We start from the raw sequence: 452,407 nt of genomic DNA, 5'->3' as shown, positions 1-452,407 counted from the left end.
CGCGGGGACCGCACGGCCGATCTTATTCGGCTCGGACCGACGCGGGTGGCGCGGGGCGCGACGCGCCCTGCTCCGGTTGGGGGATCGACCTGCGTCCGGCTGCCGCCCCGGCCAGGGTCACCCGGCCGTCGGCGTCGCGGTGGGCGACGGCGTTCCGTCCCGCCTGCTTGGCCGTGTAGAGGAGCACGTCGGCCTCGGTGACGAGGGCCTCGACGTCGTCGTCGCCGGGACGGGACCGGGCGACGCCGATGCTGATCGTCATCCGCAGGTCGGGGTGCAGGTCGGTCCAGTCGTGCGCGGCGACGCGCTCGCGGGCGGTCTCGCAGGCCGCGACGCCCTCCTCGGCGGTCAGCCCGGGCAGCACCAGCGCGAACTCCTCGCCGCCGTAGCGGGCGCAGAACGCGCCGGGTGGCAGGGCTCGGCCGAGCTCCAGCACCATCCGCTGCAGGACCCGGTCCCCGAACGGGTGCCCGTGGGTGTCGTTGACCAGCTTGAAGTGGTCGATGTCGGCGAGCGCCAAGCAGACGGGCAGGTCGGTGCCTGCGGCGAGCAGGTCGATCAGCCGCTCGTCGAGGTACCGGCGGTTGTACGACGCCGTCAGGCTGTCGCGGCGACTCTGCTCCCGGGCCTCGGCGTGCTCGCGGCGGAGCCGGTCGAGCTCGTCGGCCGGGCTCGGCGCGCTGAGGCCGTGCAGGAGCCGGACGGCCTCGCGCAGGTGCAGGTAGGCCTGCTCGTAGCGGTGGTGCTCGGCGAGCCGCTCGGCGGCCGCGGTGTGCAGGGCCGCGCGGGCCGCGGGCGAGGCGGGGGCGAGGTCGTCGTCCGGGGCGTCGGGCCCCTGGGCGGGCGGCGTCGGGCCGACGCGGCGGGCGGACCGCACGAGCCTGCGCACCGTCCATGCGGTGTCGGTCATGATCCACCTCCCCGTCGTCGTGCCGTTCCGGCGCCACTGGGACTGTTCATCGGTGACACCCCTGGGACTCTTGAGGCGTACGGGGTCGTCGGCACCCGTTCGGCGCCGTGGTCCCCCCGGGTCGGGGTAACGCGTTCTCGCCCCGGGGTCGCCGCGATCAACCTCCGGAGTGCTCCACGTCCGCCCCGAAGGGGATCGACGGGTCGTCCGGGTCGTCGAGCCAGTGCTCGGGCAGCACGACTCGACCGGGTGAGCCCTGGCGCCCCCGCGGCCCGTCGGCCTCGGCCGGGAACGGCTCGTCCGGGTCCAGCCCGGACAGCAGCTCGTCGAGGTGGTCGATCGACTCCACCATGCCGAGGCTGCGCCGCAGCTCCGGGCCGACCGGGAAGCCCTTGAGGTACCACGCGATGTGCTTGCGGACGTCGCGGATGCCCTTGTGGTCGCCCATGTGCTCGCACAGCAGGACGGCGTGCCGGCGCAGCGTCGCCGCGACCTGGCCGAGGTTCGGCGGCGCCGGCAGCTCGCGGCCGGCGAACGCGGCCTCCAGGTCCCCGAACAGCCACGGCCGCCCCAGGCAGCCCCGGCCGACCACGACGCCGTCGCAGCCGGTCCGGGCGACCATGTCCAGGGCGTCCTGCGCGGAGAAGATGTCGCCGTTGCCCAGCACCGGAACGTGCGCCGGGACGGCGTCGCGCAGCCGGGCGATCTCGTCCCAGTCCGCGGTGCCCGAGTAGCGCTGCGCGGCGGTGCGAGCGTGCAGCGCGACGGCGACCGCGCCCTCGTCCACGGCGATCCGCGCGGCCTCGAGGTGGGTGTGGTGCTCGTCGTCGATGCCGATCCGCATCTTGACGGTGACCGGTCGGTCGCCGGCGCCGGTGACGGCGGCTCGCACGATCCGCCGGAACAGCTCCCGCTTGAACGGGAGTGCCGCCCCGCCGCCCTTCCGGGTGACCTTGGGGACCGGGCAGCCGAAGTTCATGTCGATGTGGTCGGCGAGGTCGCGCTCGACGATCATCTCCGCGGCGCGCTGCATCGACGCCGGGTCGACGCCGTAGAGCTGCATCGATCGGGGGTGCTCGTCCGCGTCGAAGGCGATCATGCGGAACGTCAGCGGGTTCTTCTCGACCAGCCCGCGGGCGGTGATCATCTCGCAGACGTAGTAGCCGGCGCCCTGCTCGCGGCACAGGCGACGGAATCCGGGGTTGGTGATGCCGGCCATCGGCGCGAGCACCACGGGGGTGTCGACCTCGAACGGGCCGATGCGCAACGGCGGCAGCACGCGGTCACGGCGGGCGGGGGTGTCCGTCCGCGCGTCGCGGACGCTCTCCAACACGGTCACGCCCACCAGTGTCCCAGGCGCGCGGGACGGCGCCGACCTCGGCGTCGCTCAGAAGTCGACGGTGACGCAGGCGGGGCGTCCGCCCGCGGTGCCCGCGTGCCCGGCGTGGGAGGCGGTCGGCTTCTCGTGCAGGACGACGGATTCCGCGCGCCGGTCGTCCGGGAAGACCCACGGGACGGTGGCGGTCGACTCGCCCGCGCCGTTCGCGTCGGTGGTGACGTCGAGCCAGATCTCGTTCATCGGGTTGGCGTAGGACGGGTCGACGCTCGGTGTCACCGGGTCCTCGGAGAACTGGTAGTGCGGCCCAGCGTCGGCACCGGAGGCCGCGGTGCAGGGGCGCGTGTGCGCGTGGGCGCCGTAGGTCCGGTTCGGCAGCAGCCCGGTCACCCGGAGGGTCGCGACGGTGGCACCGTCCTGCTCGGCGTGGGTGACCGCGACGGTCGCACCGACCGGGACGAGCGCCGGATCGTAGGTGAACGCGGGCCCCTCGCCGCCCTGGGCGAAGCTCGCGGACACCTGGGGCTCCGCGGCCGGTGGCTGCCCGCCGCTGCAGGCGGTGAGCAGGAGCGCGGTCATGAGCAGGAGCACGGGACGCTTCATGATCGTCAGTGTCGGAGATGTGAGGTTTCGGGGCACGTCGTCGAGGGCCGGTTCGCCCGGACGGGTGTCGTGGTCCGGAAGGGGCGTCACGGGGCGCTCGACGGTTCGTCCTCACGATCCTGCGCGACATGGGGTGTGGAGCGCGGGCGGCGATGCTCACGGACTGTAGGATTTCCTCAGGTTCCGCCGGGCGAGCACGGGGCGCGGGGAGGGCCGGGGCCTCTAGCTCAATCGGCAGAGCAGCGGACTTTTAATCCGCGGGTTCGGGGTTCGATCCCCCGGGGGCCCACAACCTCTGAGCTGCGACGATAGACAGAATCGCCGCTCGAACTCAAGTCTTGTGGAATCAAATGTGGTGCGAGATGGCTGCTAGCGTCCCTGGTCATGGCCGGTACGAGCAGGCGGACGACTCGTCCGCGGGGGAGCATCGAGGAGCTGCCGAGCGGGTCGCTGCGGGTCGCCGTGTACGCCGGGATCGACCCGGTCTCGAAGCGCCGGCACTACCTGCGCGAGACCGTCCCGGCTGGCCCGAATGCGCACCGTGAGGCCGAGAAGGTCATGCGCCAGCTCGCGACCCAGGTCGACGAGCGGCGCAGCCCGCGCACCGGGGCGACGGTGGACCAGCTCCTCGACAAGCACTTCGAGATGGCCGACCTCGACCGCAGCACCCTGTCGACCTACAAGGGCTACGCGGACCGGCACATCCGGCCGCTGATCGGCACCACGAAGGTCGGGGCGATCGACGGCGCCCTGTTCGATTCGTTCTACGCCGAACTGCGCCGGTGCCGGGCGCACTGCGACCGCCGGCCCTTCATCGAGCACCGCACCCCGCGCGACCACGAGTGCGACGCCCGGTGCCGACAGCACGTGTGCGGCCCGCTGGCGGCGGGGACGATCCGGCAGATCCACTTCATCCTCAGCGGAGCGTTGAAGCGCGCGGTGCGCTGGCGCTGGATCGTGACGAACCCGATCGTGGAGGCCGAGCCGCCGTCGGCGCCGCGGCCGAACCCGCAGCCGCCGACCGCGGCCGAGGCGGCCCAGATCCTCGACGAGGCGTGGAAGCGGGACCCGGTGTGGGGTCTGCTGGTCTGGCTGGTGATGGTGACCGGGCAGCGCCGCGGCGAGCTGTGCGCGGTCCGGTGGCGGGACCTGGACCTCGACCGGGGCGTGCTGACGCTGGCGCGCAGCATCGGCCAGCGCGACGGCGAGGTCTGGGAGAAGGACACCACGACCCACCAGCAGCGACGGCTCACCCTCGACGAGCACACCGTCGAGCTGCTGCGCTCCCACCACGACCTGTGCCGCCGGGAGGCCGAGCAGGTCGACGCGAAGCTGGGCCGGGACGCGTTCGTGTTCTCCCGCTCGCCCGACGGGTCGACGCACCTGCTCCCGGACTCGGTGGGGCAGCGCTACGGGAAGCTGGCCCGCAAGCTCGGGATCGCGACGACGCTGCACAAGCTGCGGCACTACACGGCGACCGAGCTGATCGCGGCCGGGGTGGACCCGCGCACCGTGGCCGGGCGGCTCGGGCACGGGGGGACGACCCTACGGGTCTACTCAGCGTTCGTGGAGGCGGACCAGCGGGCGTCCGCGAGCCTCTACGCGCGGCTGCCGCAGCGCCCGGCGGTCGCCGGGGCAGCACGGGCCGCGCCGGACGACTTCGTCGCCAAGCACCCGTACGAGCATCTGGCCGTCGAGCTGCGGGACGAAATCGACGCCGGTCGGTGGGCGGCTGGGCAGATGTTGCCGCCGTTCAAGGAGATCGCCGCCGCGCAGGGTGGGTCGGCGGCAACGGTGCAGCGTGCGGTCAAGGTGCTGGCCGAGTGGGGCTATGTCGAGGTTGTGCCGGGCCGTGGAGCCCGGGTCCGGTGACCGACGGTCGGCAGGTTCGTGAGCAGGCGGTCCAGTACGTCGGTGTCGCTTCGTCGTGCGCGGGCGCTGACCGAGGTTGGGACGCCGGTGGCCGGGAACGACCACACGACGCGGTCGGGGTCGACCTCGGCGAGGGCCGAGTACCACTCGCGTAGTGGTCCGGCGAGCCGTGCGTGGAGGTCGAACGTCCGTCGGCGTCGGGTCGGGTCGCCGTCCTTCTGCTGTCGCAACACCTCCAGCGGAGGAATCGAGATGAGCACCAGATCGGCCATTCCGAGTCGTCCCGTTGCGAATGCGGTGCGTACTCCGTGCAGTTCGTGCTCGAACCGCGACCAGGGCGCGGCGCCGATGCGGGCCAGGCACCATGAGTAGTGGAGTTTCAGTGGGTCGCTGTCGCACAGCACGACGTCGTTGTCCTGCTCCAGCGCGACGGCTTGCCCCCATCGCTCGCTGTTGATCCGGACCCAGTAGTCGGCCTGCTCCGACGGATCCGAGCCGTCCGGCTCGTCGCCGGTCGGCGTGTACTCGGGAATCGTCGGCCAGCGCTGGCGGGCGCACCAGGTGCTCTTGCCCGCGGCGCTGGGCCTCGACTGCCACGATCACCGCTTCATCGTCGTTGATCAGAGGAGCCCCGGCAGGACTACGCGGGCTCGGGCGAGTCGACGCCGTGCCGGGCGAGGAGGTAGCCCGCGTGCGGCTTGCCCGGGGCCGGAGCGGAGATACGCATGCGTCCGAGTTCGGAGAAGCTGTGTTCCCTAAGCAGTCCCGCCAGTGAGCCTTTTTCAACCTGACCAGCGAGCTTCTGCGTCAGGAGATCGCGAAGGTTGCAGCGCAACTGCTCTGACCCGAATCCGCGAGTAGGCTATGAGCTGATCTTGGTCGGCCAAAGTTGATGTTGCTTGGGTCGGGAGTTGGGTGGTGGGCAAGCGGGCGGCCCGAGTGTCGCCTCGGGTGGCGGGTTCCTGTGCTGGTCGGGGCCGGTGCGGCCGGGTCAGGACGGAGCGGGCAGGGCGCGGACGCGGGCGAGGACCTCGGCGAGTAGGTGCTCGCCGGGTGGTAGGCGCAGGGTGAGGCCGCGGGCGTGGCGCACGAGGCGGGCGGGGATGGTGATCAGCCGCCGGCGCAGGGTGGCGATCATGGCCTGGCCGCCGCGGACGCCGTGCCCGACCAGGCGCCCGTCGCGGGTGCGGGCGGTGAGGTGGTGCAGCCACCCGCTGGTGGTGGCGGCCAGGAGTGCGCCCCACATCCAGGCTCGGTTCACCGCGAGGTGTCCGGAGGGGAGGTGGCGCAGCGCGGCGCCGTGCTTGGTGTCGCGGAACAGGTTCTCCACCTTCGTGCGGTGGCGGTACCAGTACTCGGCCTGCGCGGCTGCGGCAGGTGTGGAGACGTCGAGGTTGGTCACGATGAACGAGTAGGCGAACACCCCGTCGACCTTGGCCACCGTAGCGAGGTCGTCGAGCGGGAGCGCCCGCTGGGCGGGGTGCAGGGTGCGTCGGCGCCGCGCTCGCGGGTCACCGGAGACCTGGCCGTGGTCCAGGTCGAGCCGGACCCGACGGATCAGCAGCTGGGTCGCTGCGGGCCACCAGTTCGGGCAATAGTCGGCCACCGCGACCTGCGCGCCGGTCATGTCGATCGCGTCGGTCCACCCGTCGGCCGCGACGCCGTCGAGGATGCGCCACAGCGGCGCGATGCGTCGGGCGCCGATGGCGAACTCCACGCCGACGAACAGGGCTGCGCGGGCGAGCTGCCCGGCGAAGTAGCCCGCGTCCGCACGCACGCGGACTCGCCCCGCCCGCGCCTGCGCGGGGAGCGCGGCCAGCGCCCGGTAGAACAGCTCGGCGCTGGTGGCGCGGGGGTCATCCCGGCCCGAACCGAGGTCAGCGGCCAGCACCACCGCGGTGTCGGCCCAGGTCGCGACGTGCGGGCGGGCGACCCGCTGGCCTTGGTGGTTGAACGCCACGCCCTGCTTGAGCCGGCCGTAAACCTCGACATCGGTGGTGTCCAGATCGATCGTCACGTCCGCCGTCAGCTGCTCGGCCCGGTCCGGGTCGACCTGGGCGAGCAGGTCCAGCGCGGTGGTGTGCACGTCACCGAGCCCGGTCTCCACCGCCGCCCACTGCCCCTCGATGAACTTGCGCGCGAGCCCGGCGGCGGTCGTGGACGCCAACCCCGGCACCGGCGTGAGTGCCTGCCCGGCGGTGTCGGCGCGGTGCCGGTCCAGCCCGACCAGGAAGTCCTCCCCGCACAGCTGCGCCGCCGACATGCCGACCAGCATCTGCCCGGCGCTGCACCCGCGGTCGCGGTCCTTGATGGGCCCGACCGCGGCGTCGAGCTTGTCGATGATCCCGAGCCGGTCGATCAGTTCGGTCACCGCGGCCAGCCCGGAGAACCTGGTCAGCGCCGCGTCCGGCGCGCCGAGACGCACCCGCGCACACCGCGGGCGTCGCTTGCGTACTGTTCGCACCTGATAGGTGTCCTCTCAACCCGCAATGTCGTGTCGTCGCAAACACGATCATCGCAGGTCAGCGGGCACCTATCGCCATCTCCCCAGTCCGGACACCAGCGCTACTCGCGGATTCGGGTCTGACCACAGCTGCACAGGTCACCGGCTCGCTAGCTCGGCGTCTGCCCCCACACAACCAGGCCCCTGAGCTGCCGGAACGGCAGGTTGAAAAGGGCTCAATCGGGTACGGTCAGGGGCATGTGGCTCCCGCTCGCGAAGCGCCCCCGTACCGCCTGAGGCGGTGCACTCCGAGTGGCGTCCACCAAGGTGGTGTGCGACCGGCCCGGTGACGAGCTGGTCGAGCTGTAGGGCGGCCACCGCGTGATCTTCTGAACGCCTCTCACAGCCCACAGAAGATGGATCACGCGATGACCGCACCCTCCAGTATCGACCCCACCGAGTTCCTGCACGAGCAGCTGTCCCAGGCGAGCCCGGATCTGCTGTGCCACATGTTGACCACGTTCATCAACACCCTGATGTCCGCCGACGCCGACTCGGTGTGCGGCGCGGCCTGGGGCGAGCGTTCCGAGGCTCGCACGAACACCCGCAACGGCTACCGCCACCGCGACTTCGACACCCGCGCTGGCACGATCGACGTGGCGATCCCCAAGCTGCGCAACGGCTCCTACTTCCCCGACTGGTTGCTGGAGCGTCGTCGCCGGGCGGAGCGGGCCCTGACCACGGTGGTCGCGACCTGCTACCTGCTCGGGGTCTCGACGCGGCGGATGGAGAAACTCGTCGACTCCCTGGGCATCACGAGGTTGTCGAAGTCGCAGGTCTCAGAGATGGTCCGGGACCTCGACGGCCAAGTCGAGCAGTTCCGGACGCGTCCGCTCGACCAGGGCCCCTACACCTTCGTCGCCGCCGACGCGCTCGTGCTCAAAGTCCGCGAGGGCGGCCGGGTCGTGGCAGTCCACGCCCTGCTCGCCACCGGGGTCAACGGCGACGGACACCGGGAGATCCTCGGCCTGCAGGTCAGCTCCGCCGAGGACGGCGCCGGCTGGCTGGGGTTCTTCCGCGACCTCACCGCCCGCGGTCTGACCGGCGTCGCGCTGGTCACCAGCGACGCCCACGCCGGCTTGGTGTCCGCGATCGGGGCGACCCTGCCCGGCGCCGCCTGGCAGAGGTGCAGGACGCACTACGCGGCGAACCTGATGGCTGCGACCCCGAAGCAGTCCTGGCCGTGGGTGCGGGCGTTGCTGCACTCGGTCTATGACCAGCCCGACGCCGCATCGGTGCACGCCCAGTTCGACCGGGTCCTCGACGCCTTGGCCGACAAGCTCCCGAAGGTCGCCGAGCACCTCGACGCCGCCCGAGCCGACGTCCTGGCCTTCACCGGCTTCCCGAAAGAACTGTGGCGCCAGATCTGGTCGAACAACCCCTCCGAGCGCCTGAACCGTGAGATCCGGCGCCGCACCGACGTCGTCGGGATCTTCCCCGACCGCGACTCCCTGATCCGCCTCGTCGGCGCGGTCCTGGCCGAGCAACACGACGAATGGGCCGAAGGACGCCGCTACCTCGGCCTCGACGTCCTCGCCCGCTCCCGCGTCACCACGATCCCCGACACCGCCACCAGCGCTGAGGAGGCGACCTCGACCACCACCATCCCGGCGCTCAGCGCCTGACCGAACAAGAAGATCACGCGGTCGTCGTCACACACCACGCCAGCGGACTTGACCCTGTGGAGACCACTCCGGCCGTCGGCTGCCACGCTGACGGCACTTCCCGATACCCGACCCCGCTGGACGCCGTGCTCGAACGGCTGCGGTGCCCGCTGTGCCATGCCGCCGCGCTGTACCGAGACGGCGGGACGGTCCGTTGCCGGGCGGGCCATTGAGCCTTTTTCAACCTGACCAGCGAGCTTCTGCGTCAGGAGATCGCGAAGGTTGCAGCGCAACTGCTCTGACCACAGCTGCACAGGTCACCGGCTCGCCAGCTCGGCGTCTGCACCCACACAACCAGGCCCCTGAGCTGCCGGAACGGCAGGTTGAAAAAGGCTCATTCCTTCGACATCGCCCGCCAGGGCCACCTCACCCTGCTGTCCGGCCGACGCCGCCACCGTGGAGACACCGCGGAGATGGTGACGGCCCGAGAATCGTTCCTGGGCCAGGGCCACTACGACGCACTACGCTCGACGATCACAGCATTCGCCGCCGAGCACGCCCCACGACAGACCGGGCTCGTTGCCGACCTCGCCGGAGGCACCGGCTACTACCTCGCCTCAACCCTCGACGCACTTCCTGCAGCGTGGGGCGCGACTCTGGATCTGTCAGCCGCAGCACTACGGCGTGCGAGCCGCGCTCATCCCAGAGTCGCCGCTGTCGGAGCAGACATGTGGCAACCACTGAGCCTTTTTCAACCTGACCAGCGAGCTTCTGCGTCAGGAGATCGCGAAGGTTGCAGCGCAACTGCTCTGACCACAGCTGCACAGGTCACCGGCTCGCTAGCTCGGCGTCTGCACCCACACAACCAGGCCCCTGAGCTGCCGGAACGGCAGGTTGAAAAAGGCTCAGTTACGGCACGGTGTCCGGGGTCGTCAAACCGGGGGGTCCATGGGGCGAACATCCGGCGTCGTCGCAGGTCATCGCGGTGCACAGTGGCGAACTCCGGGTTACCGACACCCACTCACCTGGTGATGCCGACGATCACCGATCTGTGTGACGCCGACCACGGTCTCTTCGCGATGGGTTGTCGACGTGGTTTTCTCGGTGGTCGGGCCACCATCCGTTCAGGTCGTGAATCGGCCCGTGACCTGCGCAGTCAGGTCACCGTCGCAGTCTGCCGACACGTTCTTGTCCGGCGTCGCTGTGCCCGGTCGGCCCGACCCCGCACCGGCCCGTAGGCCCCCTAGCGGGGACGAGAGCGGGTTCCGGTCCTGCCCACCGTCGGCGATCGTCATCCACCTCGGGACGGAACCGTCCCCAGCGGTCCCGTGGGCAACCGTCGGCCGACGTCCTGCGGATCGGGTTGTCGACGACGGGCTCAGACTGACCCCCTAGCGTCGGCTTGGGATTGACCCCCTCTGCACGACGCTGAGGGGGTGTTGTCGGTGGAGGACTGGGCCGAGATCCGTCGTCTGCATCGGGCCGAGGGTGTCCCGATCAAGGAGATCGCCCGCCGGCTGGGGGTGGCCCGCAACACGGTGCGCTCCGCGTTGCGGGCGCCGGGCCCGCCGAAGCGGGAACGGGGCCCGCGGGGATCGCTGGCGGATGCGGTCGAGCCGCAGGTGCGGGCATTGCTGGCGCAGTTCCCACGCATGCCGGCCACGGTGATCGCAGAGCGGATCGGGTGGGAGCACTCGCTGACCGTGCTCAAGGACCGGATCCGCCAGATCCGCCCCGAGTATGTCGGGATCGACCCGGTCGACCGGGTCGCCTACGCACCGGGCGAGATCACCCAGTGCGACCTGTGGTTCCCCGAGACCACGATCCCCGTCGGCCCAGGCCAGGAACGGGTCCTACCGGTGCTGGTGATGACGCTGGGCTACTCGCGGTTCTTGTCCGCGACGATGATCCCCTCGCGCCAGGCCGGGGACATCCTGTCCGGGATGTGGCAGCTGATCAGCGACGTCGGGCGGGTGACCCGCACGCTGGTCTGGGACCGGGAGTCTGCGATCGGCGGGACCGGGCGGGTCTCGGCACCGGCCGCTGCGTTCGCCGGCACTCTGGCCACCCGGATCCGGCTTGCCCCACCGCGGGATCCGGAGTTCAAGGGGCTGGTCGAACGCAACAACGGCTACTTCGAGACCTCGTTCCTGCCCGGACGTCGCTTCGCCTCCCCAGCCGACTTCAACCACCAGATCGACGACTGGCTGGCCCGGGCCAACACCCGCACCGTCCGAGCGATCGGCGGCCGCCCGGTGGACGTGCTCGCCCACGACTACGCGGCGATGACTCCGCTGCCGCCGCTGGACCCGCCGATCGGGCTGGCCCAGCGGATCCGGCTGGCACGGGACTACTACGTCCGCGTCGATGCCAACGACTACTCCGTGGATCCGCAGATGATCGGCCGGTTCGTCGATGTCGCCGCCTCACCGCGCGAGGTCGTCGTCTACTGCGCCGGCCAGGTCGTCGCCCGTCACGACCGCAGCTGGGCCCGCCACGCGGTGATCACCGACCCGGCGCACCAGCACACCGCCGCGGCGATGCGCCGCGCCCTGGCCCACGACCGCAACACCCGACAGGCCGCAGCACGCCGTCACCTCGACGGCCACCCGGTGACCCTGCGCGCACTGCCCGACTACGACGCCCTGTTCGGTGTCGACTTCGTCTCCACTGCCGAGGAAGCGAGCAGCTCATGACAACCACACCACCGAAGATCACCACCGACCCCGCTGGGAGCTCGGGGCCGGCCGGTCCGGTGCTGGCCGCGGTCCCCGACGGACTGCCGGCGATGATCGCCTACCTGACCCGGGTCCTGAAGACCCCGACCATCGCGGCCAGCTGGGAACAGCTTGCCGCCCAGGCCCGTGAGGAGAACTGGTCGCACGAGGAGTATCTGGGCGCGCTGCTGCAGCGCCAGGTCGCCGACCGCGAGTCCAAGGGCACGGTCATGCGGATCCGCACCGCGCACTTCCCCCAGGTCAAGACCTTGGAGGACTTCAACCTCGACCATCTGCCCTCGCTGCGCCGCGACATCCTGGCCCACCTGGCCACGAGCACGTTCGTCGCCAAGTGCGAGAACGTGATCCTGCTCGGCCCGCCCGGGATCGGGAAGACCCACCTCGCGATCGGGCTCGGCGTCAAAGCCGCCCACGCCGGCTACTCGGTCCTGTTCGACACCGCCAGCAACTGGATCACCAGACTCGCCGCCGCGCACCAGAGCGGCCGGCTCGAGGCCGAGCTGAAGAAGATCCGCCGCTACAAACTGATCATCATCGACGAGGTCGGCTACATCCCGTTCGACCAGGACGCAGCGAACCTGTTCTTCCAGCTCATCGCTTCCCGCTATGAACAAGGCAGCGTCATGGTCACCAGCAATCTGCCCTTCGGCCGCTGGGGCGAGACCTTCTCCGACGACGTCGTCGCCGCAGCCATGATCGACCGCCTCGTCCACCACGCCGAAGTCCTGACCCTGTCCGGGGACTCCTACCGCACCCGCGCCCGACGCGAGCTCCTGGCCAAACACAACCGCGCCAGCAACGACTGACCATCACCACACCACGCCGGGGGTCAGTTCCAATCCGTCGCTACGGGGTCACTCCCAACCCGCCGTTGACACGGGTCGATGAGGCTTCCGACGGGCGGTGGTCCCGGGGGCGATCCCGGCGGCTGCGGGCCGGGCTCCCGAGCCCGACCGTGGCGGGCCTGCTCCGTGTCGCGGGAGCTCGCTGTGGGCGCACCGGTCTCTCGGTTCTGCGCGATCGATGCGCTGTGGCGCGCTCGGTGGCCCACGGATTTTCGTCACGACGACTGGGGGAGCGACCCGCCTGACCTGCGAGGACGACCGATGGTGGTCTCCGGCCCGGTGTCTTCACCGCATCAGGGGGGTATCCGTGCCCGTTCCGGCGCGTTGGTCCGTCGAGTGCTCCTCGTCGGATCCTGCAGCGCGTCGGGGGCGAATGCGCGACGCGATCCGACGAGGAGCACTCCCTTTCCTTTCCCGTGCGGGTGACATCGGTCGGCGCCACCGCGCGCCCGGGGTCACGGAGCGGCAGGTGCCGCGGGAACAACAGGCGCCCCGGGTGCCGAGGGAACAGCGGGCGCAGCAGGTGCCGCGGGAGCAGGGGCGCGGCCCTGGCCCGGGGCCGTGGCACCCGGTGCTGCCGGGACGGGCGGCACCGGAGCACCGGCCTGCGGCGCGGGCGGTGCTCCGCCGTCACGACCCGGTCCACCGGCCGGACCGCAGGCACCGGGACCGCCACCCTGGCCGGCACCGTCGGGGCCGCGGCCCGGACCACCACCCTCCCCACGGGGACCACCAGGACCACCAGGGCCACGGTCGTCGGCGACGATGGCCGTCCGGGCGGGGCGGTCGCCCGGACCGGCGAACGCGGTCCCGACGATCAGCCCGCTCGCGGTGGCCCCGACGACCAGGCCGATCACGCCGGCCGCGACTACGGGCAGCGCGGGACGGCGTCGCAGGGCGGCGAACCGGCGTCGTCGCGGAGGGTCACCCGCGTCAGAGGCGGCGGCCACCGGCTCCTTCCCGTGCGCGTCGTCGCCGACGTGCGGGGTCGGGGTCCGGGTGGTGGGGGTCTCGTCGGCGGGGACCGGGGGCTGCCGGTCGGTGGGGCGGTCGTCGTCGCCGGGGGTGCGGTTCTCGTCGTTCATGGTTCTCCTCGGAGCGTGCCGGGCCCGGATCAGGGCAGCGGCGGGTGCGGACCGCCGGAGGACGGACCGCTGCGAGTCGGGTGGGATCAGCCGGCGGGAGGCCGCGCGGCGTCGACGACGTCGCGGGCGGCGGACGTCGTCGCGGGCAGCAGCTCGGACACCGAGTCGACGACCCGGCTGCCGCCCTGGGACTGCACGACCGTCGTCACCGGGGCGAGTGCCTCGGCGCTCACGACCGCGGGGACCACCCACGAGACCAGCCAGATCACCAGGAGGGCGGTCACAGCGCCGGTGACGGCGCCGACGATGCGGTCCAGGAAGGACAGCTTGCCGCGGGCGAGCACCCGGCTGACCAGCCCGCCGAGGAACCCGCCGACCAGCGAGCCCAGCAGCAGGCCTGCGATCACCCCGGCCAGGCCCCACAGCCAGGCCGAGTCGGGGGTGTCCCCGTAGCGGGCCAGGTTCGAGCCCCAGGCGGCGCCGAGGCCGGCGCCGACCACGAGGCCGAGCAGGCGCCCGGCGCGGGCCACGCCGCCGAGGCGGCGGAACCCGCCGATCGCGGCGGCCAGCACGATGATCAGGACGATCACGTCGAGGAGGGTCATCTCTTCCTCTCCGTGCCGCGGGCCGGGTGGCCCGTCATCTCGGTGTCCGGCTCGACAGTGCCCGCGGCACCTGAGACGGACCTGAATCCGGCGGGTCGTTCAGCTCCCCCCTCAGCCTCACGGCGCACCCTTGTCCGGTAAGCACACGCCAGGACGACGACAGCCGTGGCCCCACGACCCGGGTCCTGGTGCTCGAGGACTCCGACGCCATCCGCGAGTCCGTCGTGGACGCGCTGGCCGACGCAGGGCACGTGGCCGAGGGCGTCGTCGACGGCGTCGCGTTCGAGGAGCGGCTCGCCGCGTTCCGGCCGGACCTCGTTGTCCTGGACGTGATGCTGCCCGGCGGGCGCGACGGGTTCGACCTCATCGACGTCGTGCGCGGGCACGGCGACGCCGGGATCGTCATGCTCACCGCGCGCGACGCGCTGGCCGACCGGCTCCGCGGGCTCGACTCCGGCGCCGACGACTACGTCCTCAAGCCGTTCGCGCTCGACGAGCTCGTCGCCCGGGTCGCGGCAGTGCTGCGTCGCCGGGGCAGGCTGCCGTCCGCGGTGCAGGTGGGCGACCTCATCCTCGACCCGGACGCCGCCGTCGCCGCCCGCGGGGGGACGGTGCTGGAGCTGTCCGCGACCGAGCTGCGGCTGCTCACCTACCTCGCCGAGCAGCGCGGACGCACCGTCTCCAAGGCGCAGATCCTGCGCTCGGTCTGGGGCTACGACGCCTACGACCCCAACCTCGTCGAGGTCCACGTGTCGGCGCTGCGTCGCAAGCTGGAGGCCCACGGCCCCCGGCTGCTGCACACCGTGCGGGGCCTCGGCTACTCGCTGCGCGGACCGGCATGAGCTCCGCCGCCGCGCCGGCCCGCACCACAGCACGGGCCCGCACCGCGACGCCGTCGCTGCGCCGCCGGGTCACCGCCGCGGTGCTCGGGGTGGTGGCGGTGCTGCTGGTCCTGGTGGTGGTGCTCGTCGACGTGCTGCTCGGGGCCCGTCTGGAGTCCGATCTGGACTCCGAACTGCGGGACCGGGTGGTGCAGGCTCAGCAGCTGATCGCCGCGGGCGCCACCCCGGAGGAGCTGGTCACCAGCCTCTCCGGACAGCAGATCCGGATCAAGGTGACCACCGCCGACGGGAAGGTCATGGGCGACCCCGGTCTGAGCCCACCCGGCACCCCGCCGCCCGGCAGGGGCGGCCCCGGTGGAGACCACACCGGGGGCGACGACACCGGGGGCGACACCACCGACCACGCCGGGGACGAGCACACCGACGACGCCGCCGTCGTGCCGACCGCCCCGTTCCCGGGTGGGCGCCCACCCGTCCCGCCGGACATCGGCAGCCGCACCGTGACCCTCGACGCCGCCGACGGGGCGGAGGTCGAGCTCGTCGCCGACGCCGCCGACGTCACCCAGGTCCGCAACGGCCTGCGCGCGGTGCTGGCCGGGTCGGTGCTGCTGACCCTGCTCGTCGCCCTCGGGGCGGTGTCGTTCGTCGTGCGGACCGCGCTGCGTCCCCTGGACCGGATGACCGCGCTCGCCGGGCGGATCACCGCCGGCGAACGCGACGCGCGTCTGCGGCCCGACCGCCCGCACACCGACCTCGGCACCGCGGCCGCGGCGATGGACGGCATGCTCGACGCCCTCACCGACGCCGAGCGGCGCTCCCGGGAGGAGGCCGAGCGGACCCGGGTGTTCCTCGCCGACGCCGCGCACGAGCTGCGGACGCCGCTGTCCGGGATCACCGCCGTCGCCGAGACGCTGGAGCGGTCCGGGCTCGACGCCGACCCCGCGCGGCGGGCCCGACGCCTGGAGCTGCTGCTCGGCGAGACGCGCCGGGCCGGGCGGCTGGTCACCGACATGCTCGACCTCGCCCGCATCGACGGCGGCACCGCGGTTGCGCCCCGGGAGGTCGACGTCGCCGGGATCGCCCGCGCCGAGACCGAACGGGCCGCGGTGCTCGCGCCCGGCCTGACCGTCGACGGCCGCGGGGAGCCCGCCACGGTGCGCGCCGACCCGCAGGCGGTGTCGCGCATCCTCGCCAACCTGCTCGACAACGCCCGCAGGCACACCCCCGCCGGCGGACGGATCGACGTCGTCACCCGGGCCGACCCGGCGGCCGGGACCGTCTCGGTCTCGGTGCGCAACACCGGCACCCCGATCGCCGACGGCGACCGCGAGCGCGTCTTCGACCGGCTCGTCCGGCTGCAGGACGCCCGCGACCGGGACAGCGGCGGGGCCGGGCTCGGCCTGGCGATTGCCCGCGGCCTCGCCCGCGCGCACGGCGGCGACCTCACCTGCCCGCCCGACGACGACGGCGCCACCTTCGTCCTCACCCTGCCCGTGACGGGCCCGGACGAGGGCGGCGGACTACCGTCGTGACGTCACGCAACCGCCAGCCCGACGACACCCGCTCCAGGAGGCCGCGGTGACCGAGGAACCGCGGATCCCCCGGGGTCTGGTCACCGCGTCGAGCCTGGCATGGCGCGGTCTGCTCGTCGCGACCGCCGTCGCCGTCGTCCTGTGGCTGATCGCGCAGCTCGCGGTGCTCGTCGTACCGGTGGTGCTCGCGCTGATCCTGACCGCGCTGCTCGCGCCGGTGGCCCGGGTCGTGAACCGGGTGCCGCTGGTGCCCCGCGGCGTCGCGACGGGCGTCGTCGTCGCGGGCGGGCTGGCGGTGGCGGTCGGGGTGCTGTGGTGGGCGGTCGCGGCGTTCCTCGACGGGCTGCCGAGCCTGTCGGCGAGCATCGGGGAGACCGTCGTCGCGCTGCGGGATCGGCTGGCCGGCCCGCCGTTCCGACTCGACGACACCCAGCTCGCGGCCGTCTTCCAGTCGGTGCTCGACACGCTGCAACGCAACCAGGCCGCGCTGGCGAACAACGTGATCGGCGCCCTGAGCACCGCGGGCGAGCTGGCCGCCGAGACCCTGCTCATGCTGTTCGTGCTGATCTTCCTGATCCACGACGGAGCGCGGATCTGGCTGTTCGTCCTCGGTGCGGTGCCGCAGCACGTGCGCCGCCGGGCCGACGTCGCGGGCCGGCGGGCGTTCGCGTCGCTGGTCGGCTACACCCGGGCGACGGTCGTCGTCGCGGCGGTCGACGCGGTGACCGCCGCGGTGGGCCTGTGGCTGATCGGGGTCCCGCTGGTCGTCCCGCTGGCGACGCTGATCTTCTTCGGCGCGTTCGTCCCGACCGTCGGCGCGGTCGTGACCGGGATCGTGGCGGTGCTGGTCGCGCTCGCCTCCGGCGGTTGGGTGGACGCGCTGCTCGTGATCGGTCTGCTCCTGATCGTGCAGAACGTCGAGGGCTACATCCTGCAGCCGTTGCTGCTGGGCCGGTCGGTGCGGCTGCACCCGCTCGCGGTGGTGCTGCCGATCAGCGCCGGTCTGATCGTCGGCGGGGTCCCCGGAGCGCTGCTCGCGGTGCCGCTGGTGACCCTCGCCGACGCCGGGGTCCGCTCACTGCGCCGGCCCGGCGACGGCACGCTGCGCGACGCGGGCACCGTCGACCCGTTGGACCCGCGGTCGGCGCGGCCGCTGCGCGGCGAGGCCCCCGGACCGGCCACGCTCCCCGGCCCGGTCTGATCCGCGCCCCTGCCGGCTCGCCTCCTCCCGGGACTCGGGTGCCGGTGCGGGCTGCGCGCCACGGGGGGCGCAGGGGGATAAGGGGTACGGTGAGACCGTTCCGCGTCCCGGGTCTCCCCGGGCGCCGACAAGCGGCCCGCACCGGGCCAGGAGTTGATGTGACCGAACTGGAGCCGACGATCGGCGACGCGACCGTAGTTCCGGACGCGCCGGCCGTGGTCGATCGGCGCTGGACCAACGCCCCCTGTGCCGCACTCACCGTCGGGACCGACGGGACCGTGCTGCAGGCGAACGACGCCGCACGCCCGCTGCTGCCCCGGGTCCGCGTCGGGGACCCGGTGTCCCGGGTCGCCCCGTGGCTGGCGACCGCGGGCGGCGGCGACCAGAGCGTCCCCCGGGCGTTCTCCGACGTCGTCGACGGCCGCGCGCTTGAGGCACAGCCCGTCCGGCACGAGGACGGCTCGGTCACCTGGTGGCTGTTCGACGTCACCGACGTCCGGTCGATCCGCGACGAGCTGCACCTGGAACAGGCCCGCGCCGCGTTCCTGTCCGAGGCCTCGGCCGCGCTGCTGGGCTCGCTGAACCTCCGTCGCTGCATGGAGGTCACCGCCCAGCTCGCCGTGACCCGGCTGGCCGACGGGGCGCTCGTGATGACCCCGGGCACCCGCGGGCAGTTCGAGGTCGTCGACGCCGTCAGCGGCGGCCCACTGCGGCACCGGATGCTGCACGTCGACCCGGACGAGGTCCCCGGCCTGGCCGAGGCACTGCAGGGCTACCCGCCGGTGCCCTCGCGCTGGATCGACCCCGCCGTCGCTCCCGCCTGGGTGACACCGGAGGGATTCGGCGACGTCGGCTCGATCGTCGTCACCCCGCTGCCGGGGCACGGCATCCCGGCCGGCGCCATCGTGCTCCTGCGCCGCGCCGACACCGGGCCGTTCAGCGAGGGCGAGGAGGCGACCGCCCGCGAGTTCGCCGCCCGGTCGGGACTCGCGATGTCCGCGGCCCGCATGTTCGCCCAGCAGGCCTCGATCACCGAGGTCCTCATGCGCGACCTGCTGCCGCCGTCGCTGCAGCACGTCTGCGGCGTCGAGTACGCCGGCGGCTACCGGCCGGCGCAGGACTCCGAGCGGGTCGGCGGGGATTTCTACGACGTGCACTCCGGCGTGGACGGGGCCGAGGAGACCCTCGCCGTGCTGGGGGACGTGTGCGGCAAGGGCCTGGAGGCCGCCGTGCTCACCGGCAAGATCCGCAGCGCGGTGCACGCGCTGCTGCCGATGGCCGACGACCACCTGCGGCTGCTGCGCCTGCTCAACAACGCGCTGCTGTCCGACGACCACGCCCGTTTCGTGACGCTGGTGCTGGCGTCGGTGTCGCGCGCCGGAGCGGACGTCCGGCTGCGCCTCACCTGCGCCGGCCACCCGCCACCGATGATCATCCGCGCCGACGGCCGCGTCGAGGACGCGGCGACGCTCGGCACGCTGATCGGGGCGCTGCCCGAGGTCCACGCGTCGACGTGGGAGACCCGGCTCGGGCCCGGCGAGACCTGTCTGCTGTACACCGACGGCATCACCGAGGCCCAGGGCGGCCCGCTGGGCCGCGAGCAGTTCGGCGAGGATCGCCTGCGTCGCGCGGTGGCCGAGTGCGCCGGGATGCCGGCCGAGGCCGTCGTCGAGCGGGTGCAGATGCTCGCCACCGAGTGGGTGGGGCGCAACGCCCACGACGACATGGCCCTCCTCGCGGTCACCGCTCCGCGCGGCCGACACCTCACCGCGGTGGGTGGTTCGAGCCGGGGCAGGTACACCGCATGACGGCCGGGCGCTACACCGACCTGCTGTGGGACGCGGTGCTGCGCAGCGACGAGTACACCGCGGTCGACGTCGTCGTGGACGCGCTGCGCGACGGCCTGGAGGCCGAGACGGTGCTGCTCGAGGTGATCGGCGCGGTGCAGCGGCGGGTGGGGCGCGAGTGGGCGGCCAACCGCATCTCCGTGGCCCAGGAGCACGCCGCGACCGCGATCAACGAGCGTGTGATCAGCACCCTGGCGCTGTCCAGCGGTCGTCGCCGCGGTGACCTGGGCCGGATCACCGTCGCCTGCGTCGACGGCGAGTGGCACGCACTGCCCGCCCGGCTGCTGGCCGAGGTGCTGCGGCTGCGCGGGTTCAGCGTCGACTACCTGGGTGCGCAGGTCCCCGCGGCGCACCTGGTCACCCACCTGCACCGGACCGGCCCGGACGCGGTGGCGTTGTCGTCGTCGATCGCGACCCGGCTGCCGACCGCGCACGCCACCATCACGGCTTGCCAGGCCGCGGGCGTCCCGGTGATCGTCGGTGGCGGGGCGTTCGGGCCGGACGGCCGCTACGCCCGGCTGCTCGGCGCCGACGCCTGGGCCCCGGACGCACGGGCCGCCGCACGGACCCTCGCCGACGGGCTGCCCGCCCCGGCGCACCCCCACGCCCAGCCGCTCGACGACCTGCCGCACCTGTCCGACCAGGAGTACACGCTGGTCACCCGTGGTGCGCCGCGGCTGGTCGCGGCGGTGCTGGACCGCCTGCCCAAGCGTGTCCCGGCGATGGCCGACTACGACGACGACCAGCGCCGGCACACCGCCGAGGACGTCCGGCACGTGGTCGACTTCCTCGCCGTCGCCCTCTACACCGGCGACGCCGAGCTGTTCGAGCAGTTCCTCGGCTGGACCGCCGAGGTGCTCGAGGCCCGGTCGGTCCCGGTGGCCGTCCTGCGCCCGGTCCTGGACCTGCTCGGCGACGAGCTGCGCGACTTCACCCGGGCGGCGGCGCTGCTGCGGCACGCGGCCGCGTCCGCAGCGCTCACCCGCGGCCCGGGCTCCTCCGTCCCGACCGTCGCCGTCACCGAGGGCTCCGGCCCCGACGCCGACGCCGACGCCGACGCCGCGACCCTGCACCGAACCGGAAGGCCCGCATGAGCGCCCCGCGAGAGCTGTCCCTCACCTGGACCAGCCCCGCGCCCGACGTCGTGACGGTCGCGCCGGACGGTGACCTCGACTACGCCACCTCCGACGCCCTGGCCGACGCCGTCGCCGCCCTGCTGGACGAGCGGCCCGGCATCCGCGAGCTGCGGATCGACTGCGCCGGGATCGAGTACTGCGACTCCTACGGCCTGTCGTCGCTGCTGATGGTCCGCAGGCGGACCCACGCCGCAGGGGTCGTGCTGCACCTGAACAACCGTTCCGGCGCGCTGGAGCGGCTGCTGCGCGTCACCAGCACCCTGGAGCACCTCACCGGCGCCGGCGGGTCGGCGCGGGAGCAGAAGCTCGACACCTGAGCCGCCCGGCCGGCGTGGCGACGGCGGACATGAAATCCCGGCGACCGGGTACCCGCCTGTCATGACGACGCCGGAGAAGGACCAGCCCGACGAGAACCCGGTCCCGACCGAGCAGAGCGACACCCCGGTCGACGAGACCCCCGACGGCGACGGCGTCCATCTCGCCGCCCAGCCCGTCGAGGACGACGACCCCCGCGCTGCGGCGTCCTGAGCAACGCACCCGTTACGGAAGGACAGCACAGACCATGGCCACGATCCGTTACACCGTCCCCGGCCTCGAGCGCGGCGACGCCGAGCAGGTCGTCGACATCCTGCAGCACCGCCTGCACGCCCTCAACGACCTCCAGCTCACGCTCAAGCACGTGCACTGGAACGTGATCGGCCCGAACTTCATCGCGGTGCACGAGATGCTCGACCCGCAGGTGGACGCGGTCCGCGGGTTCGTCGACGACGTCGCCGAGCGCATCGCGACCCTCGGCGGATCGCCGAACGGCACCCCCGGCGCACTGGTCAGGGACCGCACCTGGGACGACTACTCGATCGGCCGCGACCAGGCGATCGCCCACCTCGGTGCGCTCGACGTCGTCTACACCGGGGCCATCTCCGACCACCGGACCCAGATCGAGAAGGTCGGCGCGCTCGACCCGGTGACCGAGGACATGCTCATCGCCCAGGCGGGCGAGCTGGAGCAGTACCAGTGGTTCGTCCGGGCGCACCTGGAGAACGCCGACGGTTCGCTGAACACGCAGGGCAGCAACGGTGAGGCGGGCGCGGCCGACGCCGCGCGCTGACCTTCCCGCCGCTCGATCCCGGGGCCCGGTCCCGCCCTCGTGCGGGGCCGGGCCTCCGTCGTGCTCAGCCCGAGCCGGCCCCCTCGACGGCGCCCACCCACAGGGCCATCGCCAGCGTCGGTCCCCACTCGTGCTCGACCTCGGCCGGTGCGGGACGGGTCTGTTCGCGGTCACGGCGCAGCCGCACCACGAACGGCCCCTCGAAGGGCTTGCGGGTCAACAGGTCGACCCGGTCGCCGAGGCGCACGTCGTGCGCGTCGAGGAAGCGGAGCACCTCGGGGTCGGTATCGTCGACGCGGACCAGGGTGCCGCCCTCGCCGTAGCGCAGGTCCGGCAGCCGGCGGGCGTTGACCACCGGGATCGTGCCGTCGCTCGCCGGGATGGGATCGCCGTGCGGGTCGAACCGCGGATGCCCGAGCCGGCTGTCGATCCGGTCGAGCAACCGGTCGGAGACCGCGTGCTCGAGCGCCTCCGCCTCCTCGTGCACCTCGTCCCACGCCAGGTCCAGCTCGGTGACGAGGAACATCTCCAGCAGCCGGTGCCTGCGCACCACGGCCAGCGCGGAGGCCCGCCCGGCCGGGGTGAGGGTGATCCCGGCGTAGCGGGCGTGGTCGACCAGCCCGGCGTCGACGAGCTTGCGCACCATCCCCGACGCCGACGGCGACGAGACCTGCAGCCGCTCGGCCAGCGCGGAGACCCCGACCGACCCCTCCCACCGCTCCGAGAGCAGGAAGATGGTCTTCAGGTAGTTCTCCACGGACTCCGAGAGGCGCTCGGCGCTCATGCCATCACGGTATCCCGGCGCGGGGGACTCAGGCGGTTCCGGCCGCGCAGAGCCGGGCCAGCAGACCGGCGTCGACCGGCGAGCCGAGCGCCCCGCCGAGGGTCAACCCGTTGACCGCGGCGGCCAGCAGGGCGCGCCGGTCGGCGTCGGCGGGGAGGAGCCGGGCGGCGGCCGCGTCGAGCGCGGCGTCCCAGCGGTCCAGCTCGCCGCGCAGGTCCGGGCGCCGCGCGGCCAGCAGGAACAGCTCGTACTCGGCGATCGCGGTGACCCGCTCCTGACGGGCGCAGTCCTCGACGAGCGCGACGAGATCGCCGGGGGTCGTGACCGCGTCGAGCCGGGTGATCCAGCGGTCGTTCACCGCGGTGAGGGTCGCGACCAGCAGCGCGTCGACGCTGGGGTGGTAGTAGAAGACCGCACTGGGCGGCACCCCCGCCTCCGCGGCGACCGCCCGCTGGCTGACCGCGGCGACCCCGCCCGCGCCGACCAGCCGCAGCGTGGCCTCGACCAGCTCGCGACGGCGCCGGTCCCCCCGACGGCGGCGGCCGTCGACCCCGGGGGCGTCCGGTCCCGCCGGATCAGGCATGCGAGGTCGCACCACCCAGCTCCAGGGCGAGCACCCCGGCGATCACCAGCCCGACCCCGCCGAGCTGGACCCAGGTCAAGGACTCACCGAGGAAGAACACCCCGATCAGAGCGACGAGCGCCACCCCCGCCGCAGCCCAGGTGCCGTAGGCGACCCCGAGCGACATCCCGCGGCCGAGCGCCTGGGACAGCGACCAGAACGCCAGCCCGTAGCCGACCACAGTGATCATCGACGGCACCAGCCTGCTGAAACCCTGCGAGAACCGCAGCGCCACCGTTCCGGTGACCTCGGCGCCGATCGCGAGCGCGAGCCATCCCCACATCGCCGGGCTCCTTCCCGTCTGTCCGTTACCGGCCACATTGTAGAGCGATCGCTCAGGTTTTCTGCCACCCGGACGAACGAGCCCGACATGATGGTCATTGGCTTACGGTGGATCATCGTGACCACGCAGAGCAGTCGGACGACCGCGCCCGGTTTCCCCGCACCCCGCCGTCCGCGCGACGACGGCTCCGTCGCCGACGTCGCGTCCCGCCTCGTGGCCCTGCGACGACGACTGGAGCACACCGACCTACGGCCCGCCCCGAACACCGACGACGCGTTCGGCGAGCTCGTCGGGCTCTGTTGCTTCCCGCCCGCGGGCTGTACCGAGGGCGTCCTGGCGCGGGTCGCCCCGCACTCGGACGCCCTGCGGACCCTGGCCGCGACCGGCGAGGGCCACATGGAGAGCCACTGGGCGGACCGGATCGCCGCCGCCCCCGACGCCCGAGCCGAGCTGGAACGGTTCCCCTACCTGGGCAACTATCACGACCTCGTCCGGCTGGAGCTCGCCGCGCTGACCGCCGTCGGCCTGCCGGCGCCGCGCCGCGTCGTCGTGCTCGGGTCGGGGCCGCTGCCCCTGACCGGTCTGGTGCTGGCCACCGAGCACGGCGCGCAGGTGCTGCACGTCGACCGGGACCGGGCTGCCGTCGCCGCGGGGGACGCGGTCGCGGCCGCCCTCGGGGCCGACGGGCGGGTGCGCAGTCTGGTCGCCGACCTCGACGACCCGCGGCTGTCCTCCGCCCTCGCCGACGAGCTGGGTCGGGCCGACCTGGTGCTCGTCGGGGCACTGGTCGGTGCCGACGCCGGCGCCAAGGCGGCGATCACCGCCCGGCTGGTCACGGCGACCGGTCCGGGCGCGACCCTGCTCGTCCGGTCCGCCGCGGGGCTGCGGACGCTGCTCTACCCCGAGATCGTCCCGGCCGACCTGCCCGCACTCGACGTGCTCCTCGAGGTGCACCCGCGCACCGACGTCGTCAACTCCGTGCTGGTGGCCCGCGCCGCCACGTGAGGTGCGTCGCTCCCGGGGTTGGGAGCGGGTCCGTCCGGGCAACCGCCGTCCGGCAGGGCGCAGCGGCGCGCCGGAGGACGACGGACCGAGGAGGTCGGGTCGATGATGCGCACGACGGGCGGGTTCTCCCGGCGCTTCACCCCGGTACAGCCGGTCGCGGCGGCGTTCGCCGTGGCGTTCCTGCTGGTCGGAGCCCTGGGATTCGTCCCGGGGGTGACCTCGGGCGAACTCGCCGTGCTGCCCGGTGGCGGCACCGCGGTGCTCGCCGGGCTGCTGCCGGTGTCGGTGCTGCAGAACGTTCTGCACCTGGTCACCGGGCTGGCCGGACTGGTCTGCGCGCGCTCGCGTGTCGCGTCGCGGGTGGTGCTCGCGGCCGGCGGCGTCGTCGCGCTGCTGAGCGCCGCCGTCGCCCCGGACGTCGTGGGTGCGGCCCTGGTGGTCGTCGCCGTCGCGATGATCGGCTGCGCGACGCTGCTGCGTGGCCGCCCCGTGGTGCGCCCGCCCCGCCGCGGAGCCGCCGCGGCCTGATACCTGGACGGGGCGTGACCCCCGTGGTCCGATGGCGGTGTGTCCGACACGCCGTCCGCCGGGACCCCGGTCACCGGACGACACCCCGACCACGGCCACGAGGCCGAGGTCGGTGACCCGGTGTGCTGGCCGGACCGGCTCCGTCCGGACTGCGGGGCGATGCCCTCCCCCACCGGCGACGGCGGGCCGCCGCAGACCTGCTGGCGCTGCGGCGCCGCCGTCACGCACCCGTCCGGCTTGCGATCGCCTGACGATCGTCTCCGGCCCGGCGCCCGAGTCGACGGGACCGGCCCGGATCCGGTGGAATCGCCGTCATCATGAGCGAACACGGCCGGACCCGGGTGCTGCTGGTCGACGACGACGTCCGGATCGGGCGTGCCCTCGGTCTCGCACTGGGCGACGAGGGCGTCGACGTCGAGGCGGTGCACACCGGCGAGCAGGCCCTGGTCAGTGCCGCCCGGCCGGACGTCGACGTGGTGCTGCTGGACCTGATGTTGCCCGGCATCGACGGCCTCACGGTCTGCCGGCGGCTGCGGGAGACCGGTGACCTGCCGATCATCATGGTGACCGCGCGCTCGGACTCCGCCGACGTCATCGCCGGGCTGGAGGCGGGCGCCGACGACTACGTGACCAAACCACTGGTGGCCGGGGAGCTGGCCGCCCGCATCCGGGCGCTGCTGCGGCGCCGGCGTCCGGCTCCGGCGGCACCGCGCCGGATCACCGTCGGGGACGTGGAGCTGCGCCCCGACGAGGGCACCGTGCTCCGCGACGGCGTCCCGGTGCACCTGACCCGCACCGAGTTCCGGCTCTTCGCCGAGCTCGCCGCGGCGGGCGGGCGGATCGTGACCCGCGACGAGCTGCTGTCGCGGGTGTGGGGCTACGAGTACCACGGCGACACCCGGCTGCTGGACGTCCACGTGCGACGGCTGCGGCGCAAGGTCGAGCTCGACCCGGACCGGCCGGTCCTGGTGCTGACCGTGCGCGGCGCCGGGTACAAGATCGGCGACGCCGGACCGGACGCCCCGCTGCCGGGCGTCGTCCCGGTGTCGGGCCGCGGCGGGTGAGCGGGCGCGGCAGGATGCGGTCCGTGCTGGACCGACTGCCGCTGGATCGACTGCCGCTGGATCGACTGCCGCTGGGCCGGCTTCCGCTGCGTCACCGGGTCGGCGTCGCGTTCGCCGGGGTGTCGATGGTGGTGACCGGGTTGTTCGCGGCGGTCACCTGGAACCTCGCGTCGTACTACCTGGTGGAGCAGCGGGTGGAGAGCGCCACCCGCCAGCTCGCGGTGAACCTCCAGCTCGTCGAGCGGGCGATGGTGGACGACACGCACGTCGGCGGTCTCGACGACCTGCTGACCGGCCTCGCGGGCACCCCGGGCACCACGGTCGCGCTGCGCCGCGACGGCACGTGGACGACCAGCGGCCGCGAGGTCGATCCCGAGGCGCTGCCGGCGGGGCTGCTGGCGATGGCCGGGAACGGGACCGGGGCACGGCAGCGGGTGATGGTGGCGGGGATGCCGAGCGTCGTCGTCGCGGCGCCGATGTCCGGCGGCGACGTGTTCGTCGAGGTCTTCCCGATGCAGCGGCTCGACGCCAACCTGAAGTTCCTCAGCGTCGTGCTGTTCGCCGGGGTCGCGGTGAGCGCCCTGCTGGGGCTCGCGCTGGGCCAGTGGGCCGGGCGGCGCGCGCTGCTGCCGCTGACCGCGGTGACCCGGGCCGCGGAGCGGATCGCCGGCGGCGACCTGACCGCACGGCTGCCGTCGAGCACCGACGCCGAGCTCGCCCCGCTCGTCGCGACGTTCAACCGGACCGCCGACGACCTGGAACAGCGGGTGTCGCGCGACGCCCGGTTCGCCGCGGACGTCGCGCACGAGCTGCGGTCACCGCTGACGACACTGGTGAACGCGGCCGCGGTGCTGACCCGGCGGCGCGCCGAGCTCGCGCCGACCGCACGGGAGGCCGTCGAGCTGCTCGACGGCGAGATCCAGCGCTTTCGCCGCATGGTCCTCGACCTGCTGGAGATCTCCCGCAGCGACACCCTGCAGCGGGAGGACGGCGAGCTCGGCGCGTTGGTCCGCGGGCTCGTCGCGGTCCGCGGCGGGGAGCACGTCCCCGAGGTCGACGCCCCGGAGCCGGTGACCGTGCGGGTCGACCGCCGTCGCCTCGACCAGATCCTGGGCAACCTGCTGGACAACGCCGACGCGCACGGCGGCGGCGCGCTGCGGATCGGCGTCGCGCGCCGGGGCCGGTTCGCCCGGATCGAGGTCGACGACGCGGGCCCCGGCATCCCGCCCGAGCAGCGGCGGGCGGTGTTCGAACGGTTCGCCCGTGGCACCCTGGCCGGCAGCCGCGGCGACGGCGGCGGCACCGGTCTCGGGCTGTCCCTGGTCGCCGCGCACGTGCGCCGGCACGACGGCCGGGTGTGGGTGGAGGAACGACCCGGCGGCGGGACCCGTGTCGTCGTCGAGCTGCCGGGGGTGGACACGTGAGGACCCGGCTGTGCACCGCGGCGCTGGGGCTGCTGCTCGTCGCCGGGTGCGGGGTGACCCTCGACGACGAGCCGGAGCCGATCGCCCCGCCCGCCGGCACGGCCGCCCCCACCCCGACGGTGACGGTCCTCCCGACACCGACACCGACCCCGACACCGCCTCGTGCAGCCGCGCCCGCGCCCCCTACCGGCGACGACGCCGGCGCGGGTCCGACGCGCAGCTGATGCAGGTCGTCGCGGCGGGCAGCGTCTCCAGCCGTTCCGGCGCGATCGGTCCGCCGCAGACCACACAGCGCCCGTAGCCGCCCGCGGCCAGGCGCTCCGCCGCCCGGTCGAGGTCGTCGCGCTCCTGCTCCGCGGCGGCGAGCAGCCCCTGGAGCTGGGCGCGCTGCACCGCGATCGTCTCGCCCTCGGGGTCGTGCTCGTCGTCGTGACTGGTCAGGGCCTGCTGGTCGGCGAGGTCGTCGAGCTCGTGGCGCAGCGAGCCGACCCACTCCTGGGCACGGGCGCGGGCGGCGGCGAGGGTGGTGGGGTCCACCACCCCAGGATGCGCCACGGCAGACTGCGGTGGTGAGCCTTCCGCGTCCGCTGTCCGGTGTCGGCGTCGTCCTGGAGCGCGCCGACGGCGCGGTCGCCGTCGGGCACCGGGTCACCGCCGGGGAGACGCCGAGCTGGTCGTTCCCGGGCGGCCACCTGGAGGGCGGGGAGCCGGTCGTCGCCGCGGCGCTGCGCGAGCTTACGGAGGAGACCGGCGTCGTCGCGGCGACGGGGACGTTGTTCGCGGTGTGCGTCCGGCTCGACGGCGCGGGGGTGACCTTCGCGGTGCACGTGCCCGCGCCCGCCGGGGCGGAGCTTCGAGTGACCGAGCCGCACGCGATCGACGCCTGGACCTGGGCCGGCCCGGACGACCTGCCCGGACCGGTGTTCGCCCACACCGCCGCCGTCCGCCAGGCCTGGCGCCGCCCCGGCGTCGCGCTCGACGGCTGGGACCTGCACCGCGTCGCGCCCTGAGGCGGCTACTCGCCGGTGGACCCGGTGGCGAGCTCGACGACGACGTCCAGGTGGCCGAGGTGCCGGGCGTACTCCTGGAGGACGTGCAGCAGCGTCCGCTCGATCGTCGCGGGCGGTGCGCCGGCCCAGCGCCCGCTCGGCACCCCCGCGGCACCGGGCCCCAGCTGCCGGCCGTCGCCTACCCCGCGGACCTGCGCGAGGCGGCGCAGGAACGCTGGCGCTGGAACGCCGCGTTCTCGCTGACGATCGCCGAGCAACACGTCCGCCGGGGCGACCGGACCCTCGCACTCGGCATGATGACCCGCGCCACCGCCCAGACGGCGCACGCCGTCATGGCCGGGCGGGGTGCGTGGGTCCTGGGCGAGAAGGGGCTCGTGGACGACGCCGGTCTCGGCGCCGCCCAGGACGTCCTGCGCGACGGCTGGCACGACCCGGCCGGGGTGCTCCACGAGCTGCGCGCGCTGCTCGACGCACCCCGGCCGCAGGAGCTCCGCGGCCACCGCACGCGGACACGGGCCGTCCGCCTCCGGCCCGCCGACGCCGGCGAGGTCCTGACCCTGCAGCGTGCGGCCTACGTGCCGGAGGCCCGGGCGCACGACGACATCGACCTGCCGCCGCTCACCGAGCAACTGGCGGAGATCCGCGAGCAGCTGGCCGACCGGTCGGTGACCGCCTGGGGTATCCGCGACGACGGTCGGCTGGTCGCCGCCGTACGGATCACCCGGTCGGGGAGCACCGCCGTCGTGAGCCGGCTGGTGGTCGCTCCGGACCGGCAGGGCGAGGGCCTGGGGTCGGGCCTGCTCCGCCATGCCGAGGAGCAGCTCGACGACGACGTGTCGGTGATCGAGCTGTTCACCGGCGAGCACAGCGTCACGAACCTGCGGCTCTACGACCGGCTCGGGTTCCGGGAGACCCACCGGACCGACGCGGGAACCTACGCGCTGGTCCACATGGCGAAGCCCCGGGGTGCCGTCCGATGACACCGCGGGAGGAGCACCGGCCCACCGGCTGACCTCCGGCCCGGCTCAGAGCGACCGGAGCGTGGTCATCGCCGCGGTCTCCAGGTCCGCGATCCGCAGCAACAGCCCGGCGGCCTCGGTCAGGGCGGCCGGGTACTCGTCCAGCCCGGCCCGCTCGACGAGTCCGGCGATCCGGGTCCACACCGTCGCCGCCTCGGCGTACAGGTCCCGGCCCCGTTCGACCGACGCGACGCGCTCACCCGGGCCGGCGTCGTCGAGCAGCGGCAGGCAGGCGGTGAGGAAGTCGCGGTAGAGGTTGCGGAACAGCGCCCCGCCGGTGCCGGCCCGTTCCATGAGCATCGCCATCTGCGGCAGGTCCCGGTGCGGGTCCTCGACGCGGTCGAACCAGGACCCGGCACGCTTCGCCGTCGTCCGGATACCGCGGTGCCCGATGTTGGCGATCGGCGGGTGCAGGAACGCCTCGGCACACTCGACGATCGCAGGCACGATCGCGGGGCCGGGGTCGACCGGCTCCCGGACCCGTCCAAAGGTGAACGACCGGTGCGGCGCCGACATCGGCCCCCGTGCGGCGCGCGCCCGGGCCAGGCTGTCCAGGCTCGTGCTGACCCGGCCGCCCTGCTGCGCGGTGTCGAGGAGGTACGCGGTGTCCGCGTCGTAGCCGAGCATCGCGACGACGTGGCCCGCGAAGTGGACCCGGGAGCCGAAGTAGTCGAGGTCGTGGCTGTCGAGCTGCAGCCCGACGGGAACGCCGTCGTCGACGAGGGTGCGTACCTGGTCCCACGCCCGGCGGGCGGACGAGGTCTCCTGCACGCGCAGGTCGAGATCGAGGCGGCGGGCGAGGGTGCGGGTCAGCGCGAACGGCCTGACCCGCCCGCCCAGGAACGGCGCCGACTGCCGTGTGGAGTCCCAGTAGACGTACGACAGCCCGGAACCGAGCCCGAGCAGCATCGGTTCGTCGAGGTGGACGCCGGCGTGCCCGAGGAGCGCGCCGAGCGCCGTCGTCTCGCAGTGGAGGCCTCCCGCGGAGGGGACGCCGGTGGACGCATCAGTCATCGGACACCTGGACCCGCTCGGTGAGCCACGACCTCTCCGCACGGAGCTGGGACAGGGAGAACGAGAAGACGTCGCGCGCCTCCGACGGGAGTGGCTCCTGCGCGGTCCGGGCCGCGACGACCGCGCCGATCCGCGCGTCGAGCCCGGCGAGCCGGGCCCGGAGTGCCTCCTCGGCCTCGTGCGTAGACAGCAGCGTCGAGTGAGCGAGGCCGGCGAGGAAGGAGCGGGCGGGGACACCTGCGTCGGAGAGCAGCTCCCGGACGTCGGCGGCCGCGGTGCGGCGTCCCCGGTCGGTGATGCGGACGACGCGGCGGGCCTTCGGGGAGGGGCGGTCGTCGTCGGCCTCGGCCAGGCCGCGTGCGGTCAGCTTGTCGAGCAGGTAGTAGATCGAGGAGAAGCCGATGTCGGTCCAGCGGCGGACGCCACGCTCCTCGATGACCTGCTCGATGTCGTAGCCGTGGCGAGGGCGCTCGGCCAGTGCTCCGAGGACGACGAGCTCGCCGATGGTCAGCTCCACGGCTACTATTCTAGCACCAGAATAAAGGGCACCACACCCGCACGAAACACGACGACACCGGCGCGAGACGCCGACGCAACGTGCCGCTCCTACCGTCTCCACCTGCTGTATCCAGCCCTGGACACAACAGGTGGGGAGAATCCTCGATGTCGAGCGCCGTCGAGCACGCGGGCACGCCACCGCTGCGCGAGCGCGTCTACGCCGCCCTGCGGGACGACGTCGTCAACGGCGCCGTCGGCGCGGGCACCCGCCTCACCGAGCCGAAGCTCGCAGCGCGGTTCGGCATCTCCCGCACCCCGGTGCGCGAGGCCCTCGGCCGGCTCGTCGCCGACGGCCTCCTGCAGCGCGAGGAGGACTACGGCTACTCGGTCGTCGTCCCCGACCTGGCGGGGGTGCGCGACCTCTGGGAGGTCCGCATCGCGGTCGAGCTGCGCGGGATCGACCGATGCCGCGAGAACCCGGGCACCGTGCACGACGCCGGGGCGCTCCGCGCGGAGCTGGCCCGCTGGCACCGGATGCGCGAGGAGCCGCCCGAGGCGGGTCCTGGCTTCGTGCTGGAGGACGAACGGTTCCACAGCACGCTGCTCGCCGCGTCGGGCAACCCCGAGCTCGTCGCAGTGCTGACCGACGTGCACCGCCGGATCCGGCGGGTGCGGATGAACGACTACGTGCTCCCCGGTCGCGTCGAGGCGGCCGTGTCTGAGCACGTCGCCGTCGGCGAGGCGGTCCTCGCCGGACGGCTCGACACCGCCCGCCACCTGCTGCACCAGCACATGGGCGCGTCGCTGGAGATCGTCACCGAACGCGCCGGTCGTGCCCTGCTCGCCACCGACACCCGGGACCGCCGCCGCGGCCCGGCCACCCTCGACGTGAGGACCTCATGAGACTCGCCGCGATGAAGCATCCCGCCGTCCTGATCGCGCTCGCCGCGGTCGCCGGGATCGCTTTCGGCCTGATGACCGGCGAGTGGGCCGGCAACCTGAAGGTCGTCGGCGACGCCTTCATCCGGCTCGTCCAGATGGCGATCGTGCCGCTGGCCATGACCTCGGTGATCGCGGCCTGCGGGTCCATGACCGGGTCCGGCACCGGCCGGCTCGCGCTGCGGACCTTCGCCTGGATGATCGGCCTGTCGGTCGTGGCCGCGGTGGTCGCGGTGGTGCTCGGGCTGCTGTTCCGCCCGGGTTCCGGGATGGTCGCGACGGCCGCGACGGACGCCGCACTGCCGGCCGCGGCGGCCCCGGAGAGCTGGCAGGACACGGTCCTCGGCTTCTTCACCACCAACGTCGTCGAGTCGATGGCCGAGGCGGCGATGGTGCCGATCATCCTGTTCTCGCTGCTGTTCGGCGTCGCCCTCCACCGGCACGTCACCGCGACGGGGAACACACTCGTCCTCGACGTCGTGGGGCAGTTCCAGCAGGTCCTGCTCACCCTGATCCGGCTGGTCATGTACGTCGCGCCGATCGGGGTGTTCGCGCTGCTCGCCGACCTGTCCGGCCGCATCGGCTTCGCCGTGGTCGGGTCGGCCCTGGCCTACCTCGGCACCACCCTGCTGGGCGTCGTCCTGCTCACCGCGCTGTTCGTTGCGATCGTCGCCGGGCGCACCCGGCTCAACCCCGCCCGCCTGCCGCGCAAGCTCGCCGAGCAGACCGCCGTCGCGGTCACGACGACGAGCTCGGCCGTCACCTACCCCACCGTCCTGCGCACCACGATCGAGAAGATCGGTGTCAGCCCCCGCGTCGCCAACTTCACGCTCTCGGTGGGGCTGACCATGGGCTCCTACGGCGCCGTCCTCAACTACACGATCGTCGTGCTGTTCCTCGCCCAGGCCGGCGGCGTCGACCTCTCGGCCGGGCAGATCGTGTTCGGGATGGTCCTCGCGATCCTGCTCAACATGGGCACGATCACCGTGCCGGGCGGGTTCCCCGTCGTGGCCCTGTTCCTCGGGACCACCCTCGGACTGCCCCTCGCGGCGGTCGGGCTGCTCATCGCCGTCGACTGGTTCACCGGGATCCTGCGGACCTTCCTCAACGTCAACGCCGACACCCTGGTGGCCATGCTCGTCGCGCACCCCGACGGGGAGATCGACCGGGAGATCTACGACGGCGTGCGCTCCGGGGAGCCGGCGGAGACGGGGGCCCGGAGCGCCTCGGACGCGTGACCGACCGCGAGGCTCCCGTCCACGAACCCGGGTTCCGCAGCTCGACGACGGCGCGGATGCCCGAGCCCGGCGCAGGCGGTGTCTCGCACCCCGAGGCCTCGATCTCCGGACCGGGATCTGCGGTACGGCGCCTGCACTTCCTGACAGTGAGCCTTTTTCAACCTGCCGTTCCGGCAGCTCAGGGGCCTGGTTGTGTGGGTGCAGACGCCGAGCTAGCTGGCGAGCCGGTGACCTGTGCAGCTGTGGTCAGAGCAGTTGCGCTGCAACCTTCGCGATCTCCTGACGCAGAAGCTCGCTGGTCAGGTTGAAAAAGGCTCAGTGAACTCTTTCCACTTGGCGTCAGCCAGCGAGGATGAGGGTCTGGATCGCGTTGACCAGCGCGGTGGTCCGCTGCGGGCAGCACCGGATCTTCCGCAGAATCTTCCAGCTCTTGAACATCGCGTTCGCGCGTTCACCGGGGCCGCGTTGCGCTACGTGGGCGGCGTTGACCTCCCGCTGACTCGGTGAGAGCCGTCGGCGCTCGCCGGTGTCGCGATCGGCGGGTCGGCGTCGCTGTGGGAGGCGGAACATCGCACCGGCACCGCGGTATCCGCTGTCGGCGACCACCTGCACCCCGGCGACGGTGAGGGCGTCGATGATCCCGTGTTCGCGGGCGGCACCCATGTCATACCGCGCACCGGGCAAACGCCGGCGACGCCCAGACCAGACGACCGGCCGGGTCGCTGATGACCTGCACGTTCATACCGTGGCACTTCCACTTCCCCGAGTAGTACGGGCGGTCGCACCCCGAGGCCATGGCGACCCGGTCGATCCGCAGCAAGGTGCCGTCGAGGATCACGAACGCCTTCCGCCGCGCGACCGCGATCGCCTCGGTCAGGTTCGGTGCCGCGGCGGCGAGGACGTCGATCGCTTCGCGGATGTAGCGGAACGCCGTGGTGGTGCCGACCCCGAAACCAGCGGCGAGGTCGGGGTAGGTCTCGCCCTTGCGCAGGTGCGCCAGGGCGAGCAGGGCGTGACGACCGATCGGGAGGCGCCGCCAGCGAGTACCGCGCTGGTTGCGGCTGCGCTGAAGGGCGTTGGTCAAGGTGATCAGCGCGCGAGTGGACACCGACAGCGCGGACGGGTAGGAAAGCACCGGAGCTCCTGGTGGACAACGAGTTGATCTAGACAATCACTCGTCTACCAGGAGCTCTTCTAGTTTCCGGGCCGCCACGCCGGACACGACCAACCTGCTGACCGCCAGGTTGGAAAGGGTTCACTGCACACGCTCCCAGCTCGCTCTCGGACGGACGGCGCGAGCGTAGCGGGTGGGGGACGTGCTACCGCGTTCCACGACACAGGTGCGCCGCTCGGCTATCGACCCGGCTCTGTCACCGCGGGGGAGGCTGTCCATGCCTACATGTCCCTACTGTCGGCCGCATGGCACAGCCAGAGGCGCTGGAACGGACCCGTCAGGACTACGACAACGTCGCGGAACTGTACGACGAAATGGTACGGCGCGGCGACGTCGTCACTGAGCCCTTTTCAACCTGCCGTTCCGGCAGCTCAGGGGCCTGGTTGTGTGGGTGCAGACGCCGAGCTGGCGAGCCGGTGACCTGTGCAGCTGTGGTCAGAGCAGTTGCGCTGCAACCTTCGCGATCTCCTGACGCAGAAGCTCGCTGGTCAGGTTGAAAAAGGCTCACTGACGCGCTTTCTGCCGCGATGGTGGACGCCTTCGCCAGTATCGTCCGGGCCAGCGGACCGACCAACCCCGTTGTCGATGCCGGATGCGGACCTGGTCAGTGGACCGATCATCTGGACCGGTCCGGGATCGAGACCCACGGAGTCGACCTGTCGCCGGCGATGATTGCCATCGCCCGCGGTCGTCGCTCCGACCTGAGCTTCGAAGTCGGGTCCATGCTCGATCTGCGAACATCAGATCGATCCGTCGCCGGCATCCTTGCCAGCTTCTCGTTGATCCACACGCCGCCGGACATGATTCCGGACGTTCTGAACGAGTTCGCGCGGGTGATCGAGCCGGGTGGGCCACTGCTCATCGGCGTACAGATCACCGACGATGCGGGCGCCGAGGGTTGGATCCCCTACGACCACAGGGCGTCACCGGCCTACCTGTGGAGCCTCGACGCACTGAGCCTTTTTCAACCTGCCGTTCCGGCAGCTCAGGGGCCTGGTTGTGTGGGTGCAGACGCCGAGCTGGCGAGCCGGTGACCTGTGCAGCTGTGGTCAGAGCAGTTGCGCTGCAACCTTCGCGATCTCCTGACGCAGAAGCTCGCTGGTCAGGTTGAAAAAGGCTCAGTGCCTGGTGGGTAGTTTAACTGGGGCGGTTGCCTCCCAAAGAGTAACGGAGGCGCCCAAAGGTTCCCTCAGCCTGGTTGGCAATCAGGTGTTGAGTGTAAGTGCACAAGGGAGCTTGACTGTGAGACTGACGGGTCGAGCAGGGACGAAAGTCGGGACTAGTGATCCGGCACCACCTTGTGGAAGGGGTGTCGCTCAACGGCTAAAAGGTACCCCGGGGATAACAGGCTGATCTTGCCCAAGAGTCCATATCGACGGCATGGTTTGGCACCTCGATGTCGGCTCGTCGCATCCTGGGGCTGGAGTAGGTCCCAAGGGTTGGGCTGTTCGCCCATTAAAGCGGTACGCGAGCTGGGTTTAGAACGTCGTGAGACAGTTCGGTCCCTATCCGCCGCGCGCGTTGGAGACTTGAGGAAGGCTGTCCCTAGTACGAGAGGACCGGGACGGACGAACCTCTGGTGTGCCAGTTGTCCCGCCAGGGGCACGGCTGGTTGGCTATGTTCGGGAGGGATAACCGCTGAAGGCATCTAAGCGGGAAGCCTGTTCCAAGATGAGGTCTCCCACCACCTTTGAGTGGGTAAGGCTCCCAGGAGATGACTGGGTTGATAGGCCGGAGATGGAAGCCCTGTGAGGGGTGGAGTTGACCGGTACTAATAGGCCGAGGGCTTGCCACAACGAGTTGTTCGCATCCACTGTGTGACCCTGAGCCCATAACCCCTGTGCGGGTTGTGTGTTCGTAGGTCCCCCTATGCTGTTGTGTGGGGGTTTGTTGAATAGTGTTGTCGGTGGTCATTGCGGTAGGGGAACGCCCGGTCCCATTCCGAACCCGGTAGCTAAGCCTTCCAGCGCCGATGGTACTGCACTCGCCAGGGTGTGGGAGAGTAGGTCGCCGCCGACATTCAACATGATCAGGTGATGCCCCGGACTTTCGAGTCCGGGGCATCATTTGTTTCCGGGGCATTTGTTCCGGTCCGCTGTAGGTGGGCCGGTGGGCGCAGCGCCTTGTGTGCCTGTGGCCGGGACGTCCCGTCCTGTCCTGTTCTGTTCTGTGCCGGCTGTGAGCCGAGCTGGGCGGGGCACGGGGCATGTCGCACAGGTTTCTGCGACCTCGCATCTGCTGCAGGGTCTGCGAGGTCGCAGGACGGTGTGCGAGGTCGAACGCACCCGCGCCGGGACGACAGGCGGGGTAAGGCGCGGCGACGAAGGGTGAGACTGGGCGGGGACTCAGCCCGCCAGCCTGGCCCCGGCGACCCCGGTCCGCCGATGACGCTGCCCCGCCGCGACTTCGCACCGTCGATAAGCCGCGACCCTGCACCGCCGGCGAGAAAGCGCACCAGGGCCGAGAAGGGACACACGGGCGGAGCCTCGCTCGGGAGGACACCCAATCGGCCGAGAACACCGCCGGCGGCAACACCAGCCACCAAAGCCGTCAGAGATCGGCACCCACGGCGTCGTCGACACACGAGAACCCGTCGGCACGCAGCAGCGCCGCGAGCTCCCGGTGGACGCGCGCGGGCCAGAGCAGACCGCCGTAGATGAACCCGGTGTAGGCCTGCACCAGCGCCGCACCGGAGCGGATCCGCCGGTAGGCCTCCTCCGCGTCGGCGATCCCACCGGCGGAGATGACGACCTGGCCGTCGTCGAGCCGGGTGCGCAGCTGTCGGACGACCGACCGGGCAGGCTCGGTCAACGGGCGTCCGGACAAGCCGCCGGCACCGGCCGCGGCGACGACGTCGGGAGCGGTGCGCAGGCCGTCGCGTGACACGGTCGTGTTCGTGGCGACGACCCCGTCGAGGCGCAGGCGCCGGGCCAGGTCGGCCACGGCGTCGAGGTCCTCCGGAGCCAGGTCCACGGTGATCTTCACGAGCAGCGGCACACGACGTCCGCCGGAGACCCGGCCCAGCTCCTCCCGCACCGCGACGAGCAGCGGCTCCAGTACGTCGACCTGCTGCAGGTCCCGCAGACCTGGGGTGTTCGGTGAGCTGACGTTGACCACGACGTAGTCGGCGTAGGCGCCCAGCGCCGCGGCGCTCGCGCGGTAGTCCGACGCCGCGTCCTCGGCGGGCACCGCCTTGCTCTTGCCGATGTTGACCCCCAGCACCGGCATCCCCGGTCCGGGGCGGGTGCGCAGCGCGGCGAGGCGCGGCCCGACGGTCCCGGCACCGGAGTTGTTGAAGCCCATCCGGTTGACCAGGGCGGCGTCGTCGACGAGCCGGAACAGGCGGGGCCGTGGGTTCCCGGGCTGCGCCCGCCCGGTCACCGTCCCGATCTCGACCGCGCCGAACCCGAGCCTGCCGAGTGCGAGAACACCCTCGGCGTCCTTGTCGAAACCGGCGGCCAGACCGAGCGGGCCGGCGAACTCCAGATCTAGCGCCCGGGTGCGCAGCACCGGGTCCGACGGGGCGAGCCGCTCCGCGACCCGCTCACCCACGACGGGCGCGGTCCCGAGTGCGCGGACCACACCGAACCCCATCCGGTGCGCGGGCTCGGACGGGAGGTGCCGGAGCACGTGGCGCATGAGGGCGTCGTACATGCCCCCATCCTCACACCGGCCTAGGAGGTGCGGCGGGACAGCCCCAGCTGGTCGAGCATCCGGCGGTCGCGTTTCGTCGGACGCCCCGCCCCGCGGTCGCGGTGGGCGAACAGCGGCTGTCCCGCGGCGGTCGGCTCCGGCGGGGTGTGGTCGATGTAGCACTCCTGCGCGATCGGCGCGCCGACCCGCTTCTCGATCACCCGGGTGACCTCGACGATCCGGTTCCGGTCGTACACCCGCACCCGTACCCGGTCGCCGACCTGCACCGTCGCGGCCGGCTTCGCGGGCCGGTCGTTGATCCGCACGTGCCCGCCGCGGCAGGCCGTCGCGGCGTCGGCGCGGGTCTTGGCCAGACGCACCGACCACAGCCACCGGTCCACGCGGGTCCCCTCCATCCGACCATCGTGCCATCCGGGAGGGCCGTCCGGGCCGATCCGGCCCTGCGGTCGGGCGGCGGCGGTCCGCTCGCCGGGCCTCAGTAGTGCACGACCCCCGGTGTCCCTCCACCCGCGGCGACAGCGTCCCCGGTGACGGCGACAGAACGGGGCGAGCACAGGAAAGTGATGACGTCGGCGACCTCCGCGGCGGTCGTGATGCGGCCGATCGTCGTCGTCGCGTCGAGCTCCGCGCGCGCCTGCGCCTCGGTGATCCCCGCCGACTCCGCCCGCGCGGCGAGGGCGGCGGGCGTCCGCTCGGTCTCGGTGACACCGGGGTGCACGACCGTCACGTTGATGCCGTGCGGACCCAGCTCCTGGGCGAGCGCCGCCGTCATCGAGGCCACCGCGACGTTGCGCACCGACCCCACCAGCGACGACGACTTCCGCGCGTTCAGGCCGCTGACGTTCACGATCCGGCCCCACCCCTGCGCGCGCATCAGCGGCGCGACGGCCCGCGCACACCGCAGGTAGCCGAGCACCTTCGTCTCCAGCTCGACCCGCACCGCGTCGTCGGTGATGGAGACCAGGTCGGTCGGCGGGCCCGCGCTCGCCGGTCGCGCGGCGGCGTTCACCAGCACGTCCACCCCGCCGAGCCGGTTCGCGACCACGGCCACGCCGCGACGGACCGCGTCGTCGTCGGTGGTGTCGACCGCGACGGCGAGCACCTCCGGTGCCCCCTCGGCGCGCAGCCCGGCCGCGGCGGACTCCAGGGCCCCGGCGTCACGCGCGAACAACGCGACCCGGGCACCCTCGGCGGCGAGCGCCCTGGCCGTCGCCAACCCGATGCCGCGGCTCCCGCCCGTCACGATCGCCCGACGCCCGTTCAGTTGCAGGTCCATGGCTCCCACCGTGCCGCAACGGTGGCGGGGCCGCAGGCGTCTACGGTGTGCGCGTGGCTGAGCCGATCGACTCCGTGCTGGTGGTCTTCAACCCGGGCAGTACCGGGGATGCCGACGTGCTCGCCGAAAAGTTGCGCGACGAGCTCCACGCCGCCCGGCCCGAGCTGAGCGTGCGGCTGGTACCCACCGAGTACGCCGGGCACGCCCGGGTCATCGCCCGGGACGCCGCGTCCGCCGGTGGGCGCCCGCTCATCGTCTCGGCGTCCGGCGACGGCGGCTACAACGAGGTCGTCAACGGGATCATGGACGTGCCGGGCACCGCCGCCGCGGTCGCCGTCCTGGCTGCCGGGAACGCGAACGACCACGACCGCGTCACCGCACCTCGTCCGCTGGCCGAGGCGATCCTCGACGGCCGCCCAGAGCCGATGGATCTGCTCGAGATGCACCGCGACGAGGACCCGCCGCGCTACGCGCACTCCTACATCGGGTTCGGGCTGACCCCGGTCGTCGCGCTGCAGATCGAGAAGGGCGGCAAGGGCAGCATCCGGGAGGTCATCACCACGGTGCGGGCGTTCTGGGCGTTCATCCCGTTCGAGGTGGAGTTCTCCCGCGGCGACCGGCGCCGGATCGACAACCTGGTCTTCGCCAACATCGGCGAGATGGCGAAGGTCGCCGAGCTGTCGGCCACCAGCCGTCCCGACGACGGCCGGTTCGAGGTCGTGCTGCTGGAGCACCGTCCGAAGTGGAAGCAGCTGTGGGTGGCCGCCCGGGCTGCGTTCGCCGGGCTCGGCCGGCGGCCGTCCACATCGGACTTCCGGTTCACCTCGTGCGGGCCGATGCCGGTGCAGATCGACGGCGAGGTCGACGAGGTCGAGGCCGGGACCTCGATCCGCATCCGCTGCGCGGCGGGGGCGTTGAACGTCGTGCGCTGACGCCCGGCGCGGTCACGGGGCGAGGCTGAACTCCACCGAGCCGAGGTCGTCGCCGAAGCCCGCCCGGACCCGGGCGCCGCGGTGCACGGGCACGGGGGTGGTCGTCGTCCCCGTGGTGACGACCGTGCCCGCCTCCAGCCGGAGCCGGTCGCCGTGGCGTCGTCGACCCGGAGGGTGGTCGGGGTCGACGCGAGGTCCAGGTCGAGGGCACCGGGCAGCTCCGGGCCCAGCACGAACCGTCCGGCGCACGCGGCGTCGGCCAGCATCGACGGCGCCCCCGCCGCGACGAAGTCGGTGAACCGCGACTCGGGCAGCTCCACCGCGCCGTGCACGGCGGCGACCGCGGCCCGGAGCTCCTCGCGGGTCGCGTCGGCGCCGACCGCCGCGCCCATGACGAACGCGAACTCCGCCTCGGCGACGGCCATGTGCAGGTCGTCGGAGGGCACCACGTCGCCGGGGGAGTGCCGGAACCGCTCGAACAGCGCCCCCGGCAGCGGGGCGTCCACCCCGATGTGGGCCTGCCCGGCGGGCGCGGTCGCCGCGAGCTTCCAGCCGTAGGACGGCCCGGCCCGCTCCGACAGCCTGCGCTGCGCGCTGAAGCCCTCGGCGAGGCTGCGCGGGCGCAGCAGCTCCGGCAGCGCGGCGATCCGCTCGCCGGTGGTCCAGGCCTGCCACAGCGCACCGGCGGTGCCGTCGGCCCGCACGAGGTCGACGGCGGTCGGGTCCATTCCCGCGGAGGTGTTCTCGACGCTCATCGGGGCGGCATCCTGCCAGGGCCGCGGGTCAGCCGTCGTCGCCGGTCCGGGCGCGCAGCACCTCGGCGACGCGGCGGACCCGGTCGTCGGCGAGTCCGTCCTCCAGCGACACCGGCAGCGGGATCCGCCAGTTCGGGTACTCGTCGACGGTGCCGGGCAGGTTCGGCTGCCGGATCTCGCCCAGCACGTCGTAGAGGGAGGCCAGGACCAGCCGCGACGGCGCCGACGCCAGCAGCGCGTGCAGCGCGACGACGATCGTGTCCTCGTCGGTCTCGTCCGGGGAGTCGAGCAGCCCCTCCGCGGCCAGCAGTGCCAGCAGCTCGTCCCGCTCGGCGCCCGCCTTCGCCTCCTCGGTCGTCGGGTCGTCGAGCAGCCCCAGCTCGGCGCGCACCCGCACCTGCTCGCCGGCCAGGAACCCGGGCGCGGTCGGCAGGTCGTGGGTGGAGATCGTCGCGACCGACCGCTCGGGCCAGCGGCGCGGCGGGCGCAGCGGACCGTCGTCGCCGCCGGTCACGGGGTCGGGGTCGCGGGAGAACCACAGCACCGTCGAGCCCAGCAGGTTCCGCTCGGCCATGTCCTCGCGGATCCGCGGGATCACCGTGCCCAGGTCCTCACCGACGACCAGCGCGCCCGCGCGGTGGGCCTCCAGCAGCAGGACGGCGAGCATCGCGTCGGCGTCGTAGTGGACGTAGGTGCCGCGGTCGGCGGTCTGCCCGGACGGTACCCACCACAACCGCCACAGCCCCATGACGTGGTCGATCCGCAGGCCGTCGGCATGCGCGAGCAGCGCGCGGGTCATGTCGCCGAACGCGGCGTAGCCGGTGTCGGCGAGCCGGTCCGGGCGCCACGGCGGCAGACCCCACGTCTGGCCGCGCTGGTTGAATGCGTCCGGCGGGGCACCGACCGTCGCGTCGAGCGCGAGCACGTCCTGCAGCATCCACGCGTCGGCGCCGTCGGGATCGCAGCCGACGGCGAGGTCGTGGATGACCCCGACCGGCATGCCCGCGTCCTTCGCTGCGGCGCGGACCGCGGCCAGCTGGGCCTCGGCCTGGCGCTGCACCCACGCATGGAACGCAACCCGTGGGGCCAGCTCCTCGCGGGCCGCGGCGACCCCGGGGCCGTCCGGACGGCGCAGCTCCGCAGGCCACAGCGACCAGCGGCCGCCGTAGCGCTCGGCGAGGGCGCAGTAGGTCGCGAAGTCGCGCAGGTCGTCGTCGGGATCGCCGTCGGGGTGGCCAGCGCTGCGCCACAGCGCCTCCAGCGCGGACCGCTTCGCCGCCCACACGCGGTCGTGGGCGATCCGGTCACCGGTCGTCTCCGGACGCAGCGCGTCGACCTCGGCGCGGGTGGCGGAGTCGGCGGCCGCGTAGGCGGGCAGGTCGGTGATCCGCAGCGCCAGCGGGGTGGCGTAGCGGCGTGAGGACGGCGTGTACGGCGAGGGCTGCACAGGCGGCACCGGGGTGATCGCGTGCAGCGGGTTGAGCAGCACCGCGCCCGCCCCGTGCCCGCCGCGGATCAGCGCGGTGAGGTCGCCCAGGTCGCCGACGCCCCACGACCCGCGCGAGTGCAGGGCGTAGAGCTGCAGCATCCATCCCCAGGCCCGGGGCGGGTCGGGCAGTGTGGGCGGTGCGACGACGACGTGGGCCCGCCCAGCCATCGTCTCCAGCGCGTAGCGGCCCGGCTCCAGCCCGGCGGGGAGCTCGCCGTCGACGTCACGGGCCCAGCCCTGCTCGCCCCGCGGGCCGTCGACGGCGGTCAGCCGCCCGCGGCCCGGCACGGCGCGGGAACGGTCGCTGCGCAGCCCGATCGTGGCCGGCAGCGCCCCGGCGCCGGCGCGCTCGCGGGCCCCGGCGAGTGCCACGCGTTCCGCGTCGGGGGAGGCGACGTCGACCTCCAGCAACCCGAGGACGGTGCGGACCACCTCCGCGTCGATCCGCTGCTCGGTCCTGCTGCCGTCGAGGTACGAGGTCGCGACGCCGTGGGCGTCGGCGATCTCGGCGAGCTCGGGGGTCACCGGGTCGCTGGTCATGGGTCGATCCTGGCGGATGAGCAGCCGTCCGGCCCGGCCGCACGGGGTGAGACGGGCAACGTCGGTGACCGACACGCGGGCCGCCTCCGCTCACCCCCGGTCAGGGGGTCCGCGGTGCTACGGTGCGTCGCCGGATGCGCCGAGCGGGTCACCGTGACCGGCGGGGCAGCGGGGCCCGGCGACGGGCACCTCCTCCTGGGCCGCACCGTGTCGTGGACGACGGTTCGCGCAGGTCCGGCAGGAGGACTTCGAGATGTCGACGTGGGCCCTGCTCGGGCTGGTTGTGGTGGTGGTGCTGGTGGCCGTCGGGATCGCCGGGTTCCTGCGGTGGGGACGGGGCCGGGAGGACGACGTCGCGTCGTCCGAAGAGGACCGTCCGCGCACCGTCGCTGATCTCGTCGACCGCCGCGCCCGCGGCCTCGACGACGGGTCGCGCAGGCCCGCGCCCGACCCGTCGCCGGCACCCCCCGCGTCCCCTTCCCCGGTGTCCCCGGTGGACGAGGACCTGCCGGAGCCCGGGGCCGACGAGGAGCAGCCCACGGACCGTGCGGACGCCGGGGCTGCCGCCGCGGTGGACGACGGTCCCGGTGACGCGGCCTCCGCGACCACACCCGTCGCCGTGGTCGGCCCGCGGGAGGAACGTCCACGGACCCCCGCCGTCGCGGACACCGTGGAGGAGGTCGGCCCCTCGTCGTCGGCACCCGACATCACCGAGGCGGTCGGCGCGGCCGACCCCACCGACGAGCTGCCGGCGGTCCCGCGGGTCACCCCCGACGTGAGCGCCGGGCCGGTCGGCCCGCCCTGGTCGCGCGGGTTCAAGGACGGCAAGCCGCTCGAGCCCGTCGAGCCGGCACCGGTCCGGCGGACCCCGGCCCCGACGCCGTTCGTGCGGCGACGGGCCGTCGCGGACCCGGCCGCCCGCGCCGCCGACGAGGTGACCGTGGCCGGCGGCCCGGGCCCGGACAGCTCGGCGCCGGACATCAGCGCGCCCACCTCCGGGACCGCGGTCGTCGGGGACACGTCGACGACCGCCACCGGGGAGCCCGCCGCCGCGTCCTCGGAGGACACCGAGGTCGCCGCGTCCGCCGGGGCCGCCGCCGCGGGGATTGCCGCCGCTGGCGCCGCAGCCGACGAGAAGGCCACTGGCGAGAAGTCCGCTGACGAGAAGGCCGCCGACGACAAGGCCGGCGAGGAGGGCGACGACGAGGTCGACGGCGCCCAGCCCGCCACTACGGCCCACTCCCGCGCACCGTTCGACCCGGACCTGGTCCGGCGGGTCACGGCACTCCCGTCGGAGCGCACGTCGGTGCGCGCCCCGGCCGACCCGGACACCGAGCGGGAGTTCCGCGAGGCCCGGGACCGCATCTCGACCCCGCACACCTGGGCGGGCCGCGTCCCCGAGCAGGCCGGCGCGCCCGAGACCGCCACCGACACCTCCCCGGTGAGCCGGATCCCGTCGATCGGGCTCGCGGCCGCCGGCGGTCGCGTCGCGCGCGAGACCGGCGACAACCCCGAGCCGCCGCCCCGGCCCGCCCCGCGGGTCCTGAGGTCCGCGCGTCCGGGGAGTGGACCGCGGCACCTCGCCCCGTCGCTGCGCGGGACGTCCGCGGCCGACAGCGGCCCCACAGAGGACAACGCGGAGGACACCGCCGACGCCCCCACGGCTCCCGATGACACCGCGGCTCTCGACGACACCGCGGCCCCCGAGGTCGCCCCTGTTCGAGGACCGATGGGAGACGGCTCGACGGGGGACGGCTCGACGGGGGACGGCCCGACGGGGGACGGCACGACCGCCGACGACACCCCGGTCGCCGCCACCGCGGCCGACACGACCGCCCCGGCCCCGCTCCACCGGGAGCCGCACGAGCAGGGACCACAGGAGCAGGAGCCGCAGGAGCAGGGACTGCAGGAGCAGGACCCGCAGGCCGAGGCCTCGACCCCGGACCCCACCACCCCGGAGCGGTCCACGACCGCCCCGGAGGCCGAGGAGGCCCCCGTGCACGCCGGCCCGACCACCGCCGTCCGCCCCGACCGCGCCGAGGACGTGGCCCTGTCCGTTCCCCGGACCGGCCCCGGGCCGTCGACGGTCGTACCGGGCTCCGCGCCGCAGGACGTCGAGGTCCGCGTCGTCGACGCCACCGACGCCCCGCTGCGCGGCGCCGAGGTCGCGCTGCGCGACCGCTCCGGCGGGCCCCTCGGCTCCGCGACCACCGACGCCGACGGGACGGCGCAGGTCACGGCGCCGGGCGCCGGGGCGTTCGTCGTCGTCGCCCGTGCCGACGGGTACCTGCCCGGCGTCGCCACCTGCACCGTCGGCGACGACCAGGCCGGCACCACCGGCACGACAGTGCTGCCCGCGCTGCGCCTGGTCGCCGCCGCCGCCGTTCACGGCTCGGCGCCCGCGGGCACCGTCGTCGTGCTCTCCCAGGACGGCGACCCGGTCGCCTCGTCGACCGCCGCGGCGGACGGGACCTACCGCCTCACCGACCTCGACCCCGGCCGCTACCTGCTCACCGCGGGCGACGGCCCTGGCGTGGAGGTCGAGCTCGTCGCCGGCGACGACGTGCGGCACGACCTGGCGGGCTGATGACCGGCACCACGGAGGTCCACGGCCGGCTCCCCGGCGTCGGTGGCATCGAGCTGTTCTGGCAGGGCCGCCTCCCCGCCGAGGAGTCGACCGGCGTCCTGCTCGTCAGTCACGGCATCGGCGAGCACTCCGGCCGCTACGCCACCGTCGTCGACACCCTGGTCCCCGACGGCTGGGCCGTGTACGGCCTCGACCACCGCGGCCACGGCCGCTCCGGCGGCACCCGGGTGCACGTCCGCCGCTACGACGACCTGCTCACCGACTTCGAGACGTTCCGTCGCGAGACGATCGCCCGCCACCCCGGCATCCCCGTGTTCCTGCTCGGGCACAGCCTCGGCGGCCAGATCGCGCTCGCCTACGCGCTGCGCCACCAGAACCGCCTCGACGGACTCGTGCTGTCCGCTCCCGCGCTGGCCTCCGACGCCGTCCCGGCCGCGCTCGTCCCGCTGCTGTCGGTCGTCGCGAAGGTGCTGCCCACGGTCCGCCCGGTCGGGATCGACACGTCCGCGATCAGCTCGGACCCGGCCGTCGTCGCCGACTACGACGCCGACCCGCTCGTGCACCACGGCCGCCCCACACTCGCCCTCGGCGCGGAGATCTACCGGCAGATGGCCGAGCTGCCCGTCCGGGCCGCCGAGCTGCGGATCCCGCTGCTCGTGCAGCACGGCACCGCGGACCGGCTCACCGACCCGGCGGGCACCCGGCTGCTCGACGAGCGCTCCGGGTCCGCAGACACCACCGTGCTCTGGTACGACGACTTCTGGCACGAGATCTACCACGAACCGGGCAGGGCGGCCCCGCTCGCGGACCTGCGGGATTGGCTCGACCGGCACCGCGACGCGGCCCGTCGGGTGACCTGACCCGAGCGATCCCAGCCTCACCGCGCCGGATCGGCCCCGGTGGTGCGATCCTGGGGCCGGAACGGCAGAACGGGGTGGCGCGCACGGTGGATCGGTTCGACCGGCGGACGGAGGACGAGTGCGTCCCCGTCCGCGACCTGCTGGCGACGATCGACTGGTCGGCGACCCCGCTCGGCGCGCGCGACACCTGGGACCGCGAGCTCGAGGACACCATCCGGTTCATCCTGGAGAGCCGCCAGCCGCTCGTCGCGTGGTGGGGACCCGAGCTCGTCGTGTTCTACAACGACGAGTTCGTCCCGCACGCGGGCCTGCGTCATCCCGGGGGCTTCGGCAGACCGCTGCGCGACGCCTGGCCCGAGGCCTTCGCTCATCTCTCCGGCGTTCTGGAGGAGCTGCTCGGCGGCCGGCGCGACGGCATCTACCGGCGCGACGACCGCCTGGTGCTGCGGCGGTGGGACGTGCCGGAGGCGACGTGGTGGACCTACTCCGCCACCCCCGTCCGTGGCCCCGACGGCGACGTCCGGGGTCTGATCGTCTTCACCGCCGAGTCCACGGCCCAGGTGGTCGGTGGCCGGCGCATGACGATCCTGGCCGCGCTCGGCGAGGTGTCCCGTGACGCCCCGACCCTCGACATCGCCGTCGAACGGCTCTGCACGGTCCTGACCGACCTGCCCGACGACGTCGGCTGCGCCGTCGTGACGGCGATCGGCGCCGACCCCGGCCCACTGGCCACCGTCCGCATCGACGCGCCGCCCGCGGACTGGCTCCCGGACGGCCTCGGCTCCGACCGCGCCACCGACGTCGAGTTCCTCGCCGTCGACCCGGTCGAGGTCCACGGCAACGACGGTGTCCCGGTCACCGACGTCGTGCGGGCCACGGTGTACACCCCCGACGGGTCGACCGGCGTCGCCGTCGTCATCGGGGCGCCGCCGCTGCTCCCGCTCGACGACGACCACCGCTCGTTCCTGCGGCTGATCGCGGGCACCATCGGCGGCCTGCTGACCGCCGCGCTCGCCCGCGACCGCGAGCGCGACCGGCGCGACGACGCCGGCCTGGTCGAGCAGGCCCGTGCCGAGTACTACGCCGGTCTCGGCGACGAGCTCCGTGACCCGCTGACCCTCGTCCTCGGACCGCTGGAGCGGCTGCGCGACAACGACGACGCCGCCGTCCGCACCCAGGTGGAGCTCGCGCAGCGCAACGCGCAGCGGATGCTCAAGCTCGTCGACGGTCTGCTGGACGTCTCCGCCCTGCAGACCGGCAGGTACGACGGCCTGTTCGCCCCCACCGAGATCGGCGCCACCACCGCGGCGCTGGTCGACGCGTTCGCCCCCGTCGTCGAACGGGCCGGGCTGGCGCTGACGGTGTCCTGCCCGCCGCAGGTCCGCCCGGTCTGGGTCGACCGCGACGCGTGGGAGAAGGTCGTCCTCAACCTGCTCAGCAACGCGGTCAAGTACACCCGCGACGGCGGCGTCACGGTCGACCTCGCCCAGGACGGCGAACAGGTCGTGCTGCGGGTCTCCGACACCGGCGCCGGCATCGAGGACGGCGAGCTGGAGGCGGTGTTCGACCGTTTCCACCGGCCCACCCGGCGGCACGGCCGCAGCGGCGACGGCAGCGGCCTTGGCCTGCCGCTGATCCGCCAGCTGGTCCGCCTGCACGGCGGCACCATCGGCGTGACCAGCGACCCCGGCGCGGGCAGCACGTTCACCGTGCGGCTGCCGCTGGGCTTCGCCCACCTGCCCCCCGAACGCCTCGTCCGTGCCCGGGTCGGGTCCCGATCCGCTCCGCAGCTCGCCGCGCCCTACGTCGCGGAGGCGCTGCGCTGGCTGCCCGACGAGCCCGCCGACGTCCCGCCGGTCCTCGCCCGCGGCCGCTCGGTGGACGGGTCGGTCGTCGACGGGCTGGAGGTCGACCACCGCGACCGGGTGCTCGTCGTCGACGACGACCGCGAGATGCGTGGCTACCTGCGCGACCTGCTCACCGAACGCTGGACCGTGCGGGTCGTCGCCGACGGCTCGGCCGCGCTGGAGTCCGCCCGCACCGACCCGCCGGACCTGGTCGTCGCGGACGCGGCGCTGCCCGGCAACGGTGGCATCGAGCTCCTGCGGGCGTTGCGGTCGGACCCCCGCACGGTCGGGGTGCCGGTCGTGCTGCTGTCGTCGCGGGCCGGGGAGGAGGCCGCCGTCGAGGGCTTCGCCGCCGGCGCCGACGACTACCTGGTCCGCCCGTTCTCCGCCCGCGAGCTGCTCGCGCGGGTCGCGAACCACCTGCATCTCGGCCGGGTCCGGCGGGCCGCCGAGCTGCAGTTCCGCGCCATGGCCGACTCCACCCCGGCGCTGATCTGGGTCGACGACCCCGGCGGGCACCGGCTGTTCGTCAACCGCGGCTGGCTGGACTTCACCGGCGTCGAGGACGCCGCGCAGGAGCTGGGCCACGACTGGCGCCGCCGCATCCACCCCGACGACCGCGAGCGCTACCGCTCGGTGACCTCCGCCGCCGCCCGCGCGCACGCGCCGTTCGAGGTCGAGTATCGGCTCCTGGACCGGGCGGGCCGCTACCGCTGGGTGCTCGACCGGGGCGCTCCCGTGCGCGACGGCGAACGCTCCGCGGGCTACGTCGGCGGCTGTCTCGACATCGACGTCCAGCACCGTGAGCAGCGCAGGCACCGCATCTACTCCGAGGTCGCCGAGTCCCTGGAACGGGAGATCACGCGCACCGGACGCACGGACCAGCTCGTCCGGGCCGTCGTCGAGGACCGGCTCGCCGACATCGCGGTCGTCCACGACGGCGACGCGGTCACCGGAACCGGCACCCTCGCCGTGGCTGCGGAGCGCTCGGCACTGGAACCCTCGCTGTGGCGGCTCGCCCCGCTGGTCCCCGCCGCCGACGACGGCCGTCCCGAGATCCTCGACGCCGCCCACCTCGACGAGGTCCTGAGCCGGCTCGCACCCACCCAGCGCCGGGCCTGGACCCGGCTGCGCATGACCTCGGTGATGGTCGTGCCGCTGCCCGCTCGCGGCCGCACCAGCGCCGTGCTGACCGTCGTCCGCACCGAGACCGGCGACCCCTACACCGACGACGACCTGGACCTGCTGTCCGAGATCGGCCGCCGGGCCGGGCTGGCCGTCGACAACGCCCGCCTGCTGGAGCAGGAACGCGCCTCGGCCCAGCGCCTGGGCCTGCTGCACCGGGCCACCGCCAAGATGTCGGCCGCCGCGACCCCCGGTGAGGTCGCCGCCATCGCCGCCGACCACATCGTCGACCTGCTCGCCGCCGACCACGCCGGACTCTGGGAGGTCCGGGGCGAGTGGCTGCAGGCGCTCACCGGGCACGGCTGGGACCGCGACATGTGGCAGCGGGCCGCCCGGATCCGGACCGACGCGCCGCTGGCGTTCACCGAGGTCCTGTCCGGGCACGAGCCGTTGTGGTTCACCACTGCGCACGAGTGGGCGACGCGCTACCCCGCGGCCATCGGCATCGCACCGGACCACGCCCAGACCATCGGCTACCTGCCGCTCGTCGCCGGTGGGCGCTCGCTCGGGGTCCTCGCGGTCGCCATGCTGACCGAACGACGGCTGTCCGACGCGGACAAGGAGGCGGCCGTCGCCGTCGCCGAGCTCGCCGCGCAGGCGCTGGACCGGGCCTCGATGCTGGAGGCCGAGACCGAGGCCCGCCGGCTCGCCGAGCGCCTCGGCGCGGTCGCGACCGGGCTGGCCAGGGCCACCGACCTGGAGTCGGTCGCCGAGGTCGTCGTCGAGCACGGCCGGATCTCGATCGGGGCCGAGGCGGTCGCGGTGCTCGTGGTCGACGAGGGCGGCACGCTCTCGCTGCTGCGCGAGTCCGGCTGGCCGGCCGACGGCCCGCCGATGCGCACCCCCGGCCGCGCGCACCCGCTGAGCCGCGCCGTCAGCAGCGGCGAGCCGATCTGGAACGCCGGCGAGCCCGTCGAGGGCGAGGTCCGGCGCTACCCGGTGCAGACCGCGGTGCCGCTGATGGTCGCGGCCCGCCCGATCGGCGTCATCGGGCTGCGGTTCCCGGTCGAGCCGGTGTTCACCCCCGAACAGCGCAGCTTCGTGCTCACACTCGCCAACCAGTGCGCGCAGGCGATCGTCCGCGCCCAGCTGCACCAGGCGGAGCACGAGGTCGCGGTCACCCTGCAACGCAGCCTGCTGCCCCAGCGACTGCCCGACATCGAACGGCTGTCGCTGGCCACCCGCTACCGCCCCGGCACCCAGGGCACCGAGGCCGGTGGCGACTGGTTCGACGTCCTGGACCTCGGCGACGACCTGGTGGCGCTCGTCGTCGGCGACGTCGTCGGCCGCGGCCCGGCGGCGGCCGCGGTGATGGGGCAGCTGCGGTCCGCGGTCGCGTCGAACCTGGTCAACGGCCAGCCCCCGGCGCGGGCCCTCGAGCAGCTCGACCAGTACGCGCTGCGGGTGCGCGGCGCGATGGCCAGCACCGTGGCCATCGCGACGATCGACACCGGGTCCGGCGAGATGCGTTACGCCAGCGCCGGGCACCCCCCGCCGCTGGTCGCCGGCCCGGACGGGGTGCGGACCCTGTCCGAGGGCCGCGGCGTGCCGCTGGGGATCTCGGGTCGGCCCCCGTTCCCCGAGGCCGTGGACCGGATGGAACCCGGCGAGACGATCCTGCTCTGCTCGGACGGTCTGTTCGAACGCCGTGACGAGGTCATCGACGACGGCCTGGCCCGGCTGTCCGCGGCGTTCGACGAGCTGTCCGCCGCGCAGCCCCGCGACATGGCGGACACGCTGCTGCACCGGATGTCCGAGGGGATGGTCGTCCCGGACGACACGGTCGTCGTCGTCGCGCGGCTGATGCCGCCGCCGCTGCGGATCGCGATCGAGGCCGACCCGAAACGGCTCGCCCCGCTGCGTCGCGCGGTGGCGGCCTGGGCCGCGCGGTGCGGGATGGGCCCGGACGCGGTCAGCGACCTGCAGCTGACCGTCGGCGAGGCCGCCACCAACTCCATCGAGCACGCCTACCTGCCCGAGGACACCGACGGGCGCGCCGGCGTCGACGTCGACCTGGCGTTGACCGCGGACGGCTCGGTCGCGGTGCGCGTCACCGACGGCGGACGCTGGCGGCCCCCGCCGGCCGACCCCGGCTACCGCGGCCGCGGCATCGCGCTCATCCGCGAGCTCGCCGGGGACGTGCACATCGACGCGTCGGACTCCGGCACCACCGTGCGGTTCCTGCTGCCCGCGATCCCGGTCGAGGTGGGCACCCCGGGCGCGGGCCCGCCGGTGGAGTTCGTCGCCGGGGAGCCCGAACCGGACCGCGACCGGGACGACACCTCGTCCGGCGAGGGTGGCGGCGGCACCGTCCGCGCCCGGTTGCGTGCCGTCCCGGACGCGCACGGCGTGCGGATCGGGATCGTCGGCGACCTCGACCTCGGTGGGGTCTCGGCGATCCGGGCCCCGCTGATGGAGCACGTCGACCGCGGGCTGCCGATCACCCTGAACCTGCCCGGTGAGGCGTTCGTCAGCAGCGCCGGGATAGCCCTGCTGTCGGAGGTCGCGCGCCGGATGCGGGCAGGAGGGGCCGCGCTGACCCTCGTCGCGCCCGCCGGCAGCCAGGCCCGTCGTTCGCTGGTCCTGTCGGGTCTCGACACCGTCATCGGCATGTCCGACGACGACGGCGCCTGACCCGACCTGTCCGGACACCCGCGGGGTCCTCCCGCGGGTCGGACGGCGGGTTGAAACGGTGCCCGTCGCTGTGATGGCATGCGGGACATGAGTCAGGCAGCGACCCTCGGACCCCTGTGGGGGACCCGTCGCGCCGACCACTTCGACCAGGGCTGTCGCCCGAGCTGAGTTCCTCGACCACGCTCGCTCGACCTCTCCCTGGAGTACTCCCGTGTCCGCGCCTGCCTCCGTGCCCACCGGTCTGTCCGTTCCCCGCTCGACCCGTCCCGGGCACGGTCCCGCCCGCCCCCGGCCGCGTGTCCCGCACGCGCGGCCCGTCACCGCGCCCACCCCGTACGGCCTCGAGGACCTGCAGGAGCTGACCCGCGAGATCGCCGCCGAGGTGCGCGCCGGGCAGCACGAGGTCGTCGTCGACCCGGACCGTCGCTGGTACCGGCTGCTGCGCAGTGACGGCTTCGTCGACGTCTGGCTGATCAGCTGGGCCACCGAGCAGATCGCGGAGCTGCACGACCACGCCGGCTCGCTCGGCGCGCTGACCGTGGTGTCGGGCTCGCTGACCGAGCGCCGCTGGAGCGGCCCGTCCGGGCTGCGCACACGCACCCTGCGCCACGGCCGCGGCGCCGGGTTCCCGCTGGGCCACGTGCACGACGTCGCGAACACCGCCGAGGCCCCCGCGGTGAGCGTGCACGCCTACTCGCCGCCGCTGTCGGCGATGTCGTACTACGACGTCGAGGAGGTCGCGGGCACCACCGGGCACCACCGCCTGCGCCGCACCCGCACCGAGCTCGTCGAACCCGGGCAGGGTGTCGGATGAGCCGCACCGTCGCCGACCTGCTCGTCGCCGCGCGCGCCTGGCTCGACCGACCCACCCCGCCGCGCGCTGCGGAGCTCGCCGCCGCCGGGGCGCACCTGGTCGACACCCGGCCGGGCTGGCAGCGCCGCGAGGAGGGGCAGATCCCCGGCGCGCTGGTGATCGAGCGCAACCACCTGGAGTGGCGGCTCGACCCGACCTCCGACGCCCGCCTCCCCGAGGCCGTCGACCACGACGTCACCTGGGTGCTGTTCTGCTCGGAGGGCTACAGCTCCAGTCTGGCCGCCGCGTCGCTGCAGGACATCGGATTGCACCGGGCGACCGACGTCGACGGCGGGTTCCGCGCCTGGGCCGCGGCCGGACTCCCGGTCGAGCCCGGTCAGGACGGCCCGTCGGACGCCACCCGCCCACCGGACAGGTGCGCGTCCAGGTAGCCCGCCACCAGCGCGGTCAGCTCGTCGACGACGACCTCCCGCGCGAACCCCGGCCGTTCCAGCACGTAGCCGGTGGTCAGGTGCTCGACGGTCCGCACGACCGTCCACGCCGCGGCCCGCGCCGCGTCGGTGTCCCCGGCCCCGCGGGTCGGCAGCACCGTCGTGACCAGGTCGTCGATCCGGCCGGCGAACGCGGCACGGCGCCCGCCGGGGGAGCGCGGCAGCTGCTCGACGATCACCCGCAGCAGGTCCGGCTCCTCGCCGAACGTGTCGAGCAGCGCGTCCAGCGTCGCGCGCACCGCCGTGGCGGTCCCGGCGCCCGGCCCGGCCGTGGCGACCGAGTCGACGAACGCGCGCGAGACGCGAGCCTCCATCGCGTCGAGGTAGCGGTCCAGCACCTCGGTGAGCACCGCGTCCTTGTCCGGGAAGTACTGGTAGAGCGACCCGGGCGACACCCCGGCGACGGCCGCGATCCGGTTCGTCGACGCGCCGTCGTACCCGCGGGTGACCAGTACCTCCCGGCCCGCGGCGACGATCCGCTCCACCATCGCCCGGGACCGCTCCTGTCGCGGCTCGCGGCGCTGGGCCCGGCGGGCGGTCACCGGGCGTCCCGGAACGCGCGTTGAAAGCGAGCATTTGCTCGTGTCAGCATTCGTCCATGCTGGCGGAGCCGCCCGTCGCCCCGCGACGCTTCCACAGTGCGCCCGAACGCGCGGCGCGCATCGCCCGTCCGCTCGGCCTGGTGGTCGGGGTCCGCGACCCCGACCCGGCACTGCTGGCCGAGATCGGCCGCCGGACGCTCACCCGTGACGAGACCGGCGCCGCCCTGGCCCGCGCGATGGGTCGCGACCGCGACGACCCGCAGCGGGTGACCATGCGCGCCCTGCACACCGCGCTCGCCGCGGGTGCCGCGCCGGCCGACGCGCCGCCCGCGCTGCGGGACTTCTTCGCCGCCGTCACCCCGGACCCGGACTGGCTCGACCGGGACCTGCTCGAACGCGGCGCCCGCGCCTACCGCAGGCTCGGCCGCAGCCGCGACGACGTGCTGCTCAGCCTGTCGCTGATCGGCGGATACCGCTACGGCGGCCCCACCGAGCTGCTCGTCCGCACCGGCGGGCTCACCGGCGCCGGCGCGATGCGACGCCTCGGCGAGACCCAGGCGTGGGCGTTCGCCGTCAGCCGCCCCGGCGGCATGGAGGCCGGTGGGGAGGGCTGGGCGGCCACGCTGCAGGTGCGTGCGATGCACGCGCTCGTTGCGGAGCGGTTCGAACGCGGCGACCGCTACGACGTCGACACCCACGGTCTGCCGATCAACCAGTCCGACGCCGCGGCCACGCTCGGGCTGTTCAACAGCACCGCGATTCTCGGCTGCCGCCTGCTCGGACGGCACGTCCCGCGCGCCGACGGCGCCGCGATCATGCACCTGTGGCGCTACGTCGGGTGGCTCATCGGCGTCGACGACGACTGGCTGTTCGACACCGAGCGCGAGCAGAACGCGTTCAACCACCACATCGTGCTGGCCCAGGGCGAGGTCACCCCGGCAGGCCCGCAGCTCGCGGGCACCCTGGTCGAGTCGCTGCTCGTCGCGCGGACGGCCCGGGGGCGGCGGTGGCTGGAGCGGCGCTCGGACCGCCGTGTCGAGGCCGACCTGGCCCGCCGGTTCGGCCGCGAGAAGCCCGGCCCGCGCGACCTGCCCGCCTGACCTGCGCCCGCCGGGATCAGGTGAACGCGCTGATCCCGGTCACGTCGCGGCCCACGATGAGGGTCTGGATCGTCTCGGTGCCCTCGAAGGTGTGGATCGCCTCGATGTCGGCCCAGTGCCGGACGACGTGGTGCTCCAGCAGGATGCCGTTGCCACCCAGCAGGTCCCGCGCCTCCGAGAGGATCTTGCGGGCGGTCCGGGTGTTGTGCATCTTCGCCAGCCCCGCGACGGTCGGGGACAGCTTCCCCGCCTCGGCCAGGCGCGCGGACTGCACGCAGTAGAGCTGCATGCCGGTCAGGTCGGCGAGCATCGCGACGAGCCGCTGCTGCACGATCTGGAAGCTCGCCAGCGGCTTGCCGAACTGCTCGCGTTCCAGGGCGTAGCGCAGGGCGGCGTCGTAGCCGGCGGTCGCGTGGCCCAGCGCCATCCAGGCGCAGGTGCCCCGGGTGGTCGCCAGCACCGCGGCGCAGTCGGCGAACGTCCGGGCCCGCGCCAGCCGGTTCTCCTCCGGCACCCGGACGCCGTCCAGCTCGATGTCGGCCTGCCAGAGCGCCCGCAGCGACACCTTCCCCGGGATGACGGTGGCACGGTATCCCTCCGCCGGGGTCTCGACGACGAACCCGAGCACCTCCCCGGAGTCGGTGTCGCGCGCCCACACGACCACCAGGTCCGCGACGCTGCCGTTGCCGATCCAGCGCTTGGACCCGCGCAGCACCCAGTGGTCGCCGTCGCGGGTCGCGGTGGTCTCCAGCGCGACCGAGTCCGAGCCGTGCATCGGCTCGGTCAGCGCGAACGCGCCGAGGGAGTCCATGGTCGACATCGACGGCAGCCAGCGCTGCTTCTGCTCCTCCGAGCCGCACATCGCGATCGCCTTCATCGCCAGGCCCGCGTGCACCCCGAGGAACGTGCCGAGCGAGCCGTCGCCGCGGTGCAGCTCCACGTGCACGAGGCCGAGCGCGAGCGGGCTCATCCCGGCCGCCCCGTAGCCCTGGATGTCCTCGCCGACGACCCCGAGCTCCGGCAGCCGCCGGAACAGGTGCCAGGGCAGCTCGGCGCGCTCCCAGTAGTCGTTGATGTCGGGGAGGACCTCGGAGTCGACGAACGTGCGGGTGTCGGCGAAGCGCTGCCACTGCTCGTCGGTGAACTGGTCGCGCACCGAGAAGAAGTCGGTGCCCAGGGCCTCGCCCAGCTCGGTGTACGGGGTGGTCGGTGCGGTCATGATCGCGGGCCCCTCGCCGTCGACGGAGACCTGATCCTCACACCGATCCGCCGGCCCCGCCGGATCCGTGCGGTGGCGAACGGTTTCCGGCACCGGTGTGGGCGACCGCCCCGCACCGGTCAGCCGGCCCGGACCGGCCCGAACGCCTCCAGGGCCACGTCCTGCCAGCGCTCCCACTCCGCGATCTGTGCCAGGTACTGCGCTCGGACGGCCTCGAACGAGCGGCCGAAGAACACCCGCAGCGGCGGGTCCTCGGCGTCGACGACGGCGAGCAGCGCGGGGACCGTCGCCTCCGGTTCCCCGACGTCGAAGGTCCCCGCGGAGTCCCGGACGTGGTCGTAGTCAGGCTGCGGCGCGCTGTGCCGGGTGGCGTCGAGCCACCCTGTCGCGTACGGGCCGGGCTCGACGTTCGTGACGCGGATCCCGAGCTCGCGGACCTCGCCTGCGAGGGACTGCGTGAGCCCCTCCACCGCCCACTTCGACGCGTGGTACGCGCCGATCCCGGGGAACGCGCGGACGCCACCCTCGCTCGTCACGGTGACGAGATGTCCGCTGCGCTGGCGGCGGAGGACGGGCAGGGCGGCCTGCAGCACCCACAGCCCGCCGAAGAAGTTGGTCTCCATCTGCGCACGGATCTCGTCCTCGCTCAGCTCCTCGACGGCACCGAAGTGCCCGTACCCCGCGTTGTTCACGACGATGTCGAGCCGGCCGAAGTGCTCGACGGTCCGGCGGACGGCGTCGATCACCGCCGGGCGGTCGGTGACGTCGAGCGAGATCGGGAGCACGGCGTCGCCGTGGGCGGCGACGAGGCCGTCGAGCGTGCGCGCGTCCCGCGCCGTCGCTGCGACCCGGTCACCGCGCCGCAGCGCGGCCTCGGCCCACAGGCGCCCGAAGCCCCGCGACGCGCCGGTCAGGAACCACACCTTGTCGTTCGTCATGGGTCCAGCGTGCGTCGCTCCAGCACATGCGACAAGCGAGACCTGTGCACAACAGACATGAGCAGACCGCATACCATCGACTCATGGCCGAGCTGACCGTCGCCGGGTTGCGGACCGTGTTCGAGGTGGCCCGGCAGGGCTCGTTCAGCGGCGCGGCGACCGTGCTCGGGTACACGCAGTCGGCGGTGTCCCGGCAGGTCGCGGCCACGGAGGCGGCCGCGGGCTCGGAGCTGTTCGAGCGGTTGCCGCGCGGGGTGCGGCCGACGGCCGCCGGTGAGGTCGTCGTCCGGCGGGCGGGCCGGGTGCTCGCCGAGCTCGACGGGGCGCTCGAGGAGGTCGCCGGAGTGCGCGACCGCTTCGCCGGGAGTCTCGTGGCGTCGGGGTTCCCGACGGCGACGGCGGTGCTGCTGCCGAGGGCCGTCGCCAGGACGCGTGCCCGGCACCCTGGCCTGCGGGTCGCCCTGCAGGAGGCGGCGAGCCCGGTCCAGGTGCGACGGTTGCGTGCCGGACAGGTGGAGGTGGCGGTGGTCGCGGTGGGCGACGGGCTCCCCGCGCCGGACCTCGACGGCCTGCGTGCCGAGACGCTGCACGTCCCCCGTGGCTCGGGAGTCGCCGTCGGCCGGGCGCACCGGCTCGCCGACCGGGACGTGCTCGACGTGGAGGACCTGGTCGGCGAGACCTGGGTGGCCGGAGCGGGCCCGGCCGGCGAGCCGCAGTTCGGCGCGTGGCCGGGCCTGTCCGAGCCGCACATCGGCTACGAGGCGCGCCACTGGGCGACCCGGTTCGGGCTGGTAGCCGCCGGGCTGGCCGTCACCGTGGTGCCCGGCCTGGCCGCGGACTCGGTGCCGCGCGACGTGCGCTGGATCCCGGTGCGCAACCCGGTCGTGCCGGACCGTGCGCTGCTCGCGGTCACCGCCGGCGCGCCGTCGGGCGCCGCCTCGGCTCTCGTGCGGGCGATCCGGGAGGAGGCGGCGGCATTGGGTGCGCCCGCTACTCCTTGACCAGGCAGAACGGGTGCCCGATCGGGTCGAGGAACACCCGGAAGCTCGCCTGCGCGGGCTGGACGTCGTGCTTGCGCGCCCCGATCGCCAGCACCGCGGCCTCCCCGGCGTCGAGGTCGGGCACGACGAAGTCGACGTGCCCGCGCTGCGGGCGCACCTGCCCGGGCCACTCGGGCGGGGTGAACTCCCCCTCGGAGATCTGCTGGAACGCCAGCGTGGCGGCCGTCCCACCCGGGTCGAGCTCGACCCAGTCCGGGTCGGCGTCGGTGGGACCGCTCACCGGCCAGCCGGTGAGCGCCGAGTAGAACCGGGCGAGCTCCATCGGGTCCGGGCAGTCGAGTGCGAAGAGACGGAACATGGCGATCGGCGCATCGGTCATGGTCGCAGTGTGCCCGCGACCCCCGACAGTCACAGCTCGTCGATCGCCCGCTCGATCCGCCGCACCGACACCGGGTGCCGGGTCTTCATCGGGTGGGCGTAGAGCGAGATGCGCAGCTCCTCGACCATCCAGCCGATCTCCCGCAGCGCCGGCGACGGCTCGGTGCCCTCGGGCAGCGCGGCGAGCAGCCCGCGGTACTCGGCCTCGACCGGGGCGATCTCGGCGGTCCACCCGGCGTCGCGGGCGGGGTCGGCGCGCAGCTTCTCCAGCCGCAGCTCGCAGCCCTGCAGGTAGCGCTTCACGTCGCCGAGCCGGGTCGCCCCGGCGGTGGTGACGAAGCCCGGCGCGGTCAGCCTGCCCACGACCGCCGTCACGTCGGCGACGCCGTCGCGGGTGGCCGGGCCGCGCAGGTCCGCCAGCGCCGCACCCACCCGGTGCCACACCTCCAGCACGCCGCGGACGGCGTCGAGGACCTGCAGCGTCGTCGACGGCAGCCGCATCCGCAGCAGCTCCGCGAGCCGCGCGTACTGCGCCTCGTCGAACGGGTCGCCGCCGCCACGGACCATCAGGTGGTCGGCGGCGGCGGTGGCGCAGTCGTCGAGCAGGGCGTCGAGCGAGCCGTGCGGGTTGCGCGACAGGGCCAGCCGTGCCCGGTTGTCCAGGCCCCGCTGCACCTGCTTGCCCGGGTGGGTGGTGTTCAGGAGCAGGAGCCGCCGGGCGCCGCGGTGGTGGGCGGGGTCGCGCTCGGACGCCGTCGCGTACACCCGGACGTCGGCGCTAGTGCCGCGGTCGCGCAGGCCCGGGTAGCCGGTGACCGTGTGCGCGCCGCGCCGGATCGGCAGCTCGCGGGGGAGCTCGCCGATCGTCCACGACGTCAGCCCGGTCGCCTCGACGTCGCTGCCCGCGGCGGCCAGCTCCTCCCGCACCTTCGGGGCGAGGGCGCGGCGCAGCCGGTCCAGGTCGGTGTCGCGGGCCAGCTCGGCACCGGACTCGTCGAGCACCCGGAACGTCACCGTGAGGTGCTCGGGCAGCCGCTCCAGCTCCCAGTCCTCGCGCCGGATGTGCACGTCGCGCATCCGGCCGAGCTCGTCCTCCAGGACGTCCAGCAGCGGGCGTCGGCCGGTCTCGCCGCGGAGCCGGGCCAGCACCGCCTTCGCGTGGTCGGGGGCCGGGGAGAAGTTGCGGCGCAGGTTCCGCGGCAACGTCCGGATCAACGCGGTGACGAGCTCCTCGCGCAGCCCCGGCACCTGCCAGGTGAACGGCGTCGGGTCGACCTGGTTCAGCGCCGCCACCGGCACGTCGACGGTCACGCCGTCGGAGTGGTGGCCCGGCTCGAACGCGTAGGACAGCGGCAGCGTCAGCCCGCCCGCCTCGACGTGGTCGGGGTAGTGGTTGCGGTCGACCTGCTTCGCGGCCTCGGTCGCGAGCATCTCCTCGGTGTAGGTCAGCCGGTCCGGGGACCGCTTCGACTCCCGCTTCCACCAGCGGTCGAAGTGCGCCCCGGAGACGACGTCGGCGGGGACCCGCTCGTCGTAGAAGGCGAACAGGGTGTCCTCGTCGACGACGAGGTCGCGCCGCCGGGCCCGGTGCTCGAGCTCCTCGACGCTGTCGAGCAGCTCCCGGTTGGCGTGGAAGAACGGGTGCCGGGTGTCCCAGTCGCCCTCGACGAGAGCGTGGCGCAGGAACAGGTCGCGGCTCACCTCGGCGTCGATCCGGCCGTAGGCGACGGTGCGGTCGGCGACCAGCGGCAGCCCGTGCAGGGTGACCCGCTCGGTCGCGACGGCGCTCCCGCGCTTGCGTGACCAGCGCGGTTCCGAATAGGTCTTCTTGACAAGATGTTCGGCGAGCGGCTCGATCCAGTCCGGCTGCACCGGTGCGACGGTCCGCGCCCACAATCTCGTCGTCTCGACGAGTTCGGCGGCCATCACCCAGCGCGGAGGCTTGCGCGCCAGACCCGAGCCGGGCCAGATCGCGAACTTCGCGCCGCGGGCACCCAGGTAGTCCTTGGGGCCCCTGTGCTCCTTCTTGGCGGCAGTGCCCTTTTCCCTGCCCTTCCCCGTGCCCTTCTCGGCGAGCGGGTCCTGCATGCCGACCTGCGACAGCAGACCGGCGAGGACGGACTGGTGGATCCGGTCGGCGTGCCGCGGCCACTCGGGGTCGTGGTCGTTGACCTCCATGCCGGAGCTGCGGGCGGCCTGCCGGAGCTGGCCGTACAGGTCCCACCACTCGCGCACGCGCAGGTAGTGCAGGAAGTCCTCGCGCAGCTCGCGCCGGAACCGGCTGCCCGACAGCTCGTCGCGGCGCTGCTGCAGGTGGTCCCACAGCCGCAGGAACGCGAGGAAGTCCGAGCCGTCCTCGGCGAAGCGGCGGTGCCGCTCGTCGGCGGCCTGGCGCTGCTCGGTCGGCCGCTCGCGCGGGTCCTGCACGCTCAGCGCGGCCGCGATCACCAGGACCTCGCGCAGGCAGCCGTTGCGGTGCGCCTCGACGAGCATCCGGCCCAGCCGGGGGTCCACCGGCAGCCGCGCCAGCGACTGCCCGACGGCGGTCAGCGAGCGCCGGTCCGGACGCAGCGCGCCGAGCTCGTGCAACAGGTCCAGACCGTCGGCGACGGCGCGCCGGTCCGGCGGCTCGACGAACGGGAACTCCGAGATCTCGCCCAGGTCCAGGGCGATCATCTGCAGCACGACCGACGCCAGGTTGGTCCGCAGGATCTCCGGGTCGGTGAACTCGGGGCGGGCGTCGAAGTCGTCCTCGGCGTACAGCCGGATCGCGATGCCGTCCGAGGTGCGGCCGCAGCGACCGGAGCGTTGGTTCGCCGAGGCCTGGGAGATCTTCTCGATCGGCAGCCGCTGCACCTTGAGGCGGCGCGAGTAGCGCGAGATGCGCGCGGTCCCGGTGTCGACGACGTAGCGGACGCCGGGGACGGTCAGCGAGGTCTCGGCGACGTTGGTGGCCAGCACGACCCGGTTGCCGGCGTGCGGCGCCCACACGCGCTGCTGCTCGGCCGTCGACAGGCGGGCGTAGAGCGGCAGGATCTCGGTGTTCCGCAGGTTGCGCCGCTCCAGTGCCTCGGTGGCCTCCCGGATCTCGCGCTCACCGGGCAGGAACACCAGCACGTCGCCGGGGCCCTCGCGCTGCAGCTCGACGACGGCGTCGCCGATCGCGTCGTCCAGCTGCCGGTCGGGGTCGGCGTCCGGGTCGTCGGGGTCGACGACGGGCCGGTACCGCACCTCCACCGGGAACGTGCGCCCGGAGACCTCGACGATCGGCGCGGGCGTCGGCTCGCCGCTCTCCGAGGCCGCGCCGAAGTGCCGGGCGAAGCGCTCCGGGTCGATCGTCGCGGAGGTGATGACGACCTTGAGGTCGGGACGGCGGGGGAGCAGCCGGGTCAGGTACCCGAGGATGAAGTCGATGTTGAGGCTGCGCTCGTGCGCCTCGTCGATGATCAGCGTGTCGTAGGCCAGCAGGTCCTTGTCCCCGGCCAGCTCGGCCAGCAGGATGCCGTCGGTCATCAGCTTGACCATGGTCGAGTCGCCGACGGCGTCGGTGAACCGGACCTTCCAGCCGACCGCCCCGCCGAGCTCGACGCCCAGCTCCTCGGCGATCCGGGTGGCGACGGTGCGCGCGGCGAGCCGCCGCGGCTGGGTGTGCCCGATCATCCCGTGCACACCGCGGCCCAGCTCGAGGCAGATCTTCGGCAGCTGCGTCGTCTTCCCGGAGCCGGTCTCCCCGGCGACGATCACGACCTGGTTGTCGCGGATCGCGTCGGCGATCTCCTCGCGGCGCGCGGAGACCGGCAGCGTCGCGGGGTAGGAGATCCGCGGCAGCGCGGCGCGCCGGCGTGCGACGCGGTGCTCGGCCTTCGCGACGGCGTCGGCGACCCGCTGCTGGGCGCGCCCGTCGCGGGCCCGGTCCAGCCGGCCGCGCAGGCGCTCGGCCTCGGCCGGGCCGAGGGAGTCGAGGCGCTCGCGCAGGGCGGTGAGCTCGGCGTCGTCGAGCGGAGGGAGCGGCGGCTCGGCGTCGCTGCCCCCGCCGGTGCGGCGGCGCGGCCGGCCGGCGTCGGTCTCTGCGGCCGGGGTGGGGCCCGAGGGGTCCGGGCCGTCGCGGTCGGGGCCGCGACGGCCGGGCTGGTCGGGGCCGGGCGCCGTGACGGCAGCGCGCCGACCCCGAGGCCCGCGGCGGCGCTGCGTCGATGCACGGCGGCGCTGCTGATCGCGGGCCGGGACGCCGCGCGCGGCGCCCTCCGTCCCGGGGGCGGCCTGCGCTGCGGCGAGGTCCGATGAGGTGGTCTCGTGTGGAGGTGTGTCCTGCGGGGTGCCGGAGTTCCCGCCGCGCGGCTGGTGCTCGCCCCGGGCGCCGGGTCGGCGGCGGGGTCGGCGCGGTCGGTCGTGCGACGACGGCTGTGCGGAGGTCGGAGACGGGACGGGTTCGCTGGACATCGTTCGTTCAGTCTGCCTGCTCGCCCGGGACCGGGCGTGCGCCGACCATGGTGACCGGCCTCGCAGGCGTCGTCGAATGGATTTCGAGAAGGGGAGGTATGGGGTCCGAACCGGACGCCGGTCGCCTCGCGGCGAGTGGCGCATCGTGGCTCCAGCCGAACGGAACTCCACGGCGGCGGTTATCTGTTGCGGCCCGGGGACTCGGTTCGCCCGGCTCGGACAATCGTTGCAACGGGCGGGGGTCGCGGTTCATTCCCGCCCCGGGCGAGGAATCCCGGACGACTCCCCGTCCCCGTCGGGCTCCGCCGCGGCGAGCCGGGCCAGCAGGTCGCGCAGCCGGGTCCGGTCGGCCCCGTCAATCGGGGCGAGGAACTCGGCGGCCAGTGAGCCTTTTTCAACCTGACCAGCGAGCTTCTGCGTCAGGAGATCGCGAAGGTTGCAGCGCAACTGCTCTGACCACAGCTGCACAGGTCACCGGCTCGCCAGCTCGGCGTCTGCACCCACACAACCAGGCCCCTGAGCTGCCGGAACGGCAGGTTGAAAAAGGCTCAGTGCGCGGGCCTCGGTCGCGGCCCCGGCGGCCAGGCGTTCGCCCTCGTCGGTGAGGTGGACCAGCCGACGTCGCTGGTCGGTCTCGGACCGGGGGCGGGTCAGCCAGCCGTTGCGCTCCATCCGGCGCAGCAGCTCGGTGGTGGTGCCCTTGTCGGTCGCCGCGAGCGACCCGAGCGTGACCTGGTCGATCCCGGGCCGGCGGCGCAGCGCGTCGAGCATCGCGTACTGCGGCTTGGTCAGCTGCGGGACGCGTTGCTGCCAGGCCGCGGTGTGGGACTGCAGGACCCGGCGGAGCAGGTGGACGACCGCCTCGTCGGCAGCCGGGATGCGCTCGATCATGCGACGAGTATAGTTAGTACTCAAATAGTTAGTGTACGAACTATTTGGCGGATGGCCAGGTGCGACTCGTCGTGGGGATCACCGGCGCGAACGGCGCGATCCTCGGGATCCGTCTGCTGGAGGCGCTGCGCGAGGCCGAGGTCGACACGCATCTCGTGCTCTCCCGGTGGGCGCGGGCGACGATCGTCGAGGAGACCGGCTGGACGGTGCCCGAGGTCGAGGCGCTGGCCGGGACCGCGCATCCGTTCGGGGACCAGGCGGCGTCGATCTCGTCCGGCTCGTTCCGGACCGACGGGATGGTCGTCGTCCCCTGTTCGATGAAGACGCTCGCGCAGATCCGGCACGGGATCGCCGACGGGCTCGTCGCCCGCGCCGCCGACGTCCCGTGGGGCTGCGAGATCCTGCTGGAAGGCGTCGTCCTCGGGCGCGAGCGGCACTTCGAGGGCCCGTTCGGCGAGTTCACCGGGCACTGCTCCGGTGGCCGGCGCATGCCGCAGATCCGCATCGACCGGGTGTCCCACCGGACCACGCCCTACTTCGAGCACCTCTACATCGGCATGCCGTGGACCGAGTGCGACTACCTCATCGGGCCCAACACCTGCGTCCCGGTGCTCAAGCAGCTGCAGGCCGAGTTCCCCGAGGTGCGCGCGGTCAACGCGATGTACACCCACGGGCTGCTCGCGATCGTCTCGGTCCGCAACCGCTACGGGGGCTTCGCCAAGGCCGTCGGGATGCGGACCATGACCACCCCGCACGGCCTCGGCTACTGCAAGGTCGTGATCTGAGTCGACGACACCGTGGACCCGTTCGACCTGCCCCAGGTCATGTGGGCGCTGTCGACCAAGATGCACCCCGCGCACGACCTGGTGACCCTGCCCGACATGCCGGTGCTGCCGCTGGACCCGGGATCCGACCCGGCGGCATCACCCACAAGCTGATCATCGACGCCACCACGCCGACCGCCCCGGACGACCGCGGGCACTACTCCCAGCGCGTCGTGCCGCCCGACGACACCGCGGCCTGGGTCGAGCGTCTGGGCCGGCTCGTCGCCGGCGACCGGAAGGAGAACCGCTGATGACCTGCCCTCGCTGCTCTACCGACGGCGCCGCCGTGCTCGCGACCTCCCCGGTCCCCGGGGTGTGGACCGTGCACCGCCGCGGGCTGTGCGGCTTCGTCCGGCGCGACACCGAGCCGCCTGCGGTCCGCGCTGCCGCGCACTATCCGGACCGGTTCCGGGTCACCGCCGACGACGTGGCCGTCGCGGTCGACGTGCCGACCGTGCCGGCGCGCCGGACGTGACCCCGACCCTGATGTGGGAGGCCCGCGCCGCGGACGGCCGCCGTGACGAGCTCCTCGACCACGTGCGCGAGCGGGCCGCCGTCGCGCTGGCCGGTGCCGAGCGCCACGAGCTGTTCGTCGCCGACGGCGGGCGGGTCGTCGTGATCGCGGTCGGGGTGCCGGCCGGGACGACGCTGCCCGAGCCGCCCGGCGAGCTGCTGGCCCGGCCGCCGCACTCCCGGGGCTCCGATCGGGTCGACCCCTGACCGATCGTCAGCCGGCCGCGAGCGCCGCGAGCACCCCGTCCGTCCACGGCGTCCACGCCTCGATCGCCCACGGCCCGAAGTCGCGGTCGGTCAGGACGACGGCCGCGGCGCCCGCGTCCGGGTCGACCCACAGGAACGTGCCGGACTGCCCGAAGTGCCCGAACGTCCGCGGCGACGAGTGCTCCCCGGTCCAGTGCGGGGACTTGCCGTCGCGGATCTCCAGGCCCAGGCCCCAGTCGTTCGGTCGCTGGCGGCCGTAGCCCGGCAGCAGCCCGTCGAGACCGGGGTAGGCGACCGTGGTCGCCTCGGCGACGGTCCGCGGGTCCAGCAGCCGCGGGGCCTGCAGCTCGGCGGCGAAGCGGGTCAGGTCCTCGACGGTCGAGACGGCGCCGGAGCCGGCGGCCCCCTCCAGCCGGGTGTGCCCCATCCCGAGCGGGGTGCAGACGGCCTCGTGCAGGTACTCGGCGAACCCGATGCCGGTCGCGGCCGCGATGGCGTCGCCGAGCACGGCGAAACCGGTGTTGGAGTAGATCCGCTTCTCCCCGGGCGCGGCCTTGACCTCGTCGGTGTCGAACGCCAGGCCCGAGGTGTGCGCGATCAGGTGCCGCACCGTCGCGCCCTCCGGACCGGCCGCGTCGTCCCAGTCGACGGCGCCCTCCTCGACCGCGACGAGCGCCGCGTAGGCCGAGAGCAGCTTGGTCACCGACGCCAGCGCGAACTCGCGGTCGACGTCGCCCGCGGTGGCGAGCACCGTGCCGTCCGCGGCGACGACGGCGGCGCCCACGTGGTCGACCGGCCAGTCCAGGACCCGGCGCACCGCCGGGGCGAGCTCGGTCACGACTCGAGGTGCGGTCGGGTACGCATGACGTCCATCCTGGCAAACGGGCGGCCGTCCGGTCGCCCCGAGACCGGCCCGGGAGGACGTCGTGCCCCTGCACCACGAGGTGACCGGGTCGGGGCCGCCGCTGCTGCTGATCCAGGGCGGCGCGTCCAAGGCGGGTGCGGCGCGGATGCTCGTCGACGAGCTGGCCGTGACCCACCGGGTGCTCACCTACGACCGTCGCGGGATCGGGCGCAGCCCGGCCGACGACGGCCCGGTCCCGCTGACCGCGCACGCCGACGACGCGGCCGGGCTGCTGGCGGGCACCGGGCCCGCGGCCGTCGTGGGGGTGAGCATCGGCGCGGTGATCGGGCTGCTGCTCGCCGTCCGGCACCCGGGCCTGGTCACGACGCTCGTCGCGCACGAGCCACCGCTGCCCGGCCTGGTCCGCGACGCGGCCGTCGAGGCCGCCCTGGACCGGGTCGAGGACCTCGTCGCCCGCGACGACATCGGGGCCGCGATCCGGACGATGGCGGAGCTGACCTCCGGCGACGACCCGGTCGAGTCCGGGTACCGGCCCGAGCCGCCGTCGGGGGACCCGCAGCCCGCACTGCGCCGCTTCCTGCGCCACGACGTCCCGGCCGTGCGGGCCGCCCGGATCGACCCGGCCGACGTGACCGTCAGCGGGGTGCGGGTGGTCCCCACCGGCGGCTACGAGTCGCGCGGGCGTTGGGAGCACCGGTGCGCCGAGGCCCTGGCCGCCGGGATCGGGCGGGGCCTGGTCGAGCTGCCCGGGGGGCACAACGGCCCGGTGACCCACCCGGTCGCGGCCGCCGCCGCGCTGCGCGGGCTGGTCGGTGGCACGTGAGCGGGACGCCCCGGGCCGGCACCGTGCTGGTCGGGACATCGGGGTGGCGCTACCCGCCGTGGCGCGGCACGTTCTACCCGCCGGGACTGGTGCAGCGCCGGGAGCTGGAGTACCTGTCCCGGCAGGTCACCTCGATCGAGATCAACGGGTCGTTCTACTCGCTGCAACGCCCGGAGAACTACCGCGCGTGGGCCGAGCAGGTCCCGGCCGGGTTCGTGTTCGCGGTGAAGGGCCCGCGCTTCGTGACGCACCTGAAGCAGCTGCGCGACGTCGCGGTGCCGGTCGTGAACTTCCTCGCCTCCGGGTTGCTCGGACTGGGGCCCGCACTGGGCCCGGTGTTGTGGCAGCTGCCGCCCCGGATGCGCTTCGACGCCGACCGGGTGGCCCGCTTCCTGGAGCTGCTGCCGTCGACCACCACGGCCGCCGCCCGGGCCGCGACCGGACACGACGAGCGGCTCGACGGCCGGGCGCTCGTCGAGACCGACGCCGACCGCCCGCTGCGGCACGCGGTCGAGCCGCGGCACCCGTCGTTCCGGGACCCGGCGTTCACCGCGTTGCTGCGCGAGCACGGCGTCGCCCTGGTGCAGTCGGACTCGGCGGGCACCTGGCCGGTGTTCGACGAGGTCACCGCCGATCTCGTCTACCTGCGGCTGCACGGCCAGGGCGAGCTCTACGCCGGTGGCTACACCGCCGCGGCGCTCGACGGCTGGGCCGCCCGCATCCGGGCCTGGCGCGACGCCGGGCACGACGTCGTCTGCTACTTCGACAACGACGCGAAGGTCCACGCACCGACCGACGCCCGGGCCCTGCTCGACCGGCTCGGCTGACCTGTTCGGTCCTGTACCCGCACGGCCGAACGGCCCTGTCCTCAGATTTGTTGATAGGAGCGGACCACCTGATACGCGGGCCCCCGTCGCCGCGACAGCCGTGACGTGACCACTCCGCAGAACCGCCACGGTGCCCCGGACCTCTCCGGCCCGCCGCAGCAGCAATCCGGCCCGCACCGTGTCCCGCAGCAGTACCCGGGCCCCCAGGGCCCCGGCCACCACCGGCAGCAGTACGCGCAGGACCCGCGCGGCGCCGCGCCGCAGGGCCGGGCGCCGCACCACCAGCCCCGGCCGCAGCACTCCGGCGGGTACCCGAACCCCTACTACGACGGCAACCTCGACGTCCCCTTCGGCGGGCCGCCCTTCGGCCGCACCAACCCGGGCGGGATGCCGCAGCAGCAGGCGCCCGCCGGCGCCCGGCCCTGGGAGAGCGCGGCCCAGCGCGCCGCCGTCCCGCAGCAGCGCACCGCGGCCCCGGCCGTCGCCGCCCCGGCCGTCGCGCCGCGCAACGGCTTCGGCGTCACCGCGCTGGTGCTCGGGATCCTCGGCCTGCTGTTCTCCTTCATCCCGTTCATCGGGGTGATCGCCTGGCCGCTGGTGCTGCTGGGTCTGCTGTTCGGCGTGCTCGGTGTCGTCCGGGCGAGCCGGGGCCGGGCGGACAACCGTGGGGTCGCGATCGCGGGCACGGTGCTCTCGGCGATCGGGCTGGTCATCTGTGTCCTCTACGCCTCGGTGTTCGCCGCCGCGGTGTCCGGCCTGCCGACGACCGTGCCGACCGCGGCCGCGGCCGCGGCCGTGTCCGCACCGGAGTCCGATGCCGCCGCGTCGACGCCCGCGACCACCGGTGGTGACGTGATCACCTACGAGGTCAGCGGTTCCGGCACCGCCGGGAACATCACCTACGTCAAGGACGACACGATGGGCATGGAGCAGGTCAACGGGACCTCGCTGCCCTGGACCAAGGACGTCACCTTCGACGCGGGTGTCCTCACCTTCCAGCCGCTGTCGTTGACGGCCCAGTCCGGGTCCGGCGGGAGCGGCGAGATCTCCTGCCGCATCCTGCGCAATGGCGAGGAGATCACCTCCTCGACCAGCTCAGGTCCCTACGCGGTCGTGAGCTGCAACGGCAGCTGACCCCCACACGTACGCCGGGACGCTCCCCAGCGACGTGCTCCCGCAGTCGCTGGAGTGGTCACACACGACGAGCGTCCCGACGGACGACGAGGCCCTCCCCGGGGACGCCCGGGGAGGGCCTCCTCCCGTCCGGGCTCGGGCCGCCGTCCCTTCCGCCAGGCCCGGCACGCCGGGGCCGGCGGCAGTGCTGTCGGCGGCGGTGCCGTCAGCGGCTCGCGGCCCGCCGGTACTGCCGGCTCGCCAGCGGCGCGAACACCGCGACGATCGCGACCGACCAGATCAGCACGTAGAGCACCGGGTGCTGCAGCGGCCAGGGGTCCGAGACGGACGCGGACGCCGGGATCGCGCCGTCGTTGCCGAACAGGGACCGTGCGGCCGCGGTCACCGCGGAGACCGGGTTCCACTCGGCGAACACCCGCAGCGGGCCGGGCAGCGAGTTCAGCGGCACGAAGGTGTTCGCGAGGAACGTCAGCGGGAAGATCACGACGAACGACGCGTTGTTCACCACCTCCGGGCTCGGCACGAGCAGCCCGACGAACGCCATCACCCAGGAGAAGGCGTAGGCGAACACGATCAGCACGGCGAACCCGGCGAGCGCCTCCCCGACCGAGGTGTGGATCCGCCACCCGACCAGCAGCCCGGTCAGCGACATCACCACCAGCACGATCAGGTTGTTCACCACGTCGGAGAGGGTCCGGCCGGTCAGCACCGCCGACGACGACATCGGCAGCGACCTGAACCGCTCGATGATGCCCTTCTTGACGTCCTCGGCGAGCCCGGCGCCGGTGTTCGTGGCCCCGAAGATGACGGTCTGGGCGAAGATCCCGGCCATCAGGAACTCCCGGTACCCGGCCCCGCCGCCGGTCGGGTCGATCGCGCCGCCGAAGACGTAGGCGAACAGCAGCACGAACATGATCGGGGACAGGGTCGTGAAGACCAGCAGGTCCGGGACCCGCTTGATCTTGATCAGGTTTCGCTTCGCGACGACGGAGGCGTCGGCGAGCATGGTGGCGGCGGCGTTCACGGGGTCGGCTCCTCGGCCTGGTCCGCCTCGTCGGCGGGGCGCCCGGTCAGGGTGAGGAAGACGTCGTCGAGCGTCGGGCGGCGCAGCCCCGCGTCGTCGACCTTGGTGCCGGAGTCGGCGAGCCGGTCCAGCGCTGCGCGCAGCACGTCGACCCCGCCGCTGACCGGCATGGTCAGCGAACGGCGGTGCCGGTCGAGCACCGCCTCGCCGACGCCGAGCGGAGCCAGGTGCGCGGCGGTCGCGTCGAGGTCCGCGGCCGCGCTGACGGTCACCTCGAGCCGCTCCCCGCCGACGTGGGACTTCAGCTGGTCCGCGGTGCCGCGGGCGATGACCCGGCCGTGGTCGATGACCACGATCTCGTCGGCCAGCGCATCGGCCTCCTCCAGGTACTGGGTGGTGAGCAGCAGCGTCGTCCCGCGTGCGACGAGCCCGCGGATCACGTCCCACAGGTCGTTGCGGCTGCGCGGGTCCAGCCCGGTGGTCGGCTCGTCGAGCAGCAGCACCGGCGGGTCGGCGACGAGCGCCCCGGCCAGGTCCAGCCGGCGGCGCATCCCGCCGGAGTAGGTGCGGGCAGGCCGGTCCGCGGCGTCGGTCAGGCCGAAGTCCGCCAGCAGCTCACGGGCACGGTCCCGGGCCCGGCGGCGCCCCAGGTGGTAGAGCCGCCCGACCATCTCCAGGTTCTCGAAACCGGTCAGGTACTCGTCGACCGCGGCGTACTGCCCGGACAGGCCGATCCGGCTGCGCACCGCGGCGGGGTCGGCCAGAACGTCGACGCCGGCGACGGTGGCCGTGCCCGCGTCCGGTGTCAGCAGTGTGGTCAGCACCCGGACGACCGTGGTCTTCCCGGCGCCGTTCGGGCCCAGCAGGCCGAGCACGGTCCCCTCCGGTACCGACAGGTCCACCCCGTCGAGTGCCCGCAACGACCCATAGGTCTTGACCAGTCCCGTGGCGCGGATCGCGTCCGGCATCGTGAAGTCCCCTCGAACGACGTGAGTGGACGCCACTGTGCACCACGACCCCGACAGATTCGGCCCTGTTTCCGCTCAGCGCCCCGCGTGCGCGACCAGCATCCGGCGCCCGACCAGCATCAACGCCGCCGACACCAGCATCACGACGGCGTTGACCGTCCACGCGGTCGGGAAGCCGGCGTGGGTGGCGAGCGAGCCGAAGACGATCGGCCCGGCGAAGCCGCCGGCGTAGACGCCGACCTGCACGATCGACGTGGCCGCGGCCGGGGCGGACGGGGTGAGCCGCACGACGGCGAACTGCAGCAGGCCCGGCCACGCCCACCCGAGCCCGAACGCCAGCACCACGCCGACGACCAGCGCGGGCGTCCCCGGGACGGCGAGCAGCACGAAACCGATGGCGCCGGCCGCGAGACTCGCCGCCACCACGGCCACGTGGCCACCGGTGCGACGGTCCGCCAGCCACCCGTGCAGCAACCGCGCCGACAGGCCCACGACGCTGCCGAGGGTCAGCACCAGCCCGGCGAGACCGGGGTCGATCCCACGGTCCACCGCCGATGCGACCAGGAAGATGCCGAGCGCCGTCGCGGTCCCGGCGGCCAGCCCGGAGGCCGCGCCGATCACCGCGAGCGCGCCCGTCGCCCGGTCACCCTTCCCGGCGCGGGCCGGCGGCCGGGCGTCGGCCCGCGGGCAGGCGAACAGCGCGGCGAGGGCGAGCAGGGCGCCGATCCCGTAGGCCCAGCGCCAGCCCACCGTCAGCGCCACCGCGGGCACGGCCAGCCCGGCCAGCAGCGTCGCCGCCGGGATCGCGGCCTGCTTCACCCCGAACGACAGCCCCATCAGGTGCGCGGGCACCGAGCGCGCGAGCGTCAGGTTCGACGACAGCTGGCCCATCACGTTGCACCAGGCGCCGCAGAGCAGTAGCACGACGAGCGCGACGTAGGACCGCGCGCCCAGGCCCAGGGCCGCCATCAGCACCGCCGCCCCGACGACGGCGATCCGGCTGGTCACCCGCGACCCGAACCGCTCGACGACCATCCCGACCGGCAGCGAACACAGCGCACTGACCCCGAAGTACAGCGCCACGACCAGCCCCAGCCCGGAGGGGTCGAAGGCCAGGTCGCGCGACAGCTGCACCGCCAGGGCACCGGTGAGGAACACCGGCAGCACCGACGCCGTCGTCACGATCACCGCGCCGGTGGCGACGCGGAAGGCGGACGGTGCCGCGGTGTCCGTGTGTCCGTCGTGCCCGTTTCGGTTGCGATGCTCACGTTCAGCAACGCTAACCGATAGGCGTCATCCCTGGATGCGGGAGCTCCCGCGACCTGCCCACTCCTTCTCGCGCAGCTCGAACTTCTGGACCTTGCCGGTGGAGGTCTTGGGCAGCTCGTCGACGATCTCGACGTACTTGGGCGCCTTGTAGCGGGCGATCCTCGTCTTGACGTGGTCGACGATCTCCTGCGGCTCGGCGGACCGACCCGGCTTGAGCACGGCGAAGCCCTTGCAGACCTCGCCCCACTTCTCGTCCGGCACCCCGACGACGGCGGCCTCCAGCACCGCGTCGTGCGACACGATCGCCTGCTCGACCTCGACGGTGGAGATGTTCTCCCCACCGGAGATCACGACGTCCTTCGCGCGGTCGCGCAGCTCGACGTACCCGTCGGGGTGCACGACCCCCAGGTCCCCGGAGTGGAACCAGCCGCCCCGGAACGCCTCCGCGGTCTTCTCCTCGTCGCGGTGGTAGCCCTTCATGACGTTGTTGCCGCGCATCACGATCTCGCCCATCGTGGCGCCGTCGCGGGGGACGTCGGCCATCAGCTCGTCGACCACCCGCACCCGGTCCGCGCACACCATGCCGACGCCCTGGCGGGCCTGGAGCCGGGCGCGTTCCTCGGCGTCGAGGTCGTCCCAGGCGTGCTGGTACTGGTTCACCGCGTACGGCCCGTAGGTCTCGGTGAGTCCGTACACGTGCACGATCCGGAACCCCATCCGCTCCATCTGCAGGATCGTGGTCGGCGACGGCGGCGCCCCGGCCGTGGTGATCACCAGCCGGTAGTCCAGGGTGACGGCCTCGGGCGCGTTCATGACCGTCGTGACGACGGTCGGGGCGCCGTTGAGGTGGGTGACCCCGTGCTCGCCGATCAGCCGCCAGATGGTGTCGCCGCGGACCTCGCGCAGGCAGACGTGGGTGCCGCCGATCGCCGTCACCGCCCACGGGGTGCACCAGCCGTTGCAGTGGAACATCGGCAGCGTCCACAGGTAGACGCTGTCCGCGCTGTGCCCGGAGTGGACGATCTCGCCGAAGGAGTTCAGGTACGCACCGCGGTGGTGGTACTCGACGCCCTTCGGGTTGCCGGTCGTCCCCGAGGTGTAGTTGATCGTGATGGTGGCGCGCTCGTCGTCGACGGCCCACGGCCGCGGGGCGTCCGAGCCGCGGGCGAGCAGGTCGGCGTAGCCCAGACCGGAGCCGACGCCGTCGCCGGGCGCCGCCTGGTCGACGACGGTGACGATCTCGCGGACCGTCGCCAGCTCGTCGGCGACCGGGCGGACCGTCTCGTACAGGACGGCGTCGACGACCAGCACCGTGGCCGCCGAGTGGTCCAGGATGTAGCGGACCTCCTCGGTCGACAGGCGCGTGTTGATCGCGACCAGGACCGCGCCCGCGAGCGGCACCGCGAAGTGCGCGACGAGCAACTCCGGGACGTTCGGCAGCAGGTAGGCGACCCGGTCACCGGGCTCGACGCCCGATGCGGCGAGTGCGTTCGCCACCCGGGTCGCTTCCGCCGCGAACTCGGCATAGGTGTACCTGCGGTCGCCGTAGACGATCGCCGCGGACTCCGCGAACACCTCGGCCGAGCGGCCCAGGAAGGCCAGCGGGGTGAGCGGGGTGGTCCAGACGTCGGTCGTCGCGCCCTGTGTCACGGTCGGCTCCTTCGCAGGCGGTGCACTCGTCGTCGCGATCCTGCTCGCCGCGGGGAGTACCCGGCAACCTGCTGCTCCGACCGTCGACCGCCGGGGCTCGGTGCTGCTGCTTCGCCCCTCGACCGCCGGGGCTCAGTCCTCGATCGTGATGGCGGCCTTCGGGCAGCTCCGTGCCGCCTCCTCGACCTTCGGCCGCAGCGCCTCGGCCGGGTTCTCGTCGAGGATGTAGAGGTAGTCGTCGTCACGCACCTCGAAGACCTCCGGCGCGACACCCATGCAGACCGCGTTGCTCTCGCAGCGGTCGAAATCCACGATGACCTTCATGGCACCCATGGTGCCCCCGTCGGGTCGACGCCGCAGGACTGAGGGCCCCCTGACCTGCGGTTATGCTTCCCTTCCTCGGTCGGGAAGGCTGCAGGTCAGCGGCCGTCGCCGGTCCGGGCGGCGGTCGGCAACGGCTGCGGAGCGAGGTTCGCGCGGGCCTGCACGGGCGTCGGCGGCGGGGTGGTGTGCGGTATCCCGGTGAGGAGCGCGGTCGTCGCCCGGGTCGTCACCGGGATGCCGCCGACCGACGGCATGCGCACGTCGTCGGGTTCGAGCATCGCGGCCACACCGAGCACGACGCCGAGCGCCACCGGGGCGGCCAGTGCCGCGAGTCGCAGTCGCGCCGAGTCCACGCACACCTCCACGTCGACGACCGCGCGGAAGGAGGCCGGGGAGCGGCAGCGGCCGTCGACCAACCATCGGGACGCGGCCGCCCGCCGTTACCGCCATCGGGTGATCCGGGTCAAGCGGAACGCCTCCGGACCACCCGATGGAGAGCGCTCACTCCCTGCGCAGCACCGGACGCAGCGTGTCCAGCACCGACGCGTCGTCGATGGTGGAGGGCACCGGCTCCTCGACGCCGTCGGCGATCCCGCGCATCGTCTTGCGGAGGATCTTGCCGGAGCGGGTCTTGGGCAGGGCCGGGACGACCGCGACGTCCTTGAGGGAGGCGACCGCACCGATCTGGTCGCGCACCATCTGCACGAGCTCGGTGCGCAGGCCGTCCTCGTAGTCCTCGGCGTCGCTGTCGACGCCGGACTTCAGCACCACGAACCCGCGCGGGATCTGGCCCTTCATGGTGTCCGCGACGCCGATCACCGCGCACTCCGCGACGTCCGGGTGTGCGGCCAGGACCTCCTCCATCCCGCCGGTGGACAGACGGTGGCCCGCGACGTTGATGACGTCGTCGGTGCGGCCCATGACGAAGACGTAGCCGTCGGCGTCGAGGTGGCCGCCGTCGCCGGTGAGGTAGTAGCCCTCGAACGCCGACATGTAGGAGCTGACGTAGCGCTCGTCGTCGTTCCACAGGGTCGGGAACGCGCCGGGCGGCAGCGGCAGCTTCGCCACGATCGCGCCGTCGACACCGGGCTCGGCCGGGTTGCCCCGCTCGTCGAGGACCTGGACGTCCCAGCCGGGCATGGCACGGGTCGGGGAGCCGGGCTTGATCTCCAGCAGCTCGATGCCCGCCGGGTTGGCCGCGATCGGCCAGCCGGTCTCGGTCTGCCACCAGTGGTCGATGACCGGGATGTCGAGCAGCTCCGAGGCCCAGCGCAGGGTCTCGGGGTCGAGCCGCTCCCCGGCGAGGAACAGGTACTGCAGCGACGAGACGTCGTACTGCCCGAGGAACTCGCCCTTCGGGTCCTCCTTCTTGATCGCCCGGAACGCCGTGGGCGCGGTGAAGACCGACTTCACCCCGTTCTCCTGGACGACCCGCCAGAACTGGCCGGCGTCCGGTGTGCCGACGGGCTTGCCCTCGTAGAGCACGGTCGTCGCCCCGGCCAGCAGCGGCGCGTAGACGATGTAGGAGTGGCCGACGACCCAGCCGACGTCGGACGCGGTGAAGATCGTCTCGCCGGGGCCGACGTCGTAGATGTTGGGCATCGACCAGGCCAGGGCGACGGCGTAGCCGCCGGAGTCGCGCACCACACCCTTCGGCTTGCCGGTGGTGCCGGAGGTGTAGAGCACGTAGAGCGGGTCGGTGGCCTTCACCGGGACCGGGTCGGCGGGCGTGGCGCGGGCGACGGCCTCGGCCCAGTCGACGTCGGTCGGGCCCATCGTGGCCGTGGCCTGCTCGCGCTGCAGGATCACCGTCGAGTCGGGCTTGCGGTCGGACAGCTCGATGGCCCGGTCGAGCAGCGGCTTGTACTCGATGACGCGCTTGCCCTCGATGCCGCAGGACGCCGAGACGACGACCTTGGGCCCGGCGTCGTCGATCCGGACGGCGAGCTCCTTGGCGGCGAACCCGCCGAAGACCACCGAGTGGACGGCGCCGAGGCGGGCGCAGGCGAGCATCGCGATCGCGGCCTCGGGAACCATCGGCATGTAGACGACGACCCGGTCGCCATGTCCCACGCCCTGGTCGCGCAGCACGCCCGCGAACAGCGCGACCTCGTCGCGCAGCTCCGCGTAGGTGTAGGTGCGCCGCGACCCGGTGACCGGCGAGTCGTAGACCAGCGCGGTGCGGTCGCCGTTCCCGGCGTCGACGTGCCGGTCGAGGGCGTTGCGCGCGACGTTCAGCTCCCCGTCGGGGAACCAGCGGTAGAACGGCGGTTTCGACTCGTCGAGTGCGCGGGTCGGGGCGACGTCCCAGTCGATCCCGTCGGCCGCGCGGAGCCAGAAGCCCTCACGGTCGTCCACACTGGAACGGAAGATCTCCTCGTAGGCGGTCACCGTCGTCCTCTTCCCCTGGGGATCCCGGCGGCCCACGGTGGCCGCCCCTCGTGTCGCCGACGACCCTAGGACGGGGCACCGACAGTGCGCAGCCCTCGCCCGGCAGGACCGATCCCGAGGGGAGGCCGCTCGCCGACCACGGAGCGCCGATCGTCGCAGTGTGACCGGCCGGATCCGTAACGTGATCGGGTGACGGCTCGACACAGCGCGTGGGACACCCGTCCGATCCGCGGGCGGGGCGCGTGGAGGAGAGGCGGTGCCGGTGCGGCCCGACGACGGTGCGGTCCGGTGGCGTGGCAGGCGGGGTCCCGCCGGTGCGGCGGTGCTCGGCACACTGCTCGCCGGGCTCGTGGCCGCGGGCTGCGCCCCGGTCCCGTCGGTCGTCCCGGCGGCGGCCGCGGCGACGACGTGCACCCCCGGCTGGACGGCCGCCTGGCACGCCGCGCAGCAGGCCGTCCCCGGCGACAGCCTCGCGGGCCGGACGCTGCGGATGGTGGTGCGGCCCGGCGCGGCGGGGGAGGAGCTGCGGCTGCGGCTGTCCAACCGGCACGGCGACGGTCCGCTGCGGATCGCGGCGATGACCGTCGGCACCGCCGGCCCGGGCGCCGCGGTGACCCGGCCGGTCCCGCTGACCGTCGGCGGTGCCCCCGTGGCCGACGTCCCGGCGGGTGCCGAGGTGCTGACGGATCCCGCACCGGTCGTCGCCGCGACGGGCGTGCCGCTGACGGTGAGCCTGTTCCTCGCCGGGGTGCCGCGCACGATCGGCTCGCACCCGGTCGCGATGCGCACCGCGTGGCTGTCCGGGCCGGGTGACCACACCGCGGCGCCGGACGCGGCGGGCTTCGACACGACCCTGCAGTCCTGGCCGGTGCTGACCGGGCTGGAGGTCCTGGCGCCCCGCCCGGACGGCGCCGTCCTCGTGATCGGGGACTCCCTCGTCGACGGCGTGGGCTCCACCCCCGGCGGCGACGACCGCTTCCCCGACCAGCTCGCCGCCCGGCTGTCCGCTGCGGGCGGTGACCGGCCGATGACCGTGCTGAACGCGGGACTGTCGCGCAACCAGCTGCTGCAGGACGACCCGCCGGCCGGTGGTGACGCGCCGTCGACCCGCTGGGACGACGACGTGGCCGCCGTCCCCGGCGTGCGCGACGTGGTCCTGCTCGTCGGCACCAACGACCTCGCCGCCGGCGCGGCCGGCGGTGACCTCGTCGCCGGGCTGCAGGGCTTCGCCCAGCGGGCCCGCGCCGCGGGGCTGCGCGTGTTCCTCACCACCATCCCGCCGTCGGCCAGCGGCGGTCGCGCCACCCCGACGGCCGTCGCGGCCCGGGACGAGGTGAACGGCTGGCTCCGTTCGGACGGCCGCCGCTGGGCCGACGGGGTGATCGATGCGGCCGCCGCACTGGGCGACCCGGGTGACCCGCTCCGGCTCCGACCCGACCTGGACTCCGGCGACGGGCTCCACCCGTCGCCCGCCGGCTACCGGGCGCTGGCGGCATCCGTGCCGGTCGGGGAGCTGTCCGGCAGCCCCTGTCGGGTCTCGCCGGATCGCTGAGCCGCACCCGCCCCGCACAGCGCTGGGTGACCGGCCGTCACCCGGGAAGGGGCGTGCAGGGTCCCCGCACGATGGGTAGCGTCTTGGTCACGGCCACAACACGTGGCGGTACCGACGGACACCGGCACGCGGCGCGTCCCACGGACGGGCCCGGAGCGGGTCCTGGCGGCCTACGGGGAGGCCTCGTGACCATCGGCGCGAAGCGCGGCATCGACGACGACACCAGTTCCATTCCGGCGCCGCGGAACGCGGCCGACGCCTTCAAGGTCTCCGACGACCAGGTGCAGCGCGCCCGGCTCGTCGTCGCCCGGAACTCGGGCGACTCCGACGACCTGCGCGAGCTGCTCGACATGCTGGGGCTGATCTCCGGCAACCCGGAACAGCCGCCACCCGTGGCCCGCTGACCTGCGGCGACGCCGGAACCGGGGGGTGGTTGCAGGGTCCCCCGGACCGGTGTCGTAAGGTTTACTCACTCCCAACGGACAGCCGTTGAGGGAAGGTCGAGGCCCACGGGCCTGGTCCCAGCCCCCATCGTCTAGCGGCCTAGGACTCCGCCCTTTCAAGGCGGCAGCGCGGGTTCGAATCCCGTTGGGGGTGCCGCGAGAGGTGTCGGTTACGACTCCTCTCGCGAGAGCAAGGCCCAGTGGCGCAGTTGGTTAGCGCGTCGCCCTGTCACGGCGAAGGTCGCGGGTTCGAGTCCCGTCTGGGTCGCTCCACTCTCTGGGTCTCCGGTTCACCGGAGACCGGGGCCAGGTAGCTCAGTTGGTACGAGCGTCCGCCTGAAAAGCGGAAGGTCGGCGGTTCGACCCCGCCCCTGGCCACAGTCCTGATCCCCCGCACAGCCGGTCGGTAGCCACCGACCGGCTCTCGTGCGTCCGGGGTCGGTTCCGGTCATGATCGGCCGATGAGCGCCCACCCGCACGACATCACCGTCCCCGGCCCGCCCCGGCTGGAGGAGATCTCCGACGGGCTCTTCGCCTACGTCCAGCCGGACGGCACCTGGTGGATCAACAACGCGGGCCTCCTCGTCGGGCCGCAGGGCGCCGTCGCCGTCGACTCCTGTTTCACCGAGCGCCGGACCCGGGCCTTCGCTGCCGCGATCGGCGAGGTCACCGACCGGCCGGTCCGCACGCTGGTCAACACCCACCACCATGGCGACCACACGTGGGGCAACGCCCTGTTCTCCGGCGCGACGGTCGTCGCACACGAGCGGGCACGCACGGAGATGATCGCCTTCGGCCCGCCCCGGGACCTGCCGTTCTGGGACCACGGCGACTGGGGCTCGCTCCCGCTGGACCCGCCGTTCCTCACCTTCACCGACCGCATCGCGCTGCACCTGGGGGACCTGCGGGCCGACGTCCTCCACGTCGGGACGCCCGCCCACACCACCAACGACGTCCTCGTGCACGTGCCCGAGCGGTCGGTCCTCTACTGCGGTGACCTGGTCTTCAACGGCGGCACGCCGTTCCTACTGATGGGCTCGGTGACCGGCGCGATCGACGTCCTGGAGCAGGTGGTGCTCCCGCTCGGGGCCGCGACGACGGTGCCCGGCCACGGGCCGGTGTTCCAGGGCGACGGGCCGGTCCGGGACACGCTCGACTACCTGCGGTTCGTCCTCGACCTGGCCGAGCGCGCCCGCGACGCCGGCATCCGCCCGCTGGAGGCCACCCGCGACACCGACCTCGGCCGGTTCACCGACTGGCCGGACGCCGAGCGCATCGTCGGGAACCTGCACCGTGCCTACGCCGAGCTCGACGGCGCCGAGCGCGGCGCCCCGATCGACATCACGGCCGCGCTCGCCGAGATGGTCGAGTACAACGGCGGGCGCCCGCTCACCTGCCTGGCGTGAGCACCGGTCGCCGCTCCCGCAGCGCGACGACGGCACCGGCGACCACCAGGACCGTCAGCACCCCGGCCGCGGCGACGGTGAGCGCGTCCGGGGCGACGAGCGGCTGTCCGCGCAGGGCCTGCCAGGTCAGCAGGGCGAGCAGGCCGGTGTAGCCGGCGGCGGCCGTCGTCATCAGGTCGCGGCGCACCCGTGGGTCGGCCAGCCGCCCCATCCGCCCGGCGGCCAGCTCGAACGCGATCAGCAGCAGTGGCAGCAGTTGCAGCGCGTGCATCCCGACGAAGTGCGGGACGCGCAGGTCACCGCCCAGCGTGCTCCACCCGACCAGCGGCAGGCCCGGGCCGCCGTCGGGGACGCCGACGGTGTGCGCTCCGGCGATCCCACGGAAGTCGGCGAGCTGGTCCGGGGTCGGTGACGTCATCAGGAAGCCGAGCGCCATCCCGACCAGCGCGAGCACCGCCCCGGCGCGGATCGCGACGGTGCGGGCGGGGTCGAGGTCGCGCACCGCGAACAGGCCGGCGGCGACCCACAACGTCGCCAGCCAGGCGAGGACGATCGAGATCCCCATGGTGGCCCACAGGCCCGCGTCGAGCGGCGAGGCGTAGTTGAAGTGGCTGGTCGTGCCCCGCCCGGCCTGGACGGCGATGACGACCATCTCCACCGCGAGGGCCGCCGCCGCGACCGCGCCCGCGAGGAACGCGCCGCGGGTCCGGCCGCGCCGGGAGCGCAGCTGGTCGTACAGCCAGGCCCAGGTCAGGCAGAAGATCGCGATGGAGACGGCGAACTTGGTGGGCTTGAGCCACACCGGCGCGCCGAGCACCTCACGCGGGTCGACGAGGCTGCCCAGGACGCCGAGCGGCGCGGCCGCGGAGCAGACGAGACCGACGACCATCAACGGACGGTGCCACGCGACGATGCCGCTCATGTGGATACGATAACTATCGGATACTGATGCTGTCCATCTGGATCAGGTGGAACCGAGTGCGGCCCGCATCCGTTGTCCACCCGTGTCCGTGATCGTCGACCGAGCCCTGCGTACCGCCGTCACCGTGCTGCCGCGGCGGTGGCGGACCGACCGGCGCTCCGCCCTGGTCGGGCTGTCCGCGCTGCGCCCGCACCTCGGCGTCGCAGGACTGGGGGGCGCGGGTCTCCTGCGGATCGCCGGGTTGCGCCGCACCGCGACGGCGGTGGGCCTGGCCGGCGCCGCGGCCGCCGCTCCCGCGCTGCGACGGGTGCTGCCGCGCCCGGCCGGCCCGCTGCCGGACGGGCCCGAGCTGACCGTGCTCGTCGCGAACGTGCTGCTGGGGCGGGCCGACACCGGTGCGCTCGCCGCGACGGTGACGCGGGAGCGGCCGGACGTCGTCGTCCTGCCCGAGGCGGGCGTCTCCTACCTCGACCGGCTCCTGCCCCTGCTCGCCGGCTACCGCGGCTGGTCGTCGGTCCCGAGCGGCGTCCCGGACCAGCGCGGCACTGTGGTGCTGGCCGCGCCGAGGGCCGGGGACGTGGACGTCCGGCCCGGGGAGGGCATGCGGCTGCCGCACCTGGAGGTCACCGGCGGGCTGCTCGGCGCCCGGACGCTGTACGCGGTGCACACCTCCGCGCCGACGAACCCGCGGTGGACCGAGCTGTGGACCGGTGAGCTCGCGCTGGTCGGGGAGTGGACCCGCACCCGGCCGGCGCCGATCGTGGCCGGGGACCTCAACGCCGTCGTCGACCACCGGCGGCTGCGCGACGCGTCCGGGGGCTGCGTCGACGCCACCGACGGCACCGGGCGGGGGCTCGTGGCGACCTTCCCGTCGTCGCTGCCGCGCTGGGCCGGGATCCGCATCGACCACGTGCTCGTGCCCCGCGGGTCGGTGACCCGCCGTCACGTCGTCCTCGACACCCCGGGCAGCGACCACCGCGCGGTGCTGGTGACGGTGCGGCTGCCCGACGCTCAGGAACCGTCGCGGTAGAGCTGCGCGGAGCGGCTCTCCTGGGCGATGCGGCGCAGGGCCGCGAGCAGGGCGTCGCCGAGGACGGTGCCGATCAGCGCGGTCTCCGCGGCCTCCTCACGGCCGGTGGTCCGCCCGATCGCGGCCATGTCGCCCTCCGCGGCGCGGTCGGCGGCCTCGGCCCACGCCCGCAGCGTGGTGTCGCCGGGAGCCAGGCCCAGCTCGCGCATCCGGGCCAGCACCGACCGGGCCCCGGCCAGGGCGGGTGCTCCGTGCTCGACCTGCCAGTCCACGTGGGTCATCGCCTGCTCCAGGTCCGCCTCCGCCTCGTCGAGCGAGCCGGACGCCCCGACGTCGCCGGTGATCGCGTAGACCGTCCGGCCGAGCATGGCGTGCAGGCTGACCGCGGGGTCGTCGACGGCCGACAGCACCTCGCGGACGTTGGCGATCGGCAGCCCGCCGACCTCGACGAGTGCCCGGATCAGGCGGAGCCGGCGCAGGTGGGTGTCGTCGTAGCGAGCCTGGTTCGGTGACGTCGTCTCGCCGCGGGGGAGCAGGCCCTCGCGCAGGTAGTACTTGATCGTCGCGACGGGGACGCCGGACGACCGGGACAGATCCGAGACTCGCACCTGCGAGACTCTAGCTATCCGTTTCGAACCCGGGGCTCCGACAGTCCGTCGACGAGGCCGACCGTCACCGCCTCCGACGCCGACAGCCAACGCTCCCGGGCGTCGTCGGGCAGCGGGGCGCCGCAGTAGGTCGCGGTCAGCGACTCGATCTCGCGACGACGCCCGGCGAGGTGGTCGGCCCGGACCCGCACGTCGCCGGGGTGGGAGCCGCGGACCGGGCCGTCGGCGGTCGGGAGGAACGCGGCGTGCGCGCGGGCGAGCCGCTTGCCCGGCGTCCCGGACGCGACGAGGAACGGCACCGGGCCCGCGAGCGACCCCGCGGCGACGGTCGCGACGTCGACACCGAGCGTGCGGATCGTGTCGTGCACCGCCATCGCCGCGACCGGGGAGCCGCCGGGGGCCAGGACGTGCAGGGTGACGTCGCGGCGCGGGTCCTCCGCGGCCAGCAGCAGCAGGCGTGCGCAGGTCTCGGCGGCGACCTCGTCGTCGAGTTCGCGGGCGAGCAGCACGATCCGCTCGCCGAGCAGCCGGTCGGCGGGGTCGGACGGGGTGGACAGGACAGGCATCGGATCTCCGCTCCTCGGGTGTCCGTCCGACGCTAGATCCGGGCCCGGCCGCCCGACCTGCGGTTACGCCGCCGGCGGACGGGGTTCGCCGTCAGCGGAGGTCGGGTCGGTGCCCGCGGTCGCCACTCGGCGCAGCAGCGTCCGGAGCGCGGTCTGCTCGTCCGCGGTGAGCGGCGCCAGGATGTGGGCCTCGGCGCTGCGCATCCGCTTCTCGGTGTCGCAGAGCAGCGCCCGGCCGGCGTCAGTGAGCACGATCCGGCGGGCACGGCGGTCGGTCGGGTCGGGGCGGCGCTCGATCAGGCCCGCCTCCTGGATCTTGTCCAGCAGGTAGGTCATGACGGTGCGGTCCACCCCGAGCTTGCGGGCCAGTGCGAGCTGGGTCGGCGGATCGTCCCCGGCCGCGGCGGCGAGAACCTGGAAACCGCGCTGACCGCCGGGCAGCGTGCCGACGACGCACTGCACCGCCGTGGCGTGGTCGCGCGCCACCCGGGTCAATGCCCACGCCAGGTCGCACTCGACGCTCTGCGGGGCGGACGGACCGGACATCGTCTCAGGATACGTGCTTGCCAAGGTCTTCTCCCATGCAGATACTCTGTTAAACAGAACATCTTCACCCCAGATCGACCGGGAGGTCGCCATGTCCCTGTTCCGACTCGACGCGAGCATCCGCACCGAGGGCTCCGTCAGCCGCGAGATCGCCGACGAGGTCGAGCGCGCCTACCTCGACACGCGACCGGGCGCCGAGGTCGTCCGCCGTGACCTGGGCACCGCCCCGCTGCCCGCCGACCTGTGGACCACCGCGGTCGCTGCCGGCTACGTGGCCGAGGCCGACCGCACCCCGGAGCAGAGCGGGGCCCTCGCACGCATCGCGGAGCTGGCCGACGAGGTGCTGGCGGCGGACGCCGTCGTCATCGGGTCGCCGCTCTACAACTTCGGCATCGCCGCGCATCTGAAGGCCTGGGGCGACGCCCTGATCACCGACCCCCGGTTCGCGCCGGGCAGTACGCCCCTCGCCGGCCGCCCGGTCGTGCTCGTGGTCTCCAGGGGAGGCGGCTACGGGCCGGGCACCCCGCGCGAGGGCTGGGACCACGGCTCCGGCTGGATCACCCGCATCCTGCGCGACGTCTGGGGTGCCGACGTGACCGTCGTGGAGACGGAGCTGACCCTGGCCGACGTCGTGCCCGCGATGAGCGAGCTACGCCCGCTGGCCGCGGAGAAGCGCGAGCGCGCCCGCGTCGACGCCCGGACGGCGGGGGAGCGGGTCGCCGCGGTGACGCCGGCGGCGTGAGGTCCGGTCAGGGGGTGGCGCGCAGCGCGGCGAGCCGCTCCCGGGCGTAGCCGGGTTTGACGGTCCAGCAGGCGGCGACCTCCCACGCGTCGACGGCACGGCGGACCTCGCGGGCCGCCCCGGGCCCACCGTCGAGGTCGAGCGCCGTCCGGTCCACCCGGCACTCGTCCCAGTCGAGCAGGCCCGGACGTCCGTCCAGGACACGGATGTTGCCTGGGCCGGGGGCGCCGTGGACGACGGCGACCGGACCGTCCACCATGGCCCACGCGGCCCGGCACTCCGCGACGACGTCGGACGGCATCGCAGTCAGGTCCACGTCCCCGCCCCGGACGGTGCCCGCGAGCAGCTCGATCGTGCCCACGAACCCCGGCCGCTGGCCCCGCCCCGAGGTGAGGGCGTGCAGCCGGTGCAGCTCGGCGGCGATGGCCGCCTCGTCACCCGGCCCGGGTGGGTCGCCGTCGAGCCAGGTCCGGACGACGACCGCCCCGCACCGCCGTCGTCCGTCACCGGTCGGGACGACGTCCGGTACGCGGAAACCGTGGGCCCGCAGCTCGCCGGTCAGGCCGAGCTCCCAGTCCAGCGCCGCGGGCGTCCGCCCGCTCCGGTGGACCACCAGCCGTCGGCTCCCGTCGGTCGCCGCCCAAACCGCGCCGCGGTGCCCGCCACCGAGCCGGGCCGTGATGCGCAGCCCCGGCCAGGCGGCGAGCCCGGGCGGCGTCAGCCCGCCTTCGGCTCCCACAGCTCCGGCCGGTCGGCGAGCTTCAGCGGCAGCCCGAAATAGCCGAACAGCTCGGTGTCGAGGAAGACGCTCAGCCCGGTGACGGTACCGTCCTCGATCCGCAGAGCCGTGATGCCCCAGGCCTCGAACTCCCCGTTCGGCCCGGACGGCTTCCACTGGGCGAAGCCGACCGTCCCGTTGATCTCCACCGGAGCCACCCGCGACCCGCGGCAGCCCTGCCCTGGGCCGGTCGCCATCCAGGCGATGACGTCGTCCCGGCCGCGGAACCAGAGTTCCAGCGGGGGCATGTTCTGCTCGACGTCCTCGTGGAGCAGTGCCGTCAGCGCCTCCATGTCGAACGCCTCGAACGCCGCCATGTAGCGCATCAGCAGCGCGGTCTGCGCCGGGTCCATCGCCGGGGAGGTCTTCGGCGCCGCCTCGGAGATGCCCTGTTCGCCCAGGGTGGCGCGGGCGCGCTGCAGGGCGCTGTTGACCGAGGCGACCGAGGAGTCCAGCAGCTCGGCGACCTCGGCGGCCTTCCAGCACAGGACCTCGCGCAGGATCAGCACGGCACGCTGGCGGGCCGGCAGGTGCTGCAGCGCCGCGATGAACGCGAGCCGGATCGTCTCCTTCGCGACGGCCTTGTCCGCCGGGTCCCCGGCCGGTGTCGACACCCGGGCGTCGGGCATCGGTTCGAGCCACTCGGCGTCGGGCAGCGGCTCGCGCAGCGACTCGGCGACCGGTGCGCCGGGGCCGCCGATGTCCATCGGGACGGCGCGGCGCTTGCGCCCGTTCAGCGCGTCGATGCAGACGTTGGTGGCGATGCGGTACAGCCAGGACCGCAGCGAGGAGCGACCGTCGAACTTCGCGACGCCCTTCCAGGCCCGGACCATCGTGTCCTGCACCGCGTCCTCGGCCTCGAAGGCCGAGCCGAGCATCCGGTAGCAGTAACCGGTCAGCTCGCGCCGGTGGTCCTCCAGGCGTTCCTCGGGTGGCCGCTCGTCCACGGTGGTGTCGGCGGCCCGTGCGGGTGCGCTCATGGTTCCCCCTCGACGTACCCGTCCGGGTGGGTCCCGGTCCGTCTGGCCGCGAGTGTGCCGCGCAACACCGACAAAGTGGAGGGCCCGCGCGACGAACGGCCGCCGAACAGGGGCGACGTGCGCCGACGCGCCGACCGCGACGTGGGATGATCGGCGCCGACGGCGTTCCGCTCGACCCTCCCGGTCCGCCGGTCGCAGGCACGACGGAGGAGTCGGGGAGCACGGCGGGACGATGTCAGCGGTGACCGAGAACGACGGGACCGGGAGTACCGGCGGGAGCGGCACACGCCGCGCCGGCCGGCGTCCGGTCACCTCCCGCTCGGAGATCGAGCACATCGCCCTGGAGATGTTCAGCGACCAGGGTTTCGAGAACACGACCGTCGACGACGTCGCGCACGCCGCGGGAATCGGGCGTCGCACGTTCTTCCGGTACTTCGCCTCCAAGAACGACATCGCCTGGGGTGCCTTCGACGAGCAGCTGGTGGGGATGCGCGCGGTGCTCGCGGCCCAGCCGCCGGACCTGCCGACGCTGGAGGGGGTCCGGCGCGCGGTGCTGGAGTTCAACCACGTCGAGCCGGCCGAGCAGCCCTGGCACCGGCGCCGGCTGCGGCTGATCCTGCAGACCCCGGCGCTGCAGGCGCACTCGACGCTGCGCTACGCCTCGTGGCGGGAGGTCGTGGCCGACCACGTCGCCGAGCGGCGCGGCGAGGCCTCCTCGGGGCTCGTCCCGCAGAGCGTCGGGCACGCCTGTCTGGGCGTGTGCATCGCCGCCTACGAGCGCTGGCTGGCCGACGACACCGCCGAGCTCGCCGACCTGCTCGACGAGGTGCTGCGGTCGTTGCAGCGGGGCTGGGCGACCGAGCTGCCCTGAACACGCCGCGACGGCGCCCCGGTGCGGGGACGCCGTCGCGTGGCGATGCCTGCGGCGCAGGTCAGCGGGTGGTGCCGAAGAGCCGCTCCCAGAGGCTCGGGCGGGTCGTGGCGGTGTCCTGGTCCGCGGCGTCGGCCGGGGCCTGCGGAGCGACGGTGCCGCCCGGGGCGGTCACGTCGGCCGGGGCGGTGGCGACGGCCGGTGCACCGGGGGCCGCCGGTACGGCGGGGGCGCCCGGGAGGATCGGGGTACCCGGAGCGCCCGGAACGGCCGGGGCCTGCGGAGCGGTCGGCGCACCAGGCGCACCCGGGACGGCCGGGGTCACCGGCGCCTGGGGGAGGGTCGGGACCCCGGGGGCGGCGGGAGCCTGCGGGACGGCCGGAGCCTGCGGGGCGCCCGGAGCGCCCGGGACGGCCGGGGGCTCCGGGATCTGCTGGCCCGTGACGTCCGTGGTGACGGCCACGGCCGGGGTTGCGGAGGTGGCCGGGACCGCGGGTGCCGCGGGAGCGACCGGAGCTGCCGGAGCCGCGGGCAGGGCGGCGGCGCCGGGAACCGCCGGCGCGACGACCGCGGGCACGGTCGGCGCGGCCGGGACGGCGGGGACCTGCGGAGCCGCTGGAGCCGCCGGGGCGCCCGGGACCGCGGGGGCCTGCGGTGCGGCCGGAGTACCCGGGACCGCGGGAACCTGCGGCGCTGTCGGAGCGCTCGGGACGGCGGGGGCCTGCGGGGCGACCGGCACGCCCGGAGCGGCCGGGACTCCCGGTGCCGCGGGGACGCCCGGAACGGCGGGCGTCGGCACGTCCTGGACGGGGACGGCGGTGTCGGCGGGCGTCGCCGGGGCGGTCGCCGCGCCGTCGCCGAAGAGCGTGTCGAACAGCCGGTCCAGCGGGCCGTCGGACGGCGTTGCGGGTGCGTCGGCGACGGTCGCGGCCGGCACGACCGGGGTGGAGGCATGAACGGACTCGGCCGCGCCGGCCACGCCGGCGCCGTACACACCCAGGGTGCCGATCATGAGGGTCAGGGCGACGGAAGTGGTGACTCGGGATCGCACGGTCTCTCCAGTTCGCTGTGCTGCTGCACGGGGTGACGGACAGCGCTGAGCTTGCGGTCACGGGGCGTCGTCCACCAGGGACCTGATCGTGGCCACACGCGTCACAGGGGTCCCATCGGTCACGCTGTGGTCGGATCGCACCGCGCTGCACCCGGAACGGGCGACCCCGTCCGGGTTCACGGGTGGCCGCCGAGCGGGTCGGAACCGCCGTCGTCACTCGAAACGGGGAGCGCGGACGCCCGGTGCTCACTCGACGGCGTGGAACGTGAGTTGCGCTCACTCGTTCGGGGTGGTGATGACCGCCCGTCGTCGATCGGCGGCCCGAATCTCACGCGGCGTGGTCACCCGTGGTGTCGCGCGGCGGGTGATCGGTGCCGCGGAACCGGCCGTACGGGGGGTCGAGAGAGGACGGTCGACGTGCCACGGAGCCGTGGTAGCGTCCGCGGCGGTTGCAGTCGTTCTTCTCCGATCGCCGTCGAGCGTCCGTTGAAGTTGTGACGGTGGGCGTCGTCGATCGGTGCTGAGGTGCCGCGGCGGTGTCCACGCGACCTCCGGCTCTTGCTGTGAGGGCCGGAACCGCTCCATCTGAGAAGGACACACGCTATGCCGCAGGGCACCGTCAAGTGGTTCAACGCCGAGAAGGGCTTCGGCTTCATCGCCACCGACGACGAGGGACCGGACGTCTTCGTCCACTACTCCGCCATCGAGTCGAACGGATTCCGCACGCTGGAGGAGAACCAGCGCGTTGACTTCCAGGCCAGCCAGGGCAAGAAGGGCCCGCAGGCCGACTCGGTCCGCGTGATCTGACTTCTGCGCGGGCACGACCCGCGCAACGCGACGGCGCCGGCTCCCCTCGGGGACCGGCGCCGTCGTCGTTCCCGGGGTCAGCCGAAGGCCGGTCGCAGCCCCTCCCGTCCTCGCAGCGCCGCCGCGACGACCACCGCGGTCACGCCGAGCACCGCGACCACGGTCACCGGCACCGTCCCGGTCACGGCGGACTCCACGGCGACCCAGACCAGCGCCCAGGCGGTCGTCGCCGCGTACGGCAGCGCCGCCGTCGTCCGCCGGGTCGCGACGCCCGCGCCCAGCACGCCGACCAGGAGCAGCGCCGCGGCCGCCACCGGGCCGAGCGGCGCGCCCCAGTAGGTCAGCGTCACCGAGAACCCGGCCACGGTCGCCAGCGACACCCAGCCCGCGTAGAAAGCGAGCGGCCCGTGCAGCAGTGCTCGGTCCGCTGTCCCCTCGGCCGGGAATACAGCCAGCCGGCGCAGCACCACCGCCAGGGTCGCGAGCAGTGCCACGATCAGCAGCTGTGCAGTCCCCAGGAACTCCTGGGAGAACACGACGATCCAGCCCGCGTTGAACACCGCCGTCGCCACGAACAGCCAACCGGTCGCCCGGTGCACCGGGCGCGACCGCTGCCCGGGCAGTGACTGGTACACCGCGTACACGAGCAGGGCCAGGTAGATGAGGCCCCACACGGAGAACGCCACCGTCGCGGGGGTGATGAGTGAGGGGTAGCGGTCGCTGAGCACCCGCTGCGACTCCCCGAACGTCCCGCTGCCGCCGAGCGAGCCCGCCACCGCCTGCAGTACTGCCGCGGCGAGCACCGCCCAGGTCCGTGCCGTGTCCATTCCCGTGGCCGGGCCGGCCGTACGGCCGGCCCTCGCCGTCGTCGACGCCATGTCAGTCCTCTCGATCTCGCGAATATCTCTATCGTAAAGATAATCGATGCACGAGGCGTGTCGAGCGGTGCGACGACCGGCACCGCGCCGGACGGCGTGGAGGTTGCCGCCGGTCGTCGGTCCGCTGTGCCCGGTCACCTGCCGTTCACCGGTGGCCGTGGCGTTGTGCGGTCGGCGGTCCCCGCTCGTCTCGCCGCTGCGCACCCTCGTCGCGTACCCCTCGCGAAGTCGTGCCCGGAGCCCGCATCCTGGTGTTGTACTTCACAGGTGAGCGGCACCGCAGGGGTTGTCGCACAAGCGGAAGGAAGTGACCTCCATGTCCTGGTGGGACAGCTACCGAGCCGTCTACGGCGCGGAGCTGCGAGCGGCCGCTCGCGAGTACGCCGACCACGGTTGGCCGCTCGTGCCGGGGCCGGGCGCGGAGGTCATGCTGGCGACGGGCGACGTCCTCGACGTGGTCGAGGTTCCCGCGGTCATCGGTCGCCAGGTCTGCCGGACGCTGCGTGAGGCCGGCGAGGTCGTGCCGGTCGCCGCGACGCCCGAGGACACCTGGTGGTTCCCGATGAGCCCGCGGCACGCGCTGCCCGCCGAGCTGAGCCTGCACTCCGACGTGGTGCTGCACACCGACGGCATCGGTGTCGTCGCCCCGCCGACCGAGCGCCCCGAGGGCTGGGTGCAGTGGCGCGTGGCTCCGGCGCGGGTCGGCTACCGGGTGCCGGAGGCCGCGGTCGTCGTCGAGGCGATCTGCGACGCGGTGCGCCGTCGTTCCGGCGAGCAGGTCCTCCCCGACGAGCACGAGGTGCGGGCCGAGCGGTCCGGCATGCCGGGCGCCCTGCGCCGCTGATCCACCCGCGCGGCCCGGACGGAACCGAGGATCCGGCCCGCGCGACCGCGTACCGCCCGCCCGGGCGTCTCGTCGCCGTCCCCGCTCGTCTCATCTGGAGTGCGGACGCCGACACCGGCCGGGTGGTGCGCAGCGGAGGTGGCGCCCGAGGGGGCACTTCTCCCTCGCCGAGCAGCCGCTCCACCGGTCACGGCCGGGTCCGGCGGGACATCGCCGGACCCGGCCGGGCCCCGCTCCGGGCGCCCCCGCCGCCCGATGTCGGTGTCCCCGGGCACTATGGGTGTGTGCAGACCTCCCGCGCGCCGGAGCGCCCAACCCCCGTCCCGCAGCGGGACCGCACCATCGGGACCGTTCCCGCCGTCCCCCTCGGTGGCTTCGGGCCCGGTGACGAGCAGAAGCGACGTGACCTGAGGCGTATGAAGGCCGTCGCCACCGGCTTCCTCCTCGGCGCGACGGTCGTGTTCTTCGTCGCGAAGTACTTCGAGGTCGTCCGCGGCGTCCCCGGGGCGGACTACGTCCGGGCCGCCGCCGAGGCCGGCATGGTCGGCGCGTTGGCCGACTGGTTCGCCGTGACGGCACTGTTCCGGCACCCGCTGCGAATCCCGATCCCGCACACCGCGATCATCCCGCGCAAGAAGGACATGATCGGCGACAGCCTCGGCGACTTCGTCGGGGAGAACTTCCTGTCCGAGTCCGTCGTCCGCGACAAGCTCGACCGGATCGGGGTCAGCGAGTCGGTCGGGCGCTGGATCGCCGAGCAGGGCAACGCCGACCGCGTCACCACCGAGCTGGCCACTGCCGCGCGGGCGGTCGTGACCGTGCTGCGTGACGAGGACGTGCAGAACGTCATCGAGACCGTCGCGGTGCGCAAGCTGATGGAGATCCCGGTCGGGCCGCCGATGGGCAAGGCGCTGGAGGGCGTCCTGGTCGACGGTGCCCACCGCAGGCTGGTCGACCTCGTCTGCGACCGCGCCTACGACTGGGTCGCCGACAACCAGGAGATGGTCCTGCGGGTCGTGCACGACCGCGCGCCCTCCTGGACCCCGCGCTTCGTCGACGACCTCGTCGCGGACAAGCTGTTCGCCGAGGTCCGTGGCTACGCCTGGGCCGTCAAGACCGACCCCGAGCACCCGCTGCGGCACGCCGTGGACCGCTACCTCGCCGAGTTCGCCCGCGACCTGCAGCACGACGAGACGACCATGGAGCGCGCCGAGCAGGTCAAGCGCCAGGTCGTCGAGCACCCCGAGGTGCAGCACTTCATCGGCCGCGCCTGGACGGTCGTGAAGGCCATGGTCCTCGACGCCGCGGACGACCCGTCGAACGAGCTGCGCCTGCGTGTGCGCGACGGCCTCATGGCCTTCGGGCGGAGGCTGGGTCGCGACGCCGAGCTGCGCGCGAAGCTCGACGGCTGGCTGGCCGACGCCGCGTCGTACGTCGTGCGGCACTACCGGCGCCAGATCACCACGCTGATCACCGATACCGTCGCCCGCTGGGACGCGGAGGAGACCTCGCGCAAGATCGAGCTCCAGGTGGGCCGCGACCTGCAGTGGATCCGGATTAACGGCACCGTCGTCGGCGCGCTCGCCGGCCTGGTCATCCACGCCGTGGGGGAGCTCGTCATCGGGTGATCGGTCAGGTGCCCCCGCAGGAAATCGCGCCGTCATCGCGCCGTCATGGACGTGGCGCACACCACGTGAACAGCGCTAGCACCCTGCTTGCAGGAGCTAGCGTCACCGCGTACGGTCGATTCCGTCAATGAAGAACGGATCGAGGCGGAGGTGAGACGGATGGCCACCGAGCGCAAGCCCGGAGACCGTGAGTCCGTCGAGCCCGCCGAGCGCGTCGCGCAGGCCGTCGAGAGCGTCGGGCAGACCGTGGGGCACGCGGTGGAGGACATCGGGTCCTACATCCGCGCCCAGCGCGAGGCCGCCCAGGTCTCGATGCGGCAGCTGGCCCGCACCGCGGGCGTCAGCAACCCGTACCTGAGCCAGGTCGAGCGGGGACTGCGCAAGCCGTCCGCCGAGATACTGCAGCAGATCGCCAAGGGGCTGCGCATCTCGGCCGAGGCGCTGTACGTCCGCGCCGGCATCCTCGAGGAGCGGCCCGCCGGTCAGGTGACCGACGCGGTGCTCACCGATCCGACCCTCAGCGAGCGGCAGAAACGCGTGCTGCTCGACGTCTACGAGTCGTTCCGCAGGGAGAACGGTCTCACCGCCGATCCCGACGACACGTCCACCGAATCCAGGAAGTGATCATCATGGCCGTGAACCTCCCCACCAGCGCCGACGTCCAGAAGCTGCGTGAGCAGACCGCCGAGCAGGCCGAGGTCGTCCGCACCCCGCTGCTCGCCGTCCTCGGTGCCGGCGACTACGCCTACAGCACCGTGACCAAGGTGGTCACCGACGCCCGCGAGACCGCCACCAAGCGCGCCGAGGAGGTCCAGACCCGCGTCCAGGAGCTCCCCGAGGAGCTCAAGGAGCTGCGCGGCAAGCTGTCCTCGGACAACATCCGCAAGCAGATCGAGGAGTTCCGCTCCGAGGTCGAGGGTGTCTACGTCGGCTTCGCCCAGCGCGGTGAGAAGGCCTGGGGCCGCATCCGCAAGCAGCCGCAGGTCAAGCAGGCCATCGCGACGGTCGAGGACCTGACCGAGAAGTTCGACACCCGCGTCGACGAGTTCGTGGACGAGACCCACGAGGTCGCCGTCAAGACCCTCGGCGCCGTCACCACGCAGACCCGCTCGGTCGGTGAGAAGGTCGCCCGCCGCGCCCAGACCGCCGCGGGCGAGGTCGCCGAGGCCGTCACCGAGGTCTCGAAGGAGGCCGCCGAGGCGATCGAGGAGGCCGGCGACCAGGTCGCGTCCACCACGCGTTCGACCGCGCGCCGCACCGCCGCCAAGACCGACCCGAAGACCGCCACCGGCGCGAAGGTCCCGGCCCGCAAGCCGACGACCCGCCGTGGCACCTCGAGCGCGTCCGCCGCGAAGAAGTGACACCCGCCGGGCCCCGCGCCCGGTGAGCACGCACCGCGCCCCCGGCCGATCCTCGATCGGCCGGGGGCGTCGTCGTGTGCGGGGCCGTGGATCGTGCCGCCCGGGATGTGGCGCCGGACGTGACCAGCGCCCGGGTTGTCCGTACTCTGGCTGCGTGCTGTCGCTGCCAGATTCCCCCGATGAAGTGATCATCTTCGTGATCAAGTGGATCATGGTGGTGGTCGGCGGGTTCTCGTTCGGGCACGCGCTGAGGCAACGCGCGGACGCCTTCACCGCGGCGGGCAAGCTCACCAAGAACGCCTGGCTGGGCATCACCGGCGTCGCGCTGCTGCTCCTGCTCGTCACGGGCGGCCCGATGTACGGCGGGGCCATGTTCTGGCTGGCCGCCACCGTCGCGACGCTGGTCTACCTGGTCGATGTCAAGCCCGCGGTGATGGAGGTCCAGGGCGGCGGACCGCGCTGGTGACCCACCCGGTCCCCGGGGTGCTCACGGCCGTCCCGGCCCGCCGGGGTCCGCGTTCGCCCTGAGCGGACATGACTCAACTCCGGGAAGCGGAGGGCCCTCCGCGTGGTTGTGCCGGGCATGAGTGACGTGCTGACGCTCCCGGTCCTGCCCCTCGACGACGCCGTGGTCCTGCCCGGCATGGTCGTCCCCTTCCGTCTCGACGACTCCGACACCCGTGCCGCGGTCGACGCGGCCACCGCCGCGGCCCAGGACCGCGACGACGGGAGACGGGTGCTCGTCGTCCCCCGCATCGACGGCCGCTACGGCGCCATCGGCGTCGTCGCCGTGCTCGAGCAGATCGGCAGGCTCCCCAACGGGGACCGGGCCGCCGTCGTGCGCGGTGAGCGGCGCGCCCGCATCGGGTCGGGCGTCTCCGGTCCGGGTGCGGCGCTCTGGGTCGAGGCCGAGCCGATCGAGGCCGGTGCGCCCACCGGCCGCACCCAGGAGCTCGCCCGCGAGTACAAGGCCCTGGTCGTCGGCATCCTGCAGCAGCGGGGCGCCTGGCAGGTGATCGACTCGGTGCAGCAGACCGACGACCCGGGCGCGCTCGCCGACCTCGCCGGGTGGGCCTCGTGGCTCGACGTCGCACACAAGGCCGAGCTGCTCGCCGAGACCGACCTCGACGCCCGGCTGGAGAAGCTCCTGGAATGGACCAAGGAGCACGTCGCCGAGCAGGAGGTCAGCGAGAAGATCTCGAACGACGTCCGCGAGGGCATGGAGAAGCAGCAGCGTGAGTTCCTGCTGCGCCAGCAGCTCGCGGCCATCCGCAAGGAGCTCGGTGAGGACGACCCGGAGGGCTCCGACGACTACCGCGCCCGCGTGGAGGCCGCCGACCTGCCCGACGACGTCCGCAAGGCCGCGCTGACCGAGGTCGGCAAGCTGGAGCGTGCCTCGGACCAGAGCCCGGAGTCCGGCTGGATCCGGACCTGGCTCGACACCGTCCTCGACATCCCGTGGAGCACCACGACCGAGGACTCGTCGGACCTGGTGGAGGCCCGTCGCGTCCTCGACGCCGACCACGCCGGCCTCGACGACGTGAAGGAGCGCCTCGTCGAGTTCCTCGCCGTGCGCGCCCGGCGCGGACGCAAGGGGCTCGACACGATCGGCGGCCGCGGCTCGGGCGCGGTGCTCTCGCTGGTCGGCCCGCCCGGTGTTGGCAAGACGTCGCTGGGGGAGTCGGTCGCCCGCGCGCTCGGACGCAACTTCGTCCGCGTGGCGCTCGGCGGCGTGCGTGACGAGGCGGAGATCCGTGGCCACCGGCGCACCTACGTCGGCGCGCTGCCCGGCCGCATCGTCCGCGCGATCCGCGAGGCGGGCTCGATGAACCCGGTCGTGCTGCTCGACGAGATCGACAAGGTCGGCAGCGACTTCCGCGGTGATCCGACCGCGGCGCTGCTGGAGGTGCTCGACCCGGCGCAGAACCACACCTTCCGCGACCACTACCTGGAGGTCGACCTCGACCTGTCGAACGTCCTGTTCTTGGCGACGGCGAACGACGCCTCCGCGATCCCCGGCCCGCTGGCCGACCGCATGGAGATCGTGACGCTCGACGGCTACACCGAGCCGGAGAAGGTCGCGATCGCCCGCGACCACCTGCTGCCGCGGCAGATCGCGAAGGCCGGTCTCGACGACGGCGACGTGGAGTTCACCGACGTCGCGCTGTCGATGATCGCCGCCGAGTACACCCGGGAGGCCGGGGTCCGGCAGCTGGAGCGGGGCCTGGCGAAGGTGCTGCGCAAGGTGGCGGTGCAGCTGGGCGCCTCGGACACGGCACGCCCGGTGCACGTCGACGCCGACGCACTCGTCACCTACCTCGGACGGCCGCGGTTCACCCCGGAGTCCGCCGAGCGGACCTCGGTGCCGGGCGTCGCAACCGGACTGGCGGTGACCGGCGCCGGTGGGGACGTGCTGTTCATCGAGGCCACCGCGATGGAGGGCGAGCCGGGCCTGCAGATCACCGGGCAGCTGGGCGAGGTCATGACCGAGTCGGTCTCGATCGCCCTGTCCTACCTGCGCTCGCGCGGGCTGGCCGGTGACCTCGCGTCGCGCAAGCTGCACGTGCACGTCCCGGCCGGTGCGGTCCCGAAGGACGGCCCGTCCGCCGGCGTCACGATGACGACGGCGCTGGCCTCGCTCGCCTCCGGCAGGCCGGTCCGGTCGAGCGTGGGCATGACCGGCGAGGTGACGTTGCAGGGCAAGGTACTGCCCATCGGCGGGGTGAAGCAGAAGCTGCTCGCCGCGCACCGGGCCGGACTGACCGACGTGATCATCCCGAAGCGCAACGAGCCCGACCTGGACGACGTTCCGGAGTCGGTGCGCGCCGAGCTGCGGGTGCACCCGGTCGCCGACGTCGCCGAGGTGCTCCGGATCGCTCTGGAGCCGGCCCACGAGGCGGCGGAGGCCGAGCAGCCCGCGGCCTGACCCCCGTCCGACCGGCGGCGTGAGCCGTACGAACCGGCGCCCGTCCCGCACACGCGGGGCGGGCACCGTCGTGTGCGCGCCGCCCCGTGCCGCGCCCTAGTCGATCCGGGAACTGCGCCGAGATGCAGCTCAGCGGGAACTGTCGATCTCCACGGCCCGCTGAGCTGCATCTCGACGACTGTGGTCGAGCACCTGGCCCACCTCGGCGACGATCTCGTCGGGCCGTCGGTGCATGTCCAGGGCCGTGTAGCGCAGCACCCGCCACCCCGCCGCGACGAGACGGGTGTGCCGCCCGGCGTCGGCGCGGGCCGCCTCGGGCGTCGCGAAGTGACCGCCGCCGTCGTACTCGATGCCGAGTCGGTGGTCGGGGTAGGCCAGGTCCAGCCACAGCGCCGTGCGCCGGGCGTCGTCGAGCACCGGGTGCTGGGGTACCGGCCGCGGCAGGCCACCCAGGACGAGGACGAGCCGGAGGCGGGTCTCCGGCGGGGAGCCTGCGCGGGGGTCGGCCCACACCAGCGCGTCGACCACGCGGCCGGACACCACGGGCATGGGTGTGCCGGGCCGCGAGGTGCAGCAGTACGTCCGGCGCGAACGACCCGCGGGACAACGCGTCGACGGCGACGACACCCTCGGTCGGGCCCGACCACCGGGCCAGGTCGAAGGCGGTACGCAGGCGGGTCGTGACGCGGACACCGCGGACGCCGGTGACCTCGTCGGGATGCAGGACGTCGCGCCGGACCACGACGCCGTCGCGGGATCGGGGCCCGGCGCGCACCGCGGTCACCGCGACCTCGGCGGGCGCGGCCCGCGGGGCGCAGGACGCGCCCAGGAGTTCGGCGGCGGAGTACCCGCAGAGCACCGCGTCCGGTCCGGCCCACAGGTACGCCGCCAGCGACCGCAGCCGCAGGTCGGCGTGGGCGTCGGCAGGGGCGTAGGTGTCCGGGAGCAGCCGGCGGAAGCGAGGCCCGCGCAGGAGGTCGGGCGTGACGAGACCCGCCGCCAGGGCCGCGGTCCCGCGGAACACCTCGGGCCATCCGGGGATCGTCATGCACCGATCGTGCGCCGGGCGCAGCGCCCGCCGGACCGGATCAGCCGGACTCCGTCGCCATCGCGAACGAGGACGTACGCCGAGATGCGGCTCAGCGGGAAGTGTGGATCTTCGCGGCCCGCTGAGCTGCATCTCGACGTCGTTCCGCCGCGCTCCGTCGGGCCGGGGCCCGGTCCGCCCCGCGCGGGACGTACCGCGCCTCACGGTGCGCGTGACGCACCGCCCGGGCGCGGCTCGGACCCACGACCTCAGCGGAAGACGACGGTCCGGTTGCCCTGGATCAGGACGCGGTCCTCCAGGTGCCACCGCAGCCCACGGGCCAGCACCAGGCGCTCGATGTCGCGGCCCCGGCGCACCATGTCGGCCGCGGTGTCCCCGTGGTCGACGCGGGCGACGTCCTGCTCGATGATCGGGCCGGCGTCGAGGTCCGCGGTCGCGTAGTGACAGGTCGCGCCGATCAGCTTCACCCCGCGCCGGTGGGCCTGGTGGTAGGGCCGTGCCCCGGCGAAGGACGGCAGGAAGCTGTGGTGGATGTTGATCGCCCGCCCGGCCCAGGCCTCGCACAGGTGTGCGGGCAGGACCTGCATGAAGCGGGCGAGCACGATCGCGTCGGGGTCGTCGGCGTCGATGAGCTTGCGGATCTCCTCGAACGCGGTGACCTTGCCCTGCTCGCGGGCCGGGTCGCCGGGGGCCGGGAACGGCACGTGGTGGAACGGCACCCCGTGCGCGGCGACGACCGGCTCCAGCGACGTGTGGTTGCCGATCACCCGGGTGATCTCCACCGGCAGCTCGTCGGCCCAGACCCGGCCGAGGATGTCGTGCAGGCAGTGCTGGTCGCGGGTCACCAGGAGCACAGCGCGCTTGCGGACGCCGGTGTCGGAGATGCGGTGCTCGCCGCCCAGCTCGGCGGCGACTGGGGCGAACCGGGCGCGGAGCTCGTCGACGTCGAAGGGGACCGACGCGGCGTCGACGACCTGGCGGGTGCAGAACACCCCGGCCTCGACGTCGGCGTGGTAGGCGGCCTCGGTGATGGAGGCGCCCAGCTCGGCGAGGAAGGTCGAGATGCGCGCGACGATGCCGGTGCGGTCCGGGCAGGACAGGGTGATCACGTAGTGGGACATCAGGAGATCCGGGAGAGGGTGAACTCGGTCTCGGCGGCGAGCAGCTGTTCGATCTGCCCGGCGACCGCCTGCTCGATCGTCCCACCCACCAGCGGGACCTTCACCGTGACCTCGGCCCGGATCCGGACCTCGCTGCCGCCGTCGACGTCGGCGATCCGCATCACCGACCGGGCGGTGGCGGGGGTGCCGATGACCTGCACGGACCCGGTGCCGTCGTAGACGCCGGAGTCGCCTGCCCGCCACTGCTCGGTGCGGTCGATCTGCAGGTCCCCGCCGGGTACGAAGGAGGACACGATCGACGGCAGGTGCTCGCCGGGGATCCCGTGCCGCAGCGTGTAGCGGACACCGTCGGGGGTGGTCTCGTACGCGGTCACCCCGGCCCCGGGACCGCCGATGTGGCGCAGCTGCTCCTCCAGCAGATCGCGGTCGATCATCGCCGCGTAGACCGTCGAGGACGGGTGCGCGGACGTTGCGCGGTAGTCGATCGTGCGCGGCATGGGCGAAGGCTACCGTTGCGGTCGTGAGTTCCCCCGCTCCGACGACGGTCGACCCGATGCTCAGCGCGCACACCACACTGCGTCTCGGTGGACCGGCCTCCCGCATCGTGCGCACCGAGGGCGCGGCCGAGGTGGTCGAGGCGGTGGCCGGCGCCGACCGGGCGGGGGAGCGGGTGCTGCTGGTGGGCGGCGGGTCGAACCTCGTCGTCGCCGACGCCGGGTTCGACGGCACCGCCGTGCTGATCGCCGGGCAGGGTGTCCGCCACGAGCGCGACGGCGACCGGGTGCTGCTGACCGTCGAGGCGGGCGTCGACTGGGACGAGCTGGTGGCCGGCACCGTCGCCGACGGGCTCGGCGGGCTGGAGTGCCTGTCCGGGATCCCCGGGCGGACCGGCGCGACCCCGGTCCAGAACGTGGGCGCCTACGGCGTCGAGGTCGCCGACCTGCTCGTCGACGTCGACCTCTACGACCGGCGCACCGGGACCGTCCGCGAGCACGTGCCCGACTCGGACCTGGGGCTCGCTTACCGCACCAGCATCCTCAAGGGCAACGACGACGCGATCGTCCTGCGGGTGCGCCTCGCCCTGCAGGCCGACGGCCGCTCCGCCCCGATCCGCTACGGCGAGCTCGCCCGCACCCTCGGCGTCGATCCGGAGACGCGGACCGACCCGGCCGCCGTCCGCGAGGCGGTGCTCGCGCTGCGTCGCGGGAAGGGCATGGTCCTCGACGCCGACGATCACGACACCTGGTCGGCCGGCTCGTTCTTCACCAACCCGATCCTGCCCGTCGACCGCGCGCCGCAGGTCGACGGGCTGGCCGCCTGGCCCGCGGGGGAGGGCCGGGTCAAGCTCAGCGCCGCCGGGCTGATCCAGAACGCGGGATTCGGCCGCGGGCACGCCGGCCCCGGCGGGCGGGTGTCGCTGTCCACCCGGCACGTCCTGGCCCTGACCCACCGCGGAGGCGGGACGACGGCCGACCTGCTGGCCCTGGCCCGGGAGGTCCAGAGCGGCGTCGCCGAGCGGTTCGACGTGACCCTGCACCCCGAACCGGTGCTGGTGAACTGCGCCGTCTGACACCCTCTGTGGTCTGGCGTCCGGTTCGTCTTACGCTGCACGGGGGAGTGCCGTCCTCCTGCCGGTCGGAGGCGCCGGATCCGGGCGTACGGTCGGTGTCCAACGCAGGAGATCGAGTACGCGGGGGAACGGTTGCGACGGGTACTGATCGTCGTGGTGGCGCTGATCGGCGCGCTGGGCATCGTCGGGGCTGTGGCCCTGGCGGCCTCGCCGCAGGACCCGGCGGCGCCGCAAGCCGCACCGCCCCCGGCCGGGCCGCAGGTGAGCTACCAGCCGCCCGTGCGCAGCGCAGGCGGAGCGGGTACCGACACCGTCTCGGCGGCGACGGCGAACCCGGCGCAGCCGGTGTCGGTCCGCACGGCGGGCGGCACGCTGGACGGGGTGTCGCTCACCGACCCGTACGGCGACGCCGTCGACGGCGCACTGTCCCCGGACCGCACGACCTGGACCAGCAGCGGTGACCTGGACTTCGCCACCACCTACACCTGGCACGGTCGCGCCGTCGCCCCGGACGGCACGGCGACCCCGGTGCAGGGCACCGTCGCGACGCTGAAGCCCGCCCACACCGTGCGCGGCACCCTGAACATCGGCGACGACCGCACCGTCGGCATCGCCGCGCCGATCGAGATCCAGTTCGACCGGCACGTCCAGGACCGCGCCGCGATCGAGAAGGTCCTGAAAGTCACGACCTCGAAGCAGGTCGAGGGCGCGTGGGGCTGGCTGCCCGACGAGAACGGCGGCTCGCGCGTGCACTGGCGGCCGAAGGAGTACTGGCCGTCGGGCACGAAGGTCACCGTGGACGCGCCGCTCAAGGGCGTCGACTACGGCGGCGGCAGCTACGGCGCCGAGGACCTGAGCACCTCGTTCACCATCGGCCGCGCCCAGATCGTCAAGGCCGACGCCCGCTCGTTCCGGATGATCGTGATCCGCGACGGCAAGCAGGTCGCGGACTACCCGGCGTCCTACGGCCTGGCCGACGACCCGAACCGCAACACCCGCTCGGGCATCCACGTCGTCACCGAGAAGTTCACCGACAAGCGGATGGTGTCCGCGCAGTACGGCTACGACGTCGTCGAGAAGTGGGCCGTCCGGATGAGCAACAACGGCGAGTTCATCCACGCCAACCCGGTGTCGGCCGCCGCGCAGGGCACCGCGAACGTCACCCACGGCTGCGTGAACCTGTCGATCGAGAACGCCAAGGCGTACTACGACACCGTCCTCTACGGCGACCCGGTCGAGGTCACCGGCACGCCGGTGCAGCTCTCCGCCCGCGACGGCGACCTCTGGGACTGGACGCTGTCCTGGGACAAGTGGAAGGGGTTGTCGGCGCTGTCCTAGCGGGTACCCGCTGGGCATGAGCGTTCCCGACGACCGCGCCGCCAGCCGATCCACCCCGCTGCCGGAGGAGGAGGGCACCGATCCCGACGCCGCGCAGATCCTGGGCGAGTCCGAGGAGCGGATCGCCGGCGCCGTCCGGGGCGAGAGCCCCGGCGACGACGCCGACGAGAACCGCCGGTCGGAGGAGACCCTCTAGCGACGGTGCCGCCGGGTGCCCGACGCCTGGTCGCGCGGCTTGAGCACGATCTGGTCCAGGTTGACGTGCGACGGCCGGGTCGCGGCGAAGACGATCGTGTCGGCGACGTCGTCGGCGGTCAGCGGGGTCAGGCCCTCGTAGACCTTCGCCGCCTTCTCGGCGTCGCCGAGACGCACCTGCGAGAACTCCGTCTCCACCATGCCGGGGCAGATCTCGGTGATCCGGATCGGCTCGCCGAGCAGCTCCCCGCGCAGGGTGCGGTGCAGCATCGCCTGGGCGTGCTTGGCGCCGGTGTAGCCGGCGCCGTTGTCGTAGAAGTCCAGCGCGGCGATCGAGGTCACGGTGACGATGTGCCCGTCGCCCGAGGCCCGCAGCTTCGGCAGGAACGCCTGGGTGAGGCGCAGCGTGCCGGCGACGTTGGTCTCCCACATCCAGCGCCAGTCGTCCTCGTCGGCGTCCGCGACGGGCTCCAGGCCCTTCGCGCCGCCGGCGTTGTTGACCAGCAGCTTCGCCTCGGGCACCGCATCGGCGAACGCGCGGACGGACTCCCGGTCGGTGACGTCGAGGGACAGTGCGGTCCCGTCGATCTCCTTCGCGATCTCCTCGCAGCGCTCCACCCGGCGGGCTCCCAGCACCACGTGGAAGCCCGCGGCCCCGAGTGCGCGGGCCGTGGCGGCGCCGATCCCGGAGGAGGCGCCGGTGACGACGGCGGTCGGACGGTCGTTCGCGGTCATGCCGTCGAGCCTATGACCTACCTCGGCTCGACGCCGCGCTGTGCCGACCTGTCCCCGCGCCGGGCCGCGGCCCGTTGCGCGGAGAACACCGCGGCCCCGAATAGGCCCACCCCGGTCCCGGCCACGCAGGTCCAGAACCAGGCGCCGGCACCGTTCGCGGGGTCGAACCCGGAGCCGGTGACCATCGCGAACACGGCGGCGACGCCCGCGCCGATCGCCCACAGCAGCATCCCGCCGAGGATCACCGGCGGGGACTCGTAGAAGCGCGCCGGCAAGGGCGGCGGGGGCGGTGGATCGCTCGCGCGCTCGCTCTCGTGGGCCGTCACGGGGCCGTAGCCTAAACGGTGCACGGACGGAACCCGCAGCGTTGCGCCGCGTCTAGGGTGTCGCCGTGATCGAGCGCCTGTTCCGCGTGTCCGAACGCGGCTCCACCGTCTCCCGCGAACTGCGCGGGGGACTCGTCACGTTCATGGCGATGGCCTACATCATCGTCCTGAACCCGCTGATCCTCGGCAGCGTCACGCCGGGAGACCCGTCGGCCAAGGCCGACGCGCTGGGCGGGATCCTCCCGGTCGCCCAGGTCGCCGCGGTGACCGCCCTGGTCGCAGGCGTGATGACGATCCTCTTCGGCGTGATCGCGAACTACCCGTTCGCGATCGCCACCGGCCTGGGGATCAACACCCTGCTGGCCGTGACCATCGCGCCGATGATGACCTGGCCCGAGGCGATGGGCCTGGTCGTCATCAACGGCATCATCATCGTGATCCTCGCCCTGACCGGCTTCCGGACGGCGGTGTTCAACGCCGTCCCCACCGAACTCAAGACGGCGATCGCGGTCGGCATCGGCGCGTTCATCGCGCTGATCGGCCTGGTCGACTCCGGCTTCGTCCGCCGCCTGCCCGACGCGGCCAACACCACGGTCCCGGTCGGCCTGGGCACCGGCGGCTCCATCGCCTCGTGGCCGACGTTCGTGTTCGTCGTCGGGCTGATCATCGTCGGCGTGCTGGTCGCCCGCGGCGTGCGGGCGGGCATCCTGATCGGCGTCGTGGTCAACACCATCATCGCGATCGTCGTCGAGGCGATCGTGCGGGTCGGCCCCGGTGGCCCGACCAACCCCGGCGGCTGGTCGCTCGCGGTGCCCGCCATCCCGGACCGGATCGTCGGGCTGCCGGACCTGTCGCTCGTCGGCCAGGTCTCGCTCGGCGCCTTCACCCGGCTCGACATCATCACCGTCGTCCTGCTGATCTTCACCCTGGTGCTGGCGAACTTCTTCGACGCCATGGGCACGCTCACCGGCCTCGGTCGCCAGGCGGGCCTGACCGACTCCGACGACAAGCTCCCGAACGTCGGGAAGGCGCTGGTCGTCGAGGGTGCGGGCGCGGTCGCCGGTGGTGTGGGGTCCGCATCGTCGAACACGATCTTCGTCGAGTCCGCGGCCGGTATCGCCGAGGGCGCGCGGACGGGGCTGGCGAACGTCCTGACCGGTCTGTTGTTCCTGCTGGCGATGTTCTTCACGCCGCTGTACTCGATCGTCCCGGTCGAGGCCGCCGCCCCGGCGCTGGTCGTCGTCGGCGCGCTGATGTTCCGCCAGATCACCTCGGTCTCGCTCGACGACCTGCGCACCGCGATCCCGGTGTTCCTGACGATCACCGTCATGCCGTTCACCTACTCGATCGCCAACGGCATCGGCGCCGGGTTCGTCAGCTATGTCGCGCTCGCGGCGGCCACCGGGCGCGGGAAGCAGGTCCACCCCCTGATGTGGGTGGTGGCGGTGCTGTTCGTGGGGTACTTCGGCGTGGGACCGTTGCGGGAGCTGCTCGGTTAGAACTTTCCGCCCACCACTCTTGCCTACTTAGGCAAGGCTGCGCTAACTTACAGAGGTCGCTTCGTGGTGGGAGCGGCGCGTCAGTTCGGGACAGGAGAAGGCCCCGGACCCCACAGGGTCCGGGGCCTCCTTCTTTCCCCAGTCACACCCGTCCCGCCGCCGAGCGGGTCAGGGCGCGTAGATGCGGACCCAGTCGACCTGGAAGTCCAGCGTCTCCGGCGAGGTCGCGTCCGGCGCCGGGATCCAGTCGTCGCCGTAGGGGCCGATGTCCTGCTGCATCGCCAGGTGCATCGACCGTGGCGGGATCTGCTCCGGATCGGTGGTGCGGAAGACCTCGGCGCCGTCGATGTAGAACACGACCCGGTCGGGCAGCCACTCGACGGCGTAGGTGTGCCACTGCGTGAAGTCGCCACGGATTGTCTTGCCGACCTGGCTGTTGTCCTCGCCGTAGTGGACGATCGTGTGCGTCTCGTTCCGCTCGGGCTTCGGGATCTCCATGAAGTTGAGCTCGCCGCCCTCGGGCCAGTCCTCGGCGTCCGGCCAGAGCAGCGCGACGTCGCCGTAGCCGACGCCGGGGTTCGTCTTCGCCCGGATCTCCCAGCGGCCGTACTGCTGGCCACCCCGCCAGGCCAGCCCGGCGGAGGTGCTCCCGCGGCTGGTGAGGACGAGCTCGCCGTCGCGGACCGCGATGTTCTCGGCCCGGTGCCGGCCGTTGCCCCCGGTGGTCTCGCCCGTGTACGGGCTCCAGCGCGTGCGGTCGAGCGCGGTGCCGTCGAACTCGTCGTGGTCGGTGAGGCGCCAGCCGTTGCGCACGGCCGCCTCGGTGTCCGAGCGCGACGCGGGGTCGAGCTCACCGACCTCGGTGGGCCGCTCCTGGTCGTGCATCCCGCCCGGCGACGGCGGGGCCGCCGGTGCGGGGGTCGAGGAGGGCGAGCCGGTGAGCAGGGACGGTTCCACGGCGACCGTGACGATCCCGGCCAGTACGGCCAGACCCGCCACGAGGCCGACGACCGCGGGCCAGCGGCGACGCGCCGGGGCCTCGGGGTCGTGCTCCTGCTCCGTCTGCTCCTGCACGACCCACTCCTTGATCGTCGACGGCGGGTCGGCGGCAGCCTAGGAGCGGCCGGCTGTGGGGGAGCTGAGAGGCCCGGGCCACCGCGCACCGTGCACCGGGCCGGAGCGCCCCGCGAGGTGGCTGCATGATCGACCGCTGTGGAGCGGAGAGGCCGTCCTGCGCACCTCCGCACTCCCCAACCGGTGATCATCCTCGGGTGGGGGCCGCCCGGTCAGCCGGCCGAACCCGGTGCCGCCCCGCTGTCGGTCGTCGCGCCGGGCGAACCTCCGTCGAGGGTGTACTGGCGGACCCAGTCGACCTGCATCTGCGTCTCCTTCCCCGAGCCGCCGCCCTTGGGGAACCAGTCGAGCTGGATGCACAGGTGCATCGGCCCCGGCGGCTGCACCTTCTCCTCGTTGGTCTCGAACCACTTCTCGCCGTCGACGTAGGCGGTGATCCGGTCCGGCGTCCACTCCAGGGCCCAGTTGTGCCACTGCGTCGCGTCGACCTCGACGGAGCCCTCGACCTGGGAGTTGTCCGCGCCGTAGTGGAAGAACGCGTTGGTCTTCTGCCGCTGTGGGTCCATCATCTCCATGAAGTCGAGCTCGCCGCCCTCGGGCCAGTTCTCCGCGGTGGGCCAGAGCAGCAGCAGGGCGTTGTACGACGGGTCCCCGACCGGCGCGCGCACCCGGCCCTCCCAGCGTCCGTACTGCTGCGAGCCCTCCTTCCACGCCATGCCCGCGGTGTTGCCCTGGCTGTCCCCGGTGATCGTCAGGACGCCGTCCGCCACGCTCGCCGCGTCCGGGGTGCGGCGGCCGTTGCCCGCGTGCCCGGCGCCGTCGTAGATGCTCCAGCCCTCGGTGCCGTTGTCGAACTCGTCGGCCCGGACGGGCTGTCCCCAGCCCAGCTTCGCCGCCGCCGTGGTGCCCTCTGCGCTCCCGGTGGCGGGTGCTGGGTCGGTGCCGCTGGTGCCGCTGGGGCGGCAGGGCGGCGGTGTCCGGGAGCCGGCGGTACCGGATCCGCCGGTGAGGAGCCCGGCGGCCGCGTCGTCGCTCGTGCCGTAGGCGGTGGCGCCGGACTCGTCGGGGGCGGCGGTGGTGCCGCTGCCGGAATCGCGGCCCGTCCCGCTGTCGGAACCGGAGGAGGAGGCGGTACCGCCACCGCGCTCGGAGTCGTTGCCGCCGGAGCCGGAGCCGGAGCCGGAGCCGGAGCCGGAGCCGGAGCCGGAGCCGGAGCCGGTCGCATCGCCCGACCCGCCGGACCGGCCGCTGTCGTCGGAGCCGCCCGCTCCGCCGTCGCCCCCGCCGCCGCGGCGGTCCGTCGAGCTGCCGTCGGAGCTGCTGCCGGAGTCGTCGGCGGAGTCGTCGGCGCTGCCGGAGCCGTCGGACCCGGAGCTGTCGGACCCGGAGCTGTCGGACCCGGAGCTGTCGGAACCCGAGCTGTCGGAACCCGAGGTGGAGTCCGAGCCGCCGGAACCCGAGCCGCTGGACCCGGACCCACCGGAGCCCGACCCGGACCCCGTGCCGACGCACACCTCACCACCGGCCCCCAGCTCCAGGTCCGGCCGCGGCGCACCGGCGGCGTCCTGCCCGGAGCTCGTCGACGGCGTCGCGGAGCCCCCGGGTTCCACCCCCACCAGCTCCCCGGCGGGCCCGAGCGCCAGCAGGACGACCGTGACCCCCTTGGCCAGCAGGGACTTGAGCAGCTGCTCCAGCTCGTCGGCGGTCATCGCCCACTCCAAGGTTCGGTCACGTCAGTCGTCCACATCGGGGGTGTCGGTGGTGATGGGGGTGTCGGCGGTGACCAGCCAGTGGCCCGCCGCGTCGAGCGCCAGGACCACCCGGGTGCGCCAGCGGCGGACCTCCGGTGCCGCGCCGGGCCCGACCGTCGTCGTGCGGACGGTCGCGACGAGCGCCGTGCGTCCGCGGGCCCAGTCGGTGGCGCTCTCGTCGAGGTCCTCGACCTCGGCGGTCCGGCCCGAACCGGGTGGCGGCGGGGCGAGGACGGGCGCTCCGGCGGCGGCGGGGCTGCCGGGCAGCGCGTACGGGGTGCCGTCGAGGGTGGTGCCCCCGGCCGCGTCGGCACCGGTGCCGTGCGCGGCGACGAGGTAGGCGCGCGCCACCGCCCCGGGCGACGCGGGCCGCGTCGCCGGCACGGCCGGCTCCGGTCCGCGGACGGGGCCGGGATCGCCGAGGGCGTCCCGGTCGGCCGAGGTCAGCACCGCCTGCGACGGCGGTCGGGGCAGCAGCGCGGGCACCAGCAGGGCCAGGGGCACCGCGAGGACCGCGGCGAGCACGAGCAGCGGCAGGGAACGTCGCACGGGGTCACTCCGCGAAGCTGATGTGGATGTGGTCGTAGTGGCCGCCGGTCGCGTCGGCGGTGTCGTAGACCCCGCCGCCGGTGTAGCGACGGCCCCAGCCGGAGCCGTCGGCGCGCACCGAGGGGTCCCAGTAGCGGCCCTGCCAGATCAGGTACTTGACCTTCAGCGGGGCTGCGTTGCGTTCCAGCCAGTGGGCGATCGCCCAGCCCTCGTCGAGGTCGGCGCCCTTCGCGAACGCCCCGGCCTTCCCGGTGAACACGTCGCAGGCCTTGCCCTTCGGATGGTCCGACCGCGGGTTCTGCAGGTGCTCGTCCCAACAGCCGACCGTCTCGATCGTCGGGCCGAACACCGCTTCGACGGCATCGAGGCCGTGCTTCGACGCGCCGGTGAGACAGCCGTCGGAGCGCACCGGGTCGGGTTCGTGGCACCCCGTCGCACCGCCGGTCCAGGCGGGCGCCGGCACCGACGCGGCGTCCTTCGCCGGGGCGGCCTTCTGCGGCGGTGGCGGGGACGACTCGCGGTCGTCGACGGCCGTCGTGCCGGAGTAGTCGGCGACGAAGCCGTGCACCGCGTCGAGGTAGCGCCGGATCGCCGACGCGCACGCCTGCGAGCAGTTCGCCTCCCCTGCCGCCGGCACCCCCGACCTCGACCCGGTGACCCGGCTACAGCCCGCGATGTGGCAGACCAGCATCGCGTCGAGCACCGGGACGTCCTTCGGGGTCGTCGCGAGATACCCGGCGGCGGCGCGCAGCGTCGAGCAGAGCCACGGCACGGCGACGCGCAGGTGCCCCTCCGGCTCGGTGAGCGCCGCGTCCGGCCAGGGTGCGCCGCCGGCCGCGACCCAGGTCCGTTCCGAGACCTGCAGCAGGCCGGCGGCGGTTCCGGTGCGCAGCTCCGGGTCCCAGCCCGACTCCGCCTGCACCTGTGCGACCACCCAGGCCGGCGGCAGCTCCGGGCAGCCCTGCGAGGTCAGCTCCGTGACCAGGTCGAGGTAGGGCCGCGCCGCCTCCGGCACCCGTGCCGCGTCGATGCCCGAGGTGACCGGCTCCGCGGCGGGGGCGGCCAGGACCTGACCCGCCGTCCCCAGCAGGAGTGCGACGACGACCGGCACGATCAGCAGCGCGCGCACGGCTCACCGGCCCGGCCCGGCCCGGTCGGGAGGGCCAGTACCCCACGCATCGGTCGCAGCCCACCGACGCCGGCTGGGGTGAGCGGCCGGTCGAGCCGTCCGGACGTGGTCAGCGCGGTGACGACCCGGCCGATCGCGTCGGCGTAGCGGCGGACGGCGGCCGAGGGCCCGGACCGGGTGAGCACCCCGGCCGCGTCCGACCACGGGTCCGCCGAGCGGGCCCAGCCCGGCACCGCGGGCAGCGCGACGACGGCTGCCCACCCGGGCCCCGCGGCGTCGGCGTCGATGCCGTCGGGGTCGGCGGTGCTGGCGGTGCCGGGGTGCAGGACGAGGACCGGTGAGCCCGGCCCGGGCATCGGGGCGACGCGGGCCGCGGCAGCCAGCCCCGCCGCGGTGTCCCGGGTGACGACGACGTCGGGCAGCAGGTCCGGCCCGCACACGCGCCCCAGGTCACGGCCGTGCAGGGCCCGGGCGACGGTCGTCGTCCCGACCCCGCCGGCCAGGCCCCCGACGACGGGGACACGCCCGGTCACCGCACACCGCCCCGCGCGAGGTCGACCGGCGACGGCCGCCGGGCCGGCGCGGCCGCGGGCCCCGCGTCGACGACGAGCCCGTCGTCGGTGAGCGCGACGGCCACCTCCAGGCGGACCCACCGCGCGGCCAGCCCGCGCCAGCCGCGCGCGGCCGGGGCGGGTGCCCCGGCGGGCGCCCCGATCGGGTCGTCGGGTTCGGGCTCCGGCGCGGCCGTCCCACGGGCGTCGACACGGCGGTAGGGCACGACCCGCACCCGGACGTCGACGACGGCCCGGTCGGCATCGGCGCGGACCCGTCCCGGCAGCACGAGGTCGGCCCGCTGCCGCCCGGTCCCGGTCCAGCCGAGCAATCCGTCGGCCGCGGTGGCGGGCAGGTAGTCGGCGAGGACACGGGCGCGGCGGTCGACGTCGTCCTCGTCCCAGGACAGCAGGTCCGCGGCGAAGGCCCCGGCCAGCGCGGACGCCTCGGCGGGGTCGACGAGGGGCGGCGGGGCGGTCCCGACGGGGGAGCCGGTGGCGGGCCGCGCCTGGGCGTGGCGGGAGTCGGGTCCGGCTGGGACCGGCGACGGGTCGGAGCGGCCGGGCGACGGGTCGGCAGGACCGGGTGACAGGTCGGCAGGACCGGGCGACGGGTCGGCAGGACCGGCTGACGCGTCGGAGCGGCCGGAGGAGGGTTCGGCGTGGCCGGGTGACGGGTCAGCGCGGCCGGGCGACTGCTCGGCAAGACCGGGCGACCGATCGGCGGAGCTGAGTGGCGGGTCGGGGGAAACGGCCGAGGCGTCGGCGGGGGCGGATGACGGGGCAGCAGCGGTGCCGGGCGCGGTCCCTGTCGATGCGACCGGGGCTCCGGCGGGACGGGCAGCCGGATCGTGCTCGGGCCCCGACGGCGCCGGACCGGGCGCCGCGGTCGTCGTGCCGGTCGTCGTGGTGGGCGGTGTGCTGGGTGGCGTGACGGGTGCCGGCGACGCGGCTCCGGACGCTGCACGATCCGCCCCGCCCTCGGCCGGGGACACCGCGGCAGGCGCCCAGGCCGCCCAGGCGGCAGCGACCTCGTCGGAGACGGGGGCGGGGGCCGAGGAGGAGGCGGCAGGGGGGCGGCACCGGCGGGAAGCCGAAGGGATCGGTGACCGGCTCCGGCTCGGCGATCGGCTCCTGCGGCGGCCGCCGCGGCGTCCAGACTGCCGGTCGCGCCGCCGCGGTCGCGGGACCCTCGGCGGGCAGCGCCGTCGCACCCGTCGACGGCGCCGGGGGCATCCCGCCCGTCGACGGCGCCAGGGAGGCCTCCCGGGCCCGGGGCGGGACGGGCCGCGGCGCCGGGTCGTCGAGCCAGGGGTCGGGACCGTCGTCGAGGAGGTGCTCGTCGCGGGAGGTGCGGCCGAACAGCCGGAACGGGGACATCGTCGTCGCCCGGGTCATCGACGCCGGTCGGGCTGGTGCTGGATGGACATGTCCCTCCGTCCCGTACGCGCACCCGGGGCGGGTGTGCGGAGGGGGACGGTAGGAACGGGAGGGGGGTGAGCGGGCCCGGTCGCGGAGAATGCTTCGCGATGGCGAAGCCGATCAGTCGGGGATCTCCCAGGTGTGGACGGGCTGGTTGGCCGCCGAGTGCGCCAGGTAGCGCTCGAGCATGCCGCGCAGCGCGGTCATCCGGTCCGCGCCCCGCGCCTCCAGCGCGGCGACCGTGTCGATCTGCCACGACGACCCGGTCTGGCGGGTGACGCAGCGGCGTTCGAGCACCGTCAGGTACCGGTCGCACACGGCGCCGGACACGCCCCAGCGGGCGAGACCCTCGTGCGCGAGCGGGAGCAGCTTGCGCAGGGCGAGCTCGTCGGGGAGGACCCAGCCGGTGCCGGGCCAGTACAGGGGCGCGTGCATGCCGTGCTTGGCCGCGGTCTGGAAGTTCTCCCGCGCCGCCTCGAACGACACCGCCCGCCACAGCTGCTGGTCGGCCTCGACCAGCGTGCGCAGCAGGCCGTAGAAGAACAGCGCGTTGGCGACCATGTCGACGGTCGTCGGACCTGCGGGCAGCACCCGGTTCTCGAGCCGGACGTGCGGCGTCGCGCCCGTACTGTCGTAGATCGGCCGGTTCCAGCGCCAGATCGTCCCGTTGTGCAGCGTCAGCTCGGGCAGGTCCGGGAAACCCTTCTCGCGCATCTGGGCCACGGGATCCACATCGGACGTCAGCGGCATCAGGGCGGGGAAGTAGCGGGCGTTCTCGGAGAACAGGTCCAGCGCCGAGTCGATCCAGCGCTCGCCGAACCAGACCCGCGGCCGCACACCTTGGTTGTGGAACTCCGGGGTCCGCACGTCGCAGGACTGCTCGAACAGCGGGATCCGGGTCTCCGACCACAGCTGCGACCCGAGCAGGAACGGCGAGTTCGATCCGAGCCCCAGCTGCACGCCCGCCAGGCACTGTGCCGCGTTCCAGTAGCGCCCGAAGTCCGCCGGCGCCACCTGCAGGTGGAGCTGCATCGACGTGCACGCCGCTTCGGGGATGATCGTGTCGAAGTCGGCGTTGACCCGCTCCTCCGGTGAGCAGCCTGCGATGTCGATCCGGATCGGCTCCCCGCGCGCGTTGAGCATCTGGTCGTTGAGCGCCTCGTAGCGGTCTTCGGGGGAGATCGCCTCGGCGGTCATGTGTCCCGGGTCCAGCGTCGGCAGGATGCCGATCATGACGAGCTGGGTGTGCAGGTCCCCGGCCTTCGCCCCGGCGCCCGCGAGCAGGTCGAGCAGCTCGTGCTCCAGCTGGCGCCACTGGTCGCCGGGCAGCGGGCGCGGCGGGAGGTTCAGCTCGAGGTTCCAGCGGCCGAGCTCGGTCTGCCACTCGCCGGAGTTGATCGTGTCCAGGACGTCGGTCCCGTTGAGCGACGGCGCCAGCTCCGGACCGACCAGGTTGAACTCGATCTCCACGCCGGTCATCGGCTCCGTGTCGGAGAACGGGTAGCTGCTGAGCAGGTCACCGAGAGTGTCCAGACAGCGCTGCACCTTGATCCGGTAACGCTGGCGGTCGCGCCGGCTGAACGTCGTCCGGTCGACCACCTGACCCATGCGCGAACCGACCTCCATCGAACGGGGAGCGCCTCCTCACCCGCACGGCGGAGGGCCGTGCCGAGGGAGGCGACACTACACCGTGTCATATCGCCGGACCGGGCGGTACCGGCTGACCGGGCGACCAGACGCGGCGAACGGTCAGTGACGTGGGACGATCGGGCGTCGTGGCCATACTCACCACGGTCGAGCACCCCGACGACCCCCGTATCGACGATTACCGCGACCTCACGACCGCCGATCGGCGCCCCGATCGGCCCGGTGGGCGCGGGCTGGTGATAGCGGAGGGTGTCGTCGTCGTGCGTCGTCTGCTCGACTCTCCGTATCCGGTGCGGTCCCTGCTGGGGGTCCCGCGCCGCCTCGACGAGCTCTCCGACGATCTCGCCGGCGTCGACGTGCCGGCCTACGCGACCGACGCCGACACGATGGCCCGTGCGGTCGGGTTCCACCTGAACCGGGGGGTGCTCGCCGTCGCCGACCGTGCTCCCGCGCCGTTCCTCGACGACGTGCTGGCCCGCGCCCGCACGCTGGCGGTCTGCGAGGGGGTGGGAGACCACGAGAACCTGGGGTCTCTGTTCCGCAACGCCGCCGCCCTGGGCGTCGACGCGATCCTGCTCGGCCCCGGCTGCTCGGACCCGCTCTACCGGCGCAGCGTCCGCGTCTCGATGGGGCACGTGCTGCGGGTCCCGTTCACGACCCTCGACGGCGCGTGGCCCGCCTCGCTGGACCGGGTGCGGGAGGCGGGGTTCACCGTCGCGGCACTCACCCCCGCCTCCGACGCCGAGCCCCTCGCCACGGCTGGCCTGGGCGGCCGGAAGGTCGCCCTGCTGCTGGGCGCGGAGGGCCCCGGCCTCACCGACGAGGCTCTCGCCGCCGCCGACCGCCGTGTCCGGATCCCGATGGCGAGCGGCGTGGACTCGCTCAACGTCGCGACGGCCGCCGCCGTCGCCTTCCACGCCGTCACCGGCGGGGGCTGACCCCGGCCGTGCTCCCACACCGGATCCGGGCCCCCACACGGGACCGGATGCGGTGTGGGAGAACGGAACCCGTGTGGGAAGGTCCTAGCGCTGGCCGCGGACGCCGAGCAGGACCTCGTCCCACGACGGCATGACGGGCTTGCCCTTTCTCGTCCGCCGCGATCCTGCGGTGGACGCGCGGCGCGGGGCCGCGCTCTCGGTGTCCTGTGCCGGAGCGGGGGCCGTCTCCTGCGCCGAGTCGGTCGGCGACGTGGCCGAGGTCTCGGTGGGAGCCGCGGCGGGAGCCTCGGTCCGCTCGTCGGCGGACCCGTCGTCCGTGGCGACCCCGCGGTCGTCGGTCGTGGTGCTCGCCGCCGTGGAGCCGGTTCCGGTGCCCGCGGACTGCGCCTCGGTGGACTGTGCCGCGGTGGACGGCGCCGCAGCGGACGACCCCGCGGTGCTCGGCGCTGCCTCCGCGGTCGTGCCCTCCGGAGTGGCCGGTGCGGTGGCGGCCGGTGACGTGCCGGCCGGGGCCGGGCTGCCCGCTGCGTCGGCGCCCGACGCCGAGGTGGCCGCCTCCGTCGACGTGGCCGCCGCGTCGTGCGTGGGCCCGGTGGCCGACGAGCCCCTACCGGTTGCGGCCGTCGCGTCCGCGTCCGCGTCCGTGGCGGTGGCCGCCGGGGCCGGGACGACCGGGTCCACGCCGTCCGAGCCGGTCGAGCTCGCGCCGCCGGAGGTCGTGCGGCCCGGGGTCGTGCCATCCGCGGACACACCGTTCGAGGCGGGTCCGCTCGACGAGGTGTCGTTCGGGCCGGCGTCTGCCGGGGTCGTCCCGGTGGGGAGCGCGTCCGCCGTCGCAGGAGCGCCGGTCGAAACGGCCCCGTCATCGGCCTGCGCGCTGCCGGTCTGCACGCTGCCGGTCCGTGCGGTACCGGACCGGGCACTGTCGGACTGCGCGGTGTCGGTCGCGCCGGCCGACCCGGTCCCGCCGGTGGCGTCGGTGCTGTTGACGGCGTCGGTGGCCTCGACCTGCTCGACGCGCTTCGGTACCACCGGCGCCGCAGCGGCCGGGGCCCGGGTGTCGTCCGGGCGGGTGCCCACGGTGCGACCGGGTGTCTCGACGCGGGTGCGGGGCGGCGGCGGGCTCGCCCGACGCTGCTCGGGCGCGATCCCGCGCCCGGCCCAGGCCTCGGGCTGCTGCCCGCCGGCCGCCGCGACGGCGCGCGCAGGAGCGGCGGTCGTCGGCGCCTCGGGGGCGTGGTCCTCGTCGCGGGCCATGTCGACCACCGACCCGAGCGGACGCAGTGGACGTGCGGGCAGACCCTCGACGAGGTCGGAGGCGTGTTCGTCCAGCGCGACGACGGTGCCGCCGTGCGCACCGGGCTGGAACGCCCAGTGCGCCGCGTTGTCCGAGCGGCCGGTCTGCCAGGTCAGGACGACGACCCACTTGCCGTCCTCGCCCTTCCAGGAGTCCCAGCCGGCCCCGGCGTAGTCCTGTCCGCGCAGGCCGAAGGTGTGCGCGACGGTCTCACCGAGCGTCCGTGAGTCGGGGCCGTCGGCGCGCTGGGGATGCGCACTCTGGGCCAGCTCGGCGGTCCGCGACCGCTCGAGCAGGACGGGATAGGCGAAGCGTTCGATCTTCTGGGTCGGGACGCCGGCCGCGGCGGCGACCTCGTCGACCGACGCGCCACCCCGGATGCGGGCCTGGATCTCCCGTGGGCGCAACTGGCTCTCCAACTCGATCGCGATCTGGCCGAGCCGGGTCACGTCACCCCGTGCCGCGGCCCGCAGCTGCTCGTCGGCCGGCACCGTGTAGCGCTCGCGGCGGCCCGGGTCTTCGAGGACGACCGAGCCGTCCCCGGTTACCCCCACGACCCGCAACGCGCGCATCGACCTGACCTCCTGCTGTCGTCCCCGTCCGGGTGACGGTAGATGGCGAGGGGTCCGTGCCGGGTGAGGCGCGCCGGGCGAGTTCTGCCTGGTCGACAACACCTACTCGCCCGGGGGACCACCGGACCTTTCTCACTGACCGTGCTCAGCGTCGCACGGTTCGTGACGCACGAGGAAATTGGGGCGTGTGTTGCGCGTGTGACTACAACGAGTTGCTATCGATCACGCAACGACGCTGCGTGGCGACGCAACCCCCGCACACGACGACGGCCGCCCCCAGGTGGGGACGGCCGTCGCGGATCGTCGACGAGCAGGTGTCAGGAACCCAGCCGCTCCACGACCCAGTCGATGCACGCGGTCAGCGCCGAGACGTCCGACGGCTCGACCGCCGGGAACATCCCGATCCGCAGCTGGTTGCGGCCCAGCTTGCGGTACGGCTCGGTGTCCACGATCCCGTTCGCGCGCAGCGCCGTCGCCACCGCGGCGGCGTCGACGGCGTCGTCGAAGTCGATCGTGCCGACCACCAGGCTCCGGTGCGCCGGGTCGGTGACGAACGGCGTCGCGAAGCTGCTCTTCTCGGCCCAGGTGTAGAGCCGGTCGGAGGAGTCGCGGGTGCGTGCGACGCAGCCGTCGAGCCCGCCGAGCGCGTTCATCCAGCGGACCTGGTCCTCGAGCAGGAACAGCGTCGCCAGCGACGGCGTGTTGTAGGTCTGGTCCTTGCCGGAGTTGTCGACGGCGGTGGCCAGCGACAGGAACGGCGGGATCCACCGGTCCGACGCGGCGAGCTCGGCGACCCGCTGCAGTGCCTTCGGGCTCATCAACGCCAGGTACAGGCCGCCGTCGGAGGCGAAGCCCTTCTGCGGGGCGAAGTAGTAGACGTCGGACTGGGTGACGTCCACGGGAAGACCGCCGGCGCCGGAGGTCGCGTCGATCACCACGAGCTGGTCCTCGGTCGTGCCCGCGGGACGGTTCACGGGCACAGCGACGCCGGTCGAGGTCTCGTTGTGCGCCCAGGCGATGACGTCGACCGACGGGTCGCTCACCGGCTCGGGCGCGCTGCCCGGGTCGGCCCTCACGACCACCGGGTCGGCCAGGAACGGCGCGCCGGTGGTGGTGTCGGCGAACTTCTGGGAGAACTCGCCGTAGGTCAGGTGCAGCGAGCGCTCGCGGACCAGGCCGAACGCCGCCGCGTCCCAGAACGCGGTCGAGCCGCCGTTGCCGAGGACGACCTCGTAGCCGTCGGGCAGCGAGAACAGCTCGGCCAGGCCCGAGCGCACCCGTCCGACGAGCTCCCTCACCGGCTTCTGCCGGTGCGAGGTGCCCAACAGGGAGTCGCCGGTCGCGGCGAGGGCGGACAGCTGCTCGGGGCGCACCTTGGACGGACCGCATCCGAAGCGGCCGTCCTGCGGAAGGAGATCGCCGGGGATCTTCAGATCGGCAGGAGAGGTCACGGTCCCAGTGTCGCAGCAGTACCTGTGGTGACGTGCGCCCAGTACCGCGCGGATCACGCGCCGGCGGGTGCCCGGTGGGCGCGCCGGTACGCCAGCGGCGCCATCCCGATCTCGGCGTGCAACCGCTGCCGCAGCGCCGCGGTGGTGCCGAACCCGGCGCGCGCGGCGACCTGCTCGACGGGCAGGTCGGTGGTCTCCAGCAGGCGGCGCACCAGCTCCAGACGGCGCGCGGCCAGCCAGCGGGCGGGGCTGGTGCCGGTCTCGGCGCGGAAGCGTCGGGTGAAGGTCCGCACGCTCATCGACGCCTGTGCCGCCAGCTCCTCGACCGTGAGCGGCCGGTCGAGGCGGTGCAGCGCCCACTCCCGGACGGCGTCGGTGGCCGGGCCGCCGGGGTCCGGGACGTGCGAGGCGACGAACTGGGCCTGCCCGCCCTCCCGCCACGGTGCGACGACGTTGCGCCGCGCGGTCGCGGTGGCCACCGCCGCGCCGTGGTCGCGCCGGACCAGGTGCAGGCACAGGTCGATGCCCGCGGCCACGCCCGCCGAGGTGAGGATGTCGCCGTCGTCGACGAACAGCACGTCGGGGTCCAGCTCCACCTGCGGGTACAGCGCGCGGAAGGCGTCCACGTGCGCCCAGTGGGTGGTGGCGCGGCGACCGTCGAGCACGCCGGTGGCGGCCAGGGTGAACGCGCCGGTGCAGATCGCCACGACCCGTGCGCCGCGGTGCGCGGCCCGGCGCACCAGACCGAGGACGGCCTCGCCCGGGTCGTCGGTGTTCGGGCCGCGCACGGCCGGTACCACCAGGGTGTCCGCGCGCTCCAGCACGTCGATCCCGTGTTCGGGCAGCACCCGGTACCCGGCGCTGGTGCGGACCGGGCCGCCGTCGACGGTGGCGACCCGCACGTCGTAGAGCGGGATGCCGTCCGCCGTGGTCGTGGTGCCGAGGATTCGTTCGGGGATGCCGAGCTCGAAGGCGATGACCCCGTCGACGGCGAGTACTCCGACCCGGTGCATGGCCGAATTCTTGCACATGTCGTCCGTCCGGCCACTGTTGTGCGCCGCACCGCCCCCGCACGATGACCCCCATGACGACAGCGCCCACGACGGCGGACACACGAGCACGCCGGGTGCACCCGGCCTGGTGGGCGGCGGGGGCGACGTTCCTCGCCCTGCTCGGCGCGGCCGGGTTCCGGTCCACCCCCGGGGTGCTGGTCGAGCCGCTGCACGCTGAGTTCGGCTGGGGCATCGGGTCCATCTCCTTCGCGCTCGCGGTGAACCTCGCCCTGTTCGGGGTGACCGCGCCGTTCGCGGCGGCGCTGATGGAGCGCTTCGGCGTGCGCCGCGTCGTCGCGACCGCGCTGGTCATGGTCGCGGTCGGCGCCGGCACGACCGTGTTCATGACGGCGGTCTGGCAGCTGGTGCTGCTGTGGGGCGTCGTCGTCGGGCTGGGCACCGGCTCGATGGCGATGGCGCTGGTCGCGACCGTGGTGAACCGTTGGTTCGTCGCCCGCCGCGGCCTCGTCTCCGGGGTCCTCACCGCCGCCACCGCCACCGGGCAGCTGGTGTTCCTGCCCCTGGTCGCGGCCGTCGTCGAGTCGGGCGGGTGGCGGCCCGCGGCGTTGATCACCGCAGGCGCGGCACTGGCCGTGGTGCCGGTGGTGTGGCTGTTCCTGAAGGACCGGCCCGCCGACGCCGGGGTCCTGCCCTACGGCGGCACCGAGGCCGACGTCGTCGCGCCGCAGCGCACGGGCGCCGCGCGGCTGGCGGTGCGGGCGCTGGCCGACGCCGCGCGCACCGGCACGTTCTGGCTGCTCGTCGGCGGGTTCTTCATCTGCGGCGCGACGACGGCGGGGCTGGTCCAGTCCCACTTCGTCCCGGCCGCGCACGACCACGGCATGCCCGCGACGACGGCGGCCTCCCTGCTCGCCCTGGTCGGCATCTTCGACCTGCTCGGGACGATCTTCTCCGGCTGGCTGACCGACCGGATCGACCCGCGGCTGCTGCTGGGCGCCTACTACGCGCTGCGCGGGCTGTCGCTGTTCCTGCTCCCGCCGCTGTTCGGGACCGACCTGAACGCCAGCATGCTCGCGTTCGTCGTGTTCTACGGCCTGGACTGGGTCGCGACCGTCCCGCCGACGATGGCGCTGGCCCGCGAGGCCTTCGGCGCCCGCTCGGCGGTGGTGTTCGGCTGGATCTTCGCCTCGCACCAGATCGGGGCGGCGTTCGCCGCGCTCGTCGCGGGTCTGGTCCGCGACGCCCTGGGTAGCTACGACATGGCCTGGTACGGCGGCGCCGTCCTCTGCGTCGTCGCGGCCGGGCTGTCGCTGGCGATCCGGCGCCACCGGGCCCCCGTGCCGTCGCCCGCGGGCTGATCACCATCTGCTCACGATCGTCCCGATCCGCCACCGACGTGCTCCGTGTCCGGTACGACGCGGGGAGCCGACGAGAGGGGCGAGTCGTGACCGAGAACCATCCCGGCCCGGGGGAGCCCGTGCCGCCGCAGCCGGGGATCGTGCCGCTGCGACCGTTGGACGCGGGGGAGGTCGTGGGCGGGGTGTGGCGGTTCCTGCGCCGGACCCCGTGGACGGTCCTGCCCGGCCTGCTCTACGCCGTCGTCGTGCTCGGGACGCTGTGGCTGCTGCAGCCGGTCGGTGCACTGCAGCCGGCGAACCCGTTCGACCCGGTCGGGACGTTCCTGGAGGCGACGCTGTCCGGCCTGCCCTTCGGGCTCGTCGCGGCCGCCGTGGCGCCGCTCGTGCTCGCCGCGGTCCTCCCGGCGGTGACCTCGGCGGTGTACGGCTCGCGGACCGGGATCGCCGCGGCCTGGGCACAGGGCCGCCCCCGGCTGCCCGGCCTCTACGGCGTCCAGCTGGCGCAGCTGGTGATCGGGCTCGTCCCGATCGCGGTCGGCGCCTTCGTCGCGCTGCCGCTGTGGCGTGCCGGCGGGGTGGCCGCGGCGGCCGGGCTGCTCCTCGTCGTCGTGGTCTACGCCGCGCAGACCTGGATCGCGATCCTGCTGTCCCTGGCGTCGCCCGCGGTCGTCGCCGAGGGCCTCGGTGCGCGGGACGCGCTGTGGCGGTCGGTCGAGCTGGTCCGTGGTTCCTGGTGGCGCTGCTTCGGCGTGCTGATGCTGGTCGGGCTGACCGTGGCGGCGGCCGCGGTCGTGGTGATGATCCCGGTGTTCGCGGTGACCTTCGCCCTGATGTTCACGGTGAGCCCGACGCTCGGGCTGGCGGTCGTCGGGGTGGCCTACGTCCTGCTGCTGGGCTTGGTGCTCCCGGTATCGGTCGCCGCGCCGGCGCTGCTGCACCACGACCAGCGGGGCCGCCGCTCCGGGGTGGTCGGCCCCTCACCGGGGGAACAGCCGTAGCGCGCTCGGCCACGGGAGTTCCCCCGGGGAAGGGGGATCAGCGGGCGGAGACCGAGTCCCAGCCCTCGACGTCCTGCGGCCTGCGCGGGCCCGGGCCGATGTACTGCGCGCTCGGGCGCACGAGCTTGCCCTCGCGCTTCTGCTCCATGACGTGCGCCGACCAGCCGGCGGTGCGGGCCGAGGTGAACATCGCGGGCATCATGTGCGGCGGGACCTCGGCGAAGTCGAGGATCACCGCCGCCCAGAACTCGACGTTGGTCTCGATCGGGCGGTCCGGGCGTCGCTCGCGCAGGATCGCCAGCGCGGTGCGCTCCAGCTCGGCGGCCACCTCGTAGCGCGGGGCGTTCAGCTCCTGGCAGGTGCGGCGCAGCACGCGGGCCCGCGGGTCCTCGGCCCGGTAGACCCGGTGCCCGAAGCCCATGAGCTTCTCCTTGCGGTCCAGCAGGCCCGTGACCAGCGCCCGGGCGTCGCCGGTGCGCTCGACCTCGTCGATCGTCGGGAGCACCCGGGCCGGGGCGCCGCCGTGCAGCGGGCCGGACATGGCGCCGATCGCGCCGGACAGCGACGCGGCGGCGTCGGCACCGGTGGAGGCGATCACCCGGGCGGTGAAGGTCGAGGCGTTCATGCCGTGCTCGGCGGCGGACACCCAGTAGGCGTCGACGGCGGCGACGTGGCGCGGGTCGGGCTCGCCGCGCCAGCGGGTCATGAAGCGCTCGGTGATCGTGGAGCACTCGTCGATGCGCGACTGCGGCACCGCGGGCACGCCGATGCCGCGGGCGGACTGGGCGACGTAGGACAGCGCCATCACCGAGGCGCGGGCCAGGTTGTCGCGGGCCTCGGCGTCGTCGATGTCGAGCAGCGGACGGTAGCCCCAGTACGGGGCGAGCATCGCCAGTGCGGCCTGCACGTCGACCCGCACGTCACCGGTGTGCACCGGGATCGGGAACGGCTCCGCCGGCGGCAGGCTCTGCCCGAAGCGGCCGTCGACCAGCAGCGCCCAGACGTCGCCGAAGGTCACCGTGCCGGCGAGGTCCTCCAGGTCGACGCCGCGGTAGCGCAGCGAGCCGCCGTCCTTGTCGGGCTCGGCGATCTCGGTGCGGAACGCGACGTGGCCCTCCAGTCCGGACCTGAATCCTGGGGGCGGCGGGGGCACCTCGTGCGCGAGCGTCTCGGTCACCGGGTCTCCTTCGGCTCGGATGGTCGCCGTCACCCTGCTCCGAACGGCCGGGGCGGGGCAACGTGACCGGCCGGTGGTGTCGATCACGAACCGGACACCCGTGCGTGAACGGTGGCCGTGTGCGGGGCGGCGGGACGCCCCGCACACGGTCCGCGCGCCGGGGTCAGTCTGTGAAGTAGACGGGGACCCCGGTGACGATGCTCTGGCTCAGCGCCTTGACCGCGGTGGTGGCGATGATCTGGGTCCCCGCCTTGCCCCAGTGCACCGTCCCGTGACCGCTCTTGCCGCAGCCGAGTGACACCCGGTACTCCTTGCCGTCGCTCCACCGGAACCCGCGGGCCTTGACGCAGGCCTGGCCGGAGGAGAAGCGCGGGACCTCCCAGGACACCGTGATGTACGGCTTGCTCTGCCGGGCGATGTGTCCGCAGCTGCCGTTGTAGGTGCGGCTCCACTTTCCGCCGATCGGCGCGTAGGCGGCCCGGTCGATCTTGCCGCACGACACCGTGCGCACCGTCGCGGTCGCCTGCCGCTCCGGCGCCGCCGCTGCGGCAGCCACCGTCCCTGTCCCTGTCCCCGCCGCCGACGCCGCCGCCACCGGCGCGAGCGCCACGGCCCCGGTGAGCAGTACGGCCAGCGCCGTCGCGACCGGCGCGAACATCCTCGTCACACGCATCGTCTTCCCTCTCGTCATCCGAGCGGGGGGCGTCGTGCGTACCCACCATCCCCCCGTCGGGTGGGCACGGATCGACTATTGATTGCAGGACGCAACGACGTCGATGGGTGATCCGGCGGTCGGGGACCGAACGGCGGGTGCGCGGGAGGCGGGCGCGTGCCTACGGTCGTCGGCGGCACCGACCGTGAGTGAGGGGAACCGATGACGGACGCACCCGCGCTGGAGAGGATGCGGATCGACTACGCGAGTCGACCGCTCGACGTCGACGGCCTGGCTCCGATCTGGTACGCACAGCTCACCGCGTGGCTGGAACAGGCCCGTGAGGCCGGGCTGACCGAGCCGAACGCGATGGTGCTGGCGACTTCGGACCCGGACGGGCTGCCGTCGTCGCGCACCGTCCTGTGCAAGGGCCTCGACGCCGGCGGCATCGTCTTCTACACGAACTACACCTCCGCCAAGAGCCACGACCTCAACCGCACGCGCGTCGCCTCGGTCACCTTCCCCTGGTACGACCTCCAGCGTCAGGTGCATCTCTCCGGTCGCGTCGAGCGCTGCTCCGAGGCCCAGTCCGACGCCTACTGGGCGCTGCGCCCACGCGGGTCGCAGCTGGGGGCGTGGGCGTCGGCGCAGTCGACGATCGTCGCCGGGCGCACGGTCCTCGACCAGGCGCTCGCCGGGGTCACCCGCCGCTTCGAGGGCGTCGAGGAGATCCCACGACCGCCGCACTGGGGTGGCTGGCGGATCGTGCCGTGGCAGGTCGAGTTCTGGCAGGGCCGCGCCGACCGGATGCACGACCGGCTGCGGTTCGAGGTCGGCCGCGACGACTCCTGGTCGGTGTGCCGGCTCGCCCCCTAGGGGCAACCCGGAGGCGTGATGTCGGGGCGTCCGTGTACACCTTGACATCGTGAGCACGCGCAACGATCCCGGTGAGGGGCCGACGCAGCCGCTGCCGGGCGCCGAACGGGACACCCCGACCCGCCCCGTCCCCGCGCCCACGGACGAGGGGCCGACGGTCCGCACCCGCGCGTCGCGGTTGACCGGGCTGCTGCGGTCGACCTTCGCCGACACCACCCCGCTGCGCACGCCCGCCTACCGGCGGCTGTGGGCGGCCGGGATCGTGACGGTGATCGGCGCCCAGCTGTCGGTCGTCGCCGTGCCGATCCAGATCTTCCAGCTGACCGGGTCGTCGGCCTACGTCGGGCTGACCGGTCTGTTCGGCCTGGTCCCGCTCGTGGTGTTCGGGCTGTGGGGTGGCGCGATCGCCGACGCCGTCGACCGGCGGGTCATGCTGCTGTTCACCGGGTCCGGCATCGCGCTGAGCTCGCTGGCGCTGTGGGTGGTCTCGGCCAGCGGGGCCGGGAACGTGTGGGTCGTGCTGGTGCTCTTCGCGTTCCAGTCGGCGATGCTCGCGATGAACCAGCCCACCCGCAGCGCGGTCATCCCGCGGCTGCTGCCCGCCGAGCAGCTGCCCGCCGCGAACGCGCTGAACATGACCGTCGTGCAGGTCGGCGCGGTGCTCGGGCCGCTCCTGGCCGGGGTGCTGATCCCGTTCATCGGGCTGTCGACCCTCTACCTGGTCGACGCGATCTTCCTGCTGGCGACGCTGTGGGCGACCTGGCGGCTGCCCGCGCTGCCGAGCTCCGCGCAGCGGGTGGACGGTGAGCGTCCGAAGGTGGGGCTGCGCGCGGTGGTCGACGGCTTCCGCTACGTCGGTACCCAGCGCATCCTGCTCGTCTCGTTCCTGGTCGACGTGATCGCGATGGGTCTGGGCATGCCCCGGGTGCTGTTCCCGCAGATGGCGGTGGACACCTTCGGCGGTACGGCCGACGGGGGTGTCCAGCAGGGCCTGCTCTACGCGGCGATCCCGATCGGGATGGTCGCCGGCGGCGTGCTGTCGGGCTGGTTGCAGAAGGTGCAGCGGCAGGGCGTCGCGGTCGTGGTCGCGGTGTGCGTCTGGGGCGGTGGGGTCCTGGTGTTCGGTCTGACCGGGTCGTTGTTCCTCGCGGTGCTCGCGCTGGCCGTCGCCGGCGCCGGCGACCTGGTCAGCTCGGTCTACCGGTCCTCGATGCTGCAGACCGTCGCGACAGACGAGATGCGCGGCCGGATGCAGGGCGTGTTCATCGTCGTCGTCGCGTGCGGGCCCCGGCTGGCCGACATGTGGCACGGCTCGGCGGCGTCGTTGATCGGGCCCGGTGTCACCGCGACGCTCGGCGGCGCCGCGGTGATCGTGGGCGTGCTGCTGTGCGTCTGGCGCTTCCCGGAGTTCCTCCGCTACCGCGCGCCCCGCGACGGAGGGTGAGAATCGTCGCCGCGTTCTGCGGATTCGCCCCGGCGGGCTAGCGTGTGCCCGAGACCCGATTGATCCCCGCTGTGAGAGGGAACCTCCACATGTCCGACGAGACCGCCGCCAAGTCCGACACCGCCGTACTCCGGTATTCGGGCGGCGAGTTCGAGACCGCGGTGCACACCCCGACGGAGGGGTCGCAGGCCGTCGACGTCAGCAAGCTGCTCGGCAAGACCGGCCTGGTCACCTTCGACCCGGGCTTCACCAGCACCGCGGCCTGCTCCTCGGCGATCACCTACATCGACGGTGACGCCGGCATCCTGCGTTACCGCGGCTACCCGATCGACCAGCTGGCAGGGAACTCCACGTTCCTCGAGGTCAGCTACCTGCTGATCTACGGCGAGCTGCCGAGCCAGCAGCAGCTCGACGCCTTCACCACCCGGATCAGCCGGCACACCCTGCTGCACGAGGACCTGAAGCGCTTCTTCGAGGGCTTCCCGCGGGACGCGCACCCGATGCCGGTGCTGTCGTCCGCGGTCAGCGCGCTGTCGACCTTCTACCAGGACTCGCTGGACCCGCACGACGAGGAGGCCGTCGAGCTCTCCACCGTCCGGCTCATGGCGAAGGTCTTCACGATCGCCGCCTACGCCTACAAGAAGTCCGTCGGGCAGCCGTTCCTGTACCCGGACAACTCCCTCGGCCTCGTCGAGAACTTCCTGCGGATGACCTTCGGGTTCCCCGCCGAGCCCTACGAGCTGGACCCGGACATGGTCCGCGCGCTCGACACGCTGCTGATCCTGCACGCCGACCACGAGCAGAACTGCTCGACCTCGACGGTGCGCCTCGTCGGTTCCAGCCAGGCCAACCTGTTCGCCTCCATCTCCGCCGGCGTGAACGCGCTGTTCGGCCCGCTGCACGGCGGCGCCAACCAGGCGGTCCTGGAGATGCTGACCCGCATCAAGGACGTCGAGGGCGGCAACGTCGACGACTTCGTCAGCCGGGTCAAGAACAAGGAGCAGGGCGCGAAGCTGATGGGCTTCGGGCACCGGGTCTACAAGAACTACGACCCGCGCGCGAAGATCGTCAAGGAGCAGGCCGAGACGATCCTCAAGAAGCTCGGCGTCAACGACCCGCTGCTCGACATCGCGATGACGCTCGAGGAGAAGGCGCTGGCCGACGACTACTTCGTCGAGCGCAAGCTCTACCCGAACGTCGACTTCTACACCGGCGTCATCTACCGGGCGATGGGCTTCCCGGTGAAGATGTTCACCGTGCTGTTCGCACTCGGCCGGCTCCCGGGCTGGATCGCGCACTGGCGCGAGATGATGAACGACCCGCAGAACAAGATCGGGCGTCCGCGCCAGCTCTACACCGGTTCCGCGGAGCGCCTCTACGTCCCGGTCGGCCAGCGCTGACCACGTAGCACCACCGCACCAGCCTCTCTGCACGAGCGGGCCGTCCGTACGACCTCGTCGTACGAGCGGCCCGCCCGTGCGTTCCGGAGGCCGGGAGCGCGACCGGTGAGGGGCGCGGCTCGGCGGGCGGGTGGGACGCGGCGGCGCTAGCGTCGACCGGCATGGCGCCCAGCACTGCCGTCGTCTGGTTCCGACGAGACCTCCGGGTCGCCGACCAGCCCACCTTCCTCGCCGCGGCCGACGCCGCCGACCGCGCGCTCGCGCTGTTCGTGCTGGACCCGGCGCTATTGGCGCCTTCCGGCGCCGCGCGGGCGAACTTCCTCTTCGGCTGCCTGCGCGAGCTCGACGAGGCACTCGGCGGGAGGCTGCTCGTGGTGAAGGGGGACCCGGCGGACGTCGTCCCGCGGATCGCGACGGCCGTCGGCGCGCAGACCGTGCACGTCTCCGCGGACTACGGCCCCTACGGCCGCGCGCGCGACGAGCAGGTCGAGAAGGCACTCGCCGAGGACGGCGTCGAGCTCGTCCGGACCGGCTCGCCCTACGCCGTCGCGCCCGGCCGGGTGGAGAAGGGCACCGGCGGGCCGTTCAAGGTGTTCACCCCGTTCAGCCGGGCGTGGGCAGACCACGGCTGGCGCGCCCCGGCCGCGACCGATGCGTCGACGTGCAGGTGGATGGACCCCGCCGACAAGAACGGCGGACCCCGCGCGGTGCAGATCCCCGACGATGAGCCGGTCGAGGCCGAGCTGCCCGAGGCGGGGGAGTCCGCGGCGCGGGCCCGCTGGGCGGACTTCCTCGACGAGGGCGTGGCGGACTACGGGTCCGTCCGCGACCTGCCCGCCGAGCGTGGCACCTCGGGCATGTCGCCGTACCTCAAGTACGGCTGCGTCCACCCGCGCACGCTGCTCGCGGACCTGGCGAAGCAGAAGGGGGACTCGGTGAAGACCTACCGCACCGAGATCGCCTGGCGGGAGTTCTACGCCGACGTGCTGTACCGGCGCCCGGACTCCGCGCGCGAGAACTACGACAGGGCCTTCGACCACCTGCCGCTGCGCACCGGGAAGGCCGCCGACGCCGACTTCGAGCGCTGGTGCGAGGGCCGGACGGGCTTCCCGATCGTCGACGCCGGGATGCGCCAGCTGCGGGGCGAGGCGTGGATGCACAACCGGGTGCGGATGATCGTCGCGTCGTTCCTGGTCAAGGACCTGCACCTTCCGTGGTGGCGCGGCGCGCGGCACTTCATGGCGCTGCTCGTCGACGGCGACCTGGCCTCCAACCAGCACGGCTGGCAGTGGACCGCCGGGTCGGGGACGGACGCGTCGCCGTACTTCCGGATCTTCAACCCCATCACCCAGGGCGAGCGGTTCGACCCCGACGGGGACTACGTGCGCCGCTGGGTGCCCGAGCTCGCCGAGGTCGGGGGCAGGGCCGTGCACCAGCCGTGGAAGCTGCCCGGCGGCATCCCGGAGGGCTATCCGGAGCCGATGGTCGACCACAAGGCCGAGCGCCAGGACGCGCTCGCCCGCTACGACCAGGTCAAGGCCGCCCGGCACTGAGCGCGTCCCGCCAGCGGACCCGCGCCCCGGTGCGCAGCACCGAGTTGCGGTACACCCGCGCCGACAGCAGCACCATCCCGGCGAGCGCGGCCAGCGCCAGCAGATAGGCGAGCACCGGCTCCCACCACGCGGTGACGCCGAGCGCGGTGCGCGCGGGCATGAGCGTCTGCGACAGGTACGGCACGAACGACAGCACCGTGGTGACGGGGTTGCGCGGGTCCACGGGCAGCACGGCGACGGCGAGCAGGAACGGCACGAGCAGCACGATGGCGATCGGCGCGGTCACCGACTGGAGCTCCTCCTGCCGGGACACCAGCGCGCCCGCCGCCGCGTAGAGCGTCGCGAACAGGAAGAACCCGACCAGGTACCAGGCCAGCGCGGACACCAGCGTCGGCAGCAGCAGCGCCGGGACCGCGAGCACGCCGGTGCCCACCGCGACGGCCGCGCCCACCCCGCCGAGGATCAGCAGCTGCAGCAGCCCGACCAGGCCGAGCCCGAGCACCTTCCCCGCGAGCAGCTGCCGCGCCGGGACGGTCGCCAGCAGCAGCTCGACCACGCGCCCGGCCTTCTCCTCGACCACCCCCTGTGCGACGGCCGCGCCGTAGGCGGTCACCGAGAAGAACAGCAGGAACGTCACCACGAACGCGGTGCCGATGCGCTGCCCGAGCTCGGTGTCGACCGGTTCGAGGGTGCGCACCCCGACCCCGGACAGCGTGCTCACCCGGTCCGGGTCGGCGCCCGCGGCGAGCAGCGACTCGCGCACGGCCTGCTGTTCCACCACGTCGACAACGAGCGACCGCAGCCCGGGAGCGACGTCGTCGAGGCCCACGAGCTGGTAGGTCCCCGGCGCCCCGGTGAGCATCGCATCGGCCTCGCCGGTGCGGACCATCGACTCCGCGGTGTCCCGGTTCCCGGCCTCGGTCACGCGCAGCGTGGTGCCCAGCCGGTCCGCGGTGCCCTGCAGCTCGCCGCGCAGCTCGCGGGCCGGCCCGTCCAGCACCAGCGACGACGACGAGCCCTGCGCCCCGGCGAACACGATCACCGCGCCGTAGCCGCCGAACACCAGCAGCATCAGCAGGATCCCGACGACGAACGTCCGCGACCGCAGCTGGGTGGTGATCTCGCGCCGCGCGACGAGCAGCACCGTCCTCATCGGGTGCGGTCCGTCGGGAGGGCGCGCTCGGTGGGGAGGGCGCGGTCGGTGGGGAGGGCGCCGTCCGTGGGGAGGGCGGGGTCCGCCGGGACGGCGCGGTCGCGCACGGCGTCGCGGTACAGCTCGGTCAGTGGCGGCCGGTACGGACCGAACGCGTGCACCGGCCCGGCGGCCAGCGCCGCATCCAGCAGCGCCTGGTCGTCGGTGCCCGGCGCCAGCTCGACGCGGGTGCGGGCACCGTCGACGCCGAGGACCCGTACCCCGGGTAGGTCGTCGGCCCAGCCCGGTGGCGGGCCGGTGACGTCGTAGCGGTCCGCGGCACCGGCGCGCAGCCCGTCGACCGTGCCGACCGCCACCATCCGGCCCGCCGAGATGATGCCCACCCGGTCGCAGAGCCGCTCCACCAGCTCCAGCTGGTGGGAGGAGAACACCACCGGCACCCCGGCCGCGGCGCGCTCGCGCAGCACCGCTCCCAGGGTGTCGACGGCCGCCGGGTCCAGCCCGGAGAACGGCTCGTCGAGCACCAGCAGATCGGGGTCGTGCACCAGCGCGGCGCACAGCTGCACCCGCTGCTGGTTGCCCAGCGAGAGCTTCTGCACCTCGTCGCCGCGGCGCCCGGCCAGCCCGACCCGCTCGGTCCAGGTCTCGGTGGCCGCCTGGGCCTCCGACCGTGACATCCCGTGCAGCCGGGCCAGGTAGACGAGCTGCTCGGCGACCCGCATCCGCGGGTAGAGACCGCGCTCCTCGGGCAGGTACCCGATCCGGCGGCGTTCCGCGAGACCGAGCGGCGCGCCCTTCCAGGCGACCGCACCGGCGTCGGCGTCGAGGACACCGAGCACGATCCGCATCGTCGTCGTCTTGCCCGCCCCGTTGCCGCCGACGAAGCCGAACACCTCGCCCGCACCGACCGTGAAGCTCACCTCGTCGAGGGCGGTGGCAGGGCCGAACCGCTTGGCGAGGCCGTCGATCGCCAGCACGTCGGCGACGCTACACGGGGCAGAGGTCGCGCACCGGTCTCGATCAGCGGGCGTGGGTGGCAGGCCCCCTTTCCGCTCTGTAGGCTCCGCACACCGCAATGGTGCTGGGATATGTCGATCGTGTAACGAAATGCGCTTCCGGTAGCGGTTTACGCATTGCGTGAGTGGGGGTCCTCGAATGTCATCGGTTCCGGCAGATGCTGGTCAACAGAGTGGCGAGAACGACGTGGAGCCGTCCGTACTGCGGAGGGCGGTCGCCGCGTCGGCGATCGGGAACGCGACGGAATGGTTCGACTACGGCATCTACGCCTACCTGACCGTCGAACTGACGAACACGTTCTTCCCGGGCGAACTGGGTTACCTGGGAACGCTGCTGGGCTTCGCGATCTCCTTCATCCTGCGGCCGCTCGGCGGCTTCGTCTGGGGGCCGCTCGGGGACCGCATCGGCAGGCAGAAGGTCCTGTCGATGACGATCATCCTGATGGGCGTCGCGACGTTCCTGATCGGCGTCATCCCGTCCTACGCGACGATCGGCTGGGCCGCCCCGGCGCTGCTGTTCCTGCTGCGGATCATCCAGGGCTTCTCGACCGGCGGTGAGTACGGCGGCGCCGCCACGTTCATGGCGGAGTACGCGCCGGACCGGAAGCGCGGGTTCTGGGGCAGCTTCCTGGAGTTCGGCACCCTGGCCGGCTTCACGCTCGCGGTGCTGGTCGTCTTCGGCCTGGAGACCGCGATCGGCGAGCAGGCCATGCTCGACTACGGCTGGCGCATCCCGTTCATGATCGCCTTGCCGCTGGCGATGATCGGCCTCTACATCCGGACCAAGCTCGAGGACACCCCGGTGTTCCGTGACCTGGAGGCCGCCGGCGAGTCCGAGTCCGCCGCGACCGGCGCGCTCAAGGACCTCCTCGTCCGCTACTGGCAGCCGATCCTCGCGCTGTTCGGCCTGGTCATCGCGCTGAACGTCATCAACTACACGCTGCTGACCTACATGCCGACCTACCTGCAGACGACGCTGTCGATGGACTCGGCGAGCGCCGACACGGTCGCCGTGGTCGGCCAGGTCGTGATGATGCTGCTGATCCCCTTTGCGGGGGCGCTGTCGGACCGGATCGGCCGCAAACCGTGCTGGTGGATCTCGCTGGTCGGCATATTCGTGCTGGCGATCCCGATGTACATGCTGATGGCGGTGAGCGTGCCGCTGGCGATCCTCGGGTTCACCGTGCTCGGGCTGATCTACCTGCTCCAGCTCGGGACGATCTCCGCGACGTTCCCGGCGATGTTCCCGACCCACGTCCGCTTCGCCGGCATGGCGATCTCCTACAACGTGGCGACGGCGGCGTTCGGCGGCACCGCGCCGCTGATCAACGAGTCGGCGATCGAGGGCACCGGCGACGTCCTGTTCCCGGCCTACTACATGATGGGCGCCTGCGTGATCGGCATGATCGCGCTCTACTTCGTCATCGAGACGAGGGGCGTGTCGATCTCCGGCCGGGAGATCCCCGGGCTCGCCGAGCACCGCGCACGGCAGGCCGCGAAGACCGCTTCCTGAGCCGGAGCGCCGGTCCACACCGGGCCCGTCCCCGACGGGGACGGGCCCGGTCGGTGTCAGGGCAGGGACCAGCCGTGTGGCAGCGGCACGTGGCCGTCCCGCGCCGCGGTCCACACCCAGGCCCAGCACACGGTGCCGTCGTCGAGAACCACCCGGGACCGCGCGTAGTCCGGGCCCTCGTAGGCGTCGAGCGCGGCCAGCGCGGTCTCCGGGTCGGCCAGCTCGACGACCCAGCCGGGCCCCCCGTCGCCGGTGTCGAGGGTCAGCGCGGGGTACCCGCGGCCGGTGTCGGCGACCGCGCCGGTCGGCAGCACCACCGGCTGGGGCAGCACGTCGGAGGCGTGCCCGCGCAGCATCCCGAAGGCCCGGCGACCGGGCATGAGGGTGCCGTAGACGAACACCCGTGACGGCCACTGCTCCGGCACGGGTACGCCGTCGACGGTCGTGGCGTCGAGACCGTCCGGGCCGGGTGCCCCGGACAGCGCGACGGCCCCGGCCTGGGCGAGGTCGGCGCAGCGGACCGGGGCCCCGTCGACGTGCAGCGGACGGCGGTCGGTGCGGGCGTCGCCGGTGGGGACCTCCGGGGCGAGGTAGGCCCACGGCCGGCCCAGCACCCCGGCGGCGTCGACGAGCGTGATCCGCCCGGTCGCGACCCGGGCCAGCCGGTAGCGCGGCGGGTCGGCGTCGCGGCCCTCGACGGCGTCGAGCGCGGCGAACTGCTCCGGTGCGACCAGCCACACGGTGTGCTCCTCGACCGCCCCGCCGACGGCGGCGAGGGTGGCCGGGCGCTGGTCGTCGACGACCCGGCGGCCGGCCGACCAGACCGCCGCCAGGCCCTCGGTGCGCACCCGCAGCACGACGACCGGTCCGGTCAGCCCGCGGGCCTCGCGCATCCAGGAGATCTTCGACGGGCAGGCGTTCGAGCCGTAGGCCAGCAGCGGTACCCGCCCGGCCATCGGCGGCGCGTTCCGTCCGGCGAGCGCGTCGTCGAGACAACGACCGTCGACCCGCCATCCCGAGGGCGTCGACGGGTCGGCCGTCAGGGGGTGGGTGCGGCCGTCGACATGCAGGAACGAGCACGGCGGCCGGGCACCCGGATAGGGGTCCGCGGGGAACGCGGAGTCCGGCCAGGGTGCGGTGATGTCCGTTCCCGTCATGGGCACGGACCGTAGATCAACAGCCCCGGGGGTCAGCGGGGGCGTCCGGGTACCGCCGTCGCAGCAGCGCCGTGGCCACGGCGGACAGCACCAAGGCCGACAGCGCGGCCGCCACGACGATCGCCACGGTCGAGGTGCCCGCGGGCAGCATTGTGGACGGCCAGAGTACGGAGACCAGAACGATCAGGCCACCGACCGCGCCGCGCACCAGGGCCGGGGTGCCGTCGGGGAACACGAACAACCGTCGGAGTAGTGCCATGGACCGACGGTAGGGGCCGAACGGGGGTGCCGCAGCCCTGGACGGACCTCACCGCGCGCCGACGTCTGCCCTGTGCGACGGCCGCTACCGGGCCATCCCCGCACCCTCCGGCGTCGCGATGCCGTAGCCGCGGATCTTCCGGTAGATCGTCGCCCGGCTCATCCCGAGCCGGCGTGCCGCCTCGGCCTTGTTGCCGTCGGCGTCGAGCAGGGCGTCGACGATGGCGTCGCACTCGATCGACTCCAGTGGGGTCAGTACCCGCCGGGCCAGCACCCGCGTCTCCGGTGGCAGGTCCTCCAGCCGGATCACCCCGGTCCGGCGACGGCTCACGACCTTGCGCAGCACCTGGTAGAGCTGCTCGACGTTGCCCGGCCACCGGTGGCGCATGAGCACCCGCAGGGCCTCCGGCGCACAGGTCAGGTCGGCGCCGCGGGTCAGCCGGGCGAGCAGATAGGGCACCAGCTCGGCGACGTCCTCCACGTGGTGGCGCAGCGGCGGGACCTCGATGGTGCGCGGGAAGCAGTCCAGCAGCGACGCCAGCTCGGGCGAGTCGGTCGTCCGGGAGCTGCCGCGGGTCGCGACGACCCAGGCCCGCTCCGGGTCGGTCGACTCGCGGTGCGGCTCCAGCACGTCGGCGAGCGCCGCCGCGGCGGCCGGGGGCAGCCGGTCGACCTCGCGCAGCACCAGCGTCCCGCCGCCTCCGTCGAGCTCGTCGGTCACCTCGGAGAACCAGCGCGGGCCCACGTCGCCGGCGTCGAGCACGCGGACGTGCCCGGCGGGGGAGTGGAGGTGGTGGGTGGCGCGGGCCAGCGTGGTCCGGCCGGAGCCGGGCTCGCCCTGCAGCACCAGCCACTCGTTGGTGCGGAAGTGCCGGTCCACGGCCTGGGCGCACTTGGTCCACAACGCCCCCGAGCCAACGGCGGTCGGCAGCGCGGTGGTGATCGTCGGGGTCGCGGAGCCGCGGCCGACGGTCTCGCGGTGGGTCAGGCTCACCTGCAGGATGCCGCCCGCCGAGCCCGCCTCGTTCCAGCTGGGTCGGCACTGCATGCGCGCGGTCGCCCCGCTCGGCAGGTCGACGACGAGCTGGCGGTTGCGCCCGGCCCGCAGCGCGTCGGTCGCCCCGGCCAGCAGCGGGGCCTGGTCGCCGGGGGCGATGAGCTCGCGGGCGCGGTCGTTCATCATCACGAGGTCGTCGCCGACGGCGAGCACCGCGGAGTCGCCTCCGTGCTGGACCGCGGTCAGGTAGTCGTGCAGCAGCGTCAGCTCGTGCCGCCCGGACGCGGCGAGCAGCGCCTCCTCGATGCGGCGGGCCGTCGTCGCGGCGGTGGCGACCATCAGCGCGTTCGCCTCGGTCCGCCAGCAGGTCAGATCGATGACGCCCAGGATCTTGCCGGTGACCGGGTGCCGGATCGGAGCGCCGGCGCAGGCCAGGTCCTCCAGGTGATCGACGAAGTGCTCGTGCCCGAACACCTCGGTCGGCCGCCTGCCCTCCAGCGCGGTGCCGATGCCGTTGGTGCCGACGTGCTGCTCGGCGTAGGAGAAACCGGGGACGAGCCACACCCGGTCCAGGTGCTGACGCAGCGCGGAGTCACCGGTCCGGCGGTCGAGGACGACACCGTCGGAGTCGCACAGGATGAGGCTGACCGGCTCGGTGGCGAACTGGTCGCACAGCTCGGAGACGATCGGGGTGGCCGCCCGTACCAGGGGGCTGTCGGTCTCGCGGCCGACCTCGGGCAGGTCGATGGAGTCCGGTGCCACGTCGCTGTCCCGCGACCGGATCCAGGACGCCAGGATCGGTGGGCGGACCGCGTCCTCACGCATCTGCTCGTGGTGCAGGAACGCCTCGCGGGCCGCAGCGATCCGTTTGGCCGCGGTGCTGGTGGCGGTCCTGGACACGGGTGTGGGCGCCGAGCCGGTGGCGGAGACGTCAGATCCGTCCCCGGGCTGTCGCGGGCGCGGCGTCGGCCGGCCCGCCCGGGTGGCGCCCTGCGCGCCGTCGGGCAGGGGTCTCACATACGGCCTCCTTGCCAGTGTCGAGCTCGGGACACGACCACCGGGGATCCGCGTGCGACAGCGGTGACCTGCCCGGATCCCGTGGCCACGGCGACGGTACGCGCCGTGAGAGCAAGATCACCACAGGTGGCGGGGCGGAAGAGTCTCATATTGAGACCTCGAATGCCTGCCGGACCATGTGTGATTCGCAGCACGGAAGACGGGCGGCACCGGCGCCGCGGCATCCACCCACGTCACCGGGTCGTCCGACCTCCGCGTTCGACCACGACATCGGGCTACCCGCGCTCGCCCGCTGATCCGACCACAACCCACCACCGTGAGGAGACGACGTGAGTCGGCAGAGTTTGGCGAAGGCTCACCAGAAGATCCAGGAGCTTTCCTGGGAGCCGCAGTACCACGAGCCGTACATGAAGTACGGAACCGACTACACCTTCAAGAAGGCGGCGAAGAAGGACCCGCTCAAGCAGGTCCTGCGCTCGTACTTCCCGATGGAGGAGGAGAAGGACCACCGCGTCTACGGCGCCCAGGACGGTGCCATCCGCGGCAACATGTTCCGGCAGGTGCAGGAGCGCTGGCTGGAGTGGCAGAAGCTCTTCCTGTCGATCATCCCGTTGCCGGAGATCTCGGCGGCGCGCTCGATGCCGATGCTGTTCCACGTGGTTCCGAACCCGGAGCTGCACAACGGCCAGGCGATCCAGATGATCGACGAGGTTCGGCACAGCACGATCCAGCAGAACCTCAAGCGCCTCTACATGAACAACTACATCGACCCGGCGGGCTTCAACAACTCGCTGCGGAACTTCCAGTCGGACTACTGCGGCACGATCGGCCGCCAGTTCGCCGAGGGGTTCATCACCGGTGACGCCATCACCGCCGCGTCGATCTACCTGACCATCGTCGCGGAGACCGCGTTCACGAACACCCTGTTCGTGGCGATGCCGGCCGAGGCGGCAGCCAACGGCGACTACCTGCTGCCGACGGTGTTCCACTCGGTGCAGTCCGACGAGTCGCGGCACATCTCCAACGGCTACGCCACGCTCCTGATGGCGCTGTCGGACGAGGACAACCGCCAGCTGCTCGAGCGCGACCTGCGCTACGCGTGGTGGAACAACCACCGCGTCGTCGACGCCGCCATCGGCACCTTCATCGAGTACGGCACGAAGGACCGTCGCAAGGACCGCGAGTCCTACGCGGAGATGTGGCGCCGCTGGATCTACGACGACTACTACCGCAGCTACCTGCTGCCGCTCGAGAAGTACGGCCTGGTGATCCCGCACGACCTGGTCGAGGAGTCCTGGAACCAGATCTGGAACAAGGGCTACGTCCACGAGGTCGCGCAGTTCTTCGCCACCGGCTGGTGCGCCAACTACTGGCGCATCGACGGCATGACCGACACCGACTTCGAGTGGTTCGAGTACAAGTACCCGGGCTGGTACGACCGGTACGGCAAGTGGTGGGAGAACTACAACCGCCTCGCCAAGCCGAACGGTCACCACGCCATCGTGGCCGAAGACGTCGACTACGTGTACCCGCACCGCTGCTGGACCTGCATGGTCCCGTGTCTGGTGCGCGAGGACATGGTCGTCGACAAGGTGGACGGCCAGTGGCGCACGTACTGCCACGAGGTCTGCCGCTGGACCGACGCCGAGGCCTTCCGGCCCGTGTACCAGGGTCGCGAGACCCCGAACATGGGCAAGCTCGTGGGTCACCGCGAGTGGGAGACGCTCTACCACGGCTGGAACTGGGCCGACGTCATCCAGGACATGGGCTTCGTCCGTGACGACGGCAAGACGCTGACCGCTCAGCCGCACCTCGATCTCGACCCGAAGAAGATGTGGACGCTGGACCACATGCGGCGCATGCCGCACCTGGCCAGCCCCAACGTCATCCTCAACGAGATGAGCGACGCCGAGCGCGAGGCGTTCGTGGCGGACTACAACCGCCAGGGGCCGGGAGGCCGGCCCGCGCCCACCGACGCCTGAGCGCGGGTCAGGCGAGGGGAGAGGGTTCCCGTCACTCCATGACGGGGCTCTCTTCCCGCGGCCCGGCCGGGGGGTCGTCTTCCCCGGCCGGGTCACCCCGGGACCCCTGTCCGTCGGGCGGGGCCCGGGGCGACGCCTGCCCACGTCTGTCCGATTGGTCTTTTTTCTCACGCCATTCGTCACGCCAAGAGAGGTGGTCTGCGCTCGTGGGCGACAAACACGTCGTGCGGTTCGAGCCCGTCGGCATCGAGATCGAGGTCGACGAGGACCAGAACATCCTCCGTGCCGCGGCCGAGCAGGGCGTCCAGCTCATGCACGGTTGCAAGGAGGGCCAGTGCTCGGCCTGCAAGTCCTTCGTCCTGGAGGGCGAGGACATCGAGTACGACAGCTACTCGACGTTCGCGCTGCCGGACTACGAGAAGGACGAGGGGCACACCCTGCTGTGCCGGGCTCACGCCTACGAGGACCTGGTCATCGAGCTGACCAACTACGACGAGGAGATCATCCGCTCCGGCCTGCCCCTCACCAAGGGCGTGGTCGAGGTGGTGTCGGTCGAGGCCGTCACCCACGACATGCGGCACCTGACCGTCAAGCTGGTCGAGCCGTCGGAGATCAAGTTCTTCCCCGGGCAGTACATGGACCTCGTCTGCCCCGGGACCGAGGAGAGCCGCTCGTTCTCCATGGCCAACACCCCGAACCGGGACGGCACCTACGAGTTCGTCATCAAGGTCTACCCGGGCGGGCTGTTCGGGACCTGGCTCGACGAGAAGGCCGCCCCCGGTGACCGGCTCGACGTCGAGGCGCCCTTCGGCACCTTCACCCTCCGGCAGAACCGCAGCTCGCCGATCGTCTTCGTCGGCGGTGGCGCCGGGATGGCGCCGGTGCTGGGCCTGCTCCGGGCGATGGCCGAGGGCGGGGTCGAACGACGGGCCACCTTCTACTACGGCGCGCGCACCGCGGCCGATCTCTGCTTCGAGAAGGAGATCGCCGAACTGGCGCCCCAGCTGGGCGGCTTCCGGTACGTCCCCGCCCTGTCCGACGTGGACGGCGGCGCGGACTGGGCCGGCGAGACCGGCCTGATCACGGAGGTGGTCAGGCAGAACGAGTCCGATCTGAAGGGAGCGGATGCCTACGTCTGCGGTCCCCCGCCGATGGTCGACGCGGCGATCGCGACGCTGACCCAGCTGGGTGTGAGTGAGACCAACATCTTCTACGACAAGTTCACCACGACCGGTGAGCAAGAAGGCGAGGACGGACAGCAATGACTCAGTCCCCCACCACGCAGGACACGTCGTCCGGTTCGCAGCGCAGCGTTCCCAAGCCCGTCTTCACCGACGCGGAGGCCGGGGCGCGGGAGTTCCCCGACTCGAGCTCGAACGCGCGCCACTACAACTACTACAAGCCGGCGAAGCGCAAGCAGACGCTGTACGAGGACACCACCGTCGAGGTCCAGCCGGACCCGCGGCACTACCTCGCCCAGGGCTGGATCTACGGCTTCGCCAACGGCGAGGGCGGCTACCCGCTGCACTGGACGAAGCTGAAGGCATGGGGTGTCGACGAGCCCGAGCCCCAGCGCGGCATCGGCACCGGCGGCCTGCCGGTCGAGAACTGGCCGGCCCACGGCTGGCACGAGTTCCGCGACCCGAACGAGGAATGGGAGCAGAGCCTCTACCGGTACAACGCGAACGTCGTCCGCCAGCTCACCCAGAACATCGAGAACGCCCGCAACGCGAAGGCGTTCGAGCTCTGGAACCCGAACTGGATCCGCTTCGTCGAGCGCAACGTCGGGGCCTGGATGCACATCGAGCACATCCTCGGCCTCTACGTCTTCGCGTCCAACGAGCGGTCCGCGCCGACGAACATGCACAACACCGCGCTCGCCGCGAACTCCACCCGCAAGATCCGGTTCGCCCAGGACCTCGCGCTCTACAACCTGACGCTGTCCGAGGAGATCGACGGTTTCGACGGCACCGCCCACCTCGACGCGTGGGACAACGCTCCGGAGTGGCAGGGCGCCCGCAGGATGACCGAGGCCCTCACCGCGGTCCAGGACGACTGGGGCGAGGCGATCTTCGCGGCGAACTGCGTGTTCGAGCCCCTGGTCGGCGAGCTGTTCCGGTCGAACCTGGTCATGCAGTCCGCCGCCACCAACGGTGACTACGTGACCCCGACGGTCATGGGTGCCGGCGAGTTCGACTACGCCCAGCGCGACCTGCGCTGGTCGATCGCCTGCTTCGCGCCGCTCACCCAGGACCGCGAGTTCGCCGACCACAACCGGGAGCTCATGGGCGGCTGGCTCCGGACCTACGTGCCGCAGGCGCTGGAGGCCGCCCGGACCATGCAGCCGATGTGGTCCCAGTCGGACTCCAAGCCGCCGACGTTCGAGGACTCCCTCGACCGCGCCAAGAACCGGTTCGCCGGGATCTGCAGCGATCTCGGTCTCGACGTCCCCGAGGAGCTGAAGCAGTGACCAGCACGGACAGCCCGTTCAAGCAGGACAGCACCGCGTCGAACATGTGCGGATTCACGCTGATGAACAACCAGATCGGCGCGGTCATCGCGACGGTCCTGGACCGTCAGGACAACGTGACCGTGCAGCACCTGCCCTCGATGATCCGCGTCGACGGCACCGGCAAGTTCGAGCTCGACTACGAGGCGATGGACGAGGAGGCCGGCCAGGAGGAGGGCTGGTTCGACGCCGCCCAGTTCGAGGAGAACATGTCCACCCACTACGGGCGGATGGTCCACCTGGACGACAAGACGATCATGTTCGCCAATCCCGAGGACGCCGCCGAGTACATCGACTTCGACCTGAAGCCGGTGTAGGACCCGCTCCTCACCCGGATCGCACCGCCCGGGACGACGACCCGTCCCCGGCCCACCACGGTCGGCGACGGCCCGGGCGGTGCGTTCCACCCGCGCAGCGCGCCTCGACGGCGCCTCGGCTGCGCACGTTGATCCACACCCGCGCACCTGGACCGACTCTCTCCGGGAGGACCCACCATGGCCAAGGAACTCCGCTTCGGCGCCGAGGGCCGTCATCTGCTGCAGGCCGGCGTCGACCAGCTGGCCGAAGCCGTCAAGAGCACGCTGGGCCCCAAGGGCCGCAACGTCATCCTGGAGAAGATCACCGGCTCGCCCGAGGTCACGAACGACGGCGTCACCATCGCCCGCGAGATCCACCTGCGCGACCCCTTCGAGAACATGGGCGCCCAGCTGGTCAAGGAGGCGGCGGTCAAGACCAACGACACGGTCGGCGACGGCACCACGACCGCGACCGTCATCGCCCAGGCGATCGTCAAGCAGGGCATGAGCGCCATCGAGGGCGGTGGCAACCCGGTGCTGGTCAAGCGGGGCATCGACATCGCGGTCAACGCGCTCGTCGACCGCCTGCAGACGGTGTCGCACCCGGTCAGCACCGAGGAGGACTACGCCCGTGTCGCCTCCATCTCCGCCAACGACGACTACACGATCGGCGGGGTCGTCGCGAAGGCGCTGCACACCGTCGGCGACGACGGCGTCGTCACCGTCGACGACACCCCGCTGCCGGGTGTCTCGGTGGACTTCGTCGAGGACTTCGAGTTCGACAACGGCTACGTCTCGCCGTACATGGTGACCAACCCCGGCACGCTCGAGGCGATCGTCGACGACCCCTACATCCTCTTCACCGCGCACAAGATCAAGGACGTCCAGCAGATCATGCCGGTCCTGGACCGGATCATGCGCAACGACCGGCGCCCGCTCGTCATCGTCGCGGAGACCGTCGAGGGCACCGCCCTGCAGATGCTGGTCCACAACCACGTCAACGGGCACTTCCAGGCCGTCGCGATCAAGGCGCCGGGCTTCGGCGAGAAGCGCATCCACCTGCTGGAGGACATGGCCGCGCTCTGCGGCGGGCAGGTGCACTCCAAGAGCTCCTCGTTCTCGCTCGAGCAGATCGACGTCGAGCACCTGGGGCGCGCCGTGCAGGTGCGGGTCACCAGCGAGGGCACCACGATCATCGGCGGTGGCGGGGACAAGCAGAAGCTGGAGTACCGGCTGTCGCAGCTGCGTGCCGAGCTGGCCCGCGCGACCATCGGCACCGACGAGGACTTCTTCTCCGACCGCATCGCCCGGCTGTCCGGGAAGGCCGCGATCATCTCGGTCGGGGCACCGACCAACGCCGAGGCCCGCGAGATCCGCCACCGCGTGGACGACTCGCTGCAGGCGACCCGGGCCGCGGTGGCCGAGGGCATCGTCGCCGGTGGCGGCGCGGCGCTGCTGCACGCCGAGCCCGCCCTCGACGAGCTGGACGTGACCGGGGACTACCGGATCGGCGTCGAGATCGTCCGGCAGGCGCTCACCGAGCCCGTGCACCTCATCGCCTCCAACGCGGGCTACGACGGCGACGAGGTGGTCAAGCAGGTCACCACCATGGGCGTCGACGAGGGCTTCGACGCCCTGGAGGGCCGCTACGGGGACATGGTCGAGATGGGCATCATCGACCCGCTGCGGGTCGTGCGCTCCGCCCTGCAGAACGGCGCCTCGGTCGCCGGTCTGATCCTCACCACCAACTCCCTGGTGGCCGAGGAGGTCACGCCCTGGAACAAGGCCCTCATGACCGAGTTCGGCCAGCTCGACGAGGGCATCCCGCAGCCCAGCCCGGACTCGAGCACACCCCAGTCGATGGGGCTCGGCCCGTCGGTCGGGTAGGTACCGGCCAGCCCGGTCACAGGGAACCCAGGGGAGCGGCCCGGCACGCGCTGCGCGTGCCGGGCCGCTCCGCGACAGTGGAGAGGTGGTCGTCGTGGACCGGTGCTGCCCAGCGCCCCCGGGGCGTGGTGGTCTCCCGGCGGTCGTGGACGCCCAGGTGCACGGCTGGGACGGCAGGCCGCACAACCAGTCGGGCCCGGCGGGGGAGCAGTTCGTCGCCGACCTGCTGCACCGCCACCGGATGGTCGACCCCTCGCCGCGGCCGCTGTCGGCGGACGCGTTCGAGCTGGTCACCCCACAGGCACTGGCCGCGCACGTGCTGTCCGCGGTGGACCGCGCGGTGCTGGTCCCTGCCGGGTTCGAGGACCTGTTCGTTCTCGGGTTCGCCGCGCCTGCCTGGCACGCCGAGCTCGCCGCCGAGCACCCCGGTCGGCTCGCGCTCGCCGGCGAGCTCGACCCCGCCGACCGGGCCCGCGCCCGTGGCATCGGGGCCCGGGTCGGTCGCGACGGTCTGCGCGCGCTGACCGTGCTGCCCGCCCGTCGTCCGGAGACCGCGCTGTCCCTGCGAGCACCGTGGCTGCGACGGACCCTGATCCGGGCGGAGCATGCCGGCGCCGGGGTGGTTCACATCGGGATCGCACCGACCGCGCGACCGTCGCGCGCGGCACCGGACTGGGCGCACGCGGGCGTCGTGGCCGAGGGGGAGGCGGCTCCGCGGCCCCGGTGGCCGGAGTGGGCCGAGCCGGTCCGCGCCGGGTCCGCCCTGCCGGTGCGGGTGCGCAGCGCGGGGCCGCTGCCGGCCGGGGCCGTCGACGTCACCGAGGTCGCCGCGCTGGCCACGGCCCTGCCCAAGATCCGGTTCGTGGTGGGCGCCGCCTGCGCCCCGACCGCGTCGCTGATCCGGCTGGCCCGCGTGCCGAACGTCTACGTGCTGCTCACCGACCTGCTGATCGCGTTGCGGCGACACCGGGTGCCGGCCGCGGAGGCGCTCGGCGAGCTGCTGGCCGCCTACGGCCCGGACCGGCTGATGTTCGGCAGCGGCTACCCGCTGGTGCGTCCGGCGCGGCTGATCCGCGACCTCATGACCTTCCGCTACCCCGACGAGCTGCGCGGACGGTTTCCCGAGCTCGACGACGACGTGCGCGCCGCCCTGCTCGGCGGTACCGCAGCGCGGGTACACGGGTTCGACCTCGGCTGCGCCACGCCCCGCACCGGCCCGCGCCGCAGGGGCGCGCTGAGCCCCACCTGAATGCAGCACAGGCAAGCCTAAGTTCGTGTCCTAGCATTCCGCCGGACGAGCGGAAGGAACGGACATGGGACTGACCCGGCGACAGATGCTCCTGGGGACGCTGGCAGCGGCCGGTGGCGCCGCCCTGGCCGGGTGTGGCGGGGGCGGCAGGTCGGAGACCGGTACCGGTGCCGCGACGGGGAGCGCCGGTTTCCCGGTGACGATCGAGGGCAAGCTCGGTGCGGCGACGATCCCACAGGCCCCGCAGCGCGTGGTGTCCGTGGGCTACACCGACCACGACGCGATCCTCGCGCTCGGGGTGGCGCCGGTGGCGGCCCGCTACTGGTACGGCGACGAGAAGGTCGTCGTGCAGCCGTGGGCCCAGGCAGCCGCGCAGGCGGTGGGCGCGGCACCGGCGGTCCTGAACATGTCCTCCATCGAGCCCGAGAAGATCGCAGCACAGCGCCCCGACCTGGTGATCGGTCTCTACTCCGACCTCGATGCCCAGAGCTATCCGGTGGTGAGCGCCGTCGCACCGACCGTCGGCCCACCGCGGGGGTTCGACGACTACGGCGCACCGTGGCAGGAGTACACCCGCGAGACCGGGCGGGCGCTGGGCAAGGAGGCCGAGGCCGAGAAGCTGGTCGCCGACCTGGAGGCCAGGTTCGTCGCCACCCGCGACGCCGATCCACAGTGGAAGGGGCGCTCGGTCGTCGTCGCGAGCCGCAGCGCGGACAAGATCAGCGTGTTCTCCTCGCAGGACCCCCGCTCACGGTTCTTCACCGAGCTGGGGTTCACCGTGCCGCCGCGGATCGACCAGCTGGCCGCGGGCAAGTTCTACACCGAGTTCAGCTTCGAGCAGGCGAGCGAGCTCGACCACGACCTCATCGTCTGGGACCAGCTGTCGTTCACCCCCGGCGGTAAGGCGACGGTCGTCGGGGATCCGCTGCTGTCGCGGTTGCCCGCGATGCGCGACGGGCGCACCGTGTTCCTGGAGGGGGCGACCGAGCTGGCCTTCGCCTGGCAGACCGTGCTCAGCCTCCCGTCCGTGCTCGACGCGGTCGTCCCCGAGCTGCAGCGGGCGATTCCGAAGGCCTGACCCGCTCCCGTCGGGGTGGGGCGTGGCCCGGCCCCGGGGCCCGCCCTGCCACGCGACGCTCCTGCCGTGGCGTCGCTCCGGGGCCTCGTGGCGGTGGTCAGGCGCGACGACGGCGGACGGCCGGGGTGAGCAGGAACAGCACCGCGGCCGTCGTGCCGAAGGCGGCGGCGAAGCCGAAGGGCTCGGCGATCGCGCCGAGCCCGGTCGCCCCCAGGCCGGTCCCGGCGTCGTAGGCGATGTTCCAGACGGCGCTGGCCGGGCCGTAGTGCAACGGCCCGGCGGCGGCGAACAGGGCGACCATGGCGTCGTTCTGCACGAGCCCGAACCCGGCGCCGACGGCGGCCGCCCCCGCCACCAGCAGGACCGACGCGAACGGAGCGGCGAGTACCCCGAGCAGCCCGACCGTGGCGCACGCGGTCCCGACCGGCAACAGGGCGCCGGGACGTCCGCTGCGGTCGGTGAGGGTGCCCGCGACGCCGCGGCCGAGCAGCGCCCCGAGCGCAGTGGCGAACAGCGCGGCGGGCACCGCGACCGTCGCCCCTGGCGCGACGAGCGGGGCGAAGGTGATCACGCCGCCCTGCGCGGTGGAGCAGCCCAGCATGGCGAGCACCGGCGCGGCGGGGAGTCGCCTGCGGGGCTCGCGGGGGTGCGGGACGGCGTCGTCACGGCGGGGTGCGGGGGCTCGCCGTGGCCCCCGCACGAACGCCACCACCAGCGCCCCGGCGACCGGGGTGATCCCGGCGAGCAGGAACACGCCGGTGAACCCCAGCGCGTCGACGACCGCGACGCCCGCTGGCAGGAACAGCAGCTGGGGCAGGCCGACCGCGTAGCCGTAGCGCGCCGCCGCGCGACCGTGTGCGGACGGCTCGACCAGCTCCGCGACGAGTGCGCTCCCGGCGACCGTGGCCATCCCGAACCCGAGCCCACGGACGGCGGAGATCGCCAGCACCGGACCGAGGTCGGCGGTCAGCGCGAGCAACGGCGTCGGGAGACCGAGCAGCAGCGACCCCACGACCAGCACCGGACGGTGCCCGACCCGGCGCAGCATCGCGGGCACCAGCAGCTGGGTGCCGACGGTGGCCGCCATCAGTACGCCCGTGCTCAGCCCCGCTCCGAACTCGCCGGAACCGCCCCGGGACACCCACAGCGGGACGACCGGCAGCAGCAGGGCGTACCCGCCGAACGCGAGCGCGGTCGAGGCGAGGAGCAGACGGAACGGGAGCGACGACAGCGAGCGGGGCACGCCCCACCGTGTCAGACGCACGCGTCGCGGCGCGTCCCGCGCCCTGGCTCTGCGCTGTCCTCGTTCCGCGCTGTCTGCTCGACCGGTCGCCGAGATGCAGCTCAGCGGGATCCGTGACTCGTCCGAGCCCGCTGAGCTGCATCTCGGCGTAGGAACCGCTGCGGCCCGGCCCCCTCGGAGTGTGGGGCCGGGCCGCAGCGGGGGTGTCGTGTGTGTGGGGTCAGGATCCGTTGCGGATCCATTCGTCGAGGTGGGGTGCTTCGTCGCCGATGGTGGTGGGGTCGCCGTGTCCGGTGCGGATGCGGGTGTCGGCGGGGAGGGTGAGCAGGGTGGTGCGGATGGATTCGATGATGGTGTCGAAGTTGGAGTAGGAGCGTCCGGTGGCGCCGGGTCCGCCGTGGAACAGGGTGTCGCCGGTGAACACGATGCCGAGTTCGGGTGCGTAGAGGCAGGACGAGCCCGGTGAGTGGCCGGGGGTCTGCAGCACCCGCAGGTCGATCCCGCCGGCGGTCAGGGTCTGCCCGTCGGACAGTTCCTGGTCGGGTGTGCGGTCGGGCCAGGTCATGTCCCACAACACGTGTTCGGCGGGGTTGAGCAGGATCGGCGCGTCGAAGTGGTCGGCGAGGGTGGGTGCTTGGTTGATGTGGTCGTCGTGGGCGTGGGTGCACACGATCGCCTTGACCGTCCGGTCCCCGACGGCGGCGGTGATGGCGTCGGCGTCGTGGGCGGCGTCGATGACGAACACTTCGCGGTCGTCGCCGATGATCCAGACGTTGTTGTCGACGTCGAAGGATCCGCCGTCGAGGTTGAACGTGCCGGAGGTGACGACGTGATCGATCGGGGAGTCGGTCGGGGCCATCAGAGGATCACGACCGAACGCAGGACGTCACCGGAGTGCATCTTGTCGAAGGCGGTTTCGATGTCGTCGATGCCGATGGTTTCGGTGACGAACTTGTCGAGGGGGAAGCGGCCTTGCAGGTAGAGGTCGATGTAGGTGGGGAAGTCGCGTGAGGGTAGGCAGTCGCCGTACCAGGAGGATTTGAGGGCGCCGCCGCGGCCGAAGTAGTCGATGAGCGGGATCTGGGGGGCGTTGAGGTCGGGGGTGGGGACGCCGACGAGGACGACGGTGCCGGCGAGGTCGCGGGCGTAGAAGGCCTGTTTGTAGGTTTCGGGTCGTCCGACGGCGTCGATGACGACGTCGGCGCCGTTGCCGTCGGTCACGGACTGGATGTAGTCGACCGGATCCTGTTCTGTGGCGTTGACGGTGTGGGTGGCGCCGAACTCTTCGGCCCACTTCAGCTTCCGGGGGTCGGTGTCGACGGCGATGATGGTGGTGGCGCCGGCGAGCTTGGCGCCGGCGATGGCGGCGTCGCCGACGCCGCCGCAGCCGATGACGGCGATGGAGTCGCCGCGCTCGACCTGCCCGGTGTTGATTGCGGCGCCGAGGCCGGCCATGACGCCGCAGCCGAGCAGGCCCGCGGCTTGGGGGTCGGCGTCGGGGTTGACCTTGGTGCATTGTCCGGAGTGGACGAGGGTCTTCTCGATGAAGGCGCCGATGCCGAGGGCGGGGGACAGTTCGGTGCCGTCGGTCAGGGTCATCTTCTGTGACGCGTTGTGGGTGTCGAAGCAGTACTGGGGCTTGCCCTTCTTGCAGGCCCGGCACTGTCCGCAGACGGCGCGCCAGTTGAGGACGACGTAGTCGCCGGGGGCGATGTGGGTGACGCCGTCGCCGACGGTTTCGACGATGCCGGCGGCTTCGTGGCCGAGGAGGAAGGGGAACTCGTCGTTGATGCCGCCGAGCTTGTAGTGCAGGTCGGTGTGGCAGACCCCGCAGGCCTGGATCTTCACCACGGCCTCACCGGGGCCGGGATCGGGGACGATGATCGTCTCGACGGTGACCGGCTCACCCTTGGCCCGGGCCACGACGCCGCGTACCTGCTGTGCCATAACTCGTACTCCCACTCGTCCTCGATGCCGTCCGCTCGGGACGCATGCTCGGATGGCGACTCTGGCATGGGTGACCGGACGGTGCCAGGTCGGCTCCGGCTCTGCAACAGGTGTTCGGCATGTGGGGAACAGAACGGCCCCGGCCCACGGATCGCGTGGGCCGGGGCCGTCCCGGGTGGGCTCAGAAGTCGAAGTCGCCGCCCATGTCGAACCCGCCGCCGTCGTCGAAACCGGGGTCCTCGGCGGGCGGCTCCTCGGCCGGGGGCTCCTCGGCCGCGGCCACGTCCTCACCGGCACCGGCGTCGTCGAACATCGCTCCCGCGATCGCCGTGCCGATGAAGGCACCGGCGACACCGGCCAGCAGCGACCCGGCGATCATGCCGCCCATGCCGGGCCCGCGGCCACCGCCCAGCGACCGCTCCATGGTGCCGGGGTTGCGCATCTCCGCGCGGGTCGCCATCCTCGCCAGCTCCTGCGGATCGGTCGAGCGGGCCCGCTCGGCCTCGGGCACCTGTCCGCCGACGTCCTCGAGCACCTTCTGCCGCTGCTCGGGTGTCAGCTTCGCGAACGCCTCCGCGTGCGCCTGCTCCACCTGCTCGGGCGGTGCGGTGCGGAGCATGTAGCGGTAACGCTCGATCGCCTGCTGGTCGGGGTCCTGCTGCTGCGGTGCCGCGCCGAACCCCTGCTGCGGCGTCGGGCCGGGCCCCTGCGGCCCCGCACCCCCGAAGCCCTGCTGCGGCTGTGCCTGCGCGCCTCCGGTGAGGCGCTCCTTGAGCTTGTCGAGCAGACCCATCTGCGGGTGTCCTCCTGCGTTCCGGTTCGAGTCCGGTTCCCGCCCGATCCGGACGGACCGGGCACACCGGTCGTAACGTACGACCGTCACGGTGAGTTCCCCGCCCGCGCCGTCGTCGCATCGCCTACGGTCGGGGACCGTGACGACCGCGCCGCCGCCCGTGCCCGCCCTCGCACTCGGCGCCGTCGCCGGGAAGGGACGCCCCGGCGGCTCGCGCATCGCCTGCCCGCTGCCCGACGGCGGTCTGCTCGACGTCGGCTCGCTCGCCACCGCGCAGCGCGGCCCGTACCCGGACCTGCTGACCGCACCCGACCTGACCCGGCTGCTCGACGCCGGCGCCCCGGCCTGGCGCGAGGTCGTCGAGTGGCTGCGCGAGTGGCGCGCGGACCACGAGCGGGCCGCCGCGCACCGCCTGCCCGACGAGGGACTGGTCCCGGTGCTGCCCTTCGCCGTCGCCGACTACGTCGACTTCTACGCCTGCGAGCAGCACGCGCGGAACGCCGGACTGATCTTCCGCCCGGACGCCCCGAACTCGCTCACCCCGAACTGGCGACGGATGCCGGTCGGGTACCACGGCCGCTCCGGCACGGTCCGGGTCACCGGCATCCCGGTCGCGCGTCCGTCGGGACAGCGCGGGCCCGAGGACTTCGGCCCCTGCGCCACACTCGACTTCGAGGCGGAGCTCGGCTTCGTCCTGGGCGGACCGGCTCCGGGACCGGTCGGGATCGACGCCGCCGCCGACCACGTCTTCGGCGTCGTGCTGCTCAACGACTGGTCCGCCCGCGACATCCAGTTCTTCGAGTCCCGCCCGCTCGGCCCCCACCTGGGCAAGTCGTTCGCGACGTCGATCTCGGCCTGGGTGACCCCGCTCGACGAGCTGTCCGCGGCCCGGGTCCCGCTGCCCGTGCACGACCCCGCGTCGCTGCCCTACCTCACCCCGACCGGCCCCGCGCTCGGCCTGGACCTCGACCTCGCCGTGCACCTCAACGGGGAGCTGATCGCGTCCCCGCCGGCGAGGGACCTGTACTGGTCCCCTGAACAGATGGTGGCCCACCTGACCTCGGGCGGGGCCGGGCTGCGTGCCGGTGACCTGCTCGGCTCGGGCACGATCTCCGGTGCGGAGCGCCGGGAGTTCGGCTCGATGCTGGAGCTGTCCTGGAACGGCCGTGACCCGGTCGCGCTCCCCGGTGGTGCCTCACGCACCTGGCTGGAGGACGGCGACGAGGTCGTGATGACCGCGACCGCGCCCGCCCGCGACGGTGGCCGGATCGCCCTCGGCGAGGTCCGCGGCCGGATCCGCGGCACCTGACCGGATCAGGGCCGCAGTGGCATCAGCGGCTCGGGGTCGCCGAGCGCGTTGTGGATCAGCGCCGGGATCTCCTGCTTGCCGCTGCCGTCGACGGCGATCACCACGTAGACGGTGCGGCAGTCGCAGGTGACGGTGCGCTCGCCGGTGTCGTCGAGGGTGCGGACCTGGAAGTCGAGCGCGAAGCTGGTCCGGCCGATCCGCGCCGTCGACACCGCGACGACGACGTCCTCGCCCCACCCGACCCCGGCCCGCCAATCGAGCTCGGTGTGGACGAGCTGGATGTCGTAGCCGGCGTCGAGCATCGCCCGGTAGGTGAGGCCGCGGTGCTCGAGGAACTCGGTCATCGCCTCGTCGAACCAGGCGAGGTACCAGGCGTTGAACACCACACCCTGGGCGTCGACCTCGTGGTAGCGCACCCGGACCGGGAACTCGAAGCTCGCCATGGACCGATGCTACGACCGGCTCGTCGCGGTCACCCCTCCTGACGGTCGGCCGCGGCGCGGCCGGAGTCGACGCGTTCGCGGATGGCCCGGTTGACCGCACGCCCGAACGCGGCGACGACGCCCTGCACGGTGATCGGCTTGAGCCGGGAGAACGCGGCGGCCAGCCGTCGTCGCTCCTCGGCGGGGCGGCCGCGGTCCCGGTAGGGCTGCAGGACCTCCTCCTGGAACAGCGTCATCAGGTCCTCCGCGAGCGCGGAGGTGTGCCGCTCGATGAGGTCGTGCGAGCGCTTCCACAGTTCCGGGGGAAGGCCCGCGTCCAGCGCCTGCAGTGCCGAAGCGAGCGCGACCATCCCGTGCAGCCGCACGGAGTCCGGTCCCGCGTCCGGCAGCCGGGTCAGGGCGCCGAGCTGCTCCAGGGTGGTGACCTCGTCGTCGGACAGACGACGCCCGGCGCGGCGGTCCAGGCCGGCGCGGTCGAGCTCCTCGTCGACCTCGGGCAGCCAGGGGGTGAGCAGTGCCCGCTGCAGGGCCAGCTCCTCCGGCGCGGTCTCCAGCGGCACCTGTTCCAGCTGCCGCTCGATCGCGGCCAGTGTGAACCCGAGTCCGGTGAGCTCGCCGATCAGCTCCAGCCGGGCGCGGTGCGCCGCGTCGTAGAGGCCGGTGCGGCCCCGCAGCCGGGGCGCCGGGATGAGCCCCTTGCCAGCGTAGAAGCGGATGGTGCGCACCGAGATGCCGGTCCGCTCGGCGAGCTGGTCGACGGTGAGCAGCTCGGGGGAGCCGTCGTCGGTCGAGGCATCGGTGGCGGCGGACATGACCGCAGGTTACGGGCCGGGCGTCCTATGCGACAGTGGTGGTGTGACATGGTCGCTGTCACGTTCTTCGACGGCCATCTTGACCCATGTGACAGTGCTGCTGTAACAAAAGCTACTAGTAAGTAGGGGCAGTGCCGCCCGGCCGCCCCGGCGCCGACCACCCACGAGAGGTTCGGATGAGCGAGATCCCCGAGGCCTACATCTACGACGCGATCCGCACACCCCGCGGCCGGGGCAAGGCCTCCGGTTCGCTGCACGAGGTCAAGCCGATCTCGCTGGTGACCGGCCTGATCGACGCGGTCCGCGAGCGGAACCCGCAGCTCGACACGAACACCATCGACGACCTGGTACTCGGTGTCGTCTCGCCGATCGGCGACCAGGGCGGTGACATCGCCAAGACCGCCGCGATCGCGGCCGGGCTGCCCGACACCGTCGCCGGTGTGCAGCTCAACCGGTTCTGCGCGTCCGGCCTGGAGGCCGTGAACACCGCGACCCAGAAGGTCCGCTCCGGCATGGAGGAGCTCGTCCTCGTCGGTGGCGTCGAGGCCATGAGCCGCGTGCCGATGGGCTCCGACGGTGGCGCCTGGGCGATGGACCCCGACACCAACTACCGCACCGGTTTCGTGCCGCAGGGCATCGGCGCCGACCTCATCGCCACCCTCGAGGGCTGGTCCCGCGAGGACGTCGACACCTTCGCCGTGGAGTCGCAGACCCGTGCGGCCAAGGCGTGGGCCGACGGCCGCTTCGCGAACTCGATCGTCCCGGTCAAGGACCGCAACGGGGTGACCGTCCTCGACCGCGACGAGCACATCCGGGCCGGCGCCACCGTCGAGACGCTCGGTGGGCTCAAGCCCTCGTTCGAGATGATGGGCCGCGACGGCGGGTTCGACGCGGTGGCGCTGCAGAAGTACCACTGGATCGAGAGGATCGACCACGTCCACCACGCGGGCAACTCCTCCGGCATCGTCGACGGCGCCGCGCTGACCCTGATCGGCACCGAGGCGGCCGGGAAGGCCAACGGCCTGACCCCGCGGGCCCGCATCGTGGCCACCGCGCTGTCCGGCGCGGACCCGACCATCATGCTCACCGGCCCGGCGCCCGCCGCCCGCAAGGCGCTGGCCAAGGCCGGGCTGTCGGTCGGCGACATCGACCTCTTCGAGATCAACGAGGCCTTCGCGGCCGTCGCCCTGCGTTTCATGCGCGACATGGACATCTCGCACGACATCACCAACGTCAACGGCGGCGCCATCGCCATGGGCCACCCGCTGGGTGCCACCGGCGCGATGATCCTCGGCACCCTCGTCGACGAGCTGGAGCGCCGTGACCTGCGCCGCGGCCTGGCCACGCTCTGCGTGGGCGGCGGCATGGGCATCGCCACCATCGTCGAGCGCGTCTGAATCTCCCGGAATCTCGGAAGGACTGAACAGCAGTGAGTGAGCAGAAGGCCGTCCGCTGGGAGAAGGACGCCGACGGCATCGCCGTCGTCACCCTCGACGATCCCGCCAGTAGCGCCAACACCATGAACGACGCCTACCGCGACGCCATGCGGGAGGTCGTCGACGACCTGGTGAAGCACAAGGACGACATCGTCGGTGTCGTCATCACCTCGGCCAAGAAGACCTTCTTCGCCGGCGGCAACCTGGACCAGCTCATCGCGGCCGGCCCCGACGACGCCGAGCAGATCCTCACGATGGTCGCCGAGGTCAAGGAACAGCTGCGCACGCTGGAGACCTTCGGTCGTCCGGTCGCGTCCGCCCTGGTGGGCGCGGCGCTCGGCGGGGGCCTGGAGATCGCGCTGGCCACCCACCACCGGGTCGGTGTCGACGTCAAGGGCGTGGTCTACGGCCTGCCCGAGGTCAGCCTCGGCCTGCTGCCCGGCGGTGGCGGCGTCACCCGCGTCACCCGCATGCTGGGCATCGCGAACGGTTTCATGAACGTCCTCGCGCAGGGCCAGCGGCACAAGCCGGCCAAGGCGCTGGAGCTGGGCCTGATCGACGAGCTCGCGGCCACCCGCGAGGAGGCGTTCGACAAGGCCCGCGCCTGGGTGCTCGCCAACCCCGAGCACACCACCCAGCCCTGGGACCGGCCGAAGTACAAGATCCCCGGCGGCACGCCGTCGAACCCGTCGCTCGCGTCGATCCTGCCCGCGTTCCCGGCGAACCTGCGCAAGCAGCTCAAGGGCGCGCCGATGCCGGCGCCGCGCAACATCCTCTCCGCGGCCGTCGAGGGCAGCCAGGTCGACTTCGACACCGCGCTCAAGATCGAGGGCCGCTACTTCGCGGAGCTCGTCACCGGCCCGGTTGCGAAGAACATGATCAAGGCGTTCTTCTTCGACCTGAACGCGATCAACGGCGGCAAGTCCCGCCCCAGCGCGCCGGAGAAGTGGCAGCCCACCAAGGTCGCGGTGCTCGGCGCCGGGATGATGGGTGCGGGCATCGCCTACGTCTGCTCCCTCGCCGGCTGGGAGGTCGTCCTCAAGGACGTCTCGAAGGAGGCCGCCGAGAAGGGCAAGGCCTACTCCCAGGGGCTGGTCGAGAAGGGCGTCGCGCGCGGGAAGACCACGCAGGAGAAGGGCGACGCGCTGCTCGGCCGGATCCTGCCGACCGACGACTACGCCGACCTCGCCGGCTGCGACGTCGTCATCGAGGCCGTGTTCGAGTCCGTGGAGCTGAAGCAGGAGGTGTTCCGCGAGGCCGCGAAGTACATCAACGCCGACGCGCTGCTGTGCTCGAACACCTCGACGCTGCCGATCACCGAGCTGGCCAAGGGGGTCGACCGCCCGGACGACTTCATCGGTCTGCACTTCTTCTCGCCGGTCGACAAGATGCCGCTGGTCGAGATCATCAAGGGTGAGCGGACCGGCGACGAGGCACTGGCCAAGGCGTTCGACCTGACCCTAGGGATCAAGAAGACCCCGATCGTCGTCAACGACTCCCGTGGGTTCTTCACCAGCCGGGTCATCGGCACCTTCATCAACGAGGGCGTCGCGATGATCGCCGAGGGCATCGACCCGCAGACGATCGAGCAGGCGTCGTCGCAGGCCGGCTACCCGGCCCCGGTGCTGCAGCTGATGGACGAGCTGACCCTCACGCTGCCGCGCAAGATCCGCGAGGAGACGAGGAAGGGCGTCGAGGCCGCCGGCGGCACCTGGACCCCGCACCCGTCCGACCCGGTGGTCGACCGGCTCGTCGACGAGTTCGACCGCAAGGGCAAGAGCTCCGGCGCCGGGTTCTACGAGTACGAGAACGGCAAGCGCACCCGCCTCTGGCCGGGCCTGCGCGAGCAGTTCGGTGCGACGAACCACGACGTCGACCTGCACGAGCTGTCCGAGCGCATGCTGTTCATCGAGTCGATCGAGACCGTGAAGTGCGTCGACGAGGGCGTGCTGACCACCGTCGCCGACGCCAACATCGGCTCGATCTTCGGCATCGGCTTCCCGGCCTGGACCGGTGGCGTGCTGCAGTACATCGAGGGCTACCCCGGTGGCCCGGCCGGCTTCGTGGCCCGCGCCGACGAGCTCATGGCCAAGTACGGCGAGCGCTTCGAGGTCCCGCAGTCCCTGCGTGACCGCGCGGCGAAGGGGGAGTCGGCCACCGCGGCCGCCTGACCCCGCCCGACACCGACCCCCGCCGGCCCCTCGCCGGCGGGGGTCCGTGCGTTCCGGATCGGCCGCGCGCCGTTCCCGCCGCGCTGCTCGTCGGTCGAGCGGATCCGGCCCGGCCCGGCGTGACCGGTCGAACCGGACCAACCGGGCGATCTGATCTTCAGGCACCATGGGGTGCGTGACGCAGTGGGTGTTCGACATCGTGGACCGGCTCGGCGCCGCGGGCATCGGGTTGTTGATCTTTCTGGAGAACGTGATCCCACCGATCCCGTCGGAGGTGATCCTCCCGCTGGGCGGCTTCCGCGCCTCGACCGGCGCGATGAGCCCCGTCGGCGTCTGGGCGGCGGCCACGATGGGCGCCGTCGCCGGTGCGCTCGTGCTCTACGCACTGGGGCACTGGCTCGGCTACGAACGGGTGCACCGGCTGTGCGGCCGCCGCTGGTTCGTCGTCTCCAGCCAGAAGGACCTGGAGAAGGGGCTGGCCCTGTTCGAGCGCTGGGGGAACTGGTTCGTCCTCGGCGGGCGCTGCATCCCGATCGTTCGCAGCCTCATCTCGATCCCGGCCGGGATCGCCCGGATGCCGTTGCTGCGGTTCACCGCGTTGTCCGCGATCGGCAGCGGTGTCTGGAACGCGCTGTTCGTCTACCTCGGCTTCGCGCTCGGTGAGCGCTGGGAGGTCATCGAGGTCTACATGTCGCCGATCAGCAAGGTCGTCGCCGTGCTCGGCGCGGCGGTGATCGTGTGGCTGGTCGTGCGGAAGCTCCGGCAGCGCCGCAATCGCGACGCCGCGGTGTCGACCGGGACCGGCTGAACGCGCCGAGCCGACGCCCGGCTGCGCCGCAATCGCGACGCCGCGGTGTCGACCGGGACCGGCTGAACGCGCCGAGCCGACGCCCGGCTGCGCCGAACGGGTGATCTCGACAGCCCTGCGTACCGCCCCCGCCACGGGCCGTACCGCCGTGCCACCGCCGGCCCGGACGGCCGCGCCGCTGTGCGAACCTGATCGTCACGCACGCGGGAGACGAGCGGTGGAGGTGGTCGGGTGCGCCTGGTCGGGATCCACCACACCCACCCGTCGGGGGCGGTCGCGCTGCGCGGCGCCGACCTCGACGTCGACCCTGCCGTGCCGACCGTCGTGCGGGGCGGCAACGGGGCGGGCAAGTCCACGCTGCTGCGGATCGCCGCCGGCGCGCTCGCCCCGACCGCGGGTGAGGTCGAGGACGTTCCCGAGGTCGTCGGCTACCTGCCCGACCGCTTTCCGGCCGCCCGCAAGCTGACCCCGCGACGCTGGCTCGACCACATCGCCCGAGTGCGCGGCGTGGACGTCGACGACGCCGCCGACCGCGCCGATGAGCTCCTGGCCGAGCTCGGCTACGACGGCGACGACGACGAGCCGATGGCCGACCTGTCCACCGGCAACGCCCGCAAGGTCGGCCTGGTGCAGGCGCTGGCCTGCGAGCCAGGGCTGCTCGTGCTCGACGAGCCTTGGAACGGCCTCGACGACGACGCCGCGGACGCCCTGACCAGGCTGCTCGCCGCGCGCGCCGCCCCGACCCTGCTGACCGACCACACCGGCACCGCGGCGGGCCTGCCCGGCGCCCGCCTGCACCGGCTGCGCGAGGGCCGGATCGCGACCGCCTCCGACCCGGACTCCGTGCCGCTGCCGACCGCGCCGCCGCCCGGGGCGATGATGCGCCTGGACATGGCCTGCGCGGGCGACCCCCGCCCGCTGCTGGAACGGGTGCTGCCGCCCGCCCGCGTCGAGGGCGCGGCGCCGGGCCGGTTCACCGTGCGGGTCCCCGCCCCCGAGAGCGACGCCTGGCTGGCGGCCGCGCTCGCCGCGGGCTGCGCGGTCCGCTCGGTGCGGCCGGTCCGTCCGGCTCCCCCGAGAGGTCGCCGGTGACGCGGCGGATGCGCTCGGCGTTCGCCGTCGCGATGCTGCTGGGCGAGGACGTCGGCCGCACCGAACGCTTCGTCGCCCCGTTGGTGCTCTACGCCGGCGCCCTCGCCGTGCTGTTCGGCGGGGCGCCCGGTCCGCTGCCCGCGCCGTGGGCGGCCAGCGCGCTGCTGCTCTACCCGGTCGGGGCCTGGCTGGCACACGCGTTGGCCGAGTCCGAGGACGACGACTCCCGCGCCGTCACCCTGTCCGCGGCGGGGGGCCCGTGGCCGGTCGCGGCCGGCGTGCTGATCGCCGCGACGGCCGGTGTGGCGCTGCTCGGGCTGCTCGCCGTGGTGTGGGGCGTGATCGCCGCCTGGGGCACGGCGACGACCGGGAGCCTGCTCGACGGCCTGCTCGCCCACCTGGCCTGCGGGATCACCGGCGCCGCGGTGGGATCGGTGTTCTCGCGGCCGGTGGTCCGCAACGAGGGCGTCGCGCTGATCGGTGCGCTGGTCGTGCTCGTGGTGACCGGGACGCAGTCCTGGCTGCCGCCGGTCGGGACGGCGGCAGCGGCCCTGGGCAGCGGGCGGCCGGGGGTGGGCCCGTTCGGCGACCTGGTCGTCGCGCTGCTGGTGGCGCCGGCCGCGATGGCGCTGGTGGTCCGGGTCGAGCAGGGCGGGCTGCGCGAGGTGGGCGAGCGCCTCGGACGGCTGACCGCGCGCCTGCGCCGCTGACGGCCCGGTACCGGCCGGGTCTCAGATCAGTCCGGCGACCCGGCCGAGTCGTTCGACGGTGCCGGCGAACAGGGCGTCGCGGTCCTCGACGGCGTTGTCGAACTGGCCGAACAGCTCGAACGAGACGTGCCCGAACAGGCCGGTCCAGGCGGTGAGCGCGGCGAGCACGGTGCCGTCGGGCAGGTCCGGGGCGTCCAGCGCGGCCCGGATGCCGGCGGCGTCGTCGGCGAGCGCGGGGTCCGGGTCCGGTGCCGCGGGGAGGGTGCCCGCGGTGTGCGCGGCGGTCAGGGCCCGGGCGAACGGCTGCAGGACCCGGGCCGCGACCGGGACGGTGTCGGTCTGCGCGCGGTACCCGGGCACGGGGGAGCCGTAGATCAACGCGTACTCGTGGGGGTGGGCGAGCGCCCAGTCCCGCACGGCGTGCGCGACGGCGCGCCAGTGCACGGCCGGGCCGGTGCCGGGGTCCGCCGCGCCGACGGCGTCGGTGAGCGCGTCGTAGGCCTGCACGATCAGTGCGGTGAGCAGGTCGTCGCGGGTCGGGAAGTAGCGGTGCAGGGCCGAGGACACCATCCCGATCTCACGGGACACGGCGCGCATGGACAGCGCGGCCGCGCCGGTCGCGGCCAGCTGGCGGCGGGCGGCCGCGGTGATCTCGGCGACGAGCTCGGCCCGGGCCCGTTCGCGGGCGGTGCGGGAGGCGTTCACGCGACCACGGTAGAGCACCGGACCGTTCATCGAGCGCTGACCTGTTCTGAGAGCGATGCTCTGATCGTGGTCGGACCGCCGTCCGGTACCGGTCCGAGGTGGGCCGTCCCGGCGACCTGCGGTCCGGACGCCGCGTCGAGGGCTCCGACCAGGCCCCCGCCCACGGCGGAGTCGCGACCGCGCCGGCCACGCGGGCGGCCTGGACCGCGGGCAGGTGCCGGAGTGCGCGCCCGACGTCTCGGGGCACTACCGGGTTCAGCCCCGGTAGTGCGGCGCCGTCGCCGCGAGGGTCGCCTCCCAGTCCGGCATCGGCGTCCCGGCCAGGACGGCGGCGAGCCGGTCGAGGTACCAGTGCCAGCCCGGTCCGGCGTCGGTCGGGGAGAACCCCTCGGGCAGCACCTGCTCGAACACGAGCACGGTGCCGTCTCCGTCGGGGGTGAGGGCCACCGACAGCTCCCACGGCTCGCCGTCGCCCTCCCGGATGTCGACGACCAGACGGTGCGGGGGCTCGCAGTCGCGGACGAGCACGGTGGACGGAGGGCCGCCGCCGTCCACGTCGCTGGTCAGGACGAGCTCGACGGTTCCGCCGGGCCGCCCGTCGCCGCTCCACCGGCCGAACCACCGCGCGCAGCGGTCCGGGTCGGTCACCGCCGACCATACGTCGGCGACGGGCTCGGTGTGGGTGCGGCGGAACCGCAGCACGGCACGCCCGTCTGCGCCGCGGACCACCTCCCCGGCACGGCTTCCGGTGTCGTTCACGGTGTCTCCCTCGATCCACGGGCCAGTTCGGTGTCGAGCGCGTCGAGCCGCTGCGCCCAGAAGCCGCGCAGCCCGGCCAGCCACCGCTCGGCCGCGGCCGGCCCGGACGGGTCGACGCTGTAGAGCCGCCGGGTCCCCGCCGCGCGGACGGTGGCGAACCCGTTGTCCCGCAGCACCCGCAGGTGCCGGGAGACCGCCGGCTGCGAGATCCCGAACTCGGCGCGGACGACATCGGTCACCCGTCCGGCCGTGCGCTCGCCACCGGCGAGGAGCTCCAGGATGCGCCGCCGGACGGGGTCGCCCAGGACATCGAACGCCTCCATAATGTCGAGCTTATATAAAACGAGGTGGAAATGGAAGACGGCTGGACGGGGTGGGGCGCGGACGCTATGGTTCCTTACATGAGTAATGAACCACTGCACTGCGGCGCCCAGAGGCCGCCGTGATCGACGACGGCCGCCCGCTGTTCGCGCAGATCGCGGAGGACATCGCGTCCGCCGTGGTGGACGGGACCTACCCGGAGGAGACCCAGGTGCCGTCCAGCAACGAGCTCGCCGCCTTCCACCGGATCAACCCGGCCACCGCGGCGAAGGGTCTCAACCAGCTGGTCGCGCAGGGCGTGCTCTACAAGAGACGGGGGATCGGCATGTTCGTCGCCGTGGGGGCACGGTCCCGGCTGCTGGAGAGCCGCCGCGAGGACTTCGCCCGGCAGTACATCGCTCCGCTGGTCACCGAGGCCCGCAAGCTCGGCATCGACCCCGAGCAGCTCAAGAAGATGATCGACGTCTGGGGGGACGACCGATGAGCACCGACGTGATCGCCATGCACGGCGTCACGAAGCGCTACGGCGACGTGACCGCGCTCGACGACGTGACGTTCGCGCTGGAGGAGAACCGCATCCACGGGCTGCTCGGCCGCAACGGCGCCGGCAAGACCACCGCGATGCAGATCCTCACCGCACAGAACTTCGCGACCTCCGGGCGCGCCGAGATCTTCGGCGAGCAGCCCTACGAGAACGCCCGGGTGCTCGCCCGCACCTGCTTCATCCGCGAGTCGCTGAAGTACCCGGACGAGTACCGGGTCCACCACGCGCTCCGGGCCGCCGCGAGCGTGTACCCGCAGTGGGACCACGCCTTCGCCGACCGGCTCGTCGGCGAGTTCGGGCTGCCGCTCACCCGGATCTGCAAGAAGCTCTCCCGCGGCCAGCGGTCCGCGGTCGGGGTGATCATCGGACTGGCCTCGCGGGCCCCGCTGACCTTCTTCGACGAGCCCTACCTGGGTCTCGACGCCGTCGCCCGGCAGATGTTCTACGACCACCTGCTCGCCGACTTCGCCGAGCACCCGCGCACCGTCGTGCTCTCGACCCACCTGATCGACGAGGTCTCCGACCTGATCGAGCACGTCGTCCTGATCGACCGGGGCCGTGTGCTCATCGACGAGGAGGCCGAGAGGCTGCGCGGCCGGGCGGTCACCGTCTCCGGCCCGGCCGAGTCGGTGGAGCGGTTCGCCCGCGGCCACACCGAGCTCCACCGCGAGCAGCTCGGCGGGTTCCTGCGACTCACCCTCGCCGGGGTCGACGCCGACCCCGGTGGCACGGCCGGATCGGGGCTGCGGTTCGAGCCGGTCTCGCTGCAGCAGCTCGTCGTCCGTACGACCCAGCACAGCGCGGCGCCGGACGCCGGCGTCGCCGAGGAGGTCCTGTCATGACCGCCGTCACCGCCGACCACAGCCCGGTCGAGAGCACGCCCGCCCGGGTGCGCGCCGCGATCCGGATGGGCACGGTCAACTGGGGCCGCCGGTTCGGGATGGCCTGGCTGATACTCGGGGTCGTCTTCGTGCTGCACCAGACCGTCTGGTGGGTGGTGCGCAGCAATGGCGGCGACGAGCCGACCGGCTACACCGGCGCGCTGACCTCGTTCTTCTTCATCCTGGCCAGCACCTACCTCGCGCTGATGACCCAGGTGATGCCGTTCGCGCTGAGCCTGGGCATCACGCGACGGCACTTCTACCTCGGCACCGTCCTGCTGGTGGCCGCCGAGACCCTGGTCAGCGCAATCGGGCTCAGCGTGCTGCTGGCCGTCGAGCAGGCCACCGACGGCTGGGGTCTGCGGGTCGAGTTCTTCGAGATGGGCTTCATGGGTCAGCCGAACCCGGTCGCCCAGGTGCTGGCGTACTGGGTGCCGCTGCTGACGGTCTCGCTGGTGTTCGTGCTCTTCGGCGCGGTGTTCCGGCGCTGGGGACAGCTCGGGATCTGGGTCGCGGTCCTGGTGCCCGTGCTGGTCGCCGCGGCCGGGGTGATGGTCCTGACCTGGCAGGACGCCTGGGGGGCGTTCGGCCGGTTCTTCGTCGAGACGCCGACGTCGGTGCTGCTCGCCGGCTATCCGCTGATCCTCGCCGCGGTCGCGGCGGGGGCCGGGTACCTGGTCGTGCGCCGCGCGACCCCCTGACGGAGGACCCTCCAGGGGCCCGGCGCCGTCATGGGGGGTGACGCCGGGCCCCGCCGTACAGGACGAGATCGGCCCGCTCCGGCGCACCGCCGGAGCGGGCCAGCGCCTGTTCGGCGCGCCGCCAGCCGTCGCGGAACGGGGCGTAGCCCGGCCAGTCCGGCCGCTCCCACAGCCGCCGCTCCCGCTCCTCCGCCGACGCCTCCACCCAGATCGCCAGCGAGGTCACCGGCGCCAGTGCGGCCGCGCCGCTCCCGCACCCCTCCAGCACGACGACGGCGGCCGGCGCCAGCGTGCGCTCCGGCCCCGGCCGGTCGTGCGCCCAGTCCCAGGACGTCCACCGCAGCGTCGTCCCGGCGACCAGCGGGTCGCCGATCCCGCGGCGGGCGAGCGCCGGCACCCGCGACAGCCCGTCCCAGCCCGGGCACAGGTCCTCGATCTCGATCAGCGGAGCACCGAGCCGGTCGGCCAGCTCCCGGGCCCGGGTCGACTTCCCGGCCCCGGAGAATCCGTCCACGGTGACCAGGCGGTTCCCGGCCGGTCCGGCCGGGGCGGCGTGCACGAGCCGCGCGACGGTCGCGGTCCAGCCCGGGGCCACCGCCGTACGCGCGGGCGGTGTCACGGTCGGACGACCAGCGTGAGCTGCGACACGTCCGGAGACGACGCGTCACCGGCGTGCTCGGGGTCGACGTGGTCCACCGACGCCATCCGCACCAGGACCTCGCGGGGACCGGCGATCGGCGTCACGGGCACGACGGTGGCACGCGCGGTCGGGACCTGGCAACGCGGTGCGCCGGCCGCGCGGGACGGACCGGTGCGCGCGCGGTCGATCACGCCGGCGGGCGTCGCCCGCCCCCGAGGGGGCCGGTGGTGTACTACACCGCGACGACGAGGAGCACCGGCCGCCCGCGGGTGGTCCGCTACGACAAGGACGACCATGGGCCCGGCCATCGAACGACCGGCGGTGACCGGCCTCCACCACGTCTCGGCGGCCGTCACCGATGTCGAGTCCAGTGCGCTCTGGTACCAGCGCGTGCTCGGGCTGCAACGGCTGCCGATGACCTTCCCGCACCACGACGCCGCAGACGGGGCATCGGAGAAGGCGGCGCTGCTCCTGGACGCCGCGACCGGGATGATGATCGAGCTGCACGCCCCGGCCGTCGGTGACGGCGGGCGGGCCCGCGTCGCGCTCGGCCACCTTGCGTTCGGCGTCGCCGACCGGGCGACCCTCGATGCGTGGGAGGCCTGGCTGGACGCCCTCACGGTGCCGCACGGCGGGGTCGTCGACCGGACCGACCCGACCGGCTACGCGACGCTGGAGTTCCGCGACCCGGACGGCATCGCGCTGGAGTTCATCCACTTCCCCGGCCGCGGATAGCGAACTCGGAGGTCAGGGGGCCACGCAGACCAGGCCCCAGGGCCGGTCGTCGACGCGGGTCATCACGACGGTCGCGTGCCGCGACCCGCGGCCCCGCAGCTTCCGGGCGATCGCCTCGACGTCACCGGCGAGGCCCCGGCGGCGCACGTCGACCGCGCCGACGTCGAGGTCGCGCAGCAGCCGGGGCAACCGCTTCTGGTCCCACGGGCGCGAGTCGAGCACCCGCAGCGGTCGTGCGAACGGGGTGGCCGGTGGCTCGTCGTCGCCGGTCAGGAACGCGATCCGGGGGTCGATCCGGGACGTCCCGGTGAGCCGGGCCAGTGCCGACACGAGCCCGGCCCGGGTGACGGCCGGGTTGGGGTCGAGCAGCCAGCCCCCCGGCTCGCCGACGGCGATCCCGGTGTCCCCGTCCGGCGGGTCGGGCTCGCCGTGCAGGTCGTGCAGGCCGTCGTCGTCGACGACGGTGGCGCGAGTGCGGGTCCCGGCGAGCGCGGGGGACCAGGCGCATGCCTCCTTCAGCTCACGCCCGAGGGCCAGGAACTCGATCTCCCAGCCGGGCGGGACGGTGTCGTGGTCGATGCCCGGGGCCGCCTTGATCCCGACGGCGCCGACCCGGCGGGCGAGCCCGAGGCACCAGTCCAGCGGCGGCTCGGACTCCCCGGTCCGCATCCGGGCGCCGCCGGCCCGCCGGGCCGGGTCGACGAACACGCCGTCGGCGCCGGACAGGTCGGCCTCGCGGACGTCGCCCCGCACCGTCCGGGCCCGGCCGCCGTGCACGGCGGCGTTGCGGGCGGCCATCCACAGGTGCACCGGGTCGAGGTCGACGCCGGTGACGTCGTGGCCCGCGGTGACCAGTGCGACCAGGTCGCCGCCGATCCCGCAGCACAGGTCGACGACCGCGCGCCCGGCGAAGCGGGCGGCGCGGTGCCGGGCGACCGCCTCCGACGATGCCTGCTCCAGCCCGGCGCGGGTGAACCACATCTGCGACGCCCGGGCGAACTTGCGGGCCGCCCGGTCGCGCAGCCCGGCCTGGGCCATCGCGTCGGCGACGAGACCGGCGTCGTGCTCGCGGCGCAGCGCGCTCCCCAGGCGGAGCGCGGCGTCGCCGCCCCGGTCGGCGGCGGCGAGCCGCTCCAGCAGAGCGGTGCCCTCCGGCCCGGCGAGCCGCTCCAGCCGGGCGATCGGATCGTCGTCCACGACGACAGTGTCCACGGCGGTGTCTACGGCGCGGCCCGGGGCGCCGGCGGGCCCGGTTCGGGTGACCGTCCTGAGGGTGATGTCACCGCACCGACGGGTGGCTGATGTGGCTGATGTGTACACCGTGCTCCTAGCGTTCCCGATATCGGACAAGCCGGACACGGACGGGACGGGATCGAGGACATGAGGCACGGACTGGCACGACGCACGGTGATGAACGCAGCGGCGGTGGTGACGGTCAGTGCTGTCATGTTCACCGGAGGGGTCGTGACCCTCACCGGTGGTGCGACGGCCTCCGCTGCTGCGGCACCCACGGTGTCCGGCGTCGCCGCGCCGGCGCCGGAGGCGAGGGCACCGAACGTGCCCACCGGCCCGACGGCCACCCCACCGGGGGCTCCGGCGTTCCCGGTCGACTCCGCTCCGCGGTCGTTGTCGGCCGCCGGCGGGACGGGTGCCGACGGGAGCGTGGCGACGACCGCCGGCACGTCGGGGAGCGCCGGGCGGGGGAGCGACGGCTCGTTCGACGCCGCCCCCGTCGCGGCCCGGCCTGCCGGTCCCGGCGCCGCGTCGCCGGGTGCGTCCGCGCAGGTCGGGGCGGTGACACCCGGGCCGGTCGACGAGGGCCCGGACACCGGGGAGACTGGTCCCGTGGAACAGCCCGCCGCCGATCCCGCCGCCCGGCGGGCCGGCACGGAGCCCGCGGGGTCCGGACCCCGGCCCGCGGCGCCCGGGGAGGCGCCCCCGCGCCCCACCGCCGGCCCCGCCGAGGATCCGGGCGGGACCGGTCCCGCCGACGTGCTGCCCCAGGGGCCGCGCGCCGCTCCGGCCGACGGCCCGGTGCCGGGACCGGCCGACGGGTCCGCGGGCCCGGCGGAGGAGCCCGCGGGCCCGGCGGAGGAGCCCGCGGGCCCGGCGGAGGAGCCCGCCGACCCCTCGGCCGCTGCCCCGACCGACCCCACGGCGGTCGAACCCGCCGATCCCTCGGCCCGGCCGGCAGACCAGAGCCGGCCCCGCCCCGGCGCCACCACCGCGGCCGAGCGCTTCGGCTGGGGCACGCCCCTCCCGGCCTCGGACGAGTTCGACTACACCGGCCCGCCCGACCCGGCGAAGTGGAACCAGGCGGGCGAGTGCTGGCCCGGTCACGCCGGCAACGGCGGCCGCTGCGCCAGCCGGTCCACCGTGCAGGACGGCAAGCTCGTCCAGACCGGGCTCCGCAACGGCGACTCGGCCTGGATCTCGTCGAAGTTCAACCAGCAGTACGGCCGCTGGGAGGCCCGCGTCCGCTCTGAGGGCACCGGGCCGGACAACGGCAGGCAGTACCACCCGCTGCTGATCATCTGGCCGCAGTCGGACCGCTGGCCCCAGGACGGCGAGTACGACTTCCTCGAGAACGGCGCCCCGGGCGAGCCGTGCGCCGAGGCGTTCATCCACTACCCGCACGGGCGCGGCGCGGTGCAGCAGGAGTACGCCGAGGAGCGGGACTGCGGCGCCCCGCTGAGCGAGTGGCACAACGTCGCGATCGAGTGGACGCCCGACCACGTGAAGGGCTTCATCGACGGCAAGGAGTGGTTCTCCTTCTCCGACGGGGCCCGGTCCGGCCGCAGGAACATCCAGGCCATGCCGAGCGGGCACCTGACGATCCAGCTCGACAACTTCTTCGGTGGCAACATGCAGCCGGCGACCTACGAGGTGGACTGGGTCCGGATCTACTCCCTCGACCCGAAGTGACCGGCTAACGCCAGGACGCCGTTGCGCGATGGGAAGGATGTGTCGCTACTCACGCGCAGGACCGCGGGATGGCTGCTCGCGGGCGTCGTCGTCGTGGAGGCCGTGATCCCCGCGGTCGGTCTGATCACCACGGACCCGCCGCGCAGCTACTCGTGGAGCATGTTCGTCGCCTCCTCGACCGACTACGCCTACTCCGGACGGACCGCCGACGGCGCCGTCCGGAGTCTCGACACGGCGGTGCTGCCGTGGCCCCAGCGGACCGTCCACTACGGGTCCACGGTCCCGGACCTGCTGTGCGCGGCGAACCCCGACCTCACCGCGGTGTCCCGGACCTGGGACGGCCGTCCGGAGCGGGAGCAGCCGTGCTGAGGATCCCCGACACGCTCCCCGCACGGCCGCTGGCCGGGTACCGCGTCCTGGTCGGGCTCGTCGCCGGGGCGAAGGCGCTGGAGCTCGGCGCGAGCCCGCTGCTCGGGACCCGGGCCGGGCCGCTGTTCGGGGCCGGCCCGGTGGTGCCCGCACCGGTCTGGCTCGCACTCGGCGCGGTGATGGGGCTGGCGGCGCTGGCCCTCGTCGTCGGGTGGAACGCGCGGGTGGCGGCCCTGGTGGTCGCGTCGTGCACCGCGGGCTTCGTCTGGGGCGCGGGCTACTACTCCAACCACACCTACCTGCTGTTCACCGTGGCGGTGCTGCTGTCGTTCACCGACTCCGACGCCGCCTGGTCTGTCCGCTCGTGGCGTGACCAGGGGACCGGCCGGGTGTGGGCGGCGCCGGTCCTGGTGCTGCGGGCGCAGATCACGATCGTCTACGTCTACGCCGCGCTCTCGAAGATCCGCCCGGACTTCCTGTCCGGCAACGGGCTGGCGTCCTGGGCATGGGACTCGGTGCTGGTCCCGGCGGCGATCCTGACCCCGCTGTTCCTGGTGCCGATGGCCTTCGGTGCGGTGCTCACCGAGCTGTTCGTGGCGTTCGGCCTGTGGTCGTCGCGGCTGCGGCCGGTCGCCGTCGTCGCCGGGCTCGGGCTGCACCTCGGCATGATCGTGATGCTGTCCGACGGGGTGCACGCCGCGGTCGAGCTCGGGCTGTTCGCCACCCTCACCTGCGGCGGCTACCTGCTGTTCGTCGACCGTGTCCCGGTCGTCGACGGGCTCACCGGCCCGGTCGTGGTGCCCCGGCAGCGCCGGTCGGAACCGGCGCTGCCGAGCACGGTCACCCGGCGCTGACGCCCATCGCCTCGGCCAGCCGCAGGTGCGGCGCGGCCTCGTCGTGACGCGAACGGCGCTGCAGGGTGCGCCCCAGGAGCAGGTGGGCGTAGCCGTCGGCGGGCTCGCGCTCCACCAGCTCGCGGAGCTCGGTCTCGGCCCGGCCGAGCTGCGCGGAGTGGTAGTACGCGCGGGCCAGCAGCAGTCGGACCGCGGTGGCCTCGGGCTGCTCGGCGACGAGCTCGGCGAGCACCGTCGCAGCCCCCGCGGGGTCGCCGGAGTCGAACAGGTACCCGGCGTGCTCCCACCGGTCGGCGGGCCCTGCTTCCGTCCCGGTCATCCAGGACAGCGCGTCGATCCTCATCGGTGCGGCCTCCTTCCGGCCCATTCGGTTGATGCGTCAACCACAACCGCGGGGCCGGTCGTTCTGTTCCCGGCTCAGGCCAGGGCGGCGCGGACCAGCTCGGGCATCCCGGTCGCCGGACGGCCGAGCAGCGCCACGAGGTCGTCCGACGGCTCGGAGAACAGTCCCGACGAGATGAGCCCGCTCACGAACGCCAGGTCGCCTGCCTCGTCGAGCGGGATCCGGCGGTGGGTCACCGGCTGCCCGGACTCGGCGGCGATGGTCGCGGCCAGCTCGTCGTAGGTCCACAGCGGACCGCGCAGCTCGTAGGCTCGCCCGGCGTGCTCGCCCGGCCCGCCCGCCACCGGACGGCGGCCGGGCGCTGTGAGGTCGTGCCGACCACCCCGCCGCAGGTCAGCTGCCGTGACCGGTCACCTCGCGGGGCTCGTCGGCTGGATCGAGGACCGGATCCCCGAGGTGCTGGCGGCGCGCGAGCGCTCCTAGGCCCCGGCCCCGGGGCTCGTGGCGGGTCTGCGGCACCGGGCGGGGCTCCGTCCGGGGTGGTGCGTCCCACACTCCGTGGTCCCCACAGGTCGGTCTCAGCGTCGTCACAGCGACGGTGAGCAGGATAGGGCTCATGGCGACGACTCCCGACGTACCGACCTGGGTGGGTGAGCTCGACCGGCTCGCCCCGGCCCGCGACCTCGATGTCGATCCGCGGTTCGCCGCGGCACGGCTGCTGGTCACCGTCGGTGGCACCCCGCAGGGCCAGGTCACGGTGCCGCTGAGCGGCGGCCGGGCGACGGCCGCGGAGCTCGCGCTCGCCGTGGGCGGGCTGCCCGCGGCCGACACCGTCGCCGCCGCGCCGTCCGCGACCGACCCGGTCACCGTGGTCGTCGCGACGCGCAACCGCCCCGAGTCGCTGGCCCGCTGCCTGCGCGCGGTCCTAGCCTCCGACCACCCGGCGCTGTCGGTCGTCGTCGTCGACAACGACCCGGACGATGAGCGGACCGAGCTGGTCGTGCGTGCCGCGGGCTCCGACCGGGTCCGCTACGTCCGCGAGCCGCGCCGCGGCGCGTCCATCGGGCGCAACCGCGGACTCGCCGAGGCCCGCACCGAGATCGTCGCCTTCACCGACGACGACACCGAGGTCGACCCCGCCTGGGCCTCCCGCATCGCCGGCGCCTTCGCCGCCGACCCCGAACTCGCCTGCGTCTCCGGCCCCGTCCTGGCCGCCCGCCTCGCCAGCCCCGAGGAACGCGCCGCCGACGTCGCCCTGGCCTGGAACAAGGGCTTCACCCCCCGCCGGTTCACCCTCGCCGAACCCCCCGCGGACTCCCCGATCTTCCCCTTCGCCCCCGGCCTGTTCGGCATCGGCGCCAACCTCGCCGTCCGCGCAAGCGCCGCCCGCGCCGTCGGCGGCTTCGACGAGGCCATGGGCCCCGGCACCCCCACCCACGGCGGCGAGGACTGCGAGTTCCTCGTCCGCACGATCCTCGCCGGCCACGTCCTGGGCTACGCACCCGGCGCCTACCTGTGGCACCACCACCGCCCCGACCAGGCCGCCCTGCGCAAGCAGATGGAGGGCTACGCCGTCGGGCTGGGCAGTTTCCTGGCCAAGGTGGCGCTGTCCCCGCAGGGCCGGTCGGTCGCACTGCGCCGACTCCCGGCCGCGGTCGCCCGGCTGCGCCACATCTCCGACCGCGAGGCCGGCGCCGGCGACGCGATGCCCGACAGCGGGTTGGTCGAGCGCGGCAGCCGGCTCGCCCGTGGCGGTTGGGCCTACCTGCAGCGGTCCCGTGAGGTGCGCCGCAACGGTGGCGCGGTGCCGCCGATGCGGCTGCCCGAGCGGTCCGCGCTCGTCCCGGCGCACATCCGCCGTGCCGCCGAGGCCGCGCGGGTCCGCGCGGAGGCGGCGGCCCACGTCGGTCCGACGGCCGTCCCCGCCCCGCGTCCCGACCAGCAGGCCGAGGCGGACGACGACCGCGGGGCCGCGGAGCTCGCCCGGAACTCCGCGGCCTGAGGCCTACAGCCCGTAGGACTTGCCGATGATGTCGCGCTGGATCTCGCTGGTTCCGCCGTACACCGTCGAGACCACGCTCTGGCGCAGCAGCCGCTCCATGCCGTACTCGGTGGCGTAGCCGTAGCCGCCGAGCATCTGCATCCCCTCCAGGGACAGGTGCTTGGCGAGTTCGGTGGCCTTGAGCTTGGCCATCGAGGCCTCGCGCGGGAACAGCGCTCCGGCCGGGGCCTCGTCGATCACCCGCGCGGTGTCGTGCACCAGGAGCCGGGTCGCCTCCAGCTCGGTGGCGTTGTCGGCGATGCGGTGGCGCAGCGCCTGGAAGGTGCCGACCGGACGGCCGAACTGCTTGCGCTCCTTGACGTAGGCGACGGTGTCGTCGAAGGCGCGGCGGGCAAGCCCGAGCATCAGCCCGGCGAGCATCATCCGCTCCAGGTTCAGGCCGGCCATGAGCTGGCGCCAGCCCTGCCCCTCGGTGCCGACGACGGCGTCGGCGGGCAGCTCACAGGCGTCGAAGTAGAGGTCGTTGACCTCCTTGCCGCCCATCGTCTCGATGCCGCGCACGGTCAGCCCCGCGGCGTCTGCGGGAACGACGAACATGGTGAGGCCGTCGTGCTTGCCGCCCTCGGTGGAGGTGCGGGCGACCAGCAGGATGTGCGACGCGATGTGCGCGTTGGAGCACCAGGTCTTCTGCCCGTCGATCCGCCAGCCGCTCTCGGTCTTGGTCGCCTTGCACTTCAGGCCGCCGACGTCGGAGCCGGCCTCGGGCTCGGACATCGAGATCGCCAGGACGTTGCCCCGGCACATCCCGCCGAGCAGCTCCTGCTTCTGGTCCGCGGTGCCGAACTTCTCGATCGCGGCCGCGGTGATGGCGGTCGTGCCGAAGCCGGCGATGGGAGCCTGGCCGTAGGCGGTCTCCTCCAGGAACACGAGCAGCTCGCGCATGCCCTGGCCCGCGCCGCCGTAGGCCTCCGGGGCCGCGATGCCGACCCAGCCCAGCTCGGCCATCTTCCGGTACAGCTCGTCGGAGTGGGCGTGCCGGCCGCCGTCGGTCAGCTCGTCGCGGCGCTCCTTGGAGCCGACCTCGCGGCGGCAGAACTCACCGATCGCGGTGGCCAGGGCGGCCTGCTCCTCGGTCAGGGTGACGGGCATCAGATGACTCCTTCGTCGTGGTGGGTCCACATTCCGGTGCGGTCCAGGTGTGCGAGCAACAGGTCGCGGCCGTCGAGGACGTGGCGGCGCATCGCAGCCTGCGCCGCGTCCGGGTCGGCGGCGCCCAGTGCGTCCAGCAGGACGACGTGCGCGTCGACCGCGCCGGTCCGCCAGGCGGGCGAACCGGTGTAGAAGTGCGCCGGCAGGTAGTGCGACGAGCGCCCCACCAGCCAGGCGAGCTTGCGCGACCCCGCCGACTGGTTGATCTCGGCGTGCAGCCGGTGTTCGGCCGACACCAGCGGGTCCAGCTCGGCCGGGTCGTGGGTCTCGGGGGTGCGTTCGCACAGCCGGGCGATCCGGTCGGCGAGCTCGCGCAGCGGTGCGAGGTCGGCGGGGGACAGTCGTCGCGCGGCACGCGCGGCCAGCGTCCCGGTCAGGTCGGCCTGCACTTCGAACAGATCCGCGACGTCGTCGCGGGTCAGCTCGGCGACGACGAACCCGCGCCGCGGCACCGCGTGGACCATGTCCTCGGCGCGCAGCGACTGGAGCGCCTCGCGGACCGGGGTGTGGCTGACGCCGAGGTCGGCGGCGATCCGGTCCATCCGCAGGAAGGTGCCCGGTCGGAGCTCGCCGGACAGGATGCGGTCCCGCAGGACGAGCGCGATCCGGTCGGGCAGCTGGGGGGTGCGACCCGGTGAGAGGTCGAGCACGGAGTCGGCCGTCGACACGACAACTATCATATACGATTCTGTCGAACCTGCGTCACCGACGACCGAGGGAGAACGACGTGCCAGGTCAGAGCTCTGCCGAGGACTTCCGGCTCACCGACATCCTGGCCGATCCGGCCCGTGCGGACCTCGTCGCGCTGTCGGTCGACGGCGTCGCCACGACCTACGGCGAGCTGGAGCAGCGGGCCGGGCGGACCGCGGCGGCGCTGCGCGACCTCGGTCTCGGCGCGGGGGACCGCGTCGTGTGGATCGGGAAGAACCGGCCGGAGTTCCTGGAGCTGCTCTTCGCCGCCCCGCGGATCGGCGCCGTGTCGGTCCCGCTCAACACCCGGCTCACCGAGGCCGACCTGCTGGCGCTGGTCGACGACGCCCGGGCCGGGCTGGTGGTGCTCGGCCCGGACTTCGCCGGGCTGCGCGTGGCGTTCGGGGAGCGGCCGGTCGTCGTCGTGGGGGAGGACCACGCGGCCTGGCGCGATGCCACGACCACCGTCCTGCCGCCGTCGCCGCCTGCCGGATCCGGCCCGGACGACACGGTGCTGCAGCTCTACACGTCCGGCACCACCGGCCTGCCCAAGGGTGTGCTGCTCGCGCACCGGCAGTTCAGCGCGCTTCTGCTCGCCGCCGGGCACTGGTCGATCGACCACACGTCGTCGGCGCTGGTCGCGATGCCGCTGTTCCACATCGGCGGGGTCGGCTACGCGCTGGTGTGCCTGGCCGCCGGCGCGCGCTGTGTGCTGGTCGCCGACATCGTCCCCGGCCCGCTGCTCGACACGATGACCGACGAGCGTGTCACGAACGCCTTCCTCGTCCCCGCCGTGCTGCAGATGCTGTCCGCGGTGCCCGGTGCCGCCGACCGGGACTGGTCGGCGCTGCGGTCGATCGCCTACGGCGCCTCGCCGATCACGGTCGGCGCGCTGCGTGCGGTCGTCGAGACCTTCCGGGCGCCGCTGTTCCAGGTCTACGGCGCGACCGAGACCACCGGTGCGATCACCCAGCTCGATCCGGCCGACCACGACCCGGACGGCCCGCGGGCACACCTCATGCGCTCGGCCGGCCGGCCCTACCCGTGGGTCGAGCTGACGATCGTCGACCCGGCGACCGGTCGCGTACTCGGACCGGGGGAGGTGGGGGAGGTGCGGATCCGCTCCGACCAGGTCACTGCCGGCTACTGGAACCGGCCCGAGGACACTGCGGTCGCGCTCGGCGACGACGCCACGCTGCGCACCGGCGACGGCGGCTACCTCGACGCCGAGGGCTATCTGTTCCTCACCGACCGGATCAAGGACATGATCGTCACCGGCGCGGAGAACGTGTACCCGATCGAGGTGGAGAACGTGCTGTCCGAGCATCCCGACGTCGCCGACGTCGCGGTGATCGGGGTGCCCGACGAGCGCTGGGGCGAGGCGGTGAAGGCCGTCGTCGTGCCGCGGCCGGGGGCGACGGTCGATCCGCAGGGGCTCATCGAGTGGGTGCGGCCACGGATCGCGGGCTTCAAACGGCCCCGCTCGGTCGACGTCGTGGAGGCGTTGCCGCGCAACCCCAGCGGCAAGATCCTCAAGCGCGAGCTGCGCGAGACCTACCGCAAGGCCTTCACCTGACCGAGATCATCGGTTAGCCTCGCCTCAGTACCGGTGAGGGAGGGCTTTCATGTCTCTGCGTCTGCCGACCGGCAGTATCACGGTGCTGCTCGGACCGTCGGTGCAGCGTCGCCGCACGATGAACCGGCTCGACGACGCGAGTGGTCGGTGCGCGGACGGGCACGATGCCGTGGTGCGCAGGCTCGGCGCGCGGTCGACCGAGTCGGCGGCCGACCGGCTGGCGTCGGTGGAGGCGGTCCGTCGGGGCCTCACCGCGATGGTCCTCGCCGACCGCCTGACCGACGGCCTCGACGCGCACGACCGCAGCACGGTGCTCTTCGCACTGCGGGCGGTCGTCGCGGACGGGGTCGCCGTCCTCGTCGACGACATCGACCCCGTCGCGGCCCTCGCCGTCGCCGACGGCGCGGTGCGCGTCGACGAGCGCGGCGAGGTCCGGATGGAGGAGCTGGCCTATTTGGCCTCGTAGGTGAGGCAGTCGGCGGCGTCGGCGCCCGCGCCGATGTCCACCGACGACGCGGTGCACTCGAGCTTCTCGTTGAACCGACAGTCCGATCGGTGACAGGCACCAACGAGACCGTTGCCGCTGCCACCGCGGAACGAGATCTCGACGAAGGTGCCGCAGTGGGCGTGCTCACCGGAGATCGTGATCGCCCCCGCACCGCAGCTGGAGTCGGAGTTGTAGGAGCAGCTGGTGGCGGCACACTGCTGAACCTGGGGCATGTCCTGAGCCGTGGTCATGGCGCTCAGGTTGTCGGGGCCGCGTGACGCGCGCCAGTCAACAGAGGCTCGCCTGACCGGCGGTGCGGGCCGCCTCACTTGCACTCCCGACCTAGGGTGTGTCTCCCAAATAGGCGGACCGGGGTGCGCGATGCTTGATCGGTGCCGCGCACCGCTGTCCTGACTGATGCCCAGTGGGCCCGTCTGGCGCCGCTGTTGCCCTCCTCCGAGGGTCGTCGCGGGCGCCCGTTCCGCGATGACCGCCGGGTGCTCGAGGGGATCATCTACCGGTATCGGTGCGGGCTTCCCTGGCGCGACGTCCCAGCCGAGTTCGGGCCGTGGCAGACGTTGTGGAAGCGGCACCGCCGCTACAGCGGCGACGGCACCTGGGACCACATCCTGGCTGCTCTTCTGGTCGAGGCCGACGCCGCCGAGGTGCTCGGGTGGGCGGTCAGCGTGGACTCCACGATCATCCGTGCCCACCAGCACGCCGCGACCCTCAAGCGCGACACAGGGGGCCGGATCGAACTACACGAATCTGCTCGCCGAACCAGCAGATCACGCGCTGGGACGGTCCCGCGGAGGGCTGTCGACGAAGATCCACCAGCTCGTTGACGGGCACGGCCGCCCGCTGGTGGTCCTCCTCGGCCCCGGCCAGGGCGGCGACTCGCCAATGTTTCCGCACCTGATGGCGCACCTGAGCATCGCCCGACCGGGCCCGGGACGACCCCGGACCCGGCCCGAACGCGTGCGCGCGGACAAGGCCTACTCCTCACGCGCGATCCGCCGGCACCTGCGCGAGCGCCGGATCATCGCTGTCATTCCGGAGCCCTCTGACCAGCAGGGACACCGCAAACGACGCGGCTCACGCGGCGGCCGACCGCCCGCATTCGATCCGGTCGACTACCGAAACCGCAACGTCGTCGAGCGCGGATTCTGCCACGTCAAGCAGTGGCGCGGGCTGGCCACCCGTTACGACAAGCTCGCCCTGACCTTCCGCGGCGGCGCCGTCCTGAAGGCAATCGTCACCTGGCTCCGCGCATTGGGAGACACACCCTAGGGGTCTGTTGCGGCACACCTCTCAATCGAGTGGTATGAATCATATTGCGCACCCGTCGGATGGGTGATCCGCAGTGGGCACGGAGGTGGCGGGCCGGTGACGGCAGCCGTCGGTCACCCGTCGCGTCCGCCGTCCGCCGCACGGGCCCCCGCGCCGGCGGTCCCGGGAGCCGTGCGCGGCGGACCGGTGGGGGTGGGCGATGATCCCTTCTCCGGACCCGGTGGACCGTGCCCGGAGAAGGAGGCGACGTGGACGAGGACCTGATGGGCCGGCTGATCCGGTTCGCCGACCTGACCGCCTGGCCGGCGTTCGCGGCGCTCGGGGTGCAGGAGGAGTCGATCGACCGGCTGCTCGCGACGACCGCGGGCCTGGACCCGTCGGCCGTCGCCGGGGTGCGTGCCGGGCTCGCCGCACGGGTCCGGTCCGCGGCGCGGGCACTGCGGAACGAGCCGCCGGTCGCCGCCGGGTTGCACCGGATGGGGCTGCGTCCGGGAGAGCGGGTCGTGGTCGTCGGCGACTCGCTGTCCGCCGACCGGCTGAGCTGGGCACGGCTGCTCGCCGAGCTGGTCCCGATGGTCGAACCGGAGACGACGGTCGAGGTGCTCGCGCTGTCCGGCCGGACCAGCTCCGAGGCGCTCGCGCTTGGCCCGGTCCTGGTCTCCCGGGTGCCGACCCGGGTGCTGGTCATGCTGGGCACGAACGACATCCGCCGGGAGGGCACGACCACCGGGATCCGGATGGTGTCGATCAGCGAGACGGCACGGAACCTGCGGGCGCTGCGCCTGCTGCTGGAGACCGAGAGTGGCGCCCGGGTGCGGTTCGTCGTCCCGCCGCCGGTCGACCCCCGTCGGGTGGCCGCCACCCGCGAGCTCACCGGCGAGTGGTGGGACCCGGCCGACGTCCCCGGGCTCGTCGCGACGGTCCTGGAGGTCGACCCGGATGCGGTCGACCTGTCCGGGATGCCGGTGCGGCCCGACTTCTGGGAGGACGACGGCCTGCACCCCAGCCCGATCGGCCAGGTCGCGATCCTGCGGGCGGTGCTCGCCCGGATCTGACCGGCGCGCCCGTTCCCGGCCCCCGGCCGGACCTCCGTGTCCGGTCGGGTCGGGTGCGCCGTCGGATCAGCCGCGCAGCGCGGCGACGGCGGCGCGGGCCGCGGCGGCGACGGCGTCCTCCCCGCGCTGCTCGTCGGCCGGGTCGGCCGGGACGGTGAACACCGTCAGGACCAGCGGTGCGCCGTCCGGCGGGTAGAGCACCCCGGAGTCGTTGCGCTCCCCGAGTGGTCCGGAGCCGGTCTTGTCACCCACGCCCCAACCCGCCGGGACCGCCGCGCGGATCTGCCGGTCGCCGGTGGTGTTCGCGCGCAGCCAGCCGGCCAGCCGGTCGCGCTGTGGGGCCGGGAGCGCGTCGCCGAGGACGAGGGTGCGCAGCGTGGACGCCAGCGCGGCCGGGGTCGAGGTGTCGCGCTCGCCGTCGCGGTCGTTCAGCGCGGTCTCCGCCCGGTCGGAGCGGGTGACCGTGTCGCCGGTGGTGCGGAGCCAGGCGGTCAGCTCGGCGGGGGAGCCGACCTCGCGCAGCAGCAGGTTGTGGGCGGTGTTGTCCGAGACGGTGACGGCGGCCTCGCACAGCTGGGCCACCGTCATCCCGGTCGCGAGGTTCCGGGTGGTGACGGGCGCGTACTCCAGCAGGTCCGCGCGTCCGTAGCGGACCGGGCGGTCGAGCAGGCCGGGGTCGGACAGCGAGCGGTGCAGCGTGAACCCGGCCATGAGCGCCTTGATCACCGAGCACATCAGGAAGCGGTCGCCGTCGCGGTGCCCGGCGCTGCGGCCGGTGCCGGTGTCGAGCACGTGCACCCCGATCGTGCGGGCGTAGGTGCGCTCGACGTCGGCCATCGCGGGGATCGGCGCGGTCCCGGTGTCCGGGGCCGGCGGAGCGGCTGCGGGAGGAGCGGGTGCGGGCGGTGCACAGCCGGTCAGCGCGGTGCCGCCGAGTGCTGCGCCGGCGAGGAGCAGGGAGCGACGGGAGATCGTCATGGGCGCACCGTGGCCGATCCGCGGCGATAGCGCGAATACGATCGAGCTGCGCGTGTGATACCCGTTCGATATGAGGCGAGGCCGGTGGACCTGCTACGGCACCTGAGCTTCTTCGTCGCCGTCGCCGAGGAACGGCACTTCGGCCGCGCGGCCGCCCGGCTCGGCATGGCGCAGCCGCCGCTGTCGCAGGGACTGCGCCGGCTCGAGACCCGACTCGGGGTGGTGCTGTTCGACCGCGGACCCGGTGGCGTCGCGCCGACGGCGGCCGGGCGCGACCTGCTGCCCCGCGCCCGTGCGCTGCTGGAGGACGCCGATGCGCTCGTCCTGGCCGCCGTCCGGCACGCCGAGGCCGCCCGGGTGCTGCGGCTCGGGGCCGTCGCCGACCTCGGGCCGGCCGCGACCGCACGGCTGGCGGCCCGCGCGGCGGCGGTGACCGGGCTGCGGGTGGCCCCCACCGTCGCCACCACGGTGGCCCTGGTCGACGCGGTGTCGGACGGGACGCTCGACGTGGCCGTCGTCGCGCACCCGGCGGTGCTGGAGTCGGCGCGCGCCGGTCCGGTCGTGGCGTTGCCGACCACGCTGCTGCTGCCCGCCGGACACCCGGCCGCTGCGGGGCCCGGGCCGGTCGTGCTGCGGACGCTGCGCGGCCTGGAGCTCGCGACCGCGCCGCGGGCCCACGCCCCGGCCGCCCACGACCTGCTGCTCGACACCCTCGACATCCGTGGCTGCCCGGTCACCGCGGCCGGGGCCGCCTCGCCGTCGGAGGCGCTCGCACTGGTCGCGACGGGTGCCGCGTTCGCGCTCACCCCCGACCCCGGCCTGAGCGCCGAGGGCGTCGCCCGCCGATCGGCGGCGGGGGAGCCGGTGCCGTTCCGGGTCCGGGTGGTGCACCGCACCGGGACACCGGAGGGCGTCGTCGACGCGCTCGTCGCGGCGCTGCGGGAGCCCGGGTGAGCCCCGCCGACGAGGTCCGCGCGGTGTTCCGCGACGCCGGGGTGCGCGGCTGGCTGCACGCCCGCCCGGTCTCCGGGGACGGCCCGCACCACTCCGACCGCGACGTCGACGCCGGCGCCCACGCCCCTGTCGTGATGGCGTCGGTCTACAAGCTGTTCGTGCTGGTCGCCTACTGCCGGGAGGTCGACGCGGGCACGGTCGACCCGCGGGAGCCTGTCGTCGTCCCGGTGCCGCGCACGCCAGGGCTCACCGGCATCTCCGCGCTCGTCGACCCGGTGACGATGAGCTGGCGGGACCTGGTCACGTCGATGGTGACGGCCTCGGACAACGCCGCGGCCGACGTCGTGCACAGCCGGGTCGGCCGGGACCGGGTCGCTGCGCTGCCCACCGAGCTGGGCCTGCCCGGGACCCGCATCCGCGGCGGCACCGACGAGGTGTTCGCCGACCTGCTCGCCGACACCGGCACCGACGACGTCGCCGCGGCCTTCGGGGTGCTCGCCGACAACGACGTCCCGGTCGAGGTCCGCGCGCTCAGCCCGGTCTACGGGTCGGCCACCACCGCCGCGGACGTCACCGCGCTGCTCGCGCTGCTGTGGCGCGGCGAGCTCGCGTCGGAGGCGTCGACGGCGTTCGCCCGCCGGCTGCTCGGGGCCCAGATCTGGCCGCACCGGTTGCGTGCCGGGTTCCCCGCACCGACGCAGGTGGCGGGCAAGACCGGCACGGTCGGCGCGGTGCGCAACGATGTCGGGGTCGTGACCTACCCGGGCGAGCACCCGGTCGCCGTCGCCGTGTTCACCCACTCCGCCCGCAGCGACACCACCGTGCCGCGCGCGGACGCCGCGATCGGCGCCGCCGCCCGGGTCGCGGTGCACGCGCTGCGGGCCCCCGCGCTCTGAGTCGCCGCGTCAGCCCGCCGGCAGCCACTCCCGCGCCGCCGCGACCAGCGCCGCGACCCCGACCGACAACGTCGGCTCGATCACCGGCGCGTAGCGGGGGGAGTGGTTCGACGGCAGCGACGCGCTCCGCTCCCGGATCTCCGCGACGCCGGCCGCGCCCTCGAACGCGCCCGGGTCGGCCCCGCCGAGCAGCCAGAACACGCACGGGACCCCGGCGGCGACGGCGAACCGCCCGACGTCCTCGCTCCCGGTCACCGGCCCCGGGTCGACGACCGGGAGCGGGGTGACGGTGGCCAGCGCGGCCCGGGTGCGCTCGGCCGCGTCGGCGTCGTTGACCACCGGCGGGAACGACTCCAGCAGCCGGACCTCGGGGTCCCTCGGTGCCCCGGAGGCCGCGGCCTCGCCGCGCACGGTCCGCTCGATCCCGGCGAGCACCCGCCCGCGCACCGACGGGGTGTACGAGCGCACGGTCAGCCCCAGCTCGGCGGAGTCGGGGATGACGTTCTCCTTGGTGCCCGCCCGCAGCATCCCGACGCTGAGCACCGCGGTCTCGGTCGCGGCGATCTCGCGCGGGACGACGGTGTGCAGCCGCAGCGTCGTCGCCGCGGCCAGCAGCACCGGGTCGACGGTGGTCTCCGGGCGCGCCCCGTGCCCGCCCACGCCGTGCAGGGTGATCCGCAGGCTGTCGCTGCCCGCGAAGGCCGGCCCGGAGGCGACGGCGAGGAGCCCGGCGGGCAGCGGCGCGACGTGCTGGCCGAGCACGACGTCGGGGGTGCCGAACCGGTCGTAGAGGCCGTCGTCGAGCATCGCGTCGGCCCCGGCGCCGAACTCCTCGGCGGGCTGGAACACCACGAGCAGCGTGCCCCGCCAGGTGTCGCGGGTCGCGGCGAGCTCGGCGGCGGCACCGACCAGGCAGGTCACGTGCATGTCGTGCCCGCAGGCGTGCGCGACGGCGGTCTCCTCGCCGTCGCGGCCGACGGCGCGGACGGTGCTGGCGTAGTCGAGGCCGGTGTCCTCGGCGACGGGCAGTGCGTCCATGTCGGCGCGCAGCAGGGCGGTGGGGCCGTCGCCGTTGCGCAGCACGCCGACGACGCCGGTCCGCCCCACGCCCTCGGTCACCTCGTAGCCGCACCGGCGCAGCCGTTCCGCGGCGATCCCCGCGGTGCGGGTCTCGGCGAAGGAGAGCTCGGGACGGCGGTGGAGGTCGCGGTACAGGTCGGCGAGGTCGTCGAGGTTGGCGAGGTCGTCGTAGAGGTCGTCGAGGCCGGCGCCGGGGTGACTGTCGCTCACACCCGGCGAACGTAGTCCGGAACCCGTTCGAGCGACACGGGCGGCGCAGTGGAGTGATGGCGACACCCTCACCCGATGTGGTGAAACCGCCATCCCGGGGACAATCGGATGACCGGTCGGGTTAACGGTTTGTTCAAGTTCGCCCTAGGATCAGCCCATGACGCAACCGGCTGGAGCGCCTCGATGACCCTGGAACAGGTCCGTCCGACCGGTCCGGACACCGGTGACCGGTGGCGCGGCCTGGCCGTGTTCGTGGTCCGCTCCGCGGCCGCTCCGCTGCTCGACGAGGCCGTCGCGGGGGTGGCCCGCGGGCTGGAGATCCTCGACGTCGTCGTCCTCGACGACCAGCAGGTCACCCGGGTCCGGGGCCAGGTGCCCGCACCGCCCGCCCGGCCGGCCCCGGCCGGCGCGCCGTACGCGCTCGTGGTCGCCTGCGACGTGGTCGCCCCGGTCGGCACCTCCGGGGTGCGGGCCACCCAGGACCGGGTCGCCGCCGTCCTCGACTACACCGAGAAGCGGGTGCTGCGCCGCGTCCCGCCGCGCGAGCACTACCTGCCGGTGCAGGCGTCGTCGTCGCCGGAGCACGCCCTCGCCCTGCTCGACGCGCTCGGGGACCCGGGGATCCTGCACCGCATCGCCGGCCCGGTCGCCGATCTGGGCCGCCGGTGCGCGATGCCCTTCCCGGTCGTGCGGATGCTCGGCGGCACCTCGCCCGGGTTCCGTGCCCGCGTCGCACTGGTCCGCCACCCGGTGCACGGGCCGTCGGTGTGCAAGGTGTTCCGGCCCGGGGCGCGCGAGGCGTTCGAGCGCGAGCTGCGTGCCCGCCTCGAGCTCGGTGACCTCCCGGAGGTCCCGGAGCTGCTCGAGCGCGGGGAGAACTGGCTGCTCACCCCGTTCTACGGCGACACCGGCCGGCACGTCGTGCGCCGGCTGCCGGGCGAGCTCGCCCAGCTGCGCCCGGAGGTCGTGCGGACGCTGCTGCGGTTCTGCCGCGACCTGCACGAGCGCGGCCGTTTCGTGCTCGACCTGTCTCCGCACAACCTGGTGTGGGACGAGCGTGCCGGACTGAAGGTCCTCGACCTGGAGTTCGTCCTCGACTACCCGGGCGAGCCGCCGTCGTGGTCGGACTGCTGGAGCCTGCGCGGCGTGCCCGCGGAGTACCGCGCGTCGGTGGAGGGACTGCCCGACCTGGTGCTGACCCGCGGCGTCGGGAACTCGGTGTTCCATCCGGCGATCTCCGGGATGAACCGCGCCCGACTGCTCGCCGAGCCCCGTCGCGGCGACGCCGCGCACAGCGGGGCCACCCAGCTCGCGTGGTACAGCGCGCTCGGTACCGTCGGCCGGTTGCATCCCGCACTCCGCGGGAAGCGGCACTGACGGCGCGCCCTCCGGCGCGCCGACCCGCCCCGACGACCGGAGGACCCGCGTGACCGGACCCGGCGGCGACCTGCCCGACGACCCGACCCGGCCCCTGCGGCCCGTCCCGGCCGACCCACCGCCACCGGACGGCCCGCCGTCGTCGCCGGACCGGGCGACGGGCGGACCCTCGCTCACGACACGGACCGCGCGCGGCTTCGCCTGGGCGTTCACCGGCACCGTCGGCCAGGCGGTCCTGCAGATCGGCGCTACCGTCGCGCTCGCCCGACTGCTGACCCCGGACGAGTTCGGTGCCGCCGCGGCCGCGCTGCTCGTCGTCGGGCTGACCCAGCTGGTGACCCAGCTCGGTGTCGCCGCGTCGCTGGTGCACCGCGAGCGCCTCGACGACCGCGACGTGACGGCCGCGTTCTGGTTCTCGGTGCTGGTCGCCGCGGTGTTCGCGGCCGTGCTCGCGGCCGGGTCGCCGGTGCTCAGCCCGCTCGTCGGGCTGCCCGCCGACTCCGGCCTGCTGCCGCTGCTGTCGGTGGCACTGCTGTTCGCAGGTGCCGCCGCGACGCCGCTCGGGCTGCTGCAACGCGACCTGCGGTTCCGTTCGATGGCCACCGTCGACCTCGTCGCGGCCGGGCCGGCGCTGATCGGGGTGAGCGTGGCGCTGGCCGCGGCCGGGTACGGCGCCACCGCGCTCGCCTACGGCGAGATCGCCGCCGCCGTGGCCAAGTGCGTCGGCTACCTGGTGCTGACCCGGCCTCGGTTCCGGCCCGAGGGCCCCGCCGCGAGCTGGGCCCGGCTGCGTCCGCTGCTCGGCTACGGCGCCGGATTCTCCCTCGCCCAGCTCGGCAACTGGTTCGCGCTCAACGCCGACAAGCTCGTCGTCGCCAACGCCCTGGGTACCGGCCCGCTCGGCGTCTACGGCCGCGCCTACAACCTGCTCTCCGAGCCGGCCAACATCATCGGCGGTGCCGCGGACAAGGCGCTGTTCCCGGCGATGGCCCGGGTCCGCGACGACGGCCCCCGGCTGCGCGCCGCCTACGTCCGCAGCGCCAGCCTCGTCGCGCTGGTCACCGTCCCGGCCGCGGTCCTGCTGTGCGTGCTCGCGCCCGAGGTCGTGCACGTGCTGCTCGGCGACCAGTGGGACGCCGTCGTGCCGCTCGTGCAGCTGTTCGCGCTGGTGCTGTTGCCGCGCACCTCCTACAAGATCAGCACCTCGCTGACCCGGGCCACCGGCGCGGTCTACCGGGCGGCCTGGCGGCAGTGGCTCTACGCCGGCTACGTCGTCGTGCTGACCGTGACCGGCGGGCTGCTGTGGGGCCTGGTCGGCGTCGCGGCGGGGGCCTCGCTCGCCATCGTGATCCACTTCCTGGTGATGCTGCAGTTCTCCGCACGGGTCTCACCCGGCCTCATGGGCGCGGTCCTGCGGATGTACCTCAAGCACGTCCCGGCGCTGGTGCTGACCGTCGCGGCGACCTGGGGCGTCGCGACGCTGGTCCGCCCGCTCGGGATCGACCTGGTCACCCTCGCCGTCGCCGCCCTGACCGGCGGGATCGCCACGCTCGGGACGCTGGTCGTGCTGCGCGGACGGTTCGCCGCCGAGCTCGGCGTGGTGCGCAGCCTGCGCGGGGGCGGGGCTCCCCGCGGGCCGCGCCCGGCCGGCTCCGGATCCGGCCCCGTCGTTCCCACAGCCCCCGCAGCCCCTGCGGCGCCTGCCGGGCCCGCGCTCCCGACCGGGCCCGCCGCTCCCGCGGCCCCGGTGGACGACGCCACCGTGCAGCTGCCCGCCGTCGGCCGCGGTGACGCGCCGCGAACGGTCGGGACGCCCGCCGACCGCCGCTGAGCCGACGCCCCGCGTGCGCCCGGACACGCCCTGCGGGCAGGGTTGTGCACGGTCCGACGACGACGGAGGTCGTCGACCGTCGGTGTCCCGGAGATCCCGGGACGCGTGCGAGGGAACGAGGTGCTCATGGAGCGCGTAGGCGTCGTCGGCTGCGGCCAGATGGGATCCGGGATCGCGGAGGTCGCGGCACGGGCCGGGTACGGCGTGCGGGTCGTGGAGACCTCCGCCGCCGCCGTGGAGGCCGGCCGGGCGCGGCTGGAGTCGTCGCTGGCCCGGGCGGAGAAGCGCGGCCGGATCGACTCGGCGGAGGAGGTCCTGGCCCGCATCGAGGTGATCGAGGGCCTGGACGCGCTGGCCGACCGGGAGCTCGTCGTCGAGGCGATCGCCGAGGACGAGGCCCTCAAGACCGGCGTCTTCCGGGAGCTGGACCGGCTCGTCACCGACACCGATGCGGTGCTGGCGTCGAACACGTCGTCCATCCCGATCATGAAGCTGGCGGTGGCGACGAAGCGGCCGGAGAAGGTCGTCGGCATCCACTTCTTCAACCCGGTGCCGGTGCTGTCGTTGGTCGAGCTCGTCCCGAGCCTGATGACCGCCGACGACACGCTCGCCACCGCCCGCACCTTCGTCGAGGAGGGGCTCGGCAAGAAGGCGATCGACTGCCAGGACCGCGCCGGGTTCGTCGTCAACGCGCTGCTGGTGCCGTTCCTGCTGTCGGCGATTCGGATGATGGAGTCCGGCTTCGCCACCGCCGAGGACATCGATGAGGGACTGGTCCGCGGCTGCGCGCACCCGCAGGGCCCGCTCGCGCTGTCCGACCTGATCGGCCTGGACACCGTGCAGGCCGTCGCCGAGTCGATGTACGCGGAGTTCAAGGAGCCGCTGTACGCGCCGCCGCCGCTGCTGGCCCGCATGGTCGACGCCGGGCTGCTCGGCAAGAAGGCCGGGCGCGGCTTCTACACCTACTCCTGAGTCACCTGCCCCGGACCCCGGGGAGCGCGGTTGTGCTCCCCGGGACAACGGGTGTGCTCCCCGGGCCAAGACCGCAGGTCGTCGGGCGGCCAGTCTCGTGGGCGACGCCATCCCACCACGAGGCGAGGAGCATCCATGACCGCGACGCACGAGGCCCCGGCGACCACCGTGACGGAGAAGGTGGTCAAGGCCGCCTGTCCGCAGGACTGCCCGGACACCTGCGCGATGCTGGTGACCGTCGACGGCGAGGGGAAGGCCACCTCGGTCGTCGGTGACCCGGACCACCCGTACACCAACGGCGGTCTGTGCGTGAAGGTCAACAACTACCTGGACCGGGTCTACGACCCGGGCCGCGTGCTGTTCCCGATGCGCCGGACCGGACCGAAGGGCAGCGGCCGCTTCGAGCGGATCAGCTGGGACGACGCCGTCACCGAGATCGCGACCCGGTTCCGGGCGATCGCCGACGAGCACGGTCCCGAGGCCGTCATGCCGGTGAGCTACCTGGGCACCCAGGGCATCCTCAACGGCCTGAACGTCGGCGATCCGTTCTTCGCCAAGCTGGGCGCCACCGTCGCCGAACGCACCTACTGCGACTCCGGCTCCTGCACCGCCTACGCCATGACCATCGGCGACACCGCCGGCGTGGACCCGGAGAGCCTCGTGCACTCCAAGTTCATCCTGGTGTGGGCGTGCAACATCATGAGCACCAACCTGCACCTGTGGCCCTACATCGCGAAGGCGAAGAAGAACGGGGCGAAGGTCGTCGTCGTCGACCCGGTCCGCACCCGCACCGCGGCCGCCGCCGACCAGCACATCGCGATCCGCCCCGGCACCGACGGCGCCCTCGCACTGGCCATGGCGAACGTGATCATCGCCGAGGGCCTGACCGACGACGACTACATCGCGAACCACACCGTCGGCTACGACGAGTTCGCCGAGCGCGTGCCCCGCTACACCCCCGAGTGGGCCGAGTCCGAGACCGGCGTGCCCGCCGAGACCATCCGCACGCTGGCCCGCGAGTACGCCGGCGCCCAGCCGTCGGTGATCCGGATCGGCGTCGCCGTCGAGCGGCACGCGGGCGGCGGCCAGACCGTGCGCGCGCTGTCCTGCCTGCCCGGCCTCGTCGGCGCCTGGCGCAAGCCCGGCGGTGGGATCCTGCAGCTGCCGCTGTGGGCGTTCCCGGTCAACTGGGGCGCCTTCATGCACCCGGAGATGCTGACCCCGGGCACCCGCGTCATCAACCAGTACCGGCTCGGTGCCGCGCTGTCCGGTGACGTGCCGGCCGGGCCGCCGATCAAGGGCCTGTTCGTCTACAACTCCAACCCGGTCGTCACCACCCCCGACCAGGACCGGTTGATCGCGGGGCTGCAGCGCGAGGACCTGTTCACGGTCGTGTCGGAGCAGTTCATGACCGACACCGCGGAGTACGCCGACATCGTCCTGCCGGCCACGACGCAGATCGAGCAGGACGACATCATGTTCTCCTGGGGCCACCTCTACGTGACCTACAACCACCAGTCGATCGAGCCGCTCGGCGAGGCCGTCCCGAACACCGAGATGTTCCGCCGGATCGCGGCCGCGATGGGCTTCGACGACCCGGTCTTCCGCCGCACCGACGCCGAGATGATCGCCGAGGCGTTCGACTGGTCCCACCCGCACATGGAGGGGATCACCGTCGAGTCGCTGAAGGAGCAGGGCTGGCAGCGGCTCAACGTCCCCGCCCCGGACGCCTACGCCCCGCACGCGGAGGGCGGTTTCCCGACGCCGTCGGGCAAGGTCGAGTTCGTCTCCTCCGCCGCGGCGGGCGGCAACTTCGTCGTCCCGCTGTTCCGGCAGGGCTCCAACGACCACCAGCCCGGCGAGCCGGTCGACCCGCTGCCGCACTACATCCCGCCGCGCGAGTCCGCCGCGGCGGACCCGGAGCTGGCGGCGCGCTACCCGCTGAACCTGCTCACGCCCAAGTCGCACGCGTTCGTGAACTCCAGCTTCGGCAGCCACGAGTTCCACCGCCGCGTCGCGAACGAGCACACCCTGATCGTGCACCCGGACGACGCCGCCGCCCGCGGCATCACCGACGGGTCCCCGGTGCGGGTGTTCAACGACCGCGGTGAGTTCACCGTGCTCGCCTCGCTGCAGGACACCGTGTCCCCCGGCGTGGTCGTCAGCCCGATGGGCGGCTGGCGGAAGAACTCCAAGGCGGGTTCCACCCTGGCCGCCGTCAACCCGACGGTGTTCGGCGACCTGGGCAACGCGCCCACGTTCTCCGACACCCTCGTCGAGGTCGAGACCGCCTGAGCCGCGGTCCGGCCGGAGCCCCCTCTCCGGCCGGGTCGCCCACCCACCTGTCACCACCGTCCACATCGGAGGAAAGACCCCGTGGCCTACGTCGTCACCGAAGCCTGCATCGACGTGCAGGACCGTGCCTGTATGGAGGAGTGCCCGGTCGACTGCATCTACCCGGGGGAGCGGATGATGTACATCCATCCCGACGAGTGCGTCGACTGCGGCAAGTGCATGCCCGCCTGCCCCAGCGAGGCCATCCACTGGGAGCACAAGATGCCCGCCGAACAGCTCGACTTCGTCGAGGCGAACGCGCTGTTCGTACGCGAGCAGGGCTTCTCCGGCGGTGGCGAGGACGCCGACCCCGCCGACGGCGACCACCCGATCGTCGCTGCGCGGAAGCCCCGGTGAGCGGCGAGCTCAGCGCGGACCTGGTCGTCGTCGGTGCCGGACCGACCGGGCTCTACGCCACCTACTACGCCGGCTTCCGCGGGCTGTCGGTGGTCGTCGTCGACGCCCTGGACCAGCTCGGCGGGCAGATGTCGGTGCTCTACCCGGAGAAGCCGGTGTTCGACGTCGCCGGCTTCCCCCGGGTCCGCGCCCAGGACCTGGTCGACTCCCTGATCGAGCAGGCGGCCCTGGCCGAACCGACCTACCTGCTCGGGCACGACGCCGTCGGGCTGGAGCAGTTCGACGACGGCGTCGCCGTCACCACCGACCGCGGCGTGCGGATCCGGGCGGGCGCGTTGCTGGTCACCGGCGGGATGGGCCGGTTCACGCCGCGCCCGCTGCCCGCGGGCGGCGACTACGTCGGACGCGGGCTGCGCTACGCCGTGCCGCGCCCGGCCGAGCTGACCGGCAGGGACGTGCTGATCGTGGGCGGCGGGGACTCCGCGGTGGACTGGGCGCTGTGCCTGGAGCCGCTGGCCGCGTCGGTCACCCTGGTGCACCGGCGCGACGCCTTCCGCGCGCACGAGCGCAGTGTCACCGAGCTGCGTGCCTCCTCGGTGCGGATCCTGACCCCCTACGAGGTCGCCGACGTCCGCGGCGACGACCGGGTGGCCGAGGTCGACGTCGCCGGCCCGGACGGCGTCGAGACGCTGAAGGTCGACGAGCTCGTGGCCGCGCTCGGCTTCAAGGCCGACCTGGCCGCGCTGTCGAGCTGGGGGATCGGGATGAGCCGGCGCCACATCGCCGTCGACCGGTCCATGCGCACCACGCTGCCGCGGGTGTTCGCGGCCGGGGACATCACCGACTTCGAGGGCAAGGTCCGGCTCATCTCGGTCGGGTTCGGCGAGGCCGCGCTGGCGGTCAACAACCTCGTCCCGCTGGTGCGACCGGACCTGCCGGTCGTGCCCGGCCACTCGAGCGACGCGGCATGAGCGCCCCGGCCGCGGGGCCCGGCGGCGGGTGGTCGCCGGGCACGGTCGGGCGGGCGATGATCGGCTGCCCGAAGACCTGCGGGCGCACCACCACGGTGCACCAGGCACGCGAGGCCCTGCGCGACGGCCACGTGCACGCGCTGCTCGTCGTCGACCGGGGGGTGCTGCTCACCGTCGTCGAGCGGGCCGACCTGGAGGGGCGCCCCGCCGCCGCGCCGGTGCGCTGGCTCGGTGGGCTCTCCGGCCGGACCGTCGCCCCGGCCGCCGACGCCGAGTCCGTACGGGGCGCGATGGCCGGGGCCGGCCGGCGGCGCCTGGCCGTCGTCGACTACCGGGGCCGGCTGCTGGGCCTGCTCTGTCTCAAGCGCTCGGGGGCCGGGTTCTGCACGGACGAAGGGGTCCGGGCGCGCGCCGCGGAACGCGTTCCTCACATCGGAGCTACACGATCGTGACGTGCGCGTGCGATGCTCGGGTATGGCTTTGGTCACGCTCGACACCACCACCGTGGCCGAGACCGACCGGTTGGACTTCTGGCGCTCGACGGTCTGCGACCAGTTCGTGCCCCTCGACGTCAGGCCCTCCACCGGCGGCCTGGTCTCCGGACGAGTGACGGCGGCGTCCGTCGCGGGTACTCACCTGCGGCGGATAGCCTCGGTTCCGCACCGCTTCGACAGGACTGTACGGCAAGTTCGTTCCGCAGACGAGGACTTCCTCCAGATCGCGCTCGCCCGCCGTGGACGCACCCTGGTCGTCCAGGACGGGCGGGAGGCGGTGATCGGCCCCGGCGAGTTCGTGATCTACGACAGCAGCCGGCCGTTCACCTTCGTCACCTCGGACTGCTTCGAGTACCAGGTCTGCCTGCACCCGAAGGGCTCCCTGCCGCTGTCGGCCGCCGAGACCGCCGCCGTCACCGCGATCACCTTCGACGGCCGGCGTGGCATCGGCGCGATGCTCCCGCCGCTGCTGTCGTCGCTGAACCGCGCGATCGGCGACGACGTGCCCGAGGCCGCCCAGGAGGCCGTCGCCCGCACCATCGGGGACGTGTTCGTCGCGCTGGTGCGCAGCACCGTGCCGGCGGCGGTGCCGGAGAACCTGCACGTCACCCGGGCCCGCGGGTTCATCCGCGAGCACATCGCCGACCGGGACCTCGACCCCGCCGGGGTGGCGGCCGCCTGTGCGATCTCGGTCAGCTACCTGCACAAGCTGTTCGCCGAGGAGGGGACCACGGTGGCCGGGGCGATCCGGGAGGAACGGCTCCAGGGCGCCTGGGCCGACCTGCGCCGCCCCGAGCTCGCGCACGTCGGGGTCGGCGCGATCGGCGCCCGATGGGGCATGCCGGACCCGGCGGCGTTCAGCCGGGCCTTCCGGACCCGGTTCGGGCGGTCGCCGAAGGCGCACCGCGAGTCCTGAGGGCCGGCCGGGCGGGGAGGCCCGCCCGGCCGCTCCGCTCAGATCCGCTGTTGGCCGAGGAACCCGGTGACCAGCTTCGTCAGGTCCTCGGGCCGCTCCAGGTGCATGCAGTGGCTCGACCCCGGCCCGGTCACCAGCTCGAAGCGGGCGTCCGGGATGCGCTCGGCCACCGCGCGGGACTGCCAGGGCGGGGTCAGCAGGTCCTGCTCGCCCACCGCGACCAGCGTCGGTGCCGTGATCGCGTCCAGCCGGTCGAGGGTGTCGTGGTCGAGGTCGGCGTCCCACTGCTCGACGGTCACCTGCATCTGTGCCTCGTCCTGCGGGAACGCCGGCAGCAGCGCCTCCAGCAGCGCGCCCACGTTCGGGTCGTCGAGTGCCTGCGGGGAGAACGCGAGCCCCGATGCGGTCAGCGCGGACTCCATGTCGCGGTGCACGTAGGGCAGGCGCAGCGCGCTCAGCACCGCGCGCTGGAAGCCGTCGGTGCGGCCCCAGGTGCCGTAGAGGACCTGCGAGGCGACCTGCCCGGGGCGGGTCAGCGCGATCTCCTGCGCGACGGCCGAGCCCAGCGACCAGCCGAGCAGGTGCGCGCGCGGGATCTCCAGGGCGTCGAGCAGTGCGGAGGTGTCGGCGACCATCGACCCGACCGTGATCGGCCCGGACCCGCGGTCGCTGCCGCCCAGCCCCCGGTTGTCGAAGGTGATGACCCGGTGGGTCTGGGCCAGCCGGTGCGCGAGCTCGCCCCAGAGCGGGATCGCGCCGGACGTCCCCATGATCATGAGCAGCGGGTCGCCGTCGCCTGCGGTCTCGTAGTGCAGCTCGACGCCGGTGGACACGGTGATGCGGGGCACGGTGGGTCTCCTCGGGGGTGTGCGGTCGGGTCGGCGGTGCTCAGGGGTGCTCAGGGGTGCTCGGCGGTGCTCAGCGGTACTGGAGGCCGTCGTCGAGGTCGGCCTTCGGCAGCTCGACCCGGTCGACGTCGTGCTCGTGCATGTGGGTCCACGGTTCGCGGTCGCCCTGGCCGAACATCCGGTGCGCGGACCGCCCGATGTAGCCGGGGTTGAAGTTCTCCTCCGAAACCCACGGCAGGCGCGGCATGTCGGCGTCCTGCGGTGCGACGGTGGGGACGACGACCTGGTGGCGGCGCTCGTCCATGCGCGCGAGGATGCGGCCGATCAGGTCGTTGACCAGGTCGATCCGCAGCGTCCAGCTGTGCCGGAAGTAGCCGAAGGCGTAGGCCATGTTCGGGATGCCCTCGATCATCAGCCCGCGCCAGGTGACGTGGCGGGTGAAGTCGACCGGCTCGCCGTCGACGGTGAAGGGGATGTCGCCGAACACGGCCAGGTCGAACCCGGTCGCGGTGACGACGACGTCGGCCTCGATGACCTCCCCGGAGTCCAGCTCGACGCCCTTCTCGGTGAACCGGGCGATGGTGTCGGTGACGACCGACGCCTTCCCCTCGCGCATCGCGGCGAAGAAGTCGCCGTCGGGCACGAACGCGATGCGCTGCTGCCAGGGGCGGTAGCGGGGGACGAAGTGCTTCTCGATGTCGGTGCCCTCGGGGAGCAGCGGCCGGATCGACTCGATCAGGAACTCGTGCAGTGCGTCCGGGTCGTCGCGGCCGGTGGTGGCCAGCCAGTCGAGCTGCTGGACGTAGGTGCGGCGCAGGATCTCGTGGGTCCACTCGGCGGGCAGGTCGAGGGGCTCCAGCATCGTCGCGAGGTCGTGCACGGTCGGCGCGGGGAACCAGTACGACGGCGAGCGCTGCAGCATCGTCACGTGCTCGGCGGTCGCCGCCGTCGCCGGGACGACCGTCGCCGCGGTGGCGCCGGACCCGATGACCAGCACCTTCGCGCCCGTGACGTCGAGGTCCGACGGCCAGGACTGCGGGTGCACGACGGTCCCCGCGTACTGCTCGAGGCCGGGCCACTGCGGGGTGTAGGGCTCGTCGTGGTTGTAGTAGCCCTGGCACATCCACAGGAACGACGCGGTCGTCGACAGGGTCTCACCGGTGTCGGTGCGCGTCACCTCCGCGGTCCACCGGTACTCCGCCGACGACCAGCTCAGAGCGGTGACGCGGTGGTGGTACCGGATGTGCCCGGCCAGGTCGTCCTCCGCGATGACCTCGTCGAGGTAGGCCAGGATCTCCGCGCCCGCGGCGATCGACGGCCCCGTCCACGGCTTGTGCCGGTAGCCGTAGGTGAACAGGTCGCTGTCGGAGCGGGCCCCGGGGAAGCGGTGGGTCCACCAGGTCCCACCGGGGGCGTCCTGGGCCTCCAGCAGCACGAAGCTCCGGTCCGGGAACTCCTCGCGGAGCCGGTGGGCGGCGCCGATGCCGGACACCCCGGCCCCGACGATCAGGACGTCGACGTGCTCGCTGGTCGTGGCGGTCATGGGTCCTCCGGGCGCAGGTGTGACGGCGGTCTCTCGACGCTAGGGCGGCCGGCCCGGTCCCCGGGTGTCCGAACTTCGGACACCGGGGGGTGTTGACCGGTGCCGCATCATGTGATGACGAGCACAGAGAGGTGCGTCGATGGGGGATCTGCTCGCACGCCGTCGCGAGCTCGTGTCCGCGCGGGCCGAGCTGCTCGACCGGCCCGACGCCGCACCGCCCGGCGTGCCCGGTCACGTCGTCGCGTCCTGGCGGCGCAGCATCGCGGGTGGGGTGGACCCCGCGACGATCGCGAACCGCTTCCACCCCGACCTCGACACCGGTTCCCGGCTGGTCCGGTGCGCGCGCCCGGTCATGGAGCAGCTGGCCGAGCAGGTCGCCGGGATCGGGGTGTGCGTCGCGCTCACCGACGACCGTGCCCGGCTGCTGGTGCGCCTCGACACCGACGCGGTTATCGCGCGGTCCGCGGACGTCAACGCGTTCGCCGCGGGCTTCGGCTACGCCGAGGGCGCGGTCGGGACCAACGGGGTCGGGACCGTGCTGGAGTCCGGCCGGCCGGTGCACATCGTCGGCGCCGAGCACTTCGTCGAGCAGCTGCACGACTACGCCTGCGCCGGCGCCCCCGTTCGTGACCCGGCGACCGGGCGGGTCGAGGCGGTGCTGGACCTGTCCTGTCGCGCGGAGCACTCCTCGCCGCTGCTGCTGTCGCTGGTGCGCTCGGCGGCCGCCCGCATCTCCGACGCCCTGCTGCACGACCGCGACCCCGCCCAGCAGGCCCTGTTCGACGCCTACGCCCGCACCGAGTCCCGCACCCGGCGGGCGGTGCTCGCCGTCGGGCGCCGCACGGTGCTGGCGAACAGCGCGATGCAGACGTTGCTCGACGCGGACGACCACGCCGCGCTCACCGACCACGCCAGGTTCCTGCTGCTGCGCGGCCCCGGCGTCGACGACCGGGTGGAGCTGCCGTCGGGGACCCGGGCGCGGCTGCGCGGCGCGGTCGTCCCGGCCGGCGGGGCGCTCGCCGGCCTGGTGGCGGTGGTGACGCTCCTGCGCGAGGCCGACGGCGGCCACCCCGCCGGCCCGGTCGCGACGACCCCGTGGTCCGGCGCCGACGGGGTGAGCCCGGCCTGGCGGGTGGCGCGGGCCGCCGTCGCCGCGGCACTGGGGGCGGGAACGCCGTTGCTGGTCACCGGTGAGCCCGGCTCCGGGCGCGCGCGGCTGATCGCCGACTGCTGGCCCGGCCCGGTCGTCGAGGTCGGCCCCGACGACGACGGCGCCGATCTCGACGACCGCGTCCGGCGGGCCGGGCAGCGGGCGCTGGTGCTGCTGCGCGACCTCGACCGGCGCGACGCCGGGGTGCCGCCCGCCCTCGCCCGCGGGGACCTGCCGACGGCCGGCACCCGTGCGGACACCGCCGTCCCCGACCCCGTCCGCGACGCCGTGCTGGCCCGGTTCCGGGTGTCGGTGCCGGTCCCGCCGCTGCGCGGCCGCCCCGGCGACCTCCCCGGCCTGGTCGCCGCGCTGCTCGCCGAGCTCGCCCCCGGCCGCGACGTGCGGCTGTCCGCCGGGGCGCTGCGGACGGTGAGCAGGCACCCGTGGCCGGGGAACGTGACCGAGCTGCGCGACGCGCTGACCGCGGCCCTGGGCCGGCGGCCGGTGGGTGTGGTCGAGGCGACCGACCTGCCCGAGTCCTGCCAGAGCGCGCCGTCCGGGACGCTGCGGGCGGTGGACCGGGCCGAGCGGGACGCGATCGTCGCCGCGCTGCGCGACACCGACGGGAACCGGGCCGCCGCGGCCGCGGCGCTGGGGGTGGCCCGGTCCACGCTCTACCGGAAGATCGCGCAGTACCGGATCACGGGGTGAGGTCAGCTGCCGTGGTGGTAACGGCAGGCGGCGATGCGGGCCTCGTCGTCGACGATCTCGAGCACGAGCCGGTGCTCGTGTGCTCGTTCCACCATGCCGGACGAGCAGAACCGCTCCCGGTGCGGTACGACCGGGCCGTGCCCCACCCCCATGCCGTGTCGCCGGACATCGTGTCGCCGGACATCGTGCTGCCCGAGACCGTCCTGCTCTGGGACGCCGACGCGGTCGCCGACCCGCCCGCGGAGCCCTGCTGCCTGGCCGGGACCGCGCCGGGTGACCGGGCTGCGGTCTACCGCACCGGGCCGGGCGGCGGCGTGATGGCGCTGTTCGCGTTCACCGGTCCCGCCGAGCCGCACCCCGGCGGACGGCACGCGGCGGGCGTCGTCGTGCCGGTCGGACGGCCGGTGCCGCGGGCCGAGCTGCTGGCCGACCCGGTGCTCGCACCGGTGTTCCGGCACCTGCGCGGCCGTCGCCGGCTGCCACCCGACGCGGCCCGTCGGCTGGTCGCGCTCCTCTCTGGGTGAGCCGCGACGCCCGGCCGCCGGGGCGCGCCGGCCGGGCTCATCCCCGCACGACCTCGGCGATCGCCGCGCCCAGCTCGGCCGTCGTCGCGGTGCCGCCCAGGTCCAGGGTGACGGCCGCGCCGCCCCGCCCGACGACCTCCTCGACCGCGGCCAGCACCGCCGCCGCGGCCTCGTGCTCGCCCAGGTGCTCCAGCATCATCGACCCGCACCAGATCTGGCCGACCGGGTTCGCGACGCCCTTCCCGGCGATGTCCGGCGCGGACCCGTGCACCGGCTCGAACAGGCTCGGGAACTCCCGCTCCGGGTTGATGTTCGCGCTCGGCGCGACGCCGATCGTGCCGGTGCAGGCCGGCCCGAGGTCGGACAGGATGTCGCCGAACAGGTTGCTGGCGACCACGACGTCGAACCGTTCCGGGCTCATCACGAACCGCGCCGCGAGGATGTCGATGTGGGAGGAGTCGACGTCGACGTCGGGGTACTGCGCCGCCATCGCCGCGACGCGCTCGTCCCAGTACGGCATGGTGATCGCGATGCCGTTGGACTTCGTCGCCGAGGTCAGGTGCCGGTTCGGGTGCCGCCGCGCGAGCTCGAAGGCGTAGCGCAGGATCCGGTCGACACCGATGCGTGTCATGACGGTCTCCTGAATCACGACCTCGCGGTCGGTTCCGGAGAACATCCGCCCGCCCACCGGCGAGTACTCGCCCTCGGTGTTCTCCCGGACGATCAGCATGTCGATGTCGCCGGGGGAGCGGCCGGCGAGCGGAGCGGCGACACCGGGCAGCAGCCGGGCCGGGCGCAGGTTGACGTACTGGTCGAAGCGGCGGCGGAACTGCAGCAGGCTCCCCCACAGCGACACGTGGTCGGGCAGCACTTCGGGCCACCCGACGGCGCCGAAGAACAGCGCGTCGAAGCCGCGCAGCTGCTCGAACCAGTCCTCGGGCAGCATCGTGCCGTGCTCGAGCCAGTGGTCGGCGCTCGCGAAGCCGAACTCGGTGAACTCCAGCCCGATCCCGAACCGCTCCGCGGCCGCGGTCAGCACACGGACGCCCTCCGGGACGACCTCCTTGCCGATCCCGTCGCCCGGGATGACGGCGATGCGGTGCGCGGTCATGTCGTGTCCTCCTCGACTCGGTTGCATCTATCCTGATCGGCGAACCGGGCGCGGTGAACCGTCCTCCGGACCGGACAGTCTTTCCGCACGGGGAAGGAGCAGGCGTGGAGCTGCCCGAGTTCGACGACCTGCGCTTCTTCGCCGGGGTCGCCGCCGCGGGCACGCTGACCGAGGTGGCGCGCCAGTGGGGCGTGTCGGTGTCGGCGGTCAGCAAGCGGCTCGCCCGCCTGGAACGACGCCTGGGCGTCCGCCTGGTCAACCGGTCCACCCGGCGTCTCACCCTGACCGACGAGGGCCGCCGCTACGCCGAGGGCGCCCGCGACGTGCTGGGCCGGATCGACGACCTGGAGGACGAGATCGGCCGTCGGCGCTCGGGGCTGCACGGCCGGATCGCGGTGCACTCGTCGATGGGGTTCGGCCGGGCGCACGTCGCGCCGCTGCTCGGCACGTTCGAGGCGGCCAACCCGGACCTGCGCGTCGACCTGGAGCTGTCGCACCTGCCGGTCGCGGTCGGCGGCTCCGGCTACGACTTCGCGGTGCGCGTCGGACCGCTGCCGGATTCGCGGCTGCACGCCAGGGTGCTGCACCGCAACCGGCGCGTGGTGTGCGCGGCGCCGTCGTACCTGGGCCGCCGCGGCGCCCCGCGCACCCCGGCCGACCTGGCCGGACACGACTGCATCGTGATCCGGGAGAACGACACCGCCTACGCCCACTGGCGCTTCGGGACCGACGCCAACGCAGCCGGGGTCCGCGTGACGGGCGCGATGACCTGCAACGACGGCGAGGTCGCGACGGCGTGGTGCCAGGCCGGGCGCGGGCTGGTGATGCGCTCGCTGTGGCAGGTCGCGCCGCTGCTCGCGTCGGGGGAGCTGGTGCAGGTGCTGGCGGACGTCCCGACGCCGTCGGCGGACCTGCTGGCGGTGCACGGGGCCGATCCGCCCCGGCGGGTCCGCGCGGTGCTCGACCACCTCGTCGACGGGCTGGCGGAGCGGCTGCCGGTCAGGCCGGTTCCCGTTCCCGGCGCCGGGTCCACGGCCACGTGATCACGGCCCACCCCATCGCGACCAGCACGAACTCCACCACCAGGTAGACCGGCCACGGTCCCAGCAGGTCCAGCACCGAGGCGTTCGACGGCTTGTGGGCGAGGAAGCCGTAGTTCGTGCCGGCCGCGAGGTTGAACGGCAGCACCACGGCCGCCCAGGCGACCGTCGCCGCCAGCGTCACGCCCATCCCGCGCCAGGTCGGACGCACCCCCGCCCCCCAGGTCAGGTACACCGCCGCCCAGGTCACGAGCAGGTGCAGCGCCCAGAAGTGCAGGAACGCGACGTGCGGGAGGTCGGGGGAGTCGGTGGCCGGGGTGAGCAGCGCCTGCGGGGTCAGGGTGAGCCCCCAGTAGTAGAGCGGCGCGCAGGCCCACCAGCGCCGCGTCCACAGGGCGACCGCCGCGGTGACCCAGGACAGGTCCGACAGCTGCAGCGGCAGCGAGATGTGGACGTCGAAGGTCTGCGGGGTCAGCAGCCGCACCTGCAGCGGGACGAGCAGCACGACGATGACGACGGCGAACGCGCGCAACAGGCGCAGCTCCGCGGGGGTGCCGCGTAGCCGCCGTCCGAGGGCCACCAGCGCGACCGTGCCGAGGACCCCGACGGTCAGCGCGCCCCAGTGGGTCGCGCCGTAGGGCACGAAGACGCCGGTGTCCCCCATCGCCAGATCATGACGCACCGGGCAGCGCCGCGAGCAACCGCCACAGCGGGCGCTGCACCGCGTCGGGGATCCCGGCGAGGGAGAAGTCCAGGCCGTGGGCGACGTTGAGCCGCGCGAGCCGGCGCAGCGGTGGCAGCCGCCCGGCCGTCGCCAGGATCCGGAACTGCTCCTCCAGGGACCCGGCCGGGGTCTCGACGGTGCGCACGCGCACCGGGCCGTCGCTCCCGTTGTCGAACGAGTGCGTGACGCCGGGCGGCACCACGATCCCGTCGCCGGGGTGCAGCAGGCTCGTCCAGCCTCCGACCCGTACCCGCAGGACGCCCTCGAGCACGGTGAACGACTCGGTGGCGCCCCGGTGCCGGTGCGGCGGTGGACCGGCCACCCCGGGCGGTACGACGGCCTCGAACTCGAAGGCCGGAGCGCCGCTGTGCAGCACGTCGATGGTCTCGCCGGACGGCATCTCGATGCGGCTCACGGCGGCCTCCCGGGTCAGGCGCCGGCGGTCCCGGCGGTGTCGGCGGTGTCGTTCTTCTTCTTCCGCTTCGGGATCAGGTGCGCCACGGCGACGATCACCGCGCCGACGACGACCCCGAGGATCGCCGAGCCCACGGTGTTGGTGAGCCAGCCCAGGAACCCGCCCAGCGCACCGGTCGCGCCGGCGACGGCCACCTCCAGATGGTGCACCAGGTCGTAGATCGGGGAGAAGCCCAGCTCGTCCATCCCGACGAGCAGGATGTGCCCGCCGACCCACAGCATCGCCGCGACACCGACGACCGACAGCGTCGTCAGCACGATCGGCATGGCCTTCACCAGTCCGCGGCCGAACGACGCGATGGGGCCGGAGCCACGCTTCGCCAGGGCCAGGCCGGCGTCGTCCATCTTCACGATGAGCGCGACCGCGCCGTAGACGAGCGCGGTGATCGCGACGGCGACGACGGCCAGGATGATCGCCCGGGCGACGATGCCCTCGCTCGCGACCTCGTTCAGCGCGATGACCATGATCTCGGCGGACAGGATGAAGTCGGTGCGCACGGCGCCGGAGACGACCCGGCGCTCGTTCTCCGCCGGGTCCGCGGCGACCTTCTCGTCGCGCTCCTCGGGCTGCTCGGAGTGCCCGGAGAAGTACTCCCAGAGCTTCTCCGCGCCCTCGTAGGCCAGGTAGCAGCCGCCGACCATCAGGATCGGGGTCAGCAGCCACGGCGCGAACTGGGAGAGGATCAGCGCGACCGGCAGGATGAAGATGATCTTGTTGCGCAGCGAGCCCTTGGCGATCCGCCAGATGATCGACAGCTCGCGCTCGGGCTTGAGGCCCTGGACGTAGCGGGGGGGACCGCGGCGTCGTCGACGACCACACCCGCGGCCTTGGCTCCGGCGCGCCCGGCGGCCCCGGCGACATCGTCGAGGGAGGCCGTCGTCAGGCGCACCAGCGCCGCGACGTCGTCGAGCAGGGCGAACAGTCCGCTCATCGGGTCACCGTCCGTTGCATGGCCGAATCCGTGCGCACGCGCGGAGCCTACGGGGAGAGCGGGACGAACGGGACCGAACCTGCACGATCGCGGGGCTTGACCGTGCCGCGACGGCACGGTGTCGACTGGCGCCATGGCACAGGACACGACCGCCCCCACCACCCCGCCGAACAGCGTGGACCCGTCGGACCCGGTGGCCGCCTTCTCGGGGATGCGCGAGGTGGCCGCGGCCGTCGAGATCCCGCTGGAGGTGCCCGGGCGGCCGACTCAGCAGGGGTTGATGGTGACCCGGCACGCCGAGGTCCGCGCGATGCTCACCGACGACCGCTTCCGGCACGACGCCGCCGCCGTGCCGGGGGCGGAGAACTTCATCCGCAACGCCCAGACCGGCCTGATCGGGCTGCCCGAGGACCTCGACCTGCTCCGCCGTCCGATGCTGGGCCGCGACGGTGAGGACCACGCGCGGCTGCGCCGGCTGGTGTCGCGGGCGTTCACGGTGCGCCGGGTGAACGGGCTGCGCCCGCGGGTCGGGGCGATCGTGGACGGCCTGCTCGACGACGTCGCCGCGGCCGGTGCCGACGGCACCCCGGTCGACCTGGTGGAGGCGCTGGCCTACCCGGTACCGATCGCGGTGATCTGCGAGCTCGTCGGCGTACCGGAGGGCGATCGGGACCGCTGGCGGGAGTTCGCCCGGCTGCTGATCCAGCCCGACCCCGAACGGATGCCCGACGTCGCCCGGGGGATGGTCGCCCACGTCCGGGAGCTGATCGAGGCCCGCCGCCGGGAGCCGGTCGACGACCTGCTGTCCGGACTGGTCGCGGCGCACGACGAGGACGGCGACCAGCTCTCGGAGCAGGAGCTCGTCGACATGACGGTGAACCTGACCGTCGCCGGGTTCGAGACGACCGCGCACGTCCTGGCCAAGGGCACCCTCGCGCTGCTCAGCCGCCCGGACGAGCTCGCCGCGCTGCGGGCCGACCCGCACCTGTGGCCGACGGCGGTGCACGAGCTGGTCCGCACCTGCGGCCCGATCCCGGCCGGTGCCCCGCGCTACGCGGCCGAGGATACGGAGATCGCCGGGACGCCGGTACCGGCCGGGACCGCGGTGCTGCCCGGCCTGCTGCCGGCGAACTTCGACCCGCGCGTCGTCGACCGGCCCGACGAGCTGGACGTGCGCCGTGACCCCGGTCGTGGCGAGGGACACCTCGGGTTCGGGCACGGTGCGCACTACTGCCTGGGGGCCGCGCTGGCCCGCCAGGAGGTCGAGGTCGTGCTGTCGGCACTGGTCACCCGCTTCCCGGGGCTGCGGCTCGCAGAACCGGCGGACGGCCCGTCGCGGCTGGGGTTCGAGCGGCTGCCCGCCCTGCCCGTCCACGTCGACCGTCCGCCGGTGGCGTGAGGCTCAGCGCGCCGCGCGGGTCTCGTAGAGCCGACGCGACCACAGCAGGCTCCCGACGGTGATCACCAGGCACCAGCCGACGGCGAGTGCGGCGTCGGTGCCGAGCCCGGCGCCGCTGCCCGGGCCGGCGCCGAGCAGCCCACGCAGGGTGTCGATGACCGGGGTGAACGGCTGGTACGCCGCGAACCACCTGAGCGCGGTCGGCATCGACTCCACCGGCACGAACCCGCTGCCCAGGAACGGCAGCAGCATCAGGAACATCGGGGTGTTGCTCGCCGTCTCCACGCTGTCCGCGGCCAGCCCGAGCGCGACGGTCAGCCAGGTCAGCGCGACGGTGAGCAGCGCGAGCATCCCGGCGACGCCGAGCCAGGCGAGCGGCCCGGCGTCGCTGCGGAACCCCAGCGCCAACGCCACGCCGAGCACGACGACCAGGCCCAGCGCGGTCTGCACGAACGCCCCGGCGACGTGCCCGGTGAGCACGCTGGAACGGGCGATCGCCATCGTCCGGAAGCGGGCGACGACGCCCTCGGTCATGTCGGTGGCGACCCCGATGGCGGTGCCCATCGCGACGCTCGCGACGGTCAGCAGCAGCACGGCCGGGGTGACGTAGGCCAGGTAGTCGTCGCGATCCCCGCCCAGCCCGGCGCCCATCGTGCCGCCCAGGACGTAGACGAACAGCAGCAGGAACACCAGCGGCTGGGCGATCAGCATGATCGTCAGCGACGGGTAGCGGTGCAGATGCCGGATCCGGCGGCGCAGCATCGTCGTCGAGTCGGCGAACAGCCGGGGGCGGTCGGCCGGGACGAGGGGCGCGGTGCTCATGCCGCCACCTCCGCGGTGCCCTGGTGCCCGGTGAGGGCGAGGAAGACGTCGTCGAGGTCGGGGGTGTGGGTGGTCAGCCCCTCGGGGTCGACGCCGGCGTGGTCGAGCCGGTCGAGCAGCGCCCGCAGGTCGCGCGGACCGGTGGCGGGCAGCTGCAGCGTCAGTACCGCCGGGTCGGCGACGGCGTCGGGCAGCGCGGCGTGCGCGGCGGCCAGGGCGTCCTCGTCGGCGAGGTGCAGCAACACGTGCCCGCCGGGCACCCGGGCCTTGAGCTGCGCGGGCGTGCCGCGGGCGACCAGGCGCCCGCCGTCGAGGACGGCGACGGAGTCGGCGAGCTGGTCGGCCTCCTCCAGGTACTGGGTGGTCAGCAGCACGGTGACGCCGCGGCCGACGAGCTCGCGCACCGCGGCCCACAGGTCGCGGCGGCTGCGCGGGTCCAGCCCGGTGGTCGGCTCGTCGAGGAACAGCACGTCCGGCTCCGCGACCAGGGTCATGGCCAGGTCGAGGCGGCGCCGCATCCCGCCGGAGTAGGTGCCGGCGCGGCGGTCGGCGGCGTCGGCGAGGTCGAAGCGCTCCAGCAGTTCCCGGGTGCGGGCGCGGGCGGTGGCGCGGGGCAGGTGGTGCAGGTCGGCCATCAGCCGCAGGTTCTCCGCGCCGGTGAGCAGGCCGTCGACGGCGGAGAACTGGCCGGTCACCCCGATCGCGGCCCGGACGCCGTCGGGATCGGACGCCGGGTCCCTCCCGGCGATCCGGATCCGTCCCGAGTCCGGCCACAGCAGGGTGGACAGGATGCGGACCAGCGTCGTCTTGCCGGCGCCGTTCGGGCCGAGCAGGGCGAGCACGGTCCCGGCGGGGACGTCGAGGTCGATGCCGCGGAGCACGGCGTGGTCGCCGTAGGACTTGTGCAGGGCGGCGACGGCGATCGCGGGCGGGGGTGTGGGCACGGTGGTTCCTCTCGTGGACGGGATCGCGGACGGTGGGTGTCAGGCGCGGCGGACGACGATGTCGCCCTCGCGGGAGCGGGCGTGGACGGTGACGGTGTCGCCGCCGTCCGGGGCCTCGCGCGGGTCCAGGTCGTTGCCGATCCGGCCGGTGGTGTCGAGGTCGAGCCAGGCGGCGCTGCCCTCGGCGACACCGACCTCCAGGCGGCCGTGTGTGCTGGTCAGCGACAGCTCACCGCGGTGCACCCGGCCGAGGCGGACGTCGCCGTAGGCGGTCCGGACGCGGGCGCCCGCGCCGAGCTCGTCGACGTCGATCGGGCCGTGGGTGCTGGTCACCTCGACGTCGCCGGTCAGCTCGTCGGCGCGGACGACGCCGTGCTTGCTGCTCAGCGCCGCGCTGCCGCCGACGCGGTGGATCTGCATGCCGCCGTGGTCGGAGCGGACCGTCGCGTCACCGGTGACGGTGCCACCGATCCGGACGTGGCCGTAGGCGGTGCTCAGGTCGGCGGAGGCCGCGTCGTCGATGCGGACGTCGCCGTAGCGGGTCGTCGCGGTGCAGTCGCCGAGGGCGCCTTCGGTGACGACCGAGCCGTGGCCGGTGCTCGCGGTCAGGGCGGAGCCTGCCGGGAGTGCGATCTCGACCTCGACGGTGCGGCCGGTGGTGCCCGGGGTGAACCGCTGCAGCAGCCCGAGCCGCGGGCCGGTGACGCGCAGCTCGCGGCCGGTCAGTTCGACCCGGACCTGGTCCGCGTGGGCGCGGTCGGCCGCGGAGCTGTGGACCTCGACGACGGTGTCGGCGCGGTCCGAGGCGGTCACACGCAGGTCACCGATCGCGAGGTCGACGATCGCGGTGACGGGCTCGGGGGTGTCGTAGCTGGGCATGGGGCATCGCCTCCTCGGCGTCGCGGTGACGCCGTGGGTCAGGTGTGGGTCAGGTGTGGGTCGGTCAGGTGTGGGAGAAGGGGATCGGTCGCGGCTCAGCCGAACCAGCCGACGCGGCCACGGCGGGTGGCGTCGGGACGGTCGGGCGTCGCGACCGGGCGGTCCAGCGCGGCGGCGGCCACGCGGGTCAGCCAGGTGTTCACACTGAGGCCGTCCCGCCCGGCGGCCTCCTCGATCCGGGTCTTGAGCGTCTCCGGCGGCCGGAAGTTGATCCGGGCGACCGGCCCGGACCCGCCGTCGGTGACCGCCGGCGCCGATGGCGCCACGGGTGGCGCCTCCGTCGCCGCCGGGGGTGCCGACGGTGCGGCAGGTGTCCCGGTGACGACGAACTCGGGATCGCTGCCGCGCAGCCGCACGTGCACCGACCCCGGAGCGAGCTCGAGGGTGATCTCGTCGGCCGCCTCGGCCAGCGCCTCCAGCAGGATCAGGCGGGTCGTCGAGTGCAGGGGGGCGAGCAGCCGCTCCCCGACCGCCCGGGTCTCCTCGCCCGCTGCCTCGCCCAGGGCGGAGAACTCGGTGCGCAGGCGGTCGACATATCCGTCCAACTCCATGGCGCAACTATGGCGCATGATGGCGCAATCGTCAACCGTGTGGCGCCAGTCCTTGACCGTGCCGCGACGGCAGGGTGTCCGCTGGGTCCGGCGAGCCACCCGTCACGAGAGGAGAACGACGTGGACCGGACCACCGAACGCCGCACGAACGGGGAGGGCTGCCCCGTCGCGCGACTGGGGCGGCGGCGGGAGCAGGGACCCGTGGTGCCGTTCGACGACACCCCGATGGGGCCCGCGGTGCTGGTCACCCGGCACGACGACGTCCACGCCGCGCTGCTCGACCCGCGCCTGCGCAGCGATCCGGCGGCGGTACCCGGCGCCGGGCGGGGCCTCGCGGGGGTGTTCGCGACGCTCGGGTTCCCCGACGAGCTCGCCCACCTCGGGCGGGGTCTGCTCGTCCGGGACGGTGAGGACCACGCCCGGCTGCGTCGGCTGGTCTCGCGCGCGTTCACCGTGCGCCGGGTCCGTGAGCTGCGTCCGCGGATCGAGGCGCTCACCGACGGACTGCTCGACGACATCGCCGCCGCCGGCGCCGACGGCACCCCGGTCGACCTCGTCGCCGCGCTGTGCCACCCGCTGCCGATCGCGGTGATCTGCGAGCTGGTCGGCGTGCCGGAGGAGAGCCGGGAGGTCTGGCGGGCCCTGGCCCGGCTGCTCGTCGCCCCCGACCCCGCACGGATGCCCGCGGCGGCCCACGCCGTTCACGACCAGGTGCACGAGCTGATCGCGGCCCGGCGCGCGGACCCGGCCGACGACCTGGTCAGCGCCCTGGTCGCGGTGCACGACGACGGCGACCGGCTCGACTCCGACGAGCTCGCGGTGCTGCTGTTCGACCTGGTGCTGGCCGGGTTCGAGACGACCGCGCACGTCCTGTCCCGGGCCGCGCTGGTCCTGCTCACCCGGCCGGAGCAGCTCGCCGTGCTGCGGGACGAGCCGGAGCGCTGGCCGACCGCGGTGCACGAGATCGTGCGGACCTGCGGCGCGGTGCCGATGTCCACGCCGCGCTTCGCCGCCGCCGATCTCGTGGTCGGTGGCACGACGGTCCCGGCGGGCAGCACGGTCGTCGCCGGGTTGGTGACGGCCAACTTCGACCCGCGCCGTCACGACCGGCCCGAGGAGTTCGATGTGACCCGCGACCCGGGCCGCGGCGAGGGGCACCTCGGCTTCGGGCAGGGCGCGCACTACTGCCTGGGCGCGGCCCTCGCCCGCACCGAGCTCGAGATCGGGCTGCGGGCACTGGTCACCCGGTTCCCCGCCCTGCGCCTCGCCGAGGTCGTCGAGGGTCCTGCCGACCTGGGGTTCGTGCGGGCGGACGCGGTGGAGGTGCGGGTGGACGCGCTCCCCGCTCGCCACCACTCTGCCGGAATGGGCGGTGTGGGCCAGGATGTCCGGTGTGACCCGTGATCGCATCGCCTCCCGTGTCCGCCGCGCCGGGACGGCGGTGGCGGCGGTCGTCCTGATGGGCGTGGCGGGCTGCGGCGCCGCGTCGCCCGCGGCACCGGCCCCCGCACCGCCCGCGCCGTCCCCGGCCCGGACCGGGGACGGCGGTCTGCGGGTCACCCCCGTCGCGGGCGGGTTCTCCCACGTCTGGAGCGTCGGTGTGCTGCCCGACGGGCGCGCGCTGGTCACCGAGCGGTCCGGGCGCCTCTCGCTGCTCGCCTCGCTCGACCCGGGCACCGCGGTCACTCCGGTCGCCGCCGACCTCGGCGACGTGTTCGCCCGCGGCGAGGGCGGGCTCATGGGGCTGGCCGTGCACGCCGACTTCGCGACGTCGAACCGGTTCACCACCTGCCAGACCCATGCCGAGAACGGGAACCCGGTCGACGTCCGGCTGGTCACCTGGACGCTGTCCCCGGACGGCGCCACCGCGACCCGGGTCGCGGACCCGCTGGTCGGCGGGCTGCCGATCGCCTCGGGCGGACGGCACTCGGGCTGCCGGGTCGCCCTCGACGACACCGGGGCGCTCGTCGTCGGGACCGGAGACGCGGCGATGCCCGCCACCCCGCAGGACCTCACCTCGCTCGGCGGCAAGACGCTGCGGGTCGATCCGGCCACCGGTGGGCCCGCGGCGGGCAATCCCTTCGCCGACGCCGCCGACCCGGCCCAGCGGCTCGTCCACACCTCCGGACACCGCAACGTGCAGGGCGTCGCGGTCGAGCCGGGCACCGGGCGGATCTTCACCGCCGAGCACGGCCCCACCCGCGACGACGAGGTGAACCTGCTGCGCCCGGGCGCCAACTACGGCTGGGACCCCTCGCAGGGCGGTACGGTGAGCACCTACGACGAGTCGGTCCCGATGACCGACCGGGACCGCTTCCCCGACGCCGTCCCCGCCGCGTGGTCCTCCGGCAGCCCGCCCGAGGCCCCGGCCGGCGCCGCGTTCCTCGACGACGACGCGTGGGGCCCGCGGAACGGGATGCTCGCCGTCGCCGCGTTGCGTGGGCAGAAGCTGCTGCTGATGCGCGTCGGCCCGGCGGGCACCGACGGCGCGGTCTCCGACGTCGAGATCCCGACGGAGCTCGACGGGGAGTTCGGGCGGCTGCGCGGGGTCCACTCCGCGCCGGACGGGGCCCTGCTGGTCACGACGTCCAACGGCGACGACGACCGGGTCCTGCGGGTCGACCCGAGCTGACCCGCGCGGGGGCCGGCCCGGTCCGGGGGAGGACGCGACCGGGTCGGCGGTCTGAACCGTCCGGGACCGGGTACGCGGCGCGGATGGTCGTGTTCGAGGAACCCGTCACGGTGTCGCTCCCGGTGGCGGCGGCGCTGTCCGGGCTGTCCGCCTACGACGTCTGGGTCCGCTACGCCGGCCTCGGCGGCACCGGCACCGAGCACGACGTCGCCGCCATGCTGGTCGACCCGGCCGTGACCGCCCCGGTCGACCGGGTCCTGCTCGCCCGTGTGCTCGACGCGCACCTGGTGGTGCCCGGGTGCCGTCGCCGGGTCCGTCCGGACACCGGCGACGACGCGGCCCCGCCCGCGGTGCCCTGACCCGGCCGGGTCAGCCGCGCACCGACCGGGCGAAACCGACGACGTCGCGCACGGCGTGGGCGTAGACGTCGGGCATGGCGTCGCGGAACAGGATCATGCCGACGTGGCAGAGCCCGGGGTACACCAGTCCGACCGAGGGGACCCCCGCGGCGAGCAGCCGCCGGTGGTGGGCAAGACCCTCGTCGCGCAGCGGGTCCAGCTCCGCGCAGGCGATCACGTGCGGCGGGAGCCCGTTCAGGTCCTCGGGCCGGGCGGCCGCGGCCCAGCAGGTCGGGTCCTCGGCATGCGTGGAACCCGGGTCGTAGACCTCGGCGAGCAGCGGGAACGGCTCCCGGTTGAGCCAGTAGCGGTCGTTCTCCCACAGCGACGCCAGGTCCGCGGGCGCCCGGTCCCAGGACCCCAGTACGTACGGGCACTGGGCGTACACCCCGGCGATCCGCCCGGCCCAGCCGTCGCGGCGGGCCCGGACCGCCAGCCCGAGCGCGAGGTTCGCGCCGCCGGAGTCCCCGGTGACGACGACGTGCGTCCCGCCCAGCTCCGTGAGGTGCTCGTGCACCCAGTGCAGGCCGGTGACGCAGTCGTCGAGACCTGCCGGGAACGGGTGCGGCCCGAGCCGCCCGCCGCCGTTGCGGTACTCGACCCCCACGACGACGGCGCCCTCCGCGGCCAGCTCGTCGCGCCACCGCACGTACAGCGGACCCTCGGCGGCCAGCATGACCATCCCGCCGCCGTGCACCTGGTAGAGCACCGGCAGCGGCCCGTCCACGCCGGTCGGGCGGTGGACGTACAGGGTGATCTCGTGGCCGTCGGCCCCGGGCACGGTCCGGGTCGTGCGGTCGATGCCCGACATCGGCGCCCAGCCCGTGGACAGCGCGGCGAAGAACCCCTCGAAGCCCTCCTCGGCGGCGTCGACGAAGCCGAGCAGCGCCGGGCGGCCCGCGGTGCGGTCCAGCGGGGCGTCGTCGGCATGCCCGGTCAGTCCGAAGCCCTCCAGCACCGCGACCATCCGCGGGTCGGCCCGCGGGTCGTCGCCGATCGTCATCGACGGGTTCCCGAGCCGGCCGGGTGCGCGGGTGGGGGCGACGGCGTCGGTGCTCACGTGGGCTCCTCGGGCGGTGGGTGACGCCGATCGTGTCCTGAGTCACACCCGTCCGTCAACTGAGTCGTCGCTGCGCGCCGGGACCGCAGGTTCGAGCAGGTGGACCTCGCGTTCGAGGTCGCCCATCCGGTCCCGCTTCACCGGCGGCGGCTCGGGCACGGGGCCGCCCTCGCGCAGGACCTGCACGGTGTCGGCGAGCCGGTCCACCCGGCGCAGGATGCCGTTGCGGTGCAGGAACCAGGCGAGGAACCGGGTCAGCACGGCGACCGTGAGCGCGATGCCGACCGACAGGTAGTCGCGGACGCGGATCTGGTTGATCTCGGCGATGCGGTCGTCGAGCAGCTGCCGCTCGCCGGTCCGCATCTGGTCGACGCGGCTGGGGATGCCGTCCATGAGGTTCTTGCCGTAGGCCAGGTCCCCGCGGCGACGACGTCGCGCTGGCGGGCCAGGTCGGTCATCTGCTTCGACGTCAGGTCCTGCAGTTCGGCGATCCGGGCCAGCTTGTCCGTGCGCGGGTTCTCGCCGGGCTCCGCCGCGGCCAGCGACTCCAGATGCCCCAGGACCGTCGGGAGCTCCGCCGACGCGTCGGTGAATGGCTCCATGTACTCGGTGCGCCCGGTGAGCTGGTAGCCGCGGACGCCGGTCTCGGCGTCGACCATGAGCGTGGTGAGGTCACCGAGCGTGCCGGTCATCTCGAGCTTGCGCTGGATGTCGGTCTCGATGTCGACACGCTGCAGGTTCCCGGTCAGGGCCAGCCCGGCCGAGACCAGCACGGCCAGCAGCGGCAGTCCGATGGTGATGCGGCTCGCTCAGGGTGTCGCGAAGGCTCCTGGCCACCGACGGAGCGTACGGAGGAGCTACCCCGGCCTGCCCGTCCGAGCGACCGTGGCCGGACCGGTCGTCCCGGGACGGGCGGTCGGCCTACGGCTCCGGGGTGCGGTCGGCGGCATCGGGGCCCGGGGTGGCGCGGACGACCGCCAGGACGGCGTCGACCAGCCGCGCGGTGTCGTGCTCGGGGTCGAGGGGCGCGCCGAGCTGGGCCCACAGGTACGCGGGGGCGATCACGAGCTCGACGAGCTGCATCCCGCTCACGCCCGTGACACCGGCCGCCTCCAGCATCGCCCGGAAGTCGTCGACCCGCGGCTGCACGATCGCCATGACGTCGTGCGGGTCCGTCGACGCGCGGGTGGCGGCGAGCAGCGCCCGGAGCATCCCGAGCGCGTGCGGGCCGCTCAGGCTCGTCAGGAGCCGGCCGACGTACTCGGTGAGGTCGGCACGCAGGTCGCCGCTGGCCGGCACCGGCGACGAGGTCCGCACGTCGCCGACCACGACCTCCAGCAGCAGCGACTCGATGGTCCGCCACCGTCGATAGACGGTGGTGGGGTGCACCCCGGCGCGCTGGGCGACCGCGGGGATGGTGAGTTCCGCGTCCGGTTCGCCGAGCGTCTCCCGGACAGCGGCGAGCACGGCATCCCGGGTCCGCGCGGTGCGTCCGCCCGGGCGTATCGATCCTGCGGTCTCGGGCACGCCCTCCATCTTAACGTATCGACGATTGCGTTTGCCTGCGCCGCCGGTCTACGGTTAACGCAATTCGAGTTGCATGAGTGAGGAGCACGCTGATGGCACACGCACTCGTCGTCGGTGCCGGGATCGCCGGCGAAGCACTGGCGGTCACCCTGGCCAGGGACGGATGGCGGGTCACCGTGGTCGAGGTCGCGCCGGAGATCCGTACCGGCGGTCAGACGGTCGACCTGCGCGGTGACTCCCGTCAGGTCCTGGTCGATCTGGGGCTGATCGACGAGGTGCTGGCCCACCTCGTGCCGCAGCGGGGGATCGCGTGGATCAGGGCCGACGGCAGCCGGATGGCCGAGATGCCGGTCGAGGCCTTCGGCGGCCGGGGGCTGATCTCGTCCGAGGAGCTGCTCCGGTCCGATCTCGCCCGGGTGCTCCACGGGGCGGCGGGTGCCGCGGGTGTCGAGTACCGGTTCGCCGACACCGTCGAGCAGCTGACCGACACGGCGGAGGGCGTGGAGGTTCGGTTCCGCTCGGGGCCGGTGGAGGCGTTCGACGTCGTCGTCGGGGCGGACGGGTCGCACTCCCGGACCCGCACCCTGCGGTTCGGCCCGGAGTCCGCCTACCGGAAGCCGCTGGGCCTGGCCCACGCCTGGTTCACCCTGCGGGAGGGTCCCGGGACACCGTTGCTGGACGGGTGGGCGCTGTCGTACAACGAGCCGGGGCGTCGCGGACTGACCGCGCGCCCCGGGCACCCGGGACAGCAGGAGATCGGGATGACGTTCGCCGCCTCGACCGTCCCCCGTGTGCACGACGCGCGCCTGGCCGTGCTCGACGACGCCTTCCACGGCACCGGGTGGCGTGCCCCGGAGTTCCTCGCCGCCGCACGCACCACCCCTGACCTGGCACTCGACACCTACGACCAGATCCACATCGACCGAGGGTGGTCCGACGGGCGGGTCGTGCTCGTGGGCGACGCCGCCTGGTGCGCGAGCCCGCTGAGCGGACTCGGTACCGCGCTGGGGCTGCGGGGAGCCGCGGAGCTCGCGGAGGCGCTGCGACGGCACGGGGTGTCGGCGGAGCCGACCGCGGAGCGGATCCGGGCGGCCTTCTCGAGCTTCGAGCAGGTGATGCGGCCCCGCGCGGCCGCGGCGCAGAAGCTCCTTCCCGGACGGGTCCGCATGGTGGCGCCGAAGGGCCGGTGGGGCATCCGCGCCGATGCCATGGTGATGCGCGCCGTGCAGGCGCCCGCCCTCCTCCGCGTCGTCGGGCTCCTCACCGGTGGTCGTGGCCACGACGACGGCGCCGGTCCCGAGCCGTCCCGCCCCGACCGGTCCCGCCAGGCCGGGTGACGGGTCTCAGCCCCGGCGGTCCGCGAACGCCCCCGCGACGAGTGCGACGGCCCGGTCGGGGTCGGCGGCGAGCCGGCTCAGCGCGTCCCGCGGGCCCGGTCCGGGCAGCTCGACCAGTGCCTGCGCGACCCGGATGCGGGTCGCGGGGTCGGTCCCGTCCAGGTCGCCGGTGAGTGCGCCGAGGATCCGCCCTGCGCTCGCCGGGTCCGTCCGCGACAGCTCCGCGAGGACCTCCGCGGCCTCGACGTCGTCGTCCCCCGCTCGCACCATCGTGACCAGCTCCGGGACGGCGGCGACGGCCCCGGCCCGTCCTGCGGCTATCGCGGCGCGGCGGCGGACCCGGGGGTCCGGGTCGGCCAGCGCGTCGAGCAGCGCCGCGGTCGCCGACGGGACCGGTGCGGCGTCGGCGAGCGCGTCGACCGCGCGTCGTCGTACGGCCGGGTCGTCCGAGCCCAGACCGGCCGCGAGCGCGGCCGCGGCGTCCGGGTCGCCCGCCCGCTCCAGCCCCGAGCGCAGTGCCCACCGCAGCGCCCCCGCGACGTGCGGGTCGGACTCGGCGAGGAACGAGCGGGCCAGCAGCTCCGCGGGCGGCGCCGGGCCGTCGGCCGTGGCCAGCGCGGCCTGCTGTCGGCGCCCCGCGGCCGGCGACCCGAGTGCCCGCAGCAGCCCGACGACGTCGACGACCTCGGTCCAGGTCCCCGCCCCGGCGGCGTCGACGGTGCGCAGCCGCGCGAGCAGCTCCCGTTCCCGTTCCAGGCGTTGCTCGGTGACCCGGACCAGGTCCGCGACCAGCCCGGACGGGTCGAACCCCGGGTCGCGCAGGGCGTCGGCGACCTGGGCCAGGGACAGCCCGAGCGTCCGCAGGCCCTCCACGTGGAAGAGCCTGCGGACGTCGTCGGAGGAGTACTCGCGGTAGCCGCCGACGGTCCGCCCGGTCGGCCGGAGCAGACCGACGGCGTCGTAGTGGCGCAGCATCCGCACGCTCACCCCGCTGCGGCGCGCGACCTCACCGATCAGCACGCGGCCGCCTCGTGCCCCGGACCGAGCGCGACCACCCGGCGCGCCTGTGCCACGGCGTCGTCGAACCCGGTGGTCGGGTCCTCGCGCAGCACCATCGTCGCCCTGGCGTGCGTGGCGACGTCCGGGTCGGGCCCTGCCGCAGCCCGGTCGAGGACGGTGTCGGCCGCCGCGCCGAGGTCGGCCAGGGCCCGGGACAGGCTCAGCCGCACCGCGCGGTCGCCGCGGCCCAGCTGCCGGCCGAGCTCCTCGGCGAGCCCGGCGCGACCGGCCTCGGGAACGAGCACGACGGCGGTGCGCCACGCGGTGCGGGCCACCTCGTCGTCGGGGTCGTGCAGCAGGGCGGGCGTGACCCGGTCCGCGGTCGTCGGGTCCGCGATCTTGGACAGGGTGTGCAGTGCCTGGGTCCTGGCCTGCGACGACGACGAGCCGAGCTCGGCGTCGAGCCGGGGCAGCACGTCCGCGGCCGGGAGCCGGGTCAGCGCCCAGGACAGCATGTCCCGGACGAAGAAGTCCGGCTCCTCCCCGCAGCGGCGCACCAGGGTGTCGAGCAGGGCCGGGTCGGGGGCCGACCCGGCGGCGAGCGCGGCCCGCAGCCGGACCGACGGGTGGGCGGCGGACAGGGACGCGGTGATCTTCGGTGGTGTCATGACCACCACCCCAGTGCCTGTCACGGTGTCAGGGGCAAGCCCGTCGCTCCGTGGGCGCAAGGGGTGGCGACGACCACCGCTCGCGGCCCCGGCGCGGGCGGGGCCCCGGGAGCGAGGTCAGGCCGGGGTGATGACCACCTTGAGCGCCTGGTTGGCCGCGGCGTTCTTGAACACGTCGTAGGCCTCGTCCATCTGGTCGAAGGTGAACGAGTGGGTGCCCATCTTCTCCGCCGGGATCCGCCCGCCCGCGACCATCTTGAGCAGCGTCGGGATGGACACGGTGTCGACCAGGCCCATCGTCAGCGTGACGTTGGAGATCCACATGTCCTGCATCGGCAGCTCCACCGGGGTGCCGTGGACACCCACGTTGGCGATCGTGCCGCCCGGGCGCACCAGCGACGCCGCGGTCAGCAGCGTCTCCGGGTAGCCGACGGCCTCGATCGCGACGTCCACGCCGAGTCCGTCGGTCAGCGCGGTCACGTCCGCGACGGTGCCCGGCCCCACCTCGACGCTGTCGGTGGCGCCGAACTCGATGGCCTTCTCCAACCGGAACTTGTTGGAGTCGATCGCGATGACCTTCGACGCGCCCCACAGGCCGGTCGTGAGGATCGCCGAGAGCCCGACCGCACCCGCGCCGACGACCGCGACGGTGTCGCCCGGCCGCACGTTCCCGGCGAGCACACCGACCTCGTAGCCGGTCGGCAGCGAGTCGGCGAGGAAGATCGCCTGCTCGTCGGTGACCGACTCCGGCACCGCGTAGAGCGAGGTGTCGGCGTAGGGGACCCGTACGTACTCGGCTTGGGTGCCGTCGATGAGGTGGCCGAAGATCCAGCCGATCCCGCCGACGGTCTGGCAGTGCGACGGCATGCCGCGCTGGCAGTAGTCGCAGCGGCCGCACTTGGTGATCGCCGGGACGAGGACGCGGTCGCCGACGGCGAAGCCGGACACGGCGTCACCGACGGCGGTGATCGTGCCGACGGCCTCGTGGCCGAGGATGCGGCCGTCGGTGACGGCCGGGACGTCGCCCTGCAGGATGTGCAGGTCGGTGCCGCAGATCGTGGTGGTGTCGACCTTGACGATCACGTCGGTGGGGTCCTGGATCGTCGGGTCCGGGACCTCCTCCCAGGACTTGGCGTCCGGTCCGTGGTAGGCGAGTGCCTTCATCTGCTCACTCCGTTGGTCGCAGGGGGTGCCGAGGGCGTCGGCGGCCCCGACGCTAGTGCGGGAGTGCGCATGTGACTGTCCCGTTCTGGGACGACTCCGCGGGCGGCACGAGCCCCGGCGACGGCCGTGTGTCCCGGCCCCGGGACACCTCAGCCGATGTAGCTGATCCCGAACGCGTCGATCTTGCGGTAGAGCGAGGACCGGGCGATCCCCAGCAGCTCGGCGGCCTGGTAGCGGTTGCCGCGCGCCTCGTAGAGGGCCTGGATGATCACGTCGCACTGCGCCGCCTCCAGCATCGACATCCGCGGTGCGCCGCCGGTGAAGCACGACGACGGCAGGTCCGGTGCCTGCACGACGCCGACCGGCTTGCGGGCGATGACGTAGCGCAGGACGTCCTCCAGCTCGCGCAGGTTCCCCGGCCAGGCGTAGCCCTCCAGGACCCGCACCACCTGCATGCTCAGGCTCAGCGACCGGCCGCCGGACAGTGAGTGCAGCACCGACCGCGCGAGCTCCCCGAGCTCGTCGGCCCGGTAGCGCAGTGCGGGCACCGGACCGTGTCGTGGAAGTGCCGCAGCAGCCCGTAGGGCCGGGTGGCGTCGACCGAGGGCGTGTCGATGCAGCCGACGACCGTCGGTGCCGCCGGGGTGGACACCAGGAGCCGCAGCAACTCGTCGAGGCGCCGCGCGGCGACCGACCCGAGCATCGCGAGCCGGCGCAGGACGAGCAGCCGCGGCCGGTCCTCGTCGGTGCCGCGGACCGTCGGCAGGAGGGGGCCACCGGACTCCGCGATCCGCGCGCAGTCGAGCACCTGCACCGTCCCGGTCGGGTGGCTGCGGCGGAACCGTTCGACGGCGAGGGTCTGCTTCCCGACGCCCGGCTCGCCGACGAGGAGCAGGTGCCTGGTCGGGGCGGCGACGGCGGTTGCGACATCGCGGCGGGCGCGCAGGTAGGGGCTGAGGAGCTCCCGGTTCGCGCGTCGCCGCACCTCGGCGGCGGCTCGGCGAGGGCGGCGTCGGCGAGCGCCCGGTCGAGGAGGTGGTCCCGGTCCTCGCGGGGCAGGGCCCGGAACCCGGGACTGCACAGGGTCGCCCGGCCGTCGGTCGCGACGCCCCACTCCGCCCCGGACCGTTCGCAGACGTCGTCGAAGCGGCGTGCAGCATCCGCCCGGCCCGGTGCGCCCGGTCCCGGACGTGCTCGCCGATCTGGCGGGCCGGCTCCGCGGCGACGGCCGCGCGCAGTGCCGAGCCGCCGCCCGGCGCCGACAGGTGCGCCACGACCACCACCGTCTGTGGGTCCGCGTCGCTGTCCGACGGCACCGGTGCGGCGGCCTCGGCCAGGCAGGCGAGGTCGGGGTGCAGGTGCTCGGGACCGTCCACCCGGGCGGCGCGACCGGTGGCCCGCACCAGCGCGGACGCCGTCGTCGCCACGTCCTGCTCGGCGATCCGGAAGCCCGGCGCGACCAGGACGGCGTCGAGCAGCATGGCGAGGTCCGGGCAGGCGTCGCGGCGGACGCGGACCACCCCGTCGCCGTCGACGAGCAGTACCGAGCAGCCCAGGTCGTCGGCGCCGGCGAGGAAGCGGTCGAAGACCTCGTCGGCCTCGGCGACCGCGGCGTGCCCCGGCTCGTGCCCGACGTAGGTCGCGGACCGGGCCAGGTCGACGCCCAGGTCGAGCGCCCGCTGCCAGGACTCCGCGACGACCGGGCGGACGTGGGCGCCCGCGGCACCGACGTGCCGGGTGTGCCGCGCCCGCCGGGCGGCGGCCTCCATCCCGGCGCCGGTATCCAGGGCCGAGCGTAGCCAGCCGGCGCCACGCTCCGCGAGGACCGCCGGCAGCCGGCGTCCGTCAGCCACGCTCCCCGATCCCGGCAGTACGACCTCGTGGGGCAGCCCGGCTACGCAGGGAGATCGGCGCTGCGCGACAGGTCTTCGTTCCTCCGGATCTCGCCCAGGTCCTTCTCCAGAGTCTCGACCACGGCGTCGTATCCGCTGTTGCCCAGGACCAGCCGGCGGGGCGGCGGATTCTGGGACATCGCCGTGATCACCGCACGGGCGCCGCTGTGCGGGTCGCCGGGCTGCACGCCGTCCATCCCGACGAGGACGGCCCGGACCTGCTCCAGGATCTCGTGGTAGACCGGGATCGCCTCCTCGACGGCTTCGTCGGCGAACCCGGTGTAGGCGTTGGTGCGGAACGCTCCCGGTTCGACGGTCAGTACGGAGATGCCCTGGGCGGCTCCGCCGGCTCGCGTGGAGCCACCCCGACGGCGAGGGACGCGCGGCGCCGGCGGCCCTGTCGAAGCTGCGCCGCTCGCTGCCGCCCCGGGCGGCCGAGGCCCTCGGCCGGTTCGACCGAGCGATCGCCGAGGCGGGGGAGCGGCCGGACACCCACGGCGAGGTGGATCCGGACATCCGCACCGCACTCGCCGGCGCCTCCCGGACCCGTGACCGCGTCCGGTTCCGCTACCGCGACCGCCGCGGGACGGGGAGTACCCGCGCGGTGGAGCCCGAGCAGGTCGTCCGCACCGCGCACCGGTGGTACCTCGTCGCCTGGGACCTCGACCGCCGGGACTGACGGGTGTTCCGGGCCGACCGCGTCGACGGCGTCGTCGTCACCGGCCCGGCGGACCCGCGCCGCCGGGAGGTCGACGCGACGGCGCTGGTCGAGGAGGCGATCACCACCACGCCCTACGCGACCCACGCCGAGGTCGAGGTCCACCGCTCACTCGACGAGACCCGCGCCCTGCTCCCGGCCACCATCGCGCGGCATCGCGCCGACGGCCCGGACCGGACCCTGAGCACGGTCGGCGGGCTCGACGCGCGGTGGATCGCGGAGTTCCTGCCCCGGCTCGGGGTCCCGTTCCGGGTGCTCGGGCCCGACGACGTCCGGGAGCACGTCGTGGCCCGGTTGGAGGAGCTGCTGGCGTTGCAGCGCGCCCCGTGACGCAGGCCGCCACGCCCTGTTCCGGACAAGTCCGGTCCGGAACCGGACCTAGCATCGTCGTCACGAGACGAAGTGCCTGACCATGACCGACGGACTGTCCGACGCGCGTAGCCGCGCCCGCGAGGTGCGGGCGCTCTACGAGCAGCTCGAGGACCGGCTGCTGGGACGCACCTGGACCCTCCCGGAGCTGGCGCTCGGGTTCACCCACTACGCCGCCTACGTCGGGCGGCTGGTGCTCGCGGCCGAGCGCACCTGGGACATCGACGGCGACACCGACGCCGAGCTGCGGCACAAGCTCGCCGAGTGCCTGTGGTGGCTCTTCGTGCTCGCCGACCGGCTCGACGTCGACCTCCCCGAGGCCTACGGCGCCACGATGCAGCGCATCGGGGACGGGCTGCGGCGCGCGGTCGCCGACAGGGCCGGATGACGCCGCGCCCGCGACTGCAGGCGAGGTGCGCGACGGGACCTCAGCCCCCGGGGCGGCCGAGCCGGTGGTGCCGGATGCGCGCCTTCATCTCGGCGACGCCGTCGGCGAACCGCTGTGCATAGATCACCTCGACGACGACGGCACCGGCCGCCGTGACCGCACCGTCGGCGTCGATCAGCCCGCGGTCGTGCAGCTGCCGGGCCACCGGGGCCCGCAGCTGGTCGACGCGGGCGTCCCGGCCGTCGAGCAGCTCCAGCGCCCGTGCCTGCTCGGTGGACAGGTACATCGGCTCACCCCCTGCCCTGGGTTCGTACCGGGGCCGGGGCAGGTTCACGCCGAAGCGTCGGACGGTCAGATCAGCCCTGCCGCACGGGCCGCGATGACCGCCCGCGCCCGGTTCTGGGCGTCGAGCTTGCGCATGGCGCTGTGCAGGTAGGCCTTGACCGTCCCCACGGTGATCCCCAGCTGCGCCGCGATCTCGGCGTTGGTCGCGCCCACCGCGACGTGCTGCAGCGCCTCGATCTCCCGCGGTGAGAGGGCGGGAGCCTCTCCGCCCGTCCGACCCGGCGCCGGGCGCGCCCCGGCGAGGCCGTCGTGGATCCGGCTCAGCCGTGTGCGCAGCTCCGGGTCGTCGGTGCTCTCGATCAGCGCGGCGAGCTCCAGCAGCGCACCGGCCCGGCTCTCGGCGTCCGCGACGACCGCGACGGTGGGCGGAGAGTGCTGGTCGAGCAGGGCCGTGGCGTCCCGGGCGATGGTGGCGGCCACGATGCCCGCGTTGCGGACCGCGACGTCGCCGATCGGCCGGTGCTCGCGCATCGCCCCGTACACCACGCCACGGACCGAGCCGTGGACGATGATCGGATAGGCCAGGATCGATGCGAGCCGCTCGTTCTCGACGACGACGTGGTCGTAGTCGTGGGTGATCCCCGGGGTCGAGGCGTAGTCGCTCACCCGGCACGGGATGCGGCGGGCCATCGCGGCGCCGCCGAGACCGCGCCCGGACAGGACGCTGAGCAGCCGCAGCGAGTCGCCGAAGGTGCCGATCAGCTGGTTGATCGTCAGCTGCAGGCCGTCGCGCACCGTCCGGGTCGTCCCGCCGAAGACGACCGGCAGACCGGTCGTCGAGCTGAGCTCGTGGAGCCGGCGGGGCATGACCCGGTCCAGCGCACGGGCGACCGCGTCGTCGTCCAGCACGAGTGCTCCTCCCTGTCCCGTCGGCGTCCTCGCCGGCCCGGGCGGCCTCGTCGTGTGCAACGAGTCACGACTGGTGGGTTCTCCCAGAGATCGCCGGGTCCGTCAACCGGATCCGAACACTGACTTCGGTTGGTAGCGGGCGGTGGGCCGGCGCGGCGAGTCTCGGTCCGTCCGCCAGCCCGCGCTCGACGAGGAGCCCGCATGCCCCCTCCGTCACGACGTTCGCGCTGGCGTTCTTCGCCCGCCCGGTGACCGCCCCGACGACGGTCTGACCGCCCCACCGACCCCGAGGACGTCCGCCCCATGGGCAACCACGACATCTACCGCGACGCCCGCGACCGGCTCGTCGCGCTGCACGGCGAGCACGAGAAGGCCGTCGCCGACTTCACCTGGCCGCAGTTCGACGGCGCGTTCCAGTGGGCGCACGACTGGTTCGACGTGATCGCCGACGGGGAGACGCGGACCGCGCTGCGCATCGTGGAGGAGGACGGCGCCGAGGGCGCCTGGACCTTCGACGAGCTGCGCCGCCGCTCCAACCAGGTTGCCCGCTGGCTGGCATCGCACGGGGTCGGGCGCGGGGACAGCGTGCTGGTCATGCTGGGCAACCGCGTCGAGCTGTGGGAGTCGATGCTCGCGGTGATGAAGCTCGGCGCGGTGATCATGCCGACGACCACCGCGCTCGGCGCCGTCGACCTGCCGGACCGGCTGGAGCGCGGCCGCGCCCGGTTCGTGATCGCCGACGCGTCCTGCACGGGCAAGTTCGAGGGACTCCTCGACGGGCGCACCGCGATCTCGGCCGGCGGCACCGCCGAGGGCTGGCTGGACCTGGCCGACTCCCACGACGTGGACGACGCACCCGTCGAGCACCCGGGCACCACCGCCGACGACCGGCTGCTGCTGTACTTCACCTCCGGCACCACCAGCCGGCCGAAGCTGGTCGAGCACACCCAGGCGTCGTACCCGGTCGGACATCTGTCCACGATGTACTGGCTGGGCATCACCCCTGGCGACGTGCACCTCAACATCAGCTCGCCGGGCTGGGCCAAGCACGCGTGGAGCTGCTTCTTCGCGCCGTGGATCGCCGGGGCGACGATCTTCCTCTACAACTACAGCCGCTTCGACGCGGCGTCGCTGCTCGGCCAGATCCGGGACAAGGGCGTCACCACGTTCTGCGCGCCGCCGACGGTGTGGCGGATGCTGATCAAGGCCGACCTGTCCGGCGGGCCCGGCTCGCTGCGCGAGGTCATCGCGGCGGGCGAGCCGCTCAACCCGGAGATCATCGAACAGGTCCGGGCGCAATGGGGACTGACCCTGCGCGACGGGTTCGGCCAGACCGAGACGACGGCGTCGGTGGGCAACACGCCCGGGTCCGTCGTGAAGCCAGGGTCGATGGGCCGCCCGTTGCCCGGTGTCCCGGTGGTGCTGGTCGACGAGCTCACCGGCGAGGTCTCCGACACCGAGGGCGAGATCTGCATCGACCTCGCCCGGCGCCCCATCAGCCTGATGGTCGGGTACCTGGATATGCCGGAGAAGACTGCCGACGCCATGGCAGGCGGCTTCTATCACACCGGCGACACCGCGACCCGCGACTCCGACGGCTACCTGTTCTACGTCGGCCGCACCGACGACGTGTTCAAGGCCAGCGACTACAAGATCTCGCCGTTCGAGCTGGAGAGCGTGCTCCTCGAGCACCCGGCGGTGCTGGAGGCCGCCGTGGTGCCGCAGCCCGACCCGGTGCGGCTCGCCGTGCCGAAGGCCTACATCGCGCTCGCCCCCGGCCACGAGCCGACCCGGGAGACCGCGGTCGCGATCTTCGCCCACGCCCGGGACCACCTCGCGCCCTACCTGCGGGTGCGGCGCATCGAGTTCTTCGAGCTGCCGAAGACGATCTCCGGCAAGATCCGCCGCGTGGAGCTGCGGGCCCGCGAGCGCGACGAGGCGGGGGCGGCCGCGGGCGGGGAGTGGCGTTACGAGGACCTCCCGGAGCTGAGGGCCTGACCGGTCGCCGTCGTGAAGCACTCGCCCGCACCGGGGCGGCGGACCGGGACCGCGGCCCCGGGGCGGGGGTCGGTCAGGCCCGCCGGTCGTCGTCGTGGTCGTGGTGCCCGGGAGGCGGGGCCTGCCGACCGGCACGCCACCGCCGCACCATCCGCGGGAGCTCGGCGCGCAGGAAGGCGAAGAAGTCGGCGGTCTCCCGCAGCCGTGCCTCGGCGGCGGCGTCGGTGGAGGCGTCGGCGCCGTCGGTGAGGATGTCCTCCAGGGTCTGCAGCCGGTGGTCCTGGTGGGCGACGGCCGCCATCCACGCGTCGGGTCGCACCACGTAGGTGATCCGGCGTTCCTCCCGGCGTGCGACGTCGACGAGGCCGAGGCCACGCAGCATCTTCGCGCCGTTGGAGATCGCCGACGCCCCCACGCCGAGTTGCGTGGACAGGTCCGCGGCGGTGAGCGCCCCTTCGGGCGTCGCCATCAGCGTGGCGAAGATCCGCGCGGACATCCGCGGCCAGCCGGAGTTGGTGAGCGCCTCGGTGAACCGTGCGACGAACTCGGGGTCCGTGCTCTCGGCCATGTGGGGTTCCTCCGGTCCCGACGACTGTCAGCTATTTCATGAAATTCATGAATCAAGTGTAGCTTACCGTGCATGGCGGATGTCCTGGAGATGCGGCAGGTCGTGAAGTCCTTCGGTCGGACCCGGGCGCTGGACGGCCTCGACCTGACGGTGCGGCCCGGAGAGGTCCTCGGACTCCTCGGCCCCAACGGAGCGGGCAAGTCGACGACGATCCGGATCCTGCTCGGCATGCTCCGGGCCGACGCCGGCGAGGTGCGGGTCCTGGGTGCGGACCCGTGGACGGGTGCGCCCGCGGTCCGTCGACGTCTCGCGTACGTGCCCGGAGACGTCAGCCTCTGGCCGAACCTCACGGGCGGCGAGGTGATCGACCTCCTCGCGCGGATGCACGGCGGCCGGGACCGGCGTCGCCGGGACGAGCTCGTCGAGCGGTTCGCGCTCGATCCGAGCAGGCGGTGCCGCAGCTACTCGAAGGGCAACCGGCAGAAGGTCGGGCTCATCGCGGCGCTCAGCGTGTCCGCGGACCTGCTGGTCCTCGACGAGCCCACGTCAGGTCTGGACCCGCTGATGGAGGAGGTGTTCACGCGGTGTGTCGTCGAGGCCCGCGCCGAGGGGCGGGCGACCCTGCTGTCCTCGCACATCCTCTCCGAGGCCGAGCGCCTCTGTGACCGGGTGAGCATCGTGCGGTCCGGCAGGGTCGTCGAGACCGGCACTCTCGCGCAGCTGCGCGTACACGGCGCCACCGTGGTGGTCGCGACGCTGACCAGGCCACCGGTCGGACTGACCGGGCTCCCCGGGGTCCAGGACGTCGACGTCGACGGGCACCGGGTCGAGCTGACCACGACCCGCCTCGACGAGGTCATGTCGCACCTGGCGGATCTGGGGATCGAGACCCTGAGCGTCACGCCGCCCACACTCGAGGACCTGTTCCTGCACTACTACGCACGCGACCTCGCCGGAGCGAGGGGGTGAGCGCGCTGACCGGCACGTCGGCGATGGTGGGTCTGGTCGCGAGGCGCGAGCGCCTGCGGGGCACCGCCTGGTTCGTGACATCGGGGCTGCTGCTCGTGCTGGTCGCGGTGGGGGTCGTCGCGACCTACCCGACGGATGCCGCCCGGGCCGCCCTCGCGGCCTCGGCCGACGCCGCCGCCGGGGAGCTGTTCCTCATCGGCCCGGTCGTCGGCAGCAGCGTCGGGGCGGTCGCGTCGTGGCGGACGTCCGGCGTCGCGACGCTGGTCGTCAGCCTGGCGGCGGTCCTGCTCGTGGTGCGCTCCACGCGGGCCACCGAGGAGGACGGCACCGGGGAGCTGCTGGGGGCGGTGCCCGTGGGGCGGGCCGCCTCGGCGGCGGCCGCGCTCGTCGTCGCCGCCGTCGGGGCGCTGCTGGCCGGCACGGTGGCCGCCATCGGCTTCGTCGCCGTCGGCGCGGCGACCGGTGGATCGGTCCTGGTCGGGGCCCAGGTCGTGACCGTCGGGGTGCTCGCCGCGGCCACGGCGGTCCTGGCCGGCCAGGTGATGCGGACCGCGCGCGGAGCGAACGCCGTCGCGCTGGGCTGCGTCGGCGTGTTCTTCCTGCTCCGCGGAGCGGGTGACGTGGCCGGCGGGGCTGCTCGATCGGCCACGCCGTTCGGCTGGATCGCGGCGGTGCGCCCCTTCGCCTCCGACGACGCCGGCGAGCTCGTCCCGGCGCTCGTGCTGGCGGCGGTGCTGGCCGGGACCGGACTGTGGATCGCGGCCGGTCGTGACCTCGGTTCCGGCTTGCTGCCGGACCGGTCGGGCCCGGCCCGCGCCGGAGCCGCGCTGCGCGGGCCCCTCACACTGGCGCTGCGCAACGCCCGCGGCTCCGTCGTGGGGTGGAGCGTGACCGCGCTGCTGGTCGGCGTGCTGATCGGCGGGGTGTCCTCGACGGTGGACGGCCAGGCGTCCCTCGCCCTGGGTGGCTCGGCGGGGAGCGGCCCGGGGCTGGTGGCGGTCGCCCTGTACCTCTCCCCGCTGTTCGCCGCGATCCTCGGGATCCGCACCACCCTGCGGCTGAGATCGGACGTGACCTCCGGTCGGGCCGAGCTGCTCCTGTCCCGGCCGATCGCGCGTGCCCGGTGGCTCCTCGCGCACACCGTGGCCGGGACCGTGGCCGCGACCGGGGTGCTCCTGGCGTTCGGGGTCGGTCTCGCCGTGACCCGCGTCGGGAGCGACCCGTGGTCGTCCGCGCTCCTGGCCGTGTCCGGCGTGCTGCGGTCTCCGGCGGCCTGGGTGTTCACGGCACTCGCCACGGTGGCGCTGACCGTGGTTCCGCGGGCCGCCGGCCCCCTGGTCCTCGTCGTCCTCGGGGCCTTCCAGGCGCTGGAGCTCGCCGTCGAGTTCCGTCTCGTGCCGCCTGACGTGCTCGTCGTGTCACCCTTCGCGCTCGTCCCACAGCTCCCCGACGGTCCGGTCCACCTGGCGTCGGGCCTGCTGCTCGTCCTGGTGGCGGCCGCTCTCGTCGCGGCGGGGGTGGCGAACGCCGGTCGTCGCGACGTGGTCTGAGGTGGGCCGACCGGGTGTCGGTGTGGATCACGGCCGGGCCGGCGGGCGTCCCGGCCCGGGACGTGCCGTCACAGGTCCAGCTGCACCTCGGACCCCGCGGCCCGGGAGACGCACACGCAGAGCCGGTCCCGGCAGCCCGCTCGTCGTCGGTCAGGTAGGTGTCGCGGTGGTCGACCGCACCCCCGAGCACCGGTGTCACGCAGGTACCGCAGATGCCCTGTCCACAGGAGGAGGGCACGTCGACACCGGCGGCGGTGAGCGCCTCCAGCAGGGTGTGGTCCTCGTCGACCTCGACGGTCCGCCCGCTGCGCCCGAGCACGGCCTTGAACCGCCGGGCGCCCGCCGGGGCGGTCCCGGTGGCGACGACGTGCTCGTCGTGCACCGAGCCCGCCGGCCAGCCGTGCGCCCGGGCCCGGTCGTGGACCGCGTCGATCAGACCGGCCGGGCCGCAGACGTAGACGTGGTCCCCGGCTCCCGGTGAGGCCAGCACCCGGTCGAGGACGGCGCCGGTGCCGGCCGGGTCGAGCCCGAGGTGGTGGGTGGTGACGGGGTCGGCGGACAGCTCGTCGAGGAACGGCAGGTGCGCCTCGGAGCGGGCGAACGCGGCGATCGTCGCGTGCTGCGCGCGGATCATCGGCTCGTCCTGCTCCTCGAACGCGAACCGGCGCAGGTCGGAGATCTTCAGCCGCATCTGCGGGGTCTCGGTGCCCGGCCGCACGCCCCAGCGCGACGCCGTCGTGAAGAAGTGCGTGGTGCTCGCCGTCTCCGGGGTGAGGCTGTGGGTGCCGAGGTAGCCGACGCCCTCGGAACGCGGTCGTCCCGGCGTCGTGACGCCGACGTCGAGCAGCAGGTGCGACGGCGCCTTCCACCGGAAGTCGGTCCAGGTGTCGACCGGGGCGCCGTCGTCGTGGAACAGCATGTCGAACATGCCAGGGGGAGGCACCGACGCGGACTCCCGCACGCTGTTGACCGTGTCGCCGTCCTGCCGCACGGTCGTCGCGGTGTCCAGCATGGCGCTGTTCCCGAGGATCCCGTCGTGCAGGAAGCTGGTGTGGCTGCAGTCGAGCAGGTGGTCGACGATCAGGTCGTACGGCACGTCCATGACCAGGTGGTCGCGCCGGGTCGTGGTGTCCTCGGCGTCGAGGGTGCCGAAGTCGGGCGGCAGACCGTGATCGGGCTCCCGGTCACCGGCCAACCACCAGACCGCACCGTGCCGCTCCACCACGGTGTGCGCGGTGACCGCGGCGGCCCGCGGGCCACCGCCTGTCGTGAGGTCGACGCAACCTGTCCGTGCCGGCACTCGGAAGGGTGGGGAGCCCGTACCGGCTACCAGTGAGAATGCGGCACCACGGAAGGTCCTCTCAATTCCTGTCACACCATTGAGCCTTTTTCAACCTGACCAGCGAGCTTCTGCGTCAGGAGATCGCGAAGGTTGCAGCGCAACTGCTCTGACCACAGCTGCACAGGTCACCGGCTCGCCAGCTCGGCGTCTGCACCCACACAACCAGGCCCCTGAGCCGCCGGAACGGCAGGTTGAAAAGGGCTCATTGTGTGCCGGAACTGCGGGGCGTGTGGATACTCGCCCAAACGGCGGAAGAACCGCGATTCGAAACCGGCGACGACGCGCGGCGGTGGTGGTGACGCTGTGCGGCCGCGGGCACTCGGGTGGGGCGCCGATTGCAGACGCAATGGTGCCTGCGTGCTCGGTGGCGTGAAATCTCGCCGAGAACTGCTACCGACGGTGTTGCAGCCGCATTGCCATATCGGCGGCTATCAGGCGGTCCTCGGCCCGCTGGTAGGTCGCGTCGAAGAGGGCGTGGCGCAGGTGGCCGGGCAGGGTGTCGGGAATGCGTGGTGGCCGATGGAGCCGGTCGATTGCGGATTCCATGGTGTCGCCGGGGTACTCGCGACGCCCGGTGTGGGCTTCGAGCAGGACCAGGACCAGGGCAGGGCCAGGGCGTAGACGTCGACGGCGGGTGTGACGGCCTCGCCGGTGACCTGTTCGGGCGCGAGGTAGCTCGCGGCGCCGAGGAGCGTGTTGAGCTGGGTCAGTGCGGTGTAGCCCATGACGCGGGCGCTGCCGAAGTCCGCCAGACGTGCCCGCTCGGTGCGGGAGCAGAGGAAGATGTTGGCGGGCTTGATGTTGCGGTGTACGACGCCGCGGGCGTGCAGGTGCGCCAGCCCCGACGCGATGTCGACCCCGACCTGCGCCGTCTCCTGCACGGTGAGGGGGCCCTGGTCGAGTCGTGCGGCCAGGGTCCGGCCCTCGACGAGCTCGGAGACCAGGTAGGGGCGGCCGGCGTCGACGCCTCCGTCCAGCAGCCGCACGAGGCTCGGATGGACAGGTGCTGCATGGCGCGCAGCTCGCGGCGTTGCCGGTTCAACCCGGTGACGTCGCACCTGTCGAGGAGCAGTTTGACCGCGACGGCCCGATTCCCCGGTGGGTTCCAGGCTTGATAGACCGTCGCGGTGGACCCGCTACCGATGTGGGTCGCGAGGATGTAGCGCCCGGCGACCACATCGGTCGCCGGGACCGGTGACTCCGTCACTGCCGTGGCGCACTGTGCAGGCGACGTGCCCCGCAGTGTCCAGACCCTCGGCAGAAGTTCACGCTAGCGAGCGGAGAACTGCGCCCCGGATTCCAGCGCCGCGGTGCCGGTCTCGGTCACGGTGAACACATGAGTGGTGTCGCATTCGCTGGAGCTCGGTGGTTCGAGAGCGGGGCGGTCCTTTTCCCCGGCTCGGCGGAATGGATCGGGACGTCGACATGGCGAACGACGGCGGGTTCGGCCGCAGGCGGGCTCGACGAGCCGACGCTCCGGCCGGACCGGCTCGGGTCAGACGCGGTGGGCGGTGATGGCGTCGGTGTAGAGCTGCTGGGCGGTCGAGGCCGCGGTGGGGTCGTCGTCGGCGAGGAGCGCGACGAGGATGTCGACGACGGCGAGGTGGACGAGGCGGCTGGCCGTGGCTTCCAGGCCGTGTCGTTCGGGGGCACCGGCGACGACCGCGTGGCGGCAGAGCTCGGTGAACGGGGAACGCAGGTAGCTGGTGACCCCGATGGTGACGGCCCCGCTCTCGGTGGCAGCGCGCAGCGCGGTGAGGGTCTCCTGGGTCTGACCGGTGTGGCTGATCGCGAGACAGCATCCCCGGGGGCCCAGTGTGCGGGCGGCGAGGTGCTGCTGGTGCGGGTCGGTCAGTACTTCCGTGCGCACGCCGAGCATGCGTAGCCGGTATCCGGCATCGGCCGCGATCGGCGCGGACGTGCCCACCCCGGCGACGAGGACCCGCTCGGCCCGGCGCAGCAGGCGGACGATCTCGGCCAGCACGGCGTAGTCGAGGGAGCCGGGCAGCTGCTCGAGCCCTGCGGTCGCCGCGGCGAGGACGGCGCGCACCGTGTCGGTCGGGGTGCCGGGGGCCTGCACGCCTGCGTCGGCACTCGGTGTGGTCTCGGCCGCCAGGCGGAGCTTCAGGTCGTGGAAGCCCTTCAGACCGAGGTTGTCCTGGCAGAACCGCACGACACTCCCGACGGAGGTGTCGGTGCGGTCGGCCAGCTCGCTCACGGTCAGCCCCACGATCTCGGCCGGAGCGGCGAGCACGGCGTCGCCGATCCGGGCTCCGGTCGGCGACAGGCTCGGCCGCAGCGCGCGGATGCGGGCCGTGACCGTGCCGACCAGGGCGAGTGCCGGACGCGCGTCGGTGTCCGGGGCGACGGGGGGAGGAACCGGTCGAGCCATGACTCGACCCTATGCGGACCGTCGCCCGACTTCCGTGGGTTCCACCGAAACCGGTGGGAAGTTCCATCCATCGTTCACCTCCGCTGAGGACGGAGTTTCATCGCGGTCCCTAGCTTCGGAGGGCGTGATGACGAGCCGCACAGACCGTGTTCTGACCACCCACACGGGCAGCCTTCCGCGTCCGCCCGAACTGGCCGAGCTGATGGTGGCGCGCGAGACCGGCGTCGCGGACGAGGAGGCGCTGACCCGGCTCCCGCAGATGGTGCGCGAGGCGACCCGACTGGTGCTCCAGCGCCAGGGGGAGACCGGGATCGACGTCGGCAGTGACGGTGAGCAGGGCAAGATCGGCTACGCGACGTACGTGAAGGAGCGGATGTCGGGCTTCGACGGCGAGGCCGGCGCGCTGTCGCTGGCCGACCTCGAGGACTACCCGGAGATCACCGCCCAGGCTCTCGACGGCCTGGTGACCGCGACGCCGTCGTGCACGGGGCCGGTGCGCTACACGGGGGTCGAGGACCTTGCGCAGGAGATGAAGGAGCTGCGTGCCGCGGTCGACGCCGCCGGGGACGCGGCGCCGGCCGAGGTCGTGGTGACCGCGGCATCTCCGGGGGTCATCGCGATCTATCTGGCCGACCAGTACTACGGCTCGCACGAGGCCTACCTCGGAGCCCTGGCCGACGCGATGCGCACCGAGTACGAGGCGATCGTCGCCGCCGGGTTCGTGCTGCAGATCGACTGCCCGGACCTCGCGATGGGTCGCCACGCCCAGTACGCCGACGCCACGATCGCGGAGTTCCGCCGCGCCATCGCCGGGCATGTCGAGGCTCTCAACGCCGCCACCGCGGGCATCGCCCCGGACCGGATGCGGATGCACCTGTGCTGGGGCAACTACGAGTCCCCGCACCACCGCGACGTCGATCTCGCCGACATCGTCGACGTCGTGATGACCGGCCGGCCCCGTGGGGTGCTGATGGAGGCGGCGAACCCCCGTCACGCCCACGAGTGGCGGGTGTTCGAGGACTTCACGCTGCCCGAGGACAAGATCCTGGTGCCGGGCGTGATCGACACGTGCACCAACTACGTCGAGCACCCGGAGCTGGTCGCCGAGCGCATCGTGCGCTACGCCGACACCGTCGGGGTCGAGCGGGTCATCGCCGGCACCGACTGCGGCTTCTCCACCTTCGCCTCGTTCCTGCCCGTCCACCCGAGGATCGCCTGGACCAAGCTCGCCTCCCTGACCGAGGGAGCCCGTCTGGCGACCGACGCCCTCCGGTCGCGCGGCCGAGTCCGCGCTGCCGGGGTGGGCGGGTGAGCGCCACCGACGGGCACCGCCGGCCCGCACGCGCGCAGCGTGTCCTCTGCGTCGGTGACGTCGTGGGGGAGGAGGCGGCCCGCTGGCTGGCCGGGCGGGTACCGCAGCTGCGCGCGGACCACGGGCTGGACTGGGTCGTGGTGAACGCCGAGAACTGCGCGGTCACCGGGCCGAACCCGATGGACGGGTTCGGCATGACCGTCGAGGTCGTCGACGAGCTCCTCGACGCCGGCGTGGACGCGATCACCGGCGGGAACCACTCCTGGGACGGGCCGGACGTGGACAAGATTCTCGCCTACCCCCAGGTCGTGCGGCCCCTCAACCTCGAGGAGGACCGCGGCCAGGGCCTGCTCGCCCTCACCGGCCGCGACACGACGCTGACGGTGATCAACCTGCTGTCGCCGACGGCGGAGCTGCCCGGCATGGCCGCCCCGATGCCGCGTCCGCTGTGGCCGTCCTGGCAGGACATCGTGGCCTCCCACGACCTGCCCGGCGCGGTGGTGATCGACCTGCACGGCGAGTCCCCGTGGGAGAAGGCGTCGTTCGCCGCCGCCATCGACGGCCAGGTCGCCGGCGTACTCGGCACCCACACCCACGATCCGACCCTGCGCGGCCACATCCTGCCGGCCGGCACCGGCTACGTCACCGAACTCGGCATGACCGGACGTCTGGGGCACACCGGCGGTGGATTCGACCCGATGCACTTCGTCGCGAAGCTGCGCGGTGAGGACCACACGACGCTGCCCGCGTACACCCTCGCCGAGGGGCCCCTGGCCCTGGGAGCGGTCGTGCTCGACATCGACCCCACCGGCTCGACCACGGCGATCACCCGCATCAGCTGAGCCCGCAGGCCGGAGCCGGACCGCCTCGGGGCGGGACCACGATCTGGAGGAGAGCATGACCGGTACCCCCGCCCCGCCCCTTCCGGACCCGACCAGGACGCGGCAGCGGGTGCTGGTCTCCTCGACCGTCGGATCGACGATCGAGTGGTACGACTTCTACCTCTACTCCACCGCGGCCGCCCTGGTCCTGGGCCCGCTGTTCCTGCCGGCCGGGTCCGCTGCGGTCTCGACGATGGCGGCGTTCGGTACCTACGCCGCTGGGTTCGTCGCCCGCCCGGTCGGTGGGCTCGTCGCCGGGCACTTCGGTGACCGGGTCGGGCGCACACGGCTGCTCGTGGCATCGGTGCTCCTCATGGGGGCTGCCACGGTCGGGATCGGCCTGCTCCCCACCTACGACCAGATCGGGATCTGGGCACCGGTCCTGCTGGTCACACTGAGGATCCTGCAGGGGCTTGCCGTCGGTGGGGAGTGGGGCGGTCCTGCTCGCGGTGGAACACGCCCCACCCGGGCGACGGGCGTTCTTCGGCAGCTGGCCGCAGCTGGGGTTCCCGGCGGGTCTGTTCCTGGGCACCGTGGCGTTCAGCGCCGCCGCCACCCTGCCCGACGAGCAGTTCTACTCCTGGGGATGGCGGATCCCGTTCCTGGTCTCGGTGCTGCTGGTCGGGGTCGGGCTGTTCATCCGGCTCCGGCTCGACGACGGACCCGACTTCACCCGCGCACGCTCGGCCCGCCGACTCCTCGACCGGCCGCTGCTGGCGGCCGTGCGCGACCATCCGGGTCGGATAGCCGCGGGCATCGCCGCGGCACTGGGCCACGGCACGATCGTCACCCTGTTCACCGTCTGGCTGCTCAGCGTCGCCTCCGGACCGACGGGGGAGCACCGCAGCACTGCCCTGCTCGCCCTGATGATCGCCGCGGCGGGCCAGTGCGCCGTCACACCGGCCTTCGGGGCACTGTGTGACCGGATCGGCTACCGCCCGGTCATCCTCGGCGGACTCGCCGCCGGCGCACTCGCTCTGCTGCCTGGACTGGCCTGGGCGCCGGGCGGAACCCTGCCCGCCACGCTCGCGACCTTCGTCCCGGCCATGACCCTCGGCCACGGCGCCGTCTACGCCGGGATCGCCGGACTCCTGGCCACCACCTTCCCCGCCGAGGTCCGCTTCTCCGCGGTCTCGATCACCTACCAGCTCGGCAGCACCATCTCCAGCTTCGCCCCACTGGTCGCGGCCGCCGTGATCGCGACCGGACTCGGCCACGGCGTTGTCGCGCTCCTCGCGCTCCTCGTCGCGGCCACTGCGGCCACCGCAGTCGTCGCTCTCACCCGAGCACCACAACCGGGGAGCAGGTGAGAGCGACTCCTGGGGCCGGTCGGTGAGCGGCCCCGGCCGCGGCCGCTCAGCCGGCCGGCACCACCCCGCGGCAGTAGATGACACCGAGCTCCACGTGATCGATGCCCTGCTCGGCGATCCAGGCCAGGTTCTGCTCGCGGACCCGCTCCGCCGCCGACGGCTCCAGCTCCATGATCAGCCGACGGATCCCGGTCCCGGTCGCGATGCGCCACCAGTCCTGCGGCGTCCGCAGAGGCAGCGAGCTGACCTCGTGGACCACCTCGACCTGGTCGAGGCCCGCAGCCTGCAGATGCGCGCGCATCACCTCGGGGACCTCGGTCCGGTGCCACGGCACGTCGACGTCGAGCCCGGGATGCTCACCCAGCGCGGCCTCGATGAACGCCCCGTAGAGCGGGGAGAAGAACTTCGGGCCCAACGAGGTGACCGCGACCTGCCCTTCGGACCGGACCGCGCGGGCCATCCCGGCGATGCTCTCCCGCACATCACGCGCGAAGAAGATCCCGAACACGCACGTCGCCGCGTCGAACCGATCCACGCCGACATCGAGATCGTCCATGCTCCCCACGACGAACTCGGCCTGCGCCACCTGCGCCTCGGCGGCGTGCCCGCGAGCCAGGGCGATCATCTCCTCGGCGATGTCGATCCCGAGGACCGACCCCCGAGGCCCCACCGCCTCCGCCGCGGCCAACGCCGCCGGCCCCGGCCCGCACGCCACATCGAGCACCGACGCTCCCGGGGGAAGGTTCAGCCGCTGCACCGTCTCGACCGCGGCGTAGCGCCAGAAGTCCACCGAGGTCGTGTCGTAGTCGACCGCGGCGGTGTTGTAGGTCATCCGCGGGTTGTAGATCTCAAGACTGGTCATCGCTGCTCCTGAAGACGTCCCACACCACGAACCCGAGACCGTCCCCCGCGCCGATCTTCGTCCCGGTCCCGGTGAACCCGAGCGGCGTGATCCGTTCGATCAGCTCGTCGGGTTCCCAGTACTTCTTCACCACGTCGTACTGACGCCCGTCGCGGAGCCGCCGCCGCGTCAACGGAACAGAATCGCATTCGTGAATGTGTTCCTCGATCCGCTGCTCCTCGGGGGCCACGTCGACGATCACCACATGCCCGCCCGGCGCCAGCGCCGCATCCACGGTGCCCCAGAATCCGTCGAACCGATCGTCGGGGACATGAGCCAACCAATGCGCAGCCCTGGCGCGTCTCGGTGCGGTGCCCAGTCCGGCGGAGGCCGATGAGGGGCTAGATGTAGCCGGCCATCACGTTGGTGACAGGCGGCTGATTGGGGAGCGGCCCGCGCAAGCGGTGTGAGGGCGTCGCTGGTTGTAGTACTCGAGCCAGGCGCTGAGTGCCAGTGTGCGGTCGTCGTTGGTGGCGTAGGGACGCCGGTAGGCCCATTCGATGGCCAGGGTCCGGTTGAACCTCTCCACCTTGCCGTTGATCCACGGGCAGTGCGGCCGGATGAACTTCTGGCGTGCTCCGAGACCGGTCACGGCCTCGGCGAATACCCGGCAGCCGCGGTAGTTGCGGGCGTTGTCGGTGATCACACGCTCGATGCGGCCGATGCCGGCTGCGGCGAACGCGGCCGCGGCGCGCTGAACGAAACCGGCGCAGGTGGCGCCCTTCTCATCGGGCAGGACCTCGGCGTAGGCGAAGCGGGAGTGGTCGTCGACCATGGCGTGGACGTAGTCGAACCCGATGCGGCGGGTCGCGCCCGGACGGGGGCCGCGGCCGTGGATCCGCCAGCCCCCGCCGTCGGGGATCCGGCCGAGTTTCTTCACATCAACATGGACCAGCTCACCGGGTGCGGCGTGTTCGTAGCGGTGGGCTGAGGCGCGGGTGGCGCGGATCGGGGCGCCGGTGATGGGATCACAGGCCGCCAGCCGAGCCACGCCGTGGCGGGCCAGGATCCGCGATACCGAGCGCGCCGCGACTCCGGTGGTGGCCGCGATCGTGCGGTTCCCCCATGATCGGGGAGGCATCAGCTATAAGGGGTAGCGATGCCAGAGGTACGGAAGCGCTACGACCGGGAGTTCCGTGACGGAGCGGTCCGGGTCGTGGAGGAGACGGGCAAGCCGATCGCCCAGGTCGCCCGTGACCTGGGGGTCAACGAGGGCACGCTGGGCAACTGGGTGGCCCGTGCACGAGAGGCCCGCGAGGACACCGAGGGCCTGTCTCGCGGCGGCGTCGAGGAGCTCAAGCGGCTGCGCGCGGAGAACGCCGAGCTGCGGATGGAGCGTGATGTCCTCAAGCGATCCGTGGTCCTGTGGGTCAAGGAGGCGACGAAGTGAGCGTGGCCCGTTTCATCGCCGACCAGAGGACCTTCCACCGGGTGCCGCACACGCTGGCCTGCGCCCTGTTGGGGGTGTCGATCTCCTGGCTGTACAAGTGGCTCGACCGCGCCGCGCGTTCCGACGGTGGTGCCACCGCGACCGAGAAGCGCCGCTGCGCGTTGGACGCCGCCGTGGCCGTGGCGTTCGACGACGCCCAGCGGCTACACGGCTCACCCCGTCTGCACGCCGACCTGTGTGAGGCCGGATGGCGGGTGTCGGAGAAGACCGTGGCGGACTCGATGCGCCGCCAGGGCCTGGTCGCCCGCCGGATCAAGCGGCACAACGGGCTGACCCGCCAGGACCGCACGGCGCCGAAGTTCCCGGACCTGCTTCGTCGGGGTTTCACTGCGGCCGAGCCGAACCGCAGATGGGTCGGGGACATGACCGAGATCCCCACCGCGGCCGGGAAGTTGTATCTGGCCACGGTGATCGACCTGTACTCGCGGCGGCTGCTCGGCGCGGCCACGGGGCTGCACCCGAACCCCGAGCTGGCGTGTGCGGCGATCCGGATGGCGGTGGCGGCCCGCGGCGGGGCGGACCGAATCGCCGGGGTGATCTTCCACACCGACCGCGGGTCGACCTACACCGCGGGCGCGTTCACCGCTCTGTGTCGGCGGCTCGACATCCGTCAGTCGATGGGCCGGGTCGGGTCGTGTTTCGACAATGCCGCGGCGGAGGCGTTCTTCTCCAGCCTGGAGTGGGAAGTGCTGTCCCGCAACGACTTCGACACCATCAGTAGGGCGCGGGCGGCGGTCATCGACTGGTGTTACGGCTTCTACAACCACCGGCGGCGACACAGTGCCGCCGCCGGGCTCTCACCGATCAACTACGAGAACGCCGCCCTCACCCGAGACGCGGCATAAGAACCCTCCACGATCTCGGGGGAACCGCAATCGCGGCCGGACCGCAGCGCTGCTCACGCCGCGCGGCCAGGACCGCCTGTTCGGTGTCGGCGCTGTGACGGGTCGGGCTGTGGTGTGGGCGGGAGGACCGGTCGCGCAGACCGGGATCTCCTTCCCGGTCGTAGCGGGTGACCCACCGGGACACGCACTGGCGGGAGACCCCGAGCTCGCGGGCGACGTGGGACTGCGGGCGGCCATGGTCGCGGACTCGCGCGACGAGCAGTCGACGCCCATGCAGGGTCAGGCGAGCGTTAGCGTGCACGGTGGAAGGCCCTTCGTGGCGAGATGGACGGCTTCAGACACCTCCCACCTCGCCCGAAGGGCCTTCCCCGTTCAAGCAGCCACGCCGTCGGCCACCGTCACCAACCTCCTGGCCGGGTACATCTAGCAGGGCGCGGGTCGTCGACAACTCGGATCGGGCGGCGGCGAGCTCGTCTCGGAGCTGGCGGGCCTGCTCTCGCGCGCGATCGCGGTCGGCGAGTGCGTCGTCGCGTTCGCGGGTGCGCTCGTCAAAGGCCACGACGGCATCGGCGAACGCCTGGGCGGCTCGGGAAATCTCGTCGTGCAGCAGATCCCCGCCTGGCGGTGTAGGGGTCTGCTTCATTCCTCGTGGGTGGGGGGTCGGATCGTCGTTCATACTGTGTGCTCCTGACGGCGGGGCGACGGGCTACAGACCGAGTTCGGTGTGGCCTAGTGGATGGCGGTAGAGCCTGCCCTGCGGTCGGATGTAGCGGCCCGATACCGGTGGTGTCGTTCCCGAAAGCGAACGAGCGCACCGGCACCTACGCGTTAGCGGCCGGTGGTGCTGCTCGGGGTGTGGAAGTCACCGTGTAGCACGATCCGTGCGGTCGTGGGGCTGGATCGTCGACATTGCGGGCACGTTGTCTGTTGATACATACTCGGCCGTGACGCAGATGGTCGAGGATGGAGGTTTCGCTGAGCCCGGCTGCGCGCAGGCGGCCGAACACTGAGCCCTTTTCAACCTGCCGTTCCGGCAGCTCAGGGGCCTGGTTGTGTGGGTGCAGACGCCGAGCTGGCGAGCCGGTGACCTGTGCAGCTGTGGTCAGACCCGAATCCGCGAGTAGGCTATGAGCTGATCTTGGTCGGCCAAAGTTGATGTTGCTTGGGTCGGGAGTTGGGTGGTGGGCAAGCGGGCGGCCCGAGTGTCGCCTCGGGTGGCGGGTTCCTGTGCTGGTCGGGGCCGGTGCGGCCGGGTCAGGACGGAGCGGGCAGGGCGCGGACGCGGGCGAGGACCTCGGCGAGTAGGTGCTCGCCGGGTGGTAGGCGCAGGGTGAGGCCGCGGGCGTGGCGCACGAGGCGGGCGGGGATGGTGATCAGCCGCCGGCGCAGGGTGGCGATCATGGCCTGGCCGCCGCGGACGCCGTGCCCGACCAGGCGCCCGTCGCGGGTGCGGGCGGTGAGGTGGTGCAGCCACCCGCTGGTGGTGGCGGCCAGGAGTGCGCCCCACATCCAGGCTCGGTTCACCGCGAGGTGTCCGGAGGGGAGGTGGCGCAGCGCGGCGCCGTGCTTGGTGTCGCGGAACAGGTTCTCCACCTTCGTGCGGTGGCGGTACCAGTACTCGGCCTGCGCGGCTGCGGCAGGTGTGGAGACGTCGAGGTTGGTCACGATGAACGAGTAGGCGAACACCCCGTCGACCTTGGCCACCGTAGCGAGGTCGTCGAGCGGGAGCGCCCGCTGGGCGGGGTGCAGGGTGCGTCGGCGCCGCGCTCGCGGGTCACCGGAGACCTGGCCGTGGTCCAGGTCGAGCCGGACCCGACGGATCAGCAGCTGGGTCGCTGCGGGCCACCAGTTCGGGCAATAGTCGGCCACCGCGACCTGCGCGCCGGTCATGTCGATCGCGTCGGTCCACCCGTCGGCCGCGACGCCGTCGAGGATGCGCCACAGCGGCGCGATGCGTCGGGCGCCGATGGCGAACTCCACGCCGACGAACAGGGCTGCGCGGGCGAGCTGCCCGGCGAAGTAGCCCGCGTCCGCACGCACGCGGACTCGCCCCGCCCGCGCCTGCGCGGGGAGCGCGGCCAGCGCCCGGTAGAACAGCTCGGCGCTGGTGGCGCGGGGGTCATCCCGGCCCGAACCGAGGTCAGCGGCCAGCACCACCGCGGTGTCGGCCCAGGTCGCGACGTGCGGGCGGGCGACCCGCTGGCCTTGGTGGTTGAACGCCACGCCCTGCTTGAGCCGGCCGTAAACCTCGACATCGGTGGTGTCCAGATCGATCGTCACGTCCGCCGTCAGCTGCTCGGCCCGGTCCGGGTCGACCTGGGCGAGCAGGTCCAGCGCGGTGGTGTGCACGTCACCGAGCCCGGTCTCCACCGCCGCCCACTGCCCCTCGATGAACTTGCGCGCGAGCCCGGCGGCGGTCGTGGACGCCAACCCCGGCACCGGCGTGAGTGCCTGCCCGGCGGTGTCGGCGCGGTGCCGGTCCAGCCCGACCAGGAAGTCCTCCCCGCACAGCTGCGCCGCCGACATGCCGACCAGCATCTGCCCGGCGCTGCACCCGCGGTCGCGGTCCTTGATGGGCCCGACCGCGGCGTCGAGCTTGTCGATGATCCCGAGCCGGTCGATCAGTTCGGTCACCGCGGCCAGCCCGGAGAACCTGGTCAGCGCCGCGTCCGGCGCGCCGAGACGCACCCGCGCACACCGCGGGCGTCGCTTGCGTACTGTTCGCACCTGATAGGTGTCCTCTCAACCCGCAATGTCGTGTCGTCGCAAACACGATCATCGCAGGTCAGCGGGCACCTATCGCCATCTCCCCAGTCCGGACACCAGCGCTACTCGCGGATTCGGGTCAGAGCAGTTGCGCTGCAACCTTCGCGATCTCCTGACGCAGAAGCTCGCTGGTCAGGTTGAAAAAGGCTCACTGAGTCGGCGGTGGCGTGCAGATCGGGCCGGTACTGGAACTCTCTGGGGTAGGTGGCCGAGTCGGCGGGGCGCTCAAAGAGCGGGGCGAAGTCCGACAGGTAGCGCTCGCGGTCTGGGAGGCCGACGAGGATGACGCCTTGGCGGGTGCCGGTGTCGAGCGCAATAAGCGCCCCGGCTGGGGCCTTCTCGGCGGTGTCGTCGACGACGACGCCGGACTTTCGGTGTCCAGACCGGTGGATGTCGCTGCACCAGTTCCGTGCCCGGGGCCTGATACAGAGGCTCAACAGGTCGGTGTTGCGTGGACTGCAGGTGATTGATTGCAGGGTCCGGGGTCGACCGTCCAGCGTCCGCGGAGGACGTCGCCGTGGGGCAGGCAGCTCGTTGGTCTCAATGTGGGGGACCTTGAACGCGAACGCGGGATTGGGTCGGTCGGCCGGCCCGATCGAGGTGACTCCTGCGGCGGCGGCTTTACGGCACGGGCTTTGGCGCTTTGATGGGCAGGTCGCCGTGCTGGACTCGATGCCGATGTCGACGGTGCCTCGGATCAGGACGTCGAGGCGGACTTTGGTCCTGGTGTCGTGTTCCTGGTAGACCTCGTAGCCTGCGTGCGCGGCGGCGCGGTGTGGTAGTCCCGTCGAGAAGCATGAATCTCTGGGGCGTGAGGCTGGCAGAGATGATGATCTCCTGGCCCTGTCACGGTAGGTGTGTAAGCCCCGGGTGGACCATGATCGATCTCAGTGATCAACTCTGAGGTCGGGAAGGACACCCAGATGAGTACCCACCAGTCTGATCCCGACGCCGGGTCGACCGCGGCCCGTAGGCTCGCCGAGGCGCTCGACCCGGCTGCGATCGATGCCTTGCTAGCCGTGTCAACGGCGGGTTGGGAGTGACCCCGTAGCGACGGATTGGAACTGACCCCCGGCGTGGTGTGGTGATGGTCAGTCGTTGCTGGCGCGGTTGTGTTTGGCCAGGAGCTCGCGTCGGGCGCGGGTGCGGTAGGAGTCCCCGGACAGGGTCAGGACTTCGGCGTGGTGGACGAGGCGGTCGATCATGGCTGCGGCGACGACGTCGTCGGAGAAGGTCTCGCCCCAGCGGCCGAAGGGCAGATTGCTGGTGACCATGACGCTGCCTTGTTCATAGCGGGAAGCGATGAGCTGGAAGAACAGGTTCGCTGCGTCCTGGTCGAACGGGATGTAGCCGACCTCGTCGATGATGATCAGTTTGTAGCGGCGGATCTTCTTCAGCTCGGCCTCGAGCCGGCCGCTCTGGTGCGCGGCGGCGAGTCTGGTGATCCAGTTGCTGGCGGTGTCGAACAGGACCGAGTAGCCGGCGTGGGCGGCTTTGACGCCGAGCCCGATCGCGAGGTGGGTCTTCCCGATCCCGGGCGGGCCGAGCAGGATCACGTTCTCGCACTTGGCGACGAACGTGCTCGTGGCCAGGTGGGCCAGGATGTCGCGGCGCAGCGAGGGCAGATGGTCGAGGTTGAAGTCCTCCAAGGTCTTGACCTGGGGGAAGTGCGCGGTGCGGATCCGCATGACCGTGCCCTTGGACTCGCGGTCGGCGACCTGGCGCTGCAGCAGCGCGCCCAGATACTCCTCGTGCGACCAGTTCTCCTCACGGGCCTGGGCGGCAAGCTGTTCCCAGCTGGCCGCGATGGTCGGGGTCTTCAGGACCCGGGTCAGGTAGGCGATCATCGCCGGCAGTCCGTCGGGGACCGCGGCCAGCACCGGACCGGCCGGCCCCGAGCTCCCAGCGGGGTCGGTGGTGATCTTCGGTGGTGTGGTTGTCATGAGCTGCTCGCTTCCTCGGCAGTGGAGACGAAGTCGACACCGAACAGGGCGTCGTAGTCGGGCAGTGCGCGCAGGGTCACCGGGTGGCCGTCGAGGTGACGGCGTGCTGCGGCCTGTCGGGTGTTGCGGTCGTGGGCCAGGGCGCGGCGCATCGCCGCGGCGGTGTGCTGGTGCGCCGGGTCGGTGATCACCGCGTGGCGGGCCCAGCTGCGGTCGTGACGGGCGACGACCTGGCCGGCGCAGTAGACGACGACCTCGCGCGGTGAGGCGGCGACATCGACGAACCGGCCGATCATCTGCGGATCCACGGAGTAGTCGTTGGCATCGACGCGGACGTAGTAGTCCCGTGCCAGCCGGATCCGCTGGGCCAGCCCGATCGGCGGGTCCAGCGGCGGCAGCGGAGTCATCGCCGCGTAGTCGTGGGCGAGCACGTCCACCGGGCGGCCGCCGATCGCTCGGACGGTGCGGGTGTTGGCCCGGGCCAGCCAGTCGTCGATCTGGTGGTTGAAGTCGGCTGGGGAGGCGAAGCGACGTCCGGGCAGGAACGAGGTCTCGAAGTAGCCGTTGTTGCGTTCGACCAGCCCCTTGAACTCCGGATCCCGCGGTGGGGCAAGCCGGATCCGGGTGGCCAGAGTGCCGGCGAACGCAGCGGCCGGTGCCGAGACCCGCCCGGTCCCGCCGATCGCAGACTCCCGGTCCCAGACCAGCGTGCGGGTCACCCGCCCGACGTCGCTGATCAGCTGCCACATCCCGGACAGGATGTCCCCGGCCTGGCGCGAGGGGATCATCGTCGCGGACAAGAACCGCGAGTAGCCCAGCGTCATCACCAGCACCGGTAGGACCCGTTCCTGGCCTGGGCCGACGGGGATCGTGGTCTCGGGGAACCACAGGTCGCACTGGGTGATCTCGCCCGGTGCGTAGGCGACCCGGTCGACCGGGTCGATCCCGACATACTCGGGGCGGATCTGGCGGATCCGGTCCTTGAGCACGGTCAGCGAGTGCTCCCACCCGATCCGCTCTGCGATCACCGTGGCCGGCATGCGTGGGAACTGCGCCAGCAATGCCCGCACCTGCGGCTCGACCGCATCCGCCAGCGATCCCCGCGGGCCCCGTTCCCGCTTCGGCGGGCCCGGCGCCCGCAACGCGGAGCGCACCGTGTTGCGGGCCACCCCCAGCCGGCGGGCGATCTCCTTGATCGGGACACCCTCGGCCCGATGCAGACGACGGATCTCGGCCCAGTCCTCCACCGACAACACCCCCTCAGCGTCGTGCAGAGGGGGTCAATCCCAAGCCGACGCTAGGGGGTCAGTCTGAGCCCGTCGTCGACAAGCCGATGCGAAGGCCACCGGAACCCCGATCGACGGCGTCGACGGGTTGCTCAACCAGATGACCAAGGCCGTCCTGGAACGCTCGCTGCAGGCCGAGATGACCCACCACCTCGGCTACGACCGCGACGATCCCGCCGGCGCCGGGTCGGGGAACTCCCGCAACGGCAGCAGCCGTAAGACGGTGTCGACCACCAACGGCCCGGTCACGATCTCGGTGCCGCGTGACCGTAACGGCGAGTTCGAACCCCAGATCGTGCCGAAACGACGCCGCCGGGTCGGACAGATCGACGAACTCGTCTTGTCCTGCTACGCGCGGGGAATGACGACCCGAGACATCGAAGCACACCTGCACGAAGTCTACGGCGTGGAAGCCTCACGGGAGATGATCTCGAACATCACCGACGTCGTGAACGACGAGATCGAGATCTGGCGGAACCGCCCCGTCGACGAGATCTACCCGATCATCTACGTCGACGGGATCCGCATCAAGGTCCGCGACAAGGCCGCAGTCACCATCAAGAGCGCGCACCTGGTCATCGGGGTCGACGTCGAAGGACGCAAGCACGCCCTCGGGTGCTGGATCGCCGAGACCGAGGGCGCGAAGTTCTGGCACTCAGTGAGCCTTTTTCAACCTGACCAGCGAGCTTCTGCGTCAGGAGATCGCGAAGGTTGCAGCGCAACTGCTCTGACCACAGCTGCACAGGTCACCGGCTCGCCAGCTCGGCGTCTGCACCCACACAACCAGGCCCCTGAGCTGCCGGAACGGCAGGTTGAAAAGGGCTCAGTCCTCACCCAGCTCCGCAACCGCGGCCTGCGCGACGTCCTCATCGCCTGCTGCGACGGCCTGACCGGGCTCCCCGAAGCCATCACCAGCGTGTTCCCCGACGCCGTCGTTCAAACCTGTGTCGTGCACGTCATCCGCAACGCCATGCGGTTCGTGTCCTACGTCGACCGGAAGAAGATCGTGAAGTCGATGAAGACGATCTACACCGCTCCCACCGTCGAAGCCGCCGAACTCGCCCTCGCCAACCTCGACACCGAATGGGGAAGCCAATACCCCGGCGTCATCGACGTCTGGCGACGCGCCTGGGCAGAGTTCATCCCGTTCCTCGACTACCCACCGGAACTCCGGAAGATCGTCTACACCACCAACAGTATCGAATCCATCAACTACCAACTCCGGAAAATCACCAAGACCCGCGGCCACTTCCCCTCCGACGAGGCCGCGATGAAACTCCTCTACCTCGGACTCCGCAACATCTCCAGCAAGCGAGGAGGAACATCAGGAACCGGAACCCACGGCTGGAAAACCGCCCTGAACACCCTCGTCGTCCTATTCCCCGGACGACTCCCACTGTGATAGAGTAACAACAGCAGTTACCCGTGGCTTACACGGAAATCATGACAGGCCCGATCTCCTCGGGGCGGCCGTGGAGATAGGACGTGGCTCGAACGCTCACCGAGAGGTCAACCTCGGCCCGGGCCGGATCAGCACCAGCACCGACCGCCTTGCCCCCGCACCGGTGGCTGTGGCCGGCACGATCGCCGAAGGAGTCCGCGCCAACGCACGCGTCGGACGCTTCGATGACGTCCTGGCCCACGCCTACCGCCGCCAACGCGTCGGCGAGGACTGCTCGACGGCTGCCAGATCGTTGTCGTCATAGTTCCTGAACTGCCCGTCCGTCAGATCGGCCAAGGCTCACTCTAAAGAACGCCTCTTAGAGAGTGTTTGAGAAGATCATGTTGAGGGTGTGACTACGTACTTCTGCTGGCGTCGGGCGGGTTCGCCACGGGCGATGCGGCGGGTGATGGTGTTGATCGCCGCCCAGCGGATCATGGCCTCGGACACTGCGGGGTGGCGTTCGTAGTCCCGGGCCAGGCGGCGGTGCGCGGTGACCCAGGCCAGGGTCCGCTCGACCACCCACCGCCGCGGGAGGACGGCGAATCCGCGCTGCTCAGGCGGTTTGCGCACGATCTCGACGCTGGTGTGCAGGATCGTGGTCGCCCAGTCCAGCAGGCGCCCGGCGAACCCGGCGTCGGCGTAGACGAACCGCACCCTCGTGCGCAGGTAGAGGTCGAGCAGGGTCGACTTGGCGCCATCGCGGTCCTGGACCGAGGCCGAGCACACCATCGTGGTCAGCAGCAGGCCGAGGGTGTCGGTCACGATGAACCGCTTCCGGCCGTTGATCTTCTTCCCGGCGTCGTAGCCGCGGGTGTCCCGCCCGACCGTGTCAGCGCTCCTCACCGACTGCGAGTCGATGATCCCCGCGCTGGGTTCGGGGTCGCGGCCCTCATCAGCGCGTAGCTGACGGCGCACGATCGGGAGGATCTGCTCGGTGACCCTCTGCTGCTCCCACCGGTTGAAGTACCAGTACACCGTCTGCCACGGCGGGAAATCAACTGGTAGAGCACGCCACGCGCACCCGGCGCGCACGACATAGAGGATCGCATCCACCACATCACGGCGCGCGTGCTTCTCCGGCCGGCCTCCCGCCCCGCCGCTGGCAGCAGCGGCTCGATCAACGCCCACTGCTCATCGCTGGTGTCCGAGGGGTACCGCCGCCTACGCCGAGCCACTCCTCCACGATGGACCACACCCGGACGCATCCAGCGCAGACACGCCGACCCTTCTCAAACACGCTCTTAGAAAGACTCTAACTGCCGAGTCCATACTACGGAAAAACGCCAGAGGACATGGCGTCGAAAACGTCGCCCTGGAAGCATTTCATCGGTAAGCGTCCGCATCTCTCGGAACGTCATCGGTGGCGGCCATATCACCGGCGAAGGGTGTTCCCACGCCCGTTGCTTGCGAGTGTGCCATCTGTGTGAGATAGAACCAAGCAACTCCCACCCGAGGTCAGCAGGAATCTTGGCCTGGGCGAGTCCGACGACGACGAGGCGTCCTCCGGGGCGAACAAGGGCGCGCATCCTCTGCAACGCGGCCGCCCCGTCGAGGTGATGGAGCGTCGCCACGCATGAGACGAGATCGAATGACGCGGGCTCAAGATCTGCGGTCATAAAATCGCCACAGCGAAAGTCGATGTCACCGACTGTGTCCTGGGCAATAGCGAGCTCGACGCTCTCCACGTCCGAGTCGATTCCAGTCACCGATGGCAAACGCCGCCGGAGCTCACGGGCTAGCCCGCCTTCACCGCAGCCCACATCTAACGCGTTACGGTCTGCGGGGTGTAATGCGCTAAAGACCACATCGTGATAGTGAATATTGTGGTTCCATCGCTCGACTCTGTCACGTCTATTCACGGTAGCTCCGGCATCCCTGCGAACAACACATCGCCATCGAAACTGTCGAAGGCATGGCCCACCCGTCGTCGGACCGCTGGTCGTAGAGGTGGAAGGTGGTCGCGCTCAAACCAATCGATGGCGTAGGACTCATCGTCGTGCACCTCGGCGGCGCCAGCTCGGTGGTGGCAGCGGAAAGTCAGCTCCAAGTACTGTGCGGAGTCGCCGTTCTCGTAACAGTGGACCGGGGAGACCGTAATACTCGTCAGCCGCTCAATGTCGACCTCGATCGCCGCTTCCTCCCAGAGCTCACGTCGCACGGTCTCCCGCGGCTCCTCGCCCGGTTCGATGATCCCGGCCGGCACCGACCAGATGCCGCCTGCATGCCTCTGTTGCAGCAGCACGCGACCCCGACGATCCCCGACCACCGCATTGACCCCAGGCAACCAAAGCAGGTGACCGGGCTCCAACTGAGCGCGCATGTTGCGGACGAACTCTGGCACGGCCATCGCCACGACCATATCGCCTTCGCTGAGATCTGCCAAACCTGGTCGTCGTGGGGTCCAGGACGGTACGGCGCGACGCAGACCAAATCGGTTCAGATCGCGGTCGACGGAATGAATCGCGAGCCGCGTGATACCGGTCGAGCTGATGCGCGCCTCTCACCACAGTTCGAGCTCCCGTACTAGTACCAGACTGGCGATGAGGTATCGTCCTGATTCAAACTATACCCAGAACTGGCCCCAGTCGACCTGACACTGAGCCTTTTTCAACCTGCCGTTCCGGCAGCTCAGGGGCCTGGTTGTGTGGGTGCAGACGCCGAGCTGGCGAGCCGGTGACCTGTGCAGCTGTGGTCAGAGCAGTTGCGCTGCAACCTTCGCGATCTCCTGACGCAGAAGCTCGCTGGTCAGGTTGAAAAAGGCTCACTGAGCCTTTGCCAACTTGATCTGTGCTGGTCAGCGGCTCTGCGGCGTGGCGTGTCCGTGAATTGGTGAAGCTCCTGGTAGACGGGCGATTGACTAGATCAACACGCCTGACCAGGAGCTTCACGTGCAGTCCTACCCGTCCGCGATGAACGTGTCCAGCCGCGTCATCCAACAGCTCGCCGACGCCCTGCGCGGCCACCGCAACCAGCTCGGCACCCGCTGGCGCAAGCTCTCCGCCGGCCGCCAGGCCCTGCTCGTGGTGGCGCATCTGCGCAAGAACGAGACCTACGCCGACCTCGCGGGCGGGTTCTGCGTCGGTACCTCGACCGCGTTCCGCTACATCCGCGAGGCGATCGCGCTGCTCGCCGACCTGGCCCCGAGCCTCGAGCAGGCGATCGAGGTCGCCCGCGGGAAGGCGTTCGTGATCCTCGACGGGAGCCTGCTGCGTATCGACCGGGTCGGGATGGGATCGGACTACAACGCCGGCTTCTACTCCGGCAAGCACAAGTGCCACGGCGTGAACGTGCAGGTCATCGCCGACCCGGCCGGCCGGCTGGTGTGGATCTCACCGGCGCTGCCCGGTGCCCGTCACGACATCGCCGCGGCCCGCCAGCACGGGATCATCGACGCCCTCGCCGACGCCGGCGTTCAGGCGATCGCCGACACCGCCTACCAAGGCGCCGGCAAACACGTCGTCGTCCCGCAGCGCAGGCGACGCCTGGACCGCGACACCGGCCGCTACCGGCCCCTGTCTGCAGCACAGAAGGAAGTCAACACCACTCACGCCCGCCAACGCGGGCCCGGTGAACGGGTCAACGCCGAGCTCAAGAACTGGCGGATCCTGCGGAAGATCTGCTCCAGCCCCAGCCACGCCACCGACCTCGTCGCCGCTGTTCAGACGCTCATGATCACCAACGTCTGATCAGGTTGGCAAACGCTCACTGAGCCTTTCCCAGTAGGTGCTGGTTGATCATGTGGTTCGGTCGTGCTCGACGTGGAGCAGGACGAGCGCGGCGGCGGTGATCGCGCCGATCGGGACTGTTTCAAGATCGGTGTTTTCGGCCCGACACGCCGGGCTGAGGTCCGGCGAGATGGGCACGGACAGTGATGACATCGGACCTTGTGGATCCAAGCGAGGGTGACCCGAAGCCTGCTCGGCAGGCGTCGGCGGAGCGGGCCGCTGCGGCGGCGATGGTGGCCGAGGCGAAGGCGCGCGGGCTGGCGTTGACCGGCCCGGACGGCCTGTTGAAGCTCTTTACCAAGAATGTTCTGGAAACGGCGCTGAACGAGGAGATGACCGAGCACCTCGGGCACGACAAGAACCGGGCCGACCCCGGCCGGGAATCCACCAACGTGCGGAACGGGTCCCGCTCGAAGACGGTTCTCTCGGATGCCGCGGGTGACGTGGAGATCGACGTTCCGAGAGACAGGGCCAGCACTTTCGAGCCGCAGATCGTGAAGAAGCGTCAGCGGCGCCTCACAGATGTCGACGAGGTCGTACTGTCGCTGTATGCGAAAGGGATGACGACCGGGGAGGTTTCCGCACATTTCGCTGACATCTATGGGGCGTCAGTATCGAAGGAGACGGTCTCGCGGATCACCGACAAGGTCGTCGCCGAGATGAATGACTGGGTTGGTCGGCCGTTGGATTCGGTGTACGCCGCGGTGTTCATCGACGCTGTCCACGTCAAGGTCCGGGACGGGCAGGTCGCCAACCGGCCGGTCTACGCAGCCATCGGCGTCACCGTGGACGGCTGCAAGGACGTGCTGGGGCTGTGGATGGGCGTCGGCAGTGAGGGCGCGAAGTTCTGGATGAGCGTGCTGGTCGACCTGAAGAACCGCGGCGTGCGTGACGTGCTGTTCCTGGTCTGCGACGGCCTCAAAGGACTCCCGGAGGTCGTGGCCAACGTGTGGCCGCAAACCATTGTCCAAACCTGCGTCGTGCACCTGATCCGAAACACTTTCCGGCTGGTGGGTCGACAGGACTGGGACGCGGTGAAGCGCGACATCAAACCAATCTATGCCGCGCCCAACCCGAATGCAGCACTTATCGCTATGGATGAGCTCGACGAGAAATGGGGCCGTAAGTACGCGGCGATGATCCGGCTATGGCGCAACGCGTGGGAAGAGTTCGTGCCGTTCTTGGACTACGACGTCGAGATTCGAAGGGTGATCTGCTCTACGAATGCGATCGAATCGCTTAACGCCCGCTACCGGCGCGCGGTGCGGGCGCGTGGTCATTTCCCCACTGAGCAGGCTGCGATGAAATGCTTGTATCTTGTGACTCGCAGCCTGGACCCGACCGGGACGGGCCGCACGAGGTGGACGATGCGTTGGAAGCCCGTGATCAACGCGTTCGCCATCACGTTCGGTGACCGCTGGCCGGGAGCCGAGACCTACTGAGCAACGACGCCGAAACACCGATCACGAGACAGGCCCCGCCGATCCGCCAGGGGCAGAAGCTGACCCGGCGTAGCGCCTTGAAGGTGGTCTTGAGCAGGGAGTTCCCGCGTTCGGCCAGGGCTCGGGTGGCGGAGTGCAGCGTGTTGACGGTGCGTTTGTCCACCGACAGTCCGCCGCCGGTGGGGGTCTTGAACGGGCAGGTCAGGCGGGTGTTCTCACCGTCGTAGCCGAGGTCGGCGAGCACGACGTGGGTGTCGTCGGTCCAGCCCTCGATCGCGTCGAGCAGGCCGGGGTGACCGCGGGCGCAGGTGGTGTCGTGCTCGCGGCCCGGGCGCACCGGGGAGGTCCACAACGGCCACCCGTCAGGCGCGGTGAGGACCTGAACGTTCCCGCCGTGGACGTGGTGCTTACCCGACCACCACAGATCCACTCCCGGGGTCGGTCCGGGAGTGCGGGAGCGGTCAGTGTGGATCACGGTGCCGTCGAGGTGAACGTGGGTGTGCCCGGCGGTGCGGGCCGCGAGCAGCGCGCCGGGCAGTCCAGGCGCGGCGGCGGCCAGAACGTCGATGCCTTCGTGCAGGTAGCGGTAGGTACTCGACAGGCTCAGCTGGTTGTCGGCGGCGAGCTGGGCGACCCGGGTCGCGTCGAGGAACCAGCGCAGCACCAGCACCGCGTGGCGGTCACAGTCCAGCGCCCGACGCCCGCGCCGGGTCCCGCGCCGGAGGCGTTCCTCGGCCAACAGCCGCGACAACATGGACGCGGTGGGCTCCCCGATCGGGAGCACGGCGGTGTAGGTGACAGGATCGGGCACGCGGGACCTCGGTGGTGAGTCGATCTTTGAGCGGACCGATCTCTTCTACTGGGGTCCCGCACCCTCGTTGAGCACCTCCACGCCCCCGGCGTGTCGCCGCCAGCCGCTCCCCACTACTGGGAAAGGCTCACTACGTACGCTGTAAACACTTCGACTCTCGTGGATGATACCTAGAAAATGCGGCAAGAGTGCTAATCCAAGCTGCCAGAAACGTGTCGGGTAGCTCGTTACAAATCTCAAGAAATCCTCTTGCTCGACCGATTAATTCCCCCGCAAAAGCCGGCCCGCCAGGTACCTGTGCAACATAGCGTCGCTAACGTTCCATAGTCACGTTGGGGAAAAGATCCTGACAGATCTCGATCGACCGACAGTCTGTCGCGTCGACGGGTACCTGCGAAGCCTACTGCCGGCGACCTCGCCACGGCATTAAGAAACCGACCAGCAGCCACACCGCAATAGTTGCCACGGACAACATTGTGATAACCCAAGCGCCGTCGTATACGTGCGTGCCGGTAAGCGCGGCGCGGAGTGAATCCGAGCCAAGAGCAGCTGGATTCACGTAGCCAACGACGTTCAACCAATCGGGCAAGCGCCCCGGATCAATGATTACTGGCCCGGCGCTAGTCAGTAGAACGGTCGCACCAAGACTAATACTCGAAGACTGCTCAATTGAGGATGACATAGAACCAATGATTGCGCCTAATCCGGTAAAGACAGCTATCGCAAGGACGAAAGGAACTAGCCATAACGGTTGAAGGGAGATCGTGACGTCGAGCATGGTCCAGCCGACGGCCGTCGTTACTACGACCGCAGGTACAGCGAGAAGGAAAAAGGCCGCTGCCGTACCGACGATGAGCGCCTCTCGTCTGAGAGGAAGAGACCCGAAAAAGTCAAGTGCTCCGGTTTGCCGCATGAACGAGAAGTTCGACGCTACTTTGTTCTGAGTCTCGAATAAGACAGCGAGCGTGATTGCCCCAGCAAACACGCTGAGCTGCGTCGATTCTGCACCATCCGACACCGTTGTGAACGCTAAAAGCGTCACAGTTGGAGTAAGCATGCCTGTGAGCACCATTGATGGCCAGGACCACCTCCAGTTCCTAAGTTGCATAAGCAACACATCGCGAATGTTAGCGACTATCATCACAACCGCCCGTCGGTGGTGAGCTCGCGAACGTAGACGTCCTCTAGTCCAAGTGGGGCGAGGGAAAAGTCGTGAACAGATAGACGTTCCAAGGTGTGTACCGCTTGTTCAATTGCGCCCCGAGGCACCATCCCGACGATTGCATCGAAGGTTTCCTGAGCCGTGGGACAGACCGTTCTGAGTCGCTTCAGAATCATCGCCCGACGCCTACTGTCGCATCCGTCCATCGATACGCGGAGCCGGAGCCGGCCGTCGGCGCTCGCAACCAGATCGGCCGGCGTTCCGGTCCGTACAACCCGACCCGCGTCCATCATCGCTACGCGACTAAGCACTTGCTCCGCCTCGCGAGGGCTGTGGGTGACCATGACAACAGTCTTGCCTTCGTGCCGATTCAAGCGCCACAGCAGCTCCCACACTTGCCGCCGGCGCACTGGGTCCATCTCGTTTGTCGGCTCATCGAGCACCAGTACGAGTGGATCGGCCACGAGCGCGACGCCAACCTGTAGTAACCGCCGTTCGCCGCCCGAGAGGGTGCGGGCTGTACGGTCCATCAACGACGCCAATCCCAACAGGTCGGCGACACGGTCGCGCTCCCGCGCGGCTAGGTTCCGTCGGAGGCCCTTCAGACGGGCGGTGAAAAGCAACGACTCGGCGACGTTTAAGGCGTTCAGGGCATGGGCGGATTGTGGCATATAACCGACGTCCCGGCAGACAATATGTCCGGCTTTAGTCACATTGATTCCACAATACTGCAGTACACCCTCAGTGGGTCTAAGCAGTCCAACCATCTGCTTTACAAGTGTGGTCTTACCGGCACCATTGTGTCCTAATATTCCAAAGAAATCACCGGGCCTCACATCAAGATCCACACAGTCGTTCACGACAATCCCGCCGAGACGCTTCGTCACCCTCTCCGCTACGAACACTGGGCGCTCAGTCAAAGCCAAAGCTGCCTCGCGACAGTAAACGCCTCGGCGGACGGAATGGCAACTTGCATGCCTCGGTACGCTGCGAGAGTTCGAATACCGAGCTCAGACCGCCCTAGACCGTCGAGTTCAAACGTATACTCGCTCATTGCCGCCACCTTCGCAGAGAGGGTCTCGTCGACGTTAACATAAACCTGCGGCGTAAACGCGCCCGAGAGTCCTTGGTCGGTGGACGAGGGAACTTCGTAAGAAAGCAGGCACCTCACGGGCTTCGTTGCCATATAGCGCAAAGCATATACTGTGCATTGGTGGACAATCTGGTGATCGATGTGCACGTCGCTCGAGCAGTGTGTGAATACTAACTCCGGACAGTGATCACGCACCGCTGCACTGATTGCACTAACGATGTCTTGTCGGCGATGTTCATACAGCAATATGTTTGCCGCGCCGAAGTCTCCGAACAGTACCCTTTGAGTGCCGAGAGCAGCTGCGGCCCGCTCGGTGGCCCGATGGGACGACTCGACGGTGCCGCCAACACGACGCTCTGACACTCCCGATCCCAGCACGAGCACTGCGATCGAGGAGCCCTCTCCAGCGAGTCGTGCGGTAGTTGCTCCCGGCCCGAGTACTTCGTCATCGGGATGGGCAGCTATCACAAGCGCCCGTTCGATACTCATTGAGCCCTTTTCAACCTGCCGTTCCGGCAGCTCAGGGGCCTGGTTGTGTGGGTGCAGACGCCGAGCTGGCGAGCCGGTGACCTGTGCAGCTGTGGTCAGAGCAGTTGCGCTGCAACCTTCGCGATCTCCTGACGCAGAAGCTCGCTGGTCAGGTTGAAAAAGGCTCATTGTCATGGACCTGTCCGTATCCACGCTTGTTCGACAATCCGACGTACATCTGTAATGCGCTGCGGACGTTCAAGTTCGAAAGGCGCCGTGATGGCCGACGCCGCCGCCATGGTTGGGTACTCAATACCCGCACCGTGCGATGCGGAACGAACAGTGCGGTGCAGGCCTGGCAGGCCATAGGAGAATTCCCGGTGAGCGCCCAGCAGAAGTGCACCCCGCCCAACACGGGGTGACAATCCGGGTAAACCAATCTTGTTGAGCTTAGCAGAACCTACACGACTAGCACCGGTCGCACACGATGTCGTCTGGAGAATGGAGTCGACCTCGCGAGAGGTAAGACTGGGTCCGTACAAGAAGGCAATGTTGCTGTCGCCTTGAAAGACGGCCCGTTCCGCCAGACCCAAATCCTCCACGACCACGTTCGGGTTGAGATGCTCCTCGACATAGTCGATGCCATGATCTGATAACGTTAAGACGACCAGATTCGGGTTTCCAATATCAGCCACCAACTCTTGAACTCGCGCCTCAATCGCATCGTACACGCTGAAGATTTTGTTGCGGGCTGTGACGGCTGCCTCACCAGCACCACGCACAGCCTGCCAGAACAGATGTTCCTGAGCATGGTCAGCCTGGTTGAAGCGGACAAATAGAACGTCAGGCTCAGTTCGCTCGATGACCTGACGCGCTGTCGTGAAAACCCAGTTTTCGCTCGGCGTTTCGCAGAAGAAGTCGTCTACGCCGCCGGGGTAGCTTGGTGCCGGCGAAGACGACCCCCACGCTGCAGACGGGCCGAGCAAGTTATCGTCGCTGCTGAGGACGAGGGTCCCCGTGCCTAGAAAAATAAAGACTTCTTGCCGGGAGGCACCTGTTACTGTTACGTGAGCGGCAAATCTGCCAACGGGGGTCGGGATCAGCAATTCTGTTGGGGAACCCAATCTGATCTGTGCATCCCAAACTGGCATGTCATCAGTGTCAGTTACCTCAACAGTGAAGCCGCCCCGTCCGGCAGTTACGCTCATGCGGTAGGGCCAATCAAAGATTGTGAACGGAACCGTCTCATCTATGATGACGCTCAACTGCTGTGCCGGCGAGTACACCGAGTACATCGAGAAGTACTCCGACCGTTCGTCGAAGAGCGACGGGAAATGTACGGCAGCAATCCTGGCACCTGCAGCTCGCAGCGAGTCGGCCACAGAGTCGCCTAAGCGGCAGCTGGCCCGATAAGGATGAAGCGTTGACACGGGATTAGAAAGAACGTTGCGAATGTCGCCTACGCTCTCGTTTCCGAACCAGAATCGGTTGCCGATAATTCCATGTAACGAGGGCAAAGTTCCTGACACCATTGAGGCATGAGCTGGGGCTGTGGACGAGGGGAACACTGTGGCCATACGACCTACTACCGAGAACGGATGGGGCAGACCCAGCTTGCGCGAGGAGAAGGAACCCCACCGCGCGATCACCTCAGGGAGGCCCCCGTCTACGCAGACGACGAGGACGCTTGGAGTGTCAGGCACCGTGCACCCGCAGACTTTCCCCGGAATGCCAGGCCCACGCAGACGAGACGATAGACCGTAGGTCGCGGGTGGCGCGCCAACCTGCGACCTCGAGTATCCGGCTGACATCGGCCACGGCTGCAGCCGGATCCCCCGGACGTCGAGGGCCCAGCCTCACACTCAAGTGAGGCACAGCGACAAAGCGAATCATCTCGACGATCTCTTTAACGGACGATCCCTGACCCCGGCCGACATTTAAAGTCCCTCCGGGCCACCTCGAAGCGATTAGAAGCGACATGACGTCTAGATGCGCCGCAGCAACGTCTGCCACGTGCACAAAGTCACGTACGGGCGTACCGTCGTGCGTGGGGTAATCGTTACCATTAATTGTCACGGTCGCAGCATGATTCAACACGCTGTCTAGCACCCGAGGGATGAGCTGCTCGTCATCCAAAGCATGACCTAGCGCGCGCTCAGGCTGAGCCCCAGAAACGTTAAAAAATCGGAGGATAGCAGATCGGCAACCTGTGGCTTGAGAGAATCGCTGGACAGCGGTCTCCGCATCGGCTTTCGACTGTGCGTAGGGGTTCAGTGGTCGGACGGGATGACTCTCGGGCGTCGGGTAGTCAGCATTTCCGTACACGCCGCAGGTTGATGAAAAGACTAGGGCGCCAATCCCCGCGTGAGCGGCAGCCTCGAGCACACTTTCGGTCCCGGCGACGTTCACGTCCTGGTAGTGACCCGGAGCGCGAAATGATTCAGAAACCGACTTGAGTGCAGCAAGATGTATAACGGCGTCAGGACGGGCATTAGAGAAGACACGCTGTACGCTGGCAGTGTCGCGGATGTCGGTGACCGATAGCCCTGACTCGGGTCGTACAGCTCCGCGTCGTCCCGCGCTCAGATCGTCCAGGACGTGCACGTCGTGTCCAGAGCATATAAGCTGGTCGACCACAAAACTACCGATGTAGCCGGCGCCGCCTGTTACGAGAACCCTCATCGACGGTCATCTCACCTCATAGCCTTCGAAGATTTGTCGGTCTAGTAGCGCAGTAAGCTGCACTGGGCGGTTCGTGTCAGTCTCGGATGCAAAGTCCCAGAAAATCTCGCGTAGCTCCTCATCCGAGTAATCTTCGACTTCCTGAGCGATCTCCGCTCGTGAATTACTCCAAATATCAGCGATGGACGTATCTTTAACATTGCCGAGAGGCTTCGAACTATATAGGCGACTCATAGTCACGTCACCAGTCGCTGAGATCGAGATCGAGGTGTCCCGCACAATGTACGGGTAAAGCACGACGTCCATGCTGCGCCTAGTCTGTTCCCCTGGAACAAGGTATGGAGCGTTCAATTCGAGGTCGAACTCGTCGCGTGGCACACGAGCGCGGAACTGCTCCACATCGCGGTGTAAGCGCATTGTCTCCTCTTCGGTCAAGAGCATGCCAGCTGTGCGGGCACCGCGACCATGGGCACGGACTAAGATATAGTTCTGTCGACGGATGCCCGCCGCCCGCAACTCCTCAGTCAAGGCGAAGACATTGTCAAGATTCTGTTTCATGACCGTGGTCAGGACTCGAAAGCTACGAGCTCGTTGGGCGAGGTAACGGCAATTCTGCAGAACGGTATCGTACACGTCGCTAAGGCGAATAGCTGAGAAGGTGTCACGCGTGCCGTCCACGCTTACGCGCACCCCTGAAATGCCTGAGTCGACAATTCGATCCATCTGCTCTCTGGAAAGGTTAGCGGCATTCGTGATCAGAGTAGTACTAGAGTGGCGTAAGTCGCCCACGACCTCGATTAGGTCCCAGAACCCCTTGCGCAGTGTAGGTTCGCCGCCGGTCAAGGTGATCTCGAACGTTCCCATCTGGTCGAGATCGCGCATAACCTGGGAGAGTTGCTCGATCGACAACATCTTGCGTCGGATTGCAGTTGGAATCTCGCCAGTGTTGGTACGGCAGTGGATGCACCTTAGGTCACATGCGTAGGTTACGTCGATACTAGCTCGCACCGGCGCAACGTAGTCCTTGGACATTCGCCCCATCACCTCATCCTAGTTTTGAACATCTGGTCGGCCTCACCAAACTGCGGGTCAGCAACTAACTTTTGACGCCACCACAGTAGTGTTCTTCTGATGCCGTCCTGAATCGTAATCATTTCTTTGCCGAATGTGTCATCCCCGGCTAAGGGACCTCGATTGGAACAGAACGAAGGAATTTCGTTGGGTCTTGCCGGCAAGAATTCCGTAGACGTTCCGGCCACCTCATCGGCCACTAGCCGTGCGACGTCCAACACGGACGTAGTTCCTCCGGTGCCAAGATTTACGACTCTGCTGTCGTGTTCGAAAAGGACGTGCAAGAGCTGTTTGACTGCATCGTCAATGTACGTCAGATCCCGACGCTGGTTGCCGTCGCCTTCAATTGGGAGTCGTTGATACCGTAGAGCGCTCTGGCACAGTGAAGGGATTAGGGCGTCCGTCCGTTCGCCGGGACCGTAGACGTTGAATAGACGTGCAACCGTCACACAGCCGGAGAAGTTTCGATGGGCCAACTGGTATATGTTCGCCACCATCTCCATGGCGGCTTTGCTGGCAGCGTAAGGTGAGCGAGGCGCGAAAGGGGTACCTTCGTGCAGACGTCCCGTTCCCTGGTCGCCGTACACCTCGCAGGTACTGCCGATTAGAATGCGTTCCACTCCGGCGTCGGCGGCGATGCCTAGTAGGTGCGCGGTCATAGATACGTTAGTTGAGTAGTACCGTGGGGCAGAAAATGACAGTGGAACGCTTTTGGCCGAAGCGAGATGGATTATCGTGTCGACGCCTACAATGTCTGTATTCGATAACTTGCAAACGTCCTTTACCAGCAATTGCCGACCGCAGTAAGTCTCGAGTGGTGTAACGGATAGGTCGTCCACACCTACGACGTCTAGTCCACGACTCTCGAGGGCGAGGGCGAGGTTTCGTCCAATGAACCCGGCTGCTCCGGTTAACAAGACGCGCGAAACGTCGCCGATAGTGTCCGGTTTGGTTAGGTCGGCCATCGTCGCCGCAGACTGGTTCAGCACTGAATTGCCCTGTAGAACATGCTCTGCTCGGAACCAGGTATGGCATGCAAAGTAGGCAATAAGCTCAAAAAATGCCTCCGCAGCGTTGGTCCGGTTCCACCGAAGATTGGGTATCTGTACCCATTGCGGACCATCAGATCGATCAGTTTCAGCGCTATAGCGAGTGCAATTTGTCTACCACGATACTTCTTTAGAATTCCGACAGCGGTTTCAAATCCACGCATCAGGCCATCGAAGGTCATGAAACCCACGAAGTGTTCGTTCGTGGTAGCGAAGGTGCCACGAGGAAAACTGGCGATGACTGCAGTGGCCGGAGTGTTTTGGAGAGCTGCCCCCAACTCAGACGCCCATCCACCTCCGAACTCACCAGCGACCCAGTCGATAAGCGCTCGACTCTCGGAGGCATACGGACGCCTAACTTCGACTACGCCAAAGTCAAGCTTAAGACGCACGATTTCGTCCTGGCGAGGCACGGAAAGACCATCAATGATCATGTCTGCATTGTCGGCTTCAATGTCTCGCTCTTTTGGAGTCATAGAACCGGTTGCAATTTTGTCTACTGGATAGTTCCATTCGTCTCGGTCTGGCAGATACGCCGATAGGGAGTGGGTGGAAAATGCATACGCGAAGTTCTGTTCCCACAGACGTGACAACCCAGCTCGACAGACAGTGTCCATCAGCATGTGCCGCGTAGAATTGTCGACATGTCGCCCCTCGTACTCCACGACAGGCGGAGCGATGCTGCCGTCCCCGTTGCTTACTACAATGGAGACGAGAGGCACGGAGGTGTCGACGCGCCGCACGAAGAGTCGCGTCGAAGAACTACCGCCAGGTCGTGAACAGCCAATCGGATAGTTCGCCGCGTCTGCAGGGGTGAGGTGATGCTCGATCGCGTACCCGTCCGGGCAGAGCGACCATGGGTTCAGCGGCGTCTCGTAGAGACGATGTACGTACATTATTGCTCCTTGATCGAGCTCTTCGAAACGTGGACGGATAAGAGTTGCGTTGCTGTCGAACCCTTAGGTCGCTACCTTAGGTGCGTTGAGTGAAATCGCCAGACCACGGGTATGATCAACCGCTTATTGTGGGTCCTGCCTCGCAAATAGTCGGCGTTGAAATCGCGCCAGCCGGCAGGGACTGAGGTTCTAGGATGACCTCCGGTGGGCCTGCATACGTCGGGGTTTGGCTGCGCTTGGACCGGCCCCACTCATCGCGAGACCTCTCGACCATAGACGTCGAAGTATCTGCGACTGCGTTTGATCTCACGCGCAATATCAAGCCAAGTTTTGTCTGCCTTTCGCAGATGCGCCTCCACGGCTGCCGCGGGATCGGATAACGACCCGCGTCGGTAGGCTGCGGACAGCTCGGCATTGCTGAGAAGTACGAACATGTATTCTGGCGACAGGGCGTCGGATTTGGGACGCTCCTCTTCACTACCGGTTTCGAAGTACCAGTTAGTTCGCGGCGCTGGTTTGACCTGGGATTCCTGCCATGCTTCATGATGATCAAAAACGACTCGTAGACCGTTGAGGTAGGCAACTCGCAGCCCTCGGCGTAGGCAGAATACTGCCGCTTCTCTGAGGCAGTCAACAATGGGTTCGCCATGATCGTTCATGCTTGTGTTACAAATAATCGGGATTTTTGTTAGCTGCTCGAACTCACGAATTACCCTGTACAGGCGCTCGTCCTGTTCCGCGTTCAAAGTCTGTATTCGGGCCGACGTGTCGAGGTGGCCGACGGCAGCGAGCTCTGTGATTCGATCTGGCCTTATTCGTCTCGTCTCAAGCATGTAAGGTGAGGGACGAGGGTTGTCGAACCAATCAGCGACGCGTTCTTCTAGTACGATCGGCGCCACCGGGCGCCACCATTCTCGTCGCTTTATCTGATTCAGAGAGTCCTTGTGTTCTGTTGACGACGGGTTCGCTAGAATGCTGCGGTGCCCGAGTGCCCGTGGGCCTATTTCGGAGCGGCCGTCGAACCATGCCACAGGCTCCTGTTTAATGTCGACTGCGGCTCGTCTAGCATTAAAAGAATCAACGGTCGAGATGTATCCGCCGAATTCCTCAAGCAGTTCTCCGATACGGTTGTCGGCGCGTCCGAGATAAGGCCCTGGAAATGTGAAATGCAGATCTGGCTGCTCTCGTGCAAAATGCTCTAGTGCAATCCCAAGGGATTGCCCACCGTCGCCGACCGCTGGCGGTGATGACAGTGATTGAAATCCGTATTCCGCTAGAATGGCTGTGTTTGTCGGGCAGTTTAGAGCAAACCCACCGGATATCGCGAGGATCGTATTTTCAGATTTGACGCCATGCGTCTCGATCGCTCGGTCGATGTTGTTGCGCATTATCTGTAGCGAGACACGCTGGACCTGCTTCATTACCGCGCTGGTAAAGTTCTCCTGTGATGTGAATCGATCGTCCACATTACGTAAGGTACTTTGAACGCTCTGAGTTATAATCTCCAGGGCTGTGCGGGCGGTCGCGAAGGAGGTCTGATCGCGGTAGCGATCCCCCGCGAACTGAGAGATGTCGCAGTCCCCTTCAGCGCTGCTGGCAGATGCGAGAGCCATGAGCGTGCCTTCCCGCATTCCGAATCTTAGGCGTGCTTCGAAATACAGAGGACCAGGTGAATCAATTGGGAATAGGGTAGGTGAGGAAGCTGTAGTGGACTTCCAACCACCCACGAACCAGTTTGGTGGCACGCCATCGTCAAGTACGTGGTCTGGACCTCGGTCGACGGCAAATCCTAGAACGTTGCATCCGTGGTACCGGCTAGTGTCGAGAAGCATTGCACTGTAGAGATGTGCGATGCTGTGGTAAGAAAATGGGGACGGTGGCACGGCGTCGGAGGAGCCCATGCCTGGGGTTCCCCAGACGTCCGTCAGATCGGCGAAGGAAACGTCGAGCGGATGCAAGATGTCGTCGATCATTTCGGCAGCGGCTGCATACGTCCAAAAAGGAGTTCGATGCTCTTTCTGACCGGTCAGCCGCTCTAGTTCCCAGTACTGTACGATATCGATCGTCCGGCCTTTTTTGGACCAAAGAGAAATATTGTTATCGTGTCTGAGCCATACGCCGTTCTGGCGCAATGGGCGGTCCACTGGGTTCAGGTACGTGGAGAGATAAAGTCCGTCGGTGAGCCCCATTTATGCTGCCTCCGCGTGCGGTCTTTGCCAGTTCCGTGTGTCTGAATCGGATTTTGTTATCGGCAACTCCGTAGCAGCCAGGCACCAGATTTGTTGCCAGGCCGGTACTCAAGATGCAGTACGCCGAGATGCCGTGGGTCGAGCTCGGCTGGCGTCGCTGCGTGAGTGACTATCTCTAGTACCGCATCAAAGACGCCCCGGTGCGTCACACCAACCGTGCTCCCGAATCCCGCTTCAAATTCAGAAACGAACCCTGAGATGCGCCGAGTGAACCCTCGCCAGCACTCTACAAGCTCGTTTGACGACGCGGAACGAGTGCGTGGTGGACCGGGCCTATATCCCCGGATCTCCCGGAGTCGTTCGTCTGTGATGATTGATTTGCGACCGAACAATATCCGAGCTGTCTGCTGGGCACGGGGTTCGGGAGACGCGAGAAATCTGATTGGCTGCACTGCATCGTAAGCTCTACGACGAAGGACGCAGCTGGCGACGTAGCTTTGCAAGCGCCCGATAGTCGAGAGATGCCGCGTATCAGTGGCGGACCGATCCCGCGCGTGCCTGATGAGGAGAAGGGTTCGGCCACGCTCGGCCCCGTTCGCGGTGCGGCCTCGTTGCGTTCGGGTCATGATGATGGCTCGTAAGCTGGCCGCCGTTCGACTGCCTTCATGTGTTGAAGAAGACTGAGCAACTGCTCGGATTCTTTGACATCGCCGAGTGCCCTCGGCAGGCCCACGAGGCTGTCGCTCGAACGCGCTTGTGTAAGAGCGGAGTATGTTGGTTTATCGAACTCAGCCAGCTCCGAGGTTCGTGGCGAAAAGACAAATCCGCCGTGGTTCTCTTCCCTCATACGTACGTCGTGTGCCCAGATGTATTCTGCTGCAGCGTCGGTCGGGCGAAGGCGACAGTAGAGGTTTTCGATGCTGTCAAGGAATCCGTCCAATCTTTGCTTCCACGAGTGGTTGGCGATAATTCCGCGCTGGCCGTTGCGGCCGAGCGTTTCCGCCAGAGCAGTATCATCGATCAGGGCGATCATGGATTCGGCGAGACTCCGTGTCTTGTCGATGAGGAAGCCATCGAAACCGTCTCGGACGAAGTCGGGGATACCGCCGATGTCGCTTGTGATGACAGGAAGTCCGGCTGCCATTGCTTCCTTGAGGAACAGCGGTCCAGTCTCACCCGCGACGCTTGGGAGTACGGCACAGTCTGCTGCCGCGAGGTATGGCTGTATATCGAGAACGAGGTCTCGAAAGTGAACTTGCTGTGAAACCCCGTATTCTTCAGCTAGCTGCGAAAGCTCAGTCCGGAGTGGTCCGTGACCCACCAGAACGAGGCACGCTTCGGTGCTGGGAATGCTCAGATCGGCTAGTGCTTTAATCGCCCGGTCTAGGCCCTTGGTCCAGTCGAACCGGCCGGCAAAGAGAAAGACGAATGCGTCAGTTGGGATGCCCAATGTCTTGCGCGCCGCGCTCTCTCCAAGGATTGTAACCGCGTCTTTTAGGCCCGGGTCGACTCCGCTCTCTAGAACCATGATTCGATGGTTTTTAAGATCTGAGAACTCCGTTTCGGCGACCTGACGAGATGTAGCGACGATGAGATCGCTGTCCTCGTAGAACGCATACGCGGCGGCGTCGAGTGGAAAAGCGCTGTGCCGAAATGCAATTATGAGTGGGCGTCGCTCTAGACCCTCTATTGCGCCTTTCAGAACTGCGGAGTCGGTGCGCCCGCTAGTGCAGATGATATCAAATGGGCCATGCGTGTGAAGACTGGCAAGAACTCCTTGTCGGGTAGATCCGTTCGCCGTGATGGTCTTAATTGTCTTATCCGCCGCAAGTTGCTCTAAAAAGATTCCGTCATCATTCATCACCAACGCGCTTACTGCATGGCCTTCGTCAGCGAACGCGCGCATGACTTGATGCATATAGCGATGTTTACCTCCGAAGTCGCCGTTACTGATTGTGAAGAGTATGCGCATTTCTCCTCCATGGAGCCCTCTTTTGCCCGAGTAGCGTTTAGTTATAGCTCATTAAGCAGGCATTCGGAGTTACGGTTATGCAATTTATACAAGCGAGCCTATGTCTTTTAATCTCGACGGTATAGCCGCTTCGATAGCTTGTTAGCAGTTGTTGGCTGGCGGCTCTGGATTCATGGTGAGCGTAAGGTGCGGCAGCCCGTAGTCGAGCTGACTTGTCCGCTTTAACTGCAGGCTTGTCGTTCGGCCTAGAACCGCCGCATGTGATTTTGCGGATCGCTCACAAGCGACATATTGCACACATGACTGACTGGGCGTCACTCATTGTTGCGCCCATTCGAATAATGCGTGGTGTGATCGGTGTCGCAGATAGAACGTAAGACATAGCGAGATATTCCGCAAGGGTAATGGATGGGTGCCTCAAGGGTTTGAGATACTCTCCGTGTCGATGCTTGCTAGCTCGAACGGCCTAGTTGTTGATCTGATGCTGGGCGCCACGCGGCTGATCAGCTCGCCGCGAGTCCGCGTCTGTCCGGGCCGGTTACCAGGAACGTGGGCGGAATGTGTGCCCACCGTACGCCTCGTGTGGAGGCAAATGTAGTGTTGCGGAGCGTGTCTAGTGACTGGTGCCAATGGGTGGCGGGTTCCGACATCTGCCTGAATAGCGCAATGGACCGTTCGCTCGGTCCGCTTACGTTGACGGCGTGTGACAAGTGGCTGTGTAAGAAGATCCACTTGAGTCGATGGCCGGGTGCGCAGATGACTTGGCCGGGCGATCCACTGAGCCTTTGCCAACCTGGTGTTTGAGCTGGTCAGAGCCGGTACGGCGTGGCGTGACCTCGAACGAGTGAAGCTCCTGGTAGACGGGCGATTGCTGAGATCGAAACCGTCCAACCAGGAGCTTCAAGGTGCTGTCTTACCCGTCCGGGATGACCGTGTCCAGCCGTGCCCTGCATGTGCTCTCCGACGCGCTGCGCGCGCACCGCAACCAGCGTCGGAGCCGGTGGCGGAAGCTGACGTGTGGCCGCCAGGCCCTGCTCGTGGTCGCCCACCTGCGCAAGGGCGAGACCTACGCCGATCTGGCCTGCGGTTTCCGGGTCGGCACCTCGACGGTGTACCGCTACCTGCGCGAGGCGATCGACCTGCTCGCCGCGATGGCCCCCACCCTCGAGCAGGCGATCGAGGTCGCCGTCGGCAAGGCGTTCGTGATCCTCGACGGCACCCTGCTGCGCATCGACCGCGTCGGCATGGCCTCGGGCTATGACCGCGGGTTCTACTCCGGCAAGCACAAGTGTCACGGGCTGAACGTGCAGGTCATCGCCGACCCGGCCGGCCGGCTGGTGTGGATCTCTCCGCCGCTGCCCGGAGCACGCCACGACATGGGCGCCGCCCGCGAGCACGGCATCGTCGACGCCCTGACCGAGCACCGGATCCCGGCAGCGGCAGACACCGCCTACCAGGGCGCCGGGCCCACGGTGGCGGTCCCGCAACGGCGGCGGCGCCTCGATCCCGACACCGGGCGGATGCGCCCGCTGTCGCAGGCGCAGAAAGAGGTCAACATCGCTCATGCCCGGCGTCGCGGACCGGGTGAGCGGGTCAACGCCGAGCTGAAGAACTGGAAGATCCTGCGCAAGATCCGCTCCAGCCCGAACCAGGCAGGACAGCTCATCGCCGCAGTTCAGACCCTCATGATCGCCAACACCTGACCAGGTTGGCAAAGGCTCAGTCCCCAGGCGAGGGCTTGCAGGCCGCGGATCGCGGTATGGTGCGCCCTGGGTCCTGAGGAGACTCTGATCTTGGAAACGAGGATGGAGTCATGCCGAACGAGCGGCCCCCGGGTTAGCTGACGACGCGGCGGTACTCCTCGGAGGTGGAGGCCGCGGCAGTGCGGATGACCCGCACCTCCGCGCAGAGTTGGGTCACGATCATAGGACCGTAAAGCGGGTCGCTGATCAGTTCGGCTTTCTGCGCGGTTGTGGGTGCGCTAGTACTCCAGCCGCACTTCGTTAGCTGGGCTGTCTTCGTCGTCGGTAGTGGCTTTCGCGGGCTCGGTGTTGGTGACGGCGACGCCAGGTCGACCAGGCCCAGCCCACGGTGCGGGCGGGGATGTGGATCAGAGATGCCAGGAGACGTCGGATCTCGGCGAGGGTGAGCGGGATGAGCCCGCTGCCAGGTCTTTTGGGGCGATCGCCGCGGTGACCGAGAGGTAGGCGTGGGCGAGCATGGCCAGGGTGATGTGGCGGTACCAGGCGTCGTAACGCCGCACCTGGTACTGGTCGAGCCCGACCTCGTTCTTCGCGGTCTGGAAGCACTCCTCGATCGCCCACCGGGCGCCGGCGACCCGGATGAGGTCGTCGTCACTGGTGCCGGGCGGGCCTGCGCACAGGTAGTAGGCCAACTCCGGCTCGTCACCGGCGGCGATCTGGGTGTCGGTGAGGATTGACGGCGCACCAGCAGCCAGCGCCCCCACCCGGCGGGCGCCTCCGGTGGCGGAGACAGGCTGGCCACGGCCCAGTCGTAGAGCCGCTCACCCTTCGCCCCGTCCCCCGCCGAGCGGCGCTTCCACGCCTGCTCCGGCGCGCGAGCGACCAGGTCGTCGGCGCGTCGTGACCCGGCCAGCCCGGCGATGTCAGCCTCGAGCGAGAGCGGGATCGACTGACTGCGGGGCACGGCGACGACGTAGCCGATCCGGCGCTTCTCGCACCAGGAGCGGAACTTGTAGTCCTGACCGTAGGCCTCGTCCGCAGCCACCCACGACGCCGGGACACCAGCGTCGAGGGCCCGGCCGAGCATCTGCTTGGCCAGCACGGTCTTGGTGGCGAACTCGACCTCGTCGGGCACCGCCGCAGCCCGGCAACGTTCCCGATCACCGGTCCACGACTTGGGCAGGTAAAGCTCACGATCGATCAACGTGCGGCCCCTGCCGCTGGCATAGGCGCAGAACACCCCGAGCTGGCAGTTCTCCACCCGGCCCGCAGTGCCGGAGTACTGGCGCTGCACCCCGGCCGACTTGGCCCCCTTCTTCAGGAACCCGGTCTCGTCGACGATCAGCACCCCGCCGGGCTCGCCGAGGTGTTCTGTGACGTAGTCCCGCAGGTCGTCGCGGACCCCGTCGGCGTCCCAAGCCGCCGAGTTGAGCAGCCGCTGCATCCCGTCCGGCGTCGTGTCACCGGCGACCTCGGCCAGCGTCCACCCGTTCTTCCCGGCCAACGGCGCCAACAATCCACGCACATACGCCCGCGCCCGACGCCGCGGCTCCGTCCGGAAGAACCGCCCCGCCACCAGCCCGAACAACCCGTCCAGGCCGCCGGCCCACGCCTCTAGGTCCTCCTCCACCTGCACAAGATCAAAGCCTAGCGCAGACCCACATCACGAAGTGCGGCTGGAGGGGACTGTTTCAAGATCGGTGTTTTCGGCCCGACACGCCGGGCTGAGGTCCGGCGAGATGGGCACGGACAGTGATGACATCGGACCTTGTGGATCCAAGCGAGGGTGACCCGAAGCCTGCTCGGCAGGCGTCGGCGGAGCGGGCCGCTGCGGCGGCGATGGTGGCCGAGGCGAAGGCGCGCGGGCTGGCGTTGACCGGCCCGGACGGCCTGTTGAAGCTCTTTACCAAGAATGTTCTGGAAACGGCGCTGAACGAGGAGATGACCGAGCACCTCGGGCACGACAAGAACCGGGCCGACCCCGGCCGGGAATCCACCAACGTGCGGAACGGGTCCCGCTCGAAGACGGTTCTCTCGGATGCCGCGGGTGACGTGGAGATCGACGTTCCGAGAGACAGGGCCAGCACTTTCGAGCCGCAGATCGTGAAGAAGCGTCAGCGGCGCCTCACAGATGTCGACGAGGTCGTACTGTCGCTGTATGCGAAAGGGATGACGACCGGGGAGGTTTCCGCACATTTCGCTGACATCTATGGGGCGTCAGTATCGAAGGAGACGGTCTCGCGGATCACCGACAAGGTCGTCGCCGAGATGAATGACTGGGTTGGTCGGCCGTTGGATTCGGTGTACGCCGCGGTGTTCATCGACGCTGTCCACGTCAAGGTCCGGGACGGGCAGGTCGCCAACCGGCCGGTCTACGCAGCCATCGGCGTCACCGTGGACGGCTGCAAGGACGTGCTGGGGCTGTGGATGGGCGTCGGCAGTGAGGGCGCGAAGTTCTGGATGAGCGTGCTGGTCGACCTGAAGAACCGCGGCGTGCGTGACGTGCTGTTCCTGGTCTGCGACGGCCTCAAAGGACTCCCGGAGGTCGTGGCCAACGTGTGGCCGCAAACCATTGTCCAAACCTGCGTCGTGCACCTGATCCGAAACACTTTCCGGCTGGTGGGTCGACAGGACTGGGACGCGGTGAAGCGCGACATCAAACCAATCTATGCCGCGCCCAACCCGAATGCAGCACTTATCGCTATGGATGAGCTCGACGAGAAATGGGGCCGTAAGTACGCGGCGATGATCCGGCTATGGCGCAACGCGTGGGAAGAGTTCGTGCCGTTCTTGGACTACGACGTCGAGATTCGAAGGGTGATCTGCTCTACGAATGCGATCGAATCGCTTAACGCCCGCTACCGGCGCGCGGTGCGGGCGCGTGGTCATTTCCCCACTGAGCAGGCTGCGATGAAATGCTTGTATCTTGTGACTCGCAGCCTGGACCCGACCGGGACGGGCCGCACGAGGTGGACGATGCGTTGGAAGCCCGTGATCAACGCGTTCGCCATCACGTTCGGTGACCGCTGGCCGGGAGCCGAGACCTCCTGAGCAACGACGCCGAAACACCGATCACGAGACAGGCCCGCGACCGGCCGCATCAGTGACCATCTGCGCGCTCATGTGGTCCAGGACCACTATGCCGAACTCGCCGCCCGATCCCGCGCCACGATCGCGCGTCGCGTCGAAGCCGGGCAACTCCCGCTCACGATCCCCTTCGGCTACCGGCGCACCGGGTCGGGCCCGGTCCTCGACGGCTACGGCCCGATCACCGCGTGGGGTGCCTACGACCCCGGCGCCGAGCCGGAGACCGAGGCGACCCGGCTCGGTCGCGCCGGGCGGGCCCCAGCGTCGACGTGGGCGCTTGACGCGCACACCGCGTGGGTGATCGCGGTGATCTTCGCTTGGGCGAGCTGTGGTGTGTCCCCGAAGTCCATCGCCGCGCGGCTCCGGACCTCGTGGCCGCTGCGCCCGACCCCGGTCACCGCGACCGGCCGCGCTCTGCCCTGGACCGCCACCCACGTGCGCGCCGTCCTGCTCGATCCCTCCTACCTCGGCCACTCGGTGTGGGGCCGAAGCCGCCCGCGGGAGTCCTGGACGGTCTCGTCCGCGATCACGCATCCGCCGCTGATCAGCCCGAGCACGGCCGCCGACGCGGTCACCGTGGCGCGGCATCGCGCCGACCTGGGTGCCGACGCGCCCGGGTGGGGTCGGTGACGGCCCGGCCGCCGGGGCGGGGCCGGGGGCCGGTCGGCCCGCCCCGGGGCCGCACACGGCCTGCCAGGGCCCCGAACGGGCGTGCCCGCGTCACGACCGACGACCAGCCGAACACCCCGCCCGCACCCCATGATCACCGTCCCGATTTCCCATTATCCGGCACCCGCAATCCGGCCAGCAATTGCTACGATTCGCAGACGGAAGCGATTCATCGGGAACGCGTAGAACCTCGTGCCGGGTCGAGAAGAGCCGGGCGGGTTCGGACGATTTCGGATGAAGAAAGTGGCCCGTTGTCGCCGCAGGGGGAGATTTGTTCTCCTGAATCGGAGGCCGAGGCTACGGTGGTGCGAAACGAGCAGGCGCGGGTGTTGTGGGAGATCAACGAACGGATGCACTCCCGTCGCCGGTGACGAGTAGGCGCCCGGACGGCTGGACCGGGGAGCCGCGGACTGGATCGAGAAGGGGTATGGGGCGTGAACGGTAGGCGTGGTGGTGGTGTGGCGCCGGAGGCGTTGCAGCTGTGGATTCAGCGCGACGCGGGCCCAGAGTCACCCGGTGTCGGGGCCTCGGGCCCGGCCGTCCGGGTGGTGTTCCTGGGCCGGACCTCGGGGGACGAGCTGCAGGACCCGGTCGGGTCGATGCAAAGGCAACTGAGCGTCGCGATGGCGGCGTTGCCGGAGTCGTGTGTGTTGGTTGGCCATTTCTACGATGTGGAGTCGGGCCGGATCGACTTGTCCGAGCGGGGCCGCGGGGTGAAAAGCGTCGAGGTTCCGATCCCGCGCGACGGCGGGGTGCTGGATCTGCTGGCTCGCGCCGAGTCGCCGGATCCAGGGTTCGACGCGGTGATCTGCGAGCAGATCGATCGTATCGCTCGCCGGGTGTATTTCGGGACGATGATCGAACATCGCCTCCAGGCGGCCGGGATCGCCCTGTGGGCGGCGGATGAGAACATCCGCCCGGGCGGTCGGGCGGAGGATGCGCTGCCGTCGACGGTGCTCACGCGGCGGGTGAAGCAGTCGGTGGCCGAGTGGTACGCCCTGGACATGCTCTCGCGGGCCCGGGACGGGTTCGAGACCCACACCGAGCAGGGCTACGCGGTCGGGAAGCCTCCCTACGGATATCGGGGAGAGACGGTGAGCGTGAGCGGGAAGGCCATCGACGCCACGGCCCGCGGCGGGCACCGAGGGAAGGGCCGCGACGGCGTCCGCACCAAGACTCGTCTACTGGTGGACCCGGTGGAGGGCGAGGTGGTGCGCAGGATCTTCGCCTGGCGGGTGGGCGAGCGAGTGTCGTATCAGGGGATCGCCGACCGGCTGAACCTCGACCTGGTGACCAACCGGCCGCCAACTCCTCCGGACCCGGACCGTGCGGTCGGAGCGTGGACGGCGGCCTCGGTGCGCGAGGTCCTCGTGCAGCCCAAGCACACCGGATACATGGTGTGGAACAAGCAGGCCACGAAGACTCGGGGCGGGGCGTGGAACCCGCTGCAAGACTGGGTGTGGTCGAGCCGGCCGACGCACGAGCCGTTGATCGAGTTACAGACCTGGATCGCCGCCCAGGAGGTCGCGGCGCGCCGCTTCGGGTCCCGCTCGGCGGCAGGGAAGAACTCCCGCCACCCCCAGACCGTACGGTCCTACCGGCTGCGCTCGTACCTGTTCTGCCAGCTCTGCGGGCGGCGGATGTATGGCAAGTCGCGGCGGGAGCGTTCCTACTACGTGTGCGCGCCCAAGCGGGGCCAGCACATCCCCGACGGGCACCCGGCGAGCCTCTGGGTCGCCGAACAGACGTTGCTCGATGCGATCAACGGGTTCCTCGCCGACCACGTGTTCGGCACCTACCGCGCCGAGCTGTTGGGCGTCGCGGCCGGAGAGATCGCCGCCGCGGCCACGGCCGACCACACTCGGCAGGTCGAGGCGGCACAGAAGGCCATAGCCGACGTCGATCGCCGTCGCGGGGCGCTCGTGCGGGCCTTGGAAGTGACCGACGCCATCGACCCGGAGTTGATCGCCGATATCGGACGTCGCCGCCAGGAACTCGGCGCCGAACGCATCCAGCTCGCCGAGCACTCGAAGCACTGCGCACGGTCCAGGCCCAACAGCCGAGCCCGGCACTGCTCGACCTGCTGCCCGTCGGCCGCTGGGAGCTGGACCAGCTCCCCGAGACGCTGGCCCGGCGCCTGTTCGAGGCGCTGCGCCTGGAGGCACACGTCGACAAGATCAGCCGAACCGTGCGGGTGCGGATCACCCTGACCGGCAACACCGTGCAGACTGCCCACGCTGCCAGCGTCGCCGCACTGAACAGCGCAACCAGCGGCACCACCGGCGATGGGGAAAGCCCTGGAAGTGGGGGAACCGACGACCGGTTCCCATCCTTGACGTGCCCCCGGCAGGATTCGAACCTGCGGCACCCGCTTTAGGAGAGCGGTGCTCTATCCCCTGAGCTACGAGGGCATGGGTGAAGGTTACCTGGGAGTCTTCGGCGGCTCCTCGCCGCCGTCATCATCCTGCGACGCGGCCGGAGCCTCCACGTCGACGCAGACCTGAGCCGGGGTCGGTCGCGGGATCCGGCGCCTGCGGCCCACCGTGGAGGAACGGTGCGGCCGCTGCCCGATCACTCCGGGGGCAGGTCCAGTCTCATGTGCACGCTGTTCGGGTCGTCGGGGTAGTCCGCGAACGGCGGGCAGCGGACGAAACCGTGGCGGGCGTAGAGACGCCGAGCCGGGGCGAAGAACTCCATCGACCCGGTCTCGATGTAGAGCGTCCGATGTCCGCGTTCGCGAGCAACGCCGATGATGTGCCGGAGCAGCGCGGCCGCCGTCCCGCGTCCGCGCGCTTCTGGAGCGGTGCGCATCGACTTGATCTCGGCGTCGGTGGGCCCGAGCTCCTTCAGGGCTCCGCAGCCGAGCAGGATGTGGCGATCGTCGTGGACGGACCACACGGTCACTCCGGGTCCGCGCAGCCCGTCCAGATCGAGGGCGTGCACGCTGTCCGGCGGCGACTCGGCGCGCATGTCGTCGAGATGCCCGGCGAGCAGTCCGGCGATCTCGGGCCCGGCGAGGTCGTCGACGACGATGCGCATCCGATCATCGTGCCGCAACCGGCGCCGTCAGGTCCCCACCGGGGCCCGGCCGGGCACCGGCGCACCGCACCGCGTCCGGCGTCGTCACCGCATTCCGGGAGGTCGTTCCGGAATAATGGACGCCGCCATTTGTGACGTCGCGCACCATGACGCGGGACGGCTACTGCGACCTTTCGGCGACAGCGACCCCGCGGTGATCACGACGGGGCGCTCCATGTCACTGAACAGCGATTTCGTCGAGCAGTGCGAGGGTGGGGCGGGTGTCGCCGAGAGGTCGCAGATCGCCTGGGAACGCTGCTGCGAGTTCCTAGCACCTGATCCGTTGGGGCGATCGGGAAATCGTTCTACGGTCCTCCACGGCCGACAGGGGAGGGATCGTGCGACCACTGAGCCTTTGCCAACCTGGTCAGGTGTTGGCGATCATGAGGGTCTGAACTGCGGCGATGAGCTGTCCTGCCTGGTTCGGGCTGGAGCGGATCTTGCGCAGGATCTTCCAGTTCTTCAGCTCGGCGTTGACCCGCTCACCCGGTCCGCGACGCCGGGCATGAGCGATGTTGACCTCTTTCTGCGCCTGCGACAGCGGGCGCATCCGCCCGGTGTCGGGATCGAGGCGCCGCCGCCGTTGCGGGACCGCCACCGTGGGCCCGGCGCCCTGGTAGGCGGTGTCTGCCGCTGCCGGGATCCGGTGCTCGGTCAGGGCGTCGACGATGCCGTGCTCGCGGGCGGCGCCCATGTCGTGGCGTGCTCCGGGCAGCGGCGGAGAGATCCACACCAGCCGGCCGGCCGGGTCGGCGATGACCTGCACGTTCAGCCCGTGACACTTGTGCTTGCCGGAGTAGAACCCGCGGTCATAGCCCGAGGCCATGCCGACGCGGTCGATGCGCAGCAGGGTGCCGTCGAGGATCACGAACGCCTTGCCGACGGCGACCTCGATCGCCTGCTCGAGGGTGGGGGCCATCGCGGCGAGCAGGTCGATCGCCTCGCGCAGGTAGCGGTACACCGTCGAGGTGCCGACCCGGAAACCGCAGGCCAGATCGGCGTAGGTCTCGCCCTTGCGCAGGTGGGCGACCACGAGCAGGGCCTGGCGGCCACACGTCAGCTTCCGCCACCGGCTCCGACGCTGGTTGCGGTGCGCGCGCAGCGCGTCGGAGAGCACATGCAGGGCACGGCTGGACACGGTCATCCCGGACGGGTAAGACAGCACCTTGAAGCTCCTGGTTGGACGGTTTCGATCTCAGCAATCGCCCGTCTACCAGGAGCTTCACTCGTTCGAGGTCACGCCACGCCGTACCGGCTCTGACCAGCTCAAACACCAGGTTGGCAAAGGCTCACTGTTCCGGAATCCGCGTTTCCGCCGGTTGTTCGCCGCGCAGATCGTCGCGCTGGTCGGGACCGGGCTCGCGACGGTCGCGCTCGGGCTGCTCGCCTACGACCTCGCCGGCGAGCGGGCAGCGCTGGTCCTCGGCTCGGCCTTGACGATCAAGATGGTGGCCTACGTCGTCGTCGGGCCGGTGGTCGGGGCCGTGGCCGACCGGGTGCCGCGGCGGCTCCTGATGGTCTCCGCCGACGCCGTCCGCGCGGCGGTGGTGCTCGTCCTGCCCTGGGTGTCCGAGGTCTGGCAGATCCTCGTGCTGGTCGGGGTGCTGCAGGTCGCGTCGGCGACGTTCACGCCGGTGTTCCAGTCGGTGATCCCGGACGTCGTCCCCGGTGAGCAGGACTACTCGCGGGCTCTGTCGGCCACGCAGCTGGCGAGCAGCGCCGAGACGGTCCTGAGCCCGCTGCTGGCTGCGGCGGCCGTCGCGGTGGTCGGCTACTCGTCGCTGTTCGTCGGGACCTGCGTGGGGTTCGTGTTCTCCGCGGTCCTGGTGGCGTCGACGGCCGTCCCACCGGTGGCGGGGCGGGCCCAGGGCGGCTTCGCGACCCGGCTGTTCCTCGGGATGCGGTTGTTCCGGGCGGTCCCACAGCTGCGCGGGCTGCTGGCGCTGGACGTCGTGGTGGCCGCGGTGGGGGTGGTGTCGCTGGTGACGACCGTCAACGTCGTCCGCGATCTGCTCGGCGGCACCGAGTCCGACGTCGGCCTGTTGCTCGCGGTGTCCGGTGCGGGGACGGCCGTCGCCGCGATGGTCTCCCCGCGCGTGGCGCGCCGGCTGCCGCTCCGAACGACGATGCTGGCCGGCGCCGGGCTCTCCTGTCTCGCGGCCGGGGCGACCCTGGTGCTGGCGTGGGCCCCGTCATGGACGACGGCGGCGGTGGCGTGGGCGCTGATCGGCGCCGGGCCCGGCTGGATCATGGTCAACACCGGCCGCCTGCTGCGGACCTCCGCCGGACCCGGCCAGCGGCCCGCCCTGTTCAGCGCGCAGTTCTCGCTCTCGCACGCCTGCTGGCTGGTCACCTACCCGCTCACCGGCTGGCTGGCGGTCGGAGCCGGCTGGTCGGTGACCTGGTCGGTCCTCGCCGTGCTGGCCGTCGCCGCTCTGGTCGTGGCGGCCCTGGTCTGGCCGACGACCGGTGCCGACCTCGTCCGGCACCGCCACGACGTCGACCACGCCCACGTCGTCGCGGCACGCCCGGCCGCCCACGGCTGGACGCACGCGCACCGGCTCGTCGTCGACGAGCAGCACCCGCACGGGTCGATCCCCGTCTGACAGCCACAGGAGCATCCGGCGGGAGCGCTCAGGCTGCCGGGAGCATCCCGGCCACCACCTCGCGGGCGGCGCGGAACGGTCCCGTCCCCTGCTCGACCACCGCTGTGGCCACCGCACCCTCGAGCAGGATCATCAGCGTCCCGGCGAGCGCCGCGGCAGCTCCGTCCGGTGCCAGGCGGTCGACCTGGGCCTGCAGGTAGCTGCGCAGCGCCGCCTTGTGGTGCCGGACGACCTCCCGGGCCGGGTGGTCGAGGCGGGGCAACTCGGAGGCGGCGTTCAGGAACGCGCAACCCCGGAACCCGTCGCGGGACTGCCAGCTCTCGTAGGCGTCGACGACGGCGAGGACCCGCTCCCGCGGCGACGCGTGCCCGGCGGTGATCCGGTCGACCTCCTCCTGCCACCGGCGGTCCCGCTCCCGCAGGTAGGCGACGACGAGCCGGTCCTTCGAGCCGAAGTTGGTGTACAGCGCTGTCTTGGTGACCCCGGCCTCGGCGGCGATGGTGTCGACGCCGACCGCGTTGATCCCGTCGCGGTAGAAGAGCCGCGACGCCGTGTCCAGCACCTTCGCCCCGGCGTCCCCGCGCCGCGTGCGTGCCATGTCGCCCCCGTATGCAACCGAACGGTCTGTTCCCTTCCGGGACGCTAGCAGTGATGACGGTCCGCTCGCCCGAGTCGATTTGCAATCAAACAGACAGGTCTGTTCACTATGACCGTGACCACGACCTGCGCGCAGCCCGGCACCTCCTCGTCGACCGACCGGCCCTGGTGGGCGACCGCGTTGACCGGCGCGGCGGTGATCGCGCTCTGCTACGGCGTCGCCCGCTACGCCTACGGCCTGTTCGTCCCCCGCTTCACCGTGTCGTTCGGGCTGGCCCCGGCCGACGTCGGCGTGCTCGGCGGGCTCTCGACGGCCGGCTACGTGCTGGGGCTGCTCGCCGCGCCGGCGCTGGCCGCGCGGTCGGCGCGGCGGACGACGCTGGTCGCCGGCGCAGCGGCCGCGGCCGGGCTGCTGCTCATGGCGCTCGCCCCGGGGGTCGTGCTGTTCGGGGCGGGGATCGTCGTCGCCGGTGCCGGGGCCGGGCTGGCGTCGCCCGGGGTGGCCCAGCTCGTCGTCGAGCGGGTCGGCGCGTCCGCCCGGGACCGGGCGCAGACCTGGGCCAACACCGGGACCGGGGCGGGGCTCGCGCTGACCGCGTGCACGCCGTTGCTGCCCGGGGACTGGCGGATCGTCTGGCTCGCCTTCGGTCTGGCGGCGGTCGTCGTCACGGGCCTCGCGGCCCGGCTGCTGCCGCGTGGCGACGGCGTGCCCGTGCGGCCGGAGCGCGCGCACGGCCGGGTGCTGCCGCTGCTGGCCGGGGCCGCGCTGCTGGGCGTGGTGAGCGCGCCGTACTGGACGTTCTCGACGGCGCGGGTCGGCGAGCTCGGGGCCGGGCCGGTCGTCGCCACCGTCGCCTGGTGCGCGATCGGGCTGGTCGGCCTGCTCGGCGGCACCGTGGGGCGGGCGGTCCAGCGGTACGGGCTGCGCCCGGTGGGGCTGGTCGTCTGGACCCTGTTCTCGGTCGGGATCTCCCTGCTCGCGCTGCCGGAGCCCGGCGTCGCGGGGGCGGTGGTCTCGGCGGGGCTGTTCGGTGCGGGCTTCATGGGTCTGACCGGGCTGTGCATCCTCTGGGCGGCACACGCCGTCCCGGCGGCGCCGGCCCGGGCGGTGACCTGGGCCTTCCTCGCGCTCGGGGTCGGACAGACCCTCGGCTCGCCGTCGGCCGGTCTGCTGGCCGGCCGGATCGGGCTGGCGGGCACGTTCGCCGTCGCGGCCGGCGTGGGTCTGCTGGCGTGGGCGCAGCTGCACCCGCGGCTCGCACCGCCGGACGCCGGCCGGGTCCGAACGCCGACGTCCCCCGGTGCGGACGGGCCGCACCGGGGTCGGGGGATCAGCGCCGGGCGGCCGAGGGGGCGCGGCCGTGCGTGACGGCGTTCCACGTGTCGACGCCCGCCCAGATCGCGCGGAGGATGGCCCCGGTGCGCTGGGCGGCGCCCCGCAGGGTCTCCGACCAGGACGGCAGGGGGTCTCGTGGGTGGTCATCGGCTACCTCCTTGTAGTGGTCGACTCGGAAGCGGTGGTGTCCGACTCGCGGCATAAGAGTAGCTGGTGAGACACCACTGTCTCAACGGCGTCAGACGTATGCCGCGCCTCATCCGCTCGGAGCAGCGCCGGTGACGGGCCGCAGCGGCCGGGCGCAGCGGCGTGACCAGGGCGGGACGCATCCCCGACGCGGCTCGGTCGCCGGGTTACGCGCGTGGTGGTTTCATGAACATTGCCCGCTTTCCGTCTGGACATCCGGTTCAGGGAGCGCCACGCGCAGGAGGACCGCTTGTTCAGCATCACCGTCCGCGACCACGTCATGGTGGCGCACAGCCTGCGCGGCGATGTCTTCGGACCGGCGCAGCAACGACACGGCGCGACCTTCCTCGTCGACACCACCTTCCGGCGCCCCGACCTGGACCCGGACGGGATCGTCGTCGACATCGGGCTGGCCACCGCGCAGCTCGCCGAGACGCTCGCCGACCTCAACCACCGCGACCTCGACGAGCACCCCGAGTTCGTGGGTGTCAACACGACCACCGAGTTCCTGGCCCGCGCGATCGCGGACCGGCTCGCCGACCGCATCGGGGCCGGGGAGCTCGGCGGCCACGCCGACGGGCTGACCGGCCTCACGGTCACGTTGCACGAGTCGCACATCGCGTGGGCGAGCTACGAGCGGGACCTGTGACGGCTCCCGCCCCGCACCTCGGGGCGTGCGGTGTACGTCGTCGTCCCCGCGGGGATCGACGACCCGCGCTCCCCGAGCGGCGGGAACCGCTACGACCGCAGCGTCTGCGCCGCGTTCGACCGCCCCGTGCGGGAGGCCGCCGTCGCGGGCTGCTGGCCGGACCCGGACCGGGCCGCCCTCGACCGCCTCGACGCGGTGCTCGCCGCCGTCCCGGACGGCGCGTCGGTACTGCTCGACGGCCTCGTCGCCTGCGCAGCGCCGCGGATCCTCGCCCGCCACGCCGGCCGGGTGCGCGCCGTCGTCCTGGTGCACCTGCCGCTGGGCGACGAGCACGGGCTCGCCCCGGCGGTCGCTGCGGACCGCCGGGCCCGGGAGCGCGCGACGCTGCACGCGGCGGCCGCCGTCGTCACCACCAGCGAATGGACCGCACGACGGGTGATCCGCCTGCACCAGCTGCCCGCCGCTCGCGTACACGTCGCGTCGCCGGGGGTGGACGCCGCCCCGATCGCGTCCGCGCACCCGGCCGGGACCCGGCTGCTCGCGGTCGGGGCGCTCACCCCGACGAAGGGGCACGACGTGCTGGTCGAGGCGCTCGCCCGGGTCGCCGACCGGGACTGGACCCTGCGCCTGGCGGGCCCGCTCGACCGCGACCCCGCGCACACCGCGGCCGTGCGCGCGGCGGCGGACCGGCACGGCCTGACCGACCGGATCACCCTCACCGGGCCGCTGACCGGCCCCGTCCTCGACGCCGCCTACGCGTCCGCGGACCTGCTCGTGCTGCCCTCGCGCACCGAGACCTACGGGATGGTCGTGACCGAGGCGCTGACCCGGGCCGTCCCGGTGGTCGCCTGCGACGTCGGCGGGGTGCCCGAGGCGCTCGGCGGTGGCGGGCTGCTCGTCGCACCCGCCGACCCGGACGCGCTGGCGGGTGCGATCCGGGCCTGGCTGACCGACCCGACGCTGCGTGCGGACCTGCGCGCCGCCGCCCGGGGGCGCCGGGACAGGCTCGACGGCTGGGCCGACACCGCCCGCGCCCTCGGTGCGGTGCTGCCGTGAGCGTCTCCGGCCGGCGCGCCGACCGCCCCGCCGTCCCGATCCAGGGCGCGGCGGGCAACCCGGTCTGCCCGCCGGAGTGGCTCGCCCTGCGCGAGCCCGCCGACGCCGACGCCCGCTCGACCGCGCTCGCCGGCGCCGTCCGCGACCTCCTGCCGCCCGGCCCGCTGCTGGTGCGCGACCTCGGCTGCGGCACCGGATCGATGGGCCGCTGGCTCGCCCCGCGTCTCGCCCGCCCCGGGGCCCAGCACTGGGTCCTGCACGACCGCGACCCCGTCGTGCTCTCCCACGCCGTCGCCTCGCTGCCGGACGGCGTGGCCGGTGAGGCCGGCCCCGGCGATCTCACCGGGCTGGGCGCCGGAGCGCTCGCCGGGACGTCGCTGATCACCGGCTCCGCGCTGCTCGACCTGCTCACCGCGGACGAGATGGACGCCCTGGCAGCCGCCTGCACCGCCGCAGGCTGTCCGGTGCTGTTCACCCTGACCGTGTCCGGCCGGGTCCGGCTGCACCCCGAGGATCCGCTCGACGCCGAGATCGGCGCCGCGTTCGACGACCACCAGCGCCGCGACGAGAACGGCCGCCGGATGCTCGGGCCGGACGCCCCCACCGCCGCGGCGGCCGCCTTCGCCCGGCACGGCGCGCGGGTCCGCACCGCCGACTCGCCGTGGCGGCTCGGCCCCGACCGGCCCGCCCTGCTCCGGGAGTGGCTGGCCGGCCGGCTCGACGCGGCGTGCGCGCAGCGTCCCGACCTCGCCGCGCACGTCGGCGCCTACCGCGATCGGCGCGAGCGCGCCCTCGACGCGGGGGAGCTCACCGTCTCGGTCGGCCACACCGACCTGCTGGCGGTACCGGGGGAGCGGCCGTGAGACGCCGGGTGGGTCCGGCCCTGCGGCTGCTCGCCGGGGCCGGGCTGCTGGCGGCGCTGTTCGTGCAGGTCGGTGTCGGTCCGGTGCTGGAGCGGCTGCGTGGCGTCGGACCGGCGGCGGTCGTCGCGGCGCTGCTGCTCGGCGCGGTCGCGACCGTGCTCAGCGCGTGGCGGTGGCGAATGGTCGCCCGCTCGATCGGGCTCGGTCTGAGCCCGGGACGCGCCGTCGCCGACTGCTACGGCGCCACCTTCCTCAACTCGCTGCTGCCCGCCGGGGTTCTCGGCGACGTCCACCGCGCGGTCAGCCACGGGCGCAGCGAGGGGAACCTCGGGGCCGGGGTCCGGGCGGTGGTGTTCGAGCGGGTCGCGGGGCACCTGGTCGCGGTGGCGGCCGTCGCCGTCGTCCTGGCGCTGCAGCCGGACCTGCTCCGGGCCGCGGCCGGCGCGGTACCGGGCGGCGCGGTGCTGCCCGCGCTGGTCGTCGTGGCCGTGCTCGGCGGGGCCGGGTGGCTGTTGCGCGCCCGGCTCGGGCGGGTGTGGGCCGATGCGCGCACCGTGCTGCGCCCGCGTACCGCGACGGGGGTGTTGCTGACCTCGGCGGGTGCGCTGGCCTGCCACCTCACGCTGTTCGTGCTGGCCGCGCGGGCGGCCGGCGCGACCGCCCCGCTCACGGTCCTGCTGCCGCTGCTGCTGGTCGCGCTGCTGGCGATGACGATCCCGCTGACCGTCGGTGGGTGGGGTCCACGCGAGGCGGCCGCCGCGGCCGGGTTCGCCGCGGTCGGGCTGCCCGCCGCCGAGGGGCTCGCCGCCGCCGTCGCGTACGGCGTGCTGGCGCTGGTCGGGGTCGCGCCGGGCGCGCTCGTGGTGCTGCGGCGCCGCCGGTCGGCCCGGGTGGCCGTGCCGTCAGCGCCCGGCGAGCACCCGCAGGTGGCCGTCGAAGGCGGCCACGAGCGCGTCGAGCAGGGCCCGGCCCTTCTCGGCGGTCGCCAGCGACGGCCGTCCCACCACACCGGTGGTGGAGTAGGCCGCGAGCCCGGTCGTGAGCAGGTACGGCCGCTCGTCGGCGACGTGGTCGGCGGTGCAGTACGACGGCCGGACCTGGTCGGGGACGGTGTGCAGCAGGATCGAGGTCTCCAGCTCCCCGGCGTGCATGTCGGCGGTGTTCGAGGTCTCGCAGCCGGCGGCCCGGCGGGCGGCGGTCCAGTCCTCGGAGACGGGGAACAGGGCCATGGGCAGCGGCCCGACCGACGCCTCCTGGACGGCGTTGCGCAGGACGTGGTTCCCGCCGTGCGCGTTGACCAGGACGAGCGCGGTCGTGCCGGCGGCGCGCAGCGAGTCGGCGACGTCGGAGACGACGGCGCCGAGCGTCGCCGCGGAGATGCTCACGGTGCCCGCCCACGCGGCGTGCTCGTGCGAGCAGGAGATCGTCAGCGGTGGCAGGACGCGCACGGGGTGGGCCTGCGCGATCCGGGCGGCCACCGCGGACGCCACGAGGGTGTCGGTGGTCAGGGGCAGGTGCGGTCCGTGCTGCTCGAGGCTCCCGACCGGGAGCAGGGCCACGGTGGCACCTCGCTCCCGGACGTCCTCGGTGGTGTCGACCGGGAGGGGATTCACGCAGGCGAGGCTCTCATGGCCCCGCCCGATCATGGAGGAGCAACGGTGCACGACGACCGACACGATTTCGCCGAGTCCCGGTTGACCACACGGCACGGGGAGTTCCGCGCCATCGCGTTCCGCGAGTACGACGGCGGCCCCGAGCACCTCGCGCTGGTGCACGGCGACCCCACGGCCGTGGACGCCCCGCTGGTGCGGATGCACTCCGAATGCCTCACCGGCGACGTCTTCGGCGCGCGGCGATGCGAGTGCGGCGCGCAGCTGTCGATCGCGATCGAGGCCGTCGTCAACGCGGGCTGCGGCGTGATCGTCTACCTGCGCGGGCACGAGGGCCGCGGCATCGGCCTGATCGCCAAGATCCGCACGCACGTGCTGCAGGACGACGACGGCTTGGACACCATCGACTCGGCCGTCGCGCTGGGCCTGCCGGTGGACGTGCGTGACTTCGGTGCCGCCGCGATCGTGCTGCGCCACCTCGGGATCGATCGGCTGCGGCTGCTGTCCAACAGCCCCGCGAAGGTCGAGGCGCTGACCCGGCACGGCATCGTCGTCAGCGAGCTGGTGCCGGTGCTGGAGCCCGTCGACGAGCACAACGTGCGCTACCTGACCGCCAAGCGCGACCGGCTCGGGCACGTCCTGCCGCAGGTCGACACGGCGGTGGACGCGCCGCGCAACCACACCGCGACCGGCTACTGAGGCCCGTCGTGCGACACCCGCAGGCAGAGCGACGGCGGCCCGCCCGCCGCCATCGCGGTGAGCACGCTCGGCAGCTCGTCGAGCGTGCAGTCGGCGCCGACCAGGGCGTCGAACCGTGGGTCGGCGAGCAGCCGCAGCGCCAGCGCCATCCGGTCGCCGTAGCCGCGGCGGGCCCGGCGCGGGGACACCGTGCCGACCTGGCTGGCGCGGATGGTGAGCCGGCGGCTGTGGAACACCCCGCCCAGCGGCAGCGGCACCGTGCGGGTGCCGTACCAGCTGAGCTCGACGACCTCGCCCTCCGGCGCCAGCAGCTCCAGCGAGCGGGCCAGCCCGGCCGGGGAGGCGCTGGCGTGCACGACGAGGTCGCAGCCGCCGTCGGCGTCGTCGGGGGCGGCGAACCCGACGCCGAGCGCCGCGGCGACGGCTGCCCGCGCCGGATCGGGGTCGACGAGCTGCACCCGCGCCCCGGGCAGCCCGGCCAGGACCGCGGCGACCGAGGCGCCGACCATCCCCGCCCCGACGACGGCGATCCGGTCTCCGACCAGCGGGCCGGCGTCCCACACCGCGTTCACGGCGGTCTCGACGGTGCCGGCGAGCACGGCGCGGGCGGCCGGCACGTCGTCGGGGACGACGGTGACCGCGTCGGTGGGCACCACGAACCGGCTCTGGTGCGGGTACAGGCAGAACACCGTGCGCCCGACGAGCCCGGGCGGACCCTGCTCGACGTCACCGACGGCGAGGTAGCCGTACTTCACCGGGGCGGGGAACCCACCCTCCTGGAACGGTGCGCGCATCCGCTCGTGCTCGGACTCCGGGACCTCGCCGCGGAACACCAGGGTCTCGGTGCCGCGGCTGACCGCGGTGAAGCGGGTGCGGACCAGCACCTCGTCCGGCCCGGGATCGGGCACCGGCACCGTCCGGATCTCGCCGTGCCCCGGTGCGGCCAGCCAGAACGCCCGTGCCTCGTGCCCCACTGCGCCGTCCCCGATCCCGGCGCGCGGCGCGCCGACGGCCCCGACAGTATCCGGACGTATCGGGCGTCGGTCCGGTGCGCGGAGGTGATCTGAGTGGACCGCCCGCACGTACTGGCGTCGGTCGCGATGTCGCTGGACGGCTACATCGACGACGCCGGCCCCGACACGCTGGTGCTCTCCGACACCGACGACCTCGACCGTGTGGACGCCGTGCGCGCCGGGGTCGACGCGATCCTGGTCGGAGCGGGCACCGTCCGCGCCGACGATCCGCGCCTGCTGGTGCGCAGCGCGGAGCGTCGCGCCGGGCGGGTCGCCGACGGCCGCCCACCGTCGCCGCGGCGGGTCGTGCTGACCACCGGGGCCTCGCTGGACCCGTCGGCGCGGGTGTTCGCGGGCGGGGAGGCGCCGCTGGTGTTCACCGCGGCCCCGGCCGTGCCCGCGCTGCGCGCCCGGCTCGGCGACGCCGCCGAGGTCGTCGGCGCCGGGGACCCGCCGGACCCCTGCGCGGTGCTCGACGACCTGGCCGCCCGCGGCGTGCGACGGCTGCTGGTCGAGGGCGGGGGCGGTGTGCACACCGCGTTCCTCACCGCCGGGCTGGTCGACGAGCTGCACGTGGTCGTCGCGCCGTTCTTCGTCGGTGACGCCCGCGCCCCGCGCTTCGTGCACGACGGCCGTTTCCCGCAGTGCCCGCGGCGCAGCATGGCGCTGGTCGAGGCCCGCCCGATGGGCGACCTGGTGCTGCTGCGCTACCGCGCGTCCTGAACGGTCAGGAGAACGCGGCCAGGATCCGGTCCCGGAACTCGGCCATCGGCCACGGCGGCGCGTCCGGCGGCGGGAGCAGCCCGGGCGTCCAGCCCCAGTCGTCGATCCGGTCGAGCACCTCCGTGTCGCGGGTGATCACCGAGATCGGGACGTCGGAGCCCGCGCCGGGCCCGGACACCGTCGCGCCGGGCTCGTGGTCGCCCAGCAGCAGCACCACGAGGTCCCGGTCGCTCCCGGGACGATCGGCGACCCAGCCGGTGGCGCTGCGCAGCGCGTACTCCAGCGAGGTGAGGTAGTCCCCGCGCAGCGTCTCCCGGTCGAGGGAGAAGATCGTGTCGTAGGACTGCTGGCCGCCGGCGTAGGGGCCGTACACGGCACCGTCGCCGATCCCCGCCGGGTCCAGCAGCGGCGGCACCGGCGACCACGGCGCGTGGCTGGAGGTCAGGACCACGGTGCCGAGGAGCGGCCCCCGGTCGGGGCGGTCGAGCTCGAGCCGGGAGAACGCGTCGAGGGTGTACTGGTCGGGCATCGGGGACCAGCTGAACGGCGGGCCCGCGTAGCCGAGGTCGTCGCCGGCGTACACCCGCTGGTGACCGAAGAACGCGGCCTCGGGCCACTCCCGCGTCGTCGCCGGGGTGACGACGGCGGTCTCCCACCCGGCGTCGCGGAACGCGCGCGGGAGCGTGAGCCGGTCGGACGCGGTGAGCCGGTCGTGGGCGCCCTGGTCGGCGATGGAGAGCCCGGAGAACAGCGTCGCGTGGGCGAGCCAGCTGCCGCCGCCGTTGATCGGTGCGGTGAGCACGCCGCTGCGCGCGCCGTACCCGGCCGCGGTGAGGCGGGCGTCGGCCTCGGTGAGCACCGGCCGGATCCGCGGCGCCATCTCGGGAGCGTGCTGGGCGTTGCGGCCGTAGCTCTCCACGAAGGTGATCACGACGTCCTTGCCGCGCAGCGCGGACAGCAGCGCGTCGGGCGGGGCGCCGTCCCAGCCGTCGCGGGCGAGGCTCTCGGTGAGCTCGCGGCGCTCCCGCAGCGTCTCCGGGACCTGCTGGGCGCGGTGCGCGACCTCGGCGACGCCGTCGGCGGCAGCCACCGGCACCCCGGCGACGAGCCGGGCGTCGGCGACCGTGCCGACGACCAGCCAGGCGGTGGCCAGCAGTGCGGCGACGCCGACGGTGGCCCGTCGGTGCCGGGCTGCGAGCCGCCCGAGCCGGACGACCGCGCCGGCCGTGCCCGCCACCAGCCCCACCGCGACGACGCCGGCGAGCACCACGACCACGGTCCCCGCCGCCCCGGCGGTGCCGCGCAGGAAGTCGTGCGCGTTGCCGAGCAGCGACCAGTCGGACACGGCGTCGAAGCGGCGGCCCTGGAAGGTGAGGAACCCGATGTCGGCGAGCTTGAGCAGCCCGACGGCGGCGAGCAGCGTCCCCGCGAGGGCGGCGGCGACCCACCGGGCCCGTCCGGGCAGCAGGGCGAGCACCGCGGCGCCGAGCACCGCCTCGATCGGCAGCCGCAGCAGCCCGGCCGGGTCGAGGGCGACCGGGTCGGCGGGCAGCACCAGGATCACTCCGACGAGCGCGGCGCACAGCGTGGTGAACAGCGCCGCCGCGGCCCGGCGGGTGTGGAACGGGTGCCGGTCGGCCGCCCGCCAGAGCTGCACCACCGAGACGCCGAACGACCACACCAGCGCGGCCAGCGCCACCCCGACCGCGACGAGCGCGGCGGAGACGGGCAGTACCCCGGCCGCGGTCACGACCAGCACGACCCCCTGCAGGGCGGCGACGACCTTCGCCGAGTAGCGGGGCGGGAGCTCGCCGCGCAGCCACGGCGCGACCCGCCCGGCGGCGACGAACGCATAGCGCAGCAGGCCCAGCGCGGTGACCCACCAGTGCCCGGTCGTCGCGGCGACGTGTGTCGACAACACCATCAGCAGGAACGCGTCTGTCTCCATGTCGAACCGGGCGCCCAGCGCGGTCACCGTGCCGGTGCGGCGCGCGATCGGGCCGTCGACGCCGTCGAGGACGAGCGCGACGGCGGTGAGCGTCACGAGCGCGACGGTCCCGGCGCCCTCCAGACCGACCAGCGAAACGACGGCCACGGCGAGCGCGCCGCGGGCCAGGGTCACCACGCCGGCCGGACCGAGTGTGCGCTCCCCGGCGCGGCGCGCGGCCCGCAGCAGCATCGCGGCGCCGAGGGCGCCGGTGACGGCCGCGCCGGTGACCCGCAGGGCCCCGGCTCCGGTCGTCGGCACGAGCACGGCGAGGACGGCCGCGAGCAGCGCCGCGCCCGCCACGACCTGGAGGGCGACGGGGGCGGAGGCGGCGGGGCCGCTGGACTTCCGGAGCATCAGGAGTCCAGCATGCCCGACTTGTCCGGTGATCCGCCCGGCGGTGCGGTCAGGCGGGCAGGTGGCGGGCGTAGACGTCGCCCGAGCGGCCCAGCGGGCGCCGCCGGTCGAGCAGGGCGCACAGCTCGGTGGCGTCGACCCAGCGGTCCCCGGCCGAGGTGTCCCAGGTCATCGTCTCGACGGGGGAGTAGCGGTAGACGTAGTTCCCGAGGGCCTCGATGCGGGCGAGCGACTCCAGCGTCGCATCGTGCGCGGCGGGCAGGTACTCCACCGACAGCGCGGGCAGCGGACGGGACAGCCCGTCGAGGACGTCGGCCTCGAAGCCCTCGACGTCGATCTTGCAGAAGGCCGGGACGCCGTGCTCGGCGATCTGCGCGTCCAGGGTGCTGACCGGCACCTCGATCGAGGAGTCCCAGTGGACGCGGGCGAACCCGGCGTCGTCGGCGACGGTGTCGCGCCAGCGCTGGGACAGCGTCGAGACGGTGGGGGTGGCGCTGGAGACGCCGAGCCGGGCGGTGCCCTCGGCGGCGCCGAGCGCCACCGGCAGGACGGTCACGGCGTCGTCGCGGCCGAAGAACAGCCGCAGCAGCCGGGTGAAGTCCGGCTGCGGCTCGACGGCGACCACCCGCGCACCCAGGGCGCGCCACGCGCGGACCCGGTTGCCGGCGTGCGCGCCGACGTCGAAGGCGAGGTCTCCGGGGCCGAGGAACGCGGAGTAGAAGCGTCGCATCCGGCGCTGCCGGCCCGGGATCCCGTGGTAGGTCGCGAGCGAGCGGGCGATGCCGGAGGCGCGGGTGAGCACACCCCGAGCGTAGTGGACGAACGGGCAGGAAACGGACCTCGACGGTCAGGGTGTGGCCGGGCTGCGGTCGGCGGTCTCCACGACGCCGGTGAGCAGCGTGCGCTCGGTCACCCCGACGATCTCCTGGCGCGCGAGCCTGCCGTCGTGGGCGGCGAGCACGGCCCGGGTCAGCAGTGCATAGAGCGCGTCGGTCATCCACGTCGCGGACTGGGTCACGCAGAAGACCCCGCTGCGCTGCCCGCGCCGGAACAGCTCGACGAGCAGGGTGTCCATCTCGGCGTAGCGGTCCAGCACCTCGTCGCTGGACTGGGTGCGCTCGGCGAGCACCCACAGGTCCACCGACGGCAGCAGGCCGACGATGACCCGGCGCACCGCCTCGATCGGGTCGCCCTCGCCGGTGCGGGCCTCCCGGATCGCGGCGCTCCCGCGCTCCACGCCCATCTCGCTGAGCTCCTCGATCAGGGCCTCCCGCCCGTCGACGAGCCGGTGCAGGGTCGCCCGGCTGATGCCGGCGCCGGTCGCGATCTCCGACATCGACGCGGCCGGGTTCTGCACGAGCACGGTCGCGGCCGCGAGGAGCACGTCGTTCCGCTCGATGGCCACGCCGGAGACGGTAGACCTCCGTGCGTCAGACCATCGCAGCCGTTCCGACCTGCGGATTCGTCCGGAAGAAGCGGACCATCGCGTCGACGTGCTCCTCGAAGGGCGGGCAGTGCACGCCCAGCGGGCCCAGCATCGCGGTGGTCGCGTCGGTGTCGTAGTGCGACGGGTGGGTCAGGTACTCCAGCGTGCTGGAGGGGACCTTGAACAGTCGTCCGACGCCGGGCACGTGGTCGATGGAGAACGCGGCGAGCCCGACCGGCATCGGCACCACGCGCAGCTGGTTGCCGAGCCGGTCGGCGAACACCTCACACATCTCGGTCACCGTCGGCGGGGCCGGCTGGGCCAGCGCGAACGTCCGGTTCACCGCCGGACCGTGCCCGGCCAGCGCGGCGATCCCGTCGACGACGTAGTCCGAGGGCACCAGGTTGAACCGGGTCCGGGATGCAGCCCGGGGGAGCGGCACGAACGCGGTCCGGCCCTGCCGGGCCATCAGCTGCAGCAGGTAGTACGGGCCGTCGAACTTCTGCGTCGCCCCGGTGACCGAGTCCCCGACGACGACCGACGGCCGGTAGATCGACACCGGCAGGCCGGCGTCGCGGGCCTTGACCACGACCCGCTCGGCCTCGTGCTTGGTGTGGTCGTAGTGGTTGGCGAAGGGCTGGCCGAGCTCCAGGTCGGTCTCGGAGAAGATGCCGTCGTAGCGGCCCGAGACGTAGCAGGTCGACACGTACTGCAGCCGGACCAGCTCCGAGGCGGCCTCGGCGAACCGCACGACGTGCCGGGTGCCCTCGACGTTCACCGACCACGCGACGTCCGCCGGCACCGAGAGGTCGTAGACCGCGGCCAGGTGGAAGATCTCCAGCGGCCCACCGAGCAGTCTCTCCCGTTCGGCCTGCTCCAGCCCCAGCCCGTCGACGGTGATGTCCCCGACGACGAGGTCGGTGCGCCCGGCGATCTCCGGCGCCTCGCGCTCGATCCGCGCCAGGGTCGTGCGGGCCTGGTCCAGGAACTTGGCCTGCACCAGGGCGACCGCGCGCGAGTCCGGCGCGCGGCGCAGTGTCCGCGGCAGCAGGGCCGACCCGAGGAAACCGGGGAACCCGGTGAACAGCACGACACCCATCCCGGCACCGCCCTTCCGCGCGGCGTCCGTGCCGCGCCGTCGCTCCGCGGGACGGTATCCGGTACCGCCCGTACCAACCGGGTGACTGTGACCGACATCAGCCGACCGGGGTCGGTCGACCGGGGTCAGTCGACCGGGATCGGCCCACCGGGATCGGCCGTCCGGGATCAGCCGGCCCGGATCAGCGACGCGGCGTGGTCGGGCACGTCGCGCTGCACCTCGCGCGGCGGACGCTCGTAGCCCGTCGACGGCACCCGGTCCGGCAGGGTCAGCACCCGTCGCTCCACCGGCTCCCAGGGGATCGAGCCCAGCAGGTGGTGGATCATGTTGATCCGCGCGTTGCGCTTCTCCTCGGCCTCGACGATCCACCACGGCGCGTGGTCGGTGTCGGTGTGGATCAGCATGTCGTCGCGGGCGCGGGAGTAGTCGTCCCACCGGGTCATCGACTCGAGGTCCATCGGCGAGAGCTTCCACTGCTTGAGTGGGTTCTCCAGACGCTCGGCGAACCGCCGCGCCTGCTCATCGGCGCTGACCGAGAACCAGTACTTGCGCAGGTGGATGCCGTCCTCGACGAGCATGTTCTCGAACACCGGCGCCTGGCGCAGGAAGCGGCGGTACTCGGCCTCGGTGCAGAACCCCATCACCCGCTCGACGCCGGCGCGGTTGTACCAGGACCGGTCCATCAGCACGATCTCGCCGGCCGCGGGCAGCTGCTCGACGTAGCGCTGGAAGTACCACTGCCCCTTCTGCCGCTCGGTCGGAGCGGGCAGAGCGACGATCCGCGCGAACCGCGGGTTGAGGTACTGGGTGACGCGCTGGATCGCACCGCCCTTGCCGGCGGCGTCGCGCCCCTCGAAGACCACGACGACCCGTGCGCCCGAGGCCCGGACCCACTCCTGCATCTGCAGCAGCTCGCCCTGCAGGCGGAGGAGCTCGGCGTCGTAGATCTTGCGCGGCAGTCTCCTGGTCGCCATCGGGACACCCAACCAGATCGGTGCACCCGTCCCTAGCGACCCGCCCGGCGCAGTGCCTCGGAGAACACCTCGGCGATGGCGGCGTAGCCGCGGTCGTTGGGGTGGAACCGGTCGGAGGCCAGCTTGCCGCGCCAGTGCCGGGTCCGCGGGTCCCGCAGCTCGGCCAGGACAAGCCCACGGTGCCGCACGGCGTCGTCGATCAGGCCGTTGACCTGCAGCGCCGCCGCGAACGTTCCCGGTTGGTTCCCGATGAAGGCGCCCGGAGGAAGCCGGTCGACCAGTGCCGCGTACCGGTGCCCGACGCCGTCCTGGTGCCGTGGCTGCATCAGGTCGTTGGACCCGACCAGGCACAGCAGCAGCTCGGGGTGCAGTCCCTCGGCGACGGGGAGCTGGGCGTCGAGGACGTCGTCGACGCGGGCGCCGTACTGGGACAGGTTCACCAGTCGCCACCCGGGCAGCCGCCCGATCAGCTGCCCGGCCCACCCGCGCTCGGGGTGCGAGGCGCCGATGCCCTGGGCCATCGAGTCGCCGAGGACGACGCAGAGCGGGCCGGTCCGGGACAGCTCGGTGCGGTTGCGTTCCTCCCAGTGCGCCGCGTACGGCTCGATCTGCTGCTGCACGCGGCGGATCCCGGGCACGAACCGGGAGACCGCGGTGATGATCCGGCCCGGCGGGCGCCCGGTCCGGTTGGAGAAGACGGGCTCACCCGTGTCGGCCACTGCCCCAGTGAAGCAGGTTCCGCGGGGCCGGTGACCCCGGCGGGACCACCGTCGCGGAACTACCGTGGACGCCATGACGACCGTCGCACTGCTGGGGACCGGGATCATGGGCGCCGGGATGGGGCACAACATCCTCGCGGCCGGGCTGGACCTGCGGGTCTGGAACCGGACCGCGGCCAAGGCGCAGCCGCTCGCCGATGCGGGCGCGGCCCTGCACACCGACCCGGCCGACGCCGTCCGCGGCGCCGACGTCATCGTGACGATGCTCGGCGACGCCGACGACGTCACCGCCGTCCTGGAGCAGGCCGCCGACGGTCTCGCGCCGGGCCAGGTGTGGCTGCAGACCACCACCGTCGGCGTCGAGCCGTTCGACGGGCTCCGTGCGATCGCCGAGCGCCACGGCCTGACCCTGCTCGACGCGCCGGTGCTCGGCACCCGCGCGCCCGCCGAGGCCGGGCAGCTGACCGTGTTCGTCGCCGGCGACCCCGCGGCGCGCCCGGTCGTCGACCCGGTGTTCGACGCCGTTGGCCGGCAGACCGTCTGGGTCGCCGAGGACTGCGAGTCCGCGCAGGCGAGCCGGCTCAAGCTCGTCGCCAACAGCTGGGTGCTGGCCATCACTGCCGCGACCGGGGAGTCCGTCGCGCTCGCCCAGGGGCTCGGGGTGGACCCGCAGGCCTTCCTCGACGCCGTCGCCGGCGGCCCGCTGGACCTGCCCTACCTGCAGAACAAGGCGAGGGCGATCCTCGACGACGACTTCACCCCCAGCTTCACCGTGGACAACGCGGCCAAGGACGCGGGGCTGATCGTCGCCGCGGCCCAGGCCTCGGGCACCCGGCTCGACGTCGCGCCCGCGGTGCGGGACCGGCTGCTGCGGGCGTCGGAGCGCGGCCACGGCGGCGAGGACATGGCCGCCGCCTACAAGGCCTCCTGACCGAGGGCCCTGATCACCATCCGCCGATCAGGGCCTGCTCAGGTTCCTCTCAGAGCCGTCGGCGAGACTGACGCCCATGCGCATTCTGGTCGTCGACGACGACAAGGCGGTCCGGGACTCGCTGCGTCGTTCGCTGGCCTTCAACGGCTACCAGGTCGACCTCGCCGAGGACGGCCAGGTCGCGCTGGACAAGATGCTCACCGACCGGCCCGACGCGCTCGTCCTGGACGTGATGATGCCGCGCGTCGACGGTCTGGAGGTGTGCCGGCGGCTGCGCAGCGCCGGTGACGCGCTCCCGATCCTCGTGCTGACCGCCCGCGACGCGGTGTCCGACCGGGTCGCCGGGCTCGACGCCGGTGCCGACGACTACCTGCCCAAGCCGTTCGCGCTGGAGGAGCTGCTGGCCCGGCTGCGCGCGCTGCTGCGCCGCCGCACCCCCGATACCGACGACGACGCGGGCACCAGCCCCGCGCTCACCTTCGGCGACCTGTCGCTGGACCCCGACACCCGCGAGGTGACCCGCGGCGGACGGCCGATCAGCCTCACCCGCACCGAGTTCTCCCTGCTGGAGCTGCTGCTCGCGCACCCGCGCCGGGTGCTGACCCGCGCCCAGATCCTCGAGCAGGTGTGGGGTTACGACTTCCCGACCAGCGGCAACGCCCTGGAGGTCTACGTCGGCTACCTGCGCCGCAAGACCGAGGCCGAGGGCGAGCCGCGGCTGATCCACACGGTGCGCGGCGTCGGCTACGTCCTGCGGGACACCCCGCCGTGACCCAGCCGCTCCCGCTCGACGAGGAGCGGGCCGAGCGCTGGTGGCGCCGCGGGCCCGCGGCCGAGCCGGACCGAGAGCGGTTCACGCTGCGCGCCCGGATCGGGGTGCTGGCCGCACTCGTCGCCGCCGCGATGGTGCTGCTCGTGTCCGCCGCCGCGTTCCTCGTGGTGCGCCAGAACCTCACCAGCTCGCTGGACGAGACGCTGCGCCAGCGTGCCTACGCCGCCGCGCAGAGCGACCTGATCGACCCGCGGCTGCTCGCCGCGCTCCCGCCCGACGTGCTCGGCGCCGCCGACCTGCACATCGCTCTCGTCTACTCCTCGGGCATCGCGACCTCGGCCGACGAGTCGTCGCGGCCGCCGCTGGGGGAGCCGGAGATCGCCGTCGCCCAGGGCAGGCCGACCCAGCCGGGACGCACCGCCGATCTCGACGGCGTGCCGTACCGGATCGTCGCCGTCCGGGCCGGGGACGGCCGTGCGCTGGTGCTGGCCCAGCGGCTCGACACGATGACCCGGGTGGTGACCCGGATGGGCACCGCGCTGCCGATCGTCGGGCTCGGCGGTGTCGTGCTGGCCGCGCTCGCCGGGGTCGCGGTCGCCCGGACCGGGCTGCGGCCGGTGCTGCGGCTCACTGCGGCGACCGAACGCGTCGCCAAGACCGGTGACCTGCGCCCGATCCCCGTCTCCGGGTCCGACGAGCTCGCCCGGCTCACCCAGTCGTTCAACACGATGCTCGGCGCGCTGGCCGCGTCGCGGGAACAGCAGCGCCGGCTCGTCGCCGACGCCGGGCACGAGCTGCGCACCCCGCTGACCTCGCTGCGCACCAACCTGGAGCTCCTCGCCTCCGCCGACCGGCCGGACACCCCCGACCTGCCGGCCCAGGACCGCACCGAGCTGCTCGACGACGTCCGCGCCCAGGTCGAGGAGCTGTCCCACCTCGTGGGTGACCTCGTCGAGCTCGCCCGCGACGACGCCCCGACCATGACGAGCGAGGCACTGGAGCTCACCGAGATCGTCGACCGCGCCCTGGACCGGGTGAAGCGGCGGGCGGGGGAGGTCGACTTCGAGGTCCACCGGACCCCGTGGATCCTCGACGGCGACGCCAGCGCGCTCGAACGTGCCGTGCTGAACCTGCTCGACAATGCCGTGAAGTGGAGCCCGCCCGGCGGCACCGTGCGGCTGTCGATGGTGCCGATCTCGCCGGAGTGGCTGGTCATCGAGGTCGCCGACGAGGGCGACGGGATCGCCGCCGAAGACCTGCCGCACGTGTTCGACCGCTTCTACCGGGCCGACACCTCGCGCACCATGCCCGGCTCCGGGCTGGGGCTGTCCATCGTCGCGCAGGCGGCGGCGCGGCACGGGGGAGAGGTGCGGGCCGGGCGCGCCCCGGAGGGCGGCGCGCTGCTCTCGATGGCCCTGCCAGGCCGGTACGTGGCGGAGCCGGACAGCCCATAACCTGGTGCGACACCCCGTGACGGGGTGGTGCTCCTGTGAGACGACGGACGGTGGACGCATGACCCAGGACAACCCGCCCGACGAGCCGACCCGCACCGGAGCGGGGACGTCCGGCGGGGACTCCGGGGACGGTTCCGGCCGCGACGGCGCGACCCCCGCCCCCGCGGGACCGGCGGGGCCCTCCGGCGACACCGACACCGAGCAGGACGGACCGCGGTCCGTCTCGTCCGCGGCCCCCGGTGACGGATCTGCGTCGGACGGGTCCGCCGACGGCCCGGCCACCGGCTCACCGGGCGCTGCCGGGGACGGTGTCGACGCGGGCCCGGCCGATGACACCGCCGCGGCCGGTCCGGGTGGGGAGTCCGCGCCGGCACCTGCGGCCTCCGACGGCGGCGCGTCCACCGGCTCCGGCACGACCGCCGCGTCGAGGGCCGGCGTGACCGGCGTCTCCGGAACGGCCCCCGCGTCCCCCGGCACCCCGGCCGACGAGGACGCCGCCCCGCAACCCGACCACCGCCCCGACACCGAGGCCGTCTCCACCCAGGACCCGCCCACCGACCGCTGGGCCGTGCCCGCCAACCCGTGGGCCCGCCCCGGCTCCACCGCCGCCGACGCGCCCGCCGCGGGCTCCGGCGGTGCCGCGCCCGACGCGGACACCCGGGACGGCCCGACGGACACGACGCCGGTGCCGGCGGACGGCACCCGGGAGCTCCCGGCGCACCCGGGCGCGACCAGTGCACCGGCCCCCGGCGGGCCCACCCCGCCCCCGTGGGCCGTCGGCGCCCCACCCGCCTCGCCGCGTCCGCCCGGCCGCGGACGCCGGGGAGTCGTCCTGGTCGCGGCCGGGCTGCTCATCGCGCTGGTCGCGGGTGCCCTCGGCGGGCTGGTCGGCGCGCGCATCGCGGGCGGGTCCGGGGGTACGGCACCGGCCGGATCGATCGAGGCCGTCGCCGCGAAGGTGCTGCCCGCCGTCGTCCAGATCAGGGTCGACGGCGGCGCGGGCAACGTCGGTGACCGCGGCGAGGGATCCGGCATGATCGTCGGCAGCGACGGCCTGATCCTCACCAACAACCACGTCGTCGCCCCGGCGGCCCAGGGCGGGACGCTGCGCGTGGTCCTGCAGGACGGCCGCTCCGCCATCGGGTCGATCGTCGGGCAGGACCCGCAGTCCGACATCGCGCTCGTGCGCACCGACCTGCCGGGCCTGAAGACGGTCGAGCTCGGCGACTCCGACCGCGTCCGGGTCGGTCAGCAGGTCACCGCGTTCGGGGCGCCGCTCGGGCTCGGCGGTTCGGTCACCACCGGCATCGTCTCGGCCGTCGACCGGGCCGTCGGCATCCCCGCCGAGTCGGGTGCGCCGGGGGCGAGCGACACCGTGCTGAACGCGATCCAGACCGACGCTGCCATCAACCCCGGCAACTCCGGGGGCCCGCTGGTGGATGCCGACGGCCGGGTCGTAGGCATCAACTCCGCGATCGCGACGGCCGGGCCGGGCGGCGGCTCGATCGGCGTCGGCTTCTCTATCCCGATCAACCAGGCCCGCCGCATCGCCGACCAGCTGCGTTCCGGCGGCAAGGCCACGCACGCCGTGCTCGGCGTGACCGTCGGCAACGACCCGCAGCTGCGCGGCGCGGTGATCCAGGAGGTCACCCCGGACGGCGCGGCCGCGAAGGCCGGACTGCGTCTGCAGGAGATCGTCGCCCGGCTGGGTGACCAGCGGGTCACCACCGGCACGGACCTGCAGGCCGCGGTGCGGTCGCAGCCGCCGGGCAGCGTCGTCCAGCTTGAGGTCCTCGACGCGGGCGGGGCGACCCGGACCGTCGAGGTGACGCTGGGCGAGCAGTGACGGCCCGCCCGGGTGGACGTCGTCCGACCGGACGGGGCCGTGCGGGTGGTGCGAACGGCAGGTCGTTGACGGGTGAAGAACCGTCGTGATGGGGTGGTCCGGCATTCGGTGGTGCCCCATCGAATGCGCCCGGAGTGTCGTGCCGGTGCCGGTCCCCCCTCCCGGCACCGGTACGGCCTCCCCCGGGGTGGCCCCGGGCCGGCGCTAGGGTGACGGCATGGAGATGTCGGGTCCGCAGATCGGCCGTGCTCTCGTGGTGATCGTCGACGACCGGGTCAGTGCGGGTGAGCGGTCCGACGGCACCGGTCCGCTGGTCACCGAGCTGCTGGAGGAGGCCAACTTCCTCGTCGACGGCGTGGTCTCGGCCCCCGGCGACGTGGTGGCCATCCGCAGCGCGCTGAACACGGCCGTGATCGGCGGCGTCGACCTGGTCGTGACCGTCGGCGGAACGGGCGTGTCGCCCCGCGACGTGACCCCGGACGCCACCACCGGTGTGCTCGACCGGCCGGTACCGGGCATCGCCGAGGCCATCCGCGCCTCCGGTCTCGCCGCCGGAGCGGTCGACGCCGGAGTGTCCCGTGGCGTCGTCGGCGTCTCGGGCAGCACGCTGGTGGTCAACCTGGCCGCGTCCCGCGCGGCCGTCCGCGACGGCATGGCCACACTGACCCCGCTCGTCCCGCACGTCATCTCGGAGCTGTCCGGCCTCGACGACTGACCCGGTCATGCGGCCGGTCCCACGACCGAAACGGGCCCCGGCGGATGCCGGGGCCCGTTCGTCGTGTGGTCAGCTCGCCGGGGGCACCGGCGGGACGCCGCCGTCGTCCTTGCGCTCCGGCGGGACCGGCGGCACGGCCGGCGGCTGCTGCGACGCGGCCGGGTTGCCCTGCGGCTTCAACGCGTCACCGCCGGGCGGGGCGGGCGGCACCGGCGGGACGGCGTCGCCGTGCGTGCCGGCGCCGGGAGCGGCCGGGTCGTGGTGCCCGAGCGCGCCCTCGACCTTGCCCTTCACCCCGTCGATCTGCTCCGAGTACTTGCCGCCCGTGGCCTGGTCGACCTTCTCCGCGGCCTTCCCGACGAGCGGGCCGGCCTTCTCCTTGGCCTTGTCCAGGTGCGGGCCCGCCTGCTCCAAGGCCTTGTCCAGGTGCGGCTTCGCCTTCTCGATCGCGTTCTCGGCAGCCTCGCGTGCCTTGTCCAGGAACCCCATGAGCGGTCCACCTCTCCTGTCGCCGCCCGGGGACCCCGGACGGATGCGTACGGCTGCCTCCATGGTGGCACCCGGACGCGTCGCCGTGGGGCCTCGCGAGCCCGGCACGGCACGGTGACGCGGGATCGGTGTCCACCCGCGCCGCCCGCGCACGGCACCATGGAGCCATGAGCGAGCCCGCGGACCGGACGCGCCGACGGATCGAGGAGATCTTCGGCGACGACCCCTCGACCACCACCGACGAGCGGGCCGACTACGGCGCCGCCGACGAGCGCGACTCCGCGGACCCCGACCGCTGGTTCACCGAGAACCGCCCTCCGCACCACGGCGGCTGAGCCGCCGGGCCCGGCGGCTCAGAGACCGAGCGCGGCCCGCACCGCTGGGACGGCGCGGCGCGACACCGGGATCCGTTCGGCACCGGCCCGGTCGGTGGCCACCGTCATGCCGTCCGGTCCGCGGTGCACGCTCCGGATTCGCGCGGCGTTCACCAGGTGTCCACGGTGCAGCCGGAGGAACCCGGCGGGCTCCAGCTCGCGGGCCAACCGGTCGATCCCGCGGTGCGCCGCCCGCAGCACACCGACGTCGGTGACCAGCCAGACGTCGTGGCCGTCGGCGCGGGCGTGCCGGACGTCGTCGCGGGCCAGCAGGTGCAGCCGCCCGCCCCGTCCGACCGCGGCGACCCGGTCCGGCGCGTCCCCGGCGAGGGTGGGAGCCGGGACCGGCAGCACGTCGTCGGTGCCCGCCCCGGTGCCACCGGCGCCGCCCGTGTCACCCGCGGCGCCGACGACGACCGTCCCCGACCAGGTATCGCCCCCGCAGGCCCGGACCAGCGCCGGTGCGACGGCCCGGCCGAGCGCCCGGCCGCCGTCGGAGCGGGGGAGCAGGCCCCGCCGGCGGGCCGCCGAGTTCGCCGCGACGACCCGGCCGCCGCCGTCGAGCGCGAGCAGCGGTCGCGGTTCGCGCCGGTCCAGGTCGACGAAGGCACCCGCCAGCACGGCGCTGGAGCGGGCCGCGGCGTCGCACAGCACACGGAGCGCGGGGCCGGTGGCGAGGAGCAGGTCGTCGGGGCGGACCGGCAGGCAGTGGCCCCGGGTGGAGACGGTCAGCGCTGCCACCGCCGTGCCGAGCACCGGGTCGCACACCGCCGTCGACACACAGCTGTGGTCGTGCAATGCCGAGCTCCAGTGCTCCGGCCCCCGCACGCAGACCGCCCGTGGGTGGGCGAGCGCCGTCCCGGCACCGTTGGTCCCGGCCCGCGCCTCGGCCCAGACGCTGCCCGGGGCCGGGGCGCACTCGCCCGAACCGCGTGCCGCCCACGAGGCCAGCACCCGGCCGTCGCCGTCGGTGACCGCGGCGACGCACCCGTCGTGCCTGCCGGGGATCCCCGCCGCGACGGCGCCGAGCATCGTGAACACCGAGGCGTGGTCCCGGCGGTAGACCACGTCGTCCCGCACGGGGGCCTGCACCGGCGCGAGCGGGTCGAGCCGGTGGCGGTCCCGGCAGCGCAACCAGGACAGCGCGATCGACAACGGCACGTCCGCGGGCACCTCGTCGCCCGCCGCGAAGCGCTCCCACGCGTCCCGGGTGCGGGCGAAGGCCGATGAGCCGTCCCGGTCGGGCATCAGCGCACCCCCGGAACGGTGCCGATGCCCTCCATGGATCGGGTGAAGGGGAGCGGGTCGCCGTCGGCGAAGACGTCGGGGTCGTAGCCGGGGTCGGTCATGACGCCCCAGGTGCGACGGCGCTGCATGGCCAGGTTGCCGGCGTCGTAGAGGGGGAAGACGGCGGCCTCGCGGTAGAAGCGCTCCATCGGGAACCGGCGGTCCAGGGCGTTCACCCCGACCACCCGCATGCAGTCGTTCACCACCTGGCTGACGAGCTCGGTGCAGAACGTCTTCGACATCCCGGCGAGCGCCTGACCCTGCCCGTCGTGCCGGTCCAGGTAGTGCGCGGCCTTCCAGCACAGGTAGCGGGCCGCCTCGATCCGCGCCGCGACGTCGGCGAGCAGGTTCCCGACCGCCTGGTGCTCGATCACCGGCGCCGAGCCGCCGCCGGTGAAGGTCCGCGCCCACTTGAGCGTGAACTCGAAGGCGGCCCGTGCGACGCCGACCGCGGCGATCCCGGCGATCGGGCCCGACCAGGTGAAGGCCCGGTTGATGAGCAGGTCCCCGTCGCCGTGGGCGAAGACGTTCTCCTCGGGGACACGGACGCCGCGGAAGGTCATCGTCACGTTCTGGCAGGTGCGGTGGGCCATCTTGTCGATCACCTCGAACGACAGCCCCGGCGTGCCCCGCTCGACGACGACGGCGCTCAGTGCCGAGGTCCCGCCCGCGGTGCGGTCGGTCCGCACGATGCAGACGCTGAGGTCGGCGCCCCGCAGGTCCCAGCCGCCCGCGTTGCACGGCCAGTGCTTCTCCCCGTGCAGGACGTACTCGCCGCGGGCGCGGTCGTGGGTGGCGACGAGCTGGATGCCGGCCCGCCGGTCGGGGTGGTCGAAGTTCGCGGTCCCGCCCCGCTCGCTCACCGCCCACCCGGCCAGGAAGCGACCGGTGGGGTCACCGGTGGCGCGCCGGATCCACCGGTCGCGCAGCTCCTCGGGGGCGGCCCAGAGCAGCGGCTTCAGGGCGAGGCCGTTGACCAGCAGGGTCGTCGCGAAGCCGGGGTCGACCGCGCACAGCTCCTCGACCGCGATCAGGAAGTCCACCTGGGACAGCCCGCCGCCGCCGAGCTCACGGGGCAGGAACAGCGTGGTCAGCCCGGCGGCGTAGGCGGCCTCGTAGGCGGGTCGGGTCGCCCGGAACGCCTCCTGTGGGTCGGGCAGCGACTCGGCCCGCTCGACGACCGGGCGCAGCACCTCCCGGGCGAACTCACGAGCCCGGCGCTTCAGATCGCGTTGGGAACGGGAGAGCGTGAAGTCGACGGCCATCGGTCACCTCCTGCGGCTCCGGTCACCGGGGGGAGTCGGGCCCGTGGCCGCGGAAGCCGGTCCCGGTGAGCTCGAGGGCTCCGCGCAGCCCGATGTCGTTGTCCGCGATGTCGTCGAGGGTCGCGGCGTCGAGCACCGCGAAGTAGGCGTCCAGCGCGTCGGAGAACACGTTCCGGGCCCCGCACACCCCCGCGATCCGGCAGTAGCGCGCCGGCCCCAGGCACTCGACGACGGCGAAGTCGCTCTCCATCGCCCGCATCACGGCCCCGACCGTGATCGACGACGGCCGCGCGGCCAGCCGCACACCGCCGCCCCGCCCGCGGGAGGTCGCGACGAGCCCGGCGGCGGCGAGCCGCTGGACGACCTTCTCCAGGTGGTGGCGGGAGACGCGGTGGGCGTCGGCCATCTCGCCGACCGAGCCCCGCCCGCCCGGGGCGACCCGGAGGTACATGAGGACACGGAGGGCGTAGTCGGCGTGGCTGGTGTGTTTCACGGGCGCGTGTGCTCCTCGTCGCCGGGGATGAAAGCAGTATTCGATCTACCGGTTACTGCTGTGTTTCCCCAGGTGAAGCTCGTGTGGCGACCCTCGGAGCGGTGCCGTCGGCGCCGCCGTGGCGCTCCCGGGCGCTGCACGAGGGTGTCGCGAAACCGCCCGTGACGGGGGTGGCGCCGCTCGTGACACGGACCTTCCGTCGACGGCGCCGCGGGCCCGATGGTCGGCGGCCACCGAGCCAGTTCCGAACCGGTACGCCGGGTACCGGTTCCGGCCCGGTGCCGTCCCCGATCCCGATGCGAAGGGAAGCGCCATGCCTGTCGACTTCACCTTGTCCGACGAGCAGCGCAAGCTGCAGCACGACGTCCGTGCGTTCTCCGAGAACGTCCTCCAGCCGGTCGTCGCGGCGGCGGACGCCGAGCCCGACCCGCTCGAGGGCTTCCGGATGACCAAGGGCGCCTACGTCGAGGCGTACAAGGCGGGCATCGCCATGTGCATGCTGCCCGCCGAGTACGGCGGCGGAGGGGTCTCCTGCGTCGACCTGGTCATCGCCGCCGAGGAGATCTGCGCGGTCGACCCCGGCTTCGCCTGCACCGTGCTCTGCAACGGCCTCGGCCTCATGCCCATCGCCTGGTACGGCAGCGACGAGCAGAAGGAACGCATCCTGCGGGCCGCCACCTCCGACCCGACCGGCACCTACCTGGGCGGGTGGACCGCGAGCGAGCCGCCGGGCAACCCGGCCGGCACCGCGAACTTCGACATCCCGCTGCCGCGCCCGGCCGGCGTCGGACTCACCGCCGTCCGCGACGGCGACCACTTCGTCGTCAACGGGCGCAAGTACTGGCCGTCCTCGGCTGGGTGGGACGAGACCGGCGTGAACGCCGGGACCCTCATTGAGCCCTTTTCAACCTGCCGTTCCGGCAGCTCAGGGGCCTGGTTGTGTGGGTGCAGACGCCGAGCTGGCGAGCCGGTGACCTGTGCAGCTGTGGTCAGAGCAGTTGCGCTGCAACCTTCGCGATCTCCTGACGCAGAAGCTCGCTGGTCAGGTTGAAAAAGGCTCATTGTCCGGACCGACTCCGAGGCGGGTGGCACCGAGGGACTGTCCGCGCTGATCCTGGAGGGCGGTACGCCGGGCGTCACCTTCCGCCACCTCGACAAGATCGGTCACCGGCTGGCCTCGAACGCCGAGATCGTGTTCACCGACGCCCGGATCCCGGTGGAGAACCTCCTCCCCGGCGCCGAGGGCAACGGCGACCTCGTGATCAACCGGAACTTCGCCTGGTCCGGGCCGGTGGCGGCGATCGCGGCGGTGGGCATGGCCCGCACCGCCTACGAGACGGCCCTGGACTTCGCCCGCAACAACACCGCGGGCGCCCTGAAGCCGATCATCGAGTTCCAGAACGTCGGCTACGTGCTCGGCGACGTCGCGTCGAAGATCGAGATGGCGCGCTACTTCTGCTGGCGGGCCGCCGACTACCTGGACAAGCACGACCAGCACGCCGAGCTCGTCGGCGCGATGAACAAGATCCAGGTGACCGAGATGATGATCGACTGCGTGTACAAGTGCATGCAGATCGTCGGCGTCAACAGCCTGGAGACCGCCAACGGCTTCGGCAAGCTGCTGCGCGAGGTCGCGGTGCTCCCGATCTACGACGGCGGCAACATGGGCATGCAGCGCCGCCGCGTCCACGGCATCCTCGCCGATCCGCTGTTCAACCCGCGGGCGATCATGGACGACGACATGGTCGTCTTCGGCAAGCAGCACGAGTCGATCGGCACGATCGCCGGCTGACCGACCGGGTGCCCGGCCGCGTGCCGGGCACCCGACGCCGGCGGCCCCCGGTGCCGCCGCGCTCATCGCAGGGTCACAGTGACCTCGCCGGCCAGCGTCGCCGCCGCCACCGCGGTCGCCTCCGCCTCGGGCAGCGCGACCAGGACCAGAGGCCCCGGGTCCGCCCGCGCTCCGGCGGCCCCTGCGGCGGGCGGCAGCACCGCCACCACCCCGGCCCGGGCGGCCAGCACACGTGCGCCGTCCGGGCCGCCCGCCACGACGTCCACCCGGGAGCCGGGGGACAACAGCGCGGCCACCGCCGGGTCGGCCGGGCGCAGCGGCACCGCCGAGGCGCCCGGCCCTCCGGTGACGACGGCGAGCGCGGACCCGACCAGCCGCAGCTCACCGATCGGCTCGCCCGCGGCCACCGGTCCGGCGAGCAGCCGCCCGGCCACGGCGGCGGGCGCGGTCAGCGCACCGGCGGGGGCGAGGGCGGGCGGCCAGGCGGCCACGACCACGTCGGCCGGGCCCAGCGCCGTGCCGGGGGCGAGGTCGCGCGCCGCGACCAGCACCGGGACCCGCTCGTCACCTGCGGCGGGGAGCAGCGCCACCACCACGGCCGCGACCGCGAGAGCAGCGGCCAGCACACGGCGGGCCAACAACGCCCGTGACCAGGCGGGCCGCCGCAGCAACCGGTCCCACGGCCGGTCCGCCCGCTGTGTCTCCTCCGCCATGACCGTCCCTCCGCCGTCGTGGTTCCGACGCTAGGGCGGGACGCGGCTCAGAACGGGCCGATCCACCGGCCTGTGGACAACTCGGCCGGTTGTGGACGGATCAGGAGGCGGCGGCCTTCGAGGACGAGGCGGTGGACGACGTCGAGGACGACGAGCTGCCCGAGTCCGAGGAGGACGAGGAGCCCGACGAGGAGGAGTCCGACGACGAGCTCGACGACGAGCTGTCGGACTTCGCCGACTCGGAGGAGGACCCGCTGCTGACCGAACCCGAGCGGGAGTCGGTGCGGTAGAAGCCGCTGCCCTTGAAGACGATGCCCACCGAGGAGAAGACCTTGCGCAGCGTCCCGCCGCAGTTCGGGCAGGTGCTGAGGGCATCGTCGGAGAACGACTGCACCGCCTCGAAGCGGTGGTCACACGCGGTGCATGCGTACTGGTAGGTCGGCACAACATCCTCCGGACGAACTGGGGCGGTGCCCGCCCATGGGCTGGCACTCGATGAGAGCGAGTGCCAGCATACTCCGCGGCGACGGGCGGGCCGACCCGTCCACACGGTCAGGGCGAGAGATGCACCACCCCGTCACGGGGCAGGGCGACCGCCCCCACCGCGATGTCGTGGTCCTCGGCCGGGACCTCGTCGCGCAGCTCGCCGTCGTACAGCGGGACGACCAGCAGGGCGCCGGGCGCGGCGAGCGCGAGCGTCCGGTCGTAGAAGCCGCCGCCGCGGCCCAGCCGTCGTCCGCGCCGGTCGACGGCCAGCGCGGGCACCACGACCAGGCCCGCCGTCGCGAGCGTGGCGGGTCCGAGCCGGGGACCGGTCGGTTCGACGACCCCGAGCGGCCCGGGCGCCAGGTCGTCCGGCCCCCGGTAGACGGTCCAGTCCAGCGGCCCCGGCTCGTCCGGCACCACCGGGGCGAGGAGCTCGTGGCCCGCGGCGACCAGGGCGTCGGGCAGTGACGGCACGTCCGGCCCCGCACCGCCGGGTTCGGTGCCGATCGGCAGGTAGCAGGCCACCGGGCCGGGCGTCGCGGCGGCGAGCGCGCACAGGTGCGCCGACAGCGCTGCGGCCGCCGCGGCCCGGCCGGTGACCGGGCGCCCGCGACGCTCCGCCAGCAGCAGCCGCCGCAGTGCCCGCTTGGCTTCACCGGGTCGTCCACCCTGATCAGGCGACGATCCACCCCCGTCCCCCGCGCGAGCCGTCACGGCTCCAGGCTAGAGCTGTGGCTAGGCTCGCCGACCATGAGTGTGCAGACGTCCAGCGGCACCGGGGCCTTCCGCACCGCCGTCGTCCCGGCGGCGGGTCTGGGCACCCGGTTCCTGCCGACGACCAAGGCCGTGCCGAAGGAGCTGCTCCCCGTCGTCGACACGCCCGGGATCGAGCTCGTCGCCGCGGAGGCCGCCGAGGCCGGCGCACAGCGGCTGCTGGTGGTGACCTCTCCGGACAAGGACTCGGTCGCGGCCTACTTCCGCACCGACGACGAGCTGGTCAAGACCTTGGAGGGCCGGGGCAAGGGCGAGCTGGCCGACAAGGTCCGCCGCGCCCCCGGCCTGCTCGAGGTCGAGTCGGTGTACCAGTACGAGCCGAAGGGCCTCGGCCACGCCGTCGCCCAGGCCGGTCCGGCGCTGGCCGACGATGAGCAGGCCGTCGCCGTCCTCCTGCCCGACGACCTGGTCCTCCCGACCGGGGTCCTCGCCCGGATGGCCCAGGTCCGCGAGGAGCACGGCGGCAGCGTGCTCTGCGCCTTCGACGTGCCGCGCGAGCAGATCTCGGCCTACGGCGTCTTCGAGGTCTCCGACACCGGCGCCGACGACGTGAAGCAGGTCCACGGGATGGTCGAGAAGCCCGCCCCGGACGAGGCGCCGTCGACCCTGGCCGCGGCCGGTCGCTACCTGCTCGACCGCGCGATCTTCGACGCGCTGGACCGGATCACCCCGGGCGCGGGCGGTGAGCTGCAGCTGACCGACGCCGTCGCGCTGCTGATCTCCGAGGGGCACCCGGTGCACGTCGTCGTGCACCGCGGCGGTCGCCACGACCTGGGCAACCCCGCCGGGTACGCGCGGGCCTACGTCGACTTCATGCTGCAGCACCCGGAGTACGGCGAGGATCTGCGGACCTGGCTGAACGAGCGACTGAAGGACTGAGAGTGCGCACGGTCACCGATCACCTGTCCCGGATCCTGGACGTGGCGGTGCGCCCGGCCCCGGTGCGCGTCGCGATCACCGACGCGCAGGGGCTGCGCAGCGCCGAGGAGGTCGTCGCGGCGCGTCCGCTGCCGGTCTTCGACCAGGCGGCGATCGACGGCTACGCGGTGCGCAGCGTCGACGTCGCCGGGGCCAGCGACGCCTCCCCGGTCACCGTGCCGGTGGTGGGCGAGATCGCCGCCGGGTCGCGCCAGCCGCTGAGGCTGCAGCCCGGCCAGGCCGTCCGTGTCGCGGCGGGGGCGCCGCTGCCGACCCTCGCCGACGCCGTCGCCCCGCTGGGGTGGACCGACGGCGGCGCCGCGCGCCTCACGATCCGCCGCGGCGTGCCGTCGGCGGGCTTCGTGCGCCGGGTGGGGGAGGACGTCCAGTCCGGTGACGTCGCCGTCCGCGAGGGTGACGTCGTCGGCTCGGCCCAGGTCGCGATGCTCGCCGCCGCCGGCCGGGACAAGCTGCTCGTGCACCCGCGGCCGCGGGTCTCGGTCGTCTCGGTCGGCGACGAGCTGGTGGAGGTGAGCCGCTCGGCGGCGTCCGGGCAGGTCGCTGACGTCTGTTCGCACGCGGTGGTCGCCGCCGCCCGTGAGGCGGGCGCGGAGACCAACCGGCCCCGCACCGTGGGCGGCAGCGCAGCGGAGATCCGCGGTGCCGTCGAGGACCTGCTGCCGGCGTCGGAGATCGTCGTGGTGTGCGGGGCGGGCGGCGGGACGACCGCGGCCGAGGCCAAGAGCGGGCTGGCCGACCTCGGCGGCATCGACGACACCCGCGTCGCGATGCACCCCGGTTCCGCGCAGGGCTACGGCCGGCTCGGCCCGGACGCGGTGCCGGTGTTCCTGTTCCCGTCACACCCGGCGACGGCGCTGGTGCTGTTCGAGGTGTTCGTCCGGCCGCTGATCCGGCTGGCGCTGGGCCAGGAGCCGCTGCGGCGCACCTGGACCGCGCGGCTGACCTCGCCGATCGTCTCCCCGGCCGGGCGGCGGTCCTACATCCCGGCACGGCTGCTGCGATCCGACGACGACGGCGAGCTGCTCGCCCAGCCGCTCGGCGCGTCGGGTACCCACCTGCTGGCCGTGCTGTCCGAGGTCAACGCCCTGGCGGTAATCGACGAGGACGTCACCGAGATGACCGTCGGTGAGCACGTCGAGCTCGTCCCCCGCGGGCGGAACTGAGCCGAGTGCCGCCGCCCGTCGTCCCCGAACCGCCTGGCGGCCACCCCGGCTGGCCCGCCGTGCTCGGGCCGCTGCGGGTGCGCGGGCACGAGGTGGGGCTGCGCCCGGTCCGGCTGCGCGACGGCGGTGACTGGGCCCGGATCCGGGTGCGGGACGAGCACTTCCTGCGCCCCTGGGAGCCGACGACCTACGGCGGGTGGGCCCGCCGCAACTCCGGTGCGGAGTGGCCCGGCCGGTGGTGGCTGCTGCGCGGGGCCGCCCGGCGTGGGTTGTCGCTGCCGTTCGCGATCACCGTCGACGGGGCGATGGCCGGGCACGTCATGGTCGGCAACGTCGTGCGGGAACCGCTGTTGTCGGGCTACGTCGGCTACTGGCTGGACTCGACGCTGGGCGGGCGGGGGATCACCACCGCGGCGGTCGCGCTCGTCCTGGACCACTGCTTCGGCCCGGTCCGGCTGCACCGCGTCGAGGCCACGGTCCGCCCGGAGAACGCGGCCAGCATCGCCGTGCTCGCCCGGCTCGGGCTGCGCCGCGAGGGACTGCTCCAGCGCTACCTCGACGTCGACGGCGCCTGGCGCGACCACTACGCCTACGCCGTGACCGCCGAGGAGATCCCGCCGGGTGGTTTCGCGGCCCGGTTGGTGCGCCACGGCCGCGCGTCGCGGTCCTGACCCTGAGCAGCCCCCACACCTAGTACGATCACTCACCGGAGTCACACGTGTACCGCACGTCTCTGGTTTCGCACCGTCCGTCCGAGGGACCACGGCGCGTCGCGGCCCGGGTACGGGCACACGCCCGATTACGGTGATCGGTGGTGGCGCGGGTCGGGGCCGTTCCACCGGGTGGACTGCGCCGGTCGGGGAGGAGGCAGCCGTGCCCAGCTCTGTGATCTTCGTGGGTCTGGTCGTGCTCTGGCTGCTGATCCTCGTTCCGACCGTCGCCCGGCGCCAGCAGGAAGTGGCCCGGCTCAGCCCGGCGCTGCTGTCCGGGCGGGTGCTGGAACGTCCCGCGCGGCATCGACACCCGGAGGTTCTTGTGACACAGCGATCCGGTCCGACCACGGTCGGCGAGCTGGCGGAGGCGCGGGACGACGTCCCCGCTCCCCGTGGGCGCTCCGACGAGGCCGACCAGTACGCCTACGACGACGCCGAGGACGTCTACGACGACGCCGAGATCGACGACGACGGCCGGGTCCGCGGTCCCGGGGGGGCCGATCTCGACGACCTCGACGATCGCGATGACGATCTCGACCGCGCCGATCTCGACCACGACCTCGTGGACCACGACGACGCCGGCCTCGACGAGCGGGTCCGGTCGGACCGGGAGCGCGACCCCCGGTCCGACGAGGACCACGCACCCGCCGACCTCGTCGACGCAGACGACGAGCACGGGATCGACGCCGACGGGATCGGCGAGGTCGACGAGGACGGCTGGTCCCGCCCGCCGGCCCGCTACCGCCCCGGCCGCGGGGGCTTCGACCCGGAGGCCGCCGCCGCGGCCGCGCACGCCAAGTACGCATTCCGCCAGCGCGTCGTCCTCGGTCTGCTCGTGCTGCTGCTCGCCGCCGGCGCGGCCGCGCTGCTGGTCTCGACGGTGTTCTGGTGGGTCACCGGCGTCGTCGGCGCCGGCCTGGTCGGCTACCTGACCTACCTGCGTCGCCAGGTCCGCATCGAGGAGGGCATCCGGGCCCGCCGTGCCGCACGCCTGGCCGGCACCCGGCAGTCCCCGGCCGCCGACGACCCCGAGCTCGACGAGTGGGCCCACCGCGGCCGCGAGGCCTCCACCGGGCGGGCCGACGACGAGATCCGCGCGACCGCCGCCCCCGACACCGCGGGCACCGACGAGGACGACGACTGGACCGCCGACGACGGCGAGCCCACCCGCGTCCGCGGCACCGGCGAGCCACTGGGCGTGCTCCCGGCTCGCGGACGCACCGTCGAGGGGCCCGTCGGGACCGAGCACGAGTCGTCGCTCCCGCGCCTCGCCGCTGCCCCGCCGCCGCCCGTCCCGGCCGGGACGTCGCTGGTCGACGTGGACGCCGAGGAGGAGCCCGACGAGTTCGACGCCGGTACCCCCCACCGGCGTGCGGTGGGGGAGTAGGGGTCTGTTAGGGTTCCTCAGGTCAGCCCGCGAGGGCGGGCCTGATATACCTGGGGCTGTAGCGCAGTTGGTAGCGCGTCTCGTTCGCATCGAGAAGGTCAGGGGTTCGATTCCCCTCAGCTCCACCAGAAGGTCGTTGTTCAAACCGCCGATATCACCGGTTTGAGTTCCGGATTCGGCCGTCCGCCGCTGCTGGGGGACGGCGAGGGTCTGGACGTCGCGGTCGAGGAACACGTTGAACGGCACGCCGGGCTTGCTGTGGATGGTGTCGTCGTCGGTGACGATGAGCTTGTCGAAGAAGGCTTGGTTGGCGATCCGGCGTAGTGAGTCGTCGATGCTCATGTAGATGGCGTGCATGTCGCCTGCGAGGGCGAGGCAGTCGTCCAGATGTGCTTTGGCCTGTCCGCACTCGATGTCGCCGGCGTTGATCTGCGCGTCGAGGAACGCGAGCCGCCGCGCGATGCGGGCCTGTGCACGGAACGGTGGTTCCGGCCGACACGGGACTGTTTCAAGATCGGTGTTTTCGGCCCGACACGCCGGGCTGAGGTCCGGCGAGATGGGCACGGACAGTGATGACATCGGACCTTGTGGATCCAAGCGAGGGTGACCCGAAGCCTGCTCGGCAGGCGTCGGCGGAGCGGGCCGCTGCGGCGGCGATGGTGGCCGAGGCGAAGGCGCGCGGGCTGGCGTTGACCGGCCCGGACGGCCTGTTGAAGCTCTTTACCAAGAATGTTCTGGAAACGGCGCTGAACGAGGAGATGACCGAGCACCTCGGGCACGACAAGAACCGGGCCGACCCCGGCCGGGAATCCACCAACGTGCGGAACGGGTCCCGCTCGAAGACGGTTCTCTCGGATGCCGCGGGTGACGTGGAGATCGACGTTCCGAGAGACAGGGCCAGCACTTTCGAGCCGCAGATCGTGAAGAAGCGTCAGCGGCGCCTCACAGATGTCGACGAGGTCGTACTGTCGCTGTATGCGAAAGGGATGACGACCGGGGAGGTTTCCGCACATTTCGCTGACATCTATGGGGCGTCAGTATCGAAGGAGACGGTCTCGCGGATCACCGACAAGGTCGTCGCCGAGATGAATGACTGGGTTGGTCGGCCGTTGGATTCGGTGTACGCCGCGGTGTTCATCGACGCTGTCCACGTCAAGGTCCGGGACGGGCAGGTCGCCAACCGGCCGGTCTACGCAGCCATCGGCGTCACCGTGGACGGCTGCAAGGACGTGCTGGGGCTGTGGATGGGCGTCGGCAGTGAGGGCGCGAAGTTCTGGATGAGCGTGCTGGTCGACCTGAAGAACCGCGGCGTGCGTGACGTGCTGTTCCTGGTCTGCGACGGCCTCAAAGGACTCCCGGAGGTCGTGGCCAACGTGTGGCCGCAAACCATTGTCCAAACCTGCGTCGTGCACCTGATCCGAAACACTTTCCGGCTGGTGGGTCGACAGGACTGGGACGCGGTGAAGCGCGACATCAAACCAATCTATGCCGCGCCCAACCCGAATGCAGCACTTATCGCTATGGATGAGCTCGACGAGAAATGGGGCCGTAAGTACGCGGCGATGATCCGGCTATGGCGCAACGCGTGGGAAGAGTTCGTGCCGTTCTTGGACTACGACGTCGAGATTCGAAGGGTGATCTGCTCTACGAATGCGATCGAATCGCTTAACGCCCGCTACCGGCGCGCGGTGCGGGCGCGTGGTCATTTCCCCACTGAGCAGGCTGCGATGAAATGCTTGTATCTTGTGACTCGCAGCCTGGACCCGACCGGGACGGGCCGCACGAGGTGGACGATGCGTTGGAAGCCCGTGATCAACGCGTTCGCCATCACGTTCGGTGACCGCTGGCCGGGAGCCGAGACCTACTGAGCAACGACGCCGAAACACCGATCACGAGACAGGCCCTGATGACATCGGACTTTGTGGGTTCAGCCAAGGATGAGACGGGTTCATGGCGTCAGCTCTCCCCGGAGCAGGCCGCCGCGGCGGCGATGGTGACCGACGCGTGGGCGCGCGGGCTGGAGCTGACCGGCCCGGACGGGCTGTTGAAGCTGTTCACCAAGAACGTGCTGGAGACCGCGCTCGGCGAAGAGATGACCGAGCACCTCGGCCATGCCAAGAACCGGGCCGACCCGGACCGGGAATCGACGAACAACCGGAACGGTCACCGGTCGAAGACGGTCATCTCCGATGCTGTCGGCGAGGTCGAGATCGAGGTCCCGAGAGACCGCGACCCGACGTTCGAACCGCGGATCGTGCGGAAACGGCAACGGCGGTTGGGGGATGTCGATGAGATCGTGTTGTCGCTGTACGCGAAGGGTGTGACGACCGGGGTGATCTTGGCGCATGTCTCGGAGATCTACGGGGCGTCGGTGTCGAAGGAGACCGTCTCACGGTTCACCGACTCGGTGATCACCGAGATGCAGGACTGGGTGTCGCGGCCACTCGATGCGGTATACGTCGCCGTGTTCGTGGACGCCATCATGGTCAAGGTTCGCGACGGGCAGGTCGCCAACCGATCCGTCTACGCCGCGATCGGCGTCACCGTCGACGGCCGTAAGGACGTGCTGGGCCTGTGGGCCGGCAGTGAGCGTTTGCCAACCTGATCAGACGTTGGTGATCATGAGCGTCTGAACAGCGGCGACGAGGTCGGTGGCGTGGCTGGGGCTGGAGCAGATCTTCCGCAGGATCCGCCAGTTCTTGAGCTCGGCGTTGACCCGTTCACCGGGCCCGCGTTGGCGGGCGTGAGTGGTGTTGACTTCCTTCTGTGCTGCAGACAGGGGCCGGTAGCGGCCGGTGTCGCGGTCCAGGCGTCGCCTGCGCTGCGGGACGACGACGTGTTTGCCGGCGCCTTGGTAGGCGGTGTCGGCGATCGCCTGAACGCCGGCGTCGGCGAGGGCGTCGATGATCCCGTGCTGGCGGGCCGCGGCGATGTCGTGACGGGCACCGGGCAGCGCCGGTGAGATCCACACCAGCCGGCCGGCCGGGTCGGCGATGACCTGCACGTTCACGCCGTGGCACTTGTGCTTGCCGGAGTAGAAGCCGGCGTTGTAGTCCGATCCCATCCCGACCCGGTCGATACGCAGCAGGCTCCCGTCGAGGATCACGAACGCCTTCCCGCGGGCGACCTCGATCGCCTGCTCGAGGCTCGGGGCCAGGTCGGCGAGCAGCGCGATCGCCTCGCGGATGTAGCGGAACGCGGTCGAGGTACCGACGCAGAACCCGCCCGCGAGGTCGGCGTAGGTCTCGTTCTTGCGCAGATGCGCCACCACGAGCAGGGCCTGGCGGCCGGCGGAGAGCTTGCGCCAGCGGGTGCCGAGCTGGTTGCGGTGGCCGCGCAGGGCGTCGGCGAGCTGTTGGATGACGCGGCTGGACACGTTCATCGCGGACGGGTAGGACTGCACGTGAAGCTCCTGGTCAGGCGTGTTGATCTAGTCAATCGCCCGTCTACCAGGAGCTTCACCAATTCACGGACACGCCACGCCGCAGAGCCGCTGACCAGCACAGATCAAGTTGGCAAAGGCTCAGTAGCGGAGAGGGTGCGGAGTTCTGGCTCGGGGTGCTGACCGATCTGCGTAACCGCGGTGTCCGCGATGTGTTCTTCCTGGTCTGCGACGGATCGAAGGGCCTGCCCGAAGTCGTGGAGAACGTGTGGCCGCAGACCATCGTTCAGACATGCATCGTGCACCTGATCAGGAATTCGTTCCGGTTGACCTCGCGGCGCGACACCGATGCGATCGAACGCGGCATTCGCGCGATCTACACCGCACCCACCGCCGACACGGCGCTGGCCGCCCTCGACGACCTCGACGACCTCGACGAGAAATGGGTCGAACCGACCCGGCGATGATCCGGTTGTGGCGCAACGCCTGGCCCGAATTCGTTCCGTTCCTCGACTACCACACTGAGATCCGTGCCGTGTTGTGCTCGACGAACGCGATCGAATCACTCAACGCCCGATACCGCCGAGCGGTACGAGCGCGAGGGCATTTCCCAGCGAGGCGGCCGCGTTGACATGCCTGTATCTTGTGACCCGCGGCCTCGACCCGACCGGGAAGGGGCGTGCACGGTGGACGATCCGCTGGAAGCCGGTGATCAACGCCTTCGCGATCACTTTCAGTGACCGCTGGCCGTCCGCCGAGCACTACTGACCAACAACGCCGGAACCACCGTTCCTGTTACAGACCCGTTCAGGACGCTGGAAATGCGGAGTGACACGACGAGACCCTAGCCCGGATCTTTCGTCGGGCAGTCCTGGCTTGATCGACACCGGTGCTGGCCGGTGTGGCGGGGCCTGATTGTGCCCGTTGGGTGTGACAGTTCGGCCGAGGTCGCTCGGGGCGCCGGGTCCACGGGTCCGGTCGGTTTCCTGGGTCGTCGCGACGGAGGGTTCGTGCTCAGCCGGGAACAGCGAGCGTGCGCAGCCGGGCGAGGCCGTCGCAGAGCAGTTCGGCCCAGGGTGCGTGCGCAGGCAGGTGCAGCACGGTTCGGCGGGCGTGACGGGCTCGCTGGGCGGGCATCGAGAACAGCCGCAGCCGGAGTCGTTTCGGCTCCCAACGGCGTGCCGGGTGCCCGGTGTAGGCGAGCATCTGCGCCCAGGCGGTGACCTCGCAGGCGAGCGCGACCACGGCCTGCCAGATCCGGTTCTGGTCGAGCTCGTGCAGTGGCAGGTTCGTGAGCCCGGTGTCCTTCGCCGCGCGGATGCGGTCCTCGGCGCGGGCGCGGCGGCGGTGTCGCAGCTCGAGGTCGGCGAGTTGGCGGCCGGGGCCGCCGGGGCGGGTGTTGGTGGCGAACGCGGTGTAGCGCAACCCGTCCCGGTCGATGAACCGCAGCTGCGCGCCCGGGTGTGGGCGTTCGCGGCGCACGATCACCCGCATCCCGTCCGGCCAGGTCCCCAGGTTCATCAAGCCGGTGGCCTCGATGACCCACGCGCCCGGGCGGGGCTCACGGTCGGCGTCGAGCGCGGTCTGCCAGTCCGCAGCCGGGAGAGCGGCGAGCTGGTCGACCAGTTCCTGGGTGAGGCTGAACCCGACCGAGTAGGACAGGCGCTGCCCGGTCAGCCAGTCGAGGAGCTCGTGGGAGGCGCCGGCACCGTCGATGCGGATCAGTACCTTCCGCCCGGGACGGTTGCCGGGTTTGTGGTCGGGGAGCTGGCGCAGGGCGGCGCGGATGACGGTGACGTGATCGGCGGCGGTGTTCGACCCCGCATTGCCCGGCCGCAGCAGCGCCGCGAGAGGCTCTCCGGTTCCGGCCGCGCCGTGGTCGCAGAACGCCCACAACGGATGGTGGCCGAAGCCCTTCTTGAACGTCGGTGCGGCGCCCTGCTTGTCGGAGTGGGCGGTGACCAGGGTGGCGTCCACGTCGATGACCAGCGGTTTCGCTGCGTTCGTCTGGTGGTCGGGGGCTGCGGGCCCGGCCAGTGCCCACGCCTTCGCCCGTGCTGCGGCGCGGGCGGTGTCGATCGCGGCCAACGCCGCGGCACCGTCGGCGGCGAGGCGGTCGACCGTGCGTGAGACCGTCGGGTCCGACGCCACCAGACCGAACAGGGTGGGCTCGGCACGCAGCAGGGCGATGTCGGACAGGCAGTCCCCGCCCGCGGCGAGGGTGAGCGCGAGGTCGAGCAGAACCTTCGCCGGGTCGTGCACCGCCAGCCGCGGCCGCCACGGCTCCAGCCCAACCGACAGGGCTCGGTCCAGGCCGACCTTGGCGATGGTCTCGGTCAGCAGCCGCGTCCCGGCGTGAGACACCACCGTCGTCGCAGCCGTGTCGATGTCCGGGCACGGGTAGAACCCGATAGCCTTCTTCACCTGGAGGGTGCTCCTGCCTGCGCGACGATAAGGACTTCAGCAATCCCCATCTTCGCTGGTCAGTGGCACCCTCCAGCCCACTGACACGCCCTACTCGGCGAACCGCGATGAAAGCCCCAGGCTAGCCCGGATCTTTCGTCGGGCAGTCCCGGCTTGATCGACACCGGTGCTCGTCGGTGTGGTGGCGCTGATTCTGCCTGGCGGGTGTGACAGTTCAGCCGAGGTCGCTCGGGTGGGCGCCGGTTTCCACTGGTCCGGTCGGGGTCCTGGGTCGTCGTGACGGCGGGGTCGGGCTCAGCCGGGGACGGCGAGTGCGCGCAGCCGGGCGAGGCCTTCGCAGAGCAGCCTGGCCCAGGGTGCGTGGGCGGGCAGGTGCAGGACGGTTCGGCGGGCGTGCCGGGCTCGCTGTGCGGGCTGGGAGAACAGCCGCAGCCGGAGTCGTTTCGGTTCCCAGCGCCGCGCCGGGTGGTCGGTGTAGGCGAGCATCTGCGCCCAGGCGGTGATCTCGCAGGCGAGCGCGACAACGGCCTGCCAGATCCGGTTCTGGTCGAGCTCGTGCAAGGGCAGGTTGGTCAGCCCGGTGTCCTTCGCCGCCCGGATGCGGTCCTCGGCGCGGGCCCGGCGGCGGTGTCGTAGCTCGAGGTCGGCGAGTTGGCGGCCCGCTCCACCGGGGTGTGTGTTGGTGGCGAATGCAGTGTAGCGCAACCCGTCCGGGTCGGTGATCCGTAGCTGCGCGCCGGGGTGCGGGCGCTCGCGGCGGACGATCACCCGCATCCCTTTCGGCCAGGAGGTCAAGTTCATCAGGCCGGTCGCCTCGATGACCCAGGCTCCGGGACGGGGCTCGCGGTCGGCATCGAGCGCGGTCTGCCAGTCCGTGGCCGGGAGCGCGGCGAGCTGGTCGACCAGAGCCTGGGACAGCCCGAAGCCGACTGAATAGGACAGACGCTGCCCGGCCAGCCAGTCGAGGAGCTCATGCGAGGCACCTGCGCCGTCGACCCGGATCAGAACTTTGCGGCCGGGACGGTTGCCCGGGCGGTGGTCGGGGAGCTGGCGCAGCGCCGCCCGGATGACGGTGACGTGGTCGGTGGCGGTGTTCGACCCGGCGTTCCCGGGGCGTAGCAGCGCCGCGAGAGGCTCACCGGTCCCGGCCGCGCCGTGGTCGCAGAACGCCCACAACGGATGGTGCCCGAAGCCCTTCTTGAACGTCGGTGCGGCGCCCTGCTTGTCCGAGTGGGCGGTGATCAGGGTGGCATCCACGTCGATGACCAGCGGGTTCGCCGCGTCCGTCTGGTGGTCGGGAGCGGCGGAACCGGCCAGCGCCCACACCTTCGCCCGAGCCGTGGCGCGGGCGGCATCGATCGCCGCCAACACCGCGGTCGAGTCGGCGGCGAGGCGATCTACCGTGCGGGAGACCGTCGGGTCTGAGGCCACCGGACCGAACAGAGCGGGCTCCGCACGCAACAGCGCGATGTCGGACAGGCAGTCCCCGCCGGCGGCCAGCGTCAACGCGAGATCGAGCAGGACCTTCGCCGGGTCGTGCACCGCCAACCGCGGCCGCCACGGTTCCAACGCCTGCGACAGAGCGTGGTCGAGCCCGACCTTGCCGATGGTCTCGGTCAGCAGCCTCGTCCCGGCATGCGACACCACCGCTGTCGCGGCCGTGTCGATGTCCGGGCACGAGTAGAACCCGATAGCCTTCTTCACCTGGAGGGTGCTCCTGATTCGCGCGGATACGGGACCTCAGCAATCCCCATCCTTGCTGGTCAGTGGCACCCTCCAGCCTTCTGACACGCCCCGCTCGGCGAACCGCGATGAAAGCCCCGGGCTAGCTGTTCGTGACCGGCCCCCGTCCTGATCGGACGACGACATCGGTGATGCCGACCCGGCCGTCGCGCACCAGGACGCGGTGGCGCTCACGAGTCGGGGCGGTCTCCCGGTCGGCCACCCGCGAATCGCGTCCTGTCCGTGGCAGCTCGCCTGGTGGTCATCGTCCGGTCGCCGCGGCGCGTTCGCGGTTGGCACGGATCTCGTCGTGGTGGTCGGCAGCCCAGCCGATCAGCGACGTGACGATCTCGTGGAGCCGTGCCCCAGCGGGGCGAGGGCGTACTCGACGCGCGGGGGGACCTCGGCGTAGGCGGTGCGGGTGATCAGGCCGTCCTGGTGGAGCTGGCGCAGGGTGAGGGTGAGCATGCGCTGGGAGACCGGCCGGCGACCCGCGGCGCGCACTGTTCGACGCGCTCGGCTCCGCGACGCAGGAGCACTCCGGGGACGTCAGCGAGGAGCGGCTGGACCTGCTCGACCGCGACGTGCTGTTCGTCAACGGCGCGACCGAGCAGCCGATGACGGCGTCGGTGCCGTTCGCCCGACTCGACGTCGTCCGTGAGGGCCGGACGCTGTACACGACGTTCTCCGACCCGCTGGGCGGCGCGTTGTCCTACGGCGGCCCGGACGCGTTGCTGTACGCGATCGACCAGCTGGAGCCGCAGCTCGCCGCCGCGACGACCCGCTGACCGCTCAGGCGGTGTGGGTGAGCGTGGCGGCCACCCCGGTCGCCCCGGCCAGCACAAGCACCTCCACCGCGGCCCACACCAGCACCGGGAGCCGCCCTGCCCGCAGCCGGGACCGGGTGACGCCGCCGAGTGCGGCGGCGACCGCGAGCAGCACGACCTTGGTGGCGACGACAGCGCCGTAGGCGGTCGTGACCAGCTCGACGGGTGCGGAGAGCCGTGCGGTGGCGGCGAGGGCCCCGGACACCCCCAACGCCACCACGGCGCCGAGCGCGAGCCGGGAGAACCGCGGCAGCGCGACCGCGAGCACGTCCGCGTCGCGGGCGGTGACCAGCACTGCGCCCAGCCCGCCGAGCCACAGCAGCGCCGCCGCGACGTGCACGACGACCGCGGGCACCGCGAGCCAGGCGACCGTGGACGCCGCGGTGTGCCCGGTCGCCGCCGGGGCCGCCGCCGCGACGACGACCAGCACCAGCGCGAGCGCGGCGGGCCCCGGGCCGGTGCCCGGCCGCGCGGGCCGCGACCCGGCGACCCCGGCCAACGCCAGCGCCGCGGCCACCGCGACGAGCTGACCGGCCCCGGCGCGAGGCCCGGTCAGGAAAGCCAGCACGTCCGGTACGCGGACCTCGGCGAGCCTCCGACCGGACACCAGCGCGCCGCGGACGAACGTCTCCGCCACCAGCACGGCCGACCACAGCGGGGCGGCGGCGCTCAGCACCCGGTCCGCGCCCGGCGTCCGGCCGGGGGCGAGCAGCACGGCCAGCGCCGCCCCCGCCGCGACGACCGCGAGGAGGTCGGCCGCGGCCCGCGCCAGGGTCTGCGCGAGGTCCGCGGCGACCCCGTCCGGCCCGATCCCGCCGGTGACCACGGCGACGACGACCGCGGCCCCGAGCAGCACGGCACCCCACCCGGCGACGGCCGGAGTGGGCTCGCGCACCCGGCCGCCCGGTGTCCCGGCGCCACCGTCGCCCGGCACATCGTCGCCCGGTACGGCGTCGGCCGGGATGCCGTCGCCGGGGACGGGACCGGCGATGGTCAGCCCCGCGACCGGCGCAGCGCGAACGCTGTCCCGGCCCCGATCACCACGACGGCCGCCACGCCCCACGGCCAGACCGGCGGGCCGCCGTCGTCGGCCGCGGTGGGGACGGTCTGCGGCGCGGCCTCGGGTTCGGCGGCGGTCGCAGCCGCGGAGGTGTGCCCCGGGGTCGCGGCGGCCGCGCCCGGCCCGGGGGAGGTGAGGGTGAACGGCACCGTGCCCGAGACGGGGTGGCCGTCGTCGGAGACCACCCGGTAGGTGATCGTGTAGCCGCCGGCCGCACCGAGCGGGCGCAGCGGCACGGTGAGGGTGGCGCCGTCGCCGGTGGCGGGCCCCGCCGCGTAGTCGGTGCCACCGGGGCCGGTCACCGCGACGGTGGCGTCGGCGGCCGCGATCTCCTCGGAGAAGGTCAGCGACACCGACGTCGGCGAGGTGCCGACCTGCGCGTTCGCGGCGGGACTGCTGGACTCGAGCTCGGTGTGCGCCCAGGCCGGCGCGGCCCCGACGACGAGGGCGAGCAGCACGGCGGGGAGGGCGACCGCGAGGCGGCGGAGAACGGGGCTCACGCCCCGGTCGGTCGTCGTACCGGTCGCGACGGTTCCCGATGTCACCCGAACGGAGCAGCAGCGGTCAGCGCCAGGACGGCAGCCACAGCTCGGCCTGCCAGTGCGCCGCGGTGATCGGGTCGCCGACCAGGATCGGCCACAGCCACACGAAGTTGACCCCGATCAGCGCCACCCACGTCGCGACGACGAGCAGCCCGTTGCGGCGTCGGCGCGCGCTCATCCGGGAGTGGCCCAGCATCTGTCCCATCGCCAGCACGACGCCCAGAACCAGGAACGGCACCACCGGCATCATGTAGAAGAAGTACATCTGCCGGTCGATGTTGAAGAACCACGGGACGAACCCGGCGCCGTAGCCGACGAGCACCGCGGCCCACCGCCAGTCGACCCGGGTCACCGCCCGCCACAGCCCCCAGAGCAGCACCGGGATCGCCGGCCACCACAGCGCGGGGGTGCCGATCAGCATCACCGCGGAGACGCAGTCGGTCTCCCCGCAGCCGGTCGCGTCGTCGGCGTAGCGGTAGAGCATCGGCCGCAGCCCCATCGGCCAGGTCCAGGGCTTGGACTCCCACGGGTGCGCCCCGGCGGACTGGGTCGTCAGGTTCTCGTGGAAGGCGAGGACCTGACCGTGGTAGTACCAGAGCGACCGCAGGGCGTCGGGCACCCAGGCGAACGCCCCGCCGGTGCCGATCTCCCGGCCGACCTCATGGCGGTCGATGCCGGTCTCGCTGCCGAACCACGCCCACCAGGACCCGAGGTAGGTCAGCGCCGGGATCAGGACGAGCGCCCACAGCGCGGGGGCGACGTCGCGCACCATCGTCCCCACCCACGGCCGGGCGACCCCGGCGCGGCGGCGCACCGAGACGTCCCACAGCACGCACAGGAGCCCGAACGCGGCGACGTAGTAGGCGCCGTTCCACTTCACCGCGCACGCCAGGCCGAGGGAGACGCCCGCGGCCACCCGCCACCAGCGCACACCCCAGCGCGGGCCCCACACGGTGTCGCCGACCCGCCCCTGCGCGACGACGCGTGCCATCCTGCCGCGGACGTCGTCGCGGTCGGCGAGCAGTGCGGCGAACGCGGCCACCACGAACAGCGCGGAGAAGACGTCGAGCATCCCCATCCGCGACTGCACGTGCGACAGCCCGTCGGCGCACAGCAGCAGCCCGGCCAGCCCGCCCAGCGCCGTCGAGCGGGTGAGGCGCCGTCCGGCCCGGACGACGAGCAGCACGGTGAGCACCCCGGCCAGCGCGGCCGAGGCCCGCCAGCCGACGCCGTCGTAGCCGAAGACCATCTGGCCCAGCGCGATCAGCTGTTTCGCCAGCGGCGGGTGGACGATCTTCTCGTAGCCGGGGTTGCTCTCCACCCCGCCGTTGCGGACCATGTCCCAGGCCTGCGGGACGTAGTGCTTCTCGTCGAAGACGGGCGTTCCGCGGTCGGTGGGCTCACCCAGGTCGTAGAAGCGCAGCAGCGCCGCGACCAGCACCACCCCCGCGGTGACCAGCCAGCCCCGCAGCCGGTCCGACGGTGGCGGGGCGCCGAGCCGCGCCACCGGGCCGGGATCGGCGCGGCGCAGCGGTGGCGGGGTGCCGCGCGGGGTCAGACCGGGTTCGGGTGCCGCTCCGGCGACCCGGCTCCCGGCATCGGCGCTCGTGGTGGCCATCGCGTCCGATCGTAGGCTGGCCGACGTGACTCCCGCCCCCGACTCCACGCCCGACACGGCCACGACGACCGGTCGCCTGGTCCTGGCGGCGACCCCGCTGGGCGACCCGCGGGACGCGTCGCCGCGGCTGCGGGAGCTCATCGCCACCGCCGACGTCATCGCCGCCGAGGACACCCGCCGGTTCCGGACCCTCGCCGCGGCGCTGCCGGTCACCTACACGGGCCGGATCGTCAGCCACTACGACGCCGTCGAGGCCGAGCGGCTGCCCGGCCTGCTGTCCGCGGTCCGCGACGGCGCGACCGTGCTGGTGGTGTCCGACGCCGGCATGCCCGCCGTCTCCGACCCGGGCTACCGGCTCGTCGCCGCGGCCGCCGCGGAGGACCTGCCGGTCACCTGCGCGCCCGGCCCCTCCGCGGTGACCACCGCGCTGGTCCTGTCCGGGCTGCCGTGCGAGCGGTTCTGCTTCGACGGCTTCCCGCCGCGCCGCTCCGGCGAGCGCCGCCGGTGGCTGGAGACCCTGCGCGACGAGCGCCGCGCCGTGGTGTTCTTCGAGTCCCCGCGGCGGACCGCGGACACTCTCGCCGACGCCGTCGTCGTGCTGGGGGAGAACCGCCGTGCCGCGGTGTGCCGGGAGCTGACCAAGACCCACGAGCAGGTCGTGCGCGGCACCCTGGCCGAGCTGCACGCCTGGGCGACGTCCGGCGACGTGCTCGGCGAGGTGACCGTGGTGCTGGCCGGTGCCGAGGCCCGCGAGGCGCCGCCGGTGGAGTCGCTGGTCGACGCCGTGCGTGAGCGCACCGACGACGGCGAGCGCCTCAAGGACGCCGTCGCCGCCGTCGCCGAGGCCGCGGGCGTGCCGAAGCGGGACCTCTACAACGCGACCCTCGCCGCCCGGGACTGACAGCGCGGCGGGAAGGGCGGGCCCGGGAAGGGCGGGGCGGGCGGTCAGGCGGTCGCGGGGGTGCGCGTCGGGATCGCCCGCATGACCGGCTCGACGTAGCGCGCGGCGATCGGGCCCAGCACCGCCATGATCAGCACGTACGCCGTGGCCAGCGCGGACAGCTCGGCGGGGACGGCCGCGTAGCCGACGGCGAGCCCGGCGATGACGATCGAGAACTCGCCGCGGGCGATCAGCGCCGCACCGGCGCGGGCCCGGCCCATCCGCCCGATCCGCGCCCGCTTCGCCGCCCACCAGCCCGTCGCGTACTTGGTGGCCGCGGTCGACACGGCGAGCACCAGCGCCCAGCCGAGCACCGGCGGGATCGCCCGCGGGTCGGTCGAGAGCCCGAACACCACGAAGAACACCGCGGCGAACAGGTCGCGCAGCGGTTCCAGCAGCTTGGTGGCGTTCTCCGCGGTCGAGCCGGAGATCGCGATGCCCAGCAGGAAGGCGCCGACCGCCGCCGACACCTGCATCGCCTGGGCGAACCCGGCGACCAGCAGCGCGGCACCGAGCACCTTGAGCAGGAAGACCTCGCGGTCGTCGGAGTCGACGACCGCGGAGACGTAGCGGCCGTAGCGCAGCGCGACCACGAGCACCACGGAGATCACCGCGAGCGACACCGCGACCGCGCTGATCCCGCCCCACAGCGTCACGCCGAGCAGCAGCGCGGTGAGGATCGGCAGGTAGAGCGCCATCACGAGGTCCTCGAACACGAGCACCGACAGCACCACCGGCGTCTCCCGGTTGCCGAGCCTGCCCAGGTCGGACAGGACCTTCGCGACGATCCCGGAGGAGGAGATGTAGGTGACCCCGCCCAGCACCATCGCCCCGATCACGCCCCAGCCCAGGATCAGCGCGACCGCGACGCCCGGCGCGGCGTTGAGCACGATGTCGACGATCCCGGCGGTCCAGGACCGCTTCAGCCCGGTGACCAGCTCGACCGCGGAGTACTCCAACCCGAGCAGCAGGAGCAGCAACACGACGCCGACCTCGCCGGCGAGCGAGGTGAAGTCGCCGATGTCGCCGAGCGGGATGATCCCGCCCGCGCCGAACGCGAGGCCGCCGAGCAGGTAGAGCGGGATGGGGGACAGCGCGATCCGCTGGGCGAGCCGGCCCAGCAGGCCGAGCCCGAAGAAGACGGCGCCGAGCTCCAGCAGTTCCAGTGCGGTGTGGTCCACGGCCTGCGGGCGGCCTCAGCCGTGGGCGAGGATGTCGGCGGCCTGCTCCAGCTTCTCGGCCGTGCCCACGGCGATCACGATGTCCCCGGCGGCCAGCACGTGGGCCGGCGTCGGCGACGGGATCACCTGGCCGGCACGCATGATGGCGACCACCGAGACCTGGGTGCGGGTGCGCAGCGCGGTGTCGCCCAGCGGGCGGCCGTCGAACGGGCTGTTGAGCTTGATCGGCATCTTGCGGGTGGTGATGCCCGGTACGTCCGCGTGCTCGTCCTTCAGCTGGTTGACCAGCTGCGGGGCGCCGAGCAGGTTCGCCAGGGCGCCCGCCTCCTCGGTGGTCAGCGGCAGCTCGGCGACGCAGGCGTCCGGGTCGTCGGCACGGGAGAGGATCAGGTCGACCTTCCCGTCGCGGTGCGCGATGACCCCGACCCTGCGGCCGTTGCGCAGCTCGATCTCCTTGCGCACCCCGATCCCGGGCAGCGGTGTCACGTCGACGTTCACACCTGCAACGGTACGCCGCGCGGACCGGCCGGTGGAAACACGCTCGTGACCGGGCCGCCGAATGGCCGGGCCCGGCCGGGGGTAGCCCGGGACCATGCCTTCGGACCTGCCCCCACACGTGATCGTGCTGTTCGGCGCCACCGGCGACCTCGCGAAGCGCAAGCTCTTCCCGGGTCTGCTCCACCTGCAGAACGAGGGACTGCTGCCCGAGGACTTCCGGGTGATCGGGTCCGGTCGGCACTCGCCCGGCTCCGACGACGCGTTCCGCGACCGCATCCGCGGCGCCCTGCCCGACGACACCGGCTGGGACGACTTCGCGCCCCGGCTGAGCTTCGTCGTCTCCGACGCCGACGACGGCGCCGACCTCGTCGACGCCGTCCTCGCCGCCGAGAAGGAGCTGGCCGGTGGCGGCGCCGAGGTCCGCCGGCTCGTCTACCTGTCCGTGCCGCCGACGGCGATGACCCCGATGGTCGCGATGCTGGGGGAGACCGGCCTCGCCGAGCGCTCCCGGTTGGTGCTGGAGAAGCCGTTCGGCACCGACCTGGAGTCCGCGAAGGAGCTCAACGCGGGCCTGAAGGAGGTCTACGACGAGGCCGACATCTTCCGCATCGACCACTTCCTGGGCAAGGAGTCGGTGCAGAACATCCTCGCGCTGCGCTTCGCCAACGGCCTGTTCGAGCCGGTCTGGAACCGGCAGAACATCCGCTACGTGCAGATCGACGTCCCCGAGGAGATCGGGATCGAGGGCCGGGCGTCGTTCATGGAGTCCACCGGCACGTTCCGGGACATGATCTCCACCCACCTGTTCCAGATCCTCGGGTTCGTGGCGCTGGAGCCGCCGTACGAGATCGCTCCGGACGCGCTCCACGCGGAGAAGGCGAAGGTCTTCCACTCCGTCCGGCGGATCGACCCGTCACGGGTGGTGTTCGGTCAGTACGCCTCCTACCGCGACGAGGACGGGGTCGCGGACGACTCGGAGTCCGAGACGTTCGTCGCGCTGGAGGCCTACGTCGACAACTGGCGCTGGTTCGGGGTCCCGTTCTTCCTGCGCACCGGGAAGAAGATGGGCGCGACCCGGCGCACCGTCACCATCGGCTTCGACGAGCCGGCGCTGACGATGTTCCCGGGCGGCTCGTTCACCGGCGCCGCCACCGGCAGCGCCCCGACCGAGCTGGCCATCGAGCTGGCCGACCAGGTCACCGCCGAGCTCGACGTGCGGGCGAAGGTGCCCGGCCCGGAGCTGAAGGTCGGCCGCGGCCGGATGCGGCTGGACCTCGACGGCGTCGGTGACCCCGACGACGCCCTGGAGGCCTACGAGCGGCTGCTCCTGGACGTGATGAAGGGCGACCGCACCCTGTTCACCACGACCGAGGAGGTCGAGCGGCTCTGGGAGCTGTGCGACCCGGTGCTCGCCGACCCGCCCCCGACCCAGACCTACGACGACGGCTCCTGGGGCCCGCAGGACGCGCTCGACCTGCCCGGCCCGCGTGGCTGGCGGGTGCCGGAGTGAGTCCCACGCGCTCCGCCGACCAGCTGCCGATCGCCGAGCACGGGATCGTCGGGGACCTGCGCTCCGCGGCGCTGGTCGGCACCGACGGCACCGTCGACTGGTTCTGTCCCGGCCGGTTCGACGCGCCCAGCGTGTTCGCCTCGCTGCTCGACGCCGGCCGTGGCGGGCACTGGCGGCTCGCGCCCTGCGTCGACGAGACCGAGCTCGCCAGCCAGCAGCAGTTCTACTACCCCGACTCCACCATCCTCATCACCCGTTTCCTCACCTCCGACGGCATCGTCGAGGTGCAGGACTTCATGTCCCTGCTGCGCCCGCACGACCCGGACCACCGGCAGCGCCTGGTCCGGCGGGTCACCGGCGTCCGCGGCTCGGTGCCAATGGCGGTCGAGGTCGTGCCCCGGCCGGACTACGCCCGCGAGACCCCGAAGGTGGAGACCGCCGGGGCCGGGATCCGGTTCACCGGCAGCGGCGTCACCCTGGACCTGACGTCGTCGGTGGAGCTGGAGATCACCGACCACGCCGCGGGCGCGGAGTTCCGCACTGCCGAGGGGCGCACCGAGGTGTTCGTGCTGGAGGTCGACGCTGCCGAGGAGCCCACCGCCTGCGACGACGCCGCGGAGGCACTGTTCACCGGGACTGTCGCGTTCTGGAAGGACTGGCTGGCGCACTCGTCGTACACCGGGCGGTGGCGCGAGCGCGTGCACCGCTCCGCGCTCACCCTCAAGCTGCTCACCCACGAGCCGACCGGCGCGGTGATCGCGTCGCCGACGATGGGGCTGCCCGAGCAGCTCGGCGGCGAGCGGAACTGGGACTACCGCTACGTCTGGATGCGCGACGCCGCCTTCACCCTCTACGCGTTGCTGCGGCTCGGGTTCACCGAGGCGGCCGGCGCGTTCATCGCGTGGCTGTCCGGACGCTTCGGGAGCACCCGCGACGGAGACCAGGGCCCGCTGCGCGTCATGTACACGATCGACGGCGACGAGACCCCCGACGAGGTGGAACTCGACCACCTCGAGGGCTACCGCGGTTCGCGCCCGGTGCTGGCCGGCAACGGCGCCTCGGCGCAGCTGCAGCTCGACATCTACGGCGAGATCATCGACTCGGTCTACCTGTACGACAAGTACGGCGACGGCGTCGGCCACGAGGACTGGACGAACCTCTGCACGATCCTCGACTGGCTGCGCGAGCACTGGGACTCGCCCGACGAGGGTATCTGGGAGACCCGGGCCGGCCGCCAGGACCACGTGTTCTCCCGGCTCATGTGCTGGGTCGCGGTCGAGCGGATGATCCGGATGGCCCGCCGGCGCGGCCTGCCCGGCGACGTCGGGGCCTGGACCGCCACCCGCGACGAGATCTACCACCAGATCATGGACCGCGGCTGGGACCCCGACGTGCCGCCGCGCGGGTCGTTCGTCCAGCGCTACGGCGCCCGCACGTTGGACGCGTCGGTGCTGCTCATGCCGATGGTCAAGTTCTGCGCGCCCACCGAACCGCGGTTCCTCGCGACCCTGGACGCGATCAACGACGACCTCGTCGTCGACACCCTGGTGTTCCGCTACGACGTCGAGGACTCGCCCGACGGCCTCGACGGCGAGGAGGGCACGTTCTCGATGTGCTCGTTCTGGAACGTCGAGGCGATGACCAGGGCCGGGCGCCTCGAACAGGCCCGGATCGCGCTGGAGAAGATGTTCTCCTACGGCAACCACCTGGGTCTCTACGCCGAGGAGATCGGCCTGACCGGGGAGCAGCTGGGCAACTTCCCCCAGGCGTTCACCCACCTGTCGCTGATCAGCTCCGCGATCAACCTGGACCGGGCGCTGGGCTGAGCCTCAGCGGGTGGTCGCGCAGGCCTCGAGCAGCTTGGCGCCGTGCTCGATCGCCCGCTCCCGGTCCACCGGGCTGTGCGGGTCGACGCAGGCCAGGACGATCTCGGCGAGCCCGCCGATGACGAAGTGCCCCGCCAGGCGCAGGTCGTCCGGCTCGACGCCGTCGCCGACCGGCTGGGAGGCGACGATCTCGGCGAACCCGCGGTTGGCGCTGCGGCGCCGCGCCACCAGCGGCGGGCAGCCGATCGCGTCGGCGAGGACGACGGCGCGGCGCGGGTCGCGGACGACGTCGTCGAGCATCACCGTCGTCATGACCCGGAACCGGTCGATCGGGGAGCTGCCGGCGGCGGCCGCCTCGGCGAAGGACCGCAGCATGTTCGCCGAGCGGTCGTCGACGATGTGGTCGAACACCGCGCAGACGAGCTCGGCGCCCGAGGTGAACTCGGCCGCGCAGGAGGCCGGGACCCCCGACCGGCGCACGGCCTCCCGCGGGTCGACGGCCGTCCAGCCGCCGTCCGCCCACTGCTGCAGGGCCGCGTCGAGGAGTGCCTCGCGCTCCTGTTCACACCGGTCCATGGGCGCCACTATGGCACCGCCCGGCCCCCGACCTCCGGATACGGGGTCTATCCCCATCTTTGGTGATGTGCCGCCGCAGAACGTGGTGGCGTCGATGAATACGCTGGAGGGCATGAGCAAAGCTGTGCTGACCGCCGTGGCGTGGCCCTACGCCAACGGCCCCCGGCACATCGGCCACGTGTCCGGCTTCGGTGTGCCCTCCGACGTGTTCGCCCGGTACCGGCGGATGGCGGGGGACCGGGTGCTGATGGTGTCCGGCACCGACGAGCACGGCACCCCGATCCAGGTCCAGGCCGACGCGGAAGGGCTGACCCCGCGTCAGCTCGCCGACAAGTACAACGACGTGATCACCGACGACCTGCAGGGTCTCGGGCTGAGCTACGACCTGTTCACCCGGACCACGACGTCCAACCACTACCGCGTCGTGCAGGACATGTTCACCGCGCTGTACAAGAACGGCTACGTCGTCCCGAAGACCCAGCTGGGCGCGATCAGCCCGTCCACCGGCCGCACCCTGCCCGACCGCTACATCGAGGGCACCTGCCCCATCTGCGGCTACGACGGCGCCCGCGGCGACCAGTGCGACAACTGCGGCAACCAGCTCGACCCGGCCGACCTCAAGAACCCGCGCTCGCGGATCAACGGGGAGACGCCGAAGTTCGTCGAGACCGAGCACTTCTTCCTCGACCTGCCCGCCTTCTCCGAGGCGCTCGGGAGCTGGCTGTCGACCCGCACCGACTGGCGCCCCAACGTGCTCCGGTTCTCCGCCAACCTCGTGCAGAACCTCAAGCCGCGCGCCATCACCCGCGACCTGGAGTGGGGCGTGCCCGTGCCGCTCGACGTCTGGTCGGACAACCCGCTCAAGAAGATCTACGTCTGGTTCGACGCCGTCATCGGCTACCTGTCCGCCTCGGTGGAGTGGGCCCGCCGCGGCCCGGACCCGGACGCGTGGAAGCAGTGGTGGACCGACCCGGCCGCCGAGGCCTTCTACTTCATGGGCAAGGACAACATCACCTTCCACTCGGTGATGTGGCCGGCGATCCTGCTCGGGCAGAACGGCGCGGGTGACCGCGGCGGCGAGCCCGGCCCGTACGGGACGCTGGACCTGCCCAGCGAGGTCGTGTCCTCGGAGTACCTGACGATGAGCGGGTCGAAGTTCTCGACCAGCCGCGGCACCGTCATCTACGTCGGGGACTTCCTGCGCGAGTTCGGACCGGACGCGCTGCGGTACCACATCGCCGTCGCCGGGCCGGAGAACCAGGACGTCGACTTCACCTGGGACGAGTTCGTCCGCCGGGTCAACTTCGAACTGGCCAACGAGTGGGGCAACCTGGTCAACCGGTCCATCTCGATGGCCCACAAGAACGTGGGAGCGATCCCGACGCCGACAGCGCCGCAGCAGGCCGACGCCGACCTGCTCGCGTACTCGAAGGCGGGGTTCGACACCGTCGGCGGGCTGCTCGCCCGGAACCGGTTCAAGCAGGCCGCGGGCGAGGCGATGCGGGTGGTCACCGCCGCGAACCGGTACCTATCGGACCAGGAGCCGTGGAAGCGCAAGGACGATCCGGAGCGCCGGGACACGATCCTGCACACCGCGCTGCAGGTCGTGCAGGACGCGAACACCCTGCTCACCCCGTTCCTGCCGCACGCCGCGCAGAAGGTGCACGAGGCGCTCGGCGGCACCGGGGTGTGGGCCGCGCAGCCGGAGAAGACGACCGTCGACGACCTCGGCGACGGTCCCGCCTACCCGGTCCTCACCGGCGACTACGCCGCCGAGCAGGCCCACTGGGGCTCCACACCCATCGAGGCGGGGCGCCCGCTGGCCAAGCCGTCGCCGATCATCGCCAAGCTCGCGCCCGAGCTGGGGGAGACCGGGCCGGAGTGGGCCCCGGTCCAGAAGTGAGCTCCGCGACGGGCGGGGACGCCGACCGGCCACCGGCGGGCCGGCGTCCCCGCCCCGAGCCGCCCGAACCGCTCGCCGCACCCACGATCGACAGCCACACCCACCTCGACGCCTGCGGCTGCGAGACCGACGCCGACGTCGTCGCCGCGATGGACCGGGCAGCGGCGGTCGGCGTCGTCGGCGCGGTCACCGTCGCCGACGACCTCGACGGCGCCCGGTCCGCGGTCCGGGCCGCACACGCCGACGACCGGGTGTGGGCGGCCGTCGCGCTGCACCCCACCCGGACGGCACGGGTCACCGCCGGAGATCTCGCCGAGATCGAGCGGCTGGCCGCCGACGAGCGTGTCGTGTCGATCGGCGAGACCGGCCTGGACTACTACTGGGACCACAGCCCGCCCGCCGCGCAGCAGGACGCGTTTCGCTGGCACATCGGGCTGGCCAAGCGCACCGGCAAGCCGCTGATGATCCACGACCGGGACGCCCACGAGGACGTCCTGTGGATCCTGCGCGAGGAGGGCGCCCCGGAGACGGTGGTCTTCCACTGCTTCTCCGGCGACGCCGCGATGGCACGGGAGTGCGCTGACGCCGGGTACGTCCTGTCCTTCGCCGGCCCGGTCACCTTCAAGCGCAACGACGAGCTGCGCGCCGCGGCGGCCCTCGTCCCCGCCGGTCAGTACCTCGTGGAGACCGACGCGCCGTTCCTCACCCCGCACCCGCACCGCGGCCGGGCCAACGAGCCCTACGTGCTGCCGTGGACCGTGCGCGGGGTCGCCGCGACCCGCGGGGAGCCCGAGGCCCTGGTTGCCGAGACGGCCCGCCGCAACGCCGAACGGATCTTCCGGCTGCGCACGACCGATTGACGCCGTCCGCCGTGATGAGCGGCGGGGTCGTCGTCACTCACCGTCGATCCCCGGCCGCTCGTCGCCACGCGCGCGTCGGACACGCTGCTCTGGGTCACGGTCCGCTAACGTCCGTCGTCGTACCCGCCGGGACGGGGTCGCTCCCCCGACCCGCGGGACGACGACTGGTCCGCTCCCCAGCGACGGTTCCGCTCCCCGGCACCGCGCCGGTCGTCGTTCCCGCAGGTCATGACTCCTTCCCGGACAGCCGAGACCCCGGGAAGTCATGTCTTCGCGTCACGCCGCACCGCTCGCCGACGACGAGTTCACGCGACCGCTCCCCGCCGTCGCCCCCGCCGGTCTCGCCGGCGACGAGGCCGGGTTCGTCACCTACGAGGGCCGTCACCGCACGGCCGCCGCCCGCTCCCGGGCCGGGGTCCGGACCGCCGCCGCGGCCGCGCTGTTCTCGGTCCCGACCGGTGGGCTCGCCGCCGCGGTGCTCTCCGCCCCCGCCGAGCAGCCCGCCCAGGAGCTCCATGCGGGGCTCGCCGCGAACGCCACCGATCTCGGCACGGCGTCGATGAACCTCGACCGGGCGTCCTCCCCGGCGTCGTTCGCCCCGGTCACCTCCCCGACCACCGGCTCGGACATCGTGAACGCCCAGATCGTCGAGTCCCGGAAGCTCCCGGTGCCGGAGCAGGAGGTGCAGGACCCGTCGCTCGACGAGGGCACCCGCACCGTCGTCGACCCGGGCCGCGAGGGCGCCCGCAGCATCATCTGGCGGGTCACCTACGACCAGGGCAGCGAGGTCGCCCGCGAGCGCATCGGCGCCGGTCAGGACACCCCGGCCCTGCCGCGCGTGGTGAAGGTCGGCACCAAGAAGAAGGTCGAGGAGATCGTCGAGAAGGCCGGCGCGAAGGCGACGTCCTCGGCGCCCGCCGTCTCCAACGGCGCGACCTGGGACAAGCTCGCCAAGTGCGAGTCCGGCGGGAACTGGAGCATCAACACCGGCAACGGCTACCAGGGCGGGCTGCAGTTCAACAAGCAGACCTGGCAGGCCTACGGCGGCGGGCAGTACGCCCCGACCGCGGAGAAGGCCTCCCGCGAGGAGCAGATCGCGGTCGCCGAGAAGGTCAAGGACGACCGCGGCGGGTACAGCGCCTGGCCGTCCTGCTCGTCCAAGCTCGGCCTGAGCTGATCCCGCACGCGCCCCGCCCGGGGTGCCCCGCGAGAATGGTTCCGTGAGCGACCACGGGACCGACGGCGGCCGGAGCCGGAGCATCGACGCCGACGGCGGCCGGAGCACCACCACCGCACGCCTGCTGGGCCCGGCCGACGTCCGGGTGCTGGCCGAGCGGCTCGGTCTGCGTCCCACCAAGAAACTCGGGCAGAACTTCGTCCACGACGCCAACACGGTCCGCCGGATCGTGAAGTCGGCCGGCGTCGACGGTGAGGACGTCGTCCTCGAGGTCGGCCCCGGGCTCGGGTCGCTCACCCTGGCGCTGCTGCCGGTCGCGGCCCGGGTGCACGTCGTCGAGATCGACCCGGTGCTGGCGGGGCTGCTGCCCGAGACCGTCGCCGAGCGTGCCCCCGGGCTGGCCGGGCGCCTCACCGTGACCGGGGCCGACGCCATGCGGGTCGGGGCGGACCGGCTGGCGGCCGACGCTGGGCCCGGGGCCTCGCCGCCCACCGCGATCGTCGCGAACCTGCCCTACAACGTCGCGGTGCCGGTGATCCTGCACCTGCTCGCCGAGCTGCCGTCGCTGCGGACCGGGCTGGTCATGGTGCAGGCCGAGGTCGCCGACCGGCTCGCCGCGGGACCCGGCTCGCGCGAGTACGGCGCCCCCAGCGCCAAGCTCGCCTGGTACGCGGCGGCCCGCCGCGCCGGGCCGGTGCCGCGCGCGGTGTTCTGGCCGGTCCCCGGCGTCGACTCCGGACTGCTGGCCTTCACCCGGCACGACCCGCCCGCCGACGCCGACCGGGCGGCGACCTTCGCGGTCGTCGACGCGGCGTTCGCCCAGCGTCGCAAGGTGCTGCGCGGGGCCCTGTCGGGCTGGGCGGGTTCGGCCGCGGCGGCCGAGCAGGCCCTGCGCGCCGCCGGCGTCGACCCCACCGCGCGCGCCGAGACCCTCGCGGTGTCCGACTTCGCCCGGATCGCCCGGATCGCCCGGAACCGCCCGGCAGAGGACCCTCCCGCCTGAACCGACCGGCCCCGGGGCAGCGCATGATGGCGCGGTGACACGGTCGAGGGAACAGGTGGTCAGCGCCGACGGGACGAGCCCGTGGCCCGCGTTGTGGGCCCTGGTGATCGGGTTCTTCATGATCCTGGTCGACGCCACGATCGTCACCGTCGCGACGCCCGCGTTGCTGACGTCGCTGGACGCCGACGTCAACTCCGTGGTCTGGGTGACCAGCGCCTACCTGCTCGCCTACGTCGTCCCGCTGCTGGTCACCGGCCGGTTGGGGGACCGGTTCGGGCCCAAGCGCGTCTATCTCTGTGGGCTCGCGGTGTTCACCCTGGCCTCGCTGTGGTGCGGGCTCACGTCGACCGTCGGCGCCCTGATCGTCGCGCGGATCGCCCAGGGTCTCGGCGCCGCGATGATGACGCCGCAGACCATGGCCGTCATCACCCGGACCTTCCCGGCGGCCCAGCGCGGACGCGCGATGAGCCTGTGGGGCGCCGTCGCCGGCGTCGCGACCCTCACCGGGCCGATCGTCGGCGGGCTCCTCGTCGGCGGCCTCGGCTGGGAGTGGATCTTCTTCGTGAACGTGCCGGTCGGGGTGATCGCCTTCGTCGCCGCCTGGCGGCTGGTCCCCTCGCTCGAGACCTCGCGCCGCCGGTTCGACGTGGTCGGCGTCGTGTTGTCCGCCGTGGGCATGTTCCTGCTGGTCTTCGGCATCCAGGAGGGGCAGAAGTTCGGCTGGAGCGTCGGCATCTGGGCGCTGATCGGCAGCGGGGTCGTCGTGCTGGTCGCGTTCGTGTGGTGGCAGCGGGTCACCACCAGCGAGCCGTTGGTCACGCTGCGCCTGTTCCGGGACCGGAACTTCTCGCTGGCCAACATCGCGATCTGCACCGTCGGCTTCGCGATCACCGCGCAGGGCTTCCCGCTGATGATCTACGCGCAGAGCGTGCGCGGTTTCACCCCCACCGAGGCGGCACTGCTGCTCGCACCGTTGGCGATCTTCTCCGGCGCACTCGCCCCGTACACCGGGCGGTTGACCGACCGCGTCCACCCGCGGCTGATCGGCGGATTCGGGATGTCGACGTTCGTCATCGCGCTGGTCTGGCTGGCGGGGGTGATGGGCCCGGACACCCCGGTCTGGCAGCTGCTGCTGCCGCTCACCCTGCTCGGGATCTCCAACTCCTGCGTCTGGGCGCCGATCTCCACCAGCGCCACCCGCAACCTGCCGATGGACCAGGCCGGATCCGGGTCGGGCGTCTACAACACGACCCGTCAGGTCGGCGCGGTGCTCGGCAGCGCGGGCATCGCGGTGCTCATGGAGTCACGGATCGCCGCGCTCGTCCCGGGCACGTCGACGACCGGCGGTTCCCCGGAGGTCGCCGCGGCCGGCGGCCCGCTGCCCGAGGCACTGCGCGACCCCTTCGCGACGGCGATGGCCCAGTCGATGCTGCTGCCCGCGGCCGTGCTGGTCATCGGTGTCGTGGCCGTCGCCTGCTTCGCGACGCCGCGCCACCTGTCCGAGCGCCGCGCCGCCGCGGAGAGTGCCCTCTCCGAGGGCTTCCTCAACCGGTAGGCGGCAGGCAGCACCGTCGTGCCACTCGCCGGGAACGGGCGTCGGCGTGGGCCGGGCGCCGGTCCTACCAAGGCCGGTCGTACGGATTCGCTTACCGGGTAAGCGAGTTCGCCGGAAAGGGGGTGCTCGTGGCGGGCCGGCGGCCCCTGCCGCCTGGTCGGGGGCGCGTCGCCCGGAACCGGTGAGCCCGGCCACCCCGAGCGCCGGGCGGCGGCGGTCCGTCCCGTGCTGCCCGTAGGGTTGAGCAGTGCTGTCCGCCGTGCCGCGACCGGTCACCGTCCGGGTTCCCGCGAAGATCAACCTGCACCTCGCCGTGGGCGGGGTGCGGCCGGACGGCTTCCACGACCTGGTGACGGTCTTCCACGCCGTCAGCCTGTTCGACGAGATCTCGGTCGAGCCGGCGCAGGAGCCCGCGTTGGAGGTGCACGGCGACGGCGTGGCCGAGGTGCCGCTGGACGCCACCAACCTGGCCTGGCGGGCGGTCGAGCTGCTCGCGGAGCGGGCCGGGCGCGCCCCGGACGTGCGGGTGACCCTGCGCAAGGGCATCCCGGTCGCGGGCGGGATGGCGGGCGGCTCCGCCGACGCGGCGGGCACGCTCGTCGCGCTGTCGTCGCTGTGGCGGCTGGAGCTGGGCCGCGACGATCTGTCCGAGCTGGCTGCGGAGCTCGGATCGGACGTCACGTTCGGTCTGCACGGCGGCACCGCGCTCGGCACCGGCCGTGGCGAGAAGATCATCCCGGTGCTCGCCCGGCACCGGCTGCACTGGGTGATCGCGCTGGCCCGCGGTGGGCTGTCCACCCCGGCGGTGTTCTCCGAGCTGGACCGGCTGCGCGGCGACGGCCCGATCACCGAGCGGCCGGTCGAGCCGGTCCTGGAGGCACTGTCCTCGGGCGACCCGCGTCGGCTCGCGCTGAACCTGGGCAACGACCTGCAGGTCGCCGCCGTCTCGATCGCCCCGGACCTGCGCCGCACCCTGCGTGCCGGGGTCAACGCCGGAGCGCTCGCCGGTCTGGTGTCCGGCTCCGGGCCGACGTGCGCGTTCCTGTGCGCCGACGCCGACTCCGCCGTCGAGGTGGCGACCGAGCTCGCCGGCATGGGGGTGTGCCGCACGGTGCGGGTCGCCCACGGCCCGGCCGGCGGCGCCCGCATCGTCGACGCCTCGGAGACGGGCGGCGACCACCCCCCCGACCGCGGCGGCCCCTCGAGCTCCGGCTCATGGCCCCCGGTCCGTGCCTGACCTTCCCGACGGTGGAGACGTAGTTGCCCGAGAACCTGCTCAACCTGGAGAACGTCACCGCGCACGTGCCCGGTGACGCCTCCCGCGTCCTGCTCGACGGCGTCTCGCTCGGCGTCGAGCGCGGCGACCGGATCGGCGTCGTCGGCCTCAACGGCGGCGGGAAGTCGACCCTGCTCGACGTGATCACCGGCGACCGCCCGGTCGAGGGCGGCCGGGTCAGCCGCCTCGGTGGCCTGCGGATGGCGCACCTGGTGCAGCACGACCGCTTCCCGGCCGGGTCGACGGTGCGTGACATCGTCCTCGCCGAGTACGGCGCCGACCACGAGTGGGCCGCCGACGCCCGGGTCCGCGACGCCCTCGACGGGCTCGCCATCTCCGACATCGAGCGGCCCACCGACGGCCTGTCCGGTGGCGAGAAGCGCCGGGTCGCGCTCGCCGCGGCGCTGATCGGGGAGCTCGACCTCGTCGTCCTCGACGAGCCGACCAACCACCTCGACGTCGAGGGCATCGGCTGGCTCGCGACGCACCTGACGTCGCGGCGGATCGCACTCGTCGTCGTCACCCACGACCGCTGGTTCCTCGACACCGTCTGCACCCGCACCTGGGAGGTCGCGAACGGCCGGGTCGAGTCCTACACCGGTGGCTACGCCGACTGGGTCTACGCCCGCGCCGAGCGCGGCAGGCAGGCCGACGCCGCCGAGCAGCGCCGCCGCAACCTGGCCCGCAAGGAGCTGGCCTGGCTGCGCCGCGGCCCGCCCGCCCGGACGTCGAAGCCCCGGTACCGGATCGAGGCCGCCGAGGCCCTGATCGCCGACGTGCCCGCGCCGCGCGACACCGTCGAGCTGATGGCGTTCGCGACCAACCGGCTTGGCCGCACCGTGCTGGAGCTGGAGGACGCGACCGTCTCCGTCGCCGGGCGCACCCTGCTCGACGGCGTGACCTGGCGGCTCGGCCCGGGCGACCGGGTCGGCATCGTCGGGGTCAACGGCTCCGGCAAGACGACGCTGCTGCGCGCCCTGTCCGGGGAACGCGCGCTCGACTCGGGCAGGCGCATCCAGGGCAGCACCGTGAAGATGGCGCAGCTGTCCCAGGAGCTCGTCGACCTGCCCGCCGAGATGCGCGTGCTGGAGGCCACCGAGGCCGTCGCGAAGTACGTGCGGTTCGGCAAGCAGGAGATGACCGCGTCGCAGGTGCTGGAGCGGCTCGGCTTCCCCGCGGCCCGCCAGTGGACCCCGGTCGGACGCCTGTCCGGTGGCGAGCGCCGGCGGCTGCAGCTGACCCGGCTGCTGATGGACGAGCCCAACGTCCTGCTGCTCGACGAGCCCACCAACGACCTGGACGTCGACACCCTCGCCGGGCTGGAGGACCTCCTCGACGGCTGGCCGGGCACCCTGGTGGTCGTCAGCCACGACCGGTACCTCACCGAGCGCGTCTGCGACCAGGTCGTCGCCCTGTTCGGCGACGGCCGGCCCACCCACCTGCCCGGCGGGATCGGCGAGTACCTGACCCGCCGCGCCGCCATGAGCCGTGGGCCGGCCGGGGCCGCACCGACCGCGCCGGTCACGGCGGGAGCGCCCGTCGCGCAGGCGGCCGGGCCGAAGGCGAGCGCCGCGGAGCAGCGGGCCGCCCGCAAGGACGCCCAGCGCCTGGAGCGGCGGATGGGGCAGCTCACCGCGCAGGAGGAGAAGCTGCACGCCAAGCTCGCCGAGGCCGCGACCGAGCCCGGCCGGCTGATGGAGCTGGACCGGGAGCTGAAGGCCGTCGTCGCCGAGCGCGAGAGCGTCGAGCTGGAGTGGCTCGAGGCCGCCGAGCGCGCCGAGGGGTGAGGGGTCTCTCCTACCCAGGTAGGAGAGACCCCGGGTAAGAGATCGGTAGTTCGACCGATCCGCGGCCCCTGGCGTGCCGATACCGTCGTACTCGCGTCACGGCGGGCTGGGGAGCCTCGCCGGAGGCGCGGGGGGATGGACGGGCCGGTTCCGTCGCCACGGTCGGGGGGTGGCGACGGGACCGGGCCCGTGCCGACACCACCCGCAGCCCACGGTCCGCGGCCGTCGCCGCGATGGCGCAGCCGCGATGCCACAGCCGTACCAGCGCCGTGTCAGCGCCCGGGCGCACGCTCGGCGGCATGAACACTCCCGCAATCGAGGTCGACGGCCTGGTCCGGACCTTCGGTGAGGTCCGCGCGGTCGACGGGATCTCCTTCTCCGCCGGGCGCGGACAGGTCCTGGGCCTGCTCGGCCCCAACGGCTCCGGCAAGACGACGACCGTCCGCATGCTGGCCACGCTGCTCCCGCCGTCGGCCGGCCGGGCCGCGGTGCTCGGCCGCGACGTCGTCGGCGACGCCGCCGGGGTCCGCTCCCTGATCGGCCTCACCGGCCAGTACGCCGCCGTCGACGAGGCCCTGACCGGCCGCGACAACCTCTACCTGATCGGCAGGCTGCTCGATCTGCCGCGGGCAGCCGCCCGGGCCCGCGCCGCCGAGCTGATCGACCGCTTCGGGCTCACCGACGCCGCCGGGCGCCGCGCCGGCACCTACTCCGGCGGCATGCGCCGCCGGCTCGACCTGGCAGCGAGCCTCGTCGGACGCCCCGAGGTGCTGTTCCTCGACGAGCCCACCACCGGGCTGGACCCGCTGCACCGCAACGAGGTGTGGGACGCCGTGCGGCGACTCGCCGAGGACGGTGTCACCGTCCTGCTCACCACCCAGTACCTGGAGGAGGCCGACCAGCTCGCGCACGACCTCGTCGTCCTGGACCAGGGGCGGGTCATCGCCTCCGGCACGGCCGCCCAGCTGAAGTCCCGGGCCGGCGGCCGGCGCCTGCACGTCCGCGCCGAGCTGCCGCGCGAGGTGCCGCTGGTCGCCGCCGTCGTCGCCCAGGAGACCGGCGCCGAGCCGACGGTCGAGCCGTCCGGGGAGGTCACCGCGGCCGTCGCCGACCACGGCGCGCTGCGCCGCACCGAGGACCGGCTGGTCGCCGAGGGCGTCGCCGTCGCCGAGATCGGCCTGCGGCTCCCCAGCCTCGACGACGTCTTCCTCTCCCTCACCGGCCACGCGGCCGAGACCACCTCCGGAGGCCCCCGATGACCGCCACCCTCGACACCCCGCCCACCACCCCGAGCTCCGGCCGGGCGTCCACCTCGGCCCCGCTGCTGCCCTCGACACTGCGGCACGGGCTGTCGCTGGCCCGCCGCGGGATCGTGAAGACGATCCACTCGCCGGAGGCACTGATCGACGTCACCCTGCAGCCGGTGATCTTCCTGCTGCTGTTCGTCTACGTCTTCGGCGGCGCGATCGCCGGCAACAGCACGGAGTACCTGCACTACGCCCTGCCCGGTGTGCTGCTCCAGACAGTGGTCTTCGCCTCCGCGGGCACCGGCGTGGGATTGGCCGAGGATCTCAAGACCGGGATCTTCGACCGCTTCCGCAGCCTGCCGATCTCCCGCGCCGCCCCGCTGGTCGGCGCGATCGGCGCGGACCTCGTCCGCTACCTGACCTCCGGGGTGATCATGCTGGCGTTCGGGTTCGCGCTCGGCTACCGCACCCCGGCGGGTCCGCTCGGGATCCTCGCCGCGTTCGGGCTGGTCGTCGCGTTCGCGTTCGGCCTCTGCTGGGTGTTCACCGCACTCGCGATGGTCGTGAAGCAGCCCCGCTCGGTGCAGGGCCTGTCCGCGCTGATCATGCTGCCGCTGACCTTCGCCAGCTCGGTGTTCGTCCCGACGCAGACGATGCCCGGCTGGCTGCAGGGCTTCGTCGCGGTCAACCCGGTCTCGCGGACCGCGGACGCCGTGCGCGCCCTGCTCGACGGCGCGCCGGCGGGAGGCGCGGCGACGGTGTCGCTGCTGACCTCCGCGGGCCTGGTCGTGGTCTTCGCGCCGCTGGCCGTGGCGCTCTACCGTCGCCGCACCTGAGCGCTCACGGCACCGGGGGTGCGTCCCGGCTCCAGGCCCGGCCACGGTCGACCGCAGCGTCGGCCGCGGCCGGGCCCAGCCGCGCGCGGACCCCCTCCAGCGTCGCCACGACCTCGGGCAGCCCCAGGTGCAGCGCCCCACGGCGGGCCAGGGCGACGCCGAGCAGCTCACCGGCCCGCTCCGCGTCCCCCGCGTCCAGGGCCCACCGGGCGGAGGTCTCTCGGCGACCACACCGAGGACCGGCCCGTCGTCGGCGGCGACGGCGGCCTTCCCGGCCTGATCCAGCCGCTCGCGGGCCTCGTCCGGGCGGCCGAGGGCCATCAGTGCCGACGCGATGAGCGTGTGGGTCGCGGCCTCCCGCTGGAACCGTCCGGGGCCGGGCAGGACCGGCACGTCGCACTCGCGGAGCAGCTCCAGGGCCTCGTCCGGGTTCCCGAGCCGCAGCTCGACCTCGGCCCGTCCCCACCGCAGGGCGACGCTCGCGCGGAGGTCGTCGGGGATGTCCTGGGCGAAGGCCAGGCGCAGGTGCTCGCGGGCCACGATCTCGTCGCCGCGGCGGGCGGCGAGCCGGGCCAGCTGCAGGTTGAACTGCGGGATGTCGTCGGCGTTGCCGAGCTCCGCGGACAGCGCCACCGCCGCGGACCAGGCCCGGCGGGCGGCATCGGTGTCCCCGGCGTAGTCCTCCAGCTCGCCGAGTGCGAACGTCGTCATCCCGAGCCCGAAGCGGTCCCCGGCCCGGGCGAACAGGTCGCGTGCGGCCCGCAGCCGGACTCGCTGCACCTCGAGGTCGCCGGCGTTCTCGGCGTGCGCGGCGATGATCTGCGACGCCGCCGCCCGCAGCCAGGTGTCGCCGTCGCCGTCGGCGATGGCCGCGAGCGCGGAGCGGTCCCCCTCGCCGAACAGCAGCCCGGTGGGCGGGGCGAGCTCGACGATCGGGTTCCGCGGCTCGGGCAGCTCGGGCCACAGCGCGACGACGGCGTCCAGCTCCGCCTGCGCGGCACCCGGATCGTCGCCGAACCCGATGTGGACCATCGCCCGGATCGTGCGGGTGACCGCGACCGCAGCGGCCGGCGCGGCCGCCGGGACCGTCGCGACCCGGTCGGACCAGGGCTTCAGCGAGCCGAGGTCGCCGCGGACCGTCCAGCTCCAGGCCAGGGTCGCGAACAACCGGTGCGCCCGGGGGCCGTCGCCGGCGTCGACGGCGCGGTCCAGCGCGCGGACGGCCTCGCCCTCCATCCGCCGCACGACGGCGAGCTGGTCGAGCTGGTCACCGCCGCGCAGCCGCGGCTCCCCGGGCTCCAGCACCGCGAGCAGGTGGTCGGCGTGCGCCGCGGTCACGGCGTCGTGGTCCGGCGCGTCGGCCAGTCGCGCGGCCGCGTACTCGCGGATAGTCTCCAGCATCCGGTAGCGGGTCGCACCGTCCTCCGCCCCGTCCACGGGGACGACCAGCGACTTCTCCACCAGTGCCGGGAGCAGGTCGAACGCGTCGTCGCCGCAGACGGCCTCGACGGTGCCGGCGTCGACCGGGCCGGCGAACACCCCGAACCGGGCCGCGAGCGCACGCTCGGCGGGGGAGAGCAGGTCCCAGCTCCAGTCGACGACCGCCCGCAGCGTCTGGTGGCGGGGCAGCACGGTCCGGGCACCGGACACCAGCAACCGGAAGCGGTCGGCGAGCCGGTCGGCGATCTCGGCCGGGCTCATGCTGCGCACCCGGGCCGCCGCGAGCTCGATGGGCAGCGGCTGACCGTCGAGACGACGGCAGATCTCGGCGACGGCCGGGGCGTGGTCGGCCGGGTCGAAGTCCGGCCGGACGGCGACGGCGCGCTCGGCGAACAGCCGCGTCGCCTGCGCCGGATCCAGCGACCCGAGAGGGTGCAGGACCTCGCCCGGTACGCCGAGGGGCTCCCGGCTGGTCGTCAGCACCCGCAGCCCGGGAAGCCGAGCGAGCAGCTCGTGGACCAGGCCCGCGACGTCGTCGACCAGGTGCTCGCAGTTGTCCAGCAGCAGCACCAGCTCGCGACCGGTCAGCGCGGACACCAGCCGCGCCATGGCGTCCGGCCCGTCCCGGTCCGCGACCGACAGCTCCGGCCCGCCGACGGCGTGCAGCGCGGCCGGAACGACCTGGTCCCCGCCGGTCAGCGCGGCCAGCTCGACCACGGCGACGGCCGGGCCGACGTCGCGGACGGCCTCCTGCGACAGGCGGGTCTTCCCGGCCCCGCCCGGCCCGACCACGGTGACCAGTCGCGCCGAACCGAGCAGCGACCGTACGCGGGCCAGGTCCTTCTCCCGGCCGACGAACGAGGTGAGCGCCACCGGCCGGGGCCGGTCCGGCGGGGGCGCCGGTCGCCGTACGGGGATCGCGGTGGCGGGCGGGTCGTCGCGCAGCAGCTCGGTGCGGGTCCGCAGCAGCTCCGGGCCCGGGTCGACGCCGAGCTCCTCGACCAGCGCGGCCCGGGTCCGGTCCAGCACGGCCAGCGCGTCGGCCCGCCGCCCGGCCCCGTGCAGCCCGCGGGCGAGCGCGACGGCGGTGGTCTCCCGCAGCGGCTGCTCGGCGAGGACCGCGGTCAGCGCGTCCAGACCCGCGGTGGGGGTCCCTGCCGCGAGCCCGCGGGCGGCCAGCTCCTCGGCGGCGCCCGCGCGGGCGTCGGCGAGCCGGGTGGCGGCCGGGCCGGTGAACGCGAGCCCGTTCAGCCCGCCCAGCGGCGGACCGTGCCACAGGCCCAGGGACTCGGTGAGCAGGGCGCTGGCGCGGCCGTCGTCGGGCTCGGCCGCCGCAGCCCGGCGGAGCGCGGCGAACCGCAGCGCGTCGACCTCGTCCGGGTCGACGGCGAGCAGGTAGCCGCCGGTCGCGGTCCGCACCCGCTCGGCGCCGATCGCGCGGCGCAGCCGGGTCGCCAGCGACTGGAGCGCGTTCGCCGTCGACGGTGGGGCGTCGCCCCACAGCGCGTCGACCAGCGTCGCGGTGTCGACGGGGTGCCCGGCGTCGAGCGCGAGCCGGGCGAGCAGACCCCGTACACGGGCGCCGGCGGGCAGCAGGTCGCGCCCGCCGGCGTCGGTGACGGAGACGGGGCCGAGCAGCCGGATCGACATCACCGGCCATTCTGCCCCGCGACGGCGACCGGGTCTCCGCCGATCGGTCAGCTCGACCGCCGGACCACCTGCGCCAGTTCGTCGAGCTTCGTGAGGGTCTCGGACTCCGGCAGGGTCGGGAGCAGGAAGGTGACCCGCTCGACGCCCGCCTCGGCGTACCCGGCGACGACGTCGGGGTCGGGCTTCCCGCCGAACACCGTCGTCGGCACGTCCGGCTTGCCACGCTCGGCCAGGTCGGCGCGGACCCGGCGGATCTCGTCGACCGAGGTGTGGGAGCGCGGCAGCCAGGCGTCGCCGACCTCGGCGAGCCGGTTCAGCGCGGCCTCGCTCTCGCCGCCCAGGTAGATCGGCGGGGTCCGGACCGGCTTCGGCCAGCAGTACGAGCGCGCGATGTCGACGTGCTCGCCGTGGAACTCGGCCTCGTCCTCGGTCCACAGTGCTCGCAGCGCGTGGAGCTGCTCGGTCATGAGCGGCCCGCGGACTCGGGGGTCGACGCCGTGGTTGCGCATCTCCTCGCGGTTCCACCCGGCCCCGACGCCGAACAGCAGCCGCCCGCCCGACACCAGGTCCAGGCTCGCGGTCTGCTTGGCGGTGTGGATGACGTCGCGCTGGGGCAGCAGCGCGATGCCGGTGCCGAGGAGCAGGTCGGTGGTCGTCCCGGCCATCGCGGTGAGCGCGACGAACGGGTCGAGCGTGCGGTAGTAGACCCGCGGCAGGTCACCGCCGCCGGGGTAGGGCGACTCGCGGCTGGTGGGGATGTGCGAGTGCTCGGCGAGGAACACCGAGTCGAAGCCGCGCTCCTCCAGCGCACGGCCCAGCGGTCCGGGGCGGATGCCCTCGTCGGTCACGAACGTGGCGATGCCGAACTTCATGACCGCGGGTACCCGCCCGGCGCGGCCCGCACGCGGGGCGCGCCTCAGCCCGACGACGCGGCCGGCGGACCGCTCCCGCCGAGCCGGGCGGAGAGCTCGTCGGACGCCTCGCGGAGCATCGGGACGAACCCGACGAGCTCGTCGCGCCCGGCCCGCACGGCCGGCACCGACACCGACAGCGCGGCGACCGCACCGGTGTGGTCGAAGACGGGCACGGCCACGGCCACGACCCCGGGGACGCGCTCCTCCAGCGAGATCGCGTAGCCGTCGTGGCGCACCTGCTCGATCTGCCGGTCCAGCCGTTCCTGCGCGGACGGATCCCCGGCGAGCCGGCGCAGCCGTCGCACGGCAGGCGCGGTGTGCTCGCCCTGCTGGGTGCCGGGGACGCGGGGCGGTGGGAGTCGACCGCGGCGACCGCGTCGGCGGCGCTGGAGGCGGCGGCGTCGCCGGTCGCGGCCCCGCTGTGACGGGTCCGGGCGCGGCTCTCAGCCGCGCCCGCCCAGCCGCGCCAGCAGCAGCGCCTCGGCCAGCACCCCGCGCCCGAACATGCCCAGGTGCAGGCTCTCGTCGATCCCGTGCCAGCGGCTGGCCGGGTCCCCGACGCCGGTGACCAGCACCGCGGCGCCCGGGAAGGTCCTGGCGAACTCGGCGATGAACGGGATGGACCCGCCGATGCCGGTCTCGACCGCGTCGTTGCCGTAGGCGGCCGAGAACGCGGCGCGGGCGTGATCGTAGACCTCACCGGTCGAGGACAGGCTGAACGGCTCCGCGACCCCGCCGCCCGGGGTCACCGACACGTGCGCGCCCCACGGCACGTTGCGCTCCAGGTGCCCGGCGAGCGCCTGCTGTGCCTCGCGGGCGTCCTGGCCGGGGGCCAGCCGCATGCTCACCATCGCCCGGGCCCGGGGGAGCAGCACGTTGGAGGCCTCGGCGACCTTCGGCGCGTCGATCCCCAGCACCGCGACGGCGGGGGCGTGGTTGACCCGGTCCGGGATCGACCCGGTGCCGAGCAGCTCGACACCGTCGAGCAGGCCAGCGTCGGAACGGTAAGTGGCCTCGTCCGGGTCGGGCGCGTCGGAGCTGCCGCGCACCAGGCCGGGGACGGCGACCTCGCCCTTGTCGTCGTGCAGGGTGGCCAGGGTGCGGCACAGCGCGGTGAGCGCGTCGCCGATCGGGCCGCCGTAGCCCCCGGAGTGCACCGGACGCTCCAGCATCGAGACCTCGACGACGACGTCGACCAGGCCGCGGAGGCTCGTGGTCAGCGCCGGCACGTCGACGGCCGGGTTCGCGGCGTCGGCGATCACGATGACGTCGGCGGCGAGCTTCGCGTGGTGCTCGGCGAGCAGCGCGGTCAGGGTGGGGGAGCCGGACTCCTCCTCGCCCTCGATGAACAGCACGACCCCGACCGGGGGCTTCCCGTCGTGGGCGCGCAGCACGGCGAGGTGGGTCATCACGCCGGCCTTGTCGTCGGCGGCGCCGCGACCGTAGAGCCGGCCGTCGCGCTCGGTCGGGGTGAACGGCGGGCTGGTCCACTCGTCGTCGCCGCCGGTGGGCTGGACGTCGTGGTGGGCGTAGAGCATCACCGTGGGCGCGCCCTCGGGCGCGGGCCAGTGCGCGACGACGGCCGGGGCCCCGCCGTCGGCGGACAGGATCTCGACCGAGGCGGCACCGGCGTCGCGGGCCAGCGCGGCGACCGCGTCCGCCGAGCGCCGGGTGTCCTCGGCGTGTGCCGGGTCGGCCCAGATGCTCGGGATGCGGACCAGCGCCTCGAGATCCGTGCGCGCGCCCGGCAGGACGGCGTCGACGGCAGCGGAGAGCGCTGCGGGAGCGGGGTCTGTCTGCGGCTCGGCCATGCGGTCGGATGCTACGCGGGCGCGGTGGGGCCGCACCGGTCGCCGATCGTGCCGCCACGCACGGGTGGTTCGTCGCTACATTCGGGCGCATGTCCCGATTCCTGGCGACGTTGCTGGAGTCCGCGACCGGTCCCGACGGGTCCGCCCGCGGGATGACGACGGGGGAGCCGCGCGAACCCGTGCGGCGTTCCTGGGCGGAGGTGCACGGGACGGCCCGCGGGATCGCGGACGCCCTGCGACGCCCCGGCGACGACGGTGGCCCGGCCCTCCCGTTCGGCGGCGCGGTCGGGGTGCTGGCCGGGGAGCCCGCGGCGATCGCCCCGGCCGCGCAGGCGGTGTGGCTGTGCGGCGGCAGCGTGACGATGCTGCACCAGCCGACCCCGCGCACCGACCTGACCGAGTGGGCCGCCGACACCGTCGCCACGCTGACGATGATCGACGCCGCGATGGTGCTGCTGGGCCCGCCCTTCGACGCCCTCGCCCCGGTCCTGACCGAGCGCGGCATCCCGTTCCGGATGCTCGACTCGCTGACCGGCGACCCGGCGGCGTTCGTCGCGGACGCCGCCGTCGCCGACGAGGGCGACACCGCGTTGCTGCAGCTCACGAGCGGTTCCACCGCAGCCCCGAAGGCCGTGCGGATCACCCACGCGAACCTGCACGCCAACATCGGGGCGATGGTGACCGCGTCGGCACTGGACGTCGCGACCGACCGGATGGTGTCGTGGCTGCCGCTGTTCCACGACATGGGCATGGTCGGGTTCCTGACCGTCCCGATGACGGTCGGGCTGGACCTGGTCACCGTCACCCCCGCGGACTTCCTGGGCCGCCCGCGACTGTGGGCCGAGCTGATCTCGTCCTACCGCGGCACCGTCACCGCGGCCCCGAACTTCGCCTACGCCGTACTGGCCCGCCAGCTCGCCCGGGTCGACGACGGCGCGCTCGACCTGTCCACGTTGCGCATCGCCCTCAACGGCGCCGAGCCGGTCGACCCGGCCGCGGTCGCGGCGTTCACCGACGCCGGCGCCCGCTTCGGGCTCCGGCCGGAGTCGGTGCTGTGCGCCTACGGGATGGCCGAGACCGCGCTCGGGGTGTCCTTCGCGCCCGTCCACACCGGACTGACGGTCGACCGGGTCGACGCCGAGTCGCTGGAGACGCTCCGGCGTGCCGAGCCCGCGGGCGCCGGTCCGGTGCGGGAGTTCCCCGAGCTCGGACCGCCGCTGCCCGGGATCGAGGTGAAGGTCGTCGGCAGCGGTGGTCGCGTGCTGGGACCCCGGGAGGTCGGGGTGCTGCACCTGCGCGGCGACGCCGTGACGCCCGGCTACCTCACCGTCGACGGCCCGGCGCCCACCCAGGACCGGGACGGCTGGTTCGACACCGGCGACGAGGGCTACCTGACACCCGAGGGCGTCGTCGTCGTGTGCGGCCGCACCAAGGAAGTGATCATCATGGGTGGTCGCAACATCTACCCGACCGACATCGAACGGGCCGCCGGTGCGGCCGAGGGCGTGCGCGCGGGCAACGTCGTCGCGGTCCGGATGGCCGCGGGTGAGGGGCGGCATAGGGAGTCGTTCGCCGTCGCCGTCGAGGCCCGTGGGGACACCGATGCCGACACCGTGCGCAGGATCCGCGACGACGTGATCCGCCGTGTCGTCTCCGCGGTGGGGGTGCGCCCCGCCGAGGTCGCGGTCCTGGCCCCGGGGAGCCTGCCCAAGACCCCGTCCGGGAAGCTCCGCCGCGCCGCGACGGCGGACCTGCTCACCGCCCGCCGCTGACCCGGACGCACGAGAGCCCCGATCCCAGCGGGACCGGGGCTCTCGTGGAGGACGGGCTCAGCCCGACAGCGGGTGGAACCGGTTCTGCGTCGGCCCCAGGCCCTCGGACAGCAGGGCCTCGGCGGCGTCCGCGGCGAGGTCCAGACCGAGGTCGAGCTCCTTGTTCTCCACACCGGAGAACCGCTTGAGCACGTAGTCCGCCGGGTCCTGACGACCCGGTGGCCGACCGATGCCGAACCGCACGCGCAGGTAGTCCTTCGTGCCGAGCGCCTTGCTGATCGAGCGCAGGCCGTTGTGTCCGCCCTCGCCGCCGCCGCGCTTGAGGCGGACCACGCCGAAGTCGAGGTCCAGCTCGTCGTGGACGACGATCACCTCGGTCGGCGGGATCGAGAAGTACTGCACCAGCCCGGCGACCGGGCCGCCGGAGAGGTTCATGTACGTCCGGGGGACGGCCACGGTCACCGGGCGACCGGCCAGCCGGCCCTGCGCGATGTCGGCGTTCGACCGCTTGTGCGCGGAGAACCGGCCGGCGCCGGCCCGCGTCGCCAGCAGCGCGGCGACGCGGGTACCGACGTTGTGCCGGGTGCCCTCGTACTCCGGACCCGGGTTCCCGAGTCCGACGACGAGGGCCGGCCCCGGCACGGGGCTCACTTGTCGGAGGACTCGGAGTCGCCCTCGGAGTCCGCGGAGCCCTCGGCGGAGTCGCTCTCGCCCTCGGCGGCTCGCTCCTCGTCGGACGGCTCCTCGACCACGCCGGCACCCTCGGTGTCGACCTCGGCCTCGAGGTCCTCCTCGGTCGGGGCCGCGACGACCTGCACGACGAGGTACTCCTCGTCGGTGCGCAGCTCGACGCCGCCGGGGAGCTTCAGGTCCTTGGCGAAGTACTGGGTGCCGATCTCGGCGTCCTCGACGGAGATCTCGATGTTCTCCGGGATGTTCAGCACGTCGGCCTCGACCAGGACGGTGTTGAGGTCCTGGGTGACCAGCGAGCCGGGGGCGGCCTCGCCGGTGACGACGACGTCGAGCTCGACCTCGACCTTCTCGCCACGCTTGATGACGAGCAGGTCGACGTGCTCGATGTAGGGGCGCAGCGGGTGCACCACCACGGTCTTGGTCAGCGCGAGCTGCGGCTGCGCACCGTCGACGTCGAGCTCCAGCACGGCGTTGCGGCCCTGCTCGCGGACGACCGCGGCGAACTGCAGCGACGGCAGCGACAGGTGGACGGGGTCGGTCCCGTGGCCGTAGAGGACGGCGGGGATCTTGCCGGCACGACGGGTGCGACGGGCGGCGCCCTTGCCGAACTCGGTCCGGGTCTCGGCGGGAATGCGGGTCTGGGCCACGGCTGCTTGCTCCTCGAAAGACGTTCTGCGACAGGTGCGCGCGGCGAGGAGCCGACCGGGATCGGCCCACGTCGATCACGGCGGGTCTAGGTGCACCCGCCCTCGCCGCGGAGATGCCGAGAAGAGTACGCCAGGCCCGCGGGCGTCCCGGGGTCAGCCCCCCGCGACGACCACGGGCCCCGCTGGTCAGGCCACCGAGTGGGGGACTCCCGGACCCGGGTCGATGCGGTGCGGGCCGTTCTTGCCGGGCTTGACGTCGAAGTCGAAGATCCCGGTCGGGAGGTAGACCGTGGAGCAGGAGTTCGGGATGTCGACGACCCCGGAGAGCCTGCCCTCGATCGGTGCGGCCCCGAGGATCATGTAGGCCTGGATCGGGGAGTAGCCGAAGTTGGTCAGGTAGTCGATCGCGTGCAGGCAGGCCCGCTGGTAGGACAGGTGCGAGTCGAGGTAGCGCTGCTCGCCGTCGAGGGTGACCGAGGTGCCGGAGAACGCGATCCACTCGCTGTACTGCGGGTCGGTGTTGCCGGGCACGAAGATCGCGTTCTCGCTCACGCCGTAGGTCGCCATCCCGCCCTTGATGACGTCGACGTGCAGGTCGATGAAGCCGCCCATCTCGATGGCGCCGCAGAAGGTGATCTCGCCGTCGCCCTGGGAGAAGTGCAGGTCGCCCATCGACAGGTTCGCGCCGTCGACGAACACCGGGTAGAAGACCCGGCTGCCCTTGGTGAGGTTCTTGATGTCCTGGTTGCCGCCGTTCTCCCGGGGCGGTGCGGTGCGCGCGGCCTCCGCGGCGGCCCGGTCGAAGTCGGCTCCGGTCAGCGAGCCGAGGATCGCCGAGTCGGGGTTGGGCGGCAGGGCCAGCGGCGGCACCCGGTCCGGGTCGGTGTCGATCAGCGCCTGCTCGCGGGCGTTCCAGCGGCCGAGCAGCTCGGGAGAGGGTGCGGTCCCCATCAGTCCGGGGTGGACGATCCCGGTGAACGACACCCCCGGGACGTGCCGGGAGGTGGCCGTCCCGCCCTGGAAGTCCCAGATGACCTTGTAGGCGTCGGGGAACTGCTCGGTGAGGAAGCCGCCGCCGTTGCGGGTGGCGAACACGCCGGTGTAGCCCCAGCCCTGCCCGGCCAGTGGACCGGAGTCCTCCTGGGGGATCGGGCCGACGTCGAGGATGTCGACGATCAACAGGTCACCCGGCTGCGCCCCCTCGACGGCGATCGGTCCGGACAGCACGTGCACCCCGTCGAGCGGGGCGTCGAGGATGTCGTCGGCGGAGTCGTCGTTGTGGATGGCGCCGTCGAACCACTCGCGGCAGTCGACGCGGAAGGTGTCCCCGGGCTTGACGTGGACCTGCGCCGGGATGTCGGGGTGCCACCGGTTGTGGCCGGTCAGCTGCTGGTCGGTGAAGGACCTGGTGCTGTCGAGGGGGAAGACGTTCCTGGGCATCGGGCACTCCCGGGGTCGGTGCGGACGCGGGCGGAGCGGTCAGGGTCGCGGCAGGCCGCGGGTGGCCGGGTGCAGCGGCGGCCCGCCGGGGCGCAGCGGGCGCGGTGGCGGGGCGGAGACGACCTGTGGCTCGTGGGCCGTCGCCGTCGTGCGGTCGATCAGGGCGACGCGGCCGCGGTCGGCGAGGCCGAGCATCGGCGCGGTGATGACGCGCGGGCACGCCTCCCCGCAGGTGGGGCAGCGCGCCGTCGCGGGGGCGCTGCCGATCGGGTGCCGTTCCTCGACGGGGCCGTCGGCCCCGCACCGGTAGACGTAGAGCGCCACGGTCGTACCTCCCGGCACGTCGGGCGACCCGACATGCATCCGAGGAAATAATTTCCTGGGAAAGTACGACCGACGGGCCGGGGTGTCAACGCGGGCGTCAGAGTTGCTGGACGACGTCCCACGCCACCCCGTCGGCGACGGCGAGGAACACCTGCTGGCGCAGGTGCCGGCCGTGCACCTCGACGGTCCCGCGCGGGCTCTCGTAGGCCAGCCCCTCGGCGACCGCGGTCATCGCCGGCACCTCCGGCGACCCGGCCCGGCGCATGAGCTCGGTGAGCAGCCGGACACCCTCGTAGCAGGACTCGCCGAGGCTGTTGAGCACCGGTGCGTCCGGGCCGAAGCGGTGGGCGTGCGCGGCCGCGAAGTCCAGCCCCGACGCCGTCGCCAGGTCCTCGAAGTAGCCGGCCGAGGTGAGCAGCCCGCGGGTGTTCTCCGGGCCCGAGGCGAGCAGCACGTTCTCCTCGATCAGCGAGCTGAAGCGCAGGATCTCCCGGTCCAGTCCGACGGTGCCGAAGGCCCGGTTGAACTCGACGGCGTCGTTGCCGATCAGGAGCATCAGGACCGCGTCGCAGCCGCTCGCCTCGACCCGGTGCAGCACGCGGGAGAAGTCCTCGGTGCCGAGCGGGACGTACATCTCGTCGCAGACCGTCCCGCCGATCCGGCGCAGGTGCTCGGTCGCGACCTGCGCGGACCGGCGGGGCCACACGTAGTCGTCGCCGATGATCGTCCAGCGGCGCACCCCGGCGGCCTCGGCGAACCAGCTCAGCGACGGGCCCAGCTGCAGGTCCGGGGTCTCCCCGGTCAGGAACAGCCCCGGCCGCTGCTCGCCGCCCTCGTACAGCGCGGTGTAGGCGTAGGGCACGCGCCCGCGGATCCGGGGTGCGACGGCCTCGCGGACCGCCGAGATGTGCCAGCCGGTGACCGCGTCCACGGCCCCCGCGCTGACCAGTGCGTCGAGCTCCGCGGCGACGACGGCGGGTGGCGCACCGCCGTCGACCGGCACCAGGTTCAGCTCACGGCCGAGCACCCCGCCCGCGGCGTTGACCTCCTCGGCCGCGAGTGTCGCGCAGGACTCGCACGACGGGCCGAAGATGCCGGCAGGACCCTGGAGCGGGACGACCAGCGCCACGTTGAGCACCTCGCTCCCGCGTGCCGGCACCGCCGTCGCGCGCCCGGGGGCCGGGGTCGGAGTCATGCAGGTGACGCTATCCATCGTGGCCTCGCCCACCCAGCCCCTCGGGCGAAAACGTCCGGTTACGATGCGCTCATGGCGGAGCCCGCGGAGCACGTGCGGCCGTCCGGGGACGAGTCGCTGCGGGCGCTCTGCGCGGTGGGCCGGGCCCTTGACCAGGAGCTCGACGACGCACTGCAGGCCTGTGGCTCCGAGGTCGAGCAGTGGCGGGTCCTGGGGTTCGTGGCGCGGGGCGGCGCGACGATGAGCGCGCTCGCCGAGCACGCACTGCTGCTGGCGCCGCGGGCGACCAAGCTCGTGGACCGGATGACCGCGGCGAACCTCGTCCACCGCAGGCCGGACGCCGTCGACCGGCGCCGGGTGCTGGTCGTTGCGACCGAGCGGGGCCGCGCGGCGCTCGCGGAGTGGGACGCCGCGGCGGCCGGGGTGCTGGAGCGCTACCGGGACCTGCTGGGCCCCGACGCCGCCCTGTTCGACGACGTCCTGGGCCGCCTGCAGGCCGCGACCGGGCGGCCCGGTGCGCCGGGGCAGGCCGGGCTCGTCGCGACCGAGCGCTGACCGGGACGACCGACGGCGCCCCACCCGGAGGCGGAGCGCCGTCGGCGGACGTGCGGGGTGCTCAGGCGTTGCCGTCGAACAGGCTCGTGACCGAGCCGTCCTCGAACACCTGGTGGATCGCCTCGGCCAGCAGCGGGGCGATCGGGAGCACGGTCATGCTGTCGAACCGCTTCTCGTCCGGGATCGGCAGCGAGTCGGTGAAGATGACCTCCGACGCACCGCAGTTGGCCAGGCGCTCGGTGGCCGGGCCGGACAGCACGCCGTGGGTGGCGGCCACGATCACGTCCGAGGCGCCCTCCTTGAGCAGCACCTCGACCGCCTTCGCGACGGTGCCACCGGTGTCGATCATGTCATCGATGACCACGCAACAGCGGCCCTCGATCTCACCGACCACCCGGTTCGCGACGGCCTCGTTCGGCTTGCGCGGGTCCCGGGTCTTGTGGATGAACGCCAGCGGGGTCCCGCCGAGGGTCTCGGCCCAGCGCTCGGCCAGGCGCACCCGGCCGGAGTCGGGGGAGACGACGGCGAAGTTCCCGTTCGGCCGGGTGCTCTTGATGTGCTGGGCGAGCACCGGCAGCGCGAACAGGTGGTCGACGGGGCCGTCGAAGAAACCCTGGATCTGCGACGTGTGCAGGTCCACGGTCAGGATCCGGTCGGCACCGGCGGTCTTGAACATGTCCGCGACGAGGCGGGCCGAGATGGGCTCGCGGCCGCGGTGCTTCTTGTCCTGACGGGCGTAGCCCCAGAACGGCATGACCGCGGTGATCCGCTTGGCCGACCCGCGCTTGAGCGCGTCGACCATGATCAGCTGCTCCATGATCGCGTCGTTGATCGGGGCGGAGTGCGCCTGGATCACGAACGCGTCGCTCCCGCGGACCGACTCCTCGAAGCGGCAGAAGATCTCACCGTTGGCGAAGGAGTAGGCGGACTGCGGGGTGACCGTGACGTCGAGCTCCTTCGCCACGTGCTCGGCGAGCTCCGGGTGCGCCCTCCCCGAGAACAGCATCATGTTCTTCTTGGGAGTGCCTGCGATCGCGCTCACCGTGCGGTGCCTCCTCGGCTGAGGTCTCTCGGGTCTGTCGTGTCGGCGGAGGTGCTGTGACCTGCGCCGTCGGTGCTGGTCGTACCGTTCGTGGACGGGGCGCTGCCCGCCCGCCGTGCCGCCTCGGCGGCGGGGGTGCCGGGCCGCTTGCGCGGCACCCACCCCTCGATGGTGCGCTGTGGTCCACCCGAGACCGCGAGCGCCCCCGGTGGGACGTCGGAGCGGAGCACGGTCCCGGCGCCGGTGTAGGCGCCGTCCCCGACCGTGACCGGGGCGATGAACATGGTGTCCGACCCCGTCTTCACGTGAGATCCGATGACGGTCCGCTGCTTGCGGACACCGTCGTAGTTGACGAAGACCGACGAGGCGCCGATGTTGCTCATCTCGCCGATCGTCGCGTCGCCGACGTAGGTGAGGTGCGGCACCTTGGTGCCCGTGCCGATGTCGGAGTTCTTGACCTCGACGAACGTGCCGATCTTGCAGCGCTCGCCGAGGACGGCGCCCGGGCGCAGGTAGGCGAACGGCCCCACCGAGGCGCCGGGCCCGATCCGGGACTCCGACCCGTGGGTGCGGACGACGCTCGCGCCGGTCCCGACGACGGTGTCGGTGAGCGTGGTGTCGGGACCGATGACCGCGGCCTCGCCGACCTCGCACGCACCGTGCAGCTGGGTGCCCGGGTGCAGCACGACGTCGGGCGCCAGCCGCACGTCGACGTCGATCCGGGTGGTGGCTGGGTCGACCACGGTGACCCCGGCCAGCATCCACTCGCGCAGCACGCGTCGGTTCAGCTCGGCGCCGAGCTCCGCGAGCTGAACGCGGTCGTTCACGCCGCGCACGCGCCACTCGTCGTCGCAGCGGAGGGCGTGCACCGTCCGGCCCGCGGCGACGGCGGCGGCGACCAGGTCGGTGAGGTAGAGCTCCTGCTGTGCGTTGTGCGCGGCCAGGCCCGTGATGCCCGCGCGCAGGAACTCCGCGTCGAAGGCGTAGACCCCGGAGTTGATCTCGCTGATCGCGCGCTGTCCCGGGGTCGCGTCGGCGTGCTCGACGATGCCGGTGACGGAGCCCCCGCTCCCGCGCACGATCCGGCCGTAGCCGGTGGGGTCGGGGACCTCGCAGGTCAGCAGGGTGACCGCGGCGCCGTGGTCGGTGTGCTCGGTGACCAGCGCGGACAGGGTCGCGGTGTCGAGCAGCGGGACGTCGCCGTAGGTGACCAGGACGGTGCCGGTCAGGTCCGCGGGGAGCGGGGTGAGGCCGCTGCGGACCGCGTCGCCGGTGCCGAGGCGCTGCTCTTGGACGGCGGTGGTGGCGGTGCGTCCGAGGGTGGCGGAGATGTCGCCGACGGCCCGCTCCACCCGTTCGCGCTCGTGTCCGACGACGACCACGAGGTGCTCGGGGGCGGTACCGGCCAGTGCGTGCACCGCGTGGCCGAGCATGCTGCGCCCGCCCAGCTCGTGGAGCACCTTCGGCGTCGATGACCGCATCCGCGAACCCGCACCCGCCGCGAGGACGATGCCGGCCGCGACCGCCGCCGTTCCGGGGGCCGGTCGGTCACCGGTGCCGGCCCGGTCGGGTTCGGGCATGTTCGGTTCCTCCTGCCGGGCTCGCCGCCCGCGCCGGACGGAGGACGCGGGACGCGCCGTGCCGGTACGGCATCGTACGTGGGCGGTACCGGGTGATCGGGCGGGCCCGTCTTCCCCACCCGGTGGCCGCCCGAATCGAAGATCAATCCATCGGGTGGTAACCGGCCGTGGCACGGCCTCGTTCTCCTGCCAGGAGCGACGGACGACGACGGAGTCGGCCGTCCCGGCAGCGATGGGCAGGAGTGCGATGACGCGCGAGGTCGAGGGACGCCGCCGGCGGCCCCGGATGATGACGGTCCTGGCCACGGTGGTGGCCCTGGTGGCGACGGGACTGACCGCCGGGATGATCGGGACCGCGTCGGCGGCGCCTGCGGAGTCCGGCGGTGGCCCGGGGCGTGCCGAGGGGACCCCGTGCTCGGCGGCCGCCCGGGCGTGCGTCGACCTCGCGAACAGCGCGGCGTGGCTGATCCGTGACGGGAAGATCGAGGCGGGGCCGGTGCCGGCGTCGTTCGGCAAGAAGGGCCAGCGCACTCCCGCCGGCGTGTTCCAGGTCCAGTGGAAGAACAGGGACCACCGCAGCGCGGAGTTCAACAACGCCCCGATGCCGTTCTCGGTCTTCTTCGCCCCCGGCGGCATCGCCTTCCACGAGGGCAACACCGAGACCGAGTCGGCGGGCTGCGTCCGGCTGTCGCGGGAGAACGCCGAGCGCTGGTTCAACTCGCTGCAGGTCGGCGACCGGGTCGAGGTCACCAACATCCCGAGGTGACCCCCGGCGGGTTTCGGCGTCACGGGTGGCGGGGAACGCCGCATCGGAGAACACTACCGGTCGATCGGTTGTGCAAAACCGATATCCCATGACACGGAGGTAACGATGCCCACGCGCAGCGCCCGCACCGCCTGGAACGGCACCCTGGAGCAGGGATCCGGTCAGGTGGAGCTGTCCAGCTCCAAGGCCGGCACCTACGAGGTCAGCTTCCCGAAGCGTGCCGCCGACGAGGCCGGCGGCACGACCAGCCCGGAGGAGCTCATCGCGGCGGCCCACTCGGCCTGCTTCGCGATGCAGCTCTCGGCGAACATCGCCGAGGCCGGCGGCACCCCGGAGTCGCTGGAGGTGTCGGCCGACGTCTCGCTCGGGCCGGACAAGGACAACGGCGGCTTCAAGCTGACGGGCATCACCCTGAAGGTGCGCGGCGAGGTCTCCGGCCTCGACGCCGACGGCTTCGCCAAGGCCGCCGACGCCGCGAAGGCCGGCTGCCCGGTCTCCAAAGCACTGACCGGCGTCGACATCACGCTGGACGCCGCTCTCGAGAGCTGAGAACGCCCCCGCGACGGCCCCCGCCCGGACCTCGGACGGGGGCGTCGTCGTGTCCGGGTTAGTCGCCGTCGGACATCCGCCGCACTACGGCGACCGCGCCGGCGGGCTCAGCGGCTACGCAGCAGCCGGTCCAGCGTGTGCAGTCCCAGCCTGCTCAGCGCCGGGGCGGAGGTCTGGTAGTACCAGCCCAGGCCCATCGCCTGCGCGAACGCCCAGGCGCGTCCCCGCGCCCACTCGACGGGGCCGCAGCCCAGCTCCGTGCGCAGCAGCTCCCGCGGCCCGTCGTCGAGCAGGTGCCACGCCGCGACGAGGTCGAGCGCCGGGTCGGCCGGGCCGAATCCGCCGCCGTCGAGGAGGCCGGTGAGCCGGCCGTCGGCGACTACCACGTTGCCGGGGATCAGGTCGCCGTGGGACATCACGTCCGGCCCGGCGCGGGGCAGCACCCGGAACTCCGCCCACATCCGACGGAGCGGGCCGACGTCGAGCAGGTCGGCGGACTCGGCGAGACACGTCGCCATCCAGGCGTCCTGGTCCGGCAGGTGCCCGCCGCGGCCGTCACCTGCGAACCGGCGCCCGCGGGTGTCGGCGGCGCGCAGGCGGCGCAGCAGACCGGCCAGGTCGACGGCGAATGCGGCCGACCGGCCGGGGTCGTCATCGGCGGCGGTGCGGCCCGGCACCCAGGTCTGGACCGACCACGGCAGCGGGCAGCCGTGCCCGGGGTTGCCGATCCCGACCGGCTCGGGCGTCGGGACCGGGCTGTAGGCGGCGAGCTCCCGGGCCGCGGTGGCCTCGGCCACCAGCCGCTCGCGCACCGCCGCGGTGTCGTGGCCCTGCAGCGGGAACCGGGCCGCGAGGCCGTCCCCGACCCGGTGTACGGCGTGCACGGTGCTGCTGCCGGGGGCCGGGCGCACGGGTAGGTGGCGCAGCGCGGGGAACGAATCGTCGACCAGGCGGCGGGCGGTGGCGGCGTCCACCCGTACCTCGTCGATGTGCATCATCGCGGGGGAGTGCACCACCGGGACGGTGTGGTGGGCGAGTGGATTACGTCCGCGAGCGGAGGCGCGGGGGCGCGGCTGCTCCGCCGCCAGGATTCGAACCTGGACCATCGGAACCAAAATCCGAGGTGCTGCCGTTACACCACGGCGGATCGTGGGCCCCGCCATCGTGACACGTTGGCGACGGCGTCCTCGCAGCGCACCCGTCCCGTGTGCTGCGCGCAGGTGGTCCTGATCACGGACAAACACCCACGAATGGGTGACATCCACCCCGGGCGTGCCGCCCGCGCGCCGAGTTGTCAGACTCGCTGCGTGCTGAACACGGATGCCTCCGGGACAACGTCGTCGATCGGGTCCGGAACCGCGTTGACGTGCCGCCTCTGCGGCACGACCGACCTGCGCAGCTTCTGCGACCTGGGTGCGACGCCGCCCTGCGAGCTGTTCCTCACCGAGGAGACGGCACAGCAGCCCGAGCAGACCTTCCCGCTGCACGTGCGGGTGTGCAACTCGTGTCTGCTCGCCCAGCTGCCGCCGGAGATCAGCCCGGAGGAGACGTTCTCCGAGTACGCGTACTTCTCCTCGTTCAGCTCGTCGTGGGTGGAGCATGCCCGGCGCTTCGTCGACTCCGCGCAGCAGCGGGCCGGGCTGGACTCGGGTTCGTTCGTCGTCGAGGTCGCGTCGAACGACGGCTATCTGCTGCAGCACGTCGTCGCGAAGGGCATCCGCTGCCTGGGGGTCGAGCCGAGCGTGAACGTCGGGGAGGCTGCCAGGGAGAAGGGCGTGCCGACGCTCACCGCGTTCCTCACCCCGGAGGCCGGCGCCCGGGTGCGTGCCGAGCACGGCCCGGCGAACCTGGTCTGCGGCAACAACGTGTTCGCCCACATCCCCGACGTCGTCGGCTTCGCGCAGGGACTGCGCGCCATGGTCGCCGACGACGGCTGGGTCTCCATCGAGGTCCAGCACCTGCTCACGCTCGTCGAGCGCAAGCAGTTCGACACGATCTACCACGAGCACTTCCAGTACTACACGCTGCTCACCGGGCAGCGGGCGCTCGCCGCGGGCGGGCTGGCCCTTGTCGACGTCGAGCTGCTCGACACCCACGGCGGCTCGATCCGCATGTGGGCGCGCCCGGCCGAGATCGCCGGCGAGCCGAGCGCGAAGGTCCGCGAGGTCCTGGCCGCCGAGGCGGCGGCCGGGCTGCACACGCCGGAGGGCCACGACGGGTTCGCCGAGGCCGTCTCCACCATCCGCGACGACCTCGTCGCCTTCCTCATCGACGCCCGCCGCCAGGGCAAGCGCGTCGTCGGCTACGGCGCCCCGGGCAAGGGGAACACCCTGCTCAACTACTGCGGCATCCGGCCCGACCTGCTCGAGTACACCGTCGACCGCAACCCGTACAAGCACGGGCGGCTAACGCCGGGGACCCGGATTCCGATCTCTGCCCCGGAGCGGATCGCGCAGGACCGCCCCGACCACGTCCTGATCCTGCCCTGGAACCTGCGCACCGAGCTGATCGAGCAGCTGTCCTACGTCCGTGAGTGGGGCGGCACGCTGGTCTTCCCGATCCCGTCGCTCGAGGTGGTCTGACGTGAAGGTCGTCCTGTTCTGCGGTGGCTACGGCATGCGGATGCGCGACGGCGCCTCCGACCTCCCGAAGCCGATGCACCCGGTGGGCCCGCGACCGCTGATCTGGCACGTGATGCGCTACTACGCCCACTTCGGCTACACGGACTTCGTCCTGTGCCTGGGCTACGGCGCGCACCACATCAAGAACTACTTCCTCCACTACGACGAGACCGAGTCCAACGACTTCGTGCTGCACCAGGGCGAGGTCGAGCTCATGGGCAGCGACGTCCAGGACTGGAACGTCACGTTCGTCCACACCGGTCTGGACTCGCCGATCGGTGAGCGCCTGCGCCGGGTGAAGGCGCTGGTCAAGGACGAGGAGATGTTCCACGCGAACTACGCCGACGTCCTCACCGACGCCCCGCTGGACCGGATGGTCGAGCAGTTCGCCGGCACCGACGCCGTCGGGCAGCTGATGGCGGTGCCGCCGCAGTCGGCGTTCCACTGCGTCGACGTCGACGACAACGGCAGGCTCGAGTCGATCACCACGCTGCAGGAGATGCCGATCTGGGAGAACGGCGGCTATCTCATGTTCCGGCCGGAGATCTTCGACTACCTGGAGAAGGACTGCGACCTGATCGCCGACGCCGCCGCCCCGCTCGCGCGCAAGGGCCGCATGTCGGCCTACCGGCACCGCGGCTTCTGGCAGCCCGCCGACACCGTCAAGGAGCGCAACGCGCTGGAGGCGGCGTACCAGAGCGGTGCGCGGCCGTGGATGCTGTGGGAGTCCCACGAGGCCGACCAGGACCCGCTGCAGGCAGCCATCGCCCAGATGCACCGCAGCAGCCACCAGCGCGACTGAGCGAGACGTCGGTACGAACGACCACTGCTCGCGGAACTCCGGGGGGAACGAGAGACCGTGCTGAACCTGCTGCCCGAGCGGCTGGACCGCATCCTGCTGCTCGGCGCCCACTGTGACGACATCCCGATCGGGGCCGGCGGGATGCTCCTGGAGCTGTGCCGTGCCTACCCGGGCGTGCACGTCACCGCGCTGGTCCTGACCGGTGCGGGGTCGCTGCGCGAGGAGGAGGAGCGGGCCGCGCTGGCCGCGTTCACCCCCGGCGCGCACCTCGACGTCATCGTCATGGACCTGCCCGACGGCCGTGTCCCGCAGCACTGGGAGCGGGCGAAGATGGCGCTGGAGGACCTGCGCAGCCGCAGTGAGCCGGACCTGGTGATCGGCCCGTCGCCGCACGACGCCCACCAGGACCACCGGACGCTGTCGCAGATGATCCCGACCGCGTTCCGCGACCACCTGACGCTCGGCTACGAGATCCTCAAGTGGGAGGGTGACCTCGCCCAGCCGACGGTCTTCCTCCCGCTGTCGGAGCCGGTGCTCACCGAGAAGATCGCCAAGCTCCACGAGCACTACGGCAGCCAGCGCGACCGGACCTGGTTCGACGACGAGACCTTCCGCGGCTTGGCCAGGGTGCGTGGCGTGCAGTGCCACGCCCGCTACGCCGAGGGCTTCCACGTCCAGAAGCTGACGCTGTCGCCGGCGCCGATGGTCGGCTCCGAACCCGGCGGCTTCTGACCCCGCACACACTCCGAGAAAGGGACATACATGCGCGTACTGCTCACCGGGCACCAGGGCTACCTCGGGACCGTGATGGCGCCCCTGCTGGCGGCCGCGGGTCACGAGGTGACTGGCCTGGACTCCGGGCTGTTCGCCGACTGCGTGCTGGGTTCGCTGGACACCCCCGACGTCGAGGGCTTCAGCACCGACCTCCGCGACGTGACCGTGGAGCAGCTCTCCGGGTTCGACGCCGTCGTCCACATGGCCGCGCTGTCGAACGACCCGCTGGGCTCGCTCGCGCCGGAGATCACCTACGACATCAACCACCACGCGTCGACCCGGCTGGCCCGGCTGTCGAAGGAGGCCGGCGTCGGCCGCTTCGTCTACGCCTCCACCTGCTCGGTCTACGGCGCCCAGTCCGGCGACGACCTCGTCGACGAGGACGCCCCGCTCAAGCCGGTCACCCCGTACGCGATCTCCAAGGTCCGCGTCGAGGACGACCTGGCCGAGCTCGCCGACGCCGACTTCGTGCCGGTCTCGATGCGCAACGCGACCGCGTTCGGGTTCTCGCCGCGGCTGCGCGCCGACATCGTGCTGAACAACCTGGTCGGCCGCGCGATCCTGACGAACGAGGTCACGGTGCTCTCCGACGGCACCCCGTGGCGCCCGCTCGCGCACGCCGAGGACATCGCCGGCGCGGTGGTCGCCGCGCTGGCGGCTCCGGCGGACGTCGTCCGGGCCCGGGCCTACAACGTCGGCACCGAGCGGAACAACCGGACCGTCGCCGAGATCGCGCAGGCCGTGATCGACGCCGTCCCCGGCTCGACGCTCAACATCACCGGCGAGGCCGGCAACGACCCGCGCAGCTACCGGGTCGACTTCGCCCGGGCCCGCAAGGAGCTCGGCTTCGAGGCGTCCTGGACGATCCCGGCCGGTGCGGAGCAGCTCGCCACCGAGTACCGGAACCGCGGCCTCACCCAGGATGCGTTCGACAACTCCTTCACCCGACTCGCGGTGCTCAACCGTCGTCAGGCGGCGGGGGAACTCGACGGGTCGATGCACGTCGTGAAGTAGGACCGCTCGGCCGACGGCCCGTTCCGCGCTACGGTCGCGGGGCGGGCCGTCGACGTCTCCAGGTCCCGTAGGCACCACCAGCGGGTGACGACGCCGTGCCCGTCCAGGCGAGGGCCGACCACACGGTCGTCGACGCGGGTACTCACGCCTCCACGTGCAGGTCGACGACGATGCCGGTCTCGTACCGCCCCGGCTGTGGCACCCCTGCGACGAACCGCTGTCCCGACCGGGCCGGGGCGCCCACCCGCGGCGCTGGACGGGCGAACCAGCGCGGGCTCGCGTCGATGTCCCGGACGGCCACGCTGCCGGGGACAGGGCTCAGCGCGTAGGTGCCCCCGGGATCGGCCGCGAGCTCGTAAGAAAGGACCCGGAGACGGCGCACCCGGCCGGTCACCGGGGGGAGGTCCTCGGGGAACACGTGAGCGGCACCGGACAGGTGGCCGCGCAGGCGGTGCTCACCGGGTGGCGGTGCCGCAGCGGTGTGGCCGCCGCCGCAGGCCGCGACCACGCCGTCGCGGTGCAGCCGGGGCGCGGGCTCGTGCGGCACGACGGACCACAGGTGTTCGGCGGAGAAGGGGTGATCGGTGGACGGGACGAAGAGCACCCGCCAGGTGGCCTGCTCACCCACCACGGGCGGTGGGGCGCAGCACTCGATCTCCCAGGAATCGACGACGATCTCGATGACAGGGTCGGACATCGGTGAGAACCCGGCGCACTCGACGAACCGGGGCGCGACGGCCCCGGGCACCGGTGCCACGACGGTAACCCGGCCGGTGCCCCCGCGACACCCGGTTACTGTGTCGACCGGCCGCCGCGCGCTACCGTCGCGGGGCGGGCCGTCGACGTCTCCAGGGGGAGCCATGTGCCGCAACATCCGGACCCTGCACAACTTCGAGCCGCCGGCCACGCCCGACGAGGTGGATGCCGCCGCGCTGCAGTACGTCCGCAAGATCTCGGGGTCGGCGAAGCCCTCGCAGGCCAACGCCGAGGCGTTCGAGAAGGCGGTCGCCGCCGTCGCGGAGGCGACCAGGGAGCTGCTCGACGGGCTCACCACCACCGCCCCGCCCAAGGACCGCGAGGTGGAGGCGGCGAAGGCCCGGGCGCGGGCGGAGCTGCGCTACGCGCGCTGATCCAGCGCGAGGTCGAGCCGCCGGCCCGTCTCCGGGGCACGACCACGCCGGGCGTCGTGTTCCCGTGGTCGTCGGCACGGGTTCGCAACGCTCGACGCACGCGAGACGCACGTTTCCGCCCTGCCGGGGGCGAGAACGTGCGTCTCGACGAGCCCTACGCGGCGGGAGCGGCCAGGGCGTCGATCTCCACCAGCATCTCGGCGTGGGGCAGGCCCACGAAGACCGTGGTCCGCGCGGGGAGCGCGGCGTCCTCCGGGACGTAGCGGGAGACGAACTCGCCGGGTGAAGTGCTCCCGCTCGGTGAGGTACACCCGGAACATCAGGACGTCGCCGACGGACGCGCCGCCCGCCTCCAGGATGGCGCGGACGTTCTCCAGGGTGCGCAGGGTCTGGGCGTGCACGTCGCCGGGCGCGATGTACTGCTTCGTTGCCGGGTCCATCGGGCCCTGGCCGGAGACCTGCAGCAGCCCGCCCCGGCGGACGCCCTGGCTGAAGGTGTGCGCCGGTGCGGGCGCGTCGGGGGTGGAGACGGCGCCGTCGGCGGTCGTGCTCATACGGGGGGTTCCTCTCGGGTCGGGCGCCAGCCGAGGTCGCGGGAGATCGTCCCGGTGACGGCCAGCAGTGACGGGACCAGCTCCATCAGCTGGTCGTAGCCGGCGACGATGGTCGGTACGGACACCGACACCGCCGCGAGGACGGTTCCGGCCGGTCCGCGGACCGGCGCCCCGATGCAGTTGATCGAGGCCTCGTTCTCCTCGCGGTCCTGGGCCCAGCCCTGCTCGCGGACGTGGGCGAGCTCGGCCAGGTAGGTCTCGCGGTCGGTGATCGTGTTCGGGGTGCGGGTGGCGAAGTCGATCTCGTCGAGCACCCGGTTCCGCTCGGTGGCGGGCAGGTCGGCTAGCAGCACCTTCCCGGCGGCGGTGGAGTGCACGGGTCCGCGCAGACCGACCCGCGACGCCATGCGCACGTTGTCGAGGGACTCCAGCTTGTCGATGTAGACGATCTCGTCGCCGTCGCGCTCGGACAGGTGCACGGTGTGGCCGTGGGCCCGGTTGAACGCCTGCAGGTGCGGTGCGGCGACCGTGCGCACCTCGCGCTGGTCCAGCCCGCGCGAGGACAGCTCGAACAGCCGCGAGCCGAGCCGGTAGCGGTGGTGGTCGTCGCGGTGCACGAAGTGCTCGTCGGCCAGGGTGCGCAGCAGGCGCAGGACGGTCGTCTTGTGCACCTCGAGCGCCGTGGCGAGCTCGTCGAGCGAGGCCGGGCCCTCGCCGAGGAGCACCAGGATCCGCAGCGCCTTGGTCAGGCTGGTGCTCACCCGGCCCACCGGTCGGCGGTCACGCGCAGGGCCGCCCAGGCGTCGTCGTCGAGGTCGAGCAGATGCTCGGGCAGCGGAGCGGCGGAGTCTCCGGGGACGACGAGCACCGCGGCGGCGCCGAGGTGGCCGCGGCGCAGGCAGCGGCCCACGTCCTCGCCGCGGACCAGGCCGGTGAGCAGACCGGCGGCGAACGCGTCGCCCGCCCCCACCGGCTCGACGACGTCGACGACCAGCGCCGCGCGCTCGGTGACCGCGCCGTCGCGGTGCACGGCCAGCGCGCGCCGAGGACCGTCCTTGACCACGACCAGCTCCGGATCGGGCAGCAGTGCGCGCAGCCGCGCCGGGTCGTCGGTGCCGAACACCCGTTGCGCCTCGTCCGCGCCGACCAGGACGACGTCGGCCCGGCCGGCCAGCGCGACCACCGGGGCGGGGTCGCCGTCGGGCCACATCTGCTCGCGCCAGTTCACGTCGAACGACACCCGGTACCGGCGCGGGTGGGCCAGCAGCGTCTCCAGCGTCGCGGCGCAGGGCGTCGACACCGCGGCGGTGATCCCGCCGACGTGCACCCAGTCCGCGACGGCGATCCGGTCGCGCACCGCGGGCGTCTCCAGCAGCTCGGGGTCGGCCGCCGAGGCCGCCGACCCGGCACGCCGGTAGGTCATGACGGTGCTGCCGTCGGGGCCGGGGGACTTGGCGTAGCGGCCGGTCGGGTGGTCCGGGTCGATGCCGATCCCGCCGGTGTCGACCCCGGCGTCGGCGAGCGTGCGCGCCACCAGGTCGCCGTGCGGGTCGGCGCCGAGGCGACCGACCCATGCCACCGTGACTCCGGCGGCGGCCAGGTCGAGCGCGACGTTGACCTCCGCGCCCGCGGCCTGTGCGGGGGCCTGTGGGTCGTCGACGGCGGCCGCGTCGGGGACCAGGGCGAGGGCCTCGCCGAAGCACACCACGGCGCTCCGGCCCGGGATGTCCACTGCTGGGTTCTCCTCCGCCGTCGTTGACCGATCTGTCGCGGCGATGCTAGAACAGCCCGACCAGAATACGCAACTAGCGCTGCGAAATACGCAACGCGCCTGCTCGTAGGGGGAGAACGGGATGCTCCGGTACGCGTCGCTCGGCGCCGAACGGCCCGGACCGTACGCCAAGTCCGTCCCGCCGCTGCCCGGCACCGTCGACGAGTGGCTCGCCGGTGGGCCGCGGCTGTCGGACCTGGCGACACCCGTCCTCACCCTCGACCGGGCGGCCCTGCACGCCAACGCCGAGCGGATGGCCGGCTGGTGTGCCGCGCACGGCGTCGACCTCGCCCCGCACGGCAAGACGACGATGGCCCCGGCCCTGTGGGACCTGCAGCTGCGCCACGGCGCCTGGGGGATCACCGTCGCCACGCCGTGGCAGGCGCGGATCGCGATCGAGGCCGGCGTGCGACGGGTGCTGCTGGCGAACGCGCTCGTCGACCCGGCCGGGGTGCGCGCCGTCGCCGCAGCCCGTGACGCCGACCCGGACCTTGAGGTCCTCAGCTGGGTCGACTCGGTCGACGCCGTCGCCGCGATGACCGCCGCGGCGGGATCACCGGCACGGCCGCTCGCGGTCGCCGTCGAGCTGGGGGCCCCTGGCGGGCGGACCGGTGCGCGGACCCTCGACGAGGCCGAGCGGGTCGCCGCGGCCGTCGTCGCGAGCCCGGCGCTGGTGCTGGCCGGGGTCGGCGGCTACGAGGGGGCACTCGCGCACGACCCGACCGCGGAGTCGCTGGCGACCGTCCGCGCTTACCTCGACGACCTCGCCACGCTGCACCGGCGGCTCACCCCGTCCTACGGGACCGACGAGGTCGTGGTCACCGCGGGCGGCAGTGCCTACTTCGACCAGGTCGTCGCCGCGCTGGCCGGGCTCGCCGACGCGCGCACCCGGGTCGTGCTGCGCTCGGGCGCCTACCTCGTCCACGACGACGGCTTCTACCGCGGCATCTCCCCGCTGGCCCGCGACGACGAGCAGCGCCCGTTCCGCTCGGCGATGCACGTGACCGCCCGGGTGGTGTCCACCCCCGAGCCCGGCCTGGCGCTGCTCGACGCGGGCAAGCGCGACGTCCCGTTCGACGAGGGGCTGCCCGAGCCGCAACGCATCGCCGACGACCTCGGGGCGCCGTCGCGGCCGCTGACCGGCACCGTCACCGCCGTCAACGACCAGCACGCGTTCCTGCGCACCGAGGAGCCGGTCCGCATCGGGCAGGTCGTCCGGCTCGGGCTCTCGCACCCGTGCACCGCGTTCGACAAGTGGCGCTGGATCCCGGTGCTGGACGGTGCGGATCCCGACCCGCAGGTCGTCGAGCTCGTCCGGACGTTCTTCTGATGGGCACACTGCTGCGCGGCGGCACCGTCGTCGACGGGACGGGTGGGCCCTGGTACACCGCGGACGTGCTCGTCGAGGGCGACCGGATCGCCGCCGTCGGACCGGACGCGGCCGGGCGGGCCGACCGGGGCGACCGGATCGTCGACGTGGCCGGACTGGTCGTCGCCCCCGGGTTCGTCGACATGCACGCCCACTCCGACCTGCGCCTGCTCACCGAGCCCGCGCACCTCGCGAAGGTCTCCCAGGGCGTCACGACCGAGGTCCTCGGCCAGGACGGGCTGTCCTACGCCCCCGTCGACGACGCCGTGCTGCCCGTGCTGCGCCGCGCGATCGCCGGCTGGAACGGCGACCCCGGCGCGGACTTCCTCACGTGGCGCACCGTCGCCGAGTACCTGGACCGGCTCGACGAGGGCATCGCCGGCAACGCCGCCTATCTCGTCCCGCACGGCACGGTCCGTGCGCTGGTCTGCGGCTGGGACGACCGGCCCGCCACGCGGGCGGAGATCGCCCGGATGGCCGACGTCGTCCGCACCGGCATGGCCCAGGGCGCGGTCGGTCTCTCGGCCGGGCTCACCTACACCCCCGGCATGTACGCCGACGGCGCCGAGCTCGCCGCCCTGTGCGCGGCGGTGGGGGAGCTGGACGGCTTCTTCTCCCCGCACCACCGCAGCTACGGTGCGGGCGCGCTGGAGGCCTACGCCGAGATGGTCGACGTCGCCGAGCGGTCCGGGTGCGCGCTGCACCTGGCCCACGCCACGCTCAACTTCGGCCCCAACAAGGGCCGGGCCGGGGAGCTGATCGCCCTGCTCGACGCCGCCGTCGCCCGCGGCGTCGACATCACCCTCGACACCTACCCCTACCTGCCCGGCGCGACGACGTTGTCGGCGATCCTGCCCAGCTGGTGCCAGTCCGGCGGTGTCGACGCGGCGCGTGAGCGGCTGCGCGACCCGGCGGCGCTCGCCCGGATCCGGGAGGACCTGGAGGTCCACGGCTCCGACGGCTGCCACGGCGTCGTCGCCGAGTGGGAGACGATCGAGATCAGCGGGGTCACGAACCCCGAGCTCGCCGGGCTGGTCGGTCGGACGATCGCCGACATCGCGGCCGCTGCCGGGCTGGACCCGTTCGACACCTGCGTGGACGTCCTGCTCCGCGACGACTTCGGGACCGGGATCCTGCAGCACGTCGGGCACGAGGAGAACGTCCGCGCGATCATGCGCCACCCGCGGCACACCGGCGGCAGCGACGGCCTGCTCGTCGGCGCGAAGCCACACCCGCGGGCCTGGGGGACCTTCCCCCGCTACCTCGGCCACTACTGCCGCGAGCTGGGGCTGTTCTCCCTGGAGGAGTGCGTCCACCACCTCACCGGACGCGCCGCCGACCGGCTGCGCCTCGCCGACCGCGGCCGCGTCCGGCCGGGTCTGGCCGCCGACCTGGTGGTGTTCGACCCGGACACCGTCACCGACACCGCCACCTTCGCCGAGCCGGCCCAGCAGGCGGCAGGCATCCCGTACGTGCTGGTCAACGGGGCCTTCGCCATCGACGGCGGGGAGCGCACCGACGCGCTGGCCGGCCGCGCGCTGCGCCGCCGGGCCGACGGCCGTACCGCACCGGGCACCCATCCCACCGGAGGACACCGATGGCCTTCCTGAACTGGCTGCAGAACGACACGGCCGGCCTGCTCACCCTCGCCGCCGTCAGCGTCGCGCTGCTCCTGGTGCTGATCATGCGGCTGCGCCTGGAGCCGTTCATCGCGCTGATCGTGACCGGCGTGCTGGTCGCCCTGGTAGCGGGCGTGTCGGTCACCGAGCTCGTCGGCACCCCGATCAAGGCGTCGGACTCGCTGTTCGAGAAGGGGTTCGCCGGGATCCTCGGCCACATCGCCCCGATCATCGGCCTGGGCACCGTGCTCGGCGCGATCATGGAACGCTCCGGCGGGGCGGACGCCCTGACCGAACGGCTGCTCCGGCTGTTCGGGCCGAAGGGCGCACCGCTCGCGATGGGCATCACCGGGCTCGTACTCGGCATCCCGGTGTTCTTCGACATCGGCATCTTCGTGCTCGCGCCGCTGGTCTACGTGGCCGCGCGCCGTGGCGGCCGCTCGCTGGTGCTCTACGCGATGCCCATGCTCGCGGGCCTGTCGATGACCCACGCGTTCCTGCCGCCGCACCCCGGGCCGGTCACGGCGGGCGGGCTGCTCGGCGTCGGCATGGGCTGGGTGATCGCGATGGGCCTGCTCTGCGGCATCCCCGCGTGGCTGGTCAGCGGCGTCTGGTGGGGCTCGTTCATCGGGCGGCGGATCCAGGTCGACGTGCCCGAGGACCTGCCCGGCGGGAGTGGTCCGGCCACCGGCCCGTCCGGTCCTGCCGGTACCGCGCGCGCCGGCGACACCGGCACCGACGGCGACCCGAGCGGCGGGACGGGCGGTGTCCGCACCGCGGGGACAGCCGCCCCGCGGACGGCGGTCGCGGTGACCGCGCCCCCGTCGGTCGCGCTCATCTCCTCGATCATCGCGGTCCCGCTGGTGCTCATCCTCGCCGCGACCGTCGCGGGGGTGGCGCTGCCCGAGGGCACGGTGCTCCGTGACGTGCTCGTGCTGCTCGGCACCCCGGCCATCGCGCTGACGCTGTCGGTGCTGCTCGCGCTGTACCTGCTCGGCATCCGGCGCGGGACGTCGATGGCCGAACTCGGCCGCATCTCCGGCGAGTCGCTGCGCCCGGTCGGGATGATCCTCCTGGTCGTCGGGGCGGGGGCGTTCTTCGGCAGGGTCCTGCAGACCACCGGCGTCGGCGACGCACTGGCCGGCTCGATGACCGCGATCGGGCTGCCGGTGATCGCCTCGGCGTACCTGATCAGCGCGGCGCTGCGGATCGCCCAGGGCTCGGCGACCGTCGCCATCGTGACGACGGCGGGCATCATCGGCCCGACCGTCGCCGCGGGCGGCTACAGCCAGCCGCAGCTCGCGCTGATCGTCGTCGCCGTGTCGGCCGGGTCGATCATCGCCAGCCACGTCAACGACGGCGGGTTCTGGATCGTCGCCAAGTACTTCAACATGACGGTGAAGCAGACCCTGATGACCTGGACGGTGCTGGAGACGATCCTGTCCGTCGTCGGGTTCGCCGCGGCCGCGCTGGTGTGGGCACTGGTCTAGGGGCGCAATGGGCCGGCGTCGAGCGTGACCGGCGCGCCGTGCGGGGTCGCGACGGCGGCGCGCAGCCAGGCACCGGTCCGCTCGTCGACCGCGCCGCGGTCGGCGATGCCGAGCCCGTCGAGCAGGTGCTCCAGCGCGGCGAGCCAGGCGTTCCAGTAGTCCAGGCCGGTGTCCAGCTCGGCCCCCAGGGTCTCGGCGAACTCCTGCCGGTCCAGGGTCCCGGTGTCCTGCAGGGCCACGGCCAGCGCGAACGCGTTCGCCTGCCAGGGCTCGTCGAAGACGGGGCCGTCAGGCGGGTTCAAGGTAGGACTCCCAGGCGTCGACGGAGACGGTCGTGGTGGGGTCGGCGTCCGGGCCCCACAGCTCGGGACCGGTGAACACCACGGTGTAGAGCGGCTCCGGGCACTCGCCGAGGCCGTGCGCGTGGGCGTCGGGCAGCACGTGGGTCCCGCGGTGCGTCTCGACGGTCCCGCTGCGGCCGCGGACGTAGCGGGGGAGCCGGGTGTGCCCGCGCGGGTGCATCACCCGGGCCCGCACCCGGTCGCCGGGGGCGAACCGCGGCGGGCCGGCGGCGTCGCGTTCGGTGGGGGCGCCGGTCGCCAGCACCCGGGCGACGGACCCGGCGTCCAGTGCGGCGGGCGCGTCGGCGCGCGGGCGCAGCGGGCGAGCGGCCTCGAGCTCGTCGGCACCGACCAGGCCGTGGGTGACCAGCAGCTTCTCGGTCGCCGCGAGCCAGATCTCGTAGTAGGTCAGCGTCAGGTAGACCGGCGGCGGGAGCGACTCGCGGGCGTGCCGGGACTCGTCGATCGACCAGCCGCCCGGGCGGGCCGCGGCGAGGGTCAGCGCCAGCACCAGCGGCTCCCAGCCGGCGTGGAACCGGACGTCCTCCGGCTCGGGCTCGACCGGCCCGAAGCCCATCGCGCCGCCGAGGTCGTGCGCGCCGTTCACGCCGACACCAGCCGGGTTCCGATCATGGCGTCCCGGGAGACGATCGCGGCGAGCTCGTCGACCGACCAGCCGTCGGTCCCGGCCGGGCGCTGCGGGACGACCAGGTAGCGCAGCTCGGAGGTGGAGTCGTGGACCCGGATCGCGACGTCGTCGCCGAGGGTGGTCCCGAAGTCTGCGAGCACCCCGCGCGGGTCCAGCACCGCCCGCGACCGGTAGGCCGGCGACTTGTACCAGATCGGCGGCAGACCGAGGACCGGCCACGGGTAGCAGGAGCACAGCGTGCAGACGACGAGGTGGTGCTCGGCCGGTGCGTTGAACACCGCCGCGAGGTGCTCGCCGCCCCGGCCGCCGTAGCCGAGCTCGGCGACCGCAGCGGTCGCGTCCTCGGCGAGCCGGGCCGCGAAGTCCGGGTCGGTCCACGCCCGGGCGACGACGTGCGCGCCGTTCCGCGGGCCCACCCGGTGCTGGTAGGTCTCGATGATCTCGTCGAGCGCGGCCGGGTCGACGTAGCCCTTCTCGACCAGGATCGACTCCAGGGCCCGGACGCGGGCGTCCACCGGCCGCAGCTCACCGCTCATCGGGCCGACGGTAGCCAGACCCGGTCCGGCCGTCGAGAGCACGACGGCCCGGCAGCCACGCGGGGCACCGGGCCGTCGGACGGGCGGGGTCAGGCGTTCGTGAGCGCGTCCTCGAACTCCTCGACCTTCAGCGGGGCCAGGTCGGAGACCCGCAGGAAGTCGCCCAGCGTGGTGCCGGTCGCGCCGGAGCCGACGTTCTTCGGTCCGCGGCCGGCGCGCACGTCGTCGAGGTTGATCGTGCGCAGGTCGTAGGAGAACCGGGTGACGTCGGAGGTGTTCGGCGCCGACGCGTGCAGGTGGTTCGAGGAGAACATGAAGACGTCCCCGGACTGCGCGGCGATCCGGATCTCGCCGCGGGACTCGAAGTCCTCCAGCGGGAGGGGGTGCGGACGGGTGTCGGTGGTCTTCTCACCGGCGGCCGTGGTGCGGTGCTTGGCGACCCACTCGTCGTAGTCGTACTGGTTCGAGCCGTTCTTCACCGGGCGGTCGAAGTAGTCGGTGTACATGCTCATGACGTTCTCGCCGACGACGTCGTACACCGGGGTCCAGTAGTTCACGAGCTGCTGCGGGTGGCCGTACCACATGTCGCGGTGCGCCTTGTAGTTGTAGGACACGCCGGCGGTGAGGAACTGGTCGGCCGGGATGACGCGCAGCCGCGGGATGTCGAAGTAGGTCCGCTCGGGGTCGACACCGAAGTCGACGGCGAACTGCTGGCAGAGCGACTTGGTCTTCTCACCGTTGGTGAACTCGTGCTTGAGCGGCTCGACGCGGCGGATGAACTCGTCGACGTCCATCTCGTACTGGGCGCGCTCCGGGTCCATGCCCTCGAAGGCCCGACCGATGAGGTCCTTGGCGTGGTCGGCGAGGGCGTTCGCGCCACCGATCCCGGTGTAGAGATGGAAGTCGCCCCGGAACAGGGACTCGCGGCGCGCGTCGTCGTCGATCCGGCGGTTCAGGTAGACCGTGATCACCGCTTGCTCCTCCGTGCCGACCCGGGTTTCGACACCCGTCTGACACCTGCTGACGCTAGGGTGTGTCTCCCAATGCGCGGAGCCAGGTGACGATTGCCTTCAGGACGGCGCCGCCGCGGAAGGTCAGGGCGAGCTTGTCGTAACGGGTGGCCAGCCCGCGCCACTGCTTGACGTGGCAGAATCCGCGCTCGACGACGTTGCGGTTTCGGTAGTCGACCGGATCGAATGCGGGCGGTCGGCCGCCGCGTGAGCCGCGTCGTTTGCGGTGTCCCTGCTGGTCAGAGGGCTCCGGAATGACAGCGATGATCCGGCGCTCGCGCAGGTGCCGGCGGATCGCGCGTGAGGAGTAGGCCTTGTCCGCGCGCACGCGTTCGGGCCGGGTCCGGGGTCGTCCCGGGCCCGGTCGGGCGATGCTCAGGTGCGCCATCAGGTGCGGAAACATTGGCGAGTCGCCGCCCTGGCCGGGGCCGAGGAGGACCACCAGCGGGCGGCCGTGCCCGTCAACGAGCTGGTGGATCTTCGTCGACAGCCCTCCGCGGGACCGTCCCAGCGCGTGATCTGCTGGTTCGGCGAGCAGATTCGTGTAGTTCGATCCGGCCCCCTGTGTCGCGCTTGAGGGTCGCGGCGTGCTGGTGGGCACGGATGATCGTGGAGTCCACGCTGACCGCCCACCCGAGCACCTCGGCGGCGTCGGCCTCGACCAGAAGAGCAGCCAGGATGTGGTCCCAGGTGCCGTCGCCGCTGTAGCGGCGGTGCCGCTTCCACAACGTCTGCCACGGCCCGAACTCGGCTGGGACGTCGCGCCAGGGAAGCCCGCACCGATACCGGTAGATGATCCCCTCGAGCACCCGGCGGTCATCGCGGAACGGGCGCCCGCGACGACCCTCGGAGGAGGGCAACAGCGGCGCCAGACGGGCCCACTGGGCATCAGTCAGGACAGCGGTGCGCGGCACCGATCAAGCATCGCGCACCCCGGTCCGCCTATTTGGGAGACACACCCTAGCGGACACGATCGGGTGGTTGTCCACTATGCAACATAGTAGAAGGGACTCTGCGACACCGTGACCGAAAGGTCCGGTTGATGCCGCCCTCCTGTCTGTGATTAGGTGAGCCTCACCAATAGGGAGGTGGCGATGTCGGTCGTGACCGAGGACCGCGCGGCGGTCCGTGTGGTGGGCCTGCAGCGGGTCTCGGACGTCTTCGTCCGGGCCCGGCTCGAGGGGGAGGCGTTGGCCGGTCTCGACCTGCCCGGCGTCCCCGACGAGGCCTGCGTCTTCCACTTCCCGCTGCCCGACGGCGGCCGCGACGACCACGGTCGCTGGTACACCCTGCGCGAGGTCAGCCCCTGCCGCACCCGGGCGTCCATCGACCTGGTCTGTCACCCCGGCGGGGTCGGCGCGGGCTGGGCGCGGCGGGCCCGCGTCGGCGACGAGATCGAGGTCTCGCACACGAACAGCTGGTTCAAGCGCCCGGCCGGGGTCGGCTGGCAGATCCTCGTCGGCGACGCGGCGGCCCTCCCGGCGCTCGCCCGGATCGTCGCCGAGACCCCCGAGGGCATCGACACCGAGGTCGTCCTGGAGATCGACGAGTTGCCGGCCGACTTCCCCGAACGGGCCCGAGTGCGTCGCGAGCCCGCGAGCGAGACCGGCAGCCGGCTGGCGGAGATCGTCGCCGGGCTCGTGCTGCCGGAGGGGCCCGGCTACGTCTACGTCGGCGGTGAGGCGTCCGCGACCCGGGCCGCCCGCAAGCACCTGCGCCACGAGCGCGGCCTGCCGCCCGGCGCCTACGGCGTGCTCGGCTACTGGCGGCGCGACGCCGACACCTTCCGCCGCACCTGGCGGGCCAACCAGGAGCGCTTCGAGAAGGCCTACGCCGACGCTGCCGCCGCCGCCGAGGGCGACGACGAGCGGATGCTCGACCTCTACGAGGCGACCCTGGAGCGCGACGGGCTGATCTGAGCCGGGCTCACCCCTGGGCCGTCGGCCGGACGACGACCTGGTTGACGTCGACCCCGGCGGGCTGTTCGACCGCGAAGACCACCGCGCGGGCGATCGCGGCCGGGTCGAGGGCGATGTCGTCGCGCTGTGCCCGGTAGTCCGCGCGCAACCGCTCGTCGCCGATGCCCTCGACGAAGTCGGTCGCGACGAACCCCGGCGAGACCTCGGTGACCCGCAGCGCGGGTCCCGCCTCCTGGCGCAGCCCCTCGCAGAGGGTCCGGACGGCGTTCTTCGTCGCGGCGTAGACGACCTGACCGGGGACGACCCGCAGGCCGGAGGTCGAGGCGACCACGACGAGGTGGCCCGCCTGCTGGGCGCGGAAGACCGGCAGCGCCGCGGCGAGCCCGTACAGGACGCCGCGCAGGTTGACGTCGATCATCTCGTCCCACTCCTCGACCGGGAGCTCGTCGAGCGGACGGACCCGGCCCACCCCCGCGTTCGCGACCAGCACGTCGAGCCTGCCGAACTCGGCCCGTGCACGGTCGACCAGCGTGGTGTGGTCGGCCCGGTCGCGTACGTCCATCGGCACGGTGACCGCCGTCCCGCCCGCGGCGCGCACCCGGTCGGCCACGGCCTCCAGTCGGTCCGCCCGACGCGCCCCCAGGACCAGGCGCGCCCCGCGGGCCCCGAGCTCGACCGCGGTCGCCGCGCCGATGCCCCCGCTCGCGCCGGTGACGGCGACGACCCTGCCGGTGATGGTGTCCTGCGTGTCCACGGTGTCTCCCGACTCGAAGTGATAACCCACTTACACGCTAATGTGATAGCCCGATCACGGCAAGGAGGGTGCATGGCCCGGCGGGCGAGGTTCCATCACGGCGACCTGCCGGGCGCACTCGTGCGTGCCGGCGTCGACCTGCTGGCCGAGGTGGGCGTGCGCGGGTTCTCGGTCGCGGTGCTGGCCCGCAGGCTGGGGGTGAGCACGGCCGCGCCGTACCGGCACTTCGCCGACCGCGACCGGCTGCTGGCCGCGGTGGTGACCGCGGCGGCCGGCGAGCTGGCGGAGCAGATGGAGACCGCGGCCGCGCGGGCCGGGGACGACCCGGTCTCGCGACTCGCCGCCGCCGGCGGGGCCTACGCCGGGTTCCTCACCGGGCGCCGGGTCGGGCTGGACCTCGTCTACGGCGCCGAGCTGCGGGCACTGGGCGACCGCGACCTCGCGGCCGTGGGACGGCGGATCGGGGACGTCCTGCTCGCCCCGGCCCTGGAGCTCGCCGACCCGGCCGCGGCGGTGTCGCTGATGGAGCGGGTGGTCACGACCGCCCACGGCTACGGCGCCCTCGACGTCGACGGCTTCCTCGCCGGCGCCGCGGTCGGCGGCGGCACGGTCGCCGAGCGTGCGAAGGCGGCCGTCGCGGCCGTGGTCCGCGGCACGGTGGGCACCCCGGGACCGGCGGCGGGCGGTCCGTGAGGCGGGCCCGCACCGGCGTGCCGTGGCACACCGACGGTGCGGTCGGCGGCCGCGCGGGCCAGGCGTAAAGTCGAGGGTCGGCACCCCGACCGGGTCGGGACCCCTACCGCGACCCGGGCAGGGGTCTGCCCTGCCCGCGGTCGGCCCCCGCCGCCGCGCGCACCGCCAGCCCACCTCCACCGAGGAGCCAGCGCCGTCGTGGCCATCCTGTCCGGTCTGCTCACCTCCGCCCTGTCCGACGCCGGTCTCCGTGCCGCCGTCGATGCCGCCCGCGCCGCGGACACCCGCGCCGGTGAGACCCCTGCCGTGCAGGTCGAGGGCCCCTCCGCGGTGCGCCCGCTGCTCGCCGCCGGGCTCGCCGAGACCTTCACGGTGCTCGCCGTGACCGCCACCGACCGGGAGGCCGAGGACCTCGCGGCCGCGGTGTCGGACCTGCTCGGCCACGGCGAGGCGCCGGGCGCCGCCGCCGACACCGTGCACGACTGCGCGGGCGCACCCGTCGTCGTGCTGCCGAGCTGGGAGACGCTGCCGCACGAGAAGCTGTCCCCGCGCCCGGACACCGTCGCCCGCCGGCTGACGATCTTCCGCCGGCTCGCCTCGGCCGAGACCGCCCCGCGGGTGGTCGTGACCGCGGCGCGCAGCCTGATCCAGCCCGTCGCGCCCGGGCTGGGCACGCTCGCCCCGGTCTCGCTGGCCGTCGGCGAGGAGCACGACTTCGAGCAGCTCCTCGTGCGGCTGGTCGAGCTGGCCTACAGCCGCGCCGAGATGGTGACCACCCGCGGCGAGTTCGCCGTGCGCGGCGGCATCCTCGACATCTTCCCGCCGACCGCCGAGCATCCGGTGCGCGTCGAGTTCTGGGGCGACGAGGTCTCCGAGGTGCGGTCGTTCTCCGTCGCCGACCAGCGTTCGGTCGGCGAGGTCACCCGGATCGACGTCCCGCCGTGTCGCGAGCTGCTGCTCACCACCCCCGTGCGCGAGCGGGCCGCCGAGCTGGCCCTCGAACAGCCCGAGACCGCCGGGCTCAACCGCAACCCGCTGCGCGAGCTGCTGGAGAAGCTGTCCGAGGGCATCCCCGGCGAGGGCATGGAGTCGCTGATCCCGGCGCTGGTCGGCGGGGAGATGCAGACGCTCACCGACCTGCTGCCGGACGGGACGCGGGTGCTGCTCGCCGACCCCGAGCGCATCCGGACCCGCTGCGCCGACCTCGTGCGCACCGGGCAGGAGTTCCTGGAGGCGTCCTGGCTGGCGTCCGGCTCCGGGGGCGAGGCCCCGATCGACGTCTCCGGGTCGGCCTACCGCGACCTGCGCGTCACGCTCGACCACGCGACGGCGACCGGCCGCCCCGTGGTGTCGCTGTCGCCGCTGCTGTCGGGTGCCGACGACGTCGTCGTGGCGGGCGTGCACGAGATCGAGCCCTACCGTGGCGACACCGACCGCGCGCTGACCGACCTGCGCGCCCACGTCGCCACCGGCGGTGCCGCGGTGCTCGTGCTGGCCGGGCAGGGCACCGCGGACCGCTCGCTGGAGCAGCTGCGCGAGGCGGAGGTCCCGGCCGCGGCCGTCCCGGTGCTGGCCGACGCCCCGGAGAAGGGGATCGTCACGGTCACCTGCGGGCGGGTGCTGAACGGGTTCACCGCGCCGGAGGTGGGGCTGGTCGTCGTCTCCGAGCCCGACCTGACCGGCAGCCGCGCCGGGCTCGACACCGCGCCGCGCCGGACCACCCCGCGCAAGCGCAACGCCGTCGACCTGGCGGTGCTACAGCCCGGCGACTTCGTCGTCCACAACCAGCACGGCATCGGGCGCTTCGTCGAGATGAAGGAACGCACCGTCCAGGGCGCCACCCGCGAGTACCTGGTGCTGGAGTACGCCAGCTCCAAGCGCGGCCAGCCCGCCGACCGGCTGTTCGTGCCGACCGACGCCCTCGACGAGATCAGCCGCTACGTGGGCGGCGAGCAGCCCGCGGTCAACAAGCTCGGCGGCGGGGACTGGGCCAAGACCAAGAGCCGCGCCCGCAAGGCGGTCAAGGACATCGCGGCCGGTCTTGTGCAGCTCTACGCGGCCCGCCAGGCCTCGCCGGGGCACGCGTTCGGCGCGGACACCCCGTGGCAGCGCGAGCTCGAGGACGCGTTCCCCTACACCGAGACCCCCGACCAGCTGTCGGCGATCGACGAGGTCAAGCGGGACATGGAACGTCCGGTCCCGATGGACCGCGTCATCTCCGGCGACGTCGGGTTCGGCAAGACCGAGATCGCGGTGCGGGCGGCGTTCAAGGCGGTCCAGGACGGCAAGCAGGTCGCCGTGCTCGTGCCGACGACGCTGCTCGCCACCCAGCACCTGTCGACGTTCTCCGAGCGGATGCGCCAGTTCCCGGTGACCGTGCGCGGGCTGTCGCGGTTCACCGACCCGGCCGAGGCGCGCGAGACGATCGAGAAGCTCGCCGACGGGCAGGTCGACGTCGTCGTGGGCACGCACCGGCTGCTCCAGACCGGCATCCGCTGGAAGGACCTCGGCCTGGTGATCGTCGACGAGGAGCAGCGCTTCGGTGTCGAGCACAAGGAGCACATCACCGCGCTGCGCGCGCACGTCGACGTGCTGACCCTGTCCGCGACACCGATCCCGCGGACCCTGGAGATGAGCCTGGCCGGCATCCGCGAGATGTCGGCGATCACCACCCCGCCCGAGGAGCGGCACCCGACCCTGACCTACGTCGGCGCCTACGACGACAAGCAGGTCGCCGCCGCCGTGCGCCGCGAGCTGCTGCGCGACGGCCAGGTGTTCTACGTCCACAACCGGGTCAGCTCGATCGACCGCGCGGCCAAGAAGATCCAGGACCTCGTCCCCGAGGCCCGGGTCGCCGTCGCGCACGGGCAGATGAACGAGGACCTGCTGGAGCGGACCGTCAGCGCATTCTGGCACCGCGAGTTCGACGTGCTGATCTGCACCACGATCGTCGAGAACGGCCTGGACATCTCCAACGCCAACACCCTGATCGTCGAGCGCTCCGACACCCTGGGGCTGTCCCAGCTCCACCAGCTGCGCGGCCGGGTCGGGCGTGGCCGCGACCGTGGCTACGCCTACTTCCTCTACCCGGCCGACCACCCGCTCACCGAGACCGCGCACGACCGGCTCGCCACCATCGCCCAGCACTCCGAGCTGGGCTCCGGCGCGGCCGTCGCGATGAAGGACCTGGAGATCCGCGGAGCGGGCAACATCCTGGGCGCCGAACAGTCCGGCCACATCGCCGGCGTCGGGTTCGACCTCTACATCCGCCTGGTCGGGGAGGCCGTCGCCGCGTTCCGCAAGCAGGCGGGCGGGGAGATCGGGGCCGAGCCGGAGGAGCTGCAGGAGGTCCGGGTCGACCTGCCGGTCGACGCGCACGTCCCGCACGACTACGTCGACGGCGAGCGGCTGCGTCTGGAGGTCTACCGCAAGATCGCCGAAGCGCCCGACGACGCCGCGCTCACCGCGATCGTCGAGGAGCTGACCGACCGCTACGGCGAGCCCCCGACCCCGGTGCGCAACCTGCTGGAGGTCGCCCGGTTCCGCCAGCTGTGCCGCCGCCTCGGCATCCGTGAGGTCGCCTCGGCGGGCACCCAGCTGCGGATCGGGCCGATGCAGCTGCCCGACTCCGCCCAGCTGCGGCTGCGCCGGCTCTACCCGAAGGCGCAGTACAAGGCGGCCGCGCAGATCGTCACGGTGCCCAAGCCGATGCAGGGCAACCGGATCGGCGGGGCGGCGCTGCGCGACGTCGAGCTGCTCGGCTGGTGCGCGGAGCTGCTGCTGCAGATCGTGCCGACCTCCACCCCGGTGCACAGCTCGGCCTCCTCCTGACGCGGTCCTGACGCGATCCTGATGAACACCCGGTGTACCGCCGGGGAACTTCGGGTGTCGGCGTCCGTGCTGTTTCCGGGACGTAACGGGACGGACACCGGCGAACCGGTCGTCGGAGTTGTCGGGATCAATCGCGCGACGTGGGTTCCCATTTCTTCCGGCGATCCACAGCACTCCGCGGACGCGATCCACACTGTTTTACGATCAGGTCAACGGCCCGCGAGAAGGCCGTTTCCGTCGTCAGCTCCCCGTTTCTGGGAAAGAGGTGTGTCCGATGTCCGATCGCCGTCCAGACTCCACCGATTCCGCCGATTTCTGCACTCCGTGCCTGGTGTTGGACATGGACGTCGTCTGAGAACGGTATGTCGAATTCGGTGACGCGCTTGCCGGCGTGGACCTGTTCTACGCGGTCAAGGCGAATCCGGACCCACGGCTCGTCGCATTCCTGGTCGGTCTCGGCGCACGATTCGACGTCGCCAGTCGGCCGGAGCTGGAACTGTGAGCCTTTGCCAACTTGATCTGTGCTGGTCAGCGGCTCTGCGGCGTGGCGTGTCCGTGAATTGGTGAAGCTCCTGGTAGACGGGCGATTGACTAGATCAACACGCCTGACCAGGAGCTTCACGTGCAGTCCTACCCGTCCGCGATGAACGTGTCCAGCCGCGTCATCCAACAGCTCGCCGACGCCCTGCGCGGCCACCGCAACCAGCTCGGCACCCGCTGGCGCAAGCTCTCCGCCGGCCGCCAGGCCCTGCTCGTGGTGGCGCATCTGCGCAAGAACGAGACCTACGCCGACCTCGCGGGCGGGTTCTGCGTCGGTACCTCGACCGCGTTCCGCTACATCCGCGAGGCGATCGCGCTGCTCGCCGACCTGGCCCCGAGCCTCGAGCAGGCGATCGAGGTCGCCCGCGGGAAGGCGTTCGTGATCCTCGACGGGAGCCTGCTGCGTATCGACCGGGTCGGGATGGGATCGGACTACAACGCCGGCTTCTACTCCGGCAAGCACAAGTGCCACGGCGTGAACGTGCAGGTCATCGCCGACCCGGCCGGCCGGCTGGTGTGGATCTCACCGGCGCTGCCCGGTGCCCGTCACGACATCGCCGCGGCCCGCCAGCACGGGATCATCGACGCCCTCGCCGACGCCGGCGTTCAGGCGATCGCCGACACCGCCTACCAAGGCGCCGGCAAACACGTCGTCGTCCCGCAGCGCAGGCGACGCCTGGACCGCGACACCGGCCGCTACCGGCCCCTGTCTGCAGCACAGAAGGAAGTCAACACCACTCACGCCCGCCAACGCGGGCCCGGTGAACGGGTCAACGCCGAGCTCAAGAACTGGCGGATCCTGCGGAAGATCTGCTCCAGCCCCAGCCACGCCACCGACCTCGTCGCCGCTGTTCAGACGCTCATGATCACCAACGTCTGATCAGGTTGGCAAACGCTCTGTGCCTGGCGGCCGGTGCCCGGCCCGCGGACATCTCCTACGGCAGCACCGTCAAGAAGGAACGCGACATCGCGTTCGCGCACCGCAGCGGCGTGCGCCGGTTCGCGGTCGACTCGGCCGCCGAGCTGGCGAAGATCGCCCGGTGCGCGCCGGGTGCCGAGGTGTTCGTCCGGGCCGCCTGCAGCGGCGCGGGCTCCTGCTTCCCGCTGGACCGCAAGTTCGGGTGCTCGCCCGCTGCGGCCGCGTCGCTGCTGCTCGACGCCGACGGGGCCGGGCTGCGCGCGGCGGGTGTGTCGTTCCACGTCGGCTCCCAGCAGCTCGACCCGGGGGCGTGGCGCGCCGGGATCGCCGACGCCGCGGAGGTGTTCCGCAGGGTCCGCGCCCGTGGTCTGCGGCCGTACCTGCTCAACCTCGGTGGCGGCTTCCCCTCGCACTACGACGCGCACGTCCTCCCCCTGGCGGACTACGGCGACGCGATCCGGGACGCGGTCGCCGCGGAGTTCGGCGACGACCGGCCGGAGCTGATGATCGAACCGGGCCGGGGCCTCGTCGCCGGCGCGGGGACGCTCTACAGCGAGGTCGTGCTCGTGTCCGACCGGGACGGCGACGCCGGTCCACGCTGGGTCTACCTCGACATCGGCCGCTTCGGCGGGCTCGCCGAGACCGAGGGCGAGCTGGTCCGCTACCCGATCCGCACCGCCCACGACGACGGTCCCCGCTCGCCGGTCGTCCTGGCCGGACCGACCTGCGACAGCGCCGACGTGCTCTACCGCAGGCATCCCTACCTGCTCCCCGACGACCTGTGCGCCGGTGACGTGGTCCGGCTGCTGCACACCGGCGCCTACACCACCAGCTACTCCTCGGTCGGCTTCAACGGGTTCGCCCCGCTGCGCTGCGTCTGCACCGGGGACCCCGCCACGGGCGGGTCCGGAATGTCGGTGCGTGCGGCTAACGTCGCCGTGTGAGCTTCCTGCGCCATCCCCACCTGTCGGGTGACACGCTCGTCCTGGTCGCGGAGGACGATCGTGGACGGCTCCGGTCGCGGGCGGGCGGGCCCACCGCCTGACCGCGGACGGGGTGCCCGTCACCGCGCCGCGCTTCTCACCCGACGGCGGGTCGATCGCCTTCGCCTCCCGGCGCGACGGTGCGCCGGAGGTGTACCGGGTCGATGCCGAGGGCGGCACGCCCACCCGGCTCACCTGGTGGGGCGAGGCGACGACCCGCGCAGCGGGCTGGCCCCCCGACGGGGCGGTGGTCGCGTTGTCGGCGCACGGGGACGCGACCTCCCGGCTGTGGGCGTACGCGGTCCCGGCGACCGGCGGCACACCGGAGCTGCTGCCGCACGGCACGCTCTCCGCGCTCGCCCACCAGCCCGGCGGCCCCGCCGTGCTCACCCAGGTCGAGGGCGGGCGGGACGCGGCCCACTGGAAGCGCTACCGCGGCGGGCGCGCGGGCCGGCTCTGGCTCGACGCCACCGGGACGGGGGAGTTCACCCGGGTCCTCGCCGGTCTGGCCGGACAGCTGGAGTGCCCCATGATCGTCGACGACGGGTCGGGCCCGCCGCTGGCGTTCGTCTCCGACCACGAGGGCTGGGGGAACGTCTACTCCGTCCCGCTCGCCGACCCCGGCACCGACCTGCGCCGGCACACCGACCACGGCTCCGGGGGCGGCACCGACTTCTACGTCCGACACGCGAGCACCGACGGGCGCCGGGTGGTCTACGCGTCGGCAGGGGAGATCTTCCTGCTCGACGACCTGTCCGCCGCCTCGCAGCCGCGCCGGATCGACGTCCGGCCCGGCGGGCCGCGGCGCGCCCGCGAGCCCTTCCGCGCGTCGCTGCCCGCCGACCTGGGCCCGGTCCGGCCGGACCGCACCGGCCGGGCGAGCATCGTGTCGGTGCTCGGCACCGTGCACCGGCTCACCCACCGCGACGGCCCCGCCCGCGCACTGCTCGCCGAGCCCGGCGTGCGCGCCCGGCCCCGCCGGAGACCTCCGCGCCCGCCGCACGCAGCCCGCTGTCCGGGCCCGGCGTCGACGTGCGGGCCGGGGACGTGCTGCTGGAGGTGTACGGGTGCCCGCTCGACCCGCACTGGGGGCCCGCGCCGCTGCTCGTCGCGACGGCCGGGAGCACGGTGGAGCTCACCGTGCGCTCCGGACCCGACCGGCCCGACGCGGGCACCGTCCGCCGCGTGGCGGTGCGCCCGCTGCACTCCGAGGACGAGCTGCGCTACCAGGACCGGGTGGCCCGGCTGCGCGCCGAGGTCGCCGAGCGGTCCGCGGGGCGGCTGGGCTACCTGCACGTGCCGGACATGATGGGTTACGGCTGGGCCCAGCTGCACCGCGACCTCGCCCGCGAGACCGCGAAGGACGGCCTGCTGCTCGACGTGCGCGGCAACCGCGTCGGACACACCTCGCAGCTGGTGGTGGAGAAGCTCGCGCGCCGCGTCATCGGGTGGGACCTGCCCCGCCACGGCGCACCCGCGACCTATCCCGAGCAGGCGCCGCGCGGCCCGGTGGTGACCCTGGCCGACGAGCGCTCCGGCTCCGACGGCGACGTCGTCACCGCCGCGATCAAGCGGCTCGGGGTCGGCCCGGTCGTCGGGACCCGCACCTGGGGCGGGGTGATCGGCATCGACAGCCGCTACCGGCTCGTCGACGGCACCCTGGTCACCCAGCCCCGCTACGCCACCTGGTTCGACGACGTCGGCTGGACGATGGAGAACCATGGGGTGGACCCCGACGTGGAGGTGGTCGTGACCCCGCAGGACCGGGCGGCCGGACGGGACCCGCAGCTGGACCGGGCGATCGAGATCGCCATGGCCCGGCTCGACGAGCACCCGCCCGCGCGGCCGCCGGACCTCGCCGGGCGGCCGTCGGTGGCCCGGCCCGCGCTGCCGGGTCGGCCGGGTGGGGGAGATCGGCACCACATCGCGTGAGAGGCTGACCGCCGTGCGCACTCGCAGGATCACCGCCGCCCTGCTGATCGTCGGGGCCGTCGCTGTCACCGGGGCCGGCTGCGGTGCCGGGCCGAGCCGGGTCGACTCCGCCGCGATCGTCGGCGAGAGGTCGATCCCGCTCGCCACCGTGCAGCCCGCGATCACCTCCGTGCTCACCCGGCCCGGGCTGGTCGACGGTCTGAAGGCCCAGGGCGGGTCCCAGGCCGACATCGGGCGGGCCGTGGTGTCCCAGCTGGTGATCCGCGACCTGATCGGCCTGACCGCCCCGGAGCAGGGTGTCACCGTGACCGACCAGCAGGTCACCGCGGCGATCGCCCGGCAGGGTGGCGAGCAGGCGGTGCAGGAGTCGTCGCTGGCGGTCGGCGGTGTGCAGGCCGCGACCCGGGACGAGCTGACCCTGACCGAGCTGGCCCGGCGTGAGCTGCCGCGGCTGTCGGTGACCGCGGACGTCGCGGTCGCCCAGGACCGGGCCCAGGCCACGACGCTGGCCCGCGAGGTCGCCGCCGGCGGGCAGCGGGCCGAGGCGGCGCTGGCCGGTGCCGGCACCACCCAGCGCGGGCTCGCGATCCGCCCGGCCGAGACCCCGCAGGCCGCGCTCACCCCGCTGATCGGCATCCCGGCCGGCTGGGTCGCGGCGTTCCCGCTGGGCAGCGGCCAGGGCTGGGTCGTGGTCCGGGTCACCGAGCGCGACCTCGGCGCCCCTGCCCCGGGCAATGCGGTCGGCCAGCTGGACCAGCGGTCGCTGTCCGAGGCCGGGATCCGGATGCTCACCCCCACCGCGCTGCGCACCGGGGTGCAGCTCAACCCCCGCTACGGCGTGTGGGACCCGATCCAGATGCTCGCCGTGCCGACCGCCGAGGACGCCTCCGTGGTGTTCCCGGTCGCCGCCGGCAACCCGACCCCGCCCGCCCCCTGATGGCCGCGACGATCGTCGTCTGTCCCCGTCGCGGGGCCGCACTCCCGGCCGCGGCGCTGCCGGCGCTGCGCTCCGCGACCGAGGTGCTCGCCGTGCCCGGTCTCGACGCCGGTGCCGCCGCCGGGGCCGTCGACTGGACCGGCACCGACCCCGCCGAACTCGCCGACGGCACGGTGCTGCTCGTACCGGCGGGCCACCCCTCCGCCGCGCACCCCGGCGCGGTGCCGCCGCCGACCGGACACGCGGTGCTGGACGCCGTCGCGGTGATGGACCGGCTCCGCTCACCCGGCGGCTGCCCCTGGGACGCCGAGCAGACCCACACGTCGCTGCTGCGCTACCTCGTCGAGGAGTGCTACGAGCTGTACCAGTCCATCGAGGACGGTGACCGCACCGAGCTGCGCGAGGAGCTCGGCGACGTCCTGCTGCAGGTGCTGTTCCACGCCCGCGTCGCCACCGAGCACCCCGACGCCCCGTTCGGGATCGACGAGGTCGCGACCGGGCTGGTCGACAAGCTCGTCGGTCGCCACCCGCACGTGTTCGCCGCGGGGGAGCAGGTCGCCACGGCCGCCGACCAGGACCGCCGCTGGGACGAGCTCAAGCGCGCCGAGAAGCAGCGCGAGTCCAGTGTCGACGGCGTCGCGACGGTCCAGCCGGCCGTCGCGTTCGCCGCGAAGCTGACCTCCCGCACGGCGAAGGCGGGGCTGCCCGTGGACCTGCTGCCCGCCGGCGACGACGCCGGTGCGGCACTGTTCCGGCTGGCCGCGGCAGCGCAGCTCGGCGGCGGCGACCCGGAGGCCGCGCTGCGCACGGCCGCCCGCGAGTTCGAGGCACGGGTGCGGTCGGCGGAGAAGGCCGCGGCCGCGGACGGGCTCGATCCGCACGCGCTGACCGCGCAGGACTGGCGTCGCTACTGGTCAGGCCCCTGACCCCGTCCCCGATCGGGTGATACCCGTCGGTAACGTATGAGCGTGCGCACTCAGTCGCTCCTCGCGGCCATCGGCGGCATCGTGGCCCTGATCGTGGGCGTCTCGCTGGCGACCGGCCCGGACTTCGGGCCGTCGCTGCCCCGGACCCCGGTCGACCGGCAGTCCGCCCCGCCCGCGTCCGCGCCGCTGCCCGCGGGCACCGACGTCGTCGCATGGGCCAGGGCCACCGCGGCCGAGGCGGACATTCCCGAACGGACCCTGCAGGCCTACTCGAACGCCGAGCTGCTCCAGCGCGAGCGCACCCCGGCCTGCCGGTTGAGCTGGGCGACGCTGGCCGGGGTCGGCCGGATCGAGTCCGGGCACGCCACCTTCCGCGGCGCCGAGCCCGGCCCGGACGGCCGCGTCGACCCGCCGATCATCGGCATCCCGCTCGACGGCACCGGTGGCACCCGCCGGGTCGCCGACACCGACGGCGGCCGCCTCGACGGCGACCCGGTGCTGGACCGCGCGGTCGGGCCGATGCAGTTCCTGCCCGGGACCTGGGCGCGCTACGGCGCGGACGGCAACGGGGACGGCGTCGCCGACCCCCAGCAGGTCGACGACGCCGCGCTCGCCGCGGCCGGCTACCTGTGCGCGAACGGGCGCGACGTCGCCGAGGCGGGGGACTGGTGGCGCGGGGTGCTCGCCTACAACGCCTCCCGCGAGTACGCCGGCGACGTGTGGTCCGCCGCCGCGGACTACGCACAGCGCACCGCTGCCCCCGCACCGCCCGCCCCCTGACGGGGCCGGCCCCGGCGTCGCAGGGTCAGGCGAGCAGCGCGCGGCCCCAGTGGTCGTCGCCCTCGGCGAGGCCGGGCGGGACCGCGAACAGCGCCGAGCCGTTGTGCTCCAGGTACTCGCTGAGCGCGTCGGAGCGGGCCAGCCTGCGCTGCATCGGCACGTACTGGCGCTGCGGGTCGCGCACGAACGCGATGAAGAACAGGCCGGCGTCGAGGTGCCCGTGCCCGTCGGAGCCGTCGACGAAGTTGTAGCCGCGCCGCAGGATCCGCGCCCCGCCGTTCTCCTGCTCGGAGGCGAGCCGGATGTGCGCGTCGTCCGGGATGACCGGCCCGGAGGTGTCGGTCGCGGCGAGGTCGGCGGTGTCGAACTCGGCCGTCCCGGTCAGCGGCGCGCCCTCGCCCTTGTCCCGTCCGATGGTGCGCTGCTGGTCGTCGAGGTTGGAGCGGTCCCACACCTCGATGTGCATCCGGATCCGGCGCGCCACCAGGTAGGAGCCGCCGCGCAGCCACTCCGGGCCCTCGTCGCCGACCCACACGTGACGGTCCAGCAGGTCCGGTTCCTCGGCCTTGAGGTTGTTGGTGCCGTCCTTGAAGCCGAACAGGTTGCGCGGCGTGGCCTGCCCGGTGGACGTCGACGACGTCCGTCCGAACCCCAGCTGCGACCAGCGCACCTCGGTGACGCCGAAGCCCTCGCGGACCAGGTTGCGCACCGCGTGCACGGCGACCTGCGGGTCGTCGGCGCAGGCCTGGATGCACAGGTCCCCGCCGGAGCGGGCCGGGTCGAGCTGGTCGCGCTCGAACCGCGGCAGCGCGGCGAGCCCGGTCGGGCGCCGGTCGGTGATGCCGAGCTTGTCGAAGAACCCGGAGCCGACGCCGAAGGTCAGCGTCAGCGACGACGGCGGCAGCCCGAGCGCCTCGCCGGTGTCGGCCGGGGCGGTGTAGCGGTTGCCGGGCAGCGCGCCGCCCTCGGCGGTCTCCCCTCCGGCCGTCATCCGCTCGGCCGACGACGTCCACCGGGCCAGCAGGTCGCGCACCGCGGCCCGGTCGGTGGTGGTGAGGTCCAGGGCCACGAAGTGCAGCCGGTCCTGGGCGGGGGTCACGATCCCGGCCTGGTGGGCGCCGCGGAAGGCGACGGTCCCGTCGCCCGCCGCGGAGCCGTTCCCGGACAGGCCGTACCCGGCGGCGACGCCCGCCCCGGCCAGGGCCACACCGGCGCCGGTCAGGCCGAACAGTCCCCGCCGGGAGACGTGCAGCGGGCTCATGCGGTGACGGTGCCCGCGACCTTGCTGACCGGCTCGGCCAGCGCGTCGACGGCCGCGGCCATCTTCTTCGTGTCCTCGGGCGTCAGCTGGGTGTAGAGCTTGTAGCCGTCGCCGACGCGGTAGCCCTGCAGCAGCGTGTCGACGGCCTCGAAGCGCTGGTCGAGCAGCGGGCCCAGCGCCGGGTCCTTCTGGTCGATCACCGGGCGCAGCGCGGCGACGGCGGCCTGCGAACCCTCCACGTTGGCCTGGAAGTCCCACAGGTCGGTGTGGGAGTAGCGGTCCTCCTCGCCGGTGATCTTGCCGGTGGCGACCTCGTCGAGCAGGCTCTTGGCGCCGTTGGCGAGCTCGGCCGAGGTGAGCTTCAGGCCGGGGATGCGGCCCTGCAGGTCCTTGGTGTCGGTGACCAGGGTCGCGGCGATCTGCGGGGAGTCGGCCTTCAGGCCGTCGATCCAGAGGTCCTTCTCGAGCCGGTGGAACCCGGTCCAGGCGACGCCGGGGTCGCGCTCGTCGTCCTCACGGCCGTCGAGCTTCGGGTCGAGGTCGCCGAAGGACTCGGCGATCGGCTCGATCCGCTCGTAGTAGGTGCGGGCGACCGGGAACAGGGTCTTGGCCTTCGCGACGTCGCGGGCCGACACGGCGGCGGCGAACTCGGAGGTCTTGGTGACCAGCGCGTCGGACTGGGAGGACACGTAGCGCAGGTAGCCGGCGGTGGCGGCGGCGAGCTCGGCGTTGGTGTCGGTGGCGCGCTGCGCGGACCCGGTGACGGTGAACGGGGCGCGGATGCCGTCACCGGACATGCCGGGCTTGCAGGCGGTGGTGTAGGTGCCGCCGTCGGGGACCTCGACGATCAGGTCGCGGGACAGGCCGGGGCCGATGTTCTCGACCTCGCCCATGATCCGGTCGCCGGTGGCGTAGAGGTAGAACTCGGTGACCTTGCTGCCGGCGTTGGTGATCCGGAAGGTGACGTTGCCGGCCGGGGCCTGCGTGGTCGACACCTCGCAGGCGGTGTCGGTGGCGTTCACGGTGATCGGGCCGCCGTCGCCGGGTCCCTGCGCCGCCGGGGCGGTCGAGGTGCAGCCGGCCAGCAGGGCGGCGGCGACGGTGAGCGACGTCAGGCCGGCGGCCGTGCGAGTGACGGGGGACATCGTGCGTGCTCCTAGAGGGACGGACACCGTGGACGGTGCAGGGTTCAGGCGCCGGTGGCGGCGGGGGTGCGCCGGCGGGCCGGGCGCAGGAACAGCGCCAGGACCACCACGACGTAGAGCGACCAGACGACGGCCTGCAGCACGGTCGTCTGCGGGGAGAAGTTGAAGATCCCCTTGAGGAGCGTGCCGTACCAGGAGTCGGCGGGGACCACGTCGCTGACGTCGAAGGCCAGGGTGTTCAGGCCGGGCAGGAGCCCGGCCTCCTGCAGGTCGTGGACGCCGTAGGCGAGGATCCCGGCGGCGACGAAGATCAGCAGGAAGCCGGTGACGGTGAAGAACCGCCCCAGGTCGATCTTCAGTGCGCCGCGGTAGATCCCGTACGCCAGCGCGACGGCGACCGCGATGCCGATCAGGAACCCGACCAGCGGTCCGGCGGTCTCGCCCGCGGCCTGCGCGGCGGCGAAGAAGAAGATCGCGGTCTCCAGGCCCTCGCGGCCCACGGCGAGCGCCGCCATCACGACGACGGCCCACGGCCCCATCGACACGGCCCGGTCCAGGGCGCCTTCGAGCTCGCGGGACAGGGTCCGGCCGTGCGAGCGCATCCAGAAGATCATCCAGGTGACGAAGCCGACCGCGATGATCGAGAGGGAACCGCCGAGCGCCTCCTGCGCCTGGAACGTCAGCGCCTGCTGGGTCAGGGTCAGCCCGAGCGTGACACCGACGCTGACGGCGACGGCGAGCGCGACGCCGGCCCACACCCTGGGCAGCTCGGACCGACGCCCGGTGCGGACCAGGAAGGCCACCAGGATCGCCACGACGAGCGCGGCCTCGAGTCCTTCGCGCAGCCCGATGAGCGCGTTTCCCAGCATGCGACCTCCTGCGGCACGGACACCACGAGCAGTCGCCAGGTGAGGGTGAGCTGCCGGGCGGGAAGGCTAACCTCACCCGATCGAGGAGGGAAGTGTCGCGAGGCATTCGCCCCGGAAGATCCGTTTTCGCAGTTCAGGGACGGTCGGGCGCGAGTGCGATGCGGGCCCGCACCTCACCCAGTGCCTCCTGGTACTCCGGGCGCGGGTCCATCGCCGAGGCGATCTTCAGCTGGGTCTCGGCCTCGCCGAGCCTGCCCTGCCGTTGCAGGGTCTTACCGAGCGCGAAGCGCGCGTAGTGGTCGGCCGGATCCATCTCGACGACCCGCACGAACGCGGCCTCGGCCTTCCGCAGCTGCGCCGAGTCCAGGTAGGCGCGGCCGGCGAGCAGGTGCACCGAGGCGTCGCCGGGTTCGTCCGGACCGTGTGCGTCGAGGACGGGACGGAGCGCGTCGAGGGCCTCGAGCGGGCGGTGCCGGGAGAGCAGGCGGTCGGCACGGCGGAACGCGGCGACCGGGTCCTGGTGGTTCGCACGGGGACTGCTCATGGTCACCCCCACGTTAGGTGCGATCCGGGCGGGATGCGAGGCCTTGACAGACCACCGGTGCGGAGCAGGGTGACGTAAGCGTCCCCCGCCGGGGGCCGACCGGTGACTACGCTGACGCACCGGACGACACCCGCGATCAGAACAGGAGTCACGGTGGCGGTCATCGAGCAGGTCGGGGCACGCGAGATCCTCGATTCCCGGGGCAATCCCACGGTGGAGGTCGAGGTCGCGCTGGACGACGGCACGCTGGCGCGTGCCGCGGTCCCGTCGGGCGCCTCGACCGGTGAGCACGAGGCCGTCGAGCTCCGGGACGGCGACAAGAACCGCTACGGCGGCAAGGGCGTCGAGAAGGCCGTCGCGGCCGTCCTCGACGAGATCGGACCGGAGCTCGTCGGCGTCGAGGCGGTGGACCAGCGGCTGGTCGACCAGCGCCTCGTCGACCTCGACGGCACCCCGGACAAGTCGAAGTTCGGCGCGAACGCCCTGCTGGGCGTGTCGCTGGCCGTCGCGAAGGCCGGGGCGGAGTCCTCGGGCCTGGAGCTGTTCCGCTACGTCGGCGGCTCCAACGCGCACGTACTGCCGGTGCCGATGATGAACATCCTCAACGGTGGTGCGCACGCCGACACCTCCGTCGACGTGCAGGAGTTCATGGTCGCGCCGATCGGTGCGGAGACCTTCCGCGAGGCGCTTCGCTGGGGTGCGGAGGTCTACCACGCGCTCAAGTCGGAGCTGAAGGACAAGGGCCTGTCGACCGGCCTCGGCGACGAGGGCGGCTTCGCCCCCGACGTCAAGGGCGGCACCCGCGGCGCGCTCGACCTGATCGCCGCCGCCGTGCAGCGCGCCGGCTACACGCTGGGCACCGACGTCGTGCTGGCGCTCGACGTCGCCGCGACCGAGTTCCACGAGGGCGGCAAGTACTCCTTCGAGGGCAAGAAGATCACCGCGGACAAGCTGTCCGAGGTGTGGGCCGAGCTGGTGGCCGCCTACCCGCTGGTCTCGATCGAGGACCCGCTGGACGAGAACGACTGGGACGGCTGGGTCGCGCTCACCGAGTCCATCGGGGACAAGGTGCAGCTGGTCGGCGACGACCTGTTCGTCACCAACCCGGAGCGGCTCGAGGACGGCATCGCCCGCGGCGCCGCGAACGCGCTGCTGGTGAAGGTCAACCAGATCGGCACGCTGTCCGAGACCCTCGATGCGGTCACGATGGCACACAACGCGGGCTACCGCTGCATGATGAGCCACCGTTCCGGGGAGACCGAGGACGTCACCATCGCGGACCTCGCCGTCGCGACCGGCTGCGGCCAGATCAAGACCGGCGCCCCGGCCCGGTCCGAGCGGGTGGCGAAGTACAACCAGCTGCTGCGCATCGAGGAGCTGCTCGGTGACGCCGCCCGCTACAACGGCGAGCTGGCGTTCCCGCGCTACCAGGTGCCCGGCCAGGGCTGACGCTCCGGTCGTTCCCCCGTCGGTGACGGCGGTGCCGCCCGGATCGTCTGCGGACGGTTCGGCGCGGCACCGTCACCGGTGCCCGATCGGGCGGCATGCTGGACGGGCCGCCACGCAGCGGCATCGAGCAGCACTGACGGGTGAGGGAACCCGGTACGGACGGGAGGGTGCATGGCGGACCGTCGGGGACGTGGACGGGACGCTCGCGCCCGCACGACCGGCACGGGGCGTGGCCGGGCCGCGGCGAAGCCGCGGAGCACGACCGGGCGCTCGGCGCGGGCACCCGCGTCGACGGGCGGTTCCGGTGCGCGGTCGCGTCCGGCCGGACCCCAGGGCGCCCGGCCCCGCCTCACCCGTGCCCGGTCCCGCGCCGGCGAGGTCGTCGCCCGCACGACCGGCCTGCTGGGCCTGTCGTCGACGAAGCGGGCCGCCATCCTGGCGATCGTGGTCTGTGCACTCGCGCTGACCGTCGCGGTGCCGCTGCACAACTTCGTCGCCCAGCGCCAGGAGCTGTCCGACGTCTCGGACCGGCAGCAGGCGCTGGAGGCCGACGTCGCGCGGCTGTCCGCCGACCGTGCCCGGCTCTCGGACCCGGCCGAGGTCGAGGCCCAGGCCCGGGCCCGGCTCGGGATGGTCGAGCCGGGGGAGACGCCCTACGTGCCGCAGTTCCCGGCCCCGCCGGCGCCGGTCGTCGAGGACGGTCAGGCCGAGCCCGGCGTGCCCTGGTTCCACACCCTGTGGAACGACGTCGTGGGCGACCCGCGACGATGAGGGCGTGAGCAGCACTCGTTCTCGTCCGCCCGGTCTGGAGCCGGGCCCGGTCGCCCAGGCCGACCTCGACGCCGTCGCCGACCAGCTCGGTCGCGCCCCGCGCGGGGTCCTCGCGGTCGCCTACCGCTGCCCCTCCGGGCACCCCGCGGTCGTGCAGACCGCGCCGCGGCTTCCCGACGGCACCCCGTTCCCGACGCTGTACTACCTGACGTGTGCCCGGCTCGCGTCGCGGATCGGGACGCTCGAGGCCGAGGGCCGGATGAAGGAGATGGAGGAACGGCTCGCCGTCGACGACGAGCTGGCCGCCGCCTACCGCCGCGCCCACGAGACCTACCTCGCCGAGCGCGACGCGATCGAACCGCTGTCCACGCACCCCGACGTCACCGCCGGGGGCATGCCGGACCGGGTGAAGTGCCTGCACGTGCACGTCGCGCACGCCCTGGCGGCCGGGTCCGGGGTGAACCCGTTCGGCGACGAGGCGCTCGAGGAGATCGGGGAGTGGTGGCGGTCCGGGCCGCCCTGCCTCTAGACCGGCTGTTCACGGTCCGGGCCTGGTGAGCGGAGGGCGTCGACCGCGAGCCGGGCGAAGCGGGCCGCGTCGCGTGCGCGGGTCGCCTCCGGTGCGAGGGCCAGGCAACGCCCGGCCCGGAGGATCAGGACCAGGTCGTCGCGGCCGAAGTCGGCCCGCAGCGCACCGGCCGCGCGCGCCCGTGACACGAGACCGTCGAGCATGCCGAGCGGCTCCCGCCGGTGGCCGACGAGCAGGTCCCGGGCGGGCTCCGCGCTCGTCAACGCGTCGACGAAGCCCCGGTTCCGCACGGTCAGCGCGAGTAGCCGGTGCACGACCGTCCGGAAGCCGCGCCACGGGTCGTCGTCGGCGACTCCGTCGACGACGATCTGCCGGCACTCGTGCATCTCCTCGGCGAACGCCTCGCGGACCGAGTCGTGGCGGGTGGGGAAGCGGCGGTACAGGGTCGCGGGGCCGACCCCGTCCCGCCGGGCGATCGCGCGCATCCCGACGTCCAGCCCGTTCTCGGCGGACAGGGCGCGGGCGGCGACGAGGATCCGGTCGCGGTTGTCCTGCGCGTCGGCTCGCAGACGAGGCAGCTCGCGGTCCATCCGTCTCACTTCCGCCGAAGTGGACGGGTGCGTCCACTACCGTCGCCACACCGTCCCCCGTGACCGGCGGGACGCGGTCCGCGCCGACCAGTTCGAGGACGCCGTGCGGGGTGGACTCAGCACCGTCGTCGACGGGGTGCTGCCCCTGCGGTCGGCGGCGCAGGCACACCGTCGGATGGACGCGGGCAGCGTGTTCGGGCTGCTCGTGCTCGTGCCCGGCGACGGTGCCGCCCGGACCTGACCGGCCGGTGTGTCAGCCGACGGGCGTCGCCCGGTCCAGCAGCACCCCGACGCTGTCCTTGCCCGGCCGGGTCCCCGCGGTGCGCAGCGGCCCGTCGGCGTCGAGCCGGGTCGTGAGGAAGACGTCCGCGACGGCCGTCGGGGAGTGGCGGACCAGCAGTGACCCCTGCAGCGCCAGCGCGGCCAGCTCCGCGAGACGGCGGGCCCGCCGTTCCTCCGGCGCGGCCAGCTCGGCGCGCAGCGCGGTGACCGTCGCGTCCAGCCGCGGGTCGGATCCCGCGGCCAGGTCGATCTCGGCGAGCAGCGCCTCGACGGCGTGCGGCTCGCGGGCGATGGCACGCAGGGCGTCGAGCGCGGTGACGTTGCCCGAGCCCTCCCAGATCGAGTTCAGCGGTGCCTCGCGGTAGAGCCGGGGCAGGTCGGACTCCTCGACGTAGCCGTTGCCGCCCAGGCACTCCAGCGCCTCGGCGACGACGGTCGAGGCCCGCTTGCACACCAGGTACTTCGACACGGGCAGGGCCAGGCGCAGCAGCGCCGTCTCACCCCGGTCGACGGCACCGGCCAGGCGCAGCGCCAGGACCGTCGCGGCCTCGGTCTCGGCGGCGAGTTCGGCGAGGACCTCGCGCATCAGGGGCTGGTCGGCCAGCCGGGCGCCGAAGGCCGACCGGTGCGCGACGTGGTGCGCGGCCTCGGTGACCGCGGCCCGCGCGGTCGCCGCGGAGCCGAGCACGCAGTCGAGCCGGGTCATCGAGACCATCTCGATGATCGTGCGGACGCCCCGGCCCTCGTCGCCGACCCGCCACCCGACGGCGCCGGCGTACTCGATCTCCGACGAGGCGTTGGACCGGTTGCCCAGCTTGTCCTTGAGCCGCTGGAGCCGGATCGCGTTGCGGGTGCCGTCGGGCAGGACCCGGGGTAGGACCAGGCAGGTCAGCCCGCCGGGGGCCTGGGCGAGGGTGAGGAACAGGTCGTTCATCGGGGCGCTGGTGAACCACTTGTGCCCGGTCAGGCGGTAGCTGCCGTCGGGCTGTGGGGTGGCGACCGTGGTGCCCGCGCGGACGTCGGAGCCGCCCTGCTTCTCGGTCATCGACATCCCCGCGAGCAGCCCGTCCTTGTCCGTGGGGACGGCGAGCCCGGGTGCGTAGGTCCGGGCGGTCAGGCCGGGCTCGTAGGCGGCGGCGAGCTCCGGGGCGTGGCGCAGTGCCGGCACCGACGCGTAGGTCATCGAGATCGGGCACAGGTGGCCCTGCTCCACCTGCGAGGTCAGGTAGAAGCCCGCGGCCCGGGTGACGTGCGCGCCGGTGCCGGGTGCCGCGGCCCACGGGGCGGCGGCGAGACCGTGCTCGACGCTCGTGCGCATCAACGTGTGCCAGGACGGGTGGAAGGCGACCTCGTCGACGCGGTGCCCGGTGCGGTCGTGCGTGCGCAGCTCCGGCTCGTGGGCGTTCGCGGCGCGGGCGTGCTCGCGGTGCTCCGCGGTCCCGACGGCCGCGGCCACCGCCTCCAGCGCCGCCGCGTCCCCGCCTTCGCGCGCGAGCGCCTCGGCGACGGCCGGGTCCGCGGAGAGCAGGTCGCCGTCCGAACGCGGCGGGACCTGGTTGAGGACCTCGTGGGTGCCGAGGCCCGACACCGGGGCGGGGGTGTGCGTCGTCGCCATTACCGGAGGGTAACCCGGACCGGCGGCTCCACCGGGCGATCGCGACTACGGTGAGGTCCGACGGTCGCCGAGAACAGGGAGTGCCGATGTCGCGGGTCGCCGCCATCGACTGCGGAACCAATTCGATCCGGCTGCTGGTCGCCGACGTCGGTGAGGCGTTCGACGGCCAGAAGGAGCTGCGCGACCTGCACCGCGAGATGCGGATCGTGCGGCTCGGCAAGGGCGTCGACGCGACCGGCCGGCTCGACCCGGAGGCGCTGGAGCGGACCCGGGTGGCACTCGTCGACTACGCGGTCGCCGCCCGCCGCAAGGGCGCCGAGCGGATCCGGATGGTCGCGACGTCGGCGACCCGGGACGCGTCGAACCGCGAGGACTTCTTCGCGATGGTCCGCGACACCCTCGGCGTCGAGGCGGAGATCATCTCCGGCGACGAGGAGGCGCGCCTGTCGTTCGTCGGCGCCGTCGGTGACCTCGACCCCGACGACGGCCCGTTCGTCGTCACCGACGTCGGCGGCGGGTCCACCGAGGTCGTCGTGGGCGAGCTGCGGGACGGGGTCGCGGTGGTGACCGCGGCGAAGTCGGTCGACATGGGGTCGGTGCGGCTGACCGAGCGCTGCCTGCCCTCCGACCCGCCGTCGGAGGCCGAGATCGACTCCGCGCGTACGGTCGCCGGTGAGGTGCTGGCCGAGGCGTTCGCGTCGGTGCCGCTCGAGACCGCGAGGACCTGGGTCGGGGTGGCCGGGACGATCACCTCGCTCTCCGGGATCGCCCAGGAGCTGCCCGCCTACGACCGCGAGCAGGTGCACGGCTCGACGCTGACCCGCGAGGACCTGCACCGGGTCGCGGACCTGCTGATCCGGTCGTCGCGGTCGGAGCGGGAGAAGCACGGTTCGCTGCACCCGGGCCGCGTCGACGTCATCGGTGCCGGGTCGCTGGTCGTGCAGGCCCTCGCCGACGAGCTGCACGCGCGCGCCGGGATCGACCGGGTCGTCGTGTCCGAGCACGACATCCTCGACGGGATCGCGCGATCGATCGCATGAACCTGGCGGTCCTGGACCAGCGGATCTCCGAGTGCCGGGCCTGCCCGCGGCTGGTCGAGTGGCGCGAGCAGGTGGCCCGGGAGAAGCGGGCCGCGTTCCGCGACGAGACCTACTGGGGTCGGCCGGTACCCGGCCTCGGCCCGCCCGACGCGCGGATGCTGATCGTCGGGCTGGCTCCGGCCGCGCACGGAGCGAACCGGACCGGGCGCATGTTCACCGGCGACCGCAGCGGCGACGTGCTCTACGCCGCGCTGCACACCGTCGGGCTGGCCTCGCAGCCGACCGCCTCGCACATCGGCGACGGCCTGGAGCTGTACGGGGTCCGGATCACTGCGCCCGTGCACTGCGCGCCCCCGGCGAACAAGCCGACCCCGGCCGAACGCGACACCTGCCGCGGCTGGCTGGAGCAGGAGCTCGACCTGCTGGCCCCGACGGTCCGCTCGATCATGGTGCTCGGGGGCTTCGGCTGGCAGGCGCTGCTGCCGGTGCTGGCCGGGGCGGGGTGGACGGTTCCGCGGCCGGCGCCGAGGTTCGGGCACGGGGCCTCCGTGACGCTTGCACCCGGCCGACCCGACCGGGAGCCGCTGGAGCTGTTCGGCTGCTACCACGTGAGCCAGCAGAACACCTTCACCGGACGGCTCACCCCGGCCATGGTGGAGCAGGTACCGGCCGACACCGCATCGGCCGGCGGATTGACGCCGACCCGACGATAAGTCTCGTCGTCGCTGGTCGGGGTGAGGTCGGGGGTAGCTCTGCTCTGCTCACCGCTACGCAGCACCCTCCCGTCCCCGCCGCGCCGCTGCCGTCGTCGAGATGCAGCTCAGCGGGGTTCCGGCGCGGGGTGCCACCCGCTGAGCTGCATCTCGGCGGGTGTCCCGGCAGTGGGACTCAGTCGGTGGTGAAGCGGTGCAGGCGCATCGCGTCCTGCATGGCGGGGACGTGCCCCGCCGCCGACAGCAGCGGACGGAGCCACACCCGCGGCTCGCGCAGGGACACCTCGTCGTAGATCGAGATGTCGTCGCGTTCGATCAGCGACGGGTGCCGGTGCGCGAACTCGGCCGGGTTCCAGGCCGAGCGGAACTCGGTGCCGACCGCGCGGAACATCGGCGTCCAGCGCGAGGCGCGCACCGTCCACGGGGCGACGGCGTCGAACGCCACCGTCGTCGACGGGGTACCCGACACGATGCGGTCGACGGTCGCGTGCACGGCGTCGGGTGGGACGTACATGAACAGGCCCTCGGCGACGACGAGCGTCGGCAGGGTGGTGTCGACGGCGGACCACCAGTCGTCGTCGGTGACGGAGCCGGAGACCTGCTCGATGCCCCCCGGCAGGTCGTAGAGCCGGCGGCGGACGTCCATGACCTCGGGCTGGTCGACGTCGACCCACCGGCACGTCGACGGCACGCCGACCCGCAGCGGCCTGCTGTCGAGTCCGCACCCCAGGTGCAGGACCTGGCCGGCGGGCTCCTCGGCGAGGAACTCGCGGGTCCAGCCGTCCAGGGTCACGGCGCGGCACGCGATGGTCGAGACGTCGCCGGTGAACTGCCAGAGGCCGTGGACGTCGTGTTCGATGCGGTCCCAGACCGGTTCCGCCCACGGGTCGCCGAGGATGGGGCGGCGGGAGCGTGCGTCCAGGCGTCGCATGTAGAGGGTCACGAGCAGGGTCGCCGCGGCGCCCCGGAGATCGACCTTCTCGGTGCTCGGCATGAGTCCTTCCCGACCTGGCTACGCTGTCGCGGCGCCCCCGTAGCCCAACGGCAGAGGCAGGCCCCTTAAAAGGGTCCCAGTGTCGGTTCGAGTCCGACCGGGGGCACCTCGCTTCCACATCGAGACTACCCCTCTGACCAGCCGTTACACTCGCGCCGGCCACGATGATGTTGTCCGGCGGGCACTGGTGCTGACCGGGGTTCACCGGGTGCCTGCGCTGAATAGGCGCTGAAAACTCAGGCACCGGAGTCGTCCCCGAGCGCCGCTGCGATCTGCTCCCGTGCTGCGTCCTCCTGGCCGACGATGCACTTCGCGTAGATCTGGTGCAGGACCCCGACGCTGTGTCCGGCCCACTCGGCGACCTGGGTCGACGGGACACCGGCGTTGAGCCACGTCGACACCGCGGCGTGCCGGAGGTCGTAGGGACGTCGGACGAGTGGCGAGGCGAACTCGTCAGCGGTCAGAGCGGCCGCGCGAGCCTTCCGCCAGACACGGCAGTAGGTGCCCTCCGGGAGATCGCCGCCACGGACACCTCGGAACAGCCGTCCGTCGGGTGTCGTGCCGTGCTCGGCGAGATGCGCCCGGAGTAGAGCGGTGAGCGGCGGGGGAGAGGGGACCGAGCGGGTCTCGCCCCGGGCCCGATGCTTCAGCTCCCGCTCCTCGCGGCGGCGTCCGTTGTCGGTCCAGGAAGCGCCGGCCTCGGGGGTGGAGCCGGTCAGCAGCAGCTCGCCCCAGCCCTGGTCAGGCAGCCGGAGATCAGGTGCGCGCAGCGTGACGGCCTCCCCCGGCCGTAGAGCGGCGTAGTAGAGCAGCCCGAAGAAGGCGACCAGGCCCGGGCCGCTCGGCTTCTGAGTGCCGACAGCGGCGAGCAGGGCGCGGGCCTGCGCGGCGTTGACGACGACCCGCTTGTCCACCGACCTGACCGTGCGCGGGATCTTCCAGGCGATCGCCGTGACCGGGTTGCGGGTCAGGAGCCGACGCTCCACCGCGTACTCGCCGAGGTTCACCACGACGCCGCGTTGCCGAGCGATCGAGGCAGGAGCGGCGCGGCCGCCGTCTCCACGGACCGCGAGGGCGTCCAGGACGGCGCGGACGACGACGGGCTCGGCCAGCTCGCCGACCTCGCGGGTGTTCCGTTCGAGCCAGGACAGCGCCCGTGCGATCTGTTCCGGAGGTGTGCCGTGGGTACTGGCCCGGACGTTGAACGCCCAGGCAGTCAGCGCCTTGCGCAGCGTCGCGTCGTCCGGCCGGCCCCGCTCGCTCGTGATCAGTGCGAGGGTCGCGTTGGTGAGCGCCCGGGCGGTGTTGCGTCGTGAGTTCGGGGCCAGGTGCGGCCACTTCATCGACACGTACTCGTGGGCGAACGGCAGCCAGCCGACCCGACGTTCGGCACGCTCCATCGATATGGGGCGACCGGTTTCCACGACGAACGCCTCACCGCGCCGCGATGCCGACACCAGGTCCGACCGGAACGCGTCCGCCAACGCAGCGGTCTTGTGCGGCTGTCGCCAGGACCTCCCCGCGACCGACCATCGGACGGTGTGGGTCGATCGTCGTTGTCCGCTGTAGACCTCGGTCTTCCAGATCCGCACGTCGTAGGAGGTCTCCATCAAGCCGCCTCCTCGTGCGCGTCGAGCCAGCGCTCCAACTCCGCACGACGGACCCGCAGGTCACCGTTGGGGAGCTTGATGCACCGCGGCGCCCGGTTCTTCGCCCGCCACTCGTAGAACGTCGACCGCGAGATCCCGAGTTCGGCGCACACCTGCATGACCGTCAGCCGCTCCGTCGTCTTCGTCATGCTGCGGTTCCCCCGAGATCGTGGAGGGTTCTTATGCCGCGTCTCGGGTGAGGGCGGCGTTCTCGTAGTTGATCGGTGAGAGCCCGGCGGCGGCACTGTGTCGCCGCCGGTGGTTGTAGAAGCCGTAACACCAGTCGATGACCGCCGCCCGCGCCCTACTGATGGTGTCGAAGTCGTTGCGGGACAGCACTTCCCACTCCAGGCTGGAGAAGAACGCCTCCGCCGCGGCATTGTCGAAACACGACCCGACCCGGCCCATCGACTGACGGATGTCGAGCCGCCGACACAGAGCGGTGAACGCGCCCGCGGTGTAGGTCGACCCGCGGTCGGTGTGGAAGATCACCCCGGCGATTCGGTCCGCCCCGCCGCGGGCCGCCACCGCCATCCGGATCGCCGCACACGCCAGCTCGGGGTTCGGGTGCAGCCCCGTGGCCGCGCCGAGCAGCCGCCGCGAGTACAGGTCGATCACCGTGGCCAGATACAACTTCCCGGCCGCGGTGGGGATCTCGGTCATGTCCCCGACCCATCTGCGGTTCGGCTCGGCCGCAGTGAAACCCCGACGAAGCAGGTCCGGGAACTTCGGCGCCGTGCGGTCCTGGCGGGTCAGCCCGTTGTGCCGCTTGATCCGGCGGGCGACCAGGCCCTGGCGGCGCATCGAGTCCGCCACGGTCTTCTCCGACACCCGCCATCCGGCCTCACACAGGTCGGCGTGCAGACGGGGTGAGCCGTGTAGCCGCTGGGCGTCGTCGAACGCCACGGCCACGGCGGCGTCCAACGCGCAGCGGCGCTTCTCGGTCGCGGTGGCACCACCGTCGGAACGCGCGGCGCGGTCGAGCCACTTGTACAGCCAGGAGATCGACACCCCCAACAGGGCGCAGGCCAGCGTGTGCGGCACCCGGTGGAAGGTCCTCTGGTCGGCGATGAAACGGGCCACGCTCACTTCGTCGCCTCCTTGACCCACAGGACCACGGATCGCTTGAGGACATCACGCTCCATCCGCAGCTCGGCGTTCTCCGCGCGCAGCCGCTTGAGCTCCTCGACGCCGCCGCGAGACAGGCCCTCGGTGTCCTCGCGGGCCTCTCGTGCACGGGCCACCCAGTTGCCCAGCGTGCCCTCGTTGACCCCCAGGTCACGGGCGACCTGGGCGATCGGCTTGCCCGTCTCCTCCACGACCCGGACCGCTCCGTCACGGAACTCCCGGTCGTAGCGCTTCCGTACCTCTGGCATCGCTACCCCTTATAGCTGATGCCTCCCCGATCAGGGCCTGTCTCGTGATCGGTGTTTCGGCGTCGTTGCTCAGTAGGTCTCGGCTCCCGGCCAGCGGTCACCGAACGTGATGGCGAACGCGTTGATCACGGGCTTCCAACGCATCGTCCACCTCGTGCGGCCCGTCCCGGTCGGGTCCAGGCTGCGAGTCACAAGATACAAGCATTTCATCGCAGCCTGCTCAGTGGGGAAATGACCACGCGCCCGCACCGCGCGCCGGTAGCGGGCGTTAAGCGATTCGATCGCATTCGTAGAGCAGATCACCCTTCGAATCTCGACGTCGTAGTCCAAGAACGGCACGAACTCTTCCCACGCGTTGCGCCATAGCCGGATCATCGCCGCGTACTTACGGCCCCATTTCTCGTCGAGCTCATCCATAGCGATAAGTGCTGCATTCGGGTTGGGCGCGGCATAGATTGGTTTGATGTCGCGCTTCACCGCGTCCCAGTCCTGTCGACCCACCAGCCGGAAAGTGTTTCGGATCAGGTGCACGACGCAGGTTTGGACAATGGTTTGCGGCCACACGTTGGCCACGACCTCCGGGAGTCCTTTGAGGCCGTCGCAGACCAGGAACAGCACGTCACGCACGCCGCGGTTCTTCAGGTCGACCAGCACGCTCATCCAGAACTTCGCGCCCTCACTGCCGACGCCCATCCACAGCCCCAGCACGTCCTTGCAGCCGTCCACGGTGACGCCGATGGCTGCGTAGACCGGCCGGTTGGCGACCTGCCCGTCCCGGACCTTGACGTGGACAGCGTCGATGAACACCGCGGCGTACACCGAATCCAACGGCCGACCAACCCAGTCATTCATCTCGGCGACGACCTTGTCGGTGATCCGCGAGACCGTCTCCTTCGATACTGACGCCCCATAGATGTCAGCGAAATGTGCGGAAACCTCCCCGGTCGTCATCCCTTTCGCATACAGCGACAGTACGACCTCGTCGACATCTGTGAGGCGCCGCTGACGCTTCTTCACGATCTGCGGCTCGAAAGTGCTGGCCCTGTCTCTCGGAACGTCGATCTCCACGTCACCCGCGGCATCCGAGAGAACCGTCTTCGAGCGGGACCCGTTCCGCACGTTGGTGGATTCCCGGCCGGAGTCGGCCCGGTTCTTGTCGTGCCCGAGGTGCTCGGTCATCTCCTCGTTCAGCGCCGTTTCCAGAACATTCTTGGTAAAGAGCTTCAACAGGCCGTCCGGGCCGGTCAACGCCAGCCCGCGCGCCTTCGCCTCGGCCACCATCGCCGCCGCAGCGGCCCGCTCCGCCGACGCCTGCCGAGCAGGCTTCGGGTCACCCTCGCTTGGATCCACAAGGTCCGATGTCATCACTGTCCGTGCCCATCTCGCCGGACCTCAGCCCGGCGTGTCGGGCCGAAAACACCGATCTTGAAACAGTCCCCCCGATCATGGGGGAACCGCATGCCGCTGCTGTCAACGGCGGGTTGGGAGTGACCCCGTAGCGACGGATTGGAACTGACCCCCGGCGTGGTGTGGTGATGGTCAGTCGTTGCTGGCGCGGTTGTGTTTGGCCAGGAGCTCGCGTCGGGCGCGGGTGCGGTAGGAGTCCCCGGACAGGGTCAGGACTTCGGCGTGGTGGACGAGGCGGTCGATCATGGCTGCGGCGACGACGTCGTCGGAGAAGGTCTCGCCCCAGCGGCCGAAGGGCAGATTGCTGGTGACCATGACGCTGCCTTGTTCATAGCGGGAAGCGATGAGCTGGAAGAACAGGTTCGCTGCGTCCTGGTCGAACGGGATGTAGCCGACCTCGTCGATGATGATCAGTTTGTAGCGGCGGATCTTCTTCAGCTCGGCCTCGAGCCGGCCGCTCTGGTGCGCGGCGGCGAGTCTGGTGATCCAGTTGCTGGCGGTGTCGAACAGGACCGAGTAGCCGGCGTGGGCGGCTTTGACGCCGAGCCCGATCGCGAGGTGGGTCTTCCCGATCCCGGGCGGGCCGAGCAGGATCACGTTCTCGCACTTGGCGACGAACGTGCTCGTGGCCAGGTGGGCCAGGATGTCGCGGCGCAGCGAGGGCAGATGGTCGAGGTTGAAGTCCTCCAAGGTCTTGACCTGGGGGAAGTGCGCGGTGCGGATCCGCATGACCGTGCCCTTGGACTCGCGGTCGGCGACCTGGCGCTGCAGCAGCGCGCCCAGATACTCCTCGTGCGACCAGTTCTCCTCACGGGCCTGGGCGGCAAGCTGTTCCCAGCTGGCCGCGATGGTCGGGGTCTTCAGGACCCGGGTCAGGTAGGCGATCATCGCCGGCAGTCCGTCGGGGACCGCGGCCAGCACCGGACCGGCCGGCCCCGAGCTCCCAGCGGGGTCGGTGGTGATCTTCGGTGGTGTGGTTGTCATGAGCTGCTCGCTTCCTCGGCAGTGGAGACGAAGTCGACACCGAACAGGGCGTCGTAGTCGGGCAGTGCGCGCAGGGTCACCGGGTGGCCGTCGAGGTGACGGCGTGCTGCGGCCTGTCGGGTGTTGCGGTCGTGGGCCAGGGCGCGGCGCATCGCCGCGGCGGTGTGCTGGTGCGCCGGGTCGGTGATCACCGCGTGGCGGGCCCAGCTGCGGTCGTGACGGGCGACGACCTGGCCGGCGCAGTAGACGACGACCTCGCGCGGTGAGGCGGCGACATCGACGAACCGGCCGATCATCTGCGGATCCACGGAGTAGTCGTTGGCATCGACGCGGACGTAGTAGTCCCGTGCCAGCCGGATCCGCTGGGCCAGCCCGATCGGCGGGTCCAGCGGCGGCAGCGGAGTCATCGCCGCGTAGTCGTGGGCGAGCACGTCCACCGGGCGGCCGCCGATCGCTCGGACGGTGCGGGTGTTGGCCCGGGCCAGCCAGTCGTCGATCTGGTGGTTGAAGTCGGCTGGGGAGGCGAAGCGACGTCCGGGCAGGAACGAGGTCTCGAAGTAGCCGTTGTTGCGTTCGACCAGCCCCTTGAACTCCGGATCCCGCGGTGGGGCAAGCCGGATCCGGGTGGCCAGAGTGCCGGCGAACGCAGCGGCCGGTGCCGAGACCCGCCCGGTCCCGCCGATCGCAGACTCCCGGTCCCAGACCAGCGTGCGGGTCACCCGCCCGACGTCGCTGATCAGCTGCCACATCCCGGACAGGATGTCCCCGGCCTGGCGCGAGGGGATCATCGTCGCGGACAAGAACCGCGAGTAGCCCAGCGTCATCACCAGCACCGGTAGGACCCGTTCCTGGCCTGGGCCGACGGGGATCGTGGTCTCGGGGAACCACAGGTCGCACTGGGTGATCTCGCCCGGTGCGTAGGCGACCCGGTCGACCGGGTCGATCCCGACATACTCGGGGCGGATCTGGCGGATCCGGTCCTTGAGCACGGTCAGCGAGTGCTCCCACCCGATCCGCTCTGCGATCACCGTGGCCGGCATGCGTGGGAACTGCGCCAGCAATGCCCGCACCTGCGGCTCGACCGCATCCGCCAGCGATCCCCGCGGGCCCCGTTCCCGCTTCGGCGGGCCCGGCGCCCGCAACGCGGAGCGCACCGTGTTGCGGGCCACCCCCAGCCGGCGGGCGATCTCCTTGATCGGGACACCCTCGGCCCGATGCAGACGACGGATCTCGGCCCAGTCCTCCACCGACAACACCCCCTCAGCGTCGTGCAGAGGGGGTCAATCCCAAGCCGACGCTAGGGGGTCAGTCTGAGCCCGTCGTCGACAGCTGCTCCCTCGGTTGCCGAACGGTCGGGTGGCGCATCGCTGGTAGCGAGGACGGCGGCGTCGTAGTCGGCGCGCCATCGGGAGCGTTGGTTGATCGCATGGAGCAGCAGCACGGTGCGGGGTGGGACGTCGGTGTCGCCGGGTTTGGTGGTCTCCCAGGTGAAGGGGCCGTCGTCGACGGCGTAGGCGGGCTGGACTCCGGCCCGGTCGAGCAGTTGCCGAACGAACGCCGTCCGCTCCGTCCGATGGTCCGAGAGCGACTTGTTGGACCACTTCCGGGAGACCAGCACGCGGCGCCCGGCGATCCCGAGGTGTTCGGGCTTGTGCGCCTTGCCCTTGCAGTGCCCGGGGACGGTGCCGGGTCGGGCGCCCTTGGGTTCGATGCCGTAGAGCAGCCAGATGGGGCAGCGCGGCGAGCACGGGGTGATCGCGAGTTCGGCGGCGAGGCGGCGGGCGTGCTCGCGCTGGCGCGACGTGGCGGACTCGTCGAGGCCGGTGGCCTGCCCGACGGACTTGGTGAGGTACTTGGTCAGGTAGCCGATGTGGCGGCCGGCCTCCTCCGTTCCGCCGAGGATGCCCTTGACGTGGACCTGGGGCCCGAACACCACGGTGTGCGCCGGAGCCGCGAGTGCGTCGGGGGCGGTGGCCTCGTCCCACGTCGGTAGCGGCTCGCGGGTGTCCGGGTCGACGAACGCCTTGTGGTCGTTGTCCCAGCGCGGGAGCCGGTCCCCGCTGTAGACGATCTCGTCGTGGGCGGGCCACCACACCTGGTGATACGTCGCAGCCGTGATCGCCCGCAGCTCGGAGCGCGGGATCGTGCCGCGGATGGCGGCGTGGAAGTGCGGTGCTCCGCGTTTCTGTGGTTCGACGGTGCCGAAGTACTGGACGTCCCAGCCGACGCAGCGGCGGGTGTTCTGCCAGAACCGGTCGAGCAGCTTGGGGAAGTGGATCGCGTCCCGCGCGGCCCGGCGGTAGTCGTAGGAGTCCGGGTCGAGCGCGGCGCCGTGCTCGTCCACCCGCCCGTAGCTGTCCAGGGTCAGGGTGAGGAAGGTCGAGGGCCGGTACTTGCCGCCGAACACCCGGCCCAGGGTGCGGTCCTCCACCGGACGGCGCGGGAGGTTCGGTGCGTCCTGGCGACGGCGGGTCGTCCGGCGCACGGTCTGCGGTGCGGGGTCGAGCGGGGCCAGGCGCCCTCGGACGCCGAGGGCGCGTAGCTCGGTGTCGACCTCGGCGACGGTCTCGCGGATCTCCTCGCACTCCTCCTCGTCGTTCTTGGCGCGGGCGTCGGTGTAGGCGGCGTGCAGGTCCGCCCGCACGGTCATGAGTTCTTTCTGCGCGGCGGTGGGGTCGGCGGGTTTGGTGATGGGTTCGTTCTCGAGGTGCCAGCCTTCGCGGCACTGGACCATGCGCAGGCGTCGGGCCTTCTCCGCGCAGGGGCGGCACTGGTCCTCCCGGGTGGAACCGCAGGGCACAGGCACGACGTCGACGCGGCCGCTGCTCTGGTCGATGCGGCGCATGGCGAGGGGGCGGACGCAGACGCCGTGGTCCTCGGCGAGCTGGGTGGCGACCTCGTTGGACAGCGCGAGCATGCCTTTCTGGGCGCGGGTGAGCTTGTCCTGGTCGATCGGGGCGGTGGGGCTCTCCGGGGTGCTCATGCGGCACCTCCGGCAGGCAGCGCGGGCGTGCCGGGGCGGAAGGGCAGCACCGGCGCGGGGCGACGAGCCGGGTCCGGCGAGGGGGCCGTGACGAACCGCTCCAAAGCCTTGATCGCGTCATCCGGAACCCAGGCGGCCCGGACGCGCAGGGGTTCGCGGACGCCTTCGCCGAACAGGTAGCCCACGCCGGCCTCGGATTCCCCGATCCGGTTCGCCCAGGCACCCCGCTCGTAGGCGTTGTCGCCCAGCACCATCCCGACGTGGGACTTGGAGGCCACGCGCAGGCAGATGCGGCGCGGGAACAGCTCCCGCACCGGGACGGTGTCCTTGGTGGGTTCTTGGACGTAGCCGCGGACGGTGAACCCGAGGGCGCGACCTTGGGTGGTCAGCAGTGCGATGCGTTCGGTGATGGCCTCGCGGGTCTTGCGGTCGCCGACGTAGCGGAGCAGGGCGCCGATCTCGTCGAACTCCACGATCTCCAACGGCGTCTCGCGGGTGATCGGGACGAGCCGTGTGGTTCCGGCGTGGTCGCGCTTGCGGGTCTCCATCTGCTCGACCAGGTCGTCGAGCAGTTCTAGTCCCAGCAGCCCGCCCGTGTCGAATGCGTGCTGAAATGTGGCGACACGGCCGACCTGAATCACCGCGGCAACGGGATCCGACGACTCCTCCACAACGAGTCTGCTCGAGCAGACCCTCGGCACAGGATTCGGTCCGCCCGGCGCCGCGTGGTCTCAGACCTAACGGTAGCGGGAGGCCAGCTCCGGGCTCTGGCCGGCGAACGCGGCGAGGTCGGCGCGTGAGACCGCGGCGAGGAGGTCGTCGTCCTCGACGCCGGGTGCGCACACCACCTCGCCGAGCTCGAGCCCGCGCAGGGCCGCGGTGACCACCTCCTCGGCGCTCATCCGGGGGACGACACTCATGTCCAGGCCCTGGCGGGTGTGGAACTCGGTCGCGACGACCCCGGGGCACAGGACCTGCACCCGGACCCCGGTGCCCTCGACCTCGGTGGCGAGCAGCTGGGAGAACGCGACGAGATGGGCCAGGGCGCCGCCGTAGACCGAGCGCGGCGGCTTGACCGATGCGGGAGCCGGGCCGCTGAAGCCGATCATGCCGGCGACGTTGACGATGGCACCGGAACCCCGCGCGACCATCGGCGCGACGGCGGCCCGAGAGATCATCGTCGGGGCGATGACCTTGACGCCGAGGAGCTCGCGGGCCTTGTCCGCGGGCAGCTCGGTCAGCGGCATGTAGTGCGCCACGCCGGCGTTGTTGAGGAGGAGGTCGAGCGGGCGGGACGCGGCGAGCTCGGCGACCTGCGTCGCGCCGGCGTCGGTGGACAGGTCGGCGGCGACCTTCTCCACTGCGGTATCGGGGTGCTGCGCGGCGAAGGCGTCGAGGCGCTCGGTGTTGCGCCCGACCAGGATCAGGTCGTGACCGTCGGCCGCCAGCCGCTCGGCGAAAGCCCTGCCGATGCCGGACGTGGCGCCGGTGACGAGCGCGAGGGTGCTCACGAGAACCATCCGTTCCGTTGTGATCGTTGACGTGGTCGAGGATGGGACAGCGCCCCGGACCGAGCCAGGCCGCGGTGATCCGGGCCCTGACAGAGCCCCTGTGCCGAGCTCAGACCAGGTTCGCGAGACGTCGAGCATCGGCGCTCCCGCTGGCGGGATGGTAGACGACGAGGAGCTGACCGTCGGTTGCCCCGATGGTGTAGTTGTTGCGGCGCAGCTGCAGCGGACCCGCCACCGGATGGTTCCACCGGGCGGGGCCGCCGGCGACCGGCTCGACGTCGTGCCGTTGCCAGACCCGCACGAACTCCGCACCCGGCCCCGTGCCGGCCTCCGAGAGCTCCGTGACGAGGCCGGCGACGTGCGGGTCGGCGAGTGCGGCACCCACGGAGGCGCGGAACTCCGCCACCATGACGACGGCCTCGCGTTCCCAGTCGGTGTGCAGCGCGCGTTCGGCGTCGTCGAGGAACATCGACCGCAGCCGGTTCGCGCCCACGACGATCGCGGGGGACAGCGCCGTGGCGGCGGCGTTGGCGGCGAGCACGTCGAACGCCCGGTTCTCGACGAACGCCGGGAGCCCGATCACCTCGAGCAGCATCCGGGTGCTCTCCGGTACCGCCTCGTCGCGCCAGCGGCCCACCGGGCCGGACGCATGCCCATCGACCAGGCCGAGCAGGTACGCCGTCGCGACCGGATCGAGCTGCAGGGCCCTGGCCAGGGCCGACAGCACCTGCGGGGACGGGTTGGTGTCGTGCCCCTTCTCGAGCCGCACGTAGTAGTCGACGCTGACACCGGCCAGCGCGGCCACCTCCTCGCGCCGCAGCCCGGGGGTCCGCCTGCGGCCGGTGTCGGGGAGCCCGACCTGCTCGGGTGCGACGAGCGCGCGCCGTGCGCGCAGGTAGGTGCCCAGCGACGTGGGCCGCATCGGGCGGCTCACCGCGGACCGCACCGCCGGGCGGGTCCCGACGGGACGGGCGACGGCGCGGGTCCCGCCCCCTGCGATCGCACAGCGGGCGGGGCGGCGGTCCGGGTCATCGCATCAGGGCGGGGCGGGCGATGGCGTCGAAGAGGTGCTCGGCGCGTGGCGCGAGTGCCGGCTGGTCGCAGAGCCAGGCGAGGCCGGCGATGAGCGCGAACAGATCGGTGCCGTCCATCGCCGTTCGAGCGACCCCGGCGTCCTGGGCCCGGGTGAGCAGCCGCCCGCCGGCAGTGCGCAACGCCACGCAGGAGGTGTGCAGGGGGGACTCGGGGTCCTCGATCGCCGACATCATCACCTGGGTGACGCCGTGGTAGGTCGTCGTGAAACGGGTGCAGTCCTGCACCCAGGTCAGCAGGGCCGAGCCCGGGGAGTCCGACGACTCGAGGTCGACGGCACGACCGGTGAGGTCGTCGAAGTTCGTGTGCAGCAACGCCTCGAGCAGGGCTTCCCGGGTCGGGAAGTGCCGGTACAGCGTGCCGAGCCCGACCCCGGCTCGCCGGGCCACTTCGCGCAGCGATGCGTCGGCACCCTGTTCGGCCACGACGACCCCCGCCACGGCGAGCAGCTGCTCGTAGTTCTTCCTCGCGTCCGCCCGCACGACCCCCACCTCGACAATCGGAGCGCTGCCCCTCTTATAGTGGAGCATCGCTCCGCTTGATCCTAGCGGACGACCGAGTCGAAGGAGCAGATCATGCCCGAGAGCATGCGAGCGGTCCGGCTGCACGAGTTCGGCGGACCGGAGGTCCTCATCGAGGAGCAGGTGCCCGTGCCCGAGCCGGGGCCCGGGGAGGTGCTCGTGCGGGTACACGCGGCGTGCCTGAACCCGCCGGACTGGTATCTGCGCGAGGGGATGCCCGAGGTCCCGGCGGAGCTCCGTCCCCCGATGACGCTGCCACTCATCCTGGGAACCGACGTCTCGGGCGTGGTCGCAGCCCTCGGCGAGGGCGTCGTGGACTTCGCGGTCGGCGACGAGGTCTTCGGGATGCTGCGCTTCCCGCAGCCGATGAACGCCGAGACCTACGCCGACTACGTCAGTGCGCCCGCGACCGACCTCGCCCGCAAGCCGACGGGCATCGATCACGTGCACGCCGCCGCCGTGCCCATGGCAGGGCTCACCGCCTGGCAGTTCCTCATCGAGGTCGGTCACGACCATCCTTCCCCCTTCCAGGAGGCCCGCCACCGCCCCGTCCCGCTCGGACCCGGCACCAGGGTCCTGGTCAACGGCGCCGCCGGCGGCGTCGGACACCTCGCGGTCCAGCTCGCCAAGTGGCGGGGCGCCCACGTCATCGCCGTCGCCTCGGGGCGGCATCGCGAGTTCCTGCTCGGCCTCGGCGCCGACGAGGTCATCGACTACACCGAGCAGCGCCCGGAGGCGGTCGTCGCCGACCTCGACCTCGTGCTCGACGTCGTCGGCGGACCCGACAGCGGACGGTTCCTCCCCACGTTGCGCCGCGGCGGTTCGCTGTTCCCGGTCTACCTCGCCCAGTACGACCCCGACGAGGTCGCCGCGCGGGGGGTCGTCACGACCGCGATCCAGGTCCGAGCCGACGGCGCCCAGATGGCCCAGCTCGCCCACCTCCTCGAGACCGGAGCAGTGCGGCCCGCGATCGACAGCGTCTACACACTCGCCGACGCCGCACGGGCCCACGCCCGCGCCGCGCAGGGACACATGCAGGGAAAGATCGTGCTGAGCGTCGCAGACCAGGACGCGTGAGCGGTGTGGGTGGCCCCGGCCGGGGTGCCTGTCGACGGTAGTGCGGCCCGGTCGCGGCGCCGTCGCTCCGCTACCCGACCCCCCGATGCGAGGGCCTGGCTCGTGCCCATGGAGGCGGAACGGCGTCCGGTGATGCCTCGGACGCGGCATGGAAGCGGATCGCGAGTGCGACGGCGTCGTCGTGGGCGGGCTCGGGCAACCTCCCCATGGCTGCGTCGACGATGTCGTCGGGTGTAGCCGTCGCGACCTGTGCGACGGTGGCGAGCAGCGCCTCGGTGGCGGCGTCCACGTCCAGCCCGGGAGCGTCCACCAGGCCGTCGGTGTGCAGCAGCAGGGCGGAGCCGGGCTCGACGAGGAGTTCGTGGTCGGTGCGCACCTCTCCGACGGCGATGTCGAAGCCGAACAGTGCGTCGTGGTCGACGAGTTGTTCGGCGGTGCCGTCGGGGCGGATCAGGATCGGGGGCGGATGCCCGGCGTTGGTCCATCGCACCAGCCACCGACCGTCGGCGATCCGGTGGGAGTAGGCGAGGACCGCGGTTCCGGCGGCCCCCAACCGGAGCTCACGGTTCGCGGTCTCGAAGGCTGAGAGCACGGTCGAGGGCGGTTTCCCGGGGTGGTCCCAGGCTGCCTGGCGCAGCATGGATCGGACTTGTCCCATCAGCGTGACCGCGGGGAGGTCGTGCCCGACTATGTCTCCGACCGAGATCCCCACGACGGGAGCGTCCGGGCGCCGGGTGCCGGGCATCACCGTGACGTCGTACCAGTCCCCGCCCACGTTCAACCGGGCGTCTGCCGGGGCGTAGCGGGCCGCCATCGACAGCCCCTCGACTTCGGGGAGCACGGTCAGCATGGCGTTCTGCATCTCATGGGCGACCGACTCGCGGTGGCGCAGGTCCCGCGCGCGCCTGAGGGCCTGCCCGGCGTACCCGGCGATGGTGGCGATCGTGAGCAGGTCCGCGGTCTGCACCGCGTCGTGCCGGTCCCAGCCGAGCAGGATGGCGCCGGCCGACGCCGCATGGCCGGGGACGGGAGCGGCGACGACGGTGTGCAGCCCGCGGCGGCGCATCGCCTCGACCGTCTCCACCGGGTGGGCCGTGGCGAGCTCGTCCCGGTCGCGGTAGTGCACGACGCGCTGCTCCCGGATCGCCATCGCCGCCGGGGTGTGCGAACGAAGGGGCGCCGTCAGCTCCCTGGGCGCGGTCGGATCGACGTCACCGTCACCGTCGAGGTCGTCGGCCTCCGTCGGTGTCCGGGCTCCGGCCGGAAGGCTGTGCAGGCGCCCTCTCCGGTCGCGGAGGACCGTCTCGACGTAGGTGGGAGCGAGCTCGCCACCGAGAAGCTCATCGATGCGTGCGCGCACGTCGTGCACGGTGTTGGTGTCGCTGAAGGACTGGGAGGCGCGCAGCAGCATCCGGCTGCGCTGATGAGCTCGTCGCTGTGCGGAGGCGGCCTCGTCGCGGCGGTCGGTCTCGGTGCTCGTGTCGTACCGGGCCAGGCGTAGACGCAGCTCGGTCGAGCAGGAGCGGGCGATCTCGCCGAGGGCGAAGATCTCGTCCGTCGTCCAGCACCGGGGCTCGGTGTCGATCGCGCCGAGCGAGCCGAGGACCTGGTCGTGCTCATCGGTCAGCGGCATCCCGGCATAGGCGACGACCCCGAGGCCGGGGAGTTCGAGGTCGTCGCCGAGCCGGGGATCCAGCCGCACGTCGGTGATGACCAGCGGGTGCGCGGAGGTGACGACGTACTGGCAGAACGAGTGGGTCAGCGGGGTCGACCGGGCGGTGGCGGCCGGCCCGGTCAGACCCGCCATCCCGGGGAAGACCTGACGATCGGGCTGGACCAGGCTCACGAGGGCGACGGGAACCGACAGCGCGCGCTGAACCCACGCAGCGAAGCGTTCCATCTCCGGATCCGAGTCGGCCCCGAGCCCGGCCCGCCGCAACGCCGTGAGCCGCTCCGAGCTGTCCCGGGCGGCACGCTCCGGGGTCAGGCTCACCGTGTCGTGCGTGGTGTCGTCGGACATCGTGCTCCTGGTTATCCAGCTCACACCAGTCGCCGGGCCACCTGCGAATGACGGCTCAGCGTCGTGGGTAATTCCTACCGACGGTCGCATCCGACGTCCAGTGCGTTGTACCCGACCGAGGGAGACGAATGCCCCGCAGCGGTCGGTCACTGACCCGTCGCTTCGTCGACCACTCCTGTCTGCCGTCACTGCGTCGGTGGATTGGTGAACACCTCGACGGGTCCGGGGACCTGGTGCTCCGGGCGGAGGTGGTCTGCACCGAGCTGGTGTCGAACGCGGTCGACCACGGCGGTGGCGGTGGCGAGGTCCGGCTCCGGTCCGTCGCCGACGGATGGCTGATCGAGGTCGACGACACCGATCCGGACGGCGTTCTCACCCCCGGACGTTCGCGCCTGGGCGGCAACCGCGGCAGGGGGCTCACCCTCGTCGGTGCCTTCGCCACATGGGGCGTGAGACGGACCCTCGGCGGCAAGACCGTGTGGGCAAACATCGCACTCCCCGCCTGATCCCCTCGGCCGGGCAGTGTCCACGCCCTGGTGCCGACCGCACGGGATCCTGCGGCGTCGCCACGCGAGCTTCGCCACAGTGCCCCCGTCACGGCCGATCGCGTGGGCCGTGGGTGAGGAGGGACCCGCGCGGCACGTCCGAGGACGCGTGCGTGCGCGGCCGATGAGTTCCGGCCCGCCCGGCGGTCCGCACTGCGAGGCCGACCGCCCTGGAGGAGCCATGTCCCGGACACGCGTGCACAACCTGAACGTCTCGCTCGACGGGTACGCCGCGGGCGACCACGTGTCCCTCGACGCCCCGATCGGCGCCGCCGGGAAGCTGTTCGCCGGGTTCGACGGGCGGTTCATCCACGGCGTCGGTGGCGTGGACGGCCCCGTCACACTCGACCGTGCCCTGACCACCCTGTGGGGCCAGGGGATCGGCGCCGAGATCATGGGCCGCCGCAAGTTCGGTCCGCAGACCGGTTCCTGGCCCGACGACGGGTGGCGCGGCTGGTGGGGCGACGAGACGCCGTTCCGGACGCCGGTGTTCGTCATGACCCACCACCCGCGCCCTCCGATCGAGTTCGCCGACGGGACGACCTTCCACTTCGTCGACGGATCGGCGCACGAGGTGCTCGGGCTCGCCCGGGAGGTCGCCCGCGGGCAGGACGTCCGCCTCGGTGGCGGACCCACCACCATCCGTCAGTTCCTCGAGGCCGACCTCGTCGACGTCATGCACCTGGTGATCGCGCCGATCACCCTCGGCCGCGGGGTCCCGCTCTGGACCGGGCTGGACGGTGTCGAGGAGCGCTTCACGGTCGAGTCGGTGGTCTCGCCGAGCGGCCGCACCCACCAGTTCTGGAACCGGAGGACCTGAGACGTGGGCGTCGTCACCTACTCGATGAGCATGTCCCTCGACGGCCACGTCGAGGACCCCGCCGGTCGCATCGACTTCACCGACCCCGACGAGGAGGTGCACCGGCTGTCCAACGACCAGACCCGCGCCACGTCGGTGTTCCTGTTCGGCCGCGGGCTGTACGAGGTGATGGAGGACTTCTGGACCGCACCGGAGCGGGCCGACGGGCACGAGGTGGAGGCCGAGTTCGCGCGGCTCTACACCGCGATCCCGCGGGTCGTGTTCTCCGATTCGCTGGAGTCGGTCGCGCCGGGCTGCCGCCTCGTCCGCCGCGCCGACGCGGTCGAGGAGGTCACCCGGCTGAAGGCGGACGTCGACGGCGAGCTGGCCGTCGGAGGGCCCGGGCTGGCGGCGTCGCTGCTGGACCTGGTCGACGAGTTCCGCCCGCGGGTGGTGCCGGTCGTGCTCGGCGGCGGCACCCCGTTCCTCCCGCCCGGAGCCGACCTGCGGCTGCGGCTGCTCGAGCAGCGCACCTTCGCCGGCGGCACGGTGCACCTGCGATACCAGCGGGTCCGCTGACCCGGGTCCGGCCGGTCGCCGCCGGACCGTCGACACCGGAGCCGCCGCCGGTGGAGCGGCACGTAGTCTGTCCGCAACGGACGGACGGTGGAGGGCGCGACGGTGCGGACCCCGGTGGTGGGCTCGACCCTGGTCGGCGACGAGTACGGCGACGGCGACCCTCTCGTGCTCGTGCACGGGACGGGGGCCCAGGCGTCGTCCTGGGGCTCGACCGTGCACGAGCTCGCCGCCGGTGGCCACCGCGTGCTCGCCTACGACCGTCGCGGCTACGGCCGGTCGACGCACCCGCCGGTGCGCGACTACCGGGTGCACGTCGCCGACCTGGCCGCGGTCATCGAGTGTGCAGGCGCGCCCGCGCACGTCCTGGGCTGGAGCTCCGGCGGCAACACCGCGCTCGCCTGCGCGGTGGAGCGGCCCGAGCTGTTCCGGTCGCTGGTGGTCGTCGAGGCGCCGTGGCACGGGCTGCGGGGTGCGACCCCGTCGCTGCTCGGCGTGCTCGCGCGGACGAAGCTCGACCAGGCCCGCGGACGCCGCCGGGACGCGGCTGCGCGCTTCTTCCGCTGGGCGGCCGGCTGGGCCGACGGCGGCAACGGCTTCGACCCGCTCCCGGCCGAGGCGAAGGAGGAGCTGTACGCGAACGCGCCGAGCGTGCTCGCCGAACTCGGCGTCCACCCCTACGGACTGATGATGGAGCACGTCCCGACGGCGCGGCTGGCCGACATCCCCGTCCCGGTCACCTGGCTGCTGGGCGGGCGCAGCATCGGGTGGTACGCCGACCTGCACCGCCGGGTCGCCGCCGTCGTGCCCGGGCTGCACACCGAGGTCGTCGAGGGCGCGGGGCACCTCGTGCACACCGAGGCCCCGGAGGCGTTCGCGGAGGCCGCTCTCGCCGGGGTGGCCCGCGGCGCCTGAGCCCGGCGCGGGGCAGGGCGGCCGGCCCCGCGGTCGGTCCGCGGTCGCGGACTCATCGGCCGTGGTCCTCCCGGCTGCGCAGCGCGTCGTCCAGCCCGGACATCAGGGCGGCGACCCGGCTGCGGCCGGTGGGCGCGCGTGGGTAGCGGCACAGGACGTCGACCAGCTCCGGGGTCGCACACAGCAGCACCCGGGCGAGGTGGGCGTCGCCGCCGCGGGGGGCGTCGCCGCCGGCGAGCTCGACGGCGTGCGCGGCGTGGGCGGCCGCTCGCAGGATGTGACCGACCTGGGTGGCCTTCGCCAGCGGGTGCAGGTACGCCGACGCGGCGGCGTCGGCCGCGGCGAGCGCGGCGTGCCGCCCGGGCGGGGTGCGGGCGGTCCTGGCCGCCCTCGCCGCCCCGACCGCGGTCACCCGCTGCCGCCGGGAGCGCTCGGCGCCGTCGGCGAAGACCCGGGCCGCGTCGAGCGCCGCGCGGGGGCGGTCGTCACCGGGGTCGTCGAACAGGGGGAGCACCTCGGCGGCGCACCCCGCGGTGAACCGGGTCACGACGCGCAGGTCGGCCATGGTGAGGGCGACGTCTCCCGGTCCGATCCGTGCCACCCCGGCATCGTGCCGCACCGTGCCCGGGCCCCACCATCCCCGGGCTCAGGTCGGACGGTAGCGATGGCGGGTCAGGTACACGCAGTACCCGACGATCCCGGCGACCAGCAGCGTCAGCACCACCCACACCGGCCCGACCGGCAGCCGGGGCGGCTGGGCGCGGGTCGCGTACACGGTCGCCACCGGGACCGCGGTGAGCAGCAGCAGCGTGGCCCCGAAGATCCGACCCATGTCCTCGGCGAGCATGCGGCGCAGCCGCCCGACCCGTTGCGGGCGCATCCAGTGCTCGCGGTGCGGCACCGACACTCGCGTCAGCGGCCCCGTCGTGACCAGGCGGTGCAGCCCGGACCCGGTCCCCGCCACGAGCAGCCCGAACAGCGCCGCGAGGGTCAGGAAACCGGCGCGGCTGCCGAAGGCGGTGGGCACCCCGGCGGGATCGAAGTGCAGCGGCACCCCGTCCGCGGGGAGCTCGCCGGCCGCCCACACCAGGGAGAAGGCGTAGAACACCGCACCGGCGAGAAGGGGGAACCACGGGCGCACGGCCCGGATCATCCCGGGTCGCCGGGCTGCGCGCCGACCCCGGCCGGGACGAGCCGGTCGAGCATCGCGGTCAGGGTGCGCCGCGCGCGCTCGACGGGGGCGCCGTGCAGTGCGACCTCCGAGCTGAGGCCCGAGGTCAGGGCGAGCAGCGCGTGTGCGTCGGTGGCGGGGTCGGCCGCGCCGGCGTCCGCGACGACCCGCACCGCGAGGGCGAGGATCTCGTCGTCGCCGTCGGTGAGGATCGCCCGGGCGCGCTCGTCGACCTCCCGCGTGGCGAATGCGGCGTGGATGCGCAGCGCGTCGCGGGTCCGGGGGTGCCCGCCGAGCAGCTCGTCGAGGATCGTCGCGAGGACGGTGCGGTCGTCGCCGCCCGCGGCACGTGCCCGGGTCTCGATGCGCTCCTCCATCTGGCGGTGCGAGCGGTCCAGGGCGTGCAGCAGCAGGGCGTCCTTGCTGGCGAAGTAGTGCTGCACGCGCCCCATCGAGATGCCGGCCTCGGCCGCGACCGACCGCAGCGAGACGGCCTCGGTGCCGGCCTGTGCGACGAGGCCGAGCACGGCGTCGGCGATCTCGGAGCGGCGGGCGTCGTGGTCGACCGATCGTGGCACGGGGCCATCGTAGCAATGCGGTCGCATTTGACACCCCGCCGCCCGTGCTGTTGCAATGCGAACGCATCGAATGAGGAGGGGCATGAAGACGGCGCAGAACGTGGCGGGGTTCCTCGGGATCGTCCTCGGCGTGGTCCCGCTACTGCAGTACCTGGTCACCGGCCGGATCGGGCTGTGGACGTTCCTGGTCGGCGACGCGCCCGAGCTGCCCTGGGCCTACCCGGCGGTCCTGCTCGCGGTCGCCGCGGTCGTCGTCGTGGCGGCCGACCGGAGGGGGCGGGCCGGCTGAGCGGCGCCGCTCCGGGGCTGCGGCCGGGAGCCGCTGCCCGGACCCACCCGCCGGCTCCGCCCACTCAGCCGCCCGGGCGCGCCGCGCGCTCGGCCAGCATCCGCTCGGTCGCCGCCCGGACCTCGATCTCGCCGACCTCCTCGACGCCACGGGCGGTCACGGTGATCAGGTTCGGGAACAGGGCGCGGGTGAGGTCGGGGCCCGCGGTGGCGGTGTCGTCGTCGGCGGCGTCCCACAAGGCGTTCACCGCGAGCGCGATCGCCCCGGCCCGGTCCGTGCCCGGATCGTGCCGCTTCTTCAGCGATGCCTCGGCGAACTGCGAGCCCGAGCCGATGCCGACGTAGCCGGACCGGGCGCGCTTGATGCTGCCGGTCGGGTCGTAGGTGACGATGCGGACCGGGTCGGGGTCGGTCTGGTCGTAGCCGACGAACAGCGGCAGCGCGACGAATCCCTGCATCGCCGCGCCCAGGTTCTCCCGCACGATGCTCGACAGCCTGCGCACCTTGCCCTCCTGGCTGATCGGGGCGCCCTCGACCTTCTCGTACTGCTCCACCTCGGCCGCGAACAGCTTCAGCATCTGCAGTGCGTGCCCGACCGAGCCGGCGAACCCGGCGGCGGAGGTGTCGTCGATGCCGACGACCTTCACCAGGTCCTTCTGCGCGATCAGGTTGCCGGAGGTGGCGCGCCGGTCGCCGGCCAGCAGCACCCCGTCGGCCCAGGTCAGCGCGATGATCGTGGTGCCGTGCGGGACGTCCAGGTCGGCCGGGACGCGGTCGGCGGGGTCGCGCGGGAGGTGCGAGGGCAGCAGCCCGGGTGCGTGCGCGCGCAGCTGCTCGAGGAACGAGGGTCCGGTCATGAGGGGGAGCGGGCTCCTTCGCACTGCGGGACGGGGTCGGGGTTCGATCCTTCCTGTCCGCGCCGCCCCGGTCCACCCGCGGTGCAGTGGCACACTCGCGACGGTGAGCGCACGGAGCCGGGCCGAGTCCTTCTGCACACGCCACGGGCTGCGGGTCCCGGTCCTGGAGGCCCCCATGGCCGGGGCCTGCCCGCCCGAGCTCGCGGCCGCGGTGGCCGCGGCCGGGGGCATGGGCGCGGCCGGCGTCGTCAACGACACCCCGGAGGCGATCGCCGACTGGGCCGCTCGCTTCCGCGCCCTCGCCGGGACCGCTCCGTTCCAGCTCAACCTGTGGATCCCCGACCCGCCCACCGACGACGACGTGGGCCTCCAGACCGCCTATCTCGACTCCCTGGGCGGTGCGCCGGCTCCGCCCGGCGGCCCCGGACCGGCGTTCTCCGACCAGCTCGCCGCCGTCCTGGCAGCCCGGCCGGCCGTCGTCTCGACGATCATGGGGCTGTTCACGGCCGAGCAGGTCGCCGCGGTGCACGGTGCGGGCTGTGCCTGGTTCGCGACGGTCACGACCCGCTCCGAGGCCCTCGCGGCGGAGCGGGCGGGGGCCGACGCCGTCGTCGCGCAGGGGATGGAGGCGGGCGGGCACCGTGGCACCACCGACCCCGCCGACGCCGAGGCCGTCTCGGTCGGGCTGCTCGCGCTCGTCCCGTGGGTGGCCGACGCCGTCGGTGTCCCGGTGGTCGCCGCCGGGGCGATCGGCGACGGCCGGGCCCTGGCCGCCGCGCTCACCCTCGGCGCGAGTGCGGTGCAGGTGGGGACGGCGCTGCTGCGCAGCCCCGAGGCCGGGATCGACGACGGCTGGTCCGCCCGGCTCGACGGCCTGGACCCCACCGGTACGACGACCACCCGCGCCTACACCGGCCGGCTGTCCCGCGGCATCGCCACCGACTTCGTCCGGGCCTGGACCGTGCCGGGCGCCCCGGCGCCGGGGCCCTACCCCCACCAGCGACGCCTGGTGGCCCGCTACCGCGCGGGTGAGCCCGGCGCGGTCGACCGGGTGAACCACTGGGCGGGCCAGGCCGCCGGACGCGCGACGACCGACCCCGCGTCCGAGGTGGTCGCCCGGCTGTGGCGCGAGGCGGACCCGCTGCTGCCGTGAGCCCGGCTCAGTCGCGGAAGGGGTCGACCATGTCGTCGAACTCGCCCTTCTTGGCGCCGTCGACGAACGCGGAGATCTCGGCCGGGGTGTAGACGAGGACCGGGCCCTCGGGGTCGCGGGCGTTGCGGACGGCGACCTGGCCGTCGTCGAGGACGGCGAACTCCACGTTCTGCCCCTCGGCCGCCCCGCCGGCCGGGCGACGCCACGTCACCGGGCCGAGATCTGCTGCGCGCGTGCCGTTCGAGTGGGACATGGGGGACCTCCGGATGTGTCCGCGGCGTCCGTTTGACTGCGGAGAGTGTCGAAAGACTGTGGAAGGGATCTTGCATCCGCAAGTGTGATCCGTGACGATGGAACGACTGACACGCTGAGGAGGCCAGAGAAATGCGCCGGTCGACGCACGGATCTGCCATCGTGTGGGCGTCGTCGTGACCGCCGGACGGACGAACGACGCCGGCTGCCCCGATGTCCTGACGCTGACGTCGGTTCTCGATGGTCGTGCACACAAGGTGACCGACGCGGAACTCTGTGCGCCGCACTCGGTGCGGACCGGCCGCTACGCGGCGCTGTGCGGCCACCTGGTGTCCCCGGCCCCGCTGATCGACGTCGCCGGGGTGCCGTGCGGCCGCTGCGGACAGCTCGACCCGACGCCCCCGGCGGACGAGGCACCGCGGCGGCGCCCCGACCGCCGGCGCGGCTGGGGTCTGCGCCGGATGCTGCCGGCCTGAGCCTGCGGCGCCGGCGCGGGAGTCGTCAGCGGGCGAGCCGCTCGGGGTCGGTCTGCTCGTGGCGGCGCAGCGGTCCCCGGCTGCGCCGTTCCAGGTAGCGGCGGCCCGAACGGATCAGCTTGGTCAGGGTGTTGGGGCCGCGGCGGCGCTCGACGGCGTCGCCGATCTTGCCCAGGAGCCAGGCCAGCAGCGGTGCACCGACCGCCAGCAGCAGCCACACGCGCAGGTGCCGGGAGAGCAGGGCCCACATATCCGGACCGTCCTTTCACTGGAGGGGCGACGGAGGCGCCGTCGCGAACGCGCCGACAGTAGTGCGGCCCGCCCGGGTCCGCCCGCTGCACGGTGACGGCCCGTGACCGACCCGCCACAGGATCGTTGTACGACGCGAGGGTGGGTCCCGGCTGCCCCCGGCCGGGCGCCCGCTTCTGCGAGGAGGTACGCCCGTGTTCGCTCCGGGTTCCAGCGGCGTGGTCGTCGCCGTCGCGTTGGTCGTCGTGGTCGCCGTGCTGGTCAGCCCGGCGGGACGCCGCGCCGCGGTGGCCGCGCTCGGTTCGGTCGGGCGCTGGCCGGCGTTGATCCGCGCCGAGATGCGCGGTGACGCGCCGCTGGCCGACGGGCGTGCCGACTCCGTCGACACCGTGGACTCCCTCGACACCGTGGACGACCGGCACGACGACACCACGCCCGAGATGCCGGCGGTGCGTGCCGAACCGCTGCCGACGACGTCGACGTTCCCGCAGGTGAGACTCCCGGGGCGGTGATCACCGCCCGTTGTTGGGGGGACAGGACTGACGCCGGACCCCCGGACGCGGTAAATTTTCTTTTACCAGCGGGAACCCCCGGCTCTCCCTCGGCGTTGCACACGTGTGAGGGCCTGCCAGAGGTGGGCCCCGCACACGTCCGTCGAGGAGGATCCAGGTGCGCTCCACGAGCAATCCGGCGTTCCGCAACCTGCCCACACAGCAGCAGGGCGGCTACGCCACGTTCGACCGCTCGGGTGGCGGCATGATGGGCGGGGGCGCCGCCATGGCCGGCTCCCAGCCGTCCTACGTCGACCCGACCCAGGCCACGCAGGAGACGGGTCGCCCGATCACGGTCGACGACGTCGTCCAGAAGACCGCGATCAGCGCGGGTCTCGCGCTGGTCGCCGGCATCCTGACCGTGATGTCGGGGCTCTACATCCTGGCCCTGCCGGCGTTCCTCGTCGGCCTGGTCGTCTCGCTGATCGTCATCTTCAAGCAGAAGCCCAGCGCTCCGCTGACGCTGATCTACTCCGGCGCGATAGGTGTCGCCCTCGGCGGCATCACCGGGATGATGCAGCAGAGCCCGGCCCTGCAGGGGATCGGGATCCAGGCCGTCATCGGCACCGCCGGTGTCTTCTTCGGCATGCTGGTCGTCTACAAGACCGGTGCCGTCCGGGTCACGCCGCGCTTCACCAAGTGGATGATGGGCGCCCTGATCGGCGTCGTCGTCCTCATGCTGGCCAACCTGGTCGCGAGCTTCTTCATGGAGGGCGGCTTCGGCCTCCGTGACGGCGGCCCGCTGGCCATCCTGTTCAGCATCGTCGTGATCGGTGTGGCGGCGTTCAGCCTGCTGATGGACTTCGACGCCGCGGACAACGCGGTCAAGGCGGGTGTTCCGGCGAAGTACTCCTGGTACCTCGCCTTCGGCCTCATGACCACGATCGTCTGGCTCTACATCGAGATCCTGCGCCTGCTGAGCTACCTGCGCCAGGACTGACCGGTCACCCACGACCCGGCCCGTGAGGGCCGGGTGCGGCCGGAATCGCCCCCTCCGGTCGCGCGCGCCGCGGACACCTCCGGTGTCCGCGGCGTCGTCGTGTCGGGGGTGGTCCGGCGGAGCCGGGAGCCGTAGCGTCGGTGCCGTGCCCGGGAACGACCCGGTCGTCACCGGGATCACCGTCTTCCTGGCGATCGCCTTCGGCCCCGTGGTGCTGGTGGGACTGCTGGTGCACCTGTCCCGGCTGGCGCGCCGGGCCGCCGCGCGGCGAGGCCGTCCGACGCCGCGCCCGATCGGGCCGCCACTGGAACGGCTCGTCGCCGACCTGCGCCGGCTCGACCGGCTGCGCCGCGGGCCCCCGCAGGCCACCCGGGTCCGGCGGCTGGCGCTGCTGGCCGCCTACGACGACGTCCTGCTCGACGTCTGCCGGGCCGTCGGCGTCGAGGACCCGCCGCTGCGCGCCCACGTCGAGGCGGGTGGCACCCAGGGCGCGCTCGACGCCGACCGGGAGCTCGCCCGGTTGCGGACCGAGGCCGCGATCGAGACCACGGGTGTGCGCATCGACCCGCCCGGCCGCGCGGCCTGACCCCGTCCCGGGGGACGCCGTGGGTCAGGCGAGGTTCTCGATCACCAGCGCCATGCCCTGGCCGCCGCCGACGCACATCGTCTCCAGCCCGTACCGGCCGCCGGTGCTGCGCAGACCGTTCATCAGGGTCGTGGTGATCCGGGCGCCGGTCATGCCGAACGGGTGGCCCAGCGCGATCGCGCCGCCGTGCACGTTCAGCTTCGCCTCGTCGATGCCGAGGTCGCGCGCGCTGGGCAGGACCTGCGCGGCGAACGCCTCGTTGATCTCGATGAGGTCGATGTCGTCGATCGTGAGACCCGCGCGACGCAGTGCCTGCTGCGACGCCTCGACCGGGCCGTAGCCCATGATCTCCGGCGAGAGCCCGGTGACACCGGTGGACACGACCCGTGCGAGCGGGGTGACCCCGAGCTGCTCGGCCCTGCTGTCGGACATGATCACCAGAGCGGCGGCGCCGTCGTTGAGCGGGCAGGCGTTGCCCGCGGTGATCCGCCCGTCCGGACGGAAGACCGGCTTGAGCTGCGAGATCTTGTCGTAGGTGGTGCCCGGACGCGGGCCGTCGTCGGTGTCGACGACCGTGCCGTCGGGCAGCGTCACCGGGGTGATCTCACGGGCGAAGAAGCCGTCGGCGATGGCCTGCTCGGCGCGGTTCTGCGACTGCACCGCGAAGCGGTCCATGTCCTCGCGCGACACGTCCTTGTACCGGGCCAGGTTCTCCGCCGTCTGCCCCATCGCGATGTAGGCGTCGGGCAGCAGGTTCTGGTCGCGAGGGTCGGTCCAGGTCTCGGCGCCCTTCTCCGCGGTCTCGGCGGTACGGGCCTCCGCGTCGGCGAACAGCGGGTTGTGCGTGTCCGGCCAGGAGTCCGACGTGCCGCGGGAGAAGCGGGAGACGGTCTCGACGCCGGCGGAGACGAAGACGTCGCCCTCGCCCGCCTTGATCGCGTGCAGCGCCATCCGGGTCGTCTGCAGCGACGACGAGCAGTACCGGGTGATGGTGGTGCCGGGCAGCGAGTCGTAGCCGAGCTGGATCGCGACGATCCGGGCCAGGTTGTTGCCCTGCTCCCCGCCGGGCAGGCCGCAGCCGAGCATCAGGTCGTCGATCTCGGCCGGGTCCAGCTGCGGGACCTGGCCGAGGGCGGCGCGGATCATCTGCACGGTCAGGTCGTCCGGGCGCATCCCGGCGAGGGAGCCCTTGTTGGCGCGGCCGATCGGGGACCGGGCCGCGGCGACGATCACGGCTTCGGGCATGGGACGTCCTCCTCCATCGCAGGTACCACTACCTTGGACCCTACTCGCCGGTAACCGATGATCGGGAGACGGCGTGACGAAACCGTCAGGGGTGCGCGGCATGCTCTCGTCCATGACGACGTGGGGAGACTTCCGGCGGGCCGAGCCCGCGTTCGCCGAGCTGTCCGAGCGGATCCTGCGGCGGGGGATCGCGCTCGTGATCGCGACGCTGCGGGCCGACGGGTCACCGCGCGTCTCCGGGATCGAGGTGGTGCTGGACGACGCGGCCGGTGACACCGAGCTCTCCTTCGGATCGATGCCGGGCGCCCGGAAGGGCTCCGACCTGCGGCGGGACCCGCGGTTCGCGCTGCACGCCGCACCCGCCGACCAGTCCGGCGGGGATCTCGGCGACGGTGACCTGAAGGTGTCGGGCCGGGCGGTGCTGCAGGGCCCGCTCTCCGGGCCGGTCACCGGCGACGCGTTCCGCGTCGACCTGACCGAGGTCGTCTGGACCGGGCTGAACGACGCGCGGAACCGTCTCGTGGTGCGGTGGTGGACCCCGGCAGGCGGGATGCACGAGGTCTCGCGCGAGTGAACGGTGCGAGGATGCATGCATGCGTTATGTCGAGCACGTCGTCGACCTGGTCGGGAACACACCCCTCGTCCGGCTGGGAGCGACGGCGGAGGGCATCGCCCCGCCGGTCCTGGCCAAGGTCGAGTACCTGAACCCCGGTGGATCGGTGAAGGACCGCATCGCCCTGCGGATGGTCGAGACCGCCGAGGCCTCCGGTGAGCTGCGTCCCGGCGGCACGATCGTCGAGCCGACCTCGGGCAACACCGGCGTCGGGCTGGCGATGGTCGCCCAGCGCAAGGGCTACCACTGCGTGTTCGTGTGCCCGGACAAGGTCGGGGAGGACAAGCGCAACGTCCTCAAGGCCTACGGCGCCGAGGTCGTGGTGTGCCCGACGGCTGTCGAGCCGGACCACCCGGACTCCTACTACCGGACCTCCGACCGTCTGGTCCGCGAGATCGAGGGCGCCTGGAAGCCGAACCAGTACGCGAACCCGGCCAACCCCGAGTCGCACTACCACTCGACGGGCCCGGAGATCTGGGAGCAGACCGAGGGCCGGATCACGCACTTCGTGGCGGGGATCGGTACCGGCGGCACCATCTCGGGCATCGGGCGGTACCTCAAGGAGAGGTCGAACGGTGCCGTGCGGATCATCGGTGCCGACCCGGAGGGCTCGGTCTACTCCGGCGGGACCGGCCGTCCCTACCTGGTCGAGGGCGTCGGCGAGGACTTCTGGCCGACCACCTACGACCGCGACGTCTGCGACGAGATCGTCGCCGTCTCCGACGCCGACTCCTTCGAGATGACCCGCCGCCTCGCCCGCGAGGAGGCGCTGCTCGTCGGCGGTTCCTGCGGGATGGCGACCGTCGCCGCGCTGCGGGTGGCCGCGACGCTGCCCGCGGACGCGGTGGTCGTCGTGCTGCTGCCCGACGGTGGCCGCGGCTACCTCGGCAAGGTCTTCAACGACCGCTGGATGGCCAGCTACGGCTTCCTCCCCCCGTCGCAGGGCACGACCATCGGCGACGTGCTGCGGCGCAAGGACGGCGCACTGCCCTCGCTGGTGCACGCCCACCCCAACGAGACCGTCGCCGACGCCGCGCTCTACCTGCGCGAGTTCGGCGTCTCCCAGATGCCCGTGGTCAAGGCGGAGCCGCCGGTCATGGCGGCCGAGGTCGCCGGCTCGGTCAGCGAACGCGACCTGCTCGACGCGCTGTTCACCGGGCGGGCCAAGCTCTCGGACCGGCTCGAGGACCACATGTCCCCGCCGCTGCCGACCCTCGGCGCCGGCGAGTCGGTGCAGGACGCGATGGAGGCCTTCGCCAAGGCCGACGCCGCGCTGGTGCTGGAGGACGGCAAGCCCGCGGGCGTCGTCACCCGTTCCGACGTGATCGCATTCCTCGGCGGCAACGCCTGATCCGGTCCGCACGGGCGCCGGGAGTAGCCTCGGCGCCCATGCAGGGCTTCTCCACGCGCGCGATCCACGCCGGCCAGGTTCCGGACCCGACGACCGGCGCGGTCACGACGTCCATCCACACGAGCTCGACCTACGCCCAGGACGGCGTCGGCGGGGTCCGCGGCGGGTACGAGTACTCCCGCAGCGCCAACCCGACCCGGACCGTGCTGCAGGACCAGCTCGCCGCCCTGGAGGGCGGCCGGCACGCGCACGCCTTCGGCTCGGGGATGGGCGCGACGGACACCCTACTGCGCGTCCTGCTGCGGCCCGGTGACCACCTGGTCATCCCGCACGACGCCTACGGCGGCACGTTCCGGCTGGTCGACAAGGTGCTGGCCGGGTACGGCGTCGAGCACACCCCGGCCGACCTCGCCGACCACGACGCCCTGCGCGCGGCGCTGCGGCCCACGACGAAGGTCGTGTGGTGCGAGACCCCGACCAACCCGCTGCTGGGGATCGCCGACATCGCGGTCCTCTCCGGGGTCGCGCACGCCGCGGGTGCGCGGCTCGTCGTCGACAACACCTTCGCCTCGCCGTACCTGCAAACGCCGCTGGCCCTGGGTGCCGACGTCGTCGTGCACTCCACGACCAAGTACGTCGGGGGCCACTCCGACGTCGTCGGCGGGGCGCTGGTCACCGACGACGACGCGCTGGCCGAGCAGATCTCGTTCGTCCAGAACTCCACCGGGTCGGTGCCCGGCCCGTTCGACGCGTGGCTGACCCTGCGTGGCGCGAAGACCCTCGCGGTGCGGATGGAGCGCCACTGCGACAACGCCGAGCGGGTCGCCGAGATGCTGGCCGCGCACCCGGCGGTGTCCTCGGTGCTCTACCCGGGGCTGCCGGAGCACCCCGGCCACGAGGTCGCGGCCAAGCAGATGCGCCGGTTCGGCGGCATGGTGTCCTTCCTCGCCGCGGGCGGGCTCGACGCGGCGCTGCGGATCTGCGCGGGCACCCGGCTGTTCACCCTTGCCGAGTCGCTCGGCGGGATCGAGTCGCTGATCGAGCACCCCGGCCAGATGACCCACGCCTCGACCGCGGGCTCGATGCTGGAGGTGCCGGACTCGCTCGTCCGGCTGTCGGTCGGCATCGAGGACGCCGACGACCTGCTCGACGACCTGCGGGCCGCGCTCGACGCCGTGCGGTAGCCCCCGCCCGGTGCGGCTCAGCTGCGGGACTGCTCCGGCGACGGCGCGGGCGGCTCGACGACCGGCGGCGGCGGGACGACCAGGTCACCCGGGTCGACGCAGCCGCCGACCAGCGACCACGTTCCGTCGCCGTGGGGCTCGTAGCGCCCCGGATCCGCGCAGCCCGCGTCCTGCACGGTCGCCAGCGCCAGCGCGGCCAGGCCGGCGGCCAGCAGCAGCGGTGCGGTGGTGCGCAGGCGCGTCATTCGCGAGTCCCTCCCGACACCGGGCGCGCTGGAGACGTCACGCCCGGTGAGACACCGGCGAGGTTACCCGGGGCGATGCGAGACTGCCGGGATGGCCGCCCCACAGGACGCCCCCGTCATCCCCCCGGTCACCGCCGGCGATGTGCTCTTCGCCCGGGAACTGCTCGCCGGCGTCGTGCGCACCACACCCGTCGCCGGTGCCCGCGCCCTCTCCGACCTGACCGGCACCCGGGTCGGACTGAAGTGCGAGAACCTCCAGCGCACCGGTTCGTTCAAGATCCGCGGTGCCTACACCCGCATCGCCCGCCTGTCCGACGACGAGCGCGCCGGCGGCGTCGTCGCGGCGTCGGCGGGCAACCACGCCCAGGGCGTCGCGCTCGCGGCACGGTTGCTCGGCGTGCGCGCCACGGTCTACATGCCCGAGCGAGCGGCGCTGCCGAAGGTCGACGCGACCCGCGGCTACGGAGCCGAGGTCGTGCTCACCGGCCGCACCGTCGACGAGGCGGTCACGGCCGCGACCGCCGCCGCGGAGCGGTCGGGCGCGGTGTTCGTGCACCCCTTCGACCACACCGACATCATCGCCGGCCAGGGCACCGTCGGCTGCGAGATCCTCGAACAGGTCCCCGACGTCGGGACGGTGCTCGTCTCCGCGGGTGGTGGCGGACTGCTCGGCGGGACGGCCGCGGTCATGCGGGCCGCCCGACCGGACCTGCGGATCGTCGGAGTGCAGGCGGCGGGCGCGGCGGCCTGGCCCTCGTCACTGGCGGCGGGTCGGCCGATGCCGGTCGGCGGGATGCGCACGATGGCCGACGGGATCGCGGTCGGACGCCCGGGGGACGTCACGTTCGCGCAGGTCTCCGCCCTGATCGACGAGATGGTCACGGTGTCGGAGGACGCGCTGTCCGCGGCCCTCCTGCACTGCCTGGAGCGGGCGAAGATGATCGTGGAGCCGGCCGGCGCCGCGTCGGTCGCCGCGCTGCTGGAGCACCCGGGCCGCTGGCCGGGGCCGGTCGTGTGCGTGCTGTCCGGCGGCAACGTCGACCCGCTCGTGCTGCTGCAGGTCATCCGACACGGCCTGGTCGCCTCGTCGCGCTACCTCACGTTGCACCTGCGCATGCCCGACCGTCCCGGCGCGCTCGCGGAGCTCCTGGCCCGGGTCGGGCGGCTCGGGGCGAACGTCACCGACGTGGCGCACTCGCGGATCAGCGGCGCGCTGGCGGTGGGGGAGGTCGACGTCGAACTCAGCGTCGAGACCCGTGGGCCCGAGCACCGCGACGCCATCCTCGCCGACCTGCGCGACGCCGGGCACGCCGTCGCCACCCCCTGACCGCCACCCCCTGCACGCGAACGGGCCCGGCCGACCGGCCGGGCCCGTTCGGCGGGGTGGGTGGGGTCAGCCCGTGAACGCCTCCACCGACGCCAGGGTCACCGTCATGCGGCCGCCGTCGGGCAGCTGGTACTCGCGGGTGTCACCCGGCTTGGCGCCGAGCAGTGCCGCGCCGAGCGGGGAGTTCGGGGAGATGACCTGGAGGTCGCCGTGGCTGCCCTCCTCGCGGGAACCGAGCAGGACCTTCTCGGTCTCGTCGTCGTCCTCGTACCGGATCTCGAGGACGGTGCCGGGGGACGCCTCGTCGGAGCTGGACGGCACGGTGCCGACCTGGGCGGTGCGCAGCAGCTCCTGGAGCTGGCGGATGCGGGCCTCCTGCTGGCCCTGCTCCTCGCGGGCGGCGTGGTAGCCGCCGTTCTCCTTCAGGTCGCCCTCCTCGCGGCGGGCGTTGATCTCCGCAGCGATGACGGGCCGGTTCTCGATCAACCCGTCCAGCTCGGCCTTCAGCCGGTCGTAGGCGTCCTGGGTCAGCCAGGTGGCCTGGGTGTCCGTCACCGTCATCAACTCCTCCAGGAGAACAGGACGTGTCGCCGCCGGAACGCCTGGCGCCCGGCGGGGCACACGGGGGTGGCGGCTCCGAGCGGCACGCCCCGAGTAAGGAAAAACACGACCCGCCTGCGGGTCGTGAGGTCCCGAGCTTACCACGGGGGGTGCTGCTCGCCGCAGCCTTTCGGTGAACGGGCGCGGGGTCCGCTTAGTTCCCCACATCCGACTATTCGCAGGTAGCAGGGTTGCCGACGGCGGCCCCGCGGCGTACCGCGCCGCGGCCGGAACCGCCCGCCGCAGGCCGGCGGCCGCGCGGGAACAGATGGCACCGGTGACGGCGTTGCCGATCCCGGAGCCCGTGCTCGCCGGTCCCTGTCGGTCCCCTCTGCCAGGATCGTCCCCAGAGCACGACCTCGCCGCCCGTCGCCGGCAGACCCCCGGCGCGGGACCCGAGTCCGGTGACCGTGGAGGAACTCGCCCCGATGGCTACGCAGCACACCCCGTCCGCCCCGCGTCCGGTGCAGCTCCCGGCGCCCGGCGAGCGTCCCCGGTTGATGACGGTGCACGCCCACCCCGACGACGAGTCGTCCAAGGGCGCGGCGACCACCGCCCGGTACGTCGACGAGGGTCACGAGGTCATGGTCGTGACCTGCACCGGTGGCGAGCGGGGCAGCATCCTGAACCCCGCCATGGAGCGGCCGGACGTCCTGGAGAACATGGCCTCCGTCCGCAACGCGGAGATGGCGCGCGCCGCCGAGATCCTCGGCGTGCAGCACGTGTGGCTCGGCTTCGTCGACTCGGGTCTGCCCGAGGGCGACCCCACGCCCCCGCTCCCCGAGGGCTGCTTCGCCCTGGGCGACGTCGAGGAGCAGACCGCCGCCTTGGTGCGGGTGATCCGCGAGTTCCGCCCGCATGTGATCGTCACCTACGACGAGAACGGCGGGTACCCGCACCCGGACCACATCCGCACCCACGTCATCTCGATGGCGGCCTGGGAGGCGGCCGGCGACCCGGCGCGCCTGCTCGAGTCCGGCGCACCGTGGCAGCCGGTGAAGCTGTACTACGGCCACGGCTTCTCCAAGGCCCGGCTGGAGGCCTTCCACAACGCGATCGTCGAGTCCGGCCAGGAGTCGCCGTACGCGGAGTGGCTGGACAACTGGACGAGCGACCGGCCCGACCCCGGCACCCGGGTGACCACCAGGGTCCCGTGCGCGGACTGGTTCGGCCGGCGGGACGACGCGTTGCGCGCGCACGCCACCCAGATCGACCCGAACAGCAGGTTCTTCTTCACCCCGCTCGAGGTGCAGGCCCGGGTCTGGCCCACCGAGGACTACGAGCTGGTCCACTCCCTGGTCGACACCGACATCCCGGAGGACGACCTGTTCGCCGGCATCCCCGTCGAGGTCGGCGGGGAGCGCCGCCGCGCCGGCTGAGGGCGCGGGCCCCGCGGGTAGCCTGGCCACCGGCCCGTCCCGCAGCTCCGGGACGGTGCCGATGATCCGGGAACCGGAGTACGGAGGCGCGCGGCGGTGCAGGTCGAGAACGTGACGGCTGTGGTGAACCAGGTCGTGACGGGCCTGCTCGTCCCGACGCAGGACCGGCCGCCGCCCCCCGGGCAGCTGCCGGAATGGGGCAACGCCGCACCCGCCGGGCTGGCGATCGTGCTGCTCCTGTTGCTGGCGACGGTGTTCCTCGTCCGCAACATGAGCAAGCGCATCACCCGGCTCCCGGAGTCCTTCGACGGCGACGCCGAGGGCGCCGACCCGGCCGGGACCGCACCGGGCACCACGACCGACCGCGGCCACGCCGGGCCGACGCGCCCCTGAGCGCGACCTCTCCGCGCCGGCGCATGCGGCTCAGCGCAGCAGGACCAGCCAGATCGCGACGTGGTGGCAGGCCCAGGCCAGGACCGTCGCGGCGTGGAAGAACTCGTGGTAGCCGAACGTCGCGGGCCACGGGTCGGGCCGTCGCAGCGCGTACATGACCGCGCCGACGGTGTAGAGCGCCCCGCCGGCGAGCAGCAGGACGAGCGCGGCGACCCCGCCTCCGGCCAGCAGCCCGGGCAGCACGAACACCGCGACCCACCCGAGCGCGATGTAGATCGGCACCCCCACCCAGGCCGGCGCGGTCGGCCAGGCGAGCTTGAGCGCGACCCCGGCGAGTGCCCCGCCCCAGACGACGGCGAGCACCCAGGTGGCGGTCGCCACGGGGAGCGCCAGCACCGAGACCGGCGTGTAGGTGCCCGCGATGAACAGGAAGATCATCGAGTGGTCGAGGCGCTTCATCAGCCGTCGCCGGGCCGGGTCGACCCAGGTGTGCCGGTGGTACAGCGCGCTGATCCCGAACAAGCCGAACGTGGTCAGTGTGTAGACGGCCGTGGCCACGGCCGCGGAGGTCCCGACGAGCGCCCCCGCGACGCTGATCAGTGCGGCGCACGCGAAGACGGAACCGACGAGGCTCCACAGGTGCAGCCAGCCCCGCATACGGGGCTTGAGCGGGACGGACGGGGCGATGCTCACACGCCCCGACGTTACGGGTCGAGACGGCGGGGGTCCCGTCCGGCGGACGAACGCCACACGCGGGACTAGGCTCCGTGTACGTGGCCCTCCGAGACCTGCTCTACACGGTGTACGAGCGCAGGATCCTGCGTCAGATCGCCGGGGCCGAGCGGCCCAGGCACGTGGCGCTCATCCTCGACGGCAACCGCCGCTGGGCGCGGGAGGCCGGCCTGGTCGACCCCGCGGAGGGGCACCGCGCCGGCGCGGCAAAGATCGCGGAGATGCTCGGCTGGTGCTCGGAGGCCGGCGTCGAGGTCGTCACGGTGTTCCTGCTGTCCACCGACAACCTGGACACCCGCTCCCCGGAGGAGCTGAAGGACCTTCTGGAGATCATCGCCGGGGTCGTCGACGACCTCTCCGGTCCGGACACGCCGTGGCGGCTGCGGGTGGTCGGCGCGATGGAGCTGTTGCCGAGCAGCCTGGCCGACCGGCTGACCGCGGCGGTCGCCCGTACCAGCGACCGCGGGGGCATCCAGCTGAACGTCGCCGTCGGCTACGGCGGCCGGCAGGAGATCGCGGACGCCGTCCGCAAGATGCTGCTGACCCAGGCGGAGGCGGGACGGACGATCGAGGAGCTCGCGGAGTCGCTCGACGTCGACCACATCGCGGAGCACCTCTACACCTCCGGTCAGCCCGACCCGGACCTCGTCATCCGGACCAGCGGTGAGCAACGTCTGTCGGGGTTCCTGCTGTGGCAGTCGGCCCACTCGGAGTTCTGGTTCTGCGAGGCCTACTGGCCCGAGTTCCGCCGCGTCGATTTCCTGCGCGCCCTGCGCGACTTCGGCGCGCGACACCGACGTTTCGGCGGATGAACTCGGATCGACCGTAGCTCCCGGTCGACTCACTCGCCGTAGCTCTCTCGGAGCCCTCGACGGTCGAGGTCTCGGCCTTGGTGCTGCTGTCCTCGATGTAGGTGTCGCAACCGTGCTCACCCGCGAACGCGAGCGGGCTCAGCGCGCCGCCCTGCTCCGGCTCGGCTGGTTTCACCTGTCGGGCTGCATGATCACCGGTCGTGGAGTCCGACGTTCGCGTTGCGGACGCTCCGCTCCACAACCGGTGATCGTGTCCGGCGTCCGGGGGTCGGTGTGCGTGGCCCGGTGTCCGGCACCGTCGTGCGCTCTGGAACGTGTCCGGGAGGAGGGCGACCGGCGAGGCCGCCGGCCCGAGTACGGAGCGTGATTACGTCATTGGTGAATCAGATCGGTGTCGGTGGCGTCGACACGACGGAGTGAACTCGACCGCGCGGACGCGGTGAACGGTGACCCGGCGGAATTCCGGTCACTCTGGCGGGTGCTCAGGGGTGACACGCGAGAATGCCCCGGAACAGAAGCTCCGGGGCATTCTCAGATCTGCGAGGAGATCAGCCGATCGAGTCGCCGGCGCCGGCCTCCTGGCCGCAGTTGTCGGACTGGTCCGTGACCGAGTCGCCGGACTTCGCCTTGGCGTCGCCCAGGATGCCCAGGGCGCCGGTGAGGCCGTTGAGGGCGGAGGCGTCCTCGACCGGGACCTGCACGCCCAGCACGTTGACCGGGACGTTGTTGTTGCAGGCCTGGATCGGCACGTTGACGTTGTTGCCGTTCAGGCCGGCGATGAGGCCCTTGGCGTCCTTGTCGATGACGTTCTCGGCACCGTGGTGGTGGCCGCCCTTGTGGTCGTGGTCGCCATCCTTGTCGCCGGCGAAGGCGAGCGGGGACAGGGCGAGCAGGGACGCGGCGGAGGCCGCAACCACGATTCCAGCCTTCTTCAGCACAGTTTTCTCCTGTTGAGTGTCGAGTCCGCCCGAAGCCGGTCTCACGCGTGCCGGCACGCTGACGAGGGGAGCCCGTACCGACTGCCTGAAAAGCTACCGCTGTTATTCCGACGAAACAAATCTCGTGACCCTATCGAGGTACACTTTCACTGACGGTTCCGATACTCCCCAAATAGGTTGTTCTGCCCCCGCGCGTCCGAGCCGTCGTCGTCCGTGGATCGTGCACCCTGCGTGGCCGGATACGTCCGAACGGACGCGTCACCGGCCGCCCCCGCGGTCGTTCGGTTCCGGGCCGCCTACGCTCCGGGGGTGGACCTGCTGCACGCGACGGCGGAGCTCGCGTCGCGGCTGGACCGGCTGCGGCCGGGGGTGCTGGACGGGCCGCCGCCGTACCCGTCGATCGCCCGGCGGGTGGCCGCGGAGCCGCTCCAGGACCCGGCGGCCCTGGTCGTCACGGCCGGACGGCTGCGTGCGGAGGTCGCGGCCGCGGAACTCCCGGCCGGCCGTCGCCGGTACCTGGAGGCGCTGCTGGTCGCGCTGCGGTGCCGGGCCCGGCTGCTCGCCGGCGACGACATCGGCTACCTCGAGCAGGTCCGCGACCTGTTCGGGGTGGTCCCGCGTCGCAGCGAGCCGGACGAGCTGCACGAGGCGCACCGCAGGCTGGCGGCGGTGCTGCCCGGGCGCGGTCCGCTGGCCGCCCGGATGCGGGACCACCGGGCCGCGGACGTCGTCCCGGCCGACCGGTTGGCCGCCGCGGTCGCCGCCGTCGTTGCGGAGCTGCGCGGCCGCACCCGCGACACGCTGGGGCTCCCGGCCGGCGAGCGCGCCGACGTCGGCCTCGTCGGCGCGCGTCCCTGGACGGCGTTCACCCGCTACCGCGGCGGGCTGCACAGCCGGGTCTCGGTCGCGACGACCGGCCGGGTGCGCGCCGGGTCGCTGCTGCCGTTGCTCGCCCACGAGGCCTACCCCGGCCACCACCTGCAGTACTGCCGGGTCGAGATCGCGTCGGCGCGGCACCCGGAGCTGGCGCTGCGACTGGTCCACAGCCCGCAGGGGCTCGTCGCGGAGGGCGCGGCGGAGGCCGCCGTCGACGTGGTGCCCGGCCCCGGCTGGGGCCCGGTCGCCGAACGCGTCCTCGCGGGCGTCGGCGTGCACCTCGACGGCCCGGCCGCCGAGCGGATCGAACGGGAGCTGGACCTGCTCGGCCGGGTCCGGCTCGACGCCGCGCTCATGCGCCACGTCGAGGGCGCCGGCCCCGACGCGGTGCTCGCCCACCTGTCCCGATGGCTGCTGGTCGACGACGACCGGGCGCGGCGGATGCTCGACTTCCTCGACCATCCCCAGTGGCGCACCTACCCGGTCACCTACGCCGAGGGCGGCCCGCTCGTGCGCGCCCGGCTGGCCGCGGCCCCGGACGGTCCGGCCGCTGCGCTGGCGGCCCTGCTCGACACCCCGGTCGTGCCGTCGGATCTGGTCACCGACGGTGGCAGCGGACGCGGTCCGGATCGCGTCGGACCACCCCCGGCGGCGGGCGAGTTGCTCCGTACGCCGGTCTCCGACTGAGCCGAACGGCTCGCAGTCGAACGAGGTGTCTCTACCCGACTCGACGCCGGACGGTACCGGTCACGCGATGAACGGCACGTTACGACTGTTCCATCAGGGGTCAACGTCGCGATCCGACGGAGCGTTGCTATTGACCGCACGAGGGTGACCACTAGTAGCGTCCATGTCGACGGGCTGTACCCGATGCGGCCCGTTCGGGAGGCCCTGGAGTGGTGTCACACGCACCCGAGAGGGCCGGCACCCGGCCCTCGCGGGCGTGCCGGCCGGAGGACCGCCATGGTCCCTCCGCGTCGTCGCGGCCCGCACGAGGGCCGGCCGGCCCGACGCAGAGCAGGTGCGGTGCCGCGCCTGCGAGGGAGCACCCGTGACCGATCGTCGTCCCGCCCTCACCGACCCGACCCCCGCACCGCAGGGGTCCGTCGGGGACGCACCGGCAGGTACCACCCGCTGCTACGTGCTCGACACGTCCGTGCTGCTGTCCGACCCGTGGTCGCTGCAGCGCTTCGACGAGCACCAGGTCGTCCTGCCGCTCGTCGTCATCAGTGAGCTGGAGGCCAAGCGTCACCACCCCGAACTGGGCTGGTTCGCCCGGACCGCGCTGCGCCAGCTCGACGAGCTGCGCGTCAGGTACGGCCGTCTCGACGCGCCCGTGCCGATCGGCGAGTCCGGCGGCACGCTGCACGTCGAGCTGAACCACTCCGACCCCACGGTCCTGCCGGCCGGGTTCCGCACCGACTCCAACGACTCGCGGATCCTGGCCTGTGCGCTGAACCTGAAGGCGGACCCGTCCGTGCCACCGGACGTCACGCTGGTCACCAAGGACATGCCGTTGCGGGTCAAGGCCGCCGCGGTCGGTCTGGACGCCGACGAGTACCACGGCCAGGACGTGCTGTTCTCGGGCTGGACCGGCATGACCGACCTCGAGGTGACCGCCGAGGACGTCGACGCGCTGTTCCGCGACGGCGTCATCGACCACGACGAGGCCCGCGACCTGCCCTGCAACACGGGGTTGCGGCTGATCGGGGCATCGAACGCGCTCGGGCGGGTCACCGCGGACAAGCGGGTCAAGCTGGTGCGCGGGGACCGGGAGGCGTTCGGGCTGCACGGCCGTTCCGCCGAACAGCGGATCGCGCTGGACCTGCTGCTGGACAACGAGGTCGGGATCGTGTCCCTCGGCGGACGCGCCGGGACGGGCAAGTCGGCGCTCGCGTTGTGCGCGGGCCTGGAGGCGGTGCTGGAGCGACGGCAGCACCGCAAGATCGTGGTCTTCCGGCCGCTCTACGCCGTCGGCGGGCAGGACCTCGGCTACCTCCCGGGCAGCGAGGTCGAGAAGATGCAGCCCTGGGCGCAGGCCGTCTTCGACACCCTGGGGGCGATGGTCAGCCAGGACGTCATCGACGAGGTCATCGCCCGCGGCCTGCTGGAGGTCCTGCCGCTGACCCACATCCGCGGCCGGTCGCTGCACGACACGTTCGTGATCGTCGACGAGGCGCAGTCGCTGGAGCGCAACGTGCTGCTCACGGTGCTGTCCAGGCTCGGGACGGCGTCGCGCGTCGTGCTCACCCACGACGTCGCGCAGCGCGACAACCTCCGCGTCGGACGGCACGACGGCGTCAACGCCGTCATCGAGAAGCTGAAGGGCCACCCGCTGTTCGCGCACGTCACGTTGACCCGCAGTGAGCGCTCGCCGATCGCCGCGCTGGTCACCGAGATGCTGGAGGGACCCAACTCCTGACGACGGCACACGGCCCCCGTCGGCAGTCGCCGACGGGGGCCGTGGTGTGTCTCAGTCGAACAGGTCCGGGTCGGTACGCACGACCTCGTCCCACAGCGGCTGGTAGGAGAACCAGCCGGCGTACGGCGTGCCGGTCTGCTCGGCGGTGAACCGCGCGTTGGCGTGGTCGACGAGTGTCGGCGTCCCCGCGGCCTCGGCCAGCAGCTGCGCCTGGCAGTTGCGCTCGGTCGAGATGAACCACCAGGCGGCCTCCGCGACCGTCTCGCCGACGGAGAAGATCCCGTGGTTCTGGTGGAAGACCAGCCGCCGGCCGGTCAGACCGCGGGCCAGGGCCCGGCCCGCCTCCGGGTCGAGCACGACCGCGCCGGCACCCTCGTGGACGACGCCGTGGTTCTCGTAGAGGGCGCAGGCGTCCTGGGTGATGGGGTCCAGCGGCCGGCCCAGCGACGACCACGCCTTGCCGTACACCGAGTGGGCGTGCGCGGCCGCGACGACGTGCGGGTGCGCCTCGTGGACGGCCGAGTGGATGACGAACCCGGCCTGGTTCACCGGGCGGTTCCCGTGCCGGACCGTGCCGTGGTGGTCGACCATGATCAGGTCCGAGACCCGGATGTGCCGGAAGCTCATGCCGAACGGGTTGACCCAGAACATCTCCGGGTCCTCCGGGTCGCGCACGGTGATGTGCCCGGCGACGCCCTCGCCGAAGCCGAAGCGGCCGAAGATCCGGAACGCCCCCGCGAGCTGCTGCTTGCGGTGCAGGCGTTCCTCGGCGGAGGTGGCGAACGTCGGTGGGACCGGCAGACCGCCGGTACCGCCGCCGCCGAGGGCGGCGGTACCGGAGCTGCTGGTGGTGGTGTCCTGCGTGGGGGCGGCCATGACCCGACCGTGCGCCGGATCGCGCGCCGGGTCAAGGGGTGGCTCAGAGGCCGTGCGGGGTGCCCTCGGTGAACCCGGCGGTGGTCTGCACCCCGACGACGGAGCGCTCGTGCAGCTCGTCGACCGAGCGGGCACCGGCGTAGGTGCACGCGGAGCGGACGCCCGAGCAGATCTCGTCGAGCACGTCCTCCACACCGGGGCGGTCCGGGTCCAGCCGCTGGCGCGAGGACGAGATGCCCTCCTCGAACAGCGCCTTGCGGGCCCGGTCGAACGCGTTGTCGGCCCGGGTGCGTGCGCTGACCGCGCGCTTGGACGCCATCCCGAACGACTCCTTGTACGCGCGGCCGTGCTCGTCCCGCAGCAGGTCTCCGGGGGACTCGTAGGTGCCCGCCAGCCAGGAGCCGATCATCACCGACGCCGCGCCGGCGGCCAGGGCGAGTGCCACGTCGCGCGGGTGGCGCACCCCGCCGTCGGCCCAGATCACGGCGCCGCGCTCGCGGGCCGCGGCGGCGCACTCGGCGACCGCGGAGAACTGCGGGCGCCCGACGCCGGTCATCATCCGGGTCGTGCACATCGCGCCGGGGCCGACGCCGACCTTGACGATGTCGGCGCCCGCCTCGACCAGGTCGGAGACACCCTCGGCGGTGACCACGTTGCCGGCGGCCACCGGGACCGTGGCCCCGGCCTCGTCGACCACACGGCGGACCGCGCCGAGCGCGTCGGCCATCTTCTCCTGGTGGCCGTGCGCGGTGTCGACGACGAGCACGTCCACCCCGGCGTCGAGCAGGGCCTTCGCCTTCACCGCGACGTCGCCGTTGATGCCGATCGCGGCCGCGGTGCGCAGCCGGCCGGCGCCGTCGAGGGCGGGGGAGTAGATCCCGGCGCGGATCGCGCCGAGCGGGGTGAGCAGGCCGGCGAGGCGGCCGTCGCCGTCGAGGCCGAGCGCGACGGCCTTGCGGCGGGTGTCGAGCTGCTCGAACACCTCGCGCGGCTCGGTGCCCAGCGGCAGCGCCAGCGGGTCCGGGTCGAGGACGTCGGCGAGGCGGGTGAAGCGGTCCACCCCGGCGCAGTGCGCCTCGGACACGGTGCCGACCGGGCGGCCGCCGTCGTCGACGACCACGACGGCGTCGTGGGCCCGCTTGGGCAGCAGGTTCAGCGCGTCGGCGACCGCGTCGGAGGTGCGCAGCACCAGCGGGGTGTCCCACACCGGGTGCCGGGACTTGATCCAGGACACGATCTCGGCGACGGCATCGGTCGCCACGTCCTGCGGGAGCACGGTCAGCGCGCCGCGCCGGGCGAGTGTCTCGGCCATCCGGCGTCCGGCGACGGCGGTCATGTTCGCCGCCACCACGGGCACCGTGGCCCCGGAACGGTCCGGGGCCGTGAGGTCCACGTCGAAGCGGGACGTCACGGTGGAACGGCGTGGGACGAGGAAGACGTCGTCGTAGGTCAGGTCGTGCTCGGGCCGGCGGTCGTCGAGGAAGCGCACGATATCGGAATGCTACGCCCCGGGGCGTTGTCACGCGTCCGTCATGTGAGGGGAACCGCCGGGCAACCCCGTGTGCCTACCGTCGGGTACATGCCGGTGCCGTCGCCGAACCCTCGTGTGCGTGCCGCAGACGTGCGCCGGCTCCGTGACCTGCTGCGCATCGCGGTGGCCGAGGGCGGGCGCCCCGGGGGCCTGCTGCCCGGCGAGGACGAGCTGATGGTGCGCCACGCCGTGCCGCGCGCCGTCGTCCGGGCTGCCCTGGGTCTGCTGGGCGAGGAGGGGCTGCTGCGGCCGGGGCCGACCGGGTACCGGATCGTCGCCCGCCCGCACTACCCCGGACGGGCCGCCGTCACGGGCACAGGCACCCGCCTCCCGCGCTGGCTGGAGCGCACCGGGATCGCCGCACCCGACGTGCTCGCCGAGTGGCTCGGTGTGCCGGTGGGGGCGCCGTGCCTGCGCACCGAGTGCGTCTCGGCGACGGCCGGTGGCGGCGCGGTGCTGGAGACCCACTACGTGACGACCACGGCCGCGGCGCGGCTGCTCGCGGTGCCCGGGACCGGTCCCTTCGACCTGCAGCTGACCGAAGCAGGACTGCACCCGGCGTGGGCGGACACCCGCTCCGGCCCGGTGCCCGCCGACCCGGACTCCGCGGCGCTGCTCGGTGTCGCCGCCGGGGCTCCGCTGCTGGGCGCCGAACGCACCCTGACCGGCGGCGACGGTCGGGTCCTCGCCGTCAGTGTGCTGCGTGCCGACCCGACCGGGACGGTGACCGCGGCCCGCGACGGCGCCGGGTCGGCTCAGTCGGACAGCAGCGCCCGCACCGCGTCGAGGGAGTCGGCCTCGGCCGGGGTCTTGTCCGGCCGGTAGCGCAGCACCCGGGCGAAGCGCAACGCCACACCGCCCGGGTAGCGGGTGCTGCGCTGCGCGCCGTCGAGCGCGATCTCCACGACCAGCTCCGGGCGCAGGTGCACCACCCCCGGCTCCCGGGACGTCTCGTAGTCCGGGAAGGTCGCGGTCTGCCAGGCCAGCAGCTCGTCGGTCATGCCCTTGAACGTCTTGCCGACCATGACCGGCTCCCCGCCGTCCGGGTCGCGGGCGCCGAGGTGGATGTTCGACAGCGACCCGGTGCGCCGCCCGTAGCCCCACTCGGCGCCCAGCACCACCAGGTCCAGGGTGTGCACCGGCTTCACCTTCTGCCAGGCCTTGCCGCGCCGACCGGCCGCGTACGGCGCGGCCAGGTCCTTCACGACGACGCCCTCGTGCCCCGCCGTCAGCGCCTCAACGAGGACCACGGCCGCCTGCTCCGGCGACGGCCGCCGGACCCCCGGCATCCGCAGCGCGGCGTGGACGTCGGCGGCCAGCAGCCCGGCGAGCGCGTCGAGCCGCACCTCGGTGGGCTCGTCGACGAGATCGCGGCTGTCGAGGTGGAGCAGGTCGAAGAAGAACGGCGACAGCATCACCTCGCCGCCGGACTCCTCGGTCCCGAACCGGCTCATCGTGTCCTGGAACGGGCGGGGGCGGCCGTCGTCGTCGAGGGCGAGGGTCTCGCCGTCGAGCACCGCGGTGCCACACGGCAGCCCGCGGACCAGGTCCACCATCTCGGGCACGCGAGCGGTGATCTCGCGCAGCGTCCGGGTCCACACCCGCACCTCGTCGCCGTGGCGGTGCACCTGGATGCGGGCGCCGTCGAGCTTGTGCTCGACGGTCACGTCGGCGCCGAGCCCGGCCAGCGCGGCGTCGAGCGAGTCACCGGGGGAGGCGAGCATCGGCCGGACCGGCCTGCCCACCTCCAGCGCCACCCCGGCGAGTGCCTCCTCGCCGCCGGTCAGCGCGGTCGCCGCCGTCTCGGGGAGCCGCCCGGACAGCATGAACGCCCGCCGCACCGGCGCCGCCGGCACCTCGGCCGCGGCGGCGACGGCGACGACCATCAGCCCCTCCAGCGCCCCCTGGCGCAGCTCGCCGGTGAGCAGGCGGTGCAGGAACCGCTGCTCCTCGGCGGTGGCGGCGCCGTACAGCTCGGTGAGCAGCTCACGGCGCCGGGCCGCCGAGCCCGTCCCCGCGGTGCCGGCCAGGTCGTCGAGGAGGGCGTCGACCCGCTCCACCGTCAGCGACGGCGCCGCCGCGGCCGGCACGTCGACGCCCGACAGGGTCCGCCAGCCGGTGCCGATCCGGCCCTGCCGGGGCACTCCGGACAGCCACGCGACGACCGGCACGACCTCGGCCGGCGCGGCGGCGCGCAGCAGCCCGGCGAGCGCGGCGGTCTTCTCCTTGCGCGCGCGGGTCGCCCCGACCGAGGCCGAGGTGGTGACGACGTCGGTGAACAGCACCGGATCAGTGAAGCAGCGACCCCCGACAGCCCGCGCGTCGTCGGGTCAGGCGGTGCGCACGACCTGCGGTGCCGGTGCGGGACGCGGGCCGCCCGCGGGCGGCAGGATCGCGCGGCGCCACAGCTCGGCGACCGGGACGACCCCGCGGCAGGTGCCGTCCGGTGCTACGACGACCAGGTCGTCGTAGCCGCGGGCCGGGTCGCCGGCCAGACCGATCTCCATCGCGCGGTGCAGCGGGGTCCGCTCGTCGACGGTCCGCGGCGGGTCCGCCAGCTCGGTCGCCGGCTTCTCGGCCCACAGCGCGTGGCCGAACCTGCCTGCCAGCTGGAGCAGGACGCGGCTGCGGTCGAGGTAGCCGACCGGCCGGTGCGCCCGGTCGACCAGGACGATCCCGGCCGACTCGGGGCGGGCGCGCAGCACCTCGCGGGCGGTGTCGCCGACGGCGTCGTCGGGCAGGGTCACGGCCGGGACGGCGAGCCCGCGCACCGGGGGACCGGCCGGCCGGGGTGTCGCGGCGCGCTCGGGGACCGACGGCGTGACCCCGGGCGGTGTGACCCCGGGCGGCGCGGACCGAGGCGTGAACGGCTGCGGCACCGCGCTCAGCAGTCCGAGGAGCTCCGCACGGGTCGCCGGGTCGGCCTCGGGGACGGCGCGCGCCCCGCCCAGCAGCGGGCCCTGGGCGAGGGCGACGCCGGTCACGAACAGTCCGACCAGCCGGCCCGCGTCGTGGACCCCGGTCGCGGCGACCGGCGCCCCGGCCGTGCGGGACACCTCGATCACCGCGCGGACGGCCGCCCCCGTGCCCGCGTCGAGCACCCCGCCGCAGAGGTCGGGCTCCAGCTTCACCATGTCCGGCCGGACGGCGGCCACCACCTCGGGCCCGAACGCGCGCCCGGCCCCGTCGAGCCCGATCCGGAATCCCCACCGCCGCAGCTCGGCCAGTGCCGGGACGAGGTGCTCGGCCGGCGCCGCGGCGGCGATCGGCGGCCCCACCTCCAGCAGGGGGGCCACCGGGTCGGTGGCGTCGCCGAGCATCCCGCGCAGCCGCTCCCGCGCGTGCAGGACGGTGTCCGCGGCGACGTCGACCTGGATCGGGACCGTGCCGCCGTGCGCGCGGGCCGACGCGACCGCCGAGACCGCGGTACCCGCGTCGAGCTCGGCGATCCGGCGGGCGTCCCAGCCGCGGTCGCGGGCCACGACGCCCACCGCGTCGTGCTGCCGGCGCGGCACCACTTCGACCCCGGCGACGCGACCGGTGCGCAGATCGTGCACGGGGACGTACGCGAAGCGCTGGTCGGCCATGGTGCGGTCCGTTCGAGTGAAAGTGATCGACTGACGCTCACACATTGTCACGTCGATGTGGACCGAACGGGGACCAGAGATGAACAGCGGGTGGACTGACTCGGTGCGCCCGGCCGGTGACCGGGCGCAGCCGGGGTCAGGAGCGCTTCTCGCCGCGGGTCATCGCCAGCACGTCCAGGGCGCGGTCCAGCTCGGCCTCGGTGAGCGTCCCGTTCGCCACGTGCCCGCGCTCGATCACGACCTCGCGGATGGTCCGGCGCTCCTTCAGCGCCTGCTTCGCGATGGCCGCCGCCTCCTCGTAACCGATCTTCGAGTTCAGCGGGGTGACGATCGACGGCGAGGACTCGGCGTACTCGCGGGTGCGCTCGAGGTCGGCCTCCATCCCGTCGACGACCTTGTCGGCGAGCAGCCGCGCCACGTTCGCGATCAGTCGTGCGGACTCCAGCACGTTGCGCGCCATCACCGGCATCATCACGTTCAGCTCCAGGTTGCCCTGGCTGCCGGAGAAGCCGACGCACGCGTCGTTGCCCATGACCTGGGCGCAGACCATCATCGTGGCCTCGCAGATCACCGGGTTGACCTTGCCCGGCATGATCGAGCTGCCCGGCTGCAGGTCCGGCAGGTGGATCTCGGCCAGCCCGGTCCGCGGTCCGGACGACAGCCAGCGCAGGTCGTTGGCGATCTTGTAGAGCGACACGGCGACGGTGCGCAGCGCGCCGGAGGCCTCGACCAGGCCGTCGCGCGAGCCCTGGGCCTCGATGTGGTCGGTGGCCTCGGCGAGCTGCTCCAGACCGGTGGTCTCGCGCAGCTTCGCGACGACGGCGGCGCCGAACCCGTCCGGCGCGTTCAGTCCGGTGCCGACCGCGGTCCCGCCGATCGGCAGGACGGCGAGGCGGGGCAGTGCGTCGCGGACGCGGTCGGCGCCGTAGCCGGCCTGGCTGGCCCAGCCACCCGCCTCCTGGCCGAGGGTGATCGGGACGGCGTCCATCAGGTGGGTGCGGCCGGCCTTCACGACCTCCGACCAGTCCGCGGCGCGGCGGCGCAACGCGGCCTCGAGGTGCTCCAGCGCCGGGACGACCTCGGTCGCCAGCGCCTCGGTGGCGGCGAGGTGGATGGTCGTCGGGAAGACGTCGTTCGACGATTGGGAGGCGTTGACGTGGTCGTTCGGGTGTACGTCCGTGCCGGCGCGGGCGGCCACCGAGGCGATCACCTCGTTGGCGTTCATGTTCGACGACGTGCCGGAGCCCGTCTGGAAGACGTCGACCGGGAAGTGGTCGTCGTGCCCGCCCGCGGCCACCTCGTCGGCGGCCGCGGCGATCGCGCGGGCCCGGTCGTCGTCCAGTACGCCCAGCTCGCCGTTCACCCGGGCCGCGGCCGCCTTGACCAGGCCGAGCGCGCGGATCTGGGCGCGCTCCAGGCCACGGCCGGAGATCGGGAAGTTCTCCACCGCGCGCTGGGTCTGGGCCCGCCACAGCGCGTCGGCGGGGACCCGGACCTCGCCCATGGTGTCGTGCTCGATGCGGAAGTCCTCGCTCATGGGCGAAGGTCTACTCCTCCGCGACCCGTCCCGCAGTGTTAAGTGAGCCTAACCTCACGGCAGCGGCGGGGCCTCGCCCTCGACGCCGTCGAAGTCGACGGAGGAGAACTCGCGCAGCTTGGTGAGGCGGTGGTAGCCGTCGATCAGCCGCACCGTGCCGGACTTGGACCGCATCACGATCGACTGGGTGGTCGCGCCGCCGCCCCGGTAGTGGACGCCGCGCAGCAGCGGGCCGTCGGTGATGCCGGTGGCGCAGAAGAAGACGTTCTCGCCGCGCACGAGCTCGGCGGTGGTCAGGACCTTGTCGAGGTCGTGGCCCGCGGCGAGGGCCTTCTCCCGCTCGGCGTCGTCGGTGGGCCACAGGCGGCCCTGGATCTCGCCGCCCATGCACTTGAGCGCGGCCGCGGTGATGATGCCCTCCGGGGTGCCGCCGACGCCGTAGAGCATGTCCACACCCGAGTTGGGACGTGCCGCGGCGATGGCGCCGGCGACGTCGCCGTCGGAGATGAAGGAGATCCGGGCGCCGGCCTCGCGGATCTCGGCGACGATCTGCTCGTGCCGCGGGCGGTCGAGCACGCAGACCGTCACGTCGGCGACGTCGGTCTCCTTCGCCTGCGCGACCCGGCGGATGTTCTCCGCGACCGGTGCGGTGATGTCGATGACGTCGGCCGAGTCCGGGCCGACCGCGATCTTCTCCATGTAGAACACCGCGGACGGGTCGAACATCGCGTCGCGCTCGGCGACGGCGAGCACCGCGAGCGCGTTCGGCATGCCCTTGGCCATCAGCGTGGTGCCGTCGATGGGGTCGACGGCGACGTCGCAGAACGGGCCCTCGCCGTTCCCGACCTCCTCGCCGTTGAACAGCATCGGGGCCTCGTCCTTCTCGCCCTCGCCGATGACGACGACACCGCGCATCGACACCGACGAGATGAGCTGGCGCATGGCGTCGACGGCGGCGCCGTCGCCACCGTTCTTGTCGCCCTTGCCGACCCAGCGGCCCGCGGCCATGGCGGCGGCCTCGGTGACCCGGACCAGCTCCATCGCCAGGTTGCGGTCGGGCGCCTCACGACGGCGGGGGGCGGGGCTGGCGGACTGGCTCACGGATACGTCTCCATTCACGGGCGGCGTGCTCGTCGGCGACGTCCCCTCGCCCGGGTGGTGACCGGCGTACGGGGAGGCGCCCGGCGATCCTCGCACGTGGGGCCCCGGGGGAGCAGTGATGAGCGACCGACGCCATGCCTGGGACGATGGACACGTGAGCGCACGACCTGACCCGGGAACGCCGTCCTCGGAGCGCCCGGAGGCCTCGGGGCCCGGCGGGTCCCCGGCGGCCCCGAATCCGGCTGCCCCTGACCCGGCCGCGCCTGTTTCCCCAGCCGCGGACCCGGCTGCGGACTCGGACCCGGCTCCCGCTGCGGCCCGGGCTCCGGCCGCCGCGCCCGCGGATGCGGCTCGGGCCGGACGGCCGCAGCCGCCGCCGGTGACCCGCCGGATCCCGGAGGCCGGCCCGCAGGCGATGCACAAGCCCGGCCGCGGCGACGCGTCGGTGCGCGACCTGATCTGGGCCTGCCTGATCCTCGTCCCGGTCGCGCTGCTGATCTTCTCGGTCGGCGGGTCGTGCTCGTTCTCGCCCGGCAGCCCGGCCGAGGACGCCGCGTCGGCGCCCACAGTCGATGCCCCGGCCCGGATCGCCGAGTACGCCCGCGGCTCGACCTTCCCGCTGCGGCTGCCGGACGTGCCGTTCCGGGCCAACTCCACCGACCGTGGCCCGGTCGAGGGCGGCGGCACCGCCGTGCGCATCGGCTTCGTCACTCCCGACGCTGACTTCCTGAGCCTGGTCCAGACCGACGGGTCGGTCGAGGGCGTCCTCGCCACCGAGTCCGGCTCCGCGGGCCGAGGCGACGGACCCCCGACGATGCGCGGCGCCGTGCAGGCGGGCGGCCTGACCTGGGAGGTCTACGGCGCCGAGGGCGGCGAGCCCTTCCGGATCGCGACGCTGCCCGGCCGTCCCGAGGTCCGTGTCCTGGTGACCGGCTCGGCGTCGGAGGACCGGTTCCGAACCCTCGCCGAAGCCCTCACCACCGCCCGAGTCTTCCCACCCGGTTCCTGACCCCGGTCCCACACGGAGTCCGACGTCCCACAGGGGGTCCGATCCCGTGTGCGCCGCCGGAACCCTGTGGGACGTGGTTGTCCACATCGCGGGGGGTTGTCTACAGGGGCGGGGTTCGGGGGCGTGGGTGGGGGCGTTGCGGGGCAGGGTCGGGGCATGGACCTTCTGCCCGGTACGACGCCCGTGCGGCGCTCGGAGCTGCTCGCCGCGGGGATGAGCGAGGCCGAGATCCGCCACACCGTGGGCTCGGGGGCGATCGTGCGGGTCTGCCGCGGGAGGTACCGCGGTGCCGGGCCGCCGGGGTCGCCGGGCCCGCCGGGGACACTGGGGCCACCGAGGCCGCGGGGGGATCCCGGTCGGCACTGGGAGGAGCTCGTCGCCGGGCACGAGCGCGCCGTGCGCGGGGTGGTGCGTCGGCTCGAGTCGCCCGCGGTCGTCAGCCACGTCTCCGCCGCGGTCGTGCACGACACCGAGATCTGGGACGTGCCGCTGGACCGCGTCCACGCCACGCGGTCGGCGTCGACCGGGGCTCGCCGGGGATACGACCTCGTCATCCACGCGGTGCCCCTCGATCCCGCGGAGACGCTGCGGGTGCGCGGGATCCTGGTGACCGCGCCCGCCCGCACCGTCGCCGACGTGGCCAGGACGGTGCCGTTCGGTCAGGCGGTCGTCGTCGCGGACGGTCTGGCCCGGCGGTACGGGCTCCTGACCGCGGCACGCCCCGAGCGTCGTCGCCGGGGGACGGTGGCCGCGGTGCGCGTGGCGCGGTTCGCCGACGGGCGCGCCGCGAGCCCGGGCGAGTCACGGAGCCGCGTGCTGTTCCACGCGGCCGGGCTCCCGGTCCCCGACCTGCAGCGCGAGGTCCGGGTCGCCGGCGGCCGGTGGTGCGCGACCGTCGACTTCTGGTGGGACGGCAGCCCGCCCGTCGTCGGGGAGTTCGACGGCGAGGGGAAGTACGGGCGTCTGCTCCCGCCGGGGAGGACCGCAGGGCAGGTGATCACCGAGGAGAAGGTCCGCGAGGACCGGCTCCGTGACCTGGGCCTGCACGTCGTCCGGTGGACCTGGCGCGACCTGGACGCCCCCACCGCCCTCCTGACCCGCCTCCGCACAAGGCTGCCGCCCCGGTGACCTCCCACACCGGATGCGGCGTCCCACACGGGGCCGGAACCCGTGTGGGACGCCGCATCCCGTGTCGGAAGCTCAGGTGCCGTCGGGGTCGTCGGAGTCGGCGTCGGCCAGCTTCTCCTCGATGCGGGTGCGGGCGCCGGCGAGCTGGGCGTCGCAGCGCTTGGCCAGGGCCTCGCCGCGCTCCCACAGCGCGACGGACTCGTCCAGGCCGAGGCCGCCGACCTCCAGCGCGCGCACGACCTCCATGAGCTCGTCGCGGGCCTTCTCGTAGCCCAGGGTCTCCACTGCCGGTCGGTCGCTCATCGGGTCTCCGGGTCGGGGGTGGTGGTCACGGTGGCGGCGACGGCGCCGTCGGCGACCCGGATCCGCAGGCCGGTGCCGGCGGGCGCGTCGGCGACCGACCGCAGGAGCGGGGGCACGTCGTCGGTGCGGTCGGCGAGCTGCACGATCGCGTAGCCGCGCGCCAGGGTCGCGGTCGGGCCGAGCGCGGCGAGCCGGGCGCCCAGGTGCTCCAGCTCCGACGACGCCCGGTCCAGCCGGCGCAGCACCGCGCGGTGGGCGGCGGCGCGGGCGTCGGCGATCTCGCCCTCCCGGGCGGTGACCATGCGCAGCGGGTCGGCGAGCACCGGCCGCCGTCGCAGGTCGTCGAGGCGGTGCTGCTCGCGGTCGACCCAGTCGTGCAGGGCTCGGCGGGCCCGGTCGCGCAGCCCGGAGATCCGGGCGGTCTCCTCGGCGAGGTCGGGGACCAGGCTGCGTCCGGCCTCGGTCGGGGTGGAGCAGCGCACGTCGGCGACGTGGTCGACCAGCGGGGTGTCCGGCTCGTGCCCGATGGCCGACACGACCGGGGTGCGGCAGGCGGCGACGGCGCGGCACAGCGTCTCGTCGGAGAAGGGCAGCAGGTCCTCGACGCTGCCGCCGCCGCGGGCGAGCACGATGACCTCGACGTCCGGGTCGCGGTCGAGCGCCCGCAGCGCGCCGACGACCTGTTCCACCGCCAGCCCGCCCTGTACGGCGACGTTCTCGATCCGGAACCGCACCGCGGGCCAGCGCGCGGTGGCGTTGCGGACCACGTCGTGCTCGGCCGCGGAGTCGCGCCCGGTGACCAGACCGATGGTGTGCGGGAGCAGCGGCGGGCGCCGCTTGAGGGACGGGTCGAACAGTCCCTCGGCGGCGAGCAGCCTGCGCAGCCGCTCGATACGGGCCAGCAGCTCGCCGAGACCGACCGCGCGGATCCGGTCGACGCGCAGCGACAGCGTGCCGCGCCCCAGGTAGAACGACGGCTTGCCGTGCACGATCACCCGGCTGCCCTCGGTCACGGCGCCGCCGGCGTCGCGCACCAGCGACGACGGCGCCGTCAGCTGCAGGGAGATGTCGGCGGCCGGGTCGCGCAGGGTCAGGAACGCGGTCCCGGAGCGGGCGTTGACCTGGGCGAGCTGGCCCTCGACCCACACCGCGCCGAGCCGGTCGACCCACTCGGCGATCTTGCGGGCGACCGTGCGGACCGGCCACGGGTCCTCCTCGGAGGTCGTGGCGCTCAACGGTTCTCGGACACCGTCGCGATCCGGTTCGTCAGCATCGTGACGTACGGCGGCCGGTTCTCGTGTGCGGTCTCCCAGGCGAGGAGGTCCGCGAGGTCGTCGAGGCTCAGTGTGCGGAGCTTGCCGCGCAGCTGGGGCACGGTCATCGTCGGGTACTCGGGCAGCACGGCCGGCACGGTCGCGCTCGCCTCGGCCCGGTTCGACGCCGCCGCCGGCCGGGACGACGGGGACCGGTCGATCGGGATGCCGGTGCGGGCGGGCCGCAGCGACGACACGGTGCCGTTGCGGCCGGCCGGGGCGGCGGGCGGCAGCGGCGGGGCGATCGGCTCCGGGTCGGGCGGCGAGAGGTCGGCGCCGTCGGCCAGGTCGTCGTCGAAGGTCGCCCAGCTGGGGACGTCGTCGGCGGGACGCAGGGTGCCCAGCGCGCGGTCGCCCTTGATCGCCAGCTCGGTGATCCGCTGCTGGACCCGCATGGACACCTGCAACGCCTGGCTGACTGCGGTCACCGGCAGCTCGACGGCGTGTCGCGGCAGCTCTCGGGCCTGCTCGACGGCGGTCACGACGAGGCCGGCGGCGATCCGCACGGGGAACGGCAGCGGAGACATGCACGCCATTGTCCCCTGATCCGCGGTCGCCTGTCGCGCCGGGCGCCCGGTCGGGCCGGTCACGTACGGCTGCCCGTTCCGGGGGTGGTCCGTACCCTGGGGGCATGTCCGGTTCTGCCAAGCAGGTCCTGCTCGCCAAGCCCCGCGGCTACTGCGCGGGCGTCGACCGTGCCGTCGAGGCGGTGGAGCAGGCACTCGACCAGTACGGCGCCCCCGTGTACGTCCGCAAGGAGATCGTGCACAACAAGCACGTGGTGGAGACGCTGCGCGAGCGCGGCGCGATCTTCGTCGACGAGGCGTCGGAGGTCCCGGAGGGTGCGCACGTCGTGTTCTCCGCGCACGGCGTCTCGCCCGCGGTCCGTGCCGAGGCCTCGGGCCGGAACCTGCAGACCATCGACGCGACCTGCCCGCTGGTGACCAAGGTCCACCAGGAGGCGAAGCGGTTCGCCCGCGAGGACTACGACATCCTGCTCGTCGGGCACGCCGGGCACGAGGAGGTCGAGGGGACCTCCGGTGAGGCGCCCCAGCACATCCAGCTCGTCGAGTCCGCCGCCGACGTCGACTCCGTGACCGTCCGCGACCCGGAGAAGGTCGTGTGGCTCTCGCAGACCACGCTCAGCGTCGACGAGACCATGGATACCGTGCGCGCCCTGCGCGAGCGGTTCCCGAAGCTGCAGAACCCCCCGTCTGACGACATCTGCTACGCCACGCAGAACCGTCAGGTCGCGGTGAAGACGATGGCGCCGCGCTGCGACCTCGTGCTGGTCGTCGGGTCGCGGAACTCGTCGAACTCGGTGCGTCTGGTCGAGGTCGCCCTCGGCGCCGGCGCCGGCGCCTCGTACCTGATCGACTACGCCCGTGAGATCGACGAGTCGTGGCTCGACGGCGTCACGACGGTCGGGATTACCAGCGGCGCGTCGGTGCCGGAGATCCTGGTGCAGGGCGTCGTCGAGTACCTGGCCGAGCGCGGCTTCGGCTCGGTCGAGGAGGTCGACACCGCCGAGGAGACCCTGACCTTCTCGCTGCCCCGTGAGCTGCGCCCGCCGCGCGGCCGGTCGCTGGGCCTGACCCCGGTGAACTGAGCCCGTCACGCACGCCGCAGGCCCCGGACCGACTCGGTCCGGGGCCTGCGGCGTACAGGGGGTGGGGCGGTCAGCCCGCCGCGCGGTCCGCCTGGACCTGCTTCGCCGACACGACCTGCACCTGGTCACCGATCTGCAGGGTGTCGAACCAGAGCTTCGCGTTCTCCGGGGCGAGCCGGACGCAGCCCGCCGACGGGGTGTCGGTGCGGCCCTCGTGGAAGGCGATGCCGCCGTCCTGGAAGAACACCGCCCACGGCATCGGGGCGGGCTCGCCGTTGGTCATCGTGTACTCGCCACTCTTGTGGAGCTGCTCCTTGCGGTACACCCGCAGGGAGTGGCCGATCGGGGTCTCCTTGCCCGGGCCGCCGATGGCGACCGGGACGGGCCCGTGAGTGATCTTCCCGTCGGTGAACAGCCAGGAGCGCTGCGAGTCGAGGTCGACACAGGCGCGGGCCGTGACGGTGCACGGGGTGCCCGCGACGAGCGGCTGGTCCCGGAAGGCCTGGGCGGCCGGGGTCCCGGCGATCGCGGTGCCGACGCCGATCAGCGCGACGGCCGCGGTGACCAGCGCGACGACGATCGCGGGTCGCGTCCTGCGGGGGCTGCGGGTGGTCGACATGGCTCTCCAGTGGTTCCGGCGTGCGTCGGGGGGAGCGGCGGGGTCACGCCGTGCCCCCGATGGGGAAGACGCTCGGGAGGGCAGTGGGTTGCTCCCATTGTCCGGTCCGTCGTCACCCGGGCGGTCTGCGGGGTACGTTCCGGCCGTCCACCTGGGCGGATGCATGCGGAGCGCCGGTTCCGCCGTCAGCGGGTGTCGCGGCGTGTCCGGCCGGTCGCCCCGCGCGTCGACCCGCGGGTGGGATCGGAGCGGGACGGATCGACACGGGGGGACTCCGCGCGGGAGGAGCCGGAGCGCGCGGACCCGGTGGAGCGCGCTGCGGAGCCGGTGCGCGAGACCCCGGTGCCGGTGGACCCGGCGCGCGCGGTGGACCCGGTGCGGGCCGCGTCGCGCCGGGCGGAGCCGGTCGGGGTCGACCCGGTGGCCGACCCGGTGCGGGCAGTGCCGGACGTGCCGGACCGGGCCGCGGTCGCCGTGCCGGGGGTACCCGCACCGCGCGGCGCCCGGGTCCGCCCGCCGGGCCCGTCCGGGTCGTACCCGCCCGGGTCACGGCCCAGGCGCTGCCGCAGCCGGCCGACCGCGTCGTCCGGGCCCAGCCGCTGGCGCAGCACCCGCAGGCCGGCGACGAGCAGCACGACCAGCGTGGTCACCGCCATCGCCGGGAACGCGTTGATGAGCGGTGCGCCCGCCATGAGCAGGCTCTGCGCCGCGCCGCCACCGGACGGGGCGCCGATGAGCACCGCGACCAGCGGGACGACGACGGCGAGCAGCAGCGGCGGCTGCACGGCCGGCAGGAACAGGCTGCGCCGGCGGACCCAGGACACCGCGAGCACGCAACCGAGCAGGTAGCAGACCTCGAACACCCGACCGACGGTGCCGATCCGCAGCAGGTCCACCAGGACCCCGAGAGCGGTGGTGCCGACGGCCAGGGCGGTCGCCGCGAGCGGCGGGACCCCGAGGACCGGGGGGAGCAGGGACCGCTCGCGCACCGGCCAGCCACCGCGCGCGGGGGCGGACCCCCGGCCGGGCCGGCGGGCCGAACTCGATCGGGCCGTGGTCACCCGGTCAGCCTAACCCCTCCCGCCACGGTGTCCCGGCCGCCACGTCGTGTTCCGTGTCGCCGTCGCCGAACGTGCCCGGATGTGCGCCGTCGGGTCGGCCACCGCCGGATCGGGTGCCGTCCGTCCGGTTGTGGTCGGGCCGTCCGAGGTCCTCCAGGGACACCAGCGAGTCCCCGGCGGAGGCGACCAGCTCGGGTGCGGAGACACCGCGCGGGGTCCGGTCGACCGTCGCGGGGGTCTCCAGCTCGGTGTCGGACACCTGCAGCTCGGTGAACTTCCGGGCGCTCACCAGGACCCGGGCCTCCAGCGAGGAGACGGTCCGGTTGTAGCTGTCCACGACCGCGTCGAGGCTGCGGCCGAGCTTCGCGACGTGGGTGCCCATCGTCGCGAGGCGCCCGTGCAGCTCGCGCCCGAGCCGGTGCACCTGGGCGGCGTTGCGGGCCAGCGCCTCCTGCTTCCAGCCGTAGGCGACGGTGCGCAGCAGCGCGACGAGGGTGGTCGGCGTCGAGAGCACGACGTTGCGGCCGAAGGCGTACTCCAGCAGCCCCGGGTCCGAGCGGAGTGCGGCCTCCAGGAACGGGTCGCCGGGCACGAACAACACCACGAACTCCGGTGTGGGCTCGAACGACTCCCAGTAGGCCTTGGCGGAGAGCTGGTCCACGTGCGTGCGCAGCTGCCGGGCGTGCGCGGCGAGCCGCTCGGTGTGCACGTCCGGGTCCGAGGCCTCGACCGCCTGCAGGTAGGCCGCGAACGGCACCTTCGCGTCGACGACGACCTGCTTGCCGCCCGCGAGCCGGACCAGCATGTCCGGGCGGACCCCGCCGTCCTCCCCGGCGGCGGACACCTGGGTGGAGAAGTCGCAGTGCTCGATCATCCCGGCCATCTCGGCGACCCGCTGCAGCTGCATCTCACCCCACCGGCCCCGCACCTGCGGCGCCCGCAGCGCGTTGACCAGCGCCTTCGTCTCGGTGCCGAGCCTGTCCGAGCTCGCCGCCATCGCCCTGACCTGCTCGCGGAGCCCGGCATAGGCGGACTCGCGTTCCTTCTCCACCGTCCGCAGCTGCCCCTCGACCCGGCCCAGCGCCGCCGATACCGGGTCGAGCAGCTGCTCGACGGCCTTCGCGCGGGCCGCCTGGTCGCCGTCGGCCCTGGCCGCGAGCGCGGCGGTCGCCTCCTTGATCCGGCTCTCCGCCAGTGCCACGAACGCCTCGTTGTTGCGGGCCAGCGCGTCCTGCGACAGCGCGGCGAAGGAGTCCTTCAGCTCGGCCTCACGGCGCACCGTCGCGGCCTCGGCCTGCGCCCGGGCCTCCCGCTCGGCGCGCAGCGCGGCGGTGGCCCCGGCGGCCTCGGACTCGGCGCGCCGGGCCCGGTTCGTCGCGTCGTCGAGCGACTCGTGCAGCTCCTCGACCCGCTCGAGCAGCGCGGTGCGCTCGGCGCGCAGGCCCGCCGCGTCCGCCCGGGTGGTGGCGGCGGTGTTCGCGGCGGCGCGGGCCGCCTCGGCCGCCTCGGCACGGAACCGGGCGGCGGCCACCGACCAGACCACGGCGGCGGCGACCGCCGCACCGAGCATCGATCCGAGGAGCAGGCTGAGGACGTCCACCCCCGCAGCGTGCACCGCACCCCCGACAGTTCCGCGTCGCCGCAGGTCGGCGGCGTGTCCGGAGTCCGGTGTCCCGCACCGGATCGCAGGGGGAGGCCTGCGGCCGTGCGGGTTGCCCCGGCGAGACGGATGCCGCGCGGGGCGAACCGGTTCGCTATGCACACGTCTTCTCCGGTGTCGGACCTTCGGGGGCCGACGGTCCGGGCCGGGGGGCCCGGGCGCCGCGAGAGTGAGAGAGGTACCTGTGATGACCACCCGACTCGCCCGCACCATCGGCCGTACGGCCGCCACGACCACCGCCGCCCTGGCTGTCGCCGCCGCGGCCGTGCTCGTCCCGGCCGGGGTCGCCTCGGCCGCACCCGCGACGCCGGCGGGGGACCCGGCGCCCAGCGCCTGCCGACCGGCGAACCAGCAGGCGACCATCCACCCGGCGCCGGCGAGCGCCGGGCACCGTCACTACTCGGTCGTGCTCAGCGCGGCCCCGGGCACCGCGCCGTGCCTGCTGTCCGGATCGCCGTCGGACCTGGTGTTCAGCCTGAACGGCTCGCCGCGCGCCTCCGAGGTCGCGGTGCCCTACGGCGACCAGCCCCGCGCCGTCGAGTTCGGGCCGGGGGAGCCCGTGCAGTTCGACGTGCAGATCCGCAACTCCGCCGGGCCCGCCCCGGCGAACGAGCTGGAGTTCTCGCTGCACGGTCCCGGCGGTGACATCCCGGGCAGCTTCCTGGCCCGGGGACCGATCGGCGTCGACGCCGGGATCCAGGTCGGACCGGTCACCGAGGGCTGACCCGGGGGCACCGGTGCCGGGGCACCCGGCGGCCGCGGTGCGCGATCCGCGGTCGCCGGGGACGGTCTCATACCGCCTCGTGCTCCAGCAGCCACCGCTTCACGGCCAGGCCGTAGCGGAACCCGCCCAGGGTCCCGTCGCTGCGCAGCACCCGGTGGCACGGGACGAACAGCGCCGCCGCGTTGGACGCGCAGGCGCCGGCCGCGGCACGCACCGCCGCGGGGCGGCCGGTCTTCTCGGCGTAGCCGGTGTAGGTGACCGGCGCCCCCGCGGGCACGGTCCGCAGCACGTCCCACGCCAGCTCCCGGTAGGGGCCGGACCGCTGGCGGACGGGCACGTCGTCGATCGCCGACAGCTCGCCGTCGTGGTAACGGTCGACCGCCTCGCCGACCGCGCCGAGGTCGCCCTCGACCACGGTCGCCGGGGCCAGCGAGCGGTGCACCAGGGCGAGTAGCTCGTCGACCGAGGCGGTCCAGCCGGAGGCGAGGACGTGGCCGTCGTCGTCGACGACCGCGGTGAACGGCCCGGCCGGGGTGTCCCGTGTGGACCACGTTGCTGTGCTCATGCGCTCCTCCGAGCGGTGGTGGTGGTGGTGGTGGTGGTGGTGGTGGACGTCGCGGCCCGCCAGAGATGGGTGGCGGCGTAGGACCGCCAGGGGGCCCAGGCGCGGGCGCGCGCGGTGAGCGCGGCCCCGTCGCCGGGCAGTCCGAGCGCCTCGGCGCCGCGGCGCACCGCGAGGTCGGAGGCGAGCAGCTCGTCGGGGTCGCCCAGGACACGCATGGCCAGGTAGCCGGCGCTCCAGGGGCCGATCCCGGGCAGCGCGCACAGCTCGGCGCGCAGGTCGTCCGGGTCGCGCCCGGGGTCGAGGGCGAGCGTGCCGTCGGCGAGCGCGGCACACAGCCCGCGCAGCGACGACGCCCGTCGGGCCGGGCCCGCGAGGTCGGCGTCGACGAGGGCCCCCGGCGCGGGGAACAGCAGGTGCGGCCCGTCGTCGTCGCACAGCTCCGCGGGCAGCGGCGTCCCGTGCGTGGCCGCGAGCCGGGCCGCGGCGGTGCGGGCGGCGGCGACCGACACCTGCTGGCCCAGCACCGTGCGGACCGCCGTCTCGGCGGGGTCGACGGTGCCCGCCAGCCGGATCCCGGGCGTCGCGGCGACCAGGGGGGCGAGTGCGTCGTCGGCACCCAGCACGGCGTCGACGGCGAGCGGGTCGGCGTCGAGGTCGAGCAGCCGGCGCAGCCGGGACACTGCGGGCCCGACGTCCCGCGGGTCGGACGCCCGCAGCGTCGCCACCACGGCCCCGGGCCGCGCGGTCAGGTCCAGCGCGACGGCGGCCGGTCCGTGCGGCAGCCGCAGCGTGCGGCGGTAGGTGCCGCCGCCGACTGTCTCGACACCGTCGACCGCGCGGGCCGCGAGGTGGTCGAGCAGACCGTGCGGGTCGAACGGGGACCGGTAGGGCAGCCGCAGCACGAGTGCCCCGGGCGGGCCGGGCTCGCGGTTGCGCGTGCGGCGTGCGGCCTCGGCGCGCAGCTGGGACGGCGGGACGCCGTAGACGGCGCGGACGGTGTCGTTGAACTGCCGGACGCTGCCGAACCCGGCGGCGAACGCGACGTCGGCCAGCCCGAGCGGGGTGGTCTCGACCAGGATGCGGGCGGTGTGCGCGCGCTGCGCGCGGGCCAGGGCCAGCGGCCCGGCACCCACCTCGGAGGTGAGGATCCGGCCGAGCTGGCGGGGCGAGTAGCCCAGCCGCGACGCGAGCCCGGGGACCCCGTCGCGCTCGACGACGCCGTCGGCGATCAGGCGCATGGCCCGCCCCGCGGCGTCGGCACGCAGGTTCCACTCCGGCGAGCCGGGGACGGCGTCGGGCAGGCACCGCCGGCAGGCCCGGTAGCCCGCGGTCTGCGCGGCGGCCGCGGTCCGCAGGAACTCGACGTTGCGCGAGCGCGGGGGCGGTACCGGGCAGGACGGACGGCAGTAGATGCCGGTGGTGCGCACGGCCGTGACGAACTGGCCGTCGAACCGCGCGTCCCTGGCGGCGACGGCGCGGTAGCAGGAGTCGTGGTCGAGCAGCACGGCACCGACGATGCCACTGGGCGGCCGTCGTCACTGGCGGGAATCGGTCACCGGTGTCCGGGGGCCGGTCCAGGGCAGGCGCACGACGTCCTCTCGGTCCCGGTCGTCGAAGCTCGGCCCGGACGGGTGTGGCGCTCGGCCGTCCGGGTTGTGGGAGCCGTTTCGACGATGTCTGTGTGTCACCTGTGCGCTGTGCGACGGAGCATGCCTTACTCCCAACGGAGCTACATCGACGACCGACGGTGTTCATCCGTGCGGGTGTCGGCACGAGAGCGCTGCCCACGGTGCGCCCGTCCCGCAGCGGGTACGGGATCATGGTCACCGGCACGGACGAACTGGAGGCGATCATCGCGACCGAGGCCGTCGGGCCCGGCCCCGACACCCGCCGCGCAGGACGGGCGACCGCGGCCCGCACCCGCATCGTCGGGTGGGTCCTGCTGCTCGTGCTGGCCTCGCTCGGCGTCGTCACCCTGGTGACCTGGCTGCTGCTGATCGAGCAGGCGGACCGCCGGATCGACGGGGCGCTGAACTCCGAGATCGCCGAGTTCGCGCGCGTCACCAAGACCGGGGTCAACCCGACGACCGGCGAGCCCTACGGGTCGGTCGACGAGATCCTGCGGTCGGTGATCGCCGCCAACGTCGCGCGGCCCAACGAGAAGTTCCTCGGCTACCTCGACGGCCGGTTCCGCTGGGAGTCCCGCAGAACCAGCCCGCGTGTGCTGCTGCGCGAGGACCCGGGGTTCGCCGCGCTGGTCGCCGACGTCCGCCGGCCCACCCGCGGCTCGTACCCCAGCACGGCCGGCGAGGTGCGGTGGTCGGCGCTGCCGGTCGGGCTCGTCGGCGACCCGCAGCGCGGCGTCATCGTGATCGGCTACTTCACCGAGCGGGAGCACGAGGTCGCCCACCAGGCGGCGCGGCTCATGGGGCTGGTCGGGTTCGGGACGGCGCTGCTGTCCGCGGTCGGGGCGTGGCTGGTGGCCGGGCGGATCCTGCGGCCGCTGCGCGACGTCGCCGCGACCGCCCGCACGATCACCGGCCGGGACCTGTCGCGCCGGGTGCCGCAGCGCGCGCGGGCCCGCGACGAGATCGCCGAGCTCGCCACCACGCTGAACGCCATGCTCGACCGGGTGCAGAGCGGGATGGTGTCCCAGCGGCGCTTCGTCGACGATGCCGGGCACGAGCTGCGCACCCCGATCACGATCGTCCGCGGGCATCTCGGGGTGCTCGACCCGCACGACCCCGACGACGTCGCCGAGACCGTCGCCCTGGTCGACGACGAGCTGGAGCGCATGAACCGGCTGGTCTCGGAGATGCTCTCGCTGACCCGGGCCGAGCAGCCGTCGCTGCTGCGGACCGAGACCGTCGACGTGGCGACGCTGACCCGGGAGCTGTTCGAGAAGCTGACCGGTCTCGCCGACCGGGACTGGCGGCTGGAGGCCGTCGCCGCGGTGCGGTGCCGGATGGACCCGCAGCGGATCACCCAGGCCGTCGTCGCGCTGGCCGACAACGCGACCCGGTTCACCGGCGTCGGCGGCCGGATCGCGCTCGGCTCCGAGGCCGTCGACGACCGGCTGCGGATCTGGGTGGCCGACAGCGGCCCGGGTGTCGCGGCGGACGACCGGCACCGGGTGTTCCGGCGCTTCGCGCGCGGCGACGGCGCCCCCCGCTCCGACGGCGCCGGCCTCGGGCTGTCCATCGTCGAGGCCATCGCGACGACGCACGGTGGCCGTGTCCTGCTCGAGAGCACGCCGGGCCACGGGGCGACCTTCACGCTGGACCTCCCGAGGAGCGAGACGTGAGCAGCCGGATCCTGGTGGCCGAGGACGAGCCGCGCATCGCGTCGTTCGTGAAGAAGGGACTGGTCGGGGCCGGGTTCGAGGTCACGGTCGTCGCCGACGGCCCCGGGGTGCACGACCACGCCGTCACCGGGGAGTTCGACCTGCTCGTGCTCGACATCGGGCTGCCCGGGATGGACGGGTTCGAGGTCCTGCGCAGGCTGCGGGCCGCCGGCAGCGCCGTCCCGGTGATCATCCTGACGGCGCGCGACAGCGTCCACGACACCGTCGCCGGGCTGACCGGCGGCGCCGACGACTACATGGCCAAGCCGTTCCGGTTCGAGGAGCTGGTGGCCCGGATCCGGCTGCGGCTGGATCGCGCCCGTGCGGCCCCGGACCGGGACGTGCTGACCTTCCACGGCCTCGAGCTCGACCCCCGCACCCGGTACGTGACGGTGCACGGCCGGACCGTCGAGCTGTCGGTGCGCGAGTGCGAGCTCGCCGAGACGTTCCTGCGTCACCCGGGGCAGGTCCTGTCGCGCGACCAGCTGCTGCGGCTGGTGTGGGGACCCGCCGAGTCGGGGGCGTCGTCGAACGTCGTCGACGTCTACGTGCGCTACCTGCGCCGCAAGCTCGGCGCCGGGTGGATCGCGACCGTGCGCGGCGCGGGCTACCGGCTCGAACCGGGCTGAGGACCGGCGACTACGCTGGTCGTCCGTGTCCCTCACCCTCGGCATCGTCGGTCTGCCCAACGTCGGCAAGTCGACCCTGTTCAACGCGTTGACCCGGAACGACGTGCTCGCCGCGAACTACCCGTTCGCGACGATCGAGCCCAACGTCGGCGTGGTCCCGCTGCCCGACGCGCGCCTGGGTAAGCTGTCGGAGATCTTCGCGTCGGACAAGATCGTCCCGGCGACGGTGTCGTTCGTCGACATCGCCGGCATCGTCAAGGGCGCGTCCGAGGGCGCGGGCCTGGGCAACAAGTTCCTCGCGAACATCCGCGAGTCCGACGCGATCTGCCAGGTCGTGCGCGTCTTCGACGACCCGGACGTGGTGCACGTCGACGGCCGCATCGACGCCGCGAGCGACATCGAGACGATCGCGACCGAGCTGGTCCTGGCCGATCTGCAGACCCTGGAGAAGGCGGTCCCGCGGCTGGAGAAGGAGGCCCGCACGCAGAAGGACCGCCGCCCGGTCCTCGACGCCGCGCACGCAGCCGCCGCGATCCTCGACGAGGGCCGGACCCTGTTCCAGGCGAAGGCCGACACCGAGCTGCTGCGCGAGCTGACCCTGCTCACCACGAAGCCGTTCCTCTACGTCTTCAACGCCGACGAGGCCGTCCTCACCGACGACGCGCGCCGCAAGGAGCTCACCGAGCTCGTCGCTCCGGCCCGGGCCGTGTTCCTCGACGCCAAGGTCGAGGCCGAGCTGCTGGAGCTCGACGACGAGTCGGCGGCCGAGCTGCTGGAGTCGATCGGGCAGGACGAGCCGGGCCTGGCCCAGCTGGCCCGCGCCGGGTTCGCCACCCTCGGGCTGCAGACCTACCTCACCGCCGGGCCCAAGGAGTCGCGCGCCTGGACGATCCCGCAGGGCGCTACCGCGCCGCAGGCGGCCGGGGTGATCCACACCGACTTCGAGCGGGGCTTCATCAAGGCCGAGATCGTCTCCTTCGACGACCTGGTCGCCGCGGGGTCGATGAACGCCGCGAAGGCCGCGGGGAAGGTGCGGATGGAGGGGAAGGACTACGTCATGCACGACGGCGACGTGGTCGAGTTCCGTTTCAACGTCTGAGTCGGTCCGCTCCGGCGCGGGTCCGCTGGGCCGCCGGACGGCACGACGGAGCCGGACGACCGGGCCGCGGGTAGGTTCGCGGCGTGGGCAGAACGGATCGCGCCAGTCTCCTCATCCACGTCGACCCGCCGACCGTCTTCGCGGCTCTGACCACCGAGGAGGCCCTGCTCCGCTGGTTGGCGCCGGCGGGGATGCGGAGCCGGTTCGAGCGGTTCGACATGCGCGAGGGAGGCTCGTACCGGCTCGTCCTGACCTACGACGACTCCTCCGGCTCGCCCGGGAAGTCCTCCGCCGATTCGGACACCTCCGACGTGCGGATCGCCCGGATCGTGGACGGCGAACGGATCGTGCAGGAGGTCGACTTCGAGTCCGACGACCCCGCCTTCCACGGGACCATGCGGATGGAGTGGAACCTGCGCGCCGTCGAGGAGGGGACCGAGGTCGAGGTCGTGGCCCGGGACGTCCCGGCCGGGATCGGCGCCCGGGACCACGCGGAGGGGATCACCTCGTCCCTGGTGAACCTCGCCGCCCTCCTCGAACCGTGACGCGGCCCGTCCTCTCCCCGCGGGGGAGGCGGGGCCCGCGCGGTCATCAGAAGGGGTGACGATCCGGCGCCCGCACTGACCGCCGTCGCGACACCCGCGACACTGTGGGCCGCGCGCAGGTGCGCGCGGCGGGAGCGACGGGCCGGGGGTCGGGATGGGCGGGAGCCGCTTCGCCGTCGTGGTCGTCGTCGCCGTGATCGCGGTGACCAGCGCCTGCGCCGCCGCGTCCGGGGCCGAGCGGGCCGACGCCGGGCCGGCGGCCGTGTCGCCGTCGGCGTGGTCCGCACCCGCCACCGGTGTACTGCCCCGGGCCGGAGCCGGTGCCGCCGCGGCGGGCGCGGCGGTGGACG

The 452,407-nt window shown here is 72.9% G+C and carries 426 protein-coding genes, 8 tRNA genes, 1 rRNA gene, 20 pseudogenes and 1 other annotated feature (1 of these 456 cut by a window edge); of the genes and pseudogenes, 226 read left to right on the top strand and 229 right to left on the bottom strand.

What is annotated here, in order from left to right; genetic code table 11:
* Positions 1–22: 22 nt before the first annotated feature.
* The 3 genes from XF36_RS22800 to XF36_RS22790 form a co-directional block, all read right to left on the bottom strand.
* Positions 23–910 (bottom strand): GGDEF domain-containing protein, encoded by an 888-nt coding sequence (locus XF36_RS22800; RefSeq protein ID WP_060713543.1) that lies wholly within the window; start codon positions 908–910, stop codon positions 23–25.
* Positions 911–1,067: 157 nt separating this feature from the next.
* Positions 1,068–2,129, bottom strand: a complete 1,062-nt coding sequence (gene dusB, locus XF36_RS22795) for a tRNA dihydrouridine synthase DusB (RefSeq protein ID WP_238589360.1) — start codon at positions 2,127–2,129, stop codon at positions 1,068–1,070.
* A gap of 168 nt (positions 2,130–2,297) precedes the next feature.
* Complete coding sequence (locus tag XF36_RS22790) at positions 2,298–2,849, bottom strand: superoxide dismutase family protein (RefSeq protein ID WP_060713542.1); 552 nt, start codon at positions 2,847–2,849, stop codon at positions 2,298–2,300.
* Between the two features lie 216 nt (positions 2,850–3,065).
* Between XF36_RS22790 and XF36_RS22785 the strand changes: the two genes are divergently transcribed.
* Both XF36_RS22785 and XF36_RS22780 read left to right on the top strand, forming a co-directional pair.
* Positions 3,066–3,138: transfer RNA gene (locus XF36_RS22785), tRNA-Lys, on the top strand.
* Between the two features lie 95 nt (positions 3,139–3,233).
* Positions 3,234–4,721, top strand: coding sequence for a tyrosine-type recombinase/integrase (locus XF36_RS22780; protein ID WP_060713541.1), 1,488 nt, complete (start codon positions 3,234–3,236; stop codon positions 4,719–4,721).
* On the opposite strand, the gene XF36_RS22775 is transcribed toward XF36_RS22780, so the two are convergent.
* Entirely contained in the window at positions 4,679–5,125 is a 447-nt protein-coding gene (locus XF36_RS22775) for a hypothetical protein (protein WP_202968435.1), read from the bottom strand. The genes XF36_RS22780 and XF36_RS22775 overlap by 43 nt on opposite strands.
* 587 nt (positions 5,126–5,712) lie before the next feature.
* Positions 5,713–7,146: an IS1380 family transposase gene (locus XF36_RS22770; protein WP_060710862.1), complete on the bottom strand. Its 1,434-nt coding sequence runs from the start codon at positions 7,144–7,146 to the stop codon at positions 5,713–5,715.
* 446 nt (positions 7,147–7,592) lie between these two features.
* On the opposite strand from XF36_RS22770, the gene XF36_RS22765 reads away from it, so the two are divergent.
* From XF36_RS22765 to istB (XF36_RS22755), 3 genes are all read left to right on the top strand, one after another.
* Complete coding sequence (locus XF36_RS22765) at positions 7,593–8,849, top strand: IS256 family transposase (RefSeq protein WP_060713540.1); 1,257 nt, start codon at positions 7,593–7,595, stop codon at positions 8,847–8,849.
* Between the two features lie 1,415 nt (positions 8,850–10,264).
* The gene (istA, locus tag XF36_RS22760) at positions 10,265–11,524 is read left to right on the top strand and encodes an IS21 family transposase (RefSeq protein ID WP_145981219.1); all 1,260 of its coding nucleotides are present in this window, start codon (positions 10,265–10,267) and stop codon (positions 11,522–11,524) included.
* Entirely contained in the window at positions 11,521–12,372 is an 852-nt protein-coding gene (gene istB / locus XF36_RS22755) for an IS21-like element helper ATPase IstB (RefSeq protein ID WP_060713594.1), read from the top strand. Before istA (XF36_RS22760) ends, istB (XF36_RS22755) begins: the two co-directional genes overlap by 4 nt.
* 494 nt (positions 12,373–12,866) lie before the next feature.
* On the opposite strand, the gene XF36_RS32675 is transcribed toward istB (XF36_RS22755), so the two are convergent.
* Entirely contained in the window at positions 12,867–13,496 is a 630-nt protein-coding gene (locus XF36_RS32675) for a hypothetical protein (protein WP_060713539.1), read from the bottom strand.
* Positions 13,497–13,582: 86 nt separating this feature from the next.
* Positions 13,583–14,101, bottom strand: a complete 519-nt coding sequence (locus XF36_RS22745; RefSeq protein ID WP_020622564.1) for a CvpA family protein — start codon at positions 14,099–14,101, stop codon at positions 13,583–13,585.
* A 188-nt stretch (positions 14,102–14,289) separates the two neighbouring features.
* On the opposite strand from XF36_RS22745, the gene XF36_RS22740 reads away from it, so the two are divergent.
* The 8 genes from XF36_RS22740 to XF36_RS22710 all read left to right on the top strand — a co-directional run bounded on the left by XF36_RS22740 (position 14,290) and on the right by XF36_RS22710 (position 21,767).
* Positions 14,290–14,943: a response regulator transcription factor gene (locus XF36_RS22740; RefSeq protein ID WP_238588991.1), complete on the top strand. Its 654-nt coding sequence runs from the start codon at positions 14,290–14,292 to the stop codon at positions 14,941–14,943.
* The gene (locus tag XF36_RS22735; RefSeq protein ID WP_060713537.1) at positions 14,940–16,475 is read left to right on the top strand and encodes a sensor histidine kinase; all 1,536 of its coding nucleotides are present in this window, start codon (positions 14,940–14,942) and stop codon (positions 16,473–16,475) included. The genes XF36_RS22740 and XF36_RS22735 overlap by 4 nt, the downstream gene beginning before the upstream one ends.
* Positions 16,476–16,521: 46 nt before the next feature.
* Positions 16,522–17,676 carry an AI-2E family transporter gene (locus XF36_RS22730; protein WP_060713536.1) on the top strand — a complete coding sequence of 385 codons (1,155 nt, stop codon included), beginning with the start codon at positions 16,522–16,524 and terminating at the stop codon, positions 17,674–17,676.
* Between the two features lie 158 nt (positions 17,677–17,834).
* Complete coding sequence (locus tag XF36_RS22725) at positions 17,835–19,484, top strand: PP2C family protein-serine/threonine phosphatase (protein WP_082375594.1); 1,650 nt, start codon at positions 17,835–17,837, stop codon at positions 19,482–19,484.
* A complete protein-coding gene (locus XF36_RS22720; RefSeq protein WP_082375593.1) occupies positions 19,481–20,617 on the top strand; it encodes a cobalamin B12-binding domain-containing protein in 1,137 nt (378 codons plus the stop codon). Before XF36_RS22725 ends, XF36_RS22720 begins: the two co-directional genes overlap by 4 nt.
* Positions 20,614–20,976: an STAS domain-containing protein gene (locus tag XF36_RS22715; RefSeq protein ID WP_060713535.1), complete on the top strand. Its 363-nt coding sequence runs from the start codon at positions 20,614–20,616 to the stop codon at positions 20,974–20,976. Before XF36_RS22720 ends, XF36_RS22715 begins: the two co-directional genes overlap by 4 nt.
* A gap of 61 nt (positions 20,977–21,037) precedes the next feature.
* Positions 21,038–21,187 (top strand): hypothetical protein, encoded by a 150-nt coding sequence (locus tag XF36_RS32670; protein ID WP_168169560.1) that lies wholly within the window; start codon positions 21,038–21,040, stop codon positions 21,185–21,187.
* A 34-nt stretch (positions 21,188–21,221) separates the two neighbouring features.
* Complete coding sequence (locus XF36_RS22710; RefSeq protein WP_060713534.1) at positions 21,222–21,767, top strand: Dps family protein; 546 nt, start codon at positions 21,222–21,224, stop codon at positions 21,765–21,767.
* Positions 21,768–21,831: 64 nt separating this feature from the next.
* Here the strand turns inward: XF36_RS22710 and XF36_RS22705 are convergent, their stop codons facing one another.
* From XF36_RS22705 to XF36_RS22695, 3 genes are read right to left on the bottom strand one after another with little or no spacing between them, the layout of a single operon-like run.
* Complete coding sequence (locus XF36_RS22705; protein ID WP_064485487.1) at positions 21,832–22,551, bottom strand: metal-dependent transcriptional regulator; 720 nt, start codon at positions 22,549–22,551, stop codon at positions 21,832–21,834.
* A 28-nt stretch (positions 22,552–22,579) separates the two neighbouring features.
* Positions 22,580–23,134 (bottom strand): TetR/AcrR family transcriptional regulator, encoded by a 555-nt coding sequence (locus tag XF36_RS22700; RefSeq protein WP_060713533.1) that lies wholly within the window; start codon positions 23,132–23,134, stop codon positions 22,580–22,582.
* Positions 23,127–23,456, bottom strand: coding sequence for a DMT family transporter (locus XF36_RS22695; protein ID WP_060713532.1), 330 nt, complete (start codon positions 23,454–23,456; stop codon positions 23,127–23,129). The genes XF36_RS22700 and XF36_RS22695 overlap by 8 nt, the downstream gene beginning before the upstream one ends.
* Positions 23,457–23,573: 117 nt before the next feature.
* Between XF36_RS22695 and XF36_RS22690 the strand changes: the two genes are divergently transcribed.
* The 4 genes from XF36_RS22690 (at position 23,574) to XF36_RS22670 (ending at position 27,477) form a co-directional block, all read left to right on the top strand.
* A complete protein-coding gene (locus XF36_RS22690) occupies positions 23,574–24,461 on the top strand; it encodes a nicotianamine synthase family protein (protein ID WP_060713531.1) in 888 nt (295 codons plus the stop codon).
* Between the two features lie 102 nt (positions 24,462–24,563).
* The gene (locus XF36_RS22685; protein ID WP_060713530.1) at positions 24,564–24,989 is read left to right on the top strand and encodes a DUF4383 domain-containing protein; all 426 of its coding nucleotides are present in this window, start codon (positions 24,564–24,566) and stop codon (positions 24,987–24,989) included.
* 317 nt (positions 24,990–25,306) lie between these two features.
* The gene (locus XF36_RS22675) at positions 25,307–26,053 is read left to right on the top strand and encodes a response regulator transcription factor (protein ID WP_060713528.1); all 747 of its coding nucleotides are present in this window, start codon (positions 25,307–25,309) and stop codon (positions 26,051–26,053) included.
* Between the two features lie 14 nt (positions 26,054–26,067).
* Entirely contained in the window at positions 26,068–27,477 is a 1,410-nt protein-coding gene (locus XF36_RS22670; protein WP_060714910.1) for a sensor histidine kinase, read from the top strand.
* A 183-nt stretch (positions 27,478–27,660) separates the two neighbouring features.
* Here the strand turns inward: XF36_RS22670 and XF36_RS22660 are convergent, their stop codons facing one another.
* On the bottom strand, positions 27,661–28,014 hold the full coding sequence (locus tag XF36_RS22660; protein ID WP_238588989.1) for a TraR/DksA family transcriptional regulator: 354 nt from the start codon (positions 28,012–28,014) through the stop codon (positions 27,661–27,663).
* Positions 28,015–28,046: 32 nt separating this feature from the next.
* Between XF36_RS22660 and XF36_RS22655 the strand changes: the two genes are divergently transcribed.
* Both XF36_RS22655 and XF36_RS35305 read left to right on the top strand, forming a co-directional pair.
* Positions 28,047–28,487: an NUDIX domain-containing protein gene (locus XF36_RS22655; protein ID WP_064485672.1), complete on the top strand. Its 441-nt coding sequence runs from the start codon at positions 28,047–28,049 to the stop codon at positions 28,485–28,487.
* A 59-nt stretch (positions 28,488–28,546) separates the two neighbouring features.
* The gene (locus XF36_RS35305) at positions 28,547–29,467 is read left to right on the top strand and encodes a GNAT family N-acetyltransferase (RefSeq protein WP_349675512.1); all 921 of its coding nucleotides are present in this window, start codon (positions 28,547–28,549) and stop codon (positions 29,465–29,467) included.
* Between the two features lie 45 nt (positions 29,468–29,512).
* Here the strand turns inward: XF36_RS35305 and XF36_RS22645 are convergent, their stop codons facing one another.
* Positions 29,513–30,520, bottom strand: coding sequence for a BtrH N-terminal domain-containing protein (locus XF36_RS22645; RefSeq protein ID WP_060713524.1), 1,008 nt, complete (start codon positions 30,518–30,520; stop codon positions 29,513–29,515).
* Complete coding sequence (locus XF36_RS22640; protein ID WP_060713523.1) at positions 30,513–31,037, bottom strand: PadR family transcriptional regulator; 525 nt, start codon at positions 31,035–31,037, stop codon at positions 30,513–30,515. Before XF36_RS22640 ends, XF36_RS22645 begins: the two co-directional genes overlap by 8 nt.
* A 146-nt stretch (positions 31,038–31,183) precedes the next feature.
* Here XF36_RS22640 and XF36_RS22635 point away from each other — a divergent pair, with 146 nt between their 5' ends.
* Together XF36_RS22635 and XF36_RS22630 are read left to right on the top strand one after the other, a co-directional pair.
* Positions 31,184–31,921, top strand: coding sequence for a GntR family transcriptional regulator (locus tag XF36_RS22635; RefSeq protein WP_060713522.1), 738 nt, complete (start codon positions 31,184–31,186; stop codon positions 31,919–31,921).
* A gap of 11 nt (positions 31,922–31,932) precedes the next feature.
* Positions 31,933–33,195 carry a dicarboxylate/amino acid:cation symporter gene (locus XF36_RS22630; RefSeq protein WP_202968434.1) on the top strand — a complete coding sequence of 421 codons (1,263 nt, stop codon included), beginning with the start codon at positions 31,933–31,935 and terminating at the stop codon, positions 33,193–33,195.
* Between the two features lie 339 nt (positions 33,196–33,534).
* Here the strand turns inward: XF36_RS22630 and XF36_RS22625 are convergent.
* Positions 33,535–34,330: pseudogene (locus tag XF36_RS22625) on the bottom strand (transposase family protein).
* Between the two features lie 566 nt (positions 34,331–34,896).
* Between XF36_RS22625 and XF36_RS35815 the strand changes: the two are divergent.
* A pseudogene (locus tag XF36_RS35815) lies at positions 34,897–35,193 on the top strand (class I SAM-dependent methyltransferase); the annotation flags it as partial.
* Positions 35,194–35,363: 170 nt separating this feature from the next.
* Positions 35,364–36,152, top strand: a sequence feature (23S ribosomal RNA rRNA prediction is too short).
* Positions 36,153–36,271: 119 nt separating this feature from the next.
* Positions 36,272–36,388 (top strand): 5S ribosomal RNA (gene rrf, locus XF36_RS22615).
* Between the two features lie 531 nt (positions 36,389–36,919).
* Here the strand turns inward: rrf and XF36_RS22610 are convergent.
* The 3 genes from XF36_RS22610 to XF36_RS22600 all read right to left on the bottom strand — a co-directional run bounded on the left by XF36_RS22610 (position 36,920) and on the right by XF36_RS22600 (position 39,299).
* A complete protein-coding gene (locus XF36_RS22610; RefSeq protein WP_060713519.1) occupies positions 36,920–38,023 on the bottom strand; it encodes a quinone-dependent dihydroorotate dehydrogenase in 1,104 nt (367 codons plus the stop codon).
* A gap of 20 nt (positions 38,024–38,043) precedes the next feature.
* Complete coding sequence (locus tag XF36_RS22605; RefSeq protein WP_020625426.1) at positions 38,044–38,418, bottom strand: RNA-binding S4 domain-containing protein; 375 nt, start codon at positions 38,416–38,418, stop codon at positions 38,044–38,046.
* 80 nt (positions 38,419–38,498) lie between these two features.
* Complete coding sequence (locus tag XF36_RS22600) at positions 38,499–39,299, bottom strand: SDR family NAD(P)-dependent oxidoreductase (protein WP_060713518.1); 801 nt, start codon at positions 39,297–39,299, stop codon at positions 38,499–38,501.
* A gap of 53 nt (positions 39,300–39,352) precedes the next feature.
* Between XF36_RS22600 and XF36_RS22595 the strand changes: the two genes are divergently transcribed.
* Together XF36_RS22595 and XF36_RS32665 are read left to right on the top strand one after the other, a co-directional pair.
* Positions 39,353–40,231, top strand: a complete 879-nt coding sequence (locus tag XF36_RS22595; protein WP_060714908.1) for a diacylglycerol/lipid kinase family protein — start codon at positions 39,353–39,355, stop codon at positions 40,229–40,231.
* A gap of 390 nt (positions 40,232–40,621) precedes the next feature.
* Positions 40,622–40,789 carry a hypothetical protein gene (locus XF36_RS32665; protein WP_168169559.1) on the top strand — a complete coding sequence of 56 codons (168 nt, stop codon included), beginning with the start codon at positions 40,622–40,624 and terminating at the stop codon, positions 40,787–40,789.
* Between the two features lie 225 nt (positions 40,790–41,014).
* Here the strand turns inward: XF36_RS32665 and malQ are convergent, their stop codons facing one another.
* Positions 41,015–43,015, bottom strand: a complete 2,001-nt coding sequence (malQ, locus tag XF36_RS22585) for a 4-alpha-glucanotransferase (protein WP_060714907.1) — start codon at positions 43,013–43,015, stop codon at positions 41,015–41,017.
* A gap of 253 nt (positions 43,016–43,268) precedes the next feature.
* Between malQ and XF36_RS22580 the strand changes: the two genes are divergently transcribed.
* From XF36_RS22580 to XF36_RS22560, 5 genes are all read left to right on the top strand, one after another.
* Positions 43,269–45,602, top strand: a complete 2,334-nt coding sequence (locus tag XF36_RS22580; RefSeq protein WP_060713516.1) for a carboxypeptidase-like regulatory domain-containing protein — start codon at positions 43,269–43,271, stop codon at positions 45,600–45,602.
* On the top strand, positions 45,602–46,462 hold the full coding sequence (locus XF36_RS31800; protein WP_060713515.1) for an alpha/beta hydrolase: 861 nt from the start codon (positions 45,602–45,604) through the stop codon (positions 46,460–46,462). Before XF36_RS22580 ends, XF36_RS31800 begins: the two co-directional genes overlap by 1 nt.
* Positions 46,463–46,548: 86 nt before the next feature.
* The gene (locus tag XF36_RS22570) at positions 46,549–52,128 is read left to right on the top strand and encodes a SpoIIE family protein phosphatase (protein WP_145981468.1); all 5,580 of its coding nucleotides are present in this window, start codon (positions 46,549–46,551) and stop codon (positions 52,126–52,128) included.
* Between the two features lie 211 nt (positions 52,129–52,339).
* Positions 52,340–52,942, top strand: coding sequence for a cysteine dioxygenase (locus XF36_RS22565; protein ID WP_020626309.1), 603 nt, complete (start codon positions 52,340–52,342; stop codon positions 52,940–52,942).
* The gene (locus tag XF36_RS22560) at positions 52,939–53,373 is read left to right on the top strand and encodes a rhodanese-like domain-containing protein (RefSeq protein WP_060713513.1); all 435 of its coding nucleotides are present in this window, start codon (positions 52,939–52,941) and stop codon (positions 53,371–53,373) included. Before XF36_RS22565 ends, XF36_RS22560 begins: the two co-directional genes overlap by 4 nt.
* On the opposite strand, the gene XF36_RS22555 is transcribed toward XF36_RS22560, so the two are convergent.
* Positions 53,319–53,975, bottom strand: coding sequence for a TetR/AcrR family transcriptional regulator (locus XF36_RS22555; RefSeq protein WP_202968433.1), 657 nt, complete (start codon positions 53,973–53,975; stop codon positions 53,319–53,321). The genes XF36_RS22560 and XF36_RS22555 overlap by 55 nt on opposite strands.
* Positions 53,976–54,031: 56 nt before the next feature.
* On the opposite strand from XF36_RS22555, the gene XF36_RS22550 reads away from it, so the two are divergent.
* Complete coding sequence (locus XF36_RS22550; RefSeq protein WP_060713512.1) at positions 54,032–55,075, top strand: oxygenase MpaB family protein; 1,044 nt, start codon at positions 54,032–54,034, stop codon at positions 55,073–55,075.
* 16 nt (positions 55,076–55,091) lie between these two features.
* Here XF36_RS22550 and XF36_RS22545 read toward each other — a convergent pair whose 3' ends face one another.
* Both XF36_RS22545 and XF36_RS22540 read right to left on the bottom strand, forming a co-directional pair.
* Positions 55,092–56,294 (bottom strand): acyl-CoA dehydrogenase family protein, encoded by a 1,203-nt coding sequence (locus XF36_RS22545; RefSeq protein WP_060713511.1) that lies wholly within the window; start codon positions 56,292–56,294, stop codon positions 55,092–55,094.
* 119 nt (positions 56,295–56,413) lie between these two features.
* Positions 56,414–57,232 carry an SDR family NAD(P)-dependent oxidoreductase gene (locus XF36_RS22540; protein WP_060713510.1) on the bottom strand — a complete coding sequence of 273 codons (819 nt, stop codon included), beginning with the start codon at positions 57,230–57,232 and terminating at the stop codon, positions 56,414–56,416.
* Positions 57,233–57,315: 83 nt separating this feature from the next.
* On the opposite strand from XF36_RS22540, the gene XF36_RS22535 reads away from it, so the two are divergent.
* Positions 57,316–58,233: a LysR family transcriptional regulator gene (locus XF36_RS22535; protein WP_020626315.1), complete on the top strand. Its 918-nt coding sequence runs from the start codon at positions 57,316–57,318 to the stop codon at positions 58,231–58,233.
* On the opposite strand, the gene XF36_RS22530 is transcribed toward XF36_RS22535, so the two are convergent.
* The 4 genes from XF36_RS22530 to XF36_RS22515 all read right to left on the bottom strand — a co-directional run bounded on the left by XF36_RS22530 (position 58,223) and on the right by XF36_RS22515 (position 63,942).
* A complete protein-coding gene (locus XF36_RS22530) occupies positions 58,223–58,612 on the bottom strand; it encodes a VOC family protein (protein ID WP_060713509.1) in 390 nt (129 codons plus the stop codon). The genes XF36_RS22535 and XF36_RS22530 overlap by 11 nt on opposite strands.
* Positions 58,613–58,641: 29 nt before the next feature.
* Positions 58,642–63,051 (bottom strand): ATP-dependent RNA helicase HrpA, encoded by a 4,410-nt coding sequence (gene hrpA / locus XF36_RS22525; RefSeq protein WP_082375591.1) that lies wholly within the window; start codon positions 63,049–63,051, stop codon positions 58,642–58,644.
* A 249-nt stretch (positions 63,052–63,300) separates the two neighbouring features.
* Entirely contained in the window at positions 63,301–63,498 is a 198-nt protein-coding gene (locus XF36_RS22520) for a hypothetical protein (RefSeq protein WP_145981467.1), read from the bottom strand.
* 24 nt (positions 63,499–63,522) lie between these two features.
* Positions 63,523–63,942 carry a MarR family winged helix-turn-helix transcriptional regulator gene (locus XF36_RS22515; protein ID WP_060713507.1) on the bottom strand — a complete coding sequence of 140 codons (420 nt, stop codon included), beginning with the start codon at positions 63,940–63,942 and terminating at the stop codon, positions 63,523–63,525.
* Between the two features lie 59 nt (positions 63,943–64,001).
* Here XF36_RS22515 and XF36_RS35005 point away from each other — a divergent pair.
* The 3 genes and pseudogenes from XF36_RS35005 (at position 64,002) to XF36_RS22500 (ending at position 65,486) form a co-directional block, all read left to right on the top strand.
* Positions 64,002–64,880 (top strand): annotated as a pseudogene (locus tag XF36_RS35005) (UbiX family flavin prenyltransferase).
* Positions 64,881–65,016: 136 nt separating this feature from the next.
* Positions 65,017–65,241 carry a non-oxidative hydroxyarylic acid decarboxylases subunit D gene (locus XF36_RS22505; protein WP_064485485.1) on the top strand — a complete coding sequence of 75 codons (225 nt, stop codon included), beginning with the start codon at positions 65,017–65,019 and terminating at the stop codon, positions 65,239–65,241.
* The gene (locus XF36_RS22500) at positions 65,238–65,486 is read left to right on the top strand and encodes a hypothetical protein (protein WP_064485484.1); all 249 of its coding nucleotides are present in this window, start codon (positions 65,238–65,240) and stop codon (positions 65,484–65,486) included. Before XF36_RS22505 ends, XF36_RS22500 begins: the two co-directional genes overlap by 4 nt.
* A 7-nt stretch (positions 65,487–65,493) precedes the next feature.
* On the opposite strand, the gene XF36_RS22495 is transcribed toward XF36_RS22500, so the two are convergent.
* Positions 65,494–66,324, bottom strand: coding sequence for a serine hydrolase domain-containing protein (locus tag XF36_RS22495; RefSeq protein WP_060713505.1), 831 nt, complete (start codon positions 66,322–66,324; stop codon positions 65,494–65,496).
* 88 nt (positions 66,325–66,412) lie between these two features.
* Here XF36_RS22495 and XF36_RS22490 point away from each other — a divergent pair, with 88 nt between their 5' ends.
* The 3 genes from XF36_RS22490 to XF36_RS22480 all read left to right on the top strand — a co-directional run bounded on the left by XF36_RS22490 (position 66,413) and on the right by XF36_RS22480 (position 69,135).
* The gene (locus XF36_RS22490; RefSeq protein ID WP_060713504.1) at positions 66,413–67,174 is read left to right on the top strand and encodes an alpha/beta fold hydrolase; all 762 of its coding nucleotides are present in this window, start codon (positions 66,413–66,415) and stop codon (positions 67,172–67,174) included.
* Complete coding sequence (locus XF36_RS22485; RefSeq protein ID WP_060713503.1) at positions 67,171–68,001, top strand: DUF72 domain-containing protein; 831 nt, start codon at positions 67,171–67,173, stop codon at positions 67,999–68,001. Before XF36_RS22490 ends, XF36_RS22485 begins: the two co-directional genes overlap by 4 nt.
* A gap of 105 nt (positions 68,002–68,106) precedes the next feature.
* On the top strand, positions 68,107–69,135 hold the full coding sequence (locus XF36_RS22480) for an MmpS family transport accessory protein (RefSeq protein WP_060713502.1): 1,029 nt from the start codon (positions 68,107–68,109) through the stop codon (positions 69,133–69,135).
* A gap of 205 nt (positions 69,136–69,340) precedes the next feature.
* Here XF36_RS22480 and XF36_RS22475 read toward each other — a convergent pair whose 3' ends face one another.
* The 7 genes from XF36_RS22475 to XF36_RS22445 all read right to left on the bottom strand — a co-directional run bounded on the left by XF36_RS22475 (position 69,341) and on the right by XF36_RS22445 (position 76,761).
* Positions 69,341–70,159: an ABC transporter permease gene (locus XF36_RS22475; protein WP_414706205.1), complete on the bottom strand. Its 819-nt coding sequence runs from the start codon at positions 70,157–70,159 to the stop codon at positions 69,341–69,343.
* The gene (locus XF36_RS22470) at positions 70,156–71,127 is read right to left on the bottom strand and encodes an ATP-binding cassette domain-containing protein (RefSeq protein WP_060713501.1); all 972 of its coding nucleotides are present in this window, start codon (positions 71,125–71,127) and stop codon (positions 70,156–70,158) included. Before XF36_RS22470 ends, XF36_RS22475 begins: the two co-directional genes overlap by 4 nt.
* A gap of 75 nt (positions 71,128–71,202) precedes the next feature.
* On the bottom strand, positions 71,203–72,309 hold the full coding sequence (locus XF36_RS22465; protein ID WP_238588987.1) for an MFS transporter: 1,107 nt from the start codon (positions 72,307–72,309) through the stop codon (positions 71,203–71,205).
* Between the two features lie 111 nt (positions 72,310–72,420).
* Positions 72,421–74,046: an acyl--CoA ligase family protein gene (locus XF36_RS22460; protein ID WP_060713499.1), complete on the bottom strand. Its 1,626-nt coding sequence runs from the start codon at positions 74,044–74,046 to the stop codon at positions 72,421–72,423.
* Between the two features lie 132 nt (positions 74,047–74,178).
* Positions 74,179–74,370: a ferredoxin gene (locus tag XF36_RS22455; RefSeq protein ID WP_043276655.1), complete on the bottom strand. Its 192-nt coding sequence runs from the start codon at positions 74,368–74,370 to the stop codon at positions 74,179–74,181.
* A 95-nt stretch (positions 74,371–74,465) separates the two neighbouring features.
* Entirely contained in the window at positions 74,466–74,723 is a 258-nt protein-coding gene (locus XF36_RS22450) for a hypothetical protein (protein WP_145981466.1), read from the bottom strand.
* A 148-nt stretch (positions 74,724–74,871) separates the two neighbouring features.
* Positions 74,872–76,761, bottom strand: coding sequence for a propionyl-CoA synthetase (locus tag XF36_RS22445; RefSeq protein WP_060713497.1), 1,890 nt, complete (start codon positions 76,759–76,761; stop codon positions 74,872–74,874).
* A 256-nt stretch (positions 76,762–77,017) separates the two neighbouring features.
* Here XF36_RS22445 and XF36_RS22440 point away from each other — a divergent pair, with 256 nt between their 5' ends.
* From XF36_RS22440 to XF36_RS22415, 6 genes are all read left to right on the top strand, one after another.
* Entirely contained in the window at positions 77,018–78,313 is a 1,296-nt protein-coding gene (locus XF36_RS22440; RefSeq protein ID WP_060713496.1) for a GDSL-type esterase/lipase family protein, read from the top strand.
* Between the two features lie 185 nt (positions 78,314–78,498).
* Positions 78,499–78,717, top strand: coding sequence for a hypothetical protein (locus XF36_RS32655; RefSeq protein ID WP_060713495.1), 219 nt, complete (start codon positions 78,499–78,501; stop codon positions 78,715–78,717).
* A 120-nt stretch (positions 78,718–78,837) separates the two neighbouring features.
* Positions 78,838–78,910: transfer RNA gene (locus tag XF36_RS22430), tRNA-Glu, on the top strand.
* A gap of 40 nt (positions 78,911–78,950) precedes the next feature.
* A tRNA-Asp gene (locus XF36_RS22425) sits at positions 78,951–79,024 on the top strand.
* Between the two features lie 36 nt (positions 79,025–79,060).
* Positions 79,061–79,134, top strand: a tRNA-Phe gene (locus XF36_RS22420).
* An 83-nt stretch (positions 79,135–79,217) separates the two neighbouring features.
* Positions 79,218–80,162: an MBL fold metallo-hydrolase gene (locus tag XF36_RS22415; protein ID WP_060713494.1), complete on the top strand. Its 945-nt coding sequence runs from the start codon at positions 79,218–79,220 to the stop codon at positions 80,160–80,162.
* Here the strand turns inward: XF36_RS22415 and XF36_RS22410 are convergent.
* Positions 80,146–81,084 (bottom strand): hypothetical protein, encoded by a 939-nt coding sequence (locus XF36_RS22410; RefSeq protein WP_060713493.1) that lies wholly within the window; start codon positions 81,082–81,084, stop codon positions 80,146–80,148. The genes XF36_RS22415 and XF36_RS22410 overlap by 17 nt on opposite strands.
* Before the next feature lie 88 nt (positions 81,085–81,172).
* On the opposite strand from XF36_RS22410, the gene XF36_RS22405 reads away from it, so the two are divergent.
* Positions 81,173–82,114 carry an endonuclease/exonuclease/phosphatase family protein gene (locus XF36_RS22405; protein WP_168169556.1) on the top strand — a complete coding sequence of 314 codons (942 nt, stop codon included), beginning with the start codon at positions 81,173–81,175 and terminating at the stop codon, positions 82,112–82,114.
* On the opposite strand, the gene XF36_RS22400 is transcribed toward XF36_RS22405, so the two are convergent.
* From XF36_RS22400 to XF36_RS22390, 3 genes are all read right to left on the bottom strand, one after another.
* Entirely contained in the window at positions 82,096–82,722 is a 627-nt protein-coding gene (locus XF36_RS22400) for a MerR family transcriptional regulator (RefSeq protein ID WP_060713491.1), read from the bottom strand. The two genes, XF36_RS22405 and XF36_RS22400, sit on opposite strands and share 19 nt — an antisense overlap.
* Before the next feature lie 14 nt (positions 82,723–82,736).
* Positions 82,737–83,288: an ATP-dependent Clp protease proteolytic subunit gene (locus tag XF36_RS22395; RefSeq protein ID WP_060713490.1), complete on the bottom strand. Its 552-nt coding sequence runs from the start codon at positions 83,286–83,288 to the stop codon at positions 82,737–82,739.
* A 63-nt stretch (positions 83,289–83,351) separates the two neighbouring features.
* Entirely contained in the window at positions 83,352–83,834 is a 483-nt protein-coding gene (locus XF36_RS22390; RefSeq protein ID WP_060713489.1) for a MarR family winged helix-turn-helix transcriptional regulator, read from the bottom strand.
* Between the two features lie 91 nt (positions 83,835–83,925).
* Between XF36_RS22390 and XF36_RS22385 the strand changes: the two genes are divergently transcribed.
* Positions 83,926–84,576: an FMN-dependent NADH-azoreductase gene (locus XF36_RS22385; protein ID WP_060713488.1), complete on the top strand. Its 651-nt coding sequence runs from the start codon at positions 83,926–83,928 to the stop codon at positions 84,574–84,576.
* Positions 84,577–84,583: 7 nt separating this feature from the next.
* Here XF36_RS22385 and XF36_RS22380 read toward each other — a convergent pair whose 3' ends face one another.
* Both XF36_RS22380 and XF36_RS22375 read right to left on the bottom strand, forming a co-directional pair.
* A complete protein-coding gene (locus XF36_RS22380; protein ID WP_145981464.1) occupies positions 84,584–85,189 on the bottom strand; it encodes a phosphotransferase in 606 nt (201 codons plus the stop codon).
* A 104-nt stretch (positions 85,190–85,293) separates the two neighbouring features.
* On the bottom strand, positions 85,294–86,334 hold the full coding sequence (locus XF36_RS22375) for a sigma-70 family RNA polymerase sigma factor (RefSeq protein WP_060713486.1): 1,041 nt from the start codon (positions 86,332–86,334) through the stop codon (positions 85,294–85,296).
* 232 nt (positions 86,335–86,566) lie between these two features.
* On the opposite strand from XF36_RS22375, the gene mftR reads away from it, so the two are divergent.
* Entirely contained in the window at positions 86,567–87,205 is a 639-nt protein-coding gene (gene mftR, locus XF36_RS22370) for a mycofactocin system transcriptional regulator (protein WP_060713485.1), read from the top strand.
* A 61-nt stretch (positions 87,206–87,266) separates the two neighbouring features.
* Here mftR and XF36_RS34470 read toward each other — a convergent pair whose 3' ends face one another.
* Positions 87,267–88,217 carry a hypothetical protein gene (locus XF36_RS34470; RefSeq protein WP_060713484.1) on the bottom strand — a complete coding sequence of 317 codons (951 nt, stop codon included), beginning with the start codon at positions 88,215–88,217 and terminating at the stop codon, positions 87,267–87,269.
* Positions 88,218–88,859: 642 nt separating this feature from the next.
* Here XF36_RS34470 and XF36_RS22360 point away from each other — a divergent pair.
* Complete coding sequence (locus XF36_RS22360) at positions 88,860–89,063, top strand: cold-shock protein (RefSeq protein ID WP_020627638.1); 204 nt, start codon at positions 88,860–88,862, stop codon at positions 89,061–89,063.
* Between the two features lie 77 nt (positions 89,064–89,140).
* Here the strand turns inward: XF36_RS22360 and XF36_RS22355 are convergent, their stop codons facing one another.
* Complete coding sequence (locus XF36_RS22355; RefSeq protein ID WP_082375590.1) at positions 89,141–89,941, bottom strand: tryptophan-rich sensory protein; 801 nt, start codon at positions 89,939–89,941, stop codon at positions 89,141–89,143.
* 316 nt (positions 89,942–90,257) lie between these two features.
* Between XF36_RS22355 and XF36_RS22350 the strand changes: the two genes are divergently transcribed.
* The 6 genes from XF36_RS22350 (at position 90,258) to lon (ending at position 96,700) form a co-directional block, all read left to right on the top strand.
* Positions 90,258–90,785, top strand: a complete 528-nt coding sequence (locus tag XF36_RS22350; RefSeq protein WP_060713482.1) for a bifunctional DNA primase/polymerase — start codon at positions 90,258–90,260, stop codon at positions 90,783–90,785.
* Between the two features lie 284 nt (positions 90,786–91,069).
* On the top strand, positions 91,070–92,413 hold the full coding sequence (locus XF36_RS22345; RefSeq protein ID WP_145981462.1) for a DUF445 domain-containing protein: 1,344 nt from the start codon (positions 91,070–91,072) through the stop codon (positions 92,411–92,413).
* Between the two features lie 159 nt (positions 92,414–92,572).
* Positions 92,573–93,037 (top strand): helix-turn-helix domain-containing protein, encoded by a 465-nt coding sequence (locus tag XF36_RS22340; RefSeq protein ID WP_060713481.1) that lies wholly within the window; start codon positions 92,573–92,575, stop codon positions 93,035–93,037.
* 11 nt (positions 93,038–93,048) lie between these two features.
* Positions 93,049–93,774 carry a hypothetical protein gene (locus XF36_RS22335; protein ID WP_168169553.1) on the top strand — a complete coding sequence of 242 codons (726 nt, stop codon included), beginning with the start codon at positions 93,049–93,051 and terminating at the stop codon, positions 93,772–93,774.
* A 211-nt stretch (positions 93,775–93,985) separates the two neighbouring features.
* Positions 93,986–94,240 carry a DUF2516 family protein gene (locus tag XF36_RS22330; protein ID WP_051050279.1) on the top strand — a complete coding sequence of 85 codons (255 nt, stop codon included), beginning with the start codon at positions 93,986–93,988 and terminating at the stop codon, positions 94,238–94,240.
* 117 nt (positions 94,241–94,357) lie between these two features.
* Positions 94,358–96,700, top strand: a complete 2,343-nt coding sequence (lon, locus tag XF36_RS22325; RefSeq protein WP_202968432.1) for an endopeptidase La — start codon at positions 94,358–94,360, stop codon at positions 96,698–96,700.
* A 129-nt stretch (positions 96,701–96,829) separates the two neighbouring features.
* On the opposite strand, the gene XF36_RS22320 is transcribed toward lon, so the two are convergent.
* The 3 genes from XF36_RS22320 to XF36_RS22310 form a co-directional block, all read right to left on the bottom strand.
* Positions 96,830–97,243: an endonuclease domain-containing protein gene (locus XF36_RS22320; protein WP_168169552.1), complete on the bottom strand. Its 414-nt coding sequence runs from the start codon at positions 97,241–97,243 to the stop codon at positions 96,830–96,832.
* Between the two features lie 753 nt (positions 97,244–97,996).
* Positions 97,997–98,869: a formyltetrahydrofolate deformylase gene (gene purU, locus XF36_RS22315; protein ID WP_060713478.1), complete on the bottom strand. Its 873-nt coding sequence runs from the start codon at positions 98,867–98,869 to the stop codon at positions 97,997–97,999.
* The gene (locus XF36_RS22310) at positions 98,869–99,366 is read right to left on the bottom strand and encodes a DUF2505 domain-containing protein (protein WP_060713477.1); all 498 of its coding nucleotides are present in this window, start codon (positions 99,364–99,366) and stop codon (positions 98,869–98,871) included. The genes purU and XF36_RS22310 overlap by 1 nt, the downstream gene beginning before the upstream one ends.
* A 56-nt stretch (positions 99,367–99,422) precedes the next feature.
* Here XF36_RS22310 and XF36_RS22305 point away from each other — a divergent pair, with 56 nt between their 5' ends.
* From XF36_RS22305 to XF36_RS22295, 3 genes are all read left to right on the top strand, one after another.
* Entirely contained in the window at positions 99,423–100,439 is a 1,017-nt protein-coding gene (locus XF36_RS22305; RefSeq protein WP_060713476.1) for a UDP-N-acetylmuramate dehydrogenase, read from the top strand.
* A 132-nt stretch (positions 100,440–100,571) separates the two neighbouring features.
* Entirely contained in the window at positions 100,572–101,777 is a 1,206-nt protein-coding gene (locus XF36_RS22300) for a L,D-transpeptidase (RefSeq protein ID WP_060713475.1), read from the top strand.
* 16 nt (positions 101,778–101,793) lie between these two features.
* Positions 101,794–101,973 (top strand): hypothetical protein, encoded by a 180-nt coding sequence (locus XF36_RS22295; protein WP_060713474.1) that lies wholly within the window; start codon positions 101,794–101,796, stop codon positions 101,971–101,973.
* On the opposite strand, the gene XF36_RS22290 is transcribed toward XF36_RS22295, so the two are convergent.
* Together XF36_RS22290 and XF36_RS22285 are read right to left on the bottom strand one after the other, a co-directional pair.
* The gene (locus XF36_RS22290) at positions 101,970–102,707 is read right to left on the bottom strand and encodes an SDR family NAD(P)-dependent oxidoreductase (protein WP_060713473.1); all 738 of its coding nucleotides are present in this window, start codon (positions 102,705–102,707) and stop codon (positions 101,970–101,972) included. The genes XF36_RS22295 and XF36_RS22290 overlap by 4 nt on opposite strands.
* Positions 102,708–102,724: 17 nt before the next feature.
* A complete protein-coding gene (locus tag XF36_RS22285; protein ID WP_060713472.1) occupies positions 102,725–103,033 on the bottom strand; it encodes a DUF2530 domain-containing protein in 309 nt (102 codons plus the stop codon).
* Between the two features lie 65 nt (positions 103,034–103,098).
* Between XF36_RS22285 and XF36_RS22280 the strand changes: the two genes are divergently transcribed.
* On the top strand, positions 103,099–104,532 hold the full coding sequence (locus XF36_RS22280; protein ID WP_060713471.1) for an NCS2 family permease: 1,434 nt from the start codon (positions 103,099–103,101) through the stop codon (positions 104,530–104,532).
* A 168-nt stretch (positions 104,533–104,700) separates the two neighbouring features.
* Here the strand turns inward: XF36_RS22280 and XF36_RS22275 are convergent, their stop codons facing one another.
* The 7 genes from XF36_RS22275 to XF36_RS22245 all read right to left on the bottom strand — a co-directional run bounded on the left by XF36_RS22275 (position 104,701) and on the right by XF36_RS22245 (position 112,616).
* Positions 104,701–105,606 (bottom strand): glycoside hydrolase family 16 protein, encoded by a 906-nt coding sequence (locus XF36_RS22275; protein WP_060713470.1) that lies wholly within the window; start codon positions 105,604–105,606, stop codon positions 104,701–104,703.
* Between the two features lie 212 nt (positions 105,607–105,818).
* Positions 105,819–107,315, bottom strand: a complete 1,497-nt coding sequence (locus XF36_RS30815) for a glycoside hydrolase family 16 protein (protein ID WP_060713469.1) — start codon at positions 107,313–107,315, stop codon at positions 105,819–105,821.
* Positions 107,316–107,339: 24 nt separating this feature from the next.
* Positions 107,340–107,906 (bottom strand): hypothetical protein, encoded by a 567-nt coding sequence (locus XF36_RS22265; RefSeq protein ID WP_060713468.1) that lies wholly within the window; start codon positions 107,904–107,906, stop codon positions 107,340–107,342.
* Positions 107,907–107,910: 4 nt separating this feature from the next.
* Positions 107,911–109,035 carry a hypothetical protein gene (locus XF36_RS22260; RefSeq protein ID WP_060713467.1) on the bottom strand — a complete coding sequence of 375 codons (1,125 nt, stop codon included), beginning with the start codon at positions 109,033–109,035 and terminating at the stop codon, positions 107,911–107,913.
* Positions 109,020–109,568: a hypothetical protein gene (locus XF36_RS22255; protein WP_060713466.1), complete on the bottom strand. Its 549-nt coding sequence runs from the start codon at positions 109,566–109,568 to the stop codon at positions 109,020–109,022. The genes XF36_RS22260 and XF36_RS22255 overlap by 16 nt, the downstream gene beginning before the upstream one ends.
* Positions 109,565–110,581, bottom strand: a complete 1,017-nt coding sequence (locus XF36_RS22250) for a hypothetical protein (protein WP_060713465.1) — start codon at positions 110,579–110,581, stop codon at positions 109,565–109,567. The genes XF36_RS22255 and XF36_RS22250 overlap by 4 nt, the downstream gene beginning before the upstream one ends.
* Before the next feature lie 547 nt (positions 110,582–111,128).
* A complete protein-coding gene (locus XF36_RS22245; RefSeq protein WP_060714900.1) occupies positions 111,129–112,616 on the bottom strand; it encodes a hypothetical protein in 1,488 nt (495 codons plus the stop codon).
* Positions 112,617–112,783: 167 nt separating this feature from the next.
* Here XF36_RS22245 and XF36_RS22240 point away from each other — a divergent pair, with 167 nt between their 5' ends.
* Positions 112,784–113,593, top strand: a complete 810-nt coding sequence (locus XF36_RS22240) for a TrmH family RNA methyltransferase (RefSeq protein WP_060713464.1) — start codon at positions 112,784–112,786, stop codon at positions 113,591–113,593.
* A gap of 1,023 nt (positions 113,594–114,616) precedes the next feature.
* Here XF36_RS22240 and sepH read toward each other — a convergent pair.
* The 3 genes and pseudogenes from sepH to XF36_RS22225 all read right to left on the bottom strand — a co-directional run.
* Positions 114,617–115,462, bottom strand: a pseudogene (gene sepH / locus XF36_RS35810) (septation protein SepH); the annotation flags it as partial.
* A 317-nt stretch (positions 115,463–115,779) separates the two neighbouring features.
* The gene (serC, locus tag XF36_RS22230) at positions 115,780–116,913 is read right to left on the bottom strand and encodes a phosphoserine transaminase (RefSeq protein WP_060713463.1); all 1,134 of its coding nucleotides are present in this window, start codon (positions 116,911–116,913) and stop codon (positions 115,780–115,782) included.
* Positions 116,914–116,966: 53 nt separating this feature from the next.
* On the bottom strand, positions 116,967–117,926 hold the full coding sequence (locus XF36_RS22225; protein WP_202968431.1) for a GlxA family transcriptional regulator: 960 nt from the start codon (positions 117,924–117,926) through the stop codon (positions 116,967–116,969).
* Positions 117,927–117,997: 71 nt separating this feature from the next.
* Here XF36_RS22225 and XF36_RS22220 point away from each other — a divergent pair, with 71 nt between their 5' ends.
* Entirely contained in the window at positions 117,998–119,284 is a 1,287-nt protein-coding gene (locus tag XF36_RS22220; RefSeq protein WP_060713461.1) for an MFS transporter, read from the top strand.
* Positions 119,285–119,370: 86 nt separating this feature from the next.
* On the top strand, positions 119,371–120,282 hold the full coding sequence (locus XF36_RS22215; RefSeq protein ID WP_060713460.1) for a hypothetical protein: 912 nt from the start codon (positions 119,371–119,373) through the stop codon (positions 120,280–120,282).
* Positions 120,283–120,319: 37 nt separating this feature from the next.
* On the opposite strand, the gene XF36_RS22210 is transcribed toward XF36_RS22215, so the two are convergent.
* Both XF36_RS22210 and XF36_RS22205 read right to left on the bottom strand, forming a co-directional pair.
* On the bottom strand, positions 120,320–121,459 hold the full coding sequence (locus XF36_RS22210) for a citrate synthase 2 (RefSeq protein ID WP_060713459.1): 1,140 nt from the start codon (positions 121,457–121,459) through the stop codon (positions 120,320–120,322).
* A 163-nt stretch (positions 121,460–121,622) separates the two neighbouring features.
* Positions 121,623–122,132, bottom strand: a complete 510-nt coding sequence (locus tag XF36_RS22205; RefSeq protein WP_145981459.1) for a hypothetical protein — start codon at positions 122,130–122,132, stop codon at positions 121,623–121,625.
* 201 nt (positions 122,133–122,333) lie between these two features.
* Here XF36_RS22205 and pdxH point away from each other — a divergent pair, with 201 nt between their 5' ends.
* The 4 genes from pdxH to XF36_RS22185 all read left to right on the top strand — a co-directional run bounded on the left by pdxH (position 122,334) and on the right by XF36_RS22185 (position 127,384).
* Positions 122,334–122,987, top strand: coding sequence for a pyridoxamine 5'-phosphate oxidase (pdxH, locus tag XF36_RS22200; RefSeq protein WP_060713457.1), 654 nt, complete (start codon positions 122,334–122,336; stop codon positions 122,985–122,987).
* Between the two features lie 49 nt (positions 122,988–123,036).
* A complete protein-coding gene (locus XF36_RS22195; protein ID WP_238588986.1) occupies positions 123,037–124,431 on the top strand; it encodes an MFS transporter in 1,395 nt (464 codons plus the stop codon).
* Between the two features lie 89 nt (positions 124,432–124,520).
* A complete protein-coding gene (locus tag XF36_RS22190; protein WP_060713456.1) occupies positions 124,521–125,831 on the top strand; it encodes a citrate synthase in 1,311 nt (436 codons plus the stop codon).
* A 161-nt stretch (positions 125,832–125,992) separates the two neighbouring features.
* Positions 125,993–127,384 (top strand): cryptochrome/photolyase family protein, encoded by a 1,392-nt coding sequence (locus XF36_RS22185; protein WP_060713455.1) that lies wholly within the window; start codon positions 125,993–125,995, stop codon positions 127,382–127,384.
* Here XF36_RS22185 and XF36_RS22180 read toward each other — a convergent pair.
* Complete coding sequence (locus XF36_RS22180) at positions 127,365–128,537, bottom strand: ABC transporter permease (RefSeq protein ID WP_060713454.1); 1,173 nt, start codon at positions 128,535–128,537, stop codon at positions 127,365–127,367. The two genes, XF36_RS22185 and XF36_RS22180, sit on opposite strands and share 20 nt — an antisense overlap.
* Positions 128,534–129,514, bottom strand: a complete 981-nt coding sequence (locus XF36_RS22175; protein WP_082375586.1) for an ABC transporter ATP-binding protein — start codon at positions 129,512–129,514, stop codon at positions 128,534–128,536. Before XF36_RS22175 ends, XF36_RS22180 begins: the two co-directional genes overlap by 4 nt.
* 226 nt (positions 129,515–129,740) lie before the next feature.
* Between XF36_RS22175 and XF36_RS22170 the strand changes: the two genes are divergently transcribed.
* Positions 129,741–131,066, top strand: coding sequence for an MFS transporter (locus tag XF36_RS22170; RefSeq protein ID WP_238588985.1), 1,326 nt, complete (start codon positions 129,741–129,743; stop codon positions 131,064–131,066).
* A gap of 56 nt (positions 131,067–131,122) precedes the next feature.
* Here the strand turns inward: XF36_RS22170 and XF36_RS22165 are convergent, their stop codons facing one another.
* The 3 genes from XF36_RS22165 to XF36_RS22155 form a co-directional block, all read right to left on the bottom strand.
* The gene (locus XF36_RS22165; RefSeq protein ID WP_082375585.1) at positions 131,123–132,223 is read right to left on the bottom strand and encodes a gamma-glutamylcyclotransferase family protein; all 1,101 of its coding nucleotides are present in this window, start codon (positions 132,221–132,223) and stop codon (positions 131,123–131,125) included.
* 16 nt (positions 132,224–132,239) lie between these two features.
* The gene (locus XF36_RS22160) at positions 132,240–132,482 is read right to left on the bottom strand and encodes a hypothetical protein (RefSeq protein ID WP_145981458.1); all 243 of its coding nucleotides are present in this window, start codon (positions 132,480–132,482) and stop codon (positions 132,240–132,242) included.
* An 84-nt stretch (positions 132,483–132,566) separates the two neighbouring features.
* Positions 132,567–134,378: a sigma-54-dependent Fis family transcriptional regulator gene (locus XF36_RS22155; RefSeq protein ID WP_060713451.1), complete on the bottom strand. Its 1,812-nt coding sequence runs from the start codon at positions 134,376–134,378 to the stop codon at positions 132,567–132,569.
* Positions 134,379–134,839: 461 nt separating this feature from the next.
* Here XF36_RS22155 and XF36_RS22150 point away from each other — a divergent pair, with 461 nt between their 5' ends.
* From XF36_RS22150 to XF36_RS22120, 7 genes are all read left to right on the top strand, one after another.
* Complete coding sequence (locus XF36_RS22150; RefSeq protein ID WP_043276429.1) at positions 134,840–136,477, top strand: methane monooxygenase; 1,638 nt, start codon at positions 134,840–134,842, stop codon at positions 136,475–136,477.
* Between the two features lie 206 nt (positions 136,478–136,683).
* The gene (locus tag XF36_RS22145; protein ID WP_060713450.1) at positions 136,684–137,742 is read left to right on the top strand and encodes an FAD-binding oxidoreductase; all 1,059 of its coding nucleotides are present in this window, start codon (positions 136,684–136,686) and stop codon (positions 137,740–137,742) included.
* Positions 137,739–138,947 carry a toluene hydroxylase gene (locus XF36_RS22140; RefSeq protein ID WP_060713449.1) on the top strand — a complete coding sequence of 403 codons (1,209 nt, stop codon included), beginning with the start codon at positions 137,739–137,741 and terminating at the stop codon, positions 138,945–138,947. The genes XF36_RS22145 and XF36_RS22140 overlap by 4 nt, the downstream gene beginning before the upstream one ends.
* Positions 138,948–138,991: 44 nt before the next feature.
* Positions 138,992–139,303 (top strand): propane 2-monooxygenase effector subunit MimD, encoded by a 312-nt coding sequence (gene mimD, locus XF36_RS22135; protein WP_051050022.1) that lies wholly within the window; start codon positions 138,992–138,994, stop codon positions 139,301–139,303.
* A gap of 177 nt (positions 139,304–139,480) precedes the next feature.
* Positions 139,481–141,169, top strand: coding sequence for a chaperonin GroEL (gene groL, locus XF36_RS22130; protein WP_060713448.1), 1,689 nt, complete (start codon positions 139,481–139,483; stop codon positions 141,167–141,169).
* A 145-nt stretch (positions 141,170–141,314) separates the two neighbouring features.
* The gene (locus XF36_RS22125) at positions 141,315–142,418 is read left to right on the top strand and encodes an amidohydrolase family protein (protein WP_060713447.1); all 1,104 of its coding nucleotides are present in this window, start codon (positions 141,315–141,317) and stop codon (positions 142,416–142,418) included.
* A gap of 64 nt (positions 142,419–142,482) precedes the next feature.
* Positions 142,483–143,496: an ABC transporter substrate-binding protein gene (locus XF36_RS22120; RefSeq protein ID WP_060713446.1), complete on the top strand. Its 1,014-nt coding sequence runs from the start codon at positions 142,483–142,485 to the stop codon at positions 143,494–143,496.
* A 97-nt stretch (positions 143,497–143,593) separates the two neighbouring features.
* Here XF36_RS22120 and XF36_RS22115 read toward each other — a convergent pair whose 3' ends face one another.
* The 4 genes from XF36_RS22115 to XF36_RS22100 form a co-directional block, all read right to left on the bottom strand.
* The gene (locus XF36_RS22115) at positions 143,594–144,760 is read right to left on the bottom strand and encodes an MFS transporter (RefSeq protein ID WP_238588984.1); all 1,167 of its coding nucleotides are present in this window, start codon (positions 144,758–144,760) and stop codon (positions 143,594–143,596) included.
* Between the two features lie 199 nt (positions 144,761–144,959).
* Complete coding sequence (locus tag XF36_RS22110) at positions 144,960–145,598, bottom strand: MBL fold metallo-hydrolase (RefSeq protein WP_060713444.1); 639 nt, start codon at positions 145,596–145,598, stop codon at positions 144,960–144,962.
* The gene (locus XF36_RS22105) at positions 145,598–146,686 is read right to left on the bottom strand and encodes an S-(hydroxymethyl)mycothiol dehydrogenase (protein WP_060713443.1); all 1,089 of its coding nucleotides are present in this window, start codon (positions 146,684–146,686) and stop codon (positions 145,598–145,600) included. The genes XF36_RS22110 and XF36_RS22105 overlap by 1 nt, the downstream gene beginning before the upstream one ends.
* A 181-nt stretch (positions 146,687–146,867) precedes the next feature.
* Entirely contained in the window at positions 146,868–147,479 is a 612-nt protein-coding gene (locus tag XF36_RS22100; protein WP_060713442.1) for a hypothetical protein, read from the bottom strand.
* Between the two features lie 139 nt (positions 147,480–147,618).
* Here XF36_RS22100 and XF36_RS22095 point away from each other — a divergent pair, with 139 nt between their 5' ends.
* The gene (locus tag XF36_RS22095; protein ID WP_060713441.1) at positions 147,619–148,788 is read left to right on the top strand and encodes a fumarylacetoacetate hydrolase family protein; all 1,170 of its coding nucleotides are present in this window, start codon (positions 147,619–147,621) and stop codon (positions 148,786–148,788) included.
* 5 nt (positions 148,789–148,793) lie between these two features.
* On the opposite strand, the gene XF36_RS22090 is transcribed toward XF36_RS22095, so the two are convergent.
* Together XF36_RS22090 and XF36_RS22085 are read right to left on the bottom strand one after the other, a co-directional pair.
* Complete coding sequence (locus XF36_RS22090) at positions 148,794–149,231, bottom strand: acyl-CoA thioesterase (RefSeq protein ID WP_060713440.1); 438 nt, start codon at positions 149,229–149,231, stop codon at positions 148,794–148,796.
* 29 nt (positions 149,232–149,260) lie between these two features.
* Positions 149,261–150,043, bottom strand: coding sequence for a MerR family transcriptional regulator (locus XF36_RS22085; protein WP_060713439.1), 783 nt, complete (start codon positions 150,041–150,043; stop codon positions 149,261–149,263).
* Positions 150,044–150,219: 176 nt separating this feature from the next.
* On the opposite strand from XF36_RS22085, the gene XF36_RS22080 reads away from it, so the two are divergent.
* From XF36_RS22080 to XF36_RS22060, 5 genes are all read left to right on the top strand, one after another.
* Positions 150,220–151,440 carry an acetyl-CoA C-acetyltransferase gene (locus XF36_RS22080; RefSeq protein ID WP_202968430.1) on the top strand — a complete coding sequence of 407 codons (1,221 nt, stop codon included), beginning with the start codon at positions 150,220–150,222 and terminating at the stop codon, positions 151,438–151,440.
* A gap of 32 nt (positions 151,441–151,472) precedes the next feature.
* A complete protein-coding gene (locus XF36_RS22075; protein ID WP_060713438.1) occupies positions 151,473–153,650 on the top strand; it encodes a 3-hydroxyacyl-CoA dehydrogenase NAD-binding domain-containing protein in 2,178 nt (725 codons plus the stop codon).
* 175 nt (positions 153,651–153,825) lie between these two features.
* Positions 153,826–154,458 (top strand): DedA family protein, encoded by a 633-nt coding sequence (locus XF36_RS22070; RefSeq protein ID WP_238588983.1) that lies wholly within the window; start codon positions 153,826–153,828, stop codon positions 154,456–154,458.
* A gap of 231 nt (positions 154,459–154,689) precedes the next feature.
* A complete protein-coding gene (locus XF36_RS22065) occupies positions 154,690–155,550 on the top strand; it encodes an ABC transporter ATP-binding protein (RefSeq protein ID WP_060713436.1) in 861 nt (286 codons plus the stop codon).
* A complete protein-coding gene (locus XF36_RS22060; RefSeq protein ID WP_060713435.1) occupies positions 155,547–156,260 on the top strand; it encodes a hypothetical protein in 714 nt (237 codons plus the stop codon). The genes XF36_RS22065 and XF36_RS22060 overlap by 4 nt, the downstream gene beginning before the upstream one ends.
* 21 nt (positions 156,261–156,281) lie before the next feature.
* Here XF36_RS22060 and XF36_RS22055 read toward each other — a convergent pair whose 3' ends face one another.
* The 3 genes from XF36_RS22055 to XF36_RS22045 all read right to left on the bottom strand — a co-directional run bounded on the left by XF36_RS22055 (position 156,282) and on the right by XF36_RS22045 (position 158,047).
* Positions 156,282–156,965, bottom strand: coding sequence for a TetR/AcrR family transcriptional regulator (locus tag XF36_RS22055; RefSeq protein WP_145981457.1), 684 nt, complete (start codon positions 156,963–156,965; stop codon positions 156,282–156,284).
* Between the two features lie 255 nt (positions 156,966–157,220).
* A complete protein-coding gene (locus XF36_RS22050; RefSeq protein WP_060713433.1) occupies positions 157,221–157,724 on the bottom strand; it encodes an SRPBCC family protein in 504 nt (167 codons plus the stop codon).
* Complete coding sequence (locus tag XF36_RS22045) at positions 157,721–158,047, bottom strand: ArsR/SmtB family transcription factor (protein ID WP_060713432.1); 327 nt, start codon at positions 158,045–158,047, stop codon at positions 157,721–157,723. The genes XF36_RS22050 and XF36_RS22045 overlap by 4 nt, the downstream gene beginning before the upstream one ends.
* Positions 158,048–158,169: 122 nt before the next feature.
* On the opposite strand from XF36_RS22045, the gene XF36_RS22040 reads away from it, so the two are divergent.
* The 3 genes from XF36_RS22040 to XF36_RS22030 are packed head-to-tail and all read left to right on the top strand — an operon-like array spanning position 158,170 to position 160,171.
* The gene (locus tag XF36_RS22040) at positions 158,170–158,529 is read left to right on the top strand and encodes a GntR family transcriptional regulator (protein ID WP_060714896.1); all 360 of its coding nucleotides are present in this window, start codon (positions 158,170–158,172) and stop codon (positions 158,527–158,529) included.
* Positions 158,526–159,431, top strand: coding sequence for an ABC transporter ATP-binding protein (locus tag XF36_RS22035; RefSeq protein WP_060713431.1), 906 nt, complete (start codon positions 158,526–158,528; stop codon positions 159,429–159,431). The genes XF36_RS22040 and XF36_RS22035 overlap by 4 nt, the downstream gene beginning before the upstream one ends.
* A complete protein-coding gene (locus tag XF36_RS22030) occupies positions 159,428–160,171 on the top strand; it encodes a hypothetical protein (RefSeq protein ID WP_060713430.1) in 744 nt (247 codons plus the stop codon). The genes XF36_RS22035 and XF36_RS22030 overlap by 4 nt, the downstream gene beginning before the upstream one ends.
* Positions 160,172–160,199: 28 nt before the next feature.
* Here XF36_RS22030 and XF36_RS22025 read toward each other — a convergent pair whose 3' ends face one another.
* Positions 160,200–160,790, bottom strand: a complete 591-nt coding sequence (locus tag XF36_RS22025) for a hypothetical protein (RefSeq protein WP_064485482.1) — start codon at positions 160,788–160,790, stop codon at positions 160,200–160,202.
* Positions 160,787–160,915 carry a hypothetical protein gene (locus XF36_RS34915; RefSeq protein WP_255357066.1) on the bottom strand — a complete coding sequence of 43 codons (129 nt, stop codon included), beginning with the start codon at positions 160,913–160,915 and terminating at the stop codon, positions 160,787–160,789. The genes XF36_RS22025 and XF36_RS34915 overlap by 4 nt, the downstream gene beginning before the upstream one ends.
* A 190-nt stretch (positions 160,916–161,105) precedes the next feature.
* Between XF36_RS34915 and XF36_RS22015 the strand changes: the two genes are divergently transcribed.
* A complete protein-coding gene (locus tag XF36_RS22015) occupies positions 161,106–161,546 on the top strand; it encodes a VOC family protein (RefSeq protein WP_060713427.1) in 441 nt (146 codons plus the stop codon).
* A gap of 12 nt (positions 161,547–161,558) precedes the next feature.
* Here the strand turns inward: XF36_RS22015 and XF36_RS22010 are convergent, their stop codons facing one another.
* Positions 161,559–162,743 carry a class I SAM-dependent methyltransferase gene (locus XF36_RS22010; RefSeq protein WP_082375584.1) on the bottom strand — a complete coding sequence of 395 codons (1,185 nt, stop codon included), beginning with the start codon at positions 162,741–162,743 and terminating at the stop codon, positions 161,559–161,561.
* Positions 162,744–162,992: 249 nt separating this feature from the next.
* On the opposite strand from XF36_RS22010, the gene XF36_RS22005 reads away from it, so the two are divergent.
* Genes XF36_RS22005 through XF36_RS21995 form a run of 3 tightly spaced genes read left to right on the top strand, consistent with a single transcriptional unit; the run spans position 162,993 to position 165,694 of the window.
* The gene (locus XF36_RS22005) at positions 162,993–164,471 is read left to right on the top strand and encodes a family 16 glycosylhydrolase (protein WP_145981456.1); all 1,479 of its coding nucleotides are present in this window, start codon (positions 162,993–162,995) and stop codon (positions 164,469–164,471) included.
* A 39-nt stretch (positions 164,472–164,510) separates the two neighbouring features.
* Positions 164,511–164,840 (top strand): hypothetical protein, encoded by a 330-nt coding sequence (locus tag XF36_RS32640; protein ID WP_060713424.1) that lies wholly within the window; start codon positions 164,511–164,513, stop codon positions 164,838–164,840.
* Entirely contained in the window at positions 164,834–165,694 is an 861-nt protein-coding gene (locus tag XF36_RS21995) for an HTTM domain-containing protein (RefSeq protein ID WP_060713423.1), read from the top strand. Before XF36_RS32640 ends, XF36_RS21995 begins: the two co-directional genes overlap by 7 nt.
* On the opposite strand, the gene XF36_RS21990 is transcribed toward XF36_RS21995, so the two are convergent.
* Entirely contained in the window at positions 165,681–166,037 is a 357-nt protein-coding gene (locus XF36_RS21990) for a tetratricopeptide repeat protein (protein WP_020624570.1), read from the bottom strand. The two genes, XF36_RS21995 and XF36_RS21990, sit on opposite strands and share 14 nt — an antisense overlap.
* Positions 166,038–166,111: 74 nt before the next feature.
* On the bottom strand, positions 166,112–166,381 hold the full coding sequence (locus tag XF36_RS21985) for a hypothetical protein (protein WP_060713422.1): 270 nt from the start codon (positions 166,379–166,381) through the stop codon (positions 166,112–166,114).
* Between the two features lie 272 nt (positions 166,382–166,653).
* On the opposite strand from XF36_RS21985, the gene XF36_RS21980 reads away from it, so the two are divergent.
* Entirely contained in the window at positions 166,654–168,039 is a 1,386-nt protein-coding gene (locus XF36_RS21980; RefSeq protein WP_082375581.1) for a glycosyltransferase, read from the top strand.
* Between the two features lie 3 nt (positions 168,040–168,042).
* On the opposite strand, the gene XF36_RS21975 is transcribed toward XF36_RS21980, so the two are convergent.
* A complete protein-coding gene (locus tag XF36_RS21975) occupies positions 168,043–169,188 on the bottom strand; it encodes an acyl-CoA dehydrogenase family protein (protein WP_060713420.1) in 1,146 nt (381 codons plus the stop codon).
* Positions 169,188–169,916, bottom strand: a complete 729-nt coding sequence (locus XF36_RS21970) for a GntR family transcriptional regulator (protein ID WP_060713419.1) — start codon at positions 169,914–169,916, stop codon at positions 169,188–169,190. Before XF36_RS21970 ends, XF36_RS21975 begins: the two co-directional genes overlap by 1 nt.
* A gap of 59 nt (positions 169,917–169,975) precedes the next feature.
* On the opposite strand from XF36_RS21970, the gene XF36_RS21965 reads away from it, so the two are divergent.
* Both XF36_RS21965 and XF36_RS21960 read left to right on the top strand, forming a co-directional pair.
* Positions 169,976–171,514, top strand: a complete 1,539-nt coding sequence (locus tag XF36_RS21965) for a long-chain-fatty-acid--CoA ligase (protein WP_060713418.1) — start codon at positions 169,976–169,978, stop codon at positions 171,512–171,514.
* Between the two features lie 49 nt (positions 171,515–171,563).
* A complete protein-coding gene (locus XF36_RS21960) occupies positions 171,564–171,980 on the top strand; it encodes a hypothetical protein (protein WP_060713417.1) in 417 nt (138 codons plus the stop codon).
* Here XF36_RS21960 and XF36_RS21955 read toward each other — a convergent pair.
* Positions 171,965–172,252 carry a DUF1540 domain-containing protein gene (locus tag XF36_RS21955; RefSeq protein WP_060713416.1) on the bottom strand — a complete coding sequence of 96 codons (288 nt, stop codon included), beginning with the start codon at positions 172,250–172,252 and terminating at the stop codon, positions 171,965–171,967. The two genes, XF36_RS21960 and XF36_RS21955, sit on opposite strands and share 16 nt — an antisense overlap.
* 141 nt (positions 172,253–172,393) lie before the next feature.
* On the opposite strand from XF36_RS21955, the gene XF36_RS35805 reads away from it, so the two are divergent.
* The 3 genes from XF36_RS35805 to XF36_RS21940 all read left to right on the top strand — a co-directional run bounded on the left by XF36_RS35805 (position 172,394) and on the right by XF36_RS21940 (position 174,346).
* Positions 172,394–172,846 carry an IS5 family transposase gene (locus XF36_RS35805; RefSeq protein ID WP_060710991.1) on the top strand — a complete coding sequence of 151 codons (453 nt, stop codon included), beginning with the start codon at positions 172,394–172,396 and terminating at the stop codon, positions 172,844–172,846.
* Entirely contained in the window at positions 172,770–173,291 is a 522-nt protein-coding gene (locus tag XF36_RS35800) for an IS5 family transposase (protein ID WP_414706231.1), read from the top strand. The genes XF36_RS35805 and XF36_RS35800 overlap by 77 nt, the downstream gene beginning before the upstream one ends.
* A 248-nt stretch (positions 173,292–173,539) precedes the next feature.
* Positions 173,540–174,346, top strand: coding sequence for an SGNH/GDSL hydrolase family protein (locus XF36_RS21940; protein WP_060713415.1), 807 nt, complete (start codon positions 173,540–173,542; stop codon positions 174,344–174,346).
* Between the two features lie 66 nt (positions 174,347–174,412).
* Here the strand turns inward: XF36_RS21940 and bla are convergent, their stop codons facing one another.
* Positions 174,413–175,324: a class A beta-lactamase gene (gene bla / locus XF36_RS21935; RefSeq protein ID WP_064485480.1), complete on the bottom strand. Its 912-nt coding sequence runs from the start codon at positions 175,322–175,324 to the stop codon at positions 174,413–174,415.
* A gap of 84 nt (positions 175,325–175,408) precedes the next feature.
* Here bla and XF36_RS21930 point away from each other — a divergent pair, with 84 nt between their 5' ends.
* Together XF36_RS21930 and XF36_RS21925 are read left to right on the top strand one after the other, a co-directional pair.
* Positions 175,409–176,278 (top strand): LysR family transcriptional regulator, encoded by an 870-nt coding sequence (locus tag XF36_RS21930; RefSeq protein WP_060713414.1) that lies wholly within the window; start codon positions 175,409–175,411, stop codon positions 176,276–176,278.
* Positions 176,275–177,174: a serine hydrolase gene (locus tag XF36_RS21925; protein WP_060713413.1), complete on the top strand. Its 900-nt coding sequence runs from the start codon at positions 176,275–176,277 to the stop codon at positions 177,172–177,174. The genes XF36_RS21930 and XF36_RS21925 overlap by 4 nt, the downstream gene beginning before the upstream one ends.
* Before the next feature lie 9 nt (positions 177,175–177,183).
* On the opposite strand, the gene XF36_RS21920 is transcribed toward XF36_RS21925, so the two are convergent.
* Complete coding sequence (locus XF36_RS21920) at positions 177,184–178,464, bottom strand: amidohydrolase (protein ID WP_414706204.1); 1,281 nt, start codon at positions 178,462–178,464, stop codon at positions 177,184–177,186.
* Positions 178,465–178,647: 183 nt separating this feature from the next.
* On the opposite strand from XF36_RS21920, the gene XF36_RS21915 reads away from it, so the two are divergent.
* The 8 genes from XF36_RS21915 to XF36_RS21880 all read left to right on the top strand — a co-directional run bounded on the left by XF36_RS21915 (position 178,648) and on the right by XF36_RS21880 (position 187,716).
* Positions 178,648–179,841, top strand: coding sequence for a hypothetical protein (locus tag XF36_RS21915; protein WP_060713412.1), 1,194 nt, complete (start codon positions 178,648–178,650; stop codon positions 179,839–179,841).
* 49 nt (positions 179,842–179,890) lie between these two features.
* The gene (locus tag XF36_RS21910; protein WP_060713411.1) at positions 179,891–181,672 is read left to right on the top strand and encodes a lipopolysaccharide biosynthesis protein; all 1,782 of its coding nucleotides are present in this window, start codon (positions 179,891–179,893) and stop codon (positions 181,670–181,672) included.
* A 126-nt stretch (positions 181,673–181,798) separates the two neighbouring features.
* Positions 181,799–182,644, top strand: a complete 846-nt coding sequence (locus XF36_RS21905) for a 3-hydroxybutyryl-CoA dehydrogenase (RefSeq protein ID WP_060713410.1) — start codon at positions 181,799–181,801, stop codon at positions 182,642–182,644.
* Between the two features lie 135 nt (positions 182,645–182,779).
* Positions 182,780–184,939 (top strand): molybdopterin-containing oxidoreductase family protein, encoded by a 2,160-nt coding sequence (locus XF36_RS21900; RefSeq protein ID WP_060713409.1) that lies wholly within the window; start codon positions 182,780–182,782, stop codon positions 184,937–184,939.
* A gap of 81 nt (positions 184,940–185,020) precedes the next feature.
* Positions 185,021–185,335 (top strand): ferredoxin, encoded by a 315-nt coding sequence (fdxA, locus tag XF36_RS21895; protein WP_060713408.1) that lies wholly within the window; start codon positions 185,021–185,023, stop codon positions 185,333–185,335.
* Positions 185,332–186,306: an NAD(P)/FAD-dependent oxidoreductase gene (locus XF36_RS21890; protein ID WP_060713407.1), complete on the top strand. Its 975-nt coding sequence runs from the start codon at positions 185,332–185,334 to the stop codon at positions 186,304–186,306. The genes fdxA and XF36_RS21890 overlap by 4 nt, the downstream gene beginning before the upstream one ends.
* Positions 186,303–186,758 carry a CBS domain-containing protein gene (locus XF36_RS21885; protein ID WP_060713406.1) on the top strand — a complete coding sequence of 152 codons (456 nt, stop codon included), beginning with the start codon at positions 186,303–186,305 and terminating at the stop codon, positions 186,756–186,758. Before XF36_RS21890 ends, XF36_RS21885 begins: the two co-directional genes overlap by 4 nt.
* 22 nt (positions 186,759–186,780) lie before the next feature.
* A complete protein-coding gene (locus tag XF36_RS21880; protein WP_060713405.1) occupies positions 186,781–187,716 on the top strand; it encodes a helix-turn-helix domain-containing protein in 936 nt (311 codons plus the stop codon).
* Positions 187,717–187,754: 38 nt separating this feature from the next.
* Here the strand turns inward: XF36_RS21880 and XF36_RS21875 are convergent, their stop codons facing one another.
* Positions 187,755–188,564, bottom strand: a complete 810-nt coding sequence (locus XF36_RS21875) for an alpha/beta fold hydrolase (protein ID WP_060713404.1) — start codon at positions 188,562–188,564, stop codon at positions 187,755–187,757.
* A gap of 70 nt (positions 188,565–188,634) precedes the next feature.
* Positions 188,635–190,107 (bottom strand): flavin-containing monooxygenase, encoded by a 1,473-nt coding sequence (locus tag XF36_RS21870; RefSeq protein ID WP_060713403.1) that lies wholly within the window; start codon positions 190,105–190,107, stop codon positions 188,635–188,637.
* A 139-nt stretch (positions 190,108–190,246) separates the two neighbouring features.
* Between XF36_RS21870 and XF36_RS21865 the strand changes: the two genes are divergently transcribed.
* Positions 190,247–191,968, top strand: a complete 1,722-nt coding sequence (locus XF36_RS21865; RefSeq protein WP_060713402.1) for a sigma-54-dependent Fis family transcriptional regulator — start codon at positions 190,247–190,249, stop codon at positions 191,966–191,968.
* A 2-nt stretch (positions 191,969–191,970) separates the two neighbouring features.
* Here the strand turns inward: XF36_RS21865 and XF36_RS34455 are convergent, their stop codons facing one another.
* Positions 191,971–192,063 (bottom strand): type II toxin-antitoxin system YoeB family toxin, encoded by a 93-nt coding sequence (locus XF36_RS34455; protein ID WP_145981454.1) that lies wholly within the window; start codon positions 192,061–192,063, stop codon positions 191,971–191,973.
* A gap of 42 nt (positions 192,064–192,105) precedes the next feature.
* Between XF36_RS34455 and XF36_RS21860 the strand changes: the two genes are divergently transcribed.
* Positions 192,106–192,492, top strand: a complete 387-nt coding sequence (locus XF36_RS21860) for a hypothetical protein (RefSeq protein ID WP_145981453.1) — start codon at positions 192,106–192,108, stop codon at positions 192,490–192,492.
* A 37-nt stretch (positions 192,493–192,529) separates the two neighbouring features.
* Here the strand turns inward: XF36_RS21860 and XF36_RS21855 are convergent, their stop codons facing one another.
* On the bottom strand, positions 192,530–193,603 hold the full coding sequence (locus tag XF36_RS21855; RefSeq protein ID WP_060713400.1) for a tartrate dehydrogenase: 1,074 nt from the start codon (positions 193,601–193,603) through the stop codon (positions 192,530–192,532).
* A gap of 104 nt (positions 193,604–193,707) precedes the next feature.
* Between XF36_RS21855 and XF36_RS21850 the strand changes: the two genes are divergently transcribed.
* A complete protein-coding gene (locus XF36_RS21850; protein WP_060713399.1) occupies positions 193,708–194,646 on the top strand; it encodes a LysR family transcriptional regulator in 939 nt (312 codons plus the stop codon).
* On the opposite strand, the gene XF36_RS21845 is transcribed toward XF36_RS21850, so the two are convergent.
* From XF36_RS21845 to XF36_RS21835, 3 genes and pseudogenes are all read right to left on the bottom strand, one after another.
* Positions 194,603–195,307 carry a TIGR02206 family membrane protein gene (locus tag XF36_RS21845; protein ID WP_060713398.1) on the bottom strand — a complete coding sequence of 235 codons (705 nt, stop codon included), beginning with the start codon at positions 195,305–195,307 and terminating at the stop codon, positions 194,603–194,605. The two genes, XF36_RS21850 and XF36_RS21845, sit on opposite strands and share 44 nt — an antisense overlap.
* A gap of 7 nt (positions 195,308–195,314) precedes the next feature.
* The gene (locus tag XF36_RS21840; RefSeq protein ID WP_060713397.1) at positions 195,315–195,782 is read right to left on the bottom strand and encodes a cupin domain-containing protein; all 468 of its coding nucleotides are present in this window, start codon (positions 195,780–195,782) and stop codon (positions 195,315–195,317) included.
* 14 nt (positions 195,783–195,796) lie between these two features.
* Positions 195,797–196,773, bottom strand: a pseudogene (locus XF36_RS21835) (DUF808 domain-containing protein).
* Positions 196,774–196,906: 133 nt separating this feature from the next.
* On the opposite strand from XF36_RS21835, the gene XF36_RS21830 reads away from it, so the two are divergent.
* Positions 196,907–198,172, top strand: coding sequence for a cytochrome P450 family protein (locus XF36_RS21830; protein WP_060713396.1), 1,266 nt, complete (start codon positions 196,907–196,909; stop codon positions 198,170–198,172).
* Between the two features lie 3 nt (positions 198,173–198,175).
* Here the strand turns inward: XF36_RS21830 and XF36_RS21825 are convergent, their stop codons facing one another.
* The 4 genes from XF36_RS21825 to XF36_RS21810 all read right to left on the bottom strand — a co-directional run bounded on the left by XF36_RS21825 (position 198,176) and on the right by XF36_RS21810 (position 201,428).
* On the bottom strand, positions 198,176–198,994 hold the full coding sequence (locus XF36_RS21825) for an ABC transporter permease (RefSeq protein ID WP_060713395.1): 819 nt from the start codon (positions 198,992–198,994) through the stop codon (positions 198,176–198,178).
* The gene (locus XF36_RS21820) at positions 198,991–199,938 is read right to left on the bottom strand and encodes an ABC transporter ATP-binding protein (protein ID WP_060713394.1); all 948 of its coding nucleotides are present in this window, start codon (positions 199,936–199,938) and stop codon (positions 198,991–198,993) included. The genes XF36_RS21825 and XF36_RS21820 overlap by 4 nt, the downstream gene beginning before the upstream one ends.
* A gap of 39 nt (positions 199,939–199,977) precedes the next feature.
* A complete protein-coding gene (locus XF36_RS21815) occupies positions 199,978–200,817 on the bottom strand; it encodes a DUF4097 family beta strand repeat-containing protein (protein WP_060713393.1) in 840 nt (279 codons plus the stop codon).
* Between the two features lie 95 nt (positions 200,818–200,912).
* Positions 200,913–201,428: a hypothetical protein gene (locus tag XF36_RS21810; protein WP_060713392.1), complete on the bottom strand. Its 516-nt coding sequence runs from the start codon at positions 201,426–201,428 to the stop codon at positions 200,913–200,915.
* A gap of 120 nt (positions 201,429–201,548) precedes the next feature.
* On the opposite strand from XF36_RS21810, the gene XF36_RS21805 reads away from it, so the two are divergent.
* The 3 genes from XF36_RS21805 (at position 201,549) to XF36_RS21795 (ending at position 204,419) form a co-directional block, all read left to right on the top strand.
* Complete coding sequence (locus XF36_RS21805) at positions 201,549–202,832, top strand: cytochrome P450 family protein (RefSeq protein ID WP_064485479.1); 1,284 nt, start codon at positions 201,549–201,551, stop codon at positions 202,830–202,832.
* On the top strand, positions 202,813–204,060 hold the full coding sequence (locus XF36_RS21800) for a PQQ-dependent sugar dehydrogenase (RefSeq protein ID WP_060713391.1): 1,248 nt from the start codon (positions 202,813–202,815) through the stop codon (positions 204,058–204,060). The genes XF36_RS21805 and XF36_RS21800 overlap by 20 nt, the downstream gene beginning before the upstream one ends.
* An 83-nt stretch (positions 204,061–204,143) precedes the next feature.
* Entirely contained in the window at positions 204,144–204,419 is a 276-nt protein-coding gene (locus XF36_RS21795; RefSeq protein ID WP_060713390.1) for a hypothetical protein, read from the top strand.
* Between the two features lie 10 nt (positions 204,420–204,429).
* Here XF36_RS21795 and XF36_RS21790 read toward each other — a convergent pair whose 3' ends face one another.
* The 4 genes and pseudogenes from XF36_RS21790 to XF36_RS21780 all read right to left on the bottom strand — a co-directional run bounded on the left by XF36_RS21790 (position 204,430) and on the right by XF36_RS21780 (position 206,985).
* Positions 204,430–205,518, bottom strand: a complete 1,089-nt coding sequence (locus XF36_RS21790) for an alpha/beta hydrolase fold domain-containing protein (protein ID WP_202968429.1) — start codon at positions 205,516–205,518, stop codon at positions 204,430–204,432.
* A 42-nt stretch (positions 205,519–205,560) separates the two neighbouring features.
* Positions 205,561–205,911 (bottom strand): hypothetical protein, encoded by a 351-nt coding sequence (locus XF36_RS34450; protein WP_060713389.1) that lies wholly within the window; start codon positions 205,909–205,911, stop codon positions 205,561–205,563.
* Positions 205,912–205,979: 68 nt separating this feature from the next.
* A pseudogene (locus tag XF36_RS35795) lies at positions 205,980–206,177 on the bottom strand (CHASE3 domain-containing protein); the annotation flags it as partial.
* Between the two features lie 262 nt (positions 206,178–206,439).
* A complete protein-coding gene (locus XF36_RS21780) occupies positions 206,440–206,985 on the bottom strand; it encodes a TetR/AcrR family transcriptional regulator (protein WP_060713388.1) in 546 nt (181 codons plus the stop codon).
* A gap of 152 nt (positions 206,986–207,137) precedes the next feature.
* On the opposite strand from XF36_RS21780, the gene XF36_RS21775 reads away from it, so the two are divergent.
* Positions 207,138–208,382, top strand: a complete 1,245-nt coding sequence (locus XF36_RS21775; RefSeq protein ID WP_060713387.1) for an FAD-dependent monooxygenase — start codon at positions 207,138–207,140, stop codon at positions 208,380–208,382.
* A 6-nt stretch (positions 208,383–208,388) separates the two neighbouring features.
* Here XF36_RS21775 and XF36_RS21770 read toward each other — a convergent pair whose 3' ends face one another.
* The 5 genes from XF36_RS21770 to XF36_RS31780 form a co-directional block, all read right to left on the bottom strand.
* On the bottom strand, positions 208,389–209,402 hold the full coding sequence (locus XF36_RS21770) for a HEAT repeat domain-containing protein (protein ID WP_060713386.1): 1,014 nt from the start codon (positions 209,400–209,402) through the stop codon (positions 208,389–208,391).
* Entirely contained in the window at positions 209,396–210,049 is a 654-nt protein-coding gene (locus XF36_RS21765; protein ID WP_060714892.1) for a HEAT repeat domain-containing protein, read from the bottom strand. The genes XF36_RS21770 and XF36_RS21765 overlap by 7 nt, the downstream gene beginning before the upstream one ends.
* 117 nt (positions 210,050–210,166) lie before the next feature.
* Positions 210,167–211,213 carry an alcohol dehydrogenase catalytic domain-containing protein gene (locus tag XF36_RS21760; protein WP_060713385.1) on the bottom strand — a complete coding sequence of 349 codons (1,047 nt, stop codon included), beginning with the start codon at positions 211,211–211,213 and terminating at the stop codon, positions 210,167–210,169.
* 149 nt (positions 211,214–211,362) lie between these two features.
* Positions 211,363–211,668: a helix-turn-helix domain-containing protein gene (locus XF36_RS31785; RefSeq protein WP_145981450.1), complete on the bottom strand. Its 306-nt coding sequence runs from the start codon at positions 211,666–211,668 to the stop codon at positions 211,363–211,365.
* A gap of 8 nt (positions 211,669–211,676) precedes the next feature.
* Positions 211,677–212,198 (bottom strand): ATP-binding protein, encoded by a 522-nt coding sequence (locus XF36_RS31780; RefSeq protein WP_060713383.1) that lies wholly within the window; start codon positions 212,196–212,198, stop codon positions 211,677–211,679.
* Positions 212,199–212,364: 166 nt separating this feature from the next.
* On the opposite strand from XF36_RS31780, the gene XF36_RS31775 reads away from it, so the two are divergent.
* Positions 212,365–213,012, top strand: coding sequence for a hypothetical protein (locus XF36_RS31775; protein WP_145981449.1), 648 nt, complete (start codon positions 212,365–212,367; stop codon positions 213,010–213,012).
* A gap of 95 nt (positions 213,013–213,107) precedes the next feature.
* On the opposite strand, the gene XF36_RS33440 is transcribed toward XF36_RS31775, so the two are convergent.
* Positions 213,108–213,302 (bottom strand): hypothetical protein, encoded by a 195-nt coding sequence (locus XF36_RS33440; protein ID WP_202968428.1) that lies wholly within the window; start codon positions 213,300–213,302, stop codon positions 213,108–213,110.
* 305 nt (positions 213,303–213,607) lie between these two features.
* Between XF36_RS33440 and XF36_RS21735 the strand changes: the two are divergent.
* Together XF36_RS21735 and XF36_RS21730 are read left to right on the top strand one after the other, a co-directional pair.
* Positions 213,608–214,153, top strand: a pseudogene (locus tag XF36_RS21735) (helix-turn-helix transcriptional regulator).
* Between the two features lie 82 nt (positions 214,154–214,235).
* Entirely contained in the window at positions 214,236–214,580 is a 345-nt protein-coding gene (locus XF36_RS21730; RefSeq protein WP_060713380.1) for a hypothetical protein, read from the top strand.
* 40 nt (positions 214,581–214,620) lie between these two features.
* Here the strand turns inward: XF36_RS21730 and XF36_RS21725 are convergent, their stop codons facing one another.
* Positions 214,621–214,866, bottom strand: a complete 246-nt coding sequence (locus XF36_RS21725) for a hypothetical protein (protein WP_060713379.1) — start codon at positions 214,864–214,866, stop codon at positions 214,621–214,623.
* 65 nt (positions 214,867–214,931) lie between these two features.
* On the bottom strand, positions 214,932–215,774 hold the full coding sequence (locus XF36_RS21720; RefSeq protein ID WP_060713378.1) for a helix-turn-helix transcriptional regulator: 843 nt from the start codon (positions 215,772–215,774) through the stop codon (positions 214,932–214,934).
* A 303-nt stretch (positions 215,775–216,077) separates the two neighbouring features.
* On the opposite strand from XF36_RS21720, the gene XF36_RS21715 reads away from it, so the two are divergent.
* On the top strand, positions 216,078–217,772 hold the full coding sequence (locus XF36_RS21715) for an AMP-binding protein (RefSeq protein ID WP_060713377.1): 1,695 nt from the start codon (positions 216,078–216,080) through the stop codon (positions 217,770–217,772).
* A gap of 73 nt (positions 217,773–217,845) precedes the next feature.
* Here XF36_RS21715 and XF36_RS21710 read toward each other — a convergent pair whose 3' ends face one another.
* Positions 217,846–218,340, bottom strand: a complete 495-nt coding sequence (locus XF36_RS21710; protein ID WP_060713376.1) for a GbsR/MarR family transcriptional regulator — start codon at positions 218,338–218,340, stop codon at positions 217,846–217,848.
* Positions 218,341–218,412: 72 nt separating this feature from the next.
* Between XF36_RS21710 and XF36_RS21705 the strand changes: the two genes are divergently transcribed.
* Both XF36_RS21705 and XF36_RS34445 read left to right on the top strand, forming a co-directional pair.
* Positions 218,413–219,309 carry an ABC transporter ATP-binding protein gene (locus XF36_RS21705; RefSeq protein ID WP_060713375.1) on the top strand — a complete coding sequence of 299 codons (897 nt, stop codon included), beginning with the start codon at positions 218,413–218,415 and terminating at the stop codon, positions 219,307–219,309.
* Positions 219,306–220,859: an ABC transporter permease gene (locus XF36_RS34445; RefSeq protein WP_060713374.1), complete on the top strand. Its 1,554-nt coding sequence runs from the start codon at positions 219,306–219,308 to the stop codon at positions 220,857–220,859. Before XF36_RS21705 ends, XF36_RS34445 begins: the two co-directional genes overlap by 4 nt.
* A gap of 166 nt (positions 220,860–221,025) precedes the next feature.
* Here XF36_RS34445 and XF36_RS34440 read toward each other — a convergent pair.
* From XF36_RS34440 to XF36_RS21690, 3 genes and pseudogenes are all read right to left on the bottom strand, one after another.
* Positions 221,026–221,961, bottom strand: a pseudogene (locus XF36_RS34440) (2Fe-2S iron-sulfur cluster-binding protein); the annotation flags it as partial.
* 671 nt (positions 221,962–222,632) lie between these two features.
* A complete protein-coding gene (locus XF36_RS21695) occupies positions 222,633–223,187 on the bottom strand; it encodes a serine/threonine-protein kinase (protein WP_060713373.1) in 555 nt (184 codons plus the stop codon).
* 509 nt (positions 223,188–223,696) lie between these two features.
* Positions 223,697–224,593 carry a MurR/RpiR family transcriptional regulator gene (locus XF36_RS21690; RefSeq protein WP_060713372.1) on the bottom strand — a complete coding sequence of 299 codons (897 nt, stop codon included), beginning with the start codon at positions 224,591–224,593 and terminating at the stop codon, positions 223,697–223,699.
* 127 nt (positions 224,594–224,720) lie between these two features.
* On the opposite strand from XF36_RS21690, the gene XF36_RS21685 reads away from it, so the two are divergent.
* From XF36_RS21685 to XF36_RS21675, 4 genes and pseudogenes are all read left to right on the top strand, one after another.
* Positions 224,721–225,905, top strand: coding sequence for a cobalamin-independent methionine synthase II family protein (locus XF36_RS21685; RefSeq protein ID WP_060714891.1), 1,185 nt, complete (start codon positions 224,721–224,723; stop codon positions 225,903–225,905).
* A complete protein-coding gene (locus XF36_RS21680) occupies positions 225,902–226,747 on the top strand; it encodes a YmdB family metallophosphoesterase (protein ID WP_064485477.1) in 846 nt (281 codons plus the stop codon). The genes XF36_RS21685 and XF36_RS21680 overlap by 4 nt, the downstream gene beginning before the upstream one ends.
* Positions 226,748–226,802: 55 nt before the next feature.
* Positions 226,803–227,156 (top strand): annotated as a pseudogene (locus tag XF36_RS35790) (MFS transporter); the annotation flags it as partial.
* Between the two features lie 52 nt (positions 227,157–227,208).
* Positions 227,209–228,096, top strand: coding sequence for an MFS transporter (locus XF36_RS21675; RefSeq protein ID WP_255357114.1), 888 nt, complete (start codon positions 227,209–227,211; stop codon positions 228,094–228,096).
* A gap of 46 nt (positions 228,097–228,142) precedes the next feature.
* Here XF36_RS21675 and XF36_RS21670 read toward each other — a convergent pair whose 3' ends face one another.
* The 3 genes and pseudogenes from XF36_RS21670 to XF36_RS21660 form a co-directional block, all read right to left on the bottom strand.
* Positions 228,143–228,958: a class I SAM-dependent methyltransferase gene (locus XF36_RS21670; RefSeq protein WP_064485476.1), complete on the bottom strand. Its 816-nt coding sequence runs from the start codon at positions 228,956–228,958 to the stop codon at positions 228,143–228,145.
* The gene (locus tag XF36_RS21665) at positions 228,945–229,232 is read right to left on the bottom strand and encodes a hypothetical protein (protein ID WP_060713370.1); all 288 of its coding nucleotides are present in this window, start codon (positions 229,230–229,232) and stop codon (positions 228,945–228,947) included. Before XF36_RS21665 ends, XF36_RS21670 begins: the two co-directional genes overlap by 14 nt.
* A 123-nt stretch (positions 229,233–229,355) precedes the next feature.
* Positions 229,356–230,060, bottom strand: a pseudogene (locus XF36_RS21660) (integrase core domain-containing protein); the annotation flags it as partial.
* 36 nt (positions 230,061–230,096) lie between these two features.
* On the opposite strand from XF36_RS21660, the gene XF36_RS21655 reads away from it, so the two are divergent.
* Both XF36_RS21655 and XF36_RS21650 read left to right on the top strand, forming a co-directional pair.
* Positions 230,097–230,387, top strand: coding sequence for a transposase (locus tag XF36_RS21655; protein WP_060710840.1), 291 nt, complete (start codon positions 230,097–230,099; stop codon positions 230,385–230,387).
* A complete protein-coding gene (locus tag XF36_RS21650) occupies positions 230,384–231,292 on the top strand; it encodes an IS3 family transposase (protein WP_060711044.1) in 909 nt (302 codons plus the stop codon). Before XF36_RS21655 ends, XF36_RS21650 begins: the two co-directional genes overlap by 4 nt.
* Here XF36_RS21650 and XF36_RS30780 read toward each other — a convergent pair.
* The 4 genes from XF36_RS30780 to istA (XF36_RS21625) form a co-directional block, all read right to left on the bottom strand.
* Positions 231,273–231,593: a leucine zipper domain-containing protein gene (locus tag XF36_RS30780; protein ID WP_082375571.1), complete on the bottom strand. Its 321-nt coding sequence runs from the start codon at positions 231,591–231,593 to the stop codon at positions 231,273–231,275. The genes XF36_RS21650 and XF36_RS30780 overlap by 20 nt on opposite strands.
* A 953-nt stretch (positions 231,594–232,546) precedes the next feature.
* On the bottom strand, positions 232,547–233,980 hold the full coding sequence (locus tag XF36_RS21640) for an IS1380 family transposase (protein ID WP_060710862.1): 1,434 nt from the start codon (positions 233,978–233,980) through the stop codon (positions 232,547–232,549).
* Positions 233,981–235,149: 1,169 nt separating this feature from the next.
* Positions 235,150–236,001 carry an IS21-like element helper ATPase IstB gene (gene istB, locus XF36_RS21630; RefSeq protein ID WP_060713594.1) on the bottom strand — a complete coding sequence of 284 codons (852 nt, stop codon included), beginning with the start codon at positions 235,999–236,001 and terminating at the stop codon, positions 235,150–235,152.
* Positions 235,998–237,257 (bottom strand): IS21 family transposase, encoded by a 1,260-nt coding sequence (gene istA, locus XF36_RS21625; protein WP_145981219.1) that lies wholly within the window; start codon positions 237,255–237,257, stop codon positions 235,998–236,000. The genes istB (XF36_RS21630) and istA (XF36_RS21625) overlap by 4 nt, the downstream gene beginning before the upstream one ends.
* A gap of 76 nt (positions 237,258–237,333) precedes the next feature.
* On the opposite strand from istA (XF36_RS21625), the pseudogene XF36_RS35300 reads away from it, so the two are divergent.
* Positions 237,334–238,689: pseudogene (locus XF36_RS35300) on the top strand (IS256 family transposase); the annotation flags it as partial.
* 378 nt (positions 238,690–239,067) lie between these two features.
* Here the strand turns inward: XF36_RS35300 and XF36_RS21610 are convergent.
* The 3 genes from XF36_RS21610 to XF36_RS21605 form a co-directional block, all read right to left on the bottom strand.
* Positions 239,068–239,936 (bottom strand): IS5 family transposase gene (locus XF36_RS21610; RefSeq protein WP_060713651.1). Its coding sequence is split into 2 segments (ribosomal slippage): positions 239,068–239,825 and positions 239,825–239,936, totalling 870 coding nucleotides; the frame shifts between segments, so codons are not numbered across the junction.
* Positions 239,937–239,972: 36 nt separating this feature from the next.
* On the bottom strand, positions 239,973–240,536 hold the full coding sequence (locus XF36_RS35785; RefSeq protein WP_414706258.1) for a class I SAM-dependent methyltransferase: 564 nt from the start codon (positions 240,534–240,536) through the stop codon (positions 239,973–239,975).
* Between the two features lie 50 nt (positions 240,537–240,586).
* A complete protein-coding gene (locus XF36_RS21605) occupies positions 240,587–241,078 on the bottom strand; it encodes an NUDIX domain-containing protein (protein WP_064485667.1) in 492 nt (163 codons plus the stop codon).
* A 541-nt stretch (positions 241,079–241,619) separates the two neighbouring features.
* Here XF36_RS21605 and XF36_RS21600 point away from each other — a divergent pair.
* Positions 241,620–242,417, top strand: a complete 798-nt coding sequence (locus XF36_RS21600) for a transposase family protein (RefSeq protein WP_145981407.1) — start codon at positions 241,620–241,622, stop codon at positions 242,415–242,417.
* 269 nt (positions 242,418–242,686) lie between these two features.
* Complete coding sequence (locus tag XF36_RS21595) at positions 242,687–243,898, top strand: IS256 family transposase (RefSeq protein ID WP_238589343.1); 1,212 nt, start codon at positions 242,687–242,689, stop codon at positions 243,896–243,898.
* On the opposite strand, the gene XF36_RS21590 is transcribed toward XF36_RS21595, so the two are convergent.
* The 12 genes from XF36_RS21590 to XF36_RS30740 form a co-directional block, all read right to left on the bottom strand.
* Positions 243,858–244,652: an HARBI1 family protein gene (locus XF36_RS21590; RefSeq protein ID WP_060714890.1), complete on the bottom strand. Its 795-nt coding sequence runs from the start codon at positions 244,650–244,652 to the stop codon at positions 243,858–243,860. The genes XF36_RS21595 and XF36_RS21590 overlap by 41 nt on opposite strands.
* A 457-nt stretch (positions 244,653–245,109) precedes the next feature.
* The gene (locus tag XF36_RS30770; protein WP_168169549.1) at positions 245,110–245,781 is read right to left on the bottom strand and encodes an ABC transporter permease; all 672 of its coding nucleotides are present in this window, start codon (positions 245,779–245,781) and stop codon (positions 245,110–245,112) included.
* A gap of 68 nt (positions 245,782–245,849) precedes the next feature.
* Complete coding sequence (locus XF36_RS21585) at positions 245,850–246,758, bottom strand: ABC transporter ATP-binding protein (protein WP_168169548.1); 909 nt, start codon at positions 246,756–246,758, stop codon at positions 245,850–245,852.
* Positions 246,759–246,787: 29 nt separating this feature from the next.
* Entirely contained in the window at positions 246,788–247,453 is a 666-nt protein-coding gene (locus XF36_RS35780; RefSeq protein ID WP_414706257.1) for a PIG-L deacetylase family protein, read from the bottom strand.
* A gap of 170 nt (positions 247,454–247,623) precedes the next feature.
* Complete coding sequence (locus XF36_RS30760) at positions 247,624–249,243, bottom strand: alkaline phosphatase family protein (RefSeq protein WP_082375567.1); 1,620 nt, start codon at positions 249,241–249,243, stop codon at positions 247,624–247,626.
* The gene (gene galE / locus XF36_RS35775) at positions 249,128–250,114 is read right to left on the bottom strand and encodes a UDP-glucose 4-epimerase GalE (RefSeq protein WP_082375566.1); all 987 of its coding nucleotides are present in this window, start codon (positions 250,112–250,114) and stop codon (positions 249,128–249,130) included. The genes XF36_RS30760 and galE overlap by 116 nt, the downstream gene beginning before the upstream one ends.
* Before the next feature lie 6 nt (positions 250,115–250,120).
* Entirely contained in the window at positions 250,121–251,146 is a 1,026-nt protein-coding gene (locus tag XF36_RS21580) for a radical SAM protein (protein WP_060714889.1), read from the bottom strand.
* An 8-nt stretch (positions 251,147–251,154) separates the two neighbouring features.
* Positions 251,155–252,150: an NAD-dependent epimerase/dehydratase family protein gene (locus XF36_RS35770; protein WP_064485666.1), complete on the bottom strand. Its 996-nt coding sequence runs from the start codon at positions 252,148–252,150 to the stop codon at positions 251,155–251,157.
* A gap of 17 nt (positions 252,151–252,167) precedes the next feature.
* On the bottom strand, positions 252,168–252,899 hold the full coding sequence (locus tag XF36_RS31765; protein ID WP_168169546.1) for a hypothetical protein: 732 nt from the start codon (positions 252,897–252,899) through the stop codon (positions 252,168–252,170).
* A gap of 482 nt (positions 252,900–253,381) precedes the next feature.
* On the bottom strand, positions 253,382–255,319 hold the full coding sequence (locus tag XF36_RS30750) for a carbamoyltransferase C-terminal domain-containing protein (protein WP_082375564.1): 1,938 nt from the start codon (positions 255,317–255,319) through the stop codon (positions 253,382–253,384).
* A gap of 56 nt (positions 255,320–255,375) precedes the next feature.
* Positions 255,376–255,945, bottom strand: coding sequence for a histidine phosphatase family protein (locus XF36_RS35765; protein ID WP_082375563.1), 570 nt, complete (start codon positions 255,943–255,945; stop codon positions 255,376–255,378).
* The gene (locus XF36_RS30740) at positions 255,942–257,291 is read right to left on the bottom strand and encodes a glycosyltransferase family 4 protein (RefSeq protein WP_082375562.1); all 1,350 of its coding nucleotides are present in this window, start codon (positions 257,289–257,291) and stop codon (positions 255,942–255,944) included. Before XF36_RS30740 ends, XF36_RS35765 begins: the two co-directional genes overlap by 4 nt.
* Positions 257,292–258,196: 905 nt before the next feature.
* Between XF36_RS30740 and XF36_RS21570 the strand changes: the two genes are divergently transcribed.
* On the top strand, positions 258,197–258,994 hold the full coding sequence (locus XF36_RS21570) for an IS5/IS1182 family transposase (RefSeq protein WP_060713357.1): 798 nt from the start codon (positions 258,197–258,199) through the stop codon (positions 258,992–258,994).
* Positions 258,995–259,401: 407 nt separating this feature from the next.
* On the opposite strand, the pseudogene XF36_RS21565 reads toward XF36_RS21570, so the two are convergent.
* Positions 259,402–260,624, bottom strand: a pseudogene (locus XF36_RS21565) (IS701 family transposase).
* Positions 260,625–260,833: 209 nt separating this feature from the next.
* Here XF36_RS21565 and XF36_RS21560 point away from each other — a divergent pair.
* The 3 genes from XF36_RS21560 to XF36_RS21550 all read left to right on the top strand — a co-directional run bounded on the left by XF36_RS21560 (position 260,834) and on the right by XF36_RS21550 (position 264,960).
* Positions 260,834–262,045, top strand: a complete 1,212-nt coding sequence (locus tag XF36_RS21560; protein ID WP_414706256.1) for an IS256 family transposase — start codon at positions 260,834–260,836, stop codon at positions 262,043–262,045.
* 72 nt (positions 262,046–262,117) lie between these two features.
* Positions 262,118–262,711 carry a recombinase family protein gene (locus tag XF36_RS21555; protein ID WP_060713360.1) on the top strand — a complete coding sequence of 198 codons (594 nt, stop codon included), beginning with the start codon at positions 262,118–262,120 and terminating at the stop codon, positions 262,709–262,711.
* Positions 262,712–263,208: 497 nt separating this feature from the next.
* Positions 263,209–264,960, top strand: coding sequence for a recombinase family protein (locus tag XF36_RS21550; protein ID WP_060713359.1), 1,752 nt, complete (start codon positions 263,209–263,211; stop codon positions 264,958–264,960).
* A 128-nt stretch (positions 264,961–265,088) separates the two neighbouring features.
* On the opposite strand, the gene XF36_RS21545 is transcribed toward XF36_RS21550, so the two are convergent.
* The 3 genes from XF36_RS21545 to XF36_RS21535 form a co-directional block, all read right to left on the bottom strand.
* Positions 265,089–265,161: transfer RNA gene (locus tag XF36_RS21545), tRNA-Arg, on the bottom strand.
* Between the two features lie 160 nt (positions 265,162–265,321).
* Positions 265,322–265,789 (bottom strand): GNAT family N-acetyltransferase, encoded by a 468-nt coding sequence (locus XF36_RS21540; RefSeq protein WP_060713358.1) that lies wholly within the window; start codon positions 265,787–265,789, stop codon positions 265,322–265,324.
* Between the two features lie 406 nt (positions 265,790–266,195).
* A complete protein-coding gene (locus XF36_RS21535) occupies positions 266,196–266,993 on the bottom strand; it encodes an IS5/IS1182 family transposase (protein WP_060713357.1) in 798 nt (265 codons plus the stop codon).
* Positions 266,994–267,147: 154 nt separating this feature from the next.
* Between XF36_RS21535 and XF36_RS21530 the strand changes: the two genes are divergently transcribed.
* Positions 267,148–268,434: an MFS transporter gene (locus tag XF36_RS21530; protein WP_238588982.1), complete on the top strand. Its 1,287-nt coding sequence runs from the start codon at positions 267,148–267,150 to the stop codon at positions 268,432–268,434.
* Between the two features lie 28 nt (positions 268,435–268,462).
* Here XF36_RS21530 and XF36_RS21525 read toward each other — a convergent pair whose 3' ends face one another.
* Complete coding sequence (locus XF36_RS21525; RefSeq protein ID WP_060713356.1) at positions 268,463–269,032, bottom strand: TetR/AcrR family transcriptional regulator; 570 nt, start codon at positions 269,030–269,032, stop codon at positions 268,463–268,465.
* Positions 269,033–269,140: 108 nt separating this feature from the next.
* Between XF36_RS21525 and XF36_RS21520 the strand changes: the two genes are divergently transcribed.
* From XF36_RS21520 to XF36_RS30735, 5 genes and pseudogenes are all read left to right on the top strand, one after another.
* On the top strand, positions 269,141–270,400 hold the full coding sequence (locus XF36_RS21520; protein WP_064485474.1) for an MFS transporter: 1,260 nt from the start codon (positions 269,141–269,143) through the stop codon (positions 270,398–270,400).
* A 403-nt stretch (positions 270,401–270,803) separates the two neighbouring features.
* Complete coding sequence (locus XF36_RS21510) at positions 270,804–271,202, top strand: 6-pyruvoyl trahydropterin synthase family protein (RefSeq protein WP_060713354.1); 399 nt, start codon at positions 270,804–270,806, stop codon at positions 271,200–271,202.
* A 30-nt stretch (positions 271,203–271,232) separates the two neighbouring features.
* The gene (locus XF36_RS21505; RefSeq protein ID WP_060713353.1) at positions 271,233–272,258 is read left to right on the top strand and encodes a glycosyltransferase family 4 protein; all 1,026 of its coding nucleotides are present in this window, start codon (positions 271,233–271,235) and stop codon (positions 272,256–272,258) included.
* Positions 272,259–272,296: 38 nt separating this feature from the next.
* Entirely contained in the window at positions 272,297–273,121 is an 825-nt protein-coding gene (locus XF36_RS21500; protein WP_060714887.1) for a hypothetical protein, read from the top strand.
* Positions 273,118–273,915, top strand: a pseudogene (locus XF36_RS30735) (lysylphosphatidylglycerol synthase domain-containing protein); the annotation flags it as partial. The gene XF36_RS21500 and the pseudogene XF36_RS30735, both read left to right, overlap by 4 nt.
* A 108-nt stretch (positions 273,916–274,023) precedes the next feature.
* Here the strand turns inward: XF36_RS30735 and XF36_RS30730 are convergent.
* Positions 274,024–274,767, bottom strand: a complete 744-nt coding sequence (locus XF36_RS30730; RefSeq protein ID WP_082375881.1) for a creatininase family protein — start codon at positions 274,765–274,767, stop codon at positions 274,024–274,026.
* On the opposite strand from XF36_RS30730, the gene XF36_RS21490 reads away from it, so the two are divergent.
* Positions 274,750–275,430, top strand: a complete 681-nt coding sequence (locus tag XF36_RS21490) for a GTP cyclohydrolase II (RefSeq protein WP_060714886.1) — start codon at positions 274,750–274,752, stop codon at positions 275,428–275,430. The genes XF36_RS30730 and XF36_RS21490 overlap by 18 nt on opposite strands.
* Here XF36_RS21490 and XF36_RS21485 read toward each other — a convergent pair.
* Complete coding sequence (locus XF36_RS21485; protein ID WP_060713352.1) at positions 275,424–276,404, bottom strand: zinc-dependent alcohol dehydrogenase; 981 nt, start codon at positions 276,402–276,404, stop codon at positions 275,424–275,426. The genes XF36_RS21490 and XF36_RS21485 overlap by 7 nt on opposite strands.
* Before the next feature lie 93 nt (positions 276,405–276,497).
* Between XF36_RS21485 and XF36_RS21480 the strand changes: the two genes are divergently transcribed.
* Positions 276,498–277,166 carry a RibD family protein gene (locus tag XF36_RS21480; RefSeq protein ID WP_202968427.1) on the top strand — a complete coding sequence of 223 codons (669 nt, stop codon included), beginning with the start codon at positions 276,498–276,500 and terminating at the stop codon, positions 277,164–277,166.
* 4 nt (positions 277,167–277,170) lie between these two features.
* Here the strand turns inward: XF36_RS21480 and XF36_RS33020 are convergent, their stop codons facing one another.
* The 6 genes from XF36_RS33020 to XF36_RS21450 form a co-directional block, all read right to left on the bottom strand.
* A complete protein-coding gene (locus XF36_RS33020; RefSeq protein ID WP_060713351.1) occupies positions 277,171–279,510 on the bottom strand; it encodes a CDP-alcohol phosphatidyltransferase family protein in 2,340 nt (779 codons plus the stop codon).
* A gap of 49 nt (positions 279,511–279,559) precedes the next feature.
* Positions 279,560–280,312: an FkbM family methyltransferase gene (locus XF36_RS21470; RefSeq protein ID WP_060713350.1), complete on the bottom strand. Its 753-nt coding sequence runs from the start codon at positions 280,310–280,312 to the stop codon at positions 279,560–279,562.
* Between the two features lie 45 nt (positions 280,313–280,357).
* The gene (locus XF36_RS21465) at positions 280,358–280,915 is read right to left on the bottom strand and encodes a TetR/AcrR family transcriptional regulator (RefSeq protein WP_060713349.1); all 558 of its coding nucleotides are present in this window, start codon (positions 280,913–280,915) and stop codon (positions 280,358–280,360) included.
* A gap of 25 nt (positions 280,916–280,940) precedes the next feature.
* The gene (locus XF36_RS21460; RefSeq protein ID WP_060713348.1) at positions 280,941–282,035 is read right to left on the bottom strand and encodes an SDR family oxidoreductase; all 1,095 of its coding nucleotides are present in this window, start codon (positions 282,033–282,035) and stop codon (positions 280,941–280,943) included.
* A 167-nt stretch (positions 282,036–282,202) separates the two neighbouring features.
* On the bottom strand, positions 282,203–283,009 hold the full coding sequence (gene ppk2, locus XF36_RS21455) for a polyphosphate kinase 2 (RefSeq protein WP_060713347.1): 807 nt from the start codon (positions 283,007–283,009) through the stop codon (positions 282,203–282,205).
* A 32-nt stretch (positions 283,010–283,041) separates the two neighbouring features.
* Positions 283,042–283,728: an SGNH/GDSL hydrolase family protein gene (locus XF36_RS21450; protein WP_060713346.1), complete on the bottom strand. Its 687-nt coding sequence runs from the start codon at positions 283,726–283,728 to the stop codon at positions 283,042–283,044.
* A 73-nt stretch (positions 283,729–283,801) separates the two neighbouring features.
* Between XF36_RS21450 and XF36_RS21445 the strand changes: the two genes are divergently transcribed.
* The 5 genes from XF36_RS21445 to XF36_RS21425 all read left to right on the top strand — a co-directional run bounded on the left by XF36_RS21445 (position 283,802) and on the right by XF36_RS21425 (position 289,446).
* Complete coding sequence (locus XF36_RS21445) at positions 283,802–284,659, top strand: NAD(P)-dependent oxidoreductase (protein WP_060714884.1); 858 nt, start codon at positions 283,802–283,804, stop codon at positions 284,657–284,659.
* Positions 284,660–284,735: 76 nt separating this feature from the next.
* Positions 284,736–285,431, top strand: a complete 696-nt coding sequence (locus tag XF36_RS21440; RefSeq protein ID WP_060713345.1) for a response regulator transcription factor — start codon at positions 284,736–284,738, stop codon at positions 285,429–285,431.
* The gene (locus XF36_RS21435; RefSeq protein ID WP_060713344.1) at positions 285,428–286,885 is read left to right on the top strand and encodes a sensor histidine kinase; all 1,458 of its coding nucleotides are present in this window, start codon (positions 285,428–285,430) and stop codon (positions 286,883–286,885) included. Before XF36_RS21440 ends, XF36_RS21435 begins: the two co-directional genes overlap by 4 nt.
* Positions 286,886–286,943: 58 nt before the next feature.
* Positions 286,944–288,731: a trypsin-like peptidase domain-containing protein gene (locus XF36_RS34435; protein ID WP_060713343.1), complete on the top strand. Its 1,788-nt coding sequence runs from the start codon at positions 286,944–286,946 to the stop codon at positions 288,729–288,731.
* Positions 288,732–288,954: 223 nt separating this feature from the next.
* Positions 288,955–289,446 carry a MogA/MoaB family molybdenum cofactor biosynthesis protein gene (locus XF36_RS21425; RefSeq protein WP_369804864.1) on the top strand — a complete coding sequence of 164 codons (492 nt, stop codon included), beginning with the start codon at positions 288,955–288,957 and terminating at the stop codon, positions 289,444–289,446.
* Positions 289,447–289,515: 69 nt separating this feature from the next.
* Here XF36_RS21425 and XF36_RS21420 read toward each other — a convergent pair whose 3' ends face one another.
* Positions 289,516–289,935 (bottom strand): antitoxin, encoded by a 420-nt coding sequence (locus XF36_RS21420; protein WP_060713342.1) that lies wholly within the window; start codon positions 289,933–289,935, stop codon positions 289,516–289,518.
* A gap of 167 nt (positions 289,936–290,102) precedes the next feature.
* Here XF36_RS21420 and XF36_RS32625 point away from each other — a divergent pair, with 167 nt between their 5' ends.
* Positions 290,103–290,270: a hypothetical protein gene (locus XF36_RS32625; protein WP_168169545.1), complete on the top strand. Its 168-nt coding sequence runs from the start codon at positions 290,103–290,105 to the stop codon at positions 290,268–290,270.
* 18 nt (positions 290,271–290,288) lie between these two features.
* On the opposite strand, the gene XF36_RS21415 is transcribed toward XF36_RS32625, so the two are convergent.
* The 3 genes from XF36_RS21415 to XF36_RS21405 are packed head-to-tail and all read right to left on the bottom strand — an operon-like array spanning position 290,289 to position 293,354.
* A complete protein-coding gene (locus XF36_RS21415) occupies positions 290,289–291,557 on the bottom strand; it encodes a DNA-binding protein (protein ID WP_060713341.1) in 1,269 nt (422 codons plus the stop codon).
* Positions 291,557–292,861: an acyl-CoA dehydrogenase family protein gene (locus XF36_RS21410; RefSeq protein WP_060713340.1), complete on the bottom strand. Its 1,305-nt coding sequence runs from the start codon at positions 292,859–292,861 to the stop codon at positions 291,557–291,559. The genes XF36_RS21415 and XF36_RS21410 overlap by 1 nt, the downstream gene beginning before the upstream one ends.
* A gap of 22 nt (positions 292,862–292,883) precedes the next feature.
* On the bottom strand, positions 292,884–293,354 hold the full coding sequence (locus tag XF36_RS21405) for an RrF2 family transcriptional regulator (RefSeq protein WP_060713339.1): 471 nt from the start codon (positions 293,352–293,354) through the stop codon (positions 292,884–292,886).
* A 313-nt stretch (positions 293,355–293,667) separates the two neighbouring features.
* Here XF36_RS21405 and XF36_RS29640 point away from each other — a divergent pair, with 313 nt between their 5' ends.
* The gene (locus XF36_RS29640; protein WP_238588981.1) at positions 293,668–294,405 is read left to right on the top strand and encodes an acyl-CoA dehydrogenase family protein; all 738 of its coding nucleotides are present in this window, start codon (positions 293,668–293,670) and stop codon (positions 294,403–294,405) included.
* A gap of 141 nt (positions 294,406–294,546) precedes the next feature.
* On the top strand, positions 294,547–295,146 hold the full coding sequence (locus XF36_RS29635; protein ID WP_238588980.1) for an acyl-CoA dehydrogenase family protein: 600 nt from the start codon (positions 294,547–294,549) through the stop codon (positions 295,144–295,146).
* A gap of 62 nt (positions 295,147–295,208) precedes the next feature.
* Here XF36_RS29635 and XF36_RS21395 read toward each other — a convergent pair whose 3' ends face one another.
* The 3 genes from XF36_RS21395 to XF36_RS21385 form a co-directional block, all read right to left on the bottom strand.
* Entirely contained in the window at positions 295,209–295,859 is a 651-nt protein-coding gene (locus tag XF36_RS21395; protein WP_060713338.1) for an SAF domain-containing protein, read from the bottom strand.
* A gap of 100 nt (positions 295,860–295,959) precedes the next feature.
* A complete protein-coding gene (locus tag XF36_RS30725) occupies positions 295,960–296,304 on the bottom strand; it encodes an FmdB family zinc ribbon protein (RefSeq protein ID WP_082375559.1) in 345 nt (114 codons plus the stop codon).
* Positions 296,305–296,411: 107 nt separating this feature from the next.
* Entirely contained in the window at positions 296,412–297,059 is a 648-nt protein-coding gene (locus XF36_RS21385; RefSeq protein WP_238588979.1) for a 5-formyltetrahydrofolate cyclo-ligase, read from the bottom strand.
* 36 nt (positions 297,060–297,095) lie between these two features.
* On the opposite strand from XF36_RS21385, the gene XF36_RS21380 reads away from it, so the two are divergent.
* From XF36_RS21380 to XF36_RS21350, 7 genes and pseudogenes are all read left to right on the top strand, one after another.
* Positions 297,096–297,998, top strand: coding sequence for a UTP--glucose-1-phosphate uridylyltransferase (locus XF36_RS21380; RefSeq protein ID WP_060713336.1), 903 nt, complete (start codon positions 297,096–297,098; stop codon positions 297,996–297,998).
* Between the two features lie 2 nt (positions 297,999–298,000).
* Positions 298,001–299,221, top strand: coding sequence for a gephyrin-like molybdotransferase Glp (gene glp, locus XF36_RS21375; RefSeq protein ID WP_082375558.1), 1,221 nt, complete (start codon positions 298,001–298,003; stop codon positions 299,219–299,221).
* 5 nt (positions 299,222–299,226) lie between these two features.
* Positions 299,227–299,892 carry a GNAT family N-acetyltransferase gene (locus XF36_RS21370; RefSeq protein ID WP_060713334.1) on the top strand — a complete coding sequence of 222 codons (666 nt, stop codon included), beginning with the start codon at positions 299,227–299,229 and terminating at the stop codon, positions 299,890–299,892.
* A gap of 202 nt (positions 299,893–300,094) precedes the next feature.
* Positions 300,095–301,321: a gephyrin-like molybdotransferase receptor GlpR gene (gene glpR, locus XF36_RS35295; protein ID WP_145981444.1), complete on the top strand. Its 1,227-nt coding sequence runs from the start codon at positions 300,095–300,097 to the stop codon at positions 301,319–301,321.
* Between the two features lie 52 nt (positions 301,322–301,373).
* Positions 301,374–301,449 (top strand) — tRNA-Ala (locus tag XF36_RS21360).
* A gap of 528 nt (positions 301,450–301,977) precedes the next feature.
* Positions 301,978–303,189 (top strand): IS256 family transposase, encoded by a 1,212-nt coding sequence (locus XF36_RS21355; protein WP_238589343.1) that lies wholly within the window; start codon positions 301,978–301,980, stop codon positions 303,187–303,189.
* Positions 303,190–303,311: 122 nt separating this feature from the next.
* Positions 303,312–303,905 (top strand): annotated as a pseudogene (locus tag XF36_RS21350) (IS256 family transposase); the annotation flags it as partial.
* 21 nt (positions 303,906–303,926) lie between these two features.
* On the opposite strand, the gene XF36_RS21345 reads toward XF36_RS21350, so the two are convergent.
* Complete coding sequence (locus XF36_RS21345) at positions 303,927–304,724, bottom strand: transposase family protein (protein WP_145981407.1); 798 nt, start codon at positions 304,722–304,724, stop codon at positions 303,927–303,929.
* A 122-nt stretch (positions 304,725–304,846) separates the two neighbouring features.
* On the opposite strand from XF36_RS21345, the pseudogene XF36_RS30720 reads away from it, so the two are divergent.
* Positions 304,847–305,471, top strand: a pseudogene (locus tag XF36_RS30720) (IS256 family transposase); the annotation flags it as partial.
* A 246-nt stretch (positions 305,472–305,717) separates the two neighbouring features.
* Here the strand turns inward: XF36_RS30720 and XF36_RS21330 are convergent.
* The 3 genes from XF36_RS21330 to XF36_RS33425 form a co-directional block, all read right to left on the bottom strand.
* Positions 305,718–307,127, bottom strand: a complete 1,410-nt coding sequence (locus XF36_RS21330; RefSeq protein WP_060711311.1) for an IS1380 family transposase — start codon at positions 307,125–307,127, stop codon at positions 305,718–305,720.
* A 294-nt stretch (positions 307,128–307,421) separates the two neighbouring features.
* Positions 307,422–308,831 carry an IS1380 family transposase gene (locus tag XF36_RS21325; protein WP_060713329.1) on the bottom strand — a complete coding sequence of 470 codons (1,410 nt, stop codon included), beginning with the start codon at positions 308,829–308,831 and terminating at the stop codon, positions 307,422–307,424.
* 351 nt (positions 308,832–309,182) lie between these two features.
* A complete protein-coding gene (locus tag XF36_RS33425; protein WP_202968426.1) occupies positions 309,183–309,317 on the bottom strand; it encodes a winged helix-turn-helix transcriptional regulator in 135 nt (44 codons plus the stop codon).
* 116 nt (positions 309,318–309,433) lie between these two features.
* Between XF36_RS33425 and XF36_RS21315 the strand changes: the two genes are divergently transcribed.
* Complete coding sequence (locus tag XF36_RS21315) at positions 309,434–309,637, top strand: hypothetical protein (RefSeq protein ID WP_060713328.1); 204 nt, start codon at positions 309,434–309,436, stop codon at positions 309,635–309,637.
* Between the two features lie 4 nt (positions 309,638–309,641).
* On the opposite strand, the gene XF36_RS21310 is transcribed toward XF36_RS21315, so the two are convergent.
* The 3 genes from XF36_RS21310 to XF36_RS21300 form a co-directional block, all read right to left on the bottom strand.
* Entirely contained in the window at positions 309,642–310,610 is a 969-nt protein-coding gene (locus XF36_RS21310) for a CopD family protein (RefSeq protein WP_060713327.1), read from the bottom strand.
* A gap of 59 nt (positions 310,611–310,669) precedes the next feature.
* Entirely contained in the window at positions 310,670–311,236 is a 567-nt protein-coding gene (locus tag XF36_RS21305) for a copper resistance CopC family protein (protein WP_060713326.1), read from the bottom strand.
* A gap of 64 nt (positions 311,237–311,300) precedes the next feature.
* Complete coding sequence (locus tag XF36_RS21300) at positions 311,301–312,896, bottom strand: dolichyl-phosphate-mannose--protein mannosyltransferase (protein WP_060713325.1); 1,596 nt, start codon at positions 312,894–312,896, stop codon at positions 311,301–311,303.
* 25 nt (positions 312,897–312,921) lie between these two features.
* Between XF36_RS21300 and rsmI the strand changes: the two genes are divergently transcribed.
* Positions 312,922–313,797: a 16S rRNA (cytidine(1402)-2'-O)-methyltransferase gene (gene rsmI / locus XF36_RS21295; protein ID WP_060713324.1), complete on the top strand. Its 876-nt coding sequence runs from the start codon at positions 312,922–312,924 to the stop codon at positions 313,795–313,797.
* Between the two features lie 44 nt (positions 313,798–313,841).
* Here the strand turns inward: rsmI and XF36_RS21290 are convergent, their stop codons facing one another.
* On the bottom strand, positions 313,842–315,017 hold the full coding sequence (locus tag XF36_RS21290; RefSeq protein WP_060713323.1) for a cation:proton antiporter: 1,176 nt from the start codon (positions 315,015–315,017) through the stop codon (positions 313,842–313,844).
* A 15-nt stretch (positions 315,018–315,032) separates the two neighbouring features.
* The gene (locus tag XF36_RS21285; protein WP_020627555.1) at positions 315,033–315,515 is read right to left on the bottom strand and encodes a cation:proton antiporter regulatory subunit; all 483 of its coding nucleotides are present in this window, start codon (positions 315,513–315,515) and stop codon (positions 315,033–315,035) included.
* Positions 315,516–315,609: 94 nt separating this feature from the next.
* Here XF36_RS21285 and zwf point away from each other — a divergent pair, with 94 nt between their 5' ends.
* Both zwf and XF36_RS21275 read left to right on the top strand, forming a co-directional pair.
* Positions 315,610–317,025 carry a glucose-6-phosphate dehydrogenase gene (gene zwf / locus XF36_RS21280; RefSeq protein WP_060713322.1) on the top strand — a complete coding sequence of 472 codons (1,416 nt, stop codon included), beginning with the start codon at positions 315,610–315,612 and terminating at the stop codon, positions 317,023–317,025.
* A complete protein-coding gene (locus XF36_RS21275; protein ID WP_060713321.1) occupies positions 317,022–318,851 on the top strand; it encodes a glycoside hydrolase family 15 protein in 1,830 nt (609 codons plus the stop codon). The genes zwf and XF36_RS21275 overlap by 4 nt, the downstream gene beginning before the upstream one ends.
* A 3-nt stretch (positions 318,852–318,854) precedes the next feature.
* On the opposite strand, the gene XF36_RS21270 is transcribed toward XF36_RS21275, so the two are convergent.
* A complete protein-coding gene (locus tag XF36_RS21270; RefSeq protein ID WP_060713320.1) occupies positions 318,855–319,427 on the bottom strand; it encodes a TetR/AcrR family transcriptional regulator in 573 nt (190 codons plus the stop codon).
* Between the two features lie 112 nt (positions 319,428–319,539).
* On the opposite strand from XF36_RS21270, the gene metG reads away from it, so the two are divergent.
* The 9 genes from metG to XF36_RS32620 all read left to right on the top strand — a co-directional run bounded on the left by metG (position 319,540) and on the right by XF36_RS32620 (position 331,071).
* Positions 319,540–321,330 (top strand): methionine--tRNA ligase, encoded by a 1,791-nt coding sequence (metG, locus tag XF36_RS21265; protein ID WP_060713319.1) that lies wholly within the window; start codon positions 319,540–319,542, stop codon positions 321,328–321,330.
* On the top strand, positions 321,327–322,190 hold the full coding sequence (locus tag XF36_RS21260; protein ID WP_060713318.1) for a TatD family hydrolase: 864 nt from the start codon (positions 321,327–321,329) through the stop codon (positions 322,188–322,190). The genes metG and XF36_RS21260 overlap by 4 nt, the downstream gene beginning before the upstream one ends.
* Before the next feature lie 265 nt (positions 322,191–322,455).
* On the top strand, positions 322,456–323,367 hold the full coding sequence (locus XF36_RS35000; RefSeq protein WP_060713317.1) for a resuscitation-promoting factor: 912 nt from the start codon (positions 322,456–322,458) through the stop codon (positions 323,365–323,367).
* Between the two features lie 121 nt (positions 323,368–323,488).
* Complete coding sequence (rsmA, locus tag XF36_RS21250; RefSeq protein ID WP_060714882.1) at positions 323,489–324,370, top strand: 16S rRNA (adenine(1518)-N(6)/adenine(1519)-N(6))-dimethyltransferase RsmA; 882 nt, start codon at positions 323,489–323,491, stop codon at positions 324,368–324,370.
* 34 nt (positions 324,371–324,404) lie between these two features.
* Entirely contained in the window at positions 324,405–325,925 is a 1,521-nt protein-coding gene (locus XF36_RS21245) for a DHA2 family efflux MFS transporter permease subunit (RefSeq protein WP_064485473.1), read from the top strand.
* A 247-nt stretch (positions 325,926–326,172) separates the two neighbouring features.
* Complete coding sequence (locus tag XF36_RS21240) at positions 326,173–327,162, top strand: 4-(cytidine 5'-diphospho)-2-C-methyl-D-erythritol kinase (RefSeq protein WP_060713315.1); 990 nt, start codon at positions 326,173–326,175, stop codon at positions 327,160–327,162.
* Between the two features lie 23 nt (positions 327,163–327,185).
* A complete protein-coding gene (locus XF36_RS21235; protein WP_060713314.1) occupies positions 327,186–328,988 on the top strand; it encodes an ABC-F family ATP-binding cassette domain-containing protein in 1,803 nt (600 codons plus the stop codon).
* Positions 328,989–329,287: 299 nt separating this feature from the next.
* A complete protein-coding gene (locus XF36_RS30715; protein WP_082375555.1) occupies positions 329,288–330,247 on the top strand; it encodes an ATP-binding cassette domain-containing protein in 960 nt (319 codons plus the stop codon).
* The gene (locus XF36_RS32620; protein ID WP_020623369.1) at positions 330,244–331,071 is read left to right on the top strand and encodes an ABC transporter permease; all 828 of its coding nucleotides are present in this window, start codon (positions 330,244–330,246) and stop codon (positions 331,069–331,071) included. Before XF36_RS30715 ends, XF36_RS32620 begins: the two co-directional genes overlap by 4 nt.
* 2,010 nt (positions 331,072–333,081) lie before the next feature.
* Here the strand turns inward: XF36_RS32620 and XF36_RS35290 are convergent.
* The 4 genes and pseudogenes from XF36_RS35290 to XF36_RS21205 all read right to left on the bottom strand — a co-directional run.
* Positions 333,082–334,161, bottom strand: a pseudogene (locus XF36_RS35290) (BTAD domain-containing putative transcriptional regulator); the annotation flags it as partial.
* A gap of 47 nt (positions 334,162–334,208) precedes the next feature.
* Positions 334,209–335,033 (bottom strand): LLM class F420-dependent oxidoreductase, encoded by an 825-nt coding sequence (locus XF36_RS21220; RefSeq protein WP_020626945.1) that lies wholly within the window; start codon positions 335,031–335,033, stop codon positions 334,209–334,211.
* Between the two features lie 44 nt (positions 335,034–335,077).
* Positions 335,078–335,380, bottom strand: a complete 303-nt coding sequence (locus XF36_RS21215; RefSeq protein WP_082375554.1) for an IclR family transcriptional regulator domain-containing protein — start codon at positions 335,378–335,380, stop codon at positions 335,078–335,080.
* A gap of 138 nt (positions 335,381–335,518) precedes the next feature.
* Positions 335,519–336,886 (bottom strand): dipeptidase, encoded by a 1,368-nt coding sequence (locus XF36_RS21205; protein WP_060713309.1) that lies wholly within the window; start codon positions 336,884–336,886, stop codon positions 335,519–335,521.
* 89 nt (positions 336,887–336,975) lie between these two features.
* Here XF36_RS21205 and XF36_RS21200 point away from each other — a divergent pair, with 89 nt between their 5' ends.
* On the top strand, positions 336,976–338,658 hold the full coding sequence (locus XF36_RS21200; RefSeq protein WP_060713308.1) for a fatty acyl-AMP ligase: 1,683 nt from the start codon (positions 336,976–336,978) through the stop codon (positions 338,656–338,658).
* Positions 338,659–338,715: 57 nt separating this feature from the next.
* On the opposite strand, the gene pth is transcribed toward XF36_RS21200, so the two are convergent.
* The 5 genes from pth to XF36_RS21175 all read right to left on the bottom strand — a co-directional run bounded on the left by pth (position 338,716) and on the right by XF36_RS21175 (position 342,957).
* Positions 338,716–339,309, bottom strand: coding sequence for an aminoacyl-tRNA hydrolase (gene pth, locus XF36_RS21195; RefSeq protein WP_060713307.1), 594 nt, complete (start codon positions 339,307–339,309; stop codon positions 338,716–338,718).
* Complete coding sequence (locus XF36_RS21190; protein WP_060713306.1) at positions 339,306–339,998, bottom strand: 50S ribosomal protein L25/general stress protein Ctc; 693 nt, start codon at positions 339,996–339,998, stop codon at positions 339,306–339,308. Before XF36_RS21190 ends, pth begins: the two co-directional genes overlap by 4 nt.
* Before the next feature lie 186 nt (positions 339,999–340,184).
* Entirely contained in the window at positions 340,185–341,438 is a 1,254-nt protein-coding gene (gene fmdA / locus XF36_RS21185) for a formamidase (RefSeq protein WP_060713305.1), read from the bottom strand.
* A gap of 39 nt (positions 341,439–341,477) precedes the next feature.
* Positions 341,478–341,762, bottom strand: a complete 285-nt coding sequence (locus XF36_RS21180) for a zinc ribbon domain-containing protein (RefSeq protein ID WP_060713304.1) — start codon at positions 341,760–341,762, stop codon at positions 341,478–341,480.
* Positions 341,763–341,859: 97 nt separating this feature from the next.
* Positions 341,860–342,957, bottom strand: a complete 1,098-nt coding sequence (locus XF36_RS21175; protein WP_060713303.1) for a substrate-binding domain-containing protein — start codon at positions 342,955–342,957, stop codon at positions 341,860–341,862.
* A 72-nt stretch (positions 342,958–343,029) separates the two neighbouring features.
* On the opposite strand from XF36_RS21175, the gene XF36_RS21170 reads away from it, so the two are divergent.
* The gene (locus tag XF36_RS21170; protein WP_060713302.1) at positions 343,030–343,512 is read left to right on the top strand and encodes a MarR family winged helix-turn-helix transcriptional regulator; all 483 of its coding nucleotides are present in this window, start codon (positions 343,030–343,032) and stop codon (positions 343,510–343,512) included.
* Between the two features lie 61 nt (positions 343,513–343,573).
* Here XF36_RS21170 and XF36_RS21165 read toward each other — a convergent pair whose 3' ends face one another.
* Both XF36_RS21165 and glmU read right to left on the bottom strand, forming a co-directional pair.
* Entirely contained in the window at positions 343,574–344,521 is a 948-nt protein-coding gene (locus tag XF36_RS21165; protein WP_233147721.1) for a ribose-phosphate diphosphokinase, read from the bottom strand.
* Between the two features lie 29 nt (positions 344,522–344,550).
* Positions 344,551–346,035: a bifunctional UDP-N-acetylglucosamine diphosphorylase/glucosamine-1-phosphate N-acetyltransferase GlmU gene (glmU, locus tag XF36_RS21160; RefSeq protein WP_060714881.1), complete on the bottom strand. Its 1,485-nt coding sequence runs from the start codon at positions 346,033–346,035 to the stop codon at positions 344,551–344,553.
* A 346-nt stretch (positions 346,036–346,381) separates the two neighbouring features.
* Here glmU and XF36_RS21155 point away from each other — a divergent pair, with 346 nt between their 5' ends.
* Together XF36_RS21155 and XF36_RS21150 are read left to right on the top strand one after the other, a co-directional pair.
* On the top strand, positions 346,382–346,900 hold the full coding sequence (locus tag XF36_RS21155; RefSeq protein ID WP_238588978.1) for a L,D-transpeptidase: 519 nt from the start codon (positions 346,382–346,384) through the stop codon (positions 346,898–346,900).
* Between the two features lie 105 nt (positions 346,901–347,005).
* Positions 347,006–347,449 (top strand): OsmC family peroxiredoxin, encoded by a 444-nt coding sequence (locus tag XF36_RS21150; protein ID WP_060713301.1) that lies wholly within the window; start codon positions 347,006–347,008, stop codon positions 347,447–347,449.
* 107 nt (positions 347,450–347,556) lie between these two features.
* Here XF36_RS21150 and XF36_RS21145 read toward each other — a convergent pair whose 3' ends face one another.
* Together XF36_RS21145 and XF36_RS21140 are read right to left on the bottom strand one after the other, a co-directional pair.
* On the bottom strand, positions 347,557–348,462 hold the full coding sequence (locus XF36_RS21145) for an aminoglycoside phosphotransferase family protein (RefSeq protein WP_202968425.1): 906 nt from the start codon (positions 348,460–348,462) through the stop codon (positions 347,557–347,559).
* A gap of 63 nt (positions 348,463–348,525) precedes the next feature.
* Positions 348,526–348,596 (bottom strand) — tRNA-Gln (locus XF36_RS21140).
* Between the two features lie 160 nt (positions 348,597–348,756).
* Here XF36_RS21140 and XF36_RS21135 point away from each other — a divergent pair.
* Genes XF36_RS21135 through XF36_RS21120 form a run of 4 tightly spaced genes read left to right on the top strand, consistent with a single transcriptional unit; the run spans position 348,757 to position 352,660 of the window.
* The gene (locus tag XF36_RS21135) at positions 348,757–350,031 is read left to right on the top strand and encodes a class I SAM-dependent methyltransferase (protein ID WP_238588977.1); all 1,275 of its coding nucleotides are present in this window, start codon (positions 348,757–348,759) and stop codon (positions 350,029–350,031) included.
* Between the two features lies 1 nt (position 350,032).
* Positions 350,033–350,872 carry a sugar phosphate nucleotidyltransferase gene (locus XF36_RS21130; protein WP_060713299.1) on the top strand — a complete coding sequence of 280 codons (840 nt, stop codon included), beginning with the start codon at positions 350,033–350,035 and terminating at the stop codon, positions 350,870–350,872.
* A 57-nt stretch (positions 350,873–350,929) separates the two neighbouring features.
* The gene (locus tag XF36_RS21125) at positions 350,930–351,604 is read left to right on the top strand and encodes a PIG-L deacetylase family protein (RefSeq protein WP_060713298.1); all 675 of its coding nucleotides are present in this window, start codon (positions 350,930–350,932) and stop codon (positions 351,602–351,604) included.
* Positions 351,605–351,634: 30 nt separating this feature from the next.
* Positions 351,635–352,660, top strand: a complete 1,026-nt coding sequence (locus XF36_RS21120; RefSeq protein WP_060713297.1) for an NAD-dependent epimerase/dehydratase family protein — start codon at positions 351,635–351,637, stop codon at positions 352,658–352,660.
* A 142-nt stretch (positions 352,661–352,802) separates the two neighbouring features.
* Here the strand turns inward: XF36_RS21120 and XF36_RS21115 are convergent, their stop codons facing one another.
* Positions 352,803–353,357, bottom strand: a complete 555-nt coding sequence (locus tag XF36_RS21115; RefSeq protein ID WP_145981442.1) for a DUF6578 domain-containing protein — start codon at positions 353,355–353,357, stop codon at positions 352,803–352,805.
* 163 nt (positions 353,358–353,520) lie between these two features.
* Here XF36_RS21115 and XF36_RS21110 point away from each other — a divergent pair, with 163 nt between their 5' ends.
* Entirely contained in the window at positions 353,521–353,790 is a 270-nt protein-coding gene (locus XF36_RS21110; protein ID WP_060713295.1) for a DUF2277 domain-containing protein, read from the top strand.
* A gap of 154 nt (positions 353,791–353,944) precedes the next feature.
* On the opposite strand, the pseudogene XF36_RS21105 reads toward XF36_RS21110, so the two are convergent.
* The 3 genes and pseudogenes from XF36_RS21105 to XF36_RS21095 all read right to left on the bottom strand — a co-directional run bounded on the left by XF36_RS21105 (position 353,945) and on the right by XF36_RS21095 (position 356,076).
* Positions 353,945–354,344 (bottom strand): annotated as a pseudogene (locus XF36_RS21105) (RidA family protein).
* On the bottom strand, positions 354,341–355,105 hold the full coding sequence (locus XF36_RS21100; RefSeq protein WP_060714878.1) for an IclR family transcriptional regulator: 765 nt from the start codon (positions 355,103–355,105) through the stop codon (positions 354,341–354,343). The pseudogene XF36_RS21105 and the gene XF36_RS21100 overlap by 4 nt, the downstream one beginning before the upstream one ends.
* Positions 355,102–356,076 (bottom strand): sugar kinase, encoded by a 975-nt coding sequence (locus XF36_RS21095; protein ID WP_064485471.1) that lies wholly within the window; start codon positions 356,074–356,076, stop codon positions 355,102–355,104. Before XF36_RS21095 ends, XF36_RS21100 begins: the two co-directional genes overlap by 4 nt.
* 121 nt (positions 356,077–356,197) lie before the next feature.
* On the opposite strand from XF36_RS21095, the gene XF36_RS21090 reads away from it, so the two are divergent.
* The 3 genes from XF36_RS21090 to XF36_RS21080 are packed head-to-tail and all read left to right on the top strand — an operon-like array spanning position 356,198 to position 360,593.
* Positions 356,198–357,445 carry an alanine racemase gene (locus tag XF36_RS21090; protein ID WP_060713294.1) on the top strand — a complete coding sequence of 416 codons (1,248 nt, stop codon included), beginning with the start codon at positions 356,198–356,200 and terminating at the stop codon, positions 357,443–357,445.
* A complete protein-coding gene (locus tag XF36_RS21085) occupies positions 357,445–359,094 on the top strand; it encodes an N-acyl-D-amino-acid deacylase family protein (protein WP_060713293.1) in 1,650 nt (549 codons plus the stop codon). The genes XF36_RS21090 and XF36_RS21085 overlap by 1 nt, the downstream gene beginning before the upstream one ends.
* Positions 359,082–360,593: a GntP family permease gene (locus tag XF36_RS21080; RefSeq protein ID WP_060713292.1), complete on the top strand. Its 1,512-nt coding sequence runs from the start codon at positions 359,082–359,084 to the stop codon at positions 360,591–360,593. Before XF36_RS21085 ends, XF36_RS21080 begins: the two co-directional genes overlap by 13 nt.
* Here XF36_RS21080 and XF36_RS21075 read toward each other — a convergent pair.
* The 5 genes and pseudogenes from XF36_RS21075 to XF36_RS30710 all read right to left on the bottom strand — a co-directional run bounded on the left by XF36_RS21075 (position 360,590) and on the right by XF36_RS30710 (position 364,043).
* Positions 360,590–360,895 carry a nitrile hydratase accessory protein gene (locus tag XF36_RS21075; RefSeq protein ID WP_060713291.1) on the bottom strand — a complete coding sequence of 102 codons (306 nt, stop codon included), beginning with the start codon at positions 360,893–360,895 and terminating at the stop codon, positions 360,590–360,592. The two genes, XF36_RS21080 and XF36_RS21075, sit on opposite strands and share 4 nt — an antisense overlap.
* Positions 360,882–361,541: a nitrile hydratase subunit beta gene (gene nthB, locus XF36_RS21070; RefSeq protein ID WP_060713290.1), complete on the bottom strand. Its 660-nt coding sequence runs from the start codon at positions 361,539–361,541 to the stop codon at positions 360,882–360,884. Before nthB ends, XF36_RS21075 begins: the two co-directional genes overlap by 14 nt.
* Complete coding sequence (gene nthA, locus XF36_RS21065; protein WP_060713289.1) at positions 361,538–362,119, bottom strand: nitrile hydratase subunit alpha; 582 nt, start codon at positions 362,117–362,119, stop codon at positions 361,538–361,540. Before nthA ends, nthB begins: the two co-directional genes overlap by 4 nt.
* Positions 362,120–362,208: 89 nt before the next feature.
* On the bottom strand, positions 362,209–363,090 hold the full coding sequence (locus XF36_RS21060; RefSeq protein WP_060713288.1) for a hypothetical protein: 882 nt from the start codon (positions 363,088–363,090) through the stop codon (positions 362,209–362,211).
* Positions 363,091–363,145: 55 nt separating this feature from the next.
* Positions 363,146–364,043: pseudogene (locus XF36_RS30710) on the bottom strand (IS5 family transposase).
* A 180-nt stretch (positions 364,044–364,223) separates the two neighbouring features.
* On the opposite strand from XF36_RS30710, the gene XF36_RS21045 reads away from it, so the two are divergent.
* Positions 364,224–365,048, top strand: a complete 825-nt coding sequence (locus XF36_RS21045; RefSeq protein ID WP_145981441.1) for a siderophore-interacting protein — start codon at positions 364,224–364,226, stop codon at positions 365,046–365,048.
* 7 nt (positions 365,049–365,055) lie between these two features.
* Here XF36_RS21045 and XF36_RS21040 read toward each other — a convergent pair whose 3' ends face one another.
* A complete protein-coding gene (locus XF36_RS21040) occupies positions 365,056–365,802 on the bottom strand; it encodes an SDR family oxidoreductase (protein WP_238588976.1) in 747 nt (248 codons plus the stop codon).
* Between the two features lie 72 nt (positions 365,803–365,874).
* Here XF36_RS21040 and XF36_RS21035 point away from each other — a divergent pair, with 72 nt between their 5' ends.
* The 10 genes and pseudogenes from XF36_RS21035 to XF36_RS21000 all read left to right on the top strand — a co-directional run bounded on the left by XF36_RS21035 (position 365,875) and on the right by XF36_RS21000 (position 377,343).
* Positions 365,875–366,495, top strand: coding sequence for a TetR/AcrR family transcriptional regulator (locus tag XF36_RS21035; protein ID WP_060713286.1), 621 nt, complete (start codon positions 365,875–365,877; stop codon positions 366,493–366,495).
* A gap of 207 nt (positions 366,496–366,702) precedes the next feature.
* Positions 366,703–370,326 (top strand): transcription-repair coupling factor, encoded by a 3,624-nt coding sequence (gene mfd, locus XF36_RS21030; protein ID WP_060714875.1) that lies wholly within the window; start codon positions 366,703–366,705, stop codon positions 370,324–370,326.
* Positions 370,327–370,717: 391 nt separating this feature from the next.
* Positions 370,718–370,828, top strand: a complete 111-nt coding sequence (locus tag XF36_RS30705) for a hypothetical protein (RefSeq protein ID WP_082375552.1) — start codon at positions 370,718–370,720, stop codon at positions 370,826–370,828.
* Positions 370,829–370,948: 120 nt separating this feature from the next.
* Positions 370,949–371,746 carry a transposase family protein gene (locus XF36_RS21025; RefSeq protein ID WP_145981407.1) on the top strand — a complete coding sequence of 266 codons (798 nt, stop codon included), beginning with the start codon at positions 370,949–370,951 and terminating at the stop codon, positions 371,744–371,746.
* Positions 371,747–371,751: 5 nt separating this feature from the next.
* Positions 371,752–372,729, top strand: coding sequence for a type III PLP-dependent enzyme (locus XF36_RS21020; protein WP_060713285.1), 978 nt, complete (start codon positions 371,752–371,754; stop codon positions 372,727–372,729).
* Between the two features lie 27 nt (positions 372,730–372,756).
* Positions 372,757–373,866 (top strand): annotated as a pseudogene (locus XF36_RS35285) (PDZ domain-containing protein); the annotation flags it as partial.
* An 87-nt stretch (positions 373,867–373,953) separates the two neighbouring features.
* On the top strand, positions 373,954–374,700 hold the full coding sequence (locus XF36_RS34410; RefSeq protein WP_238589356.1) for a S41 family peptidase: 747 nt from the start codon (positions 373,954–373,956) through the stop codon (positions 374,698–374,700).
* A 13-nt stretch (positions 374,701–374,713) separates the two neighbouring features.
* Positions 374,714–375,637, top strand: coding sequence for a SurA N-terminal domain-containing protein (locus tag XF36_RS21010; RefSeq protein ID WP_158071447.1), 924 nt, complete (start codon positions 374,714–374,716; stop codon positions 375,635–375,637).
* Complete coding sequence (locus tag XF36_RS21005) at positions 375,637–376,563, top strand: MazG family protein (protein ID WP_060713282.1); 927 nt, start codon at positions 375,637–375,639, stop codon at positions 376,561–376,563. The genes XF36_RS21010 and XF36_RS21005 overlap by 1 nt, the downstream gene beginning before the upstream one ends.
* A 36-nt stretch (positions 376,564–376,599) precedes the next feature.
* Complete coding sequence (locus XF36_RS21000; protein ID WP_060713281.1) at positions 376,600–377,343, top strand: lytic transglycosylase domain-containing protein; 744 nt, start codon at positions 376,600–376,602, stop codon at positions 377,341–377,343.
* Between the two features lie 25 nt (positions 377,344–377,368).
* Here XF36_RS21000 and efeB read toward each other — a convergent pair whose 3' ends face one another.
* The 4 genes from efeB to XF36_RS20980 form a co-directional block, all read right to left on the bottom strand.
* Positions 377,369–378,604, bottom strand: a complete 1,236-nt coding sequence (efeB, locus tag XF36_RS20995) for an iron uptake transporter deferrochelatase/peroxidase subunit (RefSeq protein ID WP_060713280.1) — start codon at positions 378,602–378,604, stop codon at positions 377,369–377,371.
* Positions 378,601–379,749 (bottom strand): iron uptake system protein EfeO, encoded by a 1,149-nt coding sequence (gene efeO, locus XF36_RS20990; RefSeq protein WP_060713279.1) that lies wholly within the window; start codon positions 379,747–379,749, stop codon positions 378,601–378,603. Before efeO ends, efeB begins: the two co-directional genes overlap by 4 nt.
* Positions 379,750–379,793: 44 nt before the next feature.
* Positions 379,794–380,618 carry an iron uptake transporter permease EfeU gene (gene efeU / locus XF36_RS20985; protein WP_060713278.1) on the bottom strand — a complete coding sequence of 275 codons (825 nt, stop codon included), beginning with the start codon at positions 380,616–380,618 and terminating at the stop codon, positions 379,794–379,796.
* Positions 380,619–380,751: 133 nt separating this feature from the next.
* Positions 380,752–381,162: a tetratricopeptide repeat protein gene (locus XF36_RS20980; protein WP_043279643.1), complete on the bottom strand. Its 411-nt coding sequence runs from the start codon at positions 381,160–381,162 to the stop codon at positions 380,752–380,754.
* 153 nt (positions 381,163–381,315) lie between these two features.
* Between XF36_RS20980 and eno the strand changes: the two genes are divergently transcribed.
* From eno to XF36_RS20965, 3 genes are all read left to right on the top strand, one after another.
* Positions 381,316–382,611, top strand: a complete 1,296-nt coding sequence (eno, locus tag XF36_RS20975) for a phosphopyruvate hydratase (RefSeq protein WP_060713277.1) — start codon at positions 381,316–381,318, stop codon at positions 382,609–382,611.
* A gap of 171 nt (positions 382,612–382,782) precedes the next feature.
* Positions 382,783–383,382: an FtsB family cell division protein gene (locus tag XF36_RS30695; protein WP_060713276.1), complete on the top strand. Its 600-nt coding sequence runs from the start codon at positions 382,783–382,785 to the stop codon at positions 383,380–383,382.
* Between the two features lie 4 nt (positions 383,383–383,386).
* On the top strand, positions 383,387–383,911 hold the full coding sequence (locus tag XF36_RS20965; protein ID WP_060713275.1) for a DUF501 domain-containing protein: 525 nt from the start codon (positions 383,387–383,389) through the stop codon (positions 383,909–383,911).
* Here XF36_RS20965 and XF36_RS20960 read toward each other — a convergent pair.
* Complete coding sequence (locus tag XF36_RS20960; RefSeq protein ID WP_060713274.1) at positions 383,908–384,501, bottom strand: TetR/AcrR family transcriptional regulator; 594 nt, start codon at positions 384,499–384,501, stop codon at positions 383,908–383,910. The genes XF36_RS20965 and XF36_RS20960 overlap by 4 nt on opposite strands.
* A 19-nt stretch (positions 384,502–384,520) precedes the next feature.
* Between XF36_RS20960 and XF36_RS20955 the strand changes: the two genes are divergently transcribed.
* Positions 384,521–384,742 carry a hypothetical protein gene (locus XF36_RS20955; RefSeq protein ID WP_060713273.1) on the top strand — a complete coding sequence of 74 codons (222 nt, stop codon included), beginning with the start codon at positions 384,521–384,523 and terminating at the stop codon, positions 384,740–384,742.
* Between the two features lie 12 nt (positions 384,743–384,754).
* Here the strand turns inward: XF36_RS20955 and XF36_RS20950 are convergent, their stop codons facing one another.
* Positions 384,755–386,398: an acyl-CoA dehydrogenase family protein gene (locus XF36_RS20950; protein WP_060713272.1), complete on the bottom strand. Its 1,644-nt coding sequence runs from the start codon at positions 386,396–386,398 to the stop codon at positions 384,755–384,757.
* Between the two features lie 86 nt (positions 386,399–386,484).
* On the opposite strand from XF36_RS20950, the gene XF36_RS20945 reads away from it, so the two are divergent.
* Positions 386,485–387,438 (top strand): Ppx/GppA phosphatase family protein, encoded by a 954-nt coding sequence (locus tag XF36_RS20945; protein WP_060714874.1) that lies wholly within the window; start codon positions 386,485–386,487, stop codon positions 387,436–387,438.
* Positions 387,435–388,151, top strand: coding sequence for a uracil-DNA glycosylase (locus XF36_RS20940; RefSeq protein ID WP_060713271.1), 717 nt, complete (start codon positions 387,435–387,437; stop codon positions 388,149–388,151). The genes XF36_RS20945 and XF36_RS20940 overlap by 4 nt, the downstream gene beginning before the upstream one ends.
* A gap of 175 nt (positions 388,152–388,326) precedes the next feature.
* On the opposite strand, the gene XF36_RS20935 is transcribed toward XF36_RS20940, so the two are convergent.
* Positions 388,327–389,145 carry a class I SAM-dependent methyltransferase gene (locus tag XF36_RS20935; RefSeq protein WP_060713270.1) on the bottom strand — a complete coding sequence of 273 codons (819 nt, stop codon included), beginning with the start codon at positions 389,143–389,145 and terminating at the stop codon, positions 388,327–388,329.
* 33 nt (positions 389,146–389,178) lie between these two features.
* On the opposite strand from XF36_RS20935, the gene XF36_RS20930 reads away from it, so the two are divergent.
* Positions 389,179–389,251 (top strand) — tRNA-Leu (locus tag XF36_RS20930).
* A gap of 130 nt (positions 389,252–389,381) precedes the next feature.
* On the opposite strand, the gene XF36_RS20925 is transcribed toward XF36_RS20930, so the two are convergent.
* The 12 genes and pseudogenes from XF36_RS20925 to XF36_RS20870 form a co-directional block, all read right to left on the bottom strand.
* Positions 389,382–390,755 carry a tyrosine-type recombinase/integrase gene (locus XF36_RS20925; protein WP_145981440.1) on the bottom strand — a complete coding sequence of 458 codons (1,374 nt, stop codon included), beginning with the start codon at positions 390,753–390,755 and terminating at the stop codon, positions 389,382–389,384.
* Positions 390,755–390,943 (bottom strand): helix-turn-helix transcriptional regulator, encoded by a 189-nt coding sequence (locus XF36_RS20920; protein WP_060713268.1) that lies wholly within the window; start codon positions 390,941–390,943, stop codon positions 390,755–390,757. The genes XF36_RS20925 and XF36_RS20920 overlap by 1 nt, the downstream gene beginning before the upstream one ends.
* A gap of 31 nt (positions 390,944–390,974) precedes the next feature.
* Positions 390,975–391,883, bottom strand: a complete 909-nt coding sequence (locus XF36_RS20915; RefSeq protein ID WP_060711044.1) for an IS3 family transposase — start codon at positions 391,881–391,883, stop codon at positions 390,975–390,977.
* A complete protein-coding gene (locus XF36_RS20910; protein ID WP_060710840.1) occupies positions 391,880–392,170 on the bottom strand; it encodes a transposase in 291 nt (96 codons plus the stop codon). The genes XF36_RS20915 and XF36_RS20910 overlap by 4 nt, the downstream gene beginning before the upstream one ends.
* A 69-nt stretch (positions 392,171–392,239) precedes the next feature.
* A complete protein-coding gene (locus XF36_RS20905) occupies positions 392,240–393,451 on the bottom strand; it encodes an IS256 family transposase (RefSeq protein ID WP_422662586.1) in 1,212 nt (403 codons plus the stop codon).
* A 258-nt stretch (positions 393,452–393,709) separates the two neighbouring features.
* Complete coding sequence (istB, locus tag XF36_RS20900; RefSeq protein ID WP_060713594.1) at positions 393,710–394,561, bottom strand: IS21-like element helper ATPase IstB; 852 nt, start codon at positions 394,559–394,561, stop codon at positions 393,710–393,712.
* Positions 394,558–395,817 carry an IS21 family transposase gene (gene istA, locus XF36_RS20895; RefSeq protein ID WP_145981219.1) on the bottom strand — a complete coding sequence of 420 codons (1,260 nt, stop codon included), beginning with the start codon at positions 395,815–395,817 and terminating at the stop codon, positions 394,558–394,560. Before istA (XF36_RS20895) ends, istB (XF36_RS20900) begins: the two co-directional genes overlap by 4 nt.
* A 41-nt stretch (positions 395,818–395,858) precedes the next feature.
* On the bottom strand, positions 395,859–397,544 hold the full coding sequence (locus XF36_RS20890; protein ID WP_060713266.1) for a replication initiator: 1,686 nt from the start codon (positions 397,542–397,544) through the stop codon (positions 395,859–395,861).
* Positions 397,541–398,122, bottom strand: a pseudogene (locus tag XF36_RS20885) (cell division protein FtsK); the annotation flags it as partial. The pseudogene XF36_RS20885 and the gene XF36_RS20890, both read right to left, overlap by 4 nt.
* A 159-nt stretch (positions 398,123–398,281) precedes the next feature.
* A complete protein-coding gene (locus XF36_RS20880) occupies positions 398,282–399,064 on the bottom strand; it encodes an SDR family NAD(P)-dependent oxidoreductase (protein ID WP_238588974.1) in 783 nt (260 codons plus the stop codon).
* Positions 399,065–399,164: 100 nt separating this feature from the next.
* Entirely contained in the window at positions 399,165–399,989 is an 825-nt protein-coding gene (locus XF36_RS20875; RefSeq protein ID WP_238588973.1) for a helix-turn-helix domain-containing protein, read from the bottom strand.
* Between the two features lie 94 nt (positions 399,990–400,083).
* Positions 400,084–400,629 carry a TetR/AcrR family transcriptional regulator gene (locus XF36_RS20870; protein WP_060714871.1) on the bottom strand — a complete coding sequence of 182 codons (546 nt, stop codon included), beginning with the start codon at positions 400,627–400,629 and terminating at the stop codon, positions 400,084–400,086.
* 93 nt (positions 400,630–400,722) lie between these two features.
* Here XF36_RS20870 and XF36_RS20865 point away from each other — a divergent pair, with 93 nt between their 5' ends.
* Complete coding sequence (locus XF36_RS20865; RefSeq protein WP_202968424.1) at positions 400,723–401,745, top strand: NADP-dependent oxidoreductase; 1,023 nt, start codon at positions 400,723–400,725, stop codon at positions 401,743–401,745.
* A gap of 70 nt (positions 401,746–401,815) precedes the next feature.
* Here the strand turns inward: XF36_RS20865 and XF36_RS20860 are convergent, their stop codons facing one another.
* Entirely contained in the window at positions 401,816–403,765 is a 1,950-nt protein-coding gene (locus XF36_RS20860) for a GAF domain-containing SpoIIE family protein phosphatase (RefSeq protein ID WP_060713265.1), read from the bottom strand.
* Positions 403,766–403,998: 233 nt separating this feature from the next.
* On the opposite strand from XF36_RS20860, the gene XF36_RS20855 reads away from it, so the two are divergent.
* From XF36_RS20855 to XF36_RS20840, 4 genes are all read left to right on the top strand, one after another.
* Positions 403,999–404,271: an ATP-binding protein gene (locus XF36_RS20855; RefSeq protein ID WP_145981439.1), complete on the top strand. Its 273-nt coding sequence runs from the start codon at positions 403,999–404,001 to the stop codon at positions 404,269–404,271.
* Between the two features lie 220 nt (positions 404,272–404,491).
* The gene (locus XF36_RS20850; RefSeq protein WP_060713263.1) at positions 404,492–405,130 is read left to right on the top strand and encodes a dihydrofolate reductase family protein; all 639 of its coding nucleotides are present in this window, start codon (positions 404,492–404,494) and stop codon (positions 405,128–405,130) included.
* Between the two features lie 3 nt (positions 405,131–405,133).
* Positions 405,134–405,688 (top strand): dihydrofolate reductase family protein, encoded by a 555-nt coding sequence (locus XF36_RS20845; RefSeq protein ID WP_060713262.1) that lies wholly within the window; start codon positions 405,134–405,136, stop codon positions 405,686–405,688.
* An 87-nt stretch (positions 405,689–405,775) separates the two neighbouring features.
* Positions 405,776–406,600 (top strand): alpha/beta fold hydrolase, encoded by an 825-nt coding sequence (locus XF36_RS20840; protein WP_060713261.1) that lies wholly within the window; start codon positions 405,776–405,778, stop codon positions 406,598–406,600.
* A 52-nt stretch (positions 406,601–406,652) separates the two neighbouring features.
* Here XF36_RS20840 and XF36_RS20835 read toward each other — a convergent pair whose 3' ends face one another.
* The 3 genes from XF36_RS20835 to XF36_RS20825 are packed head-to-tail and all read right to left on the bottom strand — an operon-like array spanning position 406,653 to position 408,349.
* The gene (locus XF36_RS20835; protein ID WP_349675511.1) at positions 406,653–407,201 is read right to left on the bottom strand and encodes a putative immunity protein; all 549 of its coding nucleotides are present in this window, start codon (positions 407,199–407,201) and stop codon (positions 406,653–406,655) included.
* A 45-nt stretch (positions 407,202–407,246) separates the two neighbouring features.
* The gene (locus tag XF36_RS20830) at positions 407,247–407,741 is read right to left on the bottom strand and encodes a DUF1648 domain-containing protein (RefSeq protein ID WP_145981438.1); all 495 of its coding nucleotides are present in this window, start codon (positions 407,739–407,741) and stop codon (positions 407,247–407,249) included.
* A gap of 8 nt (positions 407,742–407,749) precedes the next feature.
* Complete coding sequence (locus XF36_RS20825) at positions 407,750–408,349, bottom strand: TetR/AcrR family transcriptional regulator (protein ID WP_060713259.1); 600 nt, start codon at positions 408,347–408,349, stop codon at positions 407,750–407,752.
* A gap of 82 nt (positions 408,350–408,431) precedes the next feature.
* Here XF36_RS20825 and XF36_RS20820 point away from each other — a divergent pair, with 82 nt between their 5' ends.
* The gene (locus tag XF36_RS20820) at positions 408,432–408,638 is read left to right on the top strand and encodes a hypothetical protein (protein ID WP_060713258.1); all 207 of its coding nucleotides are present in this window, start codon (positions 408,432–408,434) and stop codon (positions 408,636–408,638) included.
* A 64-nt stretch (positions 408,639–408,702) separates the two neighbouring features.
* Here XF36_RS20820 and prcB read toward each other — a convergent pair whose 3' ends face one another.
* Positions 408,703–409,494, bottom strand: a complete 792-nt coding sequence (prcB, locus tag XF36_RS20815; protein WP_060713257.1) for a proteasome subunit beta — start codon at positions 409,492–409,494, stop codon at positions 408,703–408,705.
* A gap of 103 nt (positions 409,495–409,597) precedes the next feature.
* Between prcB and XF36_RS20810 the strand changes: the two genes are divergently transcribed.
* Positions 409,598–410,647 (top strand): NAD(P)H-dependent flavin oxidoreductase, encoded by a 1,050-nt coding sequence (locus XF36_RS20810; RefSeq protein ID WP_060713256.1) that lies wholly within the window; start codon positions 409,598–409,600, stop codon positions 410,645–410,647.
* Positions 410,648–410,654: 7 nt separating this feature from the next.
* On the opposite strand, the gene XF36_RS20805 is transcribed toward XF36_RS20810, so the two are convergent.
* Positions 410,655–410,900 carry a DUF397 domain-containing protein gene (locus tag XF36_RS20805; protein WP_060713255.1) on the bottom strand — a complete coding sequence of 82 codons (246 nt, stop codon included), beginning with the start codon at positions 410,898–410,900 and terminating at the stop codon, positions 410,655–410,657.
* A gap of 256 nt (positions 410,901–411,156) precedes the next feature.
* On the opposite strand from XF36_RS20805, the gene XF36_RS20800 reads away from it, so the two are divergent.
* A complete protein-coding gene (locus XF36_RS20800) occupies positions 411,157–411,375 on the top strand; it encodes a hypothetical protein (protein WP_145981437.1) in 219 nt (72 codons plus the stop codon).
* A gap of 25 nt (positions 411,376–411,400) precedes the next feature.
* Here the strand turns inward: XF36_RS20800 and XF36_RS20795 are convergent, their stop codons facing one another.
* On the bottom strand, positions 411,401–411,625 hold the full coding sequence (locus XF36_RS20795) for a hypothetical protein (protein ID WP_020621950.1): 225 nt from the start codon (positions 411,623–411,625) through the stop codon (positions 411,401–411,403).
* A 193-nt stretch (positions 411,626–411,818) separates the two neighbouring features.
* Between XF36_RS20795 and XF36_RS20790 the strand changes: the two genes are divergently transcribed.
* The 3 genes from XF36_RS20790 (at position 411,819) to XF36_RS20780 (ending at position 413,701) form a co-directional block, all read left to right on the top strand.
* Positions 411,819–412,136, top strand: a complete 318-nt coding sequence (locus XF36_RS20790) for a hypothetical protein (RefSeq protein ID WP_145981436.1) — start codon at positions 411,819–411,821, stop codon at positions 412,134–412,136.
* Positions 412,137–412,293: 157 nt separating this feature from the next.
* Entirely contained in the window at positions 412,294–413,115 is an 822-nt protein-coding gene (locus tag XF36_RS20785) for a Bax inhibitor-1/YccA family protein (protein WP_060713253.1), read from the top strand.
* A 145-nt stretch (positions 413,116–413,260) separates the two neighbouring features.
* Positions 413,261–413,701 (top strand): hypothetical protein, encoded by a 441-nt coding sequence (locus XF36_RS20780; protein ID WP_060713252.1) that lies wholly within the window; start codon positions 413,261–413,263, stop codon positions 413,699–413,701.
* Between the two features lie 24 nt (positions 413,702–413,725).
* Here the strand turns inward: XF36_RS20780 and XF36_RS20775 are convergent, their stop codons facing one another.
* Entirely contained in the window at positions 413,726–414,946 is a 1,221-nt protein-coding gene (locus XF36_RS20775) for an acetyl-CoA C-acetyltransferase (RefSeq protein ID WP_060713251.1), read from the bottom strand.
* 112 nt (positions 414,947–415,058) lie between these two features.
* On the opposite strand from XF36_RS20775, the gene XF36_RS20770 reads away from it, so the two are divergent.
* The 3 genes from XF36_RS20770 to XF36_RS20760 are packed head-to-tail and all read left to right on the top strand — an operon-like array spanning position 415,059 to position 418,094.
* Positions 415,059–415,520: a pyridoxamine 5'-phosphate oxidase family protein gene (locus tag XF36_RS20770; protein WP_043276228.1), complete on the top strand. Its 462-nt coding sequence runs from the start codon at positions 415,059–415,061 to the stop codon at positions 415,518–415,520.
* 19 nt (positions 415,521–415,539) lie between these two features.
* Positions 415,540–416,910, top strand: coding sequence for a cystathionine beta-synthase (locus XF36_RS20765; protein WP_060713250.1), 1,371 nt, complete (start codon positions 415,540–415,542; stop codon positions 416,908–416,910).
* Positions 416,911–416,948: 38 nt separating this feature from the next.
* On the top strand, positions 416,949–418,094 hold the full coding sequence (locus XF36_RS20760) for a cystathionine gamma-synthase (RefSeq protein ID WP_060713249.1): 1,146 nt from the start codon (positions 416,949–416,951) through the stop codon (positions 418,092–418,094).
* Positions 418,095–418,111: 17 nt separating this feature from the next.
* Here the strand turns inward: XF36_RS20760 and XF36_RS20755 are convergent, their stop codons facing one another.
* A complete protein-coding gene (locus XF36_RS20755; RefSeq protein ID WP_060713248.1) occupies positions 418,112–418,339 on the bottom strand; it encodes a hypothetical protein in 228 nt (75 codons plus the stop codon).
* Between the two features lie 91 nt (positions 418,340–418,430).
* Between XF36_RS20755 and ilvA the strand changes: the two genes are divergently transcribed.
* On the top strand, positions 418,431–419,666 hold the full coding sequence (gene ilvA / locus XF36_RS20750; protein WP_060713247.1) for a threonine ammonia-lyase: 1,236 nt from the start codon (positions 418,431–418,433) through the stop codon (positions 419,664–419,666).
* 66 nt (positions 419,667–419,732) lie between these two features.
* Here the strand turns inward: ilvA and greA are convergent, their stop codons facing one another.
* The gene (gene greA / locus XF36_RS20745; RefSeq protein ID WP_193394047.1) at positions 419,733–420,221 is read right to left on the bottom strand and encodes a transcription elongation factor GreA; all 489 of its coding nucleotides are present in this window, start codon (positions 420,219–420,221) and stop codon (positions 419,733–419,735) included.
* Positions 420,222–420,694: 473 nt separating this feature from the next.
* Between greA and mca the strand changes: the two genes are divergently transcribed.
* Positions 420,695–421,645 (top strand): mycothiol conjugate amidase Mca, encoded by a 951-nt coding sequence (mca, locus tag XF36_RS20740; RefSeq protein WP_060714868.1) that lies wholly within the window; start codon positions 420,695–420,697, stop codon positions 421,643–421,645.
* A 111-nt stretch (positions 421,646–421,756) separates the two neighbouring features.
* Positions 421,757–422,038, top strand: a complete 282-nt coding sequence (locus tag XF36_RS20735; RefSeq protein WP_145981435.1) for a hypothetical protein — start codon at positions 421,757–421,759, stop codon at positions 422,036–422,038.
* A 30-nt stretch (positions 422,039–422,068) separates the two neighbouring features.
* Here the strand turns inward: XF36_RS20735 and trhA are convergent, their stop codons facing one another.
* Positions 422,069–422,695, bottom strand: a complete 627-nt coding sequence (gene trhA, locus XF36_RS20730; RefSeq protein WP_060714867.1) for a PAQR family membrane homeostasis protein TrhA — start codon at positions 422,693–422,695, stop codon at positions 422,069–422,071.
* A gap of 116 nt (positions 422,696–422,811) precedes the next feature.
* Here trhA and XF36_RS20725 point away from each other — a divergent pair, with 116 nt between their 5' ends.
* Entirely contained in the window at positions 422,812–423,582 is a 771-nt protein-coding gene (locus XF36_RS20725) for an isoprenyl transferase (RefSeq protein ID WP_060714866.1), read from the top strand.
* Positions 423,583–424,130: 548 nt separating this feature from the next.
* Here XF36_RS20725 and XF36_RS20720 read toward each other — a convergent pair.
* Complete coding sequence (locus tag XF36_RS20720; RefSeq protein ID WP_060713244.1) at positions 424,131–424,520, bottom strand: hypothetical protein; 390 nt, start codon at positions 424,518–424,520, stop codon at positions 424,131–424,133.
* A 309-nt stretch (positions 424,521–424,829) separates the two neighbouring features.
* Between XF36_RS20720 and XF36_RS20715 the strand changes: the two genes are divergently transcribed.
* On the top strand, positions 424,830–426,083 hold the full coding sequence (locus XF36_RS20715) for a hypothetical protein (RefSeq protein WP_064485662.1): 1,254 nt from the start codon (positions 424,830–424,832) through the stop codon (positions 426,081–426,083).
* Between the two features lie 454 nt (positions 426,084–426,537).
* Positions 426,538–427,818, top strand: a complete 1,281-nt coding sequence (locus tag XF36_RS20710) for a PhoH family protein (RefSeq protein WP_043278933.1) — start codon at positions 426,538–426,540, stop codon at positions 427,816–427,818.
* A 51-nt stretch (positions 427,819–427,869) separates the two neighbouring features.
* Here the strand turns inward: XF36_RS20710 and XF36_RS20705 are convergent, their stop codons facing one another.
* Together XF36_RS20705 and XF36_RS20700 are read right to left on the bottom strand one after the other, a co-directional pair.
* Complete coding sequence (locus XF36_RS20705; RefSeq protein WP_082375548.1) at positions 427,870–428,694, bottom strand: class II aldolase/adducin family protein; 825 nt, start codon at positions 428,692–428,694, stop codon at positions 427,870–427,872.
* 43 nt (positions 428,695–428,737) lie between these two features.
* Positions 428,738–430,183, bottom strand: coding sequence for a GuaB1 family IMP dehydrogenase-related protein (locus XF36_RS20700; RefSeq protein ID WP_060713242.1), 1,446 nt, complete (start codon positions 430,181–430,183; stop codon positions 428,738–428,740).
* A gap of 90 nt (positions 430,184–430,273) precedes the next feature.
* Here XF36_RS20700 and XF36_RS20695 point away from each other — a divergent pair, with 90 nt between their 5' ends.
* Positions 430,274–431,050 carry a UTRA domain-containing protein gene (locus XF36_RS20695; protein WP_168169544.1) on the top strand — a complete coding sequence of 259 codons (777 nt, stop codon included), beginning with the start codon at positions 430,274–430,276 and terminating at the stop codon, positions 431,048–431,050.
* Here the strand turns inward: XF36_RS20695 and XF36_RS20690 are convergent.
* The 4 genes from XF36_RS20690 to glpX all read right to left on the bottom strand — a co-directional run bounded on the left by XF36_RS20690 (position 430,981) and on the right by glpX (position 436,390).
* Positions 430,981–432,510: an ATP-dependent DNA ligase gene (locus XF36_RS20690; protein WP_060713240.1), complete on the bottom strand. Its 1,530-nt coding sequence runs from the start codon at positions 432,508–432,510 to the stop codon at positions 430,981–430,983. The genes XF36_RS20695 and XF36_RS20690 overlap by 70 nt on opposite strands.
* 45 nt (positions 432,511–432,555) lie before the next feature.
* Positions 432,556–433,812 (bottom strand): EAL domain-containing protein, encoded by a 1,257-nt coding sequence (locus XF36_RS20685; RefSeq protein WP_060713239.1) that lies wholly within the window; start codon positions 433,810–433,812, stop codon positions 432,556–432,558.
* Positions 433,813–433,948: 136 nt separating this feature from the next.
* On the bottom strand, positions 433,949–435,349 hold the full coding sequence (locus XF36_RS20680; RefSeq protein WP_060713238.1) for a class II fumarate hydratase: 1,401 nt from the start codon (positions 435,347–435,349) through the stop codon (positions 433,949–433,951).
* A gap of 54 nt (positions 435,350–435,403) precedes the next feature.
* Positions 435,404–436,390, bottom strand: a complete 987-nt coding sequence (gene glpX / locus XF36_RS20675; protein ID WP_238589355.1) for a class II fructose-bisphosphatase — start codon at positions 436,388–436,390, stop codon at positions 435,404–435,406.
* 439 nt (positions 436,391–436,829) lie between these two features.
* Here glpX and XF36_RS20670 point away from each other — a divergent pair, with 439 nt between their 5' ends.
* The gene (locus tag XF36_RS20670; protein WP_060713236.1) at positions 436,830–437,459 is read left to right on the top strand and encodes a DUF4245 domain-containing protein; all 630 of its coding nucleotides are present in this window, start codon (positions 436,830–436,832) and stop codon (positions 437,457–437,459) included.
* Between the two features lie 156 nt (positions 437,460–437,615).
* The gene (locus XF36_RS20665) at positions 437,616–438,587 is read left to right on the top strand and encodes a hypothetical protein (protein ID WP_064485470.1); all 972 of its coding nucleotides are present in this window, start codon (positions 437,616–437,618) and stop codon (positions 438,585–438,587) included.
* A gap of 72 nt (positions 438,588–438,659) precedes the next feature.
* Here XF36_RS20665 and XF36_RS20660 read toward each other — a convergent pair whose 3' ends face one another.
* Genes XF36_RS20660 through XF36_RS20650 form a run of 3 tightly spaced genes read right to left on the bottom strand, consistent with a single transcriptional unit; the run spans position 438,660 to position 440,730 of the window.
* Positions 438,660–438,890 carry an exodeoxyribonuclease VII small subunit gene (locus tag XF36_RS20660; RefSeq protein ID WP_060713234.1) on the bottom strand — a complete coding sequence of 77 codons (231 nt, stop codon included), beginning with the start codon at positions 438,888–438,890 and terminating at the stop codon, positions 438,660–438,662.
* Entirely contained in the window at positions 438,887–440,125 is a 1,239-nt protein-coding gene (gene xseA / locus XF36_RS20655; RefSeq protein WP_060713233.1) for an exodeoxyribonuclease VII large subunit, read from the bottom strand. The genes XF36_RS20660 and xseA overlap by 4 nt, the downstream gene beginning before the upstream one ends.
* Positions 440,122–440,730, bottom strand: a complete 609-nt coding sequence (locus XF36_RS20650; protein WP_060713232.1) for a lipid droplet-associated protein — start codon at positions 440,728–440,730, stop codon at positions 440,122–440,124. The genes xseA and XF36_RS20650 overlap by 4 nt, the downstream gene beginning before the upstream one ends.
* 104 nt (positions 440,731–440,834) lie before the next feature.
* Here XF36_RS20650 and XF36_RS20645 point away from each other — a divergent pair, with 104 nt between their 5' ends.
* Positions 440,835–441,812: a 4-hydroxy-3-methylbut-2-enyl diphosphate reductase gene (locus XF36_RS20645; RefSeq protein ID WP_060713231.1), complete on the top strand. Its 978-nt coding sequence runs from the start codon at positions 440,835–440,837 to the stop codon at positions 441,810–441,812.
* A 70-nt stretch (positions 441,813–441,882) separates the two neighbouring features.
* On the opposite strand, the gene XF36_RS20640 is transcribed toward XF36_RS20645, so the two are convergent.
* From XF36_RS20640 to XF36_RS20630, 3 genes are all read right to left on the bottom strand, one after another.
* Positions 441,883–442,431, bottom strand: coding sequence for a L,D-transpeptidase (locus tag XF36_RS20640; RefSeq protein WP_060713230.1), 549 nt, complete (start codon positions 442,429–442,431; stop codon positions 441,883–441,885).
* A 185-nt stretch (positions 442,432–442,616) separates the two neighbouring features.
* Positions 442,617–443,420, bottom strand: coding sequence for a DUF6542 domain-containing protein (locus XF36_RS20635; protein WP_060713229.1), 804 nt, complete (start codon positions 443,418–443,420; stop codon positions 442,617–442,619).
* 76 nt (positions 443,421–443,496) lie between these two features.
* The gene (locus XF36_RS20630) at positions 443,497–445,092 is read right to left on the bottom strand and encodes a DNA recombination protein RmuC (RefSeq protein WP_064485469.1); all 1,596 of its coding nucleotides are present in this window, start codon (positions 445,090–445,092) and stop codon (positions 443,497–443,499) included.
* 247 nt (positions 445,093–445,339) lie between these two features.
* On the opposite strand from XF36_RS20630, the gene XF36_RS31760 reads away from it, so the two are divergent.
* Complete coding sequence (locus XF36_RS31760) at positions 445,340–445,876, top strand: hypothetical protein (RefSeq protein WP_060713228.1); 537 nt, start codon at positions 445,340–445,342, stop codon at positions 445,874–445,876.
* Positions 445,877–445,943: 67 nt separating this feature from the next.
* Here the strand turns inward: XF36_RS31760 and XF36_RS20620 are convergent, their stop codons facing one another.
* Together XF36_RS20620 and XF36_RS20615 are read right to left on the bottom strand one after the other, a co-directional pair.
* On the bottom strand, positions 445,944–446,441 hold the full coding sequence (locus XF36_RS20620; protein WP_060713227.1) for a methylated-DNA--[protein]-cysteine S-methyltransferase: 498 nt from the start codon (positions 446,439–446,441) through the stop codon (positions 445,944–445,946).
* On the bottom strand, positions 446,438–447,946 hold the full coding sequence (locus XF36_RS20615) for a DNA-3-methyladenine glycosylase 2 family protein (RefSeq protein WP_082375543.1): 1,509 nt from the start codon (positions 447,944–447,946) through the stop codon (positions 446,438–446,440). The genes XF36_RS20620 and XF36_RS20615 overlap by 4 nt, the downstream gene beginning before the upstream one ends.
* Positions 447,947–448,260: 314 nt before the next feature.
* Here XF36_RS20615 and XF36_RS20610 point away from each other — a divergent pair, with 314 nt between their 5' ends.
* The 5 genes from XF36_RS20610 to XF36_RS20590 all read left to right on the top strand — a co-directional run.
* Positions 448,261–449,745: a sensor histidine kinase gene (locus XF36_RS20610; protein WP_060714864.1), complete on the top strand. Its 1,485-nt coding sequence runs from the start codon at positions 448,261–448,263 to the stop codon at positions 449,743–449,745.
* Positions 449,742–450,413, top strand: coding sequence for a response regulator transcription factor (locus XF36_RS20605; protein WP_060713225.1), 672 nt, complete (start codon positions 449,742–449,744; stop codon positions 450,411–450,413). Before XF36_RS20610 ends, XF36_RS20605 begins: the two co-directional genes overlap by 4 nt.
* A 25-nt stretch (positions 450,414–450,438) precedes the next feature.
* The gene (gene ychF, locus XF36_RS20600) at positions 450,439–451,512 is read left to right on the top strand and encodes a redox-regulated ATPase YchF (protein WP_060713224.1); all 1,074 of its coding nucleotides are present in this window, start codon (positions 450,439–450,441) and stop codon (positions 451,510–451,512) included.
* A gap of 83 nt (positions 451,513–451,595) precedes the next feature.
* Complete coding sequence (locus XF36_RS20595) at positions 451,596–452,057, top strand: SRPBCC domain-containing protein (RefSeq protein WP_060713223.1); 462 nt, start codon at positions 451,596–451,598, stop codon at positions 452,055–452,057.
* 154 nt (positions 452,058–452,211) lie between these two features.
* Positions 452,212–452,407 carry the start of a hypothetical protein gene (locus XF36_RS20590; RefSeq protein ID WP_060713222.1) on the top strand. 269 nt of this gene lie beyond the right edge of the window, so the window shows 196 of its 465 coding nt (coding positions 1–196); its start codon is at positions 452,212–452,214; its stop codon lies off the right edge, out of view.

This window comes from Pseudonocardia sp. HH130629-09, from assembly GCF_001294645.1.
In the GTDB taxonomy this organism is placed as follows: domain Bacteria; phylum Actinomycetota; class Actinomycetes; order Mycobacteriales; family Pseudonocardiaceae; genus Pseudonocardia.
The sequence above is the reverse complement of the archived record's forward strand: the minus strand, read 5'-3'. Positions and strand labels throughout refer to the sequence as shown.

Bases quoted from the DNA above. Each gene is read 5' to 3' on its own strand.
- XF36_RS22310 (WP_060713477.1), bottom strand. From the start codon at position 99,366: ATGCCGCGCACGATCGACTACCGCGCAACGTCCGCGCACCCGTCCTCG.
- trhA (WP_060714867.1), bottom strand. From the start codon at position 422,695: ATGCGGGGCTGGCTGCACCTGTGGAGCCTCGTCGGTTCCGTCTTCGCG.
- XF36_RS21880 (WP_060713405.1), top strand. From the start codon at position 186,781: ATGGCTTTGGTCACGCTCGACACCACCACCGTGGCCGAGACCGACCGG.
- glpX (WP_238589355.1), bottom strand. From the start codon at position 436,390: ATGGAGCTGGTCCGGGTCACCGAGGCCGCCGCCATGGCCGCGGGCCGC.
- XF36_RS30730 (WP_082375881.1), bottom strand. From the start codon at position 274,767: ATGATCGGGCGGGGCCATGAGAGCCTCGCCTGCGTGAATCCCCTCCCG.
- XF36_RS21775 (WP_060713387.1), top strand. From the start codon at position 207,138: ATGGCACACGCACTCGTCGTCGGTGCCGGGATCGCCGGCGAAGCACTG.
- XF36_RS21560 (WP_414706256.1), top strand. From the start codon at position 260,834: ATGGTGGCCGAGGCGAAGGCGCGCGGGCTGGCGTTGACCGGCCCGGAC.
- XF36_RS22295 (WP_060713474.1), top strand. From the start codon at position 101,794: ATGAGCGTTCCCGACGACCGCGCCGCCAGCCGATCCACCCCGCTGCCG.
- XF36_RS22415 (WP_060713494.1), top strand. From the start codon at position 79,218: ATGAGCGCCCACCCGCACGACATCACCGTCCCCGGCCCGCCCCGGCTG.
- XF36_RS20765 (WP_060713250.1), top strand. From the start codon at position 415,540: ATGCGTTATGTCGAGCACGTCGTCGACCTGGTCGGGAACACACCCCTC.
- XF36_RS21420 (WP_060713342.1), bottom strand. From the start codon at position 289,935: ATGGGGTTCCTGGACAAGGCACGCGAGGCTGCCGAGAACGCGATCGAG.
- XF36_RS21080 (WP_060713292.1), top strand. From the start codon at position 359,082: ATGGCCTTCCTGAACTGGCTGCAGAACGACACGGCCGGCCTGCTCACC.
- XF36_RS20850 (WP_060713263.1), top strand. From the start codon at position 404,492: ATGTCCCGGACACGCGTGCACAACCTGAACGTCTCGCTCGACGGGTAC.
- glmU (WP_060714881.1), bottom strand. From the start codon at position 346,035: ATGCGGTCATCGACGCCGAAGGTGCTCCACGAGCTGGGCGGGCGCAGC.
- XF36_RS34470 (WP_060713484.1), bottom strand. From the start codon at position 88,217: ATGATCGGCACCCTGGGTGTGTACGGCGCCGGCGTGGCCGGCGCGGCC.
- XF36_RS22630 (WP_202968434.1), top strand. From the start codon at position 31,933: ATGAAGCATCCCGCCGTCCTGATCGCGCTCGCCGCGGTCGCCGGGATC.
- prcB (WP_060713257.1), bottom strand. From the start codon at position 409,494: ATGACCGGACCCTCGTTCCTCGAGCAGCTGCGCGCGCACGCACCCGGG.
- XF36_RS21870 (WP_060713403.1), bottom strand. From the start codon at position 190,107: ATGACCGCCACGACCAGCGAGCACGTCGACGTCCTGATCGTCGGGGCC.
- XF36_RS22140 (WP_060713449.1), top strand. From the start codon at position 137,739: ATGACTCAGTCCCCCACCACGCAGGACACGTCGTCCGGTTCGCAGCGC.
- XF36_RS20940 (WP_060713271.1), top strand. From the start codon at position 387,435: ATGAACCTGGCGGTCCTGGACCAGCGGATCTCCGAGTGCCGGGCCTGC.
- istB (WP_060713594.1), bottom strand. From the start codon at position 236,001: ATGACAACCACACCACCGAAGATCACCACCGACCCCGCTGGGAGCTCG.
- XF36_RS35770 (WP_064485666.1), bottom strand. From the start codon at position 252,150: ATGGCCGACCTAACCAAACCGGACACTATCGGCGACGTTTCGCGCGTC.
- XF36_RS20910 (WP_060710840.1), bottom strand. From the start codon at position 392,170: ATGCCAGAGGTACGGAAGCGCTACGACCGGGAGTTCCGTGACGGAGCG.
- XF36_RS21460 (WP_060713348.1), bottom strand. From the start codon at position 282,035: ATGGGTGTCGTGCTGTTCACCGGGTTCCCCGGTTTCCTCGGGTCGGCC.
- XF36_RS21705 (WP_060713375.1), top strand. From the start codon at position 218,413: ATGGCGGATGTCCTGGAGATGCGGCAGGTCGTGAAGTCCTTCGGTCGG.
- XF36_RS20640 (WP_060713230.1), bottom strand. From the start codon at position 442,431: ATGTCGACCACCCGCAGCCCCCGCAGGACGCGACCCGCGATCGTCGTC.
- XF36_RS21955 (WP_060713416.1), bottom strand. From the start codon at position 172,252: ATGACCACGGCTCAGGACATGCCCCAGGTTCAGCAGTGTGCCGCCACC.
- XF36_RS21440 (WP_060713345.1), top strand. From the start codon at position 284,736: ATGCGCATTCTGGTCGTCGACGACGACAAGGCGGTCCGGGACTCGCTG.
- XF36_RS22545 (WP_060713511.1), bottom strand. From the start codon at position 56,294: ATGACCGCACCGACCACCCCGTACACCGAGCTGGGCGAGGCCCTGGGC.
- XF36_RS21120 (WP_060713297.1), top strand. From the start codon at position 351,635: ATGCGCGTACTGCTCACCGGGCACCAGGGCTACCTCGGGACCGTGATG.
- XF36_RS21595 (WP_238589343.1), top strand. From the start codon at position 242,687: ATGGTGGCCGAGGCGAAGGCGCGCGGGCTGGCGTTGACCGGCCCGGAC.
- XF36_RS30760 (WP_082375567.1), bottom strand. From the start codon at position 249,243: ATGTCAGCCGGATACTCGAGGTCGCAGGTTGGCGCGCCACCCGCGACC.
- XF36_RS21085 (WP_060713293.1), top strand. From the start codon at position 357,445: ATGGGCACACTGCTGCGCGGCGGCACCGTCGTCGACGGGACGGGTGGG.
- XF36_RS33425 (WP_202968426.1), bottom strand. From the start codon at position 309,317: ATGCTCACCCTCACCCTGCGCCAGCTCCACCAGGACGGCCTGATCACC.
- XF36_RS22090 (WP_060713440.1), bottom strand. From the start codon at position 149,231: ATGGCGAGCTTCGAGTTCCCGGTCCGGGTGCGCTACCACGAGGTCGAC.
- XF36_RS22290 (WP_060713473.1), bottom strand. From the start codon at position 102,707: ATGACCGCGAACGACCGTCCGACCGCCGTCGTCACCGGCGCCTCCTCC.
- XF36_RS21730 (WP_060713380.1), top strand. From the start codon at position 214,236: ATGACCGACGGACTGTCCGACGCGCGTAGCCGCGCCCGCGAGGTGCGG.
- XF36_RS32665 (WP_168169559.1), top strand. From the start codon at position 40,622: ATGACGAACGCGAACTCCGCCTCGGCGACGGCCATGTGCAGGTCGTCG.
- efeB (WP_060713280.1), bottom strand. From the start codon at position 378,604: ATGAGCCCGCTGCACGTCTCCCGGCGGGGACTGTTCGGCCTGACCGGC.
- XF36_RS21115 (WP_145981442.1), bottom strand. From the start codon at position 353,357: ATGTCCGACCCTGTCATCGAGATCGTCGTCGATTCCTGGGAGATCGAG.
- XF36_RS22245 (WP_060714900.1), bottom strand. From the start codon at position 112,616: ATGGGTCAGGTGGTCGACCGGACGACGTTCAGCCGGCGCGACCGCCAG.
- XF36_RS21205 (WP_060713309.1), bottom strand. From the start codon at position 336,886: ATGGCCGAGCCGCAGACAGACCCCGCTCCCGCAGCGCTCTCCGCTGCC.
- XF36_RS21725 (WP_060713379.1), bottom strand. From the start codon at position 214,866: ATGTACCTGTCCACCGAGCAGGCACGGGCGCTGGAGCTGCTCGACGGC.
- XF36_RS22220 (WP_060713461.1), top strand. From the start codon at position 117,998: ATGACGACAGCGCCCACGACGGCGGACACACGAGCACGCCGGGTGCAC.
- XF36_RS30695 (WP_060713276.1), top strand. From the start codon at position 382,783: ATGGCGGACCGTCGGGGACGTGGACGGGACGCTCGCGCCCGCACGACC.
- malQ (WP_060714907.1), bottom strand. From the start codon at position 43,015: ATGACCAGCGACCCGGTGACCCCCGAGCTCGCCGAGATCGCCGACGCC.
- XF36_RS21300 (WP_060713325.1), bottom strand. From the start codon at position 312,896: ATGGCCACCACGAGCGCCGATGCCGGGAGCCGGGTCGCCGGAGCGGCA.
- XF36_RS20950 (WP_060713272.1), bottom strand. From the start codon at position 386,398: ATGGCGACGACGCACACCCCCGCCCCGGTGTCGGGCCTCGGCACCCAC.
- XF36_RS22030 (WP_060713430.1), top strand. From the start codon at position 159,428: ATGACCGCCGTCACCGCCGACCACAGCCCGGTCGAGAGCACGCCCGCC.
- XF36_RS22205 (WP_145981459.1), bottom strand. From the start codon at position 122,132: ATGCGTGTGACGAGGATGTTCGCGCCGGTCGCGACGGCGCTGGCCGTA.
- XF36_RS22305 (WP_060713476.1), top strand. From the start codon at position 99,423: ATGCTCAGCGCGCACACCACACTGCGTCTCGGTGGACCGGCCTCCCGC.
- XF36_RS22390 (WP_060713489.1), bottom strand. From the start codon at position 83,834: ATGTCCGGTCCGTCCGCCCCGCAGAGCGTCGAGTGCGACCTGGCGTGG.
- XF36_RS22580 (WP_060713516.1), top strand. From the start codon at position 43,269: ATGTCGACGTGGGCCCTGCTCGGGCTGGTTGTGGTGGTGGTGCTGGTG.
- XF36_RS22185 (WP_060713455.1), top strand. From the start codon at position 125,993: ATGGCGCCCAGCACTGCCGTCGTCTGGTTCCGACGAGACCTCCGGGTC.
- XF36_RS20960 (WP_060713274.1), bottom strand. From the start codon at position 384,501: ATGGACCGCGAGCTGCCTCGTCTGCGAGCCGACGCGCAGGACAACCGC.
- XF36_RS22745 (WP_020622564.1), bottom strand. From the start codon at position 14,101: ATGACCCTCCTCGACGTGATCGTCCTGATCATCGTGCTGGCCGCCGCG.
- XF36_RS22035 (WP_060713431.1), top strand. From the start codon at position 158,526: ATGAGCACCGACGTGATCGCCATGCACGGCGTCACGAAGCGCTACGGC.
- XF36_RS22100 (WP_060713442.1), bottom strand. From the start codon at position 147,479: ATGGGTCTGCTCGACAAGCTCAAGGAGCGCCTCACCGGAGGCGCGCAG.
- zwf (WP_060713322.1), top strand. From the start codon at position 315,610: ATGCCTTCGGACCTGCCCCCACACGTGATCGTGCTGTTCGGCGCCACC.
- XF36_RS20680 (WP_060713238.1), bottom strand. From the start codon at position 435,349: ATGAGCGAGGACTTCCGCATCGAGCACGACACCATGGGCGAGGTCCGG.
- XF36_RS22085 (WP_060713439.1), bottom strand. From the start codon at position 150,043: ATGTCCGCCGCCACCGATGCCTCGACCGACGACGGCTCCCCCGAGCTG.
- XF36_RS33020 (WP_060713351.1), bottom strand. From the start codon at position 279,510: ATGCTCCGGAAGTCCAGCGGCCCCGCCGCCTCCGCCCCCGTCGCCCTC.
- XF36_RS32670 (WP_168169560.1), top strand. From the start codon at position 21,038: ATGACGACGCCGGAGAAGGACCAGCCCGACGAGAACCCGGTCCCGACC.
- XF36_RS22610 (WP_060713519.1), bottom strand. From the start codon at position 38,023: ATGTACGACGCCCTCATGCGCCACGTGCTCCGGCACCTCCCGTCCGAG.
- XF36_RS22455 (WP_043276655.1), bottom strand. From the start codon at position 74,370: ATGAAGGTCATCGTGGATTTCGACCGCTGCGAGAGCAACGCGGTCTGC.
- XF36_RS20865 (WP_202968424.1), top strand. From the start codon at position 400,723: ATGCCCGAGAGCATGCGAGCGGTCCGGCTGCACGAGTTCGGCGGACCG.
- XF36_RS22355 (WP_082375590.1), bottom strand. From the start codon at position 89,941: ATGGCGTCGACGACGGCGAGGGCCGGCCGTACGGCCGGCCCGGCCACG.
- XF36_RS22165 (WP_082375585.1), bottom strand. From the start codon at position 132,223: ATGACGGGAACGGACATCACCGCACCCTGGCCGGACTCCGCGTTCCCC.
- XF36_RS22015 (WP_060713427.1), top strand. From the start codon at position 161,106: ATGGGCCCGGCCATCGAACGACCGGCGGTGACCGGCCTCCACCACGTC.
- XF36_RS22395 (WP_060713490.1), bottom strand. From the start codon at position 83,288: ATGCCTGTCCTGTCCACCCCGTCCGACCCCGCCGACCGGCTGCTCGGC.
- XF36_RS20945 (WP_060714874.1), top strand. From the start codon at position 386,485: ATGTCGCGGGTCGCCGCCATCGACTGCGGAACCAATTCGATCCGGCTG.
- XF36_RS21425 (WP_369804864.1), top strand. From the start codon at position 288,955: ATGTCGGGTCCGCAGATCGGCCGTGCTCTCGTGGTGATCGTCGACGAC.
- galE (WP_082375566.1), bottom strand. From the start codon at position 250,114: ATGAGGGTTCTCGTAACAGGCGGCGCCGGCTACATCGGTAGTTTTGTG.
- XF36_RS21150 (WP_060713301.1), top strand. From the start codon at position 347,006: ATGCCCACGCGCAGCGCCCGCACCGCCTGGAACGGCACCCTGGAGCAG.
- XF36_RS20935 (WP_060713270.1), bottom strand. From the start codon at position 389,145: ATGCCGAGCACCGAGAAGGTCGATCTCCGGGGCGCCGCGGCGACCCTG.
- XF36_RS21445 (WP_060714884.1), top strand. From the start codon at position 283,802: ATGACGACCGTCGCACTGCTGGGGACCGGGATCATGGGCGCCGGGATG.
- XF36_RS21005 (WP_060713282.1), top strand. From the start codon at position 375,637: ATGGCCGCGACGATCGTCGTCTGTCCCCGTCGCGGGGCCGCACTCCCG.
- XF36_RS21685 (WP_060714891.1), top strand. From the start codon at position 224,721: ATGACGAGCCGCACAGACCGTGTTCTGACCACCCACACGGGCAGCCTT.
- XF36_RS30750 (WP_082375564.1), bottom strand. From the start codon at position 255,319: ATGGGGCTCACCGACGGACTTTATCTCTCCACGTACCTGAACCCAGTG.
- XF36_RS21490 (WP_060714886.1), top strand. From the start codon at position 274,750: ATGGCCCCGCCCGATCATGGAGGAGCAACGGTGCACGACGACCGACAC.
- XF36_RS22645 (WP_060713524.1), bottom strand. From the start codon at position 30,520: ATGACTGATGCGTCCACCGGCGTCCCCTCCGCGGGAGGCCTCCACTGC.
- XF36_RS21175 (WP_060713303.1), bottom strand. From the start codon at position 342,957: ATGACTCCGACCCCGGCCCCCGGGCGCGCGACGGCGGTGCCGGCACGC.
- XF36_RS22120 (WP_060713446.1), top strand. From the start codon at position 142,483: ATGGGACTGACCCGGCGACAGATGCTCCTGGGGACGCTGGCAGCGGCC.
- XF36_RS22540 (WP_060713510.1), bottom strand. From the start codon at position 57,232: ATGACGAACGACAAGGTGTGGTTCCTGACCGGCGCGTCGCGGGGCTTC.
- XF36_RS22515 (WP_060713507.1), bottom strand. From the start codon at position 63,942: ATGATCGAGCGCATCCCGGCTGCCGACGAGGCGGTCGTCCACCTGCTC.
- XF36_RS21865 (WP_060713402.1), top strand. From the start codon at position 190,247: ATGGGGGATCTGCTCGCACGCCGTCGCGAGCTCGTGTCCGCGCGGGCC.
- XF36_RS20775 (WP_060713251.1), bottom strand. From the start codon at position 414,946: ATGCCCGAAGCCGTGATCGTCGCCGCGGCCCGGTCCCCGATCGGCCGC.
- XF36_RS34435 (WP_060713343.1), top strand. From the start codon at position 286,944: ATGACCCAGGACAACCCGCCCGACGAGCCGACCCGCACCGGAGCGGGG.
- XF36_RS22110 (WP_060713444.1), bottom strand. From the start codon at position 145,598: ATGGCCCCGACCGACTCCCCGATCGATCACGTCGTCACCTCCGGCACG.
- XF36_RS22375 (WP_060713486.1), bottom strand. From the start codon at position 86,334: ATGAGCGCACCCGCACGGGCCGCCGACACCACCGTGGACGAGCGGCCA.
- XF36_RS22410 (WP_060713493.1), bottom strand. From the start codon at position 81,084: ATGAGCGGCATCGTCGCGTGGCACCGTCCGTTGATGGTCGTCGGTCTC.
- XF36_RS22080 (WP_202968430.1), top strand. From the start codon at position 150,220: ATGAGCGAGATCCCCGAGGCCTACATCTACGACGCGATCCGCACACCC.
- XF36_RS21960 (WP_060713417.1), top strand. From the start codon at position 171,564: ATGTCTCTGCGTCTGCCGACCGGCAGTATCACGGTGCTGCTCGGACCG.
- XF36_RS20660 (WP_060713234.1), bottom strand. From the start codon at position 438,890: ATGAGCGACCGACCGGCAGTGGAGACCCTGGGCTACGAGAAGGCCCGC.
- XF36_RS30770 (WP_168169549.1), bottom strand. From the start codon at position 245,781: ATGGTGCTCACAGGCATGCTTACTCCAACTGTGACGCTTTTAGCGTTC.
- XF36_RS22670 (WP_060714910.1), top strand. From the start codon at position 26,068: ATGCGGTCCGTGCTGGACCGACTGCCGCTGGATCGACTGCCGCTGGAT.
- XF36_RS22675 (WP_060713528.1), top strand. From the start codon at position 25,307: ATGAGCGAACACGGCCGGACCCGGGTGCTGCTGGTCGACGACGACGTC.
- XF36_RS21765 (WP_060714892.1), bottom strand. From the start codon at position 210,049: ATGACACCACCGAAGATCACCGCGTCCCTGTCCGCCGCCCACCCGTCG.
- XF36_RS22385 (WP_060713488.1), top strand. From the start codon at position 83,926: ATGTCCCTGTTCCGACTCGACGCGAGCATCCGCACCGAGGGCTCCGTC.
- XF36_RS21090 (WP_060713294.1), top strand. From the start codon at position 356,198: ATGCTCCGGTACGCGTCGCTCGGCGCCGAACGGCCCGGACCGTACGCC.
- XF36_RS21915 (WP_060713412.1), top strand. From the start codon at position 178,648: ATGACCCTGGAACAGGTCCGTCCGACCGGTCCGGACACCGGTGACCGG.
- XF36_RS20755 (WP_060713248.1), bottom strand. From the start codon at position 418,339: ATGACGCGCCTGCGCACCACCGCACCGCTGCTGCTGGCCGCCGGCCTG.
- mimD (WP_051050022.1), top strand. From the start codon at position 138,992: ATGTGCGGATTCACGCTGATGAACAACCAGATCGGCGCGGTCATCGCG.
- XF36_RS33440 (WP_202968428.1), bottom strand. From the start codon at position 213,302: ATGGACGGCGTGCAGCCCGGCGACCCGCACAGCGGCGCCCGTGCGGTG.
- XF36_RS20620 (WP_060713227.1), bottom strand. From the start codon at position 446,441: ATGAGCACAGCAACGTGGTCCACACGGGACACCCCGGCCGGGCCGTTC.
- purU (WP_060713478.1), bottom strand. From the start codon at position 98,869: ATGTCCCACTACGTGATCACCCTGTCCTGCCCGGACCGCACCGGCATC.
- XF36_RS20820 (WP_060713258.1), top strand. From the start codon at position 408,432: ATGAAGACGGCGCAGAACGTGGCGGGGTTCCTCGGGATCGTCCTCGGC.
- XF36_RS21590 (WP_060714890.1), bottom strand. From the start codon at position 244,652: ATGTTGTCGCGGCTGTTGGCCGAGGAACGCCTCCGGCGCGGGACCCGG.
- XF36_RS22715 (WP_060713535.1), top strand. From the start codon at position 20,614: ATGAGCGCCCCGCGAGAGCTGTCCCTCACCTGGACCAGCCCCGCGCCC.
- lon (WP_202968432.1), top strand. From the start codon at position 94,358: ATGAGTGACGTGCTGACGCTCCCGGTCCTGCCCCTCGACGACGCCGTG.
- XF36_RS22530 (WP_060713509.1), bottom strand. From the start codon at position 58,612: ATGACCGATGCGCCGATCGCCATGTTCCGTCTCTTCGCACTCGACTGC.
- XF36_RS30740 (WP_082375562.1), bottom strand. From the start codon at position 257,291: ATGCGCATACTCTTCACAATCAGTAACGGCGACTTCGGAGGTAAACAT.
- XF36_RS22560 (WP_060713513.1), top strand. From the start codon at position 52,939: ATGAGCCGCACCGTCGCCGACCTGCTCGTCGCCGCGCGCGCCTGGCTC.
- XF36_RS20610 (WP_060714864.1), top strand. From the start codon at position 448,261: ATGGTCACCGGCACGGACGAACTGGAGGCGATCATCGCGACCGAGGCC.
- XF36_RS21815 (WP_060713393.1), bottom strand. From the start codon at position 200,817: ATGCCCAGCTACGACACCCCCGAGCCCGTCACCGCGATCGTCGACCTC.
- XF36_RS22695 (WP_060713532.1), bottom strand. From the start codon at position 23,456: ATGTGGGGATGGCTCGCGCTCGCGATCGGCGCCGAGGTCACCGGAACG.
- metG (WP_060713319.1), top strand. From the start codon at position 319,540: ATGAGCAAAGCTGTGCTGACCGCCGTGGCGTGGCCCTACGCCAACGGC.
- XF36_RS22350 (WP_060713482.1), top strand. From the start codon at position 90,258: ATGTCCTGGTGGGACAGCTACCGAGCCGTCTACGGCGCGGAGCTGCGA.
- istB (WP_060713594.1), top strand. From the start codon at position 11,521: ATGACAACCACACCACCGAAGATCACCACCGACCCCGCTGGGAGCTCG.
- XF36_RS21975 (WP_060713420.1), bottom strand. From the start codon at position 169,188: ATGCCCGTCACCCTGACCGAGGAGCAGGCCGCCCTGGCCACCGCGATC.
- XF36_RS20665 (WP_064485470.1), top strand. From the start codon at position 437,616: ATGGACCTTCTGCCCGGTACGACGCCCGTGCGGCGCTCGGAGCTGCTC.
- XF36_RS21355 (WP_238589343.1), top strand. From the start codon at position 301,978: ATGGTGGCCGAGGCGAAGGCGCGCGGGCTGGCGTTGACCGGCCCGGAC.
- XF36_RS21000 (WP_060713281.1), top strand. From the start codon at position 376,600: ATGAGCGTGCGCACTCAGTCGCTCCTCGCGGCCATCGGCGGCATCGTG.
- efeU (WP_060713278.1), bottom strand. From the start codon at position 380,618: ATGCTGGGAAACGCGCTCATCGGGCTGCGCGAAGGACTCGAGGCCGCG.
- bla (WP_064485480.1), bottom strand. From the start codon at position 175,324: ATGACGATCTCCCGTCGCTCCCTGCTCCTCGCCGGCGCAGCACTCGGC.
- XF36_RS20795 (WP_020621950.1), bottom strand. From the start codon at position 411,625: ATGTGGGCCCTGCTCTCCCGGCACCTGCGCGTGTGGCTGCTGCTGGCG.
- XF36_RS22550 (WP_060713512.1), top strand. From the start codon at position 54,032: ATGCTGGCGGAGCCGCCCGTCGCCCCGCGACGCTTCCACAGTGCGCCC.
- XF36_RS35780 (WP_414706257.1), bottom strand. From the start codon at position 247,453: ATGAGTATCGAACGGGCGCTTGTGATAGCTGCCCATCCCGATGACGAA.
- XF36_RS20695 (WP_168169544.1), top strand. From the start codon at position 430,274: ATGCCGGTGCCGTCGCCGAACCCTCGTGTGCGTGCCGCAGACGTGCGC.
- XF36_RS21655 (WP_060710840.1), top strand. From the start codon at position 230,097: ATGCCAGAGGTACGGAAGCGCTACGACCGGGAGTTCCGTGACGGAGCG.
- XF36_RS21525 (WP_060713356.1), bottom strand. From the start codon at position 269,032: ATGGCACGCACGCGGCGCGGGGACGCCGGGGCGAAGGTGCTGGACACG.
- ilvA (WP_060713247.1), top strand. From the start codon at position 418,431: ATGGCCGCCCCACAGGACGCCCCCGTCATCCCCCCGGTCACCGCCGGC.
- XF36_RS21580 (WP_060714889.1), bottom strand. From the start codon at position 251,146: ATGTCCAAGGACTACGTTGCGCCGGTGCGAGCTAGTATCGACGTAACC.
- XF36_RS21885 (WP_060713406.1), top strand. From the start codon at position 186,303: ATGAGCGCCCCGGCCGCGGGGCCCGGCGGCGGGTGGTCGCCGGGCACG.
- XF36_RS20890 (WP_060713266.1), bottom strand. From the start codon at position 397,544: ATGAGCACCCCGGAGAGCCCCACCGCCCCGATCGACCAGGACAAGCTC.
- XF36_RS22005 (WP_145981456.1), top strand. From the start codon at position 162,993: ATGTTCACCGGAGGGGTCGTGACCCTCACCGGTGGTGCGACGGCCTCC.
- XF36_RS21035 (WP_060713286.1), top strand. From the start codon at position 365,875: ATGGCCCGGCGGGCGAGGTTCCATCACGGCGACCTGCCGGGCGCACTC.
- XF36_RS22045 (WP_060713432.1), bottom strand. From the start codon at position 158,047: ATGGAGGCGTTCGATGTCCTGGGCGACCCCGTCCGGCGGCGCATCCTG.
- efeO (WP_060713279.1), bottom strand. From the start codon at position 379,749: ATGTCCCCCGTCACTCGCACGGCCGCCGGCCTGACGTCGCTCACCGTC.
- XF36_RS22685 (WP_060713530.1), top strand. From the start codon at position 24,564: ATGATGCGCACGACGGGCGGGTTCTCCCGGCGCTTCACCCCGGTACAG.
- XF36_RS22470 (WP_060713501.1), bottom strand. From the start codon at position 71,127: ATGCCGGACGCGATCCGCGCCACGGGACTGGTCAAGACCTATGGGTCG.
- XF36_RS21825 (WP_060713395.1), bottom strand. From the start codon at position 198,994: ATGAGCACCGCGCCCCTCGTCCCGGCCGACCGCCCCCGGCTGTTCGCC.
- XF36_RS21830 (WP_060713396.1), top strand. From the start codon at position 196,907: ATGGCACAGGACACGACCGCCCCCACCACCCCGCCGAACAGCGTGGAC.
- XF36_RS22780 (WP_060713541.1), top strand. From the start codon at position 3,234: ATGGCCGGTACGAGCAGGCGGACGACTCGTCCGCGGGGGAGCATCGAG.
- XF36_RS22105 (WP_060713443.1), bottom strand. From the start codon at position 146,686: ATGGCACAGCAGGTACGCGGCGTCGTGGCCCGGGCCAAGGGTGAGCCG.
- XF36_RS20860 (WP_060713265.1), bottom strand. From the start codon at position 403,765: ATGTCCGACGACACCACGCACGACACGGTGAGCCTGACCCCGGAGCGT.
- XF36_RS21800 (WP_060713391.1), top strand. From the start codon at position 202,813: ATGTCCGGTGTGACCCGTGATCGCATCGCCTCCCGTGTCCGCCGCGCC.
- XF36_RS21200 (WP_060713308.1), top strand. From the start codon at position 336,976: ATGTCCCGATTCCTGGCGACGTTGCTGGAGTCCGCGACCGGTCCCGAC.
- XF36_RS31800 (WP_060713515.1), top strand. From the start codon at position 45,602: ATGACCGGCACCACGGAGGTCCACGGCCGGCTCCCCGGCGTCGGTGGC.
- XF36_RS21760 (WP_060713385.1), bottom strand. From the start codon at position 211,213: ATGAAGGCACTCGCCTACCACGGACCGGACGCCAAGTCCTGGGAGGAG.
- XF36_RS20770 (WP_043276228.1), top strand. From the start codon at position 415,059: ATGACGACGTGGGGAGACTTCCGGCGGGCCGAGCCCGCGTTCGCCGAG.
- XF36_RS21690 (WP_060713372.1), bottom strand. From the start codon at position 224,593: ATGGCTCGACCGGTTCCTCCCCCCGTCGCCCCGGACACCGACGCGCGT.
- XF36_RS34455 (WP_145981454.1), bottom strand. From the start codon at position 192,063: ATGGTGGAACGAGCACACGAGCACCGGCTCGTGCTCGAGATCGTCGAC.
- XF36_RS20705 (WP_082375548.1), bottom strand. From the start codon at position 428,694: ATGGCCGCCCCCACGCAGGACACCACCACCAGCAGCTCCGGTACCGCC.
- XF36_RS21540 (WP_060713358.1), bottom strand. From the start codon at position 265,789: ATGCGCATCGTCGTCGACGACCTCGCCGGGCCCGAGATCGCCGGACTG.
- XF36_RS22160 (WP_145981458.1), bottom strand. From the start codon at position 132,482: ATGGCACTACTCCGACGGTTGTTCGTGTTCCCCGACGGCACCCCGGCC.
- XF36_RS20650 (WP_060713232.1), bottom strand. From the start codon at position 440,730: ATGTCTCCGCTGCCGTTCCCCGTGCGGATCGCCGCCGGCCTCGTCGTG.
- XF36_RS21165 (WP_233147721.1), bottom strand. From the start codon at position 344,521: ATGATGCTGTTCTCGGGGAGGGCGCACCCGGAGCTCGCCGAGCACGTG.
- mca (WP_060714868.1), top strand. From the start codon at position 420,695: ATGGCTACGCAGCACACCCCGTCCGCCCCGCGTCCGGTGCAGCTCCCG.
- XF36_RS22635 (WP_060713522.1), top strand. From the start codon at position 31,184: ATGTCGAGCGCCGTCGAGCACGCGGGCACGCCACCGCTGCGCGAGCGC.
- XF36_RS21670 (WP_064485476.1), bottom strand. From the start codon at position 228,958: ATGACCAGTCTTGAGATCTACAACCCGCGGATGACCTACAACACCGCC.
- XF36_RS21415 (WP_060713341.1), bottom strand. From the start codon at position 291,557: ATGCCCGACCGGGACGGCTCATCGGCCTTCGCCCGCACCCGGGACGCG.
- XF36_RS21855 (WP_060713400.1), bottom strand. From the start codon at position 193,603: ATGACCGCGCACCGCATCGCCGTCATCCCGGGCGACGGGATCGGCAAG.
- XF36_RS21605 (WP_064485667.1), bottom strand. From the start codon at position 241,078: ATGGCCGTGCCAGAGTTCGTCCGCAACATGCGCGCTCAGTTGGAGCCC.
- XF36_RS21810 (WP_060713392.1), bottom strand. From the start codon at position 201,428: ATGGAGTTGGACGGATATGTCGACCGCCTGCGCACCGAGTTCTCCGCC.
- XF36_RS35765 (WP_082375563.1), bottom strand. From the start codon at position 255,945: ATGACCCGAACGCAACGAGGCCGCACCGCGAACGGGGCCGAGCGTGGC.
- XF36_RS22720 (WP_082375593.1), top strand. From the start codon at position 19,481: ATGACGGCCGGGCGCTACACCGACCTGCTGTGGGACGCGGTGCTGCGC.
- XF36_RS31785 (WP_145981450.1), bottom strand. From the start codon at position 211,668: ATGCAGGTGGTGCGGGTCCTGGAGGGCTACGCCTGGCCGGGGAACCTG.
- XF36_RS21110 (WP_060713295.1), top strand. From the start codon at position 353,521: ATGTGCCGCAACATCCGGACCCTGCACAACTTCGAGCCGCCGGCCACG.
- XF36_RS22190 (WP_060713456.1), top strand. From the start codon at position 124,521: ATGTCCGACGAGACCGCCGCCAAGTCCGACACCGCCGTACTCCGGTAT.
- nthA (WP_060713289.1), bottom strand. From the start codon at position 362,119: ATGAGCGGTGAGCTGCGGCCGGTGGACGCCCGCGTCCGGGCCCTGGAG.
- pdxH (WP_060713457.1), top strand. From the start codon at position 122,334: ATGACGGACGCACCCGCGCTGGAGAGGATGCGGATCGACTACGCGAGT.
- XF36_RS20925 (WP_145981440.1), bottom strand. From the start codon at position 390,755: ATGGAGACCTCCTACGACGTGCGGATCTGGAAGACCGAGGTCTACAGC.
- XF36_RS22360 (WP_020627638.1), top strand. From the start codon at position 88,860: ATGCCGCAGGGCACCGTCAAGTGGTTCAACGCCGAGAAGGGCTTCGGC.
- XF36_RS21900 (WP_060713409.1), top strand. From the start codon at position 182,780: ATGACCGCGACGCACGAGGCCCCGGCGACCACCGTGACGGAGAAGGTG.
- groL (WP_060713448.1), top strand. From the start codon at position 139,481: ATGGCCAAGGAACTCCGCTTCGGCGCCGAGGGCCGTCATCTGCTGCAG.
- XF36_RS20905 (WP_422662586.1), bottom strand. From the start codon at position 393,451: ATGGTGGCCGAGGCGAAGGCGCGCGGGCTGGCGTTGACCGGCCCGGAC.
- XF36_RS22710 (WP_060713534.1), top strand. From the start codon at position 21,222: ATGGCCACGATCCGTTACACCGTCCCCGGCCTCGAGCGCGGCGACGCC.
- XF36_RS21410 (WP_060713340.1), bottom strand. From the start codon at position 292,861: ATGGCCGTCGACTTCACGCTCTCCCGTTCCCAACGCGATCTGAAGCGC.
- XF36_RS21270 (WP_060713320.1), bottom strand. From the start codon at position 319,427: ATGGACCGGTGTGAACAGGAGCGCGAGGCACTCCTCGACGCGGCCCTG.
- XF36_RS22605 (WP_020625426.1), bottom strand. From the start codon at position 38,418: ATGGAGGGGACCCGCGTGGACCGGTGGCTGTGGTCGGTGCGTCTGGCC.
- XF36_RS32620 (WP_020623369.1), top strand. From the start codon at position 330,244: ATGACCGCCACCCTCGACACCCCGCCCACCACCCCGAGCTCCGGCCGG.
- XF36_RS20920 (WP_060713268.1), bottom strand. From the start codon at position 390,943: ATGACGAAGACGACGGAGCGGCTGACGGTCATGCAGGTGTGCGCCGAA.
- XF36_RS21715 (WP_060713377.1), top strand. From the start codon at position 216,078: ATGGGCAACCACGACATCTACCGCGACGCCCGCGACCGGCTCGTCGCG.
- XF36_RS22225 (WP_202968431.1), bottom strand. From the start codon at position 117,926: ATGCACCGGGTCGGAGTACTCGCCGTCGACGGGGTCATCGCCTTCGAG.
- XF36_RS30715 (WP_082375555.1), top strand. From the start codon at position 329,288: ATGAACACTCCCGCAATCGAGGTCGACGGCCTGGTCCGGACCTTCGGT.
- mftR (WP_060713485.1), top strand. From the start codon at position 86,567: ATGTCAGCGGTGACCGAGAACGACGGGACCGGGAGTACCGGCGGGAGC.
- XF36_RS20760 (WP_060713249.1), top strand. From the start codon at position 416,949: ATGCAGGGCTTCTCCACGCGCGCGATCCACGCCGGCCAGGTTCCGGAC.
- XF36_RS30815 (WP_060713469.1), bottom strand. From the start codon at position 107,315: ATGACCGCCGACGAGCTGGAGCAGCTGCTCAAGTCCCTGCTGGCCAAG.
- XF36_RS20880 (WP_238588974.1), bottom strand. From the start codon at position 399,064: ATGGTTCTCGTGAGCACCCTCGCGCTCGTCACCGGCGCCACGTCCGGC.
- XF36_RS22180 (WP_060713454.1), bottom strand. From the start codon at position 128,537: ATGAGGACGGTGCTGCTCGTCGCGCGGCGCGAGATCACCACCCAGCTG.
- XF36_RS22600 (WP_060713518.1), bottom strand. From the start codon at position 39,299: ATGGACCTGCAACTGAACGGGCGTCGGGCGATCGTGACGGGCGGGAGC.
- XF36_RS22700 (WP_060713533.1), bottom strand. From the start codon at position 23,134: ATGCCTGATCCGGCGGGACCGGACGCCCCCGGGGTCGACGGCCGCCGC.
- XF36_RS22535 (WP_020626315.1), top strand. From the start codon at position 57,316: ATGGCCGAGCTGACCGTCGCCGGGTTGCGGACCGTGTTCGAGGTGGCC.
- XF36_RS21380 (WP_060713336.1), top strand. From the start codon at position 297,096: ATGAGTGTGCAGACGTCCAGCGGCACCGGGGCCTTCCGCACCGCCGTC.
- XF36_RS22330 (WP_051050279.1), top strand. From the start codon at position 93,986: ATGGTGGTGGTCGGCGGGTTCTCGTTCGGGCACGCGCTGAGGCAACGC.
- XF36_RS35000 (WP_060713317.1), top strand. From the start codon at position 322,456: ATGTCTTCGCGTCACGCCGCACCGCTCGCCGACGACGAGTTCACGCGA.
- XF36_RS22705 (WP_064485487.1), bottom strand. From the start codon at position 22,551: ATGAGCGCCGAGCGCCTCTCGGAGTCCGTGGAGAACTACCTGAAGACC.
- XF36_RS21905 (WP_060713410.1), top strand. From the start codon at position 181,799: ATGGAGCGCGTAGGCGTCGTCGGCTGCGGCCAGATGGGATCCGGGATC.
- XF36_RS21795 (WP_060713390.1), top strand. From the start codon at position 204,144: ATGGTCGTGTTCGAGGAACCCGTCACGGTGTCGCTCCCGGTGGCGGCG.
- istB (WP_060713594.1), bottom strand. From the start codon at position 394,561: ATGACAACCACACCACCGAAGATCACCACCGACCCCGCTGGGAGCTCG.
- XF36_RS21990 (WP_020624570.1), bottom strand. From the start codon at position 166,037: ATGAGGATCGACGCGCTGTCCTGGATGACCGGGACGGAAGCAGGGCCC.
- fmdA (WP_060713305.1), bottom strand. From the start codon at position 341,438: ATGCCCAGGAACGTCTTCCCCCTCGACAGCACCAGGTCCTTCACCGAC.
- XF36_RS29640 (WP_238588981.1), top strand. From the start codon at position 293,668: ATGCCTGTCGACTTCACCTTGTCCGACGAGCAGCGCAAGCTGCAGCAC.
- XF36_RS21170 (WP_060713302.1), top strand. From the start codon at position 343,030: ATGGCGGAGCCCGCGGAGCACGTGCGGCCGTCCGGGGACGAGTCGCTG.
- XF36_RS20805 (WP_060713255.1), bottom strand. From the start codon at position 410,900: ATGTCCCACTCGAACGGCACGCGCGCAGCAGATCTCGGCCCGGTGACG.
- hrpA (WP_082375591.1), bottom strand. From the start codon at position 63,051: ATGTCCAGCGAACCCGTCCCGTCTCCGACCTCCGCACAGCCGTCGTCG.
- XF36_RS22505 (WP_064485485.1), top strand. From the start codon at position 65,017: ATGACCTGCCCTCGCTGCTCTACCGACGGCGCCGCCGTGCTCGCGACC.
- ppk2 (WP_060713347.1), bottom strand. From the start codon at position 283,009: ATGGCGACCAGGAGACTGCCGCGCAAGATCTACGACGCCGAGCTCCTC.
- XF36_RS22790 (WP_060713542.1), bottom strand. From the start codon at position 2,849: ATGAAGCGTCCCGTGCTCCTGCTCATGACCGCGCTCCTGCTCACCGCC.
- XF36_RS32675 (WP_060713539.1), bottom strand. From the start codon at position 13,496: ATGAACGACGAGAACCGCACCCCCGGCGACGACGACCGCCCCACCGAC.
- XF36_RS21980 (WP_082375581.1), top strand. From the start codon at position 166,654: ATGGCGACGACTCCCGACGTACCGACCTGGGTGGGTGAGCTCGACCGG.
- XF36_RS21395 (WP_060713338.1), bottom strand. From the start codon at position 295,859: ATGGCGGAGGAGACACAGCGGGCGGACCGGCCGTGGGACCGGTTGCTG.
- XF36_RS20980 (WP_043279643.1), bottom strand. From the start codon at position 381,162: ATGAGCAGTCCCCGTGCGAACCACCAGGACCCGGTCGCCGCGTTCCGC.
- XF36_RS21045 (WP_145981441.1), top strand. From the start codon at position 364,224: ATGTCGGTCGTGACCGAGGACCGCGCGGCGGTCCGTGTGGTGGGCCTG.
- XF36_RS21155 (WP_238588978.1), top strand. From the start codon at position 346,382: ATGACGCGCGAGGTCGAGGGACGCCGCCGGCGGCCCCGGATGATGACG.
- XF36_RS21520 (WP_064485474.1), top strand. From the start codon at position 269,141: ATGACCGTGACCACGACCTGCGCGCAGCCCGGCACCTCCTCGTCGACC.
- XF36_RS21220 (WP_020626945.1), bottom strand. From the start codon at position 335,033: ATGAAGTTCGGCATCGCCACGTTCGTGACCGACGAGGGCATCCGCCCC.
- XF36_RS32625 (WP_168169545.1), top strand. From the start codon at position 290,103: ATGAGCGAGCCCGCGGACCGGACGCGCCGACGGATCGAGGAGATCTTC.
- XF36_RS22735 (WP_060713537.1), top strand. From the start codon at position 14,940: ATGAGCTCCGCCGCCGCGCCGGCCCGCACCACAGCACGGGCCCGCACC.
- XF36_RS34450 (WP_060713389.1), bottom strand. From the start codon at position 205,911: ATGGACGGCATCCCCAGCCGCGTCGACCAGATGCGGACCGGCGAGCGG.
- XF36_RS22340 (WP_060713481.1), top strand. From the start codon at position 92,573: ATGGCCACCGAGCGCAAGCCCGGAGACCGTGAGTCCGTCGAGCCCGCC.
- dusB (WP_238589360.1), bottom strand. From the start codon at position 2,129: ATGGCCGGCATCACCAACCCCGGATTCCGTCGCCTGTGCCGCGAGCAG.
- XF36_RS21710 (WP_060713376.1), bottom strand. From the start codon at position 218,340: ATGGCCGAGAGCACGGACCCCGAGTTCGTCGCACGGTTCACCGAGGCG.
- XF36_RS20645 (WP_060713231.1), top strand. From the start codon at position 440,835: ATGTCCGGTTCTGCCAAGCAGGTCCTGCTCGCCAAGCCCCGCGGCTAC.
- XF36_RS20685 (WP_060713239.1), bottom strand. From the start codon at position 433,812: ATGGCCGACCAGCGCTTCGCGTACGTCCCCGTGCACGATCTGCGCACC.
- XF36_RS22800 (WP_060713543.1), bottom strand. From the start codon at position 910: ATGACCGACACCGCATGGACGGTGCGCAGGCTCGTGCGGTCCGCCCGC.
- XF36_RS22765 (WP_060713540.1), top strand. From the start codon at position 7,593: ATGACCGCACCCTCCAGTATCGACCCCACCGAGTTCCTGCACGAGCAG.
- XF36_RS31760 (WP_060713228.1), top strand. From the start codon at position 445,340: ATGACCACCCGACTCGCCCGCACCATCGGCCGTACGGCCGCCACGACC.
- XF36_RS21845 (WP_060713398.1), bottom strand. From the start codon at position 195,307: ATGGGGGACACCGGCGTCTTCGTGCCCTACGGCGCGACCCACTGGGGC.